Annotated in this window: 429 protein-coding genes, 1 other RNA gene and 1 riboswitch (2 of these 431 only partly in view); of the genes, 196 read left to right on the forward strand and 234 right to left on the reverse strand. The window is 35.9% G+C overall.

The window, feature by feature from the left end:
• On the forward strand, window positions 1-97 hold the end of the coding sequence (locus C1631_RS01805) for a hypothetical protein (RefSeq protein WP_109710036.1). Its footprint begins 470 nt before the window's first position; the window shows 97 of its 567 coding nt (coding positions 471-567); the start codon falls outside the window, past its left edge; it ends in the stop codon at window positions 95-97.
• A gap of 233 nt (window positions 98-330) precedes the next feature.
• The gene (locus tag C1631_RS01810) at window positions 331-2,454 is read left to right on the forward strand and encodes a TonB-dependent receptor (RefSeq protein ID WP_109710038.1); all 2,124 of its coding nucleotides are present in this window, start codon (window positions 331-333) and stop codon (window positions 2,452-2,454) included.
• 115 nt (window positions 2,455-2,569) lie between these two features.
• Here C1631_RS01810 and C1631_RS01815 read toward each other — a convergent pair whose 3' ends face one another.
• From C1631_RS01815 to C1631_RS01845, 7 genes are all read right to left on the reverse strand, one after another.
• Window positions 2,570-3,745: a M28 family peptidase gene (locus C1631_RS01815; RefSeq protein ID WP_109710039.1), complete on the reverse strand. Its 1,176-nt coding sequence runs from the start codon at window positions 3,743-3,745 to the stop codon at window positions 2,570-2,572.
• 224 nt (window positions 3,746-3,969) lie between these two features.
• Entirely contained in the window at window positions 3,970-5,145 is a 1,176-nt protein-coding gene (locus C1631_RS01820; protein ID WP_109710041.1) for a M28 family peptidase, read from the reverse strand.
• Between the two features lie 56 nt (window positions 5,146-5,201).
• Window positions 5,202-6,395 carry a M20/M25/M40 family metallo-hydrolase gene (locus C1631_RS01825; RefSeq protein WP_109710043.1) on the reverse strand — a complete coding sequence of 398 codons (1,194 nt, stop codon included), beginning with the start codon at window positions 6,393-6,395 and terminating at the stop codon, window positions 5,202-5,204.
• Window positions 6,396-6,659: 264 nt separating this feature from the next.
• Window positions 6,660-7,004: a 50S ribosomal protein L20 gene (gene rplT / locus C1631_RS01830; RefSeq protein WP_034694451.1), complete on the reverse strand. Its 345-nt coding sequence runs from the start codon at window positions 7,002-7,004 to the stop codon at window positions 6,660-6,662.
• Between the two features lie 122 nt (window positions 7,005-7,126).
• On the reverse strand, window positions 7,127-7,324 hold the full coding sequence (gene rpmI / locus C1631_RS01835; protein ID WP_002979658.1) for a 50S ribosomal protein L35: 198 nt from the start codon (window positions 7,322-7,324) through the stop codon (window positions 7,127-7,129).
• A gap of 129 nt (window positions 7,325-7,453) precedes the next feature.
• Window positions 7,454-8,014, reverse strand: a complete 561-nt coding sequence (locus C1631_RS01840) for a hypothetical protein (RefSeq protein WP_165828221.1) — start codon at window positions 8,012-8,014, stop codon at window positions 7,454-7,456.
• Window positions 8,015-8,218: 204 nt separating this feature from the next.
• Window positions 8,219-9,040: an alpha/beta fold hydrolase gene (locus C1631_RS01845; protein WP_109710046.1), complete on the reverse strand. Its 822-nt coding sequence runs from the start codon at window positions 9,038-9,040 to the stop codon at window positions 8,219-8,221.
• A 301-nt stretch (window positions 9,041-9,341) separates the two neighbouring features.
• Between C1631_RS01845 and C1631_RS01850 the strand changes: the two genes are divergently transcribed.
• From C1631_RS01850 to C1631_RS01885, 8 genes are all read left to right on the forward strand, one after another.
• Window positions 9,342-10,823, forward strand: a complete 1,482-nt coding sequence (locus tag C1631_RS01850; RefSeq protein ID WP_109710048.1) for a hypothetical protein — start codon at window positions 9,342-9,344, stop codon at window positions 10,821-10,823.
• 487 nt (window positions 10,824-11,310) lie between these two features.
• Window positions 11,311-11,943: a hypothetical protein gene (locus C1631_RS01865; protein WP_109710053.1), complete on the forward strand. Its 633-nt coding sequence runs from the start codon at window positions 11,311-11,313 to the stop codon at window positions 11,941-11,943.
• Window positions 11,944-12,051: 108 nt separating this feature from the next.
• On the forward strand, window positions 12,052-12,558 hold the full coding sequence (locus tag C1631_RS01870) for a hypothetical protein (protein WP_103249513.1): 507 nt from the start codon (window positions 12,052-12,054) through the stop codon (window positions 12,556-12,558).
• Between the two features lie 72 nt (window positions 12,559-12,630).
• Window positions 12,631-12,768 (forward strand): hypothetical protein, encoded by a 138-nt coding sequence (locus C1631_RS23930; RefSeq protein WP_165828222.1) that lies wholly within the window; start codon window positions 12,631-12,633, stop codon window positions 12,766-12,768.
• 111 nt (window positions 12,769-12,879) lie between these two features.
• Window positions 12,880-13,332, forward strand: a complete 453-nt coding sequence (locus tag C1631_RS01875; protein ID WP_109710055.1) for a hypothetical protein — start codon at window positions 12,880-12,882, stop codon at window positions 13,330-13,332.
• A 7-nt stretch (window positions 13,333-13,339) separates the two neighbouring features.
• Window positions 13,340-13,462 (forward strand): hypothetical protein, encoded by a 123-nt coding sequence (locus C1631_RS24485; protein WP_262510193.1) that lies wholly within the window; start codon window positions 13,340-13,342, stop codon window positions 13,460-13,462.
• A gap of 60 nt (window positions 13,463-13,522) precedes the next feature.
• A complete protein-coding gene (locus C1631_RS01880; protein ID WP_109710056.1) occupies window positions 13,523-15,730 on the forward strand; it encodes an ATP-binding protein in 2,208 nt (735 codons plus the stop codon).
• A gap of 2 nt (window positions 15,731-15,732) precedes the next feature.
• Window positions 15,733-16,362, forward strand: coding sequence for a response regulator (locus tag C1631_RS01885; protein WP_109710058.1), 630 nt, complete (start codon window positions 15,733-15,735; stop codon window positions 16,360-16,362).
• A 134-nt stretch (window positions 16,363-16,496) separates the two neighbouring features.
• On the opposite strand, the gene C1631_RS01890 is transcribed toward C1631_RS01885, so the two are convergent.
• On the reverse strand, window positions 16,497-17,063 hold the full coding sequence (locus C1631_RS01890; RefSeq protein WP_109710060.1) for a hypothetical protein: 567 nt from the start codon (window positions 17,061-17,063) through the stop codon (window positions 16,497-16,499).
• 103 nt (window positions 17,064-17,166) lie between these two features.
• Entirely contained in the window at window positions 17,167-18,240 is a 1,074-nt protein-coding gene (locus tag C1631_RS01895) for a resolvase (protein ID WP_109710061.1), read from the reverse strand.
• Window positions 18,241-18,399: 159 nt separating this feature from the next.
• Here C1631_RS01895 and C1631_RS01900 point away from each other — a divergent pair, with 159 nt between their 5' ends.
• Window positions 18,400-18,963: a hypothetical protein gene (locus C1631_RS01900; protein ID WP_109710063.1), complete on the forward strand. Its 564-nt coding sequence runs from the start codon at window positions 18,400-18,402 to the stop codon at window positions 18,961-18,963.
• 186 nt (window positions 18,964-19,149) lie between these two features.
• Here C1631_RS01900 and C1631_RS01905 read toward each other — a convergent pair whose 3' ends face one another.
• The 3 genes from C1631_RS01905 to thrS form a co-directional block, all read right to left on the reverse strand.
• Window positions 19,150-20,721 (reverse strand): T9SS type A sorting domain-containing protein, encoded by a 1,572-nt coding sequence (locus tag C1631_RS01905; protein ID WP_109710065.1) that lies wholly within the window; start codon window positions 20,719-20,721, stop codon window positions 19,150-19,152.
• A 270-nt stretch (window positions 20,722-20,991) separates the two neighbouring features.
• Window positions 20,992-21,492 (reverse strand): translation initiation factor IF-3, encoded by a 501-nt coding sequence (gene infC / locus C1631_RS01910; protein ID WP_027372223.1) that lies wholly within the window; start codon window positions 21,490-21,492, stop codon window positions 20,992-20,994.
• Between the two features lie 166 nt (window positions 21,493-21,658).
• Window positions 21,659-23,578, reverse strand: coding sequence for a threonine--tRNA ligase (thrS, locus tag C1631_RS01915; protein WP_103249609.1), 1,920 nt, complete (start codon window positions 23,576-23,578; stop codon window positions 21,659-21,661).
• Between the two features lie 340 nt (window positions 23,579-23,918).
• Between thrS and C1631_RS01920 the strand changes: the two genes are divergently transcribed.
• On the forward strand, window positions 23,919-24,893 hold the full coding sequence (locus C1631_RS01920; RefSeq protein ID WP_109710067.1) for a dipeptidase: 975 nt from the start codon (window positions 23,919-23,921) through the stop codon (window positions 24,891-24,893).
• 149 nt (window positions 24,894-25,042) lie between these two features.
• Here C1631_RS01920 and C1631_RS01925 read toward each other — a convergent pair whose 3' ends face one another.
• The gene (locus C1631_RS01925) at window positions 25,043-26,587 is read right to left on the reverse strand and encodes a hypothetical protein (RefSeq protein WP_109710069.1); all 1,545 of its coding nucleotides are present in this window, start codon (window positions 26,585-26,587) and stop codon (window positions 25,043-25,045) included.
• 148 nt (window positions 26,588-26,735) lie between these two features.
• Between C1631_RS01925 and C1631_RS01930 the strand changes: the two genes are divergently transcribed.
• The 4 genes from C1631_RS01930 to leuB are packed head-to-tail and all read left to right on the forward strand — an operon-like array spanning window position 26,736 to window position 31,044.
• Complete coding sequence (locus C1631_RS01930) at window positions 26,736-27,899, forward strand: 2-isopropylmalate synthase (RefSeq protein WP_109710070.1); 1,164 nt, start codon at window positions 26,736-26,738, stop codon at window positions 27,897-27,899.
• A 29-nt stretch (window positions 27,900-27,928) separates the two neighbouring features.
• Complete coding sequence (gene leuC, locus C1631_RS01935) at window positions 27,929-29,317, forward strand: 3-isopropylmalate dehydratase large subunit (protein WP_109710072.1); 1,389 nt, start codon at window positions 27,929-27,931, stop codon at window positions 29,315-29,317.
• A 13-nt stretch (window positions 29,318-29,330) separates the two neighbouring features.
• Window positions 29,331-29,939, forward strand: coding sequence for a 3-isopropylmalate dehydratase small subunit (leuD, locus tag C1631_RS01940; RefSeq protein ID WP_109710074.1), 609 nt, complete (start codon window positions 29,331-29,333; stop codon window positions 29,937-29,939).
• Window positions 29,920-31,044 (forward strand): 3-isopropylmalate dehydrogenase, encoded by a 1,125-nt coding sequence (gene leuB / locus C1631_RS01945; RefSeq protein WP_103249007.1) that lies wholly within the window; start codon window positions 29,920-29,922, stop codon window positions 31,042-31,044. Before leuD ends, leuB begins: the two co-directional genes overlap by 20 nt.
• 90 nt (window positions 31,045-31,134) lie before the next feature.
• Here the strand turns inward: leuB and C1631_RS01950 are convergent, their stop codons facing one another.
• From C1631_RS01950 to C1631_RS01995, 10 genes are all read right to left on the reverse strand, one after another.
• On the reverse strand, window positions 31,135-31,695 hold the full coding sequence (locus C1631_RS01950) for a hypothetical protein (protein ID WP_109710076.1): 561 nt from the start codon (window positions 31,693-31,695) through the stop codon (window positions 31,135-31,137).
• Between the two features lie 164 nt (window positions 31,696-31,859).
• Complete coding sequence (locus tag C1631_RS01955; RefSeq protein WP_103249865.1) at window positions 31,860-32,045, reverse strand: hypothetical protein; 186 nt, start codon at window positions 32,043-32,045, stop codon at window positions 31,860-31,862.
• Window positions 32,046-32,056: 11 nt separating this feature from the next.
• On the reverse strand, window positions 32,057-32,662 hold the full coding sequence (locus C1631_RS01960) for a DUF4230 domain-containing protein (protein WP_103249866.1): 606 nt from the start codon (window positions 32,660-32,662) through the stop codon (window positions 32,057-32,059).
• Between the two features lie 2 nt (window positions 32,663-32,664).
• The gene (locus tag C1631_RS01965) at window positions 32,665-33,228 is read right to left on the reverse strand and encodes a TlpA family protein disulfide reductase (RefSeq protein ID WP_103249867.1); all 564 of its coding nucleotides are present in this window, start codon (window positions 33,226-33,228) and stop codon (window positions 32,665-32,667) included.
• Window positions 33,229-33,230: 2 nt separating this feature from the next.
• On the reverse strand, window positions 33,231-33,698 hold the full coding sequence (locus C1631_RS01970; protein WP_103249868.1) for a pyrophosphohydrolase domain-containing protein: 468 nt from the start codon (window positions 33,696-33,698) through the stop codon (window positions 33,231-33,233).
• Window positions 33,699-33,877: 179 nt separating this feature from the next.
• On the reverse strand, window positions 33,878-34,297 hold the full coding sequence (locus tag C1631_RS01975) for a hypothetical protein (RefSeq protein WP_109710078.1): 420 nt from the start codon (window positions 34,295-34,297) through the stop codon (window positions 33,878-33,880).
• 13 nt (window positions 34,298-34,310) lie between these two features.
• Window positions 34,311-35,018 carry a glycohydrolase toxin TNT-related protein gene (locus tag C1631_RS01980; protein ID WP_109710080.1) on the reverse strand — a complete coding sequence of 236 codons (708 nt, stop codon included), beginning with the start codon at window positions 35,016-35,018 and terminating at the stop codon, window positions 34,311-34,313.
• Between the two features lie 449 nt (window positions 35,019-35,467).
• A complete protein-coding gene (locus C1631_RS01985; RefSeq protein ID WP_109710082.1) occupies window positions 35,468-37,705 on the reverse strand; it encodes a zinc-dependent metalloprotease in 2,238 nt (745 codons plus the stop codon).
• A 187-nt stretch (window positions 37,706-37,892) separates the two neighbouring features.
• Window positions 37,893-40,823, reverse strand: coding sequence for a reprolysin-like metallopeptidase (locus tag C1631_RS01990; protein WP_109710084.1), 2,931 nt, complete (start codon window positions 40,821-40,823; stop codon window positions 37,893-37,895).
• Window positions 40,824-41,320: 497 nt separating this feature from the next.
• Window positions 41,321-42,460 carry an acyl-CoA dehydrogenase family protein gene (locus C1631_RS01995; RefSeq protein WP_109710085.1) on the reverse strand — a complete coding sequence of 380 codons (1,140 nt, stop codon included), beginning with the start codon at window positions 42,458-42,460 and terminating at the stop codon, window positions 41,321-41,323.
• Window positions 42,461-42,650: 190 nt separating this feature from the next.
• On the opposite strand from C1631_RS01995, the gene C1631_RS02000 reads away from it, so the two are divergent.
• The 6 genes from C1631_RS02000 to C1631_RS02025 all read left to right on the forward strand — a co-directional run bounded on the left by C1631_RS02000 (window position 42,651) and on the right by C1631_RS02025 (window position 49,782).
• Window positions 42,651-44,570 (forward strand): endonuclease, encoded by a 1,920-nt coding sequence (locus C1631_RS02000; protein WP_109710087.1) that lies wholly within the window; start codon window positions 42,651-42,653, stop codon window positions 44,568-44,570.
• Between the two features lie 404 nt (window positions 44,571-44,974).
• Entirely contained in the window at window positions 44,975-45,580 is a 606-nt protein-coding gene (locus C1631_RS02005; protein ID WP_109710089.1) for a SatD family protein, read from the forward strand.
• A 2-nt stretch (window positions 45,581-45,582) separates the two neighbouring features.
• The gene (locus C1631_RS02010) at window positions 45,583-46,278 is read left to right on the forward strand and encodes a DUF3307 domain-containing protein (protein ID WP_109710091.1); all 696 of its coding nucleotides are present in this window, start codon (window positions 45,583-45,585) and stop codon (window positions 46,276-46,278) included.
• Window positions 46,279-46,314: 36 nt separating this feature from the next.
• A complete protein-coding gene (purC, locus tag C1631_RS02015; protein ID WP_027372243.1) occupies window positions 46,315-47,037 on the forward strand; it encodes a phosphoribosylaminoimidazolesuccinocarboxamide synthase in 723 nt (240 codons plus the stop codon).
• Between the two features lie 131 nt (window positions 47,038-47,168).
• The gene (gene purF / locus C1631_RS02020) at window positions 47,169-48,668 is read left to right on the forward strand and encodes an amidophosphoribosyltransferase (RefSeq protein ID WP_109710093.1); all 1,500 of its coding nucleotides are present in this window, start codon (window positions 47,169-47,171) and stop codon (window positions 48,666-48,668) included.
• 166 nt (window positions 48,669-48,834) lie between these two features.
• Window positions 48,835-49,782 (forward strand): glycerophosphodiester phosphodiesterase family protein, encoded by a 948-nt coding sequence (locus tag C1631_RS02025; protein WP_109710095.1) that lies wholly within the window; start codon window positions 48,835-48,837, stop codon window positions 49,780-49,782.
• Window positions 49,783-49,867: 85 nt separating this feature from the next.
• Here the strand turns inward: C1631_RS02025 and C1631_RS02030 are convergent, their stop codons facing one another.
• The 4 genes from C1631_RS02030 to C1631_RS02045 all read right to left on the reverse strand — a co-directional run bounded on the left by C1631_RS02030 (window position 49,868) and on the right by C1631_RS02045 (window position 53,618).
• Window positions 49,868-50,572 (reverse strand): porin family protein, encoded by a 705-nt coding sequence (locus C1631_RS02030; RefSeq protein WP_109710096.1) that lies wholly within the window; start codon window positions 50,570-50,572, stop codon window positions 49,868-49,870.
• 407 nt (window positions 50,573-50,979) lie between these two features.
• A complete protein-coding gene (locus C1631_RS02035; protein ID WP_109710098.1) occupies window positions 50,980-51,693 on the reverse strand; it encodes a porin family protein in 714 nt (237 codons plus the stop codon).
• A gap of 422 nt (window positions 51,694-52,115) precedes the next feature.
• Window positions 52,116-52,703 carry a porin family protein gene (locus tag C1631_RS02040; protein WP_103249528.1) on the reverse strand — a complete coding sequence of 196 codons (588 nt, stop codon included), beginning with the start codon at window positions 52,701-52,703 and terminating at the stop codon, window positions 52,116-52,118.
• A 270-nt stretch (window positions 52,704-52,973) separates the two neighbouring features.
• Window positions 52,974-53,618: a porin family protein gene (locus C1631_RS02045; RefSeq protein ID WP_103249529.1), complete on the reverse strand. Its 645-nt coding sequence runs from the start codon at window positions 53,616-53,618 to the stop codon at window positions 52,974-52,976.
• A gap of 500 nt (window positions 53,619-54,118) precedes the next feature.
• Here C1631_RS02045 and C1631_RS02050 point away from each other — a divergent pair, with 500 nt between their 5' ends.
• Complete coding sequence (locus C1631_RS02050) at window positions 54,119-55,975, forward strand: phage tail-like protein (RefSeq protein ID WP_109710100.1); 1,857 nt, start codon at window positions 54,119-54,121, stop codon at window positions 55,973-55,975.
• Between the two features lie 142 nt (window positions 55,976-56,117).
• Here the strand turns inward: C1631_RS02050 and aroB are convergent, their stop codons facing one another.
• Window positions 56,118-57,164 carry a 3-dehydroquinate synthase gene (aroB, locus tag C1631_RS02055; protein WP_109710102.1) on the reverse strand — a complete coding sequence of 349 codons (1,047 nt, stop codon included), beginning with the start codon at window positions 57,162-57,164 and terminating at the stop codon, window positions 56,118-56,120.
• 101 nt (window positions 57,165-57,265) lie between these two features.
• On the opposite strand from aroB, the gene C1631_RS02060 reads away from it, so the two are divergent.
• Window positions 57,266-58,447: a pseudouridine synthase gene (locus C1631_RS02060; RefSeq protein ID WP_103249588.1), complete on the forward strand. Its 1,182-nt coding sequence runs from the start codon at window positions 57,266-57,268 to the stop codon at window positions 58,445-58,447.
• Between the two features lie 137 nt (window positions 58,448-58,584).
• Here C1631_RS02060 and C1631_RS02065 read toward each other — a convergent pair whose 3' ends face one another.
• Window positions 58,585-60,150: an amidase gene (locus tag C1631_RS02065; protein ID WP_109710104.1), complete on the reverse strand. Its 1,566-nt coding sequence runs from the start codon at window positions 60,148-60,150 to the stop codon at window positions 58,585-58,587.
• Window positions 60,151-60,318: 168 nt separating this feature from the next.
• Entirely contained in the window at window positions 60,319-60,924 is a 606-nt protein-coding gene (gene pncA / locus C1631_RS02070) for a bifunctional nicotinamidase/pyrazinamidase (protein WP_103249650.1), read from the reverse strand.
• Between the two features lie 245 nt (window positions 60,925-61,169).
• Between pncA and C1631_RS02075 the strand changes: the two genes are divergently transcribed.
• The 5 genes from C1631_RS02075 to C1631_RS02095 all read left to right on the forward strand — a co-directional run bounded on the left by C1631_RS02075 (window position 61,170) and on the right by C1631_RS02095 (window position 64,476).
• The gene (locus C1631_RS02075) at window positions 61,170-62,312 is read left to right on the forward strand and encodes a DEAD/DEAH box helicase (protein ID WP_109710105.1); all 1,143 of its coding nucleotides are present in this window, start codon (window positions 61,170-61,172) and stop codon (window positions 62,310-62,312) included.
• Between the two features lie 202 nt (window positions 62,313-62,514).
• A complete protein-coding gene (locus C1631_RS02080; RefSeq protein ID WP_109710107.1) occupies window positions 62,515-63,051 on the forward strand; it encodes a YfiT family bacillithiol transferase in 537 nt (178 codons plus the stop codon).
• The gene (locus tag C1631_RS02085) at window positions 63,045-63,506 is read left to right on the forward strand and encodes a DUF1569 domain-containing protein (RefSeq protein WP_228440962.1); all 462 of its coding nucleotides are present in this window, start codon (window positions 63,045-63,047) and stop codon (window positions 63,504-63,506) included. The genes C1631_RS02080 and C1631_RS02085 overlap by 7 nt, the downstream gene beginning before the upstream one ends.
• Window positions 63,503-63,880 (forward strand): bacillithiol system redox-active protein YtxJ, encoded by a 378-nt coding sequence (gene ytxJ / locus C1631_RS02090; protein ID WP_109710109.1) that lies wholly within the window; start codon window positions 63,503-63,505, stop codon window positions 63,878-63,880. The genes C1631_RS02085 and ytxJ overlap by 4 nt, the downstream gene beginning before the upstream one ends.
• Window positions 63,880-64,476 carry a Crp/Fnr family transcriptional regulator gene (locus tag C1631_RS02095; protein ID WP_109710111.1) on the forward strand — a complete coding sequence of 199 codons (597 nt, stop codon included), beginning with the start codon at window positions 63,880-63,882 and terminating at the stop codon, window positions 64,474-64,476. Before ytxJ ends, C1631_RS02095 begins: the two co-directional genes overlap by 1 nt.
• Window positions 64,477-64,520: 44 nt before the next feature.
• On the opposite strand, the gene C1631_RS02100 is transcribed toward C1631_RS02095, so the two are convergent.
• Window positions 64,521-65,939, reverse strand: a complete 1,419-nt coding sequence (locus tag C1631_RS02100) for an aminotransferase-like domain-containing protein (RefSeq protein WP_109710113.1) — start codon at window positions 65,937-65,939, stop codon at window positions 64,521-64,523.
• A gap of 97 nt (window positions 65,940-66,036) precedes the next feature.
• On the opposite strand from C1631_RS02100, the gene C1631_RS02105 reads away from it, so the two are divergent.
• From C1631_RS02105 to C1631_RS02155, 11 genes are all read left to right on the forward strand, one after another.
• Window positions 66,037-66,921, forward strand: a complete 885-nt coding sequence (locus C1631_RS02105) for a DMT family transporter (protein WP_109710114.1) — start codon at window positions 66,037-66,039, stop codon at window positions 66,919-66,921.
• A gap of 474 nt (window positions 66,922-67,395) precedes the next feature.
• Window positions 67,396-67,992 (forward strand): Crp/Fnr family transcriptional regulator, encoded by a 597-nt coding sequence (locus C1631_RS02110; RefSeq protein WP_109710116.1) that lies wholly within the window; start codon window positions 67,396-67,398, stop codon window positions 67,990-67,992.
• 541 nt (window positions 67,993-68,533) lie between these two features.
• Window positions 68,534-69,121 (forward strand): YciE/YciF ferroxidase family protein, encoded by a 588-nt coding sequence (locus C1631_RS02115; protein WP_103249312.1) that lies wholly within the window; start codon window positions 68,534-68,536, stop codon window positions 69,119-69,121.
• A 3-nt stretch (window positions 69,122-69,124) separates the two neighbouring features.
• The gene (locus C1631_RS02120; RefSeq protein WP_123966564.1) at window positions 69,125-69,490 is read left to right on the forward strand and encodes a hypothetical protein; all 366 of its coding nucleotides are present in this window, start codon (window positions 69,125-69,127) and stop codon (window positions 69,488-69,490) included.
• A gap of 13 nt (window positions 69,491-69,503) precedes the next feature.
• Window positions 69,504-69,881: a hypothetical protein gene (locus C1631_RS02125; protein WP_103249314.1), complete on the forward strand. Its 378-nt coding sequence runs from the start codon at window positions 69,504-69,506 to the stop codon at window positions 69,879-69,881.
• A gap of 36 nt (window positions 69,882-69,917) precedes the next feature.
• Window positions 69,918-72,056 carry a catalase gene (locus C1631_RS02130; RefSeq protein ID WP_109710117.1) on the forward strand — a complete coding sequence of 713 codons (2,139 nt, stop codon included), beginning with the start codon at window positions 69,918-69,920 and terminating at the stop codon, window positions 72,054-72,056.
• Between the two features lie 117 nt (window positions 72,057-72,173).
• Window positions 72,174-72,674 carry a CinA family protein gene (locus tag C1631_RS02135; RefSeq protein WP_109710119.1) on the forward strand — a complete coding sequence of 167 codons (501 nt, stop codon included), beginning with the start codon at window positions 72,174-72,176 and terminating at the stop codon, window positions 72,672-72,674.
• A gap of 7 nt (window positions 72,675-72,681) precedes the next feature.
• Complete coding sequence (locus tag C1631_RS02140) at window positions 72,682-73,479, forward strand: SDR family NAD(P)-dependent oxidoreductase (protein WP_103249249.1); 798 nt, start codon at window positions 72,682-72,684, stop codon at window positions 73,477-73,479.
• 11 nt (window positions 73,480-73,490) lie between these two features.
• Entirely contained in the window at window positions 73,491-74,237 is a 747-nt protein-coding gene (locus C1631_RS02145) for an SDR family oxidoreductase (protein WP_109710120.1), read from the forward strand.
• A gap of 18 nt (window positions 74,238-74,255) precedes the next feature.
• The gene (locus tag C1631_RS02150) at window positions 74,256-75,779 is read left to right on the forward strand and encodes an FAD-dependent oxidoreductase (protein ID WP_109710122.1); all 1,524 of its coding nucleotides are present in this window, start codon (window positions 74,256-74,258) and stop codon (window positions 75,777-75,779) included.
• Between the two features lie 24 nt (window positions 75,780-75,803).
• Window positions 75,804-76,460 carry a DUF6766 family protein gene (locus tag C1631_RS02155; RefSeq protein WP_103249246.1) on the forward strand — a complete coding sequence of 219 codons (657 nt, stop codon included), beginning with the start codon at window positions 75,804-75,806 and terminating at the stop codon, window positions 76,458-76,460.
• On the opposite strand, the gene C1631_RS02160 is transcribed toward C1631_RS02155, so the two are convergent.
• Window positions 76,442-77,245 (reverse strand): AraC family transcriptional regulator, encoded by an 804-nt coding sequence (locus tag C1631_RS02160; protein ID WP_109710124.1) that lies wholly within the window; start codon window positions 77,243-77,245, stop codon window positions 76,442-76,444. The two genes, C1631_RS02155 and C1631_RS02160, sit on opposite strands and share 19 nt — an antisense overlap.
• 144 nt (window positions 77,246-77,389) lie before the next feature.
• On the opposite strand from C1631_RS02160, the gene C1631_RS02165 reads away from it, so the two are divergent.
• Window positions 77,390-78,526, forward strand: coding sequence for an Atu1372/SO_1960 family protein (locus C1631_RS02165; protein ID WP_109710125.1), 1,137 nt, complete (start codon window positions 77,390-77,392; stop codon window positions 78,524-78,526).
• Window positions 78,527-78,690: 164 nt separating this feature from the next.
• On the opposite strand, the gene pdxR is transcribed toward C1631_RS02165, so the two are convergent.
• Window positions 78,691-80,121: a MocR-like pyridoxine biosynthesis transcription factor PdxR gene (gene pdxR, locus C1631_RS02170; RefSeq protein ID WP_109710127.1), complete on the reverse strand. Its 1,431-nt coding sequence runs from the start codon at window positions 80,119-80,121 to the stop codon at window positions 78,691-78,693.
• 101 nt (window positions 80,122-80,222) lie between these two features.
• Here pdxR and C1631_RS02175 point away from each other — a divergent pair, with 101 nt between their 5' ends.
• The 3 genes from C1631_RS02175 to C1631_RS02185 are packed head-to-tail and all read left to right on the forward strand — an operon-like array spanning window position 80,223 to window position 81,821.
• On the forward strand, window positions 80,223-80,678 hold the full coding sequence (locus C1631_RS02175) for a cupin domain-containing protein (protein WP_109710129.1): 456 nt from the start codon (window positions 80,223-80,225) through the stop codon (window positions 80,676-80,678).
• A gap of 18 nt (window positions 80,679-80,696) precedes the next feature.
• Window positions 80,697-81,581 (forward strand): dihydrodipicolinate synthase family protein, encoded by an 885-nt coding sequence (locus C1631_RS02180; protein WP_109710130.1) that lies wholly within the window; start codon window positions 80,697-80,699, stop codon window positions 81,579-81,581.
• A gap of 6 nt (window positions 81,582-81,587) precedes the next feature.
• Complete coding sequence (locus C1631_RS02185; RefSeq protein ID WP_109710132.1) at window positions 81,588-81,821, forward strand: thioredoxin domain-containing protein; 234 nt, start codon at window positions 81,588-81,590, stop codon at window positions 81,819-81,821.
• Between the two features lie 120 nt (window positions 81,822-81,941).
• Here the strand turns inward: C1631_RS02185 and C1631_RS02190 are convergent, their stop codons facing one another.
• Window positions 81,942-82,448, reverse strand: coding sequence for a pyridoxamine 5'-phosphate oxidase family protein (locus C1631_RS02190; RefSeq protein ID WP_109710134.1), 507 nt, complete (start codon window positions 82,446-82,448; stop codon window positions 81,942-81,944).
• A 557-nt stretch (window positions 82,449-83,005) separates the two neighbouring features.
• Complete coding sequence (locus C1631_RS02195; RefSeq protein WP_103250046.1) at window positions 83,006-83,323, reverse strand: DMT family transporter; 318 nt, start codon at window positions 83,321-83,323, stop codon at window positions 83,006-83,008.
• A gap of 288 nt (window positions 83,324-83,611) precedes the next feature.
• Between C1631_RS02195 and mug the strand changes: the two genes are divergently transcribed.
• Entirely contained in the window at window positions 83,612-84,112 is a 501-nt protein-coding gene (gene mug / locus C1631_RS02200; protein ID WP_109710135.1) for a G/U mismatch-specific DNA glycosylase, read from the forward strand.
• A 22-nt stretch (window positions 84,113-84,134) separates the two neighbouring features.
• Here the strand turns inward: mug and C1631_RS02205 are convergent, their stop codons facing one another.
• Both C1631_RS02205 and C1631_RS02210 read right to left on the reverse strand, forming a co-directional pair.
• The gene (locus C1631_RS02205; protein WP_103250045.1) at window positions 84,135-84,740 is read right to left on the reverse strand and encodes a DNA-3-methyladenine glycosylase; all 606 of its coding nucleotides are present in this window, start codon (window positions 84,738-84,740) and stop codon (window positions 84,135-84,137) included.
• Between the two features lie 599 nt (window positions 84,741-85,339).
• Window positions 85,340-85,558 (reverse strand): hypothetical protein, encoded by a 219-nt coding sequence (locus C1631_RS02210; protein ID WP_109710137.1) that lies wholly within the window; start codon window positions 85,556-85,558, stop codon window positions 85,340-85,342.
• 168 nt (window positions 85,559-85,726) lie between these two features.
• On the opposite strand from C1631_RS02210, the gene C1631_RS02215 reads away from it, so the two are divergent.
• Window positions 85,727-86,272, forward strand: coding sequence for an outer membrane beta-barrel protein (locus tag C1631_RS02215; RefSeq protein ID WP_165828223.1), 546 nt, complete (start codon window positions 85,727-85,729; stop codon window positions 86,270-86,272).
• A gap of 71 nt (window positions 86,273-86,343) precedes the next feature.
• Here C1631_RS02215 and C1631_RS02220 read toward each other — a convergent pair whose 3' ends face one another.
• The gene (locus C1631_RS02220; RefSeq protein WP_109710139.1) at window positions 86,344-88,515 is read right to left on the reverse strand and encodes a S9 family peptidase; all 2,172 of its coding nucleotides are present in this window, start codon (window positions 88,513-88,515) and stop codon (window positions 86,344-86,346) included.
• A gap of 14 nt (window positions 88,516-88,529) precedes the next feature.
• The gene (locus tag C1631_RS02225) at window positions 88,530-89,924 is read right to left on the reverse strand and encodes an aminopeptidase P family protein (protein WP_109710141.1); all 1,395 of its coding nucleotides are present in this window, start codon (window positions 89,922-89,924) and stop codon (window positions 88,530-88,532) included.
• 186 nt (window positions 89,925-90,110) lie between these two features.
• On the opposite strand from C1631_RS02225, the gene C1631_RS02230 reads away from it, so the two are divergent.
• The 18 genes from C1631_RS02230 (at window position 90,111) to C1631_RS02315 (ending at window position 113,088) form a co-directional block, all read left to right on the forward strand.
• A complete protein-coding gene (locus C1631_RS02230) occupies window positions 90,111-90,995 on the forward strand; it encodes an AraC family transcriptional regulator (RefSeq protein WP_103248774.1) in 885 nt (294 codons plus the stop codon).
• Window positions 90,996-91,083: 88 nt separating this feature from the next.
• Window positions 91,084-91,989 (forward strand): dihydrodipicolinate synthase family protein, encoded by a 906-nt coding sequence (locus C1631_RS02235; RefSeq protein WP_109710143.1) that lies wholly within the window; start codon window positions 91,084-91,086, stop codon window positions 91,987-91,989.
• Between the two features lie 16 nt (window positions 91,990-92,005).
• A complete protein-coding gene (locus C1631_RS02240) occupies window positions 92,006-93,496 on the forward strand; it encodes an aldehyde dehydrogenase (NADP(+)) (protein WP_109710145.1) in 1,491 nt (496 codons plus the stop codon).
• Window positions 93,493-94,491: a 4-hydroxyproline epimerase gene (locus C1631_RS02245; protein ID WP_109710147.1), complete on the forward strand. Its 999-nt coding sequence runs from the start codon at window positions 93,493-93,495 to the stop codon at window positions 94,489-94,491. Before C1631_RS02240 ends, C1631_RS02245 begins: the two co-directional genes overlap by 4 nt.
• Window positions 94,492-94,499: 8 nt before the next feature.
• On the forward strand, window positions 94,500-95,765 hold the full coding sequence (locus tag C1631_RS02250) for an NAD(P)/FAD-dependent oxidoreductase (RefSeq protein ID WP_109710148.1): 1,266 nt from the start codon (window positions 94,500-94,502) through the stop codon (window positions 95,763-95,765).
• 83 nt (window positions 95,766-95,848) lie between these two features.
• Window positions 95,849-97,999 carry a zinc-dependent metalloprotease gene (locus tag C1631_RS02255; protein WP_109710150.1) on the forward strand — a complete coding sequence of 717 codons (2,151 nt, stop codon included), beginning with the start codon at window positions 95,849-95,851 and terminating at the stop codon, window positions 97,997-97,999.
• A gap of 282 nt (window positions 98,000-98,281) precedes the next feature.
• The gene (locus C1631_RS02260) at window positions 98,282-98,773 is read left to right on the forward strand and encodes a GNAT family N-acetyltransferase (protein WP_103249949.1); all 492 of its coding nucleotides are present in this window, start codon (window positions 98,282-98,284) and stop codon (window positions 98,771-98,773) included.
• 169 nt (window positions 98,774-98,942) lie between these two features.
• Window positions 98,943-99,359: an RrF2 family transcriptional regulator gene (locus tag C1631_RS02265; protein WP_109710153.1), complete on the forward strand. Its 417-nt coding sequence runs from the start codon at window positions 98,943-98,945 to the stop codon at window positions 99,357-99,359.
• Between the two features lie 82 nt (window positions 99,360-99,441).
• Entirely contained in the window at window positions 99,442-100,155 is a 714-nt protein-coding gene (locus C1631_RS02270; protein WP_109710155.1) for a phosphoadenylyl-sulfate reductase, read from the forward strand.
• A gap of 11 nt (window positions 100,156-100,166) precedes the next feature.
• Window positions 100,167-101,075 carry a sulfate adenylyltransferase subunit CysD gene (gene cysD, locus C1631_RS02275; protein ID WP_109710156.1) on the forward strand — a complete coding sequence of 303 codons (909 nt, stop codon included), beginning with the start codon at window positions 100,167-100,169 and terminating at the stop codon, window positions 101,073-101,075.
• A gap of 100 nt (window positions 101,076-101,175) precedes the next feature.
• A complete protein-coding gene (locus C1631_RS02280; RefSeq protein WP_109710159.1) occupies window positions 101,176-102,414 on the forward strand; it encodes a sulfate adenylyltransferase subunit 1 in 1,239 nt (412 codons plus the stop codon).
• A gap of 4 nt (window positions 102,415-102,418) precedes the next feature.
• Window positions 102,419-103,249, forward strand: a complete 831-nt coding sequence (gene epsC, locus C1631_RS02285; RefSeq protein WP_109710160.1) for a serine O-acetyltransferase EpsC — start codon at window positions 102,419-102,421, stop codon at window positions 103,247-103,249.
• Window positions 103,250-103,277: 28 nt separating this feature from the next.
• Complete coding sequence (gene cysK, locus C1631_RS02290; RefSeq protein ID WP_109710162.1) at window positions 103,278-104,189, forward strand: cysteine synthase A; 912 nt, start codon at window positions 103,278-103,280, stop codon at window positions 104,187-104,189.
• A gap of 23 nt (window positions 104,190-104,212) precedes the next feature.
• A complete protein-coding gene (gene cobA / locus C1631_RS02295) occupies window positions 104,213-105,058 on the forward strand; it encodes a uroporphyrinogen-III C-methyltransferase (RefSeq protein ID WP_109710164.1) in 846 nt (281 codons plus the stop codon).
• On the forward strand, window positions 105,048-106,760 hold the full coding sequence (locus tag C1631_RS02300; RefSeq protein ID WP_109710166.1) for a diflavin oxidoreductase: 1,713 nt from the start codon (window positions 105,048-105,050) through the stop codon (window positions 106,758-106,760). Before cobA ends, C1631_RS02300 begins: the two co-directional genes overlap by 11 nt.
• 39 nt (window positions 106,761-106,799) lie before the next feature.
• Window positions 106,800-108,479: an NADPH-dependent assimilatory sulfite reductase hemoprotein subunit gene (locus tag C1631_RS02305; RefSeq protein ID WP_109710168.1), complete on the forward strand. Its 1,680-nt coding sequence runs from the start codon at window positions 106,800-106,802 to the stop codon at window positions 108,477-108,479.
• A gap of 218 nt (window positions 108,480-108,697) precedes the next feature.
• The gene (locus tag C1631_RS02310) at window positions 108,698-111,574 is read left to right on the forward strand and encodes a TonB-dependent receptor (protein WP_109710170.1); all 2,877 of its coding nucleotides are present in this window, start codon (window positions 108,698-108,700) and stop codon (window positions 111,572-111,574) included.
• A gap of 5 nt (window positions 111,575-111,579) precedes the next feature.
• A complete protein-coding gene (locus tag C1631_RS02315; protein WP_109710171.1) occupies window positions 111,580-113,088 on the forward strand; it encodes a TSUP family transporter in 1,509 nt (502 codons plus the stop codon).
• A gap of 44 nt (window positions 113,089-113,132) precedes the next feature.
• Here the strand turns inward: C1631_RS02315 and C1631_RS02320 are convergent, their stop codons facing one another.
• Together C1631_RS02320 and C1631_RS02325 are read right to left on the reverse strand one after the other, a co-directional pair.
• On the reverse strand, window positions 113,133-113,618 hold the full coding sequence (locus tag C1631_RS02320; protein ID WP_109710173.1) for a DoxX family protein: 486 nt from the start codon (window positions 113,616-113,618) through the stop codon (window positions 113,133-113,135).
• 137 nt (window positions 113,619-113,755) lie between these two features.
• Complete coding sequence (locus C1631_RS02325) at window positions 113,756-114,148, reverse strand: hypothetical protein (protein WP_123966566.1); 393 nt, start codon at window positions 114,146-114,148, stop codon at window positions 113,756-113,758.
• Window positions 114,149-114,291: 143 nt separating this feature from the next.
• Between C1631_RS02325 and C1631_RS02330 the strand changes: the two genes are divergently transcribed.
• The 4 genes from C1631_RS02330 to C1631_RS02345 all read left to right on the forward strand — a co-directional run bounded on the left by C1631_RS02330 (window position 114,292) and on the right by C1631_RS02345 (window position 116,644).
• Window positions 114,292-115,092 carry a hypothetical protein gene (locus C1631_RS02330; RefSeq protein ID WP_109710177.1) on the forward strand — a complete coding sequence of 267 codons (801 nt, stop codon included), beginning with the start codon at window positions 114,292-114,294 and terminating at the stop codon, window positions 115,090-115,092.
• 17 nt (window positions 115,093-115,109) lie between these two features.
• Entirely contained in the window at window positions 115,110-115,730 is a 621-nt protein-coding gene (locus tag C1631_RS02335; protein WP_123966568.1) for a hypothetical protein, read from the forward strand.
• Window positions 115,731-115,779: 49 nt separating this feature from the next.
• On the forward strand, window positions 115,780-116,238 hold the full coding sequence (locus C1631_RS02340) for an NUDIX hydrolase (protein ID WP_109710180.1): 459 nt from the start codon (window positions 115,780-115,782) through the stop codon (window positions 116,236-116,238).
• Window positions 116,239-116,416: 178 nt separating this feature from the next.
• Window positions 116,417-116,644, forward strand: coding sequence for a hypothetical protein (locus C1631_RS02345; RefSeq protein WP_109710183.1), 228 nt, complete (start codon window positions 116,417-116,419; stop codon window positions 116,642-116,644).
• Between the two features lie 84 nt (window positions 116,645-116,728).
• Here C1631_RS02345 and C1631_RS02350 read toward each other — a convergent pair whose 3' ends face one another.
• Window positions 116,729-117,223 (reverse strand): hypothetical protein, encoded by a 495-nt coding sequence (locus C1631_RS02350; protein ID WP_109710185.1) that lies wholly within the window; start codon window positions 117,221-117,223, stop codon window positions 116,729-116,731.
• Between the two features lie 158 nt (window positions 117,224-117,381).
• Here C1631_RS02350 and C1631_RS02355 point away from each other — a divergent pair, with 158 nt between their 5' ends.
• Window positions 117,382-117,885: a GNAT family N-acetyltransferase gene (locus C1631_RS02355; RefSeq protein ID WP_109710186.1), complete on the forward strand. Its 504-nt coding sequence runs from the start codon at window positions 117,382-117,384 to the stop codon at window positions 117,883-117,885.
• A 13-nt stretch (window positions 117,886-117,898) separates the two neighbouring features.
• On the opposite strand, the gene C1631_RS02360 is transcribed toward C1631_RS02355, so the two are convergent.
• Window positions 117,899-118,987 (reverse strand): alpha/beta hydrolase, encoded by a 1,089-nt coding sequence (locus C1631_RS02360; protein ID WP_109710188.1) that lies wholly within the window; start codon window positions 118,985-118,987, stop codon window positions 117,899-117,901.
• Window positions 118,988-119,140: 153 nt separating this feature from the next.
• Window positions 119,141-119,530 carry a Fur family transcriptional regulator gene (locus tag C1631_RS02365; RefSeq protein WP_103248556.1) on the reverse strand — a complete coding sequence of 130 codons (390 nt, stop codon included), beginning with the start codon at window positions 119,528-119,530 and terminating at the stop codon, window positions 119,141-119,143.
• A gap of 87 nt (window positions 119,531-119,617) precedes the next feature.
• Here C1631_RS02365 and C1631_RS02370 point away from each other — a divergent pair, with 87 nt between their 5' ends.
• From C1631_RS02370 to C1631_RS02385, 4 genes are all read left to right on the forward strand, one after another.
• Complete coding sequence (locus C1631_RS02370) at window positions 119,618-119,956, forward strand: MerC domain-containing protein (RefSeq protein WP_109710190.1); 339 nt, start codon at window positions 119,618-119,620, stop codon at window positions 119,954-119,956.
• 3 nt (window positions 119,957-119,959) lie between these two features.
• The gene (locus tag C1631_RS02375) at window positions 119,960-121,162 is read left to right on the forward strand and encodes a GTP-binding protein (RefSeq protein ID WP_109710192.1); all 1,203 of its coding nucleotides are present in this window, start codon (window positions 119,960-119,962) and stop codon (window positions 121,160-121,162) included.
• An 81-nt stretch (window positions 121,163-121,243) separates the two neighbouring features.
• A complete protein-coding gene (locus C1631_RS02380; protein WP_109710194.1) occupies window positions 121,244-122,638 on the forward strand; it encodes an alkaline phosphatase in 1,395 nt (464 codons plus the stop codon).
• A 190-nt stretch (window positions 122,639-122,828) separates the two neighbouring features.
• The gene (locus C1631_RS02385; protein ID WP_109710196.1) at window positions 122,829-124,151 is read left to right on the forward strand and encodes a phosphatidylserine decarboxylase family protein; all 1,323 of its coding nucleotides are present in this window, start codon (window positions 122,829-122,831) and stop codon (window positions 124,149-124,151) included.
• A gap of 60 nt (window positions 124,152-124,211) precedes the next feature.
• Here C1631_RS02385 and C1631_RS02390 read toward each other — a convergent pair whose 3' ends face one another.
• Together C1631_RS02390 and aroQ are read right to left on the reverse strand one after the other, a co-directional pair.
• Window positions 124,212-124,874, reverse strand: a complete 663-nt coding sequence (locus C1631_RS02390) for a prephenate dehydratase (protein WP_109710197.1) — start codon at window positions 124,872-124,874, stop codon at window positions 124,212-124,214.
• Between the two features lie 33 nt (window positions 124,875-124,907).
• A complete protein-coding gene (aroQ, locus tag C1631_RS02395; RefSeq protein WP_228440965.1) occupies window positions 124,908-125,471 on the reverse strand; it encodes a gamma subclass chorismate mutase AroQ in 564 nt (187 codons plus the stop codon).
• A 164-nt stretch (window positions 125,472-125,635) separates the two neighbouring features.
• Between aroQ and C1631_RS02400 the strand changes: the two genes are divergently transcribed.
• A complete protein-coding gene (locus tag C1631_RS02400; protein WP_103247329.1) occupies window positions 125,636-126,118 on the forward strand; it encodes a hypothetical protein in 483 nt (160 codons plus the stop codon).
• 77 nt (window positions 126,119-126,195) lie between these two features.
• On the opposite strand, the gene C1631_RS02405 is transcribed toward C1631_RS02400, so the two are convergent.
• On the reverse strand, window positions 126,196-126,459 hold the full coding sequence (locus tag C1631_RS02405) for a transporter suffix domain-containing protein (RefSeq protein ID WP_109710199.1): 264 nt from the start codon (window positions 126,457-126,459) through the stop codon (window positions 126,196-126,198).
• Between the two features lie 441 nt (window positions 126,460-126,900).
• A riboswitch (cobalamin riboswitch) is annotated at window positions 126,901-127,093 on the forward strand.
• A 387-nt stretch (window positions 127,094-127,480) separates the two neighbouring features.
• On the opposite strand from C1631_RS02405, the gene prpB reads away from it, so the two are divergent.
• The 7 genes from prpB to C1631_RS02435 all read left to right on the forward strand — a co-directional run bounded on the left by prpB (window position 127,481) and on the right by C1631_RS02435 (window position 135,099).
• The gene (prpB, locus tag C1631_RS02410; RefSeq protein ID WP_109710201.1) at window positions 127,481-128,389 is read left to right on the forward strand and encodes a methylisocitrate lyase; all 909 of its coding nucleotides are present in this window, start codon (window positions 127,481-127,483) and stop codon (window positions 128,387-128,389) included.
• Window positions 128,376-129,530: a bifunctional 2-methylcitrate synthase/citrate synthase gene (gene prpC, locus C1631_RS02415; RefSeq protein WP_228440968.1), complete on the forward strand. Its 1,155-nt coding sequence runs from the start codon at window positions 128,376-128,378 to the stop codon at window positions 129,528-129,530. Before prpB ends, prpC begins: the two co-directional genes overlap by 14 nt.
• Before the next feature lie 84 nt (window positions 129,531-129,614).
• Window positions 129,615-131,066: a bifunctional 2-methylcitrate dehydratase/aconitate hydratase gene (locus C1631_RS02420; RefSeq protein WP_109710205.1), complete on the forward strand. Its 1,452-nt coding sequence runs from the start codon at window positions 129,615-129,617 to the stop codon at window positions 131,064-131,066.
• A 121-nt stretch (window positions 131,067-131,187) separates the two neighbouring features.
• Window positions 131,188-131,424: an aldehyde dehydrogenase family protein gene (locus C1631_RS24490; RefSeq protein WP_262510194.1), complete on the forward strand. Its 237-nt coding sequence runs from the start codon at window positions 131,188-131,190 to the stop codon at window positions 131,422-131,424.
• Window positions 131,425-131,453: 29 nt separating this feature from the next.
• Window positions 131,454-132,689, forward strand: coding sequence for a CoA-acylating methylmalonate-semialdehyde dehydrogenase (locus C1631_RS02425; protein ID WP_262510199.1), 1,236 nt, complete (start codon window positions 131,454-131,456; stop codon window positions 132,687-132,689).
• Between the two features lie 88 nt (window positions 132,690-132,777).
• Window positions 132,778-133,941: an acyl-CoA dehydrogenase family protein gene (locus tag C1631_RS02430; protein WP_109710207.1), complete on the forward strand. Its 1,164-nt coding sequence runs from the start codon at window positions 132,778-132,780 to the stop codon at window positions 133,939-133,941.
• A gap of 84 nt (window positions 133,942-134,025) precedes the next feature.
• Complete coding sequence (locus C1631_RS02435) at window positions 134,026-135,099, forward strand: enoyl-CoA hydratase/isomerase family protein (protein WP_109711421.1); 1,074 nt, start codon at window positions 134,026-134,028, stop codon at window positions 135,097-135,099.
• A gap of 24 nt (window positions 135,100-135,123) precedes the next feature.
• Here C1631_RS02435 and C1631_RS02440 read toward each other — a convergent pair whose 3' ends face one another.
• Window positions 135,124-135,483 (reverse strand): four helix bundle protein, encoded by a 360-nt coding sequence (locus C1631_RS02440; protein WP_103249834.1) that lies wholly within the window; start codon window positions 135,481-135,483, stop codon window positions 135,124-135,126.
• A gap of 116 nt (window positions 135,484-135,599) precedes the next feature.
• On the opposite strand from C1631_RS02440, the gene mmsB reads away from it, so the two are divergent.
• Both mmsB and C1631_RS02450 read left to right on the forward strand, forming a co-directional pair.
• Entirely contained in the window at window positions 135,600-136,487 is an 888-nt protein-coding gene (gene mmsB / locus C1631_RS02445; RefSeq protein ID WP_109710209.1) for a 3-hydroxyisobutyrate dehydrogenase, read from the forward strand.
• A gap of 34 nt (window positions 136,488-136,521) precedes the next feature.
• Window positions 136,522-137,304: an enoyl-CoA hydratase/isomerase family protein gene (locus tag C1631_RS02450; protein ID WP_109710211.1), complete on the forward strand. Its 783-nt coding sequence runs from the start codon at window positions 136,522-136,524 to the stop codon at window positions 137,302-137,304.
• A 149-nt stretch (window positions 137,305-137,453) separates the two neighbouring features.
• Here the strand turns inward: C1631_RS02450 and C1631_RS02455 are convergent, their stop codons facing one another.
• The gene (locus tag C1631_RS02455) at window positions 137,454-138,263 is read right to left on the reverse strand and encodes an anti-sigma factor (RefSeq protein WP_109710213.1); all 810 of its coding nucleotides are present in this window, start codon (window positions 138,261-138,263) and stop codon (window positions 137,454-137,456) included.
• Window position 138,264: 1 nt separating this feature from the next.
• Window positions 138,265-138,834 carry an RNA polymerase sigma factor gene (locus C1631_RS02460; protein WP_228440971.1) on the reverse strand — a complete coding sequence of 190 codons (570 nt, stop codon included), beginning with the start codon at window positions 138,832-138,834 and terminating at the stop codon, window positions 138,265-138,267.
• Window positions 138,835-139,130: 296 nt separating this feature from the next.
• Between C1631_RS02460 and C1631_RS02465 the strand changes: the two genes are divergently transcribed.
• The 3 genes from C1631_RS02465 to C1631_RS02475 all read left to right on the forward strand — a co-directional run bounded on the left by C1631_RS02465 (window position 139,131) and on the right by C1631_RS02475 (window position 141,317).
• On the forward strand, window positions 139,131-139,700 hold the full coding sequence (locus tag C1631_RS02465) for a fasciclin domain-containing protein (protein WP_109710215.1): 570 nt from the start codon (window positions 139,131-139,133) through the stop codon (window positions 139,698-139,700).
• A 63-nt stretch (window positions 139,701-139,763) separates the two neighbouring features.
• Window positions 139,764-140,477 carry a ferritin-like domain-containing protein gene (locus C1631_RS02470; protein WP_109710217.1) on the forward strand — a complete coding sequence of 238 codons (714 nt, stop codon included), beginning with the start codon at window positions 139,764-139,766 and terminating at the stop codon, window positions 140,475-140,477.
• Window positions 140,478-140,501: 24 nt separating this feature from the next.
• The gene (locus C1631_RS02475) at window positions 140,502-141,317 is read left to right on the forward strand and encodes a ferritin-like domain-containing protein (RefSeq protein ID WP_103250208.1); all 816 of its coding nucleotides are present in this window, start codon (window positions 140,502-140,504) and stop codon (window positions 141,315-141,317) included.
• A 101-nt stretch (window positions 141,318-141,418) separates the two neighbouring features.
• On the opposite strand, the gene C1631_RS02480 is transcribed toward C1631_RS02475, so the two are convergent.
• Complete coding sequence (locus C1631_RS02480; RefSeq protein ID WP_109710219.1) at window positions 141,419-142,204, reverse strand: XRE family transcriptional regulator; 786 nt, start codon at window positions 142,202-142,204, stop codon at window positions 141,419-141,421.
• 430 nt (window positions 142,205-142,634) lie between these two features.
• On the opposite strand from C1631_RS02480, the gene C1631_RS02485 reads away from it, so the two are divergent.
• Window positions 142,635-142,892: a bacteriocin-like protein gene (locus tag C1631_RS02485; protein WP_109710220.1), complete on the forward strand. Its 258-nt coding sequence runs from the start codon at window positions 142,635-142,637 to the stop codon at window positions 142,890-142,892.
• 207 nt (window positions 142,893-143,099) lie between these two features.
• Window positions 143,100-145,484, forward strand: coding sequence for a TonB-dependent receptor (locus tag C1631_RS02490; RefSeq protein ID WP_109710222.1), 2,385 nt, complete (start codon window positions 143,100-143,102; stop codon window positions 145,482-145,484).
• A 52-nt stretch (window positions 145,485-145,536) separates the two neighbouring features.
• Here the strand turns inward: C1631_RS02490 and C1631_RS02495 are convergent, their stop codons facing one another.
• On the reverse strand, window positions 145,537-146,142 hold the full coding sequence (locus C1631_RS02495) for an alpha-ketoglutarate-dependent dioxygenase AlkB family protein (protein WP_109710224.1): 606 nt from the start codon (window positions 146,140-146,142) through the stop codon (window positions 145,537-145,539).
• A 271-nt stretch (window positions 146,143-146,413) separates the two neighbouring features.
• Here C1631_RS02495 and dinB point away from each other — a divergent pair, with 271 nt between their 5' ends.
• The 4 genes from dinB (at window position 146,414) to C1631_RS02515 (ending at window position 152,796) form a co-directional block, all read left to right on the forward strand.
• Window positions 146,414-147,562 (forward strand): DNA polymerase IV, encoded by a 1,149-nt coding sequence (gene dinB / locus C1631_RS02500; RefSeq protein ID WP_109710226.1) that lies wholly within the window; start codon window positions 146,414-146,416, stop codon window positions 147,560-147,562.
• Window positions 147,563-147,583: 21 nt separating this feature from the next.
• A complete protein-coding gene (locus C1631_RS02505; RefSeq protein ID WP_109710228.1) occupies window positions 147,584-150,637 on the forward strand; it encodes a DNA polymerase III subunit alpha in 3,054 nt (1,017 codons plus the stop codon).
• 310 nt (window positions 150,638-150,947) lie between these two features.
• Complete coding sequence (locus tag C1631_RS02510; protein ID WP_109710230.1) at window positions 150,948-151,826, forward strand: helix-turn-helix domain-containing protein; 879 nt, start codon at window positions 150,948-150,950, stop codon at window positions 151,824-151,826.
• Between the two features lie 184 nt (window positions 151,827-152,010).
• Complete coding sequence (locus tag C1631_RS02515; RefSeq protein ID WP_123966570.1) at window positions 152,011-152,796, forward strand: MBL fold metallo-hydrolase; 786 nt, start codon at window positions 152,011-152,013, stop codon at window positions 152,794-152,796.
• Between the two features lie 76 nt (window positions 152,797-152,872).
• Here the strand turns inward: C1631_RS02515 and C1631_RS02520 are convergent, their stop codons facing one another.
• The 3 genes from C1631_RS02520 to C1631_RS02530 all read right to left on the reverse strand — a co-directional run bounded on the left by C1631_RS02520 (window position 152,873) and on the right by C1631_RS02530 (window position 154,638).
• The gene (locus tag C1631_RS02520) at window positions 152,873-153,307 is read right to left on the reverse strand and encodes an HAD family hydrolase (RefSeq protein ID WP_228441091.1); all 435 of its coding nucleotides are present in this window, start codon (window positions 153,305-153,307) and stop codon (window positions 152,873-152,875) included.
• A 126-nt stretch (window positions 153,308-153,433) separates the two neighbouring features.
• On the reverse strand, window positions 153,434-154,027 hold the full coding sequence (locus tag C1631_RS02525; RefSeq protein ID WP_103249935.1) for a hypothetical protein: 594 nt from the start codon (window positions 154,025-154,027) through the stop codon (window positions 153,434-153,436).
• 53 nt (window positions 154,028-154,080) lie between these two features.
• On the reverse strand, window positions 154,081-154,638 hold the full coding sequence (locus C1631_RS02530; protein WP_109710236.1) for an SMI1/KNR4 family protein: 558 nt from the start codon (window positions 154,636-154,638) through the stop codon (window positions 154,081-154,083).
• Between the two features lie 96 nt (window positions 154,639-154,734).
• On the opposite strand from C1631_RS02530, the gene C1631_RS02535 reads away from it, so the two are divergent.
• Complete coding sequence (locus C1631_RS02535; RefSeq protein WP_109710238.1) at window positions 154,735-155,130, forward strand: VOC family protein; 396 nt, start codon at window positions 154,735-154,737, stop codon at window positions 155,128-155,130.
• A gap of 197 nt (window positions 155,131-155,327) precedes the next feature.
• Window positions 155,328-156,197 (forward strand): DMT family transporter, encoded by an 870-nt coding sequence (locus tag C1631_RS02540; RefSeq protein ID WP_109710240.1) that lies wholly within the window; start codon window positions 155,328-155,330, stop codon window positions 156,195-156,197.
• Window positions 156,198-156,297: 100 nt separating this feature from the next.
• Here C1631_RS02540 and C1631_RS02545 read toward each other — a convergent pair whose 3' ends face one another.
• Complete coding sequence (locus C1631_RS02545) at window positions 156,298-157,080, reverse strand: YdcF family protein (protein ID WP_109710241.1); 783 nt, start codon at window positions 157,078-157,080, stop codon at window positions 156,298-156,300.
• A gap of 150 nt (window positions 157,081-157,230) precedes the next feature.
• On the opposite strand from C1631_RS02545, the gene C1631_RS02550 reads away from it, so the two are divergent.
• The 4 genes from C1631_RS02550 (at window position 157,231) to C1631_RS02565 (ending at window position 161,040) form a co-directional block, all read left to right on the forward strand.
• The gene (locus C1631_RS02550) at window positions 157,231-158,043 is read left to right on the forward strand and encodes a helix-turn-helix domain-containing protein (RefSeq protein ID WP_109710243.1); all 813 of its coding nucleotides are present in this window, start codon (window positions 157,231-157,233) and stop codon (window positions 158,041-158,043) included.
• 65 nt (window positions 158,044-158,108) lie between these two features.
• Window positions 158,109-158,582: a DUF6265 family protein gene (locus C1631_RS02555; protein ID WP_109710244.1), complete on the forward strand. Its 474-nt coding sequence runs from the start codon at window positions 158,109-158,111 to the stop codon at window positions 158,580-158,582.
• A 424-nt stretch (window positions 158,583-159,006) separates the two neighbouring features.
• A complete protein-coding gene (locus tag C1631_RS02560) occupies window positions 159,007-160,665 on the forward strand; it encodes a hypothetical protein (RefSeq protein ID WP_109710246.1) in 1,659 nt (552 codons plus the stop codon).
• A gap of 12 nt (window positions 160,666-160,677) precedes the next feature.
• Window positions 160,678-161,040 carry a hypothetical protein gene (locus tag C1631_RS02565; protein ID WP_109710248.1) on the forward strand — a complete coding sequence of 121 codons (363 nt, stop codon included), beginning with the start codon at window positions 160,678-160,680 and terminating at the stop codon, window positions 161,038-161,040.
• A gap of 181 nt (window positions 161,041-161,221) precedes the next feature.
• On the opposite strand, the gene C1631_RS02570 is transcribed toward C1631_RS02565, so the two are convergent.
• Both C1631_RS02570 and C1631_RS02575 read right to left on the reverse strand, forming a co-directional pair.
• Window positions 161,222-162,763, reverse strand: a complete 1,542-nt coding sequence (locus C1631_RS02570; RefSeq protein WP_109710250.1) for a T9SS type A sorting domain-containing protein — start codon at window positions 162,761-162,763, stop codon at window positions 161,222-161,224.
• A 392-nt stretch (window positions 162,764-163,155) separates the two neighbouring features.
• Window positions 163,156-163,386 (reverse strand): SymE family type I addiction module toxin, encoded by a 231-nt coding sequence (locus C1631_RS02575; protein WP_109710251.1) that lies wholly within the window; start codon window positions 163,384-163,386, stop codon window positions 163,156-163,158.
• Window positions 163,387-163,535: 149 nt separating this feature from the next.
• Between C1631_RS02575 and C1631_RS02580 the strand changes: the two genes are divergently transcribed.
• The 7 genes from C1631_RS02580 to C1631_RS02610 all read left to right on the forward strand — a co-directional run bounded on the left by C1631_RS02580 (window position 163,536) and on the right by C1631_RS02610 (window position 170,421).
• Window positions 163,536-163,946: a helix-turn-helix transcriptional regulator gene (locus tag C1631_RS02580; protein ID WP_109710253.1), complete on the forward strand. Its 411-nt coding sequence runs from the start codon at window positions 163,536-163,538 to the stop codon at window positions 163,944-163,946.
• A 110-nt stretch (window positions 163,947-164,056) separates the two neighbouring features.
• A complete protein-coding gene (locus C1631_RS02585; RefSeq protein ID WP_109710255.1) occupies window positions 164,057-167,560 on the forward strand; it encodes an nSTAND3 domain-containing NTPase in 3,504 nt (1,167 codons plus the stop codon).
• Between the two features lie 72 nt (window positions 167,561-167,632).
• On the forward strand, window positions 167,633-167,959 hold the full coding sequence (locus C1631_RS02590; RefSeq protein ID WP_103250223.1) for an ArsR/SmtB family transcription factor: 327 nt from the start codon (window positions 167,633-167,635) through the stop codon (window positions 167,957-167,959).
• Between the two features lie 189 nt (window positions 167,960-168,148).
• The gene (locus tag C1631_RS02595; RefSeq protein ID WP_109710257.1) at window positions 168,149-168,607 is read left to right on the forward strand and encodes an SRPBCC family protein; all 459 of its coding nucleotides are present in this window, start codon (window positions 168,149-168,151) and stop codon (window positions 168,605-168,607) included.
• 130 nt (window positions 168,608-168,737) lie between these two features.
• Window positions 168,738-169,316 carry a YdeI/OmpD-associated family protein gene (locus C1631_RS02600; RefSeq protein ID WP_109711423.1) on the forward strand — a complete coding sequence of 193 codons (579 nt, stop codon included), beginning with the start codon at window positions 168,738-168,740 and terminating at the stop codon, window positions 169,314-169,316.
• A 21-nt stretch (window positions 169,317-169,337) separates the two neighbouring features.
• The gene (locus C1631_RS02605) at window positions 169,338-169,739 is read left to right on the forward strand and encodes a DoxX family protein (protein ID WP_109710259.1); all 402 of its coding nucleotides are present in this window, start codon (window positions 169,338-169,340) and stop codon (window positions 169,737-169,739) included.
• 124 nt (window positions 169,740-169,863) lie between these two features.
• Window positions 169,864-170,421, forward strand: a complete 558-nt coding sequence (locus tag C1631_RS02610; RefSeq protein ID WP_109710261.1) for a DUF4256 domain-containing protein — start codon at window positions 169,864-169,866, stop codon at window positions 170,419-170,421.
• 124 nt (window positions 170,422-170,545) lie between these two features.
• On the opposite strand, the gene C1631_RS02615 is transcribed toward C1631_RS02610, so the two are convergent.
• Window positions 170,546-171,514, reverse strand: a complete 969-nt coding sequence (locus tag C1631_RS02615) for a hypothetical protein (RefSeq protein WP_109710262.1) — start codon at window positions 171,512-171,514, stop codon at window positions 170,546-170,548.
• Between the two features lie 166 nt (window positions 171,515-171,680).
• Between C1631_RS02615 and C1631_RS02620 the strand changes: the two genes are divergently transcribed.
• The gene (locus C1631_RS02620) at window positions 171,681-172,181 is read left to right on the forward strand and encodes a hypothetical protein (protein ID WP_103249534.1); all 501 of its coding nucleotides are present in this window, start codon (window positions 171,681-171,683) and stop codon (window positions 172,179-172,181) included.
• Between the two features lie 61 nt (window positions 172,182-172,242).
• Here the strand turns inward: C1631_RS02620 and C1631_RS02625 are convergent, their stop codons facing one another.
• The 4 genes from C1631_RS02625 to C1631_RS02640 form a co-directional block, all read right to left on the reverse strand.
• Complete coding sequence (locus C1631_RS02625; protein ID WP_103249535.1) at window positions 172,243-173,247, reverse strand: phosphotransferase enzyme family protein; 1,005 nt, start codon at window positions 173,245-173,247, stop codon at window positions 172,243-172,245.
• Window positions 173,248-173,286: 39 nt separating this feature from the next.
• Complete coding sequence (locus C1631_RS02630) at window positions 173,287-174,318, reverse strand: threonine aldolase family protein (protein WP_109710264.1); 1,032 nt, start codon at window positions 174,316-174,318, stop codon at window positions 173,287-173,289.
• A gap of 94 nt (window positions 174,319-174,412) precedes the next feature.
• On the reverse strand, window positions 174,413-174,847 hold the full coding sequence (locus C1631_RS02635) for a hypothetical protein (RefSeq protein ID WP_109710266.1): 435 nt from the start codon (window positions 174,845-174,847) through the stop codon (window positions 174,413-174,415).
• Window positions 174,848-174,932: 85 nt separating this feature from the next.
• The gene (locus C1631_RS02640) at window positions 174,933-177,944 is read right to left on the reverse strand and encodes a zinc-dependent metalloprotease (RefSeq protein WP_109710268.1); all 3,012 of its coding nucleotides are present in this window, start codon (window positions 177,942-177,944) and stop codon (window positions 174,933-174,935) included.
• Window positions 177,945-178,177: 233 nt separating this feature from the next.
• Between C1631_RS02640 and C1631_RS02645 the strand changes: the two genes are divergently transcribed.
• On the forward strand, window positions 178,178-178,831 hold the full coding sequence (locus C1631_RS02645) for a metal-dependent transcriptional regulator (protein WP_109710269.1): 654 nt from the start codon (window positions 178,178-178,180) through the stop codon (window positions 178,829-178,831).
• A 55-nt stretch (window positions 178,832-178,886) separates the two neighbouring features.
• Here C1631_RS02645 and C1631_RS02650 read toward each other — a convergent pair whose 3' ends face one another.
• Both C1631_RS02650 and C1631_RS02655 read right to left on the reverse strand, forming a co-directional pair.
• Window positions 178,887-179,231: a chorismate mutase gene (locus tag C1631_RS02650; protein WP_165828224.1), complete on the reverse strand. Its 345-nt coding sequence runs from the start codon at window positions 179,229-179,231 to the stop codon at window positions 178,887-178,889.
• A gap of 246 nt (window positions 179,232-179,477) precedes the next feature.
• On the reverse strand, window positions 179,478-181,907 hold the full coding sequence (locus C1631_RS02655; protein ID WP_228440974.1) for a TonB-dependent receptor: 2,430 nt from the start codon (window positions 181,905-181,907) through the stop codon (window positions 179,478-179,480).
• Window positions 181,908-182,191: 284 nt separating this feature from the next.
• Here C1631_RS02655 and blaIND point away from each other — a divergent pair, with 284 nt between their 5' ends.
• The gene (blaIND, locus tag C1631_RS02660; protein ID WP_109710273.1) at window positions 182,192-182,911 is read left to right on the forward strand and encodes an IND family subclass B1 metallo-beta-lactamase; all 720 of its coding nucleotides are present in this window, start codon (window positions 182,192-182,194) and stop codon (window positions 182,909-182,911) included.
• 70 nt (window positions 182,912-182,981) lie between these two features.
• Here the strand turns inward: blaIND and C1631_RS02665 are convergent, their stop codons facing one another.
• The 3 genes from C1631_RS02665 to C1631_RS02675 are packed head-to-tail and all read right to left on the reverse strand — an operon-like array spanning window position 182,982 to window position 186,022.
• Window positions 182,982-184,121, reverse strand: a complete 1,140-nt coding sequence (locus C1631_RS02665; protein WP_109710274.1) for a hypothetical protein — start codon at window positions 184,119-184,121, stop codon at window positions 182,982-182,984.
• Between the two features lie 26 nt (window positions 184,122-184,147).
• Entirely contained in the window at window positions 184,148-185,050 is a 903-nt protein-coding gene (locus C1631_RS02670; protein WP_109710276.1) for a TssN family type VI secretion system protein, read from the reverse strand.
• Between the two features lie 54 nt (window positions 185,051-185,104).
• Entirely contained in the window at window positions 185,105-186,022 is a 918-nt protein-coding gene (locus C1631_RS02675; protein ID WP_228440977.1) for a type VI secretion system baseplate subunit TssG, read from the reverse strand.
• A gap of 487 nt (window positions 186,023-186,509) precedes the next feature.
• On the opposite strand from C1631_RS02675, the gene C1631_RS02680 reads away from it, so the two are divergent.
• From C1631_RS02680 to C1631_RS02730, 11 genes are all read left to right on the forward strand, one after another.
• Window positions 186,510-187,301: a S1/P1 nuclease gene (locus C1631_RS02680; protein ID WP_109710278.1), complete on the forward strand. Its 792-nt coding sequence runs from the start codon at window positions 186,510-186,512 to the stop codon at window positions 187,299-187,301.
• A gap of 209 nt (window positions 187,302-187,510) precedes the next feature.
• The gene (locus tag C1631_RS02685) at window positions 187,511-188,377 is read left to right on the forward strand and encodes a sigma-70 family RNA polymerase sigma factor (protein ID WP_002979276.1); all 867 of its coding nucleotides are present in this window, start codon (window positions 187,511-187,513) and stop codon (window positions 188,375-188,377) included.
• 189 nt (window positions 188,378-188,566) lie between these two features.
• Window positions 188,567-189,160, forward strand: a complete 594-nt coding sequence (locus tag C1631_RS02690; RefSeq protein WP_109710280.1) for a hypothetical protein — start codon at window positions 188,567-188,569, stop codon at window positions 189,158-189,160.
• Window positions 189,161-189,168: 8 nt separating this feature from the next.
• Complete coding sequence (locus tag C1631_RS02695; protein ID WP_109710282.1) at window positions 189,169-189,669, forward strand: GNAT family N-acetyltransferase; 501 nt, start codon at window positions 189,169-189,171, stop codon at window positions 189,667-189,669.
• Between the two features lie 24 nt (window positions 189,670-189,693).
• Entirely contained in the window at window positions 189,694-190,812 is a 1,119-nt protein-coding gene (locus C1631_RS02700) for an FAD-dependent monooxygenase (protein ID WP_109710284.1), read from the forward strand.
• Window positions 190,813-190,890: 78 nt separating this feature from the next.
• Window positions 190,891-191,346 (forward strand): PPC domain-containing DNA-binding protein, encoded by a 456-nt coding sequence (locus C1631_RS02705; protein ID WP_103249607.1) that lies wholly within the window; start codon window positions 190,891-190,893, stop codon window positions 191,344-191,346.
• Between the two features lie 111 nt (window positions 191,347-191,457).
• Window positions 191,458-191,619: a DUF3817 domain-containing protein gene (locus C1631_RS02710; RefSeq protein ID WP_262510195.1), complete on the forward strand. Its 162-nt coding sequence runs from the start codon at window positions 191,458-191,460 to the stop codon at window positions 191,617-191,619.
• 250 nt (window positions 191,620-191,869) lie between these two features.
• Window positions 191,870-193,309, forward strand: coding sequence for an AAA family ATPase (locus C1631_RS02715; protein ID WP_109710286.1), 1,440 nt, complete (start codon window positions 191,870-191,872; stop codon window positions 193,307-193,309).
• 4 nt (window positions 193,310-193,313) lie between these two features.
• Window positions 193,314-194,276 carry a hypothetical protein gene (locus tag C1631_RS02720; protein WP_123966574.1) on the forward strand — a complete coding sequence of 321 codons (963 nt, stop codon included), beginning with the start codon at window positions 193,314-193,316 and terminating at the stop codon, window positions 194,274-194,276.
• Window positions 194,277-194,634: 358 nt separating this feature from the next.
• Window positions 194,635-195,219 carry a Crp/Fnr family transcriptional regulator gene (locus C1631_RS02725; RefSeq protein ID WP_109710288.1) on the forward strand — a complete coding sequence of 195 codons (585 nt, stop codon included), beginning with the start codon at window positions 194,635-194,637 and terminating at the stop codon, window positions 195,217-195,219.
• A gap of 85 nt (window positions 195,220-195,304) precedes the next feature.
• Window positions 195,305-196,381: an SDR family oxidoreductase gene (locus C1631_RS02730; protein WP_103249114.1), complete on the forward strand. Its 1,077-nt coding sequence runs from the start codon at window positions 195,305-195,307 to the stop codon at window positions 196,379-196,381.
• Window positions 196,382-196,566: 185 nt separating this feature from the next.
• On the opposite strand, the gene C1631_RS02735 is transcribed toward C1631_RS02730, so the two are convergent.
• Window positions 196,567-197,370, reverse strand: a complete 804-nt coding sequence (locus C1631_RS02735; RefSeq protein WP_109710290.1) for a helix-turn-helix domain-containing protein — start codon at window positions 197,368-197,370, stop codon at window positions 196,567-196,569.
• A 246-nt stretch (window positions 197,371-197,616) separates the two neighbouring features.
• Here C1631_RS02735 and C1631_RS02740 point away from each other — a divergent pair, with 246 nt between their 5' ends.
• The 8 genes from C1631_RS02740 (at window position 197,617) to pdeM (ending at window position 204,875) form a co-directional block, all read left to right on the forward strand.
• Complete coding sequence (locus C1631_RS02740) at window positions 197,617-198,639, forward strand: ligase-associated DNA damage response exonuclease (RefSeq protein ID WP_109710292.1); 1,023 nt, start codon at window positions 197,617-197,619, stop codon at window positions 198,637-198,639.
• On the forward strand, window positions 198,636-200,216 hold the full coding sequence (locus tag C1631_RS02745) for an ATP-dependent DNA ligase (RefSeq protein WP_109710294.1): 1,581 nt from the start codon (window positions 198,636-198,638) through the stop codon (window positions 200,214-200,216). The genes C1631_RS02740 and C1631_RS02745 overlap by 4 nt, the downstream gene beginning before the upstream one ends.
• A 1-nt stretch (window position 200,217) precedes the next feature.
• On the forward strand, window positions 200,218-202,659 hold the full coding sequence (locus C1631_RS02750; RefSeq protein ID WP_109710296.1) for a ligase-associated DNA damage response DEXH box helicase: 2,442 nt from the start codon (window positions 200,218-200,220) through the stop codon (window positions 202,657-202,659).
• A gap of 224 nt (window positions 202,660-202,883) precedes the next feature.
• The gene (locus C1631_RS23935) at window positions 202,884-203,054 is read left to right on the forward strand and encodes a hypothetical protein (protein WP_165828225.1); all 171 of its coding nucleotides are present in this window, start codon (window positions 202,884-202,886) and stop codon (window positions 203,052-203,054) included.
• On the forward strand, window positions 203,051-203,260 hold the full coding sequence (locus tag C1631_RS23940) for a hypothetical protein (protein ID WP_165828209.1): 210 nt from the start codon (window positions 203,051-203,053) through the stop codon (window positions 203,258-203,260). Before C1631_RS23935 ends, C1631_RS23940 begins: the two co-directional genes overlap by 4 nt.
• A 35-nt stretch (window positions 203,261-203,295) precedes the next feature.
• On the forward strand, window positions 203,296-203,898 hold the full coding sequence (locus tag C1631_RS02755) for a 2,3-bisphosphoglycerate-dependent phosphoglycerate mutase (protein ID WP_103249166.1): 603 nt from the start codon (window positions 203,296-203,298) through the stop codon (window positions 203,896-203,898).
• Window positions 203,861-204,181, forward strand: coding sequence for a hypothetical protein (locus C1631_RS02760; protein ID WP_123966576.1), 321 nt, complete (start codon window positions 203,861-203,863; stop codon window positions 204,179-204,181). The genes C1631_RS02755 and C1631_RS02760 overlap by 38 nt, the downstream gene beginning before the upstream one ends.
• A 49-nt stretch (window positions 204,182-204,230) precedes the next feature.
• Window positions 204,231-204,875, forward strand: coding sequence for a ligase-associated DNA damage response endonuclease PdeM (gene pdeM / locus C1631_RS02765; protein ID WP_109710297.1), 645 nt, complete (start codon window positions 204,231-204,233; stop codon window positions 204,873-204,875).
• A gap of 174 nt (window positions 204,876-205,049) precedes the next feature.
• Here pdeM and C1631_RS02770 read toward each other — a convergent pair whose 3' ends face one another.
• The 9 genes from C1631_RS02770 to C1631_RS02810 form a co-directional block, all read right to left on the reverse strand.
• Window positions 205,050-205,991: a nitrilase family protein gene (locus tag C1631_RS02770; RefSeq protein WP_109710299.1), complete on the reverse strand. Its 942-nt coding sequence runs from the start codon at window positions 205,989-205,991 to the stop codon at window positions 205,050-205,052.
• Between the two features lie 64 nt (window positions 205,992-206,055).
• Window positions 206,056-206,853: a helix-turn-helix domain-containing protein gene (locus C1631_RS02775; protein WP_109710302.1), complete on the reverse strand. Its 798-nt coding sequence runs from the start codon at window positions 206,851-206,853 to the stop codon at window positions 206,056-206,058.
• Between the two features lie 74 nt (window positions 206,854-206,927).
• The gene (locus C1631_RS02780) at window positions 206,928-207,629 is read right to left on the reverse strand and encodes a LytR/AlgR family response regulator transcription factor (RefSeq protein WP_185144643.1); all 702 of its coding nucleotides are present in this window, start codon (window positions 207,627-207,629) and stop codon (window positions 206,928-206,930) included.
• Window positions 207,610-208,683 (reverse strand): sensor histidine kinase, encoded by a 1,074-nt coding sequence (locus C1631_RS02785; protein WP_103249141.1) that lies wholly within the window; start codon window positions 208,681-208,683, stop codon window positions 207,610-207,612. Before C1631_RS02785 ends, C1631_RS02780 begins: the two co-directional genes overlap by 20 nt.
• Before the next feature lie 159 nt (window positions 208,684-208,842).
• Window positions 208,843-209,235 (reverse strand): DoxX family protein, encoded by a 393-nt coding sequence (locus tag C1631_RS02790; protein ID WP_103249142.1) that lies wholly within the window; start codon window positions 209,233-209,235, stop codon window positions 208,843-208,845.
• Window positions 209,236-209,372: 137 nt separating this feature from the next.
• Window positions 209,373-209,876: a TlpA family protein disulfide reductase gene (locus C1631_RS02795; RefSeq protein ID WP_228440979.1), complete on the reverse strand. Its 504-nt coding sequence runs from the start codon at window positions 209,874-209,876 to the stop codon at window positions 209,373-209,375.
• A gap of 1 nt (window position 209,877) precedes the next feature.
• A complete protein-coding gene (locus C1631_RS02800; protein ID WP_103249144.1) occupies window positions 209,878-210,306 on the reverse strand; it encodes a hypothetical protein in 429 nt (142 codons plus the stop codon).
• Window positions 210,307-210,387: 81 nt separating this feature from the next.
• Window positions 210,388-210,654 carry a hypothetical protein gene (locus tag C1631_RS02805; protein ID WP_123966578.1) on the reverse strand — a complete coding sequence of 89 codons (267 nt, stop codon included), beginning with the start codon at window positions 210,652-210,654 and terminating at the stop codon, window positions 210,388-210,390.
• Window positions 210,655-210,741: 87 nt separating this feature from the next.
• Window positions 210,742-212,115 carry an aldehyde dehydrogenase family protein gene (locus C1631_RS02810; RefSeq protein ID WP_109710305.1) on the reverse strand — a complete coding sequence of 458 codons (1,374 nt, stop codon included), beginning with the start codon at window positions 212,113-212,115 and terminating at the stop codon, window positions 210,742-210,744.
• Between the two features lie 165 nt (window positions 212,116-212,280).
• Here C1631_RS02810 and C1631_RS02815 point away from each other — a divergent pair, with 165 nt between their 5' ends.
• Together C1631_RS02815 and C1631_RS02820 are read left to right on the forward strand one after the other, a co-directional pair.
• Window positions 212,281-213,942: an FAD-binding dehydrogenase gene (locus tag C1631_RS02815; RefSeq protein WP_109710307.1), complete on the forward strand. Its 1,662-nt coding sequence runs from the start codon at window positions 212,281-212,283 to the stop codon at window positions 213,940-213,942.
• Between the two features lie 23 nt (window positions 213,943-213,965).
• Window positions 213,966-214,769 carry an SDR family oxidoreductase gene (locus C1631_RS02820; protein ID WP_103249545.1) on the forward strand — a complete coding sequence of 268 codons (804 nt, stop codon included), beginning with the start codon at window positions 213,966-213,968 and terminating at the stop codon, window positions 214,767-214,769.
• Window positions 214,770-214,923: 154 nt separating this feature from the next.
• Here C1631_RS02820 and C1631_RS02825 read toward each other — a convergent pair whose 3' ends face one another.
• The 7 genes from C1631_RS02825 to C1631_RS02855 form a co-directional block, all read right to left on the reverse strand.
• On the reverse strand, window positions 214,924-215,733 hold the full coding sequence (locus C1631_RS02825) for a phosphatase PAP2 family protein (protein WP_109710309.1): 810 nt from the start codon (window positions 215,731-215,733) through the stop codon (window positions 214,924-214,926).
• A gap of 25 nt (window positions 215,734-215,758) precedes the next feature.
• Entirely contained in the window at window positions 215,759-218,176 is a 2,418-nt protein-coding gene (locus C1631_RS02830) for a TonB-dependent receptor domain-containing protein (RefSeq protein WP_109710311.1), read from the reverse strand.
• A gap of 33 nt (window positions 218,177-218,209) precedes the next feature.
• A complete protein-coding gene (locus C1631_RS02835; RefSeq protein WP_109710313.1) occupies window positions 218,210-218,971 on the reverse strand; it encodes a COG4705 family protein in 762 nt (253 codons plus the stop codon).
• Between the two features lie 27 nt (window positions 218,972-218,998).
• Entirely contained in the window at window positions 218,999-220,033 is a 1,035-nt protein-coding gene (locus C1631_RS02840) for a sulfite exporter TauE/SafE family protein (RefSeq protein WP_109710315.1), read from the reverse strand.
• A 95-nt stretch (window positions 220,034-220,128) separates the two neighbouring features.
• Entirely contained in the window at window positions 220,129-221,415 is a 1,287-nt protein-coding gene (locus C1631_RS02845) for a sensor histidine kinase (protein ID WP_109710317.1), read from the reverse strand.
• 61 nt (window positions 221,416-221,476) lie between these two features.
• The gene (locus C1631_RS02850) at window positions 221,477-222,151 is read right to left on the reverse strand and encodes a response regulator transcription factor (protein WP_109710319.1); all 675 of its coding nucleotides are present in this window, start codon (window positions 222,149-222,151) and stop codon (window positions 221,477-221,479) included.
• 92 nt (window positions 222,152-222,243) lie between these two features.
• Window positions 222,244-223,233 carry an aldo/keto reductase gene (locus tag C1631_RS02855; protein WP_109710320.1) on the reverse strand — a complete coding sequence of 330 codons (990 nt, stop codon included), beginning with the start codon at window positions 223,231-223,233 and terminating at the stop codon, window positions 222,244-222,246.
• Between the two features lie 162 nt (window positions 223,234-223,395).
• Here C1631_RS02855 and C1631_RS02860 point away from each other — a divergent pair, with 162 nt between their 5' ends.
• The 3 genes from C1631_RS02860 (at window position 223,396) to C1631_RS02870 (ending at window position 227,664) form a co-directional block, all read left to right on the forward strand.
• Window positions 223,396-224,670 (forward strand): NAD(P)/FAD-dependent oxidoreductase, encoded by a 1,275-nt coding sequence (locus C1631_RS02860; protein WP_109710322.1) that lies wholly within the window; start codon window positions 223,396-223,398, stop codon window positions 224,668-224,670.
• A gap of 12 nt (window positions 224,671-224,682) precedes the next feature.
• Window positions 224,683-225,675, forward strand: a complete 993-nt coding sequence (locus tag C1631_RS02865; RefSeq protein WP_109710324.1) for an SDR family oxidoreductase — start codon at window positions 224,683-224,685, stop codon at window positions 225,673-225,675.
• 141 nt (window positions 225,676-225,816) lie between these two features.
• The gene (locus C1631_RS02870) at window positions 225,817-227,664 is read left to right on the forward strand and encodes a chloride channel protein (protein WP_109711429.1); all 1,848 of its coding nucleotides are present in this window, start codon (window positions 225,817-225,819) and stop codon (window positions 227,662-227,664) included.
• A 62-nt stretch (window positions 227,665-227,726) separates the two neighbouring features.
• Here C1631_RS02870 and C1631_RS02875 read toward each other — a convergent pair whose 3' ends face one another.
• A complete protein-coding gene (locus C1631_RS02875) occupies window positions 227,727-228,674 on the reverse strand; it encodes an aldo/keto reductase (RefSeq protein ID WP_109710326.1) in 948 nt (315 codons plus the stop codon).
• Window positions 228,675-229,015: 341 nt separating this feature from the next.
• On the opposite strand from C1631_RS02875, the gene C1631_RS02880 reads away from it, so the two are divergent.
• From C1631_RS02880 to C1631_RS02915, 8 genes are all read left to right on the forward strand, one after another.
• Window positions 229,016-229,492, forward strand: a complete 477-nt coding sequence (locus C1631_RS02880) for an RNA polymerase sigma factor (protein ID WP_109710328.1) — start codon at window positions 229,016-229,018, stop codon at window positions 229,490-229,492.
• 116 nt (window positions 229,493-229,608) lie between these two features.
• Window positions 229,609-230,430, forward strand: coding sequence for a FecR family protein (locus tag C1631_RS02885; protein ID WP_109710329.1), 822 nt, complete (start codon window positions 229,609-229,611; stop codon window positions 230,428-230,430).
• A gap of 85 nt (window positions 230,431-230,515) precedes the next feature.
• A complete protein-coding gene (locus tag C1631_RS02890) occupies window positions 230,516-233,731 on the forward strand; it encodes a SusC/RagA family TonB-linked outer membrane protein (RefSeq protein WP_109710331.1) in 3,216 nt (1,071 codons plus the stop codon).
• A gap of 27 nt (window positions 233,732-233,758) precedes the next feature.
• Window positions 233,759-235,159 carry a RagB/SusD family nutrient uptake outer membrane protein gene (locus C1631_RS02895; protein WP_109710333.1) on the forward strand — a complete coding sequence of 467 codons (1,401 nt, stop codon included), beginning with the start codon at window positions 233,759-233,761 and terminating at the stop codon, window positions 235,157-235,159.
• A gap of 18 nt (window positions 235,160-235,177) precedes the next feature.
• The gene (locus C1631_RS02900; RefSeq protein WP_109710335.1) at window positions 235,178-236,107 is read left to right on the forward strand and encodes a glycerophosphodiester phosphodiesterase family protein; all 930 of its coding nucleotides are present in this window, start codon (window positions 235,178-235,180) and stop codon (window positions 236,105-236,107) included.
• Window positions 236,097-236,978: a glycerophosphodiester phosphodiesterase family protein gene (locus C1631_RS02905; protein ID WP_109710337.1), complete on the forward strand. Its 882-nt coding sequence runs from the start codon at window positions 236,097-236,099 to the stop codon at window positions 236,976-236,978. The genes C1631_RS02900 and C1631_RS02905 overlap by 11 nt, the downstream gene beginning before the upstream one ends.
• A 189-nt stretch (window positions 236,979-237,167) precedes the next feature.
• On the forward strand, window positions 237,168-238,301 hold the full coding sequence (locus C1631_RS02910) for a glycerophosphodiester phosphodiesterase family protein (protein WP_165828227.1): 1,134 nt from the start codon (window positions 237,168-237,170) through the stop codon (window positions 238,299-238,301).
• Window positions 238,302-238,354: 53 nt separating this feature from the next.
• Window positions 238,355-240,544: a T9SS type A sorting domain-containing protein gene (locus C1631_RS02915; protein ID WP_109710341.1), complete on the forward strand. Its 2,190-nt coding sequence runs from the start codon at window positions 238,355-238,357 to the stop codon at window positions 240,542-240,544.
• Window positions 240,545-240,718: 174 nt separating this feature from the next.
• On the opposite strand, the gene C1631_RS02920 is transcribed toward C1631_RS02915, so the two are convergent.
• The 11 genes from C1631_RS02920 to C1631_RS02970 all read right to left on the reverse strand — a co-directional run bounded on the left by C1631_RS02920 (window position 240,719) and on the right by C1631_RS02970 (window position 255,996).
• Complete coding sequence (locus C1631_RS02920) at window positions 240,719-242,524, reverse strand: hypothetical protein (protein WP_109710343.1); 1,806 nt, start codon at window positions 242,522-242,524, stop codon at window positions 240,719-240,721.
• A 248-nt stretch (window positions 242,525-242,772) separates the two neighbouring features.
• A complete protein-coding gene (locus tag C1631_RS02925; RefSeq protein WP_109710345.1) occupies window positions 242,773-243,924 on the reverse strand; it encodes an efflux RND transporter periplasmic adaptor subunit in 1,152 nt (383 codons plus the stop codon).
• Between the two features lie 7 nt (window positions 243,925-243,931).
• Window positions 243,932-248,269: a CusA/CzcA family heavy metal efflux RND transporter gene (locus C1631_RS02930; protein WP_109710347.1), complete on the reverse strand. Its 4,338-nt coding sequence runs from the start codon at window positions 248,267-248,269 to the stop codon at window positions 243,932-243,934.
• A 274-nt stretch (window positions 248,270-248,543) separates the two neighbouring features.
• Window positions 248,544-248,954, reverse strand: a complete 411-nt coding sequence (locus C1631_RS02935) for a hypothetical protein (protein WP_165828228.1) — start codon at window positions 248,952-248,954, stop codon at window positions 248,544-248,546.
• Between the two features lie 88 nt (window positions 248,955-249,042).
• The gene (locus C1631_RS02940) at window positions 249,043-249,726 is read right to left on the reverse strand and encodes an SIP domain-containing protein (RefSeq protein WP_109710349.1); all 684 of its coding nucleotides are present in this window, start codon (window positions 249,724-249,726) and stop codon (window positions 249,043-249,045) included.
• A gap of 70 nt (window positions 249,727-249,796) precedes the next feature.
• The gene (locus C1631_RS02945; protein WP_109710351.1) at window positions 249,797-250,366 is read right to left on the reverse strand and encodes a Crp/Fnr family transcriptional regulator; all 570 of its coding nucleotides are present in this window, start codon (window positions 250,364-250,366) and stop codon (window positions 249,797-249,799) included.
• 54 nt (window positions 250,367-250,420) lie between these two features.
• Entirely contained in the window at window positions 250,421-251,188 is a 768-nt protein-coding gene (locus C1631_RS02950) for a siderophore-interacting protein (protein ID WP_228440982.1), read from the reverse strand.
• Between the two features lie 14 nt (window positions 251,189-251,202).
• The gene (locus tag C1631_RS02955) at window positions 251,203-252,378 is read right to left on the reverse strand and encodes an MFS transporter (protein WP_109710353.1); all 1,176 of its coding nucleotides are present in this window, start codon (window positions 252,376-252,378) and stop codon (window positions 251,203-251,205) included.
• Window positions 252,379-252,471: 93 nt separating this feature from the next.
• Complete coding sequence (locus C1631_RS02960; protein WP_109710354.1) at window positions 252,472-254,076, reverse strand: Na+/H+ antiporter; 1,605 nt, start codon at window positions 254,074-254,076, stop codon at window positions 252,472-252,474.
• Window positions 254,077-254,143: 67 nt separating this feature from the next.
• Complete coding sequence (locus C1631_RS02965) at window positions 254,144-254,752, reverse strand: hypothetical protein (RefSeq protein WP_109710356.1); 609 nt, start codon at window positions 254,750-254,752, stop codon at window positions 254,144-254,146.
• 461 nt (window positions 254,753-255,213) lie between these two features.
• Window positions 255,214-255,996, reverse strand: coding sequence for a helix-turn-helix domain-containing protein (locus C1631_RS02970; protein WP_109710358.1), 783 nt, complete (start codon window positions 255,994-255,996; stop codon window positions 255,214-255,216).
• A gap of 71 nt (window positions 255,997-256,067) precedes the next feature.
• On the opposite strand from C1631_RS02970, the gene C1631_RS02975 reads away from it, so the two are divergent.
• On the forward strand, window positions 256,068-257,273 hold the full coding sequence (locus C1631_RS02975) for a CynX/NimT family MFS transporter (RefSeq protein WP_228440985.1): 1,206 nt from the start codon (window positions 256,068-256,070) through the stop codon (window positions 257,271-257,273).
• 206 nt (window positions 257,274-257,479) lie between these two features.
• Complete coding sequence (locus tag C1631_RS02980; RefSeq protein ID WP_109710362.1) at window positions 257,480-258,034, forward strand: hypothetical protein; 555 nt, start codon at window positions 257,480-257,482, stop codon at window positions 258,032-258,034.
• Window positions 258,035-258,099: 65 nt separating this feature from the next.
• On the opposite strand, the gene C1631_RS02985 is transcribed toward C1631_RS02980, so the two are convergent.
• A complete protein-coding gene (locus C1631_RS02985) occupies window positions 258,100-258,870 on the reverse strand; it encodes an MBL fold metallo-hydrolase (protein WP_109710363.1) in 771 nt (256 codons plus the stop codon).
• Window positions 258,871-258,963: 93 nt separating this feature from the next.
• On the opposite strand from C1631_RS02985, the gene C1631_RS02990 reads away from it, so the two are divergent.
• Window positions 258,964-259,281, forward strand: a complete 318-nt coding sequence (locus C1631_RS02990; protein WP_109710365.1) for a winged helix-turn-helix transcriptional regulator — start codon at window positions 258,964-258,966, stop codon at window positions 259,279-259,281.
• Window positions 259,282-259,378: 97 nt separating this feature from the next.
• On the opposite strand, the gene bioA is transcribed toward C1631_RS02990, so the two are convergent.
• From bioA to C1631_RS03015, 5 genes are all read right to left on the reverse strand, one after another.
• A complete protein-coding gene (gene bioA / locus C1631_RS02995; protein WP_109710367.1) occupies window positions 259,379-260,668 on the reverse strand; it encodes an adenosylmethionine--8-amino-7-oxononanoate transaminase in 1,290 nt (429 codons plus the stop codon).
• Between the two features lie 291 nt (window positions 260,669-260,959).
• Window positions 260,960-261,943: a biotin synthase BioB gene (gene bioB, locus C1631_RS03000; protein ID WP_109710369.1), complete on the reverse strand. Its 984-nt coding sequence runs from the start codon at window positions 261,941-261,943 to the stop codon at window positions 260,960-260,962.
• A gap of 2 nt (window positions 261,944-261,945) precedes the next feature.
• Entirely contained in the window at window positions 261,946-262,557 is a 612-nt protein-coding gene (gene bioD, locus C1631_RS03005; protein WP_103249101.1) for a dethiobiotin synthase, read from the reverse strand.
• Between the two features lie 57 nt (window positions 262,558-262,614).
• A complete protein-coding gene (locus C1631_RS03010) occupies window positions 262,615-263,724 on the reverse strand; it encodes an aminotransferase class I/II-fold pyridoxal phosphate-dependent enzyme (protein WP_109710371.1) in 1,110 nt (369 codons plus the stop codon).
• Entirely contained in the window at window positions 263,717-264,340 is a 624-nt protein-coding gene (locus C1631_RS03015) for a hypothetical protein (protein ID WP_109710373.1), read from the reverse strand. Before C1631_RS03015 ends, C1631_RS03010 begins: the two co-directional genes overlap by 8 nt.
• Window positions 264,341-264,406: 66 nt before the next feature.
• Between C1631_RS03015 and C1631_RS03020 the strand changes: the two genes are divergently transcribed.
• Window positions 264,407-265,897, forward strand: a complete 1,491-nt coding sequence (locus tag C1631_RS03020) for an aminotransferase-like domain-containing protein (RefSeq protein WP_109710375.1) — start codon at window positions 264,407-264,409, stop codon at window positions 265,895-265,897.
• 264 nt (window positions 265,898-266,161) lie between these two features.
• Here the strand turns inward: C1631_RS03020 and C1631_RS03025 are convergent, their stop codons facing one another.
• The 9 genes from C1631_RS03025 to C1631_RS03065 are packed head-to-tail and all read right to left on the reverse strand — an operon-like array spanning window position 266,162 to window position 279,871.
• Entirely contained in the window at window positions 266,162-267,349 is a 1,188-nt protein-coding gene (locus C1631_RS03025; protein ID WP_109710377.1) for a PepSY-associated TM helix domain-containing protein, read from the reverse strand.
• Window positions 267,350-267,351: 2 nt separating this feature from the next.
• A complete protein-coding gene (locus tag C1631_RS03030; protein ID WP_109710378.1) occupies window positions 267,352-269,796 on the reverse strand; it encodes a TonB-dependent receptor in 2,445 nt (814 codons plus the stop codon).
• Complete coding sequence (locus C1631_RS03035) at window positions 269,783-271,171, reverse strand: AMP-binding protein (RefSeq protein ID WP_103248971.1); 1,389 nt, start codon at window positions 271,169-271,171, stop codon at window positions 269,783-269,785. The genes C1631_RS03030 and C1631_RS03035 overlap by 14 nt, the downstream gene beginning before the upstream one ends.
• A 4-nt stretch (window positions 271,172-271,175) precedes the next feature.
• Window positions 271,176-271,421: an acyl carrier protein gene (locus C1631_RS03040; RefSeq protein ID WP_103248972.1), complete on the reverse strand. Its 246-nt coding sequence runs from the start codon at window positions 271,419-271,421 to the stop codon at window positions 271,176-271,178.
• A 1-nt stretch (window position 271,422) separates the two neighbouring features.
• Window positions 271,423-272,826 carry an MATE family efflux transporter gene (locus C1631_RS03045; RefSeq protein ID WP_103248973.1) on the reverse strand — a complete coding sequence of 468 codons (1,404 nt, stop codon included), beginning with the start codon at window positions 272,824-272,826 and terminating at the stop codon, window positions 271,423-271,425.
• Complete coding sequence (locus tag C1631_RS03050) at window positions 272,823-274,634, reverse strand: IucA/IucC family protein (RefSeq protein WP_109710380.1); 1,812 nt, start codon at window positions 274,632-274,634, stop codon at window positions 272,823-272,825. The genes C1631_RS03045 and C1631_RS03050 overlap by 4 nt, the downstream gene beginning before the upstream one ends.
• 6 nt (window positions 274,635-274,640) lie before the next feature.
• The gene (locus C1631_RS03055) at window positions 274,641-275,957 is read right to left on the reverse strand and encodes a lysine N(6)-hydroxylase/L-ornithine N(5)-oxygenase family protein (protein WP_109710382.1); all 1,317 of its coding nucleotides are present in this window, start codon (window positions 275,955-275,957) and stop codon (window positions 274,641-274,643) included.
• Window positions 275,950-278,373: a GNAT family N-acetyltransferase gene (locus tag C1631_RS03060; RefSeq protein WP_109710384.1), complete on the reverse strand. Its 2,424-nt coding sequence runs from the start codon at window positions 278,371-278,373 to the stop codon at window positions 275,950-275,952. Before C1631_RS03060 ends, C1631_RS03055 begins: the two co-directional genes overlap by 8 nt.
• Window positions 278,345-279,871: a pyridoxal phosphate-dependent decarboxylase family protein gene (locus tag C1631_RS03065; protein WP_103248684.1), complete on the reverse strand. Its 1,527-nt coding sequence runs from the start codon at window positions 279,869-279,871 to the stop codon at window positions 278,345-278,347. Before C1631_RS03065 ends, C1631_RS03060 begins: the two co-directional genes overlap by 29 nt.
• A gap of 216 nt (window positions 279,872-280,087) precedes the next feature.
• Here C1631_RS03065 and C1631_RS03070 point away from each other — a divergent pair, with 216 nt between their 5' ends.
• A complete protein-coding gene (locus C1631_RS03070; protein ID WP_109710386.1) occupies window positions 280,088-281,185 on the forward strand; it encodes a Fe(II)-2OG oxygenase family protein in 1,098 nt (365 codons plus the stop codon).
• A gap of 135 nt (window positions 281,186-281,320) precedes the next feature.
• On the opposite strand, the gene C1631_RS03075 is transcribed toward C1631_RS03070, so the two are convergent.
• The 8 genes from C1631_RS03075 to C1631_RS03110 all read right to left on the reverse strand — a co-directional run bounded on the left by C1631_RS03075 (window position 281,321) and on the right by C1631_RS03110 (window position 287,731).
• On the reverse strand, window positions 281,321-282,133 hold the full coding sequence (locus C1631_RS03075) for an alpha/beta hydrolase (protein WP_109710388.1): 813 nt from the start codon (window positions 282,131-282,133) through the stop codon (window positions 281,321-281,323).
• Between the two features lie 134 nt (window positions 282,134-282,267).
• Window positions 282,268-282,840, reverse strand: coding sequence for a Crp/Fnr family transcriptional regulator (locus C1631_RS03080; protein ID WP_109710389.1), 573 nt, complete (start codon window positions 282,838-282,840; stop codon window positions 282,268-282,270).
• A gap of 43 nt (window positions 282,841-282,883) precedes the next feature.
• Window positions 282,884-283,405 carry a GNAT family N-acetyltransferase gene (locus C1631_RS03085; protein ID WP_109710391.1) on the reverse strand — a complete coding sequence of 174 codons (522 nt, stop codon included), beginning with the start codon at window positions 283,403-283,405 and terminating at the stop codon, window positions 282,884-282,886.
• A 14-nt stretch (window positions 283,406-283,419) separates the two neighbouring features.
• On the reverse strand, window positions 283,420-284,001 hold the full coding sequence (locus tag C1631_RS03090) for a 5'-methylthioadenosine/S-adenosylhomocysteine nucleosidase family protein (RefSeq protein ID WP_109710393.1): 582 nt from the start codon (window positions 283,999-284,001) through the stop codon (window positions 283,420-283,422).
• A gap of 86 nt (window positions 284,002-284,087) precedes the next feature.
• Window positions 284,088-284,744: a hypothetical protein gene (locus tag C1631_RS03095; protein WP_109710395.1), complete on the reverse strand. Its 657-nt coding sequence runs from the start codon at window positions 284,742-284,744 to the stop codon at window positions 284,088-284,090.
• Window positions 284,745-284,853: 109 nt separating this feature from the next.
• On the reverse strand, window positions 284,854-285,555 hold the full coding sequence (locus C1631_RS03100; protein WP_109710397.1) for a DsbA family oxidoreductase: 702 nt from the start codon (window positions 285,553-285,555) through the stop codon (window positions 284,854-284,856).
• A gap of 71 nt (window positions 285,556-285,626) precedes the next feature.
• Complete coding sequence (locus tag C1631_RS03105; protein ID WP_109710399.1) at window positions 285,627-286,793, reverse strand: MFS transporter; 1,167 nt, start codon at window positions 286,791-286,793, stop codon at window positions 285,627-285,629.
• A gap of 2 nt (window positions 286,794-286,795) precedes the next feature.
• Window positions 286,796-287,731 (reverse strand): alpha/beta hydrolase, encoded by a 936-nt coding sequence (locus C1631_RS03110; RefSeq protein ID WP_109710401.1) that lies wholly within the window; start codon window positions 287,729-287,731, stop codon window positions 286,796-286,798.
• Between the two features lie 158 nt (window positions 287,732-287,889).
• Here C1631_RS03110 and C1631_RS03115 point away from each other — a divergent pair, with 158 nt between their 5' ends.
• The gene (locus tag C1631_RS03115) at window positions 287,890-288,267 is read left to right on the forward strand and encodes a winged helix-turn-helix transcriptional regulator (protein WP_103249523.1); all 378 of its coding nucleotides are present in this window, start codon (window positions 287,890-287,892) and stop codon (window positions 288,265-288,267) included.
• 210 nt (window positions 288,268-288,477) lie between these two features.
• Here the strand turns inward: C1631_RS03115 and C1631_RS03120 are convergent, their stop codons facing one another.
• Entirely contained in the window at window positions 288,478-289,662 is a 1,185-nt protein-coding gene (locus tag C1631_RS03120) for an MFS transporter (RefSeq protein ID WP_109710403.1), read from the reverse strand.
• Window positions 289,663-289,885: 223 nt separating this feature from the next.
• On the opposite strand from C1631_RS03120, the gene C1631_RS03125 reads away from it, so the two are divergent.
• Both C1631_RS03125 and C1631_RS03130 read left to right on the forward strand, forming a co-directional pair.
• Window positions 289,886-290,644 (forward strand): NUDIX hydrolase, encoded by a 759-nt coding sequence (locus C1631_RS03125; RefSeq protein ID WP_109710405.1) that lies wholly within the window; start codon window positions 289,886-289,888, stop codon window positions 290,642-290,644.
• Between the two features lie 79 nt (window positions 290,645-290,723).
• The gene (locus tag C1631_RS03130) at window positions 290,724-291,455 is read left to right on the forward strand and encodes an MBL fold metallo-hydrolase (RefSeq protein ID WP_109711431.1); all 732 of its coding nucleotides are present in this window, start codon (window positions 290,724-290,726) and stop codon (window positions 291,453-291,455) included.
• A gap of 7 nt (window positions 291,456-291,462) precedes the next feature.
• Here C1631_RS03130 and C1631_RS03135 read toward each other — a convergent pair whose 3' ends face one another.
• The 5 genes from C1631_RS03135 to C1631_RS03155 all read right to left on the reverse strand — a co-directional run bounded on the left by C1631_RS03135 (window position 291,463) and on the right by C1631_RS03155 (window position 298,116).
• The gene (locus C1631_RS03135; protein WP_109710407.1) at window positions 291,463-291,804 is read right to left on the reverse strand and encodes a helix-turn-helix transcriptional regulator; all 342 of its coding nucleotides are present in this window, start codon (window positions 291,802-291,804) and stop codon (window positions 291,463-291,465) included.
• Window positions 291,805-292,423: 619 nt separating this feature from the next.
• Window positions 292,424-294,559 carry a DEAD/DEAH box helicase gene (locus tag C1631_RS03140; RefSeq protein ID WP_109710409.1) on the reverse strand — a complete coding sequence of 712 codons (2,136 nt, stop codon included), beginning with the start codon at window positions 294,557-294,559 and terminating at the stop codon, window positions 292,424-292,426.
• Entirely contained in the window at window positions 294,556-295,872 is a 1,317-nt protein-coding gene (locus tag C1631_RS03145) for an ATP-binding protein (RefSeq protein ID WP_109710411.1), read from the reverse strand. The genes C1631_RS03140 and C1631_RS03145 overlap by 4 nt, the downstream gene beginning before the upstream one ends.
• Window positions 295,865-297,313 carry a tellurite resistance TerB C-terminal domain-containing protein gene (locus tag C1631_RS03150; protein ID WP_109710413.1) on the reverse strand — a complete coding sequence of 483 codons (1,449 nt, stop codon included), beginning with the start codon at window positions 297,311-297,313 and terminating at the stop codon, window positions 295,865-295,867. Before C1631_RS03150 ends, C1631_RS03145 begins: the two co-directional genes overlap by 8 nt.
• A gap of 176 nt (window positions 297,314-297,489) precedes the next feature.
• Window positions 297,490-298,116 carry a chloramphenicol acetyltransferase gene (locus C1631_RS03155; RefSeq protein WP_109710415.1) on the reverse strand — a complete coding sequence of 209 codons (627 nt, stop codon included), beginning with the start codon at window positions 298,114-298,116 and terminating at the stop codon, window positions 297,490-297,492.
• Between the two features lie 194 nt (window positions 298,117-298,310).
• Here C1631_RS03155 and C1631_RS03160 point away from each other — a divergent pair, with 194 nt between their 5' ends.
• Window positions 298,311-300,344, forward strand: coding sequence for a S9 family peptidase (locus C1631_RS03160; RefSeq protein WP_109711433.1), 2,034 nt, complete (start codon window positions 298,311-298,313; stop codon window positions 300,342-300,344).
• 68 nt (window positions 300,345-300,412) lie between these two features.
• Here the strand turns inward: C1631_RS03160 and C1631_RS03165 are convergent, their stop codons facing one another.
• From C1631_RS03165 to C1631_RS03210, 10 genes are all read right to left on the reverse strand, one after another.
• Window positions 300,413-300,883 carry a heme-binding domain-containing protein gene (locus tag C1631_RS03165; RefSeq protein ID WP_103248337.1) on the reverse strand — a complete coding sequence of 157 codons (471 nt, stop codon included), beginning with the start codon at window positions 300,881-300,883 and terminating at the stop codon, window positions 300,413-300,415.
• A 4-nt stretch (window positions 300,884-300,887) separates the two neighbouring features.
• Window positions 300,888-301,514, reverse strand: a complete 627-nt coding sequence (locus C1631_RS03170; RefSeq protein ID WP_109710417.1) for a DUF3347 domain-containing protein — start codon at window positions 301,512-301,514, stop codon at window positions 300,888-300,890.
• Between the two features lie 39 nt (window positions 301,515-301,553).
• The gene (locus C1631_RS03175; RefSeq protein WP_109710419.1) at window positions 301,554-304,025 is read right to left on the reverse strand and encodes a multicopper oxidase domain-containing protein; all 2,472 of its coding nucleotides are present in this window, start codon (window positions 304,023-304,025) and stop codon (window positions 301,554-301,556) included.
• 91 nt (window positions 304,026-304,116) lie between these two features.
• Window positions 304,117-304,590, reverse strand: a complete 474-nt coding sequence (locus C1631_RS03180) for a DUF3347 domain-containing protein (RefSeq protein WP_109710421.1) — start codon at window positions 304,588-304,590, stop codon at window positions 304,117-304,119.
• Window positions 304,591-304,701: 111 nt separating this feature from the next.
• Window positions 304,702-305,082 carry an HYC_CC_PP family protein gene (locus C1631_RS03185; protein ID WP_228440988.1) on the reverse strand — a complete coding sequence of 127 codons (381 nt, stop codon included), beginning with the start codon at window positions 305,080-305,082 and terminating at the stop codon, window positions 304,702-304,704.
• 181 nt (window positions 305,083-305,263) lie between these two features.
• Entirely contained in the window at window positions 305,264-307,501 is a 2,238-nt protein-coding gene (locus C1631_RS03190) for a TonB-dependent receptor plug domain-containing protein (RefSeq protein ID WP_109710423.1), read from the reverse strand.
• A gap of 43 nt (window positions 307,502-307,544) precedes the next feature.
• Window positions 307,545-308,354: a 3-deoxy-8-phosphooctulonate synthase gene (gene kdsA, locus C1631_RS03195; RefSeq protein WP_109710425.1), complete on the reverse strand. Its 810-nt coding sequence runs from the start codon at window positions 308,352-308,354 to the stop codon at window positions 307,545-307,547.
• Window positions 308,355-308,704: 350 nt separating this feature from the next.
• Window positions 308,705-309,232, reverse strand: coding sequence for a DUF1697 domain-containing protein (locus C1631_RS03200; protein ID WP_109710427.1), 528 nt, complete (start codon window positions 309,230-309,232; stop codon window positions 308,705-308,707).
• A 72-nt stretch (window positions 309,233-309,304) separates the two neighbouring features.
• Window positions 309,305-310,798 carry a DUF8728 domain-containing protein gene (locus C1631_RS03205; RefSeq protein ID WP_109710429.1) on the reverse strand — a complete coding sequence of 498 codons (1,494 nt, stop codon included), beginning with the start codon at window positions 310,796-310,798 and terminating at the stop codon, window positions 309,305-309,307.
• An 89-nt stretch (window positions 310,799-310,887) separates the two neighbouring features.
• The gene (locus C1631_RS03210; RefSeq protein WP_109710431.1) at window positions 310,888-314,373 is read right to left on the reverse strand and encodes a glycosyltransferase family 117 protein; all 3,486 of its coding nucleotides are present in this window, start codon (window positions 314,371-314,373) and stop codon (window positions 310,888-310,890) included.
• A 222-nt stretch (window positions 314,374-314,595) separates the two neighbouring features.
• Between C1631_RS03210 and C1631_RS03215 the strand changes: the two genes are divergently transcribed.
• The 3 genes from C1631_RS03215 to C1631_RS03225 all read left to right on the forward strand — a co-directional run bounded on the left by C1631_RS03215 (window position 314,596) and on the right by C1631_RS03225 (window position 317,944).
• The gene (locus C1631_RS03215) at window positions 314,596-315,633 is read left to right on the forward strand and encodes a PLP-dependent cysteine synthase family protein (RefSeq protein WP_103249093.1); all 1,038 of its coding nucleotides are present in this window, start codon (window positions 314,596-314,598) and stop codon (window positions 315,631-315,633) included.
• A gap of 83 nt (window positions 315,634-315,716) precedes the next feature.
• Window positions 315,717-316,988 carry an aminotransferase class I/II-fold pyridoxal phosphate-dependent enzyme gene (locus tag C1631_RS03220; RefSeq protein WP_185144651.1) on the forward strand — a complete coding sequence of 424 codons (1,272 nt, stop codon included), beginning with the start codon at window positions 315,717-315,719 and terminating at the stop codon, window positions 316,986-316,988.
• Window positions 316,989-317,065: 77 nt separating this feature from the next.
• On the forward strand, window positions 317,066-317,944 hold the full coding sequence (locus C1631_RS03225) for a DMT family transporter (RefSeq protein WP_109710433.1): 879 nt from the start codon (window positions 317,066-317,068) through the stop codon (window positions 317,942-317,944).
• A gap of 98 nt (window positions 317,945-318,042) precedes the next feature.
• Here C1631_RS03225 and C1631_RS03230 read toward each other — a convergent pair whose 3' ends face one another.
• On the reverse strand, window positions 318,043-318,693 hold the full coding sequence (locus C1631_RS03230; RefSeq protein ID WP_109710435.1) for an NADPH-dependent F420 reductase: 651 nt from the start codon (window positions 318,691-318,693) through the stop codon (window positions 318,043-318,045).
• Window positions 318,694-318,828: 135 nt separating this feature from the next.
• Window positions 318,829-319,416, reverse strand: a complete 588-nt coding sequence (locus C1631_RS03235) for a Crp/Fnr family transcriptional regulator (protein ID WP_109710436.1) — start codon at window positions 319,414-319,416, stop codon at window positions 318,829-318,831.
• Window positions 319,417-319,648: 232 nt separating this feature from the next.
• Here C1631_RS03235 and C1631_RS03240 point away from each other — a divergent pair, with 232 nt between their 5' ends.
• The gene (locus C1631_RS03240; RefSeq protein WP_109710437.1) at window positions 319,649-321,838 is read left to right on the forward strand and encodes a B12-binding domain-containing radical SAM protein; all 2,190 of its coding nucleotides are present in this window, start codon (window positions 319,649-319,651) and stop codon (window positions 321,836-321,838) included.
• Between the two features lie 342 nt (window positions 321,839-322,180).
• Here the strand turns inward: C1631_RS03240 and C1631_RS03245 are convergent, their stop codons facing one another.
• The 3 genes from C1631_RS03245 to atpD form a co-directional block, all read right to left on the reverse strand.
• Window positions 322,181-322,999, reverse strand: coding sequence for a hypothetical protein (locus tag C1631_RS03245; protein WP_109710439.1), 819 nt, complete (start codon window positions 322,997-322,999; stop codon window positions 322,181-322,183).
• 81 nt (window positions 323,000-323,080) lie between these two features.
• Window positions 323,081-323,362, reverse strand: a complete 282-nt coding sequence (locus tag C1631_RS03250) for a FoF1 ATP synthase subunit delta/epsilon (RefSeq protein ID WP_109710441.1) — start codon at window positions 323,360-323,362, stop codon at window positions 323,081-323,083.
• A gap of 88 nt (window positions 323,363-323,450) precedes the next feature.
• Window positions 323,451-324,959, reverse strand: coding sequence for a F0F1 ATP synthase subunit beta (gene atpD / locus C1631_RS03255; RefSeq protein ID WP_109710443.1), 1,509 nt, complete (start codon window positions 324,957-324,959; stop codon window positions 323,451-323,453).
• 208 nt (window positions 324,960-325,167) lie between these two features.
• On the opposite strand from atpD, the gene C1631_RS03260 reads away from it, so the two are divergent.
• Window positions 325,168-326,088 (forward strand): bifunctional riboflavin kinase/FAD synthetase, encoded by a 921-nt coding sequence (locus tag C1631_RS03260; protein WP_109710445.1) that lies wholly within the window; start codon window positions 325,168-325,170, stop codon window positions 326,086-326,088.
• Window positions 326,089-326,179: 91 nt separating this feature from the next.
• Here C1631_RS03260 and C1631_RS03265 read toward each other — a convergent pair whose 3' ends face one another.
• Entirely contained in the window at window positions 326,180-326,677 is a 498-nt protein-coding gene (locus C1631_RS03265) for a hypothetical protein (RefSeq protein ID WP_228440991.1), read from the reverse strand.
• An 86-nt stretch (window positions 326,678-326,763) separates the two neighbouring features.
• Window positions 326,764-327,120 carry an MmcQ/YjbR family DNA-binding protein gene (locus tag C1631_RS03270; RefSeq protein WP_109710447.1) on the reverse strand — a complete coding sequence of 119 codons (357 nt, stop codon included), beginning with the start codon at window positions 327,118-327,120 and terminating at the stop codon, window positions 326,764-326,766.
• 139 nt (window positions 327,121-327,259) lie between these two features.
• Here C1631_RS03270 and C1631_RS03275 point away from each other — a divergent pair, with 139 nt between their 5' ends.
• The gene (locus C1631_RS03275) at window positions 327,260-327,916 is read left to right on the forward strand and encodes an NAD(P)H-binding protein (protein ID WP_109710448.1); all 657 of its coding nucleotides are present in this window, start codon (window positions 327,260-327,262) and stop codon (window positions 327,914-327,916) included.
• A 92-nt stretch (window positions 327,917-328,008) separates the two neighbouring features.
• Here C1631_RS03275 and C1631_RS03280 read toward each other — a convergent pair whose 3' ends face one another.
• Together C1631_RS03280 and C1631_RS03285 are read right to left on the reverse strand one after the other, a co-directional pair.
• Window positions 328,009-328,524 carry a VOC family protein gene (locus C1631_RS03280; RefSeq protein WP_306461378.1) on the reverse strand — a complete coding sequence of 172 codons (516 nt, stop codon included), beginning with the start codon at window positions 328,522-328,524 and terminating at the stop codon, window positions 328,009-328,011.
• 78 nt (window positions 328,525-328,602) lie between these two features.
• Window positions 328,603-329,178 carry a glutathione peroxidase gene (locus C1631_RS03285; RefSeq protein WP_109710450.1) on the reverse strand — a complete coding sequence of 192 codons (576 nt, stop codon included), beginning with the start codon at window positions 329,176-329,178 and terminating at the stop codon, window positions 328,603-328,605.
• Between the two features lie 431 nt (window positions 329,179-329,609).
• On the opposite strand from C1631_RS03285, the gene C1631_RS03290 reads away from it, so the two are divergent.
• Both C1631_RS03290 and C1631_RS03295 read left to right on the forward strand, forming a co-directional pair.
• Complete coding sequence (locus C1631_RS03290; protein WP_109710452.1) at window positions 329,610-330,743, forward strand: hypothetical protein; 1,134 nt, start codon at window positions 329,610-329,612, stop codon at window positions 330,741-330,743.
• Window positions 330,744-330,772: 29 nt separating this feature from the next.
• Window positions 330,773-331,222: a hypothetical protein gene (locus tag C1631_RS03295; protein WP_109710454.1), complete on the forward strand. Its 450-nt coding sequence runs from the start codon at window positions 330,773-330,775 to the stop codon at window positions 331,220-331,222.
• Between the two features lie 266 nt (window positions 331,223-331,488).
• Here the strand turns inward: C1631_RS03295 and C1631_RS03300 are convergent, their stop codons facing one another.
• From C1631_RS03300 to C1631_RS03335, 8 genes are all read right to left on the reverse strand, one after another.
• Complete coding sequence (locus C1631_RS03300; RefSeq protein ID WP_103248982.1) at window positions 331,489-332,151, reverse strand: LolA-like protein; 663 nt, start codon at window positions 332,149-332,151, stop codon at window positions 331,489-331,491.
• A gap of 82 nt (window positions 332,152-332,233) precedes the next feature.
• Complete coding sequence (gene kdsB / locus C1631_RS03305; RefSeq protein WP_109710455.1) at window positions 332,234-332,956, reverse strand: 3-deoxy-manno-octulosonate cytidylyltransferase; 723 nt, start codon at window positions 332,954-332,956, stop codon at window positions 332,234-332,236.
• A gap of 231 nt (window positions 332,957-333,187) precedes the next feature.
• Entirely contained in the window at window positions 333,188-334,180 is a 993-nt protein-coding gene (locus tag C1631_RS03310; protein ID WP_109710457.1) for a phosphatase PAP2 family protein, read from the reverse strand.
• Between the two features lie 275 nt (window positions 334,181-334,455).
• A complete protein-coding gene (locus tag C1631_RS03315) occupies window positions 334,456-335,709 on the reverse strand; it encodes a pyridoxal phosphate-dependent aminotransferase (protein WP_109710459.1) in 1,254 nt (417 codons plus the stop codon).
• 184 nt (window positions 335,710-335,893) lie between these two features.
• Window positions 335,894-337,609, reverse strand: coding sequence for a phospho-sugar mutase (locus tag C1631_RS03320; protein WP_109710461.1), 1,716 nt, complete (start codon window positions 337,607-337,609; stop codon window positions 335,894-335,896).
• 263 nt (window positions 337,610-337,872) lie between these two features.
• Window positions 337,873-338,574, reverse strand: coding sequence for a GIN domain-containing protein (locus C1631_RS03325; protein WP_109711437.1), 702 nt, complete (start codon window positions 338,572-338,574; stop codon window positions 337,873-337,875).
• A 507-nt stretch (window positions 338,575-339,081) separates the two neighbouring features.
• Window positions 339,082-340,032, reverse strand: a complete 951-nt coding sequence (locus tag C1631_RS03330; RefSeq protein ID WP_103248966.1) for a glycosyltransferase family 2 protein — start codon at window positions 340,030-340,032, stop codon at window positions 339,082-339,084.
• A gap of 17 nt (window positions 340,033-340,049) precedes the next feature.
• A complete protein-coding gene (locus tag C1631_RS03335; RefSeq protein WP_103248967.1) occupies window positions 340,050-340,652 on the reverse strand; it encodes a DUF4199 domain-containing protein in 603 nt (200 codons plus the stop codon).
• A 131-nt stretch (window positions 340,653-340,783) separates the two neighbouring features.
• Between C1631_RS03335 and ffs the strand changes: the two genes are divergently transcribed.
• Window positions 340,784-340,881: signal recognition particle sRNA small type (gene ffs, locus C1631_RS03340), an RNA gene on the forward strand.
• Window positions 340,882-340,997: 116 nt separating this feature from the next.
• On the opposite strand, the gene C1631_RS03345 is transcribed toward ffs, so the two are convergent.
• From C1631_RS03345 to gyrA, 6 genes are all read right to left on the reverse strand, one after another.
• Window positions 340,998-341,684 (reverse strand): metal-dependent hydrolase, encoded by a 687-nt coding sequence (locus C1631_RS03345; protein WP_109710463.1) that lies wholly within the window; start codon window positions 341,682-341,684, stop codon window positions 340,998-341,000.
• 143 nt (window positions 341,685-341,827) lie between these two features.
• Window positions 341,828-342,274, reverse strand: a complete 447-nt coding sequence (locus C1631_RS03350; RefSeq protein WP_103248968.1) for an SRPBCC family protein — start codon at window positions 342,272-342,274, stop codon at window positions 341,828-341,830.
• An 18-nt stretch (window positions 342,275-342,292) separates the two neighbouring features.
• Window positions 342,293-343,222, reverse strand: coding sequence for a 1,4-dihydroxy-2-naphthoate octaprenyltransferase (gene menA, locus C1631_RS03355; protein ID WP_109710465.1), 930 nt, complete (start codon window positions 343,220-343,222; stop codon window positions 342,293-342,295).
• Between the two features lie 65 nt (window positions 343,223-343,287).
• Window positions 343,288-344,124, reverse strand: coding sequence for a 1,4-dihydroxy-2-naphthoyl-CoA synthase (locus C1631_RS03360; RefSeq protein ID WP_068943472.1), 837 nt, complete (start codon window positions 344,122-344,124; stop codon window positions 343,288-343,290).
• A gap of 203 nt (window positions 344,125-344,327) precedes the next feature.
• On the reverse strand, window positions 344,328-345,353 hold the full coding sequence (locus tag C1631_RS03365) for a tetratricopeptide repeat protein (protein ID WP_109710467.1): 1,026 nt from the start codon (window positions 345,351-345,353) through the stop codon (window positions 344,328-344,330).
• 29 nt (window positions 345,354-345,382) lie between these two features.
• Entirely contained in the window at window positions 345,383-347,980 is a 2,598-nt protein-coding gene (gyrA, locus tag C1631_RS03370; RefSeq protein ID WP_109710468.1) for a DNA gyrase subunit A, read from the reverse strand.
• Between the two features lie 148 nt (window positions 347,981-348,128).
• Here gyrA and C1631_RS03375 point away from each other — a divergent pair, with 148 nt between their 5' ends.
• A complete protein-coding gene (locus C1631_RS03375; RefSeq protein WP_109710470.1) occupies window positions 348,129-348,443 on the forward strand; it encodes a DUF4286 family protein in 315 nt (104 codons plus the stop codon).
• Window positions 348,444-348,497: 54 nt separating this feature from the next.
• On the opposite strand, the gene C1631_RS03380 is transcribed toward C1631_RS03375, so the two are convergent.
• From C1631_RS03380 to C1631_RS03395, 4 genes are all read right to left on the reverse strand, one after another.
• Window positions 348,498-348,725: a lipoprotein gene (locus C1631_RS03380; protein ID WP_103249913.1), complete on the reverse strand. Its 228-nt coding sequence runs from the start codon at window positions 348,723-348,725 to the stop codon at window positions 348,498-348,500.
• 126 nt (window positions 348,726-348,851) lie between these two features.
• On the reverse strand, window positions 348,852-349,040 hold the full coding sequence (locus C1631_RS03385; protein ID WP_103249914.1) for a quinol oxidase subunit 4: 189 nt from the start codon (window positions 349,038-349,040) through the stop codon (window positions 348,852-348,854).
• A gap of 116 nt (window positions 349,041-349,156) precedes the next feature.
• Complete coding sequence (locus tag C1631_RS03390) at window positions 349,157-349,648, reverse strand: GNAT family N-acetyltransferase (RefSeq protein WP_109710472.1); 492 nt, start codon at window positions 349,646-349,648, stop codon at window positions 349,157-349,159.
• A gap of 5 nt (window positions 349,649-349,653) precedes the next feature.
• Window positions 349,654-350,166 carry a DUF421 domain-containing protein gene (locus C1631_RS03395; RefSeq protein WP_109710474.1) on the reverse strand — a complete coding sequence of 171 codons (513 nt, stop codon included), beginning with the start codon at window positions 350,164-350,166 and terminating at the stop codon, window positions 349,654-349,656.
• A 159-nt stretch (window positions 350,167-350,325) separates the two neighbouring features.
• Between C1631_RS03395 and C1631_RS03400 the strand changes: the two genes are divergently transcribed.
• Entirely contained in the window at window positions 350,326-350,871 is a 546-nt protein-coding gene (locus tag C1631_RS03400; RefSeq protein ID WP_165828229.1) for a nuclear transport factor 2 family protein, read from the forward strand.
• A 34-nt stretch (window positions 350,872-350,905) separates the two neighbouring features.
• Here C1631_RS03400 and C1631_RS25085 read toward each other — a convergent pair whose 3' ends face one another.
• The 7 genes from C1631_RS25085 to C1631_RS03435 form a co-directional block, all read right to left on the reverse strand.
• Entirely contained in the window at window positions 350,906-351,040 is a 135-nt protein-coding gene (locus tag C1631_RS25085; RefSeq protein ID WP_103250017.1) for a bacteriocin-like protein, read from the reverse strand.
• A gap of 172 nt (window positions 351,041-351,212) precedes the next feature.
• On the reverse strand, window positions 351,213-351,617 hold the full coding sequence (locus tag C1631_RS03410; protein WP_109710476.1) for a hypothetical protein: 405 nt from the start codon (window positions 351,615-351,617) through the stop codon (window positions 351,213-351,215).
• 272 nt (window positions 351,618-351,889) lie between these two features.
• On the reverse strand, window positions 351,890-354,721 hold the full coding sequence (gene uvrA / locus C1631_RS03415; RefSeq protein ID WP_109710478.1) for an excinuclease ABC subunit UvrA: 2,832 nt from the start codon (window positions 354,719-354,721) through the stop codon (window positions 351,890-351,892).
• Between the two features lie 273 nt (window positions 354,722-354,994).
• Window positions 354,995-355,924, reverse strand: a complete 930-nt coding sequence (locus C1631_RS03420) for a DUF3829 domain-containing protein (RefSeq protein WP_109710480.1) — start codon at window positions 355,922-355,924, stop codon at window positions 354,995-354,997.
• A gap of 22 nt (window positions 355,925-355,946) precedes the next feature.
• Entirely contained in the window at window positions 355,947-357,830 is a 1,884-nt protein-coding gene (locus C1631_RS03425; protein WP_109710482.1) for a type VI secretion system baseplate subunit TssF, read from the reverse strand.
• Window positions 357,831-357,851: 21 nt separating this feature from the next.
• Window positions 357,852-358,292: a GPW/gp25 family protein gene (locus tag C1631_RS03430; protein WP_103292286.1), complete on the reverse strand. Its 441-nt coding sequence runs from the start codon at window positions 358,290-358,292 to the stop codon at window positions 357,852-357,854.
• 168 nt (window positions 358,293-358,460) lie between these two features.
• The gene (locus C1631_RS03435; protein WP_103248901.1) at window positions 358,461-359,873 is read right to left on the reverse strand and encodes an APC family permease; all 1,413 of its coding nucleotides are present in this window, start codon (window positions 359,871-359,873) and stop codon (window positions 358,461-358,463) included.
• A 142-nt stretch (window positions 359,874-360,015) separates the two neighbouring features.
• Between C1631_RS03435 and C1631_RS03440 the strand changes: the two genes are divergently transcribed.
• Complete coding sequence (locus C1631_RS03440; protein ID WP_109710484.1) at window positions 360,016-360,516, forward strand: DUF4920 domain-containing protein; 501 nt, start codon at window positions 360,016-360,018, stop codon at window positions 360,514-360,516.
• Window positions 360,517-360,651: 135 nt separating this feature from the next.
• Here the strand turns inward: C1631_RS03440 and C1631_RS03445 are convergent, their stop codons facing one another.
• On the reverse strand, window positions 360,652-361,761 hold the full coding sequence (locus tag C1631_RS03445; protein ID WP_109710486.1) for a M14 family zinc carboxypeptidase: 1,110 nt from the start codon (window positions 361,759-361,761) through the stop codon (window positions 360,652-360,654).
• A 968-nt stretch (window positions 361,762-362,729) separates the two neighbouring features.
• Here C1631_RS03445 and C1631_RS03450 point away from each other — a divergent pair.
• Entirely contained in the window at window positions 362,730-363,266 is a 537-nt protein-coding gene (locus tag C1631_RS03450; protein ID WP_109710487.1) for a helix-turn-helix transcriptional regulator, read from the forward strand.
• A gap of 480 nt (window positions 363,267-363,746) precedes the next feature.
• On the opposite strand, the gene C1631_RS03455 is transcribed toward C1631_RS03450, so the two are convergent.
• From C1631_RS03455 to C1631_RS03620, 34 genes are all read right to left on the reverse strand, one after another.
• Complete coding sequence (locus tag C1631_RS03455; RefSeq protein WP_103249955.1) at window positions 363,747-364,916, reverse strand: proline dehydrogenase family protein; 1,170 nt, start codon at window positions 364,914-364,916, stop codon at window positions 363,747-363,749.
• Between the two features lie 64 nt (window positions 364,917-364,980).
• On the reverse strand, window positions 364,981-365,910 hold the full coding sequence (locus tag C1631_RS03460) for a UbiA family prenyltransferase (RefSeq protein WP_109710489.1): 930 nt from the start codon (window positions 365,908-365,910) through the stop codon (window positions 364,981-364,983).
• A 10-nt stretch (window positions 365,911-365,920) separates the two neighbouring features.
• Complete coding sequence (locus C1631_RS03465; RefSeq protein ID WP_109710491.1) at window positions 365,921-366,847, reverse strand: mevalonate kinase family protein; 927 nt, start codon at window positions 366,845-366,847, stop codon at window positions 365,921-365,923.
• Between the two features lie 152 nt (window positions 366,848-366,999).
• Complete coding sequence (locus C1631_RS03470) at window positions 367,000-369,180, reverse strand: T9SS type A sorting domain-containing protein (protein WP_228440994.1); 2,181 nt, start codon at window positions 369,178-369,180, stop codon at window positions 367,000-367,002.
• A gap of 176 nt (window positions 369,181-369,356) precedes the next feature.
• On the reverse strand, window positions 369,357-370,847 hold the full coding sequence (locus C1631_RS03475; protein WP_109710493.1) for an MFS transporter: 1,491 nt from the start codon (window positions 370,845-370,847) through the stop codon (window positions 369,357-369,359).
• Window positions 370,848-370,953: 106 nt separating this feature from the next.
• A complete protein-coding gene (locus C1631_RS03480) occupies window positions 370,954-372,132 on the reverse strand; it encodes an acetyl-CoA C-acyltransferase (protein ID WP_109710494.1) in 1,179 nt (392 codons plus the stop codon).
• 57 nt (window positions 372,133-372,189) lie between these two features.
• Complete coding sequence (locus C1631_RS03485; RefSeq protein WP_103249594.1) at window positions 372,190-372,600, reverse strand: hypothetical protein; 411 nt, start codon at window positions 372,598-372,600, stop codon at window positions 372,190-372,192.
• Window positions 372,601-372,602: 2 nt separating this feature from the next.
• Window positions 372,603-373,007 (reverse strand): hypothetical protein, encoded by a 405-nt coding sequence (locus C1631_RS03490; RefSeq protein WP_103249593.1) that lies wholly within the window; start codon window positions 373,005-373,007, stop codon window positions 372,603-372,605.
• 297 nt (window positions 373,008-373,304) lie between these two features.
• Complete coding sequence (locus tag C1631_RS03495; RefSeq protein ID WP_103249592.1) at window positions 373,305-374,687, reverse strand: nucleoside permease; 1,383 nt, start codon at window positions 374,685-374,687, stop codon at window positions 373,305-373,307.
• Between the two features lie 22 nt (window positions 374,688-374,709).
• Window positions 374,710-375,312, reverse strand: a complete 603-nt coding sequence (locus C1631_RS03500; RefSeq protein ID WP_109710496.1) for a bifunctional nuclease family protein — start codon at window positions 375,310-375,312, stop codon at window positions 374,710-374,712.
• 181 nt (window positions 375,313-375,493) lie between these two features.
• Window positions 375,494-376,441 carry an electron transfer flavoprotein subunit alpha/FixB family protein gene (locus tag C1631_RS03505; protein WP_109710497.1) on the reverse strand — a complete coding sequence of 316 codons (948 nt, stop codon included), beginning with the start codon at window positions 376,439-376,441 and terminating at the stop codon, window positions 375,494-375,496.
• 41 nt (window positions 376,442-376,482) lie between these two features.
• Window positions 376,483-377,229: an electron transfer flavoprotein subunit beta/FixA family protein gene (locus C1631_RS03510; RefSeq protein WP_109710498.1), complete on the reverse strand. Its 747-nt coding sequence runs from the start codon at window positions 377,227-377,229 to the stop codon at window positions 376,483-376,485.
• Window positions 377,230-377,427: 198 nt separating this feature from the next.
• Window positions 377,428-378,135, reverse strand: a complete 708-nt coding sequence (locus tag C1631_RS03515) for an SDR family oxidoreductase (RefSeq protein WP_103248677.1) — start codon at window positions 378,133-378,135, stop codon at window positions 377,428-377,430.
• A 76-nt stretch (window positions 378,136-378,211) separates the two neighbouring features.
• Window positions 378,212-379,924 carry a T9SS type A sorting domain-containing protein gene (locus C1631_RS03520; protein WP_109710499.1) on the reverse strand — a complete coding sequence of 571 codons (1,713 nt, stop codon included), beginning with the start codon at window positions 379,922-379,924 and terminating at the stop codon, window positions 378,212-378,214.
• Between the two features lie 8 nt (window positions 379,925-379,932).
• Window positions 379,933-380,685, reverse strand: a complete 753-nt coding sequence (locus C1631_RS03525) for a hypothetical protein (RefSeq protein ID WP_103249374.1) — start codon at window positions 380,683-380,685, stop codon at window positions 379,933-379,935.
• Between the two features lie 117 nt (window positions 380,686-380,802).
• Entirely contained in the window at window positions 380,803-382,536 is a 1,734-nt protein-coding gene (locus C1631_RS03530; protein WP_109710500.1) for a T9SS type A sorting domain-containing protein, read from the reverse strand.
• A gap of 25 nt (window positions 382,537-382,561) precedes the next feature.
• Complete coding sequence (locus C1631_RS03535; RefSeq protein ID WP_109710501.1) at window positions 382,562-383,329, reverse strand: hypothetical protein; 768 nt, start codon at window positions 383,327-383,329, stop codon at window positions 382,562-382,564.
• A 116-nt stretch (window positions 383,330-383,445) separates the two neighbouring features.
• On the reverse strand, window positions 383,446-384,363 hold the full coding sequence (locus tag C1631_RS03540) for a T9SS type A sorting domain-containing protein (RefSeq protein WP_103249751.1): 918 nt from the start codon (window positions 384,361-384,363) through the stop codon (window positions 383,446-383,448).
• 232 nt (window positions 384,364-384,595) lie between these two features.
• Window positions 384,596-385,975: a dipeptidase gene (locus C1631_RS03545; RefSeq protein ID WP_109710503.1), complete on the reverse strand. Its 1,380-nt coding sequence runs from the start codon at window positions 385,973-385,975 to the stop codon at window positions 384,596-384,598.
• A gap of 166 nt (window positions 385,976-386,141) precedes the next feature.
• Complete coding sequence (locus C1631_RS03550; RefSeq protein WP_103250263.1) at window positions 386,142-386,423, reverse strand: hypothetical protein; 282 nt, start codon at window positions 386,421-386,423, stop codon at window positions 386,142-386,144.
• Window positions 386,424-386,558: 135 nt separating this feature from the next.
• Window positions 386,559-387,707 (reverse strand): class I SAM-dependent methyltransferase, encoded by a 1,149-nt coding sequence (locus tag C1631_RS03555; RefSeq protein WP_109710505.1) that lies wholly within the window; start codon window positions 387,705-387,707, stop codon window positions 386,559-386,561.
• A gap of 137 nt (window positions 387,708-387,844) precedes the next feature.
• Window positions 387,845-388,285, reverse strand: a complete 441-nt coding sequence (locus C1631_RS03560; RefSeq protein ID WP_103250107.1) for a DinB family protein — start codon at window positions 388,283-388,285, stop codon at window positions 387,845-387,847.
• A 158-nt stretch (window positions 388,286-388,443) separates the two neighbouring features.
• Complete coding sequence (locus tag C1631_RS03565; RefSeq protein ID WP_109710506.1) at window positions 388,444-389,604, reverse strand: methylmalonyl-CoA mutase family protein; 1,161 nt, start codon at window positions 389,602-389,604, stop codon at window positions 388,444-388,446.
• Between the two features lie 102 nt (window positions 389,605-389,706).
• Window positions 389,707-390,063, reverse strand: a complete 357-nt coding sequence (locus tag C1631_RS03570) for an FtsB family cell division protein (RefSeq protein ID WP_027372511.1) — start codon at window positions 390,061-390,063, stop codon at window positions 389,707-389,709.
• Window positions 390,064-390,067: 4 nt separating this feature from the next.
• Window positions 390,068-390,682 carry a uridine kinase gene (gene udk, locus C1631_RS03575; RefSeq protein WP_109710508.1) on the reverse strand — a complete coding sequence of 205 codons (615 nt, stop codon included), beginning with the start codon at window positions 390,680-390,682 and terminating at the stop codon, window positions 390,068-390,070.
• A 209-nt stretch (window positions 390,683-390,891) separates the two neighbouring features.
• Complete coding sequence (locus tag C1631_RS03580; protein ID WP_103249863.1) at window positions 390,892-391,197, reverse strand: ATP-dependent Clp protease adaptor ClpS; 306 nt, start codon at window positions 391,195-391,197, stop codon at window positions 390,892-390,894.
• An 11-nt stretch (window positions 391,198-391,208) separates the two neighbouring features.
• Complete coding sequence (locus C1631_RS03585) at window positions 391,209-392,567, reverse strand: hemolysin family protein (protein WP_103249862.1); 1,359 nt, start codon at window positions 392,565-392,567, stop codon at window positions 391,209-391,211.
• A 275-nt stretch (window positions 392,568-392,842) separates the two neighbouring features.
• Window positions 392,843-393,706 (reverse strand): ATP synthase F1 subunit gamma, encoded by an 864-nt coding sequence (gene atpG, locus C1631_RS03590; protein ID WP_109710510.1) that lies wholly within the window; start codon window positions 393,704-393,706, stop codon window positions 392,843-392,845.
• Window positions 393,707-393,783: 77 nt separating this feature from the next.
• Window positions 393,784-395,361, reverse strand: a complete 1,578-nt coding sequence (gene atpA, locus C1631_RS03595; protein WP_109710512.1) for a F0F1 ATP synthase subunit alpha — start codon at window positions 395,359-395,361, stop codon at window positions 393,784-393,786.
• Window positions 395,362-395,377: 16 nt separating this feature from the next.
• Entirely contained in the window at window positions 395,378-395,917 is a 540-nt protein-coding gene (gene atpH / locus C1631_RS03600) for an ATP synthase F1 subunit delta (protein ID WP_103249299.1), read from the reverse strand.
• A gap of 2 nt (window positions 395,918-395,919) precedes the next feature.
• Window positions 395,920-396,417, reverse strand: coding sequence for a F0F1 ATP synthase subunit B (locus C1631_RS03605; protein ID WP_109710514.1), 498 nt, complete (start codon window positions 396,415-396,417; stop codon window positions 395,920-395,922).
• 82 nt (window positions 396,418-396,499) lie between these two features.
• Entirely contained in the window at window positions 396,500-396,694 is a 195-nt protein-coding gene (gene atpE, locus C1631_RS03610) for an ATP synthase F0 subunit C (RefSeq protein ID WP_002979108.1), read from the reverse strand.
• Window positions 396,695-396,741: 47 nt separating this feature from the next.
• Complete coding sequence (atpB, locus tag C1631_RS03615; RefSeq protein WP_109710516.1) at window positions 396,742-397,839, reverse strand: F0F1 ATP synthase subunit A; 1,098 nt, start codon at window positions 397,837-397,839, stop codon at window positions 396,742-396,744.
• A gap of 59 nt (window positions 397,840-397,898) precedes the next feature.
• On the reverse strand, window positions 397,899-398,270 hold the full coding sequence (locus C1631_RS03620) for a hypothetical protein (protein WP_109710518.1): 372 nt from the start codon (window positions 398,268-398,270) through the stop codon (window positions 397,899-397,901).
• Between the two features lie 614 nt (window positions 398,271-398,884).
• Here C1631_RS03620 and C1631_RS03625 point away from each other — a divergent pair.
• From C1631_RS03625 to ffh, 3 genes are all read left to right on the forward strand, one after another.
• The gene (locus C1631_RS03625; RefSeq protein WP_103248887.1) at window positions 398,885-399,100 is read left to right on the forward strand and encodes a hypothetical protein; all 216 of its coding nucleotides are present in this window, start codon (window positions 398,885-398,887) and stop codon (window positions 399,098-399,100) included.
• Window positions 399,101-399,164: 64 nt separating this feature from the next.
• Window positions 399,165-400,421 carry a radical SAM protein gene (locus C1631_RS03630; protein WP_109710520.1) on the forward strand — a complete coding sequence of 419 codons (1,257 nt, stop codon included), beginning with the start codon at window positions 399,165-399,167 and terminating at the stop codon, window positions 400,419-400,421.
• Window positions 400,422-400,504: 83 nt separating this feature from the next.
• Window positions 400,505-401,866: a signal recognition particle protein gene (gene ffh / locus C1631_RS03635; protein ID WP_109710521.1), complete on the forward strand. Its 1,362-nt coding sequence runs from the start codon at window positions 400,505-400,507 to the stop codon at window positions 401,864-401,866.
• A 74-nt stretch (window positions 401,867-401,940) separates the two neighbouring features.
• On the opposite strand, the gene C1631_RS03640 is transcribed toward ffh, so the two are convergent.
• From C1631_RS03640 to C1631_RS03660, 5 genes are all read right to left on the reverse strand, one after another.
• Entirely contained in the window at window positions 401,941-402,600 is a 660-nt protein-coding gene (locus C1631_RS03640) for a porin family protein (protein WP_109710523.1), read from the reverse strand.
• Between the two features lie 152 nt (window positions 402,601-402,752).
• Entirely contained in the window at window positions 402,753-403,403 is a 651-nt protein-coding gene (locus C1631_RS03645) for an outer membrane beta-barrel protein (RefSeq protein WP_109710525.1), read from the reverse strand.
• Between the two features lie 400 nt (window positions 403,404-403,803).
• Window positions 403,804-404,301 (reverse strand): hypothetical protein, encoded by a 498-nt coding sequence (locus C1631_RS03650; RefSeq protein ID WP_109710527.1) that lies wholly within the window; start codon window positions 404,299-404,301, stop codon window positions 403,804-403,806.
• 140 nt (window positions 404,302-404,441) lie between these two features.
• A complete protein-coding gene (locus C1631_RS03655; protein WP_103249526.1) occupies window positions 404,442-405,104 on the reverse strand; it encodes a porin family protein in 663 nt (220 codons plus the stop codon).
• Between the two features lie 117 nt (window positions 405,105-405,221).
• The gene (locus C1631_RS03660; RefSeq protein ID WP_109710528.1) at window positions 405,222-406,181 is read right to left on the reverse strand and encodes a PhoH family protein; all 960 of its coding nucleotides are present in this window, start codon (window positions 406,179-406,181) and stop codon (window positions 405,222-405,224) included.
• A gap of 133 nt (window positions 406,182-406,314) precedes the next feature.
• On the opposite strand from C1631_RS03660, the gene C1631_RS03665 reads away from it, so the two are divergent.
• The 5 genes from C1631_RS03665 to C1631_RS03685 all read left to right on the forward strand — a co-directional run bounded on the left by C1631_RS03665 (window position 406,315) and on the right by C1631_RS03685 (window position 410,555).
• On the forward strand, window positions 406,315-407,142 hold the full coding sequence (locus C1631_RS03665) for an SAM hydrolase/SAM-dependent halogenase family protein (RefSeq protein WP_109710530.1): 828 nt from the start codon (window positions 406,315-406,317) through the stop codon (window positions 407,140-407,142).
• Window positions 407,143-407,205: 63 nt separating this feature from the next.
• Window positions 407,206-408,513, forward strand: a complete 1,308-nt coding sequence (locus tag C1631_RS03670; RefSeq protein ID WP_109710532.1) for a dihydrolipoamide acetyltransferase family protein — start codon at window positions 407,206-407,208, stop codon at window positions 408,511-408,513.
• Between the two features lie 51 nt (window positions 408,514-408,564).
• Complete coding sequence (locus C1631_RS03675) at window positions 408,565-408,756, forward strand: hypothetical protein (protein WP_109710534.1); 192 nt, start codon at window positions 408,565-408,567, stop codon at window positions 408,754-408,756.
• On the forward strand, window positions 408,753-409,100 hold the full coding sequence (locus tag C1631_RS03680; protein WP_103249641.1) for a hypothetical protein: 348 nt from the start codon (window positions 408,753-408,755) through the stop codon (window positions 409,098-409,100). The genes C1631_RS03675 and C1631_RS03680 overlap by 4 nt, the downstream gene beginning before the upstream one ends.
• 102 nt (window positions 409,101-409,202) lie before the next feature.
• The gene (locus C1631_RS03685; protein WP_109710536.1) at window positions 409,203-410,555 is read left to right on the forward strand and encodes a chloride channel protein; all 1,353 of its coding nucleotides are present in this window, start codon (window positions 409,203-409,205) and stop codon (window positions 410,553-410,555) included.
• A gap of 16 nt (window positions 410,556-410,571) precedes the next feature.
• Here C1631_RS03685 and C1631_RS03690 read toward each other — a convergent pair whose 3' ends face one another.
• Window positions 410,572-411,171, reverse strand: coding sequence for a hypothetical protein (locus C1631_RS03690; protein WP_103249642.1), 600 nt, complete (start codon window positions 411,169-411,171; stop codon window positions 410,572-410,574).
• A 339-nt stretch (window positions 411,172-411,510) separates the two neighbouring features.
• On the opposite strand from C1631_RS03690, the gene rpsF reads away from it, so the two are divergent.
• The 3 genes from rpsF (at window position 411,511) to rplI (ending at window position 412,801) form a co-directional block, all read left to right on the forward strand.
• Complete coding sequence (rpsF, locus tag C1631_RS03695) at window positions 411,511-411,852, forward strand: 30S ribosomal protein S6 (RefSeq protein ID WP_047429790.1); 342 nt, start codon at window positions 411,511-411,513, stop codon at window positions 411,850-411,852.
• Between the two features lie 32 nt (window positions 411,853-411,884).
• Window positions 411,885-412,187 (forward strand): 30S ribosomal protein S18, encoded by a 303-nt coding sequence (gene rpsR, locus C1631_RS03700; RefSeq protein ID WP_002979091.1) that lies wholly within the window; start codon window positions 411,885-411,887, stop codon window positions 412,185-412,187.
• Between the two features lie 110 nt (window positions 412,188-412,297).
• On the forward strand, window positions 412,298-412,801 hold the full coding sequence (gene rplI, locus C1631_RS03705) for a 50S ribosomal protein L9 (protein WP_103249435.1): 504 nt from the start codon (window positions 412,298-412,300) through the stop codon (window positions 412,799-412,801).
• A gap of 276 nt (window positions 412,802-413,077) precedes the next feature.
• Here the strand turns inward: rplI and C1631_RS03710 are convergent, their stop codons facing one another.
• Window positions 413,078-413,881: a helix-turn-helix domain-containing protein gene (locus tag C1631_RS03710; protein ID WP_109710538.1), complete on the reverse strand. Its 804-nt coding sequence runs from the start codon at window positions 413,879-413,881 to the stop codon at window positions 413,078-413,080.
• Between the two features lie 214 nt (window positions 413,882-414,095).
• Here C1631_RS03710 and C1631_RS03715 point away from each other — a divergent pair, with 214 nt between their 5' ends.
• The 4 genes from C1631_RS03715 (at window position 414,096) to C1631_RS03730 (ending at window position 420,173) form a co-directional block, all read left to right on the forward strand.
• A complete protein-coding gene (locus tag C1631_RS03715) occupies window positions 414,096-415,352 on the forward strand; it encodes a TolC family protein (protein WP_109710539.1) in 1,257 nt (418 codons plus the stop codon).
• A gap of 4 nt (window positions 415,353-415,356) precedes the next feature.
• The gene (locus C1631_RS03720; RefSeq protein ID WP_103249273.1) at window positions 415,357-416,403 is read left to right on the forward strand and encodes an HlyD family secretion protein; all 1,047 of its coding nucleotides are present in this window, start codon (window positions 415,357-415,359) and stop codon (window positions 416,401-416,403) included.
• A gap of 290 nt (window positions 416,404-416,693) precedes the next feature.
• The gene (locus C1631_RS03725) at window positions 416,694-418,256 is read left to right on the forward strand and encodes an MFS transporter (protein ID WP_123966582.1); all 1,563 of its coding nucleotides are present in this window, start codon (window positions 416,694-416,696) and stop codon (window positions 418,254-418,256) included.
• Between the two features lie 537 nt (window positions 418,257-418,793).
• Window positions 418,794-420,173 carry an aldehyde dehydrogenase gene (locus C1631_RS03730; protein ID WP_262510201.1) on the forward strand — a complete coding sequence of 460 codons (1,380 nt, stop codon included), beginning with the start codon at window positions 418,794-418,796 and terminating at the stop codon, window positions 420,171-420,173.
• Window positions 420,174-420,317: 144 nt separating this feature from the next.
• Here C1631_RS03730 and C1631_RS03735 read toward each other — a convergent pair whose 3' ends face one another.
• Window positions 420,318-420,818 (reverse strand): thioredoxin family protein, encoded by a 501-nt coding sequence (locus C1631_RS03735; protein ID WP_438502068.1) that lies wholly within the window; start codon window positions 420,816-420,818, stop codon window positions 420,318-420,320.
• Between the two features lie 148 nt (window positions 420,819-420,966).
• On the opposite strand from C1631_RS03735, the gene C1631_RS03740 reads away from it, so the two are divergent.
• From C1631_RS03740 to C1631_RS03750, 3 genes are all read left to right on the forward strand, one after another.
• A complete protein-coding gene (locus tag C1631_RS03740) occupies window positions 420,967-421,851 on the forward strand; it encodes a lysophospholipid acyltransferase family protein (protein ID WP_109710546.1) in 885 nt (294 codons plus the stop codon).
• Window positions 421,852-421,860: 9 nt separating this feature from the next.
• Window positions 421,861-422,838 (forward strand): glycosyltransferase family 2 protein, encoded by a 978-nt coding sequence (locus tag C1631_RS03745; protein ID WP_109710547.1) that lies wholly within the window; start codon window positions 421,861-421,863, stop codon window positions 422,836-422,838.
• Between the two features lie 205 nt (window positions 422,839-423,043).
• Window positions 423,044-423,598 (forward strand): 3'-5' exonuclease, encoded by a 555-nt coding sequence (locus tag C1631_RS03750; RefSeq protein WP_103250088.1) that lies wholly within the window; start codon window positions 423,044-423,046, stop codon window positions 423,596-423,598.
• Between the two features lie 60 nt (window positions 423,599-423,658).
• Here the strand turns inward: C1631_RS03750 and apaG are convergent, their stop codons facing one another.
• The 8 genes from apaG to glgB all read right to left on the reverse strand — a co-directional run bounded on the left by apaG (window position 423,659) and on the right by glgB (window position 434,865).
• On the reverse strand, window positions 423,659-424,033 hold the full coding sequence (apaG, locus tag C1631_RS03755) for a Co2+/Mg2+ efflux facilitator ApaG/CorD (RefSeq protein ID WP_228440997.1): 375 nt from the start codon (window positions 424,031-424,033) through the stop codon (window positions 423,659-423,661).
• 96 nt (window positions 424,034-424,129) lie between these two features.
• Window positions 424,130-425,383, reverse strand: coding sequence for a 2-oxoglutarate dehydrogenase complex dihydrolipoyllysine-residue succinyltransferase (odhB, locus tag C1631_RS03760; protein ID WP_109710550.1), 1,254 nt, complete (start codon window positions 425,381-425,383; stop codon window positions 424,130-424,132).
• 39 nt (window positions 425,384-425,422) lie between these two features.
• Window positions 425,423-428,236, reverse strand: a complete 2,814-nt coding sequence (locus C1631_RS03765; protein WP_109710552.1) for a 2-oxoglutarate dehydrogenase E1 component — start codon at window positions 428,234-428,236, stop codon at window positions 425,423-425,425.
• 125 nt (window positions 428,237-428,361) lie between these two features.
• The gene (locus C1631_RS03770) at window positions 428,362-429,402 is read right to left on the reverse strand and encodes an SRPBCC domain-containing protein (protein WP_103250083.1); all 1,041 of its coding nucleotides are present in this window, start codon (window positions 429,400-429,402) and stop codon (window positions 428,362-428,364) included.
• Between the two features lie 259 nt (window positions 429,403-429,661).
• Entirely contained in the window at window positions 429,662-430,930 is a 1,269-nt protein-coding gene (locus tag C1631_RS03775; protein WP_109710553.1) for a glucose-1-phosphate adenylyltransferase, read from the reverse strand.
• A 19-nt stretch (window positions 430,931-430,949) separates the two neighbouring features.
• Window positions 430,950-431,507: an FEKKY domain-containing protein gene (locus C1631_RS03780; RefSeq protein WP_109710556.1), complete on the reverse strand. Its 558-nt coding sequence runs from the start codon at window positions 431,505-431,507 to the stop codon at window positions 430,950-430,952.
• A gap of 1 nt (window position 431,508) precedes the next feature.
• A complete protein-coding gene (locus C1631_RS03785; RefSeq protein WP_109710557.1) occupies window positions 431,509-432,915 on the reverse strand; it encodes a glycogen synthase in 1,407 nt (468 codons plus the stop codon).
• Between the two features lie 3 nt (window positions 432,916-432,918).
• Entirely contained in the window at window positions 432,919-434,865 is a 1,947-nt protein-coding gene (glgB, locus tag C1631_RS03790) for a 1,4-alpha-glucan branching protein GlgB (protein ID WP_185144644.1), read from the reverse strand.
• 204 nt (window positions 434,866-435,069) lie between these two features.
• On the opposite strand from glgB, the gene C1631_RS03795 reads away from it, so the two are divergent.
• From C1631_RS03795 to C1631_RS03830, 8 genes are all read left to right on the forward strand, one after another.
• Window positions 435,070-436,191: an alpha/beta hydrolase gene (locus tag C1631_RS03795; protein ID WP_109710560.1), complete on the forward strand. Its 1,122-nt coding sequence runs from the start codon at window positions 435,070-435,072 to the stop codon at window positions 436,189-436,191.
• 42 nt (window positions 436,192-436,233) lie between these two features.
• Complete coding sequence (locus C1631_RS03800) at window positions 436,234-437,649, forward strand: leucyl aminopeptidase family protein (RefSeq protein WP_109710561.1); 1,416 nt, start codon at window positions 436,234-436,236, stop codon at window positions 437,647-437,649.
• 142 nt (window positions 437,650-437,791) lie between these two features.
• Entirely contained in the window at window positions 437,792-439,006 is a 1,215-nt protein-coding gene (locus C1631_RS03805) for an ATP-grasp domain-containing protein (RefSeq protein ID WP_103247984.1), read from the forward strand.
• Window positions 439,007-439,034: 28 nt separating this feature from the next.
• A complete protein-coding gene (locus C1631_RS03810) occupies window positions 439,035-439,748 on the forward strand; it encodes an alpha/beta hydrolase-fold protein (protein WP_109710563.1) in 714 nt (237 codons plus the stop codon).
• Between the two features lie 121 nt (window positions 439,749-439,869).
• Window positions 439,870-440,823 (forward strand): ATP-grasp domain-containing protein, encoded by a 954-nt coding sequence (locus C1631_RS03815; protein ID WP_103247979.1) that lies wholly within the window; start codon window positions 439,870-439,872, stop codon window positions 440,821-440,823.
• 30 nt (window positions 440,824-440,853) lie between these two features.
• A complete protein-coding gene (locus tag C1631_RS03820; RefSeq protein WP_109710565.1) occupies window positions 440,854-441,972 on the forward strand; it encodes a carboxylate-amine ligase in 1,119 nt (372 codons plus the stop codon).
• A 33-nt stretch (window positions 441,973-442,005) separates the two neighbouring features.
• Window positions 442,006-442,839: a type 1 glutamine amidotransferase gene (locus C1631_RS03825; protein WP_109710566.1), complete on the forward strand. Its 834-nt coding sequence runs from the start codon at window positions 442,006-442,008 to the stop codon at window positions 442,837-442,839.
• A 222-nt stretch (window positions 442,840-443,061) separates the two neighbouring features.
• Window positions 443,062-444,246, forward strand: coding sequence for a hypothetical protein (locus C1631_RS03830; RefSeq protein WP_109710568.1), 1,185 nt, complete (start codon window positions 443,062-443,064; stop codon window positions 444,244-444,246).
• Between the two features lie 124 nt (window positions 444,247-444,370).
• On the opposite strand, the gene cphA is transcribed toward C1631_RS03830, so the two are convergent.
• Entirely contained in the window at window positions 444,371-446,998 is a 2,628-nt protein-coding gene (gene cphA, locus C1631_RS03835) for a cyanophycin synthetase (protein ID WP_109710570.1), read from the reverse strand.
• Between the two features lie 198 nt (window positions 446,999-447,196).
• On the opposite strand from cphA, the gene C1631_RS03840 reads away from it, so the two are divergent.
• The 3 genes from C1631_RS03840 (at window position 447,197) to C1631_RS03850 (ending at window position 449,509) form a co-directional block, all read left to right on the forward strand.
• Window positions 447,197-448,087 carry a cyanophycinase gene (locus tag C1631_RS03840; RefSeq protein ID WP_103249637.1) on the forward strand — a complete coding sequence of 297 codons (891 nt, stop codon included), beginning with the start codon at window positions 447,197-447,199 and terminating at the stop codon, window positions 448,085-448,087.
• 243 nt (window positions 448,088-448,330) lie between these two features.
• Window positions 448,331-449,173, forward strand: coding sequence for an isoaspartyl peptidase/L-asparaginase (locus tag C1631_RS03845; RefSeq protein WP_109710572.1), 843 nt, complete (start codon window positions 448,331-448,333; stop codon window positions 449,171-449,173).
• Between the two features lie 99 nt (window positions 449,174-449,272).
• On the forward strand, window positions 449,273-449,509 hold the full coding sequence (locus C1631_RS03850) for a YtxH domain-containing protein (RefSeq protein WP_109710574.1): 237 nt from the start codon (window positions 449,273-449,275) through the stop codon (window positions 449,507-449,509).
• 89 nt (window positions 449,510-449,598) lie between these two features.
• Here C1631_RS03850 and C1631_RS03855 read toward each other — a convergent pair whose 3' ends face one another.
• The 12 genes from C1631_RS03855 to C1631_RS03910 all read right to left on the reverse strand — a co-directional run bounded on the left by C1631_RS03855 (window position 449,599) and on the right by C1631_RS03910 (window position 458,105).
• Window positions 449,599-450,390 (reverse strand): class I SAM-dependent methyltransferase, encoded by a 792-nt coding sequence (locus C1631_RS03855; protein WP_109710576.1) that lies wholly within the window; start codon window positions 450,388-450,390, stop codon window positions 449,599-449,601.
• Between the two features lie 17 nt (window positions 450,391-450,407).
• On the reverse strand, window positions 450,408-450,596 hold the full coding sequence (locus C1631_RS03860) for a hypothetical protein (protein WP_103250042.1): 189 nt from the start codon (window positions 450,594-450,596) through the stop codon (window positions 450,408-450,410).
• Window positions 450,587-450,853, reverse strand: coding sequence for a hypothetical protein (locus tag C1631_RS03865; protein ID WP_103250041.1), 267 nt, complete (start codon window positions 450,851-450,853; stop codon window positions 450,587-450,589). The genes C1631_RS03860 and C1631_RS03865 overlap by 10 nt, the downstream gene beginning before the upstream one ends.
• A gap of 210 nt (window positions 450,854-451,063) precedes the next feature.
• Window positions 451,064-451,129, reverse strand: coding sequence for a hypothetical protein (locus C1631_RS25145; RefSeq protein ID WP_497707248.1), 66 nt, complete (start codon window positions 451,127-451,129; stop codon window positions 451,064-451,066).
• Window positions 451,122-451,655, reverse strand: coding sequence for a PH domain-containing protein (locus C1631_RS03875; RefSeq protein ID WP_109711441.1), 534 nt, complete (start codon window positions 451,653-451,655; stop codon window positions 451,122-451,124). The genes C1631_RS25145 and C1631_RS03875 overlap by 8 nt, the downstream gene beginning before the upstream one ends.
• Window positions 451,656-451,720: 65 nt before the next feature.
• Window positions 451,721-452,362: a GNAT family N-acetyltransferase gene (locus tag C1631_RS03880; RefSeq protein ID WP_109710578.1), complete on the reverse strand. Its 642-nt coding sequence runs from the start codon at window positions 452,360-452,362 to the stop codon at window positions 451,721-451,723.
• An 18-nt stretch (window positions 452,363-452,380) separates the two neighbouring features.
• The gene (locus C1631_RS03885) at window positions 452,381-453,223 is read right to left on the reverse strand and encodes a PH domain-containing protein (RefSeq protein WP_109711443.1); all 843 of its coding nucleotides are present in this window, start codon (window positions 453,221-453,223) and stop codon (window positions 452,381-452,383) included.
• Between the two features lie 10 nt (window positions 453,224-453,233).
• Complete coding sequence (locus C1631_RS03890; protein WP_109711445.1) at window positions 453,234-454,079, reverse strand: SHOCT domain-containing protein; 846 nt, start codon at window positions 454,077-454,079, stop codon at window positions 453,234-453,236.
• Between the two features lie 268 nt (window positions 454,080-454,347).
• Window positions 454,348-455,952 carry a histidine--tRNA ligase gene (gene hisS, locus C1631_RS03895; RefSeq protein ID WP_109710580.1) on the reverse strand — a complete coding sequence of 535 codons (1,605 nt, stop codon included), beginning with the start codon at window positions 455,950-455,952 and terminating at the stop codon, window positions 454,348-454,350.
• A 122-nt stretch (window positions 455,953-456,074) separates the two neighbouring features.
• Complete coding sequence (locus C1631_RS03900) at window positions 456,075-456,530, reverse strand: HRDC domain-containing protein (RefSeq protein WP_228441000.1); 456 nt, start codon at window positions 456,528-456,530, stop codon at window positions 456,075-456,077.
• A 15-nt stretch (window positions 456,531-456,545) separates the two neighbouring features.
• Window positions 456,546-456,878 (reverse strand): single-stranded DNA-binding protein, encoded by a 333-nt coding sequence (locus C1631_RS03905; protein WP_103292193.1) that lies wholly within the window; start codon window positions 456,876-456,878, stop codon window positions 456,546-456,548.
• Between the two features lie 201 nt (window positions 456,879-457,079).
• Window positions 457,080-458,105 carry a methyltransferase gene (locus tag C1631_RS03910; RefSeq protein ID WP_109710581.1) on the reverse strand — a complete coding sequence of 342 codons (1,026 nt, stop codon included), beginning with the start codon at window positions 458,103-458,105 and terminating at the stop codon, window positions 457,080-457,082.
• 171 nt (window positions 458,106-458,276) lie between these two features.
• Here C1631_RS03910 and C1631_RS03915 point away from each other — a divergent pair, with 171 nt between their 5' ends.
• The 5 genes in view from C1631_RS03915 to nudK are tightly spaced (at most 30 nt apart) and all read left to right on the forward strand, a layout consistent with a single transcriptional unit that may run on beyond the window.
• Window positions 458,277-459,173 (forward strand): arginase family protein, encoded by an 897-nt coding sequence (locus tag C1631_RS03915; RefSeq protein ID WP_109710583.1) that lies wholly within the window; start codon window positions 458,277-458,279, stop codon window positions 459,171-459,173.
• Window positions 459,174-459,183: 10 nt separating this feature from the next.
• Entirely contained in the window at window positions 459,184-459,798 is a 615-nt protein-coding gene (locus C1631_RS03920) for an HPP family protein (protein WP_109710585.1), read from the forward strand.
• Window positions 459,799-459,803: 5 nt separating this feature from the next.
• Window positions 459,804-460,148, forward strand: a complete 345-nt coding sequence (locus C1631_RS03925) for a hypothetical protein (RefSeq protein ID WP_103248193.1) — start codon at window positions 459,804-459,806, stop codon at window positions 460,146-460,148.
• Window positions 460,149-460,178: 30 nt separating this feature from the next.
• Window positions 460,179-461,087: a TIGR01777 family oxidoreductase gene (locus C1631_RS03930; protein ID WP_109710587.1), complete on the forward strand. Its 909-nt coding sequence runs from the start codon at window positions 460,179-460,181 to the stop codon at window positions 461,085-461,087.
• A gap of 25 nt (window positions 461,088-461,112) precedes the next feature.
• Window positions 461,113-461,373, forward strand: partial view of a GDP-mannose pyrophosphatase NudK gene (nudK, locus tag C1631_RS03935; protein WP_103248857.1) — the beginning only. Its footprint extends 321 nt past the window's final position; 261 of the gene's 582 nt are visible here — the first part of the coding sequence; its start codon is at window positions 461,113-461,115; its stop codon lies off the right edge, out of view.

Consider the following 461,373-nt stretch of genomic DNA (forward strand, 5'->3'; position numbering starts at 1 on the left):
AAGCCTTAATTTAAATGAGCTTTTAACGGTTTTACTTTCATTGGGAATAGGGGTCATTCCCTATGCGTTTAATAAAATAGGAAGTGCCATCAAATAACAACGAATCGTTAAAATGTCTTTTTCATGGGATAAAAGAATTTAACTATGACGATTATCAGTTGACAAGAATATTATATTACATATTTATTTATATGATTTATTATTTTCTTAGAATATATTAAATAACAATATTTTAAGCTAAACCAAAGCCCAAACTATTAAAATACCTTAGTTTATGGAGATAATTAAAAGCTTTATTTTTGTTTTTAATTATTCTAAATAACACTAAGTATGAAGAAATCTATTTTTTTGATAGGGAGTTTGATGGCGTTTTATCAGGTAGCTGCTCAGAAAAAAGATTCGATAGGACAAAACAGGCTGGATGAGGTTATTGTTACTGCTTCAAGATCTCCTGAAATTGTAAAAAAAACCGCTTCTACAGTACATATTATCAACAAAAAGGAAATAGCGGAACAAGCGTTGATTTCTCCGGATCTCAGTAATATTCTGGCTTATAAAGTACCGGGATTAGCATTTGGAAACAACCTTGTGAGCAACAGAGGGCAAACCATGAGAGGAAGAAGTGTTCTGGTTATGATCGACGGAATTCCGCAGTCTAGCCCGCTTCGAAATAATGACAGGGAAATCAGAAGTATTGATCCTTCAGTCCTGGAAAGGGTTGAGGTCGTCAAAGGAGCCACTTCCATCTATGGAAACGGGGCCGAAGGAGGTATTATCAATTATATTACTCAGAAAAGTACTTCCGGTAAACCTTTTTCAGGAAGAACGGTTTTAGGATTTACCAGCCATGATCTTTTTAATAACAAAATGTTTAAATCGGACGGTGGTGCCGGATACAGAGTCTCACAAAGTTTCTTTGGAAAGGTTGGAAAGCTGGATTATCTTGTCAATGGAACTTTTACCCAAAACGGAGTGAAAATAGATGGGGAAGGGCTGGTTCAGAATCCACGATATGGCTTGGGAGAAACTGCTGTTAGTAATGCATTTGCCAAGATTGGATACGATCTTAATGATAATAACAGGCTGGAAGCGATGTACAATTATTATTCGAGTCTGCAGGATTCCAAATATATTCTTGATCTTGGAAAATATGGAGAGCGCCCTTCTATAGGAAAATTAGGTGAAAGAGAAGGCGTAAAAGAAGGAACGAGATATAATCATAACGGATATTTTAAATATATCAACAAGAATATTTTCCGCAATACAACCCTTAATACCACCTTATATTTCCAGGATTTTTATACCATCTATGATTATCGTAATGCGCCGAGATGGAAAACCGGAGGTCAATCGGCAATTTTAGAAAAGAAATACGGATTCAGGGCAGATTTCAACACTGAATTTGGTAAAGATAAAGGTTTAAAAGGTTCATTAACATATGGTGCTGATCTCCTTAATGAGAAAACAAGTCAGCCATTAGTTGATGGTAGAATCTGGGTGCCCGAAATGAATATGCTGGCTATCGCACCTTTTGTACAGGGAAAATTGTTTCTTACCGATGATCTGACAGTAAAGGCCGGACTTCGGTGGGATAAAATGTCGGTAAAGGTTCCTGACTATACCACTTTGCCTTCCAATAAAGATGTTCCCTTTAATGTGCAGGGAGGAAGATTAAATTATTCGAATCTGTCTTATAATGTAGGAGTGAGCTATGTCGCCTTTGATTTCTTTCAGCCTTTTACCTCCTATTCCAGAGGTTTTAATATCTATGACCTGGGACGTGTCTTGAGAGATGCCAAAAGCAATGTTTTAAATGAAATCAATACTGATCCTGTTGTGATTGACAATTATGAAATTGGTTTCAACAGTAAAATCGGGCAGTATATTGATTTCTCGGCCAGTTATTTTTACAACTATTCCAAATTAGGAGCAGATCTGGTTTCTGTTAATGGATTCTGGACTCCGCTCCGGGCACCTCAATATATTAATGGTGTGGAACTGGCGCTGAATGTTTATCCCACACAGGGCCTGACTATAGGAACAAATTATACTTATCAGGAAGGAAAAGTTGATGTGAAAAATGACAACAGCTACGAAAAATACCTAAGCGGTTTAAGAATCGCTCCCGCAAGATTGAATTCCTTTGTAAAATGGAGTGATAAAGCTCAGAAATTACAATTAGGGGTTTATCACATGTATTCGTTCAAAAGAGATAAGTTTGAGCCGGCTTTGACAGGAAAATATGATGAAGGAGAAGGTCCCGTAAAATCCTTTAATCTTTTTAATTTCCAGGGAAGTTACAAGGTTAATCAATTGATGACGGTAGGACTTGGAATAGAAAATGTTTTCAATACCTCTTATTTTACTCCTACCTCTATGTACACAGCACGTGATGCAGAATATGTACGAGGAAATGGAAGATATTATACGGTTTCTCTTAATTTTAATTATTAAAGAAAAACAAAAAGAATATTGGCATAAAATACTACCTCATAAATGGAGGTCATTGTTTAACAAGAAAACAGAACAGGAATACCTGTTCTGTTTTTTATTGAGATTAAGAATACTACTATCTGTCAATCAGAATATTCTTTACAACGGTTTGTTCACCGACTTTTAGGATTCCGATGTATACTCCTTTTTCAAGGGCAGACACATTAATTTTTGTTTCATTATTTGTTTTAAGCAATGATCTTCCTGTCAGGTTGGTCATTTCAAAACTGAAATTTGCTACTTTAGAATCCGGTAATTCTATATTTAGGATAGAATTGGCAGGATTAGGATAAAATTTGACAGCTTCCAGAGAATGAACTGAAGCTGTTTTATTCAATGTTGATGTTGTAGAAGCAGTGGCGAAATGCTGTAAAGCGCCTACAGCAGCTTTCCCAATATTATAAACATATACAGGATCTACATTGGCAAAAGTATCTTTAGAAGTATGAGGGTAATTGCTTCTAATTTTTTCAAAAAAACCGGTGATCACTTCCCCTTTTTGTTCAAAAGGAATATAATCGGTTGCTTCTGCCGGATCCACAGCGGTTTGAAGAGGAGAGTACAGAGCAGTACAGTTTCTGAGCTGTTGAGTTACTGCTGCAGAAGCTGCATTGTTGCTGGAAACACCTCCCTGATCTTCATCACAATATACCGTATTGTTGTTATTTCCTTTTACTCCGCCTACCTGATCCAGATTAAAAACCAGTTTGATATCCAGTTTACGGACACCTCCCTGATATACAACATTATTCACATAATGACTGCTGCCTACAAGACCTTGTTCTTCTCCGGAAAAATGAATAAACTTAATAGAGTATTCCGTCGGAACATCTTTTAATATTCTTGCAGCTTCTAAAATGATAGAAGTACCACTGCCATTATCATTGACTCCAGGTCCGTTAATGGTATCATAGTGCCCGCAGATAATAACAAATTTGTTGGGATAGAGCGTTCCGGTTTTGGTAATAATCAGATTTTTGGAAGTTTTTGATCCGTAAGTAAAAGTGCTCTCCACCATTTGACCTGCTGTATACCCGTAAGAAGTATACTTGTTTTTGATCCAGTTCAAAGTATTGGTATTGGCAACAGAACCTGTTGTTTTGATCCCGAGATTTCCAAACTCCTGTAGGTTGGTTGTAATGTTAGTCTGGGTTACCATATCGGCTCTATCTTTATAAGCCTGGATAAAACTTTGCGCAGCAACGCTCTGTAGCATCACTGAAACACATAAAAATGTGGTGATTTTTTTCATATTATTATTTTGGTTGTGGATTACGAATGTAATAAATAAATCCCAATTAAGTGGTTAATTTTTTAAAAATACTTTAAAATTCAAGTTATTTTAATAAAGATTATTGGTGCAGTGAGGAATGTGTTGATTTCGTATGCTTCAAATGAAGATCGTTTTCACAGAAAACCCCTTGAAATATTTCAAAGGGTTTTTATTCTAAAAATTGTTTGATAGGAGTTTGAGTTTTATTTTTCAACAATAATCTTTCTTACCACAAGTTGATTATCGGCTTTTAAAGTGCCTATATAAACACCATTTTCAAGATTTGAAATATCTATTTTAGATTCGTTGGTTTTTTTTACTAAAGAATGACCTGCCAGATCCGTGATTTCAAAACTGAAGTTTTTTATAATGGAATCGGGAAGGCTAATCTTAATGACATCTTTTACCGGATTGGGGTAAATTTTCACATTTTCCAATGAATTTTTTGAACGAATTTCATCAGTTCCTAATGTGCTGGTTGCAACAGCAAAATGTTGTAGTGCTCCTACTGCTGCTTTTCCTATATTATAAATATATACAGGATCTGTGTTGGCCAATGTATCATTAGAAGTATGCGGATAGTTGCTTCTTATTCTTTCAAAGAAACCGGTGATCACTTCTCCTTTTTCTTCGAAAGGAATATAATCTGTACTTTCAGCAGGATCCACTGCGGTTTGAAGTGGAGAGTATAAAGCTGTACAATTTCTCAATTCCTGAGTGACCGTAGCAGAAGCTGCATTATTAGAAGAAACACCTCCTAAATCCTGATCACAATAAACGGTATCATTCACATTGCCGCTTTTCCCACCTACCTGATCAATATTGAATACCAGTTTAATATCTAATACACGCGTGTCTCCCTGATAAGCTATATTATCTGCGTAATGATAGCTTCCCAGCAAACCTTGTTCTTCCCCCGAAAAGTTAATGAACTTGATCGAATACTCGGTGGGTACATCTTTCAGAATTCTTGCTGCTTCCAGTATAATAGATACCCCGCTTCCATTGTCATTGACTCCCGGTCCGTTAATCGTATCGAAATGTCCACAGATGATAACATATGTATTGGGGTAGACTGTTCCGGTTTTGGTAACTACCAGATTTTTAGAACCAGTAGTGCCATAACTAAAAGGATCTTCAACAATTTGACTGTTAGTATACCCGTACGAGATATATTTACTTTTTAGCCAGTTCAGCGCATCAGTATTCGCTTGAGAACCCGTTTTCTTTACTCCAAAAGCAGCAAACTCCTGAAGATTGGAAATGATATTTGTTTGGCTTACCATATTTGATCTGTCCTGATAGGATGGGATGAAACTCTGTCCTGCAATACTTTGTGCGATAATACCTGTTAATAAAAAAGTAACGACTTTCTTCATATCTGATAGTGATGAAATGATTTTCAAATTAAATTTCTTACAAGTAATGAATAGTATTATTTTTCAATAACCATTTTCCTGGTCGTATTACCTTTATCAGTTTTTATGGTCACTGTATACACTCCATTTTTCAGGCCAGACACATTTATCTTATCCTGATTGGCAATATTCAAGATCCTATTTCCTGCCATATCATTAATCTCGATGCTGAATGATTTTTCCTTTTGAAACATTTCTACCATAAGGGTATCCTTAGCGGGATTAGGATAGATTTTTATAGCATCCAATGATTTCTGATTTGTTATTTCAGCGGTACTTAAATTATTAGCATCGGTAGAGGCCACGGCGAAATGTTGTAATGCTCCCACTGCAGCTTTGCCTACTTTGAAAACATAAACAGGATCTATATTGGTAAGAGTATCATTTACAGTATGCTCATTATTACTTTTTATTTTTTCATAAAATCCGGTGATGGTATATCCTTTAGCTTCAAAAGGCATATAGTCAGAACTGTAAGCATAAGAAATTGAAGTTTGAAGAGGAGAGTAGAGTCCGGTGCATGTTGCCAGTTCCTGAGTTGCTGTATTGGAAGCTGCATTATTTGAAGATATCCCACCGGTATCTCTTTCACAGGTAATAGTTGTATTCTGGTTTCCTATTTTCCCACCTACCTGATCAATATTAATGACAAGTTTTATATCCAGCTGACGAGTATTTCCCTGATAGGCAATATTGTCTGCATAGTGATAACTGCCTTCCAGTCCTTGTTCTTCCCCTGAAAAATGGATGAATTTTATAGAATACTCTGTAGGAACATCTTTTAATATCCTTGCAGCTTCTAAAAGGATAGAAGTTCCGCTGCCATTGTCACTAACTCCCGGTCCGACAATGGTATCGTAATGCCCACAGATAATAACATATTTATCAGGATAAAGGGTGCCTGTCTTAGTAATCACAAGATTCGTTCCGTAGGTCGTCGTTGAACCATTAACAAAACTGAAAGGATCTTCTACCATCTGATTGGCAGTATATCCATAGGAAAGATATTTGTTCTTCAACCAGTTTAGGGTATTGGCGTTTTCAGTGGAACCTGTCGTCTTCACTCCAAGATCAGAAAATTCCTGAAGGTTGTTACTGATATTGGTCTGAGTTACCATATCTGCTCTTTGTTTATAAGCCTGAATAAGACTCTGGGCAGCAATATTTTGTGTAATAACAGATGTTAATAAAAAAGCAGCGATTTTTTTCATTTCTATACCTAACTTATTTTTTGATTGCTAATATACCAAATAATCACCGTTTTATGATGTAAAATATGAATCAATTGGCTTGGTTTAAATGAATAATCAATTTGCTAGAATTTTATTCTATAAATATGTTTTATAATAATGTAAAACTTCAATTATTGAGTGATATGTGTTTATTTTTTTAATCAATGCATTATGATGCAGGATATAATGAAAAATCCCGGGCAAAGCCCGGGACTATATTGATAACAAAAATAGTATTCTACATTATTTTACTTGATCTACAACAGCTTTGAAAGCTTCAGGGTGATTCATTGCTAAATCTGCTAAAACTTTTCTGTTAAGCTCAATGTTGTTCTTTTTAAGAGCTCCCATAAACTGAGAGTAAGACATTCCATGCTCTCTTGTTCCCGCATTGATACGAGTGATCCAAAGTGCTCTGAAGTTTCTCTTTTTCTCTTTTCTTCCACGGTAAGCATATTGCATTGCTTTTTCTACCGCGTTTTTAGCTACAGTCCAAACGTTCTTTCTTCTACCGAAAAAACCTTTAGCTTGCTTAAAAATTTTCTTTCTGCGAGCTCTTGAAGCTACTGCATTTACTGATCTTGGCATAATTTAAATTGTTTTTTTGAAATGTGCGACAATCTGTTTCATTGTACTTAGCTGCTCCATTTCAGGGTTAAAATGTTGAATTTGTTTTGAATTCTTATAAACCGAATATAGATTTATAAAAACTACTTAATTGCTAATTGACGTTGAACGCTTTTCTCATCCACTTTAGCTACGTAAGAAGTAGTAGTAAGATTTCTCTTCTGCTTAGTTTCTTTCTTAGTTAAGATGTGGCTTTTGTAAGCGTTTTTTCTTTTGATCTTACCAGATCCGGTAAGAGCAAAACGTTTCTTAGCACCTGATTTCGTTTTTAATTTTGGCATTGTTCTGCTTTTTTATTGTTTTTGTTATCAATATCTGTTTTGGTTACTCCTAAGGACGTTAGGAATAATTGGGTGCAAAGATACAAAAAAAATCAATCCGATCTTCCATAATCTGTAATTTTATCGCATCTATAGACGAACTGTAATATCTTCAATATCCAATTGGAAGACATCATTGATATTTTGATTATTTCCTCCCAGAACAAATTTAATTCGATGCCCCGAGTAACCAAATATATCTTTTTTTGAAAATAACTGAAGTTTCATATGAGGATCACTCACATGAAAGTCAACCGTTTTATTGGTATTCCAAAGAGGAATTCCATTGTTATAAATGACCATATTTCCATCGTGCTGGGCAATAAGTTGAGTAAAACCACCCTCAGGTTTATAGCTGTTAGAACTCCATAATACAGAAGTGCGATTGGATTCGATTTTGTATAATACAAGATTGTTATCATATTGCATGACAAGCTGGTATTTTATGCCTTGGTCTTCTAAAGTAATGGCTTGCCCTGCATTTAATACGGAAGGGTGATATACTTCCTTAATGAACTTTACAGTTGTAGTACCAACACTTAAAGCGGTATCTTCGTTTACTGCAATTTGTTTTTGAAAGGGAATTATATCATCACGAGTTTCATCCTGTGCACAAGATGCCAATAGCATCGAAAGACTTAACAAAGTCATTAATTTTGTTTTCATAGGTTATTTGTTTGAAGCTGCAAATGTAAATTTAAATATATTAAATCACAAACTAAAGAGATAAAATAATTAAATAAATCCTTATTTAATGGGTGTTTAATATTGTTATAAAAGACACTTTAAAGTGTTTTAAATAAAAAATCCACAATCAATATGACTGTGGATTTTTTATATTATACGCAATATAAATTATGACTGAATAAATGCTAACAGATCTTTGTTGATTGTTTCGGCTTCTGTGGTAGGCATCCCATGCGGAAAACCAGGGTAAGAAATAAGCTGACCGTTTTTAAGCAGGGTGGCTGCTACTTTTCCTGTTGTTTCAAAAGGAACAATCTGATCATCCTCACCATGCATTACCAATACAGGAACCTCTACACTCTTAAGATCATCTGTGAAATCAGTTTCAGAGAATGCTTTTACACAATCGTAATGAGCTTTGATAGAGCCACTCATTCCTTGTCTCCACCAATTTCTCTGGATTCCGTCTGAAACTTTAGCTCCTTCTCGGTTGTATCCATAAAAAGGGAAGGTGATATCAAAGAAAAACTGTGATCTGTGTTTAGCAGTATTATTTCTGATATCATCAAAAACTGAAATAGGAACTCCATTCGGATTATTCTCATTCTGAACCATGATCGGGGTTACTGCACTCACCAAAACAGCTTTAGCAACTCTTCCGTTGCCGTGTTTTGCCACATATCGGATAACTTCTCCGCCACCGGTAGAGTGCCCCACGTGAATAACATCTTTTAAGTCTAATGCTTCAACAATTTCCGCAACATCAGACGCATAGGTATCCATATCATGTCCGTAAGGTGTCTGTTCGGATCTTCCATGTCCTCTTCTGTCATGAGCGATTACCCGGTATCCCTGTTCCAGGAAGAAAAACATTTGTGCATCCCAATCATCACTTGATAATGGCCATCCATGGTGAAAGAAAATAGTTTTTCCTTTTCCCCAATCTTTGTAGTAAATCTCTGTTCCGTCTTTCAATGTAAGTGTGCTCATAAGTTTTTTTTTATGATTAATAAAATAGTGTATTTGCTTTTTTATAATGACAAATGTAGATCGAATATCTACAGGAGATATTGATCTAAGATAATATATTGATTAAAATATATCAACACCAAAAGGCATCATTAACGTTAATTTAACAACAGGTATAGAGGAAATAATTCTACACAATCAATTTTCATAAAATATCAAAAAAAATAGCAACCTATCAACGGAAATATGGCTGATAATCGGGATTGTATAATCCTTTTCATCTTTCTAATATTGACAAATACGATCAATAAAAAACCGGAGTATGAAAACAATAGTATGCAGCATCCTTTTTATGCTGACTTCAGCTACAGCTTGCACACAGGATAAAAAAGACAACTTTTCATCGCTTTCATCAAAATCCGGAACGATCAATAGTATTCCTTTTTTAACGAAGCAGAATGATTTTATGTATGTGGATAAAATAAATTTGAAGCCTGTCACTGACCAAAAGTATAAAAGTGCATCCCTATTTACTTCTACAGGATTTGCCGTTGTGGTAAATGAAAAAAATGAATATGCAGTGATCAATGAAAGTGGAAAAACAATATTGGGTTTTTCTGTTGAGGAGATCAATATAAATGAGGTCAACGGGCTTACATTCTATAAAAAAAATATCGAATACGAAAAGAAAATGCCTGCCTGGAAATGGGAATGGAATATCCTGGGAAGCGGTATCAAGAAGGAGCAAACATACCATAAAATTGAAATCGGCGTGGCAGAAACCAAACAGGTTTTACTCCGCGAAGACATTCCTTATCTGGAAGATAATTATGATCTTAACTTTGTGTCTGTTGATGAAAACCACATTTTTTGGAATGGCAGCCTTTTCAAAATCAACCAAGGTAAGCTACATAGAATCGAAAACAATATTGCTGAATTATTAGAGAATAAACGCTTTATAAAAGCTTCAGGCTCCGCTTTTTCTATAAACGAATTGGATGAGAAAAAAGCGGTTCATGGCAGATTGAACGGCACAGAAAGATTTTCAATAAAATATGGAAAAGAAACCATAATACTGAAAGATGTTAACAAAGAACGGTATGAACCTGAAGTTCCTAAGCTGTTGGTGAATGACAAAACCAAAGATGTATATCCTTTTCCTCAATATGAAAAAGTATTTCCGAAAGAAATTGTAAAGGCAACCCCCTCACAGATTGATTTTATCAAAAAAACTTCTCTGGTGTATTCTATCACCAATTCACCTTATTTTTTGCTGGGAGTTTTTAATTACGATCATGATGTTTGGGCGTATAATTGGCTCTATATCGATACCGAAGGGAATATCACAGATTCTATTGGGACCTGCCATTTTAAAGTTCTGGATCAGGTAGGTCATCTGATCTGGCCCGACAGAAAAATGATTTTACCCGATCAGTTTATTAATAAAGACTGGAAGTTTGGAAAAATAAACTCTTATCGGGGCATGAATGATTTATATCTTATTCCTATAGAAGATGGAAAACAATTGAGAACAAAAGGCCTCTGGAACAGCAATAAAAATAGCTGGGAGATCAAACCCGAATACAAAGATATTTTAGTTTTGGACACTGAAAAACAAATTTATGCACTTCAGAAAGGGCAGGATGAATTATATACTCTTTTTGACAATAAGATAAAAAAAAGGATCGGGTCAAAAGCTTATCTGTCCATTAATTCCGATGGTCTGGTGAATGTTAAACTTGATTCAGGGCAGAACATGTATTACTATATTGACATATATTCAGGAAAAGAATACAAAGAATGATATAAGGAGATGGAAGCTCTGTTATTCCTGGTTTCAGATTTTTGCTTTTTATTATTTAGGTTAAAACCTGAGAAAGAAGTACAACAAACTAAAAGTTCCTCCAGCTTCAAACTTCCAGCCATCATAATTTCAACATTAACTATCAAAAACATGCTTTCATCCGCAGATTTACACCTTGAAAAACTTTTAATTCTCACTGTTCTTACTATTTTTTTTGGAGCAGGATTTTTTTGCACACTCATTATTTTTATTATTAATTCTGTAAGAAAGAAAAAGAAAAATGGACTTTATTATGTTCTTTACTTTCTCTTTTCCGGAATTCTTATACTGGTTTTGGCGGCATTTTATTTTTATACGATGTTACTTAAATAGATAAGCATCTATCTCCTCTGAAGCCTATGCAAAAAATAAAATTAGAAGCATTAAACCTGATGTAAGACAAGTTATATGCTTTAAGATTTAAATAATACATTAAAATATTACAACTATGAATTTTAGAAAACTGCTGCCTGTGGCTGCGTGTGTGATGAGTATATCTTCTTTTGCACAAATAAGAACAGGAGTATATTTTTCTTCAGATAAAAAATACAAAGAGATTATTGAAGAGGTAGGAAATCCGTTACCAGGAAATCCGGTGATGATTGTACAGGCATTTGTCCCTAATCATGGAAGTTATATTTGGTTTTTAAATGAAAGCAAAGCTAAAAATCTCACTTATCCTGACAATAATCCAAAAGATTTGCACTCGGGTATTTTTCTGGAGGATCATGGTGGATTGCTTCCAAAAATAACTTTTAAAGATTTTGCACGAGCTCTCTCACAACCTGGATATATGATCAACTTCTGTGAAATCGGGGATGCAAACAAAGATGGTTTTCCTGAATTCTATCTCACTTATTTTGAAGAATCAGACGGATTGGATGCCAAACCATTGAAAGTGATTGTATACACAAGCTTAGATGAAAAAACATTTTCGAAATCAAAAATTACAGGTTGGATTCCATTTCAGGAAGAGGATGCGTATCGTGAGGTCAAGGATGAGAATTTCAAATTATTGCCAAAAGAAATAAGGTTGAAAGCGGAAAGAATAGTAAAAGAAGCTAGAAAGAGAATACACTGAAATCATTAAAAAACCACGGATATCAGGGATATTTTTATCCGGCACCATTGAGTATTTTTGACTCACATATTTATTAAAAATAAAGTGGTGAAAAAAAGCCTGGTTTTAATGTCATTTTTAGCCTTTTCGGGCTGTAAAACTGATGCCCGAAAATTGAGAATTTCCACCATTTATACTGAGCCTGAAAGAGTTGTTAAAGAGGTTCCGGAAACGGATAAGATTCAAACGTATACAACCCGTCAGGAAGTTACAGAGCGTCTTAATCCCATGATTTTAATGCTTTCCAAAACTGGTAAAATCTTAAAATTTCGGATACAGGGAAACATAAGCTCCGGAGGACATATAATTAATCAGATTGAGAAAATCCGTTTCGAAAAAGGAAAACAAAATGGCAATTCCATAACGCTGAAATATTATACTGAGATTACCAGAAAGTCAGGTAAAGAAAGTGCTGGTGTATCAGGGTATAACTATACAAAAGATGAAATCTATACAGTACCTGATGATGTTAAAGTAATAAAAGTTGAATTGTATGAGGATCAAATAAATAAGGCACCGGATAAGTATATAAAGCTCATCGCTCAGCAGACCTTTAACTTTTTTACAAAAATATAACTTTTATAGCCTTCTTTTTTACTCGTGATTAAATGAGAACTTCTTATTTCGAACAAACACGATAACACACGTATGGGTAAAAACAATAACAAAATAAAATTGAGTGAAGAAGAAGCTATAAAAGCAATAACTGATCTTGACGGGATTGTCATTCAATCGATACAAAAAAGTTACTTCGCGGGAGAAGCAGAGAGTCAGAAACATGATTAAGCGTCTATTAACGAAAAAGTGAATGAAACAATGGCATAGATCGGAGGTTTATTATCTTCCGGATTTTCTCTTACCATCAAACTTTAGAACCGTTTTTAATAAAATGATCTGATGAAAAATACTTATCCTTTTCTATTGTTGAGTACTGCTTTGCTGGCGCTTTTCAGCTGCAAAGATCCCGGAAGAAAAAAAACAAACTTTCCGAATGAGCTGAAAAACACCCGTTGGATTGTTGATTCTGGAGGTCTTGTCAGTCCGGAAGGTGAAAAAACGTATTATATGTCGAAAAGAATAGATACGGCAATAATTCTCAATTTTCATGCGATAGACTTTTTGGATGGAGAAAAATTTAAAAGTTATGATGCCTGGGAATGTGGAAATGATTGTTTTACAGAAGTACATGGCAGATATTATTTTACGGAAGTTCATCAGGTAAAAATGGAGGTTGACAGTATTCGTAAATGGGGAACCTGTGACACTCCAACACAGATTTTTAAGCCGGCAAAAGACATGACTTTTGATATCATGAAAGAAAAAGGACAGCTGAAATTCATAAGAAAATAAAATGCAGATGACTTATATTCATAGTAGACTTTTGAAATCGGAAGTTTTGGAGCCGGAAGAAATTTCTAATGTAAACAGCTTCCTTCTTCCTGACTATTCAACCCAAGAACAGGGCGTCGGAATTGATTAGCAGTATTTACTTATATTTACGTCCTTTACTATAATACAATTTCATAAAGATAAGGGTTTGATGCATAGGTTATTATTGATATTCACTTTGTTTATTTTTCCGTTTTTTGCGCAGGCACAAGATGTTTTAAGCAAATTAGAAAGAGAGTATAGCCATGCCTTGGGTAAAACCGCAGAGCAATTGAATCTGGCTCCCAAATACGCTACAGCTTTATTTTTTCATCAGCTTAAATCCAAATCCTATCAGATTTTAGAAACCAATATTGCCCTTGCAATCAAAGAGTCTGATGGAAAATACGCTACTATTTTGTATGCCGTTCAGGCAATGAACTATCGACTTGATCATAAAGAAACTGAGTCTTTAAAAAGTCTTGACATAGCAAAAGTTTACAGTTTAAAAACGAATAATAACGAGGCTAAAGGATACTATCATTATGCAAAAGGATGGATTCTGACCCGTAACAATAAAACGACTGATGCCGTCGCGGCTTACCTTAAGGCTATTGAATATTATGAAAATTCACCTACAACTTCTACATTATACGGAAGATTTGGTAATGTAGCCAAAGAGTTGTCTACCGTTTATTCCAACCTTAATGAGTACCAGCTGGAAGAAAAGTACAGCAAACAGTTTTTGTTATTAGCTTCCAGACAAAATAACCCTAACCTTATCTTTGATGCATACATGCGAATGGGGTACGTATATGAACAAAAATATACCCAAAACCCGTCGGATACAGACTTCAGAAATAAAGCAGAGCAGTTTTATTTGCAGGCTATTACAACTTTCAATAAAAATAAAGAGGCTATGCTCAACAAGACCAGCCTTTCCTATGCAGCCATCAATTTAGCCAATTTATACACCGGGTTTAATCGCGAGAAAGCAATGAAATATGCCCAATTAGCGAATAGCGTAAGTCTTGAAACCGGTGATGCTATCCATATTGCTTCTTCATTTGGGATTTTGGCTGAATTGGCTATGCAAGATAAAAATTATGATCTGGCAAAGTCTTACTTTCTAAAGGCCTCCATGGAAATCGGAAAAAGCCCGGTGAGAGATCATAATATAGAATTATCTCTTCTTGAATCTCTATCTCAGATCAGCGAAGAGCAAGGTAATTATAAAGAAGCACTGACGTACTATAAAAGTTATGTTGACAAATATAAAAGTGTTTATGATCAGGAAAAACTGGATATTACCAAAAGATTAGAATCACAGTTTGATAAAGAAAGACAGGAGCAGAAGTACATAAAGCTGCAATTGGAAAGTGATAAAAAAGCACAGCAGATTAAATTAATCAACATACTGAGGGCACAGCGTGAACAAGTGTACAACAACTTAAAGCTCGTAGAGGAAAATCAGCGGGAACGACTTAAATTCTCAGAACTTGAATCTGAGAAAAAAGAGCAGCAGCTTCGTTTAGCAAAGTTAGAAACCGAACAAAAGAACAGTGACATCCATAGTTATAAAAAGCTGTTGGCGTTCAAGGAAAAGATCAATACCTACTATATTGTTTTTATTGCCATCTTTATTGTGTTGATTTTCTTATTGCTTTATGCCTATAAACAACGTATAAAATCGATTAAACAAAGAGAAGAATTGCATGCTCTGGCGTTGGAAAAAGAAAAGCAAAATTCAAAAATATCTACTCTTACAGCATTGCTTGAAGGGCAAGAGCAGGAGCGTGGTCGCCTGGCACGTGATCTTCACGACGGATTGGGAGGTCTGCTTTCCGGAACCAAACTTCAGTTGTCTTATTTGAATCCTCATCAATCAGAAAACATTGAGGAGGAAATTTCAAAGTCGATTAACCAGATTGACGGAGCTGTGGAAGAATTAAGAAGGGTAGCCCATAATCTAATGCCTGATTTATTAATGAAATACGGGTTGGAAGTCGCCATTCGGGAGTTCGCATCCCGCATTTCAAATACTGCATTAGAAATTCACACCGAATTTATCAATTACAGCAATTCCGTAGCACAGGAAAAGCAATTGATATTATACAGAATTATTCAGGAATTGGTTAACAATGCCATAAAACATGCCCATACTTCCGAAATTATTATTCAGATAAGTGAAGAAGAAAACATGTTAAACCTTACGGTGGAGGACAATGGTAAAGGCTTTGACCCTACAGGCTTAGACATGAGAAAAACAGCAGGTTTTCATAACATAGAATTAAGAGTCCAGTTTTTAAAAGGAACGATGAATATCATCTCCGAATTGAATATCGGGACCAGTATAGAACTTCAAATTCCTATTCATTAAACATGATAAAAGTAGCCATAACAGACGATCATCCACTTCTATTAGAAGGATTGAAAAATATTTTAGGAAATAGTGATACGATAGATGTCGTAGACTGTTTCAGAGACGTTTCAGAAATGAATGCAGGTCTGGCAAACCAGGCTATTGATATTTTGCTGCTGGATATTAATCTGGTAGATACAAATAGCATTGAACTGATAAAACCTTTAAAGAAAAAGTATGGAAACCTCCAGATTATTATATTGAGTGTTCATAATGAGCTGCCGGTAATTAACAGTACCCTCGCAGAAGGTGCTTTGGGGTATATCCAGAAAAACGCTTCTGTTTCCGAAATCCTGGAAGGGATTACTACCGTTTATAAAGGTCATCGTTTTTTATGCTCGAAGACTCAATCGGTTTTAGATAAAAAGTCGCCGGACGGATTACATCAGGTTCCCAAATTAACCCGAAGAGAAAAAGAAATTCTGGCAGAAGCAGCCAAAGGGTTGACGACCAATCAAATGGCAGAAAGGCTTTTTATCAGTCCACACACCGTAGAAAGTCACCGAAAAAATCTTATTGAAAAATTTCAGACTTCTAATCTTAGCTCAGCCATTAAACTGGCCATAGAATACGGGTTGATTATTGAATAATAAGAGTTTGAGATCAGGTAGACTTTCAAGAGGGAACTTTTGATACGGATCCGTATTCATACAGCAAAAAGGTCTGCTTACATCGTAAAAGCAGACCTTTTTTATATAAAATTAAAAATTAGGTGTTTTTTATCTTAATCTTTGAATCTCAGCGTTCCCTGAAACAGATTCTTCTTTCCTGTTAAATCATATTCGTCGTTATAAACAGGTTCATACATCAACAGGTGAACTCTGCCTTCAAAATCTTTTAGATTGACAGGTTGATCAACCATCACATCAAAAAATCTTGTAACAGTACGCGTAGCTGTCCATTGTTTTAAATTACCTTTAGGATTTTTATCGAATCGGTGATCTTTTGCATCTGTGTAGTACCAGTATGACGGGGCCTGATCCATTAAAAACAATTCTTTGTCCTTGTTGTAGAGTTCTTCTGCCATACCTGTACTCTGAAACCATGGTACCTCTGCATTGTAAACACCGAGAGCCGCTCCGTAAATATCCTTATTTGTTGTTGCTCCTACTAAAAAGCCTTCAAGATTGTGAGCCGTAATTTCAAATAGGAATGGTGATTTTTTAAGATCATAAACATCATTGACAGGCTCAATGATTTTTCCGTCCTGTTTAATCACTACTTTTAACGATTGTGCAAAAGTGATCAGACTTAGTAAAGAAAACAGAATGGTTAAACTTATTTTTTTCATTGTATATCATTAAAATAACTGGAGCAAAGATATCAGACTTTATCACGATAAACACTGGCTGGTTTCAGGGGTTTTTTATTTTTCAGGCTCAAACACATCTTTTCTAAAACAGATTAGCCTTCAACTGAATTTTTATAAAAGCTGTCTTTTGCTTTTTACCACTAACTGAAGCAGAGTTAAGTGGATAGACCTCTGCGTAAAAAGTATGATTATCTGTCCAGAATGCTTTTTTATCATCGGCAATTTTAAAGTTGGTAAAATTCACATATAAAAGATTCTCCTGTTTTTTGGTTTGTGGCAGATATTTGGTGATAACAAAATCACTTCCCACATCATTATTGGATGAGATAAAAGAAATCCAGCTCCTGGTAGGAAGAATCTGGGGATAACCATTTGTACCCAGTTCAAATAAAACGGCATTTCTTATATCATAAAAAGAATAGAAAGAGTCTACGACTTCGTCAGAATTTTCTTTGAAAATTTCCAGGTTTAGATAAGATGATCGTCCTATATAGTCATTAGCCAATGGTCCCGTCTCTGTAGAGACACTTTCGTGTTGTGTAATGACTTCTTTTCTGTTATTGTCAATGTATATCCAGTTGTCATCCTGTAGTTTTATATTCGGATTTTTTACCAGTGCTTCGCCCATCCGGTTTTTAAAATTTGATTTAAATTCTTGTTCTGAAACCTCAGAAATAGTACCCAATTTTTTAAAAGACTTGTTCTTAAAATCAGTTGATTCCCTCAATGTGCTGCTTCTGATCTCATAAAGGTCCACACCCTGCAAAGTAAGATCAAACGCTGCTGTGAACTCTGACTTCAATACAAAAGCTTCAATACTGTTCGAAATAGTATTATTAATGCTGTAATGAATAGAGTAGAAGTCATCAAACTCTTCGAACCCATAATAATTGTCGAACTTATTATAAGGCATTTTAAGATGGGGCGAATTTTTATTTGGAGCCACAAAAAACTGTATTGAATCACGCTTCGTGAATAATTGAAACGGTACATCCTGTACATTATCTACCCCTTTTATTTTTTTGAAGTCGGCCAATGTAACCACTTTTTGCTTAACTTCAATTTTTTCCTTGTTGGGATCTGAAGTTTTATTCTGCTGGTTGCATGCTGTAAAAACTACTATGGATGATATAAAGAAATGATTTAGAATTTTCATTTTGTATATTTTTAGGCAAATGTATCAGTATCCGGACCCGCAGCCAAAAAAATGCCTGAAGATGGGTGATAAATGGCTGAAAACAGGGATACATTGGCTGGTATATTTTGAAGAATTTTATCAATGATAAATTAACTACCGTAAATTATTTTAGATTTTATGAAAAACGTAATAACCACCCTTTCAATTGCAATGATTTTGTTAACTTCTTGTTCACCTTCTACAGAAAAGAAAGTAAAAAAAGAAGGCTCTACAGTGGTAAAAGCAGAAACTGTTTCCACAATAACTTCCCCGGAAAAAAATACGGATTCAAAAGAAGTTGTACCGGCCGACTTTGCAGAATTGGTTCCTATTGACGTATTGAATACAAAAAGTACAAATACCTACGAAAAATATGGTATAGAATTCTCCGGAAACTGTTATTCATGCGACTTGGCTCGCTTATCTGTAACACATAATAAAATTGTACTAACCAATGTCTGCGATGAAAAAGATACTTTTGAAATCAATGATTTCTCTTTCTCAAATCAAGGAAATACAACTGTTTTAAAAACCTCTGAAAGAACTTACATTTTGAAACAGATAGATAAAGCTCCTGTTTATGAGTTGATCATAGAAGGTGAAAAACTGGAATTAAAAAACAAGAGACTCTCCAAGTATTTTACAACCAAAAAAGCCTTGCCACTTTTTGCTGAGCATGATTGCGGAGATTTTGAAGGGTAGAACTTTTCCATAGAAACGTACAAATAATCAGTCCTGAAATAGGTTGACTCGTGTAATATTCAAATCAGAGTAGAAAGTTTTCTATTCTGATTTTGTTTAAAACAAAAAAAGTCCTCTAAAATTTAGAGAACTTTTTAATTTTATTTTGAAAATATCAAAGATAATAATATTCTTAATTTTGAATTATCAGTTTTTAATAAACTTAGAATTATACGTTTCTTTTGTGTTTTTTACCTGTATAAGGTAGTTCCCTTGTATCAACTCAGAGACATCAATCCCTTTTTTCCCATCTACATCATCTTTTGATATTACCAGTTTCCCGTTTGTATCATAGATCATTACTTTTCCTTCGGTATTGAATTTTAGAATATCCTTTACAGGATTAGGATAGAATGATAAATGCTGTTGACCAGGAGTACTTTCTTTAGTAGATAAATTGGTAGAAATATTTTTAAACTTTACGATAGCCGTTTTAATAAATGAATTCGTTGCTGAGTTTTTAAGATTTGCACTTATATAGATTTCTGTCATATCAGAATTAGTTCCTGCATCTACAAAAGTTTCAAAAGCTGTAGGGTCAATATCATGTACAACATAGCCATTCGTTCCAAATGTACTATCCAGCGTTCCATCGGTATTAAAACGTGCTAGTAGTATTTCCTTATCCTGAGTGGTTGTTGAATTTACTATATAGGTTGTGTTCCCGACCAATAAAATTTTGCCATCCGGCTGTATGAACATTTTTCGAAAATTAGTTTTATAGGCGGTTACAGATGAAAAAGCGGCAGAAACATCCAAATGCCCCGTAAAATTAGTATTGCCGAAAGAGTAGTCTAAATTTCCATACTTATCTGTTTTATAGATTCGGTAGTAGTATAATGACGCACCACTGTTATAGGTATTATCCATTGCCATTAAATAAACGTTATCCTGTGCATCCAGCTGATAATCTACACCGGCATTGCTACCACTATCTGAACCCTGAGAAGCATAAAAATTAAAATTGTTATCCTGAGAGCCCTGAGAAGAATACTTGGCGATAAATGCCTTTGAACCCTGTCTATGGCTAACACCTGAATTATTATTAATTTTATACAAGCCACCACCAACAAAGTAACTTCCATCAGAAGCTTTAAGAATTTTTGCTGCACCTGTACCCATATGAATTCCTGTACTACCTGTTATTGCAGGGATATAGACCGGTGAAATGGAAAATCCTGAAGTACCCGTTTCGTTTTTTAAAACCACTACACCACGGCCTCCCATATAATAACCATCACTTGCCAGAATAAAAAAAGAATTAGTGTCATTGCTGTTAGAAAGGTGAATACGCGGGTTCTCAATACAGGGTGAGCATCCTGAATTATTAAAGTCAACACTATTATTTGTTGAAGTACCGAAAGCCGTATCTGTAGTGCCGTCTGAATTTAATCTTTTTACTCTGGTAGTATATAAGCTGTTGGCTTCCTGCGTTAATAACTTTCCATTAGAGTAGAGATATATACTGTTATAGGGGTTGGGATTTGAAAAAACACCCATGGTGCCAAAAGTAGGATCTAACGTACCGGTATTCGTTAGTTTTTTGATTTGGTTACTAACCATTAAAAAAACTTTGCCATCATTTGTAACCTGGATATTCGGGGCGCCACTCGGTGCATCATAACGGACTCCGTTATTGCCAAAAGTTAGATCTACCTGCCCATATTGTCCATAGAATGAGCCTGCTGAAAAAAATGCTAGAAATAGTAAATGTCTCATGAATATTATAAAATTTTAGTTTTCGGGGTATTAGTTGGGCGCAAAAATATGAATTTTTCTGAGTAAAATGCTGATAGTAAAGCAAGTATTTTCAAAAAGAGACCAAAGAACAAAATTTCAGAGAGAAAATAAAGTTACTTTTTGATGTGAAGTGTGCTTTTAATCCACATCAGCATAGGCTCAAAATAAGATGTTGCTGACATGGTGAGATCAATACATAAAAAAACCTCAAATCACTTTGAGGTTTTTTTATATTAAATAACGATTAAATTATTTTGCTGGTTTTTTAGGACTCATCATCATAATCATCCTTTTTCCTTCAAGTTTAGGAAGTTGATCTACCTTACCAACATGCTCCAGTTCCTGAGCAAGCTTTAAAAGCAAAATTTCTCCCTGATCCTTAAAGATAATCGAACGTCCTTTAAAAAATACGTAGGTCTTTAGCTTAGAACCTTCTTCAAGAAATTTCTCGGCATGCTTCTTCTTAAATTCATAATCGTGATCATCAGTCTGAGGTCCAAAACGAATCTCTTTTACAACCACTTTTACCTGCTTAGCCTTAAGTTCCTTTTGTTTTTTCTTTTGCTCGTATAAGAATTTCTTATATTCCAATACCCTTGCAATGAAAGGTTCTGCCTTGTCAGAAATTACTACTAAATCCAATTCCTGTTCCGCAGCAATTTGTCTTGCCTTGTCAATTGGATAAATTCCTGGCTCTACGTTATCGCCCACCAAACGAAGCTCTCTCACACGAATTTTATCGTTGATCAAGTGTAAGTCCTCCTGTACAGGACGTCTTTGTGGGCCCCTGTTGTTAAATCTTTGTGCTATTGTATTATAATTTTATTGGTTAACTTTCTATTTATTAAAGTATTCAAAAATCAAATCTCCGTTTTTACACCAATCTTATATTTTTGAACACTTTTAATTTCTAATTTTAAATGGCCGCTTCCTTTTTAAAGTAAGCAACGAAATCTTCCATTTTCATGACTCCAAGATCTCCCTCTCCACGTCTTCTCACAGAAATCGTGCCTTCATTTTCTTCATTTTCTCCTACCACAAGCATGAATGGAATCTTATTTAATTCAGCATCACGGATCTTTTTCCCTGTCTTCTCATTTCTGTCATCAATCTGACCGCTAATATCGTGATTTTCCAAAAATTGTGAAACTTTTTTTGAATAATCTACATATTTTTCACTGATTGGTAGAATAATAAACTGATCAGGGCTTAACCATAAAGGAAAATCTCCCGCAGTATTCTCTAACAATATGGCAATGAAACGCTCCATTGAACCAAATGGTGCTCTGTGGATCATTACCGGTCTGTGTTTCTCATTATCATTTCCAATGTAATGAAGATCAAATCTTTCCGGTAAGTTGTAGTCTACCTGAATGGTTCCTAACTGCCATTTTCTACCTAATGCATCTTTTACCATAAAGTCTAGCTTAGGACCATAGAATGCCGCTTCACCGTATTCAATTACAGTTTTTAAGCCTTTCTTTTCTGCTGCATTAATGATCGCACTTTCAGCTTTCTCCCAGTTTTCATCAGAACCGATATACTTTTGCTTGTTTTCAGGATCTCTTAACGATACCTGAGTCACAAAGTCTTCAAACCCTAAAGATTTGAATACATAAAGCGTAAGGTCAATGACCTTTTCAAATTCTTCAGAAAGCTGGTCCGGAGTACAGAATAAGTGAGCATCATCCTGAGTAAATCCACGAACTCTTGTCAATCCGTGAAGCTCTCCGCTTTGCTCATATCTATACACAGTACCGAATTCTGCATATCTTTTTGGCAAATCTCTGTAGCTCCATTGTGAAGTTTTGTAAATTTCACAGTGGTGAGGACAGTTCATTGGCTTCAGCAAAAATTCTTCTCCTTCATTTGGCGTTTTGATAGGCTGGAAGCTGTCTTCTCCGTATTTATCCCAGTGACCAGAAGTTACATATAATTCTTTTGCCCCGATATGAGGAGACATCACAAATTCGTAGCCGCCTTTTTTCTGTGCATCAGAAAGGAAATTTTCCAATTTTCTTCTTAAAGCAGTTCCTTTTGGTAACCATAATGGTAAACCGGCACCTACTTTTTCAGAGAATGCAAAAATTCCAAGTTCTTTACCTAATTTTCTGTGGTCTCTTCTTTTTGCTTCTTCTAATCTTTCAAGATATTCAGTAAGATCTTTCTGTTTAGGGAAAGAAATACCATATACTCTTGTCAGCTGAGGGTTCTTTTCATTTCCTCTCCAGTAAGCTCCCGCAGCATTTAAAATTTTAACGGCTTTCACAATTCCTGTATTCGGAATGTGTCCACCACGACATAAATCTGTGAAATTATCGTGAGTTACAAAAGTGATTTCTCCATCATTCAGATTAGAGATCAATTCCACTTTATAAGGATTATCTGCATACGTTTTTAAAGCATCATCTTTAGAAACCGGATATAGAGAGAAGGTTGATCCTTTTTTAGCGTTTTCAAGAATCTTCTTTTCGATCTTTTCAAAATCTTTTTCAGATAAACTTTCATCTCCGAAATCTACATCATAATAGAATCCGCTTTCAATTGCCGGACCAATGGTCAACTTAGCATTAGGATAAAATTCAAGGATAGCCTGCGCCAAAAGGTGAGCAGAAGAGTGCCAGAAAGCCTTCTTTCCAAGATCATCATTCCAGGTCAAAAGCTGTACCGTAGAATCCGTGGTTATAGGGGTGGTCGTCTCTACTTGTGTACCGTTAACAATTGCGGAAATGGTATTTCTAGCCAATCCCTCGCTTATCGATTTTGCCACATCTAGAGGAGTAACTGCTCCTTCGAATTCTTTGACACTATTGTCTGGAAGTGTAATTTTTATCATTGTTTACTAAGAAATTTTAAGATGCAAAAATACGCATTTTTTAGTTAATATACTATATTAACATGTATTTAGAATGAGAATTAATATCCTGAAAAGTATTTTTGATAAGTTGCAGGACTCATAATAGATATTTTAAATAGTACAGAATCATCAAAAGTATGATTGGGGGCCATTAATAGTAGTATTTTAAAGGTCCAAAAAAAGCGTAAAATAAGGGATTCTATGATTCATATTTTCAGAGGGATAAGTTGTTGTAAAATTTCTTTTTTTTCTGAAATATCTCCGAAGAAATAAAGACAACTATTATATTTGAAAGGAAAATCTAAATTACAATTGATATATGAGTACAATAAACGTTGATTTGCATTGTGATCTGTTATATTATTTATTGGGAGCTAATGCTTCCATTGATGACAAGGAAATAGGGTGTTCTTTACCTTATTTAAATGAGGGGAATGTCAAACTTCAGATAATGGCGATCTATTCCGGAACCGGTAAGGACAGTACGATGTATGGACTGCAGCAAAGTCTGTTGTTTTCAAAACTGATAAAAAATGAAAACTTTTTCCTGTTTAATGAGGAAAATTATAAAGCCCCGGAAAATAAAAACCGGGTAGGAGTGATGGCTTCTATAGAAAATGCATCGTCCTTTTGTGATGAAAATGAGAGCCTGGATTCCGGATTTAAAAAACTGGAAACCATTATTGAAAATACACAAAGAGTTTTATACATAGGCATTACCCACCATCTGGAAAACCGTTTCGGAGGAGGAAACAACGCTGAAGCAGGACTAAAAGATGACGGAAAAGTTTTAATAGATTATATTGCTGACAAAAAAATTGCCATTGATCTGGCTCATACAAGTGATCAGCTGGCCCATGATATTTTCAATTATGTTGATCAGAAAGGATATTCCATTCCCATTCTGGCAAGTCACTCCAATTACAGAACAATCTATAAAAATAATAGAAACCTTCCTGACGAATTGGCCAAAGAAGTGATCAGAAGAAAAGGCCTGATTGGTCTCAATTTTATTAAAGATTATATTGACCTTGACCATCCGGAAAGATTATATGACCATATCCAGTATGCGCTGGACCTTGGAGGCAAGGACAGTATTTCCTACGGAGCAGACTATTTTTACTGGAAAGACCATCCGGATACTTCCCGTCATCCATTCTTTTTTCCTGACCATGCTGATGCCTCAGCATATCCTGCAATTAATAATGAAATTGAAGAAAGATTTTCAGCAGAACTGGTAGAAAAGATAAGCCATAAAAATGCTTTAAGTTTTATAGAAAGAATCTGGAAATAAACTGATTGAGTAGGTGATGAAATCAGCTTGATTGCATTGTTCAGATTCCTGCGGAATGATAATATGAAAGGGTATCACTTTATTTTGTAAACTAATATTCTGTCATTCCGCAGGCATCCGGACTCTTACAATCAGGTTCAGAGAATCCATTAATTTTTCCTTTTATACTTTACTTTTTGCTTGATAATTTCAATCACATCTACATTTTGAACCTTAGATTGTATCCAGCCGTGAATATCAATGTAGAACAATGATCTTCTGTAATATTCATTATGAGAAAACTCTTCCAGTTTCTGATCAAAAACTTCAAATGCTTTTTGTTGTTGGCCCAATACTTCGTTATTCAGGTTTTTAAAAAATTGAATGCTCTCAAAATGGAAGTCTTCCGGTTTTTTCATTTTTTTGGCAAACTTCAGGGTAGAAGCCACAAATTCATCATAATCTTCATCATTTCCAGACTCATATTTAGCCATTAAGATCAGAATTCTGGTATGAAAGAGAAGGTCTTCCTGTACATTTCCTTTGGACTCAATAACTCTCATGCAATATTGAATTGTCTTTTTATACATCTTACTGCCAAAAAACATTGCAGCCATCTTAAGATATAGAATCATAAAATGGTGTTCATCAATTCTTTCGCGAAGTTTGTCCATCTTAAGTTCTATTTCCGGAATAAGCTTGGTTCCCGTGAAAAATTCTCCTTTTACAAAGTGAATATTCATCAATGTATTGGAGTAGGTAAGAAAGATCAGTGACTGAAGATTTTCATTCTGAGCAAAACTTTCTGAATGCACAGTTTTACTAAAATTTTCAAAATGCTCTTCCAGAATATCAATATTTCCGTATAAGAATAAAATTTTCAACAGATAAGTGTTTCCTTTAATGTACCAAACCGGGTGACTGAAGATCATTTCCGGCTTTTTGTGAAACAAATCAACCCATTGATAGGCGTACTTCAACGTATATTTATAATCCTGAAGAAGCTGGTTTTTCCATACATGGGCTTTGAAATACCAAAGTTTTTCTGTAAAATTTAATTTATCAAACCTGATTTTTTTTATTTCTTCATTGAAAATATCCAGAACTTCCTGTCTGTCAGCATCATTTTTCACATAGCCATGGGTTAACATTTCGCTGTATAATTTCAAAGAAAGATTGGAAAGTTTCGTGGTATATCGGTTTTGTCTGCTGAGTTCCTGAGACTGCCTGATCAATTCATCAGCACGACCTTCAATACTTCTTGTAATGAATTGGGATTCAATAACTTTTTCAAGGTCAATGATTTCAGAAGCAATACTTTTTTCATCAAGCTCTAGTGCCTCTTTTTTAGTTTTATCCAATATTTTCAGAGCTTGCTTATATAACCCTTTTTGATACAGAATATTAGCGAAATCAAGTTGCTCTCTAAGCTGAATTCTATAGTTCTGATGACTGGGGTTCATGCGTAGGCTCACCAGAATTTGTTTATAAAGATGGGCTTTAAGGTTGGAAAGCTGCTGTTTCGTTGAAATTTTTTTCTCGATAATAATGCTTTCGTCGTATTCTTTCATTTTATCCATTTCGGAAAATAACAAAAGAAATTTGGCATCTACATTAATCCCGAGACGGTTTACATATAACTTAAACTGACGTTTTTCTGAGGTGGTCAATGACTTTACCAGTACAAACAAAAAATCTTTCTGCAATTCTGCCATTGTAAATTTTTAGAATTTAAATATTTAATTATCAATGATATATATCAATTTTTGAAACAGTTGAATATTGTAATTTTCTGAAAAGATGAAAATCGAAAAATATTACAAGCTGTAGTTTTGGATCAAAATTAAGTAAAAAACTTCATTTATGAATTCCGAAAAAATTGAAATTTTTGATACCACGTTGAGGGATGGGGAACAGGTTCCGGGATGCAAACTGAATACGGAACAGAAGCTGATTATTGCTGAAAGGCTTGATGAACTAGGGATTGATATCATTGAAGCAGGATTTCCAATTTCCAGTCCCGGTGATTTTGAATCTGTTTCCGAAATTTCAAAACTCGTAAGAAATGCTAAAGTGTGTGGACTGACAAGAGCCAACAAAAAAGATATTGATGCAGCAGCAGAAGCTTTAAAATTTGCAAGGAAACCAAGGATACATACGGGAATTGGAACTTCCGATTCTCACATCAAATATAAATTCAATTCTACAAGAGAAGATATTTTAGAGCGGGCTGCTGAAGCAGTGCGATATGCTAAAAGCTATGTAGAAGATGTAGAATTTTATGCGGAAGACGCGGGAAGAACAGATAATGAATATCTGGCTCAGGTATGTGAAGCAGTGATTAAAGCCGGAGCTACGGTATTGAATATTCCTGATACTACGGGGTATTGTCTTCCGGAAGAATATGGCCAAAAGATAAAATATCTTAGAGAAAACGTAAAAGGTATTGAAAAAGCAGTGCTGTCATGCCATTGTCACAATGACCTAGGATTGGCAACCGCGAATTCTATTGCCGGAGTGATCAACGGGGCACGCCAGATTGAATGTACTATCAACGGGCTTGGCGAGAGAGCCGGAAATACAGCTTTGGAAGAGGTAGTCATGATTCTGAAACAACATAAAGATTTAAATCTTCATACCAATGTTAACTCCAGGATGTTGAATGAGATGAGTCAAATGGTTTCTGATTTAATGGGAATGTCTGTGCAACCTAATAAAGCTATTGTAGGAGCCAATGCTTTTGCTCATAGCTCAGGAATTCATCAGGACGGGGTAATTAAAAACAGGGAAACTTACGAAATTATTGACCCTGCAGAAGTAGGTGTTAATGAATCGTCTATTATTCTGACAGCACGAAGCGGACGTTCTGCATTAGCATACAGATTTAAGCATATTGGCTATGAAGTAACTAAAAATGAACTTGATTACTTATATCAGGAATTTTTAAAAGTTGCTGATATGAAAAAAGAAATTTGTAATGATGATCTAAGCCTGATGATGACAGCTTTTAACAGAAAGATAGGATAAGGTTTTATGTAAATCAAGATAAAAGTAAAATGAACAAAGATAGAAAGACACTTTTTGATAAAGTTTGGGATGCTCACGTAGTGGATGCAGTTCCAGACGGACCACAAATCATATATATAGATAAACACCTGATTCATGAGGTGACCAGTCCTCAGGCATTTGCAGAACTGGAATCAAGAAACCTCGAAATATTCAGACCGGAGCAAATTGTAGCAACAGCTGATCATAATGTTCCTACTTTAAACCAGGAACAACCAATCCGTGATGAACTATCAAGAAATCAGGTTCAGCAACTCACAGAGAACTGTACAAAAAATCATATAGAGTTATTCGGTTTAGGACATCAATACCAGGGCATTGTCCATATTATTGCTCCTGAACTTGGGATTACTCAACCCGGAATGAGCATAGTGTGTGGAGATAGTCATACCTCTACACACGGCGCTTTCGGAAGTATTGCTTTTGGAATCGGAACAAGCCAGGTAGCACAGGTTTTTGCCAGCCAGTGTTTGTTACTTAATAAGCCAAAGTCAATGAGAATTACTGTAAATGGTAAATTAAATGACAATGTCCAGCCCAAGGATGTCATTCTTTATATCATCTCAAAAATAGGAACAGATGGCGGCACAGGCTATTTCTGTGAATATGCCGGAAATGTATTTGAGGAAATGTCTATGGAAGGAAGGATGACTGTTTGTAATATGAGTATAGAAATGGGGGCAAGGGGAGGAATGATTGCTCCTGATGCAACTACTTTTGAATATGTAAAGGGAAGGGAATATGCTCCAAAAGGAGAAGAATGGATAGAAAAAGTAGCCTACTGGGAAACTTTAAAAACAGATGAAGGGGCAAGTTTTGATAAAGAACTGAGTTTTGATGCATCAGATATTTATCCGATGATCACGTACGGTACCAACCCGGGAATGGGAATTTCTATTCGTGAGACGATCCCGGTTCCACAAAATGAATCAGAAGAAAAGGCCTTGCAATATATGGGATTGGTAGCGGGACAATCTCCATCCAGTATTAAAGTTAATTACGTATTTATAGGAAGCTGTACCAACGCAAGAATAGAAGACTTCCGTTCTGCAGCTCAATATATTAAAGGAAAAAGTAAGTCAGAAGCAGTAAAAGCGCTTATCGTTCCGGGATCTCAGCAAGTTGTGAAACAGATCCATGAAGAAGGTTTAGATAAAATATTCAACGACGCAGGATTCCAGATTCGTCAGCCGGGATGTTCAGCATGTCTGGCAATGAATGATGATAAGATTCCTGATGGAGAATATTGTGTTTCCACTTCAAACAGGAATTTTGAAGGCCGTCAGGGGCAGGGAGCCAGAACGATACTTGCAAGCCCGCTTACTGCAGCTAAAGCAGCAATTGAAGGTAGAATTTCAGCTTTTGAAAGCTTAAACTAAACAGAAGAAGTACATGCAAAAATTAGTTATTATAAAATCCACGGCAGTTCCGTTGCCGGCTGAAAATATAGATACAGATCAGATTATTCCGGCAAGGTTTCTCAAAAGTATAGACAGAAAAGGCTTTGGCGAAAATCTGTTCAGAGATTGGAGGTTTAATATTCATACAGGAGAACCTAATCCTGATTTCATTCTTAATAATCCAAAATTTAACGGTGAAATTTTAGTAGCAGGAAATAATTTTGGATGTGGAAGCAGCAGGGAACATGCAGCATGGGCACTAACGGATTACGGATTTAAAGTTATTATTTCCAGTTATTTTGCTGATATTTTCAAAGGAAATGCTCTGAATAATGGCCTTCTTCCGGTAAAAGTTTCTGAAGAATTTTTAAAAGAAATTTTAGAAGGAATTCATGAAAATCCAAACAATCAGATTGCAATTGATGTAGAATTACAATCTATCAGTTTTAAAGATACCACGGAAACTTTTGAATTGGATTCCTATAAAAAAATATGCCTTTTAAATGGCTATGATGACATTGATTTTTTAATCAGTAAAAAACAGGCCATCACAGAATTTGAATTAAAAACACAAAAAAGAAATGAGCGACAAGTATTTTAAAATTGCAGTACTTCCCGGAGATGGAATTGGCCCGGAAATTATCAATGAAAGTATCAAAATATTAGATGTCATTGCTGAAGCTTTTGAGTACAAGTTTCAATTTGATTATGGTTTGATTGGAGCTGAAGCTATTTTTAAGACGGGAGATCCTCTTCCCGAAGAAACGTTGAAAATCTGCCGGGAATCTGATGCCGTTCTTTTCGGGGCGATAGGAGATCCTTCTTTTGATAACAATCCAGAAGCTAAGGTGAGACCCGAACAAGGTTTGTTAAAACTTCGCAAGGAATTGGGGTTGTTTGCCAATCTTCGCCCTTTGAAAACATATTCTTCACTGATTGAAAAGAGTCCGCTTAAAAGAGAAATTATTGAGGGGGCAGATATTCAGATATTCAGAGAGCTGGTAAGTGGAATTTATTTCGGAGAAAAATTTACTGATCCTGATGGAGGCTATGCTTATGATGTTTGTAAATATAGTCGTGAGGATATTATTCCGATTGCCCATATGGCATTTCAGGAGGCTCAGAAGAGAAATAAAAAACTGACACTTATTGACAAAGCCAATGTATTGGATACTTCAAGGTTGTGGAGAAAAACCTGTCAGGAAATTGCACAGGATTACCCTGACGTGCAATTAGACTATATGTTTGTAGACAACGCGGCGATGCAATTAATCCTTAATCCTAAACAGTTTGATGTTATTCTGACTGAAAATATGTTTGGCGATATCATTTCTGATGAGGCAAGTGTCATCGGAGGATCTATCGGATTACTGCCTTCGGCCTCCGTAGGGGACAAAAATGCATTGTTTGAGCCTATTCACGGTTCATATCCACAAGCAAAAGGTAAAGGTATTGCCAATCCTATTGCTTCCATTCTGAGTGTAGCAATGATGTTGGATCATCTTAACCTGAAACCTGCCGCAGATAAACTGAGACAGTCTGTGGAACATGCAATTGAAAATAAGTATGTTACCATAGATCTTAATACGAAGCAATACTATTCAACCAGTGAAGTAGGAAGTTTTATTGCAGATCATATCAGGTATTCGGAAAAATCTTATTATAACTTTGAAAATGTAAAAATCGGAAAATCAACCATAGTATAGATCAATTATAGTTCACTTAGATAGATAGTTAGAAGAAAAGTACTGCCTCCTATGAGACGGTACTTTTCGATTTTATTCCAGGGTAAAAGATTAGTGAAATAAAACTTTGCTTATTTTTATCTGCTCTGGTGATCTAATTTCTGATCCTTTATTGATGAAAATATAAGGAATCCTGGTTTTCTTTTTAAAAGTTCTGATAATAAGAAGAAGAGCAAGATAATCTGAAAAAGGAAAATGTTCAACTTTTTCGTAAGCTATTGTATTTTCTTTTAGTAAGATTTGAAAGTGCAGAGTTTCAGTCTTAAAGTCATAATCAGGGGTGATTTTCTTAATCTTAGTCCATCTAAAATGGGCTGTTCTCAATGTGAGACCTTTAGTATTGACGACTATATATGGCTCTGTGAATACTTTATAAATTTTGTATAAGGTAAAAAAGACGGCAAAAATTCCAATTTTTAAACTTGTTTCTTTATAGTTTGTGAAGAAAAATAATAGAAGAAAGATCATTATTGTAACTCCCAATATGATGACAGATCTCCTTTTAGATTCAAAATATTTTTTCGGAAGTGCTCCGTCAATAGTCCTGAATTTATAAAATCGATGTTGATGTAGGCTTTTTATTCTATCTGTCTTGTTTTTTATTTCCATCATTAGTTTTTAAGTTCAGGGATGGCAATTGTAACGGATGAAAGAACTCCCATAAAAGAAAAGGTTCTGTTTAATATAAGACAGAACCTTTTCTCTTATAAGGTATAAGATCGTGATTGCGAACCCAAGGTGAAGCAATCTTGATTAAATAAACCAGAAGGGTTTATTTAATCTTTAGTATTATCCATTTTACCTGATTTATTTTTTGACGCCTTTTGGACATCTTCTTTATCAATATCAGGTGGGTTGGTCTTCTTTGATGATGCAGGAATATTCTGGAAATCCTGAATCTGTTTTTTTGTTTCTGCACTATTGGCAGCTTCTTTCTTTGGAGTATTTTCTTTTGAGTTCATAGCCTGAATTTTTAGAGTCCAAGAATACCGATCTTTCCGGTCTTATCTTCTATTGTATAGTTCAAAGCTTTTGCCAAAACGAAAATATGATCAAGATTTTCCATTAATTGTTTACGTCCTTCACTTCTCAATTGGTTTTGATCAATTGATTTCAATGCAGTTTCCTTAGCCTTTTCCGTAACCCCTTTAATATCTTTTTCCGTAATTCTGTTAAAGAAAGAATCATCCAGCGATTGAATCTCAACGCTTGGTGTAATTCTGATATCTGCATCGGGAAGTTCCGTAATCACCAGCTTTTTGTTGATGGAATCTACTTCGATCTTCATTTTATTAAGATCATAAGAAACCTGAGCATTGGTTTTCGTGTACGTAATAATACTGTTGCTTGAAACCTCCTTTCCAAGTACCTCATAGCCCATTTTGGTTTTCTGCATACTGGAAGTATTCTGCTCCATCACTACCATCTTATTCATTTTGGAAATCTGGTTCGTCAGAATGTAATAGTCTGATTTTTCCGTTTTTCCGCCAAGGTTAAGGCAGGATTTCAGGCCAAAAAACACAAGCAATACAGCTCCTGCACCGGCTATAAATGATATGATAACTTTATTATTTCTCAAATCTATTTAAAAATTTCTTTGATGACAGATGAATCATTCTTTTTTAAGATCTCAGCAAGATCTCTTTCGATGTATCCTGAAGTAGGCATTTCTACAATTCTTCCCACTTCTTTTCCATATCTTTTAAGAATAATGGTAGGAACCTTTTGGATGTTATAAAGCCCTTCGTCACCAGTAGGAGACTCTTTTTTACGGTTAACTGCAATAATGGTGAGTTTACTATCCGGATAATTTGCTTCTTCAAGTATTTTCATCAACCTTGGAACGTCTCTATGGCTATCCTCACACCAGGTTCCCATGAAAACAATAACATCATATGATCCTATTCTTTCTTTTCGGAGTTCACTGATGGCTTTCTGATCAAGAGCATACTCATCATGTTCTTTCACATACCAGTCAGCATAAGGAGCCTTTAAAAATTGTGATTTTGATTGATGACCCAGAAGCATTTTACCGTCTTTTTGAGAATCAACCTCACGGTTAATGACTACCTTTTGAGCACTCAATTGCTGAGTGGCCCAAAAAAGACTTGAAGCGGCAACAATACGGGTAATAAATTTTTTCATACTTATTTTTCGATGATTGATTTTAAATCAGCAGGAGAGTAGTATTTATTTTTTAATACTTTATGATCTGCCTGTCTGTATACATTGTATTTTTCTCCTGACTTTTCATAAAAAGATTCTACTTCCTTTTCTTTATAGAATTCAACAGTTTCCTTTGCCTGATCCTCATTATCACATGCCTTCGACATATTGGAACGCTGAACTTCGTTGAATAACTCTACAAATTTGTTGCCAAGCCCGAATTCAAGTACAGCACCGCTCAAAACATACTGAAGATCACAAAGTGCATCTGCAATTTCTACAATATCATTATCTGCAATGGCCTGCTTAAGTTCGTTTAATTCTTCCTGTAAAAGTTCTACTCTAAGATTGCATCTTTCAGGAGAAGGAATTTGTGGGGTATCTAAAATAGGGGCTTTGAAAGTAGTATGGAATTCTGCTACTTGGTTCAGACTATCAATTTTATCCATGAATTTTTTTATTTCCCACAAAGATAGAAAACGATTTGTAAATTTTGAAATGTGGCAGAGGGAAATGTATGAATATTGGCACAGTGTAAAGTTGATCATTTTTTATGCAAAAGTCCACAACCTGAGATTGTGGACTTTATGCTAAGAACTTAATGTTTTTTTCAGTATTCAAAAATGTATCATTCCAATTCTTTATATTTCCAGATACCTGAAATGTTGAGAATCGTTAAACCCGGTTGCTTTTCCCCATAGCTAAAGACACAAATGTATTTTGAATGGCAGGTTTTGCAGGCTGTTCCAAAATATAAAGTGGGCAGGTCATCTACTGTTAATTCCCCAAAATGAATCATTCGTTGTGAGGTTTCAGAAACCATTCCGTTTTTTAGAAGCTCAGATTTAGAAAGGATATGGTCTTTGTCATACATCTGAAAGATCGGAAATCCTGAATTGTAAGGAATAATTTCGATGCTATTCTCATGGTTGCAATCAGGACAAATGAATTGAGTAACCACGGATGGAGAGGTTTCAGCATTAATGAAACTTTCTTTTGCTATAAGAGCTTTTTTACCAAGGCTTATTTTTTTTGATATTGAATACATTTGATTTTATTTATTACTGAATAACGGTACCTACTAAATTATTATATTTTCCGCTGGGACTTTTTTTAATGGTAACTTTTATATATCCTTCTTCAGCTAATTTATTCCATGTTTTCGGATACCCCGTTGTAACATCAAGTGGAATTTTCCACATGGTTTGTTTTCCGTTTCCGGCCTGGCCAAACCAGGGAATAATATCAGCTGTTTGAGACTTAAAAGATAGTAAATTATTCAATACATCAATCTCGTAATAAAAATCATATGTATTTTCAGGCTGGTTCAGAGCTCTTTGGGTAAAAGTATACACATATCCATTAATGATAGGGCTTGTAAAGCTTCCTCCCAAAGTAGGAACCCCCGTGCCGTTGTATGCTCCCACAGCACCGCTGTACCTGTCAAATTTTTGTCCGGCTACTATAGGGACATCATCAACAATATTGTATCCTCCGTTTGCCGGTGGCCATCCTCCGTTTAATTTGTAAGTTTTAAAAAGATGTTCCAGCTCCTTCCAGTTTCCTTGTTTGTATAAGTCAAATGCAAGATTTCTGGTGTATTGATCTACGGTTCCTTTTGGATCGTAGGTTAACGCAAAATCATCCGCATTCTTAAAATATACAATTGTAACCGGGCTTGTGTTGATTTCCTCATAGCTGTCGGGGCCACATGCTACGGAGATGAATGCCATGGTGGCAAGAAAAAAATACTTAAATACATGTTTCATAGTATATAATTTTAAAATAGTTTAAAAATCAGAAGAGTATTACTTAGGTATAAAAATGACAGAAGTTTCTCATTGAAAAACAATTTTCTTTTTTTGATAAAAGCTGTTGTGTCCTGATACGGATAAAGAAAGAATTGTAATCATTGCATCATAAATTTTCATCAATACAATGAACCATTGGTATCATTATCAACCTAGACGGCTTTAATACTCCCGGGATCTACAGTACAATGACAAAATAATATTGTTGACGTAAATTTAAATTAAAAAATTAAATTATAGAATTTTTTCAATAAAATAAACGTATTTATATTAATATATTTAATTATTGTTAGTGATTGTATTTTAGATTTAAAATATAATTATAAAATTAATACATGGTCTTGGAGAAAAAAATAAGCAACCTCACCATGAAGCTGCTTACTGATAATACGTAATTTTAAATGTAATTATTTCTTAATGAATTTTTTTATAAAATTTTCAATATGAATAAGATATGTGCCGCTTGTGAACTCACGGACATTCACAGTTCCGTTCTGAAGTTTCCCACCTTTAACCAGTCTACCAGACATATCATAAATTTTATATTCTCCCGTATTCATATTTGAAACTGTCAGAATATCTTCTACCGGATTGGGATAAAGGTTGACTTCCGTTGATCCTGTTTTGGGGTCAACGGTCGTCGGTTTTCCGTCAGAAGGTGTAACTGTTATGTTGACATCATTAACATTAAAGAAAATATGATTATTTCCTTTTACCATGATTCTTCCTGAAGAGGTTGGAATATCAGGAATCGTTACAGTTTTCATACCATTGTTGGGGGTTCCGGCTAAAAGTGTTGTCCAGGTAGTTCCGTTGTCGGTAGACCAAAGAATATCAACAAGAGTGGCATTGATGCCGTTGGATGTTGTTCCTGCCACATTCCATGTTACAGCTTGTGAACTTCCGCCAATATAGGATACAGCAGTATTTTGTGAAGTAACAATAAAAGGTCCCGCAGCTGAAGTAACGGTAAGCTTTGTATCATCTGAATTGTTTCCTGCACCACCCGGTTTGTTGTCTCGAACTGTAAATCTGAAATTTAATGTTCTTGCCACCGAAGGTAAAGCCTCTACATCAATTTCATCTCCGGCTGTGGTTGTTTTTTTTGCTAAAACTGAAGACATTTTAGGGAAATATCTCACCGGAGAAATGTTTGGAGTCCATGATCTGAAAAGTGGACCGATAGTTTTAGTCCCTATAGCGGCGGAGTTGGAACCTGTTTCGGAAGAGGTTCCTTTATCCATTTGTTCCCAGATATAAGTTAAAGAGTCTCCATCAGCATCTGTTCCGGATCCCGTTAACATGAATGGAGTGCTTTTAGGAATTGTATAATCAGGCCCTGCGTTAGCGGTAGGGACTGAGTTTCCTGTTGGAGAGTTTACAGAGCATGTAGCGGTCTTGATCCTGTTGGTAATCTGTTCAATGCTTAAGGCATGAAAGAACGGGTCAGATTTTTTTTGAACATCATAGTTGGTAATCCCTGCATATCCCATGATGGTAGATCCTGAACCTGGTTCAACGGGCTTTAAATCCAACTGAGTTTCGTAAGACCAGGTGTGATTTCCTCCAAACTGATGCCCCATTTCATGAGCTACAAAGTCAATGTCAAAAGCATCTCCTGACGGGCCTCCATTGGAAGGAGAAGTATAGCCACTTCCTTTATAATTACTAGGATAAGTAACTCCCTGGTACACATATGTTGACATATCATCATTACACAGACAGCCTATACATCCGGCATTTCCGCCTCCGCCATCCCTTCCGAACAAATGGCCTATGTCGAAGTTCGAATTACCAATAGTTGAACTTAATGTATTCATCAATTGAAGGTTCCAGTTGTTCATTTGAGTTGAAGGAGAATATGGATCAGTGGCAGCATTGGTATAAATGATTGCATCATTATTGGGAATAAGTACCATTCTTGCAGCAAACTCATTTTCAAAAATTCCATTGACACGGGTAAGGGTGTTATTCATAGCTGCTAATGCCTGTGCTTTTGTTCCACCAAAATATCCCGCATATTCTCCTGTACATGAAAGGGCGAGCCTGAATGTTCTCAAGGTGGAATCGTTAGCGTTTTTAGCTGTCACAGCAGTGGTTGATCCTTTTTGTGCCGATTCAAGAACTGTACATTCAAAAGGGCTTAAATCATCTTTTCTATCAGATTTTTTATAGACGATATAGGTTGATAAATCCTTTGTATAGGGTTCTATAAAGACAGCTGATTTATCATTGTAGATCTCCATGTATGATAAGCCTAAAGAAGAAATGCTAAAATAAATAGTTGAAGATTTATCTGTACTTTCGCCGATGTATGATCTGATATCCGGATATTTATCAGTCAGCTCAGAATCAAAATTTGAATTTTCACTCACGTTAAAATGCTCCATTTTTCCGGTAGAGCTGGGAAAGGATATAACGATTCTCGATTTTTCAGCAGTTGCTGATCGTTGAGAAACTCTGGATAATATGCTTTTTAATCCGTTGATATTAAGTTTATAAATTTTCGGATCATTGATTCCGGATTTGTTCTCAAAAATAGGTGTAGAAGTTTTATGGGAGCCTTTGGCCCATAAACGATCTGTTTGAGCAGATGAAATACCTGATAGCGCAAGCATTCCCATCATCAATAATTGTTTTTTCATGTACTTGTGAATTTTTCATTTGTGTTTCGCAAAGCTAGCAAAAAATAATAGGAAGGAACTCTTTTATGAAGAAAAAATTAAATTCTATGTATGTAAAAATAGGCAGGTGTATAGCATAATGGAATTATCATATAAAAAAAGACTGCTCATAGAGAGCAGCCTTTCACATCGTTTTGGTTGTAAAGTCTTAATTCTTAACGAATCTTTTCGTAATCTCTCCGATCTGAATCATATAAGCTCCTTTGATAAGTCCGCTTACATTGACAGAACTTCTTTGAAGTTTTCCTGAATCAATTAGTTTTCCACCCATATCGAAGATCTTATAGTCTTCAGATGATGTATTAGAAATATATAATATATCTTTTACAGGGTTTGGATACAGCTTAATATCAGTAATGAGATCTTTTGTATTGGTCAGATCACCTTTTCCTGAAGAAACAATATTAAGAGTGTAATCTTCTACCTGTCCATAAGTATACGCTTCACAAGATGAGGTAGGAATAGAGCTGTATTTCATCATCACTCTCATTCTTGTTGAGCCAAGGGTTGCTGTTGAAGGAATAGTAACAGATCCTGTTACCGGACTGGTCGTAGAACCTGCTTTTGTCCAAACCAGTTCTCCACTATCTGTGAAATCTCCGTCACCGTTATAATCAATATACGCGGCATAAGCTTCACTATATTTTGTAGATGTCCAAACCGGAGTTACAGAAAGGGTATATGTGGTGCCTCTCGTTACATTAGTAGAAATTGATGTGAAGTTTTCATAACCGGCTGTTCCTGTTGAAGTATTGTTGATGGTTCCGAATTTTACATTTCCGATTCTCTCATCAGCAGTGTTGGATGCTGAAGCTGAGCAGTAAGTAACTGTTCCCCCTGAAAGAGTTGTCACGCTTACTGTATTACTTGAAACAGAGGTGTTTCCTGCTGCATCTTTCGCTTTAACCGAGAAAGAATAAGTGGTGGCCGGACTCAATGATGTTACAGTATAGGTTGTAGAAGCTGTAGAACCAATCAGTGAAGCTCCCTGATATACATCATATCCCGTAACGCCTACATTGTCTGTTGCTCCGGACCAGGAGAGGTTAGTAGTAGTAGAAGTTGTTCCTGAAGCGGCAAGAGTAGGTGCTGTAGGTGCAACCGTATCAGGAGTTCCGGATCCTGCATTAACACTAATATTGGCGTTATTTACATCAAAGAAAATATGATTGGTGCCTTTCACCATAATTCTACCTGTTGTTGTCGTAGCATTAGGAATAGTTACGGCCTGAGATCCGTCGTTTGGAGTTCCTGCCAATAGAGTAGTCCAGGTGTTTCCACTGTCTGTAGACCATAAGATGTCCACATTAGCTGTATTCACACCGTTTGCTGTAGTTCCTGCGATATCCCAGGTTACATTCTGAGAACTTCCGCCAGTGTAAGTTGTTGCTGAGTTCTGTGAAGTTACTGTGAATGGTCCTGCAGTATTGTTTACGGTAATGACAGCATCGTCTGAGTTATTTCCTGATCCTCCGGCCTTGTTGTCACGAACCGTAAATCTGAAGTTTAATGTTCTTGCTACAGAAGAAAGAGCTTCAACGGTAATTTCTGAACCGGCTGTAGTCGTTGCACCTGTTAGCACTGAAGCCATTCTCGGGAAGTATCTTACTGGAGCCGTTGTTGGAGCCCATGATCTGAAATTAGGTCCTGAAGCTTTTGTCGCACTTGCCGCTGAGCTTGCTCCTGTTTGGGAGGATGAAGCATTGTCCATCTGTTCCCAGATATACGTTAAAGAATCTCCGTCTGCATCTGTACCTGTTCCGGTTAGTACAAATGGAGTTCCTTTTGGAATTGTATAATCTGAACCGGCATTTGCTGTTGGGATTGAATTCCCTGTATTGGTATTAACAGAGCATGTTTTAGCTTTAATATTATTGGTGATTTGCTGAATGCTTATCGCATGGAAAAATGCATCTGAGTGGGGCTGAACATCCTGGCTCGTAATTCCGGCATATCCCATGATGGTTGACCCTGATCCCGGCTCCATATTAACTCCGGTTCCTTCATTACTCATGGAGAAAGTGTGGTTTCCACCAAACTGATGCCCCATTTCGTGAGCCACATAATCAATATCGAAATTGTCTCCCGATGGAATAGCGTCAGCAGGAGAGGTGTAGCCACTCCCTTTAGAACCATTGGTACAGATACATCCGATACATCCGGCATTTCCGCCACCTCCTGATGCACCGAATAAATGCCCGATGTCATAATTGGCTTCCCCGATTACTGATGTCAGTGTGCTTTGAAGTTGTGAATTCCAGTTGCTCATTCCTGATGATGCAGAATAAGGATCTGTGGAAGCATTAGTATAAATAACTGCGTCATTATTAGCAATAAGAACCATTCGGGCTGCAAAATCTTTTTCAAAGACACCATTTACACGGGTCATAGTACTGTTCATAGCGGCTAGAGCCTGCGCTTTTGTTCCTCCAAAATACGTTGTGTATTCTCCGGTACAGGAAAGTGCCAACCTGAATGTTCTTAATTTAGCATCATCAGCATTGGGTCTTGCTGCAAGAGCTGAATTGTTGACGCCTTTTTGTGCTGCATCAATTACGGTACATTCAAACTTGTTAAGATCCTGTTTCTTGTCTGATTTTTTATAAACTACATACGTCGAAAGATCTTTTGAATAAGGTTCGATAAATACTGCTGATTTGTCACCGTAAATTTCCATGGATGAAAGGCCAAGTGGAGAAATACTGAAGTATACTGTAGAGTTTGGATCATCTAGGCCCTGGCCTACATAAGATTTGATGTCCGGGTATTTTGCTGCCAGCTCAGGAGCAAAGTTGGAATTCTCTCTCACTTTAAAATTTTCCATTCTGCCGTCAGAATTAGGAAGAGAAATGATGAGTTCTGATTTTTCGCCGACTGCCAGTCTTTTAGGAGCTTTGGCAAGAGCATTTTTCAATCCGTTGATGTTTAGACTGTACACCTTTGGATTGGTGATGCTGGATTTGTTTTCAAAAATCTCTGATGAGCTTTTTCTGGAGTTCTCAGACCAAAGACGATCAGTCTGCGCATAAGAAACACCCGTAATAAGGAGCATTCCAATCAGGGTTAATTGTTTTTTCATATTAAATACTTATTTTGGTTGTGGAATATCAAAACTAATAAAAAATATGTTACGAAAAACAAAATTTTTTAAGAGAAATTTAGAATATTACTTTAAAATATTATGCAATGCATTGAATAATATTGAAAAAGCTTATCAATAAAAGAAAACTAGAATAGTAATTCTGGATTTAATTTTGGAAAAAAAATAAAAATAAAGTATATTTTTGATAATATCATAAAATGAGACAATAATATTTGTGTATTATTTAAGAATTAATGAATAAAATTAAGAAACTGTCACTTGGTTGTTATTACTGTAATTGATAACCTATAACAGCAAAAAAGCTGTTCCAAATAGAAACAGCTTTTTTTAATTTTTATCGTCTACAGTAAACCCTGATGATCCGGAGCATTATGTCGATTGATCTTAATTATACAACCGGCTCACCACTATACTGGTGTAAATAATTAGAAAGAAAATCTCTTATCATCTGTATTTCAGAAAATAGAAGAAAATTATTTTGTAATATCTCTTCCGATCACCAATCTCTGGATTTCAGAAGTTCCTTCTCCAATGGTACAAAGCTTAGAATCTCTGTAGAATTTTTCAGCAGGGAAATCTTTTGTATATCCATATCCTCCAAAGATCTGAACAGCATTATTAGCGATTCTTACACAAGCTTCAGACGCATATAATTTTGCCATAGCTCCTTCTTTTGTCATTTTCTGCTTAGCGTTTTTCAAGGTAGCTGCTCTTTGAATCAGAAGTTCTGAAGCATCAATTTCCGTTGCCATGTCAGCCAGCATAAAATTGATTGCCTGGAATTCAGAGATTGATTTTCCAAACTGATGTCTTTCTTTAGCATATTTTAAAGCCGCTTTATAAGCTCCTCTTGCGGTACCCAAACTTAGTGCAGCGATAGAAATTCTTCCTCCATCCAAAATTTTCATGGCTTGTTTGAAGCCTTCACCTACTTCACCTAAACGATGAGAGTCCGGTACACGTACACTGTCAAAAATAAGTTCTGCTGTTTCGGAAGCGCGCATTCCTAGTTTATTTTCCTTTTTTCCCGAAGTGAAGCCAGGCATTCCTTTTTCTAAAACAAAAGCGGTAGAATTATTTTTTGCTCCTTTTTCTCCTGTTCTTGTCATTACTACGGCGATATCTCCTGAAATAGCATGCGTAATAAAATTTTTAGCACCACTGATGATCCAGTCATCACCATCTCTTACAGCGGTTGTCGACATCCCTCCAGAATCCGAACCTGTATTGTGCTCTGTTAATCCCCAGGCTCCAATTACTTTTCCGGAAGCCAGCTGAGGAAGCCATTTGTTTCTTTGTTCTTCGTTACCAAATTCATAAATATGATTGGTGCAAAGCGAGTTGTGTGCTGCTACAGAAAGACCAATAGACGGGTCTACCTGAGAAATCTCGTCAAGAATCGTAACATATTCATGATATCCCAGACCGGAACCTCCATATTGTTCAGGAACTACAACGCCCATAAATCCCATTTCTCCTAACTGGTGAAATAAGTCTTTTGGAAATGTCTGGCTCTCATCCCATTCCATAATATTCGGACGGATATTCTTTTCTGCAAATTCTCTAGCTGTCTCCGCTATCATTTTGATGTTGTCAATAGTCTCTGTATTCATATAGATAATAGTTAGTTCCCAAAGATAATTAAATTGGCGGAATGCTAAAAAAATATTTTATTCATAGTATTTTAGGACACAATATTTTAATTACCAATATTTTTATGTTCTAAAAAATAATGATTTCTTAATAAAATATTCTCTTGATAGGTGTTTTATTTTAGTATTTTAGAAGCCCAATTTTTAAGGCATGAAAAAAATTCTACTTCCTATTATTTTGATTTCCTCTTATTTTTCTGCGCAGGCTCCTGCCGGATATTATAGTGGAACAGCTGGATTGACAGGTTACGCTCTGAAAACAAGACTTCACGATATTATTTCTGAAAAAATGGTCAATTGGCATTATGATGATCTTAAAGTTTTGTACGGCCAGACTGATCTTGATAAATATTATGATCATGATGCCTCTAATACACAATATTTACTGGATATCTATTCTGAAAAACCTGCAGGACCGGATGCTTATGAATATACCATCGATCAGCTCATTTCAACTGCCGGTGCTGAAGGGCTGGGATATAACAGGGAGCATATGATGCCACAGAGTACATTCAGTACAAGTTCATCCATCAGTGATTATCCTATGTATTCTGATCTGAATTTCATTATTCCTGTGGACGCCTATATTAACCAGCGAAGAAATAATTATCCTTATGGAATTGCAGGAACTACAAATTACTATACTTTTACGAATGGTTCCAAAATATCAAAAGCGGCAATTCCCAATTATCCCTATACAGGCAGGGTGTATGAACCTATTGATGAGTTTAAAGGAGATGTTGCAAGAGCATTGCTTTATTTTGCGGTAAGATACGAAGGTAAATTAGGCTCTTTCAATACAGCATACAGTACCTCTGCAACAATAACACCTGCTACGGATCAATGTCCACTTGACGGAACGGAAGAAAGAGCGATTGATCTCCCTTACATTGCTATGCTGAAACAATGGAGTACATCAGATCCTGTTTCGCAACGAGAGATTGACAGAAACAATGCTGTTTTTGCCCTACAGAAAAACAGAAACCCATTTATTGACCATCCGGAATGGATTGATGCGATCTGGTCTGAAACGCCTGATAATATTGCGCCTGTAGCTCCTGCATCCTTGGTCTCATCACAGCAGAATGCGTATTTTATCAACCTGAACTGGACTGCTTCTGCTGACGCAGATATTTTAGGATACCGGGTTTACGTGAATGGTGCAGCAACACCTGTGGCAGTCACAAAGGGGACTTCTATAACGATCGATCATTTGAATCCGTCCACTACTTATACTTTTACTGTGAAAGCTTTTGACAAAGGGTATCTTGAATCTCCTTTCAGTAATTCTGTTACCACTGCAACTCTGGCCTCGGATTTATATGCTCCCGATCTTATGATCACAAAGTATATATCAGGAACCAATAATATAGCCAATACTATTAAGAATAATGCACTGGAAATTGTAAATAAAACAGGGCATGAAGTGGATTTAAATAATTACAGAATTAATATTCAGCTTAAAAACAATACAAATGGAGCTATTTATAATGCAGATACTTACGAGCTTGAAGGTAAAATAGGGAATAATGAAACTTTTGTAATCCTGAATCCAAAAGCTAATTTATCATGTTATTCCATTGACCAGGCTAAATTTGTAACAGCTTCTGATCCTATGACTTTCAGAGGAGAAAATTATGTAGAGCTTGCTTATAATAAAACAGTTACTGTAGATGCTATTGGTACAAAATACGTACTCAACACCAATGGTAATGTTTCATTATATAGAAAGAATACAGTTAACCAGCCCAATAGTACATTTACTATGGGAGAATGGGACGCTTATCCGTCCAATTACTGTCAGAATCTTGGTGAAACCTTATCTGCGGCAGAGCTTATTGCCGTTAAAAATGATGTGAAAATATATCCTAATCCGGTGTCTGATTATCTTTTTGCCAAAGGAGCTACAGAAAAAATAAAAACAGCCCAGATTATTGATTTCTCAGGAAAAGTAATTTATACGGAAAAGGATCCGTTTAAGAATAAAAATAATATTTCTGTGCAGGGAATTCCTGCTGGAACGTATCTTTTGAGGCTGGATGAGCATGTGCAGCAGTTTATTAAAAAATAGTAAAAGAGTAGCTCATATTTCAATGATATCCAACCTAACAGGTTTTTGAAACCTGTTAGGTTTTATTTTTTTATAGATCATAGTTGTAACCTTGCGAGGGGTTTGAAATTTCGGCAAGGTTATTAGCCCTGATAGTAGCGGTTACCCCACAGCAAGCAATGGGAAAGGAGGGAGCGAGGAGTATGAGCGGATAGCAGGAACAAGCTTCTTATTAAAAAAGTAGAGTTAAATTGGAAAAAAAATATCAGTTTTTCACTTCCTGTATTTTTTTTGATTTGATATAAGGTCTTAAAAACCTTATGGTTACTATAAAATTGATATAAGCAGATTCACTAATAATCAATATCTATAAGTGTTTCTGCTTATATTTTTTATTTATAAGTAATTATGCTTATATTTGCAGTATGATAGCGGTCATTACCGGTGATATTATAAATTCACAGCATGCGGATACTGAAGTTTGGATTACCAGACTTAAAAATCTTCTCGAAAATTGGGGAAGCGTTCCTCATACATGGGAAATTTACAGGGGAGACGAATTTCAGTTCAAATGCAATATTGATGACGTATTCTGGCGTTTTCTAGCCATAAAATCTCTTATTAAAAGTCAGGAAAATTTAGACGTAAGAATGGCCATAGGCATTGGGGAGGAAAGTTTTTCTTCGGAAAAAATCACAGAATCTAATGGTACAGCGTACGTAAATTCCGGGAGGTTATTGAATGATTTGAAAAGTGACGGTCATACGGTTGCGATCAAAACATCTAATGATTCTGTAGACAGGGATCTTAATATCCTGCTGAAATGGTCGTCAAAGGATTTTGATAACTGGACAATGGCTACCTCGGAGATTATTCATGAAATGATCATGAATCAGGACATCACACAGGAAGATCTTGCTAAGAAATTTACTATTTCACAGTCCTCGATAAGCCAGAGACTGAAAAGAGCCAACTATGAGCTCATCGTAGAAACCAACCAGTATTTTAGAAAGAAAATCTCAGAACTATAGACATGATCTTTATTAAACTCATATTGGCACATCTACTCGGAGATTTTACTCTTCAGCCAAACTCTTGGGTTGCAGATAAGGAAAACTATAAACTGAAAAGTAAGTTTTTATACTATCATGTTCTGATTCATACCGTTTTAAGTTTTATTTTCCTTTGGGATTTACAACTATGGTGGGTTGCTGCTTTGATAGGAATTTCTCATTTTATTATCGACGCTGCAAAGCTTAGTTTTCAAAATGTCAAAACAAAGAAAAGATGGTTTTTCATAGACCAGATGCTGCATGTTTTGGTGATTGCCGGAGTTTCTTTTTATTTCGGTGAATTTGATTTCAGCTTTTTGCAGAATCAGGAGTTTTTGAAAATAATAATGGCGGCTTTGTTTTTGACAACACCTGCATCTATTTTCATTAAACTTCTTTTATCATCCTGGACACCTGCTCCGGATGGTCCCAACAATATCCAAACCGAATCTTTAACAAGTGCCGGAAAATATATCGGAATTTTAGAACGCTTACTGGTTTTTACCTTTATCATGGTGAATCACTGGGAAGGCGTAGGTTTCATGGTGGCTGCAAAATCTGTTTTCAGATTCAGTGACCTTGCACAGGCAAAACAGAGAAAGCTTACGGAATACGTACTGATTGGTACACTGCTGAGCTTTGGACTGGCTGTCCTAACAGGAATAATAATAAAATAAATCAATAAATCTAACTACAATTTAGAAAGTAAAATTATGAGTCAAAAGAAAGAAATGTTGTACGAAGGGAAAGCGAAACAAGTATTTGCTACCGATAATCCTGATGAAGTAGTAGTGCGTTTCAAAGACGATGCTACAGCATTTAACGCTCAAAAGAAAGGCCAGGTTGACCTGAAAGGGGAAATGAACAACGCCATCACTACTCTTATTTTTGAATATTTAAATGAAAAAGGGATCAAAACTCATTTCATTAAGCAATTGGACGAAAGAGAGCAGTTGGTAAGAAAAGTATCAATTATTCCTTTGGAAATGGTGGTGAGAAACTATTCTGCAGGAAGCATGGCACAAAGATTAGGAGTGGAAGAAGGAATCAAATCTCCGGTAACAATCTTCGATATTTGCTACAAAAAAGATGAATTGGGAGATCCGCTTATCAATGATCACCACGCTGTATTCTTAGGTGCAGCTACGTATGAGGAATTGGATGAAATGTATGAATTGACCTCTGATATCAACGAAATCCTTATCGATCTTTTTGATAAAATTAATATCATCTTAGTCGATTTCAAAATTGAATTAGGGAAGACTTCTGACGGAGAAATCATCTTGGCTGACGAAATTTCTCCTGATACTTGCAGACTTTGGGATAAAGATACCATGAAGAAGCTTGATAAAGACAGATTCAGAAGAGATTTAGGAGAAGTAACTGAGGCTTACGTAGAAATCTACAACCGTCTTAAAAATCTTTTACAGAAATAAGATTTCAGATGCTAGATATCAGATATTAGCACCGAAAAATACTTTGTTAGTTTAAAAACAAAATTAAAATTTGAAGTTAGTTTTTAGTCTGAAATCTGAAATCTGACTTCTAAGATCTACAATTAGAAAAAATGAAAAGTTTAGACATTCATAAAAGTGAATATTTAAAACAGTTTGAAACCCAGACTTACGGAAGAAATCTTTTCAGAACTCAGGAAGAGGAAAGACTGGATGCTCCGAATGAAGAGTGTGGAATCTTCGGATTGTATTCGGATGCTGATCTGGATACTTTCTCTCTTTCGCAGTTCGGGCTTTTTGCGCTACAGCACAGAGGTCAGGAAGCGTGCGGTATTTCCGTTTTAAAAGAAGGGAGAATTACCAATATGAAGGATGAAGGTTTAGTTTTAGATGTTTATAAAGACATTCAGGAACCTGATACTTTTATGGGAAATTCTGCGATCGGGCATACCCGTTATACGACTGCAGGAGATAAAAAGAAATATAACTTCCAGCCATTTTTCGCGAAAAACGAATATGACCAGATTATACTTTCTATAGCTCACAATGGTAACCTTACCAATGCGAAAGAACTTAAAGCTGAATTAGAAGCTGAAGGTGTAGTTTTCAGAGCAACTTCCGATTCTGAAGTGATTTTAAGATTAATCCAGAAAAATCTGGACTTAGGTCTTCGCGGGGCTATTAAAGCTACCATGGAGAAAATTGAAGGAGCGTATTCTGTTGTTGGAATGACCAGAAATAAATTCTTTGCTTTCAGGGATTTCAATGGAATCCGTCCGTTGGTTTTAGGAGCTATTGATGAGAAGTCATATGTGGTGGCTTCCGAATCTGTAGCGCTGGATGCTGTAGGAGCTCAATATGTACGCGATATCCTTCCGGGAGAGATTATTTATACCAACGAAAATGAGCCCGGAAAACTTCATTCTTATATGATGGATGAGGCGAAAGGTAAGCAGAGAATCTGTTCTTTTGAATATATTTATTTTGCAAGACCGGATTCTACCTTAGAGAATATCAATGTATATGAAATCAGAGAAAAATCCGGGGAGAAAATCTGGGAACAGGCCCCTGTAGAGGCAGATCTTGTGATCGGGGTTCCGGATTCCGGAGTTCCGGCTGCCATTGGCTTCTCAAAGGCTTCAGGAATACCATTCCGCCCTGTATTGATCAAAAACAGATACATTGGAAGAAGTTTCATCGTTCCGACTCAGGAAATGAGAGAAAGAGTGGTCAATTTAAAGCTGAATCCGATTATTTCTGAAATGAAAGGTAAAAGAGTTGTGATTATTGACGACTCTATCGTTCGTGGAACGACCTCTAAAAGGCTGGTTAAAATCTTAAAAGATGCAGGTGTAAAAGAGATTCACTTCAGAAGTGTTTCTCCTCCTATTATTGCGCCTTGTTATTTAGGAATTGATACCCCTTCAAAGGATGATTTGATTTCTGCAAATATGTCTACAGAGGAGCTTAAAAACTACCTGGGAGTTGATTCTCTGGAATTTTTAAGCATTGACAATCTGAAAGATATTTTAGGATCTTCTAATCACTGCTTTGGATGTTTTACAGAAGAATATCCGGTAGGAAAAGGAGAGGAGCTGGAATTATTTAATTAATATTTCTTACATAAATAAAAAGAGTCAGGTAAACAGCCTGGCTCTTTTTTATACTATGCTATTTTGAAAAAAAACTCTGAGATTCTAAATATATCAAAAGCTTAATATTCCTGTAGTATATAGTACATAAGTAAGTTTTAATTTTAACAGATTAAAATTTCGGGATATGAAAAACGTATTTTTTACAGGTATTTTCCTTGTTTTTACTCAATTTTATACTGCACAGTCTTTCGATATGCAGGCACACCGGGGAGGGAAATCCTTGTATCCGGAAAATACAATTCCGGCTATGAAGAATGCTTTGAAAATGAATGTCACGACCCTGGAAATGGATCTGGCTATAACAAAAGATAAAAAAGTAGTCCTTTCCCATGATGCTTTTCTTTCGCCTGAATTGGTTACAAAACCTGATGGGACCTATATTCCAAAAGATTCCGGGTTTTATTATAAAATCTATGAGATGCCGTATGCAAAGATCCGGACATTTGATGTAGGCTTAAAGAAATTGAATAACTATCCTGATCAAAAGAAAATGAAGGTGCAGAAACCTCTTTTTTCGGCTGTAATAGACTCTTGTGAAAGCTATGCCCGCGAATTGAAAAGACCTTTACCTTTCTACAATATTGAAACAAAGACCCGTCCTTTTTCTGACAATATCTTTCATCCTGAACCTCAGGAATTCGTTGATCTGATGATGAAAATTATTCTGGAAAAAGGAATTCAGGACAGGGTGATTATCCAGTCTTTTGATCCGAGAACCCTCGAGATTATTCACAAAAAATATCCTAAAATAATGACCGCTTTTCTGATAGAAAAGGTAGATGATAAAAAACTGGCTCAACAACAAACCTATTTTAAAAATATACCGCTGGAGAAATTTAAATTATATCCCAATCATCTTCGTGGTGTAGCGGGAGATATGAAATTTTTAAGTTTTACTCCAACGATTTACAGTCCTGAGCATAATCTCATTACTCCCGAGCTGATCAAAGAATGCCATGCATTAGGGATGAAGGTGATACCATGGACTGTTAATACCAAAGAAAGATTGAAAGAACTGAAAAATATGGGAATAGACGGTGTGATCAGTGATGATCCGCGTATATTTCAATAATTTAAAATAGCCGGAAGAAATTCTTCCGGCTATTTTATATCATGCAGAAATCTGCACTAAGAGTTAAAAAATTGGTTTATTTTAATTAGAATTTGTAGTTCAGACCTAATTGGAATACTCTGTTGTTATTCTCAGCAGCAGGTCTGCTCTTATCGATTTTAGTCAAGCTATTTACATATCTTGCACTAATACCGATATTATTAGTAATATCATATCCAAGACCAAGACCTAAACCGAAGTTGAACCTGTTGATTTGGTCTTTATCAAGATCCTCAGAGTGAGATTCTGTTTTTGTAGTAGTAACTCCTCCTGTAGTACTTGAAATTGTTGATTCTCCTTTGTTTTTTCCATTGATGAAATAACTGAATTCAGGTCCAGCCTCAATGTAGAATTTCTCCATTGGTCTCATCTGTAGCATTAAAGGAACTGAAATATAGTTCATAGTTACTTTATCCTCTCCTTTAGTTTTAATCGTTGTTGAGCCTACAGTATTTTCTGTTGAATATACTACATCTCTGGCACCCATTTGATTGTAAAGTACCTCTGGTTGTAAGCTGAATTGTTTAGAGATTGGGATATTAACGAACGCTCCTGCATGAAATCCTAATTTTTGGCTATTCATACCAAATTTTTGCTCACTGAAATAAGCTGAGTTTCCTCCTGCTTTGATACCAAATCTAATTGGTTGAACATCGTTTTTTAATGGAGAGGCGGTTGCTGTTTTAGTTGTTTCCTGAGCGAAAGCTAATGTACCAGCAGTTAATGCTAATCCTAAAAATAACTTCTTCATAATTTTATTCTTTTAATTTTTTTACTATTTGTTTGTCTACGATTTATCAATCAGACTTGAATTATTTTGCAAATTGCTTGCCAAACTCGAAAAAGTCTTATCTACAGGGGTGTTGAAGTGGTTTTTAAGGATTGTTTCTTTTGTACTTTTAATCTTTTTTTATGAAAAAATATGTTACATAGGTTTGTATTTCGTAAAGAATTTTAAACTAAAATGGGTTTTATATGTATAATTTAAATATGTTTTTTTAAGAAAAAAATAATGATATCTATAATGAATACAAATAGGAGTTGACCTAATTCTCAACAAAACGGGAAATATTTTTGTTGGAATGTGTGCTGATACCCATAAAATAGAAAAAACCGAACATTTTACTGCCCGGTTTTGATTTGAAAATAAAGAAATCTTTATTTGAATTTGTAAGCTAACCCAATTTGAAATGAATTATTTTTAACTCTGCTATCGGAAGGACTATTCTTATAAATGCCCGTAAGTCCGGCTGTAAATCTTGCTGTTGCTGCCAGATTTTGAGTTAAATAATATCCTGCAGCGATGCCCACTCCAAAATTGAATGTATTATAGAAATCTTTCTCAATTTTCCCTGAAAAATGTTCAGTATATGAAAATGATTTATTACCCGATACTTCCGTAGTAGTTTGCTCTCCTTTTATTTTTCCGCCCAATAACAATCCGAATTCAGGTCCCGTTTCCACATATAATTGAGGCAGAATGTTATATTGAACCATAATAGGAAGAACAAGGTAATTCAGGGTTGTTCTATGACTGCTGTCAGTGGCAAAACCATAAACGTTAGAATAGTGACTAAAACGATTTTGTGTCTTTGAGCCCAGTTGAGTGAAAAGAAGCTCAGGCTGTATGTTAAATTTTTCTTCTACAGGAATATTCACAAAGAGACCTGCATTAAAACCAGCTTTTAGTTTTTCATTATTGTCAAAGCCTTCGTTTTCCGAGATAGAATTATAAGTAGAAGTGTTGAAACCGGCTTTCATTCCAAAAATAACAGGAGAGGAAGATTTTTCTTTTTGTGGTGGATTTTCATTTTCTTGCGCATTTACCAGTAAACCTCCTGAAAATACCAGACACAGAAATAATTTTTTCATGGTTTAAACTTTAAATTAATTTCTTGAGCCTAGCAAAATTGCCAAAATAAGCACGATTTATAAAAGTCATGTTGTAAGCGAAAAAGTCAGGCTTAAACAAGTAAACCTGACTTTTTCTATTGAAATCAAAATGTATTTTTAAATAATGACAACCCGATGCAAATGCATGTTTTGACCAACTTTGTCTCAGTAATATTCTTCGTAAAAAATAGCCGGGCTGATTGATCCGGGTTTTGAAATGGAAATATTCCATTAAAATTACAGAAATAGCAAGTTGGAAATGTTGCGAAATTGGATACAATCAAAACATAAGAGGCAAATTCCTTGCCAAAAAAAATGATTTACGGAATTATATAAAAAAAAGTCAGATTAAATAATAATCTGACTTTCTATTGATATAAAATTTGTTATCAAGCGTAAGTTTAGAATTTGTAAGCCAATCCAACCTGGAATACTCCGTTCTTTACAGAATCACCACCGATTCTGTCTTTAGCGATATCAGTTAAACCTGCAACATATCTTACATTAACTCCGATGTTTGGAGTAAAGTAGTATCCAGCTCCAAGACCTAGTCCAAAGTCAAACGTTTTAGTACCGTCTTTAGCATCAATAGAAGTATTGCTATCCTTTAATTTTGAGTTTATTAAGAAACTGAATTGAGGACCTGCTTCTAGATATAAATTTGGAAGAGCGTTATATTGGAACATTACGGGTACAGCGATATAATCTAAATTCAACTTTACATCACTGTTAGACTTAGCTTTTGCTCCCATTCCACTGTATAAAACTTCAGGTTGTACTGAGAAGTCTTGTGCTACAGGAATATTTGCAAATACACCTCCGTAAAATCCTGCTTTAGAATTCCATCCACCATTTGACAGGCTTGAAACGTTAAGACCAGCTTTTAAACCAAATCTAATTGGAGAAGAAGATGCAGTATTTGATGAAGTTTTTTGTGCGAAAGTAAAAGTACCTGCTACTAAGGCAAGGCCTAAAAGAATCTTTTTCATAAGTATTTATTTAATAGTTTTTAAGTTTTATTTAACAGTTTGTTTATTATCAAACACTGTGCCAAAAAATCAAATTATTTATTTTTTTTAGTCATGTATGTTTTTACATGAAATAATTGAATAGTGATTTTTATTTTTAATGGTTAAATTTCAATAATTTCTGCTTTTTAATTTATTTTATTTTGAATTAACTCAATAAAAAAGGTCAGATTAAAAAATAATCTGACCCTTTTGTATTGAATATAAAATTTGTTAGTGAATGTAATAAGCTTATTTGAATTTATAAGCTAAGCCAACCTGGAATACATTGTTCTTTACAGCGTCACCTGAGTTGTTTTTATAAATATCAGTAAGACCTGCCGTATATCTTGCCGTAATTCCTAAGTTTTGAGTGAAGTAATATCCTGCACCAATACCAATACCGAAGTTAAAGGTTTTAAAGTCATCTTTATTAAGACTAGAAACCTGAGAGCTTGTATTACTATTGGTAGAGCTTTTGAATTTATCATTGGCACTTACCAAAAATCCAAATTCAGGACCTGCTTCAAGATAAAATTCAGGAGTTGCATTATACTGGAACATTACCGGTACTGCGATATATCCTAAATTTCTGGAATATTCATCTTTATATTTATTTCCTACAAATGTATATTCTCTCGTTACTTTTGAACCCAGGTCATTATAAATAACCTCTGGTTGTACACTAAATGAACTAGCTAGTGGAATGTTGGCAAATACTCCCGCATTAAACCCGATTTTAGATTTAGAATCACTTAAATCAGCTCCGTTAGAAAGTGAAGATACGTTCATTCCTCCTTTTACCCCAAACGTTGCTGAGCTTACTGAAGAAGGTGTTTGCTGAGCGAATGCCAATGTACCTGCAGTTACTGCCAATCCTAAAATTAACTTTTTCATAACTTTAATTTTTAAATTTTACTCTTTCTTTAATTTTAAATTTTACTACTGATCAACATTTTCAGTTGAACGCAGAGTATCTTTCAAATTACTTGCCAAAAATATTTTTTATGATGCAAATCAATAAAAAAATCACTAAACGTTTATATGATTTTATTTGTAATTGATTGATAATTAATTGAATATAAATTCAAATAAACATTTGTTTAGATAGAGTTTAAATTGACAATTTTGTCAAAAAAATATCTGCTTTATGTATTATAGAATTTTATTTGTAGAGCCATTGATACTCTAATGACGATTAAAAATAATAGCTTCTATTGCGAGCTAAAATTTTAGCAGAAGCTATTCATTAAGTCCTGATTTCTGCAAAAGAGCCTGACAGAAGCGTATCCATATCATTTTGCTTTACTAATTTTGTGTTTCTTATAAAAATGATAACCTGATCCTCTTGCGAAACGATTCCTTGAATTTCGTAAGAATTCACTAACCTCTACAACATGAAAAAATGCACGCTGCTGCTGTTATTTCTTTTTTTTGAAAACAATTTCCAGGCCCAGGTGGGTATCAATACAACAACACCTGATCCGTCCTCAACTCTTGATATTGCAGGTTTTAATAAAGGTCTTTTGATCCCCAGAGTACCCTTAACCGGAAGCTCAGATACTGCCACAATACCGGCGCCTGCCAATTCTTTAATGATTTATAACACTGCTTTTTCAAATGATGTCTTACCAGGGTATTACTACTGGAGTACAACTGCGGGACGCTGGACCAAAGTACTGGATGATCTGACACCTATTGTGATGACAGGATGGAGCCTGACCGGAAATTCAGGGATGGTAAACGGAATTAATTTTATAGGCACTTCTGATAATGTTGATGTTATTTTTAAAAGAAATAATATTGTATCGGGTGTATTAAACACTACCAATACCATCTTTGGAGTCAACAGCTTAACAGCTAATACAACAGGGCTTAACAATACTGCGGTAGGCGTTAATAATTTAATTTCGAATACAATAGGAAGTATGAATACAGCGATTGGGGCAGAGGTGTTGAGCAACAACAAATCCGGGATACAGAATACCGGCTATGGATATCGGGCTTTATATTCAAATCTGGATGGAAATAATAATGTTGCCAATGGTTATTTTTCACTCTATTCTGCTAAAAGTACAATAGGCAACGTTGGGATCGGAGCCAGTTCTGTTCGTGAGCTTATTTCCGGAGACCACAATATAGGAATAGGAGGGGATGCTCTCCGTTTGATTCCCGGTGGAAGGGGAAATACTGCGATTGGCGGATCTGCAGGATATAACTTAAACACGGTGAATAATTATAATACTTTCATAGGCTTCCGGGCAGCTGCAGGACTTGTTTCCGGAAAATCGAATACCATTATAGGAGCCAATGTGACCGGCCTGCCCGCCTCACTTTCCAATAATGTTATCATTGCTGATGGTGATGGGAACAGAAGAATCAATATTGACCAGAACGGGAATATAGGAATTGGAACCAATACTCCACAGTTCCCCTTGGATATCCGTTTAAAGACTGCCGTATGGCCTCTACCGGTATCCAGTCTTACATATTACGGAATAAGTCCTGATTCAGGCTCTTTTGCCGGAACGTTAACTACTTATCCGAATTATACTAATGATATGGGAACTTTCAATACCAATACTTCTATCTATGCAGATGGAAATATCATATCGGTAGGAAAGCTCAGTGTAGCACAAAGCTCTCTTTTTTCAGATAAAAGGATTAAAAACATCAAAGGGAAGTCAGATGGAGTGAAGGATTTAATGATCTTAAAAAAGCTCAGCATTACCAATTATCTCATGAAAGATGAAGCATTGTATGGCAAACAGGAATTTAAAAAGGTGATTGCACAGGAAGTGGAGGCCATATATCCTCAGGCAGTTAATAAAAGCAATGTAAAAACTTTTATCCCGAATATCTATCAGTTGGCTAAACAAAACGGATCTGTTTTTACCTTTGAAAAGCCTGTTGCTATTGCTAAAGAAGATAAGTTTCTTAAAGTATATGATGAAACAGGGGAATTTGTTTTGGAAATACAAAACAGCACTTCTAATAGTATAACAGTAAACCTGGCTGGTAAAGACCTTAAAGGGAAGTTATTTGTCTACGGAACGGAAGTATCAGATTTAAGAACTGTAGATTATGATGCTTTATCGATGCTGAATATCTCTGCAACTCAGGAATTAGCAAAAAAAATAGAGGCTTTAGAAAATGAAAATCAAGCCTTACAAAAAGTAAATAGGGAAATGAAGCATACCCAGGCCATTTTTGAACAGCGTTTAAAACACCTGGAATCTTCTTTTGCAAAGTAGAAATTATTTTGACAGTTATCAATACACAAGCCTGACTATTTAAAGTCAGGCTTGTATTCTTTTTATAAGAAAGGATAGTCTGGCAAAAAGTAAAATAAAAACTATTCGTTTAGGTTTTTTAAGCTAAAAAGAAAAGTTTGATTTAAAGATCATTCAGTTTTTTATAAAAATGAATGGCTTCCAGAATATTTTTCTGACTACACTGATGGTCATAGGTACACGAACCTATTCCTGTAAGCAGTGAAAAATTGATTTTACTGTCTGTATTTTTTTTATCATTCATCAGTAATGCTGTAATATCTTCATCTTTAAAATCACTGATATCCAAATAAGGATAATATCTCTGGATATTTTCAATAATCAGTTTCGAATCATCTTCCGAAATAAGACCTTCCAGATAAGCCAGGTGAGCTTCAGAAATCATTCCCATGGCAACAGCTTCTCCATGAAGAATAGGATTTCCCTGTTGCAGACATAGACTCTCCACCGAATGTCCTATGGTATGACCAAAGTTGAGGGTCTTTCTGATATTGCTCTCGTGGAAGTCTTTTTCTACTACCTCTTGTTTGATGTTCATAGATGTTTGGATATGAGGGGTTACAGTTCCTACCTCAAGTTTTTGGATCTGAATCAGCTGATTCCAGTGCGATGTATCGGCAATCAATCCGTGTTTCAACATTTCTGCAAAACCACTTCTCAGTTCTTTAAAAGGTAATGTCTCTAAAAACTTGGGAAAAATAAATATCTGTTCAGGGAAGGCAAAAGTTCCTACCATGTTTTTGTAATGCATCAGGTCAATTCCTGTTTTTCCTCCGATAGAGGCATCACACATGGAAAGAAGGGTAGTAGGAATATTGATAAATTGTATTCCTCTTTTATAGGTAGAAGCAACAAAACCTCCCATATCTGTAATCACACCGCCACCAAGATTGATAACCAGTGCTTTTCTGTCTGCCTGCATTTCCGTAAGAATTTCCCAAAGTTGATTGGCGGTCTGGATATTTTTCATTTCCTCACCGGCTTCAATCTCCAAAATTTCAAATCCCAGATCGGTTTCCATATTCCCTAAAAGAGTAGGAAGGCAATATTCATGGGTGTTTTCATCGACTAAAATAAAAATTTTGCTGAATGACTTCTCATGAAGAAAGTCGTTGAGCTGGGAAAAATCATCGTTTAATATTGTTATCATCTCCAAATATATGTAAGGTTAAAATGTAAACTATACTGCAAAGTTATGATTCTTAATTTTTAACTCGTAACTAAATTACTATCTTTGCAGAAATTTTTAGAATGAGCAGAGATAATAATAATTCAGACAGACCAAAGAGACCAAGAATTTCAACCAAGAAAAGTTCTGATGATTCTCGTGCTTCCAGATCTGGAAATTCTTCAGGATCAAAACCTTTTAAAAAACCTTTTTCTAAGGACGGCACAAAAAAAGGGCCGGAACATAAAGGATCCAATTCAAGATTTGAAAAAAAACCTTTCAAGAAAAATACAGACTCTTTCCATCAATCCAATGAAGATTCTGGTTCAAAATCTGAAAGTAGAGCTTATATTACCAATAAAAGTGAGAGCTACGAGAAAAAATCTTTTGGAAAACCTAAAAGAGGCGGTAAAAGCTTCGATACAAGAGACAAGTATGAAAGAGGAAGTCTGAAATATGGCAGAAGACCCTCTAGTGAAGATGACAGAAATGATGACAAAACAAGATCTTTTGTACAGAAAAGAAGGCTGAATAAAATTGAAAAGGACGTTTATAAAGACAGTATCCGTCTTAATAAGTATATTGCAAATTCAGGAATCTGCAGCAGAAGAGAAGCAGATGAGCTTATTACTCAGGGGCTGGTAGAGGTAAACGGACAGGTGGTAACGGAAATGGGATATCAGGTACAAAAAACGGATAGAGTCGTTTTTGATGGACAAGGTATTACTCCTGAGAAACCTGTGTATGTACTTTTAAATAAGCCAAAAGGTTATATTTCAACAACAAAGGATGATAAGGCCAGAAAAACGGTAATGGATCTTGTAGCCAATGCTTCTCCATACAGACTTTTCCCTGTGGGAAGACTTGATCGCTCTACAACGGGAGTTATTTTGTTAACGAACGATGGACACATGACTAAAAAATTGACGCATCCATCATTTGATGCTAAAAAGATTTATCATGTAACACTGGATAAGAAGTTAACAGGTGAAGATCTGCGTCTTATTGCAGAAGGGATTCGTCTTGACGAAGGATTAGCTGTTGTTGATCAGATTTCATACATTGAAGGAAAACCTAAAAATGAGATCGGAATTGAAATTCACATCGGATGGAACCGTGTGATCAGAAGAATATTCCAAAGATTAGGATATGAGGTGGAATCTTTAGATAGAGTAATGTTTGCCGGATTAACGAAGAAGAATATCAAGAGAGGACACTGGAGAATCCTTTCAGAACTGGAAGTAAATAATCTTAAAATGCTTTAAAATAGCTACAGGTTATGACCTTTTAGATTCTACTTGTACTATATTTTATTCTTCATAAGAACTATTTTACGTTTAAAGATAAAAAAGCGCAGAAAATAATTTCTGTGCTTTTTTATTTTTTACAATTAATTTAATGTTTATTGTCCGGTTAAGAATTTCGGTGCTTTTCTTTGCGGGTTGGTTTGTTCAAAAGTATATGCCATATTAATGAGTTTTCCTTCTTCCCATTTTCGGGCTGAAAATAAGATCCCGACGGGTAATTCATCAATATATCCCATGGGCAGTGTAATACTGGGATAACCTGCAATCGCAGCTGCATCGGCACTTCCAAAGGTGTACTGGTCTCCGTTTTTAAGGTCTGTTTTCCAGGCTTCGGTAGTTGCGGGAGAGATAATAGCATCCAGCTTATATTGGTCCATCACTAAATCTATTCCTTTTTTGCGACTTCCTTCCTGAGCTATTTTTACGTTTTTACTATAATTTTTATCTTTTATTCCGTTACTTTTGGCGGCAAGCTCTAGGTATTCCTGCCCAAAATATTGTAATTCTTCCTTATTTCTTTTATTAAAAGCGATTAATTCATCAATGTTTTTGATAACGGCATTTTTACCTAAGGATAAGAAGTATTTATTTAAGCCGTCTTTAAATTCATTAATCATCAGTTGAAATGACTTTTCCTGAGTTTCATCTGAAAGGATGTCTTTTTCTATTTTAATAATAACAGCTCCCTGCGCTTCCAAAACTTTTAAAGTCCGAAGAAATAAGTCATCCACTTTTTTACTGGCTCCTTTTGTTATATCTTGCGTGTATCCAAGCCTTTTCCCTTTTAAACCATTCAAATGAAGGAATTTTGTGTAGTCTGTATCTGAAAATGAAGTGTTACCAATAGTTTTTTTGTCATCCTTGTCTTCTCCTACCATCGTTCCGAGACTTATTGCAATATCTTTTACTGTTCTTGCCATGGGTCCTGCAGTATCCTGTGAAAAAGAAATAGGGATAATCCCTTGTCTGGAAATTAAGCCGACAGTAGGTTTTAACCCAACAATTCCATTAATGCTGGAGGGACAAATGATGGATCCGTTAGTTTCTGTACCGATTGCAATGATACCGAGATTAGAGGATATTGAAGCACCGGAACCGGCACTGGATCCGCAGGTATTTCTATTCAGAATATATGGGTTTTTAGTAAGTCCGCCCAATCCGCTCCAGCCGCTTGTCGATTTTTCACCTCTGAAATTTGCCCACTCACTAAGATTGGTTTTTCCAATAATGACAGCACCTGCTTCTCTCAGCTTTTTAACGAGGTAGCTGTCTTGTAATGGGAAAGAATTCTTTAATGCAAGAGAACCTGCTGTGTTGGGCATTTTATCATGAGTATCTATATTATCTTTTAATAAGACAGGAATTCCAAATAAGGGTGTATTCTTAAATTTTGAATCCAAATGATCCAAAGAATCAGCAATTTTAACAGCATCAGGGTTGGTAGTGATTACAGAGTTCAATTGTATTCCGTTTTTATCGATGTCATTGATGCGCTTAAGGTAAGCTTCAACGACTTCTTTTACTGTGACCTTATTACTTTTATAAAGATTTTGTATTTTTTCAATATCATATTCCAGATATTTGAATTGAGAATCTGATGTATTTTGAGCCTTTGTAAAAATTCCCAAAAAGAGGACTGCAGATAGAATGACTTTTTTCATTAATGATGTTTTTTTCAAATATAGAGAATTATCATAAATTCAAGACATTCTTTAATCACTATCAGGAACCCATTATTTTATTAAAGAAAAAGCGCAGAAAGAAATTTCCGCGCTTTTGAAAGTATAGTATATAAATACATTTAAGATACTAGCACTGACTGGATTTGATTAACCAAGAACAGTGACTCCTTTTTCAATCATTTCGTAGATTGCATCTCTGCCATTGTCCGGTTTTACGTTTACGGCACGGGTTCCATTGAAATGCAGACACGTAATATAACCATTAGAGACCGCATCTAAAGCGGTAAATTTCACGCAATAATCCATTGCTAATCCAACAATTTCTACTAATTGAATGTCGTGATATTTCAAGAAATCATCCAGACCTGTTTTCATAAAATGATTATTGTCCTGGAATCCGCTATAGCTATCGATCTCAATATTTTTACCTTTTTGGATAACATGAGTTACTTTATCCTGATTCAGGTCTTTATGGAACTCTGCTCCGAAAGTTCCCTGGATGCAATGATCCGGCCACATAAATTGCGGAACTCCATTTAAAATAATATTTTCCCCGACGTTTCTGCCATTGCTGCTCGCAAAACTTTTATGTCCTGCAGGATGCCAGTCTTGAGTCAAAATAATCTGATCATATTCGTTTTCTTCCATCAGAAGATTAATGTAAGGGATTATTTCATTTGATCCAGGGACTGCCAATGCACCGCCTTCACAAAAATCATTCTGTACATCGACTATTATTAACGCTTTTTTCATATTTAGATTTCTCGAATTTTTGATAAATTTACGAAACTAATACACAAAAATTTGTCCAAAACTGAATTATCGGACAAATCGGCAATAAAAAAATAAAAGACAGGAGATAGAAGCAGGAAGTTGTTTTTCGTGATGTATCGACTGACTGCCACTACAGAATAACCATTATCACTTTATTCCCCCATAACGCCGCTTCAAGCCTTTTACATATCAAAAGCGTATCTTTGCCGTAAATAAATATTTTTATGTCATTTGAGTCTTTAGGATTATCATCCAATATTATTCGTTCTGTTAAAAAATTGGGTTATCTAAAACCATTTCCTATCCAGGAACAGGCAATTCCTGTTATTTTACAAGGGAAGGATCTGATGGGAATTGCACAGACAGGTTCCGGAAAAACGGCTTGTTTCGTAATGCCAATTTTAGAAAAACTACAGAATTTGGAAGTGAAAAAAGACCGTAATGTTCAGGTTTTAATAGTGGTTCCAACCCGCGAATTAGCTATTCAGATTGATGAGGTTTGTAAGGCTTTTACCGGAAATTTAAAAAGGGAAATCCGTACAATGGCTGTTTATGGTGGTGTTTCTATCAACCCACAGATGAAAGGGATGTTTGGAGTAGAGGTTCTCATCGCAACACCCGGACGTTTATTAGATTTGATTGATCATAATGCCTTGAGTATTTCAAAAATCCAGCATTTGGTGATTGATGAAGCTGATAAGATGTTTCAATTGGGTTTTGGTGAAGAAATGAATAAACTTTTTGCATTAATGCCTGTCGTGAAGCAAACCATATTATTTTCAGCAACTTTAAATGATAAGGTTTCTGAAATGAAAGAGCGTTTGTCTATTGATCCTGTTATTGTTGAAATTAAGAAAGAAGAAATTGAAATAGATAGTATCGAGCAGTTGGCATATCATGTTTCTCCAGAAAGAAAAGGTCCTTTTTTAAGATATTTAATTAAAGAAAAGAAAGTTGAAAAAGCCTTGATTTTTGTTTCATCTACAAGAGCAGCAGATAACCTGGTGGAAAAACTTAAAAAAAATAAAATCAAGGCAGTCGCTATTCATAGTCAAAAATCACAAGGAGCGCGTAGAAATAATTTAGAAGAATTTAAAGTGAATGGAGCACAATTTTTGGTGGCCACAGACCTGATTGGCAGAGGAATTCATATCGAATCCTTACCTTGTGTAATCAATTATGAATTACCACGTTCGCCTTTAGATTACATTCACCGTATTGGAAGAACAGGACGTGCCAACGAAAAAGGAACCGCGATTAACATACTTACGGATGATGAATTACAGCATTTCAGAGTAATCCAGAAGAAAATGGGAAAAAAAGTGCCCTTACAACGAACCGAAGATGTTGATTTACACGGTTACTAAGTTATAATATAACAAGGCTTCAGTTCTGAACAACTGAAGCCTTATTATTGAAAGATATCTACGGTTTTATGAGTACAATTAATACTTTCTTCATTTTAGATTCTTGAATTTTTGATACATTTACACCAGCCTTTATTGAATGAATGGTCTGAAAGACTAATGGCAATGAAATTTAGATATATTAAAAATTAAAACCTGAACAATGAGTGATTTAGAGAATAAAAAATTTCCAATAGGACAGTTTGAAGCTCCTGAGAATATTAATGATATTGCTTTAGATGTTTATATTAAAGTTATTAAAGATTTTCCGGGAAGGCTCAAAAATCTCATTGAACATTTTACAGATGAGCAGCTGGATACCCCTTACAGAGAAGGAGGGTGGACGGTAAGACAGCTTGTTAATCATCTTTCAGACAGCCATATGAATAGCTTTATTCGTTTTAAACTGGCACTTACCGAAGATAACCCTACTATTAAACCTTATGACGAAGCCAAATGGGCAGAACTTCAGGATAGTTTTCATATGCCCGTGAAACCGGCTATGAGAATGCTTAAAGGAACTCACCAAAGATGGATAACGCTTTTAAAAAGTCTTACCAATAAACAGTTTGAAAGAACCTTTCATCATCCTGAGCATAACAAAGATTATAATTTAAGAGATAGTCTTGCCTTATATGCCTGGCATTGTAATCATCATTTTGCACATATTGAAAATCTGAAGAAAGAAAAAGGTTGGTAAAGAAAAAACTCAATAATTCCAAACATTACTGGGAAATTACAGATAGGATTTCCAAACTTTCCGAAGACTCCCCAGGGAAATGGGGAAGGATGAATGTATCCCAAATGCTAAAACATTGCGATCTTGTACTTCAGGTTGCTTTAAAAAAGATAGAACTTCCACGTGTTAATATCCTCTTCAGGGCCATAGGAGCCATGACGAAGGTAGAAATGTATGTTTTCAATAACGGAATTCCCAGAAACATGCCTACTTTTCAAAAACTAATTGTTAATTTTGAGTGTGATTTTGATGAATCAAAAACCAATCTGCTGAAAACGCTGGAGGAATTCCGGGTTGCATGTGACAACAAAAAACTACCGGACAGCCACAGATTATTCGGAAATATGACTGAAAAGGACTGGGAATTTTTAGAGTATAAACATCTTGATCATCATTTAAAACAATTTAATGTATGAGTTTTTTTGATAAAATATTTGGAGGAAAAAATGAAGCCCCTGATCAAAAATCTTTCTGGAAAAAGATAGAATCTGAAGAAGATCTGGCAAAAGCCATTGAGAATTCTTATCATCATAAAATAGCGATATTCAAACATTCAACAAGTTGCTTTATCAGCAAGACCGTTTTGAGGAATTTTGAAAAGGAGGTTGAAAATTCTGATCAACAGATAGATTTATATTTTCTGGATCTGTTAGCCCACAGATCTATTTCAAACAAAATTGCGGCAGATCTTGAAATAAGACATGAAAGCCCGCAGTTGATTGTTATTGAGAACGGAAAGCCCGTTTACAGCTCTTCACATGAAGATATCTCTTTAAGCCAGATTGTATAATGAAGAATATTAATAATTATTTAGCCAAAGTATTGAATGTCCCTCTTCAGAATGTGAACACATGTAGCCTGCATTATGAAGTAAAGAAAATTCCTAAAAACCAGTTTCTTCTTCAATATGGCGAAATATGCAGGCATATCTTTTTTGTAGAGAAAGGTCTTTTAAAGATGTATTCTATTGATAAAAACGGAAAAGAACATATTATACAGTTTGCTCCTGAAAGCTGGCTCATTTCTGACCGAAGCAGTCTTTATTTTAATGAAAATTCAAATTATTATATAGAAGCTGTAGAGGATTCTGAAGTTCTGTTCCTGCATCCTGATTTCTTTAATAAACTGGTTGAACAGTTTCCAAATAGTATTGAAAGAAGTGACTTCCTGTTGCAGAAACATATCAGAAGTCTTCAAAACAGAATAAATTCTTTATTGGGCGAGACTGCAGAAGAAAGATATATGAAGTTCATTAAAATGTATCCTGACTTATTGCTGAGAGTTCCCCAATGGATGATTGCTTCTTACCTTGGTATCACTCCTGAGAGCTTAAGCAGGGTAAGAAAAGAATTGGCAAGAAAGAATTTCGTTCCTGATAAAAAATAATGCAAAAGTAGGAAACCGGATGTATCCAGTTTCTTTTTTCCTTATTATAAATAAATCTTTTTGGCAAGATGGCCAACCTGTCTGAGTTTTGACTGGGTTTCCTGTGACCAAGGAAGCCCGATACAAAGTCTCATACAGTTTTCAAACTGCTCCTGTAAAGTAAACATTCTTCCGGGAGCAATACTTATATTCTGTTTAATAGCCAGATCATAAAGCTCAGTAGTGCGGATTTTTTTGTCAAATTCTATCCAAATAGATAACCCTCCTTGTGGACGGCTTGTTTTTGTACCTTCCGGAAAAGATTCAGCGATGGTTTGTACATAATTTTGATAATTATTTTGCAGTGTTTTACGAAGCTGCTGAAGATGCTTTTCGTATCTCCCTGACTTCAGAAAATTGGCTACCGCCTCATTAACAATTGAGATGGATGAAGTAGAATGTAAAAGCTTAAGCTTTAAAATTTTATCCTTATACTTTCCGGGAGCGATCCAACCTACACGATATCCGGGAGCCAGTGTTTTTGAGATTGAGCTGCAGTATAAAACACTCCCGTCTTTATCGAAGGATTTGCAACATTTTGGACGGGATGAACCGAAATAAAGATCTCCATATACATCGTCTTCAATCAACGGGATATTATTTTCAGAAAGAATTTTTACCACTTCTTTTTTATTTTCATCAGGCATGCAACTCCCCAGTGGAGAATTAAAATTGGGGATCAGCAGACACAGATCTATTTTGGGAATTACTTTCTTTAATGCTTCCACTTCAATTCCTGTAGTAGGATGGGTGGGAATTTCCAGCACTTTTAATCCTAATCCATTCGCTAGCTGTAGAATTCCGGGATAGCATGGGCTTTCGATGGCAATGGTGTCTCCGGGTTTTCCTAAAGCCATGAGGCAAAAAGATAAGGCATTCATACCTCCGTTTGTTGTAATGAGATCATTTTCGCTGAGGTTACCTCCCCATTGTAAGGAGCGTACTGCGATCATTCGTCTCAATTTTAAATTTCCCTGAAGTTCCTCATATTCAGTTCCTCCTTCTTTCAGCTCACGTATAGCATGTACAATTTCTTTTTTCAGCTTAGCTTGTGGTAAAAGATCTCCGGAGGGAATTCCGATAGAGAAAAAGGTAAGATCTTTCCGTCCCATATTTTCATATACCTTACTGATCAATTCATTCGGCTCATCATTATTGGCCATTAAAGAAGGACGGCTTACCTCAGGTAAAGGAAGTTTCACAGACAGCAACTGGCTTACAAAATAACCGGATTGCGGCTTTGATTCTACCAGAGATTGTGATTCGAGTTCCAGAAAAACCCGCTTTGCAGTGTTCATACTTACCTGATGTTCCTGACATAGCATTCGGACCGATGGAAGCTTGTCTCCAGCCTTCAAAACTCCGTTTTTAATTTGGGTGGCAATGCCTCCTGCTATTTCTGTATATAAAAATTCTTTACTCATTTTTTTTAAACTGTGCTCATGCAAATATACAAAACTGATACTGTGTTTATTTATTTTTCCTTTCTAATTTTGCTGCATACAATTAAAACGTAGAAAAATGATGACAAATACAATTTCAAAGGATCAGGCCGTAAGCGGATGGATCAATGGTTTCATAGGGGTACTGCTCTTTAGTGGCTCAATGCCGGCAACAAAGTTAGCAGTTATGGAAATGGACCCGATTTTTGTTACCATAGCCCGTGCCGTCATTGCTGGAATATTGGCTCTTTCGGTTCTGTTGATCTATAAAGAAAAGCGTCCTGCAAAAAATCAGATATTTTCATTGGCGCTTGTTGCTATCGGATGTGTGATTGGATTCCCATTGCTTTCTTCATTGGCATTACAATACCTCACTTCAGCCCATTCTATTGTCTTTCTGGGAATGCTTCCACTGGCCACCGCTATTTTTGGTGTGTTTCGGGGTGGAGAAAGACCGCATCCTGTATTTTGGTTATTTTCTGTTATTGGAAGCCTTTTGGTGATAGGATATGCTGTTTCTCAAGGGATTTCAGCTTCTCCGATCGGAGATATTCTGATGTTACTGGCAGTTATTTTATGTGGATTAGGATATGCGGAAGGAGCTAAACTTTCCAAAACATTAGGTGGGTGGCAAGTGATTTCCTGGGCGTTGGTGCTGTCTTTACCTATTATGCTTCCCTTGTTCTTTATTTATTTTCCCGGCAACCTGGAGGCGGTTAGTTTCAGAGGTTGGTTTGGACTAGGATATATTTCTTTATTCAGTATGTTTATCGGTTTTATATTCTGGTATAAAGGACTAGCGCAGGGTGGGATTACTACTGTAGGGCAACTTCAGTTATTACAACCTTTCTTTGGATTGGCATTGGCAGCATATCTTCTTCATGAGCAGGTAAGTATAGGCATGTTAGGAGTTACGGTTGGAGTTATTTTATGTGTTGCGGGAACTAAAAAGTTTGCGAAATAGGAAAATTATTATGATTCAGTTTATAAAATAACAGATAGCTTAATAGTTTATTATAAATCTGTCACCAAAGAAAATATGCATGACATTCTTATCGCTTTTTTACTTTTTGTTTAAAAAGGAATTTATGTCTCAGGTAACTGAAATATCCGATACATAAGAAAAAAGAGGTATCCCTGGTCATATTTGCAAAAACCGTTTTCGAATTATGGAAACGGTTTTTGCATTTAACAGTTTTATAGAAGATTATGTTGAAAATGTGGTATCAAAATAATCAATTTATTTAACCTTTTTATGTAAATAATAAATCATAATTTGAAAAACATCCTTAAGTTAATATGTATTTTAACTTTTTTTAACTTATTTCACAAATGTAAAGGTGCGATTTTTGTATAAAGAAAAGAATCAGTTCCCAATGATATTTTTACTAAGACTAAGAGAAAAGAAGAAGAAAAAACAACACCAAAAACAACTATTATGGTTATCGACGAAAACATTTTGATTTCAGCGGGAGCAGAAACGAGACATTATACCCCTTCAGAAACTTTATTTTCAGAAGGAGACATTCCTAATTATTATTACCAGATCATTACAGGAGAGGTGAAACTCAATAATTATAATGAGGAAGGAAAAGAATTCATTCAAAACATCTTATCCGATGGTCAAAGCTGTGGAGAATCTATCCTTTTCGTGGATAAGCCTTATCCTATGAATGCTGAAGCTATTACAGAGTGCAGTGTTCTAAAACTTCATAAATCCATTTTTTTCAATCTCCTGAACGAGTCTCCGGAATTGTATGTGGAAGTCAACAGCTTTCTTTCCGAACGTCTTTATTATAAATTTATCATGATGCAGAATCTATCATCCCAAAATCCTTCCATAAGGCTTAAAGGATTGATGGATTATCTTAAAAGTTTTCAAAAGGATTTGAGCCCTTATTCTTTTTTGATTCCATTAACCAGGCAGCAGATGGCAAGCCTTACAGGGCTTTGCGTAGAAACGGCAATAAGGACGATTAAACATATGGAAAGGGATAAAATAGTGAGAATTGAAAATCGCAAAATTTTATACTAAAAATATTGTATGTGTATTATTAGCAATTTTTATATGTATAAGAAGATTGCCTGGCTTTAAGGATTGTATAGAAACTGTGATGAGAACGCATAAAACAGAAAAAGAAGAATATTGACTTTAAAAATCTGATAAATTTTATATTAATATACATTGATATGACTCAGATCATAAAAAAATGAATGTTTTATATATACATTTGATATATAGGTCTTTATTACATTCTTAAGCACTTAGTAAAAGGCACGCAAAAAGCATTTTGCTTTTATCTATCATTGTAAAATTACCGACACCCCCTCGTTGCCGTCTGATACTAGCCGCGGACTATAACATCCATCACTAAATATTAATAAAAATCAGTTATGAGCACTATAAATTCAAGAGACAGCAGTGAAAACCAACAGGCAGACTTCCCACGGAAACGGAAGAATTTCAGGTCGTTCCGGATTCAGTGTCAGAAGTAATTCATAATTCTTTTTCCTGGATTACTTCTTTAGCTATCAATAAAGAGCTGATCCTTTTAAAATAAAATACCATTCACACCATGCCAAATAAAATATTAGAAACGAACAATGCAATTTCTGCCACCAAAAAAGGAACGGCAGACAAATCAACCGTCAACAAGGATGAAATGAAAAATTCACCGCTTCACAAGTTCTTTGTAAGTGCCCTTAAAGACATTTACTATGCGGAAAATGCTATTCTTGAAGCATTGGAAAAAATGCAGGAAGCTGCTACAACAGAAGAACTGAAAGATGCCTTTGAAGATCATCACCTTCAGACCCAGAAACACGTTAAACGTCTGGAAAAAGTTTTCAAACTCATTGACGAAAAGCCTGAAAAGAAAGAATGTAAGGCTATACAAGGAATTATTGAAGAGGGTGAAGAAGCCATCAGATCAACGGAAGACGGCTCTGCTACAAGAGATGTTGCACTAATTATTGCAGCACAAAAAGTGGAACATTACGAAATTGCCACTTATGGCGGGCTTGCCCAACTTGCTATTACTATGGGGCATAATAAGGCTGCTGACCTTCTGGAAAGAACACTTCAGGAAGAAGAAGATACCGATTCTCACCTTACTGATATTGCGGAAATCTCCATCAATTTTGATGCAGAACAGGAAGATTAAAACATGCATATAATAAACCATGTAGCCTATTGTACAGGGCTTATTTTAATCATGAAATCAAACTATATGGAATGTCAGAAAATTATAAGAATGCTGAAACACAAGGAGTTTATAAAAGTATCCCATACAGGAAACTGTTTTGAAGATGGAGCCGCAATCTATGCTAAAGAGATCAAAGAAAACATCTTTCTTTTATTTGTTATTCTGAAAGATATTGATATTGAAAATATACAGGCATTAATTGCTCATTTCGATTGTTTTGGTAGTATTGGTCTAAAAGAACCTGAACAGATTATGTTTTATTTGTCTATAAAAGATAAAAACGACCTGCATTATTTTGAACAATATTTAAAAGCTTCTGTTAACTAATAACCTTATACCTATGATATTTGAAAATGAGACATGGCAACATTCAGGGTTGAATGATAAAAATAATGTACTGGAGAATGAATCATTATTTCCGGTTATTATTAATTCGTATGGAGTTACCGCTTTTTTGATAAAGTCTTTGGAAAAGATTAAACACAATGCGACATGTGAAGTCCTGAAAGGAGTAATAGATACTTATTTAGAAGAATATATCCTCAATATCCGTGATTTTCATTCTAAAAACACAACGGAAACAAGAAGTATGGATGCGGAAATAAGATTTGAATCCCCTGCCTTCAGTTTGTATGCTAAAACAGCTTATTATAAAGTTTTGAAAGAGGAAGAGTATATCAACAGGCTTCTTAAGACCCTTGAGAGTAAAACTGATTAGTTCTTTAGTCTACAATACACCAACCACAAAAAGATTATGAATATGAAAACCAACGAACCTAACAAAAAAGCAGAACAACTGGATTTACACAGTACTTCTAATGAAAATGAAAAGCTTACCACCAATCAGGGGCTGAAGATCAATAATAATCAGGATTCTTTAAAAGCAGGAGGACGTGGTCCTTCATTGTTGGAAGATTTTATTCTAAGAGAAAAAATTACGCATTTTGATCACGAACGAATCCCTGAAAGAGTAGTGCACGCACGCGGTTCCGGAGCACATGGGATTTTTAAACTCAATAAAAGTCTCGCAGATTATACCAAGGCTGGTTTTTTAACGAAAGTAGGTAAGGAAACCCCGGTTTTTGTAAGATTCTCAACTGTTGCCGGAAGCAAAGGAAGTACTGATCTTGCAAGAGATGTACGGGGGTTTGCTATTAAATTTTATACAGAAGAAGGTAATTATGATCTGGTAGGAAATAATATGCCTGTATTTTTTATTCAGGACGCTATGAAGTTTCCGGATCTTATACACGCTGTAAAACCTGAACCTGACAATGAAATACCGCAAGCTGCTTCTGCACATGATACTTTCTGGGATTTTATCTCGTTGATGCCTGAAAGTATGCATATGGTTATGTGGCTGATGAGTGACAGAGCGATCCCAAGAAGTCTGAGGATGATGGAGGGATTTGGAGTACATTCTTATAAATTCATCAATGACGAAGGAAAAGTACACTTTGTAAAATTCCACTTTAAACCGAAGCTAGGTGTTCATTCAGTAGCCTGGAATGAAGCTCAGGTTATATCCGGCGTAGATTCTGATTTTCATAAAAGAGATCTTTGGGAAGCGATTGAAAACGGAGATTATCCGGAATGGGATTTCGGAGTACAGCTGATTCCTGAAGATGATGAACATAAATTTGACTTTGATCTTCTTGACCCCACTAAGTTAGTACCTGAAGAAGAAGTACCGGTAGAAATATTCGGAACATTGACACTAAACCGAAATCCTGATAATTTCTTTGCCGAAACCGAACAGGTTGCTTTTCATCCGGGACATATTATTCCAGGTATTGATTTTACCAATGATCCATTGCTGCAAGGCAGACTATTTTCATACACTGATACTCAGTTATCCAGACTGGGATCCCCCAACTTTCATGAAATCCCTATTAACAGGTCTATAAACACTGTCCATAATAATCAAAGGGACGGACATATGAGACAGCAGATTGTGAAGGGAAAAAGCAGTTATGACCCCAATTCTACAGGAGGCGGATGCCCTTTTCAGGCGATGATGTCTGAAGGAGGCTTTGTATCGCAGGAAGAAAGAGTTTCGGGAACTAAAATCAGAGAAAGAAGCAAAAGTTTTGTGGATCATTATTCACAGGCCAAATTATTCTACAACAGTCAATCGACACCGGAGAAACAACATCTTGAAAATGCATTGATTTTTGAATTATCCAAAGTATCCCTGCCGGAAGTCAGAGAAAGGCTTGTCGGGCAACTTGCTTATATCGATATGATTCTTGCCTCAAGAGTAGCCGAGAAATTAGGCGTTGAAGTAAAAAAATTAGACTGGCCAAATCAAAGCCTACCCGCAGACAGTACTATAGCAGATCTGCAAAGCGAAGAAAAAGAGCCGAAGACAAAGGCCTCTGAAGCATTGAGTATGCGGAATACCATTAAGAACACGATCAAAAGTAGAAAAATCGGATTTATTATGGCTAATGGGATAAACGGAGGAGAAGTCGATGACCTTAAAAAAACACTGGAAAAAGAAGGGGCAAGAGTTGAATTTATTGCCCCCACCTTGGCTAAAGTCAGTGCGGATGACGGTGAAGAGTTTATTCCTAAACATTCCCTGACAAGTACTTCCAGTGTTTGTTTTGATGCTCTTTTTATTTGTTCAGGCGAAGGATCGGTTAAAGAGCTGATGATTCCTGAGAATAAACATCTTGTATTACACTTTATTAATGAAGCCTATAAACATTGTAAAGCCATTTATTTTGGGACAGATACAGAAATGCTTCGTAACAAGAGTAATGTTGGTTTAGAAAAACGTGAAGATCCGGCAATCATCACCCGGGAAGATGCCAATCCTAAGGAAAAATTTATCCAAGCTATAGAAAAGCACAGAGTCTGGGATCTTGAATCGGAAAGAAATAGGTAAGTATACCTAATACCTTCACACCACATATTATAGTAAAAAAGCTGCAGAATGAACACAGACTGCAGCTTTTTGACCCGAAAGTACCTTACTATCTCCACATCATAAAAATTTACAATTATGGAATTTCAAAAAAATCTTCTCGACTATATCAGCCAATCTCTGATGACTGCAGATGAAACAATTTCAATTGCTGAAAGTGTTACTTCAGGATGTTTGCAGCTGGCATTTTCACAAATGCAGAATGCTTCTTTGTTTTATAAAGGAGGAATGACAGCTTATACTTTAGCGGAAAAAGTAAAATTATTGAAAGTAAACAGACAGGAAGCAGAAGATTGTGATTGTGTTTCAGGGAATATTGCTGAAACCATGGCATCAAATGTTGCCAGATTATATGAATCGGATTGGTCAATTGCCACAACAGGGTATTGCACACCAGTCCGAAATTCAGGGTATAAAATTTTCACCTATTTTTCCTTCTCTTATAAAGGGGAAATTATTCTCACCAAAAAGCTGGAACTACATCCTAAAACACAAGCTTTGAATGCGCAGCTTTATTATACGGAATTTATTTTGGGATGTTTGAAAAGTGAATTGAACAGGCTATTAATCTTACAATAAATACCTTATGGAACGCAAAAATCAATATGTTCTCATTACAGGCGCCACAAGTGGAATAGGATATGAACTCGCCAAGCAGTTTGCTAAAAATGGTTATGATTTAATTATAGTAGCCAGAGATCATGAAGAATTAAGCAAGAAAATGAGTGAATTCAAAGAATACGGAATTAATGTTATAAGTATTTCTAAAAATCTATTTCTTCAAGATGAAGTATATTCTCTTTATTCAGAGCTCAAAATGAATGCCATAAGCCCTGAAATACTGGTGAATGATGCGGGACAAGGTGTATACGGAAAGTTTCAGGATACAGATATTCATCGTGAGCTAGACATTATTAATCTAAATATCATCGCTGTTATCTTATTGACTAAACTGTTTATTAAGGACCGGTTGCCTAAAGGATCGGGAAAAATTTTGAATCTGGCTTCTGTGGCCGGTAAAGTTCCCGGTCCCTGGCATTCGGTATATCATGGCACAAAAGCCTTTGTATTATCATGGTCGGAAGCAATTCATGAAGAGCTGAAAGATTCAGGAATCAGTGTGACAACACTTTTACCAGGTCTCACCAATACAGATTTTTTTAATAAAGCAGACATGAATGGGAGCAAACTCATTGAAGATAAAGATGATCTGGCTTCACCGGAAGAAGTGGCTTTGGATGGCTATAATGCTTTAATGAATGGTGATGATACAATCATCTCAGGATTGAAAAATAAGCTTTCAGTAGCTATTTCTAACCTCGTTTCTGATAGTATGGTAGCCCAAAGAGTAGCTGAAATGCAAAAGCCGGTTACCGGAAAGTAAATGATAAAGAAATGGGAAAGCTAAACAATAAATCAGTTTTGATTACCGGCGCCGACAGTGGAATTGGGAGGGCTGTGGCACTTCTTTTTGCCTTGGAAGGAGCTGATATTGCTATTATTTATCATTCCAGTGAGGATGATGCTAAAAAGACAAAAAGTGAGATCGAGAATCTGGGTAGACAATGCATCATCTTTCGGGGTGATATTAATGATTATGAATTTTGTGAAGAAACTACCCGAAATGTAATTGCATCATTTGGGAAAATTGATATTCTGGTCAATAACGCTGCTGTTCAGTTTCCTGAAAAAAATATTGAAAAGCTTGATGAAGCTAATATCAGGAAAACATTCGATTCCAATATTGTTGGAATGATTTTATTAACAAAAGTTGTTTTTTATTACCTGAAAAAAGGAAGCTGTGTGATTAATACGACGTCGGTTTCTGCTTATCAGGGGCATCCCGAGTTGCTGGATTATTCAGCAACTAAGGGTGCTATAGTATCTTTTACGCGGTCGCTGGCTGTTCAGGCCAAACCAAAGGGAATACGTATCAATACTGTAGCTCCTGGTCCTGTGATAACACCACTTACGAAAGAAACATTTGATGAAAAAGAAGAAAATCCGACAAAGCCTCCTTTGGAAAGAAATGCTACTCCGGAAGAGATTGCTTTTAGCTTTCTTTTTTTAGCGAGTGAAGATGCCGCTCAGATCACCGGTCAGGTCCTTCATCCTAATGGGGGAATAATTATAAACGGATAAAATTCAAAAAACCAGGTCATGTATAGAGACGGAGCAAGAAAAAGTATATGGCAAGATGAAATCAAACGATTTTCTACGGAAACAGATCTTAGCCAGTTATTTAGTGTAGCCATTGTAGGTGGTGGAATTACCGGTGTGTCAACTGCCTTGAAGCTTCAGGAATCAGGTGAAAAATGTATTATCCTTGAAGCAGCCAATATTGGTTTTGGAACAACCGGAGGTACTACGGCTCATCTCAATGATTTTTTTGACACTACTTTTACCAAGGCTATTCAGGATTTTGGATTAGAAAATGCAAAATTATATGCGGAATCCGGTAGAGATGCTATTGCAATCATTGAGGGGCACATTGATAAATATAAAATAAGTTGTGATTATGCCAGAAAAGCAGCTTATCTCTTTGCTTTGGATGAGGAACAGGAAAAGAAATTAAAAAGTATTGCAGAGGGTGCTGCTAAAGTGGGACATGAAATGACCTATGTAAATGAAATTCCTTTTCCTATGCCATTCAAAGAGGCGGTATGTATTCCGGGACAAGGATATTTTCATCCTGTAAAATATATTAAAGGTCTTTGTGAAGCTTTTATCAGGCTCGGAGGTGAAATAGAGGAAAATTGCCGTTGTGAAAGTCATGATGAAAACGAAGATCATGTCATTTTAAAAACCTCAAAAGGGGAAATAAGAGCAAAACAGGTAATTTATGCTACTCATATTCCTCCAGGAATTAATGTTCTGCATTTTACCAACGCACCATACCGCAGTTATGCTATTGCTTTTACCTTGAAAGATAATAAATATCCATGGGAGCTTGGCTATGACCTGAGCGATCCTTATCATTATTACAGGATTCAGGAATGTGATGGTGAAAATCTTTTGATTGCGGGTGGAGAAGACCATAAAACAGGGCATGCTGATGATACGGGAGAACATTTTTCAAAACTTGAAAATTACATCAGACAATATTTTGAGGTAGAAACAGTGCATTATAGCTGGTCCAGTCAATATTATGAGCCTGTGGACGGATTCCCTTACATTGGAAAACTTCCGGACAGTAAAGGAAAAATTTGGGTAGCTACAGGTTTCAGAGGTAACGGAATGATATTTGGCACTCTCTCTTCTCAGATTCTTCATGATATGATTATTACTGGTAAAAGTAAATACCAGAATTTGTTTAATCCGACAAGAATAAAGCCGGTTGCAGGATTTTCAGATTTTGTAGAAGAAGCTTCCAGTGTTGTATTTGACTTTATAAAAGATAAAATTTTTGTCGATAAAATAGCTTCTTTCTCAGAAATTAAAAATGGAGAGGGAAAAGTGATTCGCTATGAATCGGAATCATACGCTCTCTACAAAGAAAATGACGGAACGCTGCACCTTTTAAAAAGCACTTGCCCGCATGCTGCCTGTGAAGTCCGGTGGAATAGTGCTGAACTAAGTTGGGACTGTCCTTGCCACGGTTCCCGATTTAATGTAAATGGTAAAATGTTGACAGGTCCTGCCACTAAAGATTTACAAAAAGTATTTCCTTATCAGAAATACTAAATAACAAACATTAAATGTAGTTCTATGTCCCGTACAGGTTTTTTCTATCGTAACAGTCTTAGTATTATTTTAATCACTTTAATGACGTGTTCTCTGGCTGGTCAGTTTCTGACAGGTTGGAAAACAGAAAATAAGGAACTTACAGAAAACGGACAGTCAGCTTTAAATTTCTATGAATATCTACATAGTGGGCATTTTATCCAAGCAACATTTGAAAATTGGGAAAGTGAATTTTTGCAAATGATGCTGTATGTCTTATTGACTATTTCTTTGAGACAAAAAGGTTCCAGTGAATCAAAATCCCTGACACAAAAAGAAGATGTTGACAAGGAACCCGTAGCACATTCAAAAGCACCATGGCCTGTTAAAAAAGGAGGATTATGGCTTAAAATTTATAAACATTCATTATCATTAGCTCTTGGTATTCTATTTCTGATCAGTTTTATATTGCATTTTTACGGTAGCCTGAAAGATTTTAATCAAGAGCAGGTTATGAAAAATGAATTACCTGTAACAGCTTTACATTACCTTTCAGAATCAAGATTTTGGTTTGAATCTTTTCAGAACTGGCAGAGTGAATTCCTTGCTGTTGCCTGTCTGGTTCTATTATCAGTCTGGCTGCGGGAAAAAGGCTCTCCTCAATCAAAACCTGTAGATATGCCTCATGATGAAACGCCGTGAGACTTTCTCACAATTGGTTTTGTTTTCATGACCGCAAAATAAGATGAAGTAAACGCTGAAAGACTCTGATATCCTACTTTATAAGCGACTTCACTTAAAGTGAATTTTCTGGTATCTATAAGTTCAATACTTTTTAAGATTCTGGTTAGCTGATGGTATTTTTGTAGCGTAATTCCGGTTTCATTTTTAAAGGTTCTTTGAAGGCTTCTGACTGACATCTGAGCTTTCTCTGCTAAAGAATCAATATCCATATTGTACTTAAAATTGGAATTGATATCCTGACATACTGGAATCAATCTGATATCTGATGGAACCGTAATTTCCAGCCCGTTGCTTTCCTTGCAAAAATTGGGTAGACTTTTCAGAATAGCTTTTAAAAAGAGATCCTGCTCTTCATTTTCAATCAGGGATTGGTTCCATTTGGAAGCATACAATAACATTTCTTTAAGAACAGAAGGAGCGGTAAATACCTGAACATTCCTGTAAAATTCGTCTTCGAAAACGGATTTAAATAAAAATACGGTAAGATTTACGGTCTGAGCTTCAGAAGTTATTTTATGAGCTTTTCCTGAAGGAATCCAGATTACATGATGCTGAGGAACCAGATATATTTTCTGATCAATATGAAAATACTGATAGCCTTCTTCTACAAAAGTAAGCTGGGCACGGTGGTGTACATGCTCATATTCGTCATGCTTCCAGTCTTTTTCGCACCATACATAGGCTTCTTTTTCTATAGTGTCTACAAACTGGCTTTTTGCTTTTTCAATCAGGCCACATTTCATATTGTCGTTTTATATATGATTTTTGGCAAATTTAATAAAAACGCCAACATTAATTTTGCAATATCGATACAATGATTAAAAAATTAAAGTTTGTGTTGAATAAAAAGCAGCCTAAAATAAATATCAACTTATATCTTATTCAGAATGAAAAAACTATGTTCTTTTTTTATTTTAATTTTACTATTAAACAGTATCCATATCATGGCACAAAATAAAGCTAAAATATTGGTTCTGATCCATTCAGATAATGGGGGAACCTATGAACTGGCTAAAGAAATAGCCAAAGGAATTGAAAGTGAAAATACTGCTATTCCTTACATCAAACTGGTAAAAGCATCTCAAAACCCTAACCTGAAAAATATTCCGGTAGCGACAGTAGATGAACTGACTGCTTATGATGGAATTGCTTTTGGCTCTCCAGTTTATTTTGGAAATATCAGCACCGGAATGAGTGAGTTTTTATCCAAAACCGTTCAGCTTTGGACCAATCACGCATTAGAAGGTATTCCTGCGACTGTTTTTATGTCGGCGGGGAGCGGAGCAGGAAAAGAACTGGCTCTTCAGGCATTCTGGAACAGTCTGGCAGTACATGGGATGGTTTTGGTTTCGAACGGAATCAGAGGGACCGAAGAACTGAATAAATCCATACCACAAGGGAATTCTGTATTGGGAATTACGAGTATGGCTTCTTTGAAGGATATTGAAAGACCTTCAAAAGGAGAAAGACATCTGGCCGAACTTCAGGGAAAAAACTTTGCAAAAGTAGCTTTTGCATTAAAGGATACCCATTCAAAAAAAGGGATGCCAATCGTAGAAAATCATCAGAATTTTAATGATATTTTAAAACAGAAAAATATTATTCTTCCACAGGTTCCTAAACCCGCCGGAAATTATCAACCTTTTGTTCGTTCTGGAAATCTGGTATTTATTAATCAGGTTGCCTTGAAAGATGGAAAAATAGTACATCCCGGAAAACTGGGTGTTGATGTTAACGAGCAACAGGTAAAGGAGGCAACAAAAGTAACCATGCTGAATGTTATTTCCGTATTGAATGAAGCTGTAGGAGGTGACTTAAGTAAGGTAAAACAATGTGTACAGCTTACAGGAATTTTTAACACAAAGGATGATTATACGAAACATGCCGATCTCATGAATGTTGCTTCTGATCTGACGGTTGATGTTTTCGGAGACAAAGGAAAACATGCAAGAGGAACTCTGGGAGCCTCATCTATTCCTGTTAATTCTTCAGTAGAGATTCAGGCTATTTTTGAAGTTGAATAAGGTCTTTAGCCTCAGTTTTTTACCATTAATCAACGAATGATGCATTTATTTAGGCATTGAAAAATAAAATCTCTCGCTGATTAAGGAGATTCCGCTGATTTCTTCAGCCAGTATCTGCTTTATCTGAAAATCAGCGGGAGATCATATTGCGTTTTGAGATAAAACTATCTATGGTTTTTAAAAACATCAGACATAATCTTTATACTCTGTTCCAGCTGTTCTTCAGAAAGTGCTCCATAGCTCAATCTGAAGCCATTAACAGCAGTCCTGCTATACTGTCTCGGATGAATAACCTTTATATTTTTTTCCAGTAACGATGCTACTACTGTATCCCAATTCAATTTTACTTTGGGGACAATCCAAAAAGCCAATCCTCCTTCTGGCAATGTGAAATCTGCAGTTTCTTTCATATGTCTGTTCAAAAGGTCAAATACAAAATCTCTTTTATTCTTGTAGTGGACGGTTGCTTTTTTAATGTGTTTCTTTACAGCTCCTTCCTTGATTAACTGGAGAACAGCCTGCTCCATGATCACATCTCCATGTACATCAATAATTTTTCTCAGACTTCCGATCTTTTTTAATAAATCTCTGTTCTTCGTAGCCAGATAGCCAATTCTTAAAGCCGGAGCTACGACCTTACTCAATGTTCCGATATAGACATAGTTATTGAGCTCCGGAAAGCTTGAAACAGGTAGGATAGGACGATATCCAAAATGAAATTCATTGTCATAATCATCTTCAATAATGGTAACATTATATTGATTGGATAATTCAATAAGTTTTAGTCTCCTTGCTAAACTTAATGTGACTGTAGTTGGGTATTGTCTGTGTGGGGTAATGTATATTGCTTTAATATCCTGATGTTGGTTCAGCAGTTTTTCAATAGTTTCAGTCTCGATTCCGTCCTCATCTACAGATACGGGTAAGAGCTCGGCTCCTGCATATTCAAAAGCCTGCCAGGCGGGCTGATAACCAGGATCTTCGACAATCACTTTATCGCCTATGGTTAAAAGGCTTTGGGCGGTTAAAAACATACCCATTTGACTTCCACGGGTAATGGAAAGTTCGTTTTCATCAATGCTCATTCCACGTTGATGATTCAGCATCCGGGCAATCATTTTTCTAAATTCCATATCGCCATGTTCATCTCCATAGCCCATCATCTGCCACTTGGCTTTGATACTGAAGATTTGCCGGTACGCTCTGGCCAGCTCTGTAACGGGAGCAATTTTACTATCCGGATGTCCATCATCAAAATTAATGAAAGTTCCATTGGTGTTTATAGATTCATGATTGGCATTGTCGGCTCTATTTATAGTTTTTTCATGCAGAGCCGGAAGTTTGTCCGATACAAAAATACCTTTCCGTTCTTTTGAAAGGACCCATTCTTCACTGATCAGAACCTGATACGCTTCTACAACGGTATTTCGATTGATTTTTAAAGTCATAGCCAGGTTTCTGCTACCGGGAAGAGCATCTCCGGCTTTCAACCTGCCTGAACGGATATCAGCAATAATAGTGTCAGCAATCTGAAGATATACCGCTTTATTAAGCTTTTTATCAATTTCAATTTCTAATTTCCAAGGTCTTAACATCTGGACTATTTATTTATGTAAAAACTGAGTCATTTAAACAGTCCAAATATAAGGTAATTTTGTCTTGCAATTAAGCACAAAACCCTTAAAATTTTAAAATCATGGACAAGAAACAATTCAGTTCTAAAGATTTTCACGAAACTTTTGCAAGACCAAAGTATGTAAAACCAAGCCATTTACTTCATAAAAATGTTGAAAATGCCGGGGAGCACAATCAGTTTTCAACAGAAAGAAAGCATCCTGTTTTCTTTGTAGATCTTCCGAGTAAAAACGTAAGTATGACAATTGGCGGATTATTGCCCGGGCAACAAACCAACAGACACCGCCACACCTATGAAACGGTATTATTTGTTATTGAAGGTAAAGGATGGACAGAAGTAGAAGATGAGAGAGTATATTGGGAAGCCGGAGATGCTGTTTATATTCCGTCATGGGCATGGCATAAGCATCAGAATCTTAGTGACACAGAGCCTGCAAAATATATTGCTTGTGAGAATGCTCCGCAACTACAGAATTTAGGAGTTGCATTGAGAGAAGAAGAAGGGAGAGACCTTTAATTTTAAATCGAATTACCTATGAAAAATGTTCCGTTTAAAGGGATTATTGCATATCCCATTACTCCGTTTGATGAAAATGAAAAAATAGATATTCCGCTTTTCAAACATCTTGTAGAACGATTGATTCTTTCGGGAAATCATGGAATTGCGCCATTGGGAAGCACAGGGGTGATGCCTTACCTGTCTGATGAAGAGAAAGAAGCTGTCACTGAAGCTACCATCCAGCAGGTAGAAGGCAGAATCCCAACACTGGTAGGGGTATCAAATCTTACCACAGAAAAAACGATTCATCACGCCCGATTTGCAGAGAAAGCAGGGGCTGATGCGGTCATGATTATTCCAATGAGCTATTGGAAGCTGACTGATGATGAGATTGTTGCTCATTACGATGCGGTAGCACAAAAAATTTCTATTCCCATTATGGCCTATAACAATCCGGCTACCAGTGGGGTAGATATGTCACCTGCCCTGTTAAAAAGATTGTTGGAGATCCCCAATGTAACGATGATCAAGGAAAGTTCAGGAGATGTTCAGAGAATGCATTATTTAAGAAGAGAACTGGGAGAAGACGTGGCGTTTTACAATGGTTCCAATCCTTTAGCTTTGGCTGCTTTTTCAGCCGGGGCAAGAGGGTGGTGTACGGCTGCTCCGAATCTTATTCCAGAGCTTAATATTAAGCTATATCAGGCAGTTGAAACGGGTGATCTTGAAAAAGCCAAAGATATTTTCTACCAGCAATTTGATCTTTTAAAATTTATTGTTAATAAGGGATTGCCGAGGGCTATCAAGGCGGGGCTTAGCATTATTGGAGAAAATGGAGGGAATTTAAGGAGTCCCTTAAAGCCTCTTCAGGAGGCAGAAACAGAAGAATTAAAAAAAATCATTACAACATTAATTAATTAAATTATCATGAAAAAAGCAATTTTTTACCATGCAGGATGTCCTGTTTGCACCAGCGCAGAAAATGATATCGTTAATCTTATTGGGTTAGAGAATGTAGAAATCATTCATTTAGGAAATGATAGAACAAAAATTAGGGAAGCTGAACATGCCGGAGTACAATCTGTTCCTGCTCTGGTAACCCCCACAGGAAATGTTCTTCATATTAATTTTGGAGCATCTATCGAGGACGTAAAGAAATAATCATCTTAATTATGTAAAGACGGGACAATTTTTAGTCCCGTCTTTTTTGTGCATGTTACTAAAAATGCATCCGGTAATGGATTTTATTTGATTTTTAAGTTTTTCTAATAGCAGAAAAAGTTAAATAGTTGCATTTCCTTCAATGCCATCAGAGTTATTGGTTTTATTTCCCGTAATGGCGGACGCAACAAAACTAAATAAGCTTACGAGTTTACCGGCTTTGGTATCCCAATAATAAGTTTCTTTAGGTTCTACACGAATAATGGTCACATTCGGATCATCTTTTCCATCAAACCATGCATTGGCCAATGGAGACCATTTTTCTTCTATGGTAGCCTTATCTTTATACACTGAGGCTTCCCCATATACGGAAAGATACTGGGCATCACTATTGTTCATAAAGAAGAGCTGAACCCTGCGATCCTCTTTTATTTCAAAATTTTTATTGCTGGTTCCACTGCTTATAAACCAGAGGTTTCCGCTGTTATCTGTTTCCTGCAAAGACATGGGTCTGGAGTTAACAGGTGCAGTATCCAGCTCGGTGCAAAACATACATATTTTTGCTTTTTCTGATAATTCTTTGATCTTTTTGATCGCATCGAGATGTGTTAAATTTTGTGTTGACATAGTGCTATTATTTAAGTGATTGGTTTATGAAAAAAGATTCTTGTATAGAAAATTATACTGGTAGAATCAATGATATTTAGTAAAATATTCAAATACCTGACCAAAAGAAATGAAAGTGTGGTATGTACTATGAAATTTTTAGAAAATTAATTAGCCTGAGCCTGTCAGTTTTGAAGGATAGGTACGTATTATAAAATAGGGTGGCAGGAAGAAATAAGAATATTTTGTACATCAATTACCATCATTAATCTTTTTTTGTAGATCATAATCTTCCATTCATAGCTATTATTTTTAAGTGCTTATCTGTTTGTCCAAATTTGATATCGGAATACATTGTGATTGATATCTTTATATCAGGATGTAAAATGCACAGTTATAAAGGCTACAAATCCTTTGTATTAAATTAGATTCAAGAATGATAGAATCTCAAACGAATTGTAAGTGTACAAATAAATAATATATTGAATGTGGTTGGTTTATTATTCACATGTTGAATAATGCCAGGCTTAAGACCTCAGATCTTAAGCCTGTTTTATTTTTATATATGTTTATTTTGATTAAAATATTTTGAGACCTACAATTCCCACTACAATCAGTAATGCAGACAACAATCTAAAAATATTTGCAGAGTCCTGGAAGAACAGAACCCCAACCAATAAAGTTCCAACAGCTCCTATTCCAGTCCAGACTGCGTAAGCTGTTCCAATAGGAATACTTTTCTGAGCATACCAGAGAAAACCTCCGCTCACGGTCATACATGCTACTGAAAACAGAATCCATGTCCATTTATTACTTTCCGGTTGTTGGGAAAGTTTAAGTCCCAATGGCCAGCCGATTTCAAAAATTCCTGCGATAACAAGTGCAATCCAGTTCATATTTTTAATTTTAATAATCATTTTATAATAAGAATTGGTCTATTGAAAGTGATGATTAATCTCTTATCCCACATTTCATCCTGTAAAATTACTATTACCTGTCTGTTGTTAATATTTTTAATAAAGTGACACCGTAAAAGTAAAGGATAGAACGTAGCAAATCGCCAACGAAACGTATTGGGTATCAAAATCAAAATTAGTGCTTGGGATATGGTTTAGTATGAGTAAATTGCGGTTTAAAAACTAACAGGAAGTAATTATTTCCTGTTTTTCTTAATTTTAATTTTTATGCTAAAAGATATTATCGCCACCAATCTCAAAGTGCTTTTTTGTGGTATCAATCCGGGGTTAAAATCAGCAGATGATGGTCACCATTTTTCAGGAAGAAGCAACAGGTTTTGGAAAGTTCTATATCAATCAGGTTTGACGCCTTATGAGATTGAAGCGGTAAACGACAATGATATTTTAAAATTCGGATATGGTTTGACGACAGCTGTAGCAAGAGCGACCTCCCGGGCAGACCAGCTTTCAAAAGAGGAGTTTGATGAATCGCTTGAAAGTTTTAGAGTAAAAATAGCAGAATTTCAACCAAAATATGTTGCCTTTCTTGGTAAAGCAGCTTATCAGGCATTTTCCCAAAAGAAAGAAATTGTATGGGGACCACAAACAGAAGATTTTTGCGGTATCAAAGTGTGGATTTTGCCTAATACAAGTGGTTTGAATCGGGGTTTCTCTCTTGATGATCTTGTCACTTCCTACCATGAATTTCATAAAGCTATTCAGGAATAATGAAAGTCTGGATAGGTACAGGTTATATTGTATTGGGTTTGCTTACATACTTATTTCCCTTCACAAAAAATCGCCACGGTAAAAGAGCATCTTCCTGTGCGTAGGCAACCCCTATGCGGGGACTTGCTATTACCTCATCCGGATTGTATATAATGCCTTGATCTTCAATCCATATTTCATCTCCGGTAAGATCTTTTTTATTGAAAGACTTATCAATTCCTAATGCTTTAGCCAAAGATCCCGGGCCGGAGGAGATTGCAGCTTTAGAAACCTGCATTTTTCTCCTGTCTTCCATGATTTCCTTCCCTACTAAAGGTTCAACAGCCCTGATTAATACGGCATGTGGTTCATCCTTTACCGAGGAAACTATATTGAAAAGATGATGAATTCCATAACATAAATACACATAAGCGATTCCGCCATGATCATATAATGTTTCTGTACGGTTTGTACTCCTGCCTCCATACGCATGGGAAGCTTTATCATATACACCAGAATAAGCTTCTGTTTCTACAATGATTCCAGCCGTTTTTTTACCATTAATCTCTGTGAAAAGAATTTTCCCCAGAAGATCCTGTGCCAGAAAGAGCACATCTTGATTAGCATAATAGGAGAGAGGTAGTTTCAAATCTATAGTCTTATGAATTTTTAAATCTAATATTTTTTGTAAATATCTAAATATTTAATAAAGAAGAATATTTCGGAATAAAAAAGGTACCACAAAAATTAAAATTTCATTAAACAGTGACTAATTTGGCATACGCATTGCTTTTTTTATAGAAGAATATCATTTTACACCACTATATAAAAAATATTGGTTTTGACACTTTATTCCCCGGAGAGATTCGGGGGTTTTTTATGCTGAAAAATAATTAATTGATCTTCTCCTATAGATATGATTCCAGTCATACCCAACTTTGTATTTGCTTTTTATATTTGACCACTTGAAAATTTCATATTTCTGACAAATTACATTTTACCTCCTGATCATGCGGGAGGTTTTGCTTTTTAGAAAAAGCTACCACAAAAATGAAGATTTCCTTAAATGGTGATCTATTTGGCATATCCATTGATGATTTTAAAACAAGTTTTTATTTACTAGTTTTTTTTAACACCACGTCATATAGTTTATAAATTTCATTTTAAAACCTCCTTCGGGAGGTTTTGATGTATAACATTGTGAATATAATCATTGATGGAAACTGAAAAATAATATTAATTTATATATTATTTAGGAAGAATCACACGTCTCATATTCAAGCTATGAAAGATGAATATTTTCTTTTCCTTTGCCATTCGTTGTAAAACTTCATTTCTTTCCTCAATTGACATATTGAGAATATGATCAAAAGCTCCGAAATTAACTCCGTTATTGCCCCCGTCTTTCTCATGCTGGGCCCGTACAATTTCTAGTATTTGCTTCTCAATTTCTTCCTGATTTTCCATGACGTAAAGATACAATGTTTGTAAGTGTATTCCTATAAATGAAAATTCAAAAGATTGGGTTGTGATCAATACCAGCACTTTTAATTATATTTTAAGTGAGTTCTAACGGTATTCTAATGCGCTAAAGCTATTATGTTGCATTATTCGCCTTAATTTTGCAGAATGAAAATGGAAAAATTATTTACAGCGGTCTTCTTGTTATTTTTAATTGCCGGAAGTAGTCTGTTTAAAGCACAAATTAAGGGAAGTTCAGAAATAAAAATTGCCTACGGATTGGGAACAAGCACAGATTTTATAAATGCCTTCAGTACGATATTTACATTGGGGTATGGTCCACATGAGAAAAGAAATTCTGGTGCTTTTATTGTGGAATATCAATATGCAATAAAAGACAAATGGACCATTGGTACAGACTTAGTATATCAACAGATAACCAATGAGTACTTTGATGCATCGGTAGAAAAATCGCATAATTATACTATTGCCATAAAAAGTGATTACAATTATGTATCAAAACCAAAATTTCGTATGTATTCCGGAGTGGGGCTGGGAATAACGTTGGAAAAGAGCAGAAATCCTTTACGAAGTAATTCACATTTTAATTTCCAGCTCACCGGATTAGGAATCAGATTAGGAGGCCAGCTTGGTGTAAATGCTGAACTTGGTTTTGGTTATAAAGGAATAGGAAATATAGGACTGGCTTACGATTTATAGGTAACAAGACGATCATTATGACCACATGTTTAATAAAAAAACCAGATAAACTGATATCTGGTTTTCTTATATTACCTTCCTCCGGGAGGGCAATGTTCCTTTAAATATTTGGTAAACATTGTTGCCAGATGCAGGAATGTTCCTTCCCCTTCACTGATGGAATGAGATCTGTTAGGATAAGACATCAGCTGAAATTGTTTGTTATACTTTACCAGCTCATTGATATATACCTCTGTATTCTGGTAATGTACATTATCATCACCCGTACCATGAACTAATAGCAGGTTTCCTTTCAGATTTTTAGCATAAGCCAGGGGAGAACCTTTTACAAAATCCTCTTTGTTTTCCTGTGGAAGCCCCATATACCTTTCCTGATAGATATTATCATAAAATAACTGATTGGCTACAGGAGCAATAGCAATTCCTGTTTGATAAATATCAGGATACTGCCCAAGAAGATTCAATGTGGAAGAGCCTCCGCCACTCCAGCCCCATACAGCCACTCTTGAAGTATCCACAAAAGGCCATTTTGCAAATAGAGCTTTTGCTCCCAGAGCCTGATCGCGGATATTCAGTTGCCCTATTTTCCGGTAGATAGATTTTCTCCACTCACGTCCTTTAGGTGCGGGCGTTCCCCGGTTTTCAAGGGAAACATAGATGTACCCGTCCTGAGCCATGTCACCTGTATATAAATAATCCCAATTGGCATAGAAGCTATCTGTTACAGTTTGTAAAGCGGGTTCTCCATATACCATGAAAAGAATTGGATACTTTTTATCAGGATCAAAGTTTTTAGGTTTTACCACCCAACCATCTAAAGTAATACCCTCCTCAGTTGTAATCTGGAAGAATTCTTTTTTAGCCTTTGCAGGATCTGCTTTCTCCGATTTCGTGGCAGCCACCAACTCCTTATGATTGGGGAGCGATACGACAGCTCCTCCAGTATATCCATGGGTGCTGGTATTCGTAAATAAGGCAATCTTTCCGTTAGGAGAGATCGTATACTCATTAGAACCTGAATACGCTTTAGGAGTCAATCGTTCCGTCTTTCCTCCATTCATACTTACTTTATATAAGTACTTTTGCGTAGCATTATCCGGAGATGCCAGAAAGTAAATCTGCTTATTAGAGATATCAAAAAGCCGTGGTTCAATGACATCAAATGCGTCCTTTGTGAGAAGGGTTTCTTTACCATTCATATCTATTTTATAAATATGTCTCCAGCCGTCTTTTTCAGAAAGCCACAAGAATTCTTTTCCATTATCTATCCAGTCCCAGCCGGTGGGATCGTTGTTATTCCAACGTGCTTTTATATCAACCCAGGCAGGATCTGTTTCTGTGTAAATAGTTTTACTGGTTCCTGATCCGGCATTCGCTACAATAATTTTACTTTCGTTTTGTTTTCTGTTCAATTGTTGAAGAATGACGGACTTCGAGTCAGGTACCCATTCCATTCTTGGAATATAATGTTGTACTTCATCGCCTGTTATGTCTGCTTTCTTCGTAGATTTTGTCGAAACATCATAAAACCATATGCTGCAACCCGAAGGATTTTCTCCGGCTTTCGGATATTCTACCGGAATAGTAAAAGAATACAGACTGTCAGTGTTATTGATCATCAGGAAGTTTTTAGTACCCCTTGCATCCAGTTTCCAGTATGCAATTTTACTTCCATCCGGGGACCACCTGAAACCGTCCTGAGTACCAAATTCTTCTTCATATACCCAGTCAAAAGTACCATTAATCATCCCATCTGTACCATCAATAGTGATTTTAGCAATCTGATTATTTGAAAGATCTTCAATATAAATATTATGCTTTGACACATAGGCCACTTTCTTACCATCCGGAGAAAACTTGGCAAACATAAGTGATGAAGCGGGCAGTCCTTTTCCAAGCTGTGTAAGCTTTTTTGCATTCTTATCGAAGATCCAGTAATCTCCACGGGTATTATCCCTCCAGACTTTTTTGGTATTGGTAAAAAGCAATAAGCTGTTGTCAACAGGAGATATCTGGAAACTTTGGACTTGTAGAGGGGCAGCGCTTCCGGCAGGAATTAATTCATTGCTGTTCAGAAGTGTTTGCTCTGTTCCCGGATGTAAAAGGTCAATAATTTCAACTCCTTTTTTACTCAATGAATAATAAGCATTTCCATCGGGGGTCCATTGCATTTTTTGTGCAGCTAATGGCGACAAACACAGGAAGTATAATGCAATGACAGTTATTTTTTTTATGTTTTTCATAGCGGTTATTTGACTTATGCTAAATGTTCTGACCGATAGTTTTCAATGTCTTCAACCGTTTTAATCAATCCGTTGCCCAGAAGTCTATAGTTATCATCTGTAATCAGAAAATCATCTTCTATACGGACTCCTCCGAAGTTTCGGTATTCGTTTACTTTATCATAATTAATAAACGCTGCATTTTTATTTTCCGACTGCCAGATATCAATCAGCTCAGGAATTATATAAATACCCGGTTCAACAGTTACAACAAATCCCGGTTCTAAGGATTTTCCTAAACGGAGAGATTTAAGTCCGAATGTTTTGGTATCCTTAGGTTCTTCTTCAGTGTAGCCCACATATTGTTCACCCAAATCTTCCATATCATGTACATCAAGTCCCATCATATGTCCCAATCCACATTGGAAAAATAAGGTATGAGCATGATTTTTCACAGCCTCTTCAGGGTTTCCTTTCATTAGTCCCAGATCTACAAGGCCTTCTACGAGGTGCTGAGCAGCTTTCAAATGGATGTCTTTAAAGCGGGTTCCCGGTTTCAGCAATTTTTGAGCATTATTAAAAGCATTCAGAACAATCTCATAAATTTCCTTTTGTTTTGTTGTAAAAGTATTGCTTACGGGAAATGTCCGCGTTAAGTCTCCCGCGTATCCCATAGCTGTTTCTGCACCGGAATCATTCAGGAAAAGATCTCCTTCTTTCATCGTATTGAGACGGTAATGGTTGTGAAGAATTCCTCCATTAATAGTCACAATAGGAGGGTAAGACATCTGACATTCTTTATTGGCAGCAAAATACTGAATAGCATTGGCAATTTCATATTCTTTAATCCCTGGTCTCGCCATACGCATTGCCAAAAGATGCATTTCATTGGAGACATTCACTGCTTCTTCAATTTGTACGATTTCCTGAGCCTCTTTGATAGAACGCTGTTTTACAATCGCTTTGATCATTTCTGCAGAAGGTTGCAATTCTGCTATTTTAATTCCAAGGAGATCGGCCAGTATCATCTTATTGGAAGACTGGTAAGGAGGAAGATAATGTACCTTTCTGCCGGAAGCTTGTGCTTTTAGAATATATTGAGACAATTCTGCATAAGGTAAAGTCTCCTGTACTCCTGATTTCCAACTTTTTTCTTTCAGGGTTTCCTGTCTTCCCATCCATACGATATCATCAATGCTTAATTCATCTCCGAAAACAATAGTTTTATTTTCATCAATATCAATAATAGCAGCAATTCGTGGTTCCTGAATTCCAAAATAGTATAAATAGGTACTATCCTGGCGGAAATAATAAGGATTATGTTCGAAATTCACCGGATTCTCAATATTTCCTAAAAATAGTAGGATGCCATTATGTACATTGCTTTGTAATATGGCTCTCCGGTCCTGATAAGTTTGTGCTGAAAACATATAATATGAATAGTTTTTATTTTAAAAGGTTAAAGTTACGATTTTGTACTATTTATAGTACTTTGTTCACTAAAATAAATAATAGACAAAGTTTAGATTTTAATATGATATTCAATGTTCATATTTTATTTAAATTCGGCAATATTTTAACACATTATATTATCCATCTCATAAAGTATTGATTTCATGAAAAGTCTCCAGTTTTCAGTGCCTGCCGACACCAATAAAAGCATTCGCATACAGGAAGATATTATGCCTAATTTCTATCCGTACTTTCATCGTCATACAGAAACCCAGATCATGTGGATCATTAAAGGGCATGGAACACTGGCTATAGAACAAAATCTCTTTACCTTTGAAGCAGGAGATATTTTTTATCTCGGAGCCAACCAATCACACGTTTTTAAAGGAGCTTTTAATGAAAATGAAAAACAAAAGGTTCATGCTATTTCTATATTCTTTGATCCTGATAAAAAAATAGCCGCTTTTTTTGATTTACCGGAATTTGAAGAACTGAAAAACTTCATTGAACATTCAAAAGTAGGATTTCAAATTGCTTCAAAACTGAAATCAAGTGTAGGAGATAGCATGGCTGCCTTACAAAAGACACAAGGAGTAGAACAGATCCTAGATTTTATAAAAATTTTAAACCATCTGATGCTGAATAGACATCTGCATGTTCCGTTGTCTTCAGAAAAAAAACTTCCTAATCATATTTCTGACAATGACCAGAGAATTATAGACGCCCAATTCTATATTAAGAAGAATTTCACCCAGCACAAACTTACTCTTGATACCATTGCTAGAGAAGCCTGTATGACTCCTCAGGCATTTTGCCGATCTTTTAAAAAACATACCAGAATTACTTATATTCAATATCTTAATGAATTAAGAGTACAGAGGGCCTGTAGATTATTAACCTCCAGCAGCATGTACAACATTTCTTCCGTTGCTTTTAACAGCGGATTCACCAGTCTTACCAACTTCAACCGGGTATTTAAATCCATCATGAAGTACTCTCCAAAAGAATATCTGAAGCATTATAAAGAGGCTACTACAGACCACGAATAATCACATGTTAAAATACGGTTAGAATATATTAAAATATTAACATTTACAGTTTTAAAATTCACCTAGTTTTGAATAAATATTATTTGATATGAGTACAAAACTAAACTGGGAAGGGATTTATCCTGCTGTATTAACTCCTTTTACAAAAGAAGGAAAGATTGATTTTGAAATGTTTGCAGTCAATACAGAAGCCCAGATTAAAGCCGGAGTGCATGGCATTATCCTGGCAGGGACATTAGGAGAGGCCAGTGCTTTGGAAACTGAAGAAAAATTTGAACTTCTCCAATATGCTAAAAAAATGACAGAAGGAAGAATTCCTGTCATCCTAAACCTTGCTGAAAATACAACCAAAAATGCTATACATTTCGCTAAAAAAGCAAAAGAATCAGGGGCTGATGGCCTTATGCTTCTTCCACCTATGCGTTATAAAGCGGATAGTCATGAAGTAGTAGAATATTTTAAAGCAGTAGCTACCGTTACAGATCTTCCTATCCTCATTTATAATAATCCCGTTGACTACGGAATTTATGTTACCCTTGAGATGTTTGATGAGCTTATTCAATATCCAACCATTCAGGCTGTTAAAGAATCTACAAGAGATCTTGCTAATGTAACGAGAATGATTAACCGTTTTGGAAAGAGAATCAAAATTCTTGGAGGGGTAGATACCATTTGTCTGGAAACACTAATGCTAGGAGCAGATGGACTTGTTGCAGGGCTTGTAGATGCTTTTCCTAACGAAACAATGGCCATGTACAATTATGCTAAAGCAGGGCAATACGATAAGGCAGTAGCCATTTACAGATGGTTTATGCCATTATTGGAACTTGATATTCATCCAAAACTTATCCAATATATTAAACTGGCAGCCACAGCGGAAGGAATCAGTAATCCGTATGTAAGAGCTCCACGCCTTGAACTTCAGGGTGAAGAAGCTCAAAGAGTGAATAAGATTATTGAAGAAGGCAGAGCGAATCGTCCAACATTAGATTAACACCAGAACAAAAGCTATGATTGAAGAAACATCAAAAGAAAATATTGAGGTCAGGATTCAGATGGCTGCCGTAGCTTATCAGTTCCTCAAGAATACAACCATAAAAGAAAGGGCCGCATTTATGAATGCGGTGGCGGATCAGATTGAAGCTTTAGGTGAAGAGCTTTTGACAACAGCCCACACTGAAACTTCTTTGTCTCTGGCAAGACTCACGGGTGAAAAAGCCAGAACAACCGGACAATGGAGAACTTACGCAAAAGCAGTAGCCACCGGAATATATGCAGAAACCCGGATTGATCTTGCCCAGCCTGAAAAACAGAAAAGTGATATCAGAAAGTACAACATAGGATTAGGGCCTGTGGTTGTTTTCGGTGCCAGTAATTTTCCGTTTGCTTTTTCCACGGCAGGAGGTGATACGGCAAGTGCGATAGGAGCAGGTTGCCCTGTTATTGTAAAGGCGCATCCTGCCCATCCTCAGACCTCTCAAATGATGGCTGATGTGATCACAGATACAGTAAAAGAGTTCGGATGGCCGGAAGGAATTTTCAGCCATATTACCGGAACATCCTATGAGATCGGTGCTTATTTAACCCAACATAATGATATCCGTGCTGTAGCGTTTACAGGTTCGTTTAGTGGTGGAAAAGCATTATTTGATATAGCTAACCGCCGTGAAAATCCTATTCCTGTATTTGCGGAAATGGGAAGTATCAATCCGATAGTTGCTTTTGACCATTTACTGGAAAGCAGGGCAGAAGATCTGGCCAAAGAATATGCATTGTCTTTGACGCTGGGGGTTGGACAATTCTGCACAAACCCGGGGGTGTTTATTGCTTTAAAGGGCGAAAATATCGACCGGTTTATTGCCACATTAAAAATTGAAATTCCGAAAATTATTCCTTCTAATATGCTTAACAAAGGTATTTTTGAAAATTTTGAAAAACTGAAAAGCGTTGCTTCTGCACAATCAGAAGTAAATATAGTTGCAGAAGCAAATACGGAAATTAATGAATGGGAGGGAAGAGCTGTTGTGATAGAAACTACGGGGCAGAATTTTATTCAAAATGGTATTTTAAGTGAAGAAGTTTTCGGACCATTCGGAATCATCGTAGCCTGTGAAGCACCTGAAGAAATACAACAGATTGCTGAAGAGTTGAAAGGGCAGCTAACCATAACAATAGCAGCTACAGATGAAGATGTACGTCAAAATATCAAATTAATTGATGTTCTGAAGGATAAATGTGGAAGGCTTTTATTCAACCAAATGCCTACGGGGGTAGAAGTAGTTTATGCCATGCAGCACGGAGGTCCTTTTCCATCTACAACAGATGCCCGTTTTACATCCGTAGGACCAGATGCCGTCAAACGGTTTGTTCGTCCTATCTCTTTCCAGAATTGGCCGGACGAATTTTTACCAGAAGAACTGAAAGATGAAAATCCATTACAAATAAAAAGAATGGTGGATGGAGAAGTGAATTCAGGATCATTAAAATTACCAACAACATGAACAGAACATTTTTTTGTATAGATTCCCATACATGTGGCTGCCCTGTACGTCTTGTTGCAGGAGGTGCCCCTATTTTAAAAGGAAATTCCATGATGGAACGCCGGCTCCATTTCATGAAGGAATATGACTGGATAAGAAAAGGGCTCATGTTTGAACCTCGTGGTCATGATATGATGAGCGGAAGTATCCTTTATCCTCCTGTAGACGAAAACAATGATATCGGAGTTTTATATATCGAAACCAGCGGATGCCTTCCCATGTGCGGGCACGGAACTATTGGCACGGTTACCATTGCCATCGAAGAAGGTCTTGTTGTACCTAAAATTCCGGGAAAATTACGACTTGAGACTCCTGCAGGGCTTATTCTCATAGATTATGTACAGGAAGGGAAAAAAGTGAAATCTGTAAAACTCACGAATGTAAAGTCTTTTCTGTATGCTGAAAATCTGGAAGTTGAATGCCCGGATCTTGGGCTGATACAGGCAGATGTTGCTTATGGTGGGAATTTTTACGCCATTATTGACCCTCAGGAAAATTTCAGGGATATTTCTGATTTTACCGCCAGCCAGCTTATTCATTACGGAAAACTCATCCGAAAATTACTCAATGAAAAATATCAGTTTATTCATCCTGAAAACGAACATATTACCGGATTAAGCCATATTCAATGGACAGGGCAACCTAGCGATCCTAAAGCCAGTGGGCGTAACGCTGTTTTAGTGGGGGAAAACGCTTTGGACCGTTCACCTTGCGGTACCGGAACTTCTGCAAGAATGGCTCAATGGTATGCTAAAGGAAAACTAAAAGGAGGCGAAGAGTTTATTCATGAAAGCTATATAGGGTCTCAGTTTATCGGAAGAGTTGAAGGGACTGCTAATGTTGATGGAAGAGCAGCGATTATTCCATCAGTTGAAGGCTGGGCAAGAATTACAGGATATAACCAAATAATTATTGACGATGAAGATCCCTACTGGCAGGGATTTCAGGTCATGTAAATATACGTATGGCACACAATAAAGGAAAAGCACTTATCATTGGTGCAGGTATAGCAGGAGTAAGCTCCGCCTATTATCTTTTACAAAAAGGCTGGCAGGTTGAAATCCTGGAACAGAATGATCTGTCCAACAATTGTTCCTATGGCAATGCAGGAATGATTGTACCCAGTCATTTTACTCCCTTGGCAGCTCCGGGAGTGGTAGCTCAGGGAATACGCTGGATGTTTGACAGCAAAAGTCCGTTTTATGTAAAGCCTTCATTGAATTCCAACCTGATATCATGGGGATTGAAGTTTTTAAAACACTCCAACCAGAATCACGTGAATCGTTCAGCATCAGCAATCCGTGACCTTAATCTTGCCAGTAGTATTCTTTATAATGAAATTGCTGAAAAAGAAGAATTTAATTTTGAGCTTACCCAGAACGGTATTTTAATGCTCTATAAAACACAGAAAGTAGCGGAAGAAGAAACAGAGCTTGCTCATAAAGCGATCAGTTTGGGATTATCAGTTGATATTCTGGATCAAAAAGGAATTCAGGAACTTGAACCTAATACCCGAATGGATGTCATAGGGGGAATCAATTACAAATGTGACGGACATATGAACCCGATGAAACTGATGAAACAAATGATCTCTTATCTTAAAAATAATGGTGTCGTTTTTCATACTCATCATAAAGTAACCGGATTTGAAACATCAGGAAGCATGATTAAAGCCGTAATTGCCAATGGTAAAAAGTTTACAGCAGACCATTTCGTTATGACCGGAGGTTCATTTCTCCCTGAACTGGCCCAAAAAGCAGGAATCAAAATTCAGTTAATGCCCGGAAAAGGATATTCCTTTATGCATACCCCTGAAAATCCTTCCAACACCTTGAATCATGCGGCTTTATTACTGGAAGCAAGAGTGGCTGTCACTCCTATGAACGGGCAGATCCGTTTCGGTGGAACTATGGAACTTGCTTCCCATCATGATAAAATTAACATGAAAAGGGTAGAAGGTATCGTCCGGTCTATCCCTAATTATTTACCTGACTTTCAGATGCATCCCAAGCAAGAATCTGAAATATGGTTTGGTTACAGACCGTGCGCACCGGATGGGCTGCCTTATCTGGGACAATCTTCCCAATTGAAAAACTTGATTATAGCAGGCGGTGGTGGTATGATGGGCTTAAGTTTAGGACCCATTTTTGGAAAAACAGTTTCAGAACTTGCCAATGACCAAAAGCCAACGGTTGAGATAAAGATATTCGACCCTGAAAGATTTAGTTAAGAAAACTTCACATAACACACAAAACTAGGCCCGAAACAATGTGACTATTCAAATAATTTATTAACAAACAAATCCAAAAAATCATGAAAAAATTTAAATTACTACTACTTGTTTCCCTATTTCCAATAATAGGTTTTGCTCAGGAAAATAGACCTCATGAGTGTAAAGCAGATGAAATGATGAAAAAGCATTTTGTACTGCACCCTGAATCTAAGGCTGAATATGAAAATTTTGAGAAATACACCAAAGATTTCATTAAAAAAAGGGGATCAAACAAAAATTCATTGAATAATACGATCAACAATCCAACCTACATTATTCCTGTGGTTTTTCATGTGTATGGAGAATCTCAGAGTAATGTAAAAGTAAATTACCAAAAAGTAGTTGATTTACTGCAACAAATCAACTTAAATTTCAATGGAATTAACACTGATTCAAATACTGTGGATCCTGACTTCCAATCTATCAGAGGGACGTTAAGTATTGAATTTCGATTAGCGAAAATTGATCCAACCGGAAAAGCAACAAGCGGGGTGGTATTTCACCCTTTCAAAGGTGGATATGGCAACGGAGGCGGATATGATGCACAAATTGGAACAGATGCATGGGATAACACAAAGTATATGAATGTGTATATACAAAATGACCTATATGCTAATAAAGATTTATATCAATCAGGAGTTGCCTGGTATCCGGATTCATACATGACTTCAGTAAATACAGCCAGAGTTGTTTATAATGGGCGTTATATATTTAATGCTGCAGGAACAGTGGCTTCAAACGAGTTTTCGGATACATTTACTCACGAATTCGGGCATTGGTTAAATCTTCAACATACCTTTAATGTTCCATGTTCGACTGCAAACCCAACTAATGATGGTGATGGAGTTGCTGACACCCCTGTAGAAAATACTTCTTCCGGATTAGGATGTACAGTCGGTAACAATTGTCTTGGGCAAAAAGTGAACGTTGAAAACTATATGGGATACAATGGTTCTTCCGGTTGTTATAAAATGTTTACCAATGGACAAGTTAACAGAATGCTGGCAGCATTAAACCATCCTTCGCGAATGAATTTATGGCAACCTGCCAACTTAGCCGCAACCGGAGTTGCCAATACTCCTCCTAGATTAACCCTTAGCAACAGTACATTTACAGAGAACTTAAACAATAATGGAGCCGTGTCATTAGATGGAACAATAGCTTCTGCTCCTACATCAACGATTACGCTAAACGGAGCAACATTTGCCGTACCCAATGGAACAACTCTTACTACAGGAACACATTTCACGTCTTCATTACCAGCAGGACAAACAGCAGCAATAGTAGTTACAAGCCCTACTACTGCTACACTTACCATAAATGGTGCGGCAACCAGTCACCCTAAAAGTCAGGTTCTGAATTCATCAATTACGTTCCTGAATCCGGCTATAACAGGAGGCGTAACTTCATTGGGATCAACTACAGCTTTGGCATTAACTTTTTCTTACAAAGATCCCTATAAGATAGTTACAGGAACTCCTCTGGAAAGTTATGCCAATCCAACACCAACAACAGTAACCACCAACTCCGGGGCAACTTGGAAATATTTTATCATTAACCCGGAGCTTAGTGATGATGCAGGGTATGGCGCCTGGTACTATGGAGCCAATCAATTAAAATTGGAAACTTATTGGAAAGGATTAGTTTGCCAAACAGGAACACGAAATATCAGTTTAATTCCGTCTTGCACCACTATAACTAATACAAATAATATAGGTTATCCAACGGGTACTCCCGGACAACTTGACGTGTACACCCCTACATACACTACCTGGTCCGGCAAAACAGCTTATGTTGGTTTTAGAAACCAATTCGAAGGCTACAATATTAACGGGTATTTTAAACTGATTGTTGGGGCCAATGGCTCAGGGTATTCTGTAACTGAGTTTGCATACAATACACAACCATCTGGCAATATTACAACGCCTTGTGCATCATCATCATTATCCACTTCAGACGTTGATAGAACAAACTCAGAAACATCCATCTATCCAAATCCAGTTTCTGATGTATTGAACATTAAAACAAAAGGGAAAATTAAATCAATTTCTGTTTACGACATGTCTGGAAGAAAAATGAATGCCAAAGTTTTTGGTGATAAGGTTGATGTTAAACACTTCCTAAGCGGAACTTATTTAATTGATATTGAAACTTCTTTAGGGAAATCTTTCCAAAAATTCATTAAAAAATAGGATCAAAACACTATATCGATACAATATTGAAGGTCGTAGTATTCTGGAAATGGAACCCTTCTTGGCCACCAACCTCCTGATTACTACTTCAAAACAGTTACAGACTGGTTTAAGACTTTTTAAACAGGTACATTTAATGAAATAATTTAGTATTGATATATAACATTCACAAGTTGAATAAAAATGGGCTTAGTATTCTAAGTCCATTTTTACTGTGAAAAGATCTTAGTTTATTTCCGTACTTTTATACAATCATTTCAAACCATTACAATATCTATTTTTATGCAATATAAAAATGACACCATCATCATCCGTGAATTTACTCCCAAAGAATTCCCTTTATTTTCTACTCTTTTTGAAAATGAAAATGTAACCCGCTATCTGCCATACAAAACCCCTGATGAGTACAAAGAAATGTTTGAAAAAGCCCTATCGGATTATAAAGACGGGCCTTTCAGCAGATGGGGGATATTCAACACTCAGAATAACGATTTTGTAGGAATGTGCCTGGCCAGAATCTTCCTTGATAATCCTGACCAGCTGGAAATAGGATATACTTTAAGCGATAACTATTGGGGAAAAGGTCTTGGGACTGAAGTTTGTAAAGCCCTTGTTGATTATTGTTTATCATTAAATCATCAGAAAGATATCGTTGCTGTAACCGATCTTGATAATATCGGATCTCAGAAAGTTCTTCTGAACAATAACTTTAAGAGAATTGAAAACCTAAAACGGGAAGATAAGGAACTGGCTTACTTTGTATTACAGAAGTAGTAAATAGATCCTGATCCTTAGAACCGGAGGTCTGCACCACTGGAGGGGGGAAATTCAAAGAATTTTTGACGGAGTGGTTTCCAACATTCAAGTTTTGTGGGTGATCTACATCAAGCCTTCCACGGAAAACATTTCATTTATCAGATATTTATCATAACTTGCAGAAATTATGATGTCAAAACGTTGCAAATACGCGCTTAAAGCAATGGTCAGATTAGCAAGGAATTATAACCAAGGCTTTCTGCCAACTTCTATTATTGCACAGGACGAAAACATTCCCAAGAAATTTTTAGAACAGATTCTTCTCGAGCTTAAAAGAGCAAAACTGGTCAACAGCAAGCAGGGTAAAGTAGGGGGATACTATCTGTTAAAATCACCTGATGAGGTCTCATTAGCAGATATCTACCGCATCTTTGATGGGCCTATTGCTCTCACTCCATGTGTTTCTTTAAATTTTTATGAAGCTTGTGATGATTGTGTGGATGAAGCAGTTTGTTACCTCAGAAAAGAGTTAATGATCGTTCGTGAAAAGACCAGAACAAGCATGATGGAGGCCACTCTGACTAAGTTTATCAATAACATTTAAATTTTTTTTAATTTAAATCCTACTATTTTGATAGGAGTTATAGAAATTTGTATATATTTGCAATACTTAATTTCAATTGGATATGGAAAACAATCTGAAAAATGAATTTGAAAAACTACTGACTGAGCTCTCTGAGGACTCTTCACAAGCCCATGCACTGGAGATATTATCAGAAAAATTTCCCGGGAAGCTTATTTTCTCAACCAGTTTCAGCTATGAGGATCAGGTGATTACTCATCTGATCAAAAATCTGGATATCGAAATCTTCACTCTGGATACAGGAAGACTTTTCGAACAGACCTATGAAACATGGACGAATACAAAAGCTTTTTTCAAGAAGAATATCAAAGCGTATTATCCGGACACCGAAGAAATCAAAGAATTTGTGACTCAAAACGGACCCGATTCATTTTATCAGTCCGTGGAGCAGAGGAAAGCTTGCTGTACCATTCGTAAAGTACATCCGTTAAAAAAAGCACTGCAAGGCTATAAAGTCTGGATTACAGGATTACGTTCAGAGCATTCTGCCAACAGACAAAATATGCCCCAGCTGGAGTGGGATCCGGATAATAAGATTATAAAATATCATCCGCTTCTTCACTGGACATCGGAGCAGGTAGCAGATTATGTGCAAACTCATCATTTACCATACAATCAGCTTCATAAAAAGGGATTTGTAAGTATCGGATGTGCACCTTGTACAAGAGCAATTAAAGAAGGAGAAGATTTCAGAGCAGGCCGTTGGTGGTGGGAAGATGCCAATAAAAAAGAGTGCGGTTTGCATATTCATCAATAAAAAAGATAAAAATGTCAATACATCAATTAAACTATTTAGATCAGCTGGAAGCAGAGTCTATTTATATATTAAGAGAAGTCGCCGGACAGTTTGAACGTCCCGCTTTACTATTCAGCGGAGGAAAAGACAGTATTGTTCTGGCTCATCTGGCTCGAAAAGCTTTCTTTTACGGAAAAATCCCTTTCAAATTTGTACATGTTGATACGGGGCATAATTTTCCGGAGGTATTGGAATTTCGTGATCAATTGGTAGCCCGGTTACATGTTGATCTGGTAGCCCGAAAAGTAGAAGATACCATTAAAGCTAAAAAATTAACAGAGGCTAAAGGTAAATTTCCAAGCAGAAACTGGCTTCAGACCTATACTTTACTTGATACGATTGAAGAATTTGAATTTGATGCCTGTATCGGAGGAGCCCGGAGAGACGAAGAAAAAGCCAGAGCAAAGGAGAGAATATTCTCTGTTCGTGATGAATTCGGACAATGGGATCCTAAGCTTCAGCGCCCAGAGTTGTGGAATATTTTCAACGGAAAAATCCACAAAGGAGAAAATGTAAGAGTTTTCCCGATCAGCAACTGGACAGAGCTTGATATCTGGAACTATATCCGCAGAGAAAAAATTGCTTTACCTTCTATTTACTTCTCGCATGAGAGGGAAGTGGTAGATTTTAACGGGCAATGGCTGGCCAATTCCGAGCATGTATTTCTGGAACCGGAGGATATTATTACTACCCGGAAAATACGTTACAGAACCGTTGGAGATATGACCTGTACCGCAGCTGTTGAATCTCATGCAGAAACCATTGATGCCGTTATTGAAGAAATTGTAGCCACCAGAATTTCAGAGCGTGGTGAAACGAGAATCGACGACAGGGTAACCGAAGCAGCAATGGAAGACAGAAAAAAAGGAGGCTATTTTTAGATAAGGAATCAATAATGAGTAATCAACAATACACAAAGGGCTTTTCTCTTTCAGCAATAAATTACCCATTACCAATTATATTACTTATAAACAAAATCGGATGGATATATTAAGATTTATAACAGCAGGAAGTGTAGATGACGGGAAAAGTACCCTTATCGGCAGACTGCTTTACGATAGCAAAAGTATTTTACAGGATCAACTTGAAGTCCTTGAAAAACATTCTAAAAACAAAAATGAAGACGGGGTAGATCTTGCGCTTCTTACAGATGGACTGCGTGCAGAAAGAGAACAGGGAATTACCATTGATGTCGCGTACAGATATTTCTCTACTCCCAAAAGAAAGTTTATTATTGCTGATGCTCCGGGCCATGTTCAGTATACTCGTAATATGATCACCGGAGCATCCAATTCCGAATTGATGGTGATTCTTATTGATGCCCGAAAAGGAGTGATTGAGCAAACAAGAAGACATTCTATCATTGCTTCATTATTAAAACTGAAAAAAGTTGCCGTAGCCATCAATAAAATGGATATGGTAGATTATTCGGAAGATGTTTTTGAAGCGATTAAATCAGACTATTCCAAAATAGCAGATAATCTGGGATTACAGGAGGTAAGTTATTTCCCTATTTCGGCTCTGAAAGGAGATAATATTGTTTCCAAATCATCAAGAACCGAATGGTACGAAGGAAATTCTCTTCTGGAATATCTGGAACAGGTAACATTGAATGAAGAATCCAATACCGGAAATCGTTTCCAGGTTCAGTATGTGATCAGACCTCAAACAGAAGAATTGCATGATTACAGAGGGTACGCAGGTCAGATCGTAAGCGGAACATTCAAAACAGGAGACACCATTCAGATTCTTCCTGCCGGATTAACCACGGAAATCTCCAAAATAGAAATCAACGGAGTAGAAAAGGATGACGCATTGGAAGGACAACCCGCAGTAATCCATACCTTACATGATCTGGACATCAGCAGAGGAGATGTTTTTGCCACTGAAGATCAGCTTCCGGCTGTTGAAAAAGATCTGGAAGTTTTGCTATGCTGGCTGGATCAGAAACCTTTGCAGCCGGGTAATAAATACCTGTTGCAACAAAACAGCAGACTGGTAAAAACGATCGTAAAAGAAGTAGATTATAAAATCAATGTCAATACCCTTAATCGTGAGCAGGTAGACAGTGATATTAAACTTAATGAAATTGTAAAAGTAACCCTTCGAACGGCACAGCCTTTGGTCTATGATAGTTTTATCAATAATAAAACAACAGGGTCTGCAATTTTAGTGGATGAAACTTCTAATTCAACTGTTGCAGCCTGTATAATTCAATAAAACAATGGCTATTTCCAATCATTTAATTGAAAGAATTCATCACAGCAAACAAAATAATATTCATGGATTCTTTGACAAGATAAAAACCAAGAAATGGGTAAAGGATTTGTACGAAACACTTTTCCTTCCTCAAAAAGATCATAGTGAAGATCAATTGAAAAAGAATTTTGAAACACTTCAGAATACCCTTTTTGAACTGACTCATGTAGTAACGGGAAATCAAAAGCTGGCAGAGAATCATACCCAAAAGTTCTTCGCCTCTTTACCGGAACTTTATGATCTTCTGGTTCTGGATGCACAGTCTATTCTGGAATTTGACCCGGCTGCAGACTCGCTGGAAGAAGTATACCTTGCATATCCCGGCTTTTTTGCCACCTATGTATTCCGTATTTCTCATCAGCTATGGAAGCAGGAAGTAAAAATATTACCTAGGGTTATTTCCGAGTATGCACACAGCAAAACCGGAATTGATATCCATCCCGGAGCTGAAATCGGAAAATCTTTTTTCATTGATCACGGAACCGGAATCGTCATCGGAGAGACAACTATTATCGGGAATCATGTGAAAATCTATCAGGGAGTTACTCTCGGTGCATTGAATGTTTCCAAAGAAAAAGCCCATCAGAAAAGGCATCCTACTATTGAAGACGATGTGATCATCTATTCAGGGGCCACAATTCTGGGAGGAAATACAACCATAGGCAGAGAAAGCATTATCGGAGGAAATGTCTGGATTACACAGGATGTACCCGCCAATTCTCTGGTGTATCATAAAAGTGAGATAAAAATAAAGGACAACACTTCATTACCGGAGTCATTAACCTTTGTTATTTAAAAAAACAAAAAAGTAAAATTATATTGATATGAAATTTCAGAACACACTTGAAGCGATAGGAAATACACCCGTCGTAAAAATCAATAAACTATTCAATTCAGATCATGAAATCTGGATTAAACTTGAAAAATCCAATCCCGGAGGAAGCATTAAAGACAGGATTGCTCTGGCCATGATTGAAGATGCCGAAGCAAAAGGATTATTAAATAAAGACAGCACCATTATAGAACCTACCAGCGGAAACACAGGAATAGGTCTGGCATTGGTAGCTGCTGTTAAAGGATACAAACTTATTCTGGTAATGCCGGAAAGCATGAGTATTGAACGTCGTAAAATTATGGAAGCTTACGGAGCAGAATTCGTACTGACTCCAAGAGAAAAAGGAATGAAAGGAGCCATCGAGAAAGCCAATGAACTCGCTGAAGAAACTCCGAACTCATGGATTCCGAGACAGTTTGATAACCCTGCAAACGTAAAAGTTCATACCGAAACCACAGCACAGGAAATTATCAATGATTTCCCGGAGGGCCTTGATTATATCATCACTGGAGTAGGAACGGGAGGACATATTACAGGAATTGCCAAAACAGTGAAGGAAAAATTCCCGAACGTTAAAGTATTTGCCGTAGAGCCGGAATTATCTCCTGTATTAAGTGGAGGAAGTCCTGCACCACACCCTTTGCAAGGGCTGGGAGCCGGTTTTGTGCCTTCTATCCTGGATATTACTCTTTTAGACGGAGTGATCACAGTAGGCAAAGACGAAGCTTACGAATATGCTCTTAATGCGGCTAAAAATGAAGGTCTTTTTGTAGGAGTTTCTACAGGAGCCGCTCTGGCTGCCATTGCGAAACATTTACCCGAAATACCATCTAACGCTAAAATTCTCACCATCAACTATGATACCGGAGAAAGGTATCTGTCAGTAGAAGGACTCTTCTAAATCCTTAACTAACACCTACTTCAATGAAAACAAATATAAAATCACCAAAGGTTTACCTTATCGGTGCAGGGCCCGGCAACCCTGAACTGATCACTGTAAAAGCCGTAAAAGCCATTACCATAGCAGACGTTATTTTATGCGACCGTCTGGTAAGTCCTGAAATCCTGGAAAGCTATGTCAGCCCCAATACTGAAATTATTTATGTAGGTAAAGAATGTAGTAAAAATGCATCCACCCCTCAATCTCATATCAATACTTTGATGGTGGAGTATGCCCTTCAGAATAAAACCATCGTAAGACTTAAAGGAGGAGATGTTTCCATATTTTCTAATATTCTGGATGAATTACAGGCTTTGAAAAGCAATCACATTCCTTACGAAATTATTCCCGGAATTACTGCCGCGCTCGGAGCCGCAGCTTTTGCAGGAATGCCTTTGACGGCTAGAGGATATTCAACCTCAGTTCGTTTCCTGACCTATTATACATCCGAAATTGTAAGTGAGGAATACTGGAAAGAACTGGCTGCTACGAATGATACACTGGTATTTTATATGTCAAAGGGAACACTTAGCGGTCTCGTAGAAAGACTGAAAACCCTTGGAATCTCTGCCGATAAAAAAATTGCAGTCATTGAACAGGCCACAACACCTTTCCAAAAGGTATACACCTCTTCATTTGATGAGTTTAATGAAAAATACGGAACCCAAAACTTTGCTTCCCCTTCATTAGTGGTCATAGGTAAAATTGTTAACCTTCATGAAGAATTTTCGTGGCTTGAAAACGCACAGCAGGAAGGTCTTTATTTCAAATCTGTAGAAAACGGAAGTCTAATCCCTAATCATCAAAATTTCTTTGAATATGCTGTCTGAAACTAAATTAAACGTCCTTAAACAAATATCCGGTGATTTTTCCAGAGATGAAGCCATATGGGCAAGCGGATACCTTGCCGGATTGGCCGGAGGAAGTCTTTCTGTTGCTGTACTGCCACCACTTCAAACAGAAATTACTGCTTCAAATGCCGTAAAAAAAATAACACTGGCGTATGGTACAGAAACCGGAAACAGTAAAAAACTGGCGACAAGTTTAGCCACTATTATAAAGAAGAAAGGAGTGCAGGTAAAACTGGCAGACCTTTCACAATATAAACCTAAAGACCTTGCCAAAGAAGAATTCTTTTTTGTGGTAATCAGTACACAGGGAGAAGGAGAACCGCCGGCATTAGCCAAAAAATTCTATGATTATATTCATGAAAATGAAATCAATCTTACCCATCTTAAATTTGGAATATTAGCGTTAGGAGACAGCAGTTATCCTCAGTTTTGTAAAACAGGAGAAGAGGTTGACTATCGTTTTGAAATCCTGGGTGCCCAACGTATCATTCCATTAAAAAAATGTGACATCGACTATGAGCAGGAAGCCAGCCATTGGATCGAGCATGTATTTGAAACGGTTAATAAAACGTCTGAGACTTCATCCAAAAATATTTCCGCTCCAAAAGTTTCGGCAGGACGAAAAAAATACCACGGAAAAGTATCATCAATTATCAATCTCAATGATATTACTTCCGACAAAGAAACTTATCACATAGAAATAGAAACAGAGGATGTGCTTGCTTACCAACCGGGGGCAGCATTGGGCATTTTGCCTTATAATTCAAAGCAAATAGTTGAAGAAATCATTGCTCTGACAGGTGTCAATTCTCAAAAACGAATTGAAACTCCGAAAATAACTGACACTGTAGAACAGCTTTTACAAAGACATCTTAACATCAGTTATTTGTTGAAATCCGTTGTTGTCCAATATGCTAAAATCACAGGACATACCATTCCAGAAGTACGTTTGAGTCTGCTGGATCTCCTGAGAATTTATCCGGTAAAAAATGCAGAAGAATTTGAAGATGTTCTTCAGATCCTGACAGGACAAGCTCCTCGTTTGTATTCGATATCATCTTCATTGGAAGCCCATGGTGATACAGAAATTCACATCACTGTAGCCAAATCGGAGTTCTTTATTGATCACCAAAAACATAACGGGCTTTGCAGCGGTTTCCTTAGTGAATTCTGCGAAGGACAGGAAGTTGAATTTTATATCCAGGACGCAGGGCACTTCAAACTACCTGAGCACGATAAAGATATGATTATGATCGGCCCGGGAACAGGAATTGCTCCGTTCAGATCTTTCCTGTGGGAACGTGATGCTACAGGTGCAGAAGGAAGAAACTGGTTGTTTTTCGGGGACAGAAATTTTGTTTCAGATTTCCTTTACCAGGCTGAACTTCAGGATTTTCTTAAAACAGGTGGTCTTACGCATTTAGACCTTGCATTTTCCAGAGATACAGCAGAGAAAGTCTATGTTCAGCATAAACTGGAGCAAAAAGCCCAGGAAGTCTTTTACTGGCTTGAAGGAGGTGCCTCTGTGTATGTATGCGGAGCCAAAGAGCCTATGAGCCGTGATGTAGAAGAGACATTGTTGAATATCATTCAAAACGAAGGAAAAAAGACCAAAGAGCAAGCTCTTCATTATCTTGATGAAATGGAACTGAGCGGCAGATACGCCAAAGATGTGTATTAAAACTCTCTGAAGTATTAGCAAAAATTAAAGGAAAAAAATATGAGCAACGATAATAAAGATAATCTTTCACCGGTAGAAAGAATTAAAACCGGAAGCAACGGACTAAGAGGAACTTTAAAGGAAAGTCTTTCAGATGACTTTACAGGAGCCATCAGAGAAGATGACCAGACTCTGATTAAGTTTCACGGCATGTATCAGCAGGACGACAGAGACAGAAGGGAAGAACGTGTAGCCAAAAAACTGGAATGGTTATATTCTTACATGATCCGCCTGAGGCTGCCCGGAGGTTTTTTAACTTCTGAACAATGGGTAGGACTGAATGAAACAGCGAAAGACCATTCTACCGGCACCATAAAAATAACAACCCGACAAACGATCCAGCTGCATGGTATTTTAAAATCTCATTTAAAACCAACCATCCAAAGCTTTAATCTTCAACATCTTGATTCTATTGCCGCTTGTGGTGATGTGAACAGAAATGTAACCTGTACAGCCAATCCGTCAGAATCACCACTGCAACAAGAGGCCTATGAACTGGCAGGTAAAATAAGCGAAATGTGTCTTCCAAAAACCCAGTCGTATTATGATATCTGGATTGATGATGAGCTTATTGTAGACCGGAAAGCCGAAGAAGATCCGTTGTATCAGGACCGATATCTTCCCAGAAAATTAAAAATAGGAATTGCCGTTCCTCCCAACAATGATGTAGATGTTTTCATCAATGATATTGCCCTGATTGCTATTATTGAAAATGGAAAGATTGCAGGATATAATATTGCTGCCGGTGGCGGATTAGGCGCTACCCACGGAAATGAAGCTACCTATGCCCGCCTTGCCTCTGTATTGGGATTTGTGGATACGGAAGAAAAAGTATTAAAAGCAGTCTACGAAATTATTACCGTACAAAGAGATTTCGGAAACAGAAGTGATCGAAAACTATCCAGATTAAAATACACGATAGATAAACTGGGAATTGACCAGTACAGAGCCGAAGTTGAGAAAAGAACCGGCTTCAGTTTTGAGCCGGCCAGAGATTTCAGGTTTGAACAGAGAAAAGACCGGTACGGCTGGATACAGAATCACGAAGGCAAATGGTTCTATACCTTATTCGTGGAGCATGGAAGAGTACTTGATACAAAAGAATATCCTTTAAAATCAGGTTTATTAAAAATTGCTCAAACCGGAAAGGTCAATTTCAGATTTACCTGTAATCAGAATCTTATTCTGGCAGACATCCATGAAGAGGATAAAGCTGAAATCGAAAACATTTTACAGGAACATGGCATTTCAGGGAATACGGATGGTGCAAGTGCACTTCGTAAAAATTCTGTAGCCTGTGTCGCTTTAAATACCTGTTCTTTAGCATTAGCTGAGGCCCAGCGTTATCTACCGTCTCTGGTTACTAAAATAGAACCTATCCTTGAAAAATATGGTCTTCTGGAAGAAGATATTACCATTCGTATGACCGGTTGCCCCAACGGTTGCGGAAGATCTCCCAACGCTGAAATCGGATTTGTGGGTACCGCTTACGGAAAATACAATCTTCACATCGGTGGAGACCGCCTGGGCATGCGTTTGAATACAAAATTTAAAGAAAACATAGGGGAAGAAGAAATTCTTATGACACTGGACGATCTTTTCGGAATCTACATACAGAAAAGACTTTCGGAAGAAACATTCGGTGATTTTTCATACCGTTATTTGCAAACCTTAAACTGATTATATGGCTGATTTTCTTGATAGTCTGAAAAAAAATATAAAAACTCAATCTCTTCTTTCAGGTGAGCGAATGTGTATGTGTTGTTGCTTCTCAAAATAACAATATATACAAAGCTGTCATAACTCTTTAAACTAGTTAAGTGTTTAAAAAATTTATGCCTAAAAAAATGTTTTAAAGATTAGACCGCTTCATCCTCAACCTAAAAAATGAAGAAAAAATGAAAAACAAAAAACAAGGAAATTTTCTGCCCAAAGCGGGTATTATCGCCATTAGTTTTCTCTCTTTCAACGCAACAAAAGCCCAGCAACAGCTTATTGAATTAAGCGGAAGTATAAAAAATACAGGAACCCGCAAAGGTCTTGATTCTGTAAAAATACAGATTGAAAATACGGAAGATATTGCGGTAACCGATCAGCTCGGTCATTTTAAAATACGAACCAGAGTTACCATTCCTTTCCGTTTGGTGATTAACAAAGAGGGATTTTCAGGACAGACGGTTGAAGTTCTTTCTCCTTCCAATAAAATTACGGTTGGTTTAAACCCGCAGAACACCATTATTGATGCGGTGGTTATTTCAGCATCCAGAGTTCCTGAAAAAATATTAAGATCACCCATCGCTATTGAAAAGATTGACATCAAAACGATCAGAGAAAGTCCGGCATCTTCTTTTTATGAAACATTGGAAAATGTAAAAGGGCTGCAGCTGCTAACCTCAAGTCTGACGCTGAAAATTCCCAATTCAAGGGGATTCAATTCACCTAATAATTTCCGGTTTATGCAGCTGGTAGATGGAGTAGATGTACAATCGGCTACATTGGGGGTACCCTTGGGAAATGCCATTGGACCTACAGAACTCGACATCCAGTCTATGGAAGTCACTCCCGGTGCTGCTTCTGCATTGTATGGAATGAATGCCATCAACGGACTGGCCAGCCTTCAGACAAAAGATCCGTTTACTTCTCAGGGATTAAGCGTGTACTTCAGAGGTGGAGTAAACCATGTCGACAACGTCAATCACAAAATCAGTTCTTTGGGAGAAAGTGCCCTTAGATTTGCTAAAGTTTTCAATAAAAATTGGGCAGTTAAGGTAAATGCTTCTTACTTCACAGGTACAGACTGGATTTCAAACAATCAAACAGATCAGAATCCGGGTTCATTGGTCACTGCAAATCCAAACTTTGCACTGCTCAACAATCCGGCAGAAGATCTTTGGAACAAATATGGCGATGAAAGGAACAACAGAGTTGCTGTAAAAGTAGATTACAACGGAAAGCCAACCACTTTCAATGTGTCCAGGACAGGATATCTTGAAAAAGATCTGGTGAGCCCTGAAGTTAAAAATATCAAGTTTGATGCCGGACTGTATTACCGCTTTGGAGATCAGTGGAGAGCATCTTATGTGTATCGTTACGGTCTGCTGGACGGAACTTTTCAGAGAGGGAATAAAATCCGCTTACAGAATGCCACCGTTCAGAATCATAAAGTGGAACTGACAGGGAAAGAACTTACTTTCAGAGCCTATGTATCCATAGAAAATACCGGAGATTCCTATAATCTTAAACCCCTTGCCGACAACCTGGATCTCACCAATCTTTCCAATAACAACTGGAAAAATATATTTCAGACTTCTTTACAAAATAGCATGAATGCAGGTGTAAATTTAAATGATGCCTTCATTCTTGCCCGCAGAGAAGCCGATAAAAACCGTGCAGTACCGGGAACAGCAGCTTTTGATCAGTTAAAAAATACCATTATCGGAATCAATAACTGGGATTCTGCCAATGCAGGAATTGCAGGAGCTCCGGCAACAGGCGGCGCTAAACTGGAGCAAAAATCAAGGTTTTACCAGGGAGAACTTACATATGATTTCAGCAGGTTTGTAAAAATATTTAACCTTCTTGCAGGAATCGATTATCGTTTATACAGCATCACTCCGGACGGAAATAATTTTGTCGATTTCAACAGACCGGTCAATGAAAGAAATATTCCTTTGGCCAATGGCAGTTTTGGGAAAGATGTGATTTACCAGAAATATGGAGTTTTTGCACAGATTACAAAAGTTTTTTTTGACGATAAATTAAAAATAAATGCTGCTGTAAGGATTGACAGGAATCCCGAGTTTGAAGCCAAATTAAATCCCAGAATAAGCATTGTCTATTCTCCGGTCAATCAGCATAATTTCAGGGCTTCCTTTCAGAATGGCTATCGTTTCCCTTCCTTATTTGAGGCTCTTTCATTTGTGAATAACGGCAATGTAAGAAGAGTAGGAGGCTTATCAAAAGTCAATGAAGGATTGGGGTACCTTGAAAATTCGTATACCCTTGCTTCTATTGATCGGTTTACCTCTGCTGTGAATACCGATGTTGATGGAGGAAAGAGCCAGACACAGGCAGCACAGGACAATAAACAGCTTTTGGTGGTAGCCAGTCTTCAAAAATTACAACCTGAAAAAATCAATTCATTTGAAATAGGGTACAAATCGGTATTCTTCAATAATAAACTGGTCCTGGATTGGGATTTCTACTACAATATTTACGAAGGATTTCTCGGACAGGTGGAAGTGGCCGTTCCTAAAAACAGTGCGGTGGGGAGCAACACAGCCGTTCTTGCTATGCTGGACAGAAGTAAACAGGACCGCTACAGGGTTTATACCAATAGTAACAGTACTTATAAAAGCTACGGAACTTCATTGGGAATCCGTTATAATGTAACGGGAAATTATAATATCAACACCAACGTTTCCTATAATGATCTGGCATCTAATACCAACTCTGATCTTTTTATTACCGCTTTCAATACTCCTAAGTGGATGGTTAATGTGAGTGTAGGAAACAGGGAAATTGTCAAAAACATCGGGTTTACCCTTGTTGCAAGATGGCAGAGCCGTTTTATGTGGGAAAGTCCTTTAGCTTCAGGAGAAATTCCGGCTTATTATACCATCGATGCTCAGGCTACGTGGAAGATTCCTCAAATCAATGCGAATATAAAAATTGGTGCAACCAATTTACTGAACCGTCGCTATTTTCAATATGCAGCCGGACCTGAAATCGGAGGTCTGTATTATCTCGCTTTCACGTATGACTTAAAACTGTAATCAAGATGAGTAATTCATTATATCCCATATTCTTAAAACTTGAAACGTTGTCACTGCTTATTATTGGTGGTGGCAAGGTTTCTCTCGAAAAACTGGAATCAGTACTCGGAAACTCGCCGGAAACACCTATAAAGCTGGTTGCTAAACAAATTATTCCTGAGGTCAGAAGTTTACAAAATCAGTATCCTAATATTATTCTGCATGAAAGGCCTTACGAGGACCATGATTTTAATGATGCTGATCTTGCCATTATAGCCGTTAATGATCTTGCACTTGCTGGTCAAATCCGCGATCATGCCCATCAGAAGGATGTTCTGGTTAATATTGCAGACAAACCTGAACTCTGTGATTTTTATCTGGGTTCCATTGTAAAAAAGGGAAACCTTAAAATCGCTATTTCAACCAACGGAAAGTCTCCCACCATTGCCAAACGGTTAAGAGAAACCTTTACAGAAATTATTCCTGATGAAATGGATGATGTACTGGATAATATGCAGAATATCCGCAACCAGCTAAAAGGAGATTTCAATGATAAAGTAAAAGAACTCAATAAAATCACCACTGAATACCTTTCTGAAGGGAAAAAAAATGATATGGAGATTGAAAAACTGATCAGCATTACCAAAATAGCTCAGAGAAGAGCCAATATTTACCTTGCCATTACCGGAGTTTTACTTTTATTCGGGATATTGGGGCTTGTCGTATATCAGTTTGATCTTTCCGGTGATATTCAGGCTTTTTTAAATAAAGATGGTCATATTTTTTACTGGATGTTGTTTGCCGGTTTTATGGCAGAAATTGTAGCAGGATCTATGGGAATGGGCTATGGCGTCATCTGTACAACGATTCTTTTATTGTTGAACGTTCCGCCACCAGTAGTCAGTGCCAGCATCCATTCTGCAGAATCATTTACAACTGCTGCGGGAAGTTTCAGTCATTATAAACTGGGAAATGTCAATAAAAAAATGGTTTTGGTTTTATTCCCGTTAGCAATTGTAGGATCCATTATCGGGGCATTGACTCTTTCTCATTATGGAGAACATTATGCCCATATTGTAAAACCAATTATTGCCTGTTATACCTTGTATCTGGGAGTGAATATTCTTAGAAATGCTTTTAAAACAAAAAAGATTGGTCAGGAAAAACCCAAACGCAGAACCAATTTAAGAATATTGGGATTGGTTGGAGGTTTTATAGATTCTTTTGCCGGCGGTGGCTGGGGACCATTGGTTACCGGAACTTTAATCAAAGAGGGCAGAATTCCCCGTTATGTGGTTGGAAGTTCTACTGTGGCTAAGTTTTTACTTACCATAACTAGTGCCATCACCTTTATTTTCACAATTGGGATTCACCATTGGAATATCGTTTTAGGTTTATTACTGGGAGGTGTTTTTACAGCGCCATTCTCTGCAATGCTGACTTCAAAACTGCCAACTAAAAAGATGTTTGTTGTTGTAGGATTTGTAGTCATTGCCATGAGTCTGATCACGATTATTAAATCTTTATTTCGCTAAAAAAGCTCTCTTCCGAGAGCTTTTACTATTTATTTACATCAGTGTCAGGAATTTTTCTTTCTCAAAGAATCAATTCCAAATCCGGTGCATCCCTGAAACAGAAATAGTGTTAAAAACATCAGATATAATGTCTGAGGCAGATAAAGAAAATAACTAAGCCATGTAAACGGATCCACTTCATAAATCCCGGTTTCCGCTTTAACCGGAATAAGTTCCTTGGGAATTGAATTCAGATCATGGGTGAATAACGCTACCAGGATAATGCATATTAAAAACACAGAACTTATTCTTGTCCAGAAGCCCATCATTAAGAACAGACCGAATACACATTCACAAAAAGCTGTGAAATTGGCAGTAAATTGTGGGAAAGGAAAGCCGATATTCGCAATGGTGTTCAACATATATCCCTGGAAAATGGGGTGAAAGAGTTTATTAAATCCTGCAATAAAGAAGAACAGGCCAATTAAAACTCTGCATAGTATATAAATCTTAGGGGTGTTTTTTTCGAAGTTTGATCGTATTTTTTTCATTGTTAAATTCTTTTTTGATTACATCGTTTTGGTCGCATGACAAAATACCATGAGACTCAGTACTTCATGTAATTCTGAATGATATAATTGTTGTATTGCCGGGAAAAATTATGCTGTAAGATCCTTATAATTGTACCTTACAAACCGTGTTCAATTTTAGGAGGAATCCAGATAGAATTAAAAAATGAAGAATAGGGTGGATCATCATACAAAAAGAATCTACTGCTGACTTCTTTACCGATAAATTTTTCAAACCCAAAAGACGGAATGGAAACGGTAAAAAAGGATGAAGAATTTGAACAATAATTGCTATTACACTTTATCGGAGTTTTATTGTTTTCTTCAAGATAAATCTTGTTGCATTCATGCTTAGAATCTGTCTGAAAAAGATGAAAAGCATTTGAAATTGTTGCAGACAATCTGCTGTAATCTGCCTTATAAAGAGACAAATGGAAAAGCATTAAAAACAGGCCTGCTATTTTTATACAATGCAATAAATCAACGTGTTTATATATGATTTTTCTTTCCACTGAAACAAATATAGTAAAATATTTATAGCTGATTTCCCCGTTATAACTGGTTTACATGAATAAAATAGCTGAAACTGACTATTGAAATTCCCCTTTCTATTCAATAGCTTTGTACATTCTATATCAAAAAAAAGGAACAAATTATGAAAAAGAAATTATTTTTGATGGCGTTATCTTTCTCCGGCTATATTGTATCGGCGCAGGATGCTGATAATTCTTTACAAGGCTATTATAAAGCAAGTAATGATCAGACACTGTATAGCAGTTTTAATTTTGATGGAAACGGAAAGGTTTTAATATCCGATATGGATTATGGAGATTATTTTACCAGAAATGACAGTCTGATCGTTTATCCTGACAAAAGTATTTTCATTTTTAAAATCAAAAAAGGAAAGCTAACCGGAATTTCAAATTGGGTGGAAAAAGGGGTCTGGAGTCCTAAAAAAGATAGCTCGGAAATGAATAACAGACGTGATCCGGCAGCTGCCAAAAAGAAAGCTCAGCTTTTAGCGGAATACTATGATAAAACAAAAAGTTCTTCCGAATCAGGCTTTGATTTTGAAGCATTATTATCCGGAAAAACATCGGGAGTGAATGCAGACCTTTGTAATAAAGGACTGGCAAAAGCCTGTATGAATCTTTTCGGGCTGAAAATGATGCAATATACTCCAGGACTACTAACGGATCCGACAAAAATTCCTTCAAAAAAGATAAAGCCACATCCGGAATTAATTTCGCTCTCAAAGAAAATTATTGATCTCGGAGAACCGGAAGGGTATACTGTTTTAGGAAGCTATTACTATACATTAGGATTGAAGGAAAAAGCCTTTAAAACCTGGGAAGACGGAGAAAAAAACGGAAGTCTGAAGTCCGCCAGTACGAAGGCTTTAATAGAGTTTCAGGAAGGAATAGAGACAGAAATTGAACAACGGAAGGAGCATTAAATAAATCTATAAACAGTATGCATTTAAATAAAATATACTTTTCATTATTGTCTTTTACGCTAGTTACAGGTTGTAAATCTGAAAAAAAGACGAGTTCAGAAAATATACATCAAGATACCATTACGACCAATACCAGCACAGGTATTGCAAAAGATGCTGACAGCCAGAAGCAAATCACAAAACTTCCCGTAATTGATACTATTACAGTATTGCATGCCTTTAAAAATGCTACAATAACAAAACAATTTGGTGAGGATGTGAATTACAACATAAAGGATGAACTTTCAGGATCTATTTTTGACTCAGAACGTCCCATTCTTATTGGAGACCTTAACGGAGATCAACTCGATGATGCTATTATGCCCTTTACCATTGAAGGACGTGATGGTGGAAATAACTGGGATGCACATTATGCTATTTTTATCAATAAGAATGGGAAGCTCAATTATCAGTATTCTTTCAACAGAGGAGCTGATCTTGCTGAGACACAGACCTTTTTTAAAAGTATAGAAAATGGAGTGGTAAAAGGAGTTGTAGAACCGGGATTTCATTATGCTGATGGGGAAAGTACTCCGGTCAGTTTTAGGTATAAAAATAACAGACTTTCGGAAGTTCCAGCAACGTCAAAAACAAAATAAAGAACTCTGGAAATCTTATTGATAATCGCAAAATTCAAGCATTACACCTATGAAAACCAGTGCAGGTATTCTATTATTTAAAAAAGAAAATAACGAATTTCATTACTTTCTGGTACATCCGGGAGGTCCGTTCTGGAAAAATAAAGACTTTGGTGCATGGTCTATTCCAAAAGGAGAAATACTACCTGATGAAGATCCGTTATCAAGAGCTTTAATAGAGTTTGAAGAGGAAACAGGTTCAACAATAACAGGAGAATTCATTGAACTCACTGCCATCAAACAAAAAGGAGGTAAGACGGTATATGCATGGGCTGTAGAAGGAAATATTGACACGTCTACGCTGTACAGCAATACCTTTCCAATGGAATGGCCTCCAAAATCCGGAAAAACCATTGATGTGCCAGAGGTTGACCAATGGGAATGGTTTACCGCGGAAGAAGCTCTGAAAAAGATTAATTCAGCACAGGCTGCATTAATAATCGAAACAGAATCGCTAATAAATAATTGAACAATACCATTTTTATTGACTATCTGATTATAAGTCTGTTTAAAATTTTATTAAAATAAAGGGGGGTATAAAGCTCTTTAAGTTATATAAAAAATATATTGCCATTAATTTAACATAATATTTTTATATTTGATTATTAGTAAATTAATATGTATTTAACTTAAAAAATTGACCAACCATGAAAAAATTAAACAGAAAAAAATTAAAAAACATTACGGGAGAACTTGGAATAGAATTGAATCTTCCCCTTCCGGTAGGAGTTTGCTTAGGGAACCTTATTTCCCTTTGTCCGCCTCATTCGCATTGTCGTGCAGATGAAAGATGCTATCCGGATGTTGCCGGCCCTTGTATCAACGGAATGTGTCCTGCAGGCTATTCCTGCCACAACGGAGAATGTGTCAGATAAAAAATATAGAAAACAAACCTCTTTATTGGTCCTGATAAAGAGGTTTATTTTTATAACGATATCTCTGAATCTGAGATAATAAATTTATTTTATTTTAATTCCGATCACCTTTAAAGCATGAACAGTTAAGAAGATATCATCAAAAACAGTCAATGACTCTACATCATTAAATCCTGACGGAAGCAAATCATTTTTATTAAAAGACAATTCGATGGAAGTATCATAATCGGCTACGATTCTCACTTTAGAATATCCGTTATAATCCACTCTGAAACCTTCAAACATACAATGAGATTCTGCGCTCTGATATTGAACATACTCCTCAAATCCAGCAATATCTGTTCTTTTTCCGTCATTATGCTCAAGTGACTTCCATGAAGTATAGTTTTTAGGCTCCTTCAAAACATTTCCCTGAGGATCTACAGGAACAAACATTCCCAAGGTAAGTGGTGTTTTTAGAAAATTCGCATAATTATTCATCAAATGTAAAATTTGAAGATCGGCATATCCTTCATTTGAATAATATTCAATGACGAAGGTGGTCATCGGAATCAGCTTATGAGAAGCGTCAGTCGGCATAAGTAGTCTTTTTCTTAAATCGGGCAATAAAAATAGTATTTTTATTTACTTTTCCCAACGGTATGATATGAATAGAGCCGTATTTATACCCATTCTGAATAACGATAGCAAAAGGTTATCCGTTTATTTTCCATATTTTTGAGCATAAGAACGGAATAATGATAGCGAACACCTCTTTACAGGACACAGATGAGATTTTTGAAGTTTATACAATAGCTTCGGATTTTAAGAAAAAAATATCCGGCGTACAATGGCCAGAATTTGATCAAAATATGATCGAAACTGAAATTAAGGAAAAGCGACACTGGAAAATTATGGTGGATGGTGCGATTGCCTGTGTCTGGAGTATTACATTTGACGACTTACAGGTATGGGGAGAACATAATGCTGATCCTTCCATCTATATTCACCGGATTGCAGTCAACCCTGATTTTAAAGGACAAAAATTTGTTGAACAGATCGTGGAATGGGCAAAAAACTATGCTGCAGACAACAATAAATTGTATGTGAGAATGGATACCACATCAGGAAATCAAAGACTCAATGACTACTATATAAAATGTGGGTTTTCACACCTTGGTCCAAGAAAAATAACCGATACTGAAGGACGTCCGGCACATTATCATAATGCTACGATGGAGCTTTTCCAGCTGGAAGTCTAGAAAAAAGTGTCAATTATTTACAGACAGGTTCCACATCATTAATTAAAGTAACCAATAATTTTCCGGGTTCCTCAATGGGAATCAAGTGAGCAGAATTTTCAAACCAAATTGCTTTTTTAAATGGAGCCTTTACATTTTTCAACCATTCAGCGGTAGGCTCTGAAGGGGTCGTATAATCATGTCTTCCCAAAAACATAAAAACAGGAATAGGAAATGTTTTTACATGGTTAAAATCAGTATCCAGAAACTCGGGAAGTACTTTGCCCAGAGTAAATAAACTCCCTTTACCAATAGCTTCTGCATCATTATATGAGTATTCAGGGGATAGCAGAGGTGCCTGAAAAAAAAAGCGGGAATTATTCCTGTAAGCTGTTAAACCTCCATAATATTGGGGCCATTTTCTGGCAATAATAATGCGTTGTCTTGTAATTGCAGTATTTCCCGGATAAGGTGATATAGATGTGAGTTCTTTTAGAGCGGTTTCATTTTTTAATCTGGTAGCTTCCTTTATGGCAAAATCAACACTTAAGCGTTCATTATCTTTTGTATTAATAATTTGTCCGATTCCAACATATGCATAAAATAAATCCGGTCTTTTTAAGGCCGCTTTCATGGAAATTATGGTTCCCCAGCTATGTCCTATAAGAATCACCTTTTTCTTTTTATATTTTTCTTTGATCAACTCGGCTAAATGGATCGCGTCCTCTACGTATTGATTGATATTGATTGTATTTTTCAGCTTCAAAGTATCATTGGCATTATATGTTTTTCCTGAAGCCCTCTGATCATAATTGACTACGGTAAAATATTCCTCAACAGGTCTTTGAAACATCCACATAACAGGAGAGATGGGAGAGGCAGGGCCTCCATGTACAAATAGAATAACGGGATTTTCTTTATTTTGGCCGCGAACATACACCCATTGTTTTACACCGCCAATATCAGCTTTATATCGTTCCTGAATTCCATTTGGATTGACAATAGAATCAAGATCTTTAATAATTTCCCGGGCTGATCCGTACTCATCACAAGGCTTGGTATTTTGTCCAAATAATGCAAGTGAAAAGAATAACACAATGATTGATATAGTCTTATTTCCCATCTGTTTTTATATGTTATCTAACAACCAAATTAAAAATATAATTTGAATAACTATATAAAAGACACTTTTACATCATATTCTATTACATACAGTTTTTTCAGTAGGTGAATCTTCTGAATATAGAACAGTCTAAAATGTGATGAAAATCCATTATTATTTTACAGCACATTTCGGACAAATTCCGCTGATGATAAAATTATATTCCTGAGGAATAAAATGGGCAGGTAAACTGATCTCAGGAATCGCATTTTCAATACAGGTTACCGAATGGCATTCTTTGCAATTGAAATGGATATGGTTATGAAAATGCTGTTCATGGGTACATTTACCAGTACACTTGGCAAAATTAACCACACCGTCAATATTAACAATCTTATGGATTTCTCCCTCATTTTCAAGACGTTCAAGAACTCTGTAAATGGTAACTCTATTACATAAATCTCCCAATTTTTTTTGAATATCCGAATGGGTAAGTGCAATATCTGATCCATTAATAAGATTCAAAATTTCAGTTTTGGCGTGAGTATTTCTTACTTGTTTCATTTTTTAATGCAACAAAGTTGCGATATTTAAAAATTAATGTATACTTTTGCAACAAAGTTACGATAACAAATTTAAATTCTATACTTTATGAAATCGAAAATACTGGACGCAATAGGAATATCAGCGGCAGTTTTATGTCTGATCCACTGCATTATCTTTCCTCTCCTGATGATTATTCCTTTAGGAATATCACACAACCCCTATATTGACCTTGCTTTTCTGATCATTGGCGCAGTTGTAGTGTATAGAGTGACGAAGAATATGACGAACCTATGGTTAAAATTGATGTTTTGTGTCTCAATTTTAATGATTTCCATTTCAGTAGTGACGGATCTTCTGTTTGAAATCCATACTCCTCTTATTTATATAGGTGCGGCAGGATTAATTATTGCTCACATTGTCAATTTTAAGAATCATAAACATTAACCTATGACTAAAAAACTTCCTGTGACTGTCCTTAGTGGTTTCCTCGGAGCCGGAAAAACTACTTTACTTAATCATATTCTGCATAATAGAGAAGGCCTGAAAGTAGCCGTTATTGTCAATGATATGAGCGAAATCAATATTGATGCACGTTGGGTAGAAAATCAAAATACGCTTTCCAGAACAGAAGAGAGACTGGTAGAGATGAGTAATGGTTGCATTTGCTGTACTCTCAGGGAAGATCTTATGGTGGAAGTAGAACGTCTTGCAAAAGAGAATCGTTTTGATTATCTGCTTATTGAAAGCACGGGAATAAGCGAGCCTGTGCCTGTAGCTCAGACCTTTACTTATGTCGATGAAAAGAGCGGAATTGATCTTTCCCGTTTCAGCTATGTTGATACGATGGTAACAGTGGTCGACTGTTTCAATTTTATAAAGGATTTTGGTTCTGCGGAATTATTAGCAGACCGTGATCTTACCGATATGGAAGGTGACTACAGAACCATTGTTAATTTGCTGACTGATCAGATTGAATTTGCCAATGTTATTATTTTAAACAAAACAGACCTTGTAGATCCTGAAACATTGGGATTCTTAAAAGTGACATTACAAAAACTGAATCCGGAGGCCAGAATCCTTCGATCAGAATTCAGTCAGATTGATTTGCATGAAATTATCAACACAAAACTTTTTGATTTTGATAAAGCACAATCATCAGCCGGATGGCAAAAAGAATTACAAAATGATCAACATACTCCCGAAACTGAAGAATATGGAATAAGCTCAATGGTATTCAGAGATAAAAGACCATTCCATCCGATGAGACTTTGGGAATACCTTAATGAAAGCTATCCTCAGGGAATTCTCAGAGCAAAAGGCCTGTTCTGGCTGGCTTCAAGACCCGATGATGCACTCAATTTTTCTCAGGCAGGAGGTTCCTTTCGTTTGGAAAAAGCCGGAGTATGGTGGGGGAGTATGCCTATGAGCCATAGAGTACAATATCCTTCATTTATTGAGAATCAAAAATTTATTGAAAGCCGATGGGACAAAGACTGGGGCGACCGAATTAATGAACTTGTTTTTATAGGACAAAACCTCAATAAAAATGAGATGATGGAAGATCTTCAGAAATGTCTCATCAGTAATCAGGAGAAAGAATATTTCGAACAAGGGAAATCTTTTTATGATCCCTTTCCAAGGGATATTTAAAAAACAAAATTAATCATTTGTTAATGCAACGAAGTTTCAGTAATTAGCAAGATATAGTACCTTGCTGTCATATTAAAAAAAATGGATAGAAGAAAATTTCTAAAGGGTTCAGCATTGCTTTCCGGGATTCTTACATTATCGCCATTTGAGCTTTTTAGCTCGAGAAACACTATATGTAGCAATACTATTGGAAGAGCAAAAAACATCATTTTCATGGTCAGTGACGGGATGAGTCTGGGTACGCTGTCTATGACCAATCTTTATTCGAAAAACATCCTGGGCAGAGAAAGCAACTGGATGAATTTGTATCATGAAAAGAAAGTCGTACGCGCTCTGATGGATACGGCTTCAGCAAGTTCTATTGTAACAGATTCAGCTGCAGCAAGTTCTGCATTTGGAGGTGGAATACGGGTGAAAAACGGCGTGTTAAATATGGGACCTAATGGAGAAAAGCACTTGCCCATATGGCAAAAATTTAAAAAAGCAGGCAAAAAAGCAGGATGTGTCACTACAGTGACCATTACTCATGCTACACCGGCAGGGTTTTGTGTAAATTCTGAAAAACGTAATGCTGAACCACAAATTGCTGAAATGTATGCCGATCTGGAAATTGATGTTTTAATGGGAGGGGGTGACGAGTTTTTTAATCCTGAAACAAGGGAAGATAAGAAGGATCTCTACACAGCCTACCAAAAAAAAGGATATCAGATTCTTAAAAATAATGCTGACTTAAAAAATCTAAAACCAGGCACTAAAACATTGGGTATCTTCAGTACGGGGGCTCTACCTTACAGTATAGATAGAACCCATCTTTCCGAATTTAAAAACACTCCGACATTAGCTGATATGGCAAAAACAGCTATTGATCAGATGAAAGATCATGCTAATGGTTTTGTACTTCAGATAGAAGGAGGCAAGGTAGACTGGTCAGCACATGCCAATGATGTAGCGGCTCTTATTCATGATCAGATAGCTTTTGATGAAGCGGTAAAAGTAGCTGTTGACTTCGCAGAAAAAGACGGAAACACTTTGGTTATCATCACCACCGACCATGGGAATGCCAATCCCGGAACCATTTATGGTAATGATGCCACAAAGAATTTCAACAGCATTTCGGATTATAAATACACCAACGAATATATTCTAAATAAAATACATAAAGAATATTCGTCAAAAGACGTCAAAGACTGGATATACGAAGGGAATAAGATTGTGCTGAATGATGATGAAGCCCGGCAAATTCTTGGTTTCTACAACGGACTTGAAAAAGAAGAAGGATTATATAATTATAAAAAGCTGCCCTTCAAACTTTATTCAGAAATTCAGAAAAAACATAATTCTGTGGGTTGGATCAGCATGGATCATTCAGGAGATTATGTAGAAGTAGCCGCCTATGGTCCCGGAAGCGAATATGTACAACCATTTATTAAAAATACAGATTTACACGACGTAATGTTGAAAGCATCACACATATGACAATGTTCATATTTTTCATATCATTTTATTTTTGGTTACAAGGCGAATTAATTCGCCTTGTTTTGTGTGAATAATATTTCGTGAACTTTTAAGTAGTTTTACGTATATCCCTTTAAGTAGAAATACTATTGTAGGTTTTGAAGAACAAAGGTAACTTTATAGTATAAAATAACCTTTAAATACTCATATCATGAACCACGTAAAGTACCGGGTAGGAAAATGGCTTCCTTCCGACAGAAATTTTCTCAATAGCTGGATAGAAAAAAAAGTGAATCAGGTCACTCAGAACAGGCTTCCTCTACGCCCGGCAGTCAATTCGCTCAGAGAAGCTATTTATAATGATCCTACTTTATACATGAGCTTTACAAGTATGTATGATGAGATCCCACAAGGCTATAATGAACCGGTAAAAAACTTTGAAACCATGCTTCTTATTATCAACCAGGTTTTAAACGAAGCACCGTGTTACAGTACAATAGAAGACAATATAGGGTTGGTGGGCTTTCCCATCAATGCCATTCTGGATTGGGCAATGGGAACACAAGCCGGATATTTAACATTCCTTCATCCTGTAGTCAATGAGAAATTAAGCGTTATTCTGGCAGAATGGAAAACCTTTCTGGAGTCTCCTGCTTCACAATATGTTTTAGTCGATGGTCATGTGACCCAACCACAACCTGATTATACCAATCCGGTTGGATGGTTTTCACCACAAGCTCTTGAAGCCATTGCTGCCATGGATCCTCTGAGAGGAAAAGGCAATAGCCCGCAAGATGCGTTACAAAATTTTATTTATAATTATCAATGTCAACCGAATCAGCCGCATTTCGGATATAAAAGCTGGGATGATTTTTTCACCAGACAATTTAATCCCGGTGTGCGGGAAGTAAGTCCGGAAGATCAGGACCCTTCAGTGATTGTTAATGCCTGCGAATCTGCTCCTTATAATTTTGTTACCAATGCCAAAATGAAAGATAAGTTCTGGATGAAAGGTCAACCTTATTCTCTGATCGATATTATGAATCACCATGAGCTGGCACAGCAGTTTGGGGATAACAGCACCGTATATCAGGCATTTTTATGCGCAAAAACCTATCATAGATGGAACAGTCCTGTAGACGGAAAAATAGTAGCAATTCAGAATGTTCCGGGAACCTATTATGCAGAAGCACCTATTGAGGGGTATGACCCTTCCGGGCCCAATGACTCTCAGGGATATATCACCGAACTGGCAGCCCGCGCACTGGTATTCATTCAGTCGGATAATGAAAAAATAGGATTAATGTGCTTTGTAGCCATTGGAATGGCTGAAGTATCCAGTTGTGAAATCACAGTCACAGAAGGACAACATGTGAAAAAAGGAGATCCTATTGGTACCTTTCATTTCGGGGGATCAACGCACTGTCTGATTTTCAGACCAGGAGTCAATATTGATTTCGATTTCCACGGTCAAACGCCGTGCTTAAATACCTACAACATTCCATTAAAAGCAAGAATAGGCGTAGTTTCATAGTAACCTGGAAACTCTCAATAACAGACGTAAAGATTAATGTAAATAAAGAGCTACCTGATATTATGGCAGCTCTTTATTCTTTTTTGAAATAATAATGAACTTTGTTCTATTATTTTTATCATCCTGAATATCACTGTTAATGATTTTTAGTTTATATAATCTTGCCGCTTCGGTATTGGCAATTGCTGCTCCATTTTCTGCAGGATGGTCTGATACCCATTGAGCAGCGGCAGAAGTAGAGGAGTATTCTATTCTGGGAACGGCAGGATAGAGACTGTCAATAAAATGACGAGACTGTCTTAGAGCTTGCGGATGAGAATAAATCTTTTTAACAGTTATTGTTCCGGGAACAATCATTAAATTTTGAGATATGGGCAGTTCTAATGAATCTTCAACCTGAATATCAGGAAACTCTTTCAAGGCTTTTTCTGTGGGTAAAACGATACCTCCAATCGAATTTTTTAAAGGAACAACCGCTTTTTCCACACTTCCTGAACGTACAGATCTAAAACAATCTTCGATACTGTTTTGAAATATCAACGTTTGTGACGGAAATTTTTTTCCGGCTGCCAGATGAGTAAATGATGCCGGAGGTCCCAGATATGCTATTTTTGTTACAGGATTGATTTTATTTGAAAGACAACTTCCCAAAAGACTTATCATTAGAATCCATCCTGTCAGATCTCGTACAAATGTAATTCTTGCTATACTTTTTATCAACATAAAGGATCATATTTTGGAATTAATTCATTGCGTTTATTTGGGGGTGCCATAGACTTCAAGAGGTTGTATTGCTGTTTCCACAACATCATTAGTAAATTCAGTACTTATTATTCTTCTGGCTTCTCTTCTCAATCTCAATATCGAGTGAGCGTGCAAAGGATTATGCTTGTTTTTTTTCAGTTCCAGCAATAACAAAGGAGTTAAACTGTCTAACACAGGACGAACTTCTGTAGCGAGGTTAGGAGCAGGATTGAAAGGAACCTGATTCTGAGCTTTCCATTGGCTATGCAATTGTCTTTGTACCATTTTACCGGCTTCAAATTGTGCCTGAAAAAAATGAATAGCCAGATTTTCATCTGCTCCCATCTTTTGTGCTTTACTTTTTACACTGTCTAAAATAACTTTTTCACGCACAGGATCGTCAATCGGAGCTTTTGTATTCCACTTACTTTTCGCAACCAAAGGAGCCACCTTCAGTCTTGTATCAATCAATTTCAGTAAAGGTTCGGTATTGTTCTTTTCATCGTAATGACTTATGCATGATGCCGTGCCTCCCAAACATAAGATAAGTAATAGAAACTTCAACAGTTTTTTCATCATCTGTTTTTTATTCTAAAAATAAACAATTTAATTGAAATTGTGGAGAAACCTGGCTCTTTGTCATATCCTATAAAGCATACATTTATTGTATAGAATTAAGGTGTTTATCTCTTTAATTTTAAAAACTTATCTTTACAAGACCAAAAACAAAATTTTATTATATGTCATTAACACCAGAAGGAGCTACAAAAGCTCAATTAGGCCCTTCGGAAAGAGCCTCTGTTGCCAATGCACTTCTTGCAGGCTTTGAGAATATCAGCAAATACAACACCGGAGTTTGTCATGATGTAGTTGCGTATACACTTTATATGAGAGGCGCCAGCATCAGTCCCAATGATTTATCAGAACTCACAGGCCAGGCATGGCTGAGGAAATTTAACTATTTAGGAGGAGAAAAATGGGACGGATATTCCGTAATCCCTAAAGGAAAAGCCCTTGGATTCTACAGGCTGATAGACAAAACTTTCTTTCATTCTGCAATTACAACAGAAAACATAGATTATGCCCGCTCCGTGAATGGAGGAAAACTAGGCGCAGGATGGGATAGAGCTGTAGATTTTAAATGGGAATTAGGAAACAGGAACGAAGATGGAACTTTTAATTTTGACGGAACAAAAATAGAAGTCTATATTTCTTCTTTGTAATAACTTACAAGACAGAAACAAAAAAGTTTCTGTCTTTTTTTATCTATTTTCCCACATAGACCTCTGTCTTATGCCTTTCAATCTTTCTTGTTTCTTATCTTTTGTCTTAATCCAAAAAATTGGGTAAAAGATTCCTTTATTTTCTCAGTATATCCTTTTCCGGAAAGGGTAATAGTGATGAGAAATAAAAGCTCCCCCAAAATTAATACGACCAAAATTGTTGCCGCTTTATTGGGAAAATCTAAAAGAAAAAGAGCGGGAATTGCTACCAGACACAACGATCCAAGAACCAGAAAAATATATTCCGGTTTATTTTTAAGATTGAACTTTTCTTTCGGCATTTCGTCGGTTTTTTCAAGACAAAGCAAGTTATTTTAATAACCAAACCGGTTTGTTTTGTTATTCAAATGTATTTTAACGACAGTGAAGTGTCATTTTCAGCATTTGAAACAGAATTTTAAATTTGTCAAAATAAAATGTCTTTCTGTTCATCCATCGTAAAGACGCGGAGAAGGATCGAAAATTTCATAAATATGTAACATGATTTTCTTCAATAAAACAAAAAGAAGGGTACACTTTCTATTCAAAGCATAATTTTTGGTGTTAAAAAAATTACAAATATTGTTAAAATTAACTATTATTTCCCTTCAAAATAAAAGTTTCAAGAGAAAATATCATCCATATTTTCAATGGTTTAAAGCTTTTTTCAAATAAAATACAAATCCCAATGCGGCTGTTTCAATAAAATGGCTATATTTACCACCAAGGAGTTCTTAACACCTTCTTTATCAACCAAAACTGGTTACACTTAGCTGTGTATTAAAAGGGAATCGTGTGTAAATCACGAACTGTCGCGCAACTGTAAGTAACATACCAAGGTTTTTATCCAATAATGTCCACTGTTTGCTCAGGTAAATGGGAAGGATGATAAAAACTGTTACAAGTCAGGAGACCTGCCTGTTTTGAATTGACGATGCTTTCGCGGTCTGAAGCTTATAGTCAGGTATGATATGATATGGATAACAGTGTGATTAATACTTTTATGTGCTCATCCTATTGCTTGGATAGATGAATGATGCAATACATCCGCTATTAGCCTATATGCATATTTTCCTTTCTCTAATTTTTATTTCCCCTAAAGTATTGTGAAGCAACCAGAACTTTATATGGTTTAACCCCTTTAAAAGTTGATAAATATGCCCATTCACAATCCCGGCTATCTCAATCTGAAACAACAGGTAGAGATAGGAAACTACTTTATACAAAGTGTTTTAACTGATTCTGTCCATCGGATTTCTGACTGGTAACTATAGCTCAACAATCATCACAAATACCTATTTAACTAAATGATAAATATTAACAATGACTAAAAATGAACGCTTAGAGTCACCCGGTTTACGGTTTCGGGAGGCAATGCAAAAAGAAAATCCACTCCAGATTGTTGGAACCATTAATGCCAATCATGCATTACTGGCACAGCAGGCAGGTTTTAATGCTATTTATCTTTCAGGAGGGGGCGTTGCAGCAGGTTCTTTGGGAATTCCAGACCTTGGAATCACCACCCTTGAAGATGTATTGACAGATGTCCAGCGCATTACCAATGTTTGTGATTTACCGCTAATAGTGGATGTGGATACAGGGTTTGGACCTTCAGCATTTAATGTTGCCAGAACAGTCAAATCACTTATTAAAGCCGGAGCCGCAGCACTTCATATTGAAGACCAGGTAGGAGCAAAACGTTGTGGACATCGTCCCGGAAAAGAAATTGTAAGTAAGGATGAAATGTCAGACAGGCTAAAAGCTGCTGTTGATGCAAGAACAGACGATCAGTTTGTTATTGGAGCCAGAACGGATGCTTTTGCCAGTGAAGGATTAGAAAAAACAATAGAAAGAGCAATAGCGTATAAAGAAGCCGGTGCAGACTTCATTTTTGCCGAAGCCGTTCCTGATATTAATTTGTATCAGAAATTTGTGAATGCTACAGGAATTCCTGTATTGGCCAATATTACTGAATTCGGCATGATCCAGATGTATACTGTTGATGAACTTAAAAAAGCTGGAGTAGAGCTGATCCTTTACCCGCTTTCAGCTTTCCGTGCTGCCAATAAGGCTGCTCAAAATGTTTTTGAACACATCCGCAAAGAGGGTACACAAGCTCATGTACTTAACACCATGCAAACCAGAGAAGAACTCTACACAAGCATCGGATACCATGATTATGAACAAAAATTAGATAACCTTTTTAAAAAGAATAATGATGTCAACAAGTAATGAACCTACGTTTAAACCTAAAAAAAGCGTAGCGCTTTCAGGAGTTGCTGCCGGTAATACAGCACTTTGCAGTGTCGGAAAAAGCGGCAATGATCTCCACTACAGAGGATATGATATATTGGACCTTGCCGAAAAAACACAGTTTGAAGAAGTAGCTTACCTTTTAATTTATGGTCAGTTACCTACAGAAGCTCAGTTGAAAAATTACAAGGCGAAGTTGAAATCCTTAAGAGGATTACCTCATTCTGTACGAAATATTTTAAAAAGTATCCCTGCTGCTGCCCATCCTATGGACGTTATGCGTTCTATGGTATCTGCAATCGGAAGTATCCAGCCGGAAAAAGACGATCATAATATTGCAGGGGCAAGGGACATTGCAGATAAATTACTGGCCTCTTTCAGTTCAGGATTATTATACTGGTATCATTACACCCATAATGGTAAAGAGATTAATGTGGAAACCGATGATGATACAATCGGAGGACACTTCCTTCATTTACTTCATGGAAAAAAACCTTCTGATTCGTGGACCAAAGCCATGCAGATTTCTTTAAACCTGTATGCAGAACACGAATTTAATGCTTCTACTTTTACCAGCCGTGTTATTGCCGGAACAGGTTCTGATATGTATTCAGCAATCACAGGGGCTATTGGCGCTTTGAGAGGGCCAAAACACGGAGGAGCCAATGAAGTTGCTTTTGAAATTCAAAGCCGTTATAATTCACCGGATGAAGCGGAGGAGGATATCCGTAAGCGAATTGCTAATAAAGAAGTCATTATCGGATTCGGACACCCGGTTTACACTATATCAGATCCACGAAACGTTGTGATCAAAAAGGTTGCCCAGGAACTTTCGGAAGAAGCCGGAGACATGCTTCTGTTTAGTATTGCAGAAAGGCTGGAAACCATCATGTGGGATGAAAAGAAAATGTTCCCGAACCTGGATTGGTTCTCTGCAGTTTCTTACCATTTAATGGGAGTACCCACCCTGATGTTTACCCCATTATTTGTTATTTCAAGAGTAACCGGATGGAGTGCTCATATCATTGAGCAAAGACAGGATGGGAAAATCATTCGTCCAAGCGCCAATTATACAGGCCCTGAAAACAAAGAATTTGTCCCGATCAACAACAGAAAATAAATAAAATTTGAAGATTTAAAGGAGCCGAAATACTACTATTTCCCACTTTAAACTTTCCATTTTTCCATAAATTAAAACTATACAATGAGTTCACACATTTCAAATGAAAGACCGCAACCGGATAAAGTATTGACAGATATTGCGGATTATGTACTAAATTATGAAATCAAAAACGAATTAGCCTGGAAAACGGCTCATTACTGTCTTTTAGATACTCTTGGATGTGGCCTGGAAGCACTGACTTATCATGCCTGCACCAAACTTTTAGGACCTGTCGTAAAAGGGACTATCGTTCCTCATGGAGCAAAAGTTCCCGGTACTCAATTTCAGCTGGATCCTGTGCAGGCAGCCTTCAATATCGGAGCTATTGTCCGTTGGCTGGATTTTAATGACACCTGGCTGGCTGCTGAATGGGGACACCCTTCGGACAACCTTGGAGGTATTCTGGCAACTGCGGACTGGTTATCCAGAACACAGATTGCAGAAGGAAAAGCTCCTTTAAAAATGAAACAGGTTTTAGAAGCAATGATTATGGCTCATGAAATTCAGGGGGTGATGGCATTGGAGAACTCTTTCAATAAAGTAGGACTGGATCACGTATTATTAGTAAAATTGGCTTCTACAGCAGTAGTGGGAAAACTGATCGGTTTAACCCGTGATGAGATGATTAATGCGGTGTCATTAGCTTTTGTAGATGGACAATCCTTAAGAACATACCGTCATGCACCAAACACCGGTTCCCGTAAATCATGGGCAGCGGGCGATGCTACTTCAAGAGCGGTGCGACTGGCTCTCATTGCCCAAACAGGAGAAATGGGATATCCTTCCGTTTTAACCGCTAAAACATGGGGATTCTATGATGTTTCTTTTAAAGGAAATGAGTTTAAATTCCAGAGAGAATACGGTTCTTACGTTATGGAGAATGTATTGTTTAAAATATCTTTCCCCGCTGAATTCCATTCACAAACTGCTGTGGAAGCAGCCATGACATTACACCAGCAATTAAAAGACCTTGGAAAAACAACAGATGATATTAAAAAAGTAACGATCCGTACTCATGAAGCTGCTATTAGAATTATCGATAAAAAAGGACCATTAAATAACCCTGCAGACCGTGACCACTGTATTCAATATATGGTAGCAGTACCTATGATTCACGGAAGGCTGACTGCAGCAGATTATGAAGATAATATCGCTTCAGATCCTAGAATTGATATTCTTCGTGATAAAATAGAATGTGTGGAAGACACTCAATTTACCACAGATTATCACGATCCTGAAAAACGTTCCATTGCCAATGCGGTAACCGTAGAGCTTAATGATGGAACGGTATTAAAAGAAATCGTGGTAGAGTATCCTATTGGTCATCAACGCAGAAGGGAAGAGGGAATTCCAGAACTCATCAAAAAATACAAGATCAATCTTGCCCGTATTTTCCCGGAAAAGCAGCAAAGAGTGGTATTGGAGAATTCTTTGGATTATGACAAACTGATCAGCCTTAATGTCAACGAATTTGTTGACCTCATGGTAATTTAATAATAATGGAGAGTTGAAAATTGAAGGTTGAAAATGATGAATATACAGAGAGCTGTACAAAAACATAGTATTTTAACTATCATTTTCAACTTTTCAACTCTCCACTTTCAATTCAAAAAAAATGTCACAAAAAGTAAAATTATTAATTGACGGAAATTTTCGGGACAGTAAAACAACTGAATATCTTCCAGTAGAAAACCCTGCTACACAAGAGATTCTTGCAGAGGTTCCTCTAACCCTGACAGAAGAAATAGACGAAGCTATTGAAGTGGCTCAGGAAGCTTTTAAAACCTGGAAAGAGGTAGCTACCCCTGAAAGAGCAAGATTCTTTCTTAAATACCAGCAGCTTTTATTTTAAAGGAACATCAAAAAGAAATTGCAGAAATCCTGTCCAAGGAAAATGGAAAAACCTTTGCAGATGCTATGGGAGATGTATGGAGAGGGATCGAAGTAGTAGAACATGCTTGTAATATTCCCACTTTGATGATGGGGGAGACCGTAGAAAATGTAGCAAGAGGAGTTGATACCTACAGTTATATCCAGCCATTGGGTGTTTGTGCAGGAATTACCCCTTTCAATTTTCCGGCTATGATTCCTTTATGGATGTTTCCGATGGCTATTGCCTGTGGTAATACTTTTATCTTAAAACCTTCTGAGCAAACTCCCATGACTTCAATGAAAATGGCCGAACTCTTTGTGCAGGCCGGGTTTCCGAAGGGAGTATTAAACATCGTTCATGGTTCTAAAGATCAGGTGAATCATATCCTGAACCATCCTGAAATCAAAGCGATTTCATTTGTAGGGTCAGTTCCGGTAGCAGAGCATGTCTACCGTACAGGAACTACCAATCTGAAGAGAGTTCAGGCTTTTGGAGGAGCCAAAAATCATATGGTGGTAATGCCTGATGCCAATAAAAACCAGGTTATCAATAATCTGGTAGGAGCTTCTTGTGGTGCAGCCGGTCAGCGTTGTATGGCGATCAGTGTTGCCGTTTTGGTAGGTGAGGCACAACAATGGGTTGATGATATTAAAACAGCTTTAAGCATGATCAAACCCGGTGTCTGGTCTGATGAATCAGCTGCCTATGGCCCTTTAATTAATAAGCAATCCAGAGAAAAAGTTGTAAGACTCATCAAAAGCGCTTATGACCAGGGAGCTGAAGTACTTTTAGATGGAAGCAACTGCCATGTTGAAGGTTATGAAAACGGATATTTCGTAGGACCAACTTTATTTAACAACGTCTCTGTTGAGATGGATATTTATCAGGAAGAAATCTTTGGGCCGGCATTGTTGCTTTTAAAAGCAGAAACGCTGGATGACGCCATTCAAATTATCAATGCTAATCCTTATGGTAACGGAACTTCCATATTTACCAATTCTGGAGCGGCAGCCAGAAAATTTCAACACGAAATTGAAGTTGGACAAATAGGCGTTAACCTTCCTATTCCCGTTCCGCTTCCGTTTTTCTCGTTTACAGGATGGCGAAAATCATTCTTTGGCGATTTGCATTCCTACGGGAAACAGGGAGTCCGTTTTTATACAGAAACCAAAACCATTACTGCCCGCTGGTTTGAAGAAGATGTGCCGGGTGGTAACGTGAACATGACCATCAGCCTTAAGTAGATGAAAATTGAAAGTGAATAATAACCACGTTTTCAACTCTCATTGCCGGATTTTTTAATGCTAACATTTTAATTTTAATAAACCTAAGATGGAATTTAACCTAAATGAAGACCAGCGGGCATTCCAGGATGCTGCCAGAAGATTTGCCGAAAAAGAACTCTTTCCGTTTGCCTCTGAATGGGATGCAAAGAAGATATTTCCACGGGAAGCTATTACCAAAGCCGGAGAACTGGGCTTTTGCGGGGTTTATACCGGAGAAGAAAATGGTGGTTTGGGGTTATCCAGATTAGATGCTGCGATTATATTTGAAGAATTAGCAGCAGCCTGTCCATCCACCACAGCCTACATCACCATTCATAACATGGTTTCATGGATGATTGATCAATTTGCTAAAGATCCTGTCAGGCAACAGTTATGTCCTGAACTGGCTTCTGGAAGGCTCTTAGGCTCTTATTGCCTGACTGAGCCGGGATCAGGTTCTGATGCTGCCGGATTAAAGACAACCGCCATAAAGAAAGGAAACAAATACATCATCAACGGAACAAAAGCTTTTATTTCAGGAGCGGGAGAAAGTGATATCCTGATTGTAATGGCTCGAACTGGCGATGAACCGGGAGCCAAAGGTATCAGCGCTTTTATTGTACCAGCCCAAACCAAAGGAATCAATTTTGGTGAAAAAGAAAAAAAACTGGGATGGAATACCCAGCCTACACGGTTTGTATTTCTGGATTGCGTAGAAATCGATGAAGATTTTCTTCTGGGTGAATTGGGAGAAGGCTTCAAAATTGCATTGAAAGGACTGGATGGTGGCAGAATTAATATCGGAACATGCTCAGTAGGTGCAGCTCAGGGAGCCATCAATCAGGCACAACGATACATGCATGAAAGACAGCAGTTTGGAAAATCACTTTCCCATTTTCAGTCTCTTCAGTTTAAAATAGCGGATATGGGCACAGAACTTGTTGCAGCCCGTCAAATGGTACATCTGGCAGCATTTAAGCTTGATTCTCATGACCCGAATGCCACAACGTATTGTGCTATGGCCAAAAGACTGGCTACAGATATGTCTTTTAATATTTGTAATGAGGCCTTACAAATACTTGGTGGCTATGGTTGTACTCAGGATTTCCCTGTAGAAAGGCTGATGCGGGATGCAAGAGTACATCAGGTAGTAGAAGGCACTAACGAAATTATGAAGCTCGTTATTTCAAGGAAAATGCTGGAAGAAGGAGCTACTTTACAAATCAGATAAGTAATAATGGAAAAAGCTTACAATAAAAGAAGTCTGTTTGGACCAATAGCTTTCAATTTTCCACTTAACTCTCAATTAAAAAAAATGAAATTAGTATTAACCGAGATCAAAAATAGAGTAGGGTATATCACCCTGAATTCTGAAAAAACACTCAATTCTTTGTCATTACCCATGATCGAGGAATTACAGCAAATACTGACTGATTGGAAAACTTCAGATGAAGTCCTCTGTATCTTTCTTCAGGGAGCTGGCGAAAAGGCTCTCTGCGCAGGTGGAGACGTAAGAAAACTCTATGAAGCAATTGTCAGCCAGAAAGCTATTGATCCTACACAGGTTCCCAAAGATTGTTACGATTTCTTTTTCAAGGAATATGAAGTAGATTTTGATATTCATACCTATCCCAAACCGGTTATCGTCTGGGGGCACGGAATCGTAATGGGTGGAGGAATAGGCCTGATGGTAGGCGCTTCCCATCGTATTGTTACTGAAAAAAGCAAACTGGCCATGCCTGAAATTACCATCGGACTTTATCCTGACGTAGGCGGAACATGGTTTTTGAATAAAATGCCTTCTGCTTATGGAATGTATCTGGGATTAACCGGAACCAGGCTGGATGGCGCCGATTGTATTTTCTTAAATATGGCAGATTATTATGTAGAATCCTCTTCAAAAGAATCTATTATCAATGCTTTAGAACATACAGAATGGAAAGATAACCCTCATACAATCGTTTCCCTTATTCTCAATACAATATCAGCAGAATTTAAGGTTTCAGAATCACAAGCTCAGGCGCACCAGTCATTTATTGGTCAGTTTGAAAAAGTAAATTCTGTAGAAGAATTTAAAAGCGTACTACTCAATCATGTTGATAAAGATGAATGGATTAGTAATGGTTTAAAAAGCCTTGAAGCAGGTTCACCAAGCTCAGCACACATTATTTTCAGACAGCTGCAGCAAGGGAAAAACTTAAGCCTGGAAGAAGTGTTCCAATCAGAACTGAACCTTTCCTGCCAATGTTGTCTTCATCCTGATTTTGCAGAAGGAGTAAGAGCTTTACTGGTAGATAAAGACCTTATGCCTAAATGGCATCCCGCAACATGGGATGACGTCACTGAGGAATGGATTAACTCGTATTTTAAATTGAGAATTGAGAATTGAAAATTTGAGAACCGTTGGTCAATTTTAATTACTAGTCTGCCCTTTTAATGTCTTTACAATGGACACCAGTAGCCTGACCAATTCTTCAGCTTTAGGAAATATTGAATTATAAATAGATATATCAAGTATGCTGCTGTCCTTTAATAATTGTAGCCAATATAAGGTTTCATTTGCCTCTTTGAGAGAGATATTAATTTTATTGAGAAAGTCTTTTTTACTCTGTGCATGCTCTGCTTCCCGTATTAATGCCCCAATGGCTGTTCCTGAACGTAACAATTGTTTTGACAGAATCAATTCTTTTTTGTCAGAAGATAAATGTTGATACACTTTAATTACTTCTAAGGCGAATGAATAGGATTTATTCAAAATAATATTTTCTTTCATATACTTGGATTTTCTCAAATTTAAAAAATAACCCGTTATGATTTCCATCAATTTCAACTACTAACTTCAAGTCTATAATTTTCAATTTTTAACTTTCAACTTTCAATTAAATAATTATGTCAAATATAGCATTCATAGGATTAGGAAACATGGGTGGCCCAATGGCGGTCAACCTGGTAAAAAAAGGTCATCACGTTGTTGGTTTTGATCTTTCAGATTCAGCATTAAACATACTGGCTTCTGCCGGTGGACAAACTGCAGATTCAGCGGTAGAGGCAGTTAAAGATGCAGATATTGTGATCTCAATGCTGCCTTCCGGTAAGCATGTCGCGGAACTATATTCTGAGGAGTTTATAGATCAGCTGAAGCCCAATACTTTATTGATTGACAGCAGCACCATTGATGCTGTTACTGCCCGTTCAGTTGCTGAATTAGCCAGCTCTAAAGGTTGTAAAATGATCGATGCACCTGTTTCAGGAGGAACCAGTGGCGCCCAGGCCGGAACCCTCACTTTTATTGTAGGTGGAAGGCAGGAAGATTATGAAAAAGCACGTCCTGTTCTCAAGTGTATGGGACAAAATATCTTTTATGCCGGGACCTCCGGAGCCGGTCAGGTCGCTAAAATCTGCAATAATATGTTGTTAGCCATTCACATGATCGGTACCTCTGAAGCGATTAATCTGGGAATAAAGAATGGCCTGAACCCGAAGGTTTTAAGCGAGATTATGCAGAAAAGTTCCGGTAAAAACTGGTCTCTGGAAGTATACAATCCTTACCCGGGAGTGATGGAAAACGCTCCTGCATCGAGGGAATATTCAGGAGGTTTCGCTGTGGATTTAATGACCAAAGACTTAGGATTGGCAGCCGAAGCCGGATTGGAAAGCAAAACATCAACACCACTTGGAAACACAGCCTTAAACCTTTACAGAATGTGGAGTGATGCCGGAAATGGAAAAATAGATTTTTCAAGCATCATACAATTCTTACATAAAGAAGAGAAATAAGAACCGTTCAACAGATAATATGCAAATCAACAAAATGAATTTTGAAACATTAGTTTACCAGCAAAAACATCATATCGGTAGGTTAACCATTAATCGACCACAGGCATTAAACGCTTTAAATGATCAGGTTTTACATGAACTTACCTTATTTGCCAACCAAATCAAATCTGATAAAAATATCAGGGCACTCATCATTACCGGTTCAGGAGAGAAAGCTTTTGTAGCAGGAGCTGATATCAAAGCAATGCAGGAAATGACACCTCAAGAAGCGGAAGATTTTTCAGCAACAGCTCAAACAGCATTCAATGCTATTGAATCATTACCATTTGCTGTCATTGCTGCGGTAAATGGCTTTGCATTGGGAGGAGGATGTGAGCTGGCGTTGTCCTGTGATATTATTTTAGCCAGTGAAAAGGCAAGGTTTGGACTCCCTGAAGTTACTTTAGGACTATTGCCCTGCTTTGGAGGTACACAACGTCTTCCAAGAGCTGTGGGGCTGTATAAAGCAAGAGAAATGGTATTTTCCGGAGAATTTTATTCAGCAGAAAAATGTAGAGAATTCGGTTTTGTAAATCGGGTTATCGTACCGGAAGAGCTGTTGAATGAAGCTCAGAAACTGGCTGAAACAATCGCTTCCAGGGGACCTGTAGCAGTTGCAAAAGCGAAACAATCTTTAAATACCGGATTTGAACTGCATATCAGAGACGGATTAAAACAAGAGGCAACCTTATTTGGAGAATTATTTTCAACAACCGATCATCACGAAGGGATAAGCGCCTTTATAGAAAAAAGAGAACCTCATTTTAAAGGAGAATAATCAATACTGTTCATCCTTTAAAATACTAACCACATTCAAAACAATGGGTTAAGGAGAAAATACCATGGAAAATAACCAAGGTTTTCCATTTTTTACAATCCGATATTTGATTACCCGGAAGAGATTCCGGGTTTTTACTTTGTTAATAACTAAACTCCACCCATTACATACATATTTTCCATCGTAGGTAACTTACTGCCTCCCTGTTTTTCAAGAGTAATGGCGAAGGCTTGTGCATTTGGAATATTTGCGAGTGCTATTTTAGTATCTTTTTCTTCGGTGTACATTCCTGCGTCTACAGGTTTTCCGTCCTGAATCGCCCAAAGTTGGTATTGCATTCCTTCAGGTGCTTTAGGTAGATTTTCAGCATTCAGATAGACTTCTTTGGTCTTTTTATCCCAGAAAACCATCGCCTTGGAATCTGTGTGTTTTTCTACTCCTTTTAACATCACCATTTGCATATCAGGATTAGAAAACATCTCTATTTTCCGGTTCATCTTTTGCATGGCAATATCCTGAGATTGCTTCTCCGTCTTTATCTTTGCCATTTCCTCTTTTGCCTTGGACTGATTATTCATCCAGAAGAGATTGCCAGCAATGCTTAATAAAAATAATACGGAAGCAGCAATGGAAAATGTTTTCCAGTTATTATTTCCCTGAATTTTAATTTCTTCCTGAGGTTTTGCAGCAGGAATATCCGTGGAAACGACAGGTTTTATTTCTTCAACCCTCTGTTCCTGTTGGATCTTATTCCAGATCTTGGATTTTAAATCTCCCGGAGGTGGTACAGCCTGTGCTGTAGCAAGATGTTCCAAAGTAAGTTGTGCTTCTTCAAAAGCCGCTTTTACTTCAGCATTATTCTTCATCACACACTCCAAAATCCCTGCTTCCTCGGGAGAAGCATGGCCTAGAATATAAGATTCTATAATTCCGGATGATATGTATTCTTTAGTGTTCAATTTATTGATAATCTTTAAGCAAATCTTTTAATTTCATCAATGCGTTCCGCATTTTCGTTTTTACCGTTCCCAGCGGTATCTTCAGTTTTTCGGATATTTCGTTCTGGGTATATCCCTGATAATAAGCCAGATTGATAAGCTCTTGTTTATCAACCTCCAGTCCTTCAAGCACATTATTAAATCCAATATAATCAGATGAATGGTTTGATGTAGAAAGCTCTGTGGTATTATATACGAAATCTGGAAGCGGTTGGTTCTTGAGATTGTTTTGAAAACTTTTTGATTTCAGATAATCTATTGCAGTATTGCGGGCAATATTAATCATCCATGTATAAAACCGCCCTTTAGAAGAATCATATTGCTGGATTGAATTCCAGATTTTAACAAAAACATCCTGAATGATTTCCTCGGTATATTCTTTAGATTGAACTATCCGGAGGATGACCCCATATAATGCCCCGGCATAATGGTCATACAAATAATGAAAACCAACTTCGTTTTTTTCTTTGAGTAAAACGATAAGTTCTTCTTCCGAGTAGATTGTTTTGATAGTTCTTGTTTTTCGTTTCAAATGTAATAAAATTCTAGATATAACAATCGAAAATTAAATATTCTTTTATATCAATCAATATTTCTGAAAAACAGGTAGAAAAAAATAGTAAAAAGAATATATAGATGGTGTAATTCTTTAAAATAATCATAAAAAAATAAGACTTTATGGGGTAGATTTAAATTTAATTAAAAATAATTTATTGATTTACAATATTTTATAAATAAAAACAACTTTTTTTAAATCTAAATTAAAACCATCCTCGTAAATGAAACTAAGAACACAATTAATCATAATTAATTAAAAAAATCAACACAATGAACACACGATCAAAAATCACAGTTTTAGCAATGGTAGCTTTATCATTTGCTTTTAGCGGGAAGGTAACTGCACAAACGATGAAAGAAAAAACAGTAATGGTAGGAGGAGCTGCCATGTACCCATCTAAGAATATTATTGAAAATGCCGTAAACTCCAAAGACCACAAAACACTCGTTGCTGCGGTAAAAGCTGCCGGTCTTGTGGAAACATTACAAAGCGCCGGTCCTTTCACGGTTTTGGCGCCTACGGATGCTGCATTTGCAAAACTTCCTAAAGGAACTGTAGAAAACCTGGTAAAGCCTGAAAATAAAGCAATGCTCACCAAAATATTGACGTATCATGTTTTATCCGGAAAGTATAACGCCAAAGATATATGGGCAGCAGTAGCTGCTGGGAAAGGAAAAAGTATGATGAAAACAGTAGAAGGAGAAGAACTTACATTCTGGACAAAAGGTAAAGATCTTTATATCAAAGATGCTAAAGGAAACAATGCAAGAGTAACTATAGCTGATGTAAACCAATCTAATGGTGTGATTCATGTGATAGATACGGTGTTAATGCCCTAGTTTTTGAGCAGCATAAAAATTATGCTGCTTTTCTTTTATCAAACACTAAAAAATAATAGTATTATGAAAAAAACAATTCACGTTTCTAATCAGGGAGCAACCCTTGATACCAGCAGAAGAAACTTTTTAAAATTAAGCGGAATAGGATTGGCTGTCGCCGGGCTTACTATGATAGGCTGTACGGATGATGATGATTTTCAAATGCCAGGTAACAATCAGATCTTTGACCTTGGAACAGGTGATGTTGGTATATTAAATTATGCCTACGCCCTTGAGCAACTGGAAGCAGATTTCTATACAAAAGTAGTCAACAACTTCTACTCGGGAATATCCAGTATTGAAAAAGAAATTTTTACAGATCTTTATCATCATGAGGTCGTTCATCGTGATTTTTTTAAAGCCGCCATTAGTGGGGTAACTCAGAATGTCCTTCCCAAATTAGAATTTCAGTATACCAATGTCAATTTTAATGACAGGAATTCTGTATTAGCGACTTCCAAAGCATTGGAAGATACCGGAGTAGCAGCATATAATGGTGCCGGGAAATACATTTCTAATCCGGATTACCTTGTTATTGCCGGAAAAATAGTTTCTGTAGAAGCAAGACACGCTTCAGCAATAAGAAATCTCATCAATCCCGGATCTTCAGATTTTTCTGGTGATGATGTTATTGATGCCAACGGACTGGATCTTGCCAAAGAGCCCAAAGATATCGTCATGGCTGCAGGAGGATTTATAAAAACTTCTTTTACATGGAAAGAAAGAGGTATTAATTAATCATTCACCCTTAAATCTTATATTATGAATATTCTTAAATTACTAGATAAGCTTTCCAATGATAAATTCTTCACAACGGAGGCATCCAGATTAGATACAATTACAAATATTTCTGCCTTTGGGAAGAAAGCTGCTGTAGCATCAGTTCCTCTTGGGCTTGCCAGCATGATGGCATCTCCTGTAAAGGCTGAAGAAAAAAAAGTTCAAGCAACCGGAATGTTTTTAAAAAGTACGTTAACGGATGCGCTACAACTTGCTTTAGTTCTTGAATATCTTGAAAATGAATACTACAGCATGGGTTTATCTAAAGCAGGATTAATTCCCAATGCCGACAGAGCAGTTTTTATGCAGATCTCAAAGCATGAATCTGCTCATGTCAATTTTTTAAAAAGTACACTGACTTCTTTAGGGACAACACCGGGAGCGAAACCTACTTTTGATTTTACAGCGAATGGAAATTTTTCTCCGTTTACCGACTATAATCAATTTCTTATCCTGGCTCAGGCCTTTGAAGACACTGGCGTAAGAGCCTATAAAGGACAGGCAGGAAATGTAATGTCTAATAAAGTTGTCCTGCAAGCTGCATTGCAGATTCATTCCGTAGAAGCAAGACACGCATCTCAGGTAAGAAGAATGAGGGCCAATAAAGGGTGGATAGAATTGGCTGATGGTGGAAATATGCCATCAGCAACTAATCCCGTGTATGCCGGGGAAGATAATACCAATCAGGCAGGCTATAATACGGCAACTTTATTTGGTGCCGCAGCGGGTTCGGCCGCCTATGATGAAATTCTAAGTGGAAGTGATGCTCAGACGATTGCTTCCTTATTTATAGTTTAGTGGTGTAATATTTTGACTAAGATGATGTACCCCTTTTCCAATTTTTTTTGGAAAAGGGGTCATTATTTTAATCTCACTTTATATAAAAAGGATAGAATGTATTATGCTTTTTTGCGGCGACCGGAAACTTTTCGATCCAGGTCTTTAATATCCTGTCTCAGTTCGCGGAACATTTCTTTAAAGTTGTAGCTTTCATAATCACCGGGCTCGAAATCTTCAGGGAAAATGCCTGAAGCATATTGCCATATTTCCACTACTTCTTCAAACGGAATATCATAAGGTTCATAGAAAGAGTTATCCGCACTTACACATATCGAATTATCTTTTCTTTCCTTAAAACGCTTATAGGTAATCCCATCATTCAGAGTTACAAAAACATAGGTTTTTCCCGGTTTCAGATCGCTGATGCCTTCCACATATTTTCCTACAATATAAGAACCACTTCTAAACGGAGGCATAGAATCTCCGTCTGCAGGAAACGCTCTGTATTTTCCGTTGGTTAAAAAAGGGAGTGCAATCCTTTGAAGGCTCTCAATATAGTCTACATCACTGTATCCTTCAAGATATCCCATTGATGCTTTTTGAGGAATGATTTCAATTGTATCATTACCCAGATCATCAACTGCAACAGGAAGAACAATCCTGTTATCCGGAAGTTTCATCATTTCATCTATTGGATATTTCTGAATATCTACAGATAGCAACAAGTCAATACTAACGTGGAAATATTTGGATATTTTAATCAGTAGCTCGATAGGGGGTTCAGAGATTCCGTTCTCATATTTGGAGTACCGCACACGGGAAATCGTGAGTTCATCAGCTACATTTTGTTGAGAGAGCTTTCTTCTGGCCCTTAAAAATCGTATATTATTTGAAAAAATTGACATTGATAAAAGTATGTCAGCAAAAATACAAAATTTGAGGCCTAATATATCAAGGATCTGAACAGATTTTACCTTAAAAAAACAAGAAAATGAGTTTTCCCTGACTGATTTTACTAAAATACCGCCCCCTAAAATCAATTATTGTTCAATAAAATCTTCATTAAAATGGATTTTTATTGGTTTTGACGATTTTCTACAAATAAACAGTATTTATTTAAAAATTAATAACTCTAAATTTTCAAATTTGAGATATGTTTTTTAACATTTAGAAAATCAATTAGATATAAAATAAAATGACATTTCCATCAAATAGCATTTATATTAATGAAATATTAAATTATATAAATAATATATTAATTAATTCAAAAAAATATAGCGTCGTATAATTATTATTCATATCTTCGGGATGTATTAATCATATAAAATTATAGTTATGAAAAACTTAAAAAAATTAGACAGAGACCAATTGAAATCAATTTCTGGTGAAGGACTTCTTGATCCTATCGGACAACTAATCGGAGGCGTTGTAGGCGCTGTTGGAGGTATCGTTGGAGGTCTTGGAGGTGTTGTTGGAGGAACCGTAACTGGTGTTCTTGGTGTTGTAGGAAATGGACTTTGCCAAGTACAATGTGCTGTTGGTCACGTAGTGAAAATTACAGTGGTAAGCTGTGGTGCAAACACTTGTAACTAAGAAAGCAAAAAAATTACTACCGCTCTGAAAAGAGCGGTTTTTTTTTGAAACTGGCTGTTAATTGATTTAACAGCCAGTTTTTTATTTAATTACAACCCAAAAATTTTTATACAGCAAACATAGGACATATGTAATTATTTTATCGCAACAATGTTGCAATAAAAAATAAAATTATCTAGCTTTGCCGGATTATTAAAGCATGTGTACATGAAAAAAGCTGTTATTTTTTTGATAGGAGGTGGTCTTATTTCTTCTCCTACTGTTCTGAAAGCTCAGAAACAGACAACTCAAAAGACCATACAGGACATAGAATCTGTAGAAATACAAGGAAGACTGAATCACGAAGCTACCACTATTCCAAGGAAAACCCTGGATTTTATCCAATCCAATACTTTGGGGGAAACATTGAGAAAAATTCCGGGTATTCAGAACTCAGGTTATGGACCTAATGCAGGAGCTCCTGTTATCCGAAGCCTCAGCGGAAACAGGGTCAGAGTACTTGAAAACGGAATGTCTGTTAATGATCTTTCAGGAATAAGCCCGGATTTCAATATGGATATTGAAATGGATAATGTACAAAGTATCAATATTTACAAAAACTCTGCTTCAGTTCTGTATGGAGGAAAAGCCATTGGTGGGGCAATAGATGTTGAAACCAATTATATTGCCCGTCAGCTTTCTTCAAAAAAATTCAATATCAATGCCCTGCTTGAAGGAGGAAGCAACAGCGGACAAAGACAGGCATTTTCAGCCAAAGGCACCCTTGCCAAAAACTGGGTTTTAACTGTTGGCGCAAGTAATCAGAAACAGGATATCGTCAGAATTCCCGGAAAATCTAAGGACAGCAGATGCTATGATCCGAATCTGGTTGGATTCAACAGTATCCTACAGTCACTCTGCCAGTTGAATGTTGACTCCAGAAATGTACTTAATATCAGTCTTTTCCCTTATATCAGCCAGTTCGCTATTGATCATATGATAGAATATGAACTCTCACAGGATGATCTTTATACATTCAGTCCTACCTATTATAATCCTTCGGATGGTAAATATTATCCTAATCCTAAAAATGACAAATACATTTCCGGCCAGGATCCCACCAAAGATCGTTACCGAAGCGAGGTAAACAGTATTAATGATATTGTCCCGCAGAAAGATGGTGTTATCCCCAACAGCCATTCTGAAAGTAATTCATTCTATATAGGAACAAGTTATATCGGAAAATCATTTTATGTAGGAGGTGCTTATCAGAATTCGTATTCCTATTTCGGAGTTCCGGGTTATGCAATGCCTAAAATGCCGGCTCATTCTCATGGGAAACCCCAGAAAAAGATAGAATATTTACCCATCAATATAAAAAGCTTTTCTCATAAAGCAATGTTTGAATCTGCTTACAAGTTCAATAACTTCCCAATTGCCAGTATAAAACTGAACTATATGGGTGTTTTTTCAAAAAATATGGAACTCCTTGACCGATACAAAGCGAATCAGTTTACTATACAGCAACATAATGGCCGCCTTGAAATAGCTCAGCAAAAATTGAAATTTCTGACCGGAACCACAGGTGTTGAAGTACAGTACAGGGATATGGAAGGAAAAGGCAGCCAGCGATACCTGCCGAATAACATCAGTCGTGAGATCGGAATTTTTACTATGCAGCATCTTGATTTCAACTTTCTTGAATTAGACCTGGGCTACCGAAATGATCACGTACAACGTAGAGCAGAGGCGGATAACACCTACAAAAGAAGCCGTGGCCTCTCCGGAGGAAACCTTAACAGGAGAGACTTTACGCTCAACCAGCTTCATGCCGCTGCTCAGTGGAATATCTTTAAAAAAGCCTATCTGAAAGTACAGTATAATCATTCCGAAAGAGCCCCTGAAGTAAACGAACTATACTCAGGAAACAACCATTTTGCTATTCTGACGGAAGAAAACGGAGACGACAGACTGGATAAAGAAACGGCAAACACTATAGAAATAGGCGGTGGGCTTAACCTAAAAAACATTCGTCTTTCTGCCAATTGGTATCATACCAACTATAAAAACTATATCTATCTGGCTCATACCGGGCTGTCACGGGAAGTCTTCCTCGTTAAAGAATGGCGTTCTGATGATACCGAAGTTAATGGAATAGAGGCCGAGGCAGCCTATAAAATAGATCTTCAAAAGTTCGGTAAATGGGAGATAGGCTCTTATTATGATCTGGTAAGAAATATCAGTGTTGCCGATAGTTCTATCAGAAAATGGAGCGACGGAGATTATATGCCTAATATGCCTACCAGTCGTTTGGGATTCAGTCTGACGGGAAGCATACAAAACTTTAGTATCAACGTAGGTCTGGATCATTATTTAAAACAAAAATATTTAGGAAAAAATATTAATCCGGAGCTTCCTATGCCAGCATTTTCGCTTCTTAATGCCCGTATTGCCTATGAAGATAACAGTTTGAAAATAGGAACTATAGAATACTATATCTCAGGAAGTAATCTTTTAAATACAGAAGCCAGGCTTCAGAATTCCCAATTGAAATTCCTGAGCCCTATGGCAGGAATCAATATTTCTGTGGGGGTAAAAATAAAAATATCATAATCATATTAATTTTATCCGCTGTTATCACTCATAAACTGATAGCAACGGTTTTTTATCTGACCAGCCGAAAAGTCATATTAATTCGGGGTTTCATCGGCAATGTAGATTTGGCAATCCGATGCTCCCAGTTCATCTGAAGATCACCTTTCATAATCAGCAAAGAACCATGAGGCAAAGGCAGGCTGTATTTGTTGGAATGATCATCAACACTTCTGAAATCAAAATTCCGGGTTTGCCCGAGGCTTACGGAAGCAATAACAGGTCGGTTTCCCAACTGACTTTCTTTGTCGCGATGCCAGGCTACGGAATCATTTTTATCCCGATATAAATTTAATAGCACAGAATTGAAGGTATACTCTGTAGATTTTTCAATACGATGCTTGATTTCAAGCAATTCCGGTAACCATGGATGAGCAACAAAACGGTTATCTCCCAGTTGATAAGTCTTCTTTTCATCACCATACCATGCTGTTAAACGTGGTGTTAAAACCATTTTATCATACATTTTCTGTGTTCTCTGTTTCCACGGAACTTTTTCCATCAGAAGTTCAGCAAGTTCAGAGGCTTCGTTTGGGGTTAAAAAATGTTCTGTGTATTCCAGCAATTCTTTCGGAAATTGGTAATATTCTTCTGTGTTGAATAAGCTAAGTTGTTCCATTATTAAAAATCATTTATCTTTTCCGGAAACTTTATTCTCCAGCTCCCGGATATCTTTTTAAGTTCAAAAAACATTTCTTTACTATAAGTCGGAGGTTCTCTATTCAGCAACATATCTTGAGTGCGTAATCAATAAATAATCGGTCAACTCTTGTTTAATTTTTTCTTTCTTACCTCTTAAAAGCCTTATGTTATCTGGAAAAATTGATTTTGTTCCAAAAAATATCAACAAAAATACAAATTTTGTTCAAAAACGTAACTAAATTTGTACCATGGAACGTGCGATTGTACATATGGACCTGGATACTTTTTTTGTATCCTGTGAAAGGCTGAACAACTCAAGTCTCCACGGAATCCCTCTGATCATAGGGGGTGGCGACCGTGGAGTAGTGGCCTCATGTTCTTATGAAGCCAGAAAATTCGGGGTGCGTTCAGCGATGCCGATCCGTATGGCGCTCAGGCTTTGTCCTGATGCCAGAGTCATCAGAGGGGATCATGAAATGTACTCTAATTTATCACATCTTGTTACAGAAATTATCCAAAGTAAAGTTCCTGTGATGGAAAAAGCCAGTATTGATGAGTTTTATCTCGATTTATCAGGAATGGATAAATTTTTTGGCTGCTATCAATGGACAAAAGAAATTGCTGAGACCATCACTAAAGAAACAGGGCTCCCGATAAGTTTTGCGCTATCAACCAATAAAACTGTTTCAAAAATTGGAACCGGAGAAGCAAAACCCGTTGGAAGAATGGAAATCAGAGAATTGGAAGTCCAGCCATTTTTAAATCCTTTATCCATTAAAAAAATTCCAATGGTGGGAGATAAAACCTTTCAACTGTTATCAAGGATTGGAATCCGGACGATTCATACTTTATCTGAAATGCCGGTACTCGTTCTGCAGCAAATGATCGGAACTAATGGAAAAGAACTTTGGAAAAAGGCCAATGGGATTGATGAAAATCCTGTTGTTCCGTATTCTGAAAGAAAATCGATCTCAACCGAGAGAACTTTTACTACGGATACCATGGATATTATAGAGTTAAAAAGACTGATTTCAGCAATGGCAGAGCAGCTTGCCTATCAGTTGAGACAGGAGAAATGGCTAACTTCCACAGTGGTCATCAAAATACGCTACGCCAATTTCGATACAGAAACCAAGCAATGTAAAGTATCTTATACCTCTGCAGATCATACATTGTCAAGAGTAGCCCTTGATCTCTTCAATAAAGCCTACACCCGAAGAATGAGGCTTCGGCTGATAGGCCTTCGGTTTACAGGGTTAGTGCATGGAAACCATCAAATGAATCTTTTTGAAGATACAGAAGAACAAATGAGTCTCTACCAAACCATGGATGCTATTAAAAACAGATTCGGATCAGATGCAATCGGAAGAGCTTCCGGTTTCGATTTCGGCAAATAAAATAGTAAAAATCAATACAGTATGTTTCTCAATTGCCATTCTTACCACAGTCTTCGTTATGGAACGCTATCTATAAAAGAATTGGTAGCACAAGCTCTTACTTTGGGCATTACAGAACTTGTTCTTACCGATATCAACACCGTCACGGGAATTTATGAATTTAAAAAAGAATGTGAAGATAAGGGGATAAAACCTATTCCCGGTGTTGAAATCAGAAAAGATGGGAAACTTCTTTATGTAGCTATAGCCAGAAAGTTTTCAGGGATTGGCGAGATCAATAAAGTCATTACAGATCATAACTGCGATGGTAAAGAACTTTGTGAAACGGCTCCTGAACTGAAAGACGTATTTATTGTTTATCCGATGAGAAATATTCCTTCAGAGCTGAAAGATAATGAGTTTATAGGAGTAAGAGCAGACGAATTAAACTTTCTGATACGTCCCGAATATGAAAAGTATATTTCTAAAATGGTCGTTCTCCATCCCATTACTTTTAGTACTGATGAAGAATATGAATTGCATAAAATTCTCCGGGCTATTGATCATAACACATTACTTTCCAAACTCACTAAAACAGAAGTTTGCCGTAGATCTGAATATTTTATTTCCGAACAACATATTATAAAAGCATTTGAAAGGTATCTTCAGATTATTGAAAATACAAGGAATATTCTTGAACAAAGTAGCTTTGAATTTGATTTTAAAAAAGTAAAAAACAAACAATACTATACAAAATCCAAAGAATCTGATGTAAAGCTTCTTAGAAGACTGGCTTTTCTGGGATTGAAAAAACGCTACGGAAAAGATCATACCATCGCAAAAGAAAGAGTTGAAAAAGAACTGCAGGTTATTGATGAGCTCAACTTCTGTGCCCATTTTCTGATCACATGGGACATTATCCTTTACAGCAGCAGTATGGGATTTATGCATGTAGGACGAGGAAGTGGTGCCAATTCCATTGTCAGTTACTGTCTGGGGATTACAGACATCTGCCCTCTGGAACTTGATCTTTATTTTGAACGGTTTCTCAATCTTAACCGCCAGGTACCTCCGGATTTCGATATCGACTGGAGCTGGCAGCACAGAGATACTATATTGGAGTACATTTTCAACAAATATGGGAAAGACCATGTGGCTTTTTGTGGAACGAATGTTGAATTTAAATACAAGTCAATTTTCAGGGAAGTTGGAAAGGTTTTTGGCTTGCCTAAAGAAGAATTGGATGACCTGACAAGCAAATCAGCAGAAAGACATGATTCAAATTCTGTGGTAAAACTAGTCGAGAAATATGGTAAGTTATTGGAAAAATTTCCTAACCAGAGAAGTATGCATGCCTGTGGCATCCTTATTTCGGAAGAACCCATTACCCATTACACCGCATTAGAAATGCCGCCTAAAGGGTTTCCGATTGCTCAGTTTGATATGAATGTGGCGGAAGACATCAAAATGGAAAAACTTGATATTCTGTCTCAACGAGGGCTTGGAACCATTAAAGATACAGTAGACCTGATAAAAAAAACAAGGGGAATTGATATTGATATCTGGGACACCAGGATTTCCAAAGATGAGCAGAAAGCCAGCGAATATCTGGCCATAGGAAAAACTATCGGATGTTTTTACATAGAATCTCCGGCAATGAGGGGACTTTTAAAAAGATTAAAATGTGATAATTACAGAATACTGGTGGCTGCTTCCTCAATTATCAGGCCTGGAGTTGCACAAAGCGGAATGATGCGTGAATACATATTCAGGCACAATAATCCTGACAAATTTGAGTATTTTCATCCCATATTTGAAGAACACCTGAAGGAAACGTACGGGATTATGGTATATCAGGAGGACGTTCTGAAAATTGCTCAGTATTTTGGAGGGTTATCTCTGGCTGATGGAGATATTTTACGAAGGGCGATGAGTGGAAAAGGCAGGTCCATCCAAAAACTCCAGGAGGTAAAAGCCAATTTTTTTGAAAAATGTATAGAAAAGGGACATTCGGAAGTACTTACTACTGAAGCCTACAGACAAATTGAGTCATTTGCCGGATATTCTTTCTGTAAAGCGCATTCGGCTTCTTATGCCGTAGAAAGTTATCAAAGTCTTTACCTGAAAGTATATTATCCATTGGAGTTTATGGTTTCTGTGATCAATAATCAGGGAGGTTTTTATCGCACAGAAGTTTACATTCATGAAGCAAAAATGTCGGGAGGAACTATTCAGGCGCCATGCGTTAATGCCAGTGAATATCAGACAACATTGAGAGGAACAGATATTTATCTGGGGCTGATGCTTCTGGAAGGGCTTGAAAAAAGAGTAGCCCATGGGATTGTTGAAAACCGTGAAAAAGATGGAGAATATAAATCGCTGGAAGATTTTATCCGTCGTATTCCTGTAGGAATTGAAACGATTCAGATATTGATCTTTATTGGTGCATTCCGTTTTACAGGGAAACCTAAAAACGAATTGCTGGTTGAAGCACGGTTGTTATTGGTGAATTTTAAACCTGAACAAAGAGGGCTTATGCTGATTGAGGAACCTGTTCAGGAATTCAAACTTCCTCAATTGAAAAGAGAACCGTTTGAAGATGCTTTTGATGAAATCGAACTGATTGGTTTTCCGGTTTCGTGCAGCCCTTTTGATTTACTGCAAACGAAATACAGAGGTTCAATTTTCGTAAAAGACTTGTTGCAGTATCATAAAAAACAGGTAAAAATGTTGGCCTATCTTATTGCAAGAAAGCATGTTCCTACCAAAAAAGGAACGATGTACTTCGGAACCTGGATTGATGTGAATGGTGATTATTTCGATACTGCACATTTTCCGGATAGTCTGAAAAATTATGATTTCCAGGGAGGTGGCTGCTATCTGCTATTGGGAACGGTAGAAGTTGATTTCCATTTCCCAACCATAACGATTCATAAGATGGCAAAAATGCCGATGATTCCTGATCCACGCTATGCGTATGATAAAGACAAACAATATGATATCCACCGGCAAATTAAAGAGGATGTAAGCATGACCTTTAGAAAACCTTATCCACAGGAGCATGAGATAGGTTTACCCAGAAGTAAAACCCTGTGAAAAAACCGGATAACAGGCGAAACAAATACAAGGGTAGGAGTTGTAGTATTGGCTCCTTTCCTTGAATTGATAAGAGAGTAAAAATGTCTGATATAATGTAAGCTTGTTTATGACAAATACTATGTGTATATCTTGTTCAGACGTTTACAAATTTTCCCTACAGATTACTCAGATTTCCAACGATGGCTGCTTATGAAACGGGTATTCAGGCCTTCATCACGTATGTTTTTAGATTAAAAACATAAAGAATCAATACAATTTTTATACATTTAATCAAATAAAAAAATATAAAAAAACAATACAGATCTTTATGAAAACTCAAAAGCAAATTACAGTTTATAACGAAAAAGAGAGTTTTAAAACTGATACTATTGAAAATTTTTATATTTCCTATTATCAGGATGAAATGAACAATCTAAATCGTATAGACAGTCATCAGCATACTTATCATGAAATCATCTGGATAGAAGAGGGCAGGGGTGTACATACAATAGATTTTAAAAACTATGAATTTTCTGGGCCTTGTCTTTTCCTGTTACATCCTAAAAATGTGCATAGAATTTACAAAGAAACACCTAGCAGTGGAGGAGTTATCAAATTTAACGATAACTTTTTTATACATGAAGATTCTCATTCAAAGTTTTTATTGAAGTATAGTGTTTTTGATGATATAGATGTACTGCCTGTAATTAATCTCAATAAGGAAGAAAAAATGGAAATCACCGATTTTTTTGACTTGATGTATAAACAGTCTGGAAATGGGAATGCTTTTTCAGCCCATATTATATTGAATTTACTCAAATCTTTTTTGCTTAAAATTTATCAGATTAAAAAGAAAAACTTTAGCATTGGAGATAGTACGGATCATCGTTTTTTAAGATTTAAACAATTTCAGGAACATCTTGAACGTCACTTTACCCAACAACATACTGTAAGTTTCTATGCTGAAAAATTAAATATAAGTAACAAAACACTCTCTACCATTTGTAAACTGATCAGCCATAAAACCGCTCAGGAGCTAATAAAAGAAAGAATTCTTTTGGAAGCCAAAAGAATGTTGATCTATACCGATTTGTCAATAAAGGAGATTGCTTATTATTTAGGTTTTGAAGATCATGCTTATTTTACAAGGTTTTTTACAGCCAATAGCCTTCAGAATCCTTCGGATTTTAAAAAAGAAAATATATAATTTCTTAAAAGTCCAATATTCAGGAAGTTTTATCCATTTCATAATCGGGAAGTTCTGTCCAATTTTACAGAAAAATAATACCGTAATATTATGGACAGAATAACATTTATAAAAGCTCAGCTTTGGCTATAGTGGCAGTTCTGTTATATTGTTTATGAAAAACCCTGATAAACTTTCAACTCCTATGAAAAAATTATGTACAGCGTGTGGAACTCAATTTCCGGAACATTATAATGAAGAATTATGTGCTATCTGTAATGAAGAAAGACAGTATATTCCGGTTACCGGACAAACGTGGACGACCCATGATCGGCTTCTTACTACCCATACTACAAATATTGTAAAACTAAATGATCACCTTTATGAGATTACTATTACGCCCGGATTTGCCATAGGACAGAGGGCCTTTCTGGTTATTTCAAAAAGCGGTAATATCCTTTGGGACTGTGTTCCTTTGCTCGATCAGCATGTGATTGATTTTATTAATGAAAAAGGAGGACTACAGGCCATAGCCATTTCACATCCTCATTACTACAGCAATATGAATGACTGGGCAGAAGAATTCAAGTGTTCTCTCTATATTCATAAAAATGATGAGCAGTACATCAGTGAAAAAGGAAATCGGATTAAGCTTTGGGAAGGAGACGAAATGCCACTGTGGGATGATATTAAAATTGTAAATATCGGAGGTCATTTTGCAGGTAGCAGTATTTTACTCCATAAAAGCATGTCTGAAAAAGGCACCCTACTTAGTGGTGATACCATGTATCTTTCTCCCAATTTAAAGCACTTTGCCATCATGTACAGTTATCCCAACAGAATACCATTACCGGTGGCGGAAATAAAAAGAATTAAAAAACGTCTGGAGGATCTGGAGTTTGATGCTGTATATGGTTTTTACAGTTACCAGAATCTGACAAAAAATGTAAAACAAATTCTGAATAATTCTATAGAAAAGTATTTAAGCTAAAAATAACGATTCCCTTCTTCAAATTGTGTTTATTGAAGAAGGGAAGGGTTACTTTGATAAAAAATGGTCTGGACTTTTAATGAGTAAGACCAAGTATATTGTCTAAAGTGTGAACATCAGATGCAATATAAGTAGGATCGGAGCTCATTAGTTCTTCTTCAGAATGTGCACCCCATAAGACCGCACAGGTTTTTACTCCGGCACTTGTACCCATCATAATATCTACCGTAGCATCCCCGATGTAAATTACTTTAGCCAAATCATCGTTATTCATGAGCTTCAAAGCTACATGCAATCCCTCAGGAGCAGGTTTATGCAGCTGTACAAGATCTGACCCTATAAATACATCAATAAAGTGATCAATTTTCAATTGTCTGCAATTCTTTTTCAGCACGTCTGTTTTTTTACTGCTTACAATTGCAACATTCTTTTGGGCTTTTTTAATTTTGTCCAGCATTTCATAAATCCCCGGAAATAAAACAATCGTACTATCTGAATTTAATTTATAGATTTATAGGTTATCAGTGGTCGGATTAATTAATAAGTGTAAATCTACAAATATATTCAATTTAACATAATATAAATTATAGGCAAAATAAAATATTGCTGGAATGGTGGTCTATCGTCTGAGAATCCGTTATTTCTCTAATTTTCCTTCCAGATATTCTGTAACGACTTTTCGGAACTCCTCTTTGGTCATAAACCTGTCCAGAAATGTTTCCAGATTGCCTTTACTTTCGATCTCGTCAAAATATACTTCATGGTCTGTACCGTATACCGTTGGATTCGATTGATCAGGATCTGTTGTACACACAAAAAAATGATCCGGATATCCATAAGAATAAAAAATGCAGATAAAATCCATTTCTGTGCCCTGTACGATTTTTTTTACCTGATCTTCATCTACAAGCCCGTCTAATTCATTATAATCTTCTGTATTTTCTTTAAACGGCGTAAACATCCAGTTTCGGAAAAAATATTGACCATAGGCAAAGTCATGATCTGAAAAATAATGCTCAAGCAAATCTGTGTAGAATTTTTCAGAATCAGCCTTATATAAATCTTGATGACGTTCATAAAATGCATCAATCCCATAGACATCCCAGTCTTTGTCATATAAATAATGATTAAACTCTATGGCTTGCCAGTTTTCGACAAAATTTTTGTCGGAACTTACACCGTCTGTATTTCCGCCTAACCGATTGATTTTATACGCAATATTCTCGTTCATGATATCTTTATGTATGTTTTTAATTTGAAATGTAACAAATATATTATGTTAAATTACTCAACAATAAATTTCTTCGGAAAACCATTTCCATGAGCTTCAATACTGATAAACTCATTTAATTCTTCATTGTATTGACTTGTATAATAAGCATTTAAGGAATTTAAAAGATGTTTAAGACTGCCTGCAATTACATTCCTATCAGGATCCCGGTTCCAAAATTCAAGGATTTGTCCCTTATTTCCGGTAAAAATTCCTTTCAGATCATAGCAGATATAACTTCCTCCTCCATTGTGAAATATGGGGATCCAGTTCTCATTCCACCAGTTTTCAATTTCGAAATCAGTGCCTATCATTGAAGTTAGTTCTTTTGCCAATTCCAACGCCTCTTTTAAAGGAATAAACATGGAATTGTTGAGGAAAGCATCATAACAGCTACTCGCCTGCCCGTTTTTCCATTGGTAAAAAGTTTTCAGGTCGTCAGGAATTTGAGTACAATACTGGTTTTCAATACCTTGAATTTCTTCTTCTTGCAAAGGCTCCAGTAAACTTTTATAAAAATCAGGTCGCAGTCTTTGAATATGACTATCCAACTGCTGAAGAATCTCTTCCATAGTATTTATATCCCGTTAAAAATACAAAATCTTGCCTCATGACAAGCTTCATTGTGAAGAAAGATCGTAATTTTATCTCACCAAAAATAAAATATTATGAAACCAAAAATGATCTGGGCCAACCTGGCTGTAGCCGATCTGGACCGCACACAGAAATTTTATACAGAATTGGGATTCAAGCCCAATGGTGCTCATACTTCTAAAGAATTAGTAAGCTTCTTCGTCGCCGGAAATGAATTTATCATTCATTTTTTTCTGAAAAGTGTCATTGAAAACAACCTGAAGATGTTAACCTTTAATAATCCTCAGGATAGCAATGAAATTATATTCACCCTTTCCGCCGAATCCAAAGATCAGGCAGATCAATGGGCCGAAGAAGTAAAAAATGCCGGGGGAAAAATTGTTTCAGAGCCTGAAAGTTTTGGAGACCATTATTATGGATTTGTTTTTGCTGATCCTGATGGACATAAGTTTAATGTATTTCACATGTAAGTCTAAAAATATTTCTTTATTTTTGAACTTCAATATATACATATGAACCACGCAAGCTGTTTGCCTCCTCCAAGATTTTAATATTCTCAAATTTTAATTTGAAGTATTCAAGCTGATAAAAAATTATCCGCATGTTCTGTATTGCTTCAAATTCTCATTAAATAATTTAAAATCTTTTACAAACAGTTCATTTTCTAATGAAAAAATCATATTTATTATTGCATCTGGCCGTAATTCTGGCCGGCTTCACAGGCGTATTCGGGAAACTAATCACTTTAAATGAAGGCTTGCTGGTCTGGTACAGACTTTTATTCTCTGCTATTATTTTATTCTTTATTTTACACCTGCTGGGAATTCGGTATACTGTTTCTTTTAAAGATAAAATACAGATATCCAGGGCAGGGTTGCTCCTCACCTTGCACTGGCTTCTTTTTTATGCGAGTATAAAATATGCTAACATTTCCATCGGTGTTGTGTGTTATTGTCTGACCAGCTTTTTCACGGCGGTTTTTAAACCACTATTGGATAACGAGAAATTCAAAGTTTCTGAGTTATTACTAAGTACATTGACACTTGCGGGAATCAGCTTAATTTTTCACTTTGATACTTCTTATCAGCTTGGCATTACTTTAGGAGTATTTTCCTCTGCTGTAGGAGCGCTTTATACCATCTACAACAAGCGTCTGGTACAGCATTTTGATACCAAAGTCATCAACTATTATCAAATGGTTGCCGGGACTTTATGTTGGGGAGCACTTTTGCCCGTATATCTCCTCTATTTTCAGGCAGATAGCATAGTTCCCGGATTAAAAGACACGGCTTATTTGGGGCTCTTATCGTTTTTTTGCACAGTAGGCTTGTATGTGGCTTTTGCAGAGGTTTTAAAGTATATTCCGGCCTTCACAGTCAACTTAACGTATAATCTGGAGCCGGTTTATGCTATTATGATGGCGTTTTTATTTTTCGGAGAAAGCAAAGAAGTCAATCTTTCTTTTTATATCGGATTGGTATTTATTATAGCTTCCGTCGTTTTACAAACTATCATCTCACTGAAGAAAGCAAAATGATCAAAGCCATCTGAGTAACATTTCAGAAATCAAAAACCGGACACTCAAATTACTTGTAGTGTCCGGTTTTATATAGGATAACTTCTGGAATAACCTTATCCTATTTATTGATTCCTAATAAATTATATAATTTCACTTGACCTATTCCCAGAATTTCTTTAAGCATGACAAATGTGAATGCAGCATTATAGCTGTTAGGAAACAGGGTTATTTCGGTATCTATAAAATCTGATACCTGCGGAACAGGTTTTAATCCAAATGTCTGAAACAAAGCAACAGACCTCTTCATATGAAAACCTGAAGTAACCAGGTATATATTCGAAGGAGGCATTCGTTTAAGAATCTCGTTGGAATATTTGGCATTAGTATAGGTATTCATACTTTTATCTTCTTTAATAATATCAGCAGCCGGCACCCCCATTTTTTTAAAGTTTTCACTGAATAATTCCGCTTCACTGATATGTCCTCTTCCTTTTCCGGAAATTAATATCGTACAAGGCTGATTGTTTTTCCTGAATTCATGATACAATTGATAAGCTGTAACAAGTCTGGAATAAGACATTGTATGCAGTTTCTCTGTATTCTCAATGTCTACAACTCCGCCGCCTAGTACCACAATAACGGGATTCTGAGCTCCTGTAACTTTCATCTCAGCACTATTGATGTATTCCTTCTGCAGATATCCGGAAGTGATCTTACCCAGAAAACCATTTCCTATAAAAATGGTGATTAAAATGACTGATATAGTAATTCCTGTTCTTAGGTTTTTACGTATATTTTTTCTTCTCAGCAGATAGATCATAACCGCTGCAAGAAATAATAAGAAATAAGGTTCTGTAAAAAGCTGTAAAGCACGGAATAAAAAGTCTAATAAAAATTTCATCTATGATAATATTGATTAATGCCAGAAACATTGGATTTTCAAAGATAGGGAATTTCATGTGGACAGCTTTTTCCAGTGGATTCGGATGACCTTTTTGAAGCAGGTTCATTTTTAATTTAATAATTTTATAGAATCAGAATATTGAATATAATGGATTATCAAACATTTCCCCCTGCTGCAGACCTAACTCCTTTTATAAAATGCTACTGGACGTTAGATCATCCCGGAGAAGATATTCAGCAAACCCAAACTATTGTTCCCGACGGCTGTATGGAAATGATTTTTCATTATGGAGATCTCTACAATCAATACATCAACGGAAAAGCTGTTTTACAACCCAGAAGTTGTGTTTTCGGACAGTTAACCGAACCTCTTAAGATAGAACCTACAGGAATTACCGGTATTTTTTCTGTGAGATTTCATTATGACGGATTTATCCCCTTTGCCACTCTTCCGATCAAAGAAATGGATGATAGAGCAGTTTCTCTGGAAAAACTTTACGGAACTGAGGGAACTGAACTGGAGAAAAAAGTTGTTCAGGCTAAGACTATTGAACAAAAAATAGAGTCAGTAGAAACTTTTTTATATAAAAGACTTAATCCGGAAACAATAGACAGAATTGTACAGTCCACCATTGATTTGCTTTTACATGCAGACGGATCAATACCTGTACATCAACTTTCTGAACAGATAAACATCAACCGCAGACGACTGGAAAGAAAATTCTCTTCTGCTGTAGGTCTCAGCCCCAAACAACTTTCTAAAACGATACGACTTCAAAGAATCATTAAACTCCTTCTGAATAAAGAGTATACTACCCTTACGGCTCTGGCTCATGAATCAGAGTATTATGACCAGGCTCATTTTATCAAAGATTTTAAAGAATTTACAGGCCTTACTCCTAAAGAGTTTTACGGTGACAACCTACAAATGTCTACCTTATTTTACGGAACCAATTCCTGATGTCGCATTTTTACAATTTTCATTTTCGATTTATCGTGAATTTTGTTGTGATAAAATAAACAACAATGAAAACAAAACTAATTGCTGCTCTAATGGGGATCATCATTATAGGCAGCTGGGCTCAGCAACAGAGTGAAATCAAGAAACTGAAATGGCTTCTGGGAACCTGGGAAACCCAGACTCCGAAAGGCAAACTGTATGAAACATGGACCCCAAAAAGTAAAACCGAATTTCAGGGCAAAAGCTATTACCTGAATAAAAAAGATACCATCCTATTTGAATCGGTACAACTGGTGGAAAAAGATAAAAAGCTCCATTATATTGTATCTGTCAAGGGTCAGCATCATGGGCAGCCTGTCGACTTTGTTTCAACAGCTGCTTCCAACTCAACTTCTCTTGTATTTGAAAATCAACAGAACGATTTTCCACAAATTATTACCTATAAAAAAGTGAGTAAAGATTCTTTATTTGCTAAGATTTCCGGCATGATGAGCGGGAAAATGGCTCAACAGTCATTTCCTATGAAGAAGATAAAATAATGGATAAATGTCATATTTTTTCCCCTAAGTTATTCTCATTTTAAAAAAATATTTTTATACATTTGCAATCATACAATATGACACTTTTTAGTGTGTTAATAAAAAAAACTAAAACCTACCTGCATTGAAAAAGCACAGAACCATCGACGTTTTTATTACATTACTCCATATATTTCTGGACAGACATTTTTGTAAAGGGAAAAAAAACTAATATTTATTTAAGGACAGTAAAACTCATTATTTCAGTCTTAAATAGGCCAAAAAAAAACCATGAAGCTCTTAGAAACGAAAGCAGATAATTTCGGGTCTGGTAATTATCTGCCAAAAAATACAGGCTACCCTTATATTACTAATAATAAAAATTCAATAGTCTATCTTTATTTGTGGTTCAGATACAAATGAGATAAAAATTATTTTGAAACAAATGAACAACTCAAAATTACTAAAAATAGCCGTTTTTAGTTTATTAACTATTACCTTTTCTTGCCGTGAAGAACTGGAAACTTCAACTGACAAAGCCCATGTCATTGAACAAGCGACTGTAAAAAACGGGCGACTTTATTTTCCAAACAAAGAATCATTAAATGCAAGCTATGAGGATCTTAAAAAGAAAGACCTTGAGACGGTTCAGCATTTTATGGAAGAAAAAGGAATTGAATCTCTAGTTCCTATTATTACAGATAAAAACGAAAACCAGGTTATCTCAGAATTAAAATCCAGAAAAATCGGATCCTTACAAAAAAATTCATCTATGTTGATGAGAGGCGAATCCGTTTCTCCTGTTTCCGATGAAGATATTTATGATGATCTTGATGATTTGGAGGAAGTTGTAGGTGATGAAGTGTATGCTTCTATGCTTAACGGTAGCGCAGAAATACAAATTGCAGACAAAATCTATAAATATACAGATGCCGGGATGTTTGTTACCACAGAGCAGAATTATTCCAGACTGCAAAATTATCTTGAAGTAAGAAGGATTTCTCCCGATCTTCTGATTCCTACAGAGGCTTCTGTAAGAGAAAAATTTATCACAGATCAGCCAAGTGGTGAATTGGTTACCTTACCTAATACTGATAATACCATCAGTTATTTTGCCTCTCCTGTTGACAGAAGAAGCGGTGCTAGTGGCGGCGGATTTAGAGGCAGCGGCGATGGAGGATTCAGAGGCGGTGACAGCGGAAGTGGCAGTGGTAGCACTGGCGGTACGAGAACAGGTGGTGGCGGTTTCAGAAACCCTCCTACGACGACTCCACAACCACAGGAACCTTCGATTGCAACTATCGTTCAGAATTTACCTATCGGTGAAGTGAGAAAACCATGGTTAGGAAATGTTTTCGGAAAAACATGGACTACTTATGACAAGTATGAAAGCAAAAGAAGGGTTAAAGTAAAGTTCTATTCACAAAATTTATACCTTGTTTATGCTGTAGGATGTAAAGTAAAACACCAGTATAAAGGATGGACAGGCTTATGGAGAAAAGAGAATGCAGAGAAATTAGGGATTGGTATTAATTCCATCTCATGGAAGTTTTCACATTCATTAACGTATGCTTCCAATAATACACCAAGAGAAGTATATTGGTTAGACGGAAAAATGTATAAAGCAGCCAATAATACAGATTATGTTAACGTAGGACCGGCTACTATGCCTACTTTTCCTTTCTCCAAGAATGCAACAGTTGATGCTGTTATTCAGTTTACAACAAATCTTTCGGGGCTTTCTGAAGAACAGTTGAATAAATTGTTTTGGGAAGCTGCATGGAAACAGGCTAATAAATTCCTGGAAGGGCAAAATAAAAAACTGAGCAGAGTGGCTTTCGTAGTTGATTCTTATGAGCAAACCTATATTCAATATTATGATTTCAGTCAGATTGAAGATAATCAGGATGTTATTGAGAGAATCTTTAATTGGGGGGTTGCTACTCCACAATTTACTTATACATTTGGCGGAGGAACAGGAACAGGTATAGCCGTTACAAGTTATAAATTTGATTTTCTTCAGCCTACAGCCGTTGCTGTAAGTATGTATGGAATTGCCAAGAAAAATGGAGCCTGGCATGGTGTCAAATTGAATGCACAATAGAAATTATATAATATGAAAACTAATCTCATTTTATTATTCATTGTTTTATTCTCATTCAGCTCATGTGTATCGGATGAAGAAAGCGCAAGACAGGTCAATTCTTCATTTCAGGGAAACTGGAGCGGAAACTTTACAGGAGATGAAAGCGGTACTCTTACTTTTACAGTACAAAAAGAAGGGACAATGGTTGGCGAGATTCATTTCAATCAAACTAATACAACAGAACCTATTAATGGTTATGTTAATTTTGACGGGAAATTTGATATGAACACCAAAACCCATTATACATTTTCAGGCTATTTGCAAAGTTCTAAAAGTGACGGAAAATGGACAAAGAATAATCTCAAAGGGAACTACAGTTTTCAAAAGCAATAATTAGATTTTTTATACCCATAGAATAAGCCCTGGCCCTTGTTGGTCAGGGCTTTTTAAATGCTGGCCCAGGATATCATTTTACTTTTAAGGTAAAAACAGAATCAGAAATAACAAAAATCCCCGAAACATAAAGTTTCAGGGATTTTCTTTAAAGTTGTTGTTCCGTTTACTGGACGTTATTTTATTTTTTAATCACTTTCTTACTTACCTGATTACCAATCTTGATATAGTATACACCTGTATTCAAATGAGCAATATTCAATCTTTCATTTTCATTCTGAACAGCTTGCTTCATCACTAATTTTCCTGTAACATCCACTACTTCTATATTCTGATTAAGCAAAGTTTTATCTAAACGATTAATGGTTACCACATCTTTGGCAGGGTTCGGGTATACCGCAAATTCTGCTTTCTTTTTAGTATCCCCGGTTCCCAGTACACTCATTTGCGTATGAATTCTTGTGAAAAACCCATCTCTAACTGAAGTAAACTGATCATTGGATACATATCCTGAAATAAGCAGTTTATGATCTGCCTGTAAAATACCTGTTGACGGAGACGTGGTTGAATACCCATGGTTGATCGCAAGTTTCCCATCTCCACTGAAGCTGTTATCAAGGCTACCAGTAGATGTCAGACAAAAAACAGTAGTCACTAAAACGCTTCCCGGAAAGTAAGTACTTGCCACTGCGAAGATTCTCCCGTCATTATCCAAAAGCAATTTAGAAACATTTGATTCCTGGGTACTTCCGCTATAATTCAAAGACAGATTTCCTGCCGTTCCAAATGTCGTGTCAGGCTGCAAATCAGCATTAAATTTATAAAATCTGTTCTGCCCTGCGCTGTTAACCCCAGCAAACATTATAGAGTTATCAGGAAAGAATGTTGAAGTGGAATAATTTCCTGTAAGATTGGATGTGAAGGTTTTGAATCCGGTGGTATTAAAGGTGGTATCAAAAGTACCGTTTGGTAAAAGTTTTACCAACCCGAAATTGTTACCCACATTTCCTGCTAATAAAATGTTTCCATTGGAAAGAAGCTTCATATTGTGTACAGATGATGGAGATCCTACCGTAAACAATTTGATTTGTTTTCCGTTATTTCCAAATCCTGTATCAATACTTCCGTTTGCATTTAAACGCGCTACCGCAAAGCGATTGGTAGTTCCGTCATACGATCCTCCTCCGGTAATTATTTTTCCATCAGGCTGTACAACAATTCTATTGATCTCATCAATTGGTTCTGAACGCGATTCGAAAAGAAAAGTCGTTCTTCCCATATCTCCGAAACTGGTATCCGGTGTTCCGTCAGCGTTTAATCTTACAATACCGCAATGGCGTTCCTGGCTATTGATAAGCGGATAAACAGCTCCTCCGATCAGAATTTTCCCATCTTCCTGAAGAACAATTTCTGAAGGTGACGCCGTGTAGGCACCGAAAGTAATATTGACTGACCCATTGGTTCCGAAGCTGGTATCCTTTGTCCCGTTAGGAAGATACCTGAAAATATTAAACTGAGCACCGGAAATTGCGCCTCTGGCAATAACAAGTATTTTGCCGTCAGGCTGAAGTGCCATTTTACTGAATATTAACTTTGAAGGATTGGTTGCACCGGTTTCAATGATTTTACCGTTAGTTCCGAAGCTGGTATCATAATCTCCGGCAGTCTGAGCATTCATCAAGCCTGCAACAAGCGCTGATGCAAGGAATAATTTTAATTTCATAGGTTATAGTTTATACACATTCAACAAAAAAACATTTCAATATGATTTGTTTTTATTCCACTGATATCATCCTTCTGGTGCGAAAGATGTTCTCTACTATCAGTTAGGAAGTTGCAAAAATACGGGATTTCTCTGATAATAAAGATTATTTCCTTTAAAAAAATGCTTTTGTGGTAGGTTTAGTTTCGGCGGCCTGCGGCCGCCGAAACTCCTTTTACCCACACCTTCATCAGGCAAGTTCACTTGCCCCTTCTTAGCTCCCTAAAATAAGCGGAGTCATCAAGAACCTTTGCGTTCAAAAGAATCAAAAACTCTCGAAAACCAAGCAGATATTGCAGATTTCCATTACTCACCTATCTGAGTAATCTCCAAGATCTGCGAGAGAAAAAAAATTATATTTCTCTGTAATCCATTTCCTTTTCCAGAATAATCTGATGTCTACTCACGGTCACCACCACCCTGTCGCCAGGCTCGAAACCACACTCCTGTACCCATTTTCCTGCAATCCGGATTTCGGGGAAGAAAACTCTTTTATGATAGGCTCTTTCATAGCATTTATGGGAAACCGTAAGGTTACGATGGGGAACAATTTTATATTTGCCACGGATAGTTATCTTTTTCATATGTGTTATTTTAGGCAAATCAAGAAATAACTTTGAAGATATACCAGTTGAGGAAAGGATATTTTATTCGAAAAGACGGATGTTTTAGAAGATAATTTATTTTTAAGACTGCCTTTATTTTTATCTTTTAAAGCTTTATATTTGTTATTATGATTGACACAGATATGCAAAATAAAAAAATACATCAGGGTAGAAATATTAAACGTTTCCGTGAAATGCTGGGCATCAAACAGGAAGCCTTAGCTTTTGAACTGGGTGATGACTGGAACCAGAAGAAAATCTCCCTTTTAGAGCAAAAAGAAACCGTAGAGTCTGATATTCTGGCACAGGTAGCTCAAATCCTGAAAGTTCCCACAGAAGCGATTGAGAATTTTGATGAGGAACAGGCTGTGAATATTATTTCTAATACTTTCAATACACACGACCATTCAAACGGTGTGAATGTTCAACCTACTTTTACTTTCAATCCTCTTGATAAGATGGTTGAGCTTTATGAGCGCATGCTTCAGCAGCAGAAGGAAATGATTGAGAAATTGGAAAAACTTATAGAAAATAAGTAATAAAATTTTCAATATCAACTCTCAATCAATAACTAATAATCAAATATACTCATAAGGGCTTGCCTAGATATTTTGTCTATGGCTAGCTTATTATTAAGCAAGAATACTTAATGACAGATTTCGATTTTCATAATCTACTTTTCGATACAGAATTTGAAAAACTATGTGTAGATATTGTTAATATCCGAGATAGTCCAATCAAATTTACAACATACAGACGAGGAAAAGACGGTGGCATTGATTTTAAATCTACCAACACACAAATAAAGATTATTGGGCAATGTAAATTATATAATCCTGCCAATTACTCTTCATTTTTCACAAGTTTGAAAAATGAAGTAAAAAAATGTACCCGACAAAATCCAGATCGTTATATTCTTTGTACCAATATTACATTAAAGCCAGATTGGGCAACTAATATTCTTGAACTTTTTCAAGGATATATTAAAGATGAAGAAGATATCATAGATGGAGCAAAACTTAATAGATTTCTTCGTGGTGAACAATATGAAAATAAAAAATATCAACATCTATTAAAAGTTTATTCAAAACTGCTGGTTCCAAATTTACAGTTTGTTGAGCGCGAATTAGAAAAAATTGTTCATAAAAAGTTTATTAATAAAACAAAATCATTTCTCAAACAGATACATAAAGAACATAAATTATTTCATAATACTCAAATCTTGAGAAATTGTATAGATATTCTTGAGAAAAACAGAATTATTATTCTTACCGGAAATCCCGGCGTTGGAAAAACTACCACTACCAAAATGATTGTAAATTATTTTATCAATCAAAAAGTAGAGAATGTACTTTTTCTAACTGATAATGATTTTGTTGAAATTGAAGGCCTTTATCAAGAAAATCAAATTATTGTCGTAGATGATTTTTGGGGGCAAAATTTTAGCCCGGAGCAACTTGATGGTACGCTACTTCTAGATTTTAATAGAATTATAAATTATTTTAAAGAAAGTAATAATTGTTATCTTATTCTTACTTCAAGAGAATATATCATTAAAGATGTTTTAAGTTATTCAGAGTATGAAACTCAACACATCTTAAATACTGACAAATTTATTGTAAACCTAGATGATTATCATGATGAAGACAAAGTCCGTATTTTTCTCAACCACCTTTTATATTATGACTTTGAAAAATCATTTTTTGATCATTTAAAATACAGTGATACTCTTGAAGAGATTATCAACCATCCTAATTATTCACCTAGGCATATTGAAGGATTTATTAAACAATTCTTAGATTTTGAAGATCAGAGTCGATTTAATTTTTATTATTCATTTCAGGAATATCTAAACAGCCCTATTGAATATTGGAATAAAAACTTCAATGATTTAAATGGTACATCTAAACTTATTGTTCTATTATTACTGATATCAAATGATTCAATTGATTTACGAAATTTAGAAAAATCTTTTAATGCTGTACAAAGCTTTGTCCGTGAAAGCTTAAATGAAGATATAAAGCCTTTAATGTTTAATAAACAGTTAAAAATATTAGAAGACTTTTATATTATTACGGAAAAGCAATATGATTCTGATCAAATATTTATTCGTTTTCAGAATCCAGGGATAAAAGACTTTTTAATTGAATATCTTAGAAAAGATGGTAAATTATGGATAGAGCCATTAATAAAAAAGGCAATATTTTTTCATCAACTCGATTCTATCTTTGAGACCCAAACCCAAGAAGATGACAAACAAAATATTACATCCGGAAATCCTCTGTATGGAAAAAAAATTAATCTTTCTGAAGAGTTAAAAAAAGTATTAAAAGCTAAAATACTTAAGGAGTTTAAAGAATTAAATTTTAGTTTTTATGATGATAACTTATCTGAACGTAGTCTTCCCTTAAAGCATACTGTTGATGAAGCTAAATATCGGAAATTGTTTTTACTTAATAACCTTTTCAATATTTCAAAAGAAGAAAATCTGGATGTACGAAAATTTATAATTGAAGAAGTTAAAGAAGATATAAATTCATATTCATCAATTAGTTGGAAAATAATGACGGAGCGTTCAGTAGGCGAATTTTCAAATATAATAAAATTATTAATTCCTTATATAGAGATAGATGCCAGCTATATAATTTATTGTTATTGGGATAATTGTACATTTATTTATGAATATTATCATCTATTTAAATTAAAAAAGATATTTCCAATAGAGTTTGATGCTTTTTTTAAAAAAAATATTATTGAAATAAAGGAAGATATAAAATATCAAATAATAGATGAAATAGAATATTATAGAGATAATGATATGGAATCTGAGCTTGATACACTTTTAGATTATTACATAGAAGAAATTTGTACAAAATATAAAATCAGACTTACTTCTAAATTTATTAAAGAGATTGAGGATACGGCAGAACGTGAGATTTTCTTACTTTCAAAACCTATAAATAATAAGGAGATAAAGGTTTGGAAAAAACTCAAATCTCAACCTAGATATCAGTTTAAACCTAAAAAATTTGATAATGTCGTAAATGAATATATACTCGATAATTCGAATGAAAATTTTGAGCCAATTAAATATCTTAAAACTATTAAGAATAACAAAAAATTAATTAACGAAATTATTAGCATACTAAACTTACATGGCAATGAGTCTATATTAGCTCCTTTTAAACATAACAAAGATATATTTTCATTTTTTGTTCATTGGATAGAACAATATACTATTTCCATATCATCGCATAATGAATATACAATTTTAGATTCCTTTTTTATCTATTACTGCAAAACTAAAAATATTGATCCTATTCTTTTTAAAAATGTTTTCTATGAATTGACAAAAAATAGTTTTAGTCATGACTTTTCAATTCCAAAAATTCGGATTGAAAAACTTTTTATTCAATATAATATTCCACATCATGATGTAGAAATACTATCACCAATTATCATTGCTAATAAAAGATGGTATGAATTTTCTGGTTCTGGTTTTAAAGCTTATTTTATTAGTGAGCATTTAAATCACATTGAATCTAACGAAGAATTTAAGGAAAAGGTAATTGAGTACACTTTTGAAATACATGACTCAAAGTTATTATGTTATTTAAATTATAAAAATATAAATCGTTTAAATAAAATTGTCATTGCTCCTGAACTTCAAAGATTCATATCCAATATTGATACTACATCACCAAGAGCAATTTTCTCATCTTTCTTAAATTTTTTCAAAATTGAATTTGAATTAGAATGGTATAAACAAGAAAGAAGATTTGGAGAAAGTTCACTATCAGACGATGAATGGTTTATTGCATTAATCATTCAATATTTAGAGATTGATTTTACAACAATTAGCTTAGATGTATATTTTTTAAAAGATTTTTACTCTGAAGAAAATATTAAAAAGTATGGCATTAACATAAAAACACATCCTAAATTTTATAAATATATTATAAATAAACTACCTAAAAGAAATGGCTTTGACTTTCTTACCAAAGAAAGTACTATCTATTTTGATATTAAACTAGATGAGCTAGTTCAAGATGAAGAATTCTATTTAATTCTTCAGGAAGTAGGAATGGAAAATTATGTTTTAAACCTTTATGAAAGAATTAAGCAAGCTGTGAATAATCTATTAATTTCTTAAATTATAAAAAAATTCAAAAAAACTTGCGTAGCTAAATAACTACACATATATTTGTAGTCAAATAACTACACAATGAATTTACGAAGAGATGTATTTCAAGCCATAGCCGATCCTACCAGAAGATCTATATTGATGTTGGTAGCAGCTCAGTCGATGACTGCCGGAGCCATTGCTTCCAATTTCGATACTGCGAGACCTACCGTTTCCAAACATATTCAGATCCTTACAGAATGTGAATTGCTGAGATCTGAACAAAACGGTCGTGAAATTACCTATCACCTAAATCCCAATAAAATGAAAGAAATCGCCGACTTTATAGAGCCGTTCCGCAAAATGTGGGACGAGAAATTCAATAAGCTTGAAGATGTGATGAAGGCGTATCAGAAGAAAAATGTGTGAGACGAGATGCGAGGTACGAGTTATGAGGTGCGTGTTGCGCGTTTCGGGTTTTCGGACAATGAGTTAGCACACCAATACAAAACCAGATAAAAGTCCTTTACTCGTATCCTCAACCTCAATAACTCGAATCCTGCACCACGAAAAACAATAACACGTACCTCAAATCACGAAACCCAAAACCCTCAAAATATGGAACTAAAAACAAAAATTCACGCCGAAGACGGCAAGCAGGAGATCTTTATCACCAGGGAATTTGATCTTCCCGTAGAGCTCCTTTTCAAAGCATACACAGAACCCGAACTTTTTGAACAATGGATGGGCTCCAAAGTTGTCAAGATGGAAAACAAACAACATGGCAGTTACCGTTTCGAAACCTTAAACGCTCAGGGGGAAGTCGTTTTCAGCGCCAACGGAACTATTCATGAGATCGTTCCCAATCAGAAAATTACCCGAACCTTTCAGATGGAAAACACCCCATTTCCGGTTCAGTTGGAGTTTTTAGAATTTGAAAAGCTAACGGATACCACCAGTAAAATTACAATCCAAAGCATCTACAAATCAGTAGACTTCAGAGATCAGCACCTGAAAATGCCATTTGCCCAGGGAATTAATTGGGCACATAACCGTTTGCAGGAAATGTTTGAATAGATGTTGATATTAGATGCCAGATATCAGATATCAGATATCAGACTTCAGATACCGGAAGTTAGAAGTTGGAACACTGTCCAACTCTATCAATGTACGACTCTCCCACCCTCAAACTTATACACTCAAAAGCATGAATCCAAAAACAGATTTTTTCTTTAACGAAGCCGGTCCATGGCAAAAAGAATTTAAAAAATTAAGAGCTATCGCGCTCAGTACCGAGCTGGTAGAAGATTTAAAATGGGGATGCCCTTGTTATACCTACGAAGGGAAAAATATTTTTCTCATTCATGGTTTTAAAGAATATTGTGCCCTTCTTTTTTTTAAAGGAGCACTGATGAAAGATCCTGACCATATTTTAATTCAACAATCAGAAAATGTACAGGCAGCAAGGCAAATCCGATTTACTGATATAGAACAGATTAATGATCTCGAAAAAATTCTTAGGAATTATATGTTTGAGGCGGTTGAAATTGAAGAATCAGGAGCTAAAGTTGAAATGAAGAAAACCAAAGAATTTGAAATGGCGGAAGAATTTCAACAACAACTGGATAAAAATCCTGAATTAAAAGAAGCTTTCGAAGCTTTGACACCGGGAAGACAAAGAGCGTACCTGCTCCACTTTTCTTCTGCCAAACAAAGCAAAACCCGTGAATCAAGAATTGAAAAATGTATTCCGCAAATCCTTGAAGGAAGAGGAATCAATGATTAACCACAATTAAAAACAACCCCAATGGAAACACCCAACACATCAGAAAAACGTAAAAAAATCATCTACTGGATCTTTACCTTGTGGATGGCACTCGGAATGGCCTCTACAGCCATCGTTCAGCTTATGAAAACGAAGGATGAACTCGATAACTTTACCAATTTAGGTTATCCTTCCTATCTTATGACGATTATTGGAGTCTGGAAAATCTTGGGCGTAATCGTCATTTTGATTCCTAAACAGCTTCTATTGAAAGAATGGGCATATGCAGGCTTTTTCTTTGTGATGTCGGGAGCCGTGATCTCACACCTTATCGTTGGAGACCCTGCCGGAAGAACGCTTCCTGCTGTTTTATTGTTTGCCCTGGTTATTATTTCATGGTATTTCAGACCTGCCAATAGAAAAATTTCTGTCAGCAGTCAATAAGAACAATAGAAATTGTATCGCAGATAAAATGTTTGCATCTTACAACAGCATTAATATAATAACTTGCGTCTTTGCGCTTTACCAACAAAAACATTCGAAACCATCAATTAAAACAAAACTTGATATGAAAAACAAACTCTTAACACCGGAACAAAGCGAGTCTCTTTTAAAAACCCTAGCAGACCGTTTTGAAAAAAATATGAACCGTCACAAAACCCTGAAATGGGAAAAAATAAAAACCAAACTGGAAGCCAGCCCTGAAAAACTATGGTCTCTACACCAAATGGAAGAAACAGACGGCGAACCGGATGTCGTAGATTACCATCAAAAAACCGATGAGTATATTTTCTTCGACTGCTCCCCGGAAAGCCCGAAACGTAGAAGCCTATGCTATGACTATCAGGCCTGGGATTCCCGAAAAGCCAACAAACCGGAAAGCAATGTCATCGATACCGCCTCTGAAATGGGGATTGAATTGTTAACGGAAGAAAAATACCGCCAACTTCAACAATTAGGTAAATTTGACCAGAAAACATCAAGCTGGGTACAAACACCTCCTCAAATCCGGGAACTTGGAGGTGCTATTTTCTGTGATAGACGTTATAATCATGTTTTCATGTATCACAACGGAGCAGATTCTTATTACGCAGCGAGAGGTTTTAGGGGGAGTTTGAAGGTCTGAGCGTATGAGTATGGGAGTGTTTGAGAGAGAGTGAGTGAGAAAAATAAAATACATATTTAAGCTTTGTATGTTCGCCCGGATTTCTCAGATATACACAGATTTTTAGCACCATACTTTTTTGTCATTAGTCAATTTTGGGATCTCTCAACCAGGGAGATTCCACACTCCAGAAAATAATATTGACCCCAAGATAATTTTGTGCATAATTCACAAATTCTTCTTTGGTAAAAGGTTTCTTCGTTTTTGGATTGGTGTAGGTTAAAGTTGGTTCCTGAACGGCCATCGCTACAAGAGACAGTTTTCCTTTGTACTGATTAAAAAACGGGTAAGAATTCTTCATCTGTGCTTTTTTATCAGGAACAATATCCGGACCTCCCAATCCTATATTGTTTTTATCGGCAAAATCAAACAGTCTGGACATATATTGATGGTCATTTTCCCATTCACAAGGAAAGAAATTGACATACTGTAAAACATACGACTGACGAAAAGCATTTCTTGCAAATTTCAGATTATCCAGCTCAGCCTGAAAATAACGGTCACAACTGAAACCTGTTTTATCTTTTTTCATGTTGATATCGACAGAAGTCTCAGGAAGATTAATTCCCTGAATTTTCCCGTCAAACTTTTTCGCCAACTCTCCTATCAGCTTCTGAAATCTCATCCGGACAGAGGCATTCCACTGTTGGGTAACCCATCCGCTTCCTACAGGTTTATTTTCACCCGGATTATCATATTGAGCCACAAGGCCGCCGGTATATTCTTTTTCATTCAAAATATAATCGGGGACATATCGTGCCTGGGGTTCAAAGAATCTGTCCTGAAGCTGAATAAATAATTTTTTATGCAAAGAGGTTAAGTAGTTCAGATCCTTTTCAATCACAGAAAAGTCGTAGACATCTTTTGATGTTTCCAATGCTTTCCAGTTGTAAACAATCTGCACCCCACCAATATCTTTTCTTGTAATCATCTTTTCAATATCCTGAAGGTCTCCCGATGAAGTATAGATATAGTTTTGAGGAGTTTGCCCCTTCAAAAACTGTAATCCGAAAATCAATAATCCCAATCCTACTCCTTTGAATATCCTTTTCATAAAAACATAAAATTTAAAATAAAATACTATGAAACATTTTTCGTGCCCAAATCTCTCATTATTTTAAACTTTAGAAAATTATTTGTATTTATCCTTATTATTCTTTAATATTTAAATACTATTGTTATTTTAGCACTTCGAAATTTGATTTTAAATAACTAAGGATATGAAGAAATTAATTTTACTGGGTGCTATTTCAGTACTAATGATCCATTGCAACAAAAAAACTGAAACCCCGGCTCCAAAAATTGAAACTGATACGATTGCCGTAACAGAGCCTGTGGTAGATACGCTGGGACCAAAATCATTCTGCTTTGTAGGAGTAACAGGTAAAGACAGTGTTTTTGCCTCTATTGATGATAATCTGGGGACGATTACAGGTAAATTAACCTATAAAAATAGCGAAAAAGACAGCTCTAAAGGAGATGTTACAGGTTTTAAATCAGGAGATACCCTGAAACTAACCTATGAATTTGCTTCTGAAGGTAAGAAAAGCAAAAGAGATATTTACTTCCTTCAAAAAGACAATACCTTGACGGAAGGAATTGGTGATCATAAAGAAGAGGACGGACAGTCTAAATATGCTGACGATAAAAAAGTAAGCTATAAAGACGGGCAGAGACTGATTGCATCAGACTGTGCAGTGGTTAATAAAGCCGTGAAATAGACATTTTCAGTTAAGAAGATATAAAAAACAGCTGTTCGCTAAGAATAGCTGTTTTTTTATTTTATAATTGATCTTCTTTCAGCCAATAATTCTCTGCCACATCTTTTAAAATGCCAACATATGATTTTAAATATGCGGGCTGGCTAAACGCATAGAACTGATCATGCGTAGTGTGAAAGTTCATATAGAAAAGCCAGAATCCAAAAGTAAGATAAGGTACCATTTCAAGTTCCAGATCGCTGATCATACGATGTTCTTTATAGCCTTGTAAAAAAATATGATAAGCTTCCATAGCTTCATCATAAGATATTTTTTTACTCAATACATCCAAAACAAGATGTTGCCAAAAGGTCATGATATCATTGACCAACCATCCATATCCCATGAAATCAAAATCGAAGAATGTCACTGAATCACCATCAAAATGAAAATTCTTAGGCAAAAAATCAAAATGGCAATATCCTGTTGAAAAAGCTTCTGTATCTATTTTCGAAAATTTATTTTTTATTTGATTAACCTTACTCTCCAACCAGATATAATCCTCCTGATTTTCTGTAAAAACAGTTTTCAGTCTTTCTAACGGCTGATACAACATAGTATCTAAATCAAAATTCCATCTTGCGCCACTCTTTTGAAATAAGGCTGATACATTATGAAACCTTGCCATTTCATTTCCTAAAGCACAAAGCTGGCTTTTACTCATTTGCCGCACAACCTTTCCCGGTGCAAAAGAAAATAAAACGGCATGTCTATCTCCTTCTATGGCATTAATTTTAAGAATATATGCTCCCTGTACGTCCGCAATCGGATAAGAAACAGATACTTGTGCTTCTTTCAAGGCCAACAGCAGATTGATCTCTTCCTCTATTACTGATAAAGTCCTGTGGGTAGGGCGATATACCCGAAAGATAAACCGTTCATGTTGTGAATTAACAAAATAGGTATCACCTACTCCCCTAACCAAAAACTTACATTCTACATTTTCAAGCTCATATTGATCTGTAATGAGTGATGACAACACAACTGGGCAAAGTGTGGAATATATTGCAGGAAAAGCAGGCTCCATATGGTTTTATGATGTTAATAATTTAATATCGATGATGAACTACAATTCTTTTTCAAAAATTTCAATAAATCGATCGACGGCATCGTCACCTGTATTCCACGAAGTGATAAGACGGATGGCTGAAGATTCTTCATCTACCTTTTTCCAGACAAAGAATTCAAAATGTTCAGATAAAACGGCAATGACCTTATTATTTAAAATAGGAAAAATCTGATTGGTATACGTATCCGAAAGAAATTCTACCCCTTTGTTCTGCATCGCTCTTTTGATTTTCATCGCCTGTTGGTTGGCATGTTTGGCGAGATCGAAATACAAATCATCTTTCATCAGTTCCATAAACTGAATGCCCAAAAGTCTTCCTTTTGCCAATAACGCCCCTTTTTGCTTGATGTTAAATGCAAAATCTTCCTGTAGAAAAGAATTATTAATCACAATAGCCTCCCCAATCAAAGCTCCGTTTTTCGTGCCTCCTAAATAAAAAATATCAGTCAGCTCAGCCACTTTTTCAAGGCTCAGATCACTTATCTCAGAAGTAAGCCCGTGCCCGAGTCTTGCTCCATCCATAAACAGATACAGATTATTCTTTTTGCAGAAGTCAGAAAGTTCTTCCAGTTCTTTTGCCTGATAAATCGTTCCAAGTTCTGTAGAATTGGAAATGTATACAAGTTTAGGCATTACCTGATGCGGAACATTTTTATGATTTTCCAATACCGGAATAATATCGGAAGGAGTTAGTTTTCCATCCTCCTTTTCAATACTCAGTACTTTGTGTCCCGTTGCTTCAATAGCTCCTGTTTCGTTATTCAGAATATGCCCTACAGATGCAGAAATCACACATTGATAAGGTTTTAAAACAGAAGAAATCACAATAAGATTAGCTTGCGTCCCACCAGAAACCAAATACACATCTGAGTCTGCTTTTTTTATTTTCTCCTTAATTAGTTCTTTAGCTTGTAATGAGTACTTATCTTCTCCATAGCCAGCCTGCTGCTCAAGATTACTTTGTAAAAGGGACTGTAAAATATTTGGATGACATCCCTCTGAGTAATCGTTTTTAAATGAAAATTTCATAGAGTAAAAATAAAAAAATAGAAGAATATTAACCCTATAGAAAAGAGTTAAAAATATCAGAAAAATAAGTATGTAGAAATGGTTGTGAGATATTTTATTTCAGGACATCATTGGGCTGCCCTACCTGATAATTACCAGCAGGCTTTGAATACAATTTATACCTCTTCCTGCAATTTTCTTTTAGTGGTTCAATAAAATATGCTGTTCCGTTTTCCAGATAAGATCCTGTCAATTTCCCCGAAGCAATCGTCAATGTCATCAATTTTGTACCATCTTCAGATTTTCCTTTGAAGCTGAATATTTTTGCTTTTCTTAATGCTTCACTCGTTTTATCAAGCATGATATATTTTGTCTGTCTTCCCTCAATATCATATAACGGAAAAATAATTTCTTTGGGAGAAGCCTCATCTAACTTATTTTCCTGTATGAATTTTTTAGGATTAAAAGAAAACACAAATTGTCGGGACTGCCCTTGTAAAGCAGTACAGAATGTACTAAAACATAAAAAAAGCAACAATGTATTTCTCATCTTTTGAATATTTTAAAACAGGTCACCCTTAAGCACAAAAAAGGGCTATATAAATATAACCCTTTTTTAAATTACTTGTCTTTAATTATTTTTTAATCACCTTGGATTGACTGATTATTGCTTTGTTGTTCAACAATTTCAATACATACACTCCTGTTTTAAATTTAGAGAAATTAATCTCTGAATTATTCAGAACATTCGCTTCCATCAATCTTCCGGATGCATCGTATATTTCGTAGTGGGTAATCTTCTCATCACTATAGACATACAGATAATCTTTTACCGGATTTGGTACAAGTCCGATTGGCTTTTTAGCAATATCCCCTGTTGCCAGTGCTGAAGTGATATTTAAAGTAATAGCATTTTTGCTCAGCTGGTGACATGTTTTACTTTGAATAAGATTGGCAATTGATTTATTGATCAGATCAGTAGCTGATCCCGTGTAAGAAATACCCTGTACGGTATAAGTCCCTACCGGTAAAGTAGTAAAGTCTGCCGTTGCACTTTGAGCAACAATCATGTTGGTCGTTGTATTAATGGCGACATAGGTATAATTTAATCCCACAGGATTATCAATAATATTAAAGAAGCTTCCCGGTCCGTCATTGCTTACCGTTACACTAGCGCCTATTGGTGTACCACCCAGATTTTTTGCAGTCATAAAATATTCTACTCCTTTTTCAAGGTTTGCAGTGAATGATCTGTAATAGCTCAAGCTCGTTCCTGTACCGCTATATACCCCATTTGAGGTTATAAAATTGGCAACATTTACCTGATTTCCTTTATAAATGGTCATAATTACGGCATCCGGTGAAGGATAACTTAAGGTATAACTTCCTGTTTCTGTTACTTTAAATTTATAAGGAATTAAACTCGTGCTGGCCAGAATCTGGTAAGGCGCTGTACTTGTCTGATTATAGATGTATAAAGGATTCGGGCTCATATTTGCAGCCGCAAAAGTTAATATTTTAGAACTATAAGAATCAGAAGAAGAAGTCTGCGGTTGCAGATTCAGATTCGCCTGGGCACTTCCCTGAATAGCCGTTATTACTTTGGCATTTTCTACCATTACGGAAGGGAAAGCATTACAGGTTGAGTTGATGGTAAAATTGGTATTGGATACATCAAAGAACTCTGCATAATCATTAATAACTGCCGTTACTTTAATTCTGGCTTTATCCGTATAGGGAAGAAACGGAATCAGTACATTGGCAGAGCCATTATTAGGGACATCAGTAGCAAGGGTGTATGGGAAAGTATCTCCACCATCTGTAGAAAGAAGAATGTTTACCGTACTTTTTAAGGTATTGGTATTATTTACATCCCATGTCACATTCATATTGCTGTCATTATTTACTGTAACAGTTGAATTAGGGTACGTCACTGTCAGAGGTCCCTGATCCGTTACCGTTACTACCACCTGGTCAGAATCTGTTCCGCCAGAAACAGCACTGTTATCTCTTACTGTGAATCTCATTTTCATAGTTCTGGCAACCAGCGGCAGTGCTTCAGCAGCATTTGTAGGAGGTGTATTCTGATTATTCAGTACAAACCTCATTTTAGGAAAATATCTTTCCGTTGTTGTTGTACTTTGCTCCGATCTGAATAAAGGTGCTGTTGTACTGTTTACAGCAGAATAACCGCCCGTCCCGTTGATTGTACTTCCAAAAGCTCCTTTATCATTAGCCGAAGCCACATCTACCTGATCCCAGGTATAAGAAAGATTGGTATCTTCAGCATCAGTAGCTATTCCTTTCAATTTAAAAGGAGTATTCTTAGGAATGCTGATTGTCGTATTCCCTGCGTTGGCAACAGGAGGTGTATTGGCTACAGCAACCGCATTGAAACATGTTGATGATACACTTAAGGTATTAAGAATCTGGTCAATACTTTTTGCATGGAAATAGTTTAATCCGTTATTTCCCGAATTGGTCTGATCATTTGGTGTTGTACAGTTATTTCCATACGCCATAATCGTAGATCCCGCTCCCGGCTCCACTGCAGAATCACCATTCCATCCCACGGTACAGAAAGTAGGACTTCCCGCAGAACCTCCAACGGCATTATAGGTATGCCATGCTGCAAATTGATGTCCCATTTCATGAACAATCAGATTGGCTGTTAAAGATTTAGGCATCGAAACAGTCCACTGGCTCCATGCTCTTGCTTTAAAAGCTGAATTACAGGGTTGCGGTCCCGCCTGTCCCTGAGCACTTCCTCCGGCACCCGGCATGATATTAAAGGTATGTCCAATGTCATAATCCGCATAAGGAAGTGTACCGTTGGTGTTCATAATATCAAATCCTGCCTGTGAGTTGGCTGCAGAAGCAAAAGAGGCATTAATAGTAAATGGATCTGTAGCACCATCTGTAAACAACAGCGTTTTATTTACTGTTTTATCAATCAGCGTAAAAGAAATGGATAATTCAGATTCATAAATCTGATTGATAAGGTTCATCATGGCTACCAATTCAGCCAAAGCAGCATCCTGATTACCAAATGCAGTAGTAAACTCTCCCGTTGTTGCCACTGCCATCCTGAATGTTTTCATCTGACCTCCGTACGGAAACCCTGATACAGATTTCTGGACATTCAGCCCTTTAGCAATAATATCTAAACTTTTTTTAAATTCAGCTTCATCAGTTCCACACTGGAAGTTTTCCCCAAACATTTCTGAGGAATTATAAATCCTGTATTCGCCTTCTTTGGTTTTATAGGGTTCGATGATAAAATAACCTTTTGCAGATTTGATCATGGCTGTTATTTTATCTCCTGCCAGGGTTAGTTTTATTCTTGATTGTTTATCTTTTGAATAGCCGTCAAAAGTAACAATGTCCTTTAGCCTTTTACTTACAAGATTATTTTCTGATAAAACAAACTCCTGCTGGCTGCCGTCAATAAGTGTCAAAACAATAGTTTGGTTGGCTATTTTTGCTGAATTCTTTTTCTTGCCTTCTACATTTTTTCTGAAATTTTCAACATTCAGTTTAAAAGTAGTCCCTGGAAGATGGGTGGCACGCAGATCATTAGTGTTGGATATCTGTGCATTGATAAAAAAAGAAGCACAGACCGAAAGGAGGGTAATTTTCAATTTCATTGTTGATGGTTTTTAGTTCTAAAGATAAATAATAAATTAATACAAAATTGGCAAAATATTGTATAATTTATTGAAAATCAAAATAGAAACTACATTAATGTAAGCAAAAACTCTATTTATCGCATTATCTCCCCTTGCCCTACCAATAAACAGGTTAAAATATACTTCATGGTACTACATTAACGGATTTTAATTTTATTTTGTTAGATTTGTATTGAAAATCATCTAACATTTTGAAAACAACCCTAACAGAAGAGAATTACCTGAAAGCTTTGTTTCATTTAGTTGACAATGAAGGAAAGGTTACGATTAATGAACTCAGCAAATTTTTAAATGTAAAAATGCCGAGCGTTAATAATATGATGAAGAAATTTGCCGAAAAAAAGTGGGTCATATATGAGACGTACAAGCCATTGATTGTCACTGAAAGCGGTAAACGTGAAGCTGCCCTGGTCGTTCGTAAGCACAGACTCACTGAAATGTTTCTGGTGAAGAAAATGAATTTTGGCTGGGAAAACGTTCATGAGATTGCCGAACAACTGGAACACGTTCATTCGCAAATTTTCTTTGACAAAATGGACGAAATTCTGGATTACCCTAAATTTGATCCCCATGGTGAACCTATTCCTGATAAAGATGGAAACATTATCGCTCAGGATCTTCAGAAACTAAGCAGCTGCGAGGTAGGCGAAACCGTAATTTTTGCTTCAGTTACCCTATCTGATGACGCCTTTTTAAGTTATCTGAACGATAGAATGCTACTCCTTAATACAAAAGTAAAAATCCTCAAAATAGAAAGTTTCGACAAATCTATGACGATCGAAATTGGCAACAATAAAGAAATTTTGAGTAAAAAGGCCGCAGAAAAGATATTGGTCAAAAAATAAAAAATACCGATGGTTTGTATTGTCAGATCATCGGCATTTTTTTAATTACTTATCGTTATTTTTTCTGTAAATCCTGTTGTTGCTTTACTGATTCTTCGTAAAATACCTGATACATTTTTAGAATCATATCGGGATTTACATTGGATTCTATTGCTTTCTTTCTCAGATTATTTTTTACTTCGTTCCACCTTCCCGGTTGAGTAACCTCTATTTTATTCTCCTTCTTAATTTGGCCGATCGTCATTGCCGCATTCATTCTTTGGCTTAAAAGAGAGACAACTTGTTGATCAATCTGATCAATTTTTGCTCTTTCCGACTCAATTTTCATTATGGGAGTGGCAGTCTTACAACTTTGCAGGAAAATCGCTGAGATACTCAAAATAAATATGTTAAACTTCATGTTCCGGACTGGAATTTTCATAATATTTTTTTTAATATTCAAAACAAACATACTGAAAAACAGGCTTAACACCCAGATTACCAGCAATAAAAAAAGCAATATTTCCTGTATTTTGACTTTTTGTAGTTAATTTTTCTTTTATTATCAATCAAATACTTTTACATTAAGTTAAACAATGATTTTAAGTTAAAATAAATCTTTGAGCATAGTTGCTAAGCCCAAAATATCTTTTTAATAGTATATAATTTAAAAAGGCACTACTAATTTTATCGCTACATTTCTACCCATATTATAGATATTTCCTAAATATTTTAATCGGCTGAGATGTGACTGATAGGCACGATCAAACAAATTATTGACCTGTAATTGCAAAACGGCAGAATGATTTTCAGAATAATGCAGATCAAGTGATGCCCCGATATTAAACAATGTATAATCCCTTGTTGCCGTTTCCGTATCATTGAGCCCAAGATACCTGTTCTGTGCAGCAGAAAATTCTATTTCTGCTGTAGGAGTGACAGATGAAATAAATTTTGAAGGTAAAGATATTCTCTGAGACAAATTTCCTGATAATTTTAATGGAGAAATGAGTGGAAGATATTCTCCTTGAGTTCCTTTGTTTTCAAATACTTTATCACGATTAAATCCATAAATAACAGATAAGCTGGTCTCAAAATTAAACCCTTTCCATTTCTCGGGATGTAAAGATAGCCATGCCTCCATCCCGTAAAGCTGAGCGGAAGCCTGCTGATATTGATAGGTTTTATTACCTTGTGAATCTACTAAGGGATTCCCTTGTGCATCAATGAGTAATGAAAGATAAATATAATTCTGAATATTGTTATTAAACCAACTTACGTCTGCTGAAAAATCTTTGAAGCGGGTACTGATTCCCAAATCTTCCTGCAATGAAAACTCCGGGCTGAAATCTCTGTTTCCTTTATAAACAATATGAGCTCCCGGATCCAGCCCGTTGGAACCTATCTCTGTAATGTTCGGTGCTCTGTAGCTTCTTCCGATATTCGCCTTCAGACTGATTTGTTTTGTCAATTGAAAAGTAGATCCGATACTGGCAGAAAAACCTTTAAACGTTTTATTGTAAGATGCAAATCCAAGCCTTGTATCCGCGGATGGCTGACCCGCTTGTTCTTCAAAGCCTGTCACAGGATTTGTCTGTATATAAAAATTATCCCATCGGATATTCCGGATATCATAACGAACACCACCACTGATATTGAACCTGTTATATTTCCATTTGGCATAAGTATAAATTCCCCCTTCATTTAAATGATAATCCGGAATGGGGAAATCTGTAGCCGATTTATTTGTATTGTTCTGAACCATCCCGTTAACTCCGGCAGAAATTTCAAAAGAAGAAAGCTTAGGAAAGTTATAACGAACTCCATAATTCAGCGTATTAAGCCGGACATACATCCCCGGCTGAGAAGGAACAGTCGGGTGATTATATTCTCTGCGGATATTCTGTTGTAAAGCCAGCTGAACATCAAGATCTCCGTTCCCGATCTGTTGATTGTGCTGTGCATATAATCTGTAATGCTGAATTCTCTGATGCAATGGAGAAAGAGTATATGAGTTGAGCATTCTTTCCGAAACAACGGGTCTTTTTCCAATAACATCATCATCACCCTCTCCTATCTGGTACGTAAATTTTCCGGAATCAGGATCACGACTCCCATCCGGAATTCCCTGGAGATTATCATATAAAGTAAAATTGATTTTTGAAAGGCTTGTATGGGTTTTACGACCAAGAAGAACCGAAAAATTCTTTTCTTCAAAATTAGTATTGTAGACTCGTCCATCTATAGGATTCTTATAATTTTTGGCCATTCTGTAAGAAGCATTCAGGGAGGCAATAAAAGAATTCTTCTTAAACCCCAACTGCATTCCATTTCCGATCAGATCATTATTTCCCTGATATTCACTCGTTATTTTTCCGTGTACAGCCCCATCATTCTGAGAAGGCAAATAAGGAAAAAGACTGACAACTCCTGCCACTGCATCAGAGCCAAACATCAAACTGGCCGGTCCCTTTATCACTTCTGCACGCTCCACAATATAAGGGGCAACTTCAATTCCATGTTCATCTCCCCATTGCTGCCCTTCCTGTCGTATACCATCGTAGAGAGTCAACACACGATTATACCCCAAACCTCTTATAAAAGGTTTGGAAATATTAGGCCCAGTTTCTACCACGCTCAATCCCGGTGCCGATTTCACCAGAGAACTTATGATATTTGTGGCTACATTCCTCTCTATCTGTCTCGAAGAAATACTCAGAATCGCAACTGGGTTTTCTTTTATTAAGGTCTCTTTTGAAACACCTGTTATGGCAATTTCATCAATCTTATTACTGTCACGGTTGAGTAAAATAGTAGGAACTCCCTTATTTTTGTTACTTATCCTAATTTCCTGCTCAAATTCCTGGTATCCTTTAGCAGTAACGATGAGCCTGTACGTTCCGGAAGCCACATTTTTAATGGTATAGTAACCATTTTTATCAATCATTGTTTTCATCGGTGTATCTTTCAACATAACTTCTGTAGTGGTATAGCCACCATTCTCGAAGACTACCTTCCCGGTTATTTCAGCATTCTGAGCATTGATCATTAAAATAATAAAAGTAAAAAATGCGGCTAGCATCAATCTGACATTCATATACATAAAGTTTTTCTTATTAAAACACACAGAAAACATGATTATTAACAGAAGCAAAAGTAATAAAAAAATCATTAACGCAACATTGTTGCATTATTTTTTATTTAAAAATAATCCTCTTTAAGGAAGATTGTTTGAAAACAAAATACTAGCGTTAAAAAACGGTTAAATACCCTTAAAAAAAACAGCATGTATTTTATTTTAATTAGGTTTGCAAATCTATCTGCAAGACATTTTGTCTCTCTAGAAAGCAGCAAATTTTTAACTATCCTCTTAAAAAAATTATGAAAAAAAGTATTCAGCTTTTGATGATGTCGATGTTTCTAAGCCCATTGATGAATGCCCAGGTAAAAGACTTTGTCATTGAGCCACCCATTAGCTCTAATCTCCATATTTATAAAAGTTTCGGAGTGTTTGGAGGTAAAGAATATTCGGCCAATGCCGTATATCTGACTACCAAAAAAGGAGTTGTTTTATTTGATGTTCCCTGGCAAAAGGAACAATACCAGACTTTGATAGATACGATACAAAAACGTCATCATCTTCCTGTAATTGCCGTATTTGCAACCCACTCACACGATGACAGAGCCGGAGATTTAAGTTTTTACAACAATAAAGGAATTAAAACTTATGCTACTGCCAGAACCAATGAGTTACTGAAAAAAGACGGAAAAACAACTTCCACTGAAGTGATAAAAACCGGAAAACCTTATAAAATAGGGGGTGAGGAATTTATTGTTGACTTTTTGGGAGAAGGACATACGGTGGACAATGTAGTCGTTTGGTTTCCAAAATATAAAGTATTGGACGGTGGATGTCTTGTAAAGAGCAGAACAGCAACAGACTTAGGGTTCACTGGAGAAGCCAATGTAAAGCAATGGCCACAGACTATGGAAAAACTGAAAACCAAATACTCTCAAGCTACCCTGATTATCCCGGGACATGATGAATGGAAAGGAGGCGGACACGTGGAACGCACAGTAGAACTCTTAAACAAAAAATAAAGTAAAATAATATTTTCAACCATAAAAAATCCCGGACTTACGCCCGGGATTATTATTTGAATAGGTTTTCTTAGTCTAAAACACTCCAACCTCTCTTAGGGTTGGTGTTGTTGGAAACCTCTTGTTCGTTGACAATAATATTTTCTTTTCTCTGACCAATATAATCCAGTTCACTCAGTTTAGAGAAAATAGTTTCTAAACTTCTCAGCATTTGCTGGATATACAATAATGGTTCTCCGCAATTGTGGTGATCATAGTTCGTTTCTGCTACGATAGAAAGTTGGTTCAATAAAGTGTGAGGGGCGATTTCACTCCACTCTAAACTATAATTCAGCATTTCTTCCAATTCGGCAGGAACAAGAAGTTGCGTTGAATTGTATAAATGCAGAGCCAGTCTTGCAAAAGACTCAATCAGAAATACCGGCGGTTGCCAAGGGGTAATATTTCTGAACTGGAAATACATATCTCCAAAATTATTCACCATGGTACTGCATAAAAACTTAACGTTTTGTGCCAATGCTGTATTCTGATTTTTATGAGAGGCTTTTTGAATAATCTTAAAAGCATACTGCTGCAAATTACCAATAGACTTTGCATAGCTGTTATAATACTCAATCAAAGCCGGATGACTTTGAACCGAAGTACACGGTGGAATGAAGTTTGAGTCTACCTGTGCAATATTCGCTCTTAAATCTACCTTCCCGATGATCAGATAATTTCCTCCGGAATAGCTGCTGTTTAAAGACGTTACAGGGAGTAATTCGATATGATGATTAGGTTGTGCATTGGGATGGCGAGGTGGAATTTCTTCCGGGTCGATATCACCAAAAGGCACTTTGTCAAAAGGGTTAACAGAAATCAGGATATAATATTCTCCGTCTGCCTGCTCTTCATTCATTGATTTCGCCAACGATTTCACACTGATTCTTCTATCGATCAGTTCAATACGGTACCCGGCCATAGTCACGGCACTGCACCTTTTGATCACCAACTGTACATCATTGGTTGCCGTATTATGAACGTCAAAAATAGTACGGTCTGTATATTCATTAGAAATAGGCAAAAGACCGTAATTATATGTAGTAATCCCAAGTGAATTGGAATCTCTGATGGTGTCAATTAAGAAATTATCCTGATCATTAAGGTGTCTTTGGGAAACTTTCATTCCATCTACCCAGTTGATCGCAAAATGTTTAATAGGCTGTATCATGTTTAATACTTTTTAGTTTTTTGTGTTTATGCTTTTCTTACTACTCCTTCCTCTTCATGCTGTATTACTCTCTTGCAAATCACCACTTCATTTTCTGAAATATTGTTGGTAGAAATGTCCTGATCGAAATCAATATACTTTCTGAAGCTGAAAAATGATTTTTTAGTGTAGAAAATCCAATAATAAGGTTCTCTTTCCTCATCAGAAAGGTGAATAACAGAACCCGGATTTTTATGGTTGTAATCATCTACCACTCTATAAAACCAATCTCCAAAAGTGACTCCTGTCGGAAGTGTTTTTGCTTTAATTCTGAATCGGTTTGAATCTTCTAATTTTTTACTAAGTTCAACATTCAGTACCATTAATCTGTCAAAATCTGCTCCTTCAAAATCCGGAAGCTTCTGCTCTGGAGAATATCTCCATGTTTTGTAAATATCAAAAGGAATACTGATAAATTGAATATAACAGTAATAAAATACCATTGGAACAACAAAAATCAGCATACTTGTCGCTGCCATTACAGCATATCCTGTTCCGCGGCTCATCCAGTTGAAAAGAAGGGTAAACAAATATCCTCCCAATGCAATGCATGTCAATGAAAGTATAGATTCAAACAAGATGCTCATGGCTAGAGAATCAATATGTTTTTTGAAATATTTATGCAATAAATTAACATGAATAATCCCGAAAATAAGGTAAACAATCTGTGCAATAAGATACCAGTAAGGATTAAAAAGATTTCCGGCAAACCCAAAAACTCCGGGAATGGCCAGACATAAGCTGCATAGAAGTATGTATACAATAATTACTTTAATTTTTATCGCAGGTTTATTTCTTCTGATTATACCCAGTATAACCATCATTATAATTGCGATTAAAGGCATTAAAATATACCTTAAAAAAATACCTTTTACTGAAGAAATTTCCATTTGTTTCTTTTCGAATTTATACTTGGTTGGTAGTTGTAAATATAATAAAATAATTTAGAGGAATGTAGAGTATCCAAGGCGACTGGCATTTCTTTCATCATCCTCAAGACTGAAAGAATATTCCATCTTTTCTGTAACGAAATTCTCTTCTACATCAACAGTTACCGGAAGAAAATAGTCATACAATGCCTGAAGGACCTTTCTGAATGGGCTCGCAGGAATATATTTCTGCATATCCTCATAGGGAATAGGCCCAATATTGATCACCCAATTTCGCTGCCCATCCATATGTCTTCCACTCGGAATATAAGTAACCCCTAATCGTGAATTTCCCAGAAGCATAGAATCATCATTTTTCTCTATCCCATCAATGACATTAGGAGAGAAGGTGACTTCAACAGGTACCTGCAGGAAAGCTGTCATGCATCTTTCAAACCATTTTTTACTTCCTCTGATCTGGTGGAAAAATGGTAAAATATGCATAAAGATATAGGCATTTTGCCTATCGAGCATTTTGATCATAGGCCATAACTCACTTACTGTTTCCAATAAAGCATCCGTATTACTCGTAATATCAAATTCCGACTCTTTCAGTAAAGAACTGATCTCTGTAAAAAAAACTTCCAACTCAAAAGGACGGAAGAATTTCCTTGCATCCTCTTCTACTCTTTTTTGTTTCCGGATTTCTCTTACAACAGTATCTACATTTTTTCTGGACGCCCCAAGGGATGGCGGATGAAAAAGCCCTTCAGGAAGATAATCATAAATGCCCTCTCTGTAACTTTCTATCGTGAATACTTCCTCGTCAAAACCTAAATAGCTGCTGGAAATACTTTTAATATCTTTCAGATAGGCACGATCATTTACACCGACCCGTTCAATAAAAATATTACTTACCGCCCGATGGTATTTCAAAAGGTTAACTGCTACAGCCTCAGCCTTAAAGTCTGTCTGCAGCTTATTGTAATTCATGTCTACAATATTATTCTCATGCATAGTGTTTCCTGTGATTATGACTTGTAAAGATAATATATCTCATAAGTATGAAAAAGTATTTTCTCAATAATTTTATTCTAAAAATACTAATTTATTGATATTGGTAAGAAAAATATTCGGCAAATTCCGTAAAAATACGGGGAAAAAGCAATGAATTCAAAGTTTAAAATTTAAAGTTTAAACTTCAGAATCAAGCATTTAAATTTCTCTCACCCTTATTTGAAATGGAAGATTTGAAGTTGAGATAACTTTTTGTTTAAAATCATATCTTCTCTGCGGTATTTCCAATTATCCCCTTTGATATCCCAAACTTATCTATTACAATGCACAAACGTAATACAATTTTATTAATCCCTGAAGATTAAATTTTATTAACATAATATTATAAGAATAAATCCGGAATGCGTAATGCTCATTCCGAAAGCGGGCCGTATCTTTGCAGACTGAAAATTGTTATTTAAAAATGAAAAGTATTTATTCTAAAATTCTGATTTTAGCATTTATCGCCTCTTCACTTTATTCTTATGCGTGGGGATTAACGGGACACAGAGTTATTGCAGAAATCGCTGAAAACCACCTTTCCGGAAAGGCAAGAAGAGAAATAAGAAAAATCATGGGAAAAGAACGCCTGGCCTACTGGGCAAACTGGCCGGATTTTATCAAATCTGATACAACAGGAGTTTGGAAACAGGCCTCTTCATGGCATTATGTAAACATTGATCCACAGACTGATTTTAAAAATTTCGGACAAAACCTGAAAATGCAGGCAGGACCAAGCCTTTATACACAGGTAAACACATTATCAAGCCAGATCAAGGACAAAAATACCTCTGAAAAAGACAGAAAAATTGCTTTGATATTCCTTATTCATATTATGGGAGATCTTGCACAGCCTTTACACGTAGGAAGAGCTGATGATTTAGGAGGGAATAAAATCAATGTTACTTATTTCGGAGATAAAACCAACCTTCACTCTGTTTGGGACGGAAAACTGGTAGATTCTCAGAAATACAGCTATACTGAATATTCAAAACTTTTGGACATTAAATCTAAAGAAGAAGTAAAGCAGATTCAGTCCGGAACATTGGAAGACTGGTTGTATGATTCTCACAAAATTGCCAACAAGATCTATGCACAGACTCCCGATGGTTCAAAACTATCATATGACTATCAATACAAGTTCAATGAAACTCTTGAAAGACAGCTTCTGTATGGAGGACTAAGACTGGCAAAAGTTTTAAACGAACTTTTTTAAGTAAAAGTTATTTTTACCAAAAATATAAAACGGGACTTCGGTCTCGTTTTTTTGCTTACAACTGGGAGATTTATTTCTAAATTTTCTCATTATCTTAATGCCTTCTGTTCATCTCACCCTATTATTTAATAAAAAAATAAAACTTGTGTAACCTTTTTATGTTCCCATACGTATAATAGATAGTAACTCTTTTTTGAGGATAAAAATAAATGAGACAATTAAAGATCACTAAGCAGGTTACCAATAGGGAAACTGCTTCATTAGACAAGTATTTGCAGGAAATTGGTAAAGTAGAACTTATTACTGCGGACGAGGAAGTAGAATTGGCACAAAGAATACGTGCTGGCGACAGAGCCGCATTGGAGAAATTAATCAAAGCCAACCTTCGTTTCGTAGTTTCCGTATCTAAACAATACCAGAATCAAGGCCTTTCTTTACCCGATTTGATTAATGAAGGTAACTTAGGTTTGATGAAAGCGGCAAAAAGGTATGATGAAACTAGAGGTTTCAAATTTATCTCTTACGCAGTATGGTGGATCCGTCAATCAATTTTACAGGCACTAGCTGAACAATCAAGAATTGTAAGACTTCCGCTGAACAAAATTGGTTCCATCAATAAAATCAATAAAGCATACGCTCACCTTGAACAGGAAAATGAAAGACCACCTTCTCCGGAAGAGTTGGCTGAAGTTCTTGACATGAGCGAGGAGGATATTAAAGAATCTATGAAAAACTCCGGAAGACATTTGTCTATGGATGCACCATTAGTAGAAGGTGAAGATTCTAACCTTTATGATGTATTGCGTTCAGGAGAATCACCAAGTCCTGATAAAGATCTGATGCTTGAATCTCTACAAATTGAGATTGAAAGAGCATTAAATACTTTAACTCCAAGAGAGGCTGATTTGGTAAGATTATACTTCGGACTGAACGGGAAACACCCAATGACTTTAGAAGAAATTGGTGAAACTTTCGATCTTACAAGAGAGAGAGTGCGTCAGATCAAAGAAAAAGCGATCAAGAGATTGAAACACAATACCAGAAGTAAGATTTTGAAATCTTATTTAGGTAAATAATTTTAGCGAAACAAAATTGTATAGGCGGAGTCTGTTTTCAGGCTCCGTTTTTTTTGTAACAATACCCGAAGTATATCTAACTAATTAAAATCATATCCCACATCAAAGCTGAAAAGAATTTAAATGCTTAATTTTAGTCATTGATGCGGAATGATTTTTATAAAATACACCAACTAACAAAAGCTATCTATGAAAAAAATACTCTTCGCTTCTGCCCTGGCCTTATCTTTACTTTCCTGCAAAGAAAATAAACCTGAGAACACCTTAGCTGATAATGCTGTTGATAATGCAGAATCTTCGGTTTCGGAATCATTTAAAAGCTACCGTAAAAATGATACAACAGTAGACAACATCTATTTTGAATTGATTAAAAATGATAAAAAATTGATGGAGCTTAATGCTAAAATAGTGAGAACCTTTGAGGAAACCGGAAAAGCTTTAGCCCAATATAAAAGCATTTTGAATACCTCTGCATCATTTTACCAGGATGCAGGTTATCAGGCAAAAAACATTAAAGATACTCTGATAAAGCAACAAATTGAAAAAGAAATTCAGGCCAGCTCTGATCAGTATGATCTTAAAATGAAGAATATCACAGATCGTATCGCCGTGATCACCAAAAACAACGAAACTCTTACTAATTTGTATGTCGCTTTCAAAATCAGAAAAACACTTCCTGAAATTGAAAAGTATCAAAATGCCCATCCTTTAAAAACAGATAGTCTGGATAGCTTTATCAACAGACAAAATAAACTTCTGGAAGAACTAAAAAATATAAAATAATACCTCTCATGAATTATACTACGAAATGGCTTACTGATAAGACACGTGTGGAAGAACTCGTAGATTTTTTTATCACCCACAAGACAGACTCTTATATTTCTCACAGTGAAATCATGTACGGCAGAGCGATAGATTCCCAACACTGGAATCCGGATCTGAAAGCTGTATTTACAGCACAGCTGATGAACGATTATGACTATGACGGAACTTCAAAATTGAATATTCTCATTGCAGAAAACGAAAACGGAGAAATAGCAGGAATGCTTGTTTTCAATATCATCAACAGTCCTTTTAAAAAATATGCCGTTTTAGAAGATATGCTTTTGAATCAATCTTTAAGAGGGCAATCTCTTGGAAGTAAATTGTTGGAGGAGGTCATTCAGGAATCTAAAAACTGGAACATTAGTTTTATTATGCTGGAAAGTGGAGTCAACAATCATGGGGCACATCATTTTTTTGAAAAATATGGTTTTCAGAAAGTATCTGAAAGCTATATGTTAACATTATAGAAATGCACCTTTAATATTTTACGGATGAATGCCATTTCAATAATCGGAGCCGGAATTGGTGGATTAACTCTTGCTAATGTTCTGAAGCAACACCAGTATGATTTTACCATTTACGAATCTGCTCCCGAAATAAAACCTGTAGGAGCAGGAATTATGATGGCCGTTAATGCCATGCAGGTTTTTGACCGCTTAGGCTTAAAAGAGAAAATTGAAAATGCAGGAAATAAGATTCACAGAATTACCATAGCCAACGAATCATTACGTACCATTTCGAAAACAGAAATTCTGGATCTCGAAGCACAATACAAGTCTTGTAATGTAGCCATTCACCGGGCAGAACTTCAAAAAATTCTTGCGGAGAACCTGGGCCCAGAGAATATTTTACTCAACCATTCCTTACAGAAAATTGAAAGAAAAGAACATTATATTTTAGATTTTGAAAACAGGATACCAATAGAAAGTAAAATTGTATTCGGAGCAGATGGGATAAAGTCAAGGGTCAGAAATCAGATTCTGAAAACCGGCACCATCAGAAATGCAAAACAAAAATGCTGGCGTGGATTAGTTGACTTTGATCTGCCGGAAAAATACCATCACGAGGCTTTTGAAATGTGGGGAAAAGGCAAACGTTTTGGTTTTGTCAGGATTTCGGACAAAAAAGTATACTGGTATGCATGTATCAACGAGAAAAGTTTCAGCCGTTATGCTATGATTGCCGATATTTTCAACGATTTTGATGACCTGGTTTTAGAAATCATTAAGTCTACAGCTAATGAAAACATTATCTGTAACAATATTTCTGACCTCTCTCCTATTCCGAAATGGTATGCTGATAACCTATGTCTGATTGGAGATGCTGCTCACGCCACAACACCCAATATGGGGCAAGGTGCCTGTCAGGCTATTGAAGATGCTTACATTATTGGCAGGCTGCTTGAAAAAAATAATGATTTCAATCTTGTATTTGAGGAATTTCAAAATATACGAAGAAAAAAAGTCGATTATATTGTAAGCACCAGCCGTACTATTGGAAAAATTTCCCAGTGGGAAAGAGGAAATGCGCTTCGCAATTTCCTCATGGGCTTAGTTCCGGAAAGTACCCATCAAAAAATGGCTCATAAAATTATACAACTGGAGATGTAATCTTCGCATGATCTCAACATTCCATTCATTTTTATTCACTGACATTTCCCGAAATAAAATGTAAATCAAATCATTATTATGGAAATACAAAACCTTAAAGGAAATAATTGGTTAGCAAGAAAAGTCAATTCTGTTTATATTGTAAGCATTAACAATCATTCAAATGTTGTTGAAGCTTTAACAGATTTTATCCAGAATCAGCGTATCTATGCCGGAGAAGTTACAGGGATAGGAGCAGTAAGTGAAGCTACACTTCGGTTCTTTAATCCTATAAAAAAAAATTATGTAGACAAGACCTTCAATGAACAGATGGAAATTAGTAATATCTCCGGAAATGTCTCTGAAATTGCAGGTAAGCAAACACTTCACTTACATATTACCCTTGGAAGAGAAGATTACACCGCTCTGGCAGGCCATCTTCTGGAAGCAAAAATCAGTGGTGCTGGTGAATTTATTTTCTATCCGCTGGATACAAGGATGGTAAAAACAAAGAATGAAGATATCGGTATTAATTTCTATGATTTTGAAAAGTAAAAATTTTACAACACTTTATTCAGATTTTCTCTGAATTGTTTTCAACATACAAAAAGTTATTCTTTTGTAGTTCAACTTTTTTATGAAAAAATCGGAAGATTAAGAGTCGTTGTGATTCTTGAAGGAGTTTCTTTACTCACTTTAGTATTTATAGCAACTCCTTTAAAATATGGATTTAACAATCCCGTTTTTGTAAAAATGATTAGTCCAATTCACGGTTCGTTATTCCTGCTTTTTTTATTTAATACTTTAAGAACAAAACTGGAAACTTAAAGAAATAATGTGAAACAATCTATTGATTCTTTGTGGAACTATTTTAACTATTTATACAGTGTACGAAATTTATATATCAAACGTTTGATGAAGAACTAGATCAATTACTAAAAGTATGGAACCAATATTCATGATTTAAGAAGTGGAAGACAAAAGAATAATCTCAAGATTTTTTTAAAAAATAAGTCTTACCATTTACTTTATAATCTGTTATTAAGTTATTATCTTTGAAGAAATATAGAATTACTATATGAAAGTAAAGAATTTAAAACTTACTAATTTTAGATGTTTTAACAATTTTGAAATTAGCTTTTCGGAAAAATATAATATACATACAATCATAGCAGAAAACATGGTGGGTAAATCAGCTTTAATGCATGCATTAAAACTAATTGCAAACACATATACTTCTGGGTTACAAACTGAAAAGCAAATATCAGCTAAAGATCATAGAATAATTGGAATTAATCCTATTGCAGATATCTCTGCTGACGTATCAATAGAAACTATTGCTTTAGTTCAGGATAATTATGGGAATTATGTAGAGAGTAATTGGAAAAAATATAAAACTAAACCAAGTGGAGAACGGACGAAAATTGATATTATTAATGGTTTAGATCCAAGAAAACAAAGTAAGAATATATATGAGTTAGCACAAACAGGTTCTGCTATTCTTCCCTTATTTAGTTTTATTGGTACTGAATATATTCATGTTCAGTCATCAGACACTTTCAGCTGGACAATTAATGGGAAAAGTATAGAAGCCTATAAAGATTGCTTTAATGATAAATCAATCCAAAAGTATTTATTTAAATGGCTAGCGAGAATTGACAGTATAGTTATAGAATCCAATTATAAAAAAATAGTTTCAGAAGCTTATGGTAATATTCCTTCAAATGCATTATATATTTTTCAAGAAGCAGTAATTTCTATACTCCCTGATGTAGAGATGATTGAGTGGTCAATTGATGCAAAGCAGCCCATTATCAAATTTAAAAATGGTGAGATAAGATTGTTTGAAATGCTTAGCGATGGGTATAGATATTTAATTCTTTTAGCAGGTGAATTAGCAACACGAGCTTTTATACTTAATAAAAATTCTGGAGTAGACATACTAAAAAAAATTAATGGTATTGTGCTTATTGATGAATTTGGAATACATTTACATCCCTCTCTTCAAAATTCATCATTAATAAGATTAGGAAAGACATTTCCAAATATTCAATTTATTATAAGTACCCACTCACCTCTTACATTAAATGGTCTTAAAAAAGAACAAGTACATATTTTATCCATGGATAATAATGGAAACCGACTTGTATATAATCCTGATGAAGATATTATAGGTTTAGGCGCTGATCAAATAATTACAAAGGTATTTGGATTACCAACAACTTTAGATGAAGAATATCTAAAATGGAGCGAACAATACAAAGAGTTATATAAGAAAAAAGAAAATGAAGAGCTAAATGTTTATGAAATTAAAGAATTTAAAAAGCTTTCAGGTTTATTAGCGGAATATAGATTAGATCCAGAACATGAACTAATAAAGGATAATACAATTGTAGAAATAGTTAAAGAAAAGTTAAAGGCAAGATCATTAAATGTTCTTGAAGAACGTGAAATAAAAGATTTGAATAAAACGGTAGGTGATATTATTGATAACTTGTTTAAGAACGAAAAATTATAATATCATGAATTTTATTCCATATCCTAGAGTAGATAAAAATTTACATCATGATCTTGAATCTTGGCGATCAAACGGCACTAAAGCAGAAGGTAACTGGAGAAGTTTAAAAAAATATTTAGCCGATAATTGTAAAGTAACAAAGAGTCATGCATTGACAAAGTGTTGGTATAGTGAACTTCATCAGGGGGACAATTATGTGCTTGATGTGGAACATTTCAGACCAAAAAATAAGGCAAATCCATTAAAGGAAAAAGATGTAAAGATTATTGAAAAAATTCTGGGCTTTCCTCTACTTCAAGACGAAGCTCAAGGACATAAGTATGACTGGCTTGAATTTGATTATAGAAATTACAGAATAGTGACAGGTTTTACAAACAGAGGTGGCGCAAAACATATTTACTTCCCTGTTTTTAAGGGAACCAGAAGGCTTATTAATAATGAAAAGCCTTGGATAGAAAAAGAGTTTCCTTTATTTTTAGATCCCGTTAATAGACACGATTCTTCCTTATTAATCGTTACACCAGATGGCTGTATATTACCAAAGACGGCTAAACAACAACTAAATCAAAGTGATATTGATGGTTTACCTCATTCATGGAATAATGATGCATTCGATTATACAAGAGCTGTAGTTACTATTAAAATGTACAGATTAGATGAAACAATATTTAATCAAGCTAGAAAAGAATTTTATGATTATATGACTGAAGAGCTTGATATATTAATTATGATGATAAATGAAAATGTAAGCAAAGACTTAATGAAAAAATCTCTTGAAAAAATTTCAAGATCTCTTCTTCCTTCTGCCCAATTTTCACTAGCATCTAGATGTTCACTTATTAATTATACACCTGATTCTAAGTATCATATAGATGTTATTAATATATTTAATAATGCAAGACGTCAAATATTTGATTCTATTGAAAATCTAATAAATAGTTTCCTAATAGATTGGGATAAGCCATAATTAACAAAGCTTACTAAAAAATCTACTAAGTAATGTAAAAAGCAATCAATTATTTCAAATATTTTTTTTCAAAATTATAATTTTTCTAGGTCTGATCCCTAGTTCAAGTTGGAAGAAGTTTTCTACACCTCTATATTTTTATTAATTACTGTAAAAAGATTATAATGAATCTCTGCCCTAACTGGATTTGCTATTTGATTTTATCATTATATTCTTTACATATTTGAAAACAAACAATAAAAAAATGAAACCAATGCCTGAAGTATTCTAAATGTTTTAAATAAAAATAATATACTTTTTTAAAAAGTAAAGCCTTCCTTAAAAGTGAATATTTTAATTTTGACAAAATTTTTGTTGCATGTTTGATGTATTGCTTGCCCATATTCAGGATAAAGTAGAGATAACCGATGATCAAAAGATTCAGGTTCAGGCTTTTTTCACCCCCAAAAAACTTCGCAAAAAGCAATACCTGTTACAGGAAGGTGACCTGTGCAAATGTCTGTCTTTTGTAAGCAAAGGATTATTAAAGTCTTATTTTCTGGATGAAAAAGGAAATGAGCATATTAATATGTTTGCCTTCGAAGGTTGGTGGATCTCTGATTTCAATAGTTTTGTTCATCAGGAAAAATCCGTTTTGAATATAGATGCTGTGGAAGAAACAGAAATATTGATGATCACTTTGGAGGATTATGAAAAAATGATGTTGCAGGTTCCGGTAATGGATCGCTATTTCCGGATTTTGTATCAAAATAGTCTGGTCACAAAAGATCACAGACTTATTGTATCCAACAGCTACACGGCAGAAGAAAAATATTTACAGTTGGCACAGAAAAACCCTGAGATGATCAAAAGGATTCCCCATAATCTTATTGCATCTTATCTTGGACTGGCTCCCGAAACGATCAGCAGGATCCGTAAGAAGATTTCTCTTCATAATACTTGATCCAGATCAATCAAAATGCATGATAGAGATCAAGAGCTAGGACCTGTCATACTCCATAATTTTGTGAAAGAATTTTACAATACTTATGGAAAATACAAAAAAAATTGCATTGGTAGTAGGAGCTACCGGAATTACGGGAAGTAATCTTGCTGAAGAACTGATCAGACAAGGCTGGACAACTTATGGACTCTCCAGAAATCCTAATCATTCAATCTCAGGCCTTCATACCGTGAAAGCAGACCTGTTGGATGAACAAAGTCTGACCACAGCATTGAATGAGATCTCTCCTACTCATGTTTATTTTACCACCTGGATGCGAAATGACACTGAGGAAGAAAACATTCGCATAAACAGCACTCTTGTACGTAATCTGTTAAATGTTTTATCTCCTAAAAAATCAGTTACACATGTTGCATTAGTAACAGGGCTAAAACATTATTTAGGACCTTTTGAAGCCTATGCAAAACAGGGAATATTACCCGAAACTCCTGTCAGAGAAGAGCATCCAAGGCTTCCTCTTCCCAATTTTTATTATGCCCAGGAAGATGAAGTATATGCAGCTTCAGAAAGAGACGGATTTACATGGAGTATTCACAGGCCTCATACTGTGGTAGGCTATGCTGTAGGAAACCTGATGAATATTGCTGCAACTTTAGCGGTATATGCCAGTATTTGTAAAGAAACAGGAAGAAAATTCGTATGGCCCGGATCTGAAGCACAATGGTACGGTATTTCGGATATAACGGATGCTAAAATCCTGGCAGAGCAACTCGTGTGGGCTTCAGATACAGAAGCAGCAAAAAATCAAGCTTTTAACATTACTAACGGAGATGTTTTCCGATGGAAATGGCTATGGAAAAGACTCGCAGATTGGTTTGAAATAGAAGCAGAAGGTTTTAACGGAGTGATAAGACCTCTTGAAAAGGAAATCAAAAATGATCAGGAGATCTGGAAAGCACTCACTAAAAAATACAATCTGAAAGAACACAAGCTTGATCGGTTATCTTCAGCATGGCACACCGATCTCGATCTGGGAAGACCTCTTGAAGTCATGTGCGATATGTCCGGAAGCAGAAAATTAGGATTCTCATCATTCAAAAGTACAGAAGACTCCTTTATAGAGGTATTTGAAAGGCTGAGGTCGGAAAATATAATTCCTTAATTATCGAAAATATGTAAAGAAGAAAGTTGTTTATACACTTTATGCAGGAAGGTTAAAGAGTTTTAGCTCTCACTGGCATTAGTAGAAAATTCATCTACAGGAAAATGAATTGCTATGACGTACGAATTATTTTATTCGTTCATTCGTAGCAATTCACTGTATTTTGTTTTCTACAGCCAATATTATTATACTTGTGAAGTCGTAATTCCATACTTCTGTTTGAATGAATAATAAAAATGGGACAAATTTTCAAAACCAAGATTAAGATAGATATCTGAGGGTTTTTGATCCTTATTTTTGATTAAATAATAGGCTTCTTGCAGCCTTCTTTCTTTCAACCATTGTTTTGGGCTCATATTGAAAATTTTATTAAAATCCCTTTTAAAGCCTGATAAACTACGACCTGTAAGCCTTGCAAAAGCTTGTATTGATACATTAAACATAAAATTCTTATTCATAAACTCCTTTAAATCGACCTTATGAGATTCGGAGAAATCGAATAACAGATTTTTGAAATCAGAATTACTTTGAAGAAGAAGTTCTATTGCTTCTTTTACCTTTAAAGCAGCTAATCTTGGAGGAATATCTTCCGTTTTATAAACATAGGGCATGAGGGAGATAAAATACGTTTTAAAAAAATCATCTTTCTCAAAAAATAATCGTTGATCATCCGGAAATGGTGCGTCCATTATCATCTTATTTTCTGCTGAATAGTGTCTGAGCGTTTCATCATCTAATGTAATAGAAAGAAACTCATATTTTTTGTCCTTTGCAGGATACTTTATGGTTCTGATCAGTTGGTTTTTTCTGACCAGAACTACAGTATTTTCCTTAATCACCGTTTTACCCTGCTCATGAAAAGCATGAGTTTCCCCGGAAAACTGAAATCCAAGAAAATGATCTGGAATAAATTCTTCATGCCCTTTATAAGATTCAAAAGCACAGGAATAGACCAGTTTATCAAATATGATTTCAGATGTGTTTTTCATATAACAAATATCAGAAAATTAAATGACAACTATTTTACAAACTTTATCACTTATCTCTACCCTAATGTCGATTGGAAATGATTTTAATAAAAATTCAGATTGTAAGCTCGTTTTCCCGGAAAAATTTATGACATCCCCAAACCATACCACATAACTCTAAATTCTCGTTCTCAGATAAAATAAAATAAATACTTTATCGTAATTTGGTTAAGTTTTTGAAGCATATTCCATAAACCAATCACACCATTGAAACTAATCACATTTACTAAAAAAGGAATTTACTGCCCACAGGGGAAATTTTATATTGATCCCTGGAGACCGGTGGATATGGCGGTCATTACCCATGGGCACGCAGATCATGCCCGTTGGGGAATGAAAAAATATCTTTGTCATCATTTTACAAAACCTATTCTCCATCAAAGAATCGGATTGGATATTGAATGCCAAAGTCTGACGTATGGAGAAAAAATCAATATCAACGGTGTACAACTTTCGTTGCATCCTGCCGGTCATATCATTGGTTCAGCACAAATACGTTTAGAATATAAAGGATTTATAACGGTGATCTCCGGGGATTACAAGGTTCAGGATGATGGTCTCAGTACTCCTTTCGAACTGGTAAAATGTAATGAATTTGTTACGGAAAGTACTTTTGGGCTCCCCATTTACAATTGGCTGGATGTTCCCGATTTAAACAAAAAACTTCAAAACTGGGTATTAAAGAATAAAGAAAACAATAAGACTTCAGTATTTATAGGATATTCTTTGGGGAAAGCCCAACGGATTATGAAAGCTGTAGAAGGATTAGGAGAGCTCTATGTACACTATTCTATCGGAAAGCTCAATGAAGCTTTTGAAGCAGTAGGAATTGATCTTCCCGAATACACGATTGCAGATTTCAGGGAACGTCTGAAAGAAATGGAACATAAAATAGTCATTGTTCCCCCGGCTTTATTGGATAGCAACATTATCAAAAAGATCCCCGATCCTGCAACAGCAATATGCTCAGGGTGGATGCAGGTTCGCGGTGCCCGGAGATGGCGAAGTGCAGATGCAGGATTTGCGATGAGCGACCATGCAGACTGGAAAGGGCTATTACAAGCCATAAAAGCTACAGAAGCTGAGATTGTTCATGTTACCCATGGTCAAACTGAAGTTTTTTCCAAATATCTGAATGAAATAGGAATTCAGTCAGATGTGGTAGAAACTCTTTTTGGCGATGACGAAGAACAACCTGAAAAAGAAACCATTGAAACGCCTGAGCCATGAGACATTTTGCTGATTTAATCAATGCTTTGGAAACTACCAATAAGACCAATGCAAAAATAGAAGCGATTATCGACTATCTGGAACGCGCTTCCGATGAAGATAAAGTATGGTTCATCGCTTTATTTACCGGGAAAAGACCTAAAAGAAATGTCAATACCAACTCCATGAAGGAGTGGGCTCTGGAAATCACAAAGCTTCCGTTTTGGTTATTTCAGGAAAGTTATTCTTCCGTAGGTGACCTTGGAGAAACGCTCTCACTGATTCTCCCGCCACCACAAGAAAAAATTGATCGTACTTTATCTGAATGGATGAATGATATTGCCGGATTAAAAAGTAAAACAGATTCAGAGAAAAAGGAATTTGTACTCCATTCATGGAATGGGCTTGATTACACTGAACGATTGATCTTCAATAAATTAATAGGAGGAAGTTTCCGGATTGGAGTATCTGACAAAACGCTGATTAATGCCCTGACAAAATTTTCAGGACAGGAATCCAGTGCTTTGATGCATAGCCTGATGGGAAAATGGATGCCGGATCACACTTCTTTTCAGGAGTTGATCGCAGCAGAGAATGTCAATCCTGATAACTCAAAACCCTATCCTTTCTGTCTGGCTTATCCATTAGAAAAAGAACCGGAGGAACTGGGAATACCTGAAGAATGGATGGCAGAATATAAATGGGATGGCATTCGTGGTCAGATCATCCGAAGGAATGATGAAGTCTTCATTTGGTCGCGAGGAGAAGAACTCGTAACAGATCAGTTTCCTGAAATTGTTGATACTGTGAAAGCAATGAAAGGTAATTTCGTTTTAGATGGAGAAATACTTGCGGTAAAAGACGATAAAGTATTAAATTTTAACGAATTACAAAAAAGACTCAACAGAAAAACTTTAACCCGGAAAATGCTTTCAGATATTCCCATACAGGTATTCACTTATGATCTTCTGGAGCTTGAAAATAATGATTTGAGGGATAAACCCATCTCAGGAAGAAGAGCTATGCTGGAAGAATTACTATTAAATGAAACCCCTGAAAACATTAAACTTTCTACCGTCATAGATTTTGAAAAATGGGAAGAACTGAATAGGGTCAGAGAACATTCAAGATCAGTAAATAGTGAAGGATTGATGTTGAAAAAGAAAAACTCTCCTTACCACGCCGGGAGAAAAAAGGGTGACTGGTGGAAATGGAAAATAAATCCGTTTACCATAGATGCGGTTTTGATTTATGCCCAAAAAGGAAGTGGCAGACGAAGTGCCTATTACACAGATTACACTTTTGCTGTAAAAAACGGTGACAATCTTGTAACCATTGCCAAAGCCTATTCAGGACTAACGGATAAAGAAATCATGGAAGTAAGTCGTTTTGTGACTAAAAATGCCATTGAAAAGTTTGGCCCCGTAAGGACGGTAAAAGCAGAACTTGTTTTTGAAATCGCTTTTGAAGGAATTGGTTTCAGCAACCGGCATAAAAGCGGTGTTGCATTGCGGTTTCCGAGAATTGTAAGATGGAGGAAAGATAAAACAGTTGACGAAATCGATACTCTTGAAGAAATTAAAAAATTAATACAATAATTTGGCTTCTTTTGAACATACGGATGGTTTTACCATCATTCAGCAATGGATGAAGGATAAAGGGATGTCACCTTTTAGGTTTCAGATGGATACATGGAGAAAATTTGAAAATGGATATAGCGGAATGGTTGTCGCTCCCACAGGCTTCGGGAAGACATTTTCCGTTTTTCTTGCTTTAATCTCAGATTTTTTGAATCATCCTGAACGCTACAAAAATGGACTAAAAATGCTATGGATCACTCCCTTACGATCCTTGTCAAAAGATATTGCCAAAGCAATGCAGGAAGCAATAGATGAAATAGGCCTGGATTGGGTGGTTGGCGTGAGAAACGGAGACACAGATCCTAAAGTAAGGCAGCAGCAGGTAAAGAAAATGCCCGAAATATTAGTCGTTACTCCGGAAAGTCTTCATTTGCTTTTGGCTCAAAAAAATCATGAAAGCTTTTTCCGCGATATGAAATGTATCGTTGTAGATGAATGGCATGAATTATTAGGCTCAAAGCGTGGTGTGATGGTTGAACTGGGAATTTCCCAATTAAGAAAATATGTTCCAAAAATGAAAATATGGGGCATTACTGCCACCATCGGAAATCTGGATGAAGCTCTGGAGGTTCTCATTCCGTATGATATTAAAAAAGTAAAAATTACAGCCAGAGAACATAAAAAAATAGACATTCTACCTGTATTTCCTGATGAAATTGAAATTTTACCCTGGGCCGGACATCTGGGTAATAAACTGGCAGATAAAGTCGTTCCTATTATTCTTGCTTCAAAATCAACAATTGTTTTTACCAACACCCGAAGCCAAAGTGAAATGTGGTACCAACTGTTACTCAGTGCGTACCCTGATTTTGCCGGCCAGATAGCCATTCATCACAGTTCTATCGATGCTCACTTGAGAATCTGGATTGAAGAAAATCTGAGTTCCGGAAAATTAAAAGCCGTGGTTTCAACATCCTCATTAGATTTAGGAATCGATTTTAAACCCGTTGATACGGTAATTCAGGTCGGTTCTGCAAAAGGTGTTGCCCGATTTTTGCAACGCGCCGGACGGAGTGGCCACTCCCCTTTTGAAACCTCTAAAATATATTGTGTTCCGACCCATTCTTTAGAACTCATTGAAGTTTCAGCATTAAAAGAAGCTGTAAAACAAAAAGTTGTAGAACCAAGAGAACCTCAGGTTTTATGTTTTGATGTACTGGTGCAGTTTCTGATGACACTTGCCGTAGGTGATGGCTTTTATCCCGAAGAAACTTATGAAAGGATCAAAAAAGTATACGCTTTTCAGGAAATTCTGGATGAAGAATGGAAAAGTATCCTTGAATTTCTTACCATTGGTGGCAGTGTTTTAAAAAGCTATGAAGAATTCCATAAAATCGTTATTATGGAAGACGGTTTGTACAAAGTAACTTCCCGGAAAATAGCAATGCTTCACAGAATGAACATGGGAGTTATTGTAAGTGATGCAATGCTGAAAGTAAAATTTATTTCCGGCGGTTATATTGGAATGATTGAAGAATATTTCATTTCGAGGCTAAAAAAAGAGGAAAAATTTATTCTAGCCGGGCGCACACTGGAAGTTGCTATGATCAAAGATATGACAGTCTATGTGAGATCTGCGAAAGGAAAAGCTCAGGTGCCCAGTTATCTCGGTGGAAGACTGCCTTTAAGCTCCAATCTGGGACACTTTTTAAGAGAAAAACTATCCCATGCTTTAAATCCAAAAGCTTCAGAGAAAGAGTTAAAATTTCTGCATTCTTTACTGATTAACCAGGAAAAGAGTTCTCATATCCCGAAAGAAAATGAGTTTCTTGTGGAAATGATCAAAAACCGTGAAGGCTATCATCTGTTTATGTATCCGTTTGAGGGGCGTCTGGTCCACGAAGTCATGGCAGCCCTGATTGCGTACCGTATTTCAAAGTTCGCTCCCATTTCTTTTTCTATGGCCATGAATGATTATGGATTTGAACTCTTCAGTGATAAAGAAATCCCTCTTACCGAAGATAATCTGCATCAGGTTTTAACAAGAGAAAATCTGATGAACGATGTCATTGCCAGCATCAATTCAGCAGAGATGGCAAGAAGAAAATTTCGGGATATCGCTGTAATTTCCGGAATGGTCATTCAAAATTATGCCGGGCAGCAACGCTCCAATAAATCCTTACAAAGTTCTGCCGGGCTTATTTTTAAAGTATTGGAAGATCATGACCCTAATCATTTTCTGATTAAGCAGGCCTACACTGAAGTTTTCAATATTCAACTTCAGGAACAACGACTTGTAGAAGCCTTTAAAAGAATTGAAAAATCCAATATTATTTTAAAACATTCGCAGAATTTTACTCCATTAAGTTTTCCTATAAAAGTAGATAGCTTAAGACAAACATTGTCCAGTGAAAATCTCGATGCCCGGATACAAAGAATGTTAAAACAAATGAAAAGGTAAAAATTCATTTATCTTTTGGGATTAAATCTTGTTAAAATTATAACACAATACGCTCATTTACTATAGTTTAATGTACTTAAAGGTACTTTCGTTTTCAGATTTCTAAAACTTCTTTTTAAACTCCATAGTAAAATGTATTGGAAAATAAATGTCAAAATAATTTTGTTAGATTAATCTAACTTATTATTTTTGATTATCTAATATTTAAATTAAAAATTATTTCGATGGAGTATGTCATAGAATTATTGGAAAAAAACAGAAAGTTTTTAGAACGAAATATACGTCAGGCAAACCTGATGAAAACAGACACTAATACAGCGATTCTTGCACTCAGTAAAGTTGATGAACTGCGAAGAGCCATTAAAATTTTAAAATTAAAAAATAGAAAACAATGACAATTACCCAAACATTCCCTGAACTTCCTTATGGCAAGTTACTTCCATTCATTTTCATGCATGGAAAAAGTGGATTAAAGACAGGAATGTACTATCTTCGTACTAAAGCTGCTGCAGAAGGTATTAAATTCACAGGAGAAAACATGCAAAGTGAGCAACAAAATGATGAAGACATATCCTGCTCACTGGATCATCCTGATGAATGAATTTCCTGCGGAAGCGAAACACAAATACATAGAATATGAGTAAATTATTCCTTGTCCGTCACGGACAATCCCTATGGAATCTTGAAAATAGATTTACAGGATGGCAGGATATCGACATCACCGAGGCAGGAATTGAAGAAGCTAAAAAAGCCGGAATGGCGTTGAAGAATGAAAAGATTGATGTAGCATTTACGTCTGCTCTGATCAGAGCTCAGCATACACTTACTATTATTCTGGACGTTATGGGAAAGCCTGATATTCCGGTCATTATGGATAAAGCTTTAAATGAGAGATCCTACGGAAATCTGGAAGGTCTGAATAAAGCCGAAACAGCCCTTAAGTATGGTGATGACCAGGTTCGTACCTGGCGCAGATCTTTTGATATAGTTCCTCCGGGGGGAGAAAGTTTGAAAATTACTTATAGCAGAGTCATTCCGTATTTTGAGATGCACATCCTGCCTTTGCTGAAAAAAGGGGAAAATGTATTGGTAGTAGCCCATGGAAACAGTCTTCGTTCTTTGATTATGTATCTCGAAAATCTCTCTCCTGAGGAAATACTGGAACGGGAAATTGCAACAGGAATTCCTTTAACCTATAGCTATGATGGAAAATTTAGCAGATTTGAAAATGGAAACTAACCAACCTATACTCCTTCTTGCTGATAAGCTTGATATTCCTGTAAAACAGAATGATACAGAAGAAAAACTATTTTTTGCTTTAGCTGAATATCTGGAACAGGTGATTCAAACAGATTTTAATAAACTTCTTGGTATTTTATATAGAGTTGATGTTGCTGAGGAAAAAGTTCGTCAAGCCCTGGCGGAAAATAAAAATCAATCTTCTGGTCAGGTAATTGCTACTCTTCTCATCGAAAGAGAACAAGAAAAGATCAAAACAAGAGCCTTATACCGGAATAAATAATTTACCTTATATTGTTAAACTTTAAACTCATCACTTATAATTCTCTGTCGTGTTTATAGCCACAAAAAACATCTCCATTCAAAACGAAATCTTTATTCTCACCAATCAGCGGGCTGTATTCTGGGGAAAGGAAAAAGCATTAATTCTTTCTGATCTTCACATTGGGAAGACCGCTCACTTTCGCAAGAATGGGATAGCATTAGCCAATGACATCATGAAAAGTGATCTGGAAAGGCTGTCTGCATTGATTGACTATTTTCAGCCTGAAAAATTCATTGTGGTAGGAGATTTACTTCATGCCGGAGACAATTCAGATGTAGATAAATTTTGCACCTGGAGAAATCAATATCCTGACATTAAGTTTTGTCTTGTGGAGGGAAATCATGATCGTATTTCAGGATCTCTGGAGAAAAAGCTTTGCTTACATTGTAAGGCAGGTTTTCTTGAAATTGATGCGTTTACTTTCATTCATGATTTTGACACTTCCAAAGAAGGCTTTCAAATCACCGGACATATTCATCCGGGAATTGTTATCAATTCTGCAATCAATAGTATGAGACTTCCCTGCTTTGCTTTAACTTCAAATCAATTATTATTACCTGCTTTCAGTAAATTTACGGGTTTAGACACTAAAAATATTCCAAAAAAAGGAAAGTTTTTTGCTTTTACAGATGCTGATATTTATGAAATTTAAAACTTTTTGAACAGCCAAAGAGTTTGTCTTAGAAGGGTAAAAATATAGCCAAACCTAACAGGTTTTGGAAACCTGTTAGGTTTAAATTTCAGGATATATTTTTCTATAGGTACCTGTAAAATCAATCTGAAATAAAATGAAGAAATGCTCAATTCTTTGATCTATAAGCATGCTTTAATCCAGCCAAACCACTTTTTGCTCAGAAGAATGCTCTTGTCCTATAATATCACGATATAACTCTGGTCTTCTGGCCTTAATATATCTATATCCTCCCGCCTGACTAAGTTTTTCAGGTATAATCACAGCAGTTTCAAAACTATCATCGAATGAGTGACATTCTGCAATCACATCCCCAAAAGGATCAATGATCATTGAGCATCCGTTTTTCAACTGATCGTCATCCATCCCTATAGGATTTGAAAAAACAATATAAGCCCCGTTATCGTAAGCTCTTGCGGGAAGCCATTTCATCAGCCAATCTCTACCTTTCATGCCGTTAAATTCTAAGCGCAAAGAAGTGGGATCAGCCTCTCTGTTTTTCCATAACATAGGATCAACAAATCCTGCTCCAGGCCTTGTAGACGGCGTACACATGGTAACATGCGGCATAAAAATAATATCAGCTCCCAACAGCTTTGTAGCTCTTACATTTTCAACAATATTATTGTCGTAACATATTAAAATACCACATTTCCATCCATGGATTTCAAATACGCAGTATTCATTTCCGGGGGTAAGGTTGGGGTTAATAAATGGATGCAGCTTTCTGTATCTGGCTTTTAAACCTGTCTTATCAACACATACATATGCTTTGAAAAGATTGTTATTTTCATCTTTTTCAAAAAGTCCTGCCAATATAACAATATCGTGTTGAGTGGCAATTTGCTGGAGTCGCTGAATACTATTTCCATCCGGGATAAGCTCTGCAATATCAAGAAGTTGTTCTCTGGAAAGTTTTCGGGCAAAAGTATATCCTGTAATCGAACATTCATGAAAAGCGATCACATGGGATCCTTGAGAAGCGGCCTGACCGGCTAATTTTTCAATGACAGAAAGATTATATTCTTTATCACCACTTTTGTTTTCAAATTGTGCAGTTGAGATTTTAATATTCATTGTTTTTTTCAACAAAACTACTGTGTTGCAACATTGAAAGATTGTATAAAACCGACATTTTAATTTACAACTCAATAAAATTGACGGCCATTTTATGTTTCGTATTTATATACTGTCCCGGAGTGAGCCCTACACTATTTTTAAAATCCCGGATGAGATGCGATTGATCAGAATAACCGGCATGATAGGAAAGTCCTGCCATATTGTAATTACCTTCTCCTCTATTCATAAGACTTAAAAAGTAATGCAGGCGGGTAATATTGCCATATTTTTTGGGAGAAATGCCCATATAATTTTCAAATTTCCTTTCCAGATGTCTTTCTGAATATCCCGTGAATTGCTCTAATTGTTTAGATGATACTAAACCTCTGTTCTTTAGAATATATTGTTGAACTGACCTTATCAGGTTGTAGTCCGAACCGGTTTCTTGTTTTAAAAATTCAGTAAAAAAAAGATTGAGACTATTGATGATGGATAAAGGATCTTCTCTGTTAAAAAGCATTTCCTGAAAAGGTTGCCATTTATTTTTCATGACATCTTCAACCGAAATAATATGGTTTCGGGTTTCCTTTGCAGAAGTTTTCAAAAGAATATTAAAAAAGTAGGGTTGAAATACAACAGCCATTAAAGAAAATTGCCCTTGCGAAGAGAAATCTTTATAGCGGTCTAAAGTCCCATAAAAAAAGGATAAAGGCATCCTTTCTTCTGAAATATGACTCAACAGATTGATATTACCGGATAAAATAAGTCCGGTACTTCCATCCGTAAATAACCGCACATTTTTAACACCTTCCCGGAAATTTTCAAGGAAAATATAATGCCTGATAAATGGTGCCAAATGTTGAGGCGGCGAAATCTGCATATTCAAAGATACATAAATTTAACCTTGTAATATTCCTGGCTTTTAAGATCAGATGGGATAATGATCATTTATATTTAAAGTTCAAAAGACTGTTTGTACGTTCTCCCAACCGGAAGTTTTTTACCATTAACCTGGATAATATTGGCCGACTTCATTTCAATTTTTGATCGTGAAATAATGTATGATTTGTGAATGCGTGTAAACTGATCTGGAGGTAAGCTTTCTTCAATCTTACTGATTGGCATTTTAAAAGTCAGCCTTTCTGCTTTGGTGTGAATATGAATGTATTCTCTTAAACTTTCGATATAAAAAATATCCTGTAAAATAATTTTAATTTGCTTTTTACCGCTGCTGATGAAAATATAATCCCGTTCAGCAATTTCCAGCAAAGCATTTTCAGCTTCCATGAGATGTTTAAACTTTCCGATAGCCGTTACAAAGCGATCATAAGGAATAGGTTTCATCAGGTAATCGGCAATATCAAGCTCATAACCTTCCACCGCATACTGATGATATGCAGTAGTCACAATAACAATTGGAGGGTTATTTATTTTTCTTAAAAAATCAAATCCTTTTACTACAGGAAGATGAAGATCTAAAAACATCAGATCAACCTTATGAATACTTAAAAGACTACTGGCATACACTGCGTCGGCACATTTACCAACAAGATTAAGCTCTTGATCCCGTGAGATAAAATGCTCAAGAATATCTGCTGCAATAGGTTCATCTTCTACAATAATGCAATTGTATTTTTTAGGATCTGAATGTATCATGGAAGTCAATAATTAGTTGTACAATATATCGGTCATTTCGGTCCTCAACGACCAAACTATGCTGTGGATAAAGCAGTTGAAGTTGTCTATGGATATTTTTCAATCCTATTTTGGTAGAATGCTCATGGGCTCTTTGCTCTTTGGAATTTTCAATGCGATACTTGAGAATTCCTTTTTCCAGTTGAATATCTATATTGATAAACGACTCCCCCAGACTTTCAGAAACCCCATGTTTGAAAGCATTTTCAACAAACTGAATCAATATCAACGGTGATATTTCCTGAGATGGGCAATCAACATTTTCCTTGAAATTAACCGTAAGATGATGATGTCTGATTTTCTGGATCTGAATAAAATCTTTAATGTTTTCAATATCTTTTTCTATGGAAATACTTTTCTCAGCAGCTTCATAGATATTATAGCGCATTACTTTTGAAAGCTGAAGAATGGCATCAGGTGTTTCATCTGCCTTTTTCATAGCCATTCCATAAATATTGTTGAGTGTATTAAACAGAAAATGAGGATTAATCTGTGCTTTTAACATGGTCAGTTCCTGATCCAGTTTTTCTGATTTCAGCTGAGAAATCTGTTCTTTTAAAACATTTTTCTGTCTTGTAATTTCAACGCCAAAAATAAGCCCTACCATGAAAATAAGATCCATAAAAGAGTTAAAAGCTACCAGGCCATTAATATATCCTGAGAATTCTTTCCCATCCAGTGTTTCTACAGTCCCATAGATGTAAGGATACATCAGATAGTGGGTAAAAAACCGATGTCCCAAAACAGCGAGTACAACAATGAGAATATAGAGAATAGATTTGGCAAAGCTCTTAAGATGTCCTCTTTCATACACATACAGCAGGGAATAAGCAAGCGGAATTTTTATAAAAAGATAACCCAGCTCCAGCATAAGAGTATTCTGAAGTCTCATTTGCCATTCAACATCCGGAAACTGATATCGTGACCAATAAAAATCAAGATAAACCTCCAGAATATAGTACAATATCCAAAAGAGCAAATGAACATGGAGCTTAGATTTCCCGATCGATTTCAAGTGTATTTTAATTTAAATATACAAAGTAATAGGATTCAATCAAATATAAAAATATCTTGCCTACGAAATGAAAGCATTCATCTATCAACAACGAATTCTTACCCAATCTGCGATTTTCAAAACTTAAGTGTTCAAAAAACTTTTGTGGTTATAATATACCTATACTTTATTGTATAATTTTTTAAAACGAACTTCAGGAAACATAAGATTAAGAAAACAAAAGATCAACAGAACATTAAACTCAATACCATTGGTTCCTCCACCTACTACAAACCAACCATTTTGCCAGTGAATATAATAGATTCCAAAGATAAAAATTGCCATATTACACCACGAAACCGGTTTGATACATTGGTCAAACCAAAGCAAAGGAATTGACACAAGATGAATCAGCTTAACGCCCCAGGCCATATATAATCCTACCGGACTAAATCCTATAGTATCAAGGTAAAGTCGTCCAAAATTATTGACATCTCCACTCAAAATAGAGATCACACTATGCATCATTAAAATAACTGATAATGCAAAACGGAGGTAGAAATTCTTTTTCATAACATCAAATATAAGATACAATTGAAATAAAGAATTAACTGCGTATATCAACTGCTTTTAATGATATATGAAGGACTTCATGATATGACAAAAAAAGAATGGTCGTTATTACCATTCTCTTTTTCTATTGAATAATTTTAATTCTGATTTAAGTTTTTCTTTAAAAAGTCTTCTAGATCTTTTCCATGAATATTTTTAGCAATGATGGTTCCCTGCCCGTCAATAATAACGTTAAAAGGAAGTTCATCTACTTCATATGCTTTTGCTATAGGACTTTTCCAAAATTTCAAATCGCTGATCTGTATCCAGTTGATTCCAAAACGATCAATGGTCTTTTGCCAGCTCTCTTTATTTTTATCTAAGGAAACACCCAGTATTTCAAATGTATTATTTTTCACCTGAGCTGAGTAGGTTTCATATAAAGTTTTCAATTCCGGTTGTTCTTCAACACATGGTGCACACCATGTTGCCCAGAAATCAATCAACACCAGCTTTCCTTTTAATGATGAAAGCGAGAAAGGAGATCCATCTGCTTGAGACATGGTAATTTCAGGAACTTTTTTCCCAATTTCTATTTTATTTTGAGAAAAAGCTGATCCTGAAAATACGAATATCAATAATAAGGTAAAATAGGTTTTCATATTAATCATTTGTTGGATAATCTTTATCCAGCCAGTCTGTTTTTATATTTTTGGGAAGATTCAGAAGCTGAGCATTTTTAAAGCCCATCTCCATCAATAATCCGAATGCAGGACGGATATTAGGACACTTTACAAAAGGGCAACAACCGCAGTAGATGACGATTTCTCTGTCTTTAGGAATATTTTTAAGATAGTTTCTTAATTTTTCCAGATTTTCAGGCTCATGGGTAGGGCCAATATCTATGGAACCCTTGATAATAGCTTCCGGGCCAACGGAAATGATCACCAGGTCCTTGGTCTTGTTTTTCACAATACGGGATGCTAATAGTGCAGGATCCATCAACTGACTGTCTTTCCATGGATCTTGTTTTTGTTGTGCCTGACTGAAAATGGAGCACACAAAACATGCGATAATAAACAAATACTTCATAGTTCTCTTTTTCACAAAGATAAAAAAAGTGGAAAGCGGAAAGGAGAAAATATTTGTAATACTATTTTACGCTGACAATAATCAGAGTCTTTTGGGTGTAATATGAATAACATTTGATGCTCCGGGCTCTATAACCAACTGTGTTCCTGAATTTCTCTCGTCTTCCCTCCCTTGAATTGCAGAGCCGGTAGCTAATGTCAATTTTCCATTGAATACTGAATGAGGAGGTATCAGAGAAATTTCGATTTCCTCCTCTCCAACCTTGATAATAATTGATTCTGCTTCAATAGGTAGCTTTGTTCCGTCCTTTTTTACAGCAAATGTTTGATATTGTTTTCTTTCACTCATTCTGATCATTTTCTTTTAAACAAAGATAAAAAAAGTCCAATATGATCACATATCGGACTTTTAATAGTTATTGCTAATAAAAAAGCATTAGCTAAACACACTCAGATTTTTTGCAATATCTTTTCCTGCATATGGGGGGAAAACATCCAGTTCCAGATCCGGATTTCCAACAAGCATCGCCTTGGTATTACTTAAGGCCTCAAATCCTGCTTTCCCATAATATTTACCCATTCCTGAATAGCCCACCCCACCAAATGGTAAACTGTCTATCCAGCAATGTAAATTGGTTTGATTGATGCATCCGCCCCCAAAGGAAACTGAGTGAAGGAAATAATCAATATGAGCCTGGTTTTTACTAAAAATATAAGCTGCCAAAGATTTTGGTTTACGTTTGATAATATTGGTAATCTCTTTCAGATCCGAATAGACCATTACCGGCAACACAGGCCCGAAAACCTCTTGTTGCAATGCAGGATCCTCCCATGTACTCGGATATAAAACAGTAGGTTCTACATATCTTTGTGCAACATCAAAACGCCCGCCAATAACAACCTTTTCAGGAATAATATAAGAAGCCACACGCTCCGCATCATGCTCACTGATCATTCTCGCCAGATCAGGACTTTCCTGAGGGTTTTCTCCATACATTTTGCGGATCGAAGCTTTCAGCCTCTCAATAAATTCATCTGCAATATTCTCATGTACATATACATAGCCTGGCGCAATGCACCATTGGCCTGATATCGCATTGTGCCCCCAGGCAATTCGATCTACAGCAATATCCAGATTAGCCGTTTCGTCTACAATCGTAGGATTCTGCCCTCCCAATTCCAAAATAACGGGAGTCAGATTTTCAGCTGCTGCCCGCATCACTACTTTTCCAACATTGGAACTCCCTGTAAAAAAGATAAAATCAAAAGGTAATTCTAATAATTCTGTAATTTCTTCTCTACCTCCTGTAACCGCCGCTACGGCCTCCGGTTCAAAATATTGTGGTATAAGCTCTTTAAATAACTGAGCAACAGCAGGTGTCGTATTGGCAGGTTTCAAAATCACTGTGTTTCCGGCTGCCAAGGCTGCAATGGCAGGGTCAAGTAATAATAAAACAGGTGCATTGAATGGTCCTATAACCAGGGTTACTCCATAAGGTTCTTTATAGATGATACCTCTATTTCCTGTAGCTTCCAGACCCTTAGGAATTTCGACTGGCTGAGGAGCCATCAGCTCCTTAAGATTTTCTTTATAATACTTTATCACTCCCAGGGGTACAGTGATTTCAAATAACTGCTCAAAAGGAGGTTTTCCAAAGTCTTTTTCAAGTGCTTTGCAAAATACATCCTGGTTTTCTGTTAAAAACTTTTCCATTCTGTTCAGCTGATCCATACGCCATTCATATGTTTTGGTTGAATCACTGAAGAAAAATTCTTTCTGGATATCGAAAATGTTTTGATATGTGTTCATAACCTTTGTATTTTTTGATGTTTATACAAAACTATATAAATGAGCACATTAATGTATGGTGTACTTTTCGGAATTTTGCATGAAATCACAAATAAATTACTTTTTCAAGTTCAAATATTTTATACATTTATGTAAAGTATTATCAAATCAAAAATATCTGATAAAATGGGGGAAATATTCCAACCTGATGCTATTATCATCGGAACCGGACTTGCAGGATTAACTGCTGCTATGGAAATAACCAATGCAGGAAAAAAAGTTCTTCTGTTGGATCAGGAAACAGAACAAAACATTGGCGGACAGGCATTCTGGTCATTTGGGGGACTCTTTTTAATCAATTCACCACAACAGAGAAGAATGGGAATTAAAGATTCTTACGAACTGGCTTTACAAGACTGGACAGGAACGGCAGGATTCGACCGTGATGAAGATGACTGGCCCCGCAAATGGGCAGAAGCTTATCTGAAGTTTGCTGCAGGCGAAAAGTACCAGTACATTTCTAAACTGGGAATCAAGCTTATGTTTATGGTAGGATGGGCAGAGCGTGGTGATGGCTCAGCAACAGGTCACGGAAATTCGGTACCGCGCTTTCACGTCAGTTGGGGAACCGGAACCGGAGTTATAAAACCTTTTGTAGAAAAGGCATATCAGGCCAGAGATAAAGGACTTCTGCAAATGAAATTCCGACATCGCGTTACAGAATTGACTACAGAAAGTGACACAATAAAAAGTGTTAAAGGAGATATACTGGAAAATGACACTCAGGAAAGAGGTGCAGAAACCAACAGAAATATCATCTCACAATTTGAATATCGTGCTCCTCATATTATTATTGCTTCAGGAGGTATTGGGGCCAATCATGAACTGGTTCGTAAAAACTGGCCTGAAAGATTAGGAAACCCGCCGGAAAATATGGTTTGCGGAGTGCCCGCTTACGTAGATGGAAAGATGATTGGTATTGCTGAACAGGCAGGAGCTCATATCATCAATCCTGACAGGATGTGGCATTACACAGAAGGTTTACAGAACTGGAATCCAATTTGGCCAAAGCATGGAATCCGAATTTTACCAGGGCCTTCTTCCCTATGGTTTGATGCACAGGGAAAACGTCTTCCGGCCCCTTTTCTCCCGGGATTTGATACTCTGGGAACATTGAAATATATTCAGGACACCGGTTTTTCTTATTCATGGTTTATCCTGACTCAAAAAATCATTAAGAAAGAATTTGCCCTTTCGGGATCGGAACAAAATCCTGATATTACCCATAAGGACTACTCTCTTTTTCTGAAAAGAATATTTGGTAAAAAAGCACCTGGTCCTGTAGAAGCATTCAAGGAACATGGAAAGGATTTTATTGTATCAGATACTCTTAAAGATTTGGTTGAAAAAATGAATCAACTGGCAGGCAATGATCTTTTAAATTATGAAAACATCCGGCAACAGATCGAAGCAAGGGACAGAGAGCTTGATAACAAGTTTTCAAAAGATACACAAGTCAATTACATCAGAAATACCAGAAATTATCTGGGAGATAAACTGGGCCGGGTAGCCACGCCCCACAAAATATTATCTCCTGAAAACGGACCTTTGATTGCCGTTCGTCTTAATATTTTAACCCGAAAAACACTCGGAGGTATTAAAACAAATCTTAATGGCCAGGTATTAAGAGACGATGACAGTATCATCGAAGGACTTTATGCTGCCGGAGAAGCAGCCGGTTTTGGTGGTGGTGGAATGCATGGTTACCGTGCATTAGAAGGTACATTTCTGGGAGGATGTATTTTTTCAGGAATGAAAGCCGGACAATATATTGCCGGATTACCATAAGACCTCTTAATACTCAACTGAATATGAATAATTATTTCGACAATAAGGTGATCTGGATCACAGGAGCTTCATCAGGAATCGGAGAAGCATTAGTTCAACAACTTACTGTAAACTCGAATGCTAAATTGATACTCTCTTCAAGAAAGGAAGAACAGCTCTATGATGTTGCTGAGAAAGCTGGAATTTCTGCTGAAAGATATGCAGTAGTTCCTTTAGATCTTATTGATTATAAAAAAATGCCTGATATGGCAGCTCAAGCAATAGAAAAGTTTGGAAAGGTTGATATTCTTATCAATAATGCCGGATTATCCCAACGTTCCTTAGCCATAGATACGGATATTGAAGTCGATAAACGCCTGATGGATGTAGACTTTATTGGAACTGTTGCATTGACGAAAGCTATTCTCCCCTATATGGTCAAAAATTATGGTGGACAAATTGCAGTAGTATCCAGCCTTATGGGAATTTTTGGTGCTCCTATGCGAAGCGGATATGCCGCTGCAAAACATGCCTTACATGGCTTTTTTGATTCTTTGCGCGCAGAGCTGTATCAGGATAATATTTTCGTAACAATCATTTGCCCGGGATTCATTCAAACCAATATTTCCATCAATGCAGTTACCGGAAATGGTTTGCAACAGGGTACAATGGATGATGCCACCATGAATGGAATGCCTGTTGATGTTTTTGCCCGAAAAATGTTAAAGGCTATTGAACAAAGGAAAAATCAAAAAGCTATCGGAGGTAAAGAAGTGATGGCTGTTTATTTGAAAAGGTTTTTCCCGGGGTTATTGGCGAAGGTGGTCCGCAGGGCAAAAGTGGTGTAGAATCAATATTATAGAAGAGTGTTTTATTACAATTCATACGATCTGCTAAAGGCCTTAAAAATAGCTTTGATCGATTGATTCCTTTATCGGAGAATTTATAGAATAATAAATCGCCATCTGGTAAAGGATGGCGATTTTTATTAAGTGGCGGATTTTAGAAATTCTTTATCAATCCTATTCCTACCGTATTATTTTGGTAAAATGGCATCACCATCGTTGAGGAAAATGATTTTTTTGTTTTATTTTTTCCACGAAGAAGACTGTCAATTTTTGGAAATAGCCAGTAAGCAAGTTCTGTGGAAAGAATTCCGAATCCGGCACCCGCCACAACATCACCCACCCAATGCTTATTATTGATAATCCTATATACTCCGGTAAAGAGGGCAAAAGGATATCCTGACAGACTTAGCCAAAAGTTGGTATCCTTATATTCTCTGAACATAAATTGAGCATTGGAAAATGCTATTGCGGCATGCCCGGACGGAAAAGACAACGTGTTTGAGCGGTCTGGTCTCTCCTCTTTAACCATATACTTCAAAGGAGTGGTAAAAGCCGTTACAATAAGCTGTGAAGATGCATAAATGATCGTCCGGTCTCTGAAGTTATGCTTTCCTTTAATACCTGCCATGTTCAGGCCATATACCATAAGCCCCGGAATAAACTGGGTATAATCATCGAATCTCGTACGTGTTGGTTGGTGTTCATCAACTTCTATTTTTGTATCACGATTAATCTCTTTCAATCCTCTTATTGATAAGCCTGCTACCCCATACCCAATAAGTGCTGCAGGAATAATCAGACTTTTGTAATTCAGTTTACTTTTTTGCATAACTATAGTTGTTGTGCTATCCTGTACAGGCTGCTGAACAGCAATGGAGTCATTATTATTTTGAGCATTGACTTTACTAAAAGCTGATAGTAAAATAAACAAATACACCAGCAATTTTTGACTTCGTTTTTTCATCTTACCTTATTTATAATATTTTAGATTAAAATTTGTAGCTGTATCCCACTCTTACCACTTGGTTTTCGTAATAATCATTGCTGGTATAAGTGAATCCCATTCCCTGAATTTTCTTCTTCATCACCATGGTATTAAGCAAGTCTGTAGCATTTAAAAACAATTCCCCTTTCCCTTTCTGAATGGCTTTTTTCATTCCAATATCCATTGAAAATCTTGAATTCATTCTTCCCTGCGATATAATATCAGGCGCCAGGTAAACTAAGGTCAACTGGGCATCCAATCCTTTGGTAAAATGAAAAGTATTATTGATCTTGATATTTCCTGAAACAGCAGATTGTTTGTCTGCCGAAAAAGTATTAGGCTGAGGATAAAGATTTAATACTGAAAAAGCATTGATCTGATTCTGGTAAATATTTCCATTGATATTGAAAGAATAAACGCCGGAAACCTTTTGATTCCATATAGCCTCTAAACCGGTGTTATAGCTTTTTCCTGCATTCTGAAATATTGCATAAATCAATGTGCTGTCTGGTACCGTGCTTGAAATCCTTGTAATCGTTCCGTTGGCAAAACGATGATATAAAGCAGAATATAAATATCCGTTATCCCAATTATATTTGTATCCGAGTTCAATAGAATTGGTAAACTGAGGCCGCAATGCGGGATTTCCAACTTTAATAATTTCTGCATCATCATATTTTGGAAAAATCCTGATATCTACTTCATTAGGACGGTCTACTCTTCTGTTATAAAAGACAGATAACTTATTGTGATCATTAAGTTTATAAGCCAGTCTGAAGTTCGGAAATGGCTGAGTATAATTGTATCCGTCACTTTTATATGTTGGATGATTGGGGTTGACATCATATTGAATTCTTACATATTCAAGTCTTAAGCCGAGCTCTGCTTCCCATTTTTCATTTTCAAAGATGTAATTTCCGTAAACTGCAGGAATGAACTCTTTATAATCAGCTTTTCCACCTGCTGCAACATCCAGTACAGAGTTTGTTCCCGGGATAAAATTCATGTTCGTTGGAATACTTCTGTTCCTCAACTTAATTCCTGTCTCAATTCTTCCGTACTTCAAAGGTTTTACATAGTCGACATTTAAATCATAAACCTGCTCATCGGATAATAGCTTAAAAGAATCTGAACCGGTGGAAGCCGGTAAATAGTTATCATAGAAATATTTTTCATCCTCTCTATGAAATGTATAATTAAATCCAACATTCAACACATGCCCTGCCTCTTTGAATTTATGCTGATACGAAGCTGTTCCCATTATCGTAGTTTTTAATTCATCTTCCAAAAACTGCCATAAACGAAGCCGCTGAGACAAATCTCCATTAAAAAATGGCTGATCACCGCGATCAATAATCTTTTCACTGCCATACATTCCTGAAATTGTTAATGAGTTTTGTGCATCAATATTCCAATCTATTCCTGCTTTGGTCGTAAAAAAATTAGTATTTCTATTTCTTTTCAATTGTGAATTGATCACCGTTCCGTCATCGTAGGTACGGGTTACAAATTCATTTTTATTGAGGGTCTCAGTGTATAAATTATCAGCCTGCAAGAAGACATTCACTTTATTTTTTCTGTAGTTAAGTGACAACGTCGGATTTATCTTGGGAGTCAGGGTATATTGTGGTCTGATCGTGGGTAAATTTTCCTTTCTTACCCAAAGAGATCCTAAACCTGTTGTGAATCCCACTTTCCCATTCCATCCATTTTGCTTATTTTTTTTCATAATAATATTGATGATTCCTGCATTTCCATTAGCATCATATTTTGATGAAGGATTGTTGATAATTTCAATCCTGTCAATAGAAGAAGCAGGAATATTATCAAGTCCTGTCTGACTGCCAAACCCCGTAAGTGAAGTTTGTTTACCATCAATCAAAACAGTTACTTTATCACTCCCTCTCAGTTGTACTTTCCCCTCTTGTACTGTAATTCCGGGTAGATTTTGCATGCTTTGCAATACAGAACCCCCACTTTGACTGATATTGTCTGCTACAGAATATGTTTTTTTATCAAGACGACTGTCTATTTCACTCTTTTTGGAAGCAGTGATCGTAATGGCTTCTATTGTTGTTTCTTTTTCCCGTTTTGGACGAAGTTCTATAGTTGGTATTTCCAGAAACTCAGAAAGGCTTCCTATAAAAACAGGCTGAGAGACGGTTTCATAACCTGTCATTGAAGTTATCATGATGTAATGATCTGGTTGTATTCCTGCTAAGGAGAACCTTCCGTCTTCATTACTGATCGTTCCGGCTAGAAATGCACTGTCTTTTTCTTTTTTAAAAACAATACTGGCATATGGCAATATCATATTATCTTTATTGGTAATCTTCCCCGAGACAGTCACAGATATTGTCTGTGCAAAAGCAATACTGGTTATCATGCAAACGGGAAAAAGAAGAAGTTTCTTTCGATTCATTCTAATAGTCTTTAATTATGTAATTTTTTGTTATCAGTGGTCTTTAATTTTGACAAAGCAATTCTGAGAATGCTTTTTCTGCGAGATGATAATCATAATAATCATCAAAACAAGAGATATGAGGGAAGCATTCACCGTTCCAAGATCAAAACCACCTTTAGTCAAAGGCTTTGTTAAAAGATCTCCGAAAGTTGCTCCAAAAGGTCTGGTAAAAACAAAAGCAATCCAAAAAAGAATAACATGATTGATTTTTGTAAAATAATGAAGCATTACCACAATAAGGATAATACCTCCTGTAATACATGCTCCGGTTAAATACCCCAATCCGAGATTGTCACTTAAAAAATCTCCGAATGCCGTTCCAAGACTGTTTGAAAATAATATAGCCGTCCAGTAATAAAGTTCTTTTGTTTGCTCAAAGATCGGATAGACCTCAAGATTATTATACTTTTTGTACCATAAAAAAAGAGAAGTTAAAAGGCCAGTTAGAAGAATTAAGCTCCCCCCCAGATATCCTGCTTTTAAAGTTCTGTCTATGAAATCAGAAATTTCAGTACCTAAAGTTGTAGTTCCTATAATCACTATCCAGTATACAGCCGGAACATATTCCTTTAATTTAAATTGCAGAGATAGTATGATGAAAAAAAAGGATAAGGTAACAAGAATTCCCATTGTATATCCCAAATTTAATGTCATGGAAATAAAATCTCCCAAAGTCTCTCCTAAGGTAGTTGCCACAATTTTCATGAGCCAGAAAAGGATGGTGACCGCTGCAACTTTATTTGTTGTTCTCATTTTTTTAATTTGTTGATGTCTGGAATGTTACGTTTTCAATTTTGTAAGCACATTATTTTTATAACAATAAAATTCATGGGTTGTCTTTTTTCCCAAGGTATATACCTTCTCAATCTGAACATCATCATAATGTTCCATAAGCTTATGGTATTTATCTTTAAGACTTCCGGATAAGTCTTCCGGCTGTACTGTTTTTTCAATCTCCAGGCCTTTATTTACCTCATATTCTACAGATACACGGGTATTTTTCCAGGATATTGTGTACATATTTTTATTGTTGGTAGACCCATTATTAACTACAATTTGATCTTGTTGAATAATTTTACCTGAAGTACCTGTCAACAAAGCAATACCGGAAATTACCATTGCTCCGTACCCTATTTTTTTAAACCAATTTTCACTCAAATACGGAAGAATATATTGTACCGTATAAGAAGATAGTACTGCGGCAGCTGCTATTATTATACCCAACCACAAGGCCATATGGGAATACAACCCCAATGAAACATAAATGATAAGCTTAACCAGATGAAGAAATATCTCATTGGCCGCCCGGGTAGCAACAATCTCCTCTTTTCTAAGCCCGAATTTTAAATAAAAACGGTTGAAAAGAAGTCCTACAGCACCGGTAATTCCTGAAATAAAACCAGCAGAAAAACCGATTAGTGCTAATAGGTACTTAGGATAAACCTTTTCAGTTTCTTCTTTTTTATTTTTGGAAGTGAAAAGTTGCGGAAGATTAGCTATCAGGAAGACACCTACCAGAAGTTGAAGGTAGTTTGGATTTACATATTTAATCAGGTAAGCTCCCAATAAAACAGCAGGAATAGAAAACGGAACAAACCATAAAAATATCTTCCAGTTAATATGCCTCTTAAAGACCGCGATCCGGGAAGCAGAACTTGTAAAAGTACCAATTGTCAGGGAGAAAGGAACCAAAGATGTTGGAAGCAGTAGATTGAGAATAGGAATCAAAATCAGACTTGCACCACCTCCACAAATAGCGCTGATCCAGAATGCAAGTATTGTTCCTGTGAATAAAAGGGCAATTTTAAAAATCATTTCTAAATAAATTTACACTTCAGTATATTTCCAATACAAAGGTGCAATTCGATTTAGAAGAAATTTAGAATTCTCTTTACCAGGTTATTTTTTAACTATATTTTAACGGAGAAGAAATGGTGATTATTTTCAAATCTGTAGCTTATTGTCCAATGATGAAATTTACAGATCTCCTGAATAATAGACAGTCCTAAACCACTACCATTATGAACTGTTGATAGCTTTGAAAATCTTTTAAACAACAAATCTGTATTTAGTGGTTGGGTCCCGGAATTAGAAATTTCAAAAACAGAATCTGTTAATTGTATAGTGATAAAACCATCAGATGGTGTATGGCGAATTGCATTAATAACCAAATTATTGATCATAATTTCTGTCAGACTGCTGTTTCCATTTACGAAAATATCCGAGCCGATTATCTCCAGTACTTTAATGTTTTTTTGTTCAAAATGCTCCCGAAGAATATCAATACTTTGATGAAGCAGGTGATCAAACTGAATGCTTTCAGAGTTATCAAACTGATTATTTTCGATCTTGGCCAGCAGTAAAAGATTTTTATTGATACGGGAACTTCGGCTTAATGCTTTATTCATTTCCTCTACTATCCGATATTGTTTTTCTGTGAGATTCTGATCCTGTAGCAGCAGATCCAGTTTATTTTTAAGAATAGCCAAAGGAGTCTGAAGCTCATGAGAGGCATTTTCTGTAAATTCTTTTTGCGTTTTATAAACAGAGACATTATGCTCTATCAGCTTATAAAGAGATTGATTGAGCTCTTCAAATTCTGTAGTATCAGAGGCAGGAAACTGTATTTTGGTCTGGCTATTGAGTTGAAAAGTTTTCAGCTGATCCAGTGTTGCCCTAAAGGGCTTCCAAACAGACGCAGATAGTCTTCTGTTCAGGTATAAAAGCCCTACCACAATCATCACAAAGAAAAAGATTGCGATCATTGCAATGACGGCAATGGTTTCATGAGTCTCTTCAATATTAGTCTGTATTGTGAAAAGATAGGGTTTATTATGAATATAAACCACTTTCTTCAGACATCGGTATCTTTCTTTCTTTTGTTCGGATATAAATGGAAGGTGCCTTTCATTGGTATAAACACTGTCTCCTTTTATATGATCTCCTGATATTTTCTCAATATTGGTTTCCGGCTGAATATGATTCCATAAGCCAAGGCCTTCTTCCAATTCCTTATCTGAAAGTTTTAACTGGTTGAATTCATAAGCCGTTTTTTCAACAATAATCTGGTTATGTTCATCCAGTTCACTCTTCCAGATCGTATCTACCACTACATAATATACAGGAATACTTATCATTAATACGACAAGTACATATATAAGAAATGGTTTTGTTGTTTTGCTTAATAGTGGTTTCAAGGTCAATATGAATTAAAAATTATAGGACTTTAGGATTGATAATCTATTAAATCTGGTTTTTTTACAGCTCCCATTTATAGCCGGTTCCATACACTGTTTTGAGATAATGTCCGGAGCCGGCATCATACAGTTTTTTCTTAAGGTTTTTTACATGAGCATAGACAAAGTCATGGTTGTCAAGCATATCTGCAAAATCCCCCGAAAGATGCTCTGCAAGGGTACTCTTAGAGATTACCTTATTTTTGTTTCCAATAAAATAAATGAGAAGATCAAATTCTTTTTTGGTTAGGGAGACGATCACATGATTTACAGATACTGTTTTAGCCGGAAGATCAATCTGAAGCTCATTTTGTGTAATAACATTAGAACTGCTGAATTGTTTTCTACGGATAATAGAATATACTCTTGCCATCAGTTCTGAAAGGTGGAAAGGTTTTGTAAGATAATCATCAGCTCCCATTTTCAATCCTTCTATTTTATCATCCAATGCATTTTTAGCAGAAATGATAATCACCCCATCCTGTTTGTTCTGTTTTTTTAATTCCTCTAAAATTCTAAGTCCATTTCCATCAGGAAGCATGATATCTAATATAATACAATCATATTGAAATGCTTCAATCTTATCCATAGCTTGCCTGAATGTATCAACCGCTTCACAGAGATAGTTTTCCTCAGATAAATACTCTGAAATACTTTGGGCAAGTTCTGCCTCGTCTTCAACAATTAGGATTTTCATGCCCCAAATCTATCATTAAATTTTGAAGAAATTTTGAAGTTCAAGAATTAACACTATACATAAAAGTAAAAAATACTAAGGTATTTATACTCCTATTTTGGAACCTGTGCTTTTTCATAAACCAGGCCTTCCGCTTTCAATTCCTGCCAGAAACCGACAGGAATTTTGGTATGTAATGCTTCCACATTATCCTGTACTTGCTCTGGTTTACTTGCTCCGGGAATAATAGACGCAAATTGATCAGAAGCAAGTACAAAATGAAGTGCTGCATCGATAATATTTATCTTATATTTCTCTGCAATAGCCATGATCCTATTTCGTTTTTCGTCCATTCCTTTTGGGATTACATTCTTATAATTATATCGTTCTCTTCCCGCAATATACCCCGAATTATATCCCGCTCCCGAAACCAGTTGTACCCCTGCACTTTTTACGGCAGGAAGAAGCCTGTCTATAGCATCTTCATGTTCCAGGATAGAATATTGGGTCGCAGAAAGACAAATATCGGGATCTGCCGATTCAATACAATCTAAAATAGGTTCAATTTTATTGACCCCCATCCTCCATGCCTTGATGATTCCCTGATCCCGAAGCTCAGAAAGTACTCTGAATGCTCCTTCTTTCGCCTGTTTCAGAAAATAAGGATAACGATCTCCTACCTGATCTTCAGAAAGATCATGGATATAAACAATATCAATATGATTGAGCCCGGTTCTTTGCAAGCTATCAGCAATTGACCTTTTTATGGCGTCGGCTGTATAATCATGTCTGAAATCATAAGGTAATGGATTTTTCCACATTGTAGGAGGAACTTCAGGTTCGGGAACTTCATCAAATAATCTTCCTACCTTGGTTGAAAATACAAATTCATTCCGGTTTTTATCTTTAAGAAAATCTCCAAATCTTCGCTCACTTTTTGTAAGTCCGTACCATGGGGAGGTATCAAAATATCTGATTCCAGAGTTCCAGGCAGCTTGAAGTATCTCATGAGCCTGCTCATCCGTAATATTTTCAAAGGCTGTTCCGATAGCAACTCCTCCAATTCCCAGTTTATGTTTTTCTGTTAAAATCTCTGCTTTCATATCGTATATTTTATGGTGTTGGTAATCAAATATACTGCAAACATCGTGCATACTTAAAAAGCAATAGTACCTGCAATCAGTATAGTATGTTAAAACTTTGTTTTTCAACCTCTTTGGTCTTGTTCTTGAATCAGGTATAGGACACCATTTCAATATTCAGCTATGAAAAAGCATATTCTAATCGTAGGAGGAGGATTTGCCGGGATCAATCTTATCAAATCACTTCGCAACGATAAAAGATTTAACATGACCCTGGTAGATAAAAATAATTATCATTTTTTTCCTCCGTTGATCTATCAGGTTGCCACTTCTTTTATAGAAGCGTCTAATATCAGCTATCCTTTCCGTAAACTATTTTCAGATAACAAAAATGTGAAGTTCCATATGGGAAATCTTATTACAGTAAATCCTGAAAATAAATCCATAGAAACAGATACCGGATCGTTACATTATGATTATCTCGTAATAGCTTCTGGAACAGAATCTAATTTCTTTGGAATGGAGAATGTACGAAAATGTGCTTTACCTATGAAAAGTATCGAAGAAGCGCTTTATCTTCGAAATCATATATTATTAACCCTGGAAGAAGCTGCAAAAAACAAAGATATAACACAGGCCGAGAAACTACAGAATATCGTCATTGCGGGTGGTGGCCCTACTGGTGTGGAATTAGCAGGGATGCTTGCTGAAATGGGAAAATATATTGCTAGAAAAGAATATCCGGAAATCAAATTAAGCCTTTCCGGAATCTACCTCATTGATGCATTACCTTCATTACTTTCACCGATGAGCAAATTGGCACAAAATGCAGCATATGAAAAATTAAAAGAATTGGGAGTTAAAATACTTCTCAATGTTTCTGTTAAAGATTATGTTGATTCCAAAGTGATCTTAAGCGATGGAACATCAATAGAAACAGAAACATTAATCTGGACATCCGGAGTTATTGGTCGTGAAATTAAAGGGTTACCGGAAGAAACCATAGGCAAAGGAAGACGAATACTTGTAGATGCTTATAATAAGGTGATACATACAGAAGATATTTATGCATTGGGAGATATCTGTTTAATGTTATCTGAGGAAAAGTATCCTAAGGGACATCCACAGCTTGCTCAGGTTGCCATTCAGCAGGGAAAAAATCTTGGCGCAAATTTTAAGCGTATAGAGGAAGAAAAAGTATTGGAACCCTTCCGCTACAACGATAAAGGAAGTATGGCCATTATATCAAAGTATAATGCAGTAGTGGACCTTCCAAAACATTCATTTAAAGGATTTTTCGCATGGATGACCTGGCTTTTCATTCATATCATTCCTCTTGTAGGCTTTGGAAATAAAATCCAGCTTGCTTTAGATTGGTTTCGCCTGTTCATCACCAATAATCCTTCTATAAGACTTATTCTTTTTCCTAAAAGAAATACAGGGAACGGATCATCTTAAATCTATCAAATTATGAAAAATCAAAGAAAACCTCCTTTTTTCGGAGAAACAGTTGTCATTACCGGAGCTTCCAGTGGAATTGGTAAGGCTACAGCAGAAGCGTTTGCAAAACAAGGTGCAGATCTTGTTCTTGCAGCACGTGGTGAAGATGCTCTTAAAGAAACAGCTGAAATATGCAGAAAATTAGGAGCTACAGTGATCGCTGTACCTACAGATACATCTGTAGCGACAGAGGTACAGAATTTAGTAAATGAAGCTCTGGAATTTAGTGGAAAAATTGATTACTGGGTGAATAATGCCGGTGTTCTGGCTTTTGGAAAATTTGAAGAAATACCAGTAGAAGTGACAGATCAGATTATTAAGACAAATTTATTAGGATACATGCATTCTGCCCATGCCATATTACCTGTTTTTAAAAAACAGAAACGAGGTGTTTTACTTAATAATATTTCTATTGGAGGATGGATGCCTGCGCCTTACGGAACAGCCTATACGGCTTCAAAATATGGAGTTCGGGGAATGGTGGAAACCCTTCAGGGAGAGGTTTCAGATTATCCGGATATTCATATTTGTGCTTTATATCCGGGATTTCAGAAATCTTCAGGCATAGATCATGCAGCTAATTATTCAGGAATAAAACTGAGCACTCCTCCCCCTGCGTTTGATCCACGTAAGCTTGCCAATTCTATTGTAAAGATGGCCAAAAATCCTACTGACGTTTATTATCCAGACTGGTCTGCTGTTATTTTTAAAAATTTATATGAAATATTTCCGGGTGTGGTCCGCTATGTTTCATCAGCAGGGATGCGATGTGTAATAAAAAAGGCTCATAAGGACCAAAATTCAACAGGTAATATTCTGGCACCTTCAAGAGGCAATACCGGGATTGATGGAAGAACTTTATTTTCAGTTTCTTCCCGCACCATAACATGGATTATTGCCGGTACCGCCGGAATCATAGGAGCGGGATTATTATTTTCAGGAAAATCTAAAAAAATCCGATAAACAGGCGATTCAGTCTCAATTATAAAGGGTGTAGCCCGACAATTTTAAGGGAATGACTAAGCCTTGGCAGGTATTTTTGCCATATATTTCATAAATTTACACAGCAATATCAATTTGGGTATCGCATTAAAAGTTTCTACAGTGAAAATTCACAACAAAAAAAAATACCTCAGTTTCCTTAAATTTAAAAGAGATTTCCAAAAATACGGCCTGGAAAAGGCACGGAGCTACGAGCTTATTCTCCACTGGCTGAACAACAGATTAAGCAGAAACCAGTTTCTTGTCCTTTCCGGAATTTTGGTGGGCTGTACGGCAGGGCTTGCCGGAGTTATTTTAAAAACACTGGTACACAATATTCATTATTTCATTACCAATAAAGTTCATTTTGAATACCAGATCTTATTCTATATTGTTTTTCCCTTTTTAGGAATTGTCCTGACAACAATGATCGTTCTGACTTTGTTTAAAGGACAGGATCGAAAAGGAATCGGGGCTATTCTCTATGAGATTGCTCAAAACTCCAGTATTGTGGCTTCGGTAAAAATGTATTCTCAGGTTATTCAGAGTGCGATTACAGTTGGTTTGGGAGGATCTGCCGGATTAGAGAGTCCGATCGCAGTTACAGGTGCAGCTATTGGCTCCAATTATGCCCAGACCTACAGGCTCAGTTACAAAGAACGCACTTTATTATTGGCTGCGGGAGCTACGGCAGGGATTGCATCAGCATTCAATGCTCCAATTGCCGGGATTATGTTTGCCTTTGAAATTTTACTGACGGGAGTTGTTTTTACAGACTTTATTCCCCTTGTGGTTGCTGCAGTGTGTGGAAGCCTTTTATCCAGAATTTTATTACAGGAAGACATTCTCTTCAGGTTTTATACGAGAGAGGCTTTCAATTATAAGAATCTGCCTTATTACCTTATTCTGGGACTCGTAACCGGGTTGTATGCCCGTTATTTTGTAATCATTTCTCAAAAAGTGGAACATTTTATCAAAGGTCTTCAGCTTTCAAGAATGCGTAAGGCAATGTTTGGAGGTGCTGTGCTTTCCTTTCTTTGTGTTCTTTTCCCTCCATTATTTGGGGAAGGATATGACATTGTGAAAGCTTTTACCAACGGAAATACCCACTCCATTATTGAAAACAGTTTTTTCAGATATTTTGAGATCGGAGAGTGGACAATTATTATATTTTTAGTGTTGGTTTTACTTTTAAAGGCATTTGCTACTTCTTTCACTATTTTCAGTGGCGGAAATGGTGGTAACTTTGCTCCTTCCCTCTTTGCGGGTGGTACTTTAGGATATTTGTTTGCCTTAGTTTGTCAACATATCGGGTTTACAGATGTTCCGGTAACCAACCTTGTTCTTGTAGGAATGGCCGGAGCTATGAGTGGTGTTTTGTATGCGCCGCTTACAGCCATATTCCTGATCGCTGAATCTAGTTTTGGGTATGATTTGTTTATTCCTCTCATGATCGTTTCTATAATCTCCTATCTTATTGCCAAATGGTTTTCAACGATCTCTCCGGAACTTAAATCTTTAGCAGATGAAGGGAAAATTTTCACCAACAAACATGATAAAAACCTGCTTTTTGCTTTGAGAACAGAAGATTTCATTGATCAATATTCACAAATCATTAATGAGAATGCCTCTATCACAGAGTTATTTGAACTTGTAAAAAGCGGAAATAAAAATATTTATGCCATTGTGGATGAAAACAAGAAGCTCAAGGGTATTCTTACTCTGGATGATATAAGACCTTATCTTTTTAATCAGGAAATGGATTCTTTACAGACCGTATCCCAAATTATGAAAACTCCTCCAGCAATCCTTCATCGTGAGAATAAACCACTGGATATCCTGCAGACGTTTGATGACACAGGAGTATGGAACCTTCCGGTAGTGAGTGCCAGTAATGATTTTATAGGATTTATTTCAAAATCCTCAATATTGATGAGTTATAGACAGCTGTTAAAAGAATATTCTGATTAACTATAAAAGCCTCCGTTCAGTTTTAAACGGAGGCTTTTTTTATCTAACAATGAACAATCCGATTAATACCGGCTCGCTTCATTAAGCAAGTCAACATCTTCTTTATCTAAAACCAATTTTGGAGCATTGAATAATGTTTCAAGCTGTGTGGCACTTGTAGCACTTACTATAGGTGCCGTGATCAATGGATTGGCTAATAGCCATGCCAATGCCACAGTACTTTGTTGTGTGTGATGTTTTTCACTGATCTGATCCAAAGCTTTTAAAACACCAAGGCCTTTTTCGTTGAGATACTTTCTGACTCCTTCTCCTCTGGCACTTTTTGCAAAATCTGCTTCATTACGGTATTTACCTGTTAAGAAACCTGCGGCCAAAGACCAATATGGGAATACACTCAAATCAAATTGTTCTACTAAAGGAGCATAGTTTTTCTCAAAACCTTCTCTTTCCATTATATTGTAATGAGGTTGCAGCGCTACATATTTTGGAAGGTTGTTCTTTTCCGAAGCTTCGAATGATGCCTTCAAACGCTCAGGTGAAAGATTGGAAGCTGCAATATACCTTACCTTTCCTGCTTTAATGATTTGATCATAGGCAGAAAGCGTTTCTTCTACCGGTGTGGTATGGTCATCAAAATGGGTATAATAAATATCGATATGATCTGTCTGCAGCCTTTGCAGAGATTCATCTACCGACTTCAGGATGTGTTTCTTGCTGATGTCGAAACCATGCTCCTTCGTTTCTGAACCTACTTTAGTTGCCAATACAATATCTTTACGATTGGAACGGCTTTTCATCCATTTCCCGATAATTTCCTCAGATTGTCCGCCTCTGCCGTTCACCCACCAGGAATAAGTATCTGCAGTGTCTACAAAATTAAACCCGGCTTGGGAAAACTGATCCAATATATCAAAGGACTGTTTTTCGTCTAATGTCCATCCAAAAACATTTCCTCCAAAGTTGATAGGTGCTACTGCTAAATCGGTATTTTTGATCTTTCTTTTTTCCATAAAATAATCTGTTATTATAAATACTAAAGAGCATCTAAGGTAAGGATTATCCCGTGCTTACGGATATTCAAAATAACCATTCCAGCCATAGTTATTATAAATAGAAATTGATGCTTCAATCATTTTTTTTGTGTAGTGCTAATATTTTTTTCCATTTATAAGAAGAATAAAATAAAATTTTTCTTTTATTTAAAAATACATTAGGTTCTTTTTCTATTTGCGAAATATGTAATCTGTTTTTTATCATAATTTTTTAAAATTAACATATCTTTAAACTGTTTAAGAATCTTTTTAAATAGTTTTATGACTTTATAATGTACTGAAAAATTTGTCTTCACCTGATGGATCCGTTCGAGAAAATATATTCTGAATATAAACATAGAGTTTACTTCTTCGTTAAGAAATACATTCAAAAAGACGAGGATGCAGAAGATATGGTTCAGGATATTTTCATGCATGTCTGGAAACATATAGATAAAACGACTCAAATTCCTCCTGAAGCGATTATCTTCAAGACCTGCAAACAAGAGATTTCTAATTTTTATCGCAAAAACAAGTTATCATTTATCTTTACCGAATCTGAAATGGTGAGTACAGAAGAAAACGACACTTTCGACGAAAGTAGCCGTGAAGAGCAGATATCCCGGCTTGAAAATCTTTTAGAAAAATTACCTCAAAAAACAAAGCAGCTATTTATCCAACACAAAGTTGAAAATATAAGTTATTCTCAATTAGCAAAAGAAAATAACGTTTCGAAAACAGCTATCAGCAAACAGATAAACAAAGCTCTAACCTTTCTGAGAGGCAATCTGCATTAGGTAATTTTCACCAATCAATATGAACAAATTGTTAATTCTTAATTTTTGGGGTGAACGATTTTACTTTTCTGTGTATTTATTATAAAATGGTTTGAATACAATCATGGTGTCAGCGTATGAGCTTAGAAAAAGAATTTGAAGAGAACTGGAAAACTGTTTCTGAGGAGCAAAATAAAATTGATGCAATAACAGATCGTAAAATCTGGGACGGTATCCGTTATAAAATCAGAAAAAAAAGAAATATCCAAAAATGGTATTGGGCAGCAGCTATTGTTGTTCCCCTTTTTATTTTTTTAATAGTGTATAACAACGTTCAGAACATTTCCATTCCAAAAGAGAGAACTTATGTTTATGAAAGTCTGGAGGCTTCAAAAAACATTCAACTACCAGATGGAAGTATCATTAAGTTATTACCACACAGCAAGTTGATTTTAAGCAAAAATTTTGGGGATAAAGGAAGGGACATTGTCTTTACAGGACAGGCAAATTTTAATATTGCCAAAGATAAAACAAGACCGTTCAGAATCAATGCAGGAGATTTTCATGTACAGGTTTTGGGAACTCAATTCTTTTTAGATCAGAAGTCTCAGGAAAAAAAAGTGGAACTCTTTGAAGGAAAAGTAAAGGTAGAGCATTTGGGGAAAATCACCTATCTCCTGCCAAAAGAAATCTGGATGAGTGATAATGATCATTCCAACTATCATTATTACAGCCAGGAAAAGCAAATGAGCTTTTCATTTAGCAATTCAAGGTATTCTGAAGCAATTAAACAGCTTGAAAAAACGTACTATGTAAGGATATCTTATCCTGACCAATATAAAGACAGGATTGTAAGTGGCTCATTTACAGGGGACCTTAATAACATCCTCTCTATCATCAGTTATCCGTTTAATTTAAAAATAGAAAAAAATAATGCAACAGAAATAGTACTAAAATAAAGAAGCATCGATAATGGGGGTTATCGATGCGGATTTAATCAACTTAAAAACCTATAGAAAGTTTAAAAATTAATATTGCGAATTTATGAAAAAAACAGCAATTAGTATTGCTATGCTCGGGACTTTATCTATTTCTCAGCCTTTATTTGCTTCAGAAATATTTCCTCATATGCATGCTGCCCATTCGACCACTCCACCTCTTACCAAAGTACTGGAAAAGCTGAGCAAAACAACAAAAACACAATTCTTTTATTCGGTATCAGATCTTCAGGATATTATGGTGGATGATAAGGATGTCGATTACGCCTCCTTACAGCACACAATGGATTATCTAAAAAAGAATTATCCGATTGAATTTACCATTCAAAATAACATGGTATCTGTAAGAAGAACTTCAAAGAAAACTGAACGGAAAAACAGTATTATAACAAGTAATATTGCTAAAAATGATACGGTTGTCAATAAAGAGAAAAAAATTGATGAGGTAGTATTGGTAGGTTATGGAAAGCAAAATAAAAAGGATGTTTCAGGTTCTATCGCTTCCCTTGGAGAAAAGGATCTGAAAAGTGTGGCTTCAGGTAATTTTGGAGACATGATTGCAGGAAAGGCTACCGGAATACAGACTACTTCGGCAAACGCCGGCCCAGGATCTTCTCCCAGTATTCGTATCCGCGGAATCGGAACTCTGACTGCAGGGGCCAATCCATTAATTGTGGTAGATGGGTTTCCTTTAACAGAAGGAACAAATTTAAATTCAATAGATCCCAATTCAATTGCTTCGATAGACGTTCTTAAAGATGCCGCTTCTACAGCTATTTACGGATCGAGAGGAGCCAACGGAGTTATTCTGATCCAGACTAAAGAAGGGAAAAAAGGTAAACTGGAAGTAACTTTAGATTCATATTATGGAATCCAGACGAGGAGCGATAATGAGAAATTTGTCAATGCCTATGATATGGCAACCTTCATGAAAGAATCCCGGGACAATAATTACCTTTCGAAAGGAAGCAACAGAAGTATTTCTGATGATACAGCAACAAGGATTTCAAAAGGAGCTACGCTACGAGAACTTGTTCCTGACTATTTAACACCTTATCTGAACAGGCAACCCGGGCTCACCAGTACCGACTGGTACTCTACTGTATTAAAACCTGCTGCGATGAGCAATACTGCGCTGAATGTTCTGGGTGGAAGCGACAAAACAAAATATTCATTCACGGGAAGCTACCTGAATCAAAAAGGAATTTTAATTGGAACCGATTATGAAAAATATTCAGGGAATATCAATCTGGCGACCCAAATTACAGATCAATTGAAATTTGGGGTTTCAATGACTCCCTCTTTTTCAAAAGGAAGTCTGTTTGATATGGTCAATGGGGGAAGAACCTATAATCTCCTTCAGATGGCTACTACAATGTACCCTTTCTTTACTCCAAGAGATGCAAACGGCAATCTGATTATTTCCCAACAAATAAAAGTAAATGGTCCTACAGACGGAGCTTTGGTAGAAAACCCCGTTGCTGTTGCAGAAATGACCAAAAGGAAGTATACTTTATTTAAAACCTTTGGAAATATTTTCGCAGAATTGAATTTTCTGAAAGATTTCAAATATAAGGTTTCAGCAGGTGGTGATTATACAAGTTACGACTACAATTTCTTTAAACCTTCAACAGTTGGAAGCTATAGAACTCCTGCAGATAAAGATGTTGCTTCAGCAAGCAGAACAGAATATATTACCAAGAATTACCTGATCGAAAATTTACTGACTTATGATAAAAAGATTGATTATCATACCTTTAATTTCATTTTAGGACAATCTTATCAGGATGAAACGTCAACTCAAACAACAACTTTAGCCACCGGCTTTCCGGATAACAGTATAGAGAATATTTCCGGTGGAACCTCATTTAAAGTGGATGTTAACCAGTATAAATGGACATTAATCTCCTATTTTACAAGATTCAATTATACTTATAATAGCAAATACAGCTTAATGGCATCTTATCGAAGAGATGGATCATCGCGATTCGGCTCCAATTCCAAATGGGGCGATTTTTATGCTTTATCATTAGGATGGACGATAAGTAAAGAAACTTTTTTCCCGGAAAATAAATGGGTAGACCCTTTGAAGTTGAGATTCAGCTTGGGAACCAACGGGAATAATCAGATTCCAAACTTTGGTTCTCTATCACTGATGGAAAAAGAGAATTATGTTTTTGGAGGAATTTTGGTACCGGGTTACCGATCATCTACTGCCGCAAGCTTTGACCTTTCCTGGGAAAAATCAAAGTCTGTGAACTTTGGTATTGATTTCAGTTTGTTTCATAAATACTTAAGTGTATCAGCAGATTATTATATCCTGAACAGGAATGGTTTGTTGCTTGATGTTCCTATTCCACAGCAGTCCGGCTACTCTACTTTACTTCAAAATATCGGTAAAATCAGAAACAGTGGATTAGAGATCCAGCTTTCATTAAAACCGATCCATGTGGGTGACGATTTTGAATACTCAAGCAGTTTTAGCTTTTCAACGAATAAAAACAAAGTATTGGCATTGGCTAACGGACAATCACAGATTGTGGCTGGGGCCAACAACTTTGCAGTAACGAAAGTAGGCGGTTCTATTGCTGAAATGTATGGATATAATATTCTGGGAATTTATAAAACTCAGGAACAAATCAATAATTCTCCTCATATAGAAGGGACACAGGTTGGTGATTATATTATGGAAGACATTAACGGAGACGGAAAAATTGATGCTGATGATAAAAAAAGTTTTGGTTCAGGAATTCCAAAATACATCATGGGTTTTACCCATTCTTTCAGATATAAGAATTTTGATTTAAGCTTTACTTTGTATAGTGAGCTTGGCCGGAAAATTTATAATGGAGATCAGGTAAGCATTACCGAATCCGGAGAAGGGTTTGGAATTGCCACCCAGAATTATTTTGACAACAGATATAATCCGGTCAGCAATCCAAACGGAATCTACGCAATGCCCAATATGAACTTTTCAAATAACAGAAAAGAAGCGAGAACATCCAGTATCTTCTTTAAAAATGGAGATTATGTGAGACTGAGGTCTTTAAGGTTAGCCTATAATCTTCCTCAAAGTCTGATTTCAGCCCTAAAGGTAAAATCACTTCAAATCTATTTTGTAGGAAATAATCTCCTGACCTTTACTTCCTATAAAGGGCAGAATCTTGATGCTACTTCAGAAAGTATTCTTACACAGGGATATGACAATGGTTATTATCCTGTAGCAAGAGTATATTCTTTTGGAATGAATATGAAGTTTTAAACAGAGTCTAACCTAAATATTTTAAAAATGAAAAAAATATATATTCCCCTTCTTTCTTTTCTGTTGTTGCAGTCATGTTCATCAGATCTTTTAAATACATCTCCTGAAAGTATTAAACAAACTAATAATTTCTATAAAGACGAAGCACAGTTAGAACAGGGTGTCAATGCCGTATATGGTTCATTGCAATACATCGGACAGTATCAACTTGCAATGCCTGCAATTGGTGAACTTCCTTCCGATAATACTTATGATGAAGTGCCTGCCAATGATAGTTTTACTTACGGGGAACTTGATTTTTTTACCATTCAGCCTAATAATTCTTTGCTTGCCAGTACCTGGAAAGAAAACTATATGGGAATTCAACAGGCCAACATTGTTTTAAACAGAATCGGAAACGTCGTTATGAGTCAATCCCAAAAGAATATCCGAACAGGTGAAGTAAAGTTTTTAAGAGCACTCATGTATTTTAATATGGTTCGGATTTTTGGTGATGTTCCTCTTGTTACCAAAGAAAGTGTGAATGTCAATGACTATTTCGGACAAGGAAGAACTTCTGCAGAAACGGTATATGATTTTATTGAATCTGAGCTCAAAGATGCTATTCCTTTACTTCCTGAAAACACATCTCAAAAAGGAAGAGTAACAAAGGGGGCAGCTCTGGGAACTCTTGGGAAAGTTTTAATTACCAGAAATAAATATAATGAAGCATTGCCTTATCTGAAACAGGTTGAAAGCCTGAGTTACAGCTTGCTACCAGATGTTGCTAAGATATTTGATGTGACCAATAAAAATAACGCTGAGATTATTTTTGATGTGCAGTTTGCTTCAGGATTAAACGGAAATTCAGAAGGAAGTCAGGCCTATCAGATGTTCAGCCCTTCAGGATTTTCTCCAGGAGCAAAAGGGCATAATCTGCCAACAAAAGAGATTTATAATCTTTTTACCACCGGTGACAAAAGAAGAGATGCTTATATTGGCTTAACAAATAATGGTATTCCCTACTCTAAAAAACTAACGAAACCATCTACCGCTCCTGCTGATGGCGGAAGTAATATTGTTGTTCTCCGTTTAGCAGATATATATCTTCTTATAGCCGAATGTTATGCAAAAGCCAATGATCCGCTGAATGCAAATATATACGTCAATAAAGTTAAAAACAGAGCTGGGCTTTCTTCTGTTGATATTACCAGCCAAACTCAGCTTTTGGATGAAATTGCTTTGGAAAGGCGAAAAGAACTGATAGGCGAAGGACATCGGTGGTTTGATCTGGTAAGGACAGGAAAGGCAATTCAGGTGATGACTGCTCATTTTCAAAATACTCCCGGATACGGAACTGCGGCGATCAAATCCTATAATCTGGTTATGCCAATTCCTCAAAGTCAGATCAATACAGACCCGGCCATTAAACAAAATACCGGATACTAAACTCCAAGACTCATAAAAATGAATTACAACAAAAATATCAATATTATGATTATTGCTTTGGTCATAGTATTCTCATCGTTTTTTTCTGCGCAATCCAATTATTTCAAACAAAGTATTCCGGAAAACAAGATTCTGGTAGTTGCCCATCGTGGTGATTGGCATAATTATCCCGAAAACTCTATTAAAGCTGTAGAAAGTTGTATAAAAATGGGAGTAGATATTGTAGAAATAGATATTCAGAAAACCAAAGATGGAAAACTGATTATCATGCACGATACTACGTTAAATCGTACAACCAATGGAAAAGGATTGATCTCGGCAACTAACTATAAGGACATTCAGTCTTTATCTCTTAAAAACGGAGCCGGAATGCCCGGTAGGGAAAAGATTCCGACTTTAGAAGAAATGCTCAATTTCATTAAAGGTAAAAGAATAATGCTGAATCTTGACAAAGCCTGGGATTACCTCGATGAAACGATTGAAATTGTCAATAAAACCGGAACCCACGATCAGATTATTCTGAAAGGAAATAAAAAAGCTGAAATATTAAAAAAAGAAGTCGGAAATAAATTGAATAATATAGTTTATATGCCTATGGTTTGGCCTGAAGATTATAGTATTTATACAAGAGAAGAGGTTCTCAATCCTAAAAAATATGTAAATGATTTCTCAAAATCATTCCATCCTGCTGCTTACGAAGTCATTATAAAAAATGATACCCCAAAAGCCGATGAATTACTACAATTAATCAAAAGTCAGAATTCCTTAATCTGGATCAATACGCTATGGGCTGAGTTATGTGCAGGTCATGATGATGATCTTGCCGATGAACATCCAGAAGAACACTGGGGCTGGGCAATCAGAAAAGGAGCCAATATTATCCAGACAGATCGCCCTGAAAAACTGATTAAGTATTTACAATCTAAAAATATGAAGTATGAAAACTAAAATCTTCCTTATCCTTATCGTATTTTTTTCGGAATTGTTTTTTGGGCAAAGTAAGATTTCATTGTCTGGTTTTCCTGATGATAAAGTAATGGTAATCGCCCATCGGGCAGATTGGCGCGAAGCTCCTGAAAATTCAATTCCCGCCATTAAAAAGGCAATTGAGAAGGGGGTAAATATGGTAGAAATAGATCTGGCTCTTACCAAAGACAACGTACTTATCTTAATGCATGATAAAACAATTGACAGAACGACTACCGGTAAAGGAAGTCCTTCTGACTATACAATTGAGGAAATTAAAAAATTATTCCTGAGAGATGGATTAGGAGTTCCTACAGAAATGAAAGTTCCTACTTTAAGTGAGGTTCTGGATGTAACGGATGGAAAAATTTTTATTAATCTTGATAAAGCCTTTGATTATTTTGATCTCGTCTACCCTATTTTGAAAGAAAAAAAAATGTTTGATCAGGTTCTTTTTAAGGGAACAGCAACTTACGACGAGTTCAATAAAAAATACGGAAAAATAAAAGATGAGATTCATTATATGCCCATTGTAAGGTTAGGATCCGGAGAAGACTGGTCAAAAATCAACGGATACCTAAAAAATCATAAAATATATGGTTTCGAATTTACCATAGGTCCTGATGAAAATTACCTGATTAACTTTAAAGAAATTCAGAAGAGTAAAATTAAAATTTGGGTGAATTCTATGTGGCCCCAACTTTGTGCAGGTCATAATGATGATAAGATTTTTGAAAATCCTGATGTTTACAACTGGTATCCGGATCATCATGTTAATATGATACAAACTGACAGACCTAAAGAATTAATTAATTTTTTAAAAAAGAAAAATCTTTACTTTTTAAACGAGTAGATATTATTCAATACATACAATCTGTAAAACAAATTAAAAGTTATCTGTTTTTTTCTTAAAACAGATAACTTTTTTAATTATAAACAATTGATAAACAATATGTTATTAATTAAATTTAATATAAAATTAATTCAACAACGTGTGATAAATTATATATTTACGTCCAAGTACAAATTAAAATTTTTTAATATGAAACTATTAACATTTTTCAGAAACGGAATCTTAAAAAGCTCATTTGCTTTGATTCTTTACGTAGGAACAACTCAGCATGCTCATGCTCAGGGCTTCTATACGACAACAACACCACCAACGACCGCCAGACCCAGTTTGGATAAATTGAGGGCTACACTATTGGACGGAAATAAAAATCCCGGCTATGTATTCCTTGCACTCCACAGGGCAGCCTGGATTGACGGAACGCCAGAAAACTCTGTTGTTGCAGTAGCAAAAGCAGCCAACAACCGCAACGTAGATATGATCGAAATTGATCTCAAAACAAGTAAAGATGGAAAAGTGTATCTAATGCATGATGATTATCTTCAGCGTACTACCAATTTCCTGGATATGTACCCAAATACTTACGGAACAGGAAAAGATAATTATGGAAAAGCAAGTGAATATTCCTGGAATGAATTATCCAGCTTGAGATTGAAGAATGAAGAAAAAACTTATACCAATGAAAAGATCCCTCTCTTGCAGGATGCTATTACTATTGCTTTGGGAGCAGGGGTTTTTCTCCAGCTTGACATTAATGATGATATAACCTTTCGGCAAGCGATGAAAGTGGTACAGGCTGCAAACGCCTTTTCAGTAGTCATGTTTAAAGGGAATAAGACACCTAAACAGTTTATCCCTTTCTTTAATTTGTTGACAGAAGCTCAGAAAAAACAAATCATTTTTGCTCCCTTTATAAAGCCCGATTCAACTCCTGATGATGCTACAACCGCAGACCCAATGAAGTTTTATGAACAATGGGAAACCTGGAGAAAAGCAAACCCCGCTTATACCGGAGTGGCAGGTTTGTATGAAATGGTATTCAGAACCCCTGCAGATACAAATCTTTTTCAAGTAGCACAGAAAATAAGAGCCGGAGGAAAGAGAACCGGTATATTCTCTGCACAACCGGAATATTATAAGGGTCGATATATCGGAAACGTCAATATCAATCAATGTTGCGCTAATAATCCTGAAAATGACAGAAGAGGAGATTTTGATTTTATTCTTGCTCCTAATAACAACAAAAATGCAGGAATCAATGGTTACATTATTACAGATGAAGTAACTACATTTTTAGAATTTTTCCCAAACAGAATAATTCAATAAATACAGTGAAAATAAAAACAATTAAACTATTCATCAACCTTAAAATATTTTTTATGAGACCTACTTCAATTTCTCAAAAGAATAATTCTTTTTTGACAGGAACAAAATCAGTTTTGTCATTGGATAAATTTCTGTTTTTTTTGATTCTATTTCTTGCAGAGCATCAGCTCTATTCGCAGGAAGTCTTTGATAATACCGCTACAGGAGCATATTCTGTAAACTCGCAGGTTGCCAATTTATATGATCTTTCGTACGGTAGTTCTTCATCCTGGCAAAATGATTTTAAGAATCCCAACAATTCCGCTTATAAACTACAAGGAAATGCAAATACTGGTATAGCCGACCGATTTGGAAACCCATCTCAGGCAATATTTTTTAACGGGTATCAGAACCTGATCATCCCACCTGTTGTTGTCAAAGATATCATAAGCAATAATAAGGGGTTTTCTGTTTCCGCCTGGGTAAAAATACCCGAGAACGGAAAGGATTGTCAGATTTTAAGTTTTACCAATCCATCTAATGGAAACAGAGAAGATATTCAGCTCAGAATAAAAGAGGGTTATTTTCAGATCTTAAAATACTCCAGTGTTGCTCAGAAAAAAGTGGTACTGGGCCAAGCACGCTATAAAATCAGCTATTATAATGACAACACCCAACAAGAGATATTTCCTGGACCAGATGAATATGGTGCAGGATATGTTTACTTTATGTTAAGTTCAGATAAAAATGCAACCCGATTGTATTTTAGTCGTCCGGGAGGTCGTTTATATGCAAATTACTTTTGGTTTGGTCTGTCTGATGTTCTTTCCAATACTCAAAATATTACTTTTGGTACAGTAAATAATCAACAGGGGCCTATTATTAGTGCCGTCGATGATATTATGGTCTACAAAGAAATGCTCACTCCTGAATTAGCCAATAACCACTTTCTTGTTCAGTCTCCTCTTTATCCTTCCAGATCTTATATTGTAAGAAATTATCAGAATAAACCTATTGCTCCCGAAGGAAATACCTATAACGACGGCTATATAAAAGCTATATCATCTTTTGATCCCTATGAAGGAATATATGGTGGGGCAAGATGGTTTTTACCTGCCAGAAAATTCTCTGGTAATAAAGGGCTTATCAGCTTCCTTAATGCAAAATCGTTTAAACCTATTGCCAGATGGAATGCCAATTCAGGAAATTATTTTTATCAGGACAATGCAGACCATGGCAGTGAAAGGGAGCTGTTTGAACCTAATCATATTACTGGAAATCCTAATAATCTTATTGATGCAAAACAACAATCCTTTACTTTTCTTTCCAATGAGTATAGATCAAATAATTATCAACTGGGTTTTTCAGGGAATGACCTGTATTTGCAATACCCTAATAAACCTGATGATAATTGGTCTATCCAAGGTTCATTCAACAGTTCTATCAGAGAAAGATTTGCCCCGGTTAGTGAAAAAGGAATACGATTTATAAATTTTGGTACTAAACAAAGTATGGATTTTTACAATTCAAGTGGGTCCAATTATTACCTGATTCAAAGTTCTTCTGGTTTTGAGGCTTTATCTTTGATAAAGACAAACTCCGGTTTTGCTGATACAGACAGTAAATATGGATATGAAAATTATGCATTCGGTAATATGAGCAAATCTTCAAGGGTAGCCCTTAAAGGAGGATCAAAAAGTACAACAGAACAAGATTATCTGTGGTTTGATATTGCTAATCAGGCAAATTTCCAGTTGGCTTATGTCAAGGATGATCCCAATGGAAAACCTTTGTACCTTATAAGACTGGGAAATGGTTATGGTGCCAGGATTCTTATTCCAAATTATACTACAGGTGGCTATACTTATGTTACACAAAACTCTATCAATGAAGACGGTGCAAGCTATCCTAATAATTACCTTTGGACTGCAAATATTATATATGCTGACGAGAATAGTGATATCATAGTGGCAAGAAAAATCAGTGAGAGTTCCAAAAACATTGAAGTACAAGCTTTAAATGTTTACCCTAATCCTGTAAAAGACAATGCCACCGTAGAGTATACATTATCTCAATCTGGCTCTGTAAAGATTTATATTACAAATACAAATGGTGTGCTTGTAACTGTATTAAAAGAGGGTATTAATAACAAAGGAACTTATAAGGAATCTTTGAATACGTCAGGTTGGACTTCCGGAGTATATATTTGTGTTTTTCAAGTTGAAGGAAAATCTATAGTCACCAAAAAAATCATCGTACAATAATTTGAGCTTACCGATAGAAAAATAGATTTTTTATATGAGAGTATCGCAGTTAAAGAATATGGGTTGAAAAATTATGTAAATGAAAGCCCTTCCTGTATACAGAATATAGAAAAATTTAATAAAAGAAGCCGTTTCACGATTTGTGAGACGGCTTCTTGTGATTATAAAAAACACTTATTTGTCAATATGAGGAATCTCAATGGCTATTAGCGCCAGTTTACATTCCTGTAGTTGAAGATTTATGGTTGGTAAGCTGTTTTTGAAGAAAGAAGATTTTGCAAACAAGTTGTGATAATACTCAATTCCTTCAAGTATATTGCTTCTGAATGTATTCCATTTCTTTGTTTGGGAATAGGTCATCAAAGATGAATCAGAGATTTCTTTTTTCAGATAATCAATATACATTTTCAGCTCATTGATAAACATATGAGGACGTTGGTTATCCGAAAGAATATTGACATTTCCATAGATATGTTGTATCATCTCAGAAAGCGAAACTTCTTTATCAAAAAAAGCCAGATTAGGGCCCGGACAAATAACAACTCCCTGTTTTTCACCTTTCATCTTAATATTCTGTTCCATATAAGCTGAATTAACAAGCCCAACACATAGACAGGCTTTATCTGTAATTCCAGCTTTTCTTTTATCAAACTCCTCTGCTGTTAGTATTTTTTTGTCAGCATAGAGTTCTTTCAGTTTAATATCCTGGTATTTTTTTGACGCCGTACATATTCCCTCCGGGGAAAATTCTTTACTCAATGCCAGCAATTTCTTCGGACATGCACTTCCATATCTGCCTTTCGCTTCCTTTTCAGTTTTAAGTTTTTCGTTAGAAGTTCCTTTTATTGTATTAAAAGGGACTCCCAATGGCGAAATATGGCTCAGATAAAGATCTTCTTGTTTTGATTGCATAAGAAGACTTCTTGTTTCAGTATCTACAGATGTTGCTTCAGGAACCAGTAAAAATGGGGAGCCCCATCCAATACTATCGGTATGATAATGGCTGAGCAGGAATTGATGTTCTTCAGAGGTTCCTACCCCACCTTGTACAGTAATTTTCATTTCCAGGGGTTCAGAAACTAAGGGCTTCCCTTTTTGTTCCAGTGCATTAACCATTAAAGCATGTGCTGATTGAATCAGTTCATGCTTTTTTTGTTTAAATTCTTCCATGATCGGACCAAGAAGCATTCCTTCTGTAGCAAATGCGTGCCCTCCACAGTTTAATCCTGATTCAATTCTGTATTCTGATACCCACAATCCTTTTTTAGCCAAAAAATTTCCCTGAATCATTGCGGAACGGAAATCACTTACTTTAAGAATAATTTTCTTTTTAATCATTCCCTGTTCATCAGGAAAGAAGTCTTCAAATTCCTCCATATAATTATAGAGACGAGGATTCATCCCTGCTGAAAGAACCACAGAAGAAGATATTTTACTATGAGCAAATCCGCGAAGTGAAGCATGGGCATCATTGTACGTAACCGGAAGCTGCTCTTTTTTGTAATAGTTATCTTTATCCACCTTAGTCATGATATTAACATCAATACTTCCGGGTGCTAAGTTGGATTCAATGAAACTTTTGAGCTGACTACCCCAGTTATTTTTTTGATTGATAAAGGATTGAAGGCTATTTTTTAAATCAGATGTATTAGGCAGCATCGCAATAAAGTCCTTTAGCGTTTCTTTATTTTTACTGATTTCCTGCTTAAATGTTTCAAATTTTTCATTGACGATATCATCCACCATATCAAGATAGGCAGTGATTCTCTTTGCTCTGTAATCTTCTGTTTTGGTGGAAATCTCCAGATAGTTGAGATTAAACTTTTGATTATAAAAGTTTTTCATCTTTTCCAGAATTTCATCATCAATGATCGAAATCACAGAAGAAATTCCATATTGGGCAACACGAATAGGGCTGTCTATAGTATAGGCCAGACCCATTACCGGAATATGGAAGTTGTGTAACGGTTTAGTTGTCATTATGTTTGAATAAAAGTTTCTTATTAATGCAACTAAAAATTCCTAAAACTAATTCACTGCTTAAAAATATTATTTTAAAATCAATTATGCATCGGATAATATATTTAATATTGAAAATATGCCAAATATCATTTGAAGGTTTGTCTTATTGAGAGCATCCGATACATCATCCTGCATGATAAAAGCCAGGGTTTTGTTTATTGTACATGATAAACAAAACCCTGGCTTGAAAAATATTTCACAGATTATTACTCTGCTTTATTCTTCAGTAGCATCAGAAGGCTATAGGCACCTTTCTGTACAATCTTTTTATCTTTTAAAATATCAGCTTTTAAAACTTCTGTAAACTTATCATCAGAAATTCCGGTTATTACAGGAGTCATTTTATAATTTGATTTGCCCAGGTCTTCAAAAACATAATTCTTATTTTCGAAAGAAACAATCGCTTCATTGGGTAGCCCTTGAGTATAACGGCTGTTAATATTGACTTCTGCATTGATATACATCCCTTTTACAAACCCGGAATTGACCGAAGAAAGTTTTGCCACAGCCGTTGCCGCTCCACCGGTTTCAATACTGGGAACTACACTTACAATTCTGGCATTTGATTTTACATCAGGATTCTGATTGTTGTACACTACAATTTCCTGCCCCACCTTTACATCATTCACATCATTTTCAAACACTTTTACTTCCAAAAGCAATCCGATAGGATTAATCAGCTCAAATAAGGTATCGGCAGGATTGATATATTGCCCGTTATTGACGAAAATTTTGCTTACAAATCCTGTGAACGGAGCATAAATATTAATTTTACTTCGAATATTTCCTGTGTTGAGCCCTTTAGCATTAATTCCAATGATTCGCAGTTTTTCTTCGAGACCTTTTAAGGTAGCATTTAATGTTGAATAGTCTGCCTGAGCTGTTTGCATCGTTTTATCACTGCTTGCTTTACTTGTATTTAATTCCTTTTGACGGTTAAAATTAAGCCTTGCCGCCTCAAGCTGTGCTTTGGTAACTAAATAATCCTGTTGCAGCTGAATAAATTGAGGGTCTTCTACCACAGCCAGTACCTGGCCCTTGTTAAAATGGCTCCCGTTGATTACATTAATAGATTTAATATGTCCACCCATAATACTGGAAATTGAACTGATATGAGACGGTGCAATCTCTGCTTTCCCATTCAGATGTATTACTTTTTCCATATTTCTGTCCTGAATCGCCGTACTGGTCATATCTATGGATTGAATTTGTTTTTCGGTAAGATGAACAGTGTTTTCAGTTTTTTTTGTAAACTTAGTATTTTCATATACCGCATTTTCCTCGTCTTTTTTTCCTGAACATGAAATTAAAACAAATGTCAAAGCAAAGGCGGATATTGTTATTATTTTGAATTGCATTACGCTGTTATTTTGAAATTAAAAAATTAAGTTCTGCTCCTATCTGATTAAGTTTTTCCAACTGATCAATATAATCGGCTTTTGTTTTTACAGCCTGATTGACCAATATTACCCAGCTCAGGTAATCAATTTCTCCTACTTCCATCTGCTTTTGTGCTGTTTTTAAGATGGTTTCAGACTTTGGAAGTTGTCTTTGTTCAAAGTTTTCAATGATTCTCTGTTGATTCATATAGTTATTAACCTGTTGGCTTAGCCTGTTTTTGAGTTCAATTTCTTTTCTGAGATACTGATTTTCAGAAATGGCAATTTTGGTCTGTGCAGCTTTTGCTAAAGCCCTTTGCCCTCTTGTAAATAATGGGATTCCTACCCCAATCTGAACAGAATTAAAACGATTGTTATTAATGTTTTTCATACTTTGATTGGTGTATCCTACCATAAGCTCGGGAAGTAATCTGCTTTTTTCAAGCTGCATTTCAGCCTCTCTTACTTTGATCTGTTGTTGCAGGTACTGAAGTTCCGGGTGTTGCCTTACTCTATCTTCTGAAATCTGCAGGTTCATATCTATGATAGGCTTATCGGCAACAGGCTGATAAGAAGTATCGGACTGAAGAAGAAGTTGTAGCTGCAGTTTTGCAATGTTCAGATCATTCTCAAGCATATTCAACTGTACTTTAATCTGTTCTTTTTGAATTTCAGCAGTAGATTCTTCCAAAACATTAGCTTCCCCTTTCTTCAGTCTTAAAGCTGCTTTCTCAGCGAAGCTATTATACAGTTGGCTCATGTATTCCAATACTTTTTTCTTTTCCTGCAGCACCAGAATTCTATAAAAAACATCTGTAACTTCCTTGGTTAGTTGTGTTTTAGTTAGATTTTGATTCATTGTACTTGCCGTCCATTCGGCATCCAGCATCTGTTTTCTTTTTGAATAGACCGTCGGGAAACTGAACCTTTGAGAAATACCAAATGAATTATCCGTTTCTTGTCCCTGGATCTGTCCAAATCCACCGGTAATTTCCAGTTGTGGGATATCCAGGTAGGTGGCTTTTAACTTTTCCTGATATTCTGAAATTAATTTTGAATTCTTAAGCGTCCCGTTCTGTTGATACGCCTTTTCCAAGGCCTGCTCAAACGTTATATTTTCTTGTGCATAAGAGCTTCCGAAAGAGATCAACAGTAAGAGAACAGACATTTTTTTATAATTTGCTTTTTTAGAGAATTTCATTTTATCTTTATTAATATGTTCAAAAAGGACGTATAGAATTGGAAGAACAAATAAGGTTAAGAGAGTAGCAAGCATTAAACCACCAATAACCACAGTCGCCAAAGGTCTCTGTACTTCCGCACCTGCTCCGCTGCTTAAAGCCATGGGTAAGAACCCTAAAGACGCTACAAAAGCCGTCATCAATACCGGACGTAACCTGATTCTTGTGCCCATCAGTACAATTCTGCTCGTATTACTTATTCCATTGTTTTTCAATCGGTTGAATTCTGATATCAAAACAATTCCATTAAGTACTGCTACCCCGAATAAAGCGATAAACCCCACTCCTGCACTGATACTGAAGGGCATACCCCGTAACGCCAGAAAATACACTCCGCCTATCGCAGATAAAGGAATTGCAGTATAGATAAGTAAGCTGTGCTTTACCGAGCCAAAAGCAAAGAATAATAACAGGAAAATCATCACTAATGAAATAGGAACAGCAACTCCTAATCTCGCTTTTGCTTCATTTAGATTTTCAAATGTTCCACCGTAAGAGATGGTATATCCTTCTGAAAACTTAAGCTCTTTACCGACTTTCTGCTGAAGTTCTTCTACGATTGTCTGTACGTCCCTTCCTCTCGAATTAAACCCTATGATGATTCGTCTTTTAGTATCTTCTCTCTGGATTTGGTTCGGGCTGTTCTTCAATTCCACTTTAGCGAATTGTGATAATGGAATCTGCTCTCCGGAAACAGTAGGAATCAGCAGATTTTGGATTGTTGCAATATCCTTTTTTCGTTCATTATCCATCCTGACTACAATATCAAACTTCTTTTCTCCTTCATATAAAGCTCCTGCCGTCTGTCCTGCAAAAGCCATATTGATCACCCTGTTGATATCAGCTACAGAAATATTGTACCGGGATAATTCAGCACGATTATAGTCAATTACCACCTGAGGAGCCCCAACAACAGGTTCAATATAAAGATCCTGAGCTCCTTTTACTGTATTAATGATGCTTCCTAATTTTTTTGCATAGATGCTCAGGCTATCCAGATCTTCACCATAAATTTTACATACCACATCCTGTCTTGCACCTGTCATCAATTCGTTAAAACGCATTTGTACGGGAAACTGAAAGCTGGTAGTTAGCCCCGGAATACTGCTTAAAGCCCTACTCATTTTTTCAGAAAGCTCGGGAAATGATTTTGCAGAGGTCCATTCTTTTTTAGGTTTCAAAACAATGATCATATCTCCTGCATCCATGGGCATCGGTTCTGTAGGGATTTCGGCACTCCCTATTTTTACAACTATTTTCTGTATTTCCGGAAACTGCTTCAGGAGAATGCCTGACGCCTGGGTGGTTACTTTTTTTGTTTCATTAATATTACTTCCCTGGAGAATTCTCATTTCAACAGCAAAATCTCCTTCCTCAAGAGAGGGAATAAACTCCCCCCCCATTTTAGACAATACAAAAACGGCTCCTGCAAAGAGAATCAATACGCCCAAAATAATTGTTTTTCTGAATTTGAGAGCTTTCATCAGAAGTTTTTGATGGCTTGTTTCGACTTTAGCCATAATTCTGTCCGAAATATTTTCTTTTATCTTTTTCTTTCTGCTCAGCACCAATGCGCTCATCATTGGAATATATGTTAAAGACAACAGAAACGCGCCAATAAGGGCAAATGCAACAGTTTGAGCCATGGGTTTAAACATCTTACCTTCAATTCCCTGCAGGGTAAAAATAGGGAGATAGACAATCAGGATAATAATCTGTCCGAAAACAGCACTATTAACCATTTTGGTTGCTGAACCTGAAACCTGTACGTCCATTTCTTTTTTGGTCAGCATATTGTCTTTACCAAAGTGTTTTTTATGCGCTAACTGGTGAAGGACTGCTTCCACAATAATGACGGCTCCATCTACAATAAGTCCGAAATCCAGGGCTCCAAGGCTCATCAGGTTTCCTCCCACTCCAAAAATGTTCATCATGATGATCGCAAAAAGCATTGCTAAAGGAATTACAGATGCTACGAGTAATCCTGCTCTGAAATTTCCGAGGAATATTACCAGAATAAATACCACAATCAGAGCTCCTTCCATCAAATTTGTTTTTACTGTGCTGATTGTATTGTTTACCATTTTAGCACGATCGATGAAGGGCTCAATGACTACTCCTTCGGGCAAAGATTCCTGAATTTTTTCAAGTCTTTGCTTGATATTGGCAATCACCTTGTTCGCATTTTCTCCTTTAAGCATGAGCACAATGGCTCCAGATACTTCTCCCGTGTCGTTATAGGTCATTGCTCCGTACCTTGTCGCATAACCGATCTTAACTGCCGCCACATCTTTAATATGAACCGGAATACCTTCTTTAGTATTTGCTACCTGAATATTTCCAATATCCCCGGTACTCCCCAAAAGCCCTTCACTTCTGATAAAAAGAACAGTTTCTTTCTTTTCAATATAGGCTCCGCCGGTATTTTGGTTGTTCTTTTCCAGGGCAACAAAAACATCATTGATATTGATGTTGAATGCTTGAAGCTTATTAGGGTTGATTGCAATTTCATATTGTTTTAACTTTCCTCCGAAACTGCTGACATCGGCCACTCCTTTTGTTCCTAATAATTGTCTTCTTACTACCCAATCCTGAATGGTTCTGAGCTCCGTTTCATCATAGATATTTTCATATCCTTTTTTAGCTCTTACCACATACTGAAAAATCTCTCCCAGTCCGGTAGAAATTGGCCCCAATTCCGGCTTTCCAATCCCTTCAGGAATATTATCCTGAACAAGTTGTAGTCGCTCCTGAACCTGCTGGCGGGCCCAATAGACGTCTGTATTGTCATCAAAAACTATGGTAACCAGAGAAAGCCCGAACCGTGAGAGACTACGCAACTCGGTAACTCCTCTGATATTACTGGTAGATTGTTCAATAGGAAACGTTACAAGACGTTCTATATCTGCGGCTCCATAAGAAGGAGCAGTCGTGATAATCTGAACCTGGTTATTGGTAATGTCGGGTTGGGCATCGATAGGGAGTTTAGTCGTTTCATATACTCCAAAAAGAACCAAACCAATGGTAAACAAGGCAATGATGAGTTTATTCTTAACAGAAAACTCAATAATTTTATTTAACATGAAAAAATTATTAATTAATCACCCGGGAGGCATTTTAATCTCAAAAGTCTTATTCCTAAATTATTGAGTTCAATAAAGTAAGGTTACAATGATATAATTACCATACTGGAAGTCACATAAGGTAAAGTTTTGAAAGCCGGATTTTAGTTTTCAGCTTAAATGCTATTACCTTTTATGCCTTTGTAGTAAAATGCACAACGAGTTAATGAATATGTAATAAGAATTGAGTGCTTTAAATAATTATCTAAAGCATTTATTTTCAATCTGGAATTAATTATGAAAACCGGGGAGGCTGAAAAATCCGGGAAAGAAAAAGATTTGAGAAGTCTTTTTCCTGATAAATACTATTCTTCTGAGGAACAGCAAATTCTTTTGGTTTTTTTATTTCAAAACGATGCTCAGGAAGCTGTGCAAATACCGTCAATACAATAGGTGGATTGATGAATGGTAATTTTTGGTCCAAATCCCAGTCAGAATCCTTTTTATGATTGTCATAATGCTCCATCACAAATTCGGATAAACTTCCGTGGTATTCTATATAGTGCTCCACAAACATAGGCACTTTAAACACTTCCCCCGCATTGGTGGTTGCCAGCACATACATCATTGAACAAAATATGGAAAACCATTTTAACATCCCCGCAAAGATAAGGTTAAAATTATTTCTAAAAAAGTAAATGAACATTAAATTTCCTTTAAATAAAGGGTTTCAAAGGGCTAACAACAGAGTTATATTACCATAACTTTTTACTTAATATTGTTATCCTTTATTCCTATAAAGAATTTACATATACTTCCCTGATTCCGAAAACGGGAGTACCTTTCAAATAGTCAGCAATAAAACAACCTGAATCACAAAAGATATAAGCTATTGTATTTCTCTTATTTTTTGGAAAATATTTCTGTATATATTCCAATATTTTTGCAGAGTGAATGCTTTTAATATTATAACTGTTTAAGGGAAAACTATGATCCACATCCGCAAAAAAATCTTCTTCATCTTCAATGAGCACAAGACTTGTTACCGTTTTACTAACCGGTAATGCCCTGTTAAATTCATATAGAGCAGATAGCCCTCTTATATCCCCAATGAGAAAATAATGATCTCCGGAATAATCCTTAATGATAGGTTCAGGAAGTGATCTGAAAAAAAGAATATCTCCTTCCTGAAGAGCTTCTATCCATTTTCTGTCTTCCTGATCTGAAGATATTGTGATGGCAAAATCAGCGACAGAATGAATCGGTTCATAATCCCAGAAAGCATATCTTCTTACATTGCTTTGGTGATCATAATAAGGATTAGTTTGATAAATCTCTATGACAAGCCCTGCTACATATTGAATCCGGGGAAAATCCCGGCTTTGAACTTTTATATGGTAGGTATGGCCTGCAATTTTATTTTTCAATAAAATAATTCCTGTGAAAATAGGTAAAGGGATATTTTGAAGATTCGTCATCTTTTTAAAATTAAGGTTACAAATTTGAGAACCACAAACTTTTAAAAGATTGACCTGAATCAAAAAAATATCAGAGCCTAGGTTTTAGCCTACTCAAAGTTTCTTGTGAAATATTGAGATAAGAGGCCACCAATTTGTTTGAAAGTCTGCGAACAATAATGGGATTTTCATTCATCAATTGACGATATTTTTCCAATGCATCCTGAACCAGAAAAGACATTAGTCTTTTAGTATTCGTTACATAGGCGATTTCAAGATAAATTCTATAAAACTTTTCCCATTTTGGAATAATATCCAGCAAGTGATAAAAATTTTTGTGAGTGATATAATATACTTCAGAATCTTCGACAGCCTGAATGAACTCTTCTGAAGGTTCTGAAGTAATAAAACTCACCAGTGCTGTTGCAAACTGATTTTCAAAAGCAAAATATCTGGTAGAATCCTGTCCTTCCTCATTAATAAAGAATATTCTCAGACAGCCCGTTGTTACAAAATAAGTTCTCTGACTCGACTGCCCGTTAGTAAGCAACAGCTCGTTCTTTTTTAATTTAATCGGTTTAAAATAAGAAAGAATAACATCCATCTCCTGATCTGTTACCGATATTTTGCTTTTGATATATGAAACCAGTTGCTCCTCCATGTATATAAATCAATGAATAGCAAATATAGCAATAAAAGCTCTATTGCTCATCTCCTAGCCGTTATTATCTGTTTTTGTGGGATGCTCATCTTCAGATTGACCTGCTCTCCAGTATGAACAGGCATAGAGTCCGTGCAAATCCCATTGTAATGTTGTTTTAAAATAACTGCGAAGATCGCGTACCGTAGTGTATTCACCTGCAACATAAACATATTCTTTCAAAATACCTTTAGGAAATTCAAATTGTTTGGTACGTTCTGACAACCTACTTCCTTTCTCCGGCTGTAGATTATGAAGCCATTCTACAGTAATATCAGCCGCAGAACATAATATCAGCTCATCTTCTTTCCCATGGACTTCTAATAACACTTTTGCTTTTACATACGATGGAAGCTGTTCAACAATAGAGCAGATTACAGGTAATGCTGTAGCATCTCCCACAAAAAGATAAAAGTCTGCATCCGGAACTAAAGCTCGTGTGCTCTCTTTCATTCCTATTTCCAGACTGTCTCCCACATTTACTTGTAAAGCCCATGCCGATGCGGGACCACTTTCACCATGATATACAAAATCTATAGTCAGCTCAAGATTCTCAAGATCAATCTTTCGATTTGTATAGGTCCTGACCAGCGGTTCACCTCTCATTTCTCCAGCGGGAATAAATATCTTATTGTTAGAACCGGATTGCACCTGTTTCAATAACTCAGCTTGATTTTCATTGATGTCAAATACCACACGGATCAGGTGGGGAGTGAGAAACTCTTTGTTTTTAACAATAAATTCTGAACGTATTTTTTTCGGTTTCATTAGATGGGTCATCATAAGTCAAATTGTATTTATTTTTTGTTAAATAGTAAAATAATAATTGAAAGTATACAGCTGATTCCTCCAAATAAATAGACTGACTGATAGTCAAGCCATCCTGCAATTAATCCTGCTAATGGGCCGGCAAGTCCTAATGAAAGATCAACGAATGCTACATAAGCTCCCAGCGCAGTTCCTCTCATCTGAGGTTTTACCTTCCGGATAGCCAAAACTCCAAGGGCAGGAAAAACCAATGAAAAACCGATTCCTGTTAATCCACATCCGATGATGGCTACTGTTTTAGAAATAGAAGTCCAGATCAACATTTGCCCTATTACTTCAATCACTAAAGAGATCAAGGCAATTTTCAAACCTCCGTATTTATCAGGGAAAGAGGCAAAAAGAATTCTGGTTAATACATAGCATATTCCAAAAACAATAAATGCCAGTGAAGCATCTCCCCAATTTTTCTCTGAAAAAAATAAGGCAATGAAGGAGGCTATACATCCGAATGCCATCGACGAAAACGCAAGACTCAACCCCTGGCCTGCTATAGCACCGATTACCTTATAAAAAGGAGTTCTTATATGATCTCTATCTACAGGAATCGAAGGAAGTTTTACGGTAGATAACCAGCTTACAACCGGAAACAAAGCAATAAGAATAAATGCGGGTAATATACCGTATTCTTTGCTGAGCCAAATGCTAAGTGGTGCTCCAATGGCAATCCCGGCATACATAGCAATCCCATTCCAGGTCATTACCTTTCCTGAGCTGGAATGTCCTACCAAACCTATTCCCCAGGTCAACGCTCCTGTAACAAGAAAACTTTCTCCTACTCCATGGATAATTCTTGCCAGAAATAAAAGAACCAACGCTAAAAATGGGTTAGCCTGAAATAACACAGCCAGAACATATATTGCCCCTGCAATGATTGCTAGTATAACCCCGGTCATTTTACTGTTTTTGGCCCCTTTAGTATCTGTTATTTTTCCTGAATAAGCTCTGGTTAGCAGGGTTGATAACGATTGAAGACCAATGACCAGCCCTACAATAATGGCATCAAATCCTAAATTATTCTGGACAAATTTTGGGAGCACTCCTAAAGCAATCCCTATCGTAAGATATACTCCAAATACAGAAATAATAATAGGAGTTGTTGCCTGATAGAAATTGATAGAGGGCCCCTTTTCTAATGTTTTACTCATAAATTTTTGTTTAAAATATTCAGCTGCAAATGTCCTGTTACAGGCAATATCAAACTTTGACCTAGGTCAAAAAAGGAAATGGAGTTTGGTTTTTTATTCAGAATAGTGGTCGATCGTTTCTATTTCATGACGAATCGTCGTGGTCCAGAAATCGAGCTCTGATTCTTTTTTTCGGATTATTTCAAGAGTAAATTGTCCTTTGTGATAAATTTCAATTAAAACTTTCCTTTGATATTCTGCCAGCTGAAGTTCAAGCTTGAAATAATCTTTTTTCCAATCTGTACAAGGTGACCATTCAGAATCATTATTATTTTGTATTATCAGAAGATCCTCTTTTTCAAGCTTTTCTATCATTTTTTTCAGTTCACTCTTAATTTTGATATTTTCGGGTTGCCTATCTTTTAAAAACACAATAGATCTTTTCAGGAGAGTTTGATTCAATTCTTTTTCCTTCTGTTTATCAGGGACAGAAGGTTTTATCATATTAATTAACCTCGGCAAAGTCAACCCCTGAATCAGTAATGTGAAAATGATAACTATAAAAGATAGAAATAAGATAGTGCTTCTTTGTTCTATAATATTTTGCTGATTATTTGTCAGGGGTAAAGCAAGTGCTGCTGCCAGTGAAACTACCCCTCTCATTCCAGACCATGATAAAATAATATATTCTTTTTTTGAAGACGTAAGAAACTCACCCTCTTTTCCCAATGTTTTATCTGTAAAAACAGGAAATATTAAAAGTACCATCAGCCTTATAATGACAAGTACAAAAAAGATCAAAAGACCATACAGGATCAGAACCGGAATTTCTTTTTGTGATATATTTGAGATGATATAGGGTAATTGCATTCCAAGCATTAGAAAAACCCAACCGTTCAAAATAAAAATAATAACCTCCCAAAAGTGCCCCATCTGCATCCTGCTCTCAGTTGTGAATAAGGAGATTGAATTCCAGGAAAGAAACATTCCTAATAAAACAACTGCCAAAACTCCGGAATATCCAAGATGCTCTGCCAGACTGTAGGCAGCAAAAGGAAGAAGAACAACAGCAAATGTTTCGGTACTGCTGTTGCCATTAAAGTAGGGATACAATTTTAGGAATAATAAACCAATAAGTATCCCAATGACAATTCCGCCAAGACTTATACTGATAAACTGTAACCCGGCATCCCAAAAAGAAAAAAAACCACTGGAAAGAGCTATTACAGCACATTTGTAGGCAATCAGTGCAGAAGCATCATTAAGCAGACTTTCCCCTTCCAGAATCGTGATTAATTTTTGAGGAAGCGGAAGTGTCTTAGTAATACTCGTTGCAGCTACTGCTTCAGGGGGAGAAATAATTGCCCCCAATACAAAAGCTACAGGCCAGCTGAAGCCCGGAATTACAGCATGTACTATTATAGCAATAATGGTCGTTGTCAAAAAAACAAGCCCTATTGCCAATACAGAGATTTTAAAAAATTCTTTCTTGAAATCAGGAATTGACGTATTCCAGGCTGCATCAAATAATATAGGAGGAAGAACAACATAAAAGACCATCTCAGGGCTCATATCAATTGATGGAATAAGTCCCGTTATGCTAAACACTAAGCCGGCTATTACCAACAAAATGGGAAGAGCAAGTTTGATCTTATCTTTAACTGAAATTATAATAATTAAAATAATGGATATCCAGATAATTTTTTCAAGTTCTGCCATAGCTTTATAATAAGCCGCAAAATTAGACAGCCCATATTTTCAGAACTTTGATCCAGATCAAAAAAAATTAATCAAAATCTAAAAAACCATCAGTAAGCTGTTTCCACTGAATTTTTGCAATCCCCATCATCCCTCCCGCCGCGACCACGAGATTCCTGACGATATCAATACATTTTGCATTGAAGTTAGGAGACTCATTTCTTCCGTAAACAGCAGCTTTCAAATGTAATGAGTCTCTGTAAATCATAAATGTAGAGGTTGCTTTTGCACTGTAGAAATGGGCAATATGAGAATTCTTTTTATTTTGGGGATTTCCGGAAGGCCTGCAGGTCATGCTTATAGTCTCTGAAACAGGATCCTGATAATAGCACATATCAATAATTTCGACCCAATCAAAGCCTTTGGCCTCAGGCTCGCCGGGGCCGGGAATATTAATCCGGATGAAATCTCCTTTCTGGGGTTCCCGCTCAGCAGGATTTCCTTCAGAATCATAGAGTTTAAAATCTGCAAAAGCTGATCCACAATAACTTTTCCATTGATTGATTAAAAGAAATCTTTTCTGTAGTATTTTAAATTTCGATGGAATAACAGCAGCCTCAAATCGTTTTCGGGTTTCAGTATCATGGAAACCACCGGATGTTTGTGGAGGAACTCCTTTAATATGCTTTGGTTCCATATGATCAGTTTTAAAACAAATTAATAAAAACAATCTGCATTATTTTATGATCAGAATCACATACCCGTTTTAACAAGTTGATAAAAAACGCTTTTATCAGTCTGTGATACACTGTAAGGCCGAATTCCATAATCTTAAATAAAACCACAATCAATTATAGGATAATTATTTTTACTTAAAATAAATAATATTTAAAAAAAATGCACATATAGTGTTTAGCATAATACAATTTTTACTTATATTTGTGAATCGAAATAATTTTTTTTCATCATTTGTGTTTTTTTAAGGTCTCCCCTCTAGGAGGCCTTTTTATTTTTTATGACAACATAATTGATTATTTGATACCAATATGAAAAAAAACAAAAAGTGTGAAATATTAAATAATCAAAAGACCAAAACACCCTCAAACACACAAATAAAAGAGATTTTATAAATAATAAATCACTTTTTCATATATAAAATCATTTCATATTTTTAATAAAATCTGTCGGTCTGAACTGCATAACAGATTGAAAACTTCTTGAGTATGATTGTACACTCTTATACCCCACCTGGTATGCTGTTTCCGAAATTGTTAGGTCATTTGCGCTCAAAAACTCAAGACTTTTGATAATTCTAAGCATTTGCTGGTATTTAATTAAGGTCAATCCTGTCTCCTTTTTAAAAATACGTTCTAAAGTACGTAAAGATAAAAGAGCAGCATCAGCAAGATCCTCCATTTTAATTTCGTCCTGATAATGATCATGCAGATATTCAATAACTTTAGTTAGACGTTTATCTTTAGGAAGGCAGATATGAAGCATAAATGAATATTCTGCAAAACGAGGTAATTCGTTAAAAAGAGCTTGTAAGAATAAGGTTTCATGATGATCCTTTACCATTAGTTTTGACCATTTTTCAGCATATTTGATCATTTCTTTTAATACAGGCGGAACGGAAAATACATTGACATGTTGATAAAAAGAATCTTTCTGATTTACCTCGGCAAACATGATCATCAGTTTAATCTTTTCAGAATGTGAATTGGTTTTATGGATCGCGTGAGGAGGAATCCATGCCGCGTGGTTTTGTGGAAGAAGATAAATTTTCTCTTCAATGGTAATATATTGAAAACCACTTTCTACATACACCAACTGCCCTTTTTGATGTTGGTGAAGAACATCATCATGGATCCAGTTTTCTTCAAACCATACAAAATAAGGTTTTTTTAATTCATCAATCACTATACTGTCGTTGGCGTTCATGTCGTTTTGGGTTAAAACTTTGGCAAAATTAAACAAAATTACAGTATTAATTTTGCACAAAAGTTTTTATCATGATGAAGAGTGAAGTCAAAAAGAATGCTTCGTATGTTTTATTAATCATTAATGTTCTGGTAGTTATCTTAATTTCCAGTAATCTTCGTTCGCCTATCGTAGCAGTTTCACCTGTACTTGGTGATGTGAGAGAGGCATTGAAACTGGATAATTTTCAGGTAAGCCTTCTTACTTCTATTCCTCTCTTTATGTTTGCAGCATGTTCTGTATTGGTCAGCAGATTTTCAAATACATTTGGAATCAGTAAACTTCTGATGTATTCTTTACTTATTCTGAGTTTTGGATTATTTCTACGGATTTCCGGCTCACAATGGTTATTATTCTTAGGGTCTGTATTTATCGGACTGGGAATATGTATCGGAAACGTAGTGACACCGGGATATGTAAAAAACAACTTTCCCAGGCAAATTGGTTTGATGACTGGAGTTTTTGCCGTTTCAATGAATCTTACCGCGGCATTAGCTTCGGGATTCAGCGTGAAAATAGGAGAATGGACGGGATTGGGGTGGCGAGGCTCCTTGGGAATCTGGCTGGTGATTGCTGCTTTAGGATTTATGGTTTTAATTCTTGAGTTTATTTTTAACAAAAAAAATTCTACGCGCCCCAAAACGGCTTTAAGTACTTCAGATTTTAATATGTTTAAGTCATCTCAGGCCTGGAATATAAGTGCCTTTATGGGATTGCAATCTTTATTTTATTATTGTATGGTAGCATGGTTACCCTCGTTCCTTTCGGATTATAATATGCAGGGTGAGAGCTCAGGATGGGTTCTTTTTGTGATTCAGATTACGATGATTCCTATCACCTTCTTCTGTCCTATTATTGCCAGCAAAATGAAAGATCAGCGAATTATGATTCTTTTTATCTGTACTTTAATGTTTGGGAGCACAATGATGTTTGTGTTTATGAAATCTCAATGGATTTACGTAAATGCTGTGATCATAGGGGTTGCCAACGGACTATCGTTCAGCTTATCAATTTTATTTTTCTCTACAAGAACAAAAAGCAGCATTAATGCGGTAAAAATATCGGGAATGGCACAATCTGTCGGTTATCTTATTGCAGCATTTGGTCCCCCTATCTTTGGAAAACTTCATGATTGGGATATTTCCTGGAGAAGCTCATTCTATTTCCTTAGCATGTCTGTGATACTGATGTTGTATTTTGGAATAAAAGCAGCAAGACATCAATATGTGGAAGACTAATTTTCAGATAGTTTTAATAAAAAAGAGACATTTTTTTGAAGAATGTCTTTTTTATGGAGCAAATCAAAATACTTGTCTTCAACCTTACAGGCTTCCAAAAGACGATAAGGTTTGAGTGTTCAGTAATATTTCTTTTTGTAGTCTTTTAATTCGGTGAATTTTTTATACATTGCCAGGGATTAGAATAAAAAAACAATAACCCGTCAATGAGAAAAATTATTATTTCAATCTGCTGTACAGTCTGCATATCATTAACAGCACAAATTTCGCCACCTCCTTCGTTTCAGAGATCTTCAATAACAACCACCCCTCCTAAAATTAACTCCAGGAAAGGAACATTAATTGAGAAAAAAGTAAGCACTCTGATTAAGTTCAAGAGTTTAAATCTTCAGAAAATTACAACAAAAGATTTATCCGATAATTCTATAGAAACCGTTCTCGGAATCATGTATGAATATGAAACGTATGACGAAATATCAAGAAAAACTTTAACCTTAGAAAAAAAAGAACTTGGAAACCTCATCCTGTCTCTTCAGAAGTTGGAGCAAAAAGAGCATGAAAAAATCGATCAGGAAACCAAATATAAGTTCGTTACCCTGAATAATATTGAATTCGGAGGGATCTACAATGAATCCCAAACCCGTTGGATTAATTATATCAAATTTCCATCAGGAAGTTATGGACGTTCTTTGAACGAGTTTACCAGAGAAGAATTGAAAGAACTCATAAAAACCCTGAAAAATGCAGAACAGGAACTTTAAAAGCTCCTGTTCCCAGCCCTATCGATCAACCTTATAGATTTGAAAATCTGCGTAGCTGACCTGTTTTAGCTAAAAGACAAATCGATTTCTTCGCCGTCTTTTGGGATAAAACATTGATTGGTATATCCTTTTTCATTCATCTTTTTCTGAATAAAATTTCTATCCTCTTTACAATGGCTCACTGCTTCCAGATGGGTTACCCAAACTTTTGCCTGAGGTGCCTGTTGACAGACTTTGACAATATCATTACTGGTCATAATAATAGGTTCTCCCACAGAAAAAGTCGCAGCTCCTCCGGCTACAACAATATGCTGTGGCTGATGTTGGTCGATTTCATTTGCAATATCTTCATACCAGATACTGTCCCCAACAATATAAACCGACTGATTCTCTTTTTTAAAAACAAAGCCGTTTACAACCCCCATCTTTTCTCCAATTTCTCCTGTTCCATGCTTTCCTTTTGTCATCGAAATATCAATATTCTTCCAACGGATATGATCATGGATTGAAATAATATTTTGAAAACCCTGTTGAGCAATCTGTTCTGAAATACTGTCCGGGCAAAGAACAGGTATATTTTTATCAATAAGTTCTACAGCAGCACTATCCCAATGATCAGGATGCAAATGAGTAATAGCTACTGCATCTATGGTCGCCAGTTTTTTTACTAATTCCTCCCTGGTAAAAGGCAGATCTAGCAATGGGTTCAATAAATCACTGTCTGTCATGGGGAATTTTCCTAACGATCCTTTCTCCCCGAGCATAGGATCGACGAGAATAGACACCTTGTCAATCTTCAATAGCAATGTTGCATTGCGCCATAATTGTAATTTCATTTTGCTTAAGTTTGTAAAAGCAAATCTATTGGTAAACAGAAGGAGAACAATCGAAGGTTACCAAAAGGTTATTCATTTATAGTAAAACAACCTATGAATTTTGAAGAGTTTACCAACTGTGGTTTAAGGAAAAGCCTTGATATTCTTTCCGGTAAATGGAAGCCGTTAATCCTCCATAATCTTTTTGAGGAAGACACAGTGCGTTTTGTAGAATTGTGGCGAAATATGCCGAGAGTCTCTAAAAAAGTACTTGCAGAACAACTCAAACAACTGGAGGAAGATCATATTATTCAAAGAATTGAAGTTTATAATTTTCCTCCTGAAGTTTATTATAAGCTCACTGAGAAAGGGAAGAAACTAGGTCCTATCCTTTCTCAACTTCATCTATGGGGGAATGAACTGAGCTCGTAGTGTGTTTTTTAGGCCTTTATTTTTATGGTTAGCAACAATTTTAAATGTAGTTTAAAATTACTAAATCTAATATAAAACAGTACTTGTATACAATATTCTAGTCTTTAAACTGATCCAGAACTTCCATAATATTCTGATATATAAAATCCAATTCTTCAGAAGTAATACAATATGGAGGAACCAGATAAATTACATTTCCGAGCGGTCTCATGATCATTCCACGCTGCAAAAACTCATGATATAGTTTTTTCCCAACCTCATTAAAATAGGAAGTCCCATATCCGGTTTTAAAATCAAAAGCCAGAATAGTCCCTATCTGACGGACATTTTCTACCCGAGGATGAGGAATTAGTCTTTCGATAAACTCCGAATGCTGATGAGTAATACGTCTGATGTTCATTTGGGTTTCTTTTTGAAGTAATAATTCCATGCTGGCCAGAGCAGCTGTACAAGCTAACGGATTAGCGGTAAAGGAATGACCATGAAATAAAGTTTTATGACGGTCTTCAGAGAGAAAAACGTTATAAATTTCATTGGAACAGGTAGTGATACCCATCGGCATGGTTCCTCCGGTAAGCCCTTTTGAAAAGCACATTATATCAGGTTTTTCAGTAAGATGATCTGCCGCAAAAAGCTTTCCTGTTCTTCCAAAACCTGTAAAAACCTCATCCTGAATCATCAATAAACCTTCTTCCCGACAGTATTTCATCAAACGATCTAAATACTCCGCCTTATACATCAACATCCCTGCGGCACCCTGTATTAAAGGCTCAAAAATAAAACAAGCTGCTTCCTCCGCCAGATCTTTAATCTGTAATTGCAGGCTTTCTATATTTTCTGCATTGGGAGTTTCAATAAAAACTACCTCAAAAAGCATACTTTCAAAAGGTTTGGTCCAAAAGCTTTTCCCACTTACCGACATAGCCCCGAAAGTATCTCCGTGATAAGCATTTTTAAAAGCTACAATTTTAGTCTTCTTTTTTCCTTGATTATGCGCATATTGAATACACATTTTCAATGCCACTTCTACCGCAGTAGAACCATTATCCGAGTAAAATACTTTTTTCTGATTAGAAGGCAAAAGCTGCAATAAATTCTCGGAAAGCTGTATCGCCGGCTCATGAGTAAAACCAGCAAAAATAACTTGTTCAAGCGTATTCAGCTGCTCAAAAACACGTTGGGCAATATAAGGATTTGAATGTCCGTGTAAGGTTACCCACCATGAAGAGACAACATCCATATATTTTTTATTCTCAGTATCATAGAGGTAGATACCTTTTCCTTTCACAATGGGAATCGCATCATCCGCGGTCTTCATTTGGGTGTATGGGTGCCAGTTTACAGCTTTATCTCTTTGCTGAAAACTGACCGGGGTTATTGTGTTCATAGATGACAAATTGTATTTATAGTTGATGAGATCGTTTTTTTAACATAAAGCTTACAATGTAGCTTTAATGATTATTATAACTCCCACTTGGTACAGCTTTTAAAATTAGATCAATCAATAATTGGAACGCAACGGGTTACAAAGATTTTATTTCATATTTTCTATTTAAAGATCGCAAGAGCGTTTCACTCAGCTAAGATAATGCGAGTTTCCTTGCTGAGTACAAGGTCTTTGCGAATGTGAAAAAACATTATTATGATTCCTTTGCGAGCTTAGCATTTAAAATAATTATTAGCAGCACGTTTCTTTTTTCATCATTGGTTTCAACCCAAGTGTTTGCAACATCTGCATATCTTCAGATACGCCCGGATTTGGAGTGACTAATAATGTTTCTCTTTCTCCCGTAAAAATTGAATTGGCTCCCGCCATAAAACACCATGCCTGCTCTGTTTCAGACATTTCAATACGTCCGGCACTTAACCTAACCATTGAAGAAGGCATAACGATTCTTGCCGTAGCAATCATTCTCACCATTTCCCAGGTATCTACTTTTTCATTATCAGCTAAGGGTGTTCCTGCTACTCTTGCTAGTGCATTGATCGGAACAGATTCCGGATGTTTAGGCATTGTCGCTAGGGTTAACAACATTGAAATTCTGTCTCTGTGTGTTTCTCCCAGTCCTATAATACCTCCCGAGCAAACTGTAATTCCGGCTTTTCGGACATTATTGATGGTATTGATCCTGTTGTCAAACGTTCTGGTAGAAATGATTTCTTCATAATATTGTTCTGAAGTATCGAGGTTGTGATTATAAGCATATAATCCGGCCTCCTGAAGTCTGACAGCCTGTTCTTCAGTAAGCATTCCTAAAGTACAGCATACTTCTAATCCAAGATCATTGACTCCTTTTACCATCTCAATGACTCTGTCAAAATCACGATTGTTTCGAACTTCACGCCATGCCGCAGCCATGCAGAAACGTGATGAGCCGCTGTCTTTTGCTTTTTGTGCGTGGGCAATCACAGTTTCTGTTGGTAATAAAGCCTGTACTTTGATGTTGGTGTGGTAACGTGCTGCCTGTCCGCAATAGGAACAGTCTTCGGGACATCCTCCGGTTTTGATTGATAGCAAAGTGGAAATCTGCACTTCAGAAGGATCATGCCATTCCCTGTGAACAGAGGCAGCCTTGTAAATTAGCTCCATCAACGGTAAATGATATATTTCTTCAATCTCTTCTTTAGTCCAGTCGTTTCTCAATGTTGTTTTCTTATCCATTATCATAATTTTGTTATTGTTAATTGCTTTGCAGCAGTTTTTATATGTTCTTTATCCGAGCTTTTTATTTCCGGAATTCTGATAATTTTAGTATCTTCTTCAATAAAACTGCAGATTACTCTTTCTGTATCTTCCGGAAATTCTCCGTTAAGAATCAGGTATTCCAGCCTGATATTCCTCTGTCGCAATGCCATCATCGACAACAAACTGTGATTGATGCACCCCAGATAATTTCTCACTACAAGTGCCGTAGGGAGATTTAATGTTTCTACCAGATCAATGATAAACCTGTTATCAGAAATCGGAACCATCAATCCTCCTGCTCCCTCTACAATAAGAGGGTTTTCTGTATCAGGCAACCTAAAATCATCAAGGTTGATTTTTATCTGCTCTTCTCTTGCAGACTGATGAGGTGAGGCAGCCAATTTTAAACGGTATGTTTCGGGATGACAAATGACATAGTCTGTCCATGCTTCAACTTTATCACTATCAGTGTAATGAAGATCTCCTGACTGTATTGGTTTCCAGTAATCGGCTTTAAAATATTGAACCAAGACAGCTGAACACACCGTTTTCCCTATTTCTGTTCCAATGCCTGTGACAAATAGCCTCATTTGTAATTGGGATTTTGTATATTAATTTTTGTTTTCATAGCTTTTCAGCCTTATTTCTTATATCAATTTTCTAATCAACTCTGCCAGCCTCTCAATTTCTTCTTCTGTATTAAAATTATGAAGACATATCCGAAGTCTTTCTGTTCCTTCTTTTACAGTTGGGCTGTATACGGCGTAGGTCAGAAAACCTTCTTCTGCCAATTGATTTTGTATTATTTGTAATTTTCTGTTATCCGGAATGATAATAGCCTGAACAGGACTTCCTTCATCAGAAGGAGTTTCCAAGCCCTGATTTCTGAAAAAACTGATGTTTGCCTGAAGTTTTTTCTTCAACTCCTGATGATCTTCCAGAAATTCATATCCGGTCTTTATACTTTCCCATTGAAAATCCTGAGCAGAAGTAGTATAAATAAAGGATGAGGCGAAATTGACCAGGTAGGATTTCACCAAATCACAACAAAGTATTGAAGCACCATGGGCACCCAATGCTTTGCCATATGTAACGACCACTGCCAACACCTGATTTTGCAGTTGATACTGATCAATCAAGCCGTATCCAAATACACCAAAAGCATGTGCTTCGTCTACAATCAGATCCGCATTATATTTTTTAACCATACCAGCAATTTCCGGGATGGGCGCAAAATCGCCCTCCATCGAGTAAAGACTTTCTATGGCAACATAGCAATGCCCGGTCTGCTTTTTTAATATCCTTTCCAGATCTTCAGGATCATTATGCCTGAACTTTAATTTCCTTGCATGGGACATTCTGCATGCATCATGTACGGACCGATGAATCTGTTCATCTATAATAACGGTATCATGACGATCAGGAAGCGTTGAAAACAAAGCCAGATTCGCATTATATCCCGATGGAAAAAGTAAAGCAGCAGGAAACTGCTGTTTGTCAGCTATATATTCCTCTGTTTCACTAATAATATGGCTATTTCCACTGATCAGTCTTGAACCGGTACTTCCTGAAAGCAACTGAGGATTGGCATTAATTTTATCCAATACAATAGTCCGGAATTCATGGTTTCCTGCCAATCCAAGATAGTCATTAGAATAAAAATCGATACCCTCAGTGCGATGTTTTAAGTTTCTTAAAGTACCTTCTTCCTTTCTTTTATCAAGCAATTCCTTGAAACGAGCTATCTTTTCAGACATAATCCAATTGCATCACTTCTTCCGTAATAGCATGAATCCACTGATCGTGAAGTTCCTTTTCTATGGTCAGGATATGATCTGCATGTGTATTCCAGTCCGGTGAGAATTCATTGAGCTGATTGATCATTTCTTCCAGATGTCCTTCTTCCTCAAGAATAATAGATTTCACCATAATCTTTGAAGATCTTTTGGTAAGTACCTCCTGATAAACGGGGTACAATTCGTCAGCACGAACCTCAATAGCGTAGGTAACAAATAAATAGGCTGCATATTTTAGATCTTCTTTACTGAGCTGAAATGCTTCCTGAAGATATCTACAGGCTTTGATATCCAATGCATGGAGGTATTGTCTCGTTGCTACGGAAGCAAGAAGTTCTTCCTTCTCATAGGTCTTACACAAAGCCGGATCTATTTTTCCAATTTGTTTTTTCAGGTAATAGGCATGGCGGTGCTCTTCAGCAGCATGTTTCAGTTGGATCTGAGTAACCAGTACCGGATGCTCACACTTTGAGATTTTTCGTGCTCCGGCATTCTCCATAAAAGAAAGTGTATTCAGCCATTTGGCATGAATTTCGCCCTCCTGTACTATTCTATTGAGAAGATGATGGAATTCCATAGATTTTTATTTTGATGTCAAAAGTAGTATATTGCCGGATGGTTACATGGTGCCAGTTTTGATATTATGGATAGTCCGGTTAAAATTCCTTATGAAAGTTTTATTAAAATAGATAGAAAATCAGAGACTTCTATTTACCTGCAAATTGCCAATCAATTGGTTAATGCCATTCAACGAGGGGTTTTACCGTTCGGAACCAAACTTCCGGGAACCAGAACCTTCAGTGAAATGCTGGATATTCACAGAAATACAGCAGTTGCGGTCTATGATGAACTCTCTGCACAGGGCTGGACAGAGAGTTTTCCTAATAAAGGAACGTTTATCATCGGAAAAGATCAGGAAAAGCCTGTAAAAGTGAAAGATTTTGAAGAAAATAACCTTCAAAAATATCCTAAAACAACAGGGTTTTCTTTTAAAACTTCTAATATTCTAGATAATCCTTTCGAACATTCGGATTGTGAATATGTTTTTAATGACGGTGTTCCCGACATCAGATTAACCCAGATTGGTCAGCATTCAAGATTTTACAGTTCTATTCTTAAACGAAAATCCAATCAAAAAGCATTGGGGCATTACAATCATGACGGAAGTGAATTTTTTAAAGAACATTTATCCAGATATCTCAATCTATCCCGTGGACTGCCCATTTCTAAAAACAACCTTTTGATTACCCGGAGTACAGAAATGAGTATTTATATCGTTTCCGAAATTTTATTATCAGCAGGAGATGTAGTACTGGTAGGTGCTTTAAGCTATTTTTCCGTGAATATGATTTTTATGAAAGCCGGTGTTCAAATGGTTTCAATTCCTATTGACGAGGAAGGAATTATCGTAGAAAGTGTTCGTGAAGCCTGTAAAAAACAAAAAATCAGAATGCTTTACCTTACTCCACATCATCACTATCCTACTACCGTTGCCTTAAGTGCCCAAAGAAGACTGGAATTACTGGAACTTGCTAACGAATATGGGTTTATCATTCTTGAGGATGATTATGATTATGAATTTCATTACGACAAAAGTCCTATCCTTCCTTTAGCCAGTGCTGATACTAATGGTATGGTTATTTATATTGGTTCCTTTGGAAAGTCTCTGGCCCCGGGATTCAGAACCGGGTTCATTGTTGCTCCCGAAAACCTGATGGCTGAGATGAGAAAATATCTGGGCATTATAGACCGTCAGGGAGATATTTTGATGGAAAGAGCATTGGGAGAAATGATTGAAGAAGGCGAAATTAACCGCTATCTGAAAAAATCATTAAAAGTCTATCAGGAAAGACGCGATTATCTCGCAGTTCTGCTGACGGAAAACCTGAGCAACCTTATCACTTTTCAAAAGCCAGCAGGGGGACTGGCCATCTGGCTGGAATGGAATATCCCGATCAATCTTATGCAATTAAGTCGTAACAGTGCTAAGGATAATCTGTTTATCCCGAAAACATTGTTGTACCAAAACAAGGATATTACAGCTATGAGACTAGGTTTCGGAGATCTTAACTCTGATGAAATGGACAAAAGCATCGAGATCTTTTCCAAGAATGTGAAAAAATTGATTGAGTAGTTTTTTGCCACGACTATCCGAAATTATTCTTTGTTATAAACACACGAATTATAATCTCTCACAGATTAGGGTGATCTGAAGAATCAGCTGGAATAAAAATAATACTGATTTGTTGGAATTTCCCAATAACCCAACAAAATCTTAGATTTTCAGCCCATATGATATTGAAATGATGCAGTATAAAATTTTATCACAGATAAAATCTCTGCTTGCTGGCCGCGGTTTGAAGCAAATGTAAAAAAAGCCCCTTCACAGAGGCTTTCATTATTGATGAGCAGGAAAAACAATTTTATTTTTTTTATGTTTCGGTTTCTTCTTTTTCTTGTTGAAATAAATAATAAAACCTGTAATCGGGAGTGATGCTGCAATAATAGCTGCCAGAAAATAAATAATTCTGCTGATCATTCCCAGAATACTTCCGGTGTGAAGGTCATAATTTCTTTCTCTTAATGCGGTTCCATATCCGATATTTTTGTTTTTATAAGATTGAGATTTTAAAATATCTCCTGAATATTGATCAAAATTAAAATGCTCATTGCGATATTGCCTGCCGTCATACGTCAGTTCAGCATAATAGGTTCCTTCTTCAGACCTTGGAAAATTAACAAGTGCTGATTTTTTATCTCTCAGTCCCTCTTCCATCCTATTTCCAATCAAATCCAGAATATTTCCCCGGTTTGAAAACTCTTCGGAAGGAATTGTACTTTTAGCTTTCTTTTCTGTAGGAATATTACCGTTTAAGGTGTTCTTTACCCATTTGTCTACATCTTCAAAGCTCCATATCAATGCGGAATAAGAGATGATAAGTAAAGGAATCATTGCGTAAAAGCCTAATACGTTATGAACATCATAGTTGATTCGCTTCCAGTTGGCAGATGTTTTAATGAAAAACATCCCTTTCAGCATGCTTTTACTCATTTTACGGGGATACCATATCACAAGCCCCGATAAAAGGATAACAGCAAATATTAATGTGGAATACCCTGTAATGGTTTTTCCTATTTTTTCACCCAGCAAAAGTCTTCGGTGAAGATCAAGGACTATTTCAAAAAAATCATGTTTTGCATCTTCTATTTCCTGTACTTTTCCGGTATAGGGATCTACATATACCCTATAATAATAAAGATAGGTTCCCCAATACGTCAATGCTTCATCATTCATTTTAAGGGTCCGGAATACATACGTTTTTGAAGGATCAGAAGAGAGTATGACTCTCTTGATTTTCAACCCTTCAGGTAAAGCTTGTTCTGCTTTTCCGGTAAGTTTGGACAAAGTCAGTTTTTTTCTTCCGATATTTTCAACAAAATACCTGTTGGGATGAACCATATGTTTTAATTCTTCTTCAAAAGCCAGGATACATCCTGTAACTGCCATAATAACAACTATAAGCCCGGACGTTAGCCCGAGCCATAGGTGTAATTGATATGCAATTTTTCTAAATTTTAACTTCATCCTTAAAATTTAAAGCTAACTTCAGCTACAAAATTACGAGGCATTTGAGCGACAATAACTCCCTGTCCTGCAAAATACTGTACATTGCCTAAATTATTCATTTTAAATCCTAATCGATACCTTTCTTTTTCAAGAGTAACAGCAGCATTGATCAATGTATAGGCAGGAAATGCAAACTGTCCGGTTCTCACTTTATTTCCGGCAAGTTGTTTTCCTACCCGATTCACCCCAAAGCCTATTCCCAACCCCTGAAGGCCTTTAATAGGAATGATATAACTGATCCATGAGTTGAATACATTCGCTGGACCCGCAGACTCCGGACGACGTCCTTCTACATCTGCATCTGCTTTTTCAAACCTGCTGTGGTTGTAAGTATATCCGGCCATAATGTTTAATCCCTGAACAGGATTCATGATGGTTTCAATTTCAATACCTTTACTTCTTTGTTTTCCATCCTGAACGACAATATTGTATTCTTTTCCGTCGCGGATTACCCCGCTTCCTCTCTGTATATTGTCCACAAGGATATCGTAGTATCCCACAGTGAAATTCACTTTATTTCGCCAAAGGTTTCCTTTGATCCCAACTTCCCATTGATTGGCCATCTGAGGTTTCATCTCTCCGCTATAGTCTGGTAACTGCTGTGTAACAGGTGCTGTATAGCTGAAACCATTCATATAATTCCCATAAGCAGATAACTGATCTTTAAGGATCTGGTATACAATTCCTACTTTGGGAGACCATGCTGTCTGCTTGAAATCACCAGTACGTTTGTTATCACTCATATTAAGTTGCCCTTTACTTTCATAATGATCCATACGTAAGCTTAAAAGGGTGATCAAACGGTCGGTAATATAAGTTACGTTTGAAATATAGGCTCCATAAAGGTTTGATGAAGATGTATTTCTTACTAAAGAGGCTGGAGAAGCTTGAATCTTTTTTAATGCCAAATCTTTGGATATATTACCATATATTCCTGTCACGGGTCCTCCCACGGGTCCTGTTGGATTCGTGCCATCAATGTAATCAAACACCACAATTGGAGAATGGTTATTGTTGATAGACTGATTCAAATAATCTAATCCGATTAACACTTTATTTTTAATTTTGCCAATATTAAATTCCCCGTTGAAATTCTGCTGAAAACTTGTAGAAGCAGCTTCAGAATTCTGCCACTGTACGTTACGCTCCAACAGGGCATCACTGGTTGTTCCTCTTATAAACTGATATTGATATAATCCTTCTGTTTTTCTGAAGTTTCTGGAAAGTAAAGTTTGTGAGGTCCATTTATCTGAAATTTTATAATTAGCCTCGGCTTTTACGTTGATGGACGGTGCTTTTAAGGTCATATCATTATTTGAATATGATCTTTTCCAATCGAATCCAAGTTCATCCGGATTATGGGCAACATAAGGTCTTGTTCTGGCAAGGAAAATAATCGGGGTATTGGTACCCTCATAATTATAGATCTGAGCTCCTAAGCTGAACTTCAGCCTATCACTCACCTGATAACTTACAGTAGGGGCAACGAAAAATGATTTTCTGAATTCAGAATCTCTGAAGCCATTCTGATACTGATACGCTGCATTCAGACGGAATAACGTTTTTCGGTTATCAGTTATCGGGCCATACACATCAGCCGTCACACGGTTCAGGTTATAGCTTCCCATAAGGTAGGATATTTCACCTCCGAAATAGTCTTTAGGTTTTTTGGTCACTAAATTAATCAGTCCTCCAAAAGATGTTACAGCACCTCCATACAATGTTCCTGCCGGACCTTTGATCACCTCAAGACGTTCAATATCTGCAGGATCAATTTCTCCATTGGTGGTTGCCGGAATTCCGTCTACCATGGATACTTTTGTGGGGAAACCTCTTAAACTGTAATAAAAGCTTCCGTCACCGGAACCTCTTCCCGGACTTCCTTGCATTTTCACCATTCCCGGAACATTTTTTAAAACCTCTGAAATGTCATAGGTAAGTTGCTCCTTCATAATTTGCTGGTTAATGCTTGTATATGCCTGAGGATTCTCTAAGTTCCTTAAGGGCATTTTAGAAACTGAAGTACTGTCTTTATCCAGAAATTTATTTCTGCTGACCGCATAGATTGTAATTCCCTCAATCACATTATTATGGATTGAAGCATAAATCGCCGGAATTTCATAGACATCTTTCTTAATGCTGATTTTCTCACGCATCAATTCGATATCATTTAAAACCACCTGAAGCATATATTCTCCAGGTGGCACATTTTCAAAGTAATATTCTCCTAAATTATTTGTTTTTGCCTGATAGGACGTATCCACAAGTCTTAAAATAGCATTTTTTACAGGTGCCTGTTCAGACAGCATGATTTTGCCATGAACTCTGTCACTCTGTTGAGCAGAAAGCGAATTTGAAGTTAAAGCAAGACCAAGAAGTAATATAAGGGTTTTAGATGTTTTCATGCTGTAAGTTTTGTAACAGGGGATAGTTTATTTTACCGTTTTGTGATAATGGGAATGATTCTATAAGGTCGGTGCGTACATATTGAGGATTGATACGCAGTTTGTTTTTGATGGTTTCCGTAATAATTTGTGGATCAATATCAGGATTGTCATATAATACCACGATTTTCTTATCATTGGAATTCAGACAGACAAAAGTATTTCCTTCTATTTCATTTTTAAGGATGAATTCTACCTCATCAAGGTTGAGACGTATTCCGAATAATTTCATAATTCTTTTGATACGTCCCGTGATATAGTAGATTCCGTTTTTTCCTTTTTGTGCCGTATCTCCTGTGCGTAAGACAGTTGGCTGCTCATAAGAAGTCAGATCTTTTAGAGTGTTGGCATATCCTCCATAAATACTGTTGTGGGAGAACAGAAGCTCATCGGTATCCGGATCTATACTGAAATCTCCCCCATGCACCGGAGTTCCGATAGAAGTTTCTGCTTCCAGAAGTCCGTCGGTACTAAGGTAAGCCATTCTTCCTCCGGCTTCAGTTTGTCCGTATTGTGCAAAGAACTGTTTTTCAAACTCATGACAATAGGAAAAAATTGTTTTTCTCAACTCACCATTGATCACTCCTCCGGTATGGGTCATATATCTTAAACTCGGACTGTTTTTTCTGAAGAATCCAATTCTGTTCAGATTTTCATACAGATAAGGCACTCCTCCAAGGGTACTGTATCCGAATTCTTCCATCTCGTCCCAGAAAGTTTTTTGCATAATGTCTTTGTCTGTACACACAATTCGTCCTGCACGCATACAATTCGTCGTAAAGATGGAGAACCCATACACGAAATTGATCGGGACATTCAAAGGAACAACATCAGACTCCAGTATTGGCATATACTGAAGAATACTCAAAGCATTCTGATAAAGACTTTCATCAGATAATTTTACGAGTTTCGGAATACCCGTTGTCCCGGACGTACTTAATAAAATTTTGATTTCAGGATTAATAACTACTTCAGATTGGTAATCTTTTTTCACATGGATATTAACCGATTCTGAAAAGGCTTTGATGGTATAACCCTGGATTTCTTCTCTCGAAGGATCAAAGATATATTTCGGATGATATTCTTCCTCCAGACGATCTTTGAATTCAGGATGAAGCTTTTGACCTAAAACAGCAATGGTATGTGCTGTTCCGTAAAAATTCAGCAAGACTTCAATAGAAGACAGCTGATTGTCATTGTACAAAAAGATCAGACCTTTTTCTACGGGGTTGAGGCCTAAAGATCTGTAAAGAGCCCCGACCGGAATAGTTTTTCCGGTGGAGGCATCAGTAAACAACAGGTTTCTGTTGGCAATTACATTTTCTAAAATTTTCATATTCTTAGTTTTCTACGAGTACATCGTATTTTTTCATTTTTTCACGAATTTTACCTACGGTACCCATTTCCAGGATATCGTTAAAGTCAAATTTAATCTGGTAAAATTGCTCCAGTGCTTCTACGATAAGCAGGTGAGACATCGAATCCCATTCAGGGATCTCCTGATAGGTAAGGCTTTCATTCACCAGTTCTTTTTTTACCGCAATTGCTGAAGCGATAATTTCATAAAATTCTTCTGTTGTATTCATTTTAAATTTTTATTGTTTTCCATTTACCGTTTTTAAAAATCATTAGGAAAAGGACTGCCAGTACAACCTCTGATGAGACAATGGCAGTGAATATTCCTGTAAGTTTCCATTGAAACCTTACTCCAAGCAAATAGGCCAGAGGAAGCTGAATGACATAAAACATAATGATATAAAGCATGGTAACCTGCATAATATTTCCGGCTGCATTCAGTGCACGGCTGATGACCATAGTGAAACCTAATAAGAGATAAGCCATTGAAACGACATGAATGTACTGAACCGCATATCGGGCCACTTCAGTTTCTGTAGTGAAAAATTTCACCACATATTCTGCAGCAATCTGCCAGAACAAAGCTACAACAACAAGATAGGTCATATTGATGGTTCCTGCCCTCCATACTGTTTTTTCAGCGCGATCGGGATCTCCGGCTCCAAGATTTTGTCCTGTAAGAACGCCGGCTGCATTTCCTATTCCCCATGCCGGCATCGTAGCTACTGATGCGATACGCTGAGCTATAATATACCCGGCTAATGCTGAGGTACCGAATGTAGATATGATTTTCACCATTATCAGCCAGCTGGAAGTTGGAATGATGTATTGAACCAATCCTCCAAAAGCTATTTTCAATATTTTCCTGAGCAAAGGAATATCCAGATGGAATTTCATCAGAATATTAATGCTCGTTTTACCTGAAAGCAAAATGAAAAACTGGTATATCACCGCCAACAGCCTTGATAAAATAGTAGCATAAGCCAGTCCCATTAATCCAAAGGCAGGAATAAATCCCAATCCGAAAACCAGAATTACAGCAAAGATAATATTGGAAATATGGCATATCCACAATGATTTCATCGCGAGATCAGCATCTCCGGCTCCTCTGAAGAGTCCGTTCACAGAAAGCCTTAGAATAACCAATCCAATGCTTAGAAATACCAGACGGGAAAATGATAATCCATTATCTACCACATCTGTACTGATCCCAAGAAATCCTACAATTTCAGAAGCAAACAGGCAGGAAATCCCTCCGATTAACACAGCAAAAAATAAGGCTAAAAGGATAATATAATGGGCTGTTCTGCCCATCCCTTCAGTATCCTTTTCACCAGCTCTTCTTGCTACGAGTGTTGCTGCTGCAATTCCCAACCCTACCGCAATAGCATACGCAAAATTGATGTAGTTGTCTGTAATTCCGACAAGTCCAAGCACTTTATCACCCAATCTGGCAATAATCAAGAGATTGACACTTACAAAAACAGACTCCATGACCAGTTCCATCACCATTGGAATTGCTAAACTAAAAATGGAACGGTTGATACTTCCCGATGTCAGCTCTACTTTTTTCCCTGCGAGTGCCCCGTAGGTAAAAACCGTTCCATTCTTTAGCAGATGCAGGAATTTCCTCATAGTACTGCTACAGAATTTTTGTTAGCGATTTGATACAAAGGATTCGGTAAGGCTCCATCCTTTCGTGGAATAGCAAATGCTTTATTTTCGCTGTACCCGTTATTTTTCAAACGAAGACTGTTGATATAAAACCTTTTGAACGCCGGCACATACAGATCATATTTAGCATATCTCTCCTGTAAATGAGGATTATCTGTTTTGTAGCTTTCAATAGAATCATGAACAAGGGTCCAGAATGTTTCCTCTTCAAATTCAGAATAAGTATGCAGAACATTGGATAAATATCTGAAGAAGGCATCAAAAACACCTAAAAGGATAAATAAAGGAATATTTTCTTTATTCGAAGACTGTATCAGCCCGTCTGCCAGGTGATCAGGCAGTTTTTCTCTGGCCTCTGTGGTAAGAACAATGTCATCCACAAAATCCTTAATTACAATTCTTTGTGGAACCCCATTCTTTAAAACAACCATGATATTTTCACCATGGGGTGTTACACACAGTGAATGGGTATAATAAATATGAAGCAGCGGTGTCAGGTAGGCATCCAGGTACCTGATGATCCATTCTCGGATGGTTATTCCTGCTTTTTCTGCGAATGCCTGGACTAATGGAACTCCACTCTCATCTACATAAAGTAAAGAAGCCATGGTTACCATTTGCTCATCTTCTTTCAGATAATTTTCAGCACTTTCTCTCCATAATGCACCAAGGAATTCATTATACTGATAAGGTACGCTGGCAATGCCTCCATATTGTGGATGCAGATACGTGATGGCAGCCTCTTCTCCTAAGAAAATAGTTTCTTTGTTCTCAAGGTAAGCATCATCTTTAATTAAGCCTTTTACCCAATCTGTAATGGCTGGAGCAATTTTCATCTGCTTAGGTGATAATCCTCTGATATTTCCTGTGCTTAGAATAGAAACAGCCGTCTTCAGGTATCTCTTTTTAGGATGATCTACATTGAATAAAGTACGTATACTCTGTTGCGGACTGTAGGTATCGCTACCCTCTCCTAATTGAATTAAAAGTCCGGAAGCAATATCTCCGGCAAAATGAATCTGAAGCTTATGCTCCCACTGCCATGGATGTACAGGGATAAAGTGATAATCTTCAACAACTTTTCTTTTGCTCAATAGCTGCTGCTGAAAATCATTGTATAAATCCTCTCCTATTTCAGAACGATAAAACTCATCTCTGTTGATATGTTCCAAAGACTGGAATGATGATCTGCTTTTATGAGAAGCCAGCCAGATTACTTTTAAATTTTCATCGGCTTCAGGGGCAAATGTTTTAAGATCTCTTGGAGAAAAACCTAATCGGCTTTTGTTTACAATTACCCATGGATGGCCGGTCATATTATGCTCTACAGTTTGATAATCTGCATCCGCAAGCTCTTTTGAAGACATTACTCCTCTTGATAAAATTAAAGCATCACAATACAACGTATGCAGTAATTCTTCCGTGTATCTTGCAATCGTATAAGGATCTAAGTCAAAAACAGACTGCATTTCCAGGAAGAAAGCCGCCACATCTACTGAAGATAGGTCTTCACCGTTTTCTGTTTTTGTAATGCTGTCTTTATCAATATGCCAGTAATCCATCATTCTTTCTTGTCCGCGGAAGCTGTAGATAATGTTTTCAACTCCGGTTGCAAGGGTAAAAACTGTATATCCGCTTTTATTTTCAAAGGTTACCACAGGCTTTAAAAGCTCTTCGTGCATCAATTCTGCAATGGTTTTGGCCATAAGATTTCTATTGGCCTCGTTCCAGTTTTCCTGGCTGATTGTATATTCTAAATTGGTGTTCATTTTCTGTTATATTTTTGCGGTTGGTAATTCTGCGTATTTTTCTACATCAAAATCCTGGAAAGCGATTTTTTTCTCAATTTTATAATGTTCCCTTCCAAGAATATCATTAATAATGAATGAATTACGGTATGCTGCCATTCCCAGGTCTGTAGAAATGTAGCTGTGAGTGTGTACTTCTGCGTGCAGTACATAAATCTCTCCTCCGTTCTCATCAATAGAATAATTTCTGTTCACGGAGAATAAGCCGTTAGAATCCCTTTTTATTCTCGATTGGATATTTTTCAGGAATGAAGGCTCATGATAACGATATCCTGTACCAAGAATCACATAATCAGCTTCCTGTTCGTAAGGAACTTCCTGTTCCAGCTGGGTGAAATCAAGATGAAGAGATCCCGGATTGTCATTGTTTACACTATCAAGCTGGCTGTTAGGAATAATGGTTAGTTTCGGATCAGCATTATCAATATTCAGATCGTAAATAAAATCATAAATATCATTGATCAGGTCATAATTAATTCCTTTAAACTGAGCCTGTTGTTTACTTAAGATTGATTTTCTGGCGGTCTCATTTCTGTTGTAGAAATATTCCACATAATCAGGAGAAGTCAATTCCAGCGTCAGTTTTGAGTATTCCATCGGGAAAAATCTGTCAGGACGCGAGTACCATCCCAATTCAGTAGTTTCATCTCTGTTTTGAAGAAGATCATAAAAAACTTCAGCAGCACTCTGTCCTGAACCGATTACCGCAATCTTTTTACCTTGTGACAACAATTCTTCCTTTCTGTATAAATAAGAACTCGTATGCATAATACGGGCATCATTTTTAGGAATGAAAGAAGGAATATGGGGTTGTGTTCCTGTTCCAAGAATAAGTCTTTCCGTTTTAAAAATCTGTTTTTCTTTGGTTTTGGTATCTATTGTAGAAACAATATAAATTCCGTTTTCATAATCAATATCTGTTACCTGCGTTGAAAAACGGCATTCAGGTAATTGTTCAATGACCCACTGACAATATTTATTATATTCTTTACGTGGAATAAAGAAATTTTCACGGATAAAGAATTTATAAAGCCTGTTGGTTTCTTTAAGGTAATTCAGAAGACTTAGCGGACTTGTAGGATCAGCCATGGAAACACAATCACATAAAAAAGGTGTTTGTAAAGTCACATGATCGATCATCAATCCCGGATGCCAGTCAAAACCGTCTCTTTGATCCAGAAAAAGGGTTTTCAATTCAGGAATTGGATGGGACAATGCAGCAAGACCTAAGTTAAAAGGTCCTATGCCTATTCCTATTACATTATATACGGTTTCTTTATTCATGTTTGGTGATGTTGGTGGTGATTTCTACATTTTTATTTTGGGGAAATTTCTCCCAGTACCATTCTCTGTAGCAGAAGTTGAGGTTTGCTTTTTTATGAGGCATCTCAATGACTTTTTCTATTTTGAAGCCTACATGGGCCTTATTCATCATTGAAGCCAATGAATCTACTGATCCCTCACCCACCATTTTACCAACCTCTGGCTGAGCAAAGACATAATCTACCATAGATTGGGTGGATGGAGATACATATTTCTTTTTAGGATCTACAGGAGCAATAAACTGATGGGTTCCGTAATCTGTTGGCAGTACTTCGTAATAGTCTCCTACCATATCTCTGGATGCCCAGTAAATTTCAATATTACAGGAAGGCGCATCGTTGCTCAATACAATATAGCTGTGTGCTTCACTACTCGGGAGCATCAAACGGTAATACGTTTCAAGCTCGTCTATAGGCCAGTTCATCTGCCATATTTTTACGGCATGCTCACGATTAAACCATTCGTGCAACATTTCAAGATCATTTTCAAGATCAATAGGCCGCATGCTGATGGTTACATCATCCTTTGGAAAATAGCGTTTGAAAAAAACCTCTGTCCCTTTTGGCTGAATAAGCTGATCCGAGAAGAAATACATATGAAGCAGGTTAGGAATCTTTGCATACGAAACCGCAGCAGCATTAACCCCTCCGTCTACATCCAGTACTGCTGACTGCAGATTTGATTTTACGGACCAATATCTTTGATTCAGAGCATAATCAGTCAATGCTGATGGTTTGTGCTCATGCAGATATTCAAATTCATGATACAGGATATCGATTAATGATCTTTCATCCGCTAATCCCGTTTTACCGATTGAGGTAATGAGAGCTGCAAGATTGCTCACCAGAAGATGATGGGACATAATATCCAGAAGACGTTCATCACGGATAAAAAGTTCTTCAATTTCAGGATATTCTTTAATCAGATTTTCATATTGATTTTTACTACTCTCTCTTAACAGATAGCCCTGGCCATCTCTCACCCAAATTGTTTTCGGAAGAAGACTTTCATCTAATTCTATCAACAGGTTTTGCTGATGTACTTCTGGTGCCATTCCAAAGGTGTTGAAAAGTTTGTTTAATGGAGCAAGTAATAATTTAACATACTTTTCAAACCATAACATAACAGTTTCCGGGCCTTCCAGTCCCATATTCTGAATAACATTTTCAAAAAAATGAGTCGTAAAGTTAAAGGCTCCTGAAGGTTCATCCTGACATAGCCTGGCCAATAAAACAACTTTGTCATCCGGTGAAAAAGGATTTTCTCTGATCAAAGTATTAAAACTGTCAATATTTTTACCGTCAAAATCAACACTTATTGTTGAAGGTTCCAGCAGGAGTTTGAAATCCTTATAGTTTTCTTCAAATGAAGGACGTACATCTTCCCACCAAACCGCTGAAGCATAGCCTCTTTTTAAGTCTTTAAGACTATTGGTTCTTACTGATCCGGTCATCAGCACGTGTAATGAGAATTTGAACATCCAGCTGAAATCCGGATTATATACTGTTCTTATGGAAGAGGTTGCATAAAACTCAGCTCCCATAGCTCCCATATGAATCATTTTTCTGGACTCAAACAGGTCGGAGTATTCTTTTGAAGTTAAAAGATATTGGGCTTCCCATGGATGAACGGGAAGAATATAATAGTCATTTGTGTTTTCACCTTCTTTAAGACAGTCTTTACTAAGTTCGCCAGATAAGGGGATCAATTTTTCAATAAGTTCCTGAGCTGAAATACCCGGTAAAGATCTTTCTGTAACCAGCTTCTTGTCAACCAGGAAATAATCAAGCTGAAATCCTTTTCCAAACTCCGGACAATAGGACAGTTGCTGTTCTTCTGAAAATCCCATCCTTGATTTGGTGAAAGGATGAAGGTTATGACCTACCGGAAGAATCTGCTCCGATTCCAAAAATGAATATGATAAAGGATTTTGGTCTGCAGAACAAGCTAAGGTCTTTTCAAGATTCCTGAGATTGCTTTGCATGCGTTCCTTGAAACGCTGAAGTCCTGATTCGGTAAAAGTATCTGAGAATTCCTTATATACCAATGAGATCAATTGATCAATGTTTACTTCAAAGACTTCCTGATTTTGATGATCAACAGCCCAAACCGGAAGACCATATTCATGAAAAGGGCTTTCAGAGCGGTAGGTGACCGGAGCGAATAAAAATAAATTGTTTTTCTTTAGTTCAAACCTCATATGCAACAGATAGCCTGTATTTTGCAGAGCTTGCGCCGTCAGAAGATCATAAGTGGGTATTCCCTGGTAAAATTTTCCGTTTCCAAGCTCTCTGAGCATTCCGTTAAGCAAAATTCGAAACGTTACCTCTTCTGCTTTTTCTTTCCATCTAGTTTTCTGTACCAAAGTCTTCTCCATGTCTTTTGATTTTAGTAAGAATTTCGTGAATATCTTCTGTTGTGGTAATCGGGTTCAGGAACGTAAATTTCAGATAGAAATTTCCGTCAACTTTTGTACTGGCTACCAATACTTCCCCACTGTAAAACAGCTTCATCTTAATATATTGGTTCAATGCATTCAGGTCAGTAATATCAGGCCTTACATATCTGAAAACCAACACACTCAGATCAGAATCAGAAAGCAGTTCAAAATCCTGATCTTCAGTAATCATTGATGCCGCATCTTTGGTAAGATCTATCACAGTGTCCGTATACTGTGCCAGTTGTTCTTTTCCCATCATTCTCAGGGTAAACCAAAGTTTCAGGGCATCAAACCTTCTGGTACTTTGAGTAATGGACTTATTGATCTGTGCAGGAATTTCCTCTTCATCCATTTCTTTAGGATTCAGATAATCTGCATGATGCTTAAGGATCAACAATTCTTTCTTGTTTTTAACAATGAAAGCACTACTGCTGATGGGCTGGAAAAAAGATTTATGATAATCTATCGTTACAGAATCTGCTCTTTCTATTCCAGTAAGAAGGTGGCGGTATTTTTCGCTTAATAATAATGCACACCCGTATGCAGCATCTACATGCATCCATATATTGTACTGTTCTGCAATATTGGCAATATCTTTCAATGGATCTACATTTCCAAAATCTGTAGTTCCTGCAGTGGCTACGATTCCGATAGGAATATTACCTAATTGTTCTTCTCTTTTAATGTATTTTTTAAGCAAGGAAATATCCATACAAAATCTCTCATCTGTAGGAACTTTAACAATTGATTTTTCTCCAAGTCCCATGATAGAAGCATTTTTCAGATTGCTGAAATGCGATTTATCCGAAACAAAAATTCTGAAACGGCTTGCTTCCTGTGGCAAACCATCCAGCTTAATATTATGATTGTATCTTTTTTGAGAGAAGCAATCACGCATCATGACTAATCCCATCAGGTTACTTTGTGAACCTCCGGCGGTGAAAACACCGTCACTTTCATTGGTGTTATAGCCTAACTGTTCTGCCGTCCAGTCAATCAGTTTTCTTTCCATAAATGTTCCTCCTGCACTCTGATCATAAGTGTCTTGTGAGGAATTGATGGCGCTTACCAGAATTTCTCCGGCTAAAGCAGGAATGACCACCGGGCAGTTTAAGTGGGCAACATATTGTGGAAGATGAAAAGCAGTGGCATGCTTTACATAAATATGATCTACTTCGTTCAGTAGTTCTTTATAGGTAGAAAGTTTTTGATTAAGATCGATCTCCTGTACCATTCCTTTCATTTCTTTGGCTTCGATACCACTGAAAGGCTTGTCATTTCTGTAAAGAAATTGTTGTACAAGGTCTAAAGTGCTGTTGACTGCATTACGATAGTGATCGTAATTGTCCTGATGGAAAATATTTCCAAAATTCCCCGAAATGTGAGGTGATGTGGTGTTGGATACCTCTTCAAGGGGCGCAAAATTGTTGTTCATATACTTTTTGTAAGGTGATTTTTTAAATCAATAGATTGTTTGTGGTTTTTCGACATGTTTACATATATGTCTGACAGTCAAGTTTTTAAATTTTTCATTTTTTTCTTTTTTTGTTTGGCAGTTCAGTAATTATTCATAAATTTGAACCAGTTATTGTTATTTAGAATAATTAAAAACAAAGATAAAAATTATTACTAAACACCAAATTTTTTTTTAATGAATTCTCTAGAAATTTTAGATAACGACAGTATGACAGAAGTAAAACTGCTTCCTACCGTCATTGAGATCACATCTCAGGAGCGAAGAATGATAAAAGATGCAGCGGAGCATCTGGAGAAAAAATACGGAAGCTATGAAAACCGTGACTTTATAAAACATGTTCATCAAATGGCTTCTTATTTTTTACCCGAGAGAATTTTACATATAGCGGCTGATTTTGCGAGCGATTTTTCAAAAAATCAATATGGAGCCTTGATTTTTCAAGGATTAATGGATATTGACCAGGAACTTTTGGGTACAACTCCACCCAACTGGCAATCTGCAGATTATTCCAAATTTAACCTGTATGGTTTTGCCTGTGCACTGATTCATGGTGCTCTTCCTTCAAAACCGGTACAATATTATTCACAACGTAAAGGAGGCGGGCTGATCCATGCGATTATACCGGATGAGAAAATGCGCGAAACGCAGACCGGTTCGGGTTCTGCAACAGATTTGTATGTGCATACGGAAGATGCTTTCCTGAAGCATCAGGCAGATTTCCTGAGCTTTATGTATGTAAGGAACGAAGAGCAGGTGCCTTCTACCCTATATTCTATCCGTTCTCATAAGTCTATCGGAGAAAATTACAGACCTCTGTTTGACAGAATTTACAAAATTCCAAAGGATGCTAATCTGGAAACGGGAGAAAGTGAAGAAGAAGCGTTGGATTCTGTGTTATATGGAAATAACAAGCTTCCTTTCATGAGGTTTGATGCGGCAGAACAGCTTTTTAATCCAAGCATTAAGCAATCCGATGATGCCCATCAGTGCCTGGCAGAATTCTGGGATGAAGCAAGGCATTTGATTTATTCAGGCTTTACTCCACAGGCCGGGGATGTAATCCTGGTTAATAATCATTTATGCGCTCACGGAAGATCTGCATTCCGTGCAGGAGTAAGAAATATTGACGGTATTGAATATGCATGCGAAAGAAGGATTATGCTTCGCATGATGAGTAAAGTAAGCCTCATTGATATGAGGGCACACACCCTTACTGAAGATCCGTTTTTTGTAATCGAAGAACATTTGGGCAAGAACTTTCAACATTTGTAGTATTAATTAGACTTTTTTTTAATTGTCCCTGATGTTAAATCCTTTTTAAGCTGGTCTTAAAAAGGATTTTTTTGAAATTTAAATAAAAAATAAGTAACCCCGTAATGGCAATGATGCGGGGTTCATTTTCTAAAATTATTGTTTAAAAAAACGGTCAAACAAAGACAATTGCTCAGATAATGATCTGCTCCAATACTCAGGAACATGGCCTCCTAAGGATTCGGCATATACATGCTGAACTTTGGCTTCTGTCAGTTTTTTATGAAAATTTCTGTTCATTTGAATCATTTGCGTATCCTCCGTACCACAATCAAAAATATATTGCTGCCCGGCTGCTGCCATTAGTTTAATTTTGTTATCAGTAAGAAAGTCCGGGCTGATAGATTCTAGAGGGCCCAGTACTTTATTAACCATATATTTCTGATACCCTTCACCAAATGAAGTAAGATCTAATGCTCCACATGAGCTGCCTACCATTCCAAAGGTTTTATTGTAAGTGACCCCAATATTAGTCGCTCCATAACCACCCATACTCCACCCCAAAATACCTCTGTACTTTTTATCTGCCTTCACCGGATAGTTCTTATCAATGAATTCCACCAATTCTTTTCCGATAAAAGTCTGATATTGAGAATCTTTAACAAAAGGACTGTCTACATACCAGGAACTGTAGTTCCCATCCGGAAGAATATAGATGGTTTTATATTCCTGAGCCTTTTTAACCAAATCCGGAATATCCTGCTTGATGATCCTATCCGGATTACCACTGAAACCATGAAGAATATACACAGAAGGATAAAGAGTATTTTTCTGGACATTGGGGGTAATGATGATCGTTTTGATTTTTTTATTCATTTTCGGGCTGAAAATTTCCTGATGAATAATTTTTTGTGCTGATAACTGAATGCATGCTGTCAGTACAAATAGAATTTTGATAAGCTTCTTCATGTTTAAAATATTTAATTAATGATAATCACAGGCTTGTAATTACAGAACATATAATGTACCAATGATCTTTTTGACAAAACAAAATTGCGGTAGAAAAAGAGAAAAAGCCTCAACATATGTTGAAGCTTTTTTTATTATATTTCTTTCTTTATACGGCTAAGCTGTGTGGGGGTTATGCCCAGATAAGAAGCAATCTGATGTTGCTTCAGTCTGCTATGCAGAGATTTATTTTCTAATAATTGTAAATAGCGTTGTTTTGCCGTTTCATACTTTAAAGAAACTTCCAGTGGTTCCTTTTTAACCACCCAGTTTTTCTCTAAATAATATAAATGGAACAGCGCAAGGTCATGATGCTTTTCAAGCAGTTCACGATAAGCCTTTACAGGATATTGAATGACTGTACAGTCTTCAAGGGCAATCATATTAAAATCACTGGGCTCATTTTTTATGATGGCCGCCGTGGATGCCACAAAGCTGTTTTCTTCAAAGAAAATTTTATAGATAGAATCCCCATTTTCATCAATGGTATAATAGCCTACCAATCCTGATTTTAAAAAGTAGTAAAATCTTGCCATATGCCCGGCTTCCAGAAGAAGGTCATTTTTGCTATACTTTTCTTCTGTGCAAATATTGAGTAAAGCTTCAGTCGTCTCTTCCGATAAAGAATAGTATTGATTGACTTTCTCTAAAAAATATAATTGATTCATTATTTGGAAAACGCAAAAGTGCAGGTTTTTTAATGTTTTATTGTTACTCCAATATTTTCTTCATCATCAAATCGGTCTGTTCTTCCTCTCCAAGCCTGAAAATATGTTTATCAAACTCAACAAATCCGTTCTTTTTATAGAAATTCAACGCCCTCAGGTTTTCTTCCCAAACTCCCAGCCATACATAAGATTTATCAAGTTGATGCGCTGTTTCTAAAGCCTGATGATACAGTAATTGTCCAACTCTTTGACCATGATGACTCTTCTTTACGTAAATTCTTTCGATCTCAAGACTGGTCTCATTCTGTAACTCGGTCTGTGCTTTACCGGAATTAATTTTTAAATAGCCCACCGGGTTATCTTCCTCCCATGCAATGTAGAAAAAAGAATCAGGAGTATTTAACTCAGATTTTATCTTTTCTGTGGCAAAACTTTCTTCGAGATACTTTTTCATGGCCTCTTCAGTATTATGTTCCGAGAAAGTTTCAGAAAAAGTTTGTATTCCCAGACTTTGTATTGTTTCAAGGTCTGCCGAAGATGCTTTGTTAATAATAATGGATGTCATAATGACTAATCATTTTATGAAAACAATATTTTCTTAAAAGCTTCAGAGGCCAGATGTACCTGTATACTCCAGTCATCTGCGGCATCGCTTCCGGCATCATCTGAAATATACTTCAGGCATAAAAACGGAATATTCTCCTGTTGGGCAATCAATGCAAGCGGATATGCTTCCATGTCTACAATATTATAATCTGTTTCGGAATGATTCATTTCAAAACTATCACCACTTCCACAGATTCCCTCCTTCAAAGTATCCATCTTAAGTCCATATTCTAAGATTGGAGGAACTCCTGATAATGGGGTTTCATAGAGTTTAAATCCTAAGCCTCTTACATCCATATCCCTCTGGATAAATTTTGTACAACAGACCACTTCTCCTTTGTGAAATCCTTTACTTCCTGCAGAACCCAAATTCACTATCAGTTTAGGTTTTCTTGTATGGATTTCTTTAGTCAATTCGATGGCAGCATTTACTTTACCGATTCCTGTTATTAATTTATTTTTTCCTTCAAATACCGTTCCTGCTTCAGAGTCTAATGCAAAAACAAAAAGAGTATCTGCTATAGGATATTGTGTTTCGTTGTTAATTTTTATCATTGAAATAAAAGAATTTATTAAGCTGTTTTACAAAGGTATGACAGTTTTTCTTTTCAATACATGTTGTACATTAATAATACTCTTACTTATATATCATTTTCGATAATACTCAATTCTTTTTCAGGATGCCAATCACTTAAATTCTCCATTACTCCATGTCTGATTATTAAAATCAAGTGATCACTCATAGGATGACAAATAATACTATCCATATTTCCCTCAATTTTAATTAAGGTATCGGGAATTGGAAATTCTCCTGCAGGAGAGAGAAAAAATTCAAAATAAACTCTCTTTTCCTTTGTTTCTTCCATAAAATTTAATCCTACCGCACTGCTATTACCCTTTGTTAAATTTCCTATTTGTTTATTATAATGTTTTAACGTTCTACTTAGAACCGTAAAAAATCTTACAGGTTTATCTATTTCTTCTTTCTTTGGCCAAATAGAAATATTTTTATAATCGGAAGTTCCGTCTTTTAAATTAATTTTGTAATGAATATGTCCACTTTGATGAAATGAATATTTGCCTGAATTTTTCTCTAATTCATTAAAATCTTTTGGAATTTCAAGTTCAAGTTCTTTTGTTTCAGTAAACGAAGTTGTTGTTTTTTCAGAATAGTTGGCTTGGTAAGCTGATCCCCAGTAAAAATCATCTCCATTCATTTCAAACCAATAAAACTTATAAAAAATTTCTTTTCCAAATGTTAATAATAAGCGAACTCTTATTTGCTCAGGTATTTCCATAATGTTTAATTATTAAAATATTTTATAAAGTTAGTGTTTTGGAATATTTTGATGATCAATTAAAAATTAAACCCCAAAACAATTGTATCTGTTTTGGGGTTTAATGATATTAAATGCTACATCCGTCAGCATCGCATGAAGCACCACTGCTACCGGAAAGATCCTTAAACGGACTTACAGTTTCTTTATAGGTTTGCTGAAGTGCATCTTCAAATACATCAACCGGTTGTGCTCCGGAAACCGCATATTTTCCGTTCAGAACGAAAAAAGGAACCCCTGAAACACCATTGTTTCTCGCTTCAAGAATATCCTGATTCACTTCGTAATCAAGTTCGTCAGACGTCACTGCCTTGGTAGCTTCATCTTTATCAATTCCTAATTTCTCAGCAAGAGAAACCAAAACATCAACATCTCCAACATTTTTACCATCAATGAAATGAGCGATAAATAATGCTTCTTCCATTTCATTCGATTTATTATGCTTTTTGGCAAGGTGAAGTAGTTTATGAGCATTGAAAGTATTGGTGATCAATGTTTTTTCAAAATTAAAATCGATACCGGCTCCTTTACCCATTTGAGTCACCTGACTTAGCATTTGTGTAGCCTGAGCTTCAGCAACTCCTTTTTTTTCTCTGAAATACTGGATGGTATCCTGAGTTTTATTTACTTCCAGAGTCGGATCCAGTTGAAAACTCTTCCACTCCACTTCTACCTGATCTTTGAATGGTAGTTTTTCTAAAGCCTGCTCAAAATTATTTTTCCCGATATAACAAAACGGACACATCACGTCCGACCATATTTCTATTTTCATTGTAGATATTTTATGAAATTTAATACGGCAAAGGTACGAATTTATTTTAATGTAATAAAATTTGTTACAGTTTAATTTTGGTACACAGCAGCTCCCTCACTTTGCTTCTCAACTCTATTTCTCAGAATCATCATCAGGTAAGCAAGAATTCCGAAAACCAATCCCACCCATGGGGTAAACTCTACTCCTTTTGTAACAATAATCCAGCCTCCTATAGTTGTTCCTAACGTTACCCCGAGGTTGCCAAATGAGGTTGCCAGACTATTGGCAAATTCCAGTGATTCAGGAGCAGAAGAAATCATATAAGTGGAAGCATTCAAAAAACTGGGTGAGTACAAAAAGCCCCAGACCCCTATCACCATTATGGTAGCCCATAGATTTCCATCAGAGAGATACAGCAGTACAGGAATCAAGACGGTTCCTGAAAGAAAAACGGCTGTGGTTCCCACTACATTTTTGTTAAGCATTTTCCCGGCAATCCAATTGGCAATAACCCCGACAACACCAAACAGCAGCAGCATATAGCTTACCATTGAAGTATCCATGTCCTTGGCTTTATTCAGATAATCCGCAAAATAACTATAGGTAGAAAACCACGCAGTGATCATAAAAAAGTTCATCAAAGTACTCAAAATAAACGGGGGTTGTTTTAAAATCCTGATCTGATTTCCATAGGATTTCTTTTCTTTCACAGGCATAGACGGAAGAAAATAAAATATTGAGACTAAAGCTATCACACTTACCACAGTCTGGATCATAAATGAATACTCCCATGAACCAACACCCGCTATCCAGGTAGCAAACGGAACTGTTGTTACCATTGCTATGGCTACTCCGTTAAAAACAATGCTCATCAATTCATTTTTCCTGTGCTCATCTGCCTGAGATACCGCTACTGACAATGCTGTTGCAATATATACCGGCTGCAGAAACGCCGGAAGAATTCTTACCAGCATCAGCAACCAGAACAGAGGTGAAAGGGACGAAACAAGCCCGGTAACCATAAACATGAAAATGGAGGTCAGCATGATTTTTTTCCGATTAAATCCAGAAGTAAGTAGTGTCATAAATGGTCCTGTAAGCGCTATGACCAAGGCAAATGCACTCAACAGATATCCGGCCTTATCAATGCTTATTTTATAATGTTCTGCGAGTTGGGGAAGAACTCCTATGACTCCAAATTCAGTGGTAATGACTGCTATAAACCCCAGACACCCTATGAATGCATATTTTTTCATAACTACCCCACATTCTTGGAATCCAATTTCTCCTGAGCAAAAGCTGCCATTTCATCTACTGCTGTCTGTACTTCATCTAAAATTTCTCCCATATGCATAAACCCGTGAACCATATCTTTATAGAAGCTTATCTGCAGAGAAATACCTGCATTTTTCATATTTTCTGAAAGCTTTTTTCCATCATCAATCAATGGATCATGTTCTGCCAGTAATACCAGTGTTGGTGGGGTATTTTTAAAATCTTTTATTAAAACGGGAATTGCTAAGGGGTTTGTTTTTTCTTTTTCAGGAAGGTAAGCTTTCCAGGCCTCTATTCCTCCTTGTTTATTCAGAACGGGGCCATTTTCGTAGGTTTCCCATGATTTAGAATTCAGTTGATCATCTGCTGCAGGATAAATCAGGATCTGAAATTTAAAATATTCTCCGATCTGAGTAGAAACTGCTGTTGCAAGGGCTCCTCCGGCACTATCTCCTATAATCCCGATTTTATCGGTGTCTAATCCCAAATTTTCTGCGTTGTGTACGATCCATTTTGCGGTCTCAACATTGTCATTCAGGCCTGCTGGAAAAGGATGTTCCGGGGCAAGACGATAATCCGGGAAAATAACAACAGATCCTGTTGTATTGGCTAGTTTCCGAGCTACGGCATCATGGGTTTCAAAACCTCCGGCAATAAACCAACCACCATGAATGTAAAGAATAGCAGAGGATTTTTGGATATCTCTTCCTTTTGGACGGTAAATCCGGATCGGAATATCACGACCTTCCAGAGAAATATGCAATTCTTCAATCACGGCCACAGGCTCTCTTTTACCACTAAGCTGAAAAGACATCGTTTCCAGATACTTACGGGTATCATCCATGGGATCCTGAGCATTAAAAGATTGTATTTTTTCTAAATGATGTAAAATCGTGTTAATTTTTGATGTTAACTGCATTGTATTTCTATTGATGTTATTATTATTTTGCAGTGAACATAAGCGCTATTGTTCATTACTACTGCATATTTTTCGGTTTCTATGAGCAAAATTAGATATCAAACCTTACATTTGCATTGTATACATCAAATTGTATGGTACTAACAAATTTGTAAGTAATGGGTAGAATAAAAGAAAATTCGACGAATAATATCAACAGGCAGTATATCCACGAATGTGATTTAACGTATGCAGTCTGTAAGATTGGAGGCCGATGGAAACTCCTGATCCTCGACAAGTTAAAAGTTGAAAAACTCCGTTTCAGTGAACTGAGGAAATCCATATCAGGAATCACAGAAAGGATGCTTACCTTACAATTAAGAGAACTGGAAAAAGAAGGTCTGGTAAAGAGAACCGTGTATGCTGAAGTGCCACCGCGGGTAGATTATGAACTTACGGAAATATCCAGAGAATTAATTCCTATTTGGAAAATGTTGAGTGAATGGGGCGGAAAACATAAAGATTTAATTCAAAAGCAAGAGGCTTCTGAAAACTAGGCTGTTTGGTGGCCAATCCAAGAATTTCGTGTTTATGCCTCTCGCTTATTTTACAGATAATACATTTGGCTGTAAAGAAACCTTCTGGAGATTATAAAAAACTTTTAATTTTTAGCTTTTAATTTTATCACAGATAAAATCTTTACACCTTAAGAACGTATTGCTGAGCATACCTTGCGCCTTTGTAATTTCCAACAGGTATAGTTTAAATCAAACTTTATTTACTTTTTGGGCAAATAGAATATGGGCTACCAATGCAAGCACTCCAAATAAGGTTCCCACAAAGCATACCCCGGTCCATTGTGCTTTTTGCCATGCTACTGAAGCCAGCCATGTACCAAGAGACCCTCCGATAAAATAAGATACCATGTACACTGTATTCAAACGATTCACAGCATTGGACTTAATCAGAAAATAGTTCGTTTGGTTCATAATATGACTGGACTGCACTCCAAGGTCCACCAGAATTACGCCTACAATCAACCCCCAATAGGTTTCTCCTGCGAAATAAGTGAAGCCCCAGCTTCCGATTACAATAAGAAGGGAATACAGTATAATTCTGTTGATATCCAGATACTTTTGTAGTTTCCCTACTTTAGCTGCTGCCAGGGCACCTACTGCTCCTGCTAAACCAAAACTTCCTACTACAGAAGAACCTGCATTAAAAGGTGGTTTCTCCATATGGAACACTAATGTTGTAAACAAAGCACACATAGACCCGAAAGCCATTGCTCCACGGAATGATGCCAGTTGAAGGATAGGCTGTGTTCTTGCCAGATGGGCGACAGATTGCATTAATTCTTTATACGTTCCCTTAAAATTCGGATGTAATTCCGGAAGCATTTTGTATACCGCGATCCATACCAAAATCATTAATCCTGCAGCAATTCCAAACATCGCTCTCCAACCCCATACTTCTCCTACAATTCCCCCAACAAAACGGGAAAGAAGAATCCCTAATAATAACCCAGACATTACCAATCCTATATTACCGGATTTTTCTTTATCTGAAGAAAGTTCAGCAGCAATAGGAACAAACAACTGCGGAATAACGGAAGTCGCCCCAATTAATAAACTTGCTGCATACAGCATCCATAGCTGGTTGGCAAAAGTCATCCATAGCAGCGATCCAAAAACCAGAAACAAATCAATCAGAATCAGCTTTTTCCGGTAAAACTTATCTCCAAGAGGTACAATGAGCAGTAAGCCACATGCGTATCCTATCTGTGTCAATACAGAAATCCTGCTGGCAGCACTTTCAGAAACGTTTAAATCTTTTGAAATGAGAGCCAGTAAGGGTTGATTATAATAATTATTGGCGACAACAAGTCCTGAAATAATAGCCATTAACCAGATTACAGTTCGGGAAATAGTGTTGGTAGAGCTTACCTGCATGTTAAAATTTTGGTTTTATGTATCAATATATCAGTGATGATGAAAAGACGCTTCATCCATTTTTACGGGCTCAAAGGTAGTTATTTAAATAAAAAAAGGGAGCATAATATCATAGATTTAATAGAGGAAACTGATAGACAAAATTTCTTACAACGACCTTTAATAAAGAATTTCTGAAATTTATATGAATTTATTTTTACATTTGTGATACAACACCTATTGTATGAATGACATCGATTCACAAAAACAGCTTCTCAAAAGATCTGTTGAGGCAAAAGACATTTTCATTCCTCATATTTCTGCCGATCCGGTGGTTTTTGGCTTTGACAGAAACGAATTGAAAGTACTGCTAGCCAAAATGCATTATAAAAAGCAATGGCTTTTGCCGGGTGGTTACGTAGGAAAAGATGAAGACCTTGACGAAGCTGTAGTAAGAATCTTAAAGTCAAGAGCCGGTGTTACGAATGTTTTTCTTGAAGAATTCGGAGTCTTTGGGAAGAAGAACCGCAGTGAATTTTACTTTGAAGATTTTGATGAAACTCTGTTTCAGAAACAACGGTTTATCTCTGTGGGCTATTATGCCTTATCTAATTCTATAGATATTAATCCTGTAGCTGATGAGATCAGTGAAATCTGCGAATGGGTCTATTTAAAACAACTTCCGGAAATTGATCTGGCCATGGATCACCGGGAAATCATTGAAAAAGCTCTTCTTACACTGCGTGAAAAAATTTCTTATAAGCCTATTGGCTATAATTTGCTTCCTGAAAAATTCACTTTCCCTGAATTGCAGAAGTTATACGAAGCTATTTTAGGAAAAGAGCTTAACCGAGGAAACTTTTACCGTAAAATTAAAAATTTGGGGATCCTTAAAAAGCTTGAAGAACAAAGGCGAGGTGGAGCTCATAAGTCACCTGACCTCTACTCTTTTGATCAGGAAAATTATGCCAGAGCGCTTGAAAATGGTCTGAACAGCTGGTAAGCTGTATGATTGTTTTTATGGATGGTATATATCGATGAAAATGCTTTTCCATGTTGGAAATATTGAAGAAATTTGCAGCATGAAAATTATTCCGCTTAAAGAAGGCAATTTCTCTGCAAGCAAAACCAAGGATTTCACTCTTTTAACAGAGGAAAATTTTGAGACCGTCAAAGGAATCAAAATGTCTGTACAACCCTTTCTCATCACTACGAAAAATGATTATATCCTTTTGGATGCAGGGATTGGGTGGAAAAACGAAGATGGAGCTTCTGTCATCTCCGGAATTCTTGAAAGAGAAAATATCAACCCAGGTCAGATTACAAAACTTTTGTTTTCTCATCTTCATAAAGATCATATTGACGGAGCAGTACAGGTTACGGATCATGGCTTTGAGGCTACTTTTCCTAATGCAAAAATGTATATCCAAAGACGTGAACTTGATTTTGCTATGGAAAATAAAGGAAACCCTTCATTTGATTTTGATATTCTGGAAAAGCTCATCCAATTACCCAATATTGTATGGATGGAGGAAGATAAAGGTCAGATCACAGACGAAATTTCATACGAAGTGGCAGGTGGTCACACTCCCTTTATGCAGGTTTTCTGGATCAGAGAGAATGGAGAGACCGTATTCTATGGAGCAGATGATCTTCCACAGGCATCCTATTTAAAATATCATTTGGCTTATAAAAGTGATTTTGATGGCAGAAAAGCTATGGAATTAAGATTGAAGTGGGAAAAAGAAGCGATAGAAAACCGCTGGAAAATACTTCTTTATCATGATTTGGAAAAAGCTGTCATTGAAGTCTAAAAATGGTTTAAATTGCATTAAACCATTTATAGATATCCAGTTCAGAAGGAATATTCAATTTCTTTCTTAAGCGGTTTTTCCTGTTCTGTATTGCTTTTGGAGTTACAAAAATATAGGTTGCTATTTCTTTTGTTGTCATATTAAGCTTCAGATAAATACAAAAGATCAATTCCGAGTTTTTGAGGTTAGGCTGTATGGCAGATAACTTATCAAAAAAATCAGGATAAACCAATCTGAACTTATTCAGCAGACGGGGAGAATTTGCTTTCGCTAAAGCTATAATTTCATCTTGTACAAGAATCTTTTGGTTCAAATCCTCTAGATTGTGTTCAGTTTTTTTGTTTTTCATAATACGTTGTCATCTCTACTAATTTCTGATGCACAGCTTTTGTACACCAGTACAAATCTTTTCTCTTCTTCAATCTTGTATGTTGAAATTTCACACAAGTATTGAATTTATTTTTATGTATTCAAAATTCAAAAGCTTTTATTTAGTATAATTCAGCAACACCTCGGGTTTACAGTAAGGATATTGAATTATTATGTTAAAATATTCACACATTTGAATTTTATTTCATTTTTATATAGGGCAAAGAAAGAAAAAATGATTAAAATTTGATTAAAATGGTATACCACATACATACCACGTTACAGTTTTGGGTAAAATATCATAATCGTTTCCTATAAACACTTTCCGATTATTTCTATTTCCATTTTAAATCTATTGTAAATGTAATGTGTCATTAGGTATACTTTTTATGATCCTGATCAATACTTTTACATTTTAGGGAAAGATTAACATGAATATTTGTGATATATAAGGGGAAGATATAATAACTTTCCTATTCCGGTTTTAGATTAGGCTTCCTGGCGTGACAAAAACCCGGAACGGTTGATATCAAACTCAGTTATTTTAAAAAAAATAAGCCGGATAACGATGTAATCCGGCCAATTGTATTAGAAAGAAATTAGTTTTCCATTATTTTTAAATCCTGCAGATAAATATAACATCCCTCAAAGTCAAAATACTTTTCTTTGAGTAGTGCTGTCTGATAGGATATTGGTAAATATTTTCCCCATTTTGAAAAATCAATTATTTCAGGAATATTTTCCAAAAATCCGGTGAGCATCCCGTCAATATTCTGGTTTCTGTCAATACCCTGTAAAATAGTAATGAACTCAGCACCGGTATTATCTTCTATTTCAAAAAGGCTCTCCTCATCATACAGTGTACTTTTCACCTTTAATCCTTTCAAAATAAAATGCAACGTTCTGTTGATCTTTGAGCTGGTAAAAGAGTAAAATCTCATGCTATTATTGCTTGTCAATAAGGGTCTTTCTGTTTTAAAGTCGTTAATGGAAAACACAGAAAAATCTTTTCGAAAATCATCGATTGTTTCATGACTCATTTCGTCCAAAAAGTTATATTGCTCTTCTGAAATAAGGATTTGAAGCATCTTTTCCCGGATTCTGTGTGCAATATCGGCAGGTTCTCCAAAAAAGGTAGGTTTTTTACCATCTCTGGCAGGAATTACTTCTATCTTTTTCATTTTAAAATCAACATCAATAATACTCCAGACCTTTGCAGACAGATAAATATTTTCATTTTCCCTTATTTGAGGGGAAAGCGGTAATTCTCCGATTTTAATGCCATTATTAGACACTTTAAAAAAGACCGGGGTTTCAAAAAGGGTGTAAAAGTCTCTATTATTAACCACTTCTTCACCTTCAATCCCTATGATCAGTTCGTTTCCCAGTTTTTCCAAAAAATCAATAGAAACAAGATGGGCAATAATCTCTTCTGTCTCTTTCTGCTTAATCATTGAAAAAGCATTGTTAGTGCTGATTTCTTTCAATAAATCGGCTAATGAAATACCTGATGTCCCTTTAACAACAGATAAAATCTGGTGAACCATTACATCATAAGGCTTTTGATTGATAGTGACAGGTTCAATATATTGCTCACTATATAGCATCCAGCAAGCCAGAGACTGCAGTAGACTCCATTTTTCTGTAGCATATAAAAACAGATTGCTTGCTTTACCTTCTCTTCTTCCGCTTCTTCCCACCCTTTGGATCAGAGAGGCAATGCTGTGGGTTGCATCTATTTGTACCACCTCATCTACATTTCCGATATCAATTCCCAGTTCTAATGTAGAAGTACAGGAAATACAAAAATTTTGAAGGGTAGAATTTTTTGCAAAAAACTCTACATATTCCCTGACTTCTTTGTCGACGGAAGAATGATGGGAAAAATAATTCTTATGCCCACCTACTCTTTCTGATATTTGTTTCAGTTTTACTGCCACTTCTTCCACTCTTCCGCGGGCATTGGGAAATATCAGAACCTTACTTTCTCTTGTTCTGGCATACAGATCTTTCAATAAAGGAAGTGGCAACTCTTTTACTGATCCCGGAAAATACTTAAAAACAACATTGATAGGCTTTGGCGTCGTATCCCTGATGATTTTGGTTCGATTCTGATCTCCCAGGAAATCTTTTAATTCAACATATTGGTTAACATCACTTACTGTCGCAGAAAGTCCGACAATACTGAGTCTACGGGTATTAATTTTTTGAAGTCTGCTTATCAGAGATTGTAGATGAGTTCCCCTATCTGATCCCAGAAATGAATGAATTTCATCAATGACAATATATTCCAGTGTTGAGAATAAATGCTTGATATTGTAAGGTTTATTCACAAACATAGCCTCTAAAGATTCAGGGGTAATGAGAACAATCCCTTCGGGAGATTTCAACAGTTTGTCTTTTGCTCCTTTTGCGGCTTCTCCATGCCATTTGGTTACCGGAACATCAAGGTATTCACAAAGGTTTTCCACCCGGATAAACTGGTCGTTGATCAGCGCAATTAAAGGGGAAATATAAAGAACTTTTACTCCCGGTTCTTTAAAGTTTACCTTAGACAGGATGGGCAGAAAAGCAGCCTCAGTTTTACCCGAAGCTGTTCTGGATATGAGGATATAGTTGTTATCTGTAGGGATAATTCTTTGTATTGCAGCTTCCTGAACAGGTCTCAGGCTTTCCCATTTCTTATCCCTGATATATTTTCTGATGGGTTCAGAAAGCATACTGAATGCTGTCATAGTTCTTCAATACTGTCTAAAAGAATAAGGTCATTGGGTCTTTCATCAGTAATTTCAATCTCACCGAAGAGTCTTCTTTTGTCAACATCCGGATTTTGTCTGATGATGTTCAGGATATTCAGGAAATCCCTGATCACTTCCCTTGGGGTAAGAAATTCTGCAGCTCCCGGTTTGTTAAACATTTCTTCCATAAAAACAGAAATTTCTTCATCGCTAATATTCAATTCTGTTTTGTAATTGAAATCGAAAATGAGTTTTAATTTTTTAAGCAAAACAAAAATTTCATTATGATTCAATGGCATGAGTTTGATAACAGGCTGTGCAAAATCACGGAACTCAGAGGTTTCAAATTTATTACTTTCCAATCTTGATTTTAAAGCCTGATAACTGAAAAGACCCCTTCTCTCATTTTCCAGAAATTCTTTTGTTCCGGCAAAATTGATGAAAAGATTAGACACTTTTCCCTGGAAACAGTCATTATAAATAGAAAGAATTTTTTCATAATTTTTCTCACGAGAAGCAGAAACAGAAATTTTGTAGAGATTAATGGCTTCATCCAGATTAATCATAAAACCACTGTAGCCCATACTCACAAAGAGCTTACAAAAGTTTTTAAGCATATCATAATAATTGGAATCGTTAATAATTTCTCTGATTCCAAGGTCTTGTCTGGCTTCTGTTTTGGTGCTGTACTCTCCTTTTAGCCACCTCAGGGCATTTCTTCGTAACAGCTCATCTCCTTTGATATATCCTTCATAATATTTAACAATAGCAGAACCAAAATCAAATCCTCCTACTTCCGTTATCTCATTCACGGTTTTCATAATAGCATTTTGAATAAGCCCCAGATATTGATCATTTCTGATTTCTATTAAAGAAATATGATTGTCTTCTGCTGTTCGGGAAATCACCTGCTCAATCCATTTTTCTAATAAGGTTTGCAAAGCTCCACCCTCGGGTTTTGTCTGAATAGCAATATTATCCATTATGGCAGAATACAGGATCACACTCTTCCCGTCATTGGCATATAGCCTGTTATCGGGAGTAAAGTCTGCATTGGCAACGACAAATTTTTGTTTTAAAGCGACCGTATTTAAAAGGTGAAGCATGAAAGATTTTCCACTTCCAAAATCTCCTATCCAGAATTTTACCAGACTGAGGCCGTTTTTCACGTCTTCCAAAGAACTCAGGAAGGCATTCACCTCTTCGGATCTGCCCACCGTAATATGTTGGACCCCAATTTTCGGTACCACACCACTTACAAGAGAGTTGATAATGGAAGTAGCTTCTTTGGGCTTAATATTGTCAATCATTGTTTAAAAGTTTTTTATAATAGTTGGTGTTGATAATAAAATATTCGTCTTCTTCTTCAATCAGAATATCATCAAGGATTTCGAAACAACATTCATTAACAGAATCTATGGTAGAACCCATAAACAGTCCTTTTGTTTTCATAAAATTAGCAAGATCAGTTTGAAGGATATTGAAACTGTGCTTTTCAAACAGGTCAAGTACTTCTTTGTGAATATCCTTTAAATTAAGTTCATCAAGATACTTTGATGTCTGATACCCGGGAATCTCTTGAACAATTGAAATGATGACTTCTGATTCATTAAGGATTTCTCCGGTTTGTACTGTTTTCTGCTCTTCGTCCAGCTCATCATTAAGAATCTGCCCCAAAAGATCCGCCGTTTCCGAATCCAGCGCCTGAATATTTTTAACAGCTTCCCGATCTATTGTAATTTTTTTTCTTTTGGGAAGATAGAGTTGATCAGCTTTCTCAATAGCACTTTGCAGGTTCCTGTCTGCTATAAATTCTTTAAGGAGATCTTCAAAATCAGAAAGTTGTTCTTTTGTTGAAAACAGGCTTTTTTGAATGGTTTTATTGAGTGGTCTCTGATCAAATTTCGGAGAATTCAGGTCTTTATCAAAATAATGAATGTAAAGTCTTAATGCGCAGGCTCTGTCATGGTTGGCAACAAACTTTGAAGCTTCAAAAAACAGAGCATCTACCGACGGATTTTTGATATTTACTTCTGCCAACCTGAATATTTCTCTTTCAAAGGCTATCGGATTGGAATAATCTTCTTTAATCTGATCAAATTTTGTCTTCCATCGGTTGGTATTATTCTCATTAAGAATGATATTGGTTTTATAATCTGCGTCGAGAATCTGGTATTGATTTTCGATCAAAAAGACCTCTAGTTTAGAAACTATTTTCCGATTGTACTGATGAAGAATATCAGGATCATTATAATTAAAATCTGTATTAATTTTTCTTTTTATGCCATAGAAATCCCGTACATTATTTTCACATAATTTCAGGATATGATTAAAGATTTCAGTCTGAATAGAGTTATAGGTGTAGCTATAATTTAAGCTGTCTTTTCTGTAATTGAACCGGAGACATATGATAATTTCCGAAAGTTCTTCAATAACTGTGGGATAAGATTTATTAACCGGAAGACAGTTTTTATTCAAATATTCTACAGCCCTTAAAAATTGTTTTAAAATCTGGATTTTACAATATTCAATTTCATTAAAGACATTCCCTGAAAATGACATTTTATCCAGCATAATAATCTGATTGTCATTCAGACTAAGTTTTCGGGAATATTTTGTCCCTAATTTCCAGGAATCCGTGTCATTACTTCTGATCTGTTGTGCAGGTACAGTATTGGAAGTTGTAAGATCATTTCCAAAATCAATCGGGATATCCGCATTACCGGAAACATCAATAATATAATGGTTCATCTGAATACATTTGAGTTATGGCTTTATTAGTAGTATTGATCATCAATCAATGCTCTAATATAGCAATATTGGCTCAAATGTAGTGAACAAGCTAAAATATTCTCTACGGTTTCCCGTAAAAGGATAAAAATTGAGAAGTTATATCGCCTGTCTACTCCTAAAATCTTTCTGCCTTGCTATTGATCAAGTTGTTTCTGAAATTCCTCCAGGTATTTAGCCAGATGAATACCATCTGCCAGGCCATGATGAGCTTCAATGGAAACGGGAAGGTATTTTTTCCCTTCGCGGATATTGAATTTTCCAAAAGATATCTTGGGTACTGATTCTCCGTTGTTAAAATCTGTCGGATGAAGAATCGCACTGAAAGAATTCCATGGGATTGTCGTATGTCGTATATGATCTTTTCCCAGTCTCTCATTGCTTAAACGAAGCCCGGATGTTGCATGCACTTCTTTTATTTCCTTCTGAAGCTCAGCATTGAAAACTTCAAAATCTTTTGAAAAATGAGTAAATGAAAAACCAAAAGTTCCGTCAGGTCGTCCAATAGTACTTCCTGCATGAACGGTATCAAACAAAACTACCTGCCCGTCAATGATTCTGAGTTTCAGTTCATCGACGGTATTCACAGCAACCATGGATTTGTGATAATAATAAGCAAAGAAAGAATATCCCTGTTCTTTAGCAGTCTGATAGGCTTTTGTACAATCTACTTCGGTTGTAAAACCCAAATAGGGACTTGCCATTTTAGAGAAAAATTCAAAATGCTCCTTCCTGTTCCATTGTCCGATGTCTACGATCTTCATTGATTTTTTATTTTGTCGCAAATTTCAGTAAATTTTATGGTATTCTAAATCTTTCCTACCTGAAATTTTATCATACATAAATTATTATTTTTAATCTGTTTCGGAATCTGTTTCAAATTATCAATGATTATTCTTAAATACGTAACTTACTGATGTCTTTAATCAAAAATAAAAAATTTAATAATCTTGAAAAAATGAAAAAAATCTTTTATGCATTGCTCCTATTCATAGGAGTTCAGAATCTACAGGCACAAGATATTCCACTATTGGACAGGAGTCTTTTTTTTGGAAACCCTGAAATTTCTGGCGGTAAGCTGAGCCCGGATGGGAAATGGATTTCTTTTACAAAAGAATATGAGGGAATCATGAATATCTGGGTGAAAAAGTTTGATGAACCTTTTGATAAAGCCCGCCCACTCACAGATAGCAAAAGGCCATTAAATGGATACTTTTGGTCTGATGATGGTAAGTACATTCTGTACGTGAAAGACAAAAACGGTGATGAAAACATGAATATTTTCGCCGTAGATCCAATGGCTAAGGCAGCAAAAGGAGTTCCCGAATCTAGAAATCTTACCCCGCTTAAAGAGGTAACTGCTCAAATTTATATGGTCAGTAAAAAGGATCCTGATCTGCTCATGGTAGGATTAAACAATCGTGATAAAGCATGGCATGATCTCTATTCATTAAAAATTTCTACAGGTGAACTGAATAAAATATTCGAAAATACAAGCCGAATTACAAGCTATAATTTTGACTGGGATGAAAAACTCAGAATAGTCAACAAAACTGATGAAAAAGGAATCACTCAGTTTCTATATAAAGATGGAGATAAATTAACACCAATTTATGAAACATTAGTGACTGAGGAAGCTTATATCCCAAATTGGAATGAAGATAATTCGGAATTTTATCTGGTAACCAATAAAGGAGATATCGATAAATCTACCCTGTTTCTAATGGACCCGAAAACCCAACGAACCACTAAAGTAGAAAGTGATCCGAAGGGGAAAGTGGATTTTGGTAGTTTATTGACAGATAGAAACACCAGAAAAATAATTTCAACATCTTATACAGGTGATAAAACTGAGTATTACTGGAAGGACAAAGCATGGGAGGCCAATTATAGATTTTTACAAAATAAATTTCCGGGAAGAGAGATTGATTTTTCAAGTGCTACAAAAGATTATTCCAAATTTTTAGTAACTGTTTGGGGAGATCAATATGCTCCTGAATCCTATTTCTTTGATGCAAAAACCAAAGAACTGATTTTCCAGTACACACCAAGAGCTGAATTAAAAAAAGTTGAAAAATACCTGGCTTCTATGACACCGATCACTTACAAAAGCAGTGACGGACTTGAAATCCCTGCTTATCTTACTATACCATCAGGATCAACAGGTAAAAATGTACCTGTTGTAGTTCTTGTCCATGGAGGGCCAAAAGGGCCCAGAGATTATTGGGGCTACAACTCTATCGTACAATTTTTAGCCAACAGAGGTTATGCCGTATTGCAACCCAACTTTAGGGCAAGCGGAGGTTACGGTAAAAAGTTTCAGAATGCGGGAGACCTGCAGTGGGGAAAATTAATGCAGGATGATATTACCTGGGGAGTGAAACACCTTATTGAACAGGGAATTGCAGATAAAAACAAAGTGGTTATCATGGGCGGAAGCTATGGCGGCTATGCAACACTGGCAGGCCTTGCCTTTACACCCGACGTCTATGCTGCGGGAGTTGACATTGTAGGACCAAGCAATCTTTTCACTCTGTTGGATTCAGTTCCTGCTTACTGGGAATCTTTCCGTGCTGCATTATATGGAATGGTAGGTGATCCTAAGACTGAAGAAGGTAAAAAAAGAATGCATGATGCCAGCCCTTTATTCAGTGTGGATAAAATTAGTAAACCATTGTTGATTGTACAGGGTGCTAATGATCCGAGGGTAAAGCAGGCCGAAGCCGATCAAATTGTGATTGCTCTTCGTGAAAAAGGCAAAAAAGTGAATTATATTCTTGCAGATGATGAAGGACACGGATTTCGCAAACCTGTAAACAGTATGGCCATGTATGCTGAAACTGAAAAATTCCTTTCTGAAGTAATCGGAGGAAGATATCAGAAAGATATGCCGGAAAATGTAGCAAAACGTCTGAAAGAAATGACAGTTGATATTTCAAAAGTGACTTATACACCAGCAAAAATTGAAAAAACGACAACAGCTCCGAAATAGAGGATCTGAATACATTAAAAAAGCCATCCCATTTTCATAGGATGGCTTTTATTATTCTCTAAAGTTTATTATTTTGCTTTTCCATTTTCAGCCTGTATCCGTCCTATCCAACTGGCCATTTCCTCTATCTGCTTTTCAGAAAGCTTAGCTCCGTGATGAAGATAAATATAAGAGGGAAGCGGCATTTTTTTCTGTTGTATTTGGTTAAGAATAGATTCTAATTTATTAGCCTGTTTACGATCGCTGTAATGGCCCCACTCATTAAAATTCAACTCTTTTTTTCCTTTTTGAATATGATTCTCAAGGTAAAAACTTAAAGGTTGAATGTAAGAATATACAGGATAATCTGTGGAATTACTATGACAATCATAACATGAATTTCTCAAAATAGATTGTATTTTTTCAGGTATCTGATACACCTTTGAAATGTCAGAGGAAGGCAACTGCCCATAATCAATATTACGGGCAGGCCGGATCAACTGAATCATTAAAAAAATAAGGATACATCCAAAAAGTATTTTTTTAACATTCTGGTTCATCAGTCTACAACTCTTTCTTTATAGATCCACAGTTGAGCATTTTGGATCCCTCATAAGGATTGACAATTTCTTTTGTCTCACTTATCCAGATGGCACCTTTTCCATTATTATACATAGGGCAGAAATCCTGATATAATTTCAAACCTCCCGTTCCGGTCTCTCCTATTAAATCTGTAATATCGTTACTTAACAAAAGTAAGTGCTCCCTCTGATGTTCTACATCATCTGATTTTCCACCGATATGTTCTGCATTTTCTAACGCGCTTTCTACAATATCACGCAACTCAGAATTATTGTTGCCACTTAGCTTGCTAAGGTCTATTTTCTTTAGTATTGAAAACAGATTTTTAGCAGCATCAGAAGCTTTCTTAGCATCATCCTGAGTCAAAGCATTTTTTAAAGGAAGATATCCTTCAATAACTTGTTTTATCGGAAAAACCGTCAGTTCTGATACTTCTTTTTTATTTTCCTTCGAACTTTCTGTTACTTCCGGATTTGGAGTAATAACAGTTTCTGGTTGGTCCCCTGTTTTGATCTCCGGCTGTGTATTCTTATGAGATAGCTTATTATCAGGTTTATTACATGAATAAAGTGCAGCTCCCACCAAAAATGTTGTTAATATACTTTTCATTGTTTCATTAATTTTTTTAAAATAGTTTCATTACAAATTTTAATACGTTAAAGTAATTCCGGCTCCCCAGCCCATTTCATTATCATAATTTCCTGAAAGGGATACCCATTTTTGTACGATATATCTTAATCCTGTTGAAAATTCTCCATCAGAATTGACACTAAAGTTTCCTCGTAGTCTTCTTGAAAGCGGAATATCTTCTCTGCTTAGCTCCAATAAGACTTTTCCATTCTGATCAACACTTGCATCAGCGGTAATCAACATAGGTAAGACATACTGCATCCCTACGATAAAGGCAAACTTATTTTTCGAAGCTTTCTGTTGACCGAACCATGTTTTTTTCCCGTGGAAATCCATTCCCATATCTTCTGCCATCTGTCTTTCCATAATCTCATGATTCTTTTGAACTCTGACTCCCGCATACGGAAGTGCCCATTGAAATTTACCCAAAAACCTACCTACTTTTGCACTCCCTTCAAAATGATCAAAGTTCCAGTTGGAATGAAATTCATTAAGGTTAGCCCATCGTGGTCCGAACATCGTCATGGTCTCAGCATGTATTTTATTACTTGCTACATCCAGCATTGCCATAGAACTGATCATCTGGTTGTCTTTCATAAAGTTCTTCCAGGCCAGTTTTCTATTCGGAAGTTGTGGATTAGGTTTTGAATTTTCATAACTGAATATTCTTCCCATCCCCGCCATCATATGGTATAATATGTGACAGTGGAAAAACCAGTCTCCGTCCTGATTAGCAGCGAACTCAATCGTAACGGTTTCCATTGGCATAATATCTACAACATTTTTCAACGGAGAATATTCACCTTTTGAATTGATTAATCTGAAATCATGACCGTGAAGGTGCATCGGGTGGCGCATCATGGAGTTATTATACATCTTAATTCTAAGAACTTCTCCTTTTTTAATCAGAATTTTATCTGTTTCGGTCACTGTTTTATTATCTAAAGTCCATAGATAATGGTTCATATTTCCTTCCAGCGTAAACTTCATTTCACGAATGCTATCTGTAGGAAGAATGGTTTTTTCAGGAGATTTTAAAATGTTGTATGAAAGTCTTTTAATCGTTTTCTCTTCTTTCATATCCATCCCTGAATGTTGAGAATGATCTTCCTTTTTATCATCTTTAGTCTTTACTCCCATCATCTCATTGATGTGTTTTGCAGTAGTTTTCCTTTGATTTTCTGATAATTCAGGATACATTACTTCATTCATATCCATCATTTGATTTCCCATCGTCATGGTCATTGGCTTCATATTTCCGCTCATTTCCATCATTCCGTTCATCATTTTCATTCCTTCAAAAAGCATTAACCTCGGCAGATTGGGAGCTTCCACTTTCTCTCCTGAGCCCAGCCAAAGAGAGGCATGTCCTATTCTGTCTTCTGAAGTGGCACGGAATTCAAAGCTTTTATTTTCAGGGATTGTCACTTCAATATCATAGGTTTCTGAAACCCCAACAATAAGACGATCAACTTCCGTCGGAACGACATCATTTCCGTCATTTCCTACTACCTTTATTTTTCCTCCGCCATAATTCAGCCAGAAATAGGTAGAGGAACCTCCGTTAGCCACTCTTAATCTTACTTTATCACCAGGTTTTAGATTGGAATAATCTGAACTTGGAGCTCCGTTAATCAGGAATTTATCATAGTAAACGTCACTCACATCCATGGCTTCCATTCTTTTCCATTCATTCAGAGCTTTTGTTCCCAAATTTCCGGATTTGATCGCTTCCCAATAACTTTGAACTGCATTTTTTTTCACCGCATACCAATCTGTATTGGCCATGTGGAGCCTTCTGGCAATTTGCATGGGGTCATCATCACTCCAGTCTCCAAGCAATACAGGAATCTCTGCATCATACTGCACTTTTGGTTCTCCTTCTCTTTTCTTAAAAACCAAAATACCATTCATTCCAATTTGCTCCTGAAGGGCTTCATGGGAGTGATACCAATAGGTACCGTTTTGTGAAACTCTAAATTTGTACAAATGGGTCTCTCCTGGCTTTACAGGTTTTGTAGTAAGATAAGGAACACCATCTTGCTCATTCGGCAGTATAACCCCATGCCAGTGCAATCCGGTATTTTCCTTGAGCATATTGTGCAGATAAATTTCTGCAGTATCTCCTTCTGTAAAGTATAAAGTGGGAGCCTGAAGTTTACCGTTAATGGCAATAGCCCTTCGGTTTTTCCCTGTAAAATTAACAATGGTATCCTTTACGTAAAGGTCGTAACGAATAGTTTTTCCTCCAAAGGTAACTTTACCATTTTCTGAATTTCTTTTTAAACCGGTCTTTTTCTCTGTTTGGTTTTCATCAGCAGTATGATTGTGATTTTCTTTTTCAACAAGATCCATCCCACATTTAGGACACTTCCCTGGCTTATCCGAAACAACTTCCGGATGCATAGGGCAGGTATAATAGGTCTTTGTTGTTTGTGCAAAAGTAAAAACAGAGAATAAAAGTACCAGAAACATTAATATTTTTTTCATAATATTTCAAGCTTTTAAAGCTGCTGCATAGATTAAAGTAAATAATGACATAATCTATGCAACATACTATTTTATAGATCAATACAAAATTTTACTTAATTTCTGACTTTACACTTCCACAAGTAAGCATAGCTTTTCCATAGTATGGATTGGCGATCTGTTTTTCATTGCTCAACCAGCTGGCGTCAGCCATTGGACAATATTGTACATAAACCGGTTTTTCGGAAAGTTTGAATTCTTTTGTCAGCGCAATCATATTGTCCGAAAGGTTCATAAAAGTTTCTCTTTGAGCTGCAACATTTTTTGCATCAGAGATAGCGGAAGCATCTTTTCTAAGAACATTAAGGTTGCCCTCAGATACTTGCTTATAGTCAATTGTAGAAGCCGTTTTAATAAATTCTGTTGCGGCTTTTGAAGTTTTGTCTGCATCATCTGAAGCTAAAGCTGCTTTGATTGCAATATAGTTCTGATACAATTTGGAAACCTGAGCGTCCTTTTTAGACTGTGCTGAAAGTGAGATAATTGAGAATACAGATAAAACTGCTGTAATGATATACTTTTTCATTGTTGTAAATTTTAGAATTAATTTTTAATAAAGAATAATTAAATGCATAGAAAAATGCATGAGAACGTGTCGTCCTGTATCAATATTTTATATCGAAACGACAGACGGATTTTAAATTCTAAAATTACAATGATGTATATAAATGGGTACCGGTTTATACTCCGGTGGTCCATTGATTTGAATTTGAGTAAATTTTGAAGCAGAAAAAGAATGATCAACAAAGGTAAACTGATGTTTTACAGGGATTCCTGAAATCTGACCTAAAAAATCAATGTGTAGCAAATCTGATTTTTGGGAATCATCAACTTTAACAAGTTTGATCTCTGTTTTGCAACATTCTTTTTTATTTTTGACTCCGCATTTTCCACAAATATCATCTACTTTCTGGCTTACAGAAACAAATTCCTGCATACAATAATGAACGCTAAATGCTGCTCCGGAAGAAAATCCAAAGTAGAAAATAGAGAACAATATGGCAAGAATCTTTTTCATTGATAGGACAAAGTTAAAAATATCTCAGAAATCAATGTTATAAAATTCGGTAATCTTTTTATAAAATTCAGGTGAATAAAAAAGCTTTTGAAAAATATTCAAAAGCTTTTTCTATTTATTTTATTCCTTTCAATTATTCAGATTGTCAGAATACTAAAAACATATTAGCAAACAGTGGAACTTAGAGTCTAAAGTTCAGCGTAACATTAAAGAAACGCCCTGTAAGACGAACCGGAACAGGATACATATAATTGGTATTATAGTCCGTCACCCATTGGTTAGCAATTGTATTATTGATATTAAATGCATTGAAAACCTGTACTCCCAATGTCAGCTCCTGGAAATTACCCCAAAAACCGGATCTTTTATTTTTATCTTTTGGATCAATAAAAACTTTGGTAAGTCCGATATCTACCCTTTTGTAAGCCGGTAAAGTTTTTTGATAAGTATATGCTGAATTAAAATCAGGCTGCCCATTGCTGTCAAACATTACAGGGGCTCCCGTAGGTAGTCCCATAGCATAGACCAACGTCAGATTAACTCTCATCGACGGAAACTGTGGCATATAATCCTGATAGAACATCGCAAATCTGAATCTTTGGTCTGTAGGTCTTGGAATATTTCCTTTTCCGTCAATATTTTCATATACCCTTGCATAACTCGCAGATAACCATGAATCTACTCCCGGAACAAATTCACCAAATAATCTGGTATCGATTCCATACGCATATCCTTTAGAATTATTCTGTCCTGAGTACCTGATTCTTACATTATCCATATAATAAGGAATCAGATTATCCATCTTTTTATAATAAAGCTCTGTGGTAAGCTTAAACGGTCTGTCATACATCTGAAACTCATAATCATTAGCAAGAATCAATTGTATGGAACGCTGTGATTTTATATTGGAATTGAAGTTACCATCAAGATCTTTAATCTCCTTGTAGAAAGGAGCCTGGTAATAGATCCCCCCTGAAATTTTAAACAACATATCGCTGTCCCAGTCTGGTTTAATGGCAAACTGCACTCTTGGAGAAAAAATAGTTTCTTTATTAAAACTCCAGTTAGCAACGCGTACTCCGGCATTAACAAATACCTTGCTGGCGCCCCAATAAAACTTTTGTGAGTATTGTGCATAAGCAGATAATCTTGTAGGCTCTATATTATTTCTCCCTGCGATATAATAAGCCAGTTTAAGATCTCCTGTAGCCCCTGTCCTCGGATCAATAATCTCTGGTCTCGGAAGACTGTAACCTGCGGAATCAATCAACTTCCATTCATTGGTAAGGTCTTTCAGGTTTTCTTTCTCATATTTAAACCCGACTTCAAAGTCTGTATTGACATTCGGAGAAAATTTAGCTCTGAACTGTGTTCCGTAGGTTCTTACGAATAAATCATTTCTGGCATGCTCTATCTGTCCGCCTGTATCAAATGATGAAACAGGCTCCTTGGTTACGGGATCAAAAGTTTGCAGTTCATATCCTGACTGGATAGAATAATATTCTCTTTCTCTGTTCTGATAGGCAAAAGCGTCTAATGTAAATTTCCAGTTATCTGCCGGCTTGTAGTTCACAGAAAATGTACCCATCATATTCTTATACTGGTCATTTTCTTTACCATCATACCCGATATTCACGGTAATAGGCTGCTGAAGACTTCCAAACGTTACGCTTTTATATTTGGGAATCATTTCGTAATCATTCTTGGAATAATATCCTATGAACGACATGGATAACTTATCATTCACGTGATAATTAAGGTAAGACTGAAAATCCCAATAGGTAGGATTAAAGTCTGTATCTTCTTTTAAAGTATTAAGAACAAGGTTGGTATTTCTGTATCTTCCGGAAAATAAAGCGGTAAATTTTTTATTTTTTGAAGCTAAGCCTGTCGTAAGCCTTCCTCCAATCAGACTAGCCTCCCCTGAAACTTCAAATTTTTCAGGTTCACGGTAATAGATATTTAAAGCAGAAGACATTTTATCACCATATCTGGCTTCAAAACCTCCTGCTGAAAAATTCACTGTAGAAACCATATCCGGATTGATAATACTCATCCCTTCCTGCTGAGAATTCCTGATCAGGAAAGGTCTGTAAATTTCAATATCATTGATATAGATAAGGTTTTCATCATAGTTTCCACCACGTACCATATATTGTGATGACAGCTCAGTATTGGAGTTTACAGAGGGTAACGTTTTCAGAAGTCCTTCAATCCCTCCACTGATAGAAGCTACTGCTTTAGCCTCTTTTGCTGAAATTTTCACATTGGTAAGGTCGTTGGTTCTTCCGGTTGTTTTTTTCTGGAATACAACTTCCTCTATATCGGTCACTTTAGTCGTTGCGGTATCTTTTTTCCTCTGTTGGGAAAAGATCATTACTGGCACAATCAGGCTAAGCGGTAAAACTAGTTTTTTCAAAAGAAATATTTTAGAATTTCTAAAATTAATGTTTTTTTAACAATTACAAAATGGATTCTCTAATTCTTGTTAATTTTTGTAGTAAATCTTCTAATAAATCCAGTCTTAACATATTGGCACCATCAGATAATGCTGTTTCTGGCGTAGGGTGCGTTTCAATAAAAAGGCCGTCTGCTCCTACCGCAATTCCTGCTTTAGCAACAGTTTCGATAAGTTCCGGTCTTCCTCCTGTAACCCCGGAGTTCTGGTTAGGTTGCTGTAAAGAGTGAGTAACATCCAGAATAACAGGTGCATATTCTCTCATTGTCGGAATTCCTCTATAATCTACGATAAGATCTGTATATCCGAAAGAGTTCCCTCTCTCAATAATAGCAACTTTCTGGTTATCAGAATCCGTAACTTTCTGAACGGCAAACTTCATGGCTTCCGGAGAAAGAAACTGTCCCTTTTTCAGGGTAACACACTTTCCGGTTTTTGCAGCTGCCACCAGTAAATCTGTCTGACGTACCAAAAATGCCGGAATCTGAAGAACATCTACATATTGAGCTGCCAATGCGGCGTGCTCATTTTCATGAATATCTGTCGTCGTAGGAATATTGAAAGTCTCTCCTACTTTTTTAAGGATTTCAAGAGATTTTTCTTCACCAATAGAAGTAAAAGAATCTACACGGCTTCTGTTAGCCTTTTTGAAACTTCCTTTGAAAATATAGGGAATATTATATTTATCTGTAATCGTAATAACTTTTTCAGCAATTCTCAATGCCATATCTTCTCCTTCAATAATACAAGGACCGGCAATAAGGAAAAAGTTTTTTGAATCTTTGTGCGAAATATTATCTAAATACTGAATCATTTTGTTGTAATTAAAAAGTTCAGTAAAAATACTGAGAAAGTTTTAGAAATGGAAATTATTTGAAGTGAGAGTATGTGGTTTTACTGTTTTAAAAAAGATAATTGTCATATTTTAATTAGGCTCCATTTTTACTAATTTAAATTTTAGAAATAATCATCAATACATTTTTACCATATTTTTCAACATTCAGTTTGTCATTCTGAAAGAATTTAAACACTTTATGGTATAATATCTGGGCAGATTTATGATTGAAACAACAAAAATTGCGGATAGCTTAAACGGAATTTTGATTTAAACGAAAGAACGGGCTAAAGCCCGCTCCTATTATTTTTTTTTATTTTAGATGGGAACTACTCCATCTTTTTCAAAATCTTTTCAAACGTATTGACATTCCTGCTGGTAAAGTGATCTTTAAGACTTTTCTTTCCTAAAACTTTTCCAAAGGTAGAATCTAAAGTATTCCCTTTCGGAACCTGCCAGTAAAATATATTATCTACAATTTCTGCCTTTTCATTTTCTGCCTGGGCTGCTTTCTGAAACTCTTCCATCAGAACTTTTTCTACACCCGGAATACCGACAAAACTATAAATATGGAGGCTTTCATTCTTTTCAAAAGGAATACTGTTCCAGAACACCTCTGTCTCTGCCTTAGATTTCACAAATAAAAAAGCTTCGTAAGAAAAGTGTTCCGACATCGCTTGTTCAAGGATTGCTTTTAATTCATCACCTTTTTTTTCTGAAGAGAAAACAATATTTCCGGAAGCCAAAATCGAGCTCACCTCTTTCATTCCGGCATCTTTAAAGACCTGGCAGACATCGGCCATTTTCATATTGGTTCCTTTTACATTAACACCACGGAGAAAAGCACAGTATTTCATAAGTTGGAAAGTTTTAAGTTGGAGAGTAGTAGAATGAGGTGATTCTTTCTGATTTTAATAGTCTTTAATTTTTTAATCAATTCTAATGTATAGATTATAGTCTGTTCCGGAAGGTTTCAAATGATAAATTTTTTCAAGAATTTTGTGATCACTTTTCAAATGATCTTTTACTCTGAACTCCTTTAAAACCCTATAATGAGTCTGGTAATAAAAAGCTTCGGTATTATTTCCTTCATACAGATTCTTATAAGAAAGCAGGTATTTGGGTTTTCGGTTTTTTACCGTATTGATCCAATAGTTCTTTTTATCTTTTTTGATTTCTTCCTGAATTTGCCTGTCTACCAATCCTACCTCATCAATGGTTTTTAGTCCGGAAAAATAAGGCACATAACCAGCCGGTTCCAATAAAATCCATTGATTTTTATCTTTTTCATATTGGTTTAAAAATACTCCGATGGTTCTGCGGTAATTCCACTCTCCATTTCCGGTTGCAATGGCATGAATCGTTTGAAAAGCAAGCATGGGAAGAATATAAAATATAATCAACATTGACAACCATAGATTTCTCTTCACTTTCTGCTCCAGTACAAATATCAGTACAGGTACAAAAAGGAGAAGCTGCGGAACCCAGTAGTACCAATCAAACAAGCTTTTCTGAGAGATAAAAATAATCTGCTTTGTCCATCCGAAAATGAAGATGATCCACAGAAAATAATTCCTGCTTTGTCTTTGTCTCACCAGATAAATGAAGCAAAGCAATTCAAAAATCAATACAATAACGGTTACTGGATTAAAATTACCGGGTACTTTCAGCATTCCCCAAAAGTTTCCAAAACTTATCAGAAAATAATTGATATTTTGCTGAAGGGTAAAACTTTGTTCATACAATAATTTCTTTGCCGTAATGGTATTATTAACAAGCTCTCCAAAGTAAAACCAGTTAAATGCAACCGTTAGTAAAACACCCCAGACACCGCCGAATACATAGTTCCATCTGATTTTTTTATTCCAGAATAGATCAACAAGAAATACAATTCCTAAGAAAATTACCGTATCAATTCTTGTAAACATAATCAAAACAGGGAAAAATGCCAATACCCATTTTTTACCTTTATGAAATCCATAATATAGCAGGCACATCTCCAGAAAAAACAGGATCCCATACTCCATTCCGAGAATAGAAATTTTAATGGACGGCGGCAGAATTCCTATTAAAAATATAAAAACAGCCTTTTGTAAAGGATTTTTAAGAACCAAATGAGAGAGCAACAAAGTGCCAATGGTGAACAGAATTGAATTGAAAATTAAAAGGGGTTCAATAAAGTTTTCTTTGCCAAAAATCAGATTGAAAAGATAGGACACAAAAACATATAAATGAGTCGTAGAAGCTGATATCTTAGTATCACCATTGAAACCAATCACTCCGTAATCCAATAAGTTCTGAGCAACTCTCCAGGTAATAAAAGCATCTTCCTGAATATAATGTGTCAATAAAAAAAGAAGTTTAAAAACAACCGTAAAAACGACCGCATAAATTGGGAACTTTTTGTTCTTTGTGTCAACCATTATGTATTTTTAAATTTCACAAATATAATCTTAAAAATCAGGATTCCCAATAATAAAAAAACGGAACCGAAGTTCCGTTTTAATGTGTGTTATTGTGTTGCTTTGATAATGGCTGAAGTGATCTGGTCTTCTTTTTCTTTTGAATAAGTAGAATCAAAAGGCTCCATAACATCAAACATATATTGGTAGAAAGGGGTGATTTTCTGAACCTCTTCAGATTCTTTCATCGCTTTCTCTTTCCCCATCTGCTGCAGATCTTTTACAAAAGCATTGAATTTTTTATCAATCGGCTCAATCGACTTTATCAGATAAGCATATGCTTTTTCTTTTTGTCCGATCTTAGTATAAGCGTCGGTAACGGCTGCCACAACAAGAGAATATTCCATTGGTTTTGTTCTCATTTGTCTTCTCAGGTAACTTTGATCTGCTTTTGAAAGGCTGAAATAATAGTCATATTCTTCAAAAATACCTTTTTTAAGCACCTCCGCCAGCTGAAGACCTTTCTGCTCCTGACCGGCAATGATATATCCTGATACGATAGAGCTTAGTGAACGCGGATCGTTATATTTTTCAGCAGGAATTTCTTTTGCCGCAAGATCAAGCAATTCTATCGCTTTCGCTTTTTGACCATTTAATGCCAGTGCTGAAGCCGCTCTGCTTGCAGACATTCTATAGCTTATAATATTGGATGTAGCCGTTTCGTCAAAATGAGAGTTTAAGTCTTTAAAGTTCCCCCATCTGAAGTTTTTCACCACATTATAAAGAGAATTGGCGTCTACTCTTCCCATATCACCATCAGCAGTCTGAGGAGTATGGATAGGAATTAACCTGTAGCTGAAACCATCAAACTGAAGATATTCATTTAGGTAGAAAATATTTTCGTTGTCATAGATTCCTCCTGAAGAGAAGTTAATCGGACGTTTCCAGTCAAAGTTTGCCAACATATCCAATAAGATCAGATTGTTTTTATACAATGTATTCCCTTTGTAAGTAATCATAATCTGATTTACCACATTCGGAAGGTCTGACTGATTGATGATCCCTGCTTTCAATGCATTTTCCTTATTGACAGGAAGGATAAATTTGTTTACAGGAAGAATATTGTATTTTTCATATTTCTCTTCTCCGAAATACATTTTCAACAGTTGATCTTTTTCAGGAGACTTGAATTTAATAAAGTCTAAAGCTTGTTTCAATGTCATTGAATCCTGAGTAAGATACTTTTTGAATGACTGGAATTCGGTTTCAGGAGCTCCCTGCTCTTTCAACATAGAAAAAACGCCTTCCCAATCTTCTTTCTTCATCATATAGATCTGGTCATTAACCCCATCTCTGTAATCTTCGTGAGTCAATTGACTTGGGATTCCCATCGCATTATATGTTCTTCTTTTCACCTGATCCAGGTTCCATGGCGTTGAAGCCAATGTGAAGTTAACTACTTTCACATCATCTCTGAATCTTTCGGTTTCCTGAATCGCCCAAACCGGATAGGTATCATTATCTCCATAAACGAATAAAATATCGTTTTTCGGTAATGATTTCAATACAGAATATGCATAATCATAGGCAGTATATCTGTTGCTTCTGTCGTGTACATTATAGTTCTGGAAGCCCATCATAAATGGTACTCCTAACAATACAACCCCTAAAGCGATATTAGCTCCGTTGGATTTAATTTTAGATTGTAAGAACCATAAAATAGCACCTGCTCCCAATCCGATCCAAATCGCAAATGCGTAGAATGAACCCACCATGGCATAATCTCTTTCTCTTGGTTCAAAAGGCTTTACTCCTGTATAGAAAATAATTCCGACACTTGTTATAATAAACAAAGATAGTAACGCGTAGAATCTTCCGAAGTCTCTGTTCAATTGGAAAAAGAATCCGATCAAACCTAAAATTAATGGAAGAAAGAAAAATTTCACTGTACTTTCATTCTTGAATTTTGCAGGCATTTTATCCTGATTCCCAACATTCACATTGTCAATAAAAGGAATACCTGAAATCCAGTTTCCATTGGTGCTTTCCATATTTCCTTCAAGGTCGTTCTGTCTTCCTACGAAGTTCCACATCAGATATCTCACAAAATAATATCCATTCTGGAAAGAAATAAAATAATCCATATTCTGAAGAAGCGAAGGCTTCTGAACATTGATCAGGTTATAAGGTTTTACCTTTAAATAATCAGCAGCTGTTATCGATTTGTCTTCATACTTTGTTCTTAACTCATCGAAAATCTGCTTAGCCTGGGGATTGTCTGCCACATCTTCATTCGCATAATTGAATGTAAAATCAGGAGCTCCGTACATTGAAATGTAGTTTGCCATTACACTTTTATCCTCATTAAACATTCTTGGCATAAGACTTATCTGAGACTTACTGAAAACATAATTGAAACGGTCTCCGGTTTTTCTATAGGTTCCGGTTTTCTCATCTTTCTCAAAGATCTCCCCGGTTTTTTGTGTTTTGAAACTTCCGTCCTCATTCTTTTCAATTCCGTTTGCATCAAGGAATGCGGTATAGTTTTGCCCATAAATTGTTGGCCAGTCACCATACTGCTCTCTGTTATAATAATCCAGCATACCAATTGCTGTATCCGGATCGTTAAGATTCATTGGAGGATTAGCATTTGCTCTGATCGGAATAACCATCCAGCAAGAGAAACCAATAATCATAAATACCACAGATAAGGCCATCGTCTGATATAGTTTCTTCTGAGTCTTTTTTGCATATTTAATAATAAAATAGCAGATACCTGTCATCAGAATAAACGCTGCAATGGTTCCGGAATGGAAAGGAAGCCCAAGACCATTGACAAAGAAAATTTCCAATCTTCCAAACATGGTCATGATTAAAGGGAAAATAATTTTAAAAACAACAATTAGAATTCCCAATGTAATCAGATTTGCCCAGATAAAGTTTTTCCAGGTAAACTTATAATTTCTTGCATAGTACACAAGACATACCATAGGAGTTGCGAGCATACACATCATGTGTACCCCAACTGAAAGTCCTAAAATGAAGAAAATAAGAATAATCCATCTTTCACTGTCTGCCGCCTGATACTCATTTTCCCATTTCGTAATCAACCAGACCAAAAGAGCAATGAACATTGAAGCCATCGAATAAACTTCTCCTTCTACTGCAGAGAACCAGAAGGTATCTGAGAATGTAAAGCACAAGGCTCCTACTGCTCCCGCAAATAAAATAGAAATTTCCTGATGTTTAGTAATTTCTTCAAAATCTTTGTTTAACAATCTTCTCACCAGGTGAGTAATCGTCCAGAACAAAAATAAAATAGTCAGCGCACTGAACAATGCAGACATCGCGTTGATTACGATGGAATAATTTTCGCCGTTTCCCAAAGCAAACATGGCTGCTACAGCACCCACGATCTGGAATAAAGCCGCTCCGGGAGCATGCGTTACTTCAAGTTTTACTGCAGAAGAAATGTACTCTCCACAATCCCAGAAACTGAAATTGGGTTCTATTGTGGACAAGTACGTGAAAAACGCAATGACGAAAATCACCCATCCTAAAACGGTGTTCCATTGCCTAAAAGTCCAATTTTTCATAGTATTAAATCAATTATGCGAAAATAGGGCTTTTATATTATTTTATGTTGTTTTTAACAAAATTTAAAAAAATGGCGTGGTATTTGCGATTATACTGGTGCTAAAACTGTAAACTCGAAAATAAGTTTTTATAAAACGAGCCCCTAGAAATCAAACAAAAGTTTAGTAATTATTTATTTTTTTGTATTTTTGCAGTCAGATTTTTATTGAAAATAACAAATAATGAGTAATGTTTACGATAATATTCTTGGCCTAATAGGACACACTCCTATGGTGAAGCTAAATACTGTTACAAAAGATATTCCAGCAACCGTATATGCCAAGTTAGAATCATATAATCCTGGACATTCCACCAAAGATAGAATTGCTCTTCATATTATAGAAAACGCAGAGGAAAAAGGCTTATTAAAAGAAGATTCTGTAGTTGTAGAAACTACTTCAGGAAACACTGGGTTTTCTATTGCAATGGTATGTATCATTAAGGGATATAAATGTATTCTCGCAGTAAGCGACAAAACCAAACCTGAAAAAATTGCCTATCTAAAGGCATTAGGAGCTACTGTATATATATGTCCCGCGAATGTACCGGCAGATGATCCGAGATCATACTATGAAGTAGCTAAAAGAATCGCACAGGAAACCCCGAATTCTATTTATATCAACCAGTACTTTAATGAGCTTAATATTGATGCCCATTATCAAAGTACGGGTCCTGAAATCTGGGAACAAACAGAAGGAAAGATCACTCACCTTTTTGCTTGTACAGGAACAGGAGGTACGTTATCGGGTTCAGCGAAATTTTTGAAGGAAAAAAATCCGGATATCAAGATTATCGGAGTAGATGCAGATGGATCCATATTGAAAAGCTATCACGAAACAGGGGAAATTCACAAGGAAGATGTACATCCTTATCAGATTGAAGGAATGGGGAAAAATTTAATCCCTGCTGCCCTGCTTTTCGACAAGGTAGATGAATTTGTAAGAGTAAATGATGAAATGTCTGCCTACAGAACCCGTGAAATAGCATTGAAAGAAGCGATCATGGGTGGATATACGACCGGAGCCGTAACGCAAGGTCTTATACAGTATGCACAATCTCATGAGTTAACTGAAAATGACGTAGTTGTTTTAATCTATCCTGATCACGGTTCAAGATATATCACGAAAGTATATAGTGATCAATGGATGGCCGAACAGGGATTTGTCAACAACTGTGTTCACAATTACGACGAAGTTTTCAAAACAGAGTTTATCAAATAAGAACAAATAAAATCACGATATAAATAAAGCCTTTTGCGTGTTGTACAAGAAAGGCTTTTTTACTTAAAAATTACGAAACAATGTTGGATATTTTTGAAAGAATAAAAGAAAATCCAGGACCACTTGGACAATTTGCAGATTATGGAGAAGGATATTTTATTTTCCCAAGATTAGAGGGTCCTATCGGCCCTAGAATGCAGTTTCAGGGTAGAGAAGTAATTTTCTGGAGTGCCAATGATTATTTAGGGTTGTGTAATCATCCTGAAGTAATAGAAGCGGATGCAAAAGCGGCTGCAGAATATGGAATGTTCTATCCGATGGGAGCAAGAGCGATGTCCGGAGAGACAGATCAGCATCTTCAGTTGGAAAGAGAACTGGCAGACTTTGTACAAAAAGAATCAGCATACTTATTGAATTTTGGTTATCAGGGAATGGTTTCTACCATTGATGCTCTGGTAAGCAGAAACGATGTCATTGTTTATGATATGGACTCTCATGCCTGCATCGTGGATGGGGTAAGACTTCATTCCGGTAAAAGATTTACCTATAAACACAATGACATGGAGAGCCTTGAAAAAAATCTTCAGAGAGCAACGAAAGTAGCGGAAGAGACAGGAGGAGGAATTCTTGTGATTACTGAAGGAGTTTTTGGAATGAGAGGTCAGCAAGGTAAAATCAAAGAGATTTGTGATCTTAAATCAAAATATCAATTCAGACTTTTAGTAGACGACGCGCATGGATTCGGAACTCTTGGTAAAACGGGTGCCGGAGTTGGTGAGGAGCAGAACTGCAATGATCAGATTGATGTATACTTCTCTACTTTTGCCAAGTCAATGGCCGGTTTCGGAGCATTCCTTGCGGGTGACAAAGAAATTATCAGATACCTGAAATTTAATCTTAGATCACAGATTTTCGCAAAATCTCTTACGATGCCAATGGTAATCGGAGGTTTGAAAAGACTCGAGCTTTTGAGATCAAAACCGGAAATCAAGGCTAAACTTTGGGAGAATGTTGAAAAATTACAGAGCGGACTTAAAGAAAGAGGATTCAATATTGGTGATACCAATACTTGTGTAACTCCGGTAATGATGCAGGGAACTCCTGTAGAAGCAACTCTTCTGGTAAAAGATCTTAGGGAAAACTATGGGATCTTTACTTCAGTAGTCGTCTATCCGGTTATTCCAAAGGGAATGATTCTTTTAAGATTAATTCCTACCGCTTCTCATACGGATGCTGAGATTAATGAAACACTGTCAGCATTTGAGGCGATTCACGATAAACTGGTAAGTGGTTACTACAAAGAGCAGGAACAATTATTACTGCAGGAACAAGGATTAAGTTTTAAACCGATCTAATCTTTAAAAACAATACGAAAAACCACTGATTGATTCAGTGGTTTTTTATTTTAAAAACTATAAAGCTATAACAACAAATGAAACTCAGAGGTTATTTATTGGGTATTTTGTCAGCAGTTTCATACGGATTGATTCCGATATTTATCCTGCCGATCAAACAGGCTCATTTTTCAATGGACATTACACTGTTTTACAGATTTTTCTTTTCAGCTATAATGGTGGGTGGATACCTGATTTATTCCAGACAAAATTTCAGAATCAATAAAAAAGAAGCTTTAATACTGGCTATCCTGGGAATATGTTATGCCCTGTCTTCTGAATTTCTGTTTATAGGTTACGATTTTCTTACACCGGGGATTGCATCTACGGTTCTGTTTATCTATCCGGTAATTGTAGCATTGATTATGTTTTTCATTTATAAAGAGAAACTTACCAGCCTATCAGTATTCTCACTATGCCTGGCCTTTGCTGGAGTCATTGTTTTATGTTTAAAGGAAAATGGTTTTGAAATCAATTTTGCCGGCTTGGGGATCGTGATGCTCAGTTCACTCTTTTATGCATTGTATATGGTGATTGTTAATAAATCCAATCTTAAAGTTTCAGGGTTCAAGCTTACCTTCTACTCTATGTTTTTTACCTCTCTGTTCTTTATGACAAAATCAGTAATTGGACATGAATCATTTATTATCCCTTCGACAGCTATCTTTTTAAACTTCCTTATTTTCGCTTTCCTTACGACAGTAATTTCCAGTTTATGTATGGTGTATGCCATTAAGAGTATCGGTTCTACACCGGTTGCTATTTTAGGAGCACTGGAACCGGTAGTGGCTGTGATGGTAAGTGTGTTTATGTTTAATGAAAAATTTACCACGAACTTATTGATAGGAATTACCCTTATTGTATTGGGAGTGATCCTCAATGTTATTTCCGATCGGAAGAAGCTCAGCGCTATCTGATCATTCAGATTTTAAATATTTTTTATAATATAAATGCCAGATCATTAAGTCTGGCATTTATCTATTTTCAGATATGCTAAATGATTACTTTACTCCTTTTAAAGTTTTGATTTCGCTTCTGTAAGATTAACCGTTTTTCCTAATGCTCCAAATTCATGAAGATCTCCAAAAACTTCAATACGAATTGACTGATCGATCCCTCCCACCTTTAAAGGATCAAATCCTGCATTTGTAATAACTTCCTCAATATCCTTATCAGTCGTTGAGTCGTCGGAAGCATAAAACAGAACTGACTTTTCAGGATTTCCATTGGAAGCTCCCGCAAGATTTTCAGCTCCCAATGTTCCAAATGCTTTTACCAATTGAGCTCCCTGAGGAAGAATTGCCTTATTGAGCTCTCCTGCAGATTCTCTTTCTCCAATGACTTTTTTGAATCCTCCATTTCCATCCGGGGCAATAGGATTTGAGACATCAACAATAATTTTGTCTTTCAGCATATTTCCATGATCACTAAAGAAGTCTTTAAAAGCACCAAACCATATCGCTGGTATAATAATGTCAGCAGTTTTGATAGCGGTATCAATATTCATACTTTGAGCCAAACCTCCAGATTTCCGGGCAAAATTATCTGATTCCTCATTATTTCTTGATGCTACTATGACCTCATGATTATTGTTGACTAAATCTCCGGCTATTGCTTTTCCAATGTTTCCAAGACCGATAACGGCCACTTTTTTCGATGTTTCCATTTCTTTTGATTTTATAATATTTATGTCAAAATTAGGAGGAAAGCTATCCACAAAAAGACAAACAAGTTTAAGAAATAGTCTTGACATTTGGTAAGGTGAATGATGAAACTAGTTTCATCCTAAAAGAGAACATGGTCAACCTTTAATTCTTTTCTGTCGGATTTTACTCAGAAATTGTGGCGTAATTCCAAGATAGGAAGCAATCTGTGTATTAGGAAGACGATTGGCTAAATGAGGATACTGCCTGATAAAAAATTCATATTTCTCATCTCCGGTAGCACTTATATTTTGAAGTACCCTATTTTGGAGTTCAATGAATTTTTGTTCAATAATCACTCTGAAATTCCTGTCAAATTTTGGATAATATGTATAAAGGTACCAAAGGTCATTTTTTTCAATTTGCAATACCACAGAAGTTTCCAGAGCAACAATATACACTTTGCTGGGCTTTTTATTATGAAAACTGTCTATATCTACAATCCAGTCATTTTCTGCTGCAAACTGGAGATTATGTTCTCCTCCATTATTATCTACACTATACATTTTAAAACAGCCGGAAACTACAAATGTATAATACCTGCATATTTCATTTTCTTGTAGTATAAATTGCTTTCTCTTCATCCTTCTTTCCGTAATTCGTTCGTCCAGTACTTCAATTTCTTCTTTTGAAAGAGGAATAAAACTTTTGAAATAGCTGATTAATGAAGTGATTTTTTTAGACATTGCTTATAAATTGTGTTTTATTTTTGATTTTTAAATTTTAAATGAAGACCGTGGAAAATCTATAAGACAATATATAAAAAAAATGGAAATTTATACTTTCAGATAGCAATTGATATTAATTCAACAACTTAATTTGTAGGCTATTATCTTAAAGTACTTTTTCACTGTCTACAATCAGGACAAAAAATTTTTTTCTAAAAAAACTTTGGAATAACTTTGCAAAAAATTTCTGTTGAAAGACCTGCTTCTTATTACTCCGCCTTTTACTCAACTTAATACTCCTTACCCTGCAACAGCTTATATTAAAGGATTTTTAAATACCAAGAATATTTCCAGCTATCAGGTTGATCTGGGGATTGATGTTATATTGGAATTATTCTCAAGGGGCGGACTTGAAAAGGTTTTCGGTAAGGAAATTACTATTCAGAATACTTCTGAAAATTCCCAAAGAATTTTTGCCTTAAGGGAAGAATACTTAAAAACGATTGATCAGGTGATCCCTTTTTTACAGGGTAAAACACCTACGTTAGCAAGGCAAATCTGTAGTATGAATTTTCTTCCGGAAGCTTCCCGTTTCAATCAATTGGATGATATGGAATTTGCTTTTGGAAATATGGGCTTGCAGGATAAAGCCAAGCATTTGGCAACTTTATATCTGGAAGATGTATCAGATTATATCGTTGAAAATATTGATCCTGATTTTGGGTTCAGCAGATATGCCGAGCGTCTCGGAAAAAGTGCCAATTCTTTTGATGAATTATATTCAAAATTATCTGGTGAACAAACATTTATTGATGACTTTACTTTAAAAATCCTTCAAGAAAAAATAGAAACTGTGCAGCCCAAACTGGTATGTTTTTCGGTACCATTTCCAGGCAATTTATATGCTGGTTTCAAATGCGCTCAGTTTATAAAAAATAACTATCCTCACATTAAAATTGCTATGGGAGGAGGTTTTCCCAACACAGAATTAAGAGAAGTAAAAGATAAGAGGGTTTTTGAATTTTTTGATTTTATTACCCTTGATGATGGCGAAGTTCCACTCGAACTTCTTTGTGAAAATGTAGTTTATTCTAAAGATAACCCAGAATATAAAAGAACTTTTTTGCTTGAAAATCAAGATGTTGTTTACAAAAACAATTCTAAAAAGCATGATTATAAACAGGCTGATATTGGAACTCCCGATTATACGGATTTAAAACTTGATCAATATATTTCTGTGATCGAAATTGCCAACCCAATGCACAGTTTATGGAGTGACGGGCGATGGAACAAACTGACCATGGCACATGGATGCTATTGGGGAAAATGTACTTTCTGTGATATATCTTTAGATTATATTAAAATCTATGAACCCATCTCAGCTAAAATTTTGGTTGACAGAATCGAAGAATTGATCAGAACAACGGGAGAAACGGGCTTTCATTTTGTAGATGAAGCTGCACCTCCTGCATTAATGCGAGAAGTTGCCCTGGAAATTCTTCGCAGAAATCTCGTCGTTACCTGGTGGACGAATATCCGTTTTGAAAAAAGTTTTACAAGAGATCTTTGTTATTTGCTCAAACTTTCAGGTTGTGTTGCTGTTTCCGGAGGGCTGGAAGTAGCCAGTGATCGTTTACTGAAATTAATTGATAAAGGTGTTTCTGTAGAACAGGTTGCCAAAGTAACCAGGAATTTTACCGAAGCGGGAATTATGGTTCATGCTTATTTAATGTATGGCTACCCTACCCAAACCGTTCAGGAAACAGTTGATTCCCTGGAGATGGTACGTCAGATGTTTGAAATGGGAATTCTGCAAAGTGGGTTCTGGCATCAGTTTGCCATGACCGCCCATTCACCTGTTGGCATGAGTCCTGATGATTTTGGAGTTGTTCCGGTAAAACAGGAAATTGAATTTGCCAATAACGATATAGACTTTAAAGATAAAACGGGAATTGATCACAATAAATTCAGCTTCGGATTGAAAAAGTCTCTTTTCAATTATATGCATGGAGTAAATTTCGAACTGCCGCTTCAGGAGTGGTTTGATTTTAAAATCCCGCGAACGACAACTCATCCGGATTATATTCATGACTGCCTTTTAGAAGAAAACCAGTTTAGTTTTAAAGCAAACTCAAAAGTCGTTTTTTTAACTAAAAACGTAATCGCTGAGAATCGCGTAAAAAATAAAAAGAAATATTCTGGTACGTATACGCTTCTTACATTTCACTTAAAAACCAATATTGTAAAGGTTGAAATGGAACAGGAAAAGGCAGAATGGTTGGTTGGGATTCTCGAAGAGCATTCAATTGAAAATTCAAAAAAACCTACAGCTCAGCAACTTAAAAATCAATTTGAAGAAAATTTTGAAGATTTTGAGTTATTCTGGTTTTCAAAACCCATGCAGCAATTGAAGGAAAATGGAGTAATTTTAAGTTTATAAAATTATTCATATTTTTCTCAGGGATTTTTCAAATCAGGTATAAAACAAAATTAATAAGAAAGAAAATAATTAGTTTGGGTTCCTACGGAATGACAAAGAGGGTTAAGTATTACAAATTGCATGATATAAACTGAATTTATCATTCTCTAAAAGATTCAACTAATAGCTGTTAAAGTATTACCGAGCATATTCTCACAGAAAAGCACAACCTTACAATACAAAAACTCTGAATAGGGTATTTCAGAGTTTCTATGTTTTGGCTAAAGCCAATGGAATTAATTATTTTGATTGAATGGGCTAAAGCCCATCTCTATTGATACCTATTTTTATATTTTCTCTAGTCTAGTTAGATTGTTCTTTGACTACAGGACCTACAGAAACCTTTTCCTGGATTTTAATAAAGGTAGGATCCATAATTGCCATCCTTTCAGCAAGTGCTTTATAGGTTGGAAACTTTAAAATGGATGCCCTTCCCGACATTTCCCTATAAATGGTAAATGATTTTCCACCTGCAGTTTTTAATTGCTTCGTTGTCGTAATATATCTTCCGATAAGTTTACTTTTTGCATCGTAAATTTCAATATCTATAGGTGTTTTATCCATGATTGTTTCTTCTGAACCAAAACTTACCGGTAAATTGGTAAAGTATCCAACCGGAACACCGTTGCTTAAAATTTCACCAACCTTATTGACTTCAATATTCATCTTGTCAATCTTGCTTTTAATCGTGTAACCTTCTTTTGTTTTGGTATCAAGCTTTCTTTTGGGAGCATTAGCAAAAAGATCATCAAGATTTTTTATATTGATACCTTTATTATCAATGATTTTAAATCCTTTCACGGAGGTATAGACTGCAGATTTTTCTTCCCCCGAAAATGCAGAAGGTGAAATATAATCCAGTTCCAACGTTTTATCTCTGTTATATACTCTATTAATCTGAATATAGCTATCGCGAACGGAATCAACAACACTTTTATCAATAAATTTGATCGTGTACAAAGGAGTTTCCTTCAAGTCCATAAAAGTGTACTCACTGGATTTACTGGAGAGTTTGGCTACCGGGATTCCATCTAAATTAATAATCCCTCTTTTGGTCTTGATATTCTGAGCGTGGAGGGAAATTCCCAGAACTGTAAAGAATATGATTATACTTTTCTTCATAGAATCAGACTTTTACATAAAATAAAAAAAGTGTAACACAAAGTTACACTTTCTTGAAAATATATTTAGCTTTTCATTTAATTATTCACAAAGGATAATTCCTTTATCATGATTAAATTCTACAACACCGCTTTTGATAGCATAAGCAAAAACAGAGTCTTTTCCAGCTTCTTTGGTAAAGTTTTTAGCAAAAGCTTCATCAATAGAATTAGCAAAAAGCTTTACATTACCGCCGACTAAAGAAGAAACAATTCCTGCGTGGTTTTTCATGATGTGAAATTCACCATTTTTCCCAGGCAATAATACTGAGTCTACTTCTCCTTCAAAAACTACGTATTCTGGTGTTAAAATTTTTATATTCATTTTAATTTAGATTTGAAGATTTCAGATTTCAGATTTCAGACAACCTTAAAGTCTCATGTCTGGTATCTTTTATCTTTATGTCTAATTATTAAGCGTTTTCAGCCAACATTTTTTGTCCTGCTTCGATAGCTTCTTCGATAGTTCCTTTCAAGTTGAAAGCAGCTTCCGGTAGGTGATCTAATTCACCATCCATAATCATGTTGAATCCTTTGATTGTATCTTTGATATCAACTAATGATCCAGGGATACCTGTAAACTGTTCTGCTACGTGGAAAGGCTGAGATAAGAATCTCTGAACTTTTCTAGCACGGTAAACGACTGATTTATCTTCCTCAGAAAGTTCTTCCATACCAAGGATTGCGATGATATCCTGAAGTGCTTTATATCTTTGAAGAATTTCTTTTACTCTTTGAGCACAGTCATAGTGATCGTGACCGATAACTTCCGGAGCAAGGATTCTTGAAGTAGATGCTAATGGATCTACCGCTGGGTAAATACCTAATGAAGCAATCTTTCTGTCAAGTACTGTAGTTGCATCCAAGTGAGCAAACGTTGTTGCAGGAGCCGGGTCAGTTAAGTCATCCGCAGGTACGTATACCGCTTGTACTGAAGTAATTGATCCATTTTTAGTTGAAGTAATTCTTTCCTGCATCGCCCCCATCTCAGAAGCAAGTGTTGGTTGGTAACCTACCGCTGATGGCATACGACCAAGAAGTGCAGATACCTCAGAACCAGCCTGTGTAAAACGGAAGATGTTGTCTACGAAGAAAAGTACATCTCTACCTTGTCCGCTTTCTCCACCGTCTCTGTAGTACTCAGCTAATGTAAGACCTGAAAGGGCAACTCTGGCTCTCGCACCTGGCGGCTCATTCATCTGTCCGAAAACGAATGCTGCTTTTGAATCTTTCATAGCTTCCAAATCTACTTTTGAAAGATCCCAACCTCCATTTTCCATAGAGTGCATGAAATCGTCACCATACTTGATGATTCCAGATTCCAACATCTCTCTTAAAAGGTCATTTCCTTCTCTCGTTCTTTCACCTACTCCGGCGAAAACTGAAAGACCTCCGTGTCCTTTTGCAATATTGTTAATCAACTCCTGAATCAATACTGTTTTACCTACACCAGCACCACCGAACAAACCAATTTTACCTCCTTTTGCGTAAGGCTCAACTAAGTCGATTACTTTAATACCTGTAAATAAAACTTCTGCAGAAGTTGAAAGTTGATCAAATTTTGGAGCTTCTCTGTGGATTGGAAGACCTCCATCTTTAGAAATATTCTGAAGTCCGTCGATAGCATCCCCAACTACGTTGAAAAGTCTTCCGTTTACAGCCTCACCAATTGGCATCGTAATAGGATTTCCGTATCCGATTACATCCTGACCTCTTTTAAGACCATCTGTAGCGTCCATTGCGATACATCTTACTGTATCTTCGCCAATATGTTGTTCTACTTCTAAGATTACTTTTTCACCGTTTTCTTTTGTAATTTCTAACGCGTCATAGATTGCTGGAACTGCTTCCACATCACTGAAGACAACGTCGATTACCGGACCAATAATTTGAGAAATTTTACCTTTAATTTGGTTTGCCATTGCTAAATTTTTTCTTGGTGCAAATATAGTGATTCTTCATAAACCCACAATTGGTAAAAAAAAGATTTTTATCATGCTTTTTACAAATTTACCAATGTGCCAATTTATCAATGTACCAATCATTTTTTCAAGACAAAAATATTGGTACAATGTTATATTGATAGATTGTTACATTATATCTATATTTGCAATCAAAAATTTCTCCGTTTTGAAAGTTTTCAAAAATTTTACAGATTACTCCTCTCAGAAGCCTTTAGCATTGTCTTTAGGAATGTTTGACGGAGTACATCTTGGGCATAAAAGTATTATTGATGAACTGATAAAAGTAGGTACAGACAATAATCTGGAGACTGCTATTCTTACTTTCTGGCCTCATCCACGCTTTGTTTTCAATCCTAATGAAGATTTGAAGCTTCTGAATACCCTTGAAGAAAAAAAGCAACTGATTGAAAAATATCGTATTGATCATTTATTCCTGAAAGAGTTTGATGAAGAATTCAGAAATTTAACCGGAGAAGAGTTTGTACGTCAGATTTTAATTGATAAACTAAATGTAAAATACCTTATCATAGGCTACGACCATTCTTTTGGAAAAAATAAAAGCGGAAACTTTGATCTTCTGGTAAAATTATCCAAAGAGCTGGATTTTAAAGTGGAACAGATGGAAGCAATTAATATTCATGAGAATAATATCAGCTCAACGAAGGTTCGTAATGCTCTCTTAACAGGAAATATCACAGAAGCCAACGAAATGCTGGGATACCCCTACTCTGTTTCCGGTACAGTTGTTCACGGCAAAAAGATCGGGAGAACAATTGGCTATCCTACCGCCAATATTGATACGGAGTCTCTTAAACTTCTTCCTAAAAAAGGTGCTTATATTGTTGAAGTTAGTGTAAAAGGTCAGCAATACAAAGGAATGTTGAGCATTGGAACAAACCCTACAGTAAACGGTGAAAAGTTAACTGTTGAAGTCTATATTCTTGATTTTGATGAAGATATCTATGGCGAAAAAATAACAGTAGGGTTCAGAGATTTCCTTCATGACGAAATCAAGTTTGAAGGTCTTGAAAAATTGATCGAAAGATTAGATGAAGATAAACGATTAACAGAAGAATTTAATTTCTAAAATACAAAAGTAACTCCCGAAAGAGTTACTTTTTTTATTCATTAAAAACCTTGCAATAATTATATAAAGGTTTCATCCTATTGAATTGAGTTTATTTCAGAACTTTTACATAAACCTTTTGGGTTTCTCCATTCAGCTTTACATTAGGAAATTGCTTATCATGGTCAATAAATATATCTCCTTTCTGATCAGCTTTTCCGTTTCCGTCAGAATCCCAGCTTACTGCTACATAATATTTAACAGGACCGGATGGTTTTGGGGTAATTTTACTCTCAGCATCTTTTGGTACAGGCAAATCAATAGTAAACGGAAGAGATTTCTGTTCAAAGTCTCTTTCTGTAATCAATGTTGCAGGAGCATCTGCCAGTCTTTCATCGGCACCATACAGACTTACTTTGAATTTAGGATTTTTAATCTCAAACTTATCAGTTCCTGAAAATTCTAATTTCAGATTGTCAGAACCTTCTGCACTAGCCGAAGCAGCAGGAGGTGTAGTTTCGGTAGTAGTATTGCTCTTTTGTTCCGGCTTAGTACAACTTGATAACATCAGGGTACCTGCTGCCATGAATAATAAAAGGTGGTTTCTCATTTGTTCTTTATTTTATTAATGTTGATTAATTATTTCACCTCTATTTGACAACAAATTCCATACCTAAAAGAAAAAGCTGTTTTTTATTACAATGAAGAATTCACTGCATTTTGTGCTTTTTTAGTCAGAGACTTAAAAACAAGATCATAAGACTGATCAATAAGCTCAAGAATTAAGTCTCTTTTTAAACCATCTACCATCACAGAATTCCAGTGGGTTTTATTCATATGATAAGCTCCTGTAATCTGTGGATATTGCTCACGGAGTGCTGCACTCCATTCCGGGTCTGTTTTTACATTAATGGATAAGGGCTGTTTTTCAAGACCCATTAATAGAAACATTTTAGTATCTACTTTTAATACAAGTGTTTCGTTATCAAAAGGAAAGCTTTCAGTAACTCCTTTTTTAGCAAGACAATAGTCTAAAACTTCGTTGGCATCCATGATGGGGTATGAGTAATATATAATTAATAATGAGCACTATTCATCAATGATAAATGATGTTGTGATAATATTTTTTAATCTTTCATTCAAATTTAGTAAATTTAAGAAGAGAAAAATAATTTCACCAATCACAATTATTATGAAAGCTTTAGTAATCGGTGCTACAGGCGCTACAGGAAAAGATCTTGTCAATCAATTACTCAATGATAAGGATTTTGAGGAAGTCGATATTTTTGTACGGAAACCTGTCACTATTCAGAATGACAGACTTAAAGTTCATGTGGTTAATTTTGAAAAACCTGAGGAATGGAAAGATATGGTGAAGGGAGACGTTGCTTTTTCCTGTCTTGGAACGACCCTAAAAGATGCCGGAAGTAAAGAAGCCCAGAAAAAAGTAGACTTTGATTATCAATATGAATTTGCCAAAGCTGCCAGAGAAAATAATGTTGAAGATTATATTTTGGTTTCGGCTTATGGAGCTAACCCTGCATCCAAAATTTTCTATTCAAAAATGAAGGGAGAGTTGGAAGAAGCAGTAAAACAACTTCATTTTACTAAAATTACTATTTTCAAACCCGGAATGCTGGAAAGAAAAGATTCTGAAAGAACGGGGGAAGTATTAGGCAGCAGGATTATAAAGTTTGCCAATAAACTAGGGTTGCTGGAGAGTCAAAAGCCTTTACCTACAAATGTTCTGGCAAAGGCAATGATAAATTCTTCAAAAATTAAAAGTAATGGGTATTCCAGTATAAAACTGGGCAATATTTTTTGTTTTGCGGAGAAGAGTAATGAATGATTCGGGATATGAGGTTCGGGAATATGTTTCGTGTTAAAGAGAGAAGATCTCCTTATTCATTTCCCTAAATCCTGCTACCTGTCATCTATTACCTATTTTATAGTTTTGCTCCCCATCTTTTGTCCCAATTTTTCGTATTCAATATCATTAGGTTCCCAGAGCTCTATTTTATTTCCCTCAGGATCCATGATGTGAGCAAACTTTCCATATTCATAGGTCTCGATCTTATCGACAATCGTTACATTTTCTTGTTTGAGTTGTTCTATTAATTTCTCCAAATTTTCTACTCTGTAATTAATCATGAAATCTTTCTCTGAGGGTTGAAAGTATTTCGTCTTTTCATTAAAAGGACTCCATTGGCTAAAACCTTTCTTTGAATTATCTGCTCCCTGATACCACTCAAAAACAGTTCCGTATTCATTGGTTTCAAAACCTAAATGATCTTTGTACCACTCTCTCATTTTTTTGGGATCTTTAGATTTAAAAAAGATTCCACCGATACCAGTTACTCTTTTCATGGTATCAGATGTACTTTCTGAAACTGCCTTAAATGCAAACCCCAGCATAAAGGAAGCCAGAATAGAAACAGTAAAGATTATTTTTTTCATGATGTATAAATTTGTTTTAAAAATAAAAAAAGTGGATGTAAACTCAACACCCACCATCTAAAAATATATTTTTTATCTTTATTTCAGATACTTTGTAATAGCCTCATCAGTTGGCTTGGTTGTACTTACAAAAGTATCAATTAACTTTCCGTTTTCATCGATTAAGAATTTGGTAAAATTCCAAAGGATGGTTGTATTTTTCACCCCGTTTAATTCCTGTTCCGTCAGATATTTAAAAATAGGAGCAGTATCGTCTCCTTTTACAGAAACTTTAGCAGCCAATGGAAATGTTACCCCATAATTTTTCTGGCAAAATGCTCCAATTTCAGTATTTGTACCAGGCTCCTGTCCTCCAAAATTATTGGCTGGAAAACCCACAATCACCAATTTATCTTTATATTGCTCATACACTTTTTCCAGATCTGCATACTGAGGGGTAAACCCGCACTCTGAAGCTGTATTGACAATAAGGATTTTCTTTCCTTTATAATCTGCAAAGTTGATTTCTTTCCCGTCAAGGCTTTCTACTTTGAAATCATATATTGTTTTTCCCATAAGTTCTTTGGTTTTGGCTTTAGAAATTTCACTTTTTTGGTTGGTGCAGCTTTGCAGAAATGCGATAAAAGAAAGCAGCATTAAAAAAATATTTTTCATAGGAATATTTTTAGTAAGATTAAGAAACCACTAATGTAAAAATATTATTTGTAATAATTGATGAAACTCTTACCCGTTCTGTAATTCTGGTCAATATTTAAAAAGAAAATTTTATTTAAGTTTCTTTGATTAGAATAAAATTCTGATTTGCAATACGTTATTGTTTATACCTGATTTTTTATTTTAATTATATTTTAATTATTTTTTAATTTTTGCTAAAATATTAATAGTTAGTTATATAATTTAATCGAAGTGTTACATATATATTCATCAAATTAAATAAAAAGACTCCAATTAACTGATATTCACATAATTAAATAAAATATTAATGATAAAATAATTCATATTAAAGTGATTTGGGTGATTTTAATTTATACATTTGAGAAGTGTCAAGAAGCAAGTCTAACAACATTTAATTATAATTTTAAAACATGCCACAAATCACAACTTACAATGTTGATCCTGCGAAACGTAGGGTCCTCACAATTGAAAACATGGAAGAGTTAGGAATAACAGATGAATTGATTATGGAGATTTTGAATAAAAAAATACCTGAACTCAAATATTACAAAGTAGATGAAAAAGGAAACTATATTATAGAAAAAGGGGATTATGTCCCGTTATGGCCGGTAGGAATATCGATAAACGATAGAAAATTTGGCAAGTTTCCTGATCCTAATGCTGCACAACGAGGATGGATGGCTTTTTTTGAAATTGGTGCTCCCTTGTTTGAAGAAAGATCAAATATCATACAACCCGTTGCGGATGTAATATCTACCAGAAACTATGAAAATAGATCTGCTGAAGCACGTCAGTTTTCTGATACTATTGAATTTACTATAGGGAATACATTCAATTGGAGTTTATCAGGTACGGGAAGTCTTACTTTTGGAGGAAAAGTTGAAGGGGAATTGCAGGCACAAATATTCCAAACGATAGAGAAGACACTGCAAGAGAGTTTGGCAAATAGTTTAACAACCAGAAAGAACCATAAAGATCATAATCATAAAGACAATATAGGTACCGAAGAAGAATCAGAAGTTCAGCAAAGAACTGAATTTATCAGTACCAATTCAAGCATGGTTAATTTCAGAGCGACAGGCACTGCTATTGGTCGTGGAGAATTACATGCAGAAGTAGGTCTTTCTTTGACGGGTACTATTTCCGGTACACTAACAACATCATGGAACTCAAGCTCTAATGTTTCAGGAAATATTCCTTCAAACTCCCGTGTTGAAACCTTGGCTACACAAAGACGTCAGGTAAAACAATTTACTTACGAAGTACCCATTACGTTTAGTGGATTCATCGGGTTGAATTTTGATGGATTAGTTCGTCCTAACGAGAAATCGGGTGAAGCCCGTCCTGCTCCAAATACTCCGGCTAAAGAAATTCCTGTTGACATATCTGTTTTAGCACTTTCCGATAAGGATAGATTATACAGAGCGAAAGGAATAGCAGAAACAGTATCAACTTTGGATGTAAACCATACTATTTTCGATACCAAACCACTTAATAGGGATGGTAGTGAGACATTCGCAAGAAATCGTCCTCACAATTTATAAAATCACATAACTTATTAAAAAACAACAATATGGCATTTCCAGATATATTCAATTTTGGCCGCAGTATAGCTGCCGGAGGAAGTAAAGCAGAAAAAATACTTTCAGAATTCATCCCAACAGAAGAAAATGAATCAATCAGTGTACCTCCTCACGACCCTTTTAAACCTGAAAAACGTGTTCGGCAAGATCCAAAAATTGTGAGAGAAACATCTCCACAAGCAGGTATTATATTCAATTTCATAAGTTCTACAATAACTTCTGACATGAAACAAGCTAGTGATAATGTAGAAAAATCAATGGGTGATCCTTCGTCAGTAGTCGATCCGGCTGCAGGAACTATGGGTAAAGCCAGAGAAACTTCTGATAAGGTTAAAGATGATGCTCCTACTCCTAATGATACATCAATGCCTTCTCCACCTAAACCTAAGGATGTAAAACCAGAGGGATGGAATAATCAGCCCAAACCAAAAACCCCCTAAGGATTAGGCTAAAGGTAAGTAATTAATCAAATGTTTTTATCAAAAACATGATATAAACAACAAAGCCTCAGGTTTGATCTGAGGTTTTGTTGTTTAAAAATATTCTTCTTGAACAAGCTAATTTCTATTTTCTCCAGGAAACTTTAGACAAGTTCAATATTTTAAATTAAAAAACTGACTATGATAAGTCAGTTTTAAATTTATTTATGGCTTAAATAATATAAAAAATCTTATAAAAACAATTTTTAGCCAATGAGGATTAATACCTAAAACTTAAAAGTATTGGCAGGAAAGACTTTGTTGACATCTACCTTGTTGAGTAACATTACGTAGTCTCCATCTTTCTTAGCGCTGGAAGATTCAATTCTGAACGGCATTACTATATTTCCTACTTTTTTATAATCGGAATAGACTAACGTTTCATCTTTTTTCACTTCTTTTAAAAGCATATAGGTATTGGTATCAAAATAATACAGGTTTTTATTCACATTTTTAGTCAGTTCTACTTTATGACAGTAGATCTCCCCTACTTTTTCTTTTCCAAGATATTTCGCCGCAAAACCTTTATTTTCCCAATCAATAAAGTCATTATCAAAACTTTCGGGGATATATTCCGGATATACCTGAAGTTTATTGGCTGCATAGTTCATCGCATATCCTTTAGTTCCGTCAAAACCTTCAATAGCCGTTTCTTTTCCTCCGGTGGTAATCAATGTTTTTGTAAGATTAGGACGCTGCTGATAAATTTTTATCGGATATTCATCTTTAATTCCCAATACGACTTTTCCCTGAAGTAACACTGAGTTCAACAATTTCCAATTGGTTAATCCTCCGGATAGTTCAATGTTTTTGTCTATGATTTCCTTTGCCGTTTGTGCAAAAAATAAAGGTGAACATATCAGGCCAAATACTAGCAGTAACTTCTTCATTAATTTTATTTATAAATTCAAATATAAGAGGATTTGAGATAAAATGCAAAAAGGGGAATTGCCCCCCTATCCTTTTTTCAAATTAAATTAATTTCCTTGCTTTTTCAAGATCTTCCGGTGTATCGATACCTACTCCTACAAAATTGGTTTCTATCATTTTGATTTTCATCCCATATTCAAGATAACGGATGCATTCAATTTTTTCTGATATCTCCAAAGGTTTCATTTCTAATTTTGAAAACTGTAACAAAGCTTCTTTTCTAAAGGCGTATACTCCAATATGCTTAAAATAATTTATATGATAAGAAACTTCCCTGTGAAAAGGAATTACTGAACGACTAAAATACAAAGCAAACCCGTTATTATCGGTAATTACTTTTACATTATTAGGATTTTCAATTTCTTCTTTTTCAAACAATTGTATTTTTAAAGAAGCCAGAGAAACCTCCTTCTGATCGTCATTTTTAAAAACTTCTATCAGTTGTTTTAAAGGTTCCAGCTTGAGGAAAGGCTCATCGCCCTGAACATTAATGACAATATCACAATCAATATTCTGAACAGCTTCAGCAATACGATCACTTCCTGTTTCATGTTGTCCTGTCATAACAGCTTTCCCTCCATTTTTCACAATTTCATCCAAAATAATTTCAGAATCCGTTGCCACAAAAACTTCATCAAATAAACCGGTTTCTACTACATTTTGGTAGGTAGTGGTAATAACTGTTTTTTCTCCTAAAATTTGCATGAGTTTTCCCGGGAAACGGCTTGCTTCATAGCGTGCAGGGATGACAGCGATAATTTTCATTCAGTAAAATATTAATTAAGTCTTTTCAAGCCATCATCTTCAAAAAAATGAATGATATGGCTTATTCAGACCAAAAATAGTGAAAACTATTTTAGTTTGTTCTATAAAATGTGGTATTCTGTCTAATTCCCTTATGAAATCCTAGGATTTTTCCCTTTTCAAAAAACAAAATTCCCACATCTTCAAAGAAAATGTGAGAATCGGGTATAGATTTTTAAATGAGTCGATATTTTAAAAAGATAGTTTTACCCCTACCATATTGTATTCCCATTGGCGGGATGCCATAAGGTCAAGTTTATATTTTGTTTTTCCTATTGTTCCTTCTGATGATGTGTACCTGCTTTTAGAGATGGTCTTTCCAATAAAATATCCCATTAATAGTGCTAATGGATAGTCTGAAGCCCAGTGTACTTTACTTTGCATCATTTGAAAACATAAAGCTCCTGCCAGGGTATAGCCCACAGGTTTTATCCATTTTGCATCCGGATAATTATCTGCAATAACAGTGATACCCGCCATAAACGTGGTTAGGTGTCCTGATGGCATAGCATCATAATTTGAGGTATTTTTACCAAATGCTGAAAAACTGGGAAACGGATTCCATGCTCCTCCTTTGTTACCATTTTCTTCTGCAATAAACGGACTTTCTCTTCCGGTAATTCTTTTAATCGTCTGGGTGAAAACTCCGGAAAGAATTAAACTTTCCATCAATCCGCTTGCTGTAGCCTGTGCTCTGTAGTCATTTTTTATCAAACCATAGGTACCAAAACCAATTCCAAGTAAAACGAGTGTAGAACCATTTCCGATCAGGTAAAGAGTGGATCCGATATCTTTGGGTATTTTAAAAACACCCCCAACTTTGGTATAATTGTTATCTTTATCCATTCCCCATCTTTCCCCTAATTCTCTTGAATTATCAATCAATTTTTGATCAAAAGGCAACAGAATCAATGTGGAAGCCACAGCACCCCCTAAATAATATGCATGATCTTTTGCCACAAAATCTTTATTGGTATCTATAAAGTTTCGGGGTAATTTGGTTATAAAATCAAAAAGTTTGGGTTTAGGATATGTTCTGACAGAACCATCTTTCAAAGTATACGTTTGTACTTTCAGTGCATCTTTAGATAAATCCTGTTGTAATTCTTTTACCTGCAATGTATCCACTTCCTGTGCGCATATCATTACAGAAAAAGGGAATAGCAAAAATCTCAGTTTTTTCATCGTTGTCGTTTTCAACCCTGTTTATTCTTATAAAAGCCCCAAAGGTACTTCCAACTTGACATTATTTCAAAATATTTATTTAATTTTTAAGGTTTATTTAATTTTTTTTCAAAAACAGAGATCTATGATCAATTCATATAATTAAGTAAAAAAATAATTCCATAGATCCGAGTATTCAAATATAGCAATAAAAGCAATGTACCAGTGTATCAATGCCGATCAATAAAAAATTGATAAACTGATACACTGGTACATTTATAAATTAACTAATCTATTTACTTCAGATTATTCAAAGCAGTCTCTAATTTCGGAAGCATTACTTTGATCTCATCTACTGCCAATCCTCCAACGGAAGCACGGAACCAAGGTTCAGATTTGTCTTCTCCAAATGCAGAGAATGGTACTAAAGCAACACCCGCTTCATTGATTAAGTAGAATACCAGGTCAGAAGAGTTTTCAATTACGCTACCGTCCGGTTTGGTTTTTCCGATATAATCTAATTTAATAGTCAGATAAAGGGCTCCCATAGGCTCGATACTGTCAACAGAAAGACCTTTTGCTTTTAAATCCTGAACTCCTCCATGAAGAACTTTTAAGCTTTCTTCAAGTTTTCCTTTGAAATCTTCTACGAATACATTTACATTTTCAGGGTTTTCATAGAATTTTGCAGTCGCTTCCTGCTCTGGTTTAGGAGCCCAGGCACCTACGTGAGTAAGAAGAGCCTTCATTTTATCAATAATATGAGCAGGCCCGAATCCCCATCCTACACGTACTCCTGTTGCTGCAAGGCATTTTGAGATTCCATCAATATACACTGTATATTCCTTCATTTCAGGGAAAAGAGAAACCGGATCTACGTGCTCTGCCCCAAAAGTAAGATTAGAATAGATTTGGTCATACATTAAGTATAACGGTTTTTCGTCTGTTCCTCTTTTTTTGTTTTCAGCGATCACCAATTCACAGATTTCAGAAAGTTGTTCTCTTGTAAACATTGTTCCGGTTGGGTTCAGCGGTGAGCAAAGTGCCAATAGAACCGCTCCATCCAGGTGAGGTCTTACATCATCTGCTGTGGGAAGAAAGTTGGTTTCAGGTTTTGTTTTTACTTCTACTGCATTGGCAGAAGTAAGATACGCATAGTGGTTGTTATTCCATGATGGTGTAGGATATACTACTTTATCACCTTCATCCACGATTGTTTTGTATACGGCATAGATCAATGGTCTTGACCCTGCGGTGATCAAAATATCATTAGGTGAGTAATCCAGATTCCATCTGTTTTTCAAGTCTTTGGAAACTTCTTTTCTTAAAGATAAAAGTCCGTTTGCAGGTGGATAATTCGTCAGATTATTCTGATAGGCTTTCTGAATCTCTTCCTTCAGCAATGCCGGAATAGGATAGATATTAGAATTCAGGTCACCAATAGTAAGATTGGCAATTTCTGCTCCCTTTGCTTTTAGATCATTTACTTCGTTACCAATTTTTACAATTTCAGAACCGATCAGGTTCGCTGCTAATTTTGAAACTTTCACTTTATTTTTATTTAAAATTTACTAATATATTCTTTCAACATTGATTCTTTTCTCTATTTGAGCATCCTTTATTTCTGCATCAAAAAGGGGTATTAGTTCGTTAGTTTTTTTGTTGTGCCGGAGTCTGGATATTTCTCACATACTCCTTTCAAACTCAGTTTATTCAAGCTCTTTCATGAGGAAACTAATCCAGCTTTAAATCTTTTTTAACGTCCTGAATTTTAGCCTCCAATGATTTCAGTTTATCTTTAAAATCTGCTTCAGAAGAGATAGCATCTTTTACTGAAACATAAAATTTAATCTTTGGCTCTGTTCCTGAAGGTCTTACGCAAACTTTCGTCCCATCCTGTGTATAATAAATCAGCACATTGGATGCAGGGATGTCATTCATTATTTTTTTCTCGTTCGTTGAAACGGTAAAACTTGTCTGCTCTTTAAAATCCTTAACTTCTTCTACCGGAGAACCAGCCAATTCTTTTGGAGGATTTTCACGGAAGTTTTTCATCATATTCTGAATTTCTTCAGCTCCTTCTCTTCCTTTTCTTACTATATTGATCAATCCCTCATAGTACATTCCCAGATCTTCATAGATCTCAATCATGTACTGGTACATGGTTTTTCCGTTAGCCTTGCACCATGCGGCAATTTCACAAGCGACAAGGATACTTCCACAAGAGTCTTTATCACGAACAAAATCTCCTGTCATAAATCCAAAACTTTCTTCCCCGCCACACACAAATTTTTGTGTTCCTTCTGCTTCACGGATCATTTTTCCAATCCATTTGAATCCTGTAAGTCCTACTTTGCACTCAACTCCGAATTTTTGAGCAATGTCATAGAAAATATCTGAAGTTACGATCGTAGAACCAATAAATTCTTTTCCGGTGATTCTTCCTTGCTTTCTCCATTCATTTAAAATGTAATACGTAAGGATCGTATTGGTTTGGTTACCATTCAGCAACTGCATTTCACCATCAAGGTTTCTTACAGCGATTCCTAATCTGTCTCCATCAGGGTCTGTACCGATCACAATATCTGCATTGGTAATTCTTGCCAGATCCATGGCCATTTCCAGTGCTGCAGGCTCTTCCGGATTTGGAGATTCTACCGTTGGGAAATTCCCACTTGGAATCATTTGTTCTTTTACAAGATCTATTTTTTTAAATCCTGCTTTTTCCAGTGCTTTTGGAATTGTAGTGTATGTTGTTCCGTGAATAGAAGTAAAAACGATATTTAAGTTTTCTTTTCCAACATTCTGATAAGTAGAATTTTCAATACAAGCATCGATATATACATCATCCTGCTCCTCTCCGATCCATTCGATCAGATCATCATTTCCGTTGAATTTAATTTCATCGAATTTCACAGAGTATACTTCCTTGATAATCGCTTCATCATTTGGCGGCACAATCTGTGCTCCGTCATTCCAGTATACCTTATAACCATTATATTCAGGTGGGTTATGAGAAGCCGTCAATACAATTCCTCCATTACATTTTTTGTCGCGAACGGTGAAAGATAATTCAGGTGTGGGTCTGTGATTCTTGAAAAGCAATACTTTAATTCCGTTGGCTGTCAAAACATCTGCTACCAATTTCCCAAATTCTTTTGAGTTGTGGCGAACATCATAGGCGATTGCCACTTTGATCTCTTCTCCCTTGAACTGCTCCAGCATATAGTTGGCCAATCCCTGAGTAGCTTGTCCTAATGTATATTTATTTAAGCGGTTGGTTCCTACTCCCATAATTCCACGCATCCCTCCGGTTCCGAATTCCAGTTCTCTATAGAAAGAATCTTCCAGATCCGGGGAGTTGCTGTCAATCAGTGCCTGTACAGCATCTCTCGTTTCTTTATCGAAGGTATCACTTAACCAAAGTTTCGCTTTTTCTAATGTGTTCATATGTATGTCTAATTTTTTTTAAGCTGGAAGAGGGAAGCTGGAGGCAGGAAGTTATATTTGTCCCAACTCAACCTTTCAGCTTTTGATTTATTATTTGTTTAGTTTATAAGGCTGGAAGTAGGAAGCTGGGAGATGGAAGATATTGCATTCCCCCAATTCAGACTTCTGCCTTTATTATTCAATATTTTTTTATTACAAGGTGAAAATGAAGTTTGGTAAACTAAAAGTACCTCCAGCTTCCAGCTTCTCTCTTCTAGTCAAAATTACTCTAATTTCTTATTCTCAACTTTCGTCGTCTTATCAATTTTGAACGCTCTGATCGGATCGTTGTAATAGATAAATTTTGCCGTATTTTGAATATGTCCTTTTAAAGAATCTTTGACATTAACTTCAGCATAGTTTCCGTTTTTAGAGTCAATATTCAGATTCGTAATTTTCCAGTAAGGAGCAATCAAACTGGCAGTATCTGAAATTTTTATAACTGCATTTTTTGTCAATCCTAAAAAATTGGCCCTACTTCTGTTCTGCATTTCTACTTCTGCTCTTCTGGTATTAACAGAACCCATGAAAGTTGCATAATTTTTCAAATTAAGTCTGAAATTATCTGTCTTGATCTCACTTGAAATATTCATTTCCACAGAATCCGAAACCGCTACTTTTTCAAGATTATATTTTGAATAAATGGTCACATTATAAAAGTCGACTCCTTTTGTTCCTCTTTTTTCTTTAATAGAAAGAGTTTTATCATTGACATCAACATCAAGATTTCCTGCCACATTCGGATAGGTTTCTATTTCCACAAAATTCTTTGGACCTCTGGCATAAAATACACGGAATTTTCCCTGTAGATCGAGATTAACAAATTCCGGAACATCCACATCTTTCTTTTCAATGTTTCCTTTTGGAGAAACTTTCCCACAAGAAACTATTGCCACCATCATTAATGTGCATACTATTTTCTTCATATTTACTTTTAAATATTTTGTTACCTTCATGATCATCAAACATGACCATTCGTATTGAAAGTTCTCAAAGTCATTTAACAGACTCTTTTCAGAAAACTCACAACATTATTATGTAACAAAAATAGGATTAAAATTTTTAAAAAACTTTGTCTTTTGACAATAAAATACCTGATAATCTACATTTTTTTGCTTTTCAGATACACGGTTATTTTTTTATTCTTTTTTGTTTTTCTTTTTTATAAAATCATGTTTTGGAATTTTTTTCATCCTATAACAACAAATAATCATGGGTTAGATAAGAAACCCTCAGTACAATAGTATCTTTATCTTCGTTGTAAAGCATCTTTAGGATATCTTTCTTTTCAGATGGTCTGTTTGAAAAAAACACCTCAGAAAAATTTTCTGAGGTGTTTTATCTTTATTGATATCGTTTATTGCTTACAGAGTTTCATCTGAAACAAAACAAATTGCTTTTTTAAAATAAATTTTGGGGCAAATTGTCTTCTATTATATTACTTCGTCAATATTATAGTTTTTGTGTTCACGGTTGGTTCTGATGATCATTTCTCCTAAAAATCCGGCCACAAAAAGTAATGTTCCCATAATCATCATTGTCAATGCAATAAAAAACCATGGATTATTGGTAATTAGATGCCCGTAAATTCCTTTGGATACATCAATCAGTTTTGAAATTCCCAACCAAAGTGCGGAAAGAAAACCGAAAATAAACATGAGGGTCCCTACCGCACCAAAAAAGTGCATTGGCCTTCCTCCAAAACGACTTACAAACCAAAGGGTTACCAAATCCAGAAAACCTCTGATAAATCTTTCCGTTCCGAATTTCGAAGTCCCATAAGGTCTTGCCTGGTGCTGTACTTCTTTTTCAGTAATTCTTCTAAACCCAGCATTAGCAGCCAATACCGGAATATAGCGGTGCATATCCCCGTAAACGTCAATAGATTTTACCACCTGCTTTTTGTACGCTTTCAGACCACAATTAAAATCATGAAGTTCAACTCCTGAAACTTTTCTGGCTGCTGCATTGAATAATTTTGACGGAACATTTTTCGTCATTACATTATCAAAACGTTTCTTCTTCCAACCGGAAACAATGTCATAATTATCTTCAGTCACCATTTTGTACAGCTCAGGAATTTCTTCAGGAAAATCCTGTAAGTCAGCATCCATGGTGATCACTACATCTCCGTTTGTTCTTTCAAAGGCCGCATGAAGCGCTTGTGATTTTCCGTAATTTCTGGAAAATTTAATAGCGTGGATCTGAGGATATTGTACTTTCATATTCTCAATAATACTCCACGACAAATCCGTACTTCCATCGTCAACAAACCAGATTTCATAGGATAAACTATTCGATTTGCAAACGTTATCGATTCTTGAAAAAAGCTCTTCCAGAGAGTCTTCTTCGTTCAGTAACGGAATAACTATAGATAAATTCATTTAATTTTTAATAAAAATTAGGCTTGATTTGTTTCTTCGGGTTGATGAATTGTTCTTGTTCTGAAAAATGCTCCGAAAAACACCGACAAAACTACGTAAAATATAAGAATTGCTGCAAAATATCCTGAAAAATGACTGGCAGTAAGCATATCCTTTCCTTTAACAGCCTCCGGAGTGAAGCTCTGTAGTCTTTCTTTATACTTCTGATCAAGCTCATCAATATCTTTCTGATGTTTCATAATCTTTCTTGCAGAAGTATATTCCGTATCCAATTCTGATTTTTGTCTTTGAACATATTGATAATTCAGCAATTTTTTGGCATCGGTATCTGCAAAGTTTAAAAAAGCATAAATACTGAAAATCGAAAGAATTCCTCCGATAAACATCGGAACAAATGCTCTTTTGAAAGCTTCTTTGAAACTTACCACTCTATGGGTATTCCAATAAGATTTTACAGACCAGAATGCAGCTCCCGCATATAAAACAGGAAGTAAAAAAGCATTGGCTTTCAGGGATATATCAAAATAATTGATTCCTGAGAAAAAAGTATACACTACAAAAAAAACGATCATTGTAGCGATAAAAAGTATAATTCCTAGTGTTGATGGACTTTTCGTCATGTTAAATTTTTTAGAAAAAAGTTGAAAAATTATTCCGCTATATGTCAGCTATTTAGCTCTATCACTGCATTTTTTCAACAAATTTTCTTTGATAATGTTTTGAAGTTTATAAATATTTCCTACCTTTGCAACGGCAAGTCCTAAACAACCAGCTCCTGAGAATCCTCCAGGGTGGGAACGCAGCAAAGGTAATCGGTCGTAGCGGTGTGATTTAGGTAGCTTGCCATTTTTTTTTGTCTTAAAGTAAGAAGAGAGGTAATTTGATAATTATCTTTTTTTGTTTTTAATACCTTACGCATCCTTTTCATTTTTTCTAATTTTCAGTGTACCTCTGTTGATTCTTGATTAAAATTCGAACGTCTCTCCTAATTTTGGTAAAACAAGTTCTACATTTTTGTCTGCAAAATGCTTTAATGCACTTTCATGATTGATTTCAATCGCCGGGAATGTATCAAAGTGACACCCGATTACTTTTGGAGTCTTCAATAATTCCGCTGCAGCAAAAGAAGCTTTTCTAGGACACATTGTGTAGTGGCTACCGATCGGAAGAATAGAAAGGTCTAAATTCCCGTATAATCTTGGAAATAATTCCATATCAGCCATTACTCCTGTATCTCCTGCCAAATAGATATTCTTTCCTTCAGGAAGTCTGAAGATATACCCTACAGGAACGCCTCCGTAGCTTCCATCCGGGAAAGAACTGGTGTGATGAGCCGGAACCATGGAAATTTTAAGATCGTTGATTTTTGCTGATCCCCCTAAGTTCACATCATCTGTATTTTTAGCTTGTTTAAAGTATCCACATACTTCCGGTACTCCAATCACGGTAGCTTCCGGATAATGCTGCAATACTTCCGGTACATCTGCAATATGATCTCCGTGAGCGTGGGTCAACAGGATATAGTCGATTTTTTGCGCGGTAATATCAAAACCTGATTCCGCTTTTTTGTAATTGTAGAAAGGGTCACTTAAAATTGTTTTGTCTTTGTAGGTAAACAGGAAACAATTTTGCCCTAAGAACTGTATTTTCATTTTAAATTTAATTTCAATTATTATTAAACACAAATGACTCAAATAATTTCACAAATAACACAATGAGGTTAGTGACATTCGTGAAAGCATTCGTGCCATTCGTGTTTTCTTTAAAAACGCAAAGCGTTGTTTATTTACTTTATCTATTTCGACGGGAATTTATCTTCGATAAGCCTCAAATTGATCCCATGTTCCAAATAAGCCTTACAACCGTCTAAAACCGTTGTAAAACCTCCTGTATTGTCATTAACCTGTCTCAGGAGCTCTTCACCTGTTTGAGCGAATCCATAGCTTTTAATAGTAACCAAAGTTCCTTTCTCCATCTTTTTGAATTCATAGTCTACGTTTACGGAAGGCTCTCCCCACTCTGTTTTGATCAGTTGGTTTGGAATGATCTGATGAACTTTTACAACATTTTTCACGCCATACATTTCCCATTCCCAGGTTATGGTTTTACCTTCTTCTAGTTTTCCGGTAGATTTTGTAAACCAGAAATTAGTGGTTACTTCGGGATTGATGAATGCTTCAAAAACATCTTCAATCGGTTTTCTGATAAGCATTTGTGCTTCAACATAGACATTGGAACTCATAATGATATTATTTTAGATTTAGTTGAATAAATTAAGTCCGGCTGCTGTAAGAATTGCCATTACAAAAGTCATAATCCCAACCTGTTTTAAATATTGATCCAATTCTTTTGGTTCTTTTACCGACATGATATTCCTTCTCAGTTTTGCCAACGGAAATAAGAGAATCATCACAATGAAAACATAATAGTTTTGCATCTGGATAAATCCATTGATCCCTAAAAAGATAAGAATCAATACTAAAGGAAGTTGTAACAGGATCATTTCATAGATCATTGCATTTTTGAATCCGATTCTCAATGCAAAACTGTTTTTTCCCGATAATTTATCACTTTCAATATCTCTCATATTGTTTAAATTCAATACAGCCATACTCATCATTCCGACCGCTGTTCCGGGTAACAACATATCCCAGCTGAATGCTTTGGTGAACAGGAAATAACTCCCACACACAGAAACAAGGCCGAAAAAGATAAACACAAAAATATCTCCCAATCCCATATATCCGTATGGTTTCTTCCCTACCGTATATCCAATAGCAGCTAAAATACATGCTACTCCCAATCCGATGAAGATATAAAATTCATTCATATATTCCGGAATAAAAGCAATATATAACAAAGCAATGGTTGCTATAAAAGATAACGCAGAAAAAAGAATGACTGCATTCTTCATTTGTTTTGCCGTAATTTTTCCTGATGCTACTGCTCTTGCTTCGGCTTCATTGATTCTTTTGGCATCAGTTCCTTTTACCCCATCACCATAATCGTTGGCATAGTTTGATAAAATCTGATATAAAAGCGTTACCAAAAGAGCCAGAGCAAAAATTCTCCAGTCCCAGATTCCGCCTTCTCTGTACAGCCTCCATTTGGCAATGAAAGCTCCCATGATAATTCCGCTTAAAGAAAGCGGTAAAGTTCTGAGCCTTGCGGCTTTTATCCAATCTGTCATAAGTTTATAAGTAATGAGCAATGGGTAATAGGTAATGAAGAATTACTTATTACTCATTATCAATGTTATGATATCCACTGATCTTCTCCGAAATTCGGTTTTCTTTTTTCAAGGAATGCATTTCTTCCTTCTTTAGCTTCTTCGGTCATATACGCAAGACGTGTTGCTTCTCCTGCAAATACCTGTTGTCCTACCATTCCGTCATCTGTAAGGTTCATCGCAAACTTCAACATTCTAATGGACATTGGAGATTTTCCTAAGATTTCCTGAGCCCACTCATAGGCAGTATCTTCTAATTCAGCATGCGGAACTACTTTATTGACCATTCCCATTTCGAAAGCTTCCTGAGCAGAATAGTTTCTTCCTAAAAAGAAGATTTCACGGGCTTTCTTCTGCCCTACCATTTTGGCAAGGTAAGCAGATCCATACCCTCCGTCAAAGCTTGTTACATCTGCATCTGTTTGCTTGAAGATCGCATGTTCTTCGCTTGCTAACGTCAGGTCACAAACTACGTGAAGTGAATGGCCACCACCTACTGCCCATCCCGGAACTACAGCAATTACCACTTTGGGCATAAAACGGATGAGACGCTGAACTTCAAGAATATTTAAACGGTGTCTTCCATCTTCTCCAACATATCCCTGTTCTCCTCTTGCTTTTTGATCTCCGCCACTGCAGAACGCCCAACCTCCGTCTTTAGAACTTGGCCCTTCTCCTGAAAGTAGAACGACGCCTATTGAAGGATCTTCAGAGGCATCATAAAAAGCATCATATAATTCTGAGGTAGTTTTGGGTCTGAAAGCATTGCGGACTTCCGGTCTGTTGAAGGCAATTCTTGCTACACCATTACATTTTTTATAGGTAATATCTTCGTATTCTTTGGCGGTTTTCCACTCAATCATCGTATAAAAATTTTTCTCAAAGATACGGAATTACAGAGAATTTTCAGGGTGAAATTTAGGGTTCCGGGATGATAAATGATAATTAACAAGAGATACATGATAAGTCTTTGCCGGCATTATTAAGGGAACGCTTCTTTTGAGGAAAGAAAACAAAAAAAACCGGAGCATCTCTGTTCCGGTTTCTATTATTTTAGTATTAAAAATTATTTTGCTGCAGCGCTTAATTCAGCTTCTTTAGCTTTCATTTCTTTTACTTTTTCATTGTTTTTAGTCACTACATAAATTTCTTTTAGGGTAGTAACTGCATCAATACTCTTTGGAGCCACCTTGTACCATCCTTCTGCGAATGGTAATGCCTTCGCAAATCTTTCTCTTCTGGCATCAATTAATTTAGAAGCTTCATCCGGCTTATCTTTTCTTAAAGCATTGATATCTGCTACTACTTTACCATCATCTCCAATAGTGGTATATACAAGGTTCTGGTATGCTTCAGCAAAATCTGGCTTAAGCTCAATAGCTTTCTTGAATGAATCTAAAGCATCATTAGTTGTAGCAGGAGTTTTAGACTGCATTACTCCAAGGTTATACCAGTTTGTTGCATCATTAGGATTCTTAGCCAACTGCTCTTTCAAACCTGAAATAAATTTATCTGTATTTCCTGACTGAAGGTAAGCTGTAGTCTGAGCTTCTTTAAGTTTAGCATTGTTAGGGAATTTAACTAACCCTTTTTCAATGATAACAAGAGCTTCATTTGGTTTTTTAGCATTAAGAAGCAATGAACTTAAAGTTTCGTATAATTCATGTTCTATACTTGGAGTCTGTTCTGTTTTGAAATCAGAATATTCTGAATTCTTTTTCATAAGATCCCAGGTAGCCTTATCTAAATTCACTACTTGTCCTGATTTTTTTTCCTTTGCAGTATAGGTAGTCTCTACTCCTGTAAATCCGGAATTCACCAAATCAGTATATATCTTGATAGATGCATCACTGTTGTTTGCTAATGCATGGCTAAGCCCTGCATAATACATATACATTTTATTATCCTGGCCATTTGCTTTTAACAAGTCGTAGATTTCTACAAACTTAGGGGCAGCAGCAGCATAATTCTTTGCATTATATGCATCCATAGCAGCTTTATTAGCAGCCTGAAGCTGAGCATTCACATCACCTTTTTGTCCGAAAACAAACGCTGAAGCTACGATAGCCATTCCTAAAATTAGTTTCTTCATAATAACTATTTTATATTTAATTGTACAATTTATTCTTCAGAATCAGAGTTTCCGTTTTCTTCTGCCGGAGTTTCATTATCTTCCAGAGTATCAAACAGAGATCCTACCCCTTCTTCAATTCCTCCTTCTACGATTTCTGCCCCTTCTTCAATCTCATCAGCATCTTCTTCTACATCCTTATCCATTTCTACTTTTGCAATGGCTGCAATTTCGTCATTATTCTTAAGATTGATCAATCGGACACCCTGAGTATTTCTTCCCATTACTCTCATTTCATCCATTCCCATTCTGATAGCAACCCCGGATTTATTGATAATCATCAATCCATCTTCATCAGTTACGTTTTGAATAGCAATCAGATTTCCTGTTTTTTCGGTAATGTTCAGGGTAATAACTCCTTTTCCTCCTCTGTTTGTAATTCTGTAGTCTTCTACTGCAGTTCTTTTTCCGTATCCTTTTTCAGATACTACAAGCACTGTTTCGTTCTCTACGTCATTCACAACAATCATACCAATAGCTTCATCACCATCTTCAAGCAAGATCCCTCTTACCCCGATAGATCCTCTACCTACTTCTCTTACTTTTTCTTCAGGGAAGCGGATACACTTACCGTTCTTGGTAGCAATCATAATCTGAGATGATCCGTTGGTAAGGTAAGCTCCCAGCAACTGGTCATTATCTCTGATCTCAATCGCATTTACCCCATTTACTCTTGGTCTTGAGTACGCTTCCAAAGATGTTTTCTTAATAGTACCATTTTTCGTTACCATTACAACACTCATTTGGTTTACATATTCAGCATCTTTAAGATTATTTGTTCTGATATATGCTTTAATCTTATCATCCGGTTCAATGTTGATAAGATTTTGTACTGCTCTTCCTTTTGCTGTTTTTGAACCTTCAGGAATTTCAAATACTCTTAACCAGTAACATCTTCCTTTTTCTGTGAAGAATAGCATATATTGGTGGTTGGTCGCAGAAACAATATATTCCAGGAAGTCTGAATCCCTTGTTGTTGCTGCTTTATTTCCTACCCCCCCTCTACTTTGAATTTTATATTCTGAAAGTGAAGTTCTTTTTACATATCCGGCATGTGAAATGGTAAGAACTACAGATTCGTTTGGAATAATATCTTCAATGGACATTTCTCCTCCTGAGTAATCAATTTCTGTTCTTCTTTCATCACCGTATTTTTCTTTGATCTCAATCAATTCCTCTTTGATAATCTGGAATCTTCTAGGCTCATTAGCTAAGATATCTTCTAAATTACCAATCTCCTTCATGATTGCATCGTACTCGTCACGGATCTTATCAAGTTCCATTCCGGTTAAACGAGCCAATCTTAAATCAAGAATTGCCTGAGCCTGAATTTCTGATAATTCAAATGCTTCAATCAAGCCTTCTTTTGCAGCCTGAGGGTTTGCACTGTGACGGATAATAGAAATTGCTCTATCCAGAGAATCCTGAGTTCCGATCACTTTCATGAATCCTTCCAAGATATGAGCTCTTTCTTTCGCTTTTTTAAGCTCAAACTGAGTTCTTCTTACAATTACTTCATGTCTGTGCTCTACAAAATGATGAATAATATCTTTCAGATTCAACTGTTCAGGTCTTCCATGTACCAATGCAATATTGTTTACACTAAAAGAAGTCTGAAGAGCGGTATACTTATACAGTAGATTTAAAACAACGTTAGGAATGGCATCGTTTTTCAATTCATAAACAACACGAAGTCCTTTTCTGTCTGACTCATCTCTAATCTCATGAATTCCCGGAATTTTGTCATCTTTAACAAGCTCTGCAGTTCTGGCAATCATATCTGCCTTATTAACCTGATAAGGAACTTCAGTAACGATAATTGCGTTTCTGTTTCCAATTTCTTCAAAGTTAACCTTAGCTCTTAAAACAACTCTCCCTCTTCCTGTATGGAAAGCATCTCTTACCCCGTCATATCCGTAGATAATACCTCCTGTAGGGAAATCCGGAGCAATAATATGCTGCATAAGCTCATCGATGGTAATTTCTTTATTATCGATATATGCACAAATTGCATCCACAGATTCGGACAAGTTATGAGGAGCCATATTGGTAGCCATCCCCACTGCAATCCCTGAGGTTCCGTTAACTAAAAGATTAGGAATTTTTGTAGGCATTACCGTTGGTTCCTGCAAACTATCGTCGAAGTTATTCTGAAAGTCGACAGTTTCTTTGTCAAGGTCAGAAAGAACCTCATCAGAGATCTTTTTTAATCTTGCCTCGGTGTAACGCATTGCTGCCGGCGGATCTCCATCCATGGAACCGAAGTTACCCTGCCCGTCTACCTGAGGATAACGCAAGCTCCAGTCCTGGGCCATTCTCACCATTGCATCATATACAGAGGAATCTCCATGCGGGTGGTATTTACCCAAAACATCCCCAACAATTCTCGCAGATTTTAAATATTTTCTATTAGAAAAAACCCCTAATCCATACATACCGTAAAGCACTCTTCTATGAACGGGTTTCAAGCCATCTCTTACATCAGGTAGCGCTCTTGAAACGATAACCGACATCGAATAATCGATATAAGATGACTTCATTTCATCAACAATGTTGATAGGAATCAGTCTTTCTCCTTCTTTTTGCATAAACAAATTTTATTATAATGATAATCAAGCCTTTAGCTGGAAGCCTGAAAATTATTTATTTCGAATTTTTATTAACGGGCTAATTTACGAAAAAAATGCCGATTTTTGCTCTAGAATTTATCCACAAAATCTTAAAAATTCTTAAAATATGAGCGTATTAAGTATAACTTTCCACTGCACGAAAGATAATCTCGAAGAATGGGAAAATTATATTGATGAAACCCTGGTTTTAATGACAGAAAATTTAATGGACGTCAGCAAATATATCATTTCTGAAGTTCATAGTGATTATATTGAAGACGGTAAGAATTACAACCTGTTGCTGATTTTTGATAATGATGAGTTAAGAACTCAGTTCATCGAAAGTGAGCTGAAAAATATAGCGGAACATGTCGAGAATAAATTTGGGCAGGAAGTCATGATTTTCAACACATTTTTGAATCCGAAAAAATCGAGATTTTAAATCACAATAAAAGCAAAAGCACTGAAATTTTCAGTGCTTTTTATTTTTTGTTATTTATCTGTGAAATCCATTGTGATGACCTCCTCTAAAATGATGAAATCCTCCATGATGTCCTCCACCATAGACATATACTCGTTCGGTGTATCTTGGACCATAGCCATAATACCCAGGTCCGTAATATCCATATCCCGGTGATCTTACTCCATAATAGGTACTTGCTGTACAAGCTGACAGCATGAATATTATAATCATGACCATTACAGCCTTAAACATAGTTTTCATTGTATTGTCACTTTTTGTTCTGGAATAAAAGAATCAATGTTAACGCCAAAAACACCCTGATATTCAGACCTTACACATAATGTTTTTTAATTTTTAGTGAGAAATTAAAAAACTATCACTTCCCTATTAATATCCATTTCTTTTTTTAACTTGTCCCGGAGCATAATCTTTTGCGCTTCCCCCATAGATTTTTTTGGCCTGTCCTGGTGGAAGTTTGTTTCCATTTCCATTATACCCCCTATTGTCATATGCAACACATGACGTTAACATCAATGTTACAATAAGAACTCCTGTAATTTTAATGAGACTTTTCATTATTTCCACTTTTTCAATCTTAATTGTGAAATATATCAATGTTAATGCCAAAATTTTTTAAGAAGGGGAATTGATAAAGACAAGACAATAAATGATCACGTTCTTTGTATTTTTAACTAAACAATCTCGCTTCTTTTTTCAAACATAACAACGTCTTTCCATTCTCCGTTAAGTTTTCCCAGTTTTTTACGAACTCCCACTATTCTAAAGCCGTTTTTCTGGTGAAATTTAACAGAGGCCTCATTTTCTGAAAAGATATTGGTCTGCAATGTCCAGAATCCGTGGTCTTCACTATCTAAAATCATCTTTTTAAGCAATACTGAACCCAATCCCTTACCCTGGTACTCATTATCGAAGTAAATGCTCACTTCTGCAACTCCCTTGAAACATTCTCTTTTGCTTACGGGTTTTAAAGCACACCATCCCACTACTTTATTAGTTTCATTTTCCAGTACCCAACGGCAATCATTAAAATATTCCATATCCCAGGCCTCTGCAGTTGGAATTTCGGTTTCAAAAGTTGCCATTCCACTATCTATACCTTGTTTGTATATTTCCAGCACACGGGTCTCATCGCTGGGAAGCATTTGTCTTAATTCGTAATTCATTGCGTTTAGTGATATTTTCTTTTATTTTTTCTCTTGATTCTTGAATAATGAGTCTGTTTACTTTTTTCATCCTGAGAAACCACACTGATATTGCCGTCCACTTCCAGAACAGATAGTTTTACATTCTCTATATTTTCAATGCCATGTTCCCGTATTGACTCTTCCAGTTCGTCCTGAGTAATTTTTACACGATTTAAAGCTGCCTGATCAGCGACACCATCTCTTATCAATATGACGGGTTCGTCTTCCATGAAATTTTCAAAGGATCGGCTGGAAAACATTAATCTTTTTAAGATAAAATTTGCCACAAAAAGGACCAATGCAGCAACAATACCTCCCTGCAAGGAGGTATCCGGTCCCACCATTGCATTCTGAACTGCATTGGAAATCAACAGTAACAAAACCACATCTCCTGCATTAAGCTGGGAAAGCTGATTTTTACCAAATAAACGAATAGCAATTACCATGAAAAGGTAAACACACAGGGAACGGACAGCAACGTTGAGAATAGGATCCACTTTTTTTTATCTATTCAAATGTATTGATTTTTTGTTATTCATAAAAAAGTATTTAAAGAGATAATTACACAATAAAATTTTAGGGATCACTTTAGTTTTTTAATGTATAGGTTTGGTATAGCTTTTGAAACTTGAGAGTAAACAAATATGAAAATTATAATGAAAAATTTTTTTTTATACCTGAGTATTTTCTTTGCCTTTATTTCCTGCAACAAAAAGGGAGAATCAACTTCATCACCGGTTGACAGTACAGCCGTTAAAACAAAAATCAGTGCTCTTTATGATCAATATGGTAAATCTAATGAAATGGTATACAATCAACCTATTTCCAGCGATTTGTTTTCACCGGATCTGAAAAAAAATATTGAGAAGGCTATACAAATTTCAAAAGAAGATATTGAAAAAGTTAAAAAAAGTGCCCATCCTGATGAAAAGCCGTTAATCTTTGAAGGAGCCATTTTTTCCAGTTTATACGAAGGCTTTACAGACTATAAAATTCAATCTATGGATATTCATGATACAACAGCAGATGTTATTGTTCAGTTTGAATACAATATGGCTACTCCAAAAGTAGTGTGGACAGATAAAGTACATTTGATCAATTCTGATGGACAATGGAAAATTGATAATATTGATTTTGATACGATAGGGAATTCCAAAAATCTTACAACAAGATTAAACGATTTTATTCACAATACCCCATAATAAAAAAACCGCCTGTAAAGCGGTTTTTATCTTTTTACGGACACTGCACGATTGGAATTTCGCTGCAAAAAACTTTATTTGCCCACTCACAATAGGTACAATATTTTTTGGGTTCTCCACCGTACACTGATTTCAAATCTGACTTAGTCAGTTTTTTCAAATTTTTCATATAGTTTTAATTTTATGGTATTGCAAAAATATACTGAATTTAATTCTTATATATTACAAATTACCACTGAAAATTTACATAATCATCACGTATAACATAAAATTAAAACAGATTTAAAATATGTAAATCATACAATGTAAGTGAGATATGATTTTTCAATCATTTTCCTATATTATTTATTATTAATTTCAACAGTTACGGGCATCACATAGGTAAAGGCAACCATATTTTCACTTAACTTTTTGCGATCTACTCTATAATCCAATTCACTTAAAACGGTTTCAATTTCTTTGCTTACACTTTTGCAATCTCCGGTAGAATGCACATTGACGATTTTTCCGTTATCTGCGATATCAAATTTTACTACCGAATTCACTGTTCCCTGTTTATAATCTGTATTGGTAAGGTCAAAATTTTCTACCAGTTTATTTCTTATATCAGTGAAGGTTTCATTTTTATTCAGTTGAATTTCTTCTATTGTATTATGATCAGTAGTCTGAGCCTTTACTATATTGGATACTGTTACCAACCCACAAACAAAAAGGGAAGCCATTACTATTTGAAGTCTATTTTTCATAACTATTTGGTTTTAAATATTATACTAATCTTATTTTGTATCTCTTACCAAAGTTATTAAAATTATTCATATTAAATTCATATTGAATTAACATTGAGTTAACATTAAAATATAAATTACTGATTTTCAGGTTTATAAATTTTAAAATAATTGAAAATTTAATATTGGAAGTTGATTTTTGACTTGAAATTCCTCAGTAGAAACAATTATTTGATAAAAAAAAAATCTGCCATAAGGCAGATTCTTGTTTACTATAATCTATTTGCTTGATTTTATTCCAGTTCTCTCTTCAAAAACTTCCCTGTCAAGCTCTTCTTCGACTTCACAATTTCTTCCGGAGTACCCTGAGCTACAATTTGTCCACCATATTTTCCTCCTTCAGGACCGACGTCGATGATATGATCTGCCAGTTTGATAACATCCATATTGTGTTCGATGATGATGAACGAGTTTCCTAGCTCTACTAATTGGTTGATGGCATCCATCAGAATTTTTACATCTTCAAAATGAAGTCCTGTTGTGGGTTCGTCAAGGATGTAAAGGGTGTTTCCTGTCTGTCTTTTGGATAATTCGGTGGCAAGCTTGATACGTTGAGCTTCTCCTCCGGAAAGGGTTGTTGATTGTTGTCCCAGCGTAATATATCCTAATCCGACATCCTGTAACGTTTTTACTTTAGCAAAAATCTTAGGAATTGGCTGGAAGAATTCTACCGATTCATCAATTGTCATATCCAATACATCGGAGATCGATTTTCCTTTGTAACGAACTTCGAGCGTCTCTCTGTTGAAACGTTTTCCGTTACAAGTTTCGCAGTGAACGTATACATCCGGCAGGAAATTCATTTCAATGACTTTCAATCCTCCTCCCTGACATGTTTCACATCTTCCACCTTTTACATTGAAAGAGAATCTTCCCGGTTTATAGCCACGAATTTTACTTTCCGGCAATTCTGCAAAAAGGTTTCTGATATCGGTAAACATTCCTGTATAAGTTGCAGGATTGGAACGTGGTGTTCTTCCAATCGGAGTCTGATCTACATCTACGATTTTGTCGATATTATCCAGTCCTTCAATTTTCTTGTATGGTAACGGCTCCTGAACCGCTCTGTAAAAATGTTTATTAAGGATCGGGTATAAAGTTCCGTTGATCAGGGAAGATTTTCCACTTCCTGAAATTCCGGTTACCACAACCAATTTTCCTAATGGAATATCCAGTGTTACATTTTTAAGATTATTTCCTGTAGCTCCTTTTAGTACAATATTCTTACCACTTCCGGTTCTCCTTTCTACAGGAATTTCAATCTTTCTTTTTCCGTTAATATATTGTGCGGTAATGGTATCTGCCTTCAATAAATCTTTTGGTTTTCCCTGCCACAATATTTCTCCACCGAACTTTCCGGCTTTCGGGCCAATGTCCAGCACCTCATCAGCTTCAAGAATCATGTCTTTATCATGTTCTACAACCAATACGGAGTTTCCGATATCTCTAAGATTTTTCAAAGAGTGAATCAGTCTTTCATTGTCTCTCTGGTGAAGTCCGATACTCGGTTCATCCAGAATATATAGAACATTGACCAACTGAGACCCGATCTGCGTGGCCAGGCGAATTCTCTGGGATTCTCCTCCTGAAAGGGTTTTTGAACTTCTGCTCAAACTTAAATAATCCAAACCTACATCTAATAAAAACTGAAGTCTGGTTTCGATTTCTTTTAAGATTTCGTGGGCAATAATTTTATTTTTCTCTGAAAATTTATCTTTTACATCCGCCAGCCATTCTTTTAAATCAGCTAAGCTTAAACCATTTACCTCAGCAATATTTTTACCATCAATTTTAAAACTTAAGCTTGAAGGCTGAAGGCGGGTTCCATTGCATTCCGGACAAACTTCTTCTGTAGTAAAGTGTCTTTCCAACAAAATAGCTTCGTAAGATTCTCTCTCATCTATAATTTCTTCCATGAAAGCAATCAAACCATCAAAACTGATTTTTATTTTCTTGGTAATACCGGCATACTTAAGATCTTTATTGAATTCTTTATGACAACCGTTATAGATATAATCCAACGCTTCTTCAGGAATATCCTTCAAAGGCGTTGTCATTCCAAGGCCAAAGATTTCCAGGATATTTTTAATCTGAGACAGAATCCATTTATTGGATTTGATATCTTCCAACGGTAATAATCCACCCTGGTTGATGGATAACTTCGGATTGTCTATAAAGTAATCAGTATTGATTTTTTTAATCATTCCTAACCCTTTACAGTTCGGGCAGCTTCCTTTTGGAGAGTTGAATGAAAATGTATTCGGCTCAGGCAATGCTAGGGAATGTCCGGTTTCAGCATCCATAAGATTTTTAGAAAAATATTCGATGTCGGTACTTCCCAGTTTTTGGATTCCGATAATCCCCTCTCCCATTTCCATTGCTGTTCGCAATGATTTTTCCATTCTGTTTTCTGAAGCATTTTCTCCGATAATCCAACGATCGATCACGATATCGATATCATGCGTTTTATAACGGTCAAGTTTCAAATCGTATTCGATATCCTGAAGCTCACCATCAATTCTTGCCTGTCCATATCCCTTTTTCGCCATCTGCACGAATAGTTCATGATAATGTCCTTTTCTTGATCGTACAACAGGAGCCAGAAGCATGATCTTTTCTCCTTTATAGTTTTCTTTGATGGTTTCAAGAATCTGGTCCTCAGTATAGCTTACCAATTTTTGCCCGGTTGTTAATGAATAGGCATCAGAAACTCTTGCATACAAAAGACGCAGGAAATCATATAACTCAGTAACTGTTCCTACAGTGGAACGGGGATTTTTATTGGTTGTTTTCTGCTCAATAGCAATAACAGGAGAAAGCCCTTCTATCTTATCTACATCAGGGCGCTCCAAACCACCCAAAAACTGACGTGCATAAGCAGAAAATGTCTCGATATACCGACGTTGGCCTTCTGCAAAAATAGTATCAAAGGCCAGTGAAGATTTTCCGCTTCCTGAAAGACCGGTAATTACGACCAGTTCATTGCGCGGAATTTTTACGTTAATATTTTTTAGATTGTGTTCACGTGCTCCGTAAACTTCTATATATTCTGTTGATTTGCTCATAATTTGGAGTGACTTTGCCTGAAAATCACAACGTGCAAAAATACGGAATTTTATGGAATTTTTTTAACTAAAAAAGCGTGAAAAGTTTGTTAAAAAATGAAAAACGGATTCAATCGCGTTGCAGTGAGGATGCCAGGGCTTTTCCTGTTTGGGTAGATAAAATATGTACTGATTACAACTTCAAGTCAAAAACTCATTTCATTCAGAATGGTTAATGTTATTAAAAAATGCCGCATTTCTACGGCATTTCATATATTATTTTAAAAACAAATGTTATTTCACAAATGTATTGTAAGCACTTAATACTGTTTCATAAGAAGAATCCATTTGTTGAATATTATTATCCGGAATTTTACCGGCTTCTTTAGAATCTCTGATCAGCTTTCTGTAGTTATCTACAAAGTTGGAAGCTGCTTTATTAAAGCCTTCAAACTGCGATTTTTTATAAGAGTACTGCTGGTCTTTCACATTGAAATCCATTTTGGAATTGGCTTCTACTAATTTGACAAATTCATCATATTTTTTCTGAGCTTCTGCCTCATTAAACTTACCTTCGTATTGTTTTCCTAAAAGATCAATCACTGAATCTAAAGAATTCATCACATTTTTGGATGAGATGATATATTCTTTCATCGGATGATCTTTTAAAATGATCTCTTCTGCGGCATCGGTTGCAGGTTTTATTTTTGCCATTACGCTTTCTCCTGCAGCGTATAAAACGTTAGCATCGGATTCAATTTCCTTTTTGATGGATTCTGCCTTGGCTCCTTTATCATCTTTATAATCTTCAGAGTTCATGTACGATTTAAGCTCTTCCAATTTTTTCTCAATATTCTCTTTTTTGGCTTTGTAGGTATTAAAATCTGCTTCAATGGCAGCTTTATCTTTTCCAAATCCGGACGGAACTTCTTTAATTTTACTCAGTGTATAGTCCATTGAGCTGATAATAACAGGCATAATCATGACGTTCCCTCCTTTTGATTTCACTACAGCTTCTTCTGTATATTTTAAGATTCGTTCAATATGTTTAGAGGTATTTTTATAGGAGTCCACAAAATTATTATTAAAATCAATAATTGAATTTGCTTCAGTTTCTCCTCCAAGATTTAAAACTGCACTGCTGATTTTCTCAGCCCCTTTTTTACAACTTATGACAGTAGCAGTCAAAGACACAGCCATTGCCAATACGATAATCTTTTTCATATTTTATTCGTTTTGGTTTTCATTACATATCCTGAAAATCAACATCTTCATTACTTATTTTTACTACATATTCAATCCCATCTATTGCTTTTGCAATAATCTGGTTTCTGATAATGTTCGACATATTTTCCCAATATGCTCTTCCATAAAAAGAATAATTCTGTGGAATGATCTCTACCTCTACGGTTCTTACGAAACCTTCTTTGGGTTTATTACTGATCATGGTTCCTCTTCGTACTCTTACTTCTCTCAATTCATCTTTCAGAATCATACGGCAATAGTTTTTAACATCTTCAAGAGAAATGATTTTATCTCTTGTTGTTAATGCATATTTATATGCCTGAATACTATCTGTCCCCTTTTGTTCTTCCGAACCTCCCAACGTTTCTGTAAGTAATACAACCGTCTGTGATTTCAGCTGATTGGAAAGTTCTGTTCCCGGGCGCATATGATTGGCCAATGTGCAATGGGTAACCCAAAAGGCTGCATAGGTATGATCTGTTTTTTCCACAGGCTCCATAATAACATAGTTCAGTTCCTGTCTGATATTTCTCTTGGCATTATTTACTTTCTGCACCATGGATTTCATCTTATCCGACATTTCGCTCAGGACCCCCTTTACATTATCTCTGTTTAAAAGGGAAAACGCTGCAATTTCATCTCTTGTTAGCTCCAGAACATTAGCAATCATATCTACTGCATTTCGGTTGGTGAAACGCTCCATACCCCCTTTTCTCACTGTGTATAAGCCTTTTTTCAAGTCGTCAGCAGGGGTGAAAGGAATCTCAGTGTACTTTCTTCCATCACCATCCTGAACCTCATCTACATAAAGGAAATGTTCTCCTTCATCGGTCACCAGAGGAATATTATTTCCCATAATATCAAGACTATACTCGGTCTTTTTCCAGCCTCTGTTGTAAATAGGGAAAGCATTTAATACGAACGAAAAATTATCCAGTATTTCCGCAGAAAACTGTGGTGGAAACTCGAAAGTAAGCCATAAATAAGGTTTATTGTCGAGATATTTTACAATCTCATCTTTCCCGGCAAGGAAATCAAGATTTTGAGGGAGTTGTCCCGGTTCTGAAAACAGACTCTGGGAAATTCCTGTCACTTCAATAAACTTATGACGATAAATACTTTTAATATCTTCAATTACTTTATTACGAATAGACTGTTCTTTGAACATTTGTTCATACCCGTCTGTATAAGAATCGGTAAGATAACTCAAACCTTCTCTTACAAATAAAGGATTGCCATTACTGGAAACGGTGATATAGGGTAACAGTTTATAGACGAAATCCAAATGCTCAAAAGCCGGATTGGAACAGAAAATACTTAAATATTTAGGAAAATTTTCACTGATATATTTACTTGTATCAATACCTATCGTAATTTTTCTGTAATCTTCGGGTCTTCCCTGAAATCTTGCAATAGGAATTTTATTGAATCTGTCATCAATACTGTAACAGGTATTTCCTACAAACATTACTGAGGTATGAACTTTATTAATTCTTACATTTCCTACCGGAGTAAAAGGAATATTCAACTGTTTATCAGATTCTGATTTTACAGTGGAAGTCATTTGTTTACGGAAGAAAAACTCTGTATGTTCCAGTAGAATTTCTGATGAATCGTAAGGCTGGGTGAAAGCAACCGCATGAGCCGGTATCGGATGAGTATAAATAGACGGTGTCAAAAGTTTAGCCAATTTTTCTAAAATGCGGGCATTGACAGTCTGTATTTCATTATTCGCTTTAAAAACTTCCGTACTGAATGCATCTATTAATAATTTTACAAAAGGATCTAATGACTGTGGACTTTTTAATCCCCAGACTTTAGTGGCATTCTGAAGCATTCTTGCTTTTACGGATTCTTTCGAATAAATATTTTGATCTAAATTCATGATTCTTAGTGGTTAAAAATATTAATCAATAGACATTGGACTTAGAAACAATTCTGTTGAAAAACTAAAACGTTCTCCTGTTTCCTCCATTTTTGCATTGATGGCAATTCTTACTTTCTTTTTAATTTCTGTGTGTTCTTTGGTATCGTAGCTGTGTTCTACAAATTGAATATGGGCATCAATCTGCGGATGTACAATCCGGGGTTCGTATTCCTGAATCTGTCTTCGGAGACTTTTTACGAAAACGTTTTCCCAGATAGCACTTGTTACTCCGTTGTCAAATTCCAGGTTCCAAACATCATTTCCATAGTTTTCATCATATCTGTTTTCTCCTTTTTTGGTAGTGATCAGCAGCATAATATTATGAGCAATACTTTCTCCCATATCGCAGGTATCGATACTTCCGCCTTCGGTCATTAAAGTAGACGGAACGAAGGGCATTCTGTAATTTGGTGTATCCATAGCTTTTTATTTTTTACTTCATGGTTGTGTTTACTTAAAAACGAAAGACCAAAATACACATTTTCACTAAATAATTGTCAAAATTCCTTAAAATATTATTCAAAATGAGAGCTTCCAAACTGAATTGAAAGCTCTCACTAGTATCTTTAACAGGCTATTCTTTACGCCCTACTGATCTGTCTTTTTTCTGTTAATAAAATAGTACACTGGTAATCCCAGCAGAACCATGATAAAGCCCGGCCATGTATACTGTTGTTTATAAATAAGAAGCAAAATACAAAATCCTGTTCCAATGACCAGATAAATAATCGGTGTTACCGGATAAAGCCACGTTTTATAAGGTCTTTCCAGGTCGGGTTGTTTGACCCTTAAATAAATAACTCCAAAAACAGTAATCATATAAAAGAGAACAATGACAAAGGAAATCATATCCAGTAAATTTCCATACTGCCCACTTAAACAAAGGATGGAAGCCCAAATTCCCTGCATCCATAATGCATTTTCGGGAACTTCATTTTTGTTATTTTTTACAGCTGAATTAAAAAACATTCCATCTTTAGCCATGGTTTGAAAAACTCTTGCTCCTGCTAAGATCAAGCCGTTATCGCATCCAAAAGTGGAAACCATAACCAATAAGGCTATAATAATGGTTCCGGCACTTCCAAAAATATTTTGTGAAGCTGCTACTGCTACCCTGTCTGTGGCAGCAAATGCAATTCCATCTCTGTCTAAAGCATTTAAATACACAAAGTTCACAGCAATATAGAGAATCATTACGGCAGAAGTCCCAAAAATCATTGATTTTACAACATTCCTCTTCGGATTATCTATTTCTCCTGAAACAAATGTCACACTTTCCCAGGCTACGGAGCTGAAAACAGAACCCACCATTGCTGCTGCAATACATCCAAGTAATGTCATTCCTCCAATAGGCTCCCAGCTTTCTTTGAGAAAATTTCCTTGTACATCTTTTTTAAGATTACTAAACGAGTCAAATCCAAAACTGAAATTCTCTGTCAAATGTGAGCCGTTTACCAATATGAAGCCCAGAGCAATTAGCCCCAACAAAGCGATAATTTTGGAAGCTGTAAATATATTCTGGAGAAATTTTCCACTTTCTACTCCCCTTGTATTGATGTAAGTAAGTAAAAGGATTACAGCAATCGCAAGGATTTGCATCCATGTAATTTTAAATTCTCCACTTTGGAAAATAGGTGCAGCATCATTAAGTGCAGGAATAAGATAGGCAGTGTATTTACCAAAAGCCATGGCTACCGCAGCTATTGTTCCGGTTTGTATCACAGTAAATAGCCCCCATCCGTACAGGAAACCCATCCTTTTCCCAAAAATTTCTTTCAGATAAGTGTATTGTCCTCCCGCTTTAGGAAACAAAGCTGATAGTTCTCCGTAGCTGATAGCCGCAGCTACTGTCATTACCCCTGTAATAATCCATACTACAATGAGCCAGAATCCGGAGCCTAAATTACGCATCATATCAGCGCTTACAATAAAAATTCCGCTTCCGATCATGGAACCCATTACGAGCATAATGGCATCCCATAGTTTCAGTTTTTTTTGCATAGTCAAGTATAGGCGTCAAATATAAACAAATCTGTCTTTCATTTTGAATTTTGTTTATAATTTACCAAAACACCTGTTTTTTATCATTTATTATTATGTTATGATTCGGTTTTAATTAGTATTTTTGGAAAAATTATTAAAAATGAAATTCAAAGCTATACTATTCGCAGCAGCAGTAAGTTTTTCTACTTTGGCTTTTGCACAGGAAGTTGGGCCACCGGCAGGTAAGGCATTGGTAGGTGATACTTATGGAAGTGAGGTTTCTTCCTCGGTTGAATCTAAGGCAATCACTGTAGATAAACTGAACAAGCAACTTAAGAAAGACAACAAAAAGGTTGAAAATATTGCCATTAAAGGAAAGGTAACTGATGTTTGTGACAAAAAAGGATGTTGGCTTACCATTCAGACAGAGGACAATTCAAAGTTTTTTGTTAAGATGAAAGATTATGCTTTCTTTGTTCCTACAGCATTAAAAGGTAAAAATGTAGTGTTGGAAGGAAATGCAGAAAGAAAAGTAACTTCTGTAAATGAGCAAAAACACTACGCTGAGGATGCAAAAAAGCCTCAATCTGAAATTGATGCTATTACACAACCTAAAGAAGAAATCAGATTTGTTGCTAACGGAATTAAAGTAGTCAATTAATTGATTTACAAATCATATAAAAAACGTTCTCAAAATATATTTTGAGAACGTTTTTTATATGCAAGTATCTGATTATTCTATTTGCTTAGCTGCTTTTCTCAACCATTGGCAGATAAAATAAATACACAGAAAATTTTAATCTTCAATTTTAAAATCTACGATGGAGTCCAGTTTAGGATATTTTGTGGCGGAAACAAATTTCTTTCCGGTACAGTCTATTTCCAGCCACCCTTTCCTCTTCCTTACCTCACCGGCTTCCATTACAAAAGGAATAAAAGAGATTTCATCCTTCCCTTCTTCTTTCATTTCTCTGTATTGTACTGCGATGTCTAAGATGCATTCATGTTCGGTATTGAGTTTTACATTTCTGTAGATTATATCATAATGAGTTTCCTTATTTTCCGGAATTTCAAGATAGGTTTCCCAACCTTTGGTATCAGAATTAAGATCAGACATGGCTTCTAATGCATAGTAAAGAGCAACCGTATAATACTTTCTTGTCCCATTTCTTGTATAGTCATCAACAAAATGTCCTCCTTCAAATAAGATGGTAGGCATTCCTTCTTTGATAAAATTATCTCCGGTAGAAGTTGGATAAAACTCGTCTGAATATCTTCCGATCTGATGAGGGATCATTTCTTTCAGGTGATTATATACATTTCCAATGACTGCCATACATTTTTTTCTGTTTTCTGTTACTGTACGTTGTACATTTTCTGAAGGAGCCAAAAAGGAAAGTGTAGCAGGATGAATACCATCGGTGGTGAATATTGTTCTTTGCTCATGCAAATTTAATGCATAGTCATATTTTTTTGAAGCCACTGCTTTTTTAAGAAATTTAATCTCTTTACTAGCCTCATTGTGAAAATCTCTGTTAAGATCAATATCAGCAGCATTCAATCTTGTCCATCTTTCAGAACCATCAGGATTTAGCATAAAAATGAAATCAAGCTTGATTTTACTGAATAGATTTTCTTTCAATGCAGGAGCTTTATCGAGACTTACCAAAAGATCAAGCATCGCATGTGTAGCATTGGATTCGTTCCCATGCATCTGAGACCATGCGAGCACCTGAATATTTCCGGTTCCGATACTTAACTGATAAATGGGCTTATCTAAATAAGATGTTCCTATCTGTTGAATATAATCGCTGAGATTGGTCTGTAAGTAATAAAATAATTTTTCAGGCGAAATATAGCGATTTGAGAAATTAGGGTTTTGGATATAGATCTGTTCAAAATTCATTTTAGGAATAGTTTACAAAAATCAAATTTAACGATTTTCAGGGATAAATAAGAGATTAACATCGGTAAACAGATGTAAAATCAAGCAATTTACAAATGTTCCTATATTAAGATGTGTTTACATTGGTTAAATCTGATTTCATTTTTGATTGTGAAAAGACATTAACATTTGTAATATGATTAAACAGTTACGGTTGACAAATTGTCTGTGGATAAAAATGTGGATTGCGAATAATTCAATTCAATGTATTTAAATAACTTATATTCAATAAGTTATGTTATTTAATTAAATAAGTTTTATAAGAATACTTGAAGTATAAAAACCCCTATTTTAGAGCAATTTAGGATAAAAAAATTAAACATTTAAATTATGGAAAACGATGTACATTAATATCATATACAAGTGTAAAATCGGAAAAAACGGATATTTAGAACAGAAATTTATCTGGTCTTATGCTTTCTCATGCACTTTTAGTCTTTTATCTACTCAGCTTCTTGAAGAGGAGTAAATTGACTCTCTATTAAGGTATTTAGTAGTTTACATTAGTAATAATCAATGTCATTATACAGATGTAAATAGGTTTAATCAGTTGTTTATCAGTTAATTTTTGTTCTTCTTAGTTTATATTCACCTGAGAATTTAAATAGATATATATTAACATTGTAAACGTGAATTTTTGAACATTTATTCATCAAATTAGAGGTTTAACAGGTCCTGATTTCCATTTCTAATTAACTTTTTGCAATAATTATTAGTCAGACTTGCTGATTAGAATTTATCCGAAAACTAACTTCTATTTCATGTATTTTACTTTGATACAAATGTAACTGAATTATAATTCATTAGTTTTAAGCAAATTACAATTTATTTACAAATGTATATGACTAAATGATTTAATAATTTACATTTGTAGTTTGTTTTTGTAAATTTATTGGATTACATTTGTAAAATAATTGAAAGTCATTTTTATGAGCCTAAACGAAAGAATTTCCAAAGTGATAGAGTATTCTCATCTTACTCCTTCTGAATTTGCAGATGAGATTGATGTACAACGTTCATCAATTTCTCATATTACTTCGGGAAGGAACAAACCGTCTCTGGAGTTTATCATAAAAATAAAATCCCGTTTTCCGGAACTTCTTTGGGACTGGCTGGTTACCGGTGAAGGAGAAATGCTAAAAACAGACTTACCTGAAATAAGTGAGGCTTCTCCTGCGGAAGAGGAAGAGAAAGTCAAAACGACTCCTCTACCCGATCTTTTCACGATGATGAATACCGATGATGACTTCGGAGCTGAAGAGAGCGAAATTGAACCTCTAACAGTAAGTTCTGGAGAATCGCTTATATCGGCCCAAGATAAAGCTTCGGAAAAAATAGTCGATTCTCAGCGATTAGAAAATTCAAGTGAACAATTACTAGGTCAAATGTTTGGTAATGAGGGAAGTAAGATCAAACGTATTGTTTTGTTCTACGAAAACGGAAAATTTGAAAGTTTTGAGCCATAAAAAAACCCGACCAAAGAAAATGGTCAGGTTAAAAAATATTTGAAGAAGAAAACTAAAGCTATTTGCTTTACTTTATTTTTACAATTCTTAGTGTTATATTTTTATGATAAGCAGCCGGTTTTCAGCTAAAGCTATTAACATCTAAAAATTTTGGATTGTATAATGAGTATATGATTATTACTTTTCCGGGACGATGATTATTCCGTCAGAGGAAAGATAGAAAATAATCAATGAGAATATTTTTCATGCATTAGTTTTTTATGATTGAATCAAATATAATAATATTAAATTAAATTAGCAACAAAAATTAGTTTATTTTAATAAATAATTAACCTTTATGTGATTTAGGCGTATTATTGTTAATTGTATTCGAAGCATAGAATCTTTGTAAATGAATCTTCATTAAATTAGTACATAGGATTAATCCTATAAAAAAACCCGCATATGCTGCGGGTCTGTATTTACTTTATGGCAATGTTTTTATTGCTTTTTTCTTCTTTCCAGTTCATTTTTGATCAATCCAAGCTCTCTTCCGGTTTGTCCGGCTACAGATGTATTTTCTCTGGCTCTTCTCGTTAGATATGGAACAACATCCTTAACGGGACCATATGGAAGATATTTAGCCACATTATACCCCTTATCAGACAAATAGAAAGTAATATTATCACTCATCCCGTAAAGCTGTCCGAAATAAACGTGTGGATTACCATTTTCCATAGATTTAGCTTTCATCTTATCCATAATCAACTCTGAAGAGATTTCATTATGGGTTCCAAAGAAGGCAGATACTTTATCTAAATGATTCATGACAAAATCAATTCCTGCATTATAATTTTTATCCGATGCTTCTTTGGTTGGCTGAATAGGGTCTGGATATCCTTTTTCTGCTGCTCTGGCTCTTTCTTTTTCCATATAAGCACCACGAACAATCTTATAGCCAATGAAATAGTTTTTTTCGACGGCTCTTTTCAGGTTCTCTTCCATATACTCCAGCCTTCCGGTTCTGTACATCTGGATGGTATTCCAAACGATAGGTTTTTCCTGATTATATTTCTCCATCATCTCTTCACACAGATGATCGGCGGCATCCTGCATCCAGGTTTCTTCAGCATCAACCATTACTTTTTTATCATTTTCATGACAAAGAGCACACACCTCGTCAAATCGTCTTACTACTCTCTCCCATTCTTCTTTCTGACTTGTTGTAAGTTCTGCTCCTTTTCCAACTGCTTCATAGATATCAATTCTACCAAAAGCTGTAGGTTTAAACACAATAAAAGGAATTGCCGGATTTCCTACTGAGAACCTTACAATATCCTTGATTTCTTTACAAACCGCATCGAAAGTTTCTTCATCTTCCTTACCCTCGATAGAATAATCGAAGATACTTCCAACTCCTCTTTTGAATAATTGTTTGACAACTTTCATACTTTCTTCACGGGTTTCTCCTCCGCAGAACTGCTCAAATAAAGTGTTTTTCACAATTCCTGTAACAAAGGGAAAATTGTTGTGTACAGTAAAATTAAGGACAGAAGTTCCAAGGCTGGTAAGAGCAGGCTGTTCAATCATTTTAAACATCCAGTACGCCTTTCTTAATTGTGCATCAGACTTATCTGCAAATGCAACTTTAGTATCGTTAAAAATGGGCATTCCTATTTATTAAATTTAATTATGCAAAGATAATAATAACCCCTGCTTATTTAAAGAATTTTTTTTACAATTTATGCTCTATTCCATTCAAAAGCATGGCAATAATTCCTACAAAAACCCAAAAACGTAAAAGGGTTAATGTCAAAAAGTTACTCCTTCTGGAAGAATTTAAAAGGAAATAGATACAAAAGATCATAACAAATAATCCTCCCACAAAGTAATATGCCATAAAACCTGAAACACCCGTTTTAGTAATAATTTTCATAGAAACAGTCATGGTTATCACCAACAAAGCAATCAGAATAGATTTTGTATTCCTACTTTTAAAATAATTTGGAATGGTGGTATATCCGAATGTTTTATCTACACTTCTGGTAAGAGTGTCTTTTACAATATCAATGCATAAAAGAATCAGAAAAAGAAAAACAGCCATTAGAAAAACCTTCTTGGAAAAGGTTTCGTAATACACCATCATTCCGAAGAAAGGATATAGGGTAAGGCTTACAAAAGTGAGGTTATTGAGTATTAGTATCCTGCTTAATTTATGACTGTAAAGCCACATAAAAAACTGATACACCACAAAGAAGATGAAAACATTATGGGAAATCATCCAGGCCACTCCTAATGAAATAGCACTTAATCCCAGATAAGCATATAAAAAGTACTTCTGTTTGATGAAGCTTTGAATCCGGGTTCTGAAAGGTTTTACAATATGGTCTTTTTCCAGATCATAAAACTGGTTGATAATTCCGCCTGCTAAAATGGTAAGTACAGTACAGAAAATAATCCCGTGAACTTTAAAATCAAAGACAAAATTTCTGAAAGATTCATCCTGATTAAACAAAAAAAATGTAGAAACATAGAGAGCGAAAGTAAGTAATGCGGCCACAAAAAACCTTGCTCCCAATAAAAAGCCCACGAATTGTGAAAACCTGTAGAATAGAGATTTTGATATAAAATTTTTAGATTGGAAAGTTTCCTTTTCAGAATTCATTCCAACCTGTTTAAAATCTGTAAATCACCTCTTTTTGGAAGCCGTCAAGCATTTTTTCTGCTTTTTTATAGTCTTTGGTAAATCCCAGAATATAACCACCTCCACCACTTCCGCAGAGTTTTAAGTAATATGCATTAGAATCTAATCCTTTTTTCCAGATATTAAAAATACTTTCCGGAATCATAGGGCGGAAATGTTCGTAAGCCCAGTAAGAAAGCTTTTTAAGGTTTCTGAAGAAAGGATTCATATCTTTTTTCAGGAAAGAGTCAATACATGCGTTATTATACCGGATAAACTCTTCTTTAAGCGTTTTGCGGAACCCTTCTGTTTTCATTTTTTCAAAGAAAATCTGAATCATAGGCCCCGTTTCTCCAGTTATACCAGAGTCAATGAGGAAAATAGCTCCTTTTCCTTCTTCTCCATCCGGAATAGATACTCTGTCCAGGTTTTCTTTATTTTCAATGAGGATCGGAAGGTTCATATAGCAGATCAAAGGATCCATTCCCGAACTTTTACCATGGAAATAGCTTTCCATTTCACCGAAAACAGTTTTTAATTTTTTAAGATTTTCTTTTGAAATATTCTCAGGATTTGATTTACTGATTGAATATTTTTCAAAAATAGCCGCTACCAAAGCTCCTGAACTTCCCACACCGTATCCCTGAGGGATATTTGAGTCAAAGAAAAGTCCGTTTGATATATCATTTTTGAAGCTGTCGATGTTCAATTTGAAATCATCTGAAAGATCAAGAGTAGTAAGAAAATCTGAATATTTCTGCAGATGTCTGTTGGAATTAAGCTCAAATTCAGAACTTAAATCTGAGAATTTTAAAGTTCCCTTATAGAAACTGTAGGGTACAACAAGCCCTTGGGAATCTTCAATCATTCCATATTCTCCAAACAGAATTATTTTTGCATAAAATAAAGGGTTGGTCATATTGACAATAAATCTTTTTGCAAAGTTAAAAATTATTCTGCTCAATATAAACAAAATTCAGGCCGAATTATCGACTATTTGTTTTAATCTCTATTTAAATGTAGTAAAAAAGCCTGAAAATATCAGGCTTTTATTATTGATTGATTTAAAAACTATTGTTTAATCAACTTTTTATTTACAGTTTGTTTTATGGTTTCTACCGTTATTACATAGTTTCCTGCCTGAATAGATGAAAGATTGACTTCATGTTTATTCCCCTTCAGAGAAGAATCAGAACCAACAAGCCTTCCCGATTCATCATAAATTTTATAAGCCTTCAATCCTTCATTAGAGGAAATAGTGATGATATTTCTGGCAGGATTAGGATAAATATGAATTGCCCCGTCTCTTCCATTAACGTCATCAACGCTTAAAACATTACAAGTGAAGTTGGCAATCCAACCGCTTAAATTGACTGCCGAGTCTGATTTAAATTTAACCGTAATGGCACCGGAAGGATGGGTAGAGGTGAATGGCCCTGGAATAATATTTCCTGACAAACTATTTCCATTTGCAAATAAAGGCGCAGCAGTGGAAGGACCATTATAAATATACATAAAATCATAATCTTTCTCTAACGCAAATTGTGTAAATATCATGGTTAAAGCTGATGCTGACGTAGGATAAAATGTTTTTACGAATTCTTCGTTATCACCATAATTTGCGGTGAGTCCTCCTGTATCTGCAAATTGAGTTCCATCACACCATGCTCCATCAGTTAAAAATAATGACATGGTCTCATAGGCATTGGCCAAAGGGCAATCTGATCCAATATACAATTTATAATACGTAGCCGGTGAAAGTCCTATCAGGCTAAAATTTTGTTGACTGGTATTGCCTGTGGTAACAACTGTCCCATCCATTCTGGTCAATTTATATTTCCATGAAGAGGATGTTGTATCACTGAACGTGACATGGGTTGAATTTTGCGTGGTATTTGTAAAATTAATTCCTGCAATCGGAATTCCGCATGAGGTAATACAGTTGGTACCAAGACAGCCTTTAGAGTCTACAGTATTTCGTATCAATGCTGCCGGTTGATCACCAAACCCGTTGCTGAAATTAATCCCTATATTTGAAATAAGATGACAATAACTCATGATTGTACCGGACGCTGGTAAAACATTACTGGTACATGTAATTCCTTCACTGGCTATCACGGAAGGCATTGCTGTGGGGCCACACCAGTCAATAGGGGTATTATTACCGTTCCAGGCACAGTTGTGAGTATGTGGTGATCCTAAGGCATGCCCCATTTCATGGGTCATTGCATTAATTGTCCATGAGTATGTCGGTACATTACTGTAAGTCTGGTTTACTCCTGAATATGCATATTTCTGCGCTGTACACAGTGAATTAAGATTGGCAACACTTGTAGTAGATGGCTGATTGATTAAATGAGCCAAATCTCCATTGAATACAGGTCTGTTTGTCTCAAATTTTGTAAGATTAGCTTCTGGCGTTCCTGTATAAGGATCTTGTGTAGTCCAGATATAGATTTCACTTAAAGCTGTTCTGATATTATCATTGGTATACAATGTGGCAATATTATTATGAATGGCAGTGAGCCAGTTCGTTACTGTTGTTAGATTGGAACTGTTATTCTTATATACCTTAAAAGTAGCTTCATAATATACCCTTACACAGTTTTCAGTTGGTGTTATTACCTTACCCAAATCCGGAGTAAATGATATTTTTTTATCATTATTTTTTTTCAGTTCATCTGCACCACAGATAAATGGATTAACTCCTGTTAATTTAGAATCTGAATAAGAGACAAAATCTTCAGAGTTTTTAACCTTTCCCAGTACTATATTTCCAAATTCCGGTGTGGAAGCTACCCCAACTACATCATCTTTAAAAAAACTGAATGCTACTACAGAGGAATTATTACCCTTCACAATTCCCTGATAATATATGCCAGGGGTGTAATTTACTGTAGCACCTTTACCGGTAACCACTTTAAAATCATTCGTGAAGATTTGATTTCTATACAATTCAACAGTTACAGATTTCCCTCCTTCGAAAGGAAACGAGATTTCAATAAACTCAGGTTTTTCGCTGACCAGTCTGTTCAGTTCAACGGACTTCAAGGAAATAACGCTAATGTCAGTTGCAGCCTTTTTGTACTCGGCAAGCTTATCGGTCGATTTATTGATTTCAAACAGATCATAGCTTTTCATTGCTATTTCACGATTATGATATTCCGAAATTTTTTGCGCAATAGGTTTTAATTTTTGAGAAAAAACCAAAGTAAAACATTGCATACAGCAAAGCAGTATAATTTTTTTCATGATTTTGATAATTTTGTCATACTTACAAATAAACAAAAAAAATCAAAGCATTGTGAAAAAGCATATTATTTTTTACTGATATTCAAATCATTAGCAATAAATAAATTAAAAACAAAATATGAATGATTTAATTTAATTAAAATAAAAAAAGACGTTAAAGGTAACGTCTTCATTTTTTATAATGTTTCTCTGTCTTTTCTCATTTTGACATTGAGAAAGCGAATCAGTATTAAACCTGCACCAAAAAATATCGTCATTGATAAGGCGGCAATACGCATATTATTAAAATGCTCAATCAATGTAGCAAAGATAAAGGTTCCAATAATGATTGCTATTTTTTCTAATACATCATAGAAACTGAAATAGGTTGTATTCTCCATAGAATCTTCCGGAAGCAGCTTAGAGTATGTAGATCTGGACATCGCCTGAAGTCCCCCCATTACTAATCCTACTACAGCGGCCACTCCATAGAACTGATATTCTACCGTCGGGTTTTCTTTGTTTAAGAAATAAGCCCACAGACAAGCTACAATCCATAATATAATGGCTATTGAAATAACATTTTTGTTACCAATTCTTTTTGATAATCTTGAGAAAATAACAGCACCAATAATCGCTTCAATCTGGATGACCAAAAGTGTCCCAATCAGTTTATCCTGTGCTAAGTTGATTTCACTTTTTCCAAATAAGGTAGCCATAAGGAAAATAGTCTGCATTCCGACGCTATAGAAGAAGAAACTGGATAAGAAAAACTTTAGATTTTTATCTTTAAAAAGGACTCCCCCCACTTTAAACAATTCATGAAAACTCTCCTTGGCAATATCAATATAAAAACTAATGTTGTCTTTAAACACTTCGAAGAAACCTCCCTGCTCTTCATGTTTTTTAAAAATATTCTTATAATTAAGTAATACTAAATCCTTAGGAAGTTTATCTTTTACATTTCCAAATTGAGGAAGATGCTTGAAGGTGTATTGTGAAAAGCCAAACCACCATGCTCCGGTTAATAAGAAGCTTATTCTTGTAAATAACAATTGTTGAGCAGCTCCTTTAGCAAAAACCTGAATCAGGACTAAACACAATACTACTAAAACTACAGAGCCAAGATATCCATAGACATATCCTTTGGCAGAGAGTGCATCCTGTCTGTCCGGTGTTGCAATATCCGGCAAGAATGAATTATAAAAGACCAGACTTCCCCAGAATCCTACGCTGGCTGTAATACTGAAAAGAAGTCCGAGAAAAACATTATGCATTCCGGTAAACATCGCCAATCCCATACATGATGTGGCTCCCAGATAGCAGAAAAACTGCAGGAAAGATTTTTTGTTTCCGATTGTATCCGCCAAAGAAGATAAAAACGGAGACAATAATACTACAATAAAGAATGATATGGTCAACGAGTATCCATATACTGCATCCGGCTGGTACTCTTTTCCAAAGATTTTGATCATATGTCTTACCGGGACATCAATCCATGATTTTGTTTCTGCAACATACTCCTTTTTCTCATACGCAGTGGTAAGTATTGAGTAATAGATAGGGAAAATGGTAGAGGTAATAACCAAAGAGTAAACAGAATTGGCCCAGTCATATACTGCCCAGGCTTTCATAATCTTCGGATTATTTTTTATGTTTTTAGGCTGTCGATTCTCAGTTTCAGACATTTCAAATAAATATTAGTAGCACAAAAATAAAAAAACCATTAAGAAATGGATAAGTTTTTAGAAAAATTATCTATTCCTTAATGGTAATATATTATTAAACAAGATATTACATATTTTCAATAACGATTGCAGAAGCTCCACCGCCACCGTTACAGATCGCTGCAGCACCGTATTTTGCATTATTTTGCTTCAATACATTGATTAATGTCACAATAATTCTTGACCCTGAGCTTCCCAGTGGATGTCCTAACGCTACTGCTCCTCCGTTTACATTTACTTTAGAAGCATCTAATCCTAAGATTTTATTGTTGGCTAATCCTACTACAGAGAAAGCTTCGTTAAATTCAAAAAAATCAATATCTGAAAGCTCTAATCCAGCTTTTTTAAGAGCAATAGGTAACGCTTTAGCTGGTGCTGTTGTAAAGTTTTCCGGCTCTTGTGCGGCATCTGCATAAGAAACGATTTTTGCCAGTGGTGTAAGCCCCAGTTCTTCCATTTTTTCTTTCGAAACAAGGATCAAAGCAGAAGCTCCGTCATTCAATGTAGAAGCATTTGCTGCAGTCACCGTACCTTCTTCTTTTTTGAAAACGGTAGGAAGTGTTCTGATTCTGTCAAAATTCACAGCCTTGTACTCTTCATCTTCAGCAAAAATGACAGGATCTCCTTTTCTCTGAGGGATTGAAACCGGTACAACTTCATCTTTAAATTTACCTTCGCTCCATGCTTTTGCTGATCTTTGGTAAGATTCAATGGCAAAATTATCCTGATCTTCTCTTGAGATTGTATAATCCGTTGCACATTTCTCTGCACATACTCCCATATGTACTTTGTTGTACACGTCTGTAAGACCATCCAGAACCATCCCGTCCTGCATTTTAATATCTCCTAATTTTGTTGCTACTCTTGCATTATAATAATGAGGAACTAAAGACATGTTTTCCATACCTCCTGCAACGATTACCTCTGCATCACCAGCTTTGATTGCCTGTGCTGCCATTGTTACAGCTTTCATTCCTGAGGCACAAACCTTATTGACTGTTGTAGAAGGTGTATGGATCGAAAGACCTGCTCCCAGAGCCACCTGACGTGCTGGTGCCTGCCCCTCTCCTGCCTGTAATACATTTCCCATATAGATTTCCTGAACGCTATTCGGATCAAGACCAATTTTATCTAATGCTCCTTTTACAGCAGTAGCTCCCAGTTTTGTAGCCGGAACTGTTGACAAACTTCCCATAAAACTCCCCATAGGTGTTCTTACTGCTGAAACGATGAATACTTCTTTCATGTATATAATTTTTATTTTTACTAAAAGGAACTTATGTTCCACTTTGATAGATTAAATTTATTTCTCTTTTATGTATACTATATCAAATTGAGAACTCTCAATTTTCATATTAACCTTAATTAAATTATCCTGAGTTGCAACGATTTTATTATTGAAAATATCTCCGATCTGTGCGGGATCATTTTTGTCCGATTTTTCTGTAACTGTTGCTTTATAATTACAATCATCAACAAAAACCAGTGTAGATTTTATATAATCTTTTCCATCATTGAAATATTCAGTCTGAATATTATCTTTAATGGTCATATACCAAACAGACTCAGGGTAATTAACACGTAAAAATTTCCCCTCTCTGATGTGGGCACACTTGGCAGGATTATCCGGTTTTTTTTGCTCTGTGCTCTGAGATTGCACTTGTGAGGCAGCCAAAAGTAGAATACCTGTTGAAAATACTTTAAATAAACTCATATTTATACCTGTGTGCGTTTGTTAATTTTTTTACTGCTTCCTGCAAAAACCATTAGGAACGCTCCTAAGAATTCTACCATCCATCCCCATTTTAACTTAACAACTCCGGCAAAAGTTTCTCTCCAGGACTTAAAAGGTAAAAAGCTGAAGTATTGCAAAGACTGCATTTTAACTGCTACTAATGTCAAAGCAAATAAAAGGATGAGCAAAATTCCAAAAAACCTTACAATTTTTGCATTGTTATTTACTATTCCAAACACGGCACATGCTGCAAACATCCAGCAAGCAATAGCCAGATAGTGATCTAGCTTCCAGTAATTCCAGTTCCCGATAACAGGAACATGTACCAGAGGTAGAAAACTTCCCACAACGACCAACAATAATCCTAATAATTGAATATTTTTCATATTTACTAAAGTGCCAAAATACAAAAAAAAACACATTTTCAAATCATATGTTTTCAATCAAACAATTCAGCTAACCAACAACCATTAGTCTCAATGAAACGCAAATAATATTATCTATTTATCAACAATATTAATCTTAATTTGACTAAACCGAAATAAGTCTGATATACTACCACAGGTTATGTTTTGCTTTTTTGTATTTTCAGGAAATGCTAATGTAGTAATAGAGATATTTTTAAAAAAAATTGCACTTTCGTTTAGAAAGTGCAATTTTATATAGTTTGTTTTTTTATTGAATTAATGACCAACCGAAGATACATCTTCCGGTTTATGCTTATGCCTAAACAGTACGGCAAAAAATATAGCGAGTACCAAAGCGTAGATTGCAAAAGAAAGCCATATCTGCTGCCAATCTTTCACCATTACTATTGAAGAAAGTGTACCATCCGAATTCACTACTGTATTGAAACTGTTTTTCAAGATCTCGATGAAAGTCGGGTTATCTGGCGTAGTATCTAAATAGGCAGATAAATCTGAAGCTTTTGTAAATTTATGGGTAAAGAATTTATCAATAGCCCAACCTGCAATATAACTTCCAAATACAGCTCCAAAACCATTAGTCATCATCATAAATAGTCCTTGTGCTGAAGAACGGATCTTTTTATCTGTGGTAGTTTCTACGAAAAGAGAGCCGGAGATATTAAAGAAATCAAATGCCATCCCATATACGATACAGGAAAGAATAATTAAGGATAATCCAAAACCTTGCGGGACCCCATAAGCGAAGAACCCAAACCTCAGCACCCATGCCAGCATCGACATCAACATTACTTTTTTAATTCCGAATTTTTTCAGGAAGAAAGGAATTGCCAAAATAAACAAAGTTTCTGATACCTGAGAAATGGACATAATGATAGTGGACCTCTGAACGACAAAAGAGTCCGCATATTTAGGAAAATGGGCAAATTCGCTTAAAAAGACATCTCCATAGGCATTGGTGAGCTGAAGGGCTGCTCCCAAAAGCATAGAGAATAAAAAGAATAGTGCCATTTTATAGTTTCCAAAAAGTTTGAATGCATTCAATCCTAATTGTTCTGATAATGGGGAGTTTTTATCAATAAGCTTTTGTGGGGGACATTTTGGCAAGGTCAGCGCATAGATTCCCAGGAATATGGCTACAGCTCCTCCAATATAAAATTGTCCTTCTGTTGCCTTATTTCCACTAAGGTTAGTGATCCACATCGCAACAATAAAGCCGATCGTTCCCCATACACGGATTGGCGGAAAATCTTTTACTACATCAAAATTATTATTTTTTAAAATGGTGTAGGAAATGGAATTAGCCAAAGCAATTGTAGGCATATAAAAACACATCGCTACCAGCATCACCGTGAAAAAAGAATTCGGATCTGCAGCGTGTGGCAATATGAAAAGAATAACTCCGTAAAGGATATGTAATACTGAAAAGATGCGTTCTGCATTTACCCAACGGTCAGCAATAATTCCAGTAATGGTAGGCATAAAAATAGAAGCAATTCCCATGGTTCCGAAAACAGCGCCAAACTGAGTTCCTTCCCAATGTTTTGTGCCAAACCAGAAGTTAGCCATCGTAATCAGCCATGCTCCCCAAACAAAAAACTGGAGAAAACTGAGGATGGTCAGTCGTAATTTTAAATTCATAGTTTATATAAAATATCTCTTTTTAGTCAATTTTCTTTTTCCGCCTCTTAATTTCTTCCTGAATTTCAAGGGCAGTATCGTAATCTTCTTCTTTCACAGCATCATCGAGCAACTTTTGAAGCTCTTCCATAGAAAGAGACTTTAGGTTATCTTCGGTTTGTTCTACTGTTTCGGAAAAACCTTGTTCTTCTCTTGAAACATCTTCCAGCTCCAATAAGATTCCGGCCTCATTTAAAACCTGCTGTGTGGTAAAGATTGGTGCATCAAATCTTACCGCCATAGCAACAGCATCAGAAGTTCTGGCATCCAGGATGAGTTCTTCTTCATTAACTTTATTTTTGAAGTTAATATTTGAAAAGAAAACGCCATCTACAATTTGGTAAATAATAACAGAAACCAATTCATAATTGGCAGAAACTATAAATTTTGTGAATAAGTCATGGGTAAGTGGACGCGGTGGATGGATATCTTTTTCCAATCCGAGAGAGATAGATTGTGCTTCGAAATTTCCTATAACAACAGGTAATTTTATGTGTGTTTCTTCATGCTCCAGTAACAATGCGTACGCCCCCGATTGGGTCTGGCTGTACGATATTCCGCGAATAATTAGCTGCTTATAATCCATAGTTGCAAATATAGATTAATTTTTTATTGTGATTTTACTTTTTTACACAAAAATAAAAGCCCGGAAAGCCGAGCTTTTATAATATTGTATGTGATTGTTAACCGTCAATTTTGCTTTACAAATGAATCCTGACCTTTCAAAAAACTGACATGTAAAGCAAATTGACTCTTCACAGTCGATTTTATCCTTTTAAAGCCTTGATTTTCTCTGTTAATGCAGGAATAATCTGAAAAGCATCTCCTACTACTCCATAATCAGCAGACTTGAAGAATGGTGCTTCAGCGTCGTTATTGATTACTACGATAGTTTTTGAAGAGTTTACTCCGGCAAGGTGCTGAATAGCTCCTGAAATCCCTACAGCAATATAAAGATTAGGTGCAATAGCTTTACCTGTTTGTCCTACGTGTTCTGTATGAGGTCTCCATCCGATATCAGAAACCGGTTTAGAGCATGCTGTAGCAGCCCCTAAAACGTTTGCCAGATCTTCAATCATTCCCCAGTTTTCCGGACCTTTCATTCCTCTACCTGCAGAAACAACGATTTCAGCTTCTTTAAGATCTAATTTACCTGAACTTTGCTCGTGAGAGATTACTTTTGTATCCTCATTCGCTACTGAAAGATTTTTAACTTCTTCTGAACCTGATACGGCATTCTCTTTAACTCCAAAAGCATTCTGAGAAACGGTAATAATGACTCCGTTTCCTTCAGCTTTTGCATGCATGAAACCTTTTCCTGAGAAAGCTCTTCTTTTTACCTGAAAAGGAGATAGGCTTTCCGGAGCTTCCAAAACATTGGTAATTAAAGAATAATTCTTCATTACTGCTAACATTGGAGCAATTGAAGAGGCATCTGTAGTATGAGGGAAAACAATAATGTTTCCGTTAGCTACTTCATTTACTGCCTGAGCAAATGCCTTAGCAGAGAAATTTTTAAGACCTTCATCTTTGATATTGATAACATTCAATGCTCCATATTTGTATAATAAATCTGAAGCATCAGTAGGGTTTACAGAGATTGCCGTCACGGTATCTCCTGCTTTATCTGCAACAGCTTTAGCATAAGAAACTGCTTCAAAAGCTGCTTTTTTGTAAACTCCGTTTATATTTTCTGCGTATACGAATACTGCCATTTTCTTAAATTTAAAGATTAAAAAATTAAAGGATTAAATGATTAGATCACTTTAGCTTCTTCGTGAAGTAGTCTTACCAATTCATCTAAGTTGTCTGGAGAAACCATTTTCACAGCAGCTCTTGCCGGAACACTGTCATAAGATACCCCCTGCACTTTCACTTCGGAAGAAGTGGGCTCTACCACCTGCAAAGGTTTTGTTCTTGCAGACATAATCCCTCTCATATTTGGAATAATCAGATCTTTCTCATCTACTAATCCTTTCTGACCTGCAAAAATTGCCGGTAATTTTACAGAAATAGTTTCTTTTCCACCTTCAATCTCTCTCACTGCTGTAGCTTCACCTCCGTTTACCTCTAATCCTACAGATGCATTAACGAAAGGTTGATTTAATAACTGAGCTACCATTCCGGGAACAGAACCCCCGTTATAATCAATTGATTCTTTTCCGCAAAGGATAAGATCATATCCTCCGTTTTGAGCTACAGCTGCAATTTCTTTTGCTGTAGAATAGCTGTCTTTAGGATCAAGGTTTACTCTTACTGCATCATTGGCACCAATAGCTAAAGCTTTTCTGACTACAGGTTCTGTGGCAGCGTCCCCTACATTAATTACGGTTACGGTAGCTCCCTGAGATTCCTGAAGTTTAATCGCTTTTGTCAACGCAAATTCATCTAGTGGATTGATCACCCACTGAATTCCGTTTTTGTCGAAAGCAGATTTATCTGCTGTAAAGTTAATTTTGGAAGTAGTATCCGGAACACTACTAATGCAAACTAATATTTTCATATGTTGTTCTTAATTTTTTTATTTGGTCATATGTAACCTTACGGTTTCATGTGTACTATTTTATTTTTCTCTTTCCGGCATAAAATCATGACAGTTTATGCAGAGATTTTGTTTGAATTAATTTTTGCTAATATAAATAAAAAATATATTATGCATGCATAATACTTATTAATTTATTATTCAATACATTAAATGTACTTACTTAGCAGGTTGTGTTGCTCTAAACTCTATTTTACTTGGCAGAACCCTTGGATTCATCTTTAAAATATCCAGTATAAGATTTCCCATATCTTGCGGTTGAATCTTCCAGCTGTCTTTTTCTGAAGGAATATTTCCGTTAAAATAAGTGGCTACCGAACCCGGCATTATCACTGTTGATTTAATATTATATTTTCTCAAATCGATCATAGCTGCTTGCGTAAATCCTACAACACCGAATTTTGAAGCGTTATACCCTGTTCCGTTCTCAAAGAAATTAGCTCCCGCCAGACTTGAAATGGTAATGTAATAGCCTTCAGTCTTTTTAAGCTCTTCCACAGATGCTTTTAAGGTATAAAAAGCTCCGGTTAGATTGGTTTCTATCATATCATTCCATTCCTCGGCGGTCAACTCGTCCACGGGCTTAAAAATACCTAAACCGGCATTGGCAATCACGTAATCCAGCCTGCCGAATTTTTCAAGGATATCTTTTGTGGCTTCTTGCTCACTTTCAAGACTTCGTACATCTGAAACAATTCCCAGCACATTTTCTGAATATGATTTAAGCTCTTCTTCGGCCTTCATGACATCGTCTCTTTTCCGTCCTGAAAATGCTACTGAAATACCATTTTCAAGCAATACTTTGGCAATTCCAAAGCCTATTCCTTTGGTCCCTCCTGTTATATAAGCTACTTTATGTTCTCTCATCGTTATAGATTTAAGTTCTCTAAAATAGCAAAAACGCTCCAATTGGAGCGTTTTACTGATGCTAAGATTTATCAGGTTATTTTTTGATGAATTTACTACTTGTCTTTCCTTCTTTGGTTTCAACAGTAATGATATAACTTCCTGCACTTAAGTTTTGTACATTTATTTTATTACCATCAGTTTTTACATTTATCATTTTTCCTGACATATCTACCAGAGAGATATTTTTGATCTCTGAAGAAGTTCCGATATGTAAAATATCTGAAACAGGATTTGGATAAACGGATATCTTACCTGTAGCAACCTGTTTCTTAGTACGTAAATCCAGGTTAAGTCTTATATTTTGGTTGTTCGACTTTCTTTCAAGAGATCTGAGTGTTGACGGACAATCTTCAATAGTTGCAAAATATCTCCCTTTAATAATAGTATTCGGAAGTAACATAATACTCTTTCCTGCCTTCATGGTAATGTCCTTTCCGGGATCTATAGAGTACGCGATTTCTGTTTTAATCGTGTTACTGGCCTGGTAAGTATACTGGTTGTTAAGTTCCTGGGAGTTGAGTGTAATATCCTGCAAACATTGGTTTGAATCCTTATCATACAATTGATTTAGCTGTGGCAAAACCTCCTTTGTAGTCCTTCCTTCAAGATACAGATTATTGATATCCAAGCTTGCTGCATTATAAATATCCGGATTTTGAATTTTGGATAGATAATTAGGGTTGTAACGATAGGAAAGATAAATATCTCCATATTTATTTCGCTGGATATCCGTTGCTTCCAGTGATGGATTACTTGTATTCAAAGGAAGCAGATAGTGAGGAACAGGATTGGAAAGGGCTGTCATATCAATCCCATAGACATTAGTCCATGCATTCCCCGCCAGATACATAATAGAACCGTCTTTACTAAACTCTGCAGATGAGGAGTGCAAAAGATCATTTTCAAGCTCCAGAAGATATTGAGGTGTGATTTTTCCTGTAGCATTGTCAAAAGACATCACTTTTCCCTTTGTCCAGTCAGGAACACCCCCTCCCCAATAACAAACATATACTAAATTTGAAAAATTGGAATTTTTCAGGATGGGTGAGACCTTCATGTAACTTGATGCTCCTCCGTTATAATCATAATAGATATAAGGAAACGGCATATCGCTGACTACCGGATAATTAACAATTCCCTGAGTATTTACTAAATAACTGTACATTTTATCCTTACAAGGTATCATTACCCAAAATGATTTTTTATCAGCATGTTGTACCACCCCGACATTTAAAGCTGAGAATGATCTTTCATCTATTCCTGTAAAAGGGATAGAAATATTATTGGGAAGAAAATCTCCTAAAGGCATACCATCTGTCCCTATAGCCCCCGCAGAAATGTCAATAATTGAATAATTTGAGATTCCCGGAGTAATTGCCCCATTAGAATACATATAGGGAACCGGATTAAAAATATAATACAGATCAGGATTACCGGGGTGTTTTAATATAGCCAGTTGAATTCCATAAGGACTACCACCATTTAAAATTGTTCCACCCATCAACTGATGTTCTCTGTTCCACACTGATTGTCCATCCGTATAAAATAATAATTTCCCGTTGCTATCACTCACACTTCCCACAGGCTTCGATTGTGCATTCATCCCACTATTAGTCAAAACAACAGGGCTTGCAGGGTTAGCAAAATTGACAGCAGCCTTATCTCCAAAATACCAATGGTTATTTTCCCCTTGTGAAAATAAGAACAAAGGAAAACTCAATAAGGTTGTTAAAAATATTTTTCTCATACATACCGCTATTTTAGATTGAGTTTTGCATTATTTTCTAACTTTTCAATTCTTTTTGACTGTTCTTCCATTTTTTCCTGTTGCTGCAATGTGTACAGCGTTAGCTCTTCTACTTTTTTCAACAAAAGAATATTCATTTCTTTTAGCTCAATTCCATTTTTAATTGCTTCTTCGGTCGTTGGTACTTCTGGTAAGTGTCCATTATCATTAATAAAAGACTTTAGATCTTGTAAAGGCATCAATTTGTAATCTTTAGCAAATACATAATCTGCCCAATTGTTATTTGCTGCTATTTCAACTTTTACTTTTTCTGTTTTAATACCATCTTTTACAAAAAGGCGGTAGCCATCACATGTAATGCAGTTTACTGCATTCGTTCCCATACCTACTTTGGATGTACCGGAAACAAACAGTGCTTTGCTTTCATCCGGAACAGTGCTGCTTGTAGAAAGGAAATCATGAGAAGGGTGTATATAAAGTCCGTCAATACCTACTGATCTGGAAGGGGCAAGATGTTCAATGGTAAAATAAGAATCCAGAAAGCTTCCCCTATTAGGCATAAAATACTTGAATTTAATTTGTCCATCCACCATACGAAGGTTTCCGGATAGAGTAAATTTATCATAGGAGTTTGCCAGCCCTACACTTACATTCCCATCTCTAAAAGCAGGATCAGTCGTTGTATTGTTACCACCCCATTGTTGAGAAAATAAGGAATTAGCGCACAGAAGTGCGAATAAAATTGCAGTCGTTTTTTTCATGTTATTAATTTTTTTCTTGAATTATAAATATATATAGAATATTTTTAATTAACAACAAGATAGAATAAAAAAAACGCTCCATTCGGAGCGTTCTATTGAATAATAAATAATCTGATTTTATTTTTTGATAAATCTTTGTGCTGATTTACCTTCTTTTGTTTCGACATTCAAGATATAGTTTCCAGTAGGAAGACCTTTTACATCAATCTTATGACCATCCAATCTTACGTTGATCATTTTACCAGAAATATCAGTAACAAACACATTTTTAATTTCTGAAGGTGATACAATATTTAAAATATCTGAGGCTGGATTAGGGAATACTTTTACGCTTTTACCGGTTTCCGCCTTTTTATCGGTTGGCATCGTTCTTAAATCCAGACGCATTTTATCTTTTACATCTTGCTTTTTAGCTTCAACCCCTCCTCCCTTACAACTGCAATCTTCAATTTGTGCCAAATAATTAGCTCCATACTCAATATTGGTATTGGGAAGCAGATCAATACTATTTCCCGCTTTCATGGTAATATTTTGTGTCGAGTTCACTTTATAGTCCTGTTGAGCTGTAATATTATTGCTTACATGATATGTATAAGGCACACTATGATTATCCGGTGAAGTTAAAGTAAGAGAGTTTAAGCACGCTCCGGCTCTTCTTGAAAGGTTGGGAACCAGCTGCGGAAGATTATTTACAGATCCTACATAAATGGCAGGTTGTGATAAATTTGAAAGAAGAAGCCCGTCAAGATTAGCATAGCTCTGGCCATACACATCCGGATTTACTATTTTTCCTAAACTTTTATCATTATTATAATAGGGTAAATAAAAATAAATGTCGCCTTTAGTATTTCTTTGTATTGTAATTGGGATCCCCATACCATACATATCCGGCTGTCCGGTATTTAATACATTATAAACAACATTCGTATTATTCGAATTCAGTAAATCTACAGAATACAACATGGTATTGGTATTAACACCAGGGGCATATCTGCTGATATACAATACATTTGCATACTGATTGAATTCGGCATGTAAAGTTCCCATACTCGCAATTGACAAATTATAATCTGTCGTAGTTGCTCCGGAAAGGTTGTCAAAAGAACACACCAGTCCTTCATTCTCTCCTGTTGATCCATTTGAATTGGTAATGCTTAAAAGATGTGAATAATTGCACGAATTTACTTCCGGTGAAGCTTTTAGAGAAATCCCGTCGTAATAAGTGAAAATTCCGGAGGTATTTAAATTACTTACAATCGGTGTTGTATTCAACCCTGCACTACTCAAGCGATAAGAATATAGTTTTGTTCCTGTGGTAATCAAAACCCAGAAAGAGTTACCATCTGCGTGTGGTACGATTGTCACCCCTCTTGCATTCGTAAAATCATTGCCCAGATCATCTAAAATGGGAACTTTTTTCAAGTTCTGAACAACAGCACCTAAATGCTGGCCATTTGATCCGATTCCTCCCAAAGTCATATCAACTACGGAATAGCGGGCTGTATATCCTCCAAGCGTTGGAGTGCTGATAATATAGTACAGGTTCGGATTCGTAGGATGTTTTGAAATAGCAATCTGCACTCCTTGCTGGTCGATATCACCATTCATCATCACCTGATGATCTCTGTTGTACACCTCTGCACCATTAGTGTAAAATAATAAATTTCCATTGCTATCACTTATTGTTGCTGAAGATGACATGGAAATCATCTGGCTATTTGAAAGAACTTGTGGAGTGTTGCCGGCAAAATTAAGTGCTACCTGAGATCCAAAATACCAGTTATTATTCTCTCCCTGCGCATACCCTAAAAGGGATATACATACCGATATTGATAAAAAAAGCTTTTTCATAAATAATATTTAAATAGTTTAAAGATTATTTATTCGCTTTTTTTTCCAATATTTCAATACGCTTATTTTGTTTCTCCATATATTGTTGCTGCTCATCCATATGTTTTTGTTGCTGTAAAGTATACAGGGTAAGTTCTTCTATTTTTTTCAACAAAAGAATATTCATTTCTTTAAGCTCTATTCCGTTATTAATCGCTTCCTCAGTCGTAGGAACTTCCGGTAAGTGACCTTTAGTATCAATATAGGACTGTAGTTCCTTCAAGGGCATTAATTTGTAATCTTTAGCAAACACATAATCTGCCCAGCCGTTGTTGGCAGCAATTTCGACTTTTACTTTTTCGGTTTTGATACCATCTTTTACAAAAAGCCTGTATCCGTCACAGTTAATGCAGTTAACGGAATTAGTACCCATTCCGATTCGGGAATCAGGAGACAGATAAAGTGTTTTACTTTCATTTGGTGCTGTACCATCCGCATTAACTACACCATGAGAAGGATATATATAAAGCCCACTTCCTCCATACAAACTACCAATCTCGTAATGCTGTATCGTAAAATAGGAATCTATCGTACTTCCTCTATTGGGTAAATGGTACCCAAAATTAATTTTCCCATCTGTCATTCGTAAATTTCCTTTAGATATGGTAACCTTATCAAAGGAATTAAGTGAACCAATACTCACAGTTCCGGATCTGGAAATAGGATCTGTTGTAGTATTGTTTCCAGTCCATTGTTGGGAAAATAAGGAATTAGCGCACAGAATTGCGAATAAAATTACAGTCGTTTTTTTCATGTTATTAATTTTTTTCTTGAATTATAAAAATATATAGAATATTTTTAACACACAATAGTTAAAATCAAAAAAATCACTTCTTATTAAGTGCTTTAATAATGAAAAGGCAATTCTGTTTAATTTTTGATAAATTTCTCTGTAATGCTGTTTTTCTCTGTTTCTACTTTAAGTATATATTCTCCCACGATTAGATTTTTTAGATCTATATGATCTCCACTTAACTTTACTTCAACCCTTTTTCCCGTGAGATCAAAAACTTCTGCATATTTGATTTTATAGGGGGATTTAATCTTTATAACATCTGATGCCGGATTAGGATAAAGCTGAACAAGCTTTTGGTTTGTTTTAAAATCTTTAACCCTCATATTCAGATCATTATTGACCTTAATATTGTCAACATATGCCGTCCCTATAGCATTGTTATGTACAAAACGTAACTGACCGATATTTAAAGGTTGTACTGCCACCCCTGTAAAAATCAATACATCATTAAGATAATATTTCACCTCTCCCGATGTGCTTATTACCTTAAATCTGTACCAGATGTCCGGAGACCAGACCCCTGGGGTAGAAACAAGAGACGGGGCACCTGAAACTGAATTTAAAATAGTAACTACACCTGTTTTATCAAAATCGACCCGAACAACATACTGTTCTTCAAGACTATCCATTGCCTGAAAGCCAAACACAGATCCATTATGCTGAGACATATTGATATCGAAGGAAACTGAAAAATTACCAAAAGCAAGGGGCGTAGGCAGATTATAAAAACCTCCTATAATCGGTTCTGTCTGAGTTCCAAAGATAGGTTCTTTGACAATCCTAAGAGAATGACTACCATCACTGGCATTATCAAGGCTAATCATCTGGTGAGTGACATTAGGTGGCACATCTCCTGTTGGGGTACTGATCCAAAACCCCTGTCCGTTAATATCACCTTCAACAAACCCTTCACTATCTTCGAAAGAGGTAGATTGTTGTGCCATAGAAAATGTACACAGCAAAGAAAACGCAATTGAGTAAATTATTTTCATGGTATTTCAAGTTTTGCATTAAAATTATAAACTTTCCTTGAATAGTGAAATAATTTATTAATAAATAAAAATGAAACAGTTATTTTTAATAAATTTAATTTTTTATAGTGAATAATTTAATTCCTTTATATGATTAAAAATGATCATTTCAAATTATTAATCACAATAATGAAAAAAAATAAGACACTCTGATAGTAGAATGTCTTATTTCTTTGCTGTACTTATTATATTATTACTTTGAATAATTCTCAAAGAAAAGAGGGATGCTTTCTATCCCTTTATAGAAATTAAATAATCCATAATGCTCATTAGGTGAGTGAATTGCATCAGAATCCAGACCAAAGCCCATTAATACTGACTTAGCTCCCAAAACCTTTTCAAACATCGAAGTAATTGGAATACTTCCTCCACTTCTGTATGGCAATACTTCTTTACCAAATGCTGTTTCCATCGCTTTTTTAGCAGCAAGGAATTCTTTGGTATCACTTTGCAGTACGTATGGCATTCCCCCGTGATGTGGTGTTACTTTAACTTTTACCGTATCCGGTGCAATTTTCTCAAAGTATTTTGTGAATTTCTCCGTAATTTCTTCCGGTGTCTGATACGGCACCAGACGCATTGAAATTTTAGCAAAAGCTTTTGAAGGAATCACTGTTTTAGCTCCTTCCCCTGTATATCCACCCCAAATACCATTACAATCTAGTGTAGGACGAATTGAAGCTCTTTCAAGGGTTGTATACCCTTTCTCGCCTTCAATATTGCTTAGTCCGATTGATTTTTTGAATTCTTCAGGGTTATCCTTAAGTTTATTCATTTCTGTTCTGTCTGCATCGGATACAACTTCAACATTATCATAGAAACCATCAATTGTAATATGACCGTTTTCGTCAATCAGATTGGCAATCATTCTTGAAAGCACATGGATAGGATTGGGTACTGCTCCCCCGTAAAGACCAGAATGCAGGTCTCTGTTTGGGCCTTCTACCTCCACTTCCACATAGCTCAATCCTCTTAAACCTGTCGTAACCGTAGGTTGCTCATTGCTATAGATGTGAGTATCGGAAATCAGAATACAATCACAAGATAATTTTTCTTTATTTTCGTTAACGAAATCACCAAGGCTCACCGATCCTACTTCTTCTTCTCCTTCAAGGATAAATTTAACATTACAAGGAAGCGTATTGGTTCTCATCATGGCTTCAAAAGCCTTTAAATGCATAAAGAACTGCCCTTTATCATCAGCAGCTCCTCTGGCAAAGATTGCCCCTTCAGGATGAAGCTCAGTTTTCTCAATATAGGGCTCAAAAGGAGGTTTTGTCCATAATTCCAGCGGATCTGCCGGCTGAACGTCATAATGCCCATACACCAATACTGTAGGAAGGCTTTTATCAAAGATTTTTTCTCCGAAGACAATAGGATATCCTTTTGTCTCACATATTTCAACATTATCTGCACCTGCATTTCTTAGATGGTCTGCACATACATCTGCACACTTCAATACATCGTTCTTATAGGCAGGATCTGCAGAAATAGAAGGAATTCTCAATAACTCAAATAATTCATCTACGAAACGTTGTTTGTTTTCGTTGATGTAATTTAATGTCTCTTGCATTGTAAATATTTGTTTGGTTAAAATTAAAAAAAATGCATCGCAGGAACAAGCAAAAACAGAGGATTTTTCAGATAAATCATTTATTTTATTGCCGTCAGTTGATCTATGATTTTTTAATAAAAAATGCCCTGTAGCAAACAGGGCATGGTATATTGTATACTACTAATTAGTGTTCAGCTTTTGGAGCTTTTTCCGCTTCAGCAGGCTTTGCAGCAGTACTGTCTTTTTTAGAAGTTTCAGCTTCTGGTTTTGCAGCAGCAGCCTCTTCTTTGTGATCTGCAGCAGTCTCATGGCTTTTTCCGTGAGCGCCTTCACCTCCCTGAGGGTCATCTGAATATCTTTCTACCCCTTCTTCCAGTTTTATAACTGCTTTATTTCCTCCTTCAGGCACTTTTTTACAGCTTACAGCTACAGTTGCAATGGCTAAACATATAACTAATTTTTTCATATGTAAAATTTATTTTTTTAAAGGTCATATGAAATCGCATAATTTTCTATTCAATTCATTTAAACAGCAAGCGATTTCATGCTTAAATTTTTAATTGCCCAAAAGTAAGAAATCCTGCTTTTTTCGGCAACATTTTTAGACTGATTTTAATATAATTTTTCCTTTTTTGGATTGTGTAAAAATAAGGTAGTCCTTTCCTCCGTCTTTCACGCCATACTTCTTTTTGATTTCCTCAGGCTTCAGAGGGTAGTTTTTGGCAATAATATTAAACTGCTCTTTCTTTTTAATCTCCTTAGAATCAATCGTTTTCATTTCAAAAACTCGGCCCGGAAAATCATCTTTCTTTTCTGAATAAGTGTAAAAATGACTATTAGGGTGTAGTTTTTTCAATCCAAATTTTTCTGATATAAGATTAAATACACCAGCCTTTAAAATGGAATTATTAGGAATATAAATAAACTTTTCAGGTTCTGCATATTCCGATTGGGCATTTTCTTCTTTTCCAAACTCGTAAGTAAAGACAGATTCACCACTTTCCAGGTTCACACAATGGCAAATAACATCATTTTGAACCTCCTTTGACAAAAAGATGACGATTTCCTTGACATCATTTTTTAAAGCAATAATATCTATCCTGAAAATATTGGGTAAGACTGAAACAAGATACTTCAGATCGATCAATGGAGACAGTTTAACGACAACCTGACTGGAAATTGACAATAATTTTTCCTGAATCTCAAGAATATTGGGAGAGAGGTCTTCCAAAAGAAAAACCTTATTCTTATTCTGATCTCTTCTTGCAGGATCCAGGTAAATAACATCAAATAAATCCTGATTTTCTTCTAAAAAATCCTCCAGCTTCCTGTTGATAAACCTTGCCTCCCTTCCTAAAAGATTCCAGTTGTGTTCTACAATTTTTAAAAGCTCTGTATTCTGTTCTACTAAAGTAACCTCTTTAAAATTTTGAGACAAATGATAAGCGTCAATGCCAAAACCACTTGTCAGATCTATAAATTTTTCCCCTCGTAAAATTTCGGATTTGTAAAGCGCCGTTTTTTCAGAAGATGCCTGTTCCAGATTAAGTTGTGGGGGGAAAATAATTCCATCTTTCAGTAAAAAAGAGAATTTCTTTTCTGCTACCTGCTTTCCTTTGATTTGCTGTACGATTTCCTGCATGGAAACCTCAGAAAAGGGAGTTTTTTTTAATAGTAATGAGTGCAGATCAGTTTTCAGATTTGCATTGATATAAGCTTGAATGTCTTTATTTAGTAATTTTTTTCCCACAGATTTTTTCCAGGTTGTAAATGAAAATATGTTGTAAGTGCTTCAACTTTGCTAAGAATGACATCGATATAAATCAAATGTTAGAATAAAAACAGTTCGTATTATAGAAGCGAAGTTACAGCATTATTATATTAGAATTATCTCTTATAAAAAATATAATCAGTCAATACTGGAGTGATTCCGTTCTGTTTAAGCAAAGAATTGATTTGTCCTCTGTGATAAGTAGAGTGATTGACTGCATGAAAAAGCATTTCAAAAATACTATTTTCAAATTTTGTTCCTCTTGAATTTTGATATTCTACTTTCTTATCCAAATCAAAATTCTTTATAATATCAATGCTTTTAAGAAAATTTCCATGGTTAATTTCCCCGAGAGATTCAAAAGGATTGATCTGCCAGACTTCAAAAGTTATTTCACCCAGAATCCGGGCATTCCAGATCTGTTGTGCATTAAGAGTATGGTTAATCAGGCTGATTGTTTTATCATCAACAAGTTTTCTGTTTTCAGAAATAATGGTAATCATTTCAACATTGAAATGATTGGTGTATTCAAATAAATCTATCAGTTTTTCTTTCATTACCAAAACTTATAAGTTTTTTCTTTATGCAGTGTCATTACATTGGGGGATGCAGAATCTATATTTTTCGGATTTTCATTTTCCGTTTGTGAAAAATATAGGCCGAAGAACAATGAAAAGAAAATTAATAAACTTTTTTTCAAGGTAAAATGAATGTCTTATTCAAACATTTCTGCCCAACGTACGGCTTTTATTTCTTTTGCGTTGTATAGCTCGCTAATAGACTTCTTAACGTCTAGTTTAGGGTATAAATTCACTCCGATCAGCTTTATTTTCCCCTCTTCGATCCATTGCTGTTCCTGAATAGCATGATCATAGATCTTTTTCTGGATAACACCTTGCTTTAAAAGTTCAAGGTATCCACCTGCTTCTTCTATTTCTACAAACAAAGACCATGATTTTTCTGCCATCTGTCTGGTAATATCTTCAACGTAATAACTTCCGTTAGATGCATCTTCAAACACATTAATAATGCTTTCGTAAGCCAGTACAATCTGTTGTTTAAAAGAAATTTCTTGCGAATTATCAGTACTTTTGCCTACAAGATAATTATTGGAGAATACTGCATCAGCACCACCAATCATGGCTGCAGCAAGCTCAAGAGTGGAACGGATCAGGTTATTTTCATTATCTGAAACCGCTTTATTTCTTAAAGAAGTCTCTGCAAAGATGTAAGGAACTTCATCCAATCCATATTCTTTGGAAAGCTGATTGAAAACTATTTTAAAAGCTCTGATTTTTGCCATTTCGAAGAAATAATTTCCTCCTACAGCGATTCTGAAAATCAATTGATTCAAAATATCTGCCCCGTACAGCTCCACCAGTTCCTTTGTTTTTGCAAGAGCAATACCCAACTGCTGATAAATAGCGGCACCTGCATTCTGATGCAAAGAAATATCTACACAAATACTTCTTTTAAACTCTTTTGCCAGAAGTTCTTTTGCCAGCTGATCATCAATACTTCCCTTTTGTTCATCAAATACATCAATCAATGAATAGTACTGGTCTTCTTCTTCAGGGCTGATATGCCCTGCTAAATCTTTGTTATTGACAAAAATGGTCTTATCCTCAAGATTTTCAACATTCCGGTCCAAAACAAACGCAAATACTTCTTCTTCCAGACTTTCATGATAGCTGGCTACCAGATGGGTGCTTTCTTCAACTCTCGGCAAATTGACCAAAGGTTTCTGAACTTCTGTATAAAAAGGTTTTACTTCTATTCCTTCAAGGTTTTCTTTTTCCAGAATAGGATAAATATCCTCTGTTTTAAGTTGTTTCTTTACTAGATTTTCCCAGTTTGGAAGTATATTATCTGACATTAGTTTTATTTATTGGTGAAGGGCCAATGGTGAATTTTGTTTCTCATGTAAATACTTATCACTGATACATAAAATTCACCATCCACCTATTATTCAATGTTATTATTTTTTGGCAACTTTTGTACTGTCCACCACCAAAATGAAGATCTCCTCATTCGGCTTTTTCATAAAATAATTCTCTCTCGCGTATTTTTCTTTTTCTGACTTATTGTTCATCAGCTTTTTGTAGAAAGCATCATTCTTTTCGTATTCTTTTTTATAATACTGCAGCTGCTCTTCATACTTATGAATCTCACCATTCAGTTCATTAATTACAAGAAATGAGGTTTTGTCAAAGAAAATCATCCATACCAAAAACAGACAGATCGTAATGGTATACTTATTCAACACATATTTCTGGATAAGTTTGAATGTCTCAGATTTCGGCTGAATGTCTTTGATAAGTTTGTTTTCTTCCATTTTTTTAATGTTTTTTCAACGAGTTTTTAATAACGGTAGTCAAAAAATCAATTGCTACGGAATTCTGTTTCATATTTGGGATAATAAGATCGGCATCATTTTTAGATGGCTCGATGAATTCCTGGTGCATCGGCTTCAAAGTGGTCTGATAACGGTGTAATACCTCGCTCAGATCTCTTCCTCTTTCCTGGGTATCTCTTCTGATTCTCCTTATCAGTCTTTCGTCAGAATCGGCATGAACAAAAACCTTCAGGTCAAATTCTTTCAGTAATTCTTTATTGGTCAAAACCAGAATTCCTTCTACTACCAATACATTTTTAGGTTCTACAGTGACATGATCTCCTGTTCTGGAATGCGTTACAAAGCTGTAAATCGGTTGTTCTATAGACTCGTTATTTTTTAAAGCTTTCACATGTTTTATCAGTAATTCAAAATCAATAGACTTAGGATGGTCATAATTTAAAGCCTCTCTTTCTGTTAAAGTCAGATTCTGATTGTCATGATAATAATTATCCTGAGAAAGGATGTTCATTCCCTCAATATCAAGCTGCTGAAGTATCTTGTCAACAACTGTAGTTTTGCCGGATCCTGTACCACCGGCAATTCCTATTACAAGCATTATTTTTTGTTTCTTTATAGTTGGTACAAATATACTATTTTACCTAAAATATGACAATGCAAGAATATTGAGAAATTACATGATTAAAGGATTAAAAAATCAAAACGTTTTCGGGAAATCGCTTATCCTTTATCAGCTCTACTCATTAGTCCTGTTTCACCTCCTAAATTAATAAAAAAAACCGACAAGATAATTTGTCGGTTTTTATTTTATACGATTTCGCTGGTTAGTTCCCTTGAAATTAATTTTTCATGCATAGGCTTAAGAAGATCTATTGAGCCGGTTTTCACAGTACATTTACCCTTATAATGGACCAGGATTGTACACTGCTCTGCCTGTTCCAATGTATGCTTGCATATTTCAATAAGGCTGTCTATTACATAATCAAATGTATGAATATCGTCATTATGCAGCACCAGTTTATACACATCATCGGTATCATCCAGGACAAGAACTTCTTCTTCGTACTGTCGTTTTGGATTTTCGTAATCTTTTATGGTATTATAAAAATTCATCCTTATTGTTTTTAAACTTCACCAATTTTATCTGCTAAATTGTCTATAGCATTGGGTTCCTGATACACGAGCTCCACAAGTTCCACGCTCTTATTATTCATCTTCAGAATTTTAAAGTGGTAGTTGTTAAGATCAAATTCCTGGTTTTCTTCCGGAATTTCTTCCAGCTCATAAAGAATGAATCCTGCTAATGAATTATATTCGCTTTCTTCTGAGAGAGGAAGTTTTTTTGGTAAGAATTCATTGATTTCATCTAAAGGTTGAGTAGCCTGTACCCAATATGTATTATCCGCTATTTTGTCAACGATCTTTTCTTCTTCATCTTCTTCATCCTGAATTTCTCCTACCAGTTCTTCAAGAATATCTTCCAGGGTAATAATCCCTTCAGTTCCACCAAATTCGTCAATAACGATGGCGATGTGTTGCTTCTTAAGCTGGAAGGTTTTTAATAAGTCCGAAACTTTCTTACTTTCCACCACAAAAAAAGCATCACGCATTAAATCTTTAAGATCATCATGATCAAGATCTCCTTTTCTTTTGACAAATTCTCTTATAATTTCTTTGGTATAAAAAATTCCGATCACATTATCAATGGAGTCAAGATACACAGGGATACGGGAGTACCCGCTGTCCATAATTTTATTGATGATATCATTTACATCCTCTTCGAAGTCGATAGAAGTAATATTCTGTCTTGGAACCATGATTTGTTTTGCAGAGTGATCTGTAAAATCAAATGCATTTTTGATAATCTCATAGTTTTCCTCTTCAATCTCGCCACTATCAGCACTTTGCTTTACCAAAAGCTGTAGCTCTTCTGTAGAGTGAATTTCCTGCTCAGAAGCCGGATGTATTTTTATTAATCTTAAAAAGCCGTTTGACATGAGATTCATCAACCAGATAAAAGGCTTAAAAACGGTATAAAAAATCCTCAGGGGAACCGCTGTTGCCATTGTCGTTGCTTCCGATTTCCTGATGGCTATTGATTTAGGAATAAGCTCACCAAATACAATATGCATAACAGTAATCAATACAAAACTGGTTGCTACCGAAATTGTAGTAATTGTTGTCTGGGTTAAGTCAATATTCAAAGACGTAAAAATATTTTCAAAAATATGATGCAGAGCGCTTTCTCCCACCCATCCAAGAGCAAGCGATGCCAATGTAATACCTAATTGTGTAGCAGAAAGATATTCATCAAGGTGCTTGATGATATGTTCTGCCTGCTTAGCCATAGAGTTACCTTCTGCGGCTTTTATCTGGATCTGTGAATAACGAACTTTAACAATTGAAAATTCTGCGGCTACGAAGAAGCCATTTAGTAAAACAAGAAATAAGGCCAGCAAAAGCCTGACTATGTCCGAGTCCATTTAGAGGTTGTATAAATTTTATTAACTGCAAAGATATGCAAAATAAAAATAATCTGAATCTGCTTCTAATAACTTATTTCAATGAAGCCAATTTAGAAAGAAAAAATCAAGCCCATATAACCGTGCTATTTTCTTATAAAAAAATAATTTGAACTCCTGTATTCATGATTCAGATTACAGGAGATTTTAGGACTGTAAAAATGAATTTTTACATTTATTTTCATAAAAAAAGCACCGATAATATCGATGCTTTTGATAGTATGTTAAAATAATTCTTACGAATTTTTCAAAGCTTCTGCTCCGGAAACAATTTCCAAGATTTCATTGGTAATTGCAGCCTGTCTTGCCTTGTTGTAGAAGATTTTAAGATCATTTCTCAAAGCTTCTGCATTGTCGGTCGCTTTGTGCATTGCCGTCATTCTTGCTCCGTGCTCAGACGCAATTGAATCTAAAATTGCTTTGAAGATCTGAGTTTTGATAGACTTTGGAATCAAATTATCAAGAATCTCAGCTCTGTTAGGCTCAAAGATATAATCTGTTTCAACCTGTGATTCTGTATTTTCAGGCATTGAGATCGGAAGCACCTGTTCTGTCGTTACTTCCTGAGTCGCTGCATTTACGAATTTATTGTAAATAACATATACTTCGTCAAATTTTCCTTCAGTGAAACTTGTCATTACTCCTTCAACGATGTGAGCAACAGTATCAAAGTTCATGTTATCATATACAGAGCTTCCGTTAGCATATACCGTACGGCTTCTTCTTACTGCATCATATACTTTCTTTCCAACAGGAAGAACTTCGATCTCATACTGAGAATTGTTCTGAAACTGAAGGTTAAGCTCTTTTACGATTGAAGAGTTAAAAGCTCCCGCAAGACCTCTGTTTGAAGTAACAGCGATGAAAAGTATTCTTTTAACCTCTCTTTTCTGAGCATATACAGAAATCTGATCAGGATCAGAGCTAGAATTTACATTCTGGATAAGCTCCTGTAATTTTTCAGAATATGGTCTTAGCATTACGATTGCATCCTGAGCTTTTTTAAGTTTCGCAGCGGAAACCATTTTCATAGCACGGGTAATCTGCATCGTAGATGAAATTGACGTAATTCTGCCTCGTATTTCTTTTAAGTTTGCCATTAATGTGGGTTCAAAGTTTAAGGTCTAAAGTTTAAGGCTTAAAACATTATATTTTAAACCTTAAACATTGGATTTTTTTAGTTGTATTTAGAAGCTAAATCGTTAGCTGCCTGCTTAAGAACGCTCGTAATATCATTATCGATTTTTCCAGCCTTAATTGCAGCCATCGTATCAGGGTGCTTAGATCTTAGGAATTCGATATATTCATGTTGGAATTCTTTAATTTTTCTGATAGGAACGTTTCTCATTAAGTTTTCTGTTCCGGCATATACGATTGCCACCTGACTGTCTACAGGAAGTGGAGCGTTTACCGGCTGCTTAAGGATCTCTACGTTTCTTTCTCCTTTAGAGATAACTGCTAAAGTAGAAGCATCAAGGTCAGAACCAAATTTAGCAAACGCTTCTAGTTCTTTATACTGAGCCTGGTCTAATTTTAGGGTACCAGAAACTTTTTTCATTGATTTGATCTGAGCATTACCACCTACTCTCGATACAGAGATACCCACGTTGATCGCAGGGCGAACTCCTGAGTTGAATAGATCAGACTCCAAGAAAATCTGTCCGTCTGTAATAGAAATTACGTTTGTAGGGATATATGCAGAAACGTCACCCGCCTGAGTTTCGATAATTGGAAGTGCTGTTAATGAACCTCCTCCTTTTACGATTGGTCTTAAAGACTCAGGTAAATCATTCATCTGGCTGGCGATATTGTCATCAGCGATAACTTTTGCAGCTCTTTCCAATAGTCTTGAGTGAAGATAGAAAACGTCTCCAGGATAAGCTTCACGACCCGGTGGTCTTCTCAATAGTAGAGAAAGTTCACGGTAAGCAACTGCTTGTTTAGATAAATCATCATAAACAATCAAAGCAGGTCTACCAGTGTCTCTGAAAAACTCCCCGATAGAAGCACCTGCCATTGCAGAATATACCTGCATTGGAACTGGATCTGATGCGTTAGCAGCAACGATTACAGTATAAGCTAAAGCTCCTTTATCAGAAAGCGTTTTAACGATTTGTGCTACAGTAGAAGCTTTCTGACCGATAGCAACATATATACAATATACTGGCTGACCAGCATCAAAGAATTCTTTTTGGTTGATGATCGTATCGATCGCAACAGTAGTTTTACCTGTTTGTCTGTCACCAATGATAAGCTCTCTCTGTCCTCTTCCTACTGGAATCATCGCGTCAATTGCTACGATACCAGACTGTAAAGGCTCAGTTACCGGTTGTCTGAAGATAACTCCGGGAGCTTTTCTTTCTAATGGCATTTCGTATAATTCCCCTGTGATAGGACCTTTACCATCAATAGGGTTACCTAGAGTATCTACTACTCTTCCTAACATTCCTTCTCCTACTTTGATAGAAGAGATTCTGTTGGTTCTTCTTACTGTATCCCCTTCTTTTACTAATTTACTTTCACCTAATAAAGCAACACCAACGTTGTCTTCTTCAAGGTTAAGTACAATACCTTCTACATCACTAGAAAATTTCACCAACTCTCCGTATTGTACGTTTTCTAACCCGTATACACGAGCAATACCATCACCGATGGTTAAAACTGTACCTACTTCCTCAACATTTGATTGAGTATCGAAGTTGGCCAATTGCTGTTTTAAGATCGCAGATACTTCTGCCGGATTTATTTCTGCCATTGTATGGTTGTTTTTCTTAATTTAATTGAAAATCTTTTTTAACTTGGTTAAGTTTAGTCTTCACAGATGCATCTACCTGCTGGTCACCTACTCTCAGAACATAACCTCCAAGAATTTCAGGTTTTACATTAACTGTAAGATCAAAGTTTGAATCAGCATTTACAAGATTGGTAGATCTTAAAATCTGATCAAGGTTCTCTTTTGAAAGTGGAGTTGCTGTTGTAAGCGTAACTCTCTGTACACCACTAAGGTCTTCAACTTTATTGATAAATTCCTGAGCAATATTTTTCAATTGGCTTTCACGTCCGTGCTTGATCACTAGTTTGATCAGGTTCTGAGATGAAACAGAGAAACTTTTGAAAATTTCGTTTGCTACTTCTATTTTCTTTTTAGAATCGATATAAGGTGTAAGGAAAAACTTGTTTAAATCTACAGATTCAGACATTACCTTTACCACATCTTTCATTTCAGAAAATACAGTAGCTGTCTGACCTGATTCGTTTGTGAAATCAAGCAAACCTTGTGCGTATCTTTTAGCTACTTTAGATGTAAGCATTCTTAGTTAAGGTTAGATTTGTTTAAATAATTTTGAACTAATTCGTTTTGAGCTTCGCTGTTATCTAGTTTTTGTTTCAAGATAGACTCAGCAATGTTCACAGATAAAGTACCGATTTGAGTTTTGATGTCTGCCATTGCAGCATTTTTCTCAGCCTGGATGCTCTGCTTAGCAGCTTCAATCAATTTGTCTCCTTCAGATTTAGCAGCATCTTTAGCTTCTCCTACGATTCTATCTTTAATTTCTCTAGCTTCTTTAAGGATAGCATCTCTTTCGATTTTAGCTTCACGAATGATTCTTTCGTTATCTTCCTTTAGAGTTTCCATCTCTTTTCTTGCTAATTTAGCTTGATTAAGAGCGTCAACAATAGAAGTTTCTCTGTCGTTGATAGAGTTTAAGATAGGTTTCCAAGCGAATTTACCTAACAGAAATAATAACGCTAGAAAAATAACAGACTGGATAATAAATAATCCTGATGAAAACTGATGAATTAATTCCATTATATAAATGTATAAATAATTATTACTTTTTTAAATAATCATTACCTGCAACCAACCGTTGCAGATAATGATTTGATTTTAATTAGTTTACTGCGAATAGAGCAGCAAACGCAACACCTTCTACAAGTGCAGCAGCGATAAGCATAGCTGTTTGGATTTTTCCAGATTGTTCAGGTTGTCTAGCGATAGCTTCAAGAGCAGCAGCTCCGATTTTACCAAGACCGATACCTACACCTAGTACTACGATACCAGCACCTACAATTTTAGGGATTTCCATAATATATAATTTTAAAAAATTTGTTTTACTTTAATTTTAACTTTCAATTAGTGAGCAGCGTGGTGTTCGTGCTCGTGCTCCTGCACTGCCATTCCGATAAACAAAGCTGACAACATCGTGAAGATATACGCCTGAAGGAATGCTACTAATACTTCCAATAAATAGATTACCAATGTCAAGAACGGGAATGCAACACCTGCTGCAAAATTCTTAAATACATAGATCAATCCGATCAAACTCATTACTACGATGTGACCTGCAGTCATGTTTGCAAAAAGTCGGATCATCAATGCAAATGGCTTAGTGATTGTTCCCAACAATTCGATAGGAAGCATAATCAACTTCATTGGCACAGGTACTCCCGGCATCCAGAAGATGTGTTTCCAATAATCTTTATTAGCAGAGAATGTAGTAATCAGGTAAGTAAGGATAGCCAGGAAGAATGTCATTGTAATATTACCTGTAACATTGATTCCGAAAGGCATTAATCCTAAAACGTTCAGGAATAAGATAAAGAAGAACACTGTTAATAAGTATCCCATAAATCTCTTATACTTATGACCAATATTCGGGATTGCTACTTCATCTCTTACAAAGATAATTAATGGTTCCAGGAATCTTGCTGCTCCGGTAGGAACTACAGACTTCTTATAAGACTTAGCCATTCCGCCAAACAACACCAACATGAAGATTGATACTAACAGAATAATCAACACACTCTTTGTAATGGAAAGATCTAATGGTTTTTCGTTAGTTGGGTGACCATGATCATCAAGAGTTATGGTTCCAGCAGCATCAGTCTTATAGATTTTTTCATGATGCAATACATAGAAAGCCCCATCTACTTCAGTTGGCTCACCATGCATAAAACCTTCCTTATTACTCATGAAAGAATGGAAACCATTATCATAAAAAATAACAGGCAAAGGGAATCCGATGTGATGACCTTCTTTATCAACCATCAATGTGAAATCATGAGCATCCAATAAGTGATGATCAATGAACTCTTTGTTTTCTTTACTTACTTTGTCTTTCTCTGAAAGCTCTTGAGCAGGAGCTGCTGCAGCACTATCTTCATTGTGCTGTGCAGACACTACGTTTAATACAAAAATACTGTAGAATAAAACTGCGAATTTCTTAAACATTGATAGGTTTTTTTCGTTGTGCAAAAATATGATATTTTTTCTAGTTTCAATAAATAATTTTACTGTTTTTTATCATGATTAATCAACCTGATCGCATAGTACGTAAGCAGCGTTGTCAGGACAAAATAAGGGATGATAAAATGAAATTTGTAGCCAGGGATTACTTCGAAGTTCAATTTTTTCCTGATTAAGTACATTAAACCGAATTTTAAAAGGATTAAACCAATGACAGATAATCCTAAAAACTCCGGTGCTACCCTATTGATCAAAATGATTAAAGTAATCATCATCATAAACATCACGCTTAAGAAAAGATAAAATTTGATTATAATTATTTCATCCAGATGAAAAACAAATTTCCAAAGGGAAAAATGAATAAGAAAGGTCAGGAAAAATAAGATGACAACCAGAATATTTGGATTAGATTTCATTCAACGTTTATTTTTAACTCATGATATACCTCATGATCTATTTTAATTGATCGCAAAAATAGACTTTTTCTATCGTATTCTCGTACGATTTGATAATTATCATTTTTTCTATATATATAATATTATATACACAATCTCTTTCCACATAAATAGATCTTAAAAAAATAAAAGATCCATTGCCTTTTTTAGATTCTTAAAAAAACCATACAAACACATCTTTTTCCCATTTAAAACAGATGTATCCGTAAAAATAACTCTAAAAATAAATATTTTTCAATTGCAAATTAAACAACTGTAAAACAGCATATTAAATCCATAATTAAAACATTTAATGCATCAATATTTATAAATCTATAGTCTTAATTTATAAATATAGGAAGCCTTCATTTTCATTGTAGAAAGAAGCTCTGTAAGTTTGCTTAAACAAGAACACCACTTAAGGTTTCAGATTGATTCGGTGAAAGACTCAACATATTCTTTTTATAATCTACCTACATACTTTACTATAGACCTAGGCAATATATAGTGTCTGCTATTTGGACAGAATTAAATAGCTATCAAAAAAAATTCCTTGATATAAAAAAACGGAATCCTTTATTTAAAAAATTAACATTATGAAATTTAAATTCGATTTGAAATCAGATCTAAAAAAAATGGAAAAGCACTCTGATTCATTAAAAGACAAATTCCTGAAACATGAAATGAGTAAAACAATTAAAGGAGGAGGAGGCCCTCGTGAGGATCCTTATGAAGAGTGGTCTAATAACTGGTCGAACCTGGGATGGCCTAATGCATGGTCAAACGGATGGAGAAATGGTATTGAGTGGTAGAAACTAAAAGCATCAATTTTGGGTCTGTTAAAAAACAGACCCATTTAAATTAGAAAAAATAGAAATGGAAGTAAAAATTGTTGTATTAAAAATTGCGAGCAGGTGCAATTTGAATTGCTCATACTGCTATATGTATAATTTAGGTGATAAAACTTATAAAAATCAGCCTAAACTAATGAGCAAAGAAACAATTGAGAATATTTACAGTAGAATTATCGAACATTGTGAAGAACACACTATTAAAAACTTCAGTATTATTCTACATGGCGGAGAACCATTATTAGCCGGGCAAAAATACATAGAAGACTTTGTAAATACAGGCAAGAGAATGGCTGAAGGAAAAGTAAACTTCAGGTACAATCTTCAAACCAACGGGATCTTACTCAATGAAGACATCGTTAATTCTCTGGAAAAATTAAGAGTAGATATAGGAGTAAGCCTTGATGGTCCCAAAGAAGTAAACGACAAAAATAGATTTTATCACAATGGAAAGGGATCTTATGACGACGTGGTAAAAGGCATCAATGTTCTACTTAATAATAAATCTTATAAAGAACGTACGGGATTATTATCGGTAATGAATATCGACTCCGATCCTATTGAGTCCTATGAGCATATTAAAAGCCTGGATTTAAAGGGTGGTGATTATTTATTTCCTTATGGCACATACGACAATCCTCCTTTAGGAAAAGCCGGAAGTACTGAAAATACATATTATGCAGACTGGCTGATCAAAATTTTCGATACATGGTATAACGAAAAGGAAGAAACAAGACCCTCTCTCCGGTTATTTGGAGATATTACCACTTCCATATTAGGGAATGATCTTATGGCAGATTATCTCGGAAACAAAAACAATGAAGTCCTTGTTATTGAAACCGACGGCTCTATGGAAGCTGTAGATGGTTTGAAATCATGCGGAGATGGCTTCACCAAAACAGGTGCTAATGTAAGTTCATTTTCAATTAATCAAGCCTTAGACACTCCTTTGGCAAAGCTTTACCATTATAGCCACAAACATTTATGCAAAAAATGCAGATCATGTCCTATAAATGAAACCTGTGGTGGTGGCGATTTGGCCAACAGATACTCTTCCCAAAACGGATTTGATAATCCGTCTATTTATTGTTCAGATCTGGAAAAGCTGATCTCCCATATTCAAAACAGAATTATTGACAGATTGCCACAACAATTAGTAGAAGAAGCCAAAATAGAAAGATTAAGCCCTGAAAAAATTCAAAAAATCAGAAATCAAAATATTATTGAAGATGATACAGTTCATACAGACGAACTATTAAGTCATTTTTATGCAAAAGCTTAGCATTTATAAACATATATACCTTGCATAAATGAGAATTTTAAAATTAATTCCTTATTTTTGCAAACCTATAATTTACAATACATATGTTTAATAGTTTACAGGAAAAATTAGACAAGGCATTACATAATATTTCCGGACGTGGAAAAATTACAGAAATCAATGTAGCGGAAACCGTAAAGGAGATTCGTAGAGCATTGGTAGATGCCGACGTTAACTATAAAGTAGCCAAAGATCTTACCAAGAGAGTTCAAGATAAAGCATTAGGAGAAAATGTTCTGACGTCCCTTACTCCGGGACAGTTGATGACCAAGATCGTCCATGATGAATTAGTTGATTTGATGGGAGGTTCCCAGGAAGGAATTAATCTTTCGGGGAAACCAACAGTTATTCTTATTGCAGGTCTTCAAGGTTCCGGTAAGACAACTTTCTCTGGAAAGCTAGCCAATTATTTACAAACAAAAAGAAATAAAAAACCTTTATTGGTAGCATGTGACGTTTACCGTCCTGCAGCAATTGACCAGTTAAAAGTATTAGGAGGACAGATTAATGTTCCGGTTTTTACTGAAGATGGTTCTACAAATCCTTCTACTATTGCTGAAAATGCAATCAATTTTGCAAAAGCAAACAACCACGATGTTGTAATCGTGGATACTGCCGGTCGTTTGGCCATTGATGAGCAGATGATGAACGAGATCAAATCTGTACATTATTTCATCAAACCTCAGGAAACCCTATTCGTAGTAGATTCCATGACGGGTCAGGATGCCGTGAATACCGCCAAAGCATTCAACGATGCCTTGAATTTCGACGGAGTTGTTTTAACCAAATTAGATGGTGATACAAGAGGAGGTGCCGCATTAACCATTCGCTCTGTAGTTGAAAAACCCATCAAATTTATCTCTACAGGAGAGAAAATGGAAGCTTTGGATCTTTTCTACCCGGAAAGAATGGCAGACAGAATCCTGGGAATGGGAGACGTTGTTTCCCTAGTAGAAAGAGCTCAGGAGCAATTTGACGAGGAAGAAGCGAAAAAACTTCACAAAAAAATCGCTAAAAACGAATTTGGTTTTGATGACTTCTTGAAGCAAATCAACCAGATCAAGAAGATGGGTAATATGAAGGACCTGATGGGAATGATTCCAGGAGTTGGAAAAGCCATTAAAGATGTAGAAATCAGTGATGATGCTTTTAAACACATTGAAGCGATTATTTACTCTATGACTCCTGAAGAAAGAAGAAGACCTTCTATCATCAACACGCAAAGAAAAAACAGAATTGCAAAAGGTGCCGGAAGAAAGATTGAAGATATCAACCAATTGATGAAGCAATTTGATCAAATGGGTAAAATGATGAAGATGATGCAGGGCCCTCAAGGAAAGCAAATGATGCAGATGATGAGCAAAATGCCGAATATGCCTGGAATGGGTGGAATGTTCGGAAAATAATATAAATCGAATCATTGATAAAAAAAACTCTCAGAATTTCTTCTGAGAGTTTTTTATTATATATCTGCGTGTATTTACTTAAACTTATACCCCACTCCAAGCTGGAAGAAATTCATTTTCATCTTCTCACCATCTACAGGATTTTTAATCATATTTGTAAGTCCGAAACTATAACGGGCGTCTACAAATAATCCTTTATAAACATTATAATCAGCCCCTAAGAACAAACCAAAATCAGTAGATTTTAAAGAATTATTCAAATACCTTTCCACAAGTTTTTCTCCTTCTCTCACTGCATTAGGATCTACCATACCATTCATACCGCTCATCTCGAACTTCACTTTATTATTGGTTTTAAAGCTCACATAAGGACCTGCATATACTCCCAACTCAGGAGTTACATAATATCTGGCAGAAATTGGGATAACAATCCTGTTAAGGTTTAGCTTTTCCGTCACCGTAATCCCAGGCAATGAAATTTCTGCTTTTCCACCTAGATTTGCATATTCAACCTCTCCCTGAATGGCAAATTTGTTGTTAAATTTATGCTCTACCAAAGCTCCAACATAGAATCCTGATTTTGATTTAAAACTTCCCTCTACTCCACCAAACTCAATATCATTTTCGTTAGGGTTTAGTTTTGACAAAGCGTATCCTGCCTTTACTCCAAAAGTAGTTTGCGCATTTAAGCCCATAAATAAGGCGATGGCAGATGCCAGTAAGATTTTTTTCATGGTTACCTATATTTAAGATGATCTTTTTACCATCTGTTTATAATAATTACTTTGTTAGTATATATTTTACTTCAAAAGTTACAAGATTAATTTTGGACAAAAATAAAACCCTAAGAAAATCTCAGGGTTTTATTTGCTATATGCTTTGTTTATTATTTACCAAATACATATTTAACTCCGAAAGTTACTGAAGTTAAGTTTAAACCGAATTTGTAATCGTTTACTCTCTTAGCTCCGTCAACATTTTCTTTAGAAGTATTGTATCCGAATTCACCGATAGTAGCTTCGATAGTCCAGTTTTTGTTTAAGAAATAATCTAAACCTGGCTTAACGTTAACACCGATTGAAGTGTAGTTGTTTTTAGTAGAAGAAGATGTTGTAGCAGTGTTTCCTCCGATTGTAGTCGTAGTAGTTCCTTCAACTTTATTCTGACCAAACTCCATTGGCACTTCTAACTGACCAAAGATGTATAATTTGTCAGCTAAAGTCCAGTATTTTCTTACGAATGGAGCAACAACAAATGCAGATTTAGTTTTTTCAGCATCAAATACAGTTGTAGTTGTGCTTGTAGTTTCAGTATTTTTTTTAGTTTTATAACCAACACCTAAACCTACTGCTAAGTTTGTATCTACAAAATATCCTACAGTTGGAAGAACTTTAAAGTTTTCAACTTTAGTATTATCGTTGTTATCTTCTGTTTGAGAATAACCTACTTGTCCTGATAAATATGTAGTTCCTTTAGCAATCTGAGCGTTTGATAAACCAAAAAGTGCAACAGCACCCGCTAATAATATTTTTTTCATTGTAAAAAATTTTAATACTTTCTGGAGGCAAATTTACAGTGGCTACCACGAATATTAAAATTTGTTAATGTGATTAATATCACTACTATTTTTTATCCTTTTATAATAATAAATCATATTAAAAGATAAGTTTTGAGTTTTTCACAATATTATGAATAAAAAAATTCCAATTTATCAGCCAGATCCCAATATGTTTACTCTTTTGCATTTGTTAATTTTCATTAAAAATATCCCAATTTATCCAGTTAGCTCAAAACGCATAGTTAAAATATTAATATTTAGGTCATTGACTTTTACATTTTAAACATTCGTTTATAATTCAAAACAAAGAATACCAGCTTTAAAAAGCAAAAGTTCCGGCCGTAAGGCCGGAACTTTAATGATATTCATTAGAAATCTTTTATTTCAAAAAGAAATTATATCCAAGGTTAATAGCCCCTACATTCCAGCTATAAGTACCCCAGCCAACTTTTTGTCTGTTACTGATAGATTGGTATCCTAGGTACAACTCTCCTTTCTTCATTTGATATCCAAACTTTGGCTGTGCATAGAATCCTCCGTCCATACCATCCTTTGTAGAAATACCATACCCTAGATCTAATCCTACAAAGATAGGTGCTCCCGCAAATTTATATTTTCCGGAAACTGCTACAGGGATAAAACCGAAATCATCGAAATGATCTTTTCCAAAGAAGTGAGAATATCCGGTAGTTACCCCAAGGTCAAGACCTTTAGTAATATTCCACATATAAGCTGCATCTACACCTAATGTAAATGAAGATACATCACTTGCATCAGACACAGGAACACCAATATGTCCACCAATTTTAAAACCTTCCTGTGCTTGAGCTGCACCTCCTAAAAGTGCAAAAGCACCTAGTACTAATAGTTTTTTCATTTTTTTAGTAGCTTTTGAATTAAGGCCCCAAAAATACTAATTATTTCCATTATAATGAAACCATCAACGTCTGATAATATTTAAAAACAAAAAAACAGGACAAAATTTGTCCTGTTTAGTATCAATAATTTTTATAATTCTTAGTTTCCTCCGAATTTGAAACCTACACCAACTTGTACAAAACTATTGGTCAGTTTATATCCACCTTCAGCATGTTTTGCCAGGTTAGAAAGACCCAGATTGTATCTTGCATCAAAGAAAAGTCCGTTTTCCAATGCATACTCAGCACCAACAAAAGGGGCTAAGTTTAATGTATTCAACTGATCTTTAATGTCAACTTCATCACTTCCCTCAAGCTCAACCAATGGTCCTAATCCTAAATCAGCAGAATATTTTTGTTTTGCAGATAAGATAAGTCCTACATTAGCTCCCGCAGAAACCGATAATCCTTCGGTGATAAAATACTTCGCAGAGATAGGAATCAATAAAGTGTGGTAAGTTTGTTTTGCTTTAACATTTAAAAATGTAGCAGGATCATCCGGATCAGCAGTTTCTACCTCCATCTTTCCCCCAAGTGGAGAATATAAAAGTTCTCCCTGAAGAGCAAATTTATCACTCAGTTTGTATTCTACCAATCCACCGATATAGTATGTATGTAAGGGATCAGAAGTTTCAGAGTGACCATCACCTTTAGCCTTGAGTGTAGAGTATGAATATCCTGCTTTAGCGCCGAATCTTACCTCCTGAGCATTTACGTTTGCTCCCAAAACAGCGACTGCTGCAATAAGTAAAAGTCTTTTCATTGTTAACTAGTTTTTAATTAAGGTCTGCAAAACTAATTAAATTTTTCAAATTAACAAATTTTAATAAAAAAAATAAATATTAATTTGAATATTATGAAAAATTTTCACTCACTCCCATCAATCATTCCTTAACCTTTTATCTTCCTCATTGTAGGCTAAAATAATCTTCCTTACAACCGGGTGTCTTACTACATCTTCTTCTGTAAGATGAATAAAACCAATTTCTTTAACTCCATTAAGAATTCTCATGGCTTCTTTTAAACCGGACTGCTGATTTTTAGGAAGGTCTATCTGACTGGGATCACCTGTGATGATAAACTTTGCATTCATTCCCATTCTCGTAAGAAACATCTTCATCTGAGCATGAGTTGTATTCTGTGCTTCATCAAGAATCACAAAAGCATCATCCAGCGTACGTCCTCTCATAAATGCCAGCGGAGCTACTTCAATTACTTTTTTCTCCATAAACCCCTCCAATTTTTCATGAGGAATCATATCACGCAGAGCATCATATAATGGTTGTAAATAAGGATCAAGCTTTTCTTTAAGATCTCCAGGCAAAAAACCAAGGCTCTCCCCTGCTTCTACCGCAGGTCTGGTTAAAATAATTCTTTTTACTTCTTTATCTCTTAAAGCTCTTGCTGCCAATGCCACACTGGTGTAGGTTTTCCCTGTTCCTGCCGGGCCTATTGCAAAGACCATGTCTTTTTTCTCTGTTTCTTTCACCAGCCTTTTAAGATTGGTGGTTTTAGCTTTAATAATCTTTCCATTAACCCCTTTTACAATAATATCCTGATCGAAAACCAGTTGTTTTTCATTTTCATCTTTAATATTCAGAATATTTTCAACGTCTTTAAGACCTATTGAGTTGTTTTTTGAGATAAATTTGACAATATCATCCAGTTTTTGTTTCAGTATATCTAGAGCTTCCTGATTTCCCATCGCAAAGATAAAATGATCTCTTCCTGTAATTTTAATGGTTGGAAAGCTTGATTTTAATAAGTTGAAATATTGGTTATTAACTCCATAGAAGATTTTTGGATCGATATCTTCCAAATCAAATGTTAATTCAAACATGCAGTATTTTTATTTTTAGATTTTAAAATTAAAGCTTTTTTTCAAATTTATATCAAATTCTTTTCAACAATCTTTCGGGCTTTCTTTTTATTTTAAATAACTTTGCAAGACTACACTATTCTATACATTGCTCATGTCAATTATTACCCTTACTTCGGATTTCGGAAATTTAGATTACAGAGTTGCTGCTGTGAAAGGCAAAATTCTGTCTCTAAACCCTGAGGTTAATATTGTTGATATAACCCACGACATCCAGGCTTTCAATCTTATACAGACTTCCTACATTGTAAGAAATGCTTATAAATATTTTCCTAAAGGAAGCATTCATATTCTGTCCGTGGATAGTTTCTATAACAAATCAAGAAAAAATATTATTTACAAAGCGGATGGTTCTTACTTTCTGGCAGCAGATAACGGACTGCTGAGCCTGATCTTTTTTGATATTAAACCTGAAGCCATCTATGAACTTACACTGAATAACCGTTTTGATGATATCATCGACTTTACGTCTACAGATATTTTTGTTCCTGCTGCAGTACATCTTGCCAATGGCGGGCTTCCGGAAGTTATCGGAAGGAAAATAGATTCCGCAAAGCAACTGATGTTTCCAAGAGCTGTTTACAATGAGTCTGAAGGGATGATTATCGGGGAAGTTACCTACATTGATAATTTCGGAAATATAATCTCAAATATCAACAAAGATTTTTTCGAAAATATCAGTAAAGGATACAGCAGTTTTACCATAAAATTCAGAAACCTGAGTCTTTCAAGGGTGTTTTCAAGCCATACTGAAGTCGTTTCTGACTGGGAAAGAGAGACAGAATTCCATGGGCAATCAGCAGCAATTTTCAATGACAGTCAGTTATTGGAGTTAACGATTTACAAGGGAAGTAAGAAAAACGGTGCTAAAAGCCTGTTTGGATTGAATGTAGGTGAAAATATTTACATTGAATTCAGCTAAGATTATATATTTCATAAAAAAACCGATTTTTTTTATATATTTGTCAAAATCTAAAAATCAAAAATGGCAGAATACAAATTATTGCTTCCTTCCATGGGAGAAGGTGTTATGGAAGCGACAATTATCACTTGGTTATTCAATGAAGGTGATAGCGTAAAAGAAGATGACTCTGTAGTAGAAATTGCAACAGATAAAGTAGATTCAGACGTTCCGACACCTGTTTCGGGAAAAATTGTTAAAATTTTAAAGCAAAAAGATGAAGTTGCCAAAGTAGGTGAGGCCATTGCTATTTTAGAAATCGAAGGAGAAGGCACTGCATCAGAAGAAGTACAAACTGAATCTCCGGCTGCTACCCCGGATACTGAAACATTAAAAACAATTGAACAGCCTTTACAAACCGTAGCTGCTTCAAACGTAGAATTCTCAGGAGATCTTTATTTATCTCCACTTGTAAAATCAATTGCACAACAGGAAAAAATTTCTGAAACTGAACTAAAAACTATCAAGGGAAGTGGTTTAGAAGGAAGAATTACCAAAGAAGATATACTAGCTTACGTTGCCAACAGAGGGAATCAACCGGCTCCACAAGCTGCTGCTGCACCAGTAGCAAATACTCCAAAAGCTGCAGTTTCTGCACCGGCAGCAACAATTACTGCAGCGGCAGGTGATGAGATCATTCCAATGGACAGAATGAGAAAGATCATCGCTGAAAATATGGTAAAAGCAAAACAAATTGCACCACATGTTACCTCATTCATCGAAACAGACGTTACCAACGTTGTAAAATGGAGAAACAAAAACAAAGCGATCTTTGAAAAGCGTGAAGGTGAAAAACTTACGTTCATGCCTATTTTTGTAAAAGCTGTGGTAAAAGCAATCCAGGATTTCCCAATGATCAATGTTTCTATCAGCGGTGAAAACATCATTAAAAAGAAAAACATCAACATTGGTATGGCTACTGCCCTTCCGGACGGAAACCTTATTGTTCCTGTTATCAAAAATGCTGACCAGCTTTCACTTTCAGGTCTTGCAAAAGCAATCAATGATCTGGCATACAGAGCTAGAAATAAAAAATTAAGACCTGAAGATACTCAGGGAGCTACCTATACTATTTCCAATGTAGGAAGCTTCGGAAACCTTATGGGAACACCGATTATTCCTCAACCTCAAGTGGCAATTTTAGCGATTGGAGCAATTGTTAAAAAACCGGCTGTTCTGGAAACAGCAGACGGTGATGTCATTGCAATCAGAAACTTAATGTTTATGTCTCACTCTTATGATCACAGAGTAGTAGACGGTTCTTTAGGTGGAATGATGCTGAAGCATGTTCATGATTATCTTGAAAACTGGGATTTAAACACTGAAATCTAGTAACAATCTAGATCAATAAAGAATTTAATTAATAACCAAAACAGACAGATTATGAAAAACGCGACAATAATTGCTATCATTTCATTAAGTGCAATCATCCTTATTGATCTTATTCAGCTTGCATCTAGTTTTTTTGATTTCTACTCAATGAATCTGTTTCGTGTTTTTGGGGTATTAAACCTTTTGGGCTATATCGGGATTCTGCAGTTTTTTGTTACACTATACAATAAACAAAAAGAATGAGTCCTGAATTAAGAGAACTTTTTGAAATAAAACAGGACGGCGATAAAAAGGCTTTGCCTTCAAATCAAAATGTAACACGACACATTTTAATCCGCCTGGCTGTTCTTATTTCCGGAACGATTGTTTTTAGCATTGCAATGACTGAAGCAAAAGGATGGGACGGATTAGCCTATCTGATCTTTATGATGATTTTCCATGGTTTGTGGTTTCTTTTCATCATTATTGAAACCACAGTCCTTCAAAGCAAGAATAAGTTGAAGCTCCGGAATATCAATCTGATCTTTGCAGGCAGTATATTACTTCTCTATGGTATAGCAGCCGCCCTCTTTTTCGGCGGTTCTTAAAATAAGCAATAACAGAATCTCACTCCTTACCGGGGTGAGATTTTTCTTTCATTGATTGATTTTTCAAAATTTTACCGTAATTTCATTCCACAAAACCAACAAATGCTGAGAATTTTTATCCTGATACGAAAATCCATCAAAAAATCCTTCGATAACATTCGGAATGAACAGTTGAAAAACAACCTGCTTCAGGCTATCCCTTTTTGGATAGGATCAGTAATCACAGGCTTTTTTGCAGTTTTGTATGCACAGATATTCGCATGGGGTGAGAATCTGATGAATTTTATCTTTGACTGGCATGCCTGGATGATCTTTATAATTGCGCCTATTGGTTTTGTCCTCTCCTGGTGGCTGGTGAAGGAGTTTGCTCCCAACGCCAAAGGAAGTGGTATTCCTCAGGTAATGGCTGCTGTAGAGCTTGCCAATCCGAAGGAACACAAAAAGATCAGAAGTCTTTTAAGCCTTAAAATTATTATTTTCAAAATCGTTTCTTCCGTAGTCCTGGTTATTGGAGGTGGTGCTGTGGGACGTGAAGGACCTACTATTCAGATCGCAGGTTCTGTTTTCCGAAAAGTCAATGAATACCTTCCTGAATGGTGGCCCAAGATCTCCAAGAAAAATATGATCATGACAGGAGCGGCAGCAGGTCTTGCGGCAGCCTTCAATACTCCGTTGGGCGGAATTGTATTTGCAGTAGAAGAACTTTCAAAAACCCATATTAACTACTTTAAAACGGCCTTATTTACCGCTGTGATTATTGCCGGATTAACCGCACAAACACTGGCTGGCTCCTACTTATATCTGGGATATCCAAAAACGAATGATGTTTCCTTAATGGTTATGTTTCCCATCATTCTGGTTGCTGCAACGGCAGGCATCCTTGCCAGTCAGCTCTCCGTCATCATGCTTAAAATCAACGGATGGAAAAAGAAAACCTTGAAAACAAACAAAGCCAATGTCGTATTTCTAATTATTTGCGCTCTGTTTGTAGCCTCAATAGCATATTTTATTAATCGGGAAATTCTAGGCTCGGGAAAGGAGATTATGGAACGTGTTCTTTTTACAAAAGATAAACATGAAGACTGGTACGTACCTATTTTAAGGATGCTTGGACCTGCCTTGTCCTTTACATCAGGAGGTGCAGGAGGAATTTTTGCACCGGCACTTACTGCCGGCGCAAGTATAGGGTCTGTGATCTCCGGAGCCATTCATTTAACCCCCAACGAAACCAATGTCGTTATTCTTGGAGGAATGGTGGCCTTTCTTACAGGAATAACCAGAGCTCCGTTTACATCAGCCATCATTGTACTGGAAATGACCGACAGGCATTCATTGATTTTTCATCTGATGCTTGCCGGCATGGTTTCTTCGATAGCTTCAATACTCGTCAGCAGACACTCCCTTTATGATGTCTTGAAAGTGAATTTTCTTACAGAGGTCAGACGGAATGACTAGTTGATCATATTACATATTAATCCTTTTTCAACATAATTTTTAAATCCTTCATTGCTTCTAATACTTGAGCTGCCACTTCATAATCAGTCAGCTTAATCACCAGCTTGCTTAATTCTCTTTTAGATTTTGTGATTTTATAGGTGACAATATTTAAATAAGCGATATTATCCTTTCTTTTGGAAATGTCATGGAAAGCTACGACTTTACTCAGATCCCAAAAGTCACCTTCATGAACAGTACGTCCTTTACCATTCAGTGAATTGATTTTAATATTTTCGCCATCAAACTCAGCACGTAATGACAAATCGTTTCTATCACGGTCAATTCCGTATTCATTGATTTTGGATACGATAAAATTCCGGGCTTCCTCCGGTGTTTTATATTTTCCTAAAATATCTACTTTTCCGTTATTGTAAGTGATTTGATATACTTCAGATTTATCTAAAGAATGGGTAGGCCCATCTGCATTATCCAGTTCTTTATAAGTAATATCCGTAGAACCGATTCCTATAAGTTTAGCATCGAAAGTGCTTCCGTTTTTCTTTGAAATTCTGTCCTGGGAATAAAAAAGATTCCCTGCTACCAGTAATGGTAAGATGCAATAATTGATTTTCATTGTATGATAAAATTTGTATTCTGATTAAAAGTGAAAACCAGAATGCAAAAATCAGTCCTCAACTATAAAAAATTTGTACTATTTATTGATAAAAAAGGCTGATCCTTTTTAAAACCCTGGAAGTCAACATCCACAAAGTATAATAAAAATTATTAATACTATTCGTCCACCCTACTCAAAGCAATTATTATTTCTTTCACTCCTTCTCTATATTTTAAATCTTTCCTGAATAATGATTAGTGCTCCTATTCTTTCAATTATTACAACAATATTCTTGCATATTACAAATATATTCTCTACTTTTGCACCTCGAAATAATTAACAAATTCATTTAACATTATGAACAATTACGAAACTGTTTTCATTTTAACTCCCGTTCTATCTGAGTCACAGGTAGAGGAAGCAGTGAACAAGTATGTAGATCTTATCAAAGAAAAGAACTGCGAAATCGTTGCTAAAGAAAATTGGGGATTAAAAAAATTAGCTTACCCTATCCAATTGAAAAAGAACGGGTTCTATACTTTAATCGAATTCAAAGGTGAAGGTACTGTAGTAGCTGATTTAGAATTAGCATTTAAGCGTGACGAGAGAGTAATCCGTTACCTTACTACAAAACTTGACAAGCATGCTGTTGAGTACGCTGTAACTAGAAGAACTAAAGTAAAAGCAGCTAAAGCTTAATTATTAACCCTATTTTTTAAAAAAGACAAGACATGGCAATAGATGAAATGGCTAAACAAGCCTCAGCTGGAGGAGAATCAGAAGTAAAATTCCTTACTCCACTTGATATCAATACAAAATCTGAAAAGAAATATTGTAGATTCAAAAAATATGGAATTAAGCACGTTGATTATAAAGATGCTGACTTCTTATTACAGTTTGTGAACGAACAAGGTAAAATTTTACCAAGAAGATACACTGGAACTTCTTTAAAATACCAAAGAAAAGTTTCTGCTGCTATCAAAAGAGCAAGACACCTTGCTTTACTACCATATGTAGCTGACTTATTGAAATAAGACAAAAAAATAAATAAAAGAAGAGAGCGATCTCTTCTTTTGTTGCTGAATAAATAATTAATTCTAACTTGATTTTAGACAATTCTAAAATCTAAAAAAGGACAACAACAATGGAAATTATCCTAAAAAAAGACGTAGAAAACTTAGGACTTGAGTTTGATACAGTAAACGTAAAGCCAGGTTATGCTAGAAACTTCCTGATTCCTCAAGGAATTGCACTTTTAGCTACCCCAAAAAACAAAGCTGCTTTAGAAGCTACATTAGAAGCTAGAAAAGAAGAAGAAGCTAAATTAATCGCTACTGCTAACGCTGTAGTTGATCAATTGAAGAAAGTTTCTATTACTATTCCTGCAAAAGTAGGTACTGGTGATAAATTATTCGGATCTATCAATAATGCTGACCTAGCTGCTGCTCTAGAAAAAGCTGGAGTTTCTGTAGAGAAAAAATATATCAAAATTCCTGGTAACACGATCAAGAGAACTGGTAAATTTACTGCTCTTATCAGACTTCACAGAAATGTTGAGTACAACTACGAATTCGACATCGTTTCTGATGCTCCGGTTGTAGCTGCACCTGCTGCTAAGAAGGAAGAAGTTAAATCTGAAGAAGCTTAATAAGCAACTGAGATTTTCTCACCATACAAGACCACTTCAAATTTTGAAGTGGTTTTTTTGTATATAGTTCGGAAAGATTATGCATAGACTACCCCGTCTTTTTGCTTTGCAAAAAAAAACTTCTTCAGGAAGGGGAATGTAGGAAATCTTAACTATTATTACTTGTTAAATGAGCTTTTTCTTAGCCTGCATGCAGTGAAAAATCTTATCCAGCATTATAAAACTCGTTACCACGTAACCCGTAACCCGTAACCCGCAACCCTAATACTCTCCCACTTACGCATCTCCCCTCAACTTATGCTGGTATTCTGTAGGTGCGACTCCGATTACCTTTTTGAAGATATTGCTAAAAGAAGACAAACTATTATACCCCACCATCATCGCTATTTCATACATATTATACTTTTCTTCAAGCATCAGCTCAAGGGAACGGGTAATCCTTAAAGCACGCAGAAAACGAACGTAATTCATCCCCAAAGTCTCTTTAAACCTTCTGGAAAGAGTCCTGGTACTCATTCCGAATTCCTTTGCTGTAGACTCAATTGTAAGAGGTTTTTCCAGGTTGTCATGAATGTACCTGGCAATTTTAAGCAAGGTTTCATCTTTGGGAAAGGGATGCTGAACCGGAAATGCTAGTTTTTTATCTCTTTTCTCAGGCAGAATGCCTTTTAATGCCTTAAGAAAATAATATTTAGAACCATCATTTTTTGTAATTTTCCCATTCCATTCTTTTGTATATAAAATCATCTCCCTCAGCAGATCATTGACTGAATAAATATTAATTTCATCAAAAAAGCCATTATGATCATCTTCTTTTTTAAAATAAAAATTATATAAATCTACCTTAGGGCTGGTAGAAAAAAGATAATGAGGGGTTCCCGCTGGAATCCACATAAAACATCTTGCCGGAAGATACCAGTGTTTCAGATCGGTAAAAACATGCACAATACCACCTTCTGCATATACCAATTGAGCAGAACTATGGTAATGAATCTCTGTGGTAATATTTCCCGTAAGTACATGATAAACGTAAAACTCCGCATCTTCATCTTCTACGTCTTTAAAATGGCTGTCATTCATGAAATAAAGATAAGAAGATTTTTTAGATTGGCGTAAATGAGCAAATCTTTTTCTTGTTTCACAAATCGTGTCCGGTTCTTGTCGTCGTAACTTTGCCCTATCAAAATCAATTTGGCAAAAATCTTTTAATTAATTTATGAATATGATATTTAACGCATGCAGATATCTGTGCATTGCGTTGTGCTTATTATTGAGCAATCTTTTTTACACACAGATGATCGATTACCAGCATCTTGGCTTGCAACAGGCTGTAGAGATTGGGCTACAAAACAACAAAAACATCAAAATAAGTCATCTTAAACAGGAAATGTCCGTTACCAAAGAGAAAGATCTCAAAATGGAAAAACTACCGGATATTGAGTTTCATACCAGCTACATGCAGGTGACCAACCTTTATCAGCATCAGGACGGTATTTTCAATAAGGCAACAACATACAATGCCATCAATGCAATGTATGACTTTACCTTATCGGCTTCTATTCCGGTGTATATGGGCGGAAAAATCAGGAACACTGAGAAAAAAGCCACTATTGATACGGAAATCTCCTCTTTAAGAACCCATCTGGATGAAAGACAGCTCAAGATGGAAATCATTACTGCTTTCCTACAAATCCATCATTTAAAAGAGCAGCAGCATCTTATTCATGATAAAATGAAGGAAGATTCGGTCAACATCAAACAGGTAAAAGCTTTAAAAGCTAATGGCGTGGTAACGGTAAACGAAGTTTTGAGAACATCATTACAGCTTTCCAATCACAAAATGAGCTGGACAGAACTGGATAATGATATTCAAATAGCTGAACATAAGCTGAAAACTATTCTTGCTCTTCCGGAAAATCAGGAAATGCATGTCAGCACGGAAGATCTTATTTCTGATAAAACTACAATACCGTTCGTTGATGAATTGACGGAAACCGCTTTAAACAAAAATGAGTCAGTTGGGATTACCCACAAAAATCTTTCTCTCAAAGAGCTGGATCAAAAGATAACAAAAGCTAATTACCTGCCTAAAATTACCGCAGGCGGAGAATATTTTTTAAAATACCCGAATATGATGTTCTTTCCTCCCGAACCCTATGCTTATCGCCTTGGTATGATTGGAATGAATCTTACCTATCCTATCGAAAACCTGTACAAAAACAAGTTTAAAATGCAGGAAGCCAGAGAGAATATTGATCTTGCAAAACTTCAGATCGAAGAGAACGAGGAAAAAATCAGACATAATGTATATGAAGCGTATAAAAAGTTTGAAGAAACTGATCAGAAAGTAAGCATAGCAGAAGAAGCCATTAATCAGGCTAAGGAAAATTACCGTATAGTAAAAACAAAATACGCCAATAAGCTAAGCCTTATAACTGAACTTATTGATGCAGACAATGCCTATCTGGAAGCAGAATCTAATCTTATTTCCGTAAAAATTAACAGACAACTCAAATACTATCAACTCCAATATACGATTGGAAACTTATAAAACTATGGCACAGAAACAACTGACACAAAAGGAAAAAAGAATCAATAAGACGATTAGTTTACTCGCCTGGATTCTGATCATCAGCGGCGTCACAGGAATGATAAGTTTTTATCTTTTTTCAAGAAAAAATGTGACTACTAATGATGCACAGATCGAGCAATATATCACACCTGTCTCCAGTAAGGTTTCAGGGTTTATTAAAGCAATAAAATTCAACGAAAATCAATTCGTTCACAAAGGGGATACTTTAATTGTCATAGACAACAGAGAATTTGTCAATCAGGTTCATATGGCAGAAGCCAGTCTGAATGCCAATACGGAGAGCATTACAACGATCCAAAGCAGTGTCAATACAAAAGAAAGTGACACAAAAATAATTGATGCAAAGATTGCCTCGGCAAAAATTGATATCTGGAGAACTGAGCAGGATTTTAAAAGATATAAAAACCTGCTGGCAGAAGATGCTGCCACCGAACAGGAATTCGAAAACGTAAAAGCTTCTTATGAACAATCTAAAGCCAATATGCTGGCATTGGAACAACAAAAAAATGCAGTAAGAGCCGGAGCCAATGAACAACAAACTAAAGTGGCTCCAGCCAAAAGTCAGATTCAACAAAGTTCTGCCAGTCTGAATAATGCCAGATTATTCCTTTCCTATACGATCATTACCGCGCCATACGATGGATGGGTGGGAAAAAAAATAATCCAGGAAGGTCAACTGATCAAGGAAGGTCAGGCTTTGGTACAAATAGTAAGTAAAGAAAAATGGATTATCGCCAACTATAAAGAAACTCAACTTGGACAAATTGATCAGCAACAGGAAATAATCATTACTGCCGATGCCTATCCGGGTATTGAGTTCAAAGGAAAGATTGTTTCTGTCTCCCCTGCCTCGGGGTCCCAGTTTTCTTTGATAAAGCCAGACAATGCAACTGGAAACTTCGTGAAAATCGAGCAGAGATTCCCTGTGAAAATTATTCTTGAAGCCAATAAAGACAATGAGAAACTACTCTCAGGAATGAATGTTCTGGTGAGTGCGAAGAAGATTTAGCCTTAAAGTGAGAGTATTTGAAGGTATTAGAGTACAAAAATATCAGGTTGTAGTATCATTTTTAAATTAACTCATTGTTAAATCTTCAAATTAAAATTATTTTTTTTCGCGAAAAGACAAGACCGCAAGATAGCAAATCTGCCATTTTTTTTCTTATGCACTTTTGCCATTTTACCTTTTACATTACTTCCTGCCTTTTGTCTTTTCGCATTTTATATTTCAGGTGAAATTGCAAAACTGCTGATTTGCCCGTCTGCTTTCTGAGCATTCTTAACCCCCTTCCATAATCTATGCAACACAATACAGTTTATCATAAATGGTTACCACAATGGTTGAAATTGCCTCTTCTTATCCTGGCATTATTTCCGCACATCATGTTGTTGTCATTGCTGCATTCCAATAGTGCCTTCACGTCTTCTTTTATGGATGTGGATTCGGATGACATTCAATACTTAATGATGTTGATGTATGGAACGTTTGTAGTGACCCTTTTGGTTTTACAGCGGTTTATGTCTTATTTCAGTGTAAAGTATTATGTCCTGCTGATGTCTTCCGTTTCCGTGATTCTTCTCTATATTTTATCCGTCACCAATGATTATCATGTGATTCTGGTGATCCGGTTTTTAGAAGGATTCTTCGGACTGTTGGAAGGAGCCATATTCCTGCCTTTAATCATAGCAGAATTAAAAACAAAACATGCCAAGGTTATCGCTTATCTTTTCATGTATTCACTCATGCTTACGGGAGGAACTGTGACTACAACGCTACTCAAATCAAGTATTCAGGATTATGACTATCAACATATGATCCTGATGATGGCATATTTTCATATTTTTGTTCTGATTCTGGGTTTTCTTATTTTCAACAAAAATCGTTTTTTTCCAAAAAAACCATTATATCAGATGGACATTCCAAGCTGGTTTTTGCTATGGGTTTGTCTTCAATCCGGAGCCTATGCTATCGTGTATGGAAAAAGACTGATGTGGCTTGAGTCTGACACGATCATTATCTGTCTATTTATATTTCTGATTTCCGGAGGTCTATTTATGTTGAAACAAAGGAATTCAAAACGTCCTTTATTCCATTATGAAGTTTTCAGTTCCAAAAATGTGATTGTGGGAATGATTCTTTTCTTTATCTTCTATCTTATTCGTTCCGGATTAAATAATGTTTACAGTATTATGGCGACAGTCTGGAAATGGCCATGGGATTATATCGTAAACATCCAGTACTGGAATGTGGCAGGAACATTGATTGGAGTATTTCTGTCAGCAGTTTGTCTTGTTCGGGGTATTTCTTCCAGAATTGTGTTCTTTACAGGGTTTTTCCTACTGGCGATAGATTGTGCCTGGTTTACCTATACCTTTTATCCGGACACTACACTTTCTACCATCTGTCCGCCATTATTCCTCCAGGGAGTAGCACAGGGATTATTATTTACTCCTCTGGTATTTTTTCTTATTTCCGGTATGCCTGAAGAGTATGTAGCTAATGCCAGTGCAATGGGAACCACTACCCGCTTCTGGGCAACGGCAATTGGATATGCTTTAATGCAAAATGTAATGTTATTTTTAACGTTAAAGCATTCCGATGTTTTAAGCTTTACTCTTACGGACACCAATCCTGTTTTTTACAGTCAATGGAATCAGGTTTTTGGTGCTCAGATTTCAAAATTGCCGGTAAATGAATCCTTATCGATGACCGCGGGAGCTTTTAAAACAAAAATAACCGCCCAATCTATTCTCCTTTCCAATATGGAGATTTTTACAGGATTATTCTGGCTGGCATTCATAACTGCTCTTCTTTTGCTGCTTTATCACCCGGTAAAAATAGCAGTCAGGAATATTATGTAAGAAAGAAAAGAGACAGGATAATGGAAGTTATTGAAGTCCTAAATAAACAATGGATTCGGTTAAGGAAATTTCATATTTTAACGCAATGTCCGTAAAGACTTAGTATTATCTCCTTTTAAAACGCTAGTAAAGGCCTACCATTCAGCAAAAGCTATCATTTAAAGTCCCTGCTGAACGAAGTGCCTCTGCAAACGAAAATAAAACTGTAATGAAATGATCTTAGCGATCGTAGCGTTTAAATTATTTTTAATGTTCGCGAACTATAGGAAGAGAGTGTATATCCTATGAATTCGGTTAAGATTTTTTTTATGGTAATGCGGTTTTTAAAGGTTTGAAATATCGAATGATTTTTCAATATAGGGCACAGTTTAAACATTAACTAATTTTTTTAAATTAAAACTAATCATAGCAAATTCTATAAAAATTACCAGTATTTCCCTAACGTCAAAAAGAAACTTCCAGCTTCGGGCTCCCATCTTCCAGCTTCACGCTTCACGCACTTTGGCCAGCTTATTGTTGCTTGTTTTTCACTGCAATATCAAAAAAAGCTATCATATGGAAATTGAAAAAATTGTACAGAATCAGAGAGAATTTTTCAAGACTCAGCAAACCAGGAGTCTTGCCTTTCGGAAAATGTATCTTGAAAAGCTCAAAAATTTGATCATTTCAAATGAAGATACCCTGTATGAAGCTATTCATAAAGATTTTGGTAAGTCTAAGTTTGATACATTTACCACAGAAATTTCTTTTATTCTGAATGATATTGATTATTATCTGAAAAATCTGAAATCTCTTGCAAAGCCTAAAAAAGTAAGCACCAATCTCGTCAACCAGCTCGGAAACAGTAAAATTTATTCAGATCCGTTGGGGTGTATTCTGGTTATAGGTGCCTGGAACTATCCTTACCAACTCTCACTTTCTCCCATCATTGCTGCAATAGCCGCAGGAAACTGTTGTATTGTTAAACCTAGTGAAATTGCCGAAAATACAATGAAAGTGATGTGCAAAATCATCAATGAAAATTTCCCATCCGAATATTTGTATGCTTATGAAGGGGGTATTGACGAAACCACTGAACTTTTAACCATAAAATTTGACAAAATATTTTTCACCGGAAGCACTAAAGTCGGGAAAATTGTATACAAGGCTGCTGCAGAACATCTGACTCCCGTCGTTCTTGAATTGGGTGGTAAATCTCCGGCGATTGTCACTAAAGAAGCCCATCTTGAAACAGCTGCCAAAAGAATTGTATGGGGAAAATTTCTGAACGCCGGACAAACCTGTGTAGCTCCTGACTACTTACTTATTGAAGAAAGCGTCCAAGAACAGTTTCTGGAAATGCTCAGAAAATATATTAAAGAGTTTCAATACACCCCTGATGCAGATCAGTATACAAGAATTATCAACACCAGAAATTTTCAACGACTTATCAAACTTATTGACAACGAAAAAGTCTACTTCGGAGGACATTATGACGAAGAAAAATTGTATATAGAACCTACCATCATGACTCAAATAGATTGGGAAGATTCTGTTATGGAAGAAGAAATCTTTGGTCCCATTCTACCTGTGATCAGTTTTAAAAACTTCAATATGATGATTAATATTGTTGCCGGACACGAAAAACCACTTGCAGCATACCTCTTTACCCATAATTCAGAAGAAAAAGAAATATTTACAAGAAAACTCTCTTTTGGAGGAGGTTGTATCAATGATTGTGTCATGCATTTAAGCAATGACAATTTACCTTTTGGAGGGGTTGGAAACTCAGGGATTGGAAATTATCATGGAAAATATGGTTTCGAAACGTTTTCTCATCAGAAATCCATTCTGGAAAAAACAACGTGGGGAGAACCGAATATCAAATATCCACCCTATTCTGAGAAAAAATTAAGCTGGATTAAAAAATTGCTCTGAAAACCTGTAACAAAGACATTTGATAATTTCTCTCGCAGATTTTGCTGATTGAGCAGATACTTATTTCGAATCTGCGTTATCTGCAAAATCCGCGAGATATTAATAAAAAAGGTTGCTTCTATATAGAGAAACAACCTTTTATTTTTATGCTTTAGGTTTCCATTCGTTGAAGAATGCTTTTACCTTTTCAAGGCTATATCCTTTTCCGTCTTCGAATACATCACTCTGCTGAATTTTAATCATTTTACCATTTTTATCCAACACGATGAAGACCGGGTACCCAAATTTATCGCCCGGATTGTCATATTGAGCAAAAACTTTCTCGTTTTTATTATCTGGAGAGAAATTCAGATGATAATACTCAAAGTTTTTATCTACCAATTCTTTCAATTCAGGAGTAGTTTGTACAAAGTTATTAAAACGAAGACACCAGATACACCAGTTACCTCCTGCCTGAATCATAATATTTTTTCCTTCTTTCTTTGCTTTGACAATCAATTTATTGATATCTGCCTGAGCATCCGCTTTTGGATTATAAGGTTTAGGAAGCTTGGCTTTTTCTTCACCGGCCTTCTTTTTTGCTTCTAATTCAGTCTGTTCTGTCGGCACGATAAGAGCCGTTTTTTGCTTCCCGTTATCGGGCATATTCTTTACATCCTGCGAAAAAGCGAAAAAGCTTAAACCCAGGAAAGCTAACATTGTCATTTTTTTCATAACATAAAAATAAAAAAATAATATTATCCATCAGCAAAAATAGAACCATAATTTTATTATCACTAAATTTGCCTGTTTTATGAATTTTTTAATCAAAATATTATACTTCATCTCTAAACTTCCGCTTAAAATATTGTATGTTTTTTCGGACGTTATCTTCTTCCTCAACTATTATCTGGTTGGGTATAGAAAAAAGGTGATTACGCAGAATCTGAGAAACTCTTTTCCTGATAAGTCGGAAAAAGAAATCAAAGAAATCCGAAAAAAGTTTTACCTGAATTTTTCAGACTACCTCGTAGAAACAATAAAATCTTTCAGTATCTCTGAAACAGAAGCCAGGGTAAGAATGCAACACATTAACCAGGATTTATTTCATGAGATTCAAAAAGAAGGTAAAAATATCATTCTACTTGCCGGACATGTTTTCAACTGGGAATGGATTAATGCTTTGGCCAGAATTGTTCCTCAAAAACATTGTCATCCGGTTTATAGAAAAGTAAACAGTGATTTTTGGGAAAATCAGATGAAAAAAGTCCGTAATAAATTCGGAAATGAAGCATTGGAAGCTAATGAAGTAATTAGAAATATTTTCAGAACCAAGAATGACGGAGGTTCAATTTATATGTTCGTTGCTGACCAAACGCCTCACTTTTCCCATGTTACCTATGGATTAGAGTTTTTAAACCAAAGAACTCCGGCTTTCATCGGGTATGATAAACTGGCTACCAGAATGGATCTGGCATTTATCTATTGTGAGATGAAAAAAGTAAAACGTGGGTATTATCAGGTTAATTATTACAGGATCTATCCGGATAATGAAAAATTTACAGAACATGAAGTCGTAAGAAAGTTTCATAAGTTACTGGAAAATACCCTACGTAAACATCCGGACAATTACCTTTGGTCGCACAGGAAATGGAAATATCAGGATTCTATCAAAACTTATGATTCTGATAAAAAATAGGAGATATACATGCAGAAAAAACTGGCGGTTGCCATCTTAAACTGGAACGGTAAAAACTGGCTTGAAAAATTTCTTCCCGGTGTAGTTCAATATTCTCAGAATGCAGATATTTATGTTATTGATAATCTTTCTACTGATGACTCATTATCATTCCTCAGTACAAACTTCCCTACGGTAAAGATTATTAAAAATGATAAAAATTACGGATTTGCAGGAGGCTATAATGAAGGATTAAAATCCGTCACCAATGAATTTTATTGTCTTCTTAACTCTGATGTAGAGGTTACGGAGAATTGGATTGAACCTGTTTTAGAATTATTCGAAAAAGATGCTTCTATTTCCGCCATTCAGCCTAAGGTTCTATCCTATTCCAACAAAAAATATTTTGAATTTGCAGGAGCAGCGGGAGGATTGATTGATAATCTTGGTTATCCGTATTGCCGGGGAAGAATTTTCGACCATTTGGAAGAAGACAAGGGACAATACGATGATGAAACTGAAATTTTCTGGGCATCCGGCTGTAGTTTTTTTATCCGCTCAAAAGATTTTTGGGACCAACAGGGCTTCGATGAGTGTTTCTTTGCTCATCAGGAAGAAATCGATCTGTGCTGGCGACTGATTAATGCCGGGAAAAAGATTTTTTATACCGGAAAATCTACAGTATATCACGTAGGAGGAGGAACTTTAAATAAACAAAGTGCACAAAAGACCTATCTGAATATCAGAAACAACCTCTCCATGATGCTTAAAAATCTTCCTTTTCCTCAATTAATCTGGTTGATTTTCTTTAGGCTTTGCCTGGATGGAGTAGCCGGAATTTATTTTGGATTAAAAAATGGATTTCCTCACCTTTGGGCAGTTTTAAGGGCTCACTTTGGCTTTTACGGGCAATTTCGCGGAACCTGGAAACTGCGTCAAGAGCACCAAAAGGTGGAATTTTACCAATCAAAATGGTTGATTTTCAAACACTTTTTGGGAGGAAAGTAGTAGGTGGCAGATGATGGGTAATACATTGCAGAGATTAGGAAAAATTACCACTTCCTATACTTGTTTTGAGCTAAGACTCATTAGAGTAAAATTTCATAACTTCAATTAACCTTAAGCTTTAAACCCAAAACCTTGAACATCAAATTCTAAACAAGAGAACCAGTAACCAGCAACAATAACAACCAATAACTTATAATTTAAAACAATGGACTTCTGCGCAATAGATTTTGAAACGGCCACTCACGAGAAAAGTTCTGCATGTGAAATGGGTATTTGTATCGTTCAGGATTCAAAAATTGTGGAGACCAAAACATGGCTAATTAAGCCCCCGAGTTTTCCCTATTTCAGTAAATTTAATATTGCCGTACACGGAATTCATCCTGAAGATGTAAAAGATGCCCCTACGTTTGATGAAATCTGGTACGAGGCTCAGGATATGATGTATGGAAGTTTAATGATTGCCCATAACGCCGGTTTTGACGCTTCTGTTTTAAGGGGATGTATCGAGCATTACGGTATGTTCACTCCCAATTTAAACTATTTATGTAGCATACAACTGGCAAAAAAATCATGGAATTATCTTCCAAAATATGGACTGAAGCCATTAGCAGAGTATCATAAAATTGATTTCAATCACCACAGGGCGGGAGCTGATGCAGAGGTATGTGCCAAAATTTCTTTATTGGCTTTTGAGAAGCTCTTCCTCACCAGTAATGATGAAGTAAATGAATATATGAAAGCAAAAATTAAAAAGCTTTAATAATACAGCTAAAAGACCCGGGTTCTATTACCTGTACCAGTCATTGATTTGACAAAACTATTAATTACTTAAAACTTCAGACAACAGATTGAATTTCGGGATATCAATCTCAAAAGTCTCCTGTGTTTCCAAGTTTTTAACCAGGTATTTCCCGCTCATATTTCCTACTCCGGAGCGAAGCATTACATTGGAAAAATAGGAGAAATTTTCACCTGTGCCTATTTCAGGAGTAAGGCCTATTACACCGTCTCCTATAATCTCGGTATATCCAAATCCTACGTCAAAGATTAACCATTTTCTTTTCAATACTTTTATCGGAAAACCTCCATCGTTTTCTATGGTTATATTGTACTTGAAAACGTACCGGTTTTCGGATGGATAACTGTTTTTACTATCATATTCAGGTATTACTGAAACTTTGATATTAGAAGTCATTTTTGAGAACATCATAATTGTATTTTCTTAATAGATACAAAAATCTCGCCTTTTTTGAGGCGAGATTGTATATTTATATTATAATTTTATTAAAAACTATAATCCAAGGCCTTTTCTTTCGTCACCTCCCAATAATATTTCAACCGGGTTATCGATTCCTTCTTTTACTGCGACAAGGAATCCTACAGATTCTTTACCGTCAATAATTCTGTGGTCATAAGACATTGCAACGTACATCATTGGTCTGATTACCACTTGTCCGTCAACAGCCACTGGTCTCTGGATAATGTTGTGCATTCCTAAGATTGCAGATTGAGGAGGATTGATGATTGGTGTAGACATCATAGATCCGAAAGTACCACCGTTAGTAATAGTGAAAGTACCCCCTGTCATTTCGTCAACAGTAATTTTACCGTCTCTTACTTTGACAGCAAGATCTTTGATATTTGCTTCAACAGCGCTGAAAGACATATTTTCTGCATTTCTCAATACAGGCACCATTAATCCTTTAGGACCTGAAACGGCAATAGAAATATCACAGAAATCATAGTTTACTTTGAAATCTCCGTCGATCGATGCGTTTACATCCGGATACATCTGTAATGCTCTTGTCACTGCTTTTGTAAAGAAAGACATGAAACCTAGTCCTACTCCGTGCTTTTGAGCAAATTCTTCTTTATATTGCTTTCTTAATCTGAAGATTTCAGACATGTCAACTTCATTGAAAGTTGTTAACATCGCTGTTTCATTCTTCACAGAAACTAATCTCTGAGCGATTTTTCTTCTTAAAACTGAAAGTTTAGTCGTTGTAGTCGTTCTTGCACCGGTAGCAGTAAGAGGGCTTCCTCCTAATGCAGGAACTGCAGCTAATTCAGCATCAGTCTTAGTGATTCTTCCGTCTCTTCCTGTTCCTGAAACTTGTCCTGCATCTACTCCTTTTTCATCAAGAATTTTCTTAGCAGCCGGAGATGGAGCTCCTGTAGCATAAGTTTGTGTTGCAGCAACCGGAGCAGCTGGTTTTGGAGCTTCTTGTTTAGCAGGCTCAGCAGCTTTTGGAGCTTCTTCCTGTTTCGGAGCTTCAGCAACAGGTGCAGCACCCGCTGGTTTTGCAGCATCCATATCAATTAAACAAACTACCTGACCTACTTGTACTACATCACCTTCTTCTGCCTTTAAAGTGATAATACCACTTTGTTCTGCAGGCAATTCAAGAGTTGCTTTATCTGAATCCACTTCGGCGATAGGTTGATCTTTTTCTACATAATCACCATCTTTTACAAGCCAAGTTGCAATTTCAACTTCTGTAATTGATTCGCCTGGTGAAGGAACTTTCATTTCTAAAACTGACATATCGAGTATTTTTTATTTTTTAATTGAATATTATTTAAATTAAGCTGTAACGGGTCTTTTTGCAGGAGCATCATCTCTGTCAAAAACTTTATTGATCACTGCATTTTGGTTTTTCTCAAACATTTTGTGGCTACCAGGAGCTGGAGCACCGCTTGGTACCGGAGAAACTACCTGGATTCCTGTATCTCTGAAGTTTCTTAAGATATAAGACCAGGCACCCATATTTTCAGGCTCTTCCTGAGCCCATACCAGTTCTTTTCTGTTTTCGTACTTGCTGAAGATCGCTTCAATAGCATCTGTCTGAAGTGGATACAACTGCTCAAATCTTACTAATGCAATATTCTCACAATTTAATTCTTCTTTCTTCGCTAATAATTCGAAGTACAGTTTTCCTGAACAAAGAACTAATTTTTCTACTTTTTTAGGATCTGCAGTAGGATCGTCTAAGATTGGCTGGAATGAACCGGTAGCAAAATCTTCAAGCGGAGAAACTACTTTAGGGTGTCTCAATAAAGATTTAGGACTCATTACTACCAATGGTTTTCTGAATGCCCATTTCAACTGTCTTCTCAATAAGTGGAAATAGTTGGCAGGTGAAGTAATATTTGCTACCACCATGTTTTCGTTGGCACAAAGAGTAAGGAATCTTTCCAATCTTGCTGAAGAGTGCTCAGCACCTTGTCCTTCTGAACCGTGAGGTAACAACATTACCAATCCGTTCTGAAGTTTCCATTTTTCTTCCGCAGCAGCCAGATATTGGTCAACAATGATCTGAGCTCCGTTTACAAAGTCTCCGAACTGAGCTTCCCAGATCGTTAATGTATTTGGAGAAGCCATTGCATATCCGTAGTCAAATCCTAAAACACCATATTCTGAAAGATGAGAGTTGAATACATCAAATCTACTTTCTGAGACATGTCTTAAAGGGATATATTCTTCTTCTGTATCTTCTGTTTTTACCACAGCATGTCTGTGAGAGAAAGTACCTCTTTCTACATCTTCTCCGGAAATTCTTACATTGTGACCTTCAACAAGAAGGGTAGCATAGGCTAGCCACTCTCCTAACGCCCAATCTAATGAGTTTCCATCAATAGCCTTGATACGGTTATCAAAAAGTCTGGTAATTTTGTTGATAAACTTTTTATCAGCCGGAAGTGTCGACATTTTAAGAGCCAACTCCTTCAATTTAGCTAAATCATATTTTGTATCAACCGGTAATTGAAGTGCTCCTCTTTTTCCGATTGGGTAGTTTACCCAGTCTTCAGCCATGAACAAGTCCATTACATTTTTCTCAATTTCTTTGGAAGCATCAAAGTCTTTATCTAAAAGCGCCTTGAATTCCGTTTCCATTTTAGCAATTACATCATTGGAAGTAATACTGTCTTTAAGCAATTTATCTTTATAAATTTCTCTTGGATTCGGGTGTTTTGAAATTGTTTTATATAAATTAGGTTGAGTAAATCTTGGTTCGTCACCTTCATTGTGACCATATTTTCTATATCCTAAAAGATCGATGTAAACATCTTTTCCGAATTTTGCTCTGAAATCAGCAGCAAAGTGGATCGCGTGAACAACAGCTTCAGCATCATCAGCATTGACGTGCATTACAGGAGATTCTGTAACTTTTGCAATGTCTGTACAATATGTGGAAGACCTTGCATCCATGTAGTTTGTTGTAAATGAAACCTGGTTATTTACCACAATATGAACAGTACCACCTGTTTTGTAACCTTCCAAAGTCATCATCTGAGCAACTTCGTACGCAATACCTTGTCCGGCGATAGCCCCATCACCATGGATGATGATCGGTAATACTTTAGAATAATCTTTGTATTTGTCATCCACTTTCGCACGGCAGATACCTTCTACAAGAGCTGCTACCGTTTCAAGGTGAGACGGGTTGGGTGTCAGGTTGATACAAACTTCTTCTCCTGAAGCAGTTTTGATTTTTTTAGAAGACCCTAAGTGATATTTAACGTCACCGGAGAATACATCTTCTTCAAATTCCTTTCCTTCAAATTCTGAGAAAATCTGCTTGTAAGATTTCCCGAAAATATTGGTCAGTACATTTAATCTCCCTCTGTGGGCCATCCCTAATACTACTTCGTCAACACCAAGTTGAGAAGATCTTGAGATCAACTGATCTAAAGCAGGGATTAATGTTTCACCACCTTCTAATGAGAATCTTTTTTGTCCTACAAATTTTGTGTGAAGATAGTTTTCAAAGGCTACAGCCTGATTTAATTTTAATAAGATTTCTGTTTTTTCATTTGCAGAAAGGCTTGGGTGGTTTTCATTTACCTGAAGCCATTTCTTAATAAAATCTTTTTCTTCAACATTGTTAATGTATGTATATTCTACTCCAATAGAATCACAGTAGATATTTTCAAGATGTTTAATCAAATCTGCAAGCGTAGCAGGCTCTTTCATTCCTGTTTCTACAGCACAGTTGAATTTTGTATTTAAATCCTCTTTGGAAAGACCGAAATTTTCGATATCCAAAGTTGGGGTATAGTGTCTTCTTTCTCTAACAGGGTTTGTTTTTGTAAAGAGGTGTCCTCTTGTTCTATAAGCCTCAATAAGGTTTACTACCTTAAATTCTTTCTTGATGTGCTCAGGAACCTCTCCGTTTGATACTGCCTGAGAAATTTGCTGTACTGCCGGAGCAGCATTGGCCGAAGCCTGAATAAATTGAATGCTATCGTCATCTCCGTAGTTCTCCAAAGCAAAATCGAAGCCTTGAAAGAAAGCTTTCCATGATGGTTCTAAAGAGTCCGGGAATTTTAAGTACTGTTGGTATAAATCCTCAATTAACTGAGAATGAGCTGCGTTTAGGAATGAAAATCTGTCCATTATTACAGTTTATCTATTTATTAAAATTTATTTGTAGAATTAATCTTCAAATTTAATAAAAAAAACCGAGTTAGAACAGTCTCAAACCGTTAAAAAAAGTTAGGAAAAAATTAATTTTTAAAAAACTACTTAAACACTGATAATGAGAGCTTAACGTTTACAGCTTCTCCTTCCATCGGACGCTCAATAAACGTTTGACGGATGTCTCCGAAGCGCATTTCGTCTTTTTTGGCTTTTTGAATCAATTGCTGAATCGCCTTAATTCGTCCTTCATAGCCTCCTTTATAGTACATCACATAATTTTCCGTTGGATTTATGGTCCTAAAATTAAAATTATTATCAGTTACCCCAATTTTCTTGGAAAGTGGAATTCCGAGGAAGTAAGACACCTCTTTGTCTTTGTAATTGTCGGCATCTGTAATCAGAACCGGATACCCAACTTCATCATCTTTTTTACCAAGATCCATCGATACAAAATTATAGATTTTGTTATAATTCATCACGATATTTTTGTACAAGGCATCTTTCTTGTTGGATGTGCTCACATTGATCCCCAAAATAAGCATATCTTCCTCTTTTTCTACCATGAGGCTATCATATTTGATGGCTGCCATGAGGTTATCTTTTTCAACCTTATTTCCTAAGACATTCTTGAGATTAACCATGCTTTTGGTAATATTTTCCGCAAAGCGGTCTTCTGTCCAGAAATTTTCTACTCTTCTCCAAACCGAAAGTTTGGGTGTATGTACATACCATGTAATTCTGGTCTTTTCCGCAGAAACAGGTTTAAATTTAACGTCTACCAGTGTGGGATTGGCATTTTCATCTTCAAAAAGCTGATATTTTAAAGTTTTATTGGGATTCTCATACCTGATAAACATTTCACCGTCGGTATCATTTTTAGGATCTACATAACTGATGGCACTTCCCTGTCCTTCATACGGTGTATAATAATCAATATCTATAGACTGTGAGCTGGAAAAAAAATTATTCCATCTTGTAAAATTCTGAAGATTGTTAAACTGAGTAAAGACTTTATCTACCGGATAATCGATTTCTTTTTCGATTGTAAAGTTTTTACTTTCGTCCACAAAATAATACATGGAAGCAGCATAAGCACCTCCAAGCAAAATTATAAATACCGTTACTATTTTAAAAATACGCATCGCACAAAAATAATACAAATAAAAAAAGTGACCAATATGCTGATCACTCTAGTTGTATGTTTAACAATAATTAACCTGTTAAAGGCTGGAAACTGAATGAGAAAATAAGTAAGTTACTATTTGACATATAGTTACCAGCTATACTTTGATTGAAATGACTCTAATGATGTTGGATAGTCTAAGATTAGCAAAACAAAAAGCTCTGGTCATTCTTCGACTTGAATAATTTCCATCTTCCATTCTCCGGCTTCGTCACTACTTATCCTATATGAATACCCGGAGGCAACACGGCTCCCTTCTTCACCACAACAATACCATCCTGTACAGAATGAGTACCATAATCGCCATCAGGAATATGCTTTCCTCCAATAATTTTGACATTATCCCCGATATAACAGTTTTTGTCCAGAATTGCTTTTTCTATATAACAGTATTTCCCAATTCCCATATTGGGGCGACCAGCCCTGTCATTGAGAACAATTTCGGTAGTATTCTGATAGAAATCAGCACCCATTACATAAGAGTTTACAATGGTACTGCCTTTATCAATTCTGGTCCTGTTTCCAATGACTGAATTTTCTATTTTATCAGCCATAATGATGCATCCGTCTCCAAAAACCGCTTTGCTTACATAAGAGCCATTGATCTTCGATGGTGGAAGCATTCTTGCTCTTGTGTAGATAGGAGAAGAAGAAAAGAGATTGAATTGCGGAAGATCAAGACAAAGATCAAGATTGGCTTCGTAGAACGATTCAATGGTTCCAATATCCGTCCAATACCCTTCGTATTGGTAGCTCAATGTTTTATATTTACCAATAGAACTTGGAATAATATCTTTTCCAAAATCATCACCGGCGCCTTCTTCAAACATTTTTTTCAGAATATTTTTAGTAAAAATATAGATTCCCATAGAGGCCAGGAAGTCTTTTCCTTTAAGTTTATTTTCGTCAGACACTTCAGATTTCAGACCTTCCAGCATATCATAATCCGGTTTTTCATAGAAAGACGTAATATTTCCTTCGTCATCGGATTTCAAAATTCCAAATCCTGTTGCGTCTTTTGCATTGACCGGAATGGTTGCAATCGTCAGATCACCACCGTTTTCAATATGAAAATCGAGCATTTCTCTAAAATCCATCTGATAGAGCTGATCTCCTGAAAGAATTAAAATATAATCATAGTCATATTTTTCAAGATGTTTCATAGACTGACGTACAGCATCAGCAGTTCCCTGATACCAACTTTCGTTTTCTACGTTTTGTTCTGCCGCCAGAATATCAACAAAGCCCTTACTGAAAATATCAAAGTGATAAGAATTTTTAATATGTGAATTTAAAGAGGCTGAATTAAACTGAGTCAGGACCAAAATCTTGTTCAATCCCGAGTTCAGACAATTGGAAATAGGAATATCTACCAATCTGTATTTTCCTGCAATCGGTACTGCCGGTTTTGATCTAGAATAGGTTAACGGGAATAATCTTGTCCCTCTGCCGCCTCCCAGTACAATGGAGATTACATTTCGTTTCATAAATATCTTGCGTGTTTTTTTATTTTATTAAATATACAGTTTTATTTTTGGTGTTTACGTGAAGTCTACAGCAATTTATTTGCTCATTATTTTCATTAAAGCCATATACTTCCACTTCATAGGTTCCGGGATCATCCAGTAGCAATACTTCCTTGTCAACGCCGTCAATTTCGATATGATGCTTTTCAAGCTCTTCCCTAAAAGGTTTATTTGTAATTAAGACATCCATGATATCGGCTTGAGCCATCGCCGCCTCATTAATATCTTTTTCATATCTCATCTTCCAGTCCTTTCCATATTTCTTTTCTATTTCCACATATGTCTTCCTGTTTTTATCCTCTATTTTTCGTTCCATTTTGCTGTTAACAACACAACCTGCACCTGCTTTATACTTTATTTTCCATTTTTCTGAAATCATTTCTTCCAGCCGCAATCGCTCACCATTTGGATAACCATAATACAAGATCGTAAAATAAGAAACATCCCCTGATGCGCTATTTTTTCCTGTCAGCACATTTCTTGTTGTGCAAGAAATAACACTTGTTACCAATATCAAAAAAAGATAAGCTCTTATCATCTCAGCTATTATATAAAGCTATGTATTTTTCGGCAGATTTTTCCCATGCAAAATCAAAACTCATATTGGCATGAATAAGATCTTCCATCACTCCTTTTTGATTGTAAATTGCCAATGCCCTGTTCATCGCATGTACAATGTCATCAACCCCCGGATAGGTAAAATTCAACCCTGCTCCTCCGGTTGAAATATCTTCAACAGTATCTCTGAGACCACCTGTATATCTTACGATGGGTACTGTACCATATCTCATTGAATACATCTGATTCAATCCACAAGGCTCTACTCTTGAAGGCATCAACAGAAAATCTGCAGATGCATACATTTTATGGGAAAGATGCTCTTTATATCCCAGATCCACAGCAAAGTTGGTATAGGTATAATCATATTCTTTCAATTTATTCTCAATATATGTATTTCCTGATCCGAGAATCATAATATTTAAAGCACCATAGCTCTGTTTGATACTTCTCCAGACTACATCTGGCAGGAGGTCGGCGCCTTTTTCAGTGGCAAACCTTCCAATGAAAGCAAACAAAGGAAGTTCAGGTTTTAAACCATATTCTTCACAAAGTCTTTCTTTATTTTTCTTTTTTTGAGCAAGGGCATTTTTACGATTAAAATTAAAATCCAGCATTGGATCTGTTTCAGGATTCCAGACTTCTGTATCAATCCCGTTAATAATTCCATAGGCTTTCCCAAACTCCTGCCGTACCAGGCTCTCCAGGCCACGGAAACTGACAAAGAGCTCTTCGAGATATCCTTCAGAAACGGTGGTAAAGGCATCAGAACATTTAATCATACTTGCCAGCGGGTTGATCAATCCGTTCCAATCCAGTAATCCCCATTTATAGGAATCAAATGAAGGCATATAATTGACCATATTCCAGCTCATCATCCCTTGATATTCTCCGTTATGAATTGTTCCTATTGTTTTCACTCCTTTAAGAGATTCAAACCCGGGACAATATTTCACCATAAAAGGGACCAATCCGGTGTGGTAATCATGGCAATGTAAAACATCCGGACAAATTTTCATTGCCGTCATCCAATGCAATATTCCATGTTGAAAAGCAAGGAACTGGAAGCTTTCATCCTGATAGCCATAAGGATTATCCCTGTCCAGCAGCCCGGGAATTCTTACCATATACAATTCAAATCCCAAAACATTTGTTTTCTCCCTAAGGACCTGAACCTGTAACATACTGGATCCCTGATGGATAAACCCGTCAAAAACCGCCTCAAACTCATGATCGTAGACAAAGGGTTTGTTATACCACGGCATCACCACCTTAGCATCTATTTCTTTTATTTTATTCTGATATTTTGGTAAAGCCCCTACTACATCAGCAAGGCCACCTACTTTTGCTACAGGATAACATTCTGTACTTAAATGATAAATAACCATCCTTTATCTTCTGTGTTTAATTCTATGTAATTTATACTTTTTATCTTTTTTCTTTCTTAAAACAATTCCTGCGAGTGGTGGTAACTTCAATGTCATTGTTTTTTGATAATTTCTCCATTCTTCATATTTTTCTTCTACTATTTCCGGAACTACTCCACTACCGCTATACTGCCCATCGTCAGAGTTAAAAACCACGTCCCAATGTGTTCCGGTATGAATTCCTACTTTATAATCCAACACTTTAGGAGCCAGATTCAGAATGACCATAAATACATCATCGCGTCGTTTCCCCTTCCTTAAATATACATACACCGAATTTTCCAGATCGTCCGCTTCTACCCATTCAAAACCATGTTTATTAAACTGATTTTCATAAAAAGCAGGCTCAGTGGTATAGATATGGTTCAACTTCTTCACAAGTTCCTGTAATCCTTTATGTACCGGATATTGTAAAAGGTTCCAATCGAGACTGCGGGTAAAATTCCATTCACTCGTTTGCCCAAATTCATCACCCATAAAAAGCAATTTTGCTCCAGGATGAGTAAACATATATACATACAAGGTACGAAGATTGGCAAACTTCTGCCATTCATCGCCTTTCATTTTATAAATCAAACTTGCCTTTCCGTGTACGACTTCATCATGTGATAAAGGCATAATATAATTTTCATTATACATATACATAGAAGCAAATGTAAGTTTATGATGATGGTACTTTCTGTTCTCGAAATCTTCCTTAAAATAGTCTAATGTGTCGTGCATCCATCCCATCATCCATTTCATTCCAAAACCTACACCTCCATCATGAACAGGCTTGGTAAGCATAGGAAAATCCGAACTTTCTTCGGCTATGGTAATAATATTATCTCCAAATTCCTTATAAACTGCAGTATTAAATTCCTGCAAAAAAGTTTTGGCTTCAAGATTTACGTTTTCACCATATATATTAGGTTCCCACTCTCCTTCATTTCTTGAATAATCAAGATGAAGCATTGATGTTACTGCATCTACACGTAAACCGTCGACATGATAACGATCCAGCCAGAACATGGCATTAGAAATAAGGAAAGATTTTACCTCATTCTTACCATAATTGAAGATATGTGACTTCCAGTCGGGATGAAATCCCCTTTTGGGGTCTTCGTGTTCGTACAAGTGCGAACCATCAAAACGGTACAGACCATTGGCATCGCCGGGAAAATGAGACGGAACCCAATCCAGGATAACTCCTATATTATTTTTATGAAGATCATCAATCAAAAACATGAGATCCTGTGGAGATCCGAATCGTGAGGTTGCTGCATAGAAACCTGTAATCTGATAGCCCCAACTTGGCTCATATGGGTATTCCATAACCGGCATCAATTCAACATGAGTAAAACCCATTTCTTTTATATAGGGTACCAGACTCTTTGCAATATCACGATAATTCAAAAACCGATCCGGAAAATCTTCGTTCCGTAACCAAGAACCAAGATGCAATTCGTAGACAGATATTGGTGCATCAAGATTATTTCTCTTCCAACGGTCTTCCATCCAAGCCTGATCACTCCATTCATACCATGTGGTAGACACCAGTGAAGCGGCCTGGATATTCTGTTCCCAACTCAATGCATACGGGTCACTTTTCTCCAGAATGTCCCCCCCCATGGTTTCAATAGCATATTTATACAAAGTTCCCCATGTCAATCCTTCAATAAATCCTTCCCATATTCCGGATTCATCCCATCTTGGAAACAGAATATGATCTTTATGATTCCAGTTATTAAAATTCCCAATCACTGAAACTTTCTTTGCATTGGGTGCCCAGACTGAAAAATAAACTCCTTGTTTTCCATCTTTTTCTACAGAATGCACCCCAAATTTACCATACAGCTTATAATGTCTTCCTTCTTTAAAAAGATAGACATCTTCGTGAGTGAAAAGTGTATAGGTTTTAACAGAATTCATCAAGATGAGATTATATTTATATTTTCCTTGAAACTACGAAAAATACAGATAACAGCGGTTAATTATTCATCAAATAATTATCAAGTTAGCTTTCTTCTTTCGTATGTCTATCAAATATATCAATTTTAAAATCACTTTTTTATAATCTTACAACAATCTTTTTTATTAATTTAACCCCTCTAAACATTATTATAAATACGCACAATGAGGTTTGAAATTTATACAGAAGAAAAAGATGACCGACCGGTATTTATCACCGGAAACTTTAACAGATGGAACCCGAAAGATTACAATTATCAGCTTACACAACTGGATTCCTACAATTATTTCATAGAAATCAGTGATGAAGCTCTTCCTGACGATATTGAATACAAATTTACCAAGGGAGGCTGGGAAAATGTTGAGCTTGACAAGTATGGAAGCATTACCCCCAACCGAAAAGTTAAAAAGTCAGTAAAGAAGATTTCTGATATCGTAAACAAATGGAGGTTAAACTGGGGCCCGTTTAAAGATGAGTTCTTCCCTATTGCGGAAGTTATTTCAGAAGCGTTTTACATTCCACAACTTGATCGTTATCGTAAGGTATGGGCTCTGCTCCCACATGATTATTATATTTCGAATAAGACATATCCGGTTTTGTATCTTCAGGATGCACAAAACCTGTTTAATGAAGGCAGTGATTTCGGAAATTGGGAAATTGATAAAAAGCTATCTATTCTCTCAGAATACGGCCGGGGTGATGTGATTATCATTGCCATAGAGCATGGCAGCCAAAACAGGATTAAAGAATATATTTTTGATAATGACAACGTAGCCAGCGGCTCAGAAGGAAAAAAATACATACGCTTTATTGCTGATACCTTAAAACCCTTTGTGGATGAAAACTACCGGACTAAAAAAGACCGTGAAAATACAGGCATCGGAGGAAGCTCATTAGGAGCACTTATCAGTATTTATAGCGGATTTCTTTATCCCGAAGTTTATTCAAAATTGCTGATCTTCTCTCCTTCACTTTGGGTTGAGCCCAATAATAATTTCCCCATGATGAATTTCAGGGTTCCCTTTAAAACTAAAATCTATTTATATGGTGGCGGCCAGGAAGGATCCAAAATGGTAAAACGGATTCGTATTTTTGAAGAATATTTAAAAAGATGGGAGAAAAAAAATCTTTTTGATTTTGAATTCAGAACCAATATCAATCCTGAAGGTACTCATAGCGAATTTTATTGGTCACAGGAATTTCCGAGAGCTATAGAATGGTTATTTTATGATAATACTGAAAATCCTGTAGAAGTAAAGCCACAACAGCAAAGCGTTAAAAACTAAGCTATAAATAACCCTTTAGCTTAAACAAAATACAATCCATTTATGAAATTAATCAACAAAAAAAATAAAGTTTACACCCAGATTTTCCATGTATTCACAGAGGAAGAATGGATAAAATCTAATAAAAATTTCAACAAAAATATTGCTACATTTTTTACCGGAAAAAAACACGAGATTTTTGTCAATGCCCACGAAGAAGGAATCACCTATTTTATTGGCTTAGGAAAATCCTCTTTACAAAACTTCGAAATCCAACAAGTTGCTCTAAAATTTTCACAAACTCAAAAAGAAAAACTGCATGCTGTTCCAACATTGCTTCTGGCCGATTTCATGAATGAAAAACAATTTGAAGAATTTGTAAAAGGTCTGTTAATGGGTACTTATAATTATCCTTTTGAAAAAAAGCATCCTTTCTGGAACGCAAAATTTGAACTTCATTTTGAAAATTTAAGTCAGAAAAAACTAGATCACATCAGTCGAAAAGCGGAGGCACTAAGTAATGGACAAATCGCCTGTCAGGAATGGCTGAATAAACCGGCCAATCTGAAAAAACCGGACATATTCAGCCTGTATCTGAAAAATCTGGCAAAAAGACATGAATTAAAATACACTGTTTTCAACAGAAAAAAATGTGAAGAACTTGGACTCGGCGCTTATCTATCAGTAAATCAAGGAAGTGCTTATGACGCTGCTTTCACCATTTTAGAATATAAAACAACCGTAAAAAATGCCAAGACGTTTGGGTTGGTAGGAAAATGTATTCTTTTTGATACGGGAGGCATCTCATTGAAGAACTCAGCCAATCTTCACTATATGAAATCTGATATGGGGGGAGCTACTGCTGTTGTGGGAACCCTGATCTATGCTGCGGAAATGAATCTTCCTGTTAATATTGTTGCTGTGCTTCCGATTACAGATAATGCCATTTCTGAAAAAGCTTTACTTCCAAGTGATGTCATCACGGCATATAACGGAAAAACAATCGAGGTACTGGATACTGATGCAGAAGGCAGACTGATTCTGGCAGACGGACTTGCCTATCTTTCTAAAAACTATAAAACAGATTTCCTCATCGACCTGGCAACTTTAACAGGAAGTTCCGTGAGAATGTTTGGAGACACCTGTGCAGCTATGTTCTCCAATGACGAAGAATTAAAAAATCTTTTGATAAAAACCGGAGATCATACCAATCAACGATTATGGAATCTTCCCTTATGGGATGTCTGGAAAGACGACATTCAATCTGATGTGGCAGATTTGAAAAACCTTTCTATGAAACCAGTGGGAGATTGTATTATTGCTGCCAAATTTTTAGAACAATTCATTGAAAACCATCCTAAATGGGCACATCTTGATATAGCCGGAGTTGCCTTTGGAAATGTGGGGTATGCCAAAGAAAAAGCAGCAACCGGTTATGGGGTTCAATTGCTCACGGATTTAATCGAAAATTATCATTAAAAATTAGTTTATTACAAAAATTCTCTGTATACTTGATTAGTGATTTTTCAAAAACCTCACCATATTTCTAGTTTTGATATTAATCAAACAACAAAGATTTGCTTTTATTTTTGAAAAATCACTAAAACTTAAAAAACATTATATGGAGGAGAAAACTATTGTATGCATTTCGTGCTATTACAAGGGCTACGATTTCATGGACGAAATGAAGAAGCTTGGTAATAAAATAATCCTGGTAACATCAGAAAATCTTAAAGAAAAAAACTGGCCCTGGCATGCTATTGACGAAGTATTCTACATGCCGGAGCTAAAACCATCCGTCTGGAATCTCGATCATTTGATTCAGGGATTTTCCCACTTAATGAAAACGAGAAAGGTAAATGCAGTGGTTGCTCTTGATGATTATGATGTAGAAAAAGCTGCTCTGATCAGAGAAACATTCCGTATCCCGGGAATGGGACAGACGACACACCGATATTTCAGAGATAAACTGGCAATGCGACAAAAGGCTAAAGATTCAGGCATCAATGTTCCGGAATTCACAGCGGTTTTCAATGATGATGTGGTGAATGATTTCGCTGATAAAGTTCCCCCCCCATGGGTACTGAAGCCCCGATCAGAAGCTTCTGCATCTGGCATCAAGAAAATAACGTCCAAAGAACAGCTTCATGAAGCACTCGATATTCTTGGGGAGGAACGTCATCTTTTTTTATTGGAAAGTTTTAAACCCGGTGATGTCTATCATGTGGACAGCCTAACATTTAATAAAGAAATTGTATTCACTTCTTCTTCTCAATACCTGGCTCCTCCTATGCAGGTTTCCCATGAAGGCGGAGTGTTCAGATCAAAGACATTGGGTAGATATTCTGAGGAGTTTAAAGCCCTTGAAGAGATCAATGCCAAAGTACTTTCCAATTTCGGACTTATTAACGGAGCCACTCACACCGAGTTTATCCGGGGGAAAGAAGATGGAAAATGGTATTTTCTGGAGACTTCCTCAAGAGTGGGAGGAGCACATATCCCTGATCTGGTAGAAGCATCAAGCAATATCAATATCTGGAGGGAATGGGCAAAAATTGAAGATGCTCTTTTAAGAGGTAAACATTATTCCGTTTCACCACCTACAGGCTACTATTCAGGATTAATTGTTGCATTAATCAAAGATAAAGAACCGGATTACAGTAGTTTTGAATGCGAAGAAGTGGTAAGGTTTCTTCCGATAGAGCATCATGTTGGTATTGTTTATAAATCCAATGATGCTACTGTCATTCAGGAAAAATTAGACTATGCTGCTGAAAAGATTCATGCCGAAATGCTCAACATTTTACCCCCAAAAAACAACAGACTAAGCAGTTAAAATACAACCATTAAAGAAAAGTGAGTCAATGCCACATATAGAACATACGGATTATTATTCAAATATACTGGGTACAAGCCTTAAAGTGGAAGTAACCGGACACTACGGCCATCCCATTATTATGTTTCCCACTTCTCAGGGTCAGTATACTCAAAACCATGATTTTCATCTTAACGGGAGTATCAATTGGTTTGTGGAACAGGGAAAAGTAAAGCTTTATAATATTGAAACTATAGACAGCTGGAGTTTTTATGATAATACCATATCACCACAGCAAAGGATAAGAAATTATGAAAGATACGTCCAGTTTTTGATTAAAGAGTTTGTACCTTATATTCAGAAACTACACAAAACACATCGCGTAGCTGTTGCAGGAGCAAGTTTTGGAGGATACCACGCTGCTAATTTTGCATTCAGGTTTCCTGATGTAGTATCTCATCTGTTATGTCTTTCAGGAGCTTTTAGTATAAGAAATTTCATGGACGGCTTTTCTGATGATCTTGTTTATTTTAATTGCCCAAGAGAATTTATAAGAAATGATGAAGCCTGGAAATACAAGCACATGCATATTGTGCTAAGTACCTCTGATCAGGATATATGTAAAGACAAGAATATTGAAATGGCTGAAATTTTAAGGGTTAAAGGCATCAATTTCTGGTATGATGAAAGAAAATGGATCGGCCATGACTGGCCCTTGTGGAGAATGGTATTTCCAACATTTATAGGAGCGTATTTCTCCTAAATAACTGGCGAGGTAGTTTAAGAAATACTACAAGCAAAACTCTGGACTGAAAATCATTTTTCGCCCATTGAGAGAATGATAAAAATAGAAAAAAATATACACCCATTAAAAAACAAAAATTATGACAAAAAAAGTAGGAATTCTATTTGGTATGGAGGATACGTTTCCCTGGGCATTTATTGATAAAGTAAATGAGTTGGGAGCCGGAGAAATTGTAGCTGAGCCTGTAAACATAGACAAGTTGGAACAAGGAGCAGATTATGGGTATGCTGTGATCATCGACAGAATTTCACAAGATGTTCCTTTTTACAGAGCCTATCTGAAAAATGCAGCACTGAATGGAACTTATGTCATCAATAACCCGTTCTGGTGGAGTGCTGATGAAAAGTTTTTCAATAATGCCCTGATGTCAAAATTAGGAATTCCATTACCTAAAACGGTATTACTTCCCTCTCATGAAAGACCGGCCAATACTTCTGAAACGTCATTCAGAAATCTTAAGTTTCCACATGACTGGGAGTATATTTTCAATTATGTAGGTTTTCCGGCATATATGAAACCACATGACGGAGGCGGATGGAGAAATGTCTACAGGGTAGAAAATCCTGACGATCTTTGGAATAAACTGGGCGAAACAGAACAGCTGGTGATGATGGTACAGGAAGAAATTATATTTGATGATTATTACAGAGTGTATTGCCTGGGCAGAAAATATGTTCACATCATGCCATATGAGCCCCGCAATGCTCCTCACTTGAGGTATGCCACAACCCATAAGACTGAAGGTGAAGAATTGAAAAAGCTATTAAAGACCATTCATGATTATACCATAAAAATGAATGAAGCCTTGGGATATGATTTCAATACGGTGGAGTTTGCAGTAAGAGACGGTATTCCGTATGCCATCGACTTCTGTAATCCGGCTCCGGATGCGGACAAAAATTCTGTAGGAGAAGAAAATTTTGCATGGATTATAGAACATGCTGCAAAGCTGGCTATTGAAAAAGCAAAAGAATACGTTCCGGGAAAAGCCAACATCGCCTGGGGAACCTTTGTGAAAGATTCAATACTATAAAATTCAAAAAAAATAAAAAAACACAAGACAATGCATCAGTTTACTATTGGAATCGAAGAAGAATATCAGATCATTGATGTCGAAAGCAGAGATCTTATTTCTCATGTTTCCAAAATCATTGAAGGTGGAAAAGCCGTTTTAAGTGAAAATTTAAAACACGAAATGCATGAATCCATGATTGAAATGGAGACAGGCATCTGCCAGAACATTCAGGAAGCAAGAGCAGAATTAACAAATTTAAGACGCCACTTAATCAATACAGCTCATGAACAAGGTTTACGGGTATCCGGAGGTGGAACACACCCGTTCTCACACTGGTCTGATAACACCATCACACAGGGAGAACGATACATTAAAATCGTAGATGACATGGGAGACGTTGCCCGTGAAAACCTTATTTTCGGACTCCACGTACATATCGGAATTCCCAATCGTGAAGAAGGGGTAAGAATTCAAAATGTGATGCGTTATTTCTTGCCTCACGTCTATGCCCTTTCTACTAATTCTCCATTTTGGATTGGAAGATATACCGGATTTAAATCATACAGACAGGAGATTTTTGTAAAATTTCCAAGAACGGGTATTCCAAGTTATTTCAACTCTTTGGCAGAATTTGACAGCTATGTAGATCTCCTGATAAAAACAGGTACTATTGATAATGCCAAAAAAATATGGTGGGATCTACGGGTACACCCATTCTACCCTACTATTGAATTCAGGATCTGCGATATGCCATTAAGAATTGACGAAACCGTGTGCCTGGCTGCTATTATGCAAAGCCTGGTGGCAAAAATCTATAAATTGCATCAGCAAAACCTGAGCTTTAGAAGCTACCGAAGACTGCTATTGAACGAGAACAAATGGCGTGCTTCCAAAAGTGGCATTGAGGCTCATCTTATCGATTTTGGCAAAGAAGAATCGGTTCCTTACCCTTATCTGTTAAAAGAACTATTAGAGTTTATTGATGATGTTGTAGACGAACTGGGATGCAGAGAAGAAGTAGAATATGCCTGGAAAATTTTAGAAAACGGAACCGGCGCAGACCGCCAGCTTCAAATTTTTAAAGAAACCGGAGATCTCACGAAAGTAGTAGATTATATGATTTCGGAAACGGAATACGGTATAACTCATGGTGAACCCGCTTCATAATATTTTTGATACCTTTACACAAAATATGATGCAATGAAAGATATTCGAATTGCTCTGCTGGACATGAACAACAATCATGTAAATCAGGGCTTTAGAAATATTAAAGAGATTTCTGAGACATTTCAGCAGAACTCTGAAGAAAATGTAATAATCAAGACATTTGATGTGAGATTTAAGGATGAAATGCCGGAAATCGGAGATTTTGATATTTTTATTTCTTCAGGTGGGCCTGGTACTCCACACAGGGAGGGCCTTCAGTGGGAGGACAGGTTTGCCAATTTTTTAGATGCCGTTTTCGAACACAACAGATATCATGAAAATAAAAAATATCTTTTCCTCATCTGTCACTCATTCCAATTGGCTAGTATTCATTGGAAACTAGGTAATGTTTGTAAAAGGAAATCTTATTCTTTTGGAGTAATGCCGATTCATAAAACCGGGAAAGGCAAAGAAGAATTTTTACTTAAAAATCTTCAGGATCCCTTTTATGCTGTTGATTCAAGAGCATATCAGTTTATTGAACCTGATTTGGATCGTTTTGAAGAACTGGGGATGGAAATTATGGCCATAGAAAAATTCAGACCTCACATTAATTTGGAAAGAGCAATAATGGCTGTTCGTTTTTCAGAAGAAATTTTCGGAACTCAGTTTCACCCGGAAGCGAGTCCTGAAGCATTAATCGAAAACCTGAAGGATGATAAAAACAGAGAAGCAATGATTGAAAATTTCGGAATGGAAAAATACCTTGAAACGATGGACAGAATCGATGATGAAGACAAAATTATTCTTACGAGAAACCAGATTCTTCCGAGATTTCTTCAGTTTGCAAAAAAAAACATATTGAAAGAAGCTGAATCTTTAGCTTAAAAAATAAACAACAAATCAAAGATTCGACGAAGTCAAAAGTCACAAAAGCCTGACACCTGGATTCTTATTACGTTATCAGCTGTTTGAAAATCATTGATTTTCCACTTATGTGAATCTTACATAGATTTAAAAGGTAAAAAATCTTTTGTGACTTTTGTAGTTTAATCTAAAAATTACAAATCGGGCAAATGCTCGATTTTTTACCATCACAAAGAAAAAAATATGATCCCAAAATACAGAAAACAGTTCAATCAGGAGTTTTCACAAGAAAAATACCAGCAACTTAAAAATATTTTACAACAAAAAAGCGGTGTAGAGCCTGGCTTCAGAATTTCAGAAAGTCCAATTTTTCTTACTAAGGAGTTTGAGACCAAACTTATTGAAGCAAGTGAAAGTATTATCAGTCAGATTAAAGCACTTCCATCAGAAGTACTTCAAAAAGCTGTTCCTCATAATTGCAAAGTTCCCAATGATACTGATCAGCCTCATTTCTTCACCATAGATTTTGGCGTCTGTAAAAGTGAGAATGGAGAAATTGAACCTCAGTTAATCGAACTTCAGGCGTTTCCTTCATTATATGCATTCCAGAAAACATTTGAAAATACATTTTGCGAAGTCTATCCTTTCCTTTCGGAGATCCGTAACCCCATGCCTCAGGAGACTTTTAGAAACTACCTGAAAGAATTAATCGTTGGGGATGAAAATCCGGAAAATGTAATTCTTCTTGAGATCTTTCCTGAAAAACAAAAAACAGCTATTGATTTTGCTTTGACTGAGCAGTTGCTTGGAATAAAGACCGTTTGCCTTACAAAAGTAAAAAAAGAAGGAAAGAAACTGTTTTACAGCAACGATAACCAATTGATTGAAATTAAAAGGATCTACAACCGCATCATCTTTGATGACTTAGATAATATTCCTGATTTGAAAACCGAATTTGATTTCCGTGAAGAAGTTGATGTAAAATGGATCACTCATCCCAATTGGTTTTTTAAAATTTCGAAATTTCTTCTCCCCTTATTAACTCATCAATTCGTTCCGAAAAGCTATTTTCTGAATGAATTTCCGGAACAAGAAAACCTTGAAAATTTTGTATTAAAACCCCTATTTTCATTTGCAGGAAGTGGGGTCAACCTTAACCCTACCAAGGAAATTACAGATTCTATTCACGATAAAGAAAACTATATTTTACAGAGAAAGGTATCGTATGAACCTATTTTTGAAGACATCAACGGAGAGTTTTCAAAAGCAGAAATCCGTTTGCTATATATCTGGAGAGAAAATGATGATCGTCCTATTCTACTGGAAAACCTTGGAAGAATGACCAAAGCCGCGATGGTAAATGTAGACTTTAATAAAAAGGATGCCATCTGGATTGGGAGTTCGAATGCTTTTTTTGCAGAAAAATAGCTTAATTTACTATCAGGTATGAATTCCTTATTGGCAAAAATGAATAAGATTCAAAACCTCTGGGAAAACTTATAAAAACAAAAGACCTTCGAAATTCCGAAGGTCTTTTTATTAAAAATATTGATTAATTCTTATCATCTTCCAGCAGCTCTCTTGCCTGATATTCCTGAACAAGATCAATCGCGTTGGAAATCACATCACTCAAGGCTGTAATGAAAGTCCCTTCCTCGGCCATTCCCATAGCATGTTTTAATGCTTCGATTTCCTTAGGAATGATCTCATAACTGACATCTTTTCCTGAGGCCTGCATTCCTTCGATAATCAATCCGTTGATTTCCTCTTCGGTCCTGCCTCGAAGGTGTTTTTCATTTCTGATTATGATATGATCAAACATTCTTCCAGCAATTTTGCCACATTCCTTGATATCATTATCCCGTCTGTCACCCACACCGGAAATAATCCCTATTTTTTTGGAAGACTCTACATTTTTCAGATAGTCTTCAATGGCTTCATAGCCCGAAGGATTATGGGCAAAGTCAATCAGAACCTTAAAGTTTTTAAATTTAAACACATTCAGCCTTCCCGGGGTAAGCTGGGCACTCGGAATAAAAGTTCTCAAAGAATTGGAAATATCTTCAATACCAAATCCATAAAGATAACTTGCCAGACTGGCCGCCAATACATTTTCAATCATAAATCTGGCCTTGCCTTCCATGGTAATCGGGAAATCTTTAGCTTTTCCAATCCTGATTTTCCAATCTCCTTTCTTGATGGTAACGAAACCTTCTTCATACACACAGGTGATTTTTCCTTCCTTTGCATATTTTACAATATGAGGATTATTTTCATCCATACTGAAAATGGCAACATTGCAATCAAGATCATTCACAATTTTCATGGAATATTCATTATCCGCGTTCAGTACACTCCAACCACTTTTCTTTACACTGTCCAGAACGACCCTTTTTACTTTGGTAAGATCTTTTAAGCTGTGAATATCATTCATTCCCAGATGATCTTCTTCAATATTGGTTAAAACACCGATATCACATTGTGAAAAGCCCAGTCCGGAACGTAGAATCCCTCCTCTTGCTGTTTCAAGGACTGCAAATTCTACCGTAGGATCTTTCAGAATAAATTCCGCGGAAAGGGGCCCTGTAGTATCTCCTTTAGACAGCATTGTATTCTGAATATAAATTCCGTCTGAAGTGGTAAAGCCTACTCTATATCCATTGCTTTTGACAATATGCGAGATCAACCTTGTTGTCGTTGTTTTTCCATTAGTTCCGGTAACAGCAATAATTGGAATAGTAAAAGGTTTTCCCTGTGGATAAAGCATATCTACTATGGGAGCAGCAACATTCCTTGGTAGTCCTTCGCTCGGTGCGAGATGCATCCTGAAACCAGGCGCTGCATTGACTTCGATAATTGCGCCCCCGCTTTCTTTTAAGGGTTGGGTTAGGTTTTCGGCCATAATATCAATACCACAAACATCCAGACCAATGATCTTGGAAATTCTTTCTGCCATGGTGATATTTTCCGGATGAATCATATCGGTAACATCAATCGAAGTTCCTCCGGTAGAAAGATTAGCCGTTGATTTCAGATAGACGACCTCTCCTTTTTGAGGAATAGTTTCCAAAGTATAGTGAAGTTTTTCAAGAAGCTCTGTGGTATCTTTATCCACTTCAATTTCCGTGAGGACATTTTCATGACCATATCCCCGTCTCGGATCTTTATTTTCCTTGTCGATAAGTTGTTGGATGTTCAGTTCCCCATCCCCAACAATATGGGCAGGAACTCTTCTTGCAGCGGCAACCATTTTATTATCAATGACCAGAACTCTGAAATCATACCCTGTTATATATTTTTCAACAATTACCTTCCGCGAATATTTTTGGGCATGTTCCATACCTGTTTTAGCCGCATCCCAATCATTGACATTAATAGACGAACCTTTTCCGTGGTTTCCGTCCAATGGTTTCAATACAATGGGATACCCAATTTTTCTGATTACAGCTTCCAATCCTTCTTCATCCACAATGAGATCACCAATGGGAACCGGAATAGCCGCATCATGAAGCATTTTTTTTGTTAACTCTTTATTACAAGCGATATCCACTGCAATAGAACTCGTTTTCCCGGTTATAGTGGCCTGAAAACGTTGCTGATTGATACCATATCCCAACTGTACCAGAGAATTTGTACCTAGTCTTATCCATGGGATTTTTCTGGAAGCCGCTTCTTCGACAATACTTCCGGTTGAAGGACCGAGGCGAACACGCTCTCTGATCTCTTTCAGTTTATGAATACATGCATTAATATCATACTCTTTTCCTTCAATTAATGCTTCTGAAATTTTCACAGCTTCTTCTGCTGCATAAACTCCTGCATTTTCTTCAATATAGTTGAATACTACGTTATACACTCCCGGTGTTTTGGTCTCTCTGGTTCTTCCGAAACCTACATCCATACCGGCAAGGGTCTGAATTTCCAATGCAATATGCTCAATGACATGCCCCATCCAGGTTCCTGTTTCCACTCTATGGAAAAAACCACCTTCTACTCCTTCTGAGCATCTGTGGGTAATTAATGAGGGGATCAATTTTTCAATTCTTTCCCGGAATCCTTCAATCTTATTGGTAGGATAATTTTCCATTTCCTCAAGGTCCAACCTCATCTGTATCAGCTTCTTTCTTCTGATGCTCCAGATGTTAGGACCACGTAGTGCCTGAATCTTTTCAATTTTCATAGTCTATTGGCATTTTAACAGTTAACAATAACTCCTTTTATAGCCAAAGATAATGTAAAACCCTAAACGAAACTATACCACATTTAAAGATTTATTAAAAAAAAATTAATTTTAATTAACATTTCTAAATCACTAAAAATCAAGTAAAGATGGCACGAATTTCGCCAAATAATGTTAATTATTTTTTAATTTTGTACCATGACGAAACCTGTTGGAAAATTAATTGTTATCGGAGGCGCTGTAAACAAAGGAAGTTTTGCTGAAAACGACTATGATCAGAATATTGAAAAGAATCTTAACTTTTTTGAACGAGGGATCTTGCGAAAGATTATCAATGAATCAAAGCACAAGGAAGATTCCGTCATAGAGATCGTAACTACTGCTTCTCAGATTCCACAAATCGTAGGCTCCGAGTACAAGAAGGCATTTGAATTTTTAGGAGCTAAGAATGTGAACGTTCTGGACATCCACAACCGTGAAGAAGCTAACTCTGATGCAATAGTAGCCAGAGCAAACGCAGCAGATGTCATGATGTTTACCGGTGGGGATCAGTTACGACTTACCTCTATACTTGGAGGAACCAGATTCCACGATACAATTTTATTAAAATACCAGGAACAGGATTTTATTTATTCAGGAACTTCTGCAGGAGCTGCCGCAGCTTCTGAAAATATGATTTATCAGGGAAGTAGTTCTGAGGCTCTATTAAAAGGAGAAATCAAAACCACACAGGGATTAGGTTTAATAGATAATGTGATTATTGATACGCATTTTGTACAACGAGGCAGAATCGGTCGTCTTTTTCAGGCTGTAGTTAATAATCCGAGAACCCTGGGAATAGGGCTTGGGGAAGATACCGGACTTTTCATTCATAATGAGGTGATGACTGCGGTTGGCTCAGGCCTTGTCATTCTGGTGGACGGAAGATTTATTAAGGATACCAATCTTACAAATATCAACCTTGGGGAGCCTATTTCTATTGACAATCTCACCGTACATGTGATGTCGATGAATGATCATTATGATCTGACAACAAAAGACCTTACAATCGAAAATTCACAATTTAATCCAATTCCACAGGATAAATAATGCGGGTTATGGGGTTTTGGGATACGAGATATTGAGATTCGGGGTTCGGGATGCGACGTTTTACGGATAACTGAGATCGCTTCTCAAAATATCATTGAAAATGAAATTACGAACTACGAAACTCTTATTATTCAGACTTCAGGATATCAATAAAATTCTTATCTTTTCTTCCTATTAATAACCGGTAATCGTATTATTGACTTTAATAAACACAGAACTCCGGAACACGAAACCATATCTATTATGAAAATCATCATCCACGGCGGTTTTTTCTCTGAAAGCGATCAAAGCCATGAAGTAAAGACTGCAAAACAAAACTCTTTAAAGGAAATTGCCAAAAAAGCTTTTGAATATCTTCAAACCCATTCTGCATTTGATACGGTCGCTTATGCTGTTTCTCTTTTGGAGGATGATCCACTATATAATGCAGGTATTGGCTCGCAGATTCAAAGTGATGGTGTCATTCGGATGAGTGCTGCCATTATGAATGGGGAAACACAAAAATTAAGCGGAGTGATCAACATACAGGAGGTAAAGAACCCAATTTTTGTAGCCAAAGCTCTGATCAATGAAGATGACAGAGTTCTTGGAGGAAATGGGGCTAAAAATTATGCAACAGAACACGGCTTTGAAAATTTTTCTACAGAAATCCCACAAAGAAGAAGAGAATATGAAGAGAAACTAAATAATGGAGGAAAAGGAACAGTAGGTTGTGTAGCGATAGACAAAGAAGGAAAATTAGCCGTTGCAACTTCTACCGGGGGAAAAGGCTTTGAAATTCCCGGAAGAATATCAGATTCTGCCACTGTAGCCGGAAATTACGCCAATGCATTTTGCGCAGTAAGCTGCACAGGTGTAGGTGAAGATATCGTCAGTAATGCCACTGCAACCAAAATTGTAACCCGTGTAACCGACGGAATGAATCTTGAAGCAGCATTCAGAAAAACTTTCGACGAGCTCAAAGCAATCGACGGATTTGCCGGAGCTATCGCCATCGATAAAGAAGGCAACGTATATCATCAGGACTCCTATCCTACTATGGTTTTTGCCAGTTTTGATGGAAATACATTTGATGTATTCTCTTAATTTTAACATTTATTTATAATTCTACTTAATTTTTTGGCACGCATTTTACATAAGTATTAATAACAAGTTTTAATATTAATATTTAAAAAAATAGAAATCATGGGAAACAAAACAAAAGGTTTATTAGCTTTACTAGGTTTAGGTGCTGTAGCTTATTGGAAATATAAAAATTCATCTCCTGAAGACCAACAAGCTGTAAAAGATAAAATCAATACAGCAAAAGATAATCTGAACAAATGGGGAAACGACCTTAAGAGCAAAGCCAATGATGTTGCTTCTCAGGTTCAAAATAAAGTAGACGAAGCTAAAACTAAAGCTGAGGATTCTTTAAACTAAAAACAGACAGTAGTTTTTTTAACATTCATATATGGAAAAAGTCATCACAATTATCGTGATGACTTTTTTTTATTTTAAGTTTGTATACATTATTTTTTCTGTGCTACAAAAGCATATACCAATGGGATTTTATTTCCAAACTGAGGAATTCTCCATTTTCCTTTTTCAAATTCCTCAACATGTCTAAAACAAGGATATGGTGACCAGTCAAATTCCTGAAAAGTATCCAGTGTCATATCTTTTTTAATAAGATTATCCAAAACTTCAGCAAGAGAGTGATTCCACATTACATACTCCTGCACAATTGAGGCAGACTGATCTGCGTAAGTACCTTCATACGTTTCTACAATAGGCTTTTCATTAAAATAATTGTAGGCAACTCTGGTAAAGTCGTCATCAAACATCCAAACCACAGGATGAAATTCCGCCATGATAAACTTACCGTTGGGTTGCAAAAAATGGCTGATAACCTCTGCCCATCTCCCAAGGTCCGGGAGCCAGCCAATGGTTCCATAACTGGTATAAACGATATCAAACTTTTGATCTAAAACATTGGGAAGATTATAGACATCCGTACAGATAAACTGAGTATCTGTACCGCATTTCAGGGCCAGATCTCTTCCTGCTTCAATCGCTTTATCTGATAAGTCAATTCCTGTCACTTGTGCACCCATTCTTGAAAGTGAAATGGAATCCTGTCCAAAATGACACTGCAGGTGCAAAATACTCTTTCCCTTGATATCTCCAAGAAGCTCCAGTTCTATTGAATTAAGTGAACTTCTACCATTTAAAAATTCATCTAAAAAGTAAAAATCAGACTTCAAATGTGGGTCTACTTTTGCATTCCAGGACTTTTTATTAATATCTAAGTAATTTTCCATATTTTTTGGTTATTTGTCTACCTCATCCATCCTTGAATGATATAGTTTTTTGTTATTAATTTTCTATCAGGCTTATTTAAATTATCAGGTTTAAACCATACCTCTACTTTTCCTCCATAAAATTGTCCCCAGTCCCCTTCATAAATTGTAAAATCATCTTTCAGCTCAAATCTTTTTAACTCATCAGTCGTATTTTCTATAGGCATTTCACTTTTTGTTCTAATACTTTTTTGAGATAATATTTTATTACTTCAAATATTTTTAAATAAACTTTGCCTTTTTCAATCTTATTTAGAAACAAATCATATTTATACATGCCAGGTTGAAGATAATCATAGAGCACAAAATCCTGTTTATCTGAGCTTGCTCGTCCTCTATCATCAATAAGCTTCAGAGGTTTTTCAAATTTAATATTTTTAGGGATTTCTAATCCTTCAGCAAAGAAATCATAGGGATAAAACATGAGAAAAAAAGAGAAATAGCCATATACAATGATTGCTAATACTCCAGCAAAAAAAACTGCAATATTCCATTTGAATAATCCTTTCTTATCATTCTAATACATCCCAAAACAAGAGCAACTGAAAGAAAAAGAAAAGGAAGAAAACAAGATATATAAAAAATGTATTTACTTTGAATAGAAAATCCAAAAAAGCAAAGGATTGTGACAACACTACAAGCTATGATTGCATAATACCACTTTGCGTTTAAAATTTTGAATATTCCCATTATTACTGATCCAGTAGTTTTCTTTTCTGACTCAAAAATTCTTCTTCACTTAAAACTCCATTGTCCTTTAATCTACCCAGCTGTTCCAACTGATCTAAAATAGTCGGTTCAGATTTCTTCTCAAAATATCCTTCAGGATGAGACATGAAATCTCTTACTTTTTCGCAAAATAATTCAGCATCATATTTCCCCACTCCATCGATCTCAAGAATATTATCTGCGATATGAATATCTATAGAGGCAAGCATTAACGCTGTTTCATATTGTATAGAACTTACCTTATTGTACGAGAAATCTTCCATTTTTAATCCGTACAGGAATTCTTTATCCACAAAAATGATCCTTCTGTCTGTGGCTACCAGGATAATATGATGTTTTGTTACTTTATTTCTGCCTTCAACAAGATAAACAATTCGTTCATCTTCTGAAAGGATATCCGGCAGTTCATGAATTTCTTTTCTGGCAAAAATGGTAGGGTTGATTCCCAGCCGGTCGAGTTCTTCTCTTATTTCGTCAAGTCTTGATTTTTCACTCATGCTAGTAGTTTATGAGCCGAAATTACTATTTCTTGACCATAAAGTAATTAATTTCAGTAAAAATATTAATTTTCTGAAGGGATCACGATTGAAGTATGTAAGCAATACACTTTCCAACCTAATGTTTCATACAAGAATTTCCCTTCTTCTGTAGCCACCAAAAGATTATTAGAAAATCCCTTTGATAAAGCTATTTTCTCCAGTTCTTTCAATAAAAAAGAGGCCAGCCCTTTCCTTTGATGAGGTATTTCGGTAATTATTCTATCATAAACAGCAACATCATCTATCAATGAAACACGACCTATGGAAGCCTGTTCGCCATTTTCAGCTACAATCTTTACAACAAATGTTATATTGTATTCAGAAAATTCTAAATGATATCCTTCTGCCAGACTGGTCTCCGGGAACTTCATCGGATGAAAGCAAGTCATTAAATATCCTTGTGGCTGCAGTTCCCATTTTTCAGGAATATTCTCTATAAACTGATCAGGGGATGTACTTACCTTCAGATAAACCCATGGTTCATCAATTTCTTGAGCAAGTTGAAAAAAGTCCTCATTAAGTTCAGGAAAAACATAACGTTCTTTTTGTTTTTCATCCCCGACGAAGACCTTAAATCCGGACTTATACTGAACAGGAAAAGGTACTTCTCGTGATAGGCACCACCCTTTAAGCCAGTTTTCAACTATTTCTGCTTTATCTTTCATGATTAGGTGTTAAAAGTTTTATTTTAATTGTTCCAGCAATTTTCTCTTTTGTTCTGTAAATTCTGCATCAGTAAGAATACCGTTTTCCCTCAGTTTACCCAATTTTTCCAGTTGTTCAAAAATAATACCGGACGAAATTTCTGATTCAGGATTGGCTAATTGTTTAAGGTTTTGTACCTGATGATTATTATAAAGATCTTTAATCTGGCCATAAAATTTCTCCGCATCTTCTTTATCCATATAGCATTCAAATTCAACAGTCCTTTCCTCCAAATGTAGTTTAATAATGGGTGATCTTGGATGAGTTACAAAGCTTACCTCTTTGATTGTTTTATTGGGGAAATCGTGGATCTTTGCTGCTCCAAACATGGATTTTGAAACGGAAATAATTCTTAAAGGAGTTGCTACCAATACTCCTGCGTCCAGTGTATTATTGAACTGAGCATCGGTAATAGCAATTATTTTTTCGTCTTCAGAAATCAGGTAAGGAAGTTCTTTAATTTCTCCTTTGGTAAATGTGGAAAGGTTAGCATTTAATGTTTCAAGTTCATACTTAATCTTTCTTTTTCTACGCTTATATTCTTCCTTTGAAATAGCAGACAACTCTGGTTCTCTTGTAATGGGAAGATTTTGCTCCGGTTTTAAAACTGCCTGAACAGGCTCTGTTTTGCCTGTGTCTAAAAAGTTTTTAATATCATCTACACTGAAATTATGAAGATTATACAAGAGCTCCTGATTTGCAGTACTTGCTTTATCCAGACATTTATTGCACAAAACGGTATTATCTGCCAGTTTATTCTCTCCCAAAAGCGTATCCATAGACGTTAACGCTTTGCCACACAACGAACAATTATTATTCATTCTTTAAATTTTACAATTTATCAAGCAGTTTTTTCTTCTGCTCTGTAAACTCTTCTTCCGTTAAAATTCCTGTTTCTTTCAACTTTCCTAATTTTTCCAACTGCTCAAAAATAGTTCCCGGAGCTTCTTTACTGGTATGATATACCTCTTCCTGCACTAAACCTGAAATATTTTGCTGAAATGCCTGTAAATTCTCAGTGTGTGGTTTTTGGTAGGTTTGAGGATATTGAGTATTTCCGTTGACAACATTAGAAAATGTTCTTCCATCATTTTTATTATGTAACTTAAATTCTGCAGAAGCTCCTTTGATATTAACCTGCAAAATAGAATACAGTAAGTTTTCAGTATGCTCAATAGAAATAATTTCACGAATAGGAAATTCGTTTCGAACGACTCCACCCAAAATCTTTTTATCTATAAACACAACTCTCCATGGGGTTGCAAAGATAATTCCTTCCCGGTTATTGTGGAGATATATACATTCGGCAATGGCCAGAAGATTCTCATTTTTATCAAGTATAGTATCCAGCATATTGACTTCTTCATTTGCAAGCACACTCAGTCTCGCATTAAGTGCTACTATCTGATCCTTGATCTCGTCAAGTCTTGTTGGTGCATTATATTCATAGACCGCTCCTGAGTTTTGTGAACCTGAATCGATCTTGCTCTTTAGAAACATTCCTGTTATCTCTGCAAAATAATACTGATCCAGCGTATTGATAAGGTCTCTATTGATAGTGATAGCTTTGGTAAAACATCCGGCACACAAGTATCCGCCATCTGCCAGTTTATTCTTTCCTACAAGCATATCTGTAGAAGTGAGAGGTGTCCCACATAATGCACAAATAGTATCCATTTGGTTTTTATGTTTAAAAGTTTTTATTAACAAAGACTAATACACTTTGTTTCTTATGTCAGCCGAAATTACAAATTTTGATCTGATTTTTTAGTCTAAAGCATTTAAAATATTGTAATACTTCTTACTATGTGAAGTTAAGATAAACAAAAAAGTGATCGCAAAATCAAAGATATTTACCATCACTTTTCTGAAATATTTATATTGAATATCAGCAGTACCCAGGACTCACAAAATAGTAATCTTTAGAAAGCACAGCTCATTACAATTATCTTAAAAACTCTTCTACAGATACCGTTTTTTGCTCACCCGCTTCCAGGTTTTTGAAAGTCACTGTGTGAGTTTTAATTTCTTCTTCGCCAAGGAATACCAAATTTTTGATTCCTTTCTTTTCAGCATATGTAAACTGTTTATTCAATTTTGTACTTTCAGGGTACAGTTCTGCAGAAATTCCTTTAGCTCTCAACTGCATAATCAGTTTTAAAGCTTCTGTTGTTTCCTCCCCTCCGAAATTGGCAAATAAGTATTCTATTTGAGATGATGCTTCTTCAGGAAAAGCATTTAGTTCTTCCATGACGAGGTAAATTCTGTCGAGGCCAAATGAGATTCCGATTCCCGGAATATTTTTAACTCCGAAAACTTCTGTGAGGTTGTCATACCTACCGCCACCGCCAATAGATCCCATCGCCACCTCGTCTGCTTTCACTTCGAAAATAGCTCCGGTATAATATTCTAATCCTCTGGCTAAGGTAATGTTGAATACAAGATTCTGCACATCCACACCGAGGTTTAAAGATTGAGTAAGAACAAATTCAAGTTCTTCTACCCCTTTTAATCCAATTTCATTGCCTGCAAACTTTTCTTTAAGCTGAAGAAGGTTTTCTAATGCATCGTCAGTCTGTTCAAATAGAAAATCAAGTTTGTCAATTGATTCCTGAACGATCCCTCTTTCCAGCAATTCTTTTACTACGCCTTCCTTTCCGATTTTATCAAGCTTATCTAAAGCCACTGTAAAATCGATCAACTTATCGGTGATCCCGGCATACTCTGCTAATCCGGAAAGAATCTTTCTGTTGTTCATGTGAATGGTTACAGGAACTTTCAAGTCTGCAAATGATTTTAAGTACAATTGTACCAAATCCACTTCCTGAAATAAGCTCTCGCTTCCTACCACATCAGCATCGCACTGATAAAACTCTCTGAATCTTCCTTTCTGAGGTCTGTCTGCTCTCCATACCGGTTGGATTTGATACCGTTTAAAAGGAAATGTCAATTTCCCATGATTCATCGCCACGAATCTTGCAAAAGGTACGGTAAGGTCATAACGAAGGGCTTTATCAGAAATAACACTTAGTAACGCTTTTGAATCTAAAGGTAGGATAACTTTTTTGTTCAAAACTTGAAATTCAATTCCCACATCATTTATATATTGATCCTTTTCGATAAATTTATTTTCATTATCAAAAAAAATAATATTCTTTAATCCAGATTCCAAAAAAACTCTCTCATTTTCATTCAAATCATGCATTTTAAAAAAATGATGAATTGTAGTTTTTATTTTTTCAATATTTAAATTATCAACTTCTATTTTTAAATAATCATACAGAGCAATAATCCATTTAGAATGTTTTTTAAACAAATCGATTTTTGCTTGTTTTGCAAAATCTCCAGAATTTAAAATCTTAAAGATCAATCGATCGCCTTCTTCTCCGTATTTTCCTGTCAACGTAGAAAGATTTTCGAAGCTTGGGGTTTCCAATGGCTGAAATCCGAATAATTCAAAATTATTCTGTAAAATATTGATAATATATTTTCTTCTGGAAACTTCTTGTGCCGTAAAATCTCTTGTTCCTTTTGCTAAACTTGGCTTCATTTCTTGTATGTCATTTTGATAAATGCAAAAATAAGGAATTGCAAGGACTTTACACAGGATAAAAAGCTGAAGAAGTAATCTTCCCCAGCTTTTGGTGTGGTATAATCATTTTTATCCTACAATCAAACGTTTTCAAGGATCTCCAATATCTCTTCGCCATAATTTTCAATCTTATGTTTTCCAAATCCTTTGATCTCGAGGAGCTCTTCTTTCTTTGCCGGTTTATATTTGGCTACAGACATCAGTTCCTTATTACTTGCAATAAAGTAGGTGGGAAGATTTTGTTCTCTGGCTTTCTCTGATCTCCAGAGTTTTAAGGCATCCAGAATGTGTTCTTCATCGGCACTCAGAAAATCATTTTCAACCGAATATTTAGTAATTTTGGTTTCTTTTACTGTATTTTTAATGGGTTTGTGTTCTTCAAAATACAATATCACGGACCAATAACATTCATCATCTACAAAAGCGGTTTCCACTTTTATAATGTCATGTACTTCCAGAAAATCGTCTAGTGTTTTCTGATCTCTGTATAGAAATTCTTCCGGAAGTCTTATTTTAAAAACTTTCACTTTCATCATTTGGAATTTTTAATATTATTTACCGCCCAACAACAGGATCTCGTCCACACGAATTTCTGTGATGTATCGCTTTACACCGTCTTTATCATCATATGATCTGTAGGTGAGTTTTCCTTCTATAGCAATTTCTTTTCCTTTGGGTACATATTTTTCAAGAATCTCTGCGACTCTCCCAAATGCAATCAGATTGTGCCATTGCGTTTCTTCTACTTTTTCTCCTTTAGCATTGGTGTAGTGATCACTGGTTGCCAGAGACACACTTGCTTTTACATTTCCGTTTTCGAAGTTTACCATTTCAACTTCTTTACCTGTGTAACCAATTAATGTTACTTTGTTTCTTAGTGACATAACTTTTAGATTTTAAAGATTAATAATTTAGATAGGAGACGTTCACTGTTTTCTCAAATCTCTGTTGCAAAGGTTGCTATCCTCTCACAGCTCAGTCGGTTATAAACTATTTAAATTCATTTGTAGTCGTTTGTGGTCGGATATGTGCTTAAAAAAAGATGCTCAAAACCTGAGCATCTTTTTCCATCTATGAGATCTTTATTAGATTTTCTCACATTCAACAATACTTTTCGCTTCCGTCCCAATGTCAATAACACGATTGAACTGTAATCCTGCTCTTTCCACAAGATCTTTAAATTCATTTGCACTTCTTTCTCTCCCTGTAATACAGGCCATCATTACAATATCTAATAATTTTGCAATATGTGGTTTATTTTGTGAATCGTCAGGAATTACCGCATCGATGATTAATAGTTTTGCTCCTTTGGGCATAGCATGATGGCACACTTTTAAAATCTTTACACATTCCTCATCATTCCAATCGTGAATAATCCATTTCATGGTGTATAAATCTGCATCTTCAGGTACTTTATCAAAAAAGCTACCAGTTGATACAAAGCATCTGTTCTTTAAATTCTCAGGAATAAGTTGTTTTGTTTTTTCAATAACATGAGATTCATCAAAAATAATCCCTGAACTTTCAGGAGAAACATTCAATATACTATGCATCATTACTCCATTTCCTCCACCTATATCTACAATTTTTTTATAAGGAGTAAAATCATAGGTCTGAATAATTCCCTGAAGCTCCATACCGGATAGCCCTGTCATTCCTCTACCAAAATTAGCAGCCAGTTCAGGGTATTTCTTATAATAATCCCACAGGCTCATTCCATGAATGTGCTCAAATGGAACTTTTCCGGTCTTAACACTGTAAGTAAGATCTCCAAAACCTGGGAAATGTTCGCTCATATTTGCCAATACAAAATCTTTTACTGTACCCGGAACTCCCGTCAGTAAAGTGGCTCCAAGATCATTTAACGCGAAGATTTTATTTTCCAGTTCCTCAAAAATACCCACACTGCTCAATGCCCTCATAATTCTATATAACTGTTTTTCCTGTGAATCTGTTTCTTCTGCCAATAAAGAAATTGCTTTGGGGCCATCAGCAAGATGATCTGCAATATTCAGTTCAGAAGCTGTCTTTACACAGCCGGTAATCCACATTCCACTTAATACTTCAAACATTTTTGAAGTCAACTCTGGCTTAATTTGTAATTTTTCCATGGTTTTAATTTAAATTTAACAACTAAATTAATTTATGAATTTAATTAAATCAACAATATATGAATATAACCATTTTATTAACACTTATTGATAATTATTTTTAAAATAACATATTGCAGAGCACTATCCATTTACAAATGGATAATTCCCTATCTTTGTCAAAATTCTTGTATGAAAAGGGATATCAATATTTTTGAGTTTCCTCTCAATCTGGGACTTACAAAAAAGGAGCATGAAATTGAGCCCGGTGTCAGAAAACTTCCGGATTGGCTCAAAAAATTTGATTTTCAAAAAAAATTACATCCTAAAAATATTTTCAGACTTGATACTCCGAAATATGCTATGGATTTTGATGAGGTTTCAGGAGTCAGGAACTCAGACCGCATTGTTGAATATGCCCTTAAACAAAAGAACCTTATTCTTAAAAACTATGATAAGAATATTTTCAATGTTATTCTTGGAGGCGATTGCAGTATTTTAATCGGAAATGCTCTGGCGTTGAATAAGCTTGGTAATTTTGGACTTTTCTATCTTGATGGTCATACTGATTTTATCCCCCCGCAATTATCTGAAAGTGGAGGTGCTGCAGGGATGGATCTGGCTATTGTTTCCGGAGTCGGTCATGATAAACTGACAAACATTGAGGGACTTAAACCCTATTTCAAGGAAGAAAATATTTTCTGTTGCGGAAATGCGGAAACAGACGATAAAGAATATGTGGATCAGATGATTAACTCTGACATCCATTATTTTGATCTTGAAAACCTTAGAAAAAATGGTTTCAGGAAAACGGCTGAAGACTTTCTGAAAATGGTTGATGAGAAACAACTTGATGGTTTCTTTATTCATCTTGATGTTGATATCCTGAAGGACGAGCTTATGGCTGCCGTAGATAGCAGAACAGAAGATGGAATCGATTATCATGATCTTCATGAAATTTTAAAACCGCTGATCGAAAGCCCATCTTGTTTCGGAATTGAAATTACCATTCTGGATCCTGATTATGATCTTGAAGGTACTTATACCCAGCCTTTTGTAAACAATTTAATTCAAATTATAAAATTATAAAAAAGACTAAATGAAGAAGAGCCTAAAAAGAACGTTCAGAGTCTCCAAATATGTAATCTATAAAGAAACGCTGGTTGATTATAAAGAGCATTTCTGGTCATTCCTTGGAGCTTTCTTTGGAATTGGTATTATTGCATTTATTCAGTCACATACCTTAACAGAGACCGAAAACATATTTCTGATTGGTTCTTTTGGTGCCTCCAGTGTATTGATTTATGGAGCTATTCAAAGTCCATTGGCACAACCAAGAAACCTTATTGGAGGACATGTACTTTCGGCATTAGTTGGTGTTACCATATATCAGATTGTTCCTGATATTATTTGGCTTTCAGCTCCACTGGCTGTGGCCTTTTCTATAGTGTTGATGCAGTATACAAAGACTCTTCACCCGCCGGGAGGTGCTACAGCACTGATCGCAGTGAGCTCTACGGGGAAAATTCCGGAATTAGGATACTGGTACGTTATCTCCCCCGTCTTGTCGGGGTGTATTATCCTGCTGCTTGTGGCTTTATTTTTTAATAATATAACGCCCAACAGAAGCTATCCTTCGCACAGCAGGTTCAAAAGATTGCTAAGAAAAAAGCATGCACATGGGCATGTACAACCCCATAAACCCAAACAATAAAAATCATGAACTGTCTGGAATGTGGCGAAAAAATTATCGGGAGGTCTGATAAAAAATTCTGCAATGATGCCTGCCGGAATGCCTACAACAATAAGCAGAATAAGGATTCCAGTAATCTGATGCGGAACGTCAACAATAAACTCCGCAAAAATTATCGTATCCTTGTAGAAGTCAATATCGATGGCAAGACAAAAGTCACCAGATCCAAGCTTGATAGTTTAGGCTTTGATTTTGACTATTTTACCAATATGAAGGTCTATAAAAACGGCTCAGAATATAAGTTTATTTATGACTATGGCTATAAACTTTTAGAAGATGATTTTGTTTTGATTGTTAAAAATCAAGCGTAACCTCTTCTACAGCACCAAAAATCTATTACTATGAAAGAAATTGTTCTGATTACCGGAGCCAACGGCATGATCGCTAAGGAATTGGCAAAAAAAATCGGAAATGAATATGAACTCAGGTTTCTAACCCGGAAAAAAAAACGTGACAACGAATTTGAATGGGATCTCAGGAAAAAAACTGTAGATGAAGCTGCTTTTGAAAATGTTTCTCATATCATCCATCTGGCTGGTGCTAATATTTCTGAAAAACGCTGGACAGATGAAAGAAAAAAAGAATTAATATCCAGTAGAATTGATTCTGCAGCGCTACTTCGAAGTATTTTGACCCAAAAAGAGATTACATTAAAATCTTTTATTTCAGCATCCGGAATCAATTTTTACGGAACTAAAACCACAGAAAAAATCTATAGTGAAAGCGACCCTCCGGGGCACGATTTTTTAAGTGAGGTTGTGGTCTTGTGGGAAAATGCTGCTGATCATTTCAAAGAACATAACATTGCCGAAAGAGTAGTCAAGATTCGTACGGCAGTCGTTCTTTCAAAAAACGATGGTGCATTAAAGAAAATGATTCCACCCATTCAATATGGCGTTGGATCTCCTTTGGGAAGTGGAAAACAGTATATGCCATGGATTCATATTGAAGACCTCTGTTCAATCTATGAATTTGCACTAAAAAACAGCGGCATTCATGGTGCTTACAATGCAGTTTCCCCACAACACAGCACCAATGCAGAACTTACGAAAGAAATTGCTCAGGTATTAAAAAAGCCATTATTCATGCCCAATGTACCTTCTTTTATTTTAAAACTGATATTTGGGGAATTGTCAACAGCAATATTGGAAGGCTCAAGAGCTTCATCACAAAAAATTCAACAAGCCGGTTTCCGGTTTAAGTATCCTGAGCTGAAAGATGCTTTATCTGATTTATTGAACAAAAACTAATATTAAAACGTAGAAAATATTCCTCATGAAAAATCCTAATATTACTATTCTCAAAACAGAAATTCTATCAGACAATTGGTACACTTTAAACAAAGTAACCTATACAGTTCTGAAAAAAGACGGCACTACAGAAACTCAGAGCCGGGAAGCCTATGACAGAGGCAACGGAGCTGTGATTCTTTTGTACAATACACATTCCAAAACGGTTATTCTGACAAGACAATTCCGCTTACCTACCTACATTAACGGAAATGCTACAGGAATGCTGATTGAAGCCTGTGCAGGG

This window comes from Chryseobacterium phosphatilyticum (genome assembly GCF_002899825.2).
Classification (GTDB): Bacteria; Bacteroidota; Bacteroidia; order Flavobacteriales; family Weeksellaceae; genus Chryseobacterium; species Chryseobacterium phosphatilyticum.

Coding starts and splice junctions, on each gene's coding strand:
- C1631_RS01810 (WP_109710038.1), top strand. CDS start 331: ATGAAGAAATCTATTTTTTTGATAGGGAGTTTGATGGCGTTTTATCAG.
- C1631_RS01815 (WP_109710039.1), bottom strand. CDS start 3,745: ATGAAAAAAATCACCACATTTTTATGTGTTTCAGTGATGCTACAGAGC.
- C1631_RS01820 (WP_109710041.1), bottom strand. CDS start 5,145: ATGAAGAAAGTCGTTACTTTTTTATTAACAGGTATTATCGCACAAAGT.
- C1631_RS01825 (WP_109710043.1), bottom strand. CDS start 6,395: ATGAAAAAAATCGCTGCTTTTTTATTAACATCTGTTATTACACAAAAT.
- rplT (WP_034694451.1), bottom strand. CDS start 7,004: ATGCCAAGATCAGTAAATGCAGTAGCTTCAAGAGCTCGCAGAAAGAAA.
- rpmI (WP_002979658.1), bottom strand. CDS start 7,324: ATGCCAAAATTAAAAACGAAATCAGGTGCTAAGAAACGTTTTGCTCTT.
- C1631_RS01840 (WP_165828221.1), bottom strand. CDS start 8,014: ATGACTTTGTTAAGTCTTTCGATGCTATTGGCATCTTGTGCACAGGAT.
- C1631_RS01845 (WP_109710046.1), bottom strand. CDS start 9,040: ATGAGCACACTTACATTGAAAGACGGAACAGAGATTTACTACAAAGAT.
- C1631_RS01850 (WP_109710048.1), top strand. CDS start 9,342: ATGAAAACAATAGTATGCAGCATCCTTTTTATGCTGACTTCAGCTACA.
- C1631_RS01865 (WP_109710053.1), top strand. CDS start 11,311: ATGAATTTTAGAAAACTGCTGCCTGTGGCTGCGTGTGTGATGAGTATA.
- C1631_RS01870 (WP_103249513.1), top strand. CDS start 12,052: ATGTCATTTTTAGCCTTTTCGGGCTGTAAAACTGATGCCCGAAAATTG.
- C1631_RS23930 (WP_165828222.1), top strand. CDS start 12,631: ATGGGTAAAAACAATAACAAAATAAAATTGAGTGAAGAAGAAGCTATA.
- C1631_RS01875 (WP_109710055.1), top strand. CDS start 12,880: ATGAAAAATACTTATCCTTTTCTATTGTTGAGTACTGCTTTGCTGGCG.
- C1631_RS24485 (WP_262510193.1), top strand. CDS start 13,340: ATGACTTATATTCATAGTAGACTTTTGAAATCGGAAGTTTTGGAGCCG.
- C1631_RS01880 (WP_109710056.1), top strand. CDS start 13,523: ATGCATAGGTTATTATTGATATTCACTTTGTTTATTTTTCCGTTTTTT.
- C1631_RS01885 (WP_109710058.1), top strand. CDS start 15,733: ATGATAAAAGTAGCCATAACAGACGATCATCCACTTCTATTAGAAGGA.
- C1631_RS01890 (WP_109710060.1), bottom strand. CDS start 17,063: ATGAAAAAAATAAGTTTAACCATTCTGTTTTCTTTACTAAGTCTGATC.
- C1631_RS01895 (WP_109710061.1), bottom strand. CDS start 18,240: ATGAAAATTCTAAATCATTTCTTTATATCATCCATAGTAGTTTTTACA.
- C1631_RS01900 (WP_109710063.1), top strand. CDS start 18,400: ATGAAAAACGTAATAACCACCCTTTCAATTGCAATGATTTTGTTAACT.
- C1631_RS01905 (WP_109710065.1), bottom strand. CDS start 20,721: ATGAGACATTTACTATTTCTAGCATTTTTTTCAGCAGGCTCATTCTAT.
- thrS (WP_103249609.1), bottom strand. CDS start 23,578: ATGATAAAAATTACACTTCCAGACAATAGTGTCAAAGAATTCGAAGGA.
- C1631_RS01920 (WP_109710067.1), top strand. CDS start 23,919: ATGAGTACAATAAACGTTGATTTGCATTGTGATCTGTTATATTATTTA.
- C1631_RS01925 (WP_109710069.1), bottom strand. CDS start 26,587: ATGGCAGAATTGCAGAAAGATTTTTTGTTTGTACTGGTAAAGTCATTG.
- C1631_RS01930 (WP_109710070.1), top strand. CDS start 26,736: ATGAATTCCGAAAAAATTGAAATTTTTGATACCACGTTGAGGGATGGG.
- leuC (WP_109710072.1), top strand. CDS start 27,929: ATGAACAAAGATAGAAAGACACTTTTTGATAAAGTTTGGGATGCTCAC.
- leuD (WP_109710074.1), top strand. CDS start 29,331: ATGCAAAAATTAGTTATTATAAAATCCACGGCAGTTCCGTTGCCGGCT.
- leuB (WP_103249007.1), top strand. CDS start 29,920: ATGAGCGACAAGTATTTTAAAATTGCAGTACTTCCCGGAGATGGAATT.
- C1631_RS01950 (WP_109710076.1), bottom strand. CDS start 31,695: ATGATGGAAATAAAAAACAAGACAGATAGAATAAAAAGCCTACATCAA.
- C1631_RS01955 (WP_103249865.1), bottom strand. CDS start 32,045: ATGAACTCAAAAGAAAATACTCCAAAGAAAGAAGCTGCCAATAGTGCA.
- C1631_RS01965 (WP_103249867.1), bottom strand. CDS start 33,228: ATGAAAAAATTTATTACCCGTATTGTTGCCGCTTCAAGTCTTTTTTGG.
- C1631_RS01970 (WP_103249868.1), bottom strand. CDS start 33,698: ATGGATAAAATTGATAGTCTGAACCAAGTAGCAGAATTCCATACTACT.
- C1631_RS01975 (WP_109710078.1), bottom strand. CDS start 34,297: ATGTATTCAATATCAAAAAAAATAAGCCTTGGTAAAAAAGCTCTTATA.
- C1631_RS01980 (WP_109710080.1), bottom strand. CDS start 35,018: ATGAAACATGTATTTAAGTATTTTTTTCTTGCCACCATGGCATTCATC.
- C1631_RS01985 (WP_109710082.1), bottom strand. CDS start 37,705: ATGAAAAAACAATTATTGATGATGGGAATGCTTGCGCTATCAGGTATT.
- C1631_RS01990 (WP_109710084.1), bottom strand. CDS start 40,823: ATGAAAAAACAATTAACCCTGATTGGAATGCTCCTTATTACGGGTGTT.
- C1631_RS01995 (WP_109710085.1), bottom strand. CDS start 42,460: ATGAATACAGAGACTATTGACAACATCAAAATGATAGCGGAGACAGCT.
- C1631_RS02000 (WP_109710087.1), top strand. CDS start 42,651: ATGAAAAAAATTCTACTTCCTATTATTTTGATTTCCTCTTATTTTTCT.
- C1631_RS02005 (WP_109710089.1), top strand. CDS start 44,975: ATGATAGCGGTCATTACCGGTGATATTATAAATTCACAGCATGCGGAT.
- C1631_RS02010 (WP_109710091.1), top strand. CDS start 45,583: ATGATCTTTATTAAACTCATATTGGCACATCTACTCGGAGATTTTACT.
- purC (WP_027372243.1), top strand. CDS start 46,315: ATGAGTCAAAAGAAAGAAATGTTGTACGAAGGGAAAGCGAAACAAGTA.
- purF (WP_109710093.1), top strand. CDS start 47,169: ATGAAAAGTTTAGACATTCATAAAAGTGAATATTTAAAACAGTTTGAA.
- C1631_RS02025 (WP_109710095.1), top strand. CDS start 48,835: ATGAAAAACGTATTTTTTACAGGTATTTTCCTTGTTTTTACTCAATTT.
- C1631_RS02030 (WP_109710096.1), bottom strand. CDS start 50,572: ATGAAGAAGTTATTTTTAGGATTAGCATTAACTGCTGGTACATTAGCT.
- C1631_RS02035 (WP_109710098.1), bottom strand. CDS start 51,693: ATGAAAAAATTATTTCTGTGTCTGGTATTTTCAGGAGGTTTACTGGTA.
- C1631_RS02040 (WP_103249528.1), bottom strand. CDS start 52,703: ATGAAAAAGATTCTTTTAGGCCTTGCCTTAGTAGCAGGTACTTTTACT.
- C1631_RS02045 (WP_103249529.1), bottom strand. CDS start 53,618: ATGAAAAAGTTAATTTTAGGATTGGCAGTAACTGCAGGTACATTGGCA.
- C1631_RS02050 (WP_109710100.1), top strand. CDS start 54,119: ATGAAAAAATGCACGCTGCTGCTGTTATTTCTTTTTTTTGAAAACAAT.
- aroB (WP_109710102.1), bottom strand. CDS start 57,164: ATGATAACAATATTAAACGATGATTTTTCCCAGCTCAACGACTTTCTT.
- C1631_RS02060 (WP_103249588.1), top strand. CDS start 57,266: ATGAGCAGAGATAATAATAATTCAGACAGACCAAAGAGACCAAGAATT.
- C1631_RS02065 (WP_109710104.1), bottom strand. CDS start 60,150: ATGAAAAAAGTCATTCTATCTGCAGTCCTCTTTTTGGGAATTTTTACA.
- pncA (WP_103249650.1), bottom strand. CDS start 60,924: ATGAAAAAAGCGTTAATAATAGTCGATGTACAGAATGATTTTTGTGAA.
- C1631_RS02075 (WP_109710105.1), top strand. CDS start 61,170: ATGTCATTTGAGTCTTTAGGATTATCATCCAATATTATTCGTTCTGTT.
- C1631_RS02080 (WP_109710107.1), top strand. CDS start 62,515: ATGAGTGATTTAGAGAATAAAAAATTTCCAATAGGACAGTTTGAAGCT.
- ytxJ (WP_109710109.1), top strand. CDS start 63,503: ATGAGTTTTTTTGATAAAATATTTGGAGGAAAAAATGAAGCCCCTGAT.
- C1631_RS02095 (WP_109710111.1), top strand. CDS start 63,880: ATGAAGAATATTAATAATTATTTAGCCAAAGTATTGAATGTCCCTCTT.
- C1631_RS02100 (WP_109710113.1), bottom strand. CDS start 65,939: ATGAGTAAAGAATTTTTATATACAGAAATAGCAGGAGGCATTGCCACC.
- C1631_RS02105 (WP_109710114.1), top strand. CDS start 66,037: ATGATGACAAATACAATTTCAAAGGATCAGGCCGTAAGCGGATGGATC.
- C1631_RS02110 (WP_109710116.1), top strand. CDS start 67,396: ATGGTTATCGACGAAAACATTTTGATTTCAGCGGGAGCAGAAACGAGA.
- C1631_RS02115 (WP_103249312.1), top strand. CDS start 68,534: ATGCCAAATAAAATATTAGAAACGAACAATGCAATTTCTGCCACCAAA.
- C1631_RS02120 (WP_123966564.1), top strand. CDS start 69,125: ATGCATATAATAAACCATGTAGCCTATTGTACAGGGCTTATTTTAATC.
- C1631_RS02125 (WP_103249314.1), top strand. CDS start 69,504: ATGATATTTGAAAATGAGACATGGCAACATTCAGGGTTGAATGATAAA.
- C1631_RS02130 (WP_109710117.1), top strand. CDS start 69,918: ATGAATATGAAAACCAACGAACCTAACAAAAAAGCAGAACAACTGGAT.
- C1631_RS02135 (WP_109710119.1), top strand. CDS start 72,174: ATGGAATTTCAAAAAAATCTTCTCGACTATATCAGCCAATCTCTGATG.
- C1631_RS02140 (WP_103249249.1), top strand. CDS start 72,682: ATGGAACGCAAAAATCAATATGTTCTCATTACAGGCGCCACAAGTGGA.
- C1631_RS02145 (WP_109710120.1), top strand. CDS start 73,491: ATGGGAAAGCTAAACAATAAATCAGTTTTGATTACCGGCGCCGACAGT.
- C1631_RS02150 (WP_109710122.1), top strand. CDS start 74,256: ATGTATAGAGACGGAGCAAGAAAAAGTATATGGCAAGATGAAATCAAA.
- C1631_RS02155 (WP_103249246.1), top strand. CDS start 75,804: ATGTCCCGTACAGGTTTTTTCTATCGTAACAGTCTTAGTATTATTTTA.
- C1631_RS02160 (WP_109710124.1), bottom strand. CDS start 77,245: ATGAAATGTGGCCTGATTGAAAAAGCAAAAAGCCAGTTTGTAGACACT.
- C1631_RS02165 (WP_109710125.1), top strand. CDS start 77,390: ATGAAAAAACTATGTTCTTTTTTTATTTTAATTTTACTATTAAACAGT.
- pdxR (WP_109710127.1), bottom strand. CDS start 80,121: ATGTTAAGACCTTGGAAATTAGAAATTGAAATTGATAAAAAGCTTAAT.
- C1631_RS02175 (WP_109710129.1), top strand. CDS start 80,223: ATGGACAAGAAACAATTCAGTTCTAAAGATTTTCACGAAACTTTTGCA.
- C1631_RS02180 (WP_109710130.1), top strand. CDS start 80,697: ATGAAAAATGTTCCGTTTAAAGGGATTATTGCATATCCCATTACTCCG.
- C1631_RS02185 (WP_109710132.1), top strand. CDS start 81,588: ATGAAAAAAGCAATTTTTTACCATGCAGGATGTCCTGTTTGCACCAGC.
- C1631_RS02190 (WP_109710134.1), bottom strand. CDS start 82,448: ATGTCAACACAAAATTTAACACATCTCGATGCGATCAAAAAGATCAAA.
- C1631_RS02195 (WP_103250046.1), bottom strand. CDS start 83,323: ATGAACTGGATTGCACTTGTTATCGCAGGAATTTTTGAAATCGGCTGG.
- mug (WP_109710135.1), top strand. CDS start 83,612: ATGCTAAAAGATATTATCGCCACCAATCTCAAAGTGCTTTTTTGTGGT.
- C1631_RS02210 (WP_109710137.1), bottom strand. CDS start 85,558: ATGGAAAATCAGGAAGAAATTGAGAAGCAAATACTAGAAATTGTACGG.
- C1631_RS02215 (WP_165828223.1), top strand. CDS start 85,727: ATGGAAAAATTATTTACAGCGGTCTTCTTGTTATTTTTAATTGCCGGA.
- C1631_RS02220 (WP_109710139.1), bottom strand. CDS start 88,515: ATGAAAAACATAAAAAAAATAACTGTCATTGCATTATACTTCCTGTGT.
- C1631_RS02225 (WP_109710141.1), bottom strand. CDS start 89,924: ATGTTTTCAGCACAAACTTATCAGGACCGGAGAGCCATATTACAAAGC.
- C1631_RS02230 (WP_103248774.1), top strand. CDS start 90,111: ATGAAAAGTCTCCAGTTTTCAGTGCCTGCCGACACCAATAAAAGCATT.
- C1631_RS02235 (WP_109710143.1), top strand. CDS start 91,084: ATGAGTACAAAACTAAACTGGGAAGGGATTTATCCTGCTGTATTAACT.
- C1631_RS02240 (WP_109710145.1), top strand. CDS start 92,006: ATGATTGAAGAAACATCAAAAGAAAATATTGAGGTCAGGATTCAGATG.
- C1631_RS02245 (WP_109710147.1), top strand. CDS start 93,493: ATGAACAGAACATTTTTTTGTATAGATTCCCATACATGTGGCTGCCCT.
- C1631_RS02250 (WP_109710148.1), top strand. CDS start 94,500: ATGGCACACAATAAAGGAAAAGCACTTATCATTGGTGCAGGTATAGCA.
- C1631_RS02255 (WP_109710150.1), top strand. CDS start 95,849: ATGAAAAAATTTAAATTACTACTACTTGTTTCCCTATTTCCAATAATA.
- C1631_RS02260 (WP_103249949.1), top strand. CDS start 98,282: ATGCAATATAAAAATGACACCATCATCATCCGTGAATTTACTCCCAAA.
- C1631_RS02265 (WP_109710153.1), top strand. CDS start 98,943: ATGATGTCAAAACGTTGCAAATACGCGCTTAAAGCAATGGTCAGATTA.
- C1631_RS02270 (WP_109710155.1), top strand. CDS start 99,442: ATGGAAAACAATCTGAAAAATGAATTTGAAAAACTACTGACTGAGCTC.
- cysD (WP_109710156.1), top strand. CDS start 100,167: ATGTCAATACATCAATTAAACTATTTAGATCAGCTGGAAGCAGAGTCT.
- C1631_RS02280 (WP_109710159.1), top strand. CDS start 101,176: ATGGATATATTAAGATTTATAACAGCAGGAAGTGTAGATGACGGGAAA.
- epsC (WP_109710160.1), top strand. CDS start 102,419: ATGGCTATTTCCAATCATTTAATTGAAAGAATTCATCACAGCAAACAA.
- cysK (WP_109710162.1), top strand. CDS start 103,278: ATGAAATTTCAGAACACACTTGAAGCGATAGGAAATACACCCGTCGTA.
- cobA (WP_109710164.1), top strand. CDS start 104,213: ATGAAAACAAATATAAAATCACCAAAGGTTTACCTTATCGGTGCAGGG.
- C1631_RS02300 (WP_109710166.1), top strand. CDS start 105,048: ATGCTGTCTGAAACTAAATTAAACGTCCTTAAACAAATATCCGGTGAT.
- C1631_RS02305 (WP_109710168.1), top strand. CDS start 106,800: ATGAGCAACGATAATAAAGATAATCTTTCACCGGTAGAAAGAATTAAA.
- C1631_RS02310 (WP_109710170.1), top strand. CDS start 108,698: ATGAAAAACAAAAAACAAGGAAATTTTCTGCCCAAAGCGGGTATTATC.
- C1631_RS02315 (WP_109710171.1), top strand. CDS start 111,580: ATGAGTAATTCATTATATCCCATATTCTTAAAACTTGAAACGTTGTCA.
- C1631_RS02320 (WP_109710173.1), bottom strand. CDS start 113,618: ATGAAAAAAATACGATCAAACTTCGAAAAAAACACCCCTAAGATTTAT.
- C1631_RS02330 (WP_109710177.1), top strand. CDS start 114,292: ATGAAAAAGAAATTATTTTTGATGGCGTTATCTTTCTCCGGCTATATT.
- C1631_RS02335 (WP_123966568.1), top strand. CDS start 115,110: ATGCATTTAAATAAAATATACTTTTCATTATTGTCTTTTACGCTAGTT.
- C1631_RS02340 (WP_109710180.1), top strand. CDS start 115,780: ATGAAAACCAGTGCAGGTATTCTATTATTTAAAAAAGAAAATAACGAA.
- C1631_RS02345 (WP_109710183.1), top strand. CDS start 116,417: ATGAAAAAATTAAACAGAAAAAAATTAAAAAACATTACGGGAGAACTT.
- C1631_RS02350 (WP_109710185.1), bottom strand. CDS start 117,223: ATGCCGACTGACGCTTCTCATAAGCTGATTCCGATGACCACCTTCGTC.
- C1631_RS02355 (WP_109710186.1), top strand. CDS start 117,382: ATGATAGCGAACACCTCTTTACAGGACACAGATGAGATTTTTGAAGTT.
- C1631_RS02360 (WP_109710188.1), bottom strand. CDS start 118,987: ATGGGAAATAAGACTATATCAATCATTGTGTTATTCTTTTCACTTGCA.
- C1631_RS02365 (WP_103248556.1), bottom strand. CDS start 119,530: ATGAAACAAGTAAGAAATACTCACGCCAAAACTGAAATTTTGAATCTT.
- C1631_RS02370 (WP_109710190.1), top strand. CDS start 119,618: ATGAAATCGAAAATACTGGACGCAATAGGAATATCAGCGGCAGTTTTA.
- C1631_RS02375 (WP_109710192.1), top strand. CDS start 119,960: ATGACTAAAAAACTTCCTGTGACTGTCCTTAGTGGTTTCCTCGGAGCC.
- C1631_RS02380 (WP_109710194.1), top strand. CDS start 121,244: ATGGATAGAAGAAAATTTCTAAAGGGTTCAGCATTGCTTTCCGGGATT.
- C1631_RS02385 (WP_109710196.1), top strand. CDS start 122,829: ATGAACCACGTAAAGTACCGGGTAGGAAAATGGCTTCCTTCCGACAGA.
- C1631_RS02390 (WP_109710197.1), bottom strand. CDS start 124,874: ATGTTGATAAAAAGTATAGCAAGAATTACATTTGTACGAGATCTGACA.
- aroQ (WP_228440965.1), bottom strand. CDS start 125,471: ATGAAAAAACTGTTGAAGTTTCTATTACTTATCTTATGTTTGGGAGGC.
- C1631_RS02400 (WP_103247329.1), top strand. CDS start 125,636: ATGTCATTAACACCAGAAGGAGCTACAAAAGCTCAATTAGGCCCTTCG.
- C1631_RS02405 (WP_109710199.1), bottom strand. CDS start 126,459: ATGCCGAAAGAAAAGTTCAATCTTAAAAATAAACCGGAATATATTTTT.
- prpB (WP_109710201.1), top strand. CDS start 127,481: ATGACTAAAAATGAACGCTTAGAGTCACCCGGTTTACGGTTTCGGGAG.
- prpC (WP_228440968.1), top strand. CDS start 128,376: ATGTCAACAAGTAATGAACCTACGTTTAAACCTAAAAAAAGCGTAGCG.
- C1631_RS02420 (WP_109710205.1), top strand. CDS start 129,615: ATGAGTTCACACATTTCAAATGAAAGACCGCAACCGGATAAAGTATTG.
- C1631_RS24490 (WP_262510194.1), top strand. CDS start 131,188: ATGTCACAAAAAGTAAAATTATTAATTGACGGAAATTTTCGGGACAGT.
- C1631_RS02430 (WP_109710207.1), top strand. CDS start 132,778: ATGGAATTTAACCTAAATGAAGACCAGCGGGCATTCCAGGATGCTGCC.
- C1631_RS02435 (WP_109711421.1), top strand. CDS start 134,026: ATGAAATTAGTATTAACCGAGATCAAAAATAGAGTAGGGTATATCACC.
- C1631_RS02440 (WP_103249834.1), bottom strand. CDS start 135,483: ATGAAAGAAAATATTATTTTGAATAAATCCTATTCATTCGCCTTAGAA.
- mmsB (WP_109710209.1), top strand. CDS start 135,600: ATGTCAAATATAGCATTCATAGGATTAGGAAACATGGGTGGCCCAATG.
- C1631_RS02450 (WP_109710211.1), top strand. CDS start 136,522: ATGAATTTTGAAACATTAGTTTACCAGCAAAAACATCATATCGGTAGG.
- C1631_RS02465 (WP_109710215.1), top strand. CDS start 139,131: ATGAACACACGATCAAAAATCACAGTTTTAGCAATGGTAGCTTTATCA.
- C1631_RS02470 (WP_109710217.1), top strand. CDS start 139,764: ATGAAAAAAACAATTCACGTTTCTAATCAGGGAGCAACCCTTGATACC.
- C1631_RS02475 (WP_103250208.1), top strand. CDS start 140,502: ATGAATATTCTTAAATTACTAGATAAGCTTTCCAATGATAAATTCTTC.
- C1631_RS02480 (WP_109710219.1), bottom strand. CDS start 142,204: ATGTCAATTTTTTCAAATAATATACGATTTTTAAGGGCCAGAAGAAAG.
- C1631_RS02485 (WP_109710220.1), top strand. CDS start 142,635: ATGAAAAACTTAAAAAAATTAGACAGAGACCAATTGAAATCAATTTCT.
- C1631_RS02490 (WP_109710222.1), top strand. CDS start 143,100: ATGAAAAAAGCTGTTATTTTTTTGATAGGAGGTGGTCTTATTTCTTCT.
- C1631_RS02495 (WP_109710224.1), bottom strand. CDS start 146,142: ATGGAACAACTTAGCTTATTCAACACAGAAGAATATTACCAATTTCCG.
- dinB (WP_109710226.1), top strand. CDS start 146,414: ATGGAACGTGCGATTGTACATATGGACCTGGATACTTTTTTTGTATCC.
- C1631_RS02505 (WP_109710228.1), top strand. CDS start 147,584: ATGTTTCTCAATTGCCATTCTTACCACAGTCTTCGTTATGGAACGCTA.
- C1631_RS02510 (WP_109710230.1), top strand. CDS start 150,948: ATGAAAACTCAAAAGCAAATTACAGTTTATAACGAAAAAGAGAGTTTT.
- C1631_RS02515 (WP_123966570.1), top strand. CDS start 152,011: ATGAAAAAATTATGTACAGCGTGTGGAACTCAATTTCCGGAACATTAT.
- C1631_RS02525 (WP_103249935.1), bottom strand. CDS start 154,027: ATGAACGAGAATATTGCGTATAAAATCAATCGGTTAGGCGGAAATACA.
- C1631_RS02530 (WP_109710236.1), bottom strand. CDS start 154,638: ATGGAAGAGATTCTTCAGCAGTTGGATAGTCATATTCAAAGACTGCGA.
- C1631_RS02535 (WP_109710238.1), top strand. CDS start 154,735: ATGAAACCAAAAATGATCTGGGCCAACCTGGCTGTAGCCGATCTGGAC.
- C1631_RS02540 (WP_109710240.1), top strand. CDS start 155,328: ATGAAAAAATCATATTTATTATTGCATCTGGCCGTAATTCTGGCCGGC.
- C1631_RS02545 (WP_109710241.1), bottom strand. CDS start 157,080: ATGAAATTTTTATTAGACTTTTTATTCCGTGCTTTACAGCTTTTTACA.
- C1631_RS02550 (WP_109710243.1), top strand. CDS start 157,231: ATGGATTATCAAACATTTCCCCCTGCTGCAGACCTAACTCCTTTTATA.
- C1631_RS02555 (WP_109710244.1), top strand. CDS start 158,109: ATGAAAACAAAACTAATTGCTGCTCTAATGGGGATCATCATTATAGGC.
- C1631_RS02560 (WP_109710246.1), top strand. CDS start 159,007: ATGAACAACTCAAAATTACTAAAAATAGCCGTTTTTAGTTTATTAACT.
- C1631_RS02565 (WP_109710248.1), top strand. CDS start 160,678: ATGAAAACTAATCTCATTTTATTATTCATTGTTTTATTCTCATTCAGC.
- C1631_RS02570 (WP_109710250.1), bottom strand. CDS start 162,763: ATGAAATTAAAATTATTCCTTGCATCAGCGCTTGTTGCAGGCTTGATG.
- C1631_RS02575 (WP_109710251.1), bottom strand. CDS start 163,386: ATGAAAAAGATAACTATCCGTGGCAAATATAAAATTGTTCCCCATCGT.
- C1631_RS02580 (WP_109710253.1), top strand. CDS start 163,536: ATGATTGACACAGATATGCAAAATAAAAAAATACATCAGGGTAGAAAT.
- C1631_RS02585 (WP_109710255.1), top strand. CDS start 164,057: ATGACAGATTTCGATTTTCATAATCTACTTTTCGATACAGAATTTGAA.
- C1631_RS02590 (WP_103250223.1), top strand. CDS start 167,633: ATGAATTTACGAAGAGATGTATTTCAAGCCATAGCCGATCCTACCAGA.
- C1631_RS02595 (WP_109710257.1), top strand. CDS start 168,149: ATGGAACTAAAAACAAAAATTCACGCCGAAGACGGCAAGCAGGAGATC.
- C1631_RS02600 (WP_109711423.1), top strand. CDS start 168,738: ATGAATCCAAAAACAGATTTTTTCTTTAACGAAGCCGGTCCATGGCAA.
- C1631_RS02605 (WP_109710259.1), top strand. CDS start 169,338: ATGGAAACACCCAACACATCAGAAAAACGTAAAAAAATCATCTACTGG.
- C1631_RS02610 (WP_109710261.1), top strand. CDS start 169,864: ATGAAAAACAAACTCTTAACACCGGAACAAAGCGAGTCTCTTTTAAAA.
- C1631_RS02615 (WP_109710262.1), bottom strand. CDS start 171,514: ATGAAAAGGATATTCAAAGGAGTAGGATTGGGATTATTGATTTTCGGA.
- C1631_RS02620 (WP_103249534.1), top strand. CDS start 171,681: ATGAAGAAATTAATTTTACTGGGTGCTATTTCAGTACTAATGATCCAT.
- C1631_RS02625 (WP_103249535.1), bottom strand. CDS start 173,247: ATGGAGCCTGCTTTTCCTGCAATATATTCCACACTTTGCCCAGTTGTG.
- C1631_RS02630 (WP_109710264.1), bottom strand. CDS start 174,318: ATGAAATTTTCATTTAAAAACGATTACTCAGAGGGATGTCATCCAAAT.
- C1631_RS02635 (WP_109710266.1), bottom strand. CDS start 174,847: ATGAGAAATACATTGTTGCTTTTTTTATGTTTTAGTACATTCTGTACT.
- C1631_RS02640 (WP_109710268.1), bottom strand. CDS start 177,944: ATGAAATTGAAAATTACCCTCCTTTCGGTCTGTGCTTCTTTTTTTATC.
- C1631_RS02650 (WP_165828224.1), bottom strand. CDS start 179,231: ATGAAGTTTAACATATTTATTTTGAGTATCTCAGCGATTTTCCTGCAA.
- C1631_RS02655 (WP_228440974.1), bottom strand. CDS start 181,907: ATGAATGTCAGATTGATGCTAGCCGCATTTTTTACTTTTATTATTTTA.
- blaIND (WP_109710273.1), top strand. CDS start 182,192: ATGAAAAAAAGTATTCAGCTTTTGATGATGTCGATGTTTCTAAGCCCA.
- C1631_RS02665 (WP_109710274.1), bottom strand. CDS start 184,121: ATGATACAGCCTATTAAACATTTTGCGATCAACTGGGTAGATGGAATG.
- C1631_RS02670 (WP_109710276.1), bottom strand. CDS start 185,050: ATGGAAATTTCTTCAGTAAAAGGTATTTTTTTAAGGTATATTTTAATG.
- C1631_RS02675 (WP_228440977.1), bottom strand. CDS start 186,022: ATGAATTACAATAAGCTGCAGACAGACTTTAAGGCTGAGGCTGTAGCA.
- C1631_RS02680 (WP_109710278.1), top strand. CDS start 186,510: ATGAAAAGTATTTATTCTAAAATTCTGATTTTAGCATTTATCGCCTCT.
- C1631_RS02685 (WP_002979276.1), top strand. CDS start 187,511: ATGAGACAATTAAAGATCACTAAGCAGGTTACCAATAGGGAAACTGCT.
- C1631_RS02690 (WP_109710280.1), top strand. CDS start 188,567: ATGAAAAAAATACTCTTCGCTTCTGCCCTGGCCTTATCTTTACTTTCC.
- C1631_RS02695 (WP_109710282.1), top strand. CDS start 189,169: ATGAATTATACTACGAAATGGCTTACTGATAAGACACGTGTGGAAGAA.
- C1631_RS02700 (WP_109710284.1), top strand. CDS start 189,694: ATGAATGCCATTTCAATAATCGGAGCCGGAATTGGTGGATTAACTCTT.
- C1631_RS02705 (WP_103249607.1), top strand. CDS start 190,891: ATGGAAATACAAAACCTTAAAGGAAATAATTGGTTAGCAAGAAAAGTC.
- C1631_RS02715 (WP_109710286.1), top strand. CDS start 191,870: ATGAAAGTAAAGAATTTAAAACTTACTAATTTTAGATGTTTTAACAAT.
- C1631_RS02720 (WP_123966574.1), top strand. CDS start 193,314: ATGAATTTTATTCCATATCCTAGAGTAGATAAAAATTTACATCATGAT.
- C1631_RS02725 (WP_109710288.1), top strand. CDS start 194,635: ATGTTTGATGTATTGCTTGCCCATATTCAGGATAAAGTAGAGATAACC.
- C1631_RS02730 (WP_103249114.1), top strand. CDS start 195,305: ATGGAAAATACAAAAAAAATTGCATTGGTAGTAGGAGCTACCGGAATT.
- C1631_RS02735 (WP_109710290.1), bottom strand. CDS start 197,370: ATGAAAAACACATCTGAAATCATATTTGATAAACTGGTCTATTCCTGT.
- C1631_RS02745 (WP_109710294.1), top strand. CDS start 198,636: ATGAGACATTTTGCTGATTTAATCAATGCTTTGGAAACTACCAATAAG.
- C1631_RS23935 (WP_165828225.1), top strand. CDS start 202,884: ATGGAGTATGTCATAGAATTATTGGAAAAAAACAGAAAGTTTTTAGAA.
- C1631_RS23940 (WP_165828209.1), top strand. CDS start 203,051: ATGACAATTACCCAAACATTCCCTGAACTTCCTTATGGCAAGTTACTT.
- C1631_RS02755 (WP_103249166.1), top strand. CDS start 203,296: ATGAGTAAATTATTCCTTGTCCGTCACGGACAATCCCTATGGAATCTT.
- C1631_RS02760 (WP_123966576.1), top strand. CDS start 203,861: ATGATGGAAAATTTAGCAGATTTGAAAATGGAAACTAACCAACCTATA.
- C1631_RS02770 (WP_109710299.1), bottom strand. CDS start 205,991: ATGAATATTAAAATCTCAACTGCACAATTTGAAAACAAAAGTGGTGAT.
- C1631_RS02775 (WP_109710302.1), bottom strand. CDS start 206,853: ATGCAGATTTCGCCGCCTCAACATTTGGCACCATTTATCAGGCATTAT.
- C1631_RS02780 (WP_185144643.1), bottom strand. CDS start 207,629: ATGATACATTCAGATCCTAAAAAATACAATTGCATTATTGTAGAAGAT.
- C1631_RS02790 (WP_103249142.1), bottom strand. CDS start 209,235: ATGAAAAAGAATTTCTACCTCCGTTTTGCATTATCAGTTATTTTAATG.
- C1631_RS02795 (WP_228440979.1), bottom strand. CDS start 209,876: ATGAAAACCTATTTTACCTTATTATTGATATTCGTATTTTCAGGATCA.
- C1631_RS02800 (WP_103249144.1), bottom strand. CDS start 210,306: ATGAAGTATTTGTTTATTATCGCATGTTTTGTGTGCTCCATTTTCAGT.
- C1631_RS02805 (WP_123966578.1), bottom strand. CDS start 210,654: ATGAGTGAAAGAAAACAATATCAAACATTTGCTGTAAAAAAGGACGGA.
- C1631_RS02810 (WP_109710305.1), bottom strand. CDS start 212,115: ATGAACACATATCAAAACATTTTCGATATCCAGAAAGAATTTTTCTTC.
- C1631_RS02815 (WP_109710307.1), top strand. CDS start 212,281: ATGGGGGAAATATTCCAACCTGATGCTATTATCATCGGAACCGGACTT.
- C1631_RS02820 (WP_103249545.1), top strand. CDS start 213,966: ATGAATAATTATTTCGACAATAAGGTGATCTGGATCACAGGAGCTTCA.
- C1631_RS02825 (WP_109710309.1), bottom strand. CDS start 215,733: ATGAAAAAACGAAGTCAAAAATTGCTGGTGTATTTGTTTATTTTACTA.
- C1631_RS02830 (WP_109710311.1), bottom strand. CDS start 218,176: ATGAATCGAAAGAAACTTCTTCTTTTTCCCGTTTGCATGATAACCAGT.
- C1631_RS02835 (WP_109710313.1), bottom strand. CDS start 218,971: ATGAGAACAACAAATAAAGTTGCAGCGGTCACCATCCTTTTCTGGCTC.
- C1631_RS02840 (WP_109710315.1), bottom strand. CDS start 220,033: ATGATTTTTAAAATTGCCCTTTTATTCACAGGAACAATACTTGCATTC.
- C1631_RS02850 (WP_109710319.1), bottom strand. CDS start 222,151: ATGAAAATCCTAATTGTTGAAGACGAGGCAGAACTTGCCCAAAGTATT.
- C1631_RS02855 (WP_109710320.1), bottom strand. CDS start 223,233: ATGAAAGCAGAGATTTTAACAGAAAAACATAAACTGGGAATTGGAGGA.
- C1631_RS02860 (WP_109710322.1), top strand. CDS start 223,396: ATGAAAAAGCATATTCTAATCGTAGGAGGAGGATTTGCCGGGATCAAT.
- C1631_RS02865 (WP_109710324.1), top strand. CDS start 224,683: ATGAAAAATCAAAGAAAACCTCCTTTTTTCGGAGAAACAGTTGTCATT.
- C1631_RS02875 (WP_109710326.1), bottom strand. CDS start 228,674: ATGGAAAAAAGAAAGATCAAAAATACCGATTTAGCAGTAGCACCTATC.
- C1631_RS02880 (WP_109710328.1), top strand. CDS start 229,016: ATGGATCCGTTCGAGAAAATATATTCTGAATATAAACATAGAGTTTAC.
- C1631_RS02885 (WP_109710329.1), top strand. CDS start 229,609: ATGAGCTTAGAAAAAGAATTTGAAGAGAACTGGAAAACTGTTTCTGAG.
- C1631_RS02890 (WP_109710331.1), top strand. CDS start 230,516: ATGAAAAAAACAGCAATTAGTATTGCTATGCTCGGGACTTTATCTATT.
- C1631_RS02895 (WP_109710333.1), top strand. CDS start 233,759: ATGAAAAAAATATATATTCCCCTTCTTTCTTTTCTGTTGTTGCAGTCA.
- C1631_RS02900 (WP_109710335.1), top strand. CDS start 235,178: ATGAATTACAACAAAAATATCAATATTATGATTATTGCTTTGGTCATA.
- C1631_RS02905 (WP_109710337.1), top strand. CDS start 236,097: ATGAAAACTAAAATCTTCCTTATCCTTATCGTATTTTTTTCGGAATTG.
- C1631_RS02910 (WP_165828227.1), top strand. CDS start 237,168: ATGAAACTATTAACATTTTTCAGAAACGGAATCTTAAAAAGCTCATTT.
- C1631_RS02915 (WP_109710341.1), top strand. CDS start 238,355: ATGAGACCTACTTCAATTTCTCAAAAGAATAATTCTTTTTTGACAGGA.
- C1631_RS02920 (WP_109710343.1), bottom strand. CDS start 242,524: ATGACAACTAAACCGTTACACAACTTCCATATTCCGGTAATGGGTCTG.
- C1631_RS02925 (WP_109710345.1), bottom strand. CDS start 243,924: ATGCAATTCAAAATAATAACAATATCCGCCTTTGCTTTGACATTTGTT.
- C1631_RS02930 (WP_109710347.1), bottom strand. CDS start 248,269: ATGTTAAATAAAATTATTGAGTTTTCTGTTAAGAATAAACTCATCATT.
- C1631_RS02935 (WP_165828228.1), bottom strand. CDS start 248,954: ATGTTCATTTACTTTTTTAGAAATAATTTTAACCTTATCTTTGCGGGG.
- C1631_RS02940 (WP_109710349.1), bottom strand. CDS start 249,726: ATGACGAATCTTCAAAATATCCCTTTACCTATTTTCACAGGAATTATT.
- C1631_RS02945 (WP_109710351.1), bottom strand. CDS start 250,366: ATGGAGGAGCAACTGGTTTCATATATCAAAAGCAAAATATCGGTAACA.
- C1631_RS02950 (WP_228440982.1), bottom strand. CDS start 251,188: ATGATGACCCATCTAATGAAACCGAAAAAAATACGTTCAGAATTTATT.
- C1631_RS02955 (WP_109710353.1), bottom strand. CDS start 252,378: ATGAGTAAAACATTAGAAAAGGGGCCCTCTATCAATTTCTATCAGGCA.
- C1631_RS02960 (WP_109710354.1), bottom strand. CDS start 254,076: ATGGCAGAACTTGAAAAAATTATCTGGATATCCATTATTTTAATTATT.
- C1631_RS02965 (WP_109710356.1), bottom strand. CDS start 254,752: ATGGAACCAAAGCATATTAAAGGAGTTCCTCCACAAACATCCGGTGGT.
- C1631_RS02970 (WP_109710358.1), bottom strand. CDS start 255,996: ATGAACGCCAACGACAGTATAGTGATTGATGAATTAAAAAAACCTTAT.
- C1631_RS02975 (WP_228440985.1), top strand. CDS start 256,068: ATGATGAAGAGTGAAGTCAAAAAGAATGCTTCGTATGTTTTATTAATC.
- C1631_RS02980 (WP_109710362.1), top strand. CDS start 257,480: ATGAGAAAAATTATTATTTCAATCTGCTGTACAGTCTGCATATCATTA.
- C1631_RS02985 (WP_109710363.1), bottom strand. CDS start 258,870: ATGAAATTACAATTATGGCGCAATGCAACATTGCTATTGAAGATTGAC.
- C1631_RS02990 (WP_109710365.1), top strand. CDS start 258,964: ATGAATTTTGAAGAGTTTACCAACTGTGGTTTAAGGAAAAGCCTTGAT.
- bioA (WP_109710367.1), bottom strand. CDS start 260,668: ATGAACACAATAACCCCGGTCAGTTTTCAGCAAAGAGATAAAGCTGTA.
- bioB (WP_109710369.1), bottom strand. CDS start 261,943: ATGGATAAGAAAACAACATTGAGAAACGACTGGACTAAAGAAGAGATT.
- bioD (WP_103249101.1), bottom strand. CDS start 262,557: ATGAGGCTATTTGTCACAGGCATTGGAACAGAAATAGGGAAAACGGTG.
- C1631_RS03010 (WP_109710371.1), bottom strand. CDS start 263,724: ATGTCTGAAAAGATAGCTCGTTTCAAGGAATTGCTTGATAAAAGAAAG.
- C1631_RS03015 (WP_109710373.1), bottom strand. CDS start 264,340: ATGGAATTCCATCATCTTCTCAATAGAATAGTACAGGAGGGCGAAATT.
- C1631_RS03020 (WP_109710375.1), top strand. CDS start 264,407: ATGGATAGTCCGGTTAAAATTCCTTATGAAAGTTTTATTAAAATAGAT.
- C1631_RS03025 (WP_109710377.1), bottom strand. CDS start 267,349: ATGAAGTTAAAATTTAGAAAAATTGCATATCAATTACACCTATGGCTC.
- C1631_RS03030 (WP_109710378.1), bottom strand. CDS start 269,796: ATGAAAACATCTAAAACCCTTATATTACTTCTTGGTCTTGCTTTAACT.
- C1631_RS03035 (WP_103248971.1), bottom strand. CDS start 271,171: ATGAAAATTTTAGAAAATGTAATTGCCAACAGAAACCTGTTGTTTACT.
- C1631_RS03040 (WP_103248972.1), bottom strand. CDS start 271,421: ATGAATACAACAGAAGAATTTTATGAAATTATCGCTTCAGCAATTGCG.
- C1631_RS03045 (WP_103248973.1), bottom strand. CDS start 272,826: ATGAGGAAATTCCTGCATCTGCTAAAGAATGGAACGGTTTTTACCTAC.
- C1631_RS03050 (WP_109710380.1), bottom strand. CDS start 274,634: ATGAACACCAATTTAGAATATACAATCAGCCAGGAAAACTGGAACGAG.
- C1631_RS03055 (WP_109710382.1), bottom strand. CDS start 275,957: ATGAATAAAGAAACCGTATATAATGTAATAGGAATAGGCATAGGACCT.
- C1631_RS03060 (WP_109710384.1), bottom strand. CDS start 278,373: ATGGAGAAGACTTTGGTACAGAAAACTAGATGGAAAGAAAAAGCAGAA.
- C1631_RS03065 (WP_103248684.1), bottom strand. CDS start 279,871: ATGAACAACAATTTTGCGCCCCTTGAAGAGGTATCCAACACCACATCA.
- C1631_RS03070 (WP_109710386.1), top strand. CDS start 280,088: ATGAATTCTCTAGAAATTTTAGATAACGACAGTATGACAGAAGTAAAA.
- C1631_RS03075 (WP_109710388.1), bottom strand. CDS start 282,133: ATGAAGAAGCTTATCAAAATTCTATTTGTACTGACAGCATGCATTCAG.
- C1631_RS03080 (WP_109710389.1), bottom strand. CDS start 282,840: ATGAATCAATTATATTTTTTAGAGAAAGTCAATCAATACTATTCTTTA.
- C1631_RS03085 (WP_109710391.1), bottom strand. CDS start 283,405: ATGACATCCATTATTATTAACAAAGCATCTTCGGCAGACCTTGAAACA.
- C1631_RS03090 (WP_109710393.1), bottom strand. CDS start 284,001: ATGATAAAAATTAACAACGAAACACAATATCCTATAGCAGATACTCTT.
- C1631_RS03095 (WP_109710395.1), bottom strand. CDS start 284,744: ATGGAAATACCTGAGCAAATAAGAGTTCGCTTATTATTAACATTTGGA.
- C1631_RS03100 (WP_109710397.1), bottom strand. CDS start 285,555: ATGAAAATAGAAATATGGTCGGACGTGATGTGTCCGTTTTGTTATATC.
- C1631_RS03105 (WP_109710399.1), bottom strand. CDS start 286,793: ATGAAAAAATATGCATTCATAGGGTGTCTGGGGTTTATAGCAGTCATT.
- C1631_RS03110 (WP_109710401.1), bottom strand. CDS start 287,731: ATGCAGTTAACATCAAAAATTAACACGATTTTACATCATTTAGAAAAA.
- C1631_RS03115 (WP_103249523.1), top strand. CDS start 287,890: ATGGGTAGAATAAAAGAAAATTCGACGAATAATATCAACAGGCAGTAT.
- C1631_RS03120 (WP_109710403.1), bottom strand. CDS start 289,662: ATGCAGGTAAGCTCTACCAACACTATTTCCCGAACTGTAATCTGGTTA.
- C1631_RS03125 (WP_109710405.1), top strand. CDS start 289,886: ATGAATGACATCGATTCACAAAAACAGCTTCTCAAAAGATCTGTTGAG.
- C1631_RS03130 (WP_109711431.1), top strand. CDS start 290,724: ATGAAAATTATTCCGCTTAAAGAAGGCAATTTCTCTGCAAGCAAAACC.
- C1631_RS03135 (WP_109710407.1), bottom strand. CDS start 291,804: ATGAAAAACAAAAAAACTGAACACAATCTAGAGGATTTGAACCAAAAG.
- C1631_RS03140 (WP_109710409.1), bottom strand. CDS start 294,559: ATGACAGCATTCAGTATGCTTTCTGAACCCATCAGAAAATATATCAGG.
- C1631_RS03145 (WP_109710411.1), bottom strand. CDS start 295,872: ATGATTGACAATATTAAGCCCAAAGAAGCTACTTCCATTATCAACTCT.
- C1631_RS03150 (WP_109710413.1), bottom strand. CDS start 297,313: ATGAACCATTATATTATTGATGTTTCCGGTAATGCGGATATCCCGATT.
- C1631_RS03155 (WP_109710415.1), bottom strand. CDS start 298,116: ATGAAGATCGTAGACATCGGACAATGGAACAGGAAGGAGCATTTTGAA.
- C1631_RS03160 (WP_109711433.1), top strand. CDS start 298,311: ATGAAAAAAATCTTTTATGCATTGCTCCTATTCATAGGAGTTCAGAAT.
- C1631_RS03165 (WP_103248337.1), bottom strand. CDS start 300,883: ATGAACCAGAATGTTAAAAAAATACTTTTTGGATGTATCCTTATTTTT.
- C1631_RS03170 (WP_109710417.1), bottom strand. CDS start 301,514: ATGAAAAGTATATTAACAACATTTTTGGTGGGAGCTGCACTTTATTCA.
- C1631_RS03175 (WP_109710419.1), bottom strand. CDS start 304,025: ATGAAAAAAATATTAATGTTTCTGGTACTTTTATTCTCTGTTTTTACT.
- C1631_RS03180 (WP_109710421.1), bottom strand. CDS start 304,590: ATGAAAAAGTATATCATTACAGCAGTTTTATCTGTATTCTCAATTATC.
- C1631_RS03185 (WP_228440988.1), bottom strand. CDS start 305,082: ATGAAAAAGATTCTTGCCATATTGTTCTCTATTTTCTACTTTGGATTT.
- kdsA (WP_109710425.1), bottom strand. CDS start 308,354: ATGATTCAGTATTTAGATAATATTTCGCACAAAGATTCAAAAAACTTT.
- C1631_RS03200 (WP_109710427.1), bottom strand. CDS start 309,232: ATGAAATACTGTGCTTTTCTCCGTGGTGTTAATGTAAAAGGAACCAAT.
- C1631_RS03205 (WP_109710429.1), bottom strand. CDS start 310,798: ATGGTTGACACAAAGAACAAAAAGTTCCCAATTTATGCGGTCGTTTTT.
- C1631_RS03210 (WP_109710431.1), bottom strand. CDS start 314,373: ATGAAAAATTGGACTTTTAGGCAATGGAACACCGTTTTAGGATGGGTG.
- C1631_RS03215 (WP_103249093.1), top strand. CDS start 314,596: ATGAGTAATGTTTACGATAATATTCTTGGCCTAATAGGACACACTCCT.
- C1631_RS03225 (WP_109710433.1), top strand. CDS start 317,066: ATGAAACTCAGAGGTTATTTATTGGGTATTTTGTCAGCAGTTTCATAC.
- C1631_RS03230 (WP_109710435.1), bottom strand. CDS start 318,693: ATGGAAACATCGAAAAAAGTGGCCGTTATCGGTCTTGGAAACATTGGA.
- C1631_RS03235 (WP_109710436.1), bottom strand. CDS start 319,416: ATGTCTAAAAAAATCACTTCATTAATCAGCTATTTCAAAAGTTTTATT.
- C1631_RS03245 (WP_109710439.1), bottom strand. CDS start 322,999: ATGAAGAAAAGTATAATCATATTCTTTACAGTTCTGGGAATTTCCCTC.
- C1631_RS03250 (WP_109710441.1), bottom strand. CDS start 323,362: ATGAATATAAAAATTTTAACACCAGAATACGTAGTTTTTGAAGGAGAA.
- atpD (WP_109710443.1), bottom strand. CDS start 324,959: ATGGCAAACCAAATTAAAGGTAAAATTTCTCAAATTATTGGTCCGGTA.
- C1631_RS03265 (WP_228440991.1), bottom strand. CDS start 326,677: ATGAGAAACCACCTTTTATTATTCATGGCAGCAGGTACCCTGATGTTA.
- C1631_RS03270 (WP_109710447.1), bottom strand. CDS start 327,120: ATGGATGCCAACGAAGTTTTAGACTATTGTCTTGCTAAAAAAGGAGTT.
- C1631_RS03275 (WP_109710448.1), top strand. CDS start 327,260: ATGAAAGCTTTAGTAATCGGTGCTACAGGCGCTACAGGAAAAGATCTT.
- C1631_RS03280 (WP_306461378.1), bottom strand. CDS start 328,524: ATGAAAAAAATAATCTTTACTGTTTCTATTCTGGCTTCCTTTATGCTG.
- C1631_RS03285 (WP_109710450.1), bottom strand. CDS start 329,178: ATGAAAAATATTTTTTTAATGCTGCTTTCTTTTATCGCATTTCTGCAA.
- C1631_RS03290 (WP_109710452.1), top strand. CDS start 329,610: ATGCCACAAATCACAACTTACAATGTTGATCCTGCGAAACGTAGGGTC.
- C1631_RS03295 (WP_109710454.1), top strand. CDS start 330,773: ATGGCATTTCCAGATATATTCAATTTTGGCCGCAGTATAGCTGCCGGA.
- C1631_RS03300 (WP_103248982.1), bottom strand. CDS start 332,151: ATGAAGAAGTTACTGCTAGTATTTGGCCTGATATGTTCACCTTTATTT.
- kdsB (WP_109710455.1), bottom strand. CDS start 332,956: ATGAAAATTATCGCTGTCATCCCTGCACGCTATGAAGCAAGCCGTTTC.
- C1631_RS03310 (WP_109710457.1), bottom strand. CDS start 334,180: ATGAAAAAACTGAGATTTTTGCTATTCCCTTTTTCTGTAATGATATGC.
- C1631_RS03320 (WP_109710461.1), bottom strand. CDS start 337,609: ATGAACACATTAGAAAAAGCGAAACTTTGGTTAAGTGATACCTTCGAT.
- C1631_RS03325 (WP_109711437.1), bottom strand. CDS start 338,574: ATGAAGAAAATAGTATGCACATTAATGATGGTGGCAATAGTTTCTTGT.
- C1631_RS03330 (WP_103248966.1), bottom strand. CDS start 340,032: ATGAATTTATCTATAGTTATTCCGTTACTGAACGAAGAAGACTCTCTG.
- C1631_RS03335 (WP_103248967.1), bottom strand. CDS start 340,652: ATGACGAAAAGTCCATCAACACTAGGAATTATACTTTTTATCGCTACA.
- C1631_RS03345 (WP_109710463.1), bottom strand. CDS start 341,684: ATGAAAATACAGTTCTTAGGGCAAAATTGTTTCCTGTTTACCTACAAA.
- C1631_RS03350 (WP_103248968.1), bottom strand. CDS start 342,274: ATGAGTTCCAATGTCTATGTTGAAGCACAAATGCTTATCAGAAAACCG.
- menA (WP_109710465.1), bottom strand. CDS start 343,222: ATGACAGATTGGATAAAAGCCGCAAGGCTCAGAACTTTACCGCTTTCT.
- C1631_RS03360 (WP_068943472.1), bottom strand. CDS start 344,124: ATGATTGAGTGGAAAACCGCCAAAGAATACGAAGATATTACCTATAAA.
- C1631_RS03365 (WP_109710467.1), bottom strand. CDS start 345,353: ATGAAGAAACTAATTTTAGGAATGGCTATCGTAGCTTCAGCGTTTGTT.
- gyrA (WP_109710468.1), bottom strand. CDS start 347,980: ATGCAAAAAGAAGGAGAAAGACTGATTCCTATCAACATTGTTGATGAA.
- C1631_RS03375 (WP_109710470.1), top strand. CDS start 348,129: ATGAGCGTATTAAGTATAACTTTCCACTGCACGAAAGATAATCTCGAA.
- C1631_RS03380 (WP_103249913.1), bottom strand. CDS start 348,725: ATGAAAACTATGTTTAAGGCTGTAATGGTCATGATTATAATATTCATG.
- C1631_RS03385 (WP_103249914.1), bottom strand. CDS start 349,040: ATGAAAAGTCTCATTAAAATTACAGGAGTTCTTATTGTAACATTGATG.
- C1631_RS03390 (WP_109710472.1), bottom strand. CDS start 349,648: ATGAATTACGAATTAAGACAAATGCTTCCCAGCGATGAGACCCGTGTG.
- C1631_RS03400 (WP_165828229.1), top strand. CDS start 350,326: ATGAAAAATTTTTTTTTATACCTGAGTATTTTCTTTGCCTTTATTTCC.
- C1631_RS25085 (WP_103250017.1), bottom strand. CDS start 351,040: ATGAAAAATTTGAAAAAACTGACTAAGTCAGATTTGAAATCAGTGTAC.
- C1631_RS03410 (WP_109710476.1), bottom strand. CDS start 351,617: ATGAAAAATAGACTTCAAATAGTAATGGCTTCCCTTTTTGTTTGTGGG.
- uvrA (WP_109710478.1), bottom strand. CDS start 354,721: ATGAGCAAATCAACAGAATATATAGAAGTTTACGGAGCACGTGAACAC.
- C1631_RS03420 (WP_109710480.1), bottom strand. CDS start 355,924: ATGAAAAAGATTATCGTATTGGCAATGGCTGTGTCTTTGACTGCTACT.
- C1631_RS03425 (WP_109710482.1), bottom strand. CDS start 357,830: ATGAATTTAGATCAAAATATTTATTCGAAAGAATCCGTAAAAGCAAGA.
- C1631_RS03430 (WP_103292286.1), bottom strand. CDS start 358,292: ATGGATACACCAAATTACAGAATGCCCTTCGTTCCGTCTACTTTAATG.
- C1631_RS03435 (WP_103248901.1), bottom strand. CDS start 359,873: ATGCAAAAAAAACTGAAACTATGGGATGCCATTATGCTCGTAATGGGT.
- C1631_RS03440 (WP_109710484.1), top strand. CDS start 360,016: ATGAAATTCAAAGCTATACTATTCGCAGCAGCAGTAAGTTTTTCTACT.
- C1631_RS03445 (WP_109710486.1), bottom strand. CDS start 361,761: ATGAATTTTGAACAGATCTATATCCAAAACCCTAATTTCTCAAATCGC.
- C1631_RS03450 (WP_109710487.1), top strand. CDS start 362,730: ATGAGCCTAAACGAAAGAATTTCCAAAGTGATAGAGTATTCTCATCTT.
- C1631_RS03455 (WP_103249955.1), bottom strand. CDS start 364,916: ATGCCCATTTTTAACGATACTAAAGTTGCATTTGCAGATAAGTCTGAT.
- C1631_RS03460 (WP_109710489.1), bottom strand. CDS start 365,910: ATGAATTCTGAAAAGGAAACTTTCCAATCTAAAAATTTTATATCAAAA.
- C1631_RS03465 (WP_109710491.1), bottom strand. CDS start 366,847: ATGACCAACCCTTTATTTTATGCAAAAATAATTCTGTTTGGAGAATAT.
- C1631_RS03470 (WP_228440994.1), bottom strand. CDS start 369,180: ATGAAAAAAATTATACTGCTTTGCTGTATGCAATGTTTTACTTTGGTT.
- C1631_RS03475 (WP_109710493.1), bottom strand. CDS start 370,847: ATGTCTGAAACTGAGAATCGACAGCCTAAAAACATAAAAAATAATCCG.
- C1631_RS03480 (WP_109710494.1), bottom strand. CDS start 372,132: ATGAAAGAAGTATTCATCGTTTCAGCAGTAAGAACACCTATGGGGAGT.
- C1631_RS03485 (WP_103249594.1), bottom strand. CDS start 372,600: ATGAGTTTATTTAAAGTATTTTCAACAGGTATTCTACTTTTGGCTGCC.
- C1631_RS03490 (WP_103249593.1), bottom strand. CDS start 373,007: ATGAAAAATATTCAATTATTAGGATTATTGTTGGTCGTTGTGGGAAGT.
- C1631_RS03495 (WP_103249592.1), bottom strand. CDS start 374,687: ATGAATTTAAAATTACGACTGACCATCCTCAGTTTTCTCCAGTTTTTT.
- C1631_RS03500 (WP_109710496.1), bottom strand. CDS start 375,312: ATGGATTATAAGCAGCTAATTATTCGCGGAATATCGTACAGCCAGACC.
- C1631_RS03505 (WP_109710497.1), bottom strand. CDS start 376,441: ATGGCAGTATTCGTATACGCAGAAAATATAAACGGAGTTTACAAAAAA.
- C1631_RS03510 (WP_109710498.1), bottom strand. CDS start 377,229: ATGAAAATATTAGTTTGCATTAGTAGTGTTCCGGATACTACTTCCAAA.
- C1631_RS03515 (WP_103248677.1), bottom strand. CDS start 378,135: ATGAGAGAACATAAAGTAGCTTATATAACAGGAGGGACCAAAGGAATA.
- C1631_RS03520 (WP_109710499.1), bottom strand. CDS start 379,924: ATGAGAAAAATATTTTTAACAACCTTATTGAGTTTTCCTTTGTTCTTA.
- C1631_RS03525 (WP_103249374.1), bottom strand. CDS start 380,685: ATGAAAAAAACGACTGCAATTTTATTCGCACTTCTGTGCGCTAATTCC.
- C1631_RS03530 (WP_109710500.1), bottom strand. CDS start 382,536: ATGAAAAAGCTTTTTTTATCAATATCGGTATGTATATCCCTTTTAGGG.
- C1631_RS03535 (WP_109710501.1), bottom strand. CDS start 383,329: ATGAAAAAAACGACTGTAATTTTATTCGCAATTCTGTGCGCTAATTCC.
- C1631_RS03540 (WP_103249751.1), bottom strand. CDS start 384,363: ATGAAAATAATTTACTCAATTGCGTTTTCTTTGCTGTGTACATTTTCT.
- C1631_RS03545 (WP_109710503.1), bottom strand. CDS start 385,975: ATGCAAGAGACATTAAATTACATCAACGAAAACAAACAACGTTTCGTA.
- C1631_RS03550 (WP_103250263.1), bottom strand. CDS start 386,423: ATGAAAAAATTAGTTATATGTTTAGCCATTGCAACTGTAGCTGTAAGC.
- C1631_RS03560 (WP_103250107.1), bottom strand. CDS start 388,285: ATGAAAGAAAAACTGATAGATTTATTTGAATACACCAATCATTTCAAT.
- C1631_RS03565 (WP_109710506.1), bottom strand. CDS start 389,604: ATGTCAGATAATATACTTCCAAACTGGGAAAATCTAGTAAAGAAACAA.
- C1631_RS03570 (WP_027372511.1), bottom strand. CDS start 390,063: ATGGAAGAAAACAAACTTATCAAAGACATTCAGCCGAAATCTGAGACA.
- udk (WP_109710508.1), bottom strand. CDS start 390,682: ATGCTTGTAATAGGAATTGCCGGTGGTACAGGATCCGGCAAAACTACA.
- C1631_RS03580 (WP_103249863.1), bottom strand. CDS start 391,197: ATGAATTTTTATAATACCATAAAAGATTACGAAAATCCAAAACGACAG.
- C1631_RS03585 (WP_103249862.1), bottom strand. CDS start 392,567: ATGGACTCGGACATAGTCAGGCTTTTGCTGGCCTTATTTCTTGTTTTA.
- atpG (WP_109710510.1), bottom strand. CDS start 393,706: ATGGCAAACTTAAAAGAAATACGAGGCAGAATTACGTCAATTTCATCT.
- atpA (WP_109710512.1), bottom strand. CDS start 395,361: ATGGCAGAAATAAATCCGGCAGAAGTATCTGCGATCTTAAAACAGCAA.
- atpH (WP_103249299.1), bottom strand. CDS start 395,917: ATGCTTACATCTAAAGTAGCTAAAAGATACGCACAAGGTTTGCTTGAT.
- C1631_RS03605 (WP_109710514.1), bottom strand. CDS start 396,417: ATGGAATTAATTCATCAGTTTTCATCAGGATTATTTATTATCCAGTCT.
- atpE (WP_002979108.1), bottom strand. CDS start 396,694: ATGGAAATCCCTAAAATTGTAGGTGCTGGTATCGTAGTACTAGGTGTA.
- atpB (WP_109710516.1), bottom strand. CDS start 397,839: ATGTTTAAGAAATTCGCAGTTTTATTCTACAGTATTTTTGTATTAAAC.
- C1631_RS03620 (WP_109710518.1), bottom strand. CDS start 398,270: ATGAAATCTAATCCAAATATTCTGGTTGTCATCTTATTTTTCCTGACC.
- C1631_RS03625 (WP_103248887.1), top strand. CDS start 398,885: ATGAAATTTAAATTCGATTTGAAATCAGATCTAAAAAAAATGGAAAAG.
- C1631_RS03630 (WP_109710520.1), top strand. CDS start 399,165: ATGGAAGTAAAAATTGTTGTATTAAAAATTGCGAGCAGGTGCAATTTG.
- ffh (WP_109710521.1), top strand. CDS start 400,505: ATGTTTAATAGTTTACAGGAAAAATTAGACAAGGCATTACATAATATT.
- C1631_RS03640 (WP_109710523.1), bottom strand. CDS start 402,600: ATGAAAAAAATCTTACTGGCATCTGCCATCGCCTTATTTATGGGCTTA.
- C1631_RS03645 (WP_109710525.1), bottom strand. CDS start 403,403: ATGAAAAAAATATTATTAGCGGGTGCTGTTGCACTTTTTGGTTTATCA.
- C1631_RS03650 (WP_109710527.1), bottom strand. CDS start 404,301: ATGAAAAAACTATTAGTACTAGGTGCTTTTGCACTTTTAGGAGGTGCA.
- C1631_RS03655 (WP_103249526.1), bottom strand. CDS start 405,104: ATGAAAAGACTTTTACTTATTGCAGCAGTCGCTGTTTTGGGAGCAAAC.
- C1631_RS03660 (WP_109710528.1), bottom strand. CDS start 406,181: ATGTTTGAATTAACATTTGATTTGGAAGATATCGATCCAAAAATCTTC.
- C1631_RS03665 (WP_109710530.1), top strand. CDS start 406,315: ATGTCAATTATTACCCTTACTTCGGATTTCGGAAATTTAGATTACAGA.
- C1631_RS03670 (WP_109710532.1), top strand. CDS start 407,206: ATGGCAGAATACAAATTATTGCTTCCTTCCATGGGAGAAGGTGTTATG.
- C1631_RS03675 (WP_109710534.1), top strand. CDS start 408,565: ATGAAAAACGCGACAATAATTGCTATCATTTCATTAAGTGCAATCATC.
- C1631_RS03680 (WP_103249641.1), top strand. CDS start 408,753: ATGAGTCCTGAATTAAGAGAACTTTTTGAAATAAAACAGGACGGCGAT.
- C1631_RS03685 (WP_109710536.1), top strand. CDS start 409,203: ATGCTGAGAATTTTTATCCTGATACGAAAATCCATCAAAAAATCCTTC.
- C1631_RS03690 (WP_103249642.1), bottom strand. CDS start 411,171: ATGAAAATCAATTATTGCATCTTACCATTACTGGTAGCAGGGAATCTT.
- rpsF (WP_047429790.1), top strand. CDS start 411,511: ATGAACAATTACGAAACTGTTTTCATTTTAACTCCCGTTCTATCTGAG.
- rpsR (WP_002979091.1), top strand. CDS start 411,885: ATGGCAATAGATGAAATGGCTAAACAAGCCTCAGCTGGAGGAGAATCA.
- rplI (WP_103249435.1), top strand. CDS start 412,298: ATGGAAATTATCCTAAAAAAAGACGTAGAAAACTTAGGACTTGAGTTT.
- C1631_RS03710 (WP_109710538.1), bottom strand. CDS start 413,881: ATGAATGACAGCCATTTTAAAGACGTAGAAGATGAAGATGCGGAGTTT.
- C1631_RS03715 (WP_109710539.1), top strand. CDS start 414,096: ATGATCGATTACCAGCATCTTGGCTTGCAACAGGCTGTAGAGATTGGG.
- C1631_RS03720 (WP_103249273.1), top strand. CDS start 415,357: ATGGCACAGAAACAACTGACACAAAAGGAAAAAAGAATCAATAAGACG.
- C1631_RS03725 (WP_123966582.1), top strand. CDS start 416,694: ATGCAACACAATACAGTTTATCATAAATGGTTACCACAATGGTTGAAA.
- C1631_RS03735 (WP_438502068.1), bottom strand. CDS start 420,818: ATGCCCGATAACGGGAAGCAAAAAACGGCTCTTATCGTGCCGACAGAA.
- C1631_RS03740 (WP_109710546.1), top strand. CDS start 420,967: ATGAATTTTTTAATCAAAATATTATACTTCATCTCTAAACTTCCGCTT.
- C1631_RS03745 (WP_109710547.1), top strand. CDS start 421,861: ATGCAGAAAAAACTGGCGGTTGCCATCTTAAACTGGAACGGTAAAAAC.
- C1631_RS03750 (WP_103250088.1), top strand. CDS start 423,044: ATGGACTTCTGCGCAATAGATTTTGAAACGGCCACTCACGAGAAAAGT.
- apaG (WP_228440997.1), bottom strand. CDS start 424,033: ATGACTTCTAATATCAAAGTTTCAGTAATACCTGAATATGATAGTAAA.
- odhB (WP_109710550.1), bottom strand. CDS start 425,383: ATGTCAGTTTTAGAAATGAAAGTTCCTTCACCAGGCGAATCAATTACA.
- C1631_RS03765 (WP_109710552.1), bottom strand. CDS start 428,236: ATGGACAGATTTTCATTCCTAAACGCAGCTCATTCTCAGTTAATTGAG.
- C1631_RS03770 (WP_103250083.1), bottom strand. CDS start 429,402: ATGCGTATTTTTAAAATAGTAACGGTATTTATAATTTTGCTTGGAGGT.
- C1631_RS03775 (WP_109710553.1), bottom strand. CDS start 430,930: ATGAAACGAAATGTAATCTCCATTGTACTGGGAGGCGGCAGAGGGACA.
- C1631_RS03780 (WP_109710556.1), bottom strand. CDS start 431,507: ATGATAAGAGCTTATCTTTTTTTGATATTGGTAACAAGTGTTATTTCT.
- C1631_RS03785 (WP_109710557.1), bottom strand. CDS start 432,915: ATGGTTATTTATCATTTAAGTACAGAATGTTATCCTGTAGCAAAAGTA.
- glgB (WP_185144644.1), bottom strand. CDS start 434,865: ATGAATTCTGTTAAAACCTATACACTTTTCACTCACGAAGATGTCTAT.
- C1631_RS03795 (WP_109710560.1), top strand. CDS start 435,070: ATGAGGTTTGAAATTTATACAGAAGAAAAAGATGACCGACCGGTATTT.
- C1631_RS03800 (WP_109710561.1), top strand. CDS start 436,234: ATGAAATTAATCAACAAAAAAAATAAAGTTTACACCCAGATTTTCCAT.
- C1631_RS03805 (WP_103247984.1), top strand. CDS start 437,792: ATGGAGGAGAAAACTATTGTATGCATTTCGTGCTATTACAAGGGCTAC.
- C1631_RS03810 (WP_109710563.1), top strand. CDS start 439,035: ATGCCACATATAGAACATACGGATTATTATTCAAATATACTGGGTACA.
- C1631_RS03815 (WP_103247979.1), top strand. CDS start 439,870: ATGACAAAAAAAGTAGGAATTCTATTTGGTATGGAGGATACGTTTCCC.
- C1631_RS03820 (WP_109710565.1), top strand. CDS start 440,854: ATGCATCAGTTTACTATTGGAATCGAAGAAGAATATCAGATCATTGAT.
- C1631_RS03825 (WP_109710566.1), top strand. CDS start 442,006: ATGAAAGATATTCGAATTGCTCTGCTGGACATGAACAACAATCATGTA.
- C1631_RS03830 (WP_109710568.1), top strand. CDS start 443,062: ATGATCCCAAAATACAGAAAACAGTTCAATCAGGAGTTTTCACAAGAA.
- cphA (WP_109710570.1), bottom strand. CDS start 446,998: ATGAAAATTGAAAAGATTCAGGCACTACGTGGTCCTAACATCTGGAGC.
- C1631_RS03840 (WP_103249637.1), top strand. CDS start 447,197: ATGACGAAACCTGTTGGAAAATTAATTGTTATCGGAGGCGCTGTAAAC.
- C1631_RS03845 (WP_109710572.1), top strand. CDS start 448,331: ATGAAAATCATCATCCACGGCGGTTTTTTCTCTGAAAGCGATCAAAGC.
- C1631_RS03850 (WP_109710574.1), top strand. CDS start 449,273: ATGGGAAACAAAACAAAAGGTTTATTAGCTTTACTAGGTTTAGGTGCT.
- C1631_RS03855 (WP_109710576.1), bottom strand. CDS start 450,390: ATGGAAAATTACTTAGATATTAATAAAAAGTCCTGGAATGCAAAAGTA.
- C1631_RS03860 (WP_103250042.1), bottom strand. CDS start 450,596: ATGCCTATAGAAAATACGACTGATGAGTTAAAAAGATTTGAGCTGAAA.
- C1631_RS03865 (WP_103250041.1), bottom strand. CDS start 450,853: ATGTTTTATCCCTATGATTTCTTTGCTGAAGGATTAGAAATCCCTAAA.
- C1631_RS03875 (WP_109711441.1), bottom strand. CDS start 451,655: ATGAGTGAAAAATCAAGACTTGACGAAATAAGAGAAGAACTCGACCGG.
- C1631_RS03880 (WP_109710578.1), bottom strand. CDS start 452,362: ATGAAAGATAAAGCAGAAATAGTTGAAAACTGGCTTAAAGGGTGGTGC.
- C1631_RS03885 (WP_109711443.1), bottom strand. CDS start 453,223: ATGAATAATAATTGTTCGTTGTGTGGCAAAGCGTTAACGTCTATGGAT.
- C1631_RS03890 (WP_109711445.1), bottom strand. CDS start 454,079: ATGGATACTATTTGTGCATTATGTGGGACACCTCTCACTTCTACAGAT.
- hisS (WP_109710580.1), bottom strand. CDS start 455,952: ATGAAGCCAAGTTTAGCAAAAGGAACAAGAGATTTTACGGCACAAGAA.
- C1631_RS03900 (WP_228441000.1), bottom strand. CDS start 456,530: ATGATGAAAGTGAAAGTTTTTAAAATAAGACTTCCGGAAGAATTTCTA.
- C1631_RS03905 (WP_103292193.1), bottom strand. CDS start 456,878: ATGTCACTAAGAAACAAAGTAACATTAATTGGTTACACAGGTAAAGAA.
- C1631_RS03910 (WP_109710581.1), bottom strand. CDS start 458,105: ATGGAAAAATTACAAATTAAGCCAGAGTTGACTTCAAAAATGTTTGAA.
- C1631_RS03915 (WP_109710583.1), top strand. CDS start 458,277: ATGAAAAGGGATATCAATATTTTTGAGTTTCCTCTCAATCTGGGACTT.
- C1631_RS03920 (WP_109710585.1), top strand. CDS start 459,184: ATGAAGAAGAGCCTAAAAAGAACGTTCAGAGTCTCCAAATATGTAATC.
- C1631_RS03925 (WP_103248193.1), top strand. CDS start 459,804: ATGAACTGTCTGGAATGTGGCGAAAAAATTATCGGGAGGTCTGATAAA.
- C1631_RS03930 (WP_109710587.1), top strand. CDS start 460,179: ATGAAAGAAATTGTTCTGATTACCGGAGCCAACGGCATGATCGCTAAG.